Annotated in this window: 432 protein-coding genes, 2 tRNA genes, 7 pseudogenes and 4 riboswitches (2 of these 445 cut by a window edge); of the genes and pseudogenes, 237 read left to right on the plus strand and 204 right to left on the minus strand. The window is 61.5% G+C overall.

The features are described 5' to 3' along the window. A protein-coding gene (locus FHX10_RS04890) for a DUF3300 domain-containing protein (RefSeq protein WP_047610337.1) crosses the window boundary here: on the plus strand, positions 1 to 545 show its 3' end. It extends 841 nt beyond the left edge of the window; only the last 545 of its 1386 coding nucleotides appear in the window; the start codon falls outside the window, past its left edge; it ends in the stop codon at positions 543 to 545. A gap of 29 nt (positions 546 to 574) precedes the next feature. Then, positions 575 to 1513 carry a DUF2950 family protein gene (locus FHX10_RS04895; protein ID WP_028757189.1) on the plus strand — a complete coding sequence of 313 codons (939 nt, stop codon included), beginning with the start codon at positions 575 to 577 and terminating at the stop codon, positions 1511 to 1513. Positions 1514 to 1517: 4 nt separating this feature from the next. Here FHX10_RS04895 and FHX10_RS04900 read toward each other — a convergent pair whose 3' ends face one another. Further along, positions 1518 to 2021 (minus strand): CYTH domain-containing protein, encoded by a 504-nt coding sequence (locus FHX10_RS04900; protein WP_049816532.1) that lies wholly within the window; start codon positions 2019 to 2021, stop codon positions 1518 to 1520. Between the two features lie 25 nt (positions 2022 to 2046). After that, the gene (locus FHX10_RS04905) at positions 2047 to 2514 is read right to left on the minus strand and encodes a hypothetical protein (protein ID WP_028758642.1); all 468 of its coding nucleotides are present in this window, start codon (positions 2512 to 2514) and stop codon (positions 2047 to 2049) included. A 265-nt stretch (positions 2515 to 2779) separates the two neighbouring features. On the opposite strand from FHX10_RS04905, the gene FHX10_RS04910 reads away from it, so the two are divergent. From FHX10_RS04910 to FHX10_RS04925, 4 genes are all read left to right on the plus strand, one after another. Beyond that, the gene (locus tag FHX10_RS04910; protein ID WP_097594261.1) at positions 2780 to 4552 is read left to right on the plus strand and encodes a hypothetical protein; all 1773 of its coding nucleotides are present in this window, start codon (positions 2780 to 2782) and stop codon (positions 4550 to 4552) included. A 334-nt stretch (positions 4553 to 4886) separates the two neighbouring features. After that, positions 4887 to 5438 carry a DUF924 family protein gene (locus FHX10_RS04915; protein ID WP_028757186.1) on the plus strand — a complete coding sequence of 184 codons (552 nt, stop codon included), beginning with the start codon at positions 4887 to 4889 and terminating at the stop codon, positions 5436 to 5438. A gap of 91 nt (positions 5439 to 5529) precedes the next feature. After that, the gene (locus FHX10_RS04920; protein WP_183844923.1) at positions 5530 to 8067 is read left to right on the plus strand and encodes a mechanosensitive ion channel family protein; all 2538 of its coding nucleotides are present in this window, start codon (positions 5530 to 5532) and stop codon (positions 8065 to 8067) included. Between the two features lie 112 nt (positions 8068 to 8179). Continuing rightward, positions 8180 to 8446, plus strand: coding sequence for a hypothetical protein (locus FHX10_RS04925; protein WP_028758639.1), 267 nt, complete (start codon positions 8180 to 8182; stop codon positions 8444 to 8446). A gap of 21 nt (positions 8447 to 8467) precedes the next feature. On the opposite strand, the gene arsK is transcribed toward FHX10_RS04925, so the two are convergent. The 7 genes and pseudogenes from arsK to FHX10_RS04960 all read right to left on the minus strand — a co-directional run bounded on the left by arsK (position 8468) and on the right by FHX10_RS04960 (position 12501). Continuing rightward, entirely contained in the window at positions 8468 to 9700 is a 1233-nt protein-coding gene (arsK, locus tag FHX10_RS04930; protein WP_047610330.1) for an arsenite efflux MFS transporter ArsK, read from the minus strand. Then, complete coding sequence (arsH, locus tag FHX10_RS04935; RefSeq protein ID WP_184389113.1) at positions 9697 to 10422, minus strand: arsenical resistance protein ArsH; 726 nt, start codon at positions 10420 to 10422, stop codon at positions 9697 to 9699. The genes arsK and arsH overlap by 4 nt, the downstream gene beginning before the upstream one ends. After that, positions 10397 to 10825 carry an arsenate reductase (glutaredoxin) gene (gene arsC / locus FHX10_RS04940; RefSeq protein WP_183844925.1) on the minus strand — a complete coding sequence of 143 codons (429 nt, stop codon included), beginning with the start codon at positions 10823 to 10825 and terminating at the stop codon, positions 10397 to 10399. Before arsC ends, arsH begins: the two co-directional genes overlap by 26 nt. Beyond that, positions 10825 to 11529 carry an MIP/aquaporin family protein gene (locus FHX10_RS04945; protein WP_183844926.1) on the minus strand — a complete coding sequence of 235 codons (705 nt, stop codon included), beginning with the start codon at positions 11527 to 11529 and terminating at the stop codon, positions 10825 to 10827. Before FHX10_RS04945 ends, arsC begins: the two co-directional genes overlap by 1 nt. Beyond that, positions 11526 to 11969, minus strand: a complete 444-nt coding sequence (gene arsN2, locus FHX10_RS04950) for an arsenic resistance N-acetyltransferase ArsN2 (RefSeq protein WP_047610321.1) — start codon at positions 11967 to 11969, stop codon at positions 11526 to 11528. Before arsN2 ends, FHX10_RS04945 begins: the two co-directional genes overlap by 4 nt. A 95-nt stretch (positions 11970 to 12064) precedes the next feature. Beyond that, a pseudogene (locus tag FHX10_RS35640) lies at positions 12065 to 12148 on the minus strand (arsenate reductase ArsC); the annotation flags it as partial. Further along, complete coding sequence (locus FHX10_RS04960; protein WP_063475086.1) at positions 12145 to 12501, minus strand: ArsR/SmtB family transcription factor; 357 nt, start codon at positions 12499 to 12501, stop codon at positions 12145 to 12147. The gene FHX10_RS04960 and the pseudogene FHX10_RS35640, both read right to left, overlap by 4 nt. A gap of 42 nt (positions 12502 to 12543) precedes the next feature. On the opposite strand from FHX10_RS04960, the gene FHX10_RS04965 reads away from it, so the two are divergent. The 5 genes from FHX10_RS04965 to FHX10_RS04985 all read left to right on the plus strand — a co-directional run bounded on the left by FHX10_RS04965 (position 12544) and on the right by FHX10_RS04985 (position 17102). After that, entirely contained in the window at positions 12544 to 13068 is a 525-nt protein-coding gene (locus FHX10_RS04965) for a DUF6428 family protein (RefSeq protein WP_183844927.1), read from the plus strand. A gap of 130 nt (positions 13069 to 13198) precedes the next feature. Continuing rightward, positions 13199 to 13702, plus strand: a complete 504-nt coding sequence (locus FHX10_RS04970; RefSeq protein WP_183844928.1) for a DinB family protein — start codon at positions 13199 to 13201, stop codon at positions 13700 to 13702. Between the two features lie 19 nt (positions 13703 to 13721). Continuing rightward, entirely contained in the window at positions 13722 to 14336 is a 615-nt protein-coding gene (locus FHX10_RS04975; protein ID WP_063475083.1) for a TetR/AcrR family transcriptional regulator, read from the plus strand. Between the two features lie 417 nt (positions 14337 to 14753). Further along, the gene (locus FHX10_RS04980) at positions 14754 to 15584 is read left to right on the plus strand and encodes a response regulator (protein WP_047610313.1); all 831 of its coding nucleotides are present in this window, start codon (positions 14754 to 14756) and stop codon (positions 15582 to 15584) included. A 186-nt stretch (positions 15585 to 15770) separates the two neighbouring features. Continuing rightward, positions 15771 to 17102, plus strand: coding sequence for a diguanylate cyclase (locus FHX10_RS04985; RefSeq protein WP_047610311.1), 1332 nt, complete (start codon positions 15771 to 15773; stop codon positions 17100 to 17102). Between the two features lie 95 nt (positions 17103 to 17197). Here the strand turns inward: FHX10_RS04985 and FHX10_RS35645 are convergent, their stop codons facing one another. Continuing rightward, positions 17198 to 18217 (minus strand): GlxA family transcriptional regulator, encoded by a 1020-nt coding sequence (locus FHX10_RS35645; protein ID WP_018242426.1) that lies wholly within the window; start codon positions 18215 to 18217, stop codon positions 17198 to 17200. Positions 18218 to 18434: 217 nt separating this feature from the next. Between FHX10_RS35645 and FHX10_RS34850 the strand changes: the two genes are divergently transcribed. Both FHX10_RS34850 and FHX10_RS04995 read left to right on the plus strand, forming a co-directional pair. Next, positions 18435 to 18665: a hypothetical protein gene (locus FHX10_RS34850; protein ID WP_246721286.1), complete on the plus strand. Its 231-nt coding sequence runs from the start codon at positions 18435 to 18437 to the stop codon at positions 18663 to 18665. A gap of 18 nt (positions 18666 to 18683) precedes the next feature. After that, positions 18684 to 21476: a DEAD/DEAH box helicase family protein gene (locus FHX10_RS04995; RefSeq protein ID WP_184389116.1), complete on the plus strand. Its 2793-nt coding sequence runs from the start codon at positions 18684 to 18686 to the stop codon at positions 21474 to 21476. Positions 21477 to 21662: 186 nt separating this feature from the next. Here FHX10_RS04995 and FHX10_RS05000 read toward each other — a convergent pair whose 3' ends face one another. After that, entirely contained in the window at positions 21663 to 21863 is a 201-nt protein-coding gene (locus FHX10_RS05000; RefSeq protein WP_047610309.1) for a hypothetical protein, read from the minus strand. Positions 21864 to 22141: 278 nt separating this feature from the next. Here FHX10_RS05000 and FHX10_RS05005 point away from each other — a divergent pair, with 278 nt between their 5' ends. The 3 genes from FHX10_RS05005 to FHX10_RS05015 are packed head-to-tail and all read left to right on the plus strand — an operon-like array spanning position 22142 to position 22859. Then, positions 22142 to 22375: a DUF2171 domain-containing protein gene (locus FHX10_RS05005; RefSeq protein ID WP_097594267.1), complete on the plus strand. Its 234-nt coding sequence runs from the start codon at positions 22142 to 22144 to the stop codon at positions 22373 to 22375. A 53-nt stretch (positions 22376 to 22428) separates the two neighbouring features. Beyond that, the gene (locus FHX10_RS05010; RefSeq protein WP_097594268.1) at positions 22429 to 22638 is read left to right on the plus strand and encodes a DUF2945 domain-containing protein; all 210 of its coding nucleotides are present in this window, start codon (positions 22429 to 22431) and stop codon (positions 22636 to 22638) included. 35 nt (positions 22639 to 22673) lie between these two features. Further along, positions 22674 to 22859, plus strand: a complete 186-nt coding sequence (locus FHX10_RS05015; protein ID WP_028756545.1) for a DUF3008 family protein — start codon at positions 22674 to 22676, stop codon at positions 22857 to 22859. A 13-nt stretch (positions 22860 to 22872) separates the two neighbouring features. On the opposite strand, the gene FHX10_RS05020 is transcribed toward FHX10_RS05015, so the two are convergent. Continuing rightward, positions 22873 to 23592, minus strand: a complete 720-nt coding sequence (locus FHX10_RS05020) for an MgtC/SapB family protein (protein ID WP_183844993.1) — start codon at positions 23590 to 23592, stop codon at positions 22873 to 22875. Between the two features lie 245 nt (positions 23593 to 23837). Here FHX10_RS05020 and greA point away from each other — a divergent pair, with 245 nt between their 5' ends. Both greA and FHX10_RS05030 read left to right on the plus strand, forming a co-directional pair. After that, positions 23838 to 24320 (plus strand): transcription elongation factor GreA, encoded by a 483-nt coding sequence (gene greA / locus FHX10_RS05025; RefSeq protein ID WP_183844994.1) that lies wholly within the window; start codon positions 23838 to 23840, stop codon positions 24318 to 24320. A gap of 93 nt (positions 24321 to 24413) precedes the next feature. Next, entirely contained in the window at positions 24414 to 24773 is a 360-nt protein-coding gene (locus FHX10_RS05030; protein ID WP_183844995.1) for a hypothetical protein, read from the plus strand. Positions 24774 to 24812: 39 nt separating this feature from the next. Here FHX10_RS05030 and FHX10_RS05035 read toward each other — a convergent pair whose 3' ends face one another. Next, complete coding sequence (locus tag FHX10_RS05035; RefSeq protein ID WP_028756549.1) at positions 24813 to 25706, minus strand: LysR family transcriptional regulator ArgP; 894 nt, start codon at positions 25704 to 25706, stop codon at positions 24813 to 24815. A gap of 100 nt (positions 25707 to 25806) precedes the next feature. On the opposite strand from FHX10_RS05035, the gene FHX10_RS05040 reads away from it, so the two are divergent. From FHX10_RS05040 to FHX10_RS05050, 3 genes are all read left to right on the plus strand, one after another. After that, the gene (locus FHX10_RS05040) at positions 25807 to 26415 is read left to right on the plus strand and encodes a LysE/ArgO family amino acid transporter (protein WP_063475209.1); all 609 of its coding nucleotides are present in this window, start codon (positions 25807 to 25809) and stop codon (positions 26413 to 26415) included. A 274-nt stretch (positions 26416 to 26689) separates the two neighbouring features. After that, entirely contained in the window at positions 26690 to 27631 is a 942-nt protein-coding gene (locus FHX10_RS05045) for a LysR family transcriptional regulator (protein WP_028756551.1), read from the plus strand. Positions 27632 to 27731: 100 nt separating this feature from the next. Beyond that, positions 27732 to 27887, plus strand: coding sequence for a hypothetical protein (locus tag FHX10_RS05050; RefSeq protein WP_003560194.1), 156 nt, complete (start codon positions 27732 to 27734; stop codon positions 27885 to 27887). Between the two features lie 51 nt (positions 27888 to 27938). Here the strand turns inward: FHX10_RS05050 and FHX10_RS05055 are convergent, their stop codons facing one another. Continuing rightward, positions 27939 to 28280 (minus strand): hypothetical protein, encoded by a 342-nt coding sequence (locus FHX10_RS05055; protein ID WP_063475079.1) that lies wholly within the window; start codon positions 28278 to 28280, stop codon positions 27939 to 27941. A 31-nt stretch (positions 28281 to 28311) separates the two neighbouring features. Next, complete coding sequence (locus FHX10_RS05060; protein ID WP_174824477.1) at positions 28312 to 29313, minus strand: glycine betaine ABC transporter substrate-binding protein; 1002 nt, start codon at positions 29311 to 29313, stop codon at positions 28312 to 28314. Between the two features lie 655 nt (positions 29314 to 29968). On the opposite strand from FHX10_RS05060, the gene FHX10_RS05065 reads away from it, so the two are divergent. The 3 genes from FHX10_RS05065 to FHX10_RS05075 all read left to right on the plus strand — a co-directional run bounded on the left by FHX10_RS05065 (position 29969) and on the right by FHX10_RS05075 (position 33706). Beyond that, positions 29969 to 31423 carry a cobyric acid synthase gene (locus FHX10_RS05065; RefSeq protein ID WP_063475078.1) on the plus strand — a complete coding sequence of 485 codons (1455 nt, stop codon included), beginning with the start codon at positions 29969 to 29971 and terminating at the stop codon, positions 31421 to 31423. A gap of 122 nt (positions 31424 to 31545) precedes the next feature. Next, complete coding sequence (locus FHX10_RS05070; RefSeq protein WP_047610293.1) at positions 31546 to 32316, plus strand: SDR family oxidoreductase; 771 nt, start codon at positions 31546 to 31548, stop codon at positions 32314 to 32316. A gap of 133 nt (positions 32317 to 32449) precedes the next feature. Next, on the plus strand, positions 32450 to 33706 hold the full coding sequence (locus tag FHX10_RS05075) for an adenylate/guanylate cyclase domain-containing protein (RefSeq protein ID WP_063475077.1): 1257 nt from the start codon (positions 32450 to 32452) through the stop codon (positions 33704 to 33706). A gap of 28 nt (positions 33707 to 33734) precedes the next feature. On the opposite strand, the gene FHX10_RS05080 is transcribed toward FHX10_RS05075, so the two are convergent. Continuing rightward, on the minus strand, positions 33735 to 35525 hold the full coding sequence (locus FHX10_RS05080) for a chloride channel protein (RefSeq protein ID WP_028756557.1): 1791 nt from the start codon (positions 35523 to 35525) through the stop codon (positions 33735 to 33737). Positions 35526 to 35783: 258 nt separating this feature from the next. Continuing rightward, positions 35784 to 36180, plus strand: a riboswitch (cobalamin riboswitch). A 221-nt stretch (positions 36181 to 36401) separates the two neighbouring features. Between FHX10_RS05080 and cobU the strand changes: the two genes are divergently transcribed. The 4 genes from cobU to cobO are packed head-to-tail and all read left to right on the plus strand — an operon-like array spanning position 36402 to position 42465. Beyond that, positions 36402 to 36911 (plus strand): bifunctional adenosylcobinamide kinase/adenosylcobinamide-phosphate guanylyltransferase, encoded by a 510-nt coding sequence (gene cobU / locus FHX10_RS05085; protein ID WP_028756558.1) that lies wholly within the window; start codon positions 36402 to 36404, stop codon positions 36909 to 36911. 4 nt (positions 36912 to 36915) lie between these two features. Then, entirely contained in the window at positions 36916 to 37965 is a 1050-nt protein-coding gene (gene cobW / locus FHX10_RS05090; protein WP_028756559.1) for a cobalamin biosynthesis protein CobW, read from the plus strand. A gap of 4 nt (positions 37966 to 37969) precedes the next feature. Next, positions 37970 to 41818, plus strand: coding sequence for a cobaltochelatase subunit CobN (gene cobN / locus FHX10_RS05095; protein ID WP_063475076.1), 3849 nt, complete (start codon positions 37970 to 37972; stop codon positions 41816 to 41818). Continuing rightward, a complete protein-coding gene (gene cobO / locus FHX10_RS05100) occupies positions 41815 to 42465 on the plus strand; it encodes a cob(I)yrinic acid a,c-diamide adenosyltransferase (protein ID WP_063475075.1) in 651 nt (216 codons plus the stop codon). The genes cobN and cobO overlap by 4 nt, the downstream gene beginning before the upstream one ends. 5 nt (positions 42466 to 42470) lie before the next feature. On the opposite strand, the gene FHX10_RS05105 is transcribed toward cobO, so the two are convergent. From FHX10_RS05105 to FHX10_RS05115, 3 genes are all read right to left on the minus strand, one after another. After that, on the minus strand, positions 42471 to 43265 hold the full coding sequence (locus FHX10_RS05105; protein ID WP_183844997.1) for a helix-turn-helix domain-containing protein: 795 nt from the start codon (positions 43263 to 43265) through the stop codon (positions 42471 to 42473). Next, positions 43265 to 43630: a nuclear transport factor 2 family protein gene (locus FHX10_RS05110; protein ID WP_028756563.1), complete on the minus strand. Its 366-nt coding sequence runs from the start codon at positions 43628 to 43630 to the stop codon at positions 43265 to 43267. The genes FHX10_RS05105 and FHX10_RS05110 overlap by 1 nt, the downstream gene beginning before the upstream one ends. Positions 43631 to 43740: 110 nt before the next feature. Then, positions 43741 to 44526: a TSUP family transporter gene (locus FHX10_RS05115; RefSeq protein ID WP_047611645.1), complete on the minus strand. Its 786-nt coding sequence runs from the start codon at positions 44524 to 44526 to the stop codon at positions 43741 to 43743. A gap of 101 nt (positions 44527 to 44627) precedes the next feature. Here FHX10_RS05115 and FHX10_RS05120 point away from each other — a divergent pair, with 101 nt between their 5' ends. The 8 genes from FHX10_RS05120 (at position 44628) to FHX10_RS05155 (ending at position 51262) form a co-directional block, all read left to right on the plus strand. After that, positions 44628 to 45047 carry a cobalamin biosynthesis protein gene (locus FHX10_RS05120; RefSeq protein WP_047610280.1) on the plus strand — a complete coding sequence of 140 codons (420 nt, stop codon included), beginning with the start codon at positions 44628 to 44630 and terminating at the stop codon, positions 45045 to 45047. A 71-nt stretch (positions 45048 to 45118) separates the two neighbouring features. Continuing rightward, a complete protein-coding gene (locus FHX10_RS05125) occupies positions 45119 to 46072 on the plus strand; it encodes a nucleoside hydrolase (protein ID WP_028756566.1) in 954 nt (317 codons plus the stop codon). 190 nt (positions 46073 to 46262) lie between these two features. Then, positions 46263 to 47102, plus strand: coding sequence for a uroporphyrinogen-III C-methyltransferase (cobA, locus tag FHX10_RS05130; protein ID WP_063475208.1), 840 nt, complete (start codon positions 46263 to 46265; stop codon positions 47100 to 47102). Then, entirely contained in the window at positions 47099 to 48406 is a 1308-nt protein-coding gene (locus tag FHX10_RS05135; RefSeq protein ID WP_047610278.1) for a cobyrinate a,c-diamide synthase, read from the plus strand. The genes cobA and FHX10_RS05135 overlap by 4 nt, the downstream gene beginning before the upstream one ends. Next, positions 48403 to 49425, plus strand: coding sequence for a threonine-phosphate decarboxylase CobD (gene cobD / locus FHX10_RS05140; protein ID WP_047610276.1), 1023 nt, complete (start codon positions 48403 to 48405; stop codon positions 49423 to 49425). Before FHX10_RS05135 ends, cobD begins: the two co-directional genes overlap by 4 nt. After that, positions 49422 to 50402, plus strand: a complete 981-nt coding sequence (gene cbiB, locus FHX10_RS05145) for an adenosylcobinamide-phosphate synthase CbiB (protein ID WP_028756577.1) — start codon at positions 49422 to 49424, stop codon at positions 50400 to 50402. The genes cobD and cbiB overlap by 4 nt, the downstream gene beginning before the upstream one ends. An 81-nt stretch (positions 50403 to 50483) precedes the next feature. Further along, entirely contained in the window at positions 50484 to 50684 is a 201-nt protein-coding gene (locus FHX10_RS05150; RefSeq protein ID WP_028756576.1) for a hypothetical protein, read from the plus strand. A gap of 149 nt (positions 50685 to 50833) precedes the next feature. Then, positions 50834 to 51262 (plus strand): L,D-transpeptidase, encoded by a 429-nt coding sequence (locus FHX10_RS05155; RefSeq protein ID WP_028756575.1) that lies wholly within the window; start codon positions 50834 to 50836, stop codon positions 51260 to 51262. Positions 51263 to 51302: 40 nt separating this feature from the next. On the opposite strand, the gene FHX10_RS05160 is transcribed toward FHX10_RS05155, so the two are convergent. After that, a complete protein-coding gene (locus FHX10_RS05160; RefSeq protein ID WP_028756574.1) occupies positions 51303 to 52025 on the minus strand; it encodes a Crp/Fnr family transcriptional regulator in 723 nt (240 codons plus the stop codon). A 419-nt stretch (positions 52026 to 52444) separates the two neighbouring features. Here FHX10_RS05160 and FHX10_RS05165 point away from each other — a divergent pair, with 419 nt between their 5' ends. From FHX10_RS05165 to FHX10_RS05195, 7 genes are all read left to right on the plus strand, one after another. Beyond that, the gene (locus tag FHX10_RS05165; protein ID WP_003540486.1) at positions 52445 to 52723 is read left to right on the plus strand and encodes an acyl carrier protein; all 279 of its coding nucleotides are present in this window, start codon (positions 52445 to 52447) and stop codon (positions 52721 to 52723) included. 212 nt (positions 52724 to 52935) lie between these two features. Next, entirely contained in the window at positions 52936 to 53418 is a 483-nt protein-coding gene (locus FHX10_RS05170; protein WP_003564235.1) for a 3-hydroxyacyl-ACP dehydratase FabZ family protein, read from the plus strand. Then, positions 53415 to 54620 carry a beta-ketoacyl-ACP synthase gene (locus tag FHX10_RS05175; RefSeq protein WP_028756573.1) on the plus strand — a complete coding sequence of 402 codons (1206 nt, stop codon included), beginning with the start codon at positions 53415 to 53417 and terminating at the stop codon, positions 54618 to 54620. The genes FHX10_RS05170 and FHX10_RS05175 overlap by 4 nt, the downstream gene beginning before the upstream one ends. Before the next feature lie 11 nt (positions 54621 to 54631). Continuing rightward, positions 54632 to 55918 (plus strand): beta-ketoacyl-ACP synthase, encoded by a 1287-nt coding sequence (locus tag FHX10_RS05180; protein WP_063475073.1) that lies wholly within the window; start codon positions 54632 to 54634, stop codon positions 55916 to 55918. A 55-nt stretch (positions 55919 to 55973) separates the two neighbouring features. Continuing rightward, complete coding sequence (locus FHX10_RS05185) at positions 55974 to 57002, plus strand: zinc-binding dehydrogenase (protein WP_063475072.1); 1029 nt, start codon at positions 55974 to 55976, stop codon at positions 57000 to 57002. Between the two features lie 4 nt (positions 57003 to 57006). Continuing rightward, on the plus strand, positions 57007 to 57942 hold the full coding sequence (locus tag FHX10_RS05190; RefSeq protein ID WP_063475071.1) for a lipid A biosynthesis lauroyl acyltransferase: 936 nt from the start codon (positions 57007 to 57009) through the stop codon (positions 57940 to 57942). Between the two features lie 245 nt (positions 57943 to 58187). Next, entirely contained in the window at positions 58188 to 58904 is a 717-nt protein-coding gene (locus tag FHX10_RS05195) for a PAS domain-containing protein (protein ID WP_063475070.1), read from the plus strand. Positions 58905 to 58949: 45 nt separating this feature from the next. Here FHX10_RS05195 and FHX10_RS05200 read toward each other — a convergent pair whose 3' ends face one another. The 3 genes from FHX10_RS05200 to FHX10_RS05210 all read right to left on the minus strand — a co-directional run bounded on the left by FHX10_RS05200 (position 58950) and on the right by FHX10_RS05210 (position 60570). After that, positions 58950 to 59309, minus strand: coding sequence for a VOC family protein (locus FHX10_RS05200; RefSeq protein ID WP_047610265.1), 360 nt, complete (start codon positions 59307 to 59309; stop codon positions 58950 to 58952). Beyond that, positions 59310 to 59708 (minus strand): polyketide cyclase, encoded by a 399-nt coding sequence (locus FHX10_RS05205; RefSeq protein ID WP_047610263.1) that lies wholly within the window; start codon positions 59706 to 59708, stop codon positions 59310 to 59312. It abuts the gene before it with no gap. Positions 59709 to 59778: 70 nt separating this feature from the next. Continuing rightward, entirely contained in the window at positions 59779 to 60570 is a 792-nt protein-coding gene (locus FHX10_RS05210; protein WP_184389119.1) for an AraC family transcriptional regulator, read from the minus strand. Positions 60571 to 60780: 210 nt separating this feature from the next. Between FHX10_RS05210 and gndA the strand changes: the two genes are divergently transcribed. Then, complete coding sequence (gene gndA, locus FHX10_RS05215; RefSeq protein ID WP_174824475.1) at positions 60781 to 62232, plus strand: NADP-dependent phosphogluconate dehydrogenase; 1452 nt, start codon at positions 60781 to 60783, stop codon at positions 62230 to 62232. 384 nt (positions 62233 to 62616) lie between these two features. Here the strand turns inward: gndA and FHX10_RS05220 are convergent, their stop codons facing one another. The 7 genes from FHX10_RS05220 to FHX10_RS05250 all read right to left on the minus strand — a co-directional run bounded on the left by FHX10_RS05220 (position 62617) and on the right by FHX10_RS05250 (position 70119). Next, positions 62617 to 64122 carry a tripartite tricarboxylate transporter permease gene (locus tag FHX10_RS05220; RefSeq protein ID WP_063475068.1) on the minus strand — a complete coding sequence of 502 codons (1506 nt, stop codon included), beginning with the start codon at positions 64120 to 64122 and terminating at the stop codon, positions 62617 to 62619. Positions 64123 to 64131: 9 nt separating this feature from the next. Beyond that, the gene (locus FHX10_RS05225; RefSeq protein WP_063475067.1) at positions 64132 to 64593 is read right to left on the minus strand and encodes a tripartite tricarboxylate transporter TctB family protein; all 462 of its coding nucleotides are present in this window, start codon (positions 64591 to 64593) and stop codon (positions 64132 to 64134) included. A gap of 302 nt (positions 64594 to 64895) precedes the next feature. Continuing rightward, entirely contained in the window at positions 64896 to 65888 is a 993-nt protein-coding gene (locus tag FHX10_RS05230; RefSeq protein ID WP_373289111.1) for a tripartite tricarboxylate transporter substrate binding protein, read from the minus strand. Between the two features lie 155 nt (positions 65889 to 66043). Beyond that, positions 66044 to 66931 carry an amidohydrolase family protein gene (locus FHX10_RS05235; RefSeq protein ID WP_063475066.1) on the minus strand — a complete coding sequence of 296 codons (888 nt, stop codon included), beginning with the start codon at positions 66929 to 66931 and terminating at the stop codon, positions 66044 to 66046. After that, the gene (locus FHX10_RS05240) at positions 66931 to 67953 is read right to left on the minus strand and encodes an amidohydrolase family protein (protein ID WP_063475065.1); all 1023 of its coding nucleotides are present in this window, start codon (positions 67951 to 67953) and stop codon (positions 66931 to 66933) included. The genes FHX10_RS05235 and FHX10_RS05240 overlap by 1 nt, the downstream gene beginning before the upstream one ends. After that, entirely contained in the window at positions 67950 to 68840 is an 891-nt protein-coding gene (locus FHX10_RS05245) for an NAD(P)-dependent oxidoreductase (protein ID WP_063475064.1), read from the minus strand. The genes FHX10_RS05240 and FHX10_RS05245 overlap by 4 nt, the downstream gene beginning before the upstream one ends. A 28-nt stretch (positions 68841 to 68868) precedes the next feature. Further along, positions 68869 to 70119 (minus strand): LysR family transcriptional regulator, encoded by a 1251-nt coding sequence (locus FHX10_RS05250; protein WP_063475063.1) that lies wholly within the window; start codon positions 70117 to 70119, stop codon positions 68869 to 68871. Positions 70120 to 70224: 105 nt separating this feature from the next. Here FHX10_RS05250 and FHX10_RS05255 point away from each other — a divergent pair, with 105 nt between their 5' ends. The 6 genes from FHX10_RS05255 (at position 70225) to FHX10_RS05280 (ending at position 75812) form a co-directional block, all read left to right on the plus strand. Beyond that, positions 70225 to 70896, plus strand: coding sequence for a 4-carboxy-4-hydroxy-2-oxoadipate aldolase/oxaloacetate decarboxylase (locus FHX10_RS05255; RefSeq protein WP_063475062.1), 672 nt, complete (start codon positions 70225 to 70227; stop codon positions 70894 to 70896). Continuing rightward, a complete protein-coding gene (locus tag FHX10_RS05260) occupies positions 70889 to 71944 on the plus strand; it encodes a 4-oxalomesaconate tautomerase (protein ID WP_184389122.1) in 1056 nt (351 codons plus the stop codon). Before FHX10_RS05255 ends, FHX10_RS05260 begins: the two co-directional genes overlap by 8 nt. An 80-nt stretch (positions 71945 to 72024) precedes the next feature. Beyond that, positions 72025 to 73344, plus strand: a complete 1320-nt coding sequence (dctA, locus tag FHX10_RS05265; RefSeq protein ID WP_063475206.1) for a C4-dicarboxylate transporter DctA — start codon at positions 72025 to 72027, stop codon at positions 73342 to 73344. A gap of 689 nt (positions 73345 to 74033) precedes the next feature. Then, positions 74034 to 74528 (plus strand): GNAT family N-acetyltransferase, encoded by a 495-nt coding sequence (locus FHX10_RS05270; protein WP_063475060.1) that lies wholly within the window; start codon positions 74034 to 74036, stop codon positions 74526 to 74528. A 56-nt stretch (positions 74529 to 74584) separates the two neighbouring features. Continuing rightward, positions 74585 to 75094 (plus strand): GNAT family N-acetyltransferase, encoded by a 510-nt coding sequence (locus tag FHX10_RS05275; RefSeq protein ID WP_047610252.1) that lies wholly within the window; start codon positions 74585 to 74587, stop codon positions 75092 to 75094. 100 nt (positions 75095 to 75194) lie between these two features. Then, positions 75195 to 75812 (plus strand): class I SAM-dependent methyltransferase, encoded by a 618-nt coding sequence (locus tag FHX10_RS05280; RefSeq protein ID WP_063475059.1) that lies wholly within the window; start codon positions 75195 to 75197, stop codon positions 75810 to 75812. 18 nt (positions 75813 to 75830) lie between these two features. Here the strand turns inward: FHX10_RS05280 and FHX10_RS05285 are convergent, their stop codons facing one another. From FHX10_RS05285 to FHX10_RS05295, 3 genes are read right to left on the minus strand one after another with little or no spacing between them, the layout of a single operon-like run. Beyond that, positions 75831 to 76370, minus strand: a complete 540-nt coding sequence (locus tag FHX10_RS05285; RefSeq protein ID WP_063475058.1) for an AAA family ATPase — start codon at positions 76368 to 76370, stop codon at positions 75831 to 75833. Next, positions 76367 to 77455 carry a D-alanine--D-alanine ligase family protein gene (locus FHX10_RS05290; protein WP_063475057.1) on the minus strand — a complete coding sequence of 363 codons (1089 nt, stop codon included), beginning with the start codon at positions 77453 to 77455 and terminating at the stop codon, positions 76367 to 76369. The genes FHX10_RS05285 and FHX10_RS05290 overlap by 4 nt, the downstream gene beginning before the upstream one ends. A gap of 33 nt (positions 77456 to 77488) precedes the next feature. Then, positions 77489 to 78103 carry a C39 family peptidase gene (locus FHX10_RS05295; protein ID WP_063475056.1) on the minus strand — a complete coding sequence of 205 codons (615 nt, stop codon included), beginning with the start codon at positions 78101 to 78103 and terminating at the stop codon, positions 77489 to 77491. A 175-nt stretch (positions 78104 to 78278) separates the two neighbouring features. Between FHX10_RS05295 and FHX10_RS05300 the strand changes: the two genes are divergently transcribed. Further along, the gene (locus FHX10_RS05300; protein ID WP_063475055.1) at positions 78279 to 79169 is read left to right on the plus strand and encodes a LysR family transcriptional regulator; all 891 of its coding nucleotides are present in this window, start codon (positions 78279 to 78281) and stop codon (positions 79167 to 79169) included. Between the two features lie 96 nt (positions 79170 to 79265). Here the strand turns inward: FHX10_RS05300 and FHX10_RS05305 are convergent, their stop codons facing one another. After that, positions 79266 to 80309: a LacI family transcriptional regulator gene (locus FHX10_RS05305; protein WP_063475054.1), complete on the minus strand. Its 1044-nt coding sequence runs from the start codon at positions 80307 to 80309 to the stop codon at positions 79266 to 79268. Positions 80310 to 80762: 453 nt separating this feature from the next. Here FHX10_RS05305 and FHX10_RS05310 point away from each other — a divergent pair, with 453 nt between their 5' ends. The 12 genes from FHX10_RS05310 to FHX10_RS05365 all read left to right on the plus strand — a co-directional run bounded on the left by FHX10_RS05310 (position 80763) and on the right by FHX10_RS05365 (position 95595). Next, positions 80763 to 81998: an ABC transporter substrate-binding protein gene (locus tag FHX10_RS05310; RefSeq protein ID WP_063475053.1), complete on the plus strand. Its 1236-nt coding sequence runs from the start codon at positions 80763 to 80765 to the stop codon at positions 81996 to 81998. Positions 81999 to 82180: 182 nt separating this feature from the next. Further along, positions 82181 to 83086 (plus strand): carbohydrate ABC transporter permease, encoded by a 906-nt coding sequence (locus FHX10_RS05315; RefSeq protein WP_047610242.1) that lies wholly within the window; start codon positions 82181 to 82183, stop codon positions 83084 to 83086. Further along, positions 83079 to 84023 (plus strand): carbohydrate ABC transporter permease, encoded by a 945-nt coding sequence (locus FHX10_RS05320; protein WP_047611637.1) that lies wholly within the window; start codon positions 83079 to 83081, stop codon positions 84021 to 84023. Before FHX10_RS05315 ends, FHX10_RS05320 begins: the two co-directional genes overlap by 8 nt. 4 nt (positions 84024 to 84027) lie before the next feature. Then, complete coding sequence (locus FHX10_RS05325; RefSeq protein ID WP_174824474.1) at positions 84028 to 85119, plus strand: ABC transporter ATP-binding protein; 1092 nt, start codon at positions 84028 to 84030, stop codon at positions 85117 to 85119. Between the two features lie 125 nt (positions 85120 to 85244). Then, a complete protein-coding gene (locus tag FHX10_RS05330; RefSeq protein ID WP_063475052.1) occupies positions 85245 to 87707 on the plus strand; it encodes a beta-mannosidase in 2463 nt (820 codons plus the stop codon). Positions 87708 to 87744: 37 nt separating this feature from the next. Next, complete coding sequence (locus FHX10_RS05335; protein ID WP_063475051.1) at positions 87745 to 88506, plus strand: sugar phosphate isomerase/epimerase family protein; 762 nt, start codon at positions 87745 to 87747, stop codon at positions 88504 to 88506. A gap of 8 nt (positions 88507 to 88514) precedes the next feature. Next, positions 88515 to 89648: a Gfo/Idh/MocA family protein gene (locus tag FHX10_RS05340; RefSeq protein ID WP_063475050.1), complete on the plus strand. Its 1134-nt coding sequence runs from the start codon at positions 88515 to 88517 to the stop codon at positions 89646 to 89648. Positions 89649 to 89776: 128 nt separating this feature from the next. After that, on the plus strand, positions 89777 to 90808 hold the full coding sequence (gene mgrA / locus FHX10_RS05345) for an L-glyceraldehyde 3-phosphate reductase (protein ID WP_063475049.1): 1032 nt from the start codon (positions 89777 to 89779) through the stop codon (positions 90806 to 90808). Between the two features lie 98 nt (positions 90809 to 90906). Next, positions 90907 to 92520, plus strand: a complete 1614-nt coding sequence (locus FHX10_RS05350; RefSeq protein WP_063475048.1) for a glycoside hydrolase family 43 protein — start codon at positions 90907 to 90909, stop codon at positions 92518 to 92520. Between the two features lie 541 nt (positions 92521 to 93061). After that, entirely contained in the window at positions 93062 to 93988 is a 927-nt protein-coding gene (locus tag FHX10_RS05355) for an ABC transporter ATP-binding protein (protein ID WP_063475047.1), read from the plus strand. Beyond that, on the plus strand, positions 93985 to 94746 hold the full coding sequence (locus FHX10_RS05360; RefSeq protein WP_063475046.1) for an ABC transporter permease: 762 nt from the start codon (positions 93985 to 93987) through the stop codon (positions 94744 to 94746). Before FHX10_RS05355 ends, FHX10_RS05360 begins: the two co-directional genes overlap by 4 nt. A gap of 111 nt (positions 94747 to 94857) precedes the next feature. After that, entirely contained in the window at positions 94858 to 95595 is a 738-nt protein-coding gene (locus FHX10_RS05365; RefSeq protein ID WP_047610228.1) for an SDR family oxidoreductase, read from the plus strand. Here FHX10_RS05365 and FHX10_RS05370 read toward each other — a convergent pair. After that, positions 95558 to 96481, minus strand: coding sequence for a LysR family transcriptional regulator (locus FHX10_RS05370; protein ID WP_063475045.1), 924 nt, complete (start codon positions 96479 to 96481; stop codon positions 95558 to 95560). The two genes, FHX10_RS05365 and FHX10_RS05370, sit on opposite strands and share 38 nt — an antisense overlap. Positions 96482 to 96607: 126 nt before the next feature. After that, positions 96608 to 97045, minus strand: a complete 438-nt coding sequence (locus tag FHX10_RS05375) for an EamA family transporter (protein WP_063475044.1) — start codon at positions 97043 to 97045, stop codon at positions 96608 to 96610. Between the two features lie 490 nt (positions 97046 to 97535). Between FHX10_RS05375 and FHX10_RS05380 the strand changes: the two genes are divergently transcribed. Further along, positions 97536 to 98789 (plus strand): MFS transporter, encoded by a 1254-nt coding sequence (locus tag FHX10_RS05380; protein ID WP_097622391.1) that lies wholly within the window; start codon positions 97536 to 97538, stop codon positions 98787 to 98789. A gap of 17 nt (positions 98790 to 98806) precedes the next feature. Here the strand turns inward: FHX10_RS05380 and FHX10_RS05385 are convergent, their stop codons facing one another. From FHX10_RS05385 to FHX10_RS05395, 3 genes are read right to left on the minus strand one after another with little or no spacing between them, the layout of a single operon-like run. After that, the gene (locus FHX10_RS05385; protein WP_047610219.1) at positions 98807 to 99508 is read right to left on the minus strand and encodes a TIGR02281 family clan AA aspartic protease; all 702 of its coding nucleotides are present in this window, start codon (positions 99506 to 99508) and stop codon (positions 98807 to 98809) included. Beyond that, entirely contained in the window at positions 99505 to 99723 is a 219-nt protein-coding gene (locus FHX10_RS05390; RefSeq protein WP_063475042.1) for a DUF1289 domain-containing protein, read from the minus strand. Before FHX10_RS05390 ends, FHX10_RS05385 begins: the two co-directional genes overlap by 4 nt. Before the next feature lie 18 nt (positions 99724 to 99741). Beyond that, positions 99742 to 100524 (minus strand): adenosylcobinamide-GDP ribazoletransferase, encoded by a 783-nt coding sequence (locus FHX10_RS05395; protein ID WP_047610214.1) that lies wholly within the window; start codon positions 100522 to 100524, stop codon positions 99742 to 99744. Between the two features lie 155 nt (positions 100525 to 100679). Between FHX10_RS05395 and cobT the strand changes: the two genes are divergently transcribed. After that, positions 100680 to 101696: a nicotinate-nucleotide--dimethylbenzimidazole phosphoribosyltransferase gene (cobT, locus tag FHX10_RS05400; protein WP_047610212.1), complete on the plus strand. Its 1017-nt coding sequence runs from the start codon at positions 100680 to 100682 to the stop codon at positions 101694 to 101696. A gap of 159 nt (positions 101697 to 101855) precedes the next feature. Then, complete coding sequence (locus tag FHX10_RS05405; RefSeq protein ID WP_047610210.1) at positions 101856 to 102239, plus strand: diacylglycerol kinase; 384 nt, start codon at positions 101856 to 101858, stop codon at positions 102237 to 102239. Position 102240: 1 nt separating this feature from the next. On the opposite strand, the gene FHX10_RS05410 is transcribed toward FHX10_RS05405, so the two are convergent. Beyond that, entirely contained in the window at positions 102241 to 103776 is a 1536-nt protein-coding gene (locus tag FHX10_RS05410) for a sensor histidine kinase (RefSeq protein ID WP_063475041.1), read from the minus strand. Positions 103777 to 103882: 106 nt separating this feature from the next. On the opposite strand from FHX10_RS05410, the gene FHX10_RS05415 reads away from it, so the two are divergent. The 5 genes from FHX10_RS05415 to FHX10_RS05435 all read left to right on the plus strand — a co-directional run bounded on the left by FHX10_RS05415 (position 103883) and on the right by FHX10_RS05435 (position 108735). Continuing rightward, positions 103883 to 104440, plus strand: coding sequence for a thermonuclease family protein (locus tag FHX10_RS05415; RefSeq protein ID WP_097543688.1), 558 nt, complete (start codon positions 103883 to 103885; stop codon positions 104438 to 104440). 4 nt (positions 104441 to 104444) lie between these two features. After that, on the plus strand, positions 104445 to 105077 hold the full coding sequence (locus FHX10_RS05420) for a uracil-DNA glycosylase family protein (RefSeq protein WP_184389125.1): 633 nt from the start codon (positions 104445 to 104447) through the stop codon (positions 105075 to 105077). Positions 105078 to 105146: 69 nt separating this feature from the next. Further along, entirely contained in the window at positions 105147 to 105635 is a 489-nt protein-coding gene (locus tag FHX10_RS05425; RefSeq protein ID WP_004678404.1) for an Lrp/AsnC family transcriptional regulator, read from the plus strand. A 731-nt stretch (positions 105636 to 106366) separates the two neighbouring features. Then, positions 106367 to 107389 (plus strand): porin, encoded by a 1023-nt coding sequence (locus tag FHX10_RS05430; RefSeq protein ID WP_047610200.1) that lies wholly within the window; start codon positions 106367 to 106369, stop codon positions 107387 to 107389. A 449-nt stretch (positions 107390 to 107838) separates the two neighbouring features. Next, positions 107839 to 108735, plus strand: coding sequence for a LysR substrate-binding domain-containing protein (locus FHX10_RS05435; RefSeq protein WP_047610198.1), 897 nt, complete (start codon positions 107839 to 107841; stop codon positions 108733 to 108735). A 35-nt stretch (positions 108736 to 108770) separates the two neighbouring features. Here FHX10_RS05435 and FHX10_RS05440 read toward each other — a convergent pair whose 3' ends face one another. Both FHX10_RS05440 and FHX10_RS05445 read right to left on the minus strand, forming a co-directional pair. Next, positions 108771 to 109454, minus strand: coding sequence for a DNA alkylation repair protein (locus tag FHX10_RS05440; protein WP_047610196.1), 684 nt, complete (start codon positions 109452 to 109454; stop codon positions 108771 to 108773). Next, positions 109451 to 110320 (minus strand): NAD(P)-dependent oxidoreductase, encoded by an 870-nt coding sequence (locus FHX10_RS05445; RefSeq protein ID WP_047610195.1) that lies wholly within the window; start codon positions 110318 to 110320, stop codon positions 109451 to 109453. The genes FHX10_RS05440 and FHX10_RS05445 overlap by 4 nt, the downstream gene beginning before the upstream one ends. A 162-nt stretch (positions 110321 to 110482) precedes the next feature. On the opposite strand from FHX10_RS05445, the gene FHX10_RS05450 reads away from it, so the two are divergent. The 10 genes from FHX10_RS05450 to FHX10_RS05495 all read left to right on the plus strand — a co-directional run bounded on the left by FHX10_RS05450 (position 110483) and on the right by FHX10_RS05495 (position 117540). Beyond that, positions 110483 to 110860 carry a hypothetical protein gene (locus FHX10_RS05450; RefSeq protein ID WP_047610193.1) on the plus strand — a complete coding sequence of 126 codons (378 nt, stop codon included), beginning with the start codon at positions 110483 to 110485 and terminating at the stop codon, positions 110858 to 110860. A 188-nt stretch (positions 110861 to 111048) separates the two neighbouring features. After that, a complete protein-coding gene (locus FHX10_RS05455) occupies positions 111049 to 112014 on the plus strand; it encodes an aliphatic sulfonate ABC transporter substrate-binding protein (RefSeq protein ID WP_063475039.1) in 966 nt (321 codons plus the stop codon). Positions 112015 to 112376: 362 nt separating this feature from the next. Beyond that, entirely contained in the window at positions 112377 to 113552 is a 1176-nt protein-coding gene (ssuD, locus tag FHX10_RS05460; protein WP_047610189.1) for an FMNH2-dependent alkanesulfonate monooxygenase, read from the plus strand. A gap of 85 nt (positions 113553 to 113637) precedes the next feature. After that, on the plus strand, positions 113638 to 114474 hold the full coding sequence (locus FHX10_RS05465; RefSeq protein WP_047610188.1) for an ABC transporter permease subunit: 837 nt from the start codon (positions 113638 to 113640) through the stop codon (positions 114472 to 114474). Positions 114475 to 114484: 10 nt separating this feature from the next. Beyond that, complete coding sequence (locus tag FHX10_RS05470; RefSeq protein WP_063475038.1) at positions 114485 to 115309, plus strand: ATP-binding cassette domain-containing protein; 825 nt, start codon at positions 114485 to 114487, stop codon at positions 115307 to 115309. A gap of 247 nt (positions 115310 to 115556) precedes the next feature. Next, positions 115557 to 115880: an ArsR/SmtB family transcription factor gene (locus tag FHX10_RS05475; RefSeq protein WP_047610184.1), complete on the plus strand. Its 324-nt coding sequence runs from the start codon at positions 115557 to 115559 to the stop codon at positions 115878 to 115880. Continuing rightward, a complete protein-coding gene (locus FHX10_RS05480) occupies positions 115877 to 116287 on the plus strand; it encodes an SRPBCC domain-containing protein (protein WP_047610183.1) in 411 nt (136 codons plus the stop codon). The genes FHX10_RS05475 and FHX10_RS05480 overlap by 4 nt, the downstream gene beginning before the upstream one ends. Positions 116288 to 116346: 59 nt before the next feature. Next, on the plus strand, positions 116347 to 116568 hold the full coding sequence (locus tag FHX10_RS05485; protein ID WP_047610181.1) for a hypothetical protein: 222 nt from the start codon (positions 116347 to 116349) through the stop codon (positions 116566 to 116568). 11 nt (positions 116569 to 116579) lie between these two features. Then, a complete protein-coding gene (locus tag FHX10_RS05490; protein ID WP_047611631.1) occupies positions 116580 to 117050 on the plus strand; it encodes a DUF1801 domain-containing protein in 471 nt (156 codons plus the stop codon). 34 nt (positions 117051 to 117084) lie between these two features. Beyond that, positions 117085 to 117540, plus strand: a complete 456-nt coding sequence (locus FHX10_RS05495; protein ID WP_063475037.1) for a DUF1801 domain-containing protein — start codon at positions 117085 to 117087, stop codon at positions 117538 to 117540. Positions 117541 to 117568: 28 nt separating this feature from the next. Here the strand turns inward: FHX10_RS05495 and FHX10_RS05500 are convergent, their stop codons facing one another. The 4 genes from FHX10_RS05500 to FHX10_RS05515 form a co-directional block, all read right to left on the minus strand. Then, complete coding sequence (locus FHX10_RS05500; protein ID WP_047610179.1) at positions 117569 to 118045, minus strand: SRPBCC family protein; 477 nt, start codon at positions 118043 to 118045, stop codon at positions 117569 to 117571. Continuing rightward, on the minus strand, positions 118042 to 118383 hold the full coding sequence (locus tag FHX10_RS05505; RefSeq protein ID WP_047610177.1) for an ArsR/SmtB family transcription factor: 342 nt from the start codon (positions 118381 to 118383) through the stop codon (positions 118042 to 118044). The genes FHX10_RS05500 and FHX10_RS05505 overlap by 4 nt, the downstream gene beginning before the upstream one ends. Further along, complete coding sequence (locus tag FHX10_RS05510; RefSeq protein WP_184389128.1) at positions 118380 to 119066, minus strand: glutathione S-transferase family protein; 687 nt, start codon at positions 119064 to 119066, stop codon at positions 118380 to 118382. Before FHX10_RS05510 ends, FHX10_RS05505 begins: the two co-directional genes overlap by 4 nt. A 102-nt stretch (positions 119067 to 119168) precedes the next feature. Further along, entirely contained in the window at positions 119169 to 119987 is an 819-nt protein-coding gene (locus FHX10_RS05515) for a class I SAM-dependent DNA methyltransferase (protein ID WP_047610172.1), read from the minus strand. Between the two features lie 115 nt (positions 119988 to 120102). Here FHX10_RS05515 and FHX10_RS05520 point away from each other — a divergent pair, with 115 nt between their 5' ends. Beyond that, positions 120103 to 120825 (plus strand): DUF2270 domain-containing protein, encoded by a 723-nt coding sequence (locus tag FHX10_RS05520; RefSeq protein WP_063475036.1) that lies wholly within the window; start codon positions 120103 to 120105, stop codon positions 120823 to 120825. Between the two features lie 60 nt (positions 120826 to 120885). Here the strand turns inward: FHX10_RS05520 and FHX10_RS05525 are convergent, their stop codons facing one another. The 4 genes from FHX10_RS05525 to FHX10_RS05540 all read right to left on the minus strand — a co-directional run bounded on the left by FHX10_RS05525 (position 120886) and on the right by FHX10_RS05540 (position 123893). After that, positions 120886 to 121152, minus strand: a complete 267-nt coding sequence (locus FHX10_RS05525) for an usg protein (RefSeq protein WP_063475035.1) — start codon at positions 121150 to 121152, stop codon at positions 120886 to 120888. Between the two features lie 220 nt (positions 121153 to 121372). Then, the gene (locus tag FHX10_RS05530; protein ID WP_063475034.1) at positions 121373 to 122203 is read right to left on the minus strand and encodes an ABC transporter permease; all 831 of its coding nucleotides are present in this window, start codon (positions 122201 to 122203) and stop codon (positions 121373 to 121375) included. Beyond that, the gene (locus tag FHX10_RS05535; RefSeq protein WP_063475033.1) at positions 122200 to 123006 is read right to left on the minus strand and encodes an ABC transporter permease; all 807 of its coding nucleotides are present in this window, start codon (positions 123004 to 123006) and stop codon (positions 122200 to 122202) included. The genes FHX10_RS05530 and FHX10_RS05535 overlap by 4 nt, the downstream gene beginning before the upstream one ends. 113 nt (positions 123007 to 123119) lie before the next feature. Next, positions 123120 to 123893, minus strand: a complete 774-nt coding sequence (locus tag FHX10_RS05540; RefSeq protein ID WP_047610166.1) for a transporter substrate-binding domain-containing protein — start codon at positions 123891 to 123893, stop codon at positions 123120 to 123122. A 331-nt stretch (positions 123894 to 124224) separates the two neighbouring features. Between FHX10_RS05540 and FHX10_RS05545 the strand changes: the two genes are divergently transcribed. Further along, positions 124225 to 126417: an OmpA family protein gene (locus FHX10_RS05545; protein ID WP_063475032.1), complete on the plus strand. Its 2193-nt coding sequence runs from the start codon at positions 124225 to 124227 to the stop codon at positions 126415 to 126417. A 166-nt stretch (positions 126418 to 126583) separates the two neighbouring features. Here FHX10_RS05545 and FHX10_RS05550 read toward each other — a convergent pair whose 3' ends face one another. From FHX10_RS05550 to FHX10_RS05600, 11 genes are all read right to left on the minus strand, one after another. Further along, positions 126584 to 127672, minus strand: a complete 1089-nt coding sequence (locus FHX10_RS05550) for an ABC transporter ATP-binding protein (RefSeq protein WP_063475031.1) — start codon at positions 127670 to 127672, stop codon at positions 126584 to 126586. 117 nt (positions 127673 to 127789) lie between these two features. Continuing rightward, positions 127790 to 129244 (minus strand): ABC transporter substrate-binding protein, encoded by a 1455-nt coding sequence (locus FHX10_RS05555; protein ID WP_063475030.1) that lies wholly within the window; start codon positions 129242 to 129244, stop codon positions 127790 to 127792. A 44-nt stretch (positions 129245 to 129288) separates the two neighbouring features. Continuing rightward, the gene (locus tag FHX10_RS05560) at positions 129289 to 130317 is read right to left on the minus strand and encodes a carbohydrate ABC transporter permease (RefSeq protein ID WP_018480741.1); all 1029 of its coding nucleotides are present in this window, start codon (positions 130315 to 130317) and stop codon (positions 129289 to 129291) included. After that, positions 130314 to 131189, minus strand: coding sequence for a carbohydrate ABC transporter permease (locus tag FHX10_RS05565; protein ID WP_028758823.1), 876 nt, complete (start codon positions 131187 to 131189; stop codon positions 130314 to 130316). The genes FHX10_RS05560 and FHX10_RS05565 overlap by 4 nt, the downstream gene beginning before the upstream one ends. Then, positions 131186 to 132118, minus strand: coding sequence for a ribokinase (gene rbsK / locus FHX10_RS05570; RefSeq protein ID WP_063475029.1), 933 nt, complete (start codon positions 132116 to 132118; stop codon positions 131186 to 131188). The genes FHX10_RS05565 and rbsK overlap by 4 nt, the downstream gene beginning before the upstream one ends. Before the next feature lie 12 nt (positions 132119 to 132130). Beyond that, the gene (locus FHX10_RS05575; RefSeq protein ID WP_063475028.1) at positions 132131 to 132586 is read right to left on the minus strand and encodes an RbsD/FucU family protein; all 456 of its coding nucleotides are present in this window, start codon (positions 132584 to 132586) and stop codon (positions 132131 to 132133) included. Between the two features lie 158 nt (positions 132587 to 132744). Further along, positions 132745 to 135132 (minus strand): aldehyde dehydrogenase family protein, encoded by a 2388-nt coding sequence (locus FHX10_RS05580; RefSeq protein WP_063475027.1) that lies wholly within the window; start codon positions 135130 to 135132, stop codon positions 132745 to 132747. Between the two features lie 5 nt (positions 135133 to 135137). Beyond that, entirely contained in the window at positions 135138 to 136151 is a 1014-nt protein-coding gene (gene deoC, locus FHX10_RS05585; RefSeq protein WP_063475026.1) for a deoxyribose-phosphate aldolase, read from the minus strand. A gap of 179 nt (positions 136152 to 136330) precedes the next feature. Next, positions 136331 to 137053, minus strand: coding sequence for a DeoR family transcriptional regulator (locus FHX10_RS05590; protein WP_028758701.1), 723 nt, complete (start codon positions 137051 to 137053; stop codon positions 136331 to 136333). A 369-nt stretch (positions 137054 to 137422) separates the two neighbouring features. Then, entirely contained in the window at positions 137423 to 138181 is a 759-nt protein-coding gene (locus FHX10_RS05595) for an alpha/beta fold hydrolase (protein WP_063475025.1), read from the minus strand. A gap of 55 nt (positions 138182 to 138236) precedes the next feature. After that, complete coding sequence (locus FHX10_RS05600; RefSeq protein WP_063475024.1) at positions 138237 to 140012, minus strand: cytochrome c biogenesis protein DipZ; 1776 nt, start codon at positions 140010 to 140012, stop codon at positions 138237 to 138239. A gap of 357 nt (positions 140013 to 140369) precedes the next feature. Between FHX10_RS05600 and FHX10_RS05605 the strand changes: the two genes are divergently transcribed. The 6 genes from FHX10_RS05605 (at position 140370) to maiA (ending at position 145126) form a co-directional block, all read left to right on the plus strand. Next, complete coding sequence (locus FHX10_RS05605) at positions 140370 to 141416, plus strand: alpha/beta fold hydrolase (RefSeq protein ID WP_063475023.1); 1047 nt, start codon at positions 140370 to 140372, stop codon at positions 141414 to 141416. Positions 141417 to 141539: 123 nt separating this feature from the next. After that, positions 141540 to 142280 carry a response regulator gene (locus tag FHX10_RS05610; protein ID WP_028758697.1) on the plus strand — a complete coding sequence of 247 codons (741 nt, stop codon included), beginning with the start codon at positions 141540 to 141542 and terminating at the stop codon, positions 142278 to 142280. Continuing rightward, entirely contained in the window at positions 142277 to 143599 is a 1323-nt protein-coding gene (locus FHX10_RS05615) for an ATP-binding protein (RefSeq protein ID WP_097630993.1), read from the plus strand. Before FHX10_RS05610 ends, FHX10_RS05615 begins: the two co-directional genes overlap by 4 nt. Before the next feature lie 191 nt (positions 143600 to 143790). Beyond that, a complete protein-coding gene (locus FHX10_RS05620; protein WP_028758695.1) occupies positions 143791 to 144207 on the plus strand; it encodes an organic hydroperoxide resistance protein in 417 nt (138 codons plus the stop codon). Positions 144208 to 144309: 102 nt separating this feature from the next. Beyond that, positions 144310 to 144471: a hypothetical protein gene (locus FHX10_RS05625; RefSeq protein WP_179869523.1), complete on the plus strand. Its 162-nt coding sequence runs from the start codon at positions 144310 to 144312 to the stop codon at positions 144469 to 144471. Between the two features lie 19 nt (positions 144472 to 144490). Beyond that, positions 144491 to 145126, plus strand: a complete 636-nt coding sequence (gene maiA / locus FHX10_RS05630; RefSeq protein WP_097543675.1) for a maleylacetoacetate isomerase — start codon at positions 144491 to 144493, stop codon at positions 145124 to 145126. Between the two features lie 63 nt (positions 145127 to 145189). On the opposite strand, the gene FHX10_RS05635 is transcribed toward maiA, so the two are convergent. Further along, entirely contained in the window at positions 145190 to 146179 is a 990-nt protein-coding gene (locus FHX10_RS05635) for an aldo/keto reductase (protein ID WP_097630992.1), read from the minus strand. 14 nt (positions 146180 to 146193) lie between these two features. Beyond that, positions 146194 to 146589 carry a cupin domain-containing protein gene (locus FHX10_RS05640; RefSeq protein WP_097630991.1) on the minus strand — a complete coding sequence of 132 codons (396 nt, stop codon included), beginning with the start codon at positions 146587 to 146589 and terminating at the stop codon, positions 146194 to 146196. Positions 146590 to 146722: 133 nt separating this feature from the next. Here FHX10_RS05640 and FHX10_RS05645 point away from each other — a divergent pair, with 133 nt between their 5' ends. From FHX10_RS05645 to FHX10_RS05655, 3 genes are all read left to right on the plus strand, one after another. Beyond that, on the plus strand, positions 146723 to 147616 hold the full coding sequence (locus tag FHX10_RS05645; protein ID WP_028758691.1) for a LysR family transcriptional regulator: 894 nt from the start codon (positions 146723 to 146725) through the stop codon (positions 147614 to 147616). Positions 147617 to 147769: 153 nt separating this feature from the next. Beyond that, on the plus strand, positions 147770 to 149281 hold the full coding sequence (locus FHX10_RS05650) for an ATPase domain-containing protein (protein ID WP_097630990.1): 1512 nt from the start codon (positions 147770 to 147772) through the stop codon (positions 149279 to 149281). After that, a complete protein-coding gene (locus FHX10_RS05655) occupies positions 149256 to 151421 on the plus strand; it encodes a hybrid sensor histidine kinase/response regulator (protein WP_097630989.1) in 2166 nt (721 codons plus the stop codon). Before FHX10_RS05650 ends, FHX10_RS05655 begins: the two co-directional genes overlap by 26 nt. Here FHX10_RS05655 and mobB read toward each other — a convergent pair. The 3 genes from mobB to FHX10_RS05670 are packed head-to-tail and all read right to left on the minus strand — an operon-like array spanning position 151353 to position 153450. Further along, the gene (mobB, locus tag FHX10_RS05660) at positions 151353 to 151874 is read right to left on the minus strand and encodes a molybdopterin-guanine dinucleotide biosynthesis protein B (RefSeq protein ID WP_063475018.1); all 522 of its coding nucleotides are present in this window, start codon (positions 151872 to 151874) and stop codon (positions 151353 to 151355) included. The genes FHX10_RS05655 and mobB overlap by 69 nt on opposite strands. After that, complete coding sequence (mobA, locus tag FHX10_RS05665; protein WP_097594426.1) at positions 151871 to 152500, minus strand: molybdenum cofactor guanylyltransferase MobA; 630 nt, start codon at positions 152498 to 152500, stop codon at positions 151871 to 151873. Before mobA ends, mobB begins: the two co-directional genes overlap by 4 nt. A gap of 41 nt (positions 152501 to 152541) precedes the next feature. Then, positions 152542 to 153450, minus strand: a complete 909-nt coding sequence (locus tag FHX10_RS05670) for a DMT family transporter (RefSeq protein ID WP_097630988.1) — start codon at positions 153448 to 153450, stop codon at positions 152542 to 152544. A gap of 329 nt (positions 153451 to 153779) precedes the next feature. Between FHX10_RS05670 and FHX10_RS05675 the strand changes: the two genes are divergently transcribed. Beyond that, a complete protein-coding gene (locus FHX10_RS05675) occupies positions 153780 to 154547 on the plus strand; it encodes an SDR family oxidoreductase (RefSeq protein ID WP_047611616.1) in 768 nt (255 codons plus the stop codon). Positions 154548 to 154644: 97 nt separating this feature from the next. Here FHX10_RS05675 and FHX10_RS05680 read toward each other — a convergent pair whose 3' ends face one another. The 6 genes from FHX10_RS05680 to FHX10_RS05705 form a co-directional block, all read right to left on the minus strand. Beyond that, the gene (locus tag FHX10_RS05680) at positions 154645 to 155427 is read right to left on the minus strand and encodes an SDR family NAD(P)-dependent oxidoreductase (protein WP_063475015.1); all 783 of its coding nucleotides are present in this window, start codon (positions 155425 to 155427) and stop codon (positions 154645 to 154647) included. Positions 155428 to 155500: 73 nt separating this feature from the next. Then, a complete protein-coding gene (locus FHX10_RS05685) occupies positions 155501 to 155683 on the minus strand; it encodes a hypothetical protein (RefSeq protein ID WP_063475014.1) in 183 nt (60 codons plus the stop codon). 32 nt (positions 155684 to 155715) lie between these two features. Next, on the minus strand, positions 155716 to 156504 hold the full coding sequence (locus tag FHX10_RS05690; RefSeq protein WP_047610123.1) for an SDR family oxidoreductase: 789 nt from the start codon (positions 156502 to 156504) through the stop codon (positions 155716 to 155718). A gap of 78 nt (positions 156505 to 156582) precedes the next feature. Beyond that, positions 156583 to 158061 (minus strand): sugar ABC transporter ATP-binding protein, encoded by a 1479-nt coding sequence (locus FHX10_RS05695; protein WP_047610121.1) that lies wholly within the window; start codon positions 158059 to 158061, stop codon positions 156583 to 156585. A 28-nt stretch (positions 158062 to 158089) separates the two neighbouring features. After that, positions 158090 to 159019 carry a sugar ABC transporter substrate-binding protein gene (locus FHX10_RS05700; protein ID WP_184389131.1) on the minus strand — a complete coding sequence of 310 codons (930 nt, stop codon included), beginning with the start codon at positions 159017 to 159019 and terminating at the stop codon, positions 158090 to 158092. 116 nt (positions 159020 to 159135) lie between these two features. Further along, positions 159136 to 160116: an ABC transporter permease gene (locus FHX10_RS05705; protein WP_097630987.1), complete on the minus strand. Its 981-nt coding sequence runs from the start codon at positions 160114 to 160116 to the stop codon at positions 159136 to 159138. A gap of 205 nt (positions 160117 to 160321) precedes the next feature. On the opposite strand from FHX10_RS05705, the gene FHX10_RS05710 reads away from it, so the two are divergent. From FHX10_RS05710 to FHX10_RS05725, 4 genes are all read left to right on the plus strand, one after another. Then, on the plus strand, positions 160322 to 161131 hold the full coding sequence (locus FHX10_RS05710; protein ID WP_047611614.1) for a transketolase: 810 nt from the start codon (positions 160322 to 160324) through the stop codon (positions 161129 to 161131). Continuing rightward, entirely contained in the window at positions 161131 to 162087 is a 957-nt protein-coding gene (locus FHX10_RS05715) for a transketolase family protein (RefSeq protein WP_047610117.1), read from the plus strand. Before FHX10_RS05710 ends, FHX10_RS05715 begins: the two co-directional genes overlap by 1 nt. 69 nt (positions 162088 to 162156) lie before the next feature. After that, positions 162157 to 163623, plus strand: coding sequence for an FGGY family carbohydrate kinase (locus tag FHX10_RS05720; RefSeq protein WP_097630986.1), 1467 nt, complete (start codon positions 162157 to 162159; stop codon positions 163621 to 163623). A gap of 21 nt (positions 163624 to 163644) precedes the next feature. Then, positions 163645 to 164595, plus strand: a complete 951-nt coding sequence (locus tag FHX10_RS05725) for a sugar-binding transcriptional regulator (protein ID WP_047610113.1) — start codon at positions 163645 to 163647, stop codon at positions 164593 to 164595. Positions 164596 to 164861: 266 nt separating this feature from the next. Here the strand turns inward: FHX10_RS05725 and moaA are convergent, their stop codons facing one another. Beyond that, on the minus strand, positions 164862 to 165908 hold the full coding sequence (gene moaA, locus FHX10_RS05730; protein ID WP_183845006.1) for a GTP 3',8-cyclase MoaA: 1047 nt from the start codon (positions 165906 to 165908) through the stop codon (positions 164862 to 164864). A 136-nt stretch (positions 165909 to 166044) separates the two neighbouring features. Between moaA and FHX10_RS05735 the strand changes: the two genes are divergently transcribed. After that, positions 166045 to 166419 carry a gamma-butyrobetaine hydroxylase-like domain-containing protein gene (locus FHX10_RS05735; RefSeq protein WP_047611612.1) on the plus strand — a complete coding sequence of 125 codons (375 nt, stop codon included), beginning with the start codon at positions 166045 to 166047 and terminating at the stop codon, positions 166417 to 166419. Between the two features lie 54 nt (positions 166420 to 166473). Beyond that, a complete protein-coding gene (locus FHX10_RS05740; protein ID WP_097630984.1) occupies positions 166474 to 167664 on the plus strand; it encodes a low temperature requirement protein A in 1191 nt (396 codons plus the stop codon). A 109-nt stretch (positions 167665 to 167773) separates the two neighbouring features. Here FHX10_RS05740 and FHX10_RS05745 read toward each other — a convergent pair whose 3' ends face one another. Then, positions 167774 to 168241, minus strand: a complete 468-nt coding sequence (locus FHX10_RS05745; RefSeq protein ID WP_028759204.1) for a MarR family winged helix-turn-helix transcriptional regulator — start codon at positions 168239 to 168241, stop codon at positions 167774 to 167776. Between the two features lie 47 nt (positions 168242 to 168288). On the opposite strand from FHX10_RS05745, the gene FHX10_RS05750 reads away from it, so the two are divergent. Continuing rightward, positions 168289 to 169269 (plus strand): alpha/beta hydrolase, encoded by a 981-nt coding sequence (locus FHX10_RS05750; protein WP_097630983.1) that lies wholly within the window; start codon positions 168289 to 168291, stop codon positions 169267 to 169269. Positions 169270 to 169305: 36 nt separating this feature from the next. Continuing rightward, on the plus strand, positions 169306 to 169917 hold the full coding sequence (locus FHX10_RS05755) for a pyridoxamine 5'-phosphate oxidase family protein (RefSeq protein WP_097594337.1): 612 nt from the start codon (positions 169306 to 169308) through the stop codon (positions 169915 to 169917). 49 nt (positions 169918 to 169966) lie between these two features. On the opposite strand, the gene FHX10_RS05760 is transcribed toward FHX10_RS05755, so the two are convergent. Next, a complete protein-coding gene (locus FHX10_RS05760; RefSeq protein ID WP_063475007.1) occupies positions 169967 to 171034 on the minus strand; it encodes a GGDEF domain-containing protein in 1068 nt (355 codons plus the stop codon). A gap of 347 nt (positions 171035 to 171381) precedes the next feature. On the opposite strand from FHX10_RS05760, the pseudogene FHX10_RS35535 reads away from it, so the two are divergent. Continuing rightward, a pseudogene (locus FHX10_RS35535) lies at positions 171382 to 171586 on the plus strand (hypothetical protein). Positions 171587 to 171612: 26 nt separating this feature from the next. Here the strand turns inward: FHX10_RS35535 and FHX10_RS05770 are convergent. Then, positions 171613 to 173220, minus strand: a complete 1608-nt coding sequence (locus FHX10_RS05770) for a fumarate hydratase (protein ID WP_097622377.1) — start codon at positions 173218 to 173220, stop codon at positions 171613 to 171615. Positions 173221 to 173466: 246 nt separating this feature from the next. On the opposite strand from FHX10_RS05770, the gene FHX10_RS05775 reads away from it, so the two are divergent. Then, positions 173467 to 174294: an Ig-like domain-containing protein gene (locus FHX10_RS05775; protein ID WP_028758852.1), complete on the plus strand. Its 828-nt coding sequence runs from the start codon at positions 173467 to 173469 to the stop codon at positions 174292 to 174294. A gap of 187 nt (positions 174295 to 174481) precedes the next feature. Here FHX10_RS05775 and fumC read toward each other — a convergent pair whose 3' ends face one another. Further along, positions 174482 to 175873 (minus strand): class II fumarate hydratase, encoded by a 1392-nt coding sequence (gene fumC, locus FHX10_RS05780; protein WP_097594339.1) that lies wholly within the window; start codon positions 175871 to 175873, stop codon positions 174482 to 174484. 61 nt (positions 175874 to 175934) lie between these two features. Between fumC and FHX10_RS05785 the strand changes: the two genes are divergently transcribed. Then, on the plus strand, positions 175935 to 176201 hold the full coding sequence (locus FHX10_RS05785) for a hypothetical protein (RefSeq protein WP_141677033.1): 267 nt from the start codon (positions 175935 to 175937) through the stop codon (positions 176199 to 176201). A 73-nt stretch (positions 176202 to 176274) separates the two neighbouring features. Further along, positions 176275 to 178185, plus strand: coding sequence for a murein L,D-transpeptidase (locus FHX10_RS05790; protein WP_097622378.1), 1911 nt, complete (start codon positions 176275 to 176277; stop codon positions 178183 to 178185). 143 nt (positions 178186 to 178328) lie between these two features. Here the strand turns inward: FHX10_RS05790 and FHX10_RS05795 are convergent, their stop codons facing one another. Beyond that, a complete protein-coding gene (locus FHX10_RS05795; protein WP_176707370.1) occupies positions 178329 to 179045 on the minus strand; it encodes an HAD family hydrolase in 717 nt (238 codons plus the stop codon). 246 nt (positions 179046 to 179291) lie between these two features. On the opposite strand from FHX10_RS05795, the gene rpiA reads away from it, so the two are divergent. The 3 genes from rpiA (at position 179292) to FHX10_RS05810 (ending at position 180949) form a co-directional block, all read left to right on the plus strand. Continuing rightward, entirely contained in the window at positions 179292 to 179990 is a 699-nt protein-coding gene (rpiA, locus tag FHX10_RS05800) for a ribose-5-phosphate isomerase RpiA (protein WP_028758547.1), read from the plus strand. Positions 179991 to 180005: 15 nt separating this feature from the next. Beyond that, positions 180006 to 180569, plus strand: coding sequence for a DUF2059 domain-containing protein (locus FHX10_RS05805; RefSeq protein WP_028758548.1), 564 nt, complete (start codon positions 180006 to 180008; stop codon positions 180567 to 180569). Positions 180570 to 180664: 95 nt separating this feature from the next. Next, complete coding sequence (locus FHX10_RS05810) at positions 180665 to 180949, plus strand: acylphosphatase (protein ID WP_028758549.1); 285 nt, start codon at positions 180665 to 180667, stop codon at positions 180947 to 180949. A gap of 34 nt (positions 180950 to 180983) precedes the next feature. Here FHX10_RS05810 and FHX10_RS05815 read toward each other — a convergent pair whose 3' ends face one another. Continuing rightward, positions 180984 to 181202 carry a hypothetical protein gene (locus FHX10_RS05815; RefSeq protein ID WP_047611608.1) on the minus strand — a complete coding sequence of 73 codons (219 nt, stop codon included), beginning with the start codon at positions 181200 to 181202 and terminating at the stop codon, positions 180984 to 180986. Positions 181203 to 181450: 248 nt separating this feature from the next. Between FHX10_RS05815 and gor the strand changes: the two genes are divergently transcribed. Further along, positions 181451 to 182839 (plus strand): glutathione-disulfide reductase, encoded by a 1389-nt coding sequence (gor, locus tag FHX10_RS05820; protein ID WP_063475002.1) that lies wholly within the window; start codon positions 181451 to 181453, stop codon positions 182837 to 182839. A 67-nt stretch (positions 182840 to 182906) separates the two neighbouring features. On the opposite strand, the gene FHX10_RS05825 is transcribed toward gor, so the two are convergent. Further along, positions 182907 to 184190 carry a pilus assembly protein TadG-related protein gene (locus FHX10_RS05825; protein WP_063475001.1) on the minus strand — a complete coding sequence of 428 codons (1284 nt, stop codon included), beginning with the start codon at positions 184188 to 184190 and terminating at the stop codon, positions 182907 to 182909. A gap of 218 nt (positions 184191 to 184408) precedes the next feature. On the opposite strand from FHX10_RS05825, the gene FHX10_RS05830 reads away from it, so the two are divergent. Then, a complete protein-coding gene (locus tag FHX10_RS05830) occupies positions 184409 to 185782 on the plus strand; it encodes a class II 3-deoxy-7-phosphoheptulonate synthase (RefSeq protein ID WP_184389134.1) in 1374 nt (457 codons plus the stop codon). 74 nt (positions 185783 to 185856) lie between these two features. On the opposite strand, the gene FHX10_RS05835 is transcribed toward FHX10_RS05830, so the two are convergent. Beyond that, complete coding sequence (locus tag FHX10_RS05835; RefSeq protein WP_184389137.1) at positions 185857 to 187695, minus strand: ABC transporter ATP-binding protein; 1839 nt, start codon at positions 187693 to 187695, stop codon at positions 185857 to 185859. Positions 187696 to 187990: 295 nt separating this feature from the next. Between FHX10_RS05835 and FHX10_RS05840 the strand changes: the two genes are divergently transcribed. Both FHX10_RS05840 and FHX10_RS05845 read left to right on the plus strand, forming a co-directional pair. Then, positions 187991 to 188413, plus strand: coding sequence for a GFA family protein (locus tag FHX10_RS05840; RefSeq protein ID WP_063474998.1), 423 nt, complete (start codon positions 187991 to 187993; stop codon positions 188411 to 188413). A 101-nt stretch (positions 188414 to 188514) separates the two neighbouring features. Beyond that, positions 188515 to 189162, plus strand: coding sequence for a VOC family protein (locus FHX10_RS05845; protein WP_063475202.1), 648 nt, complete (start codon positions 188515 to 188517; stop codon positions 189160 to 189162). 22 nt (positions 189163 to 189184) lie between these two features. On the opposite strand, the gene FHX10_RS05850 is transcribed toward FHX10_RS05845, so the two are convergent. Next, a complete protein-coding gene (locus FHX10_RS05850) occupies positions 189185 to 189715 on the minus strand; it encodes a DUF1003 domain-containing protein (RefSeq protein WP_028758558.1) in 531 nt (176 codons plus the stop codon). Positions 189716 to 189907: 192 nt separating this feature from the next. Here FHX10_RS05850 and FHX10_RS05855 point away from each other — a divergent pair, with 192 nt between their 5' ends. Further along, positions 189908 to 191587 (plus strand): NAD+ synthase, encoded by a 1680-nt coding sequence (locus FHX10_RS05855; protein WP_063474997.1) that lies wholly within the window; start codon positions 189908 to 189910, stop codon positions 191585 to 191587. A 62-nt stretch (positions 191588 to 191649) separates the two neighbouring features. After that, the gene (locus FHX10_RS05860; RefSeq protein ID WP_184389140.1) at positions 191650 to 192477 is read left to right on the plus strand and encodes a PD40 domain-containing protein; all 828 of its coding nucleotides are present in this window, start codon (positions 191650 to 191652) and stop codon (positions 192475 to 192477) included. Here FHX10_RS05860 and FHX10_RS05865 read toward each other — a convergent pair. From FHX10_RS05865 to FHX10_RS05880, 4 genes are all read right to left on the minus strand, one after another. Continuing rightward, complete coding sequence (locus FHX10_RS05865; protein ID WP_047610087.1) at positions 192474 to 193538, minus strand: 3-deoxy-7-phosphoheptulonate synthase; 1065 nt, start codon at positions 193536 to 193538, stop codon at positions 192474 to 192476. The two genes, FHX10_RS05860 and FHX10_RS05865, sit on opposite strands and share 4 nt — an antisense overlap. Positions 193539 to 193864: 326 nt before the next feature. Further along, on the minus strand, positions 193865 to 194446 hold the full coding sequence (locus FHX10_RS05870; RefSeq protein ID WP_028758678.1) for a hypothetical protein: 582 nt from the start codon (positions 194444 to 194446) through the stop codon (positions 193865 to 193867). Between the two features lie 60 nt (positions 194447 to 194506). Continuing rightward, the gene (locus FHX10_RS05875) at positions 194507 to 196381 is read right to left on the minus strand and encodes a methyl-accepting chemotaxis protein (protein WP_097543659.1); all 1875 of its coding nucleotides are present in this window, start codon (positions 196379 to 196381) and stop codon (positions 194507 to 194509) included. Positions 196382 to 196612: 231 nt separating this feature from the next. Further along, a complete protein-coding gene (locus tag FHX10_RS05880; protein ID WP_097543658.1) occupies positions 196613 to 198016 on the minus strand; it encodes a DHA2 family efflux MFS transporter permease subunit in 1404 nt (467 codons plus the stop codon). 196 nt (positions 198017 to 198212) lie between these two features. Beyond that, a riboswitch (cobalamin riboswitch) is annotated at positions 198213 to 198401 on the plus strand. Positions 198402 to 198441: 40 nt separating this feature from the next. Here FHX10_RS05880 and bluB point away from each other — a divergent pair. After that, positions 198442 to 199131, plus strand: coding sequence for a 5,6-dimethylbenzimidazole synthase (bluB, locus tag FHX10_RS05885; protein WP_184389142.1), 690 nt, complete (start codon positions 198442 to 198444; stop codon positions 199129 to 199131). A 3-nt stretch (positions 199132 to 199134) separates the two neighbouring features. Here the strand turns inward: bluB and FHX10_RS05890 are convergent, their stop codons facing one another. Continuing rightward, entirely contained in the window at positions 199135 to 200226 is a 1092-nt protein-coding gene (locus FHX10_RS05890) for a DUF2865 domain-containing protein (protein WP_184389145.1), read from the minus strand. A 338-nt stretch (positions 200227 to 200564) separates the two neighbouring features. Between FHX10_RS05890 and FHX10_RS05895 the strand changes: the two genes are divergently transcribed. Beyond that, positions 200565 to 201101, plus strand: coding sequence for a ribonuclease H (locus tag FHX10_RS05895; protein ID WP_132573280.1), 537 nt, complete (start codon positions 200565 to 200567; stop codon positions 201099 to 201101). Between the two features lie 66 nt (positions 201102 to 201167). Here FHX10_RS05895 and FHX10_RS05900 read toward each other — a convergent pair whose 3' ends face one another. Beyond that, the gene (locus FHX10_RS05900) at positions 201168 to 203480 is read right to left on the minus strand and encodes an NADP-dependent malic enzyme (RefSeq protein ID WP_063474992.1); all 2313 of its coding nucleotides are present in this window, start codon (positions 203478 to 203480) and stop codon (positions 201168 to 201170) included. A gap of 223 nt (positions 203481 to 203703) precedes the next feature. Between FHX10_RS05900 and FHX10_RS05905 the strand changes: the two genes are divergently transcribed. Beyond that, positions 203704 to 205143, plus strand: a complete 1440-nt coding sequence (locus FHX10_RS05905) for an FAD-binding oxidoreductase (protein ID WP_097630999.1) — start codon at positions 203704 to 203706, stop codon at positions 205141 to 205143. A 119-nt stretch (positions 205144 to 205262) separates the two neighbouring features. Here FHX10_RS05905 and FHX10_RS05910 read toward each other — a convergent pair whose 3' ends face one another. Further along, the gene (locus tag FHX10_RS05910; protein WP_184389147.1) at positions 205263 to 205823 is read right to left on the minus strand and encodes a TetR/AcrR family transcriptional regulator; all 561 of its coding nucleotides are present in this window, start codon (positions 205821 to 205823) and stop codon (positions 205263 to 205265) included. Positions 205824 to 206055: 232 nt separating this feature from the next. Here FHX10_RS05910 and FHX10_RS05915 point away from each other — a divergent pair, with 232 nt between their 5' ends. Next, positions 206056 to 207234: an efflux RND transporter periplasmic adaptor subunit gene (locus FHX10_RS05915; RefSeq protein ID WP_176707368.1), complete on the plus strand. Its 1179-nt coding sequence runs from the start codon at positions 206056 to 206058 to the stop codon at positions 207232 to 207234. A 5-nt stretch (positions 207235 to 207239) separates the two neighbouring features. Further along, positions 207240 to 210392 (plus strand): efflux RND transporter permease subunit, encoded by a 3153-nt coding sequence (locus FHX10_RS05920; protein ID WP_063474991.1) that lies wholly within the window; start codon positions 207240 to 207242, stop codon positions 210390 to 210392. Positions 210393 to 210487: 95 nt separating this feature from the next. Here the strand turns inward: FHX10_RS05920 and FHX10_RS05925 are convergent, their stop codons facing one another. Beyond that, on the minus strand, positions 210488 to 211237 hold the full coding sequence (locus tag FHX10_RS05925) for a histidine phosphatase family protein (protein ID WP_184389150.1): 750 nt from the start codon (positions 211235 to 211237) through the stop codon (positions 210488 to 210490). A 287-nt stretch (positions 211238 to 211524) separates the two neighbouring features. On the opposite strand from FHX10_RS05925, the gene FHX10_RS05930 reads away from it, so the two are divergent. Both FHX10_RS05930 and FHX10_RS05935 read left to right on the plus strand, forming a co-directional pair. Next, complete coding sequence (locus FHX10_RS05930) at positions 211525 to 212337, plus strand: UDP-2,3-diacylglucosamine diphosphatase (RefSeq protein WP_063474988.1); 813 nt, start codon at positions 211525 to 211527, stop codon at positions 212335 to 212337. Positions 212338 to 212516: 179 nt separating this feature from the next. After that, the gene (locus FHX10_RS05935) at positions 212517 to 213737 is read left to right on the plus strand and encodes an MFS transporter (protein ID WP_063474987.1); all 1221 of its coding nucleotides are present in this window, start codon (positions 212517 to 212519) and stop codon (positions 213735 to 213737) included. Here the strand turns inward: FHX10_RS05935 and dgcA are convergent. Then, entirely contained in the window at positions 213689 to 214672 is a 984-nt protein-coding gene (dgcA, locus tag FHX10_RS05940) for an N-acetyl-D-Glu racemase DgcA (protein WP_047610067.1), read from the minus strand. The genes FHX10_RS05935 and dgcA overlap by 49 nt on opposite strands. 102 nt (positions 214673 to 214774) lie before the next feature. On the opposite strand from dgcA, the gene FHX10_RS05945 reads away from it, so the two are divergent. The 5 genes from FHX10_RS05945 to FHX10_RS05965 all read left to right on the plus strand — a co-directional run bounded on the left by FHX10_RS05945 (position 214775) and on the right by FHX10_RS05965 (position 220202). Beyond that, entirely contained in the window at positions 214775 to 215944 is a 1170-nt protein-coding gene (locus FHX10_RS05945) for an ABC transporter permease (RefSeq protein ID WP_174824470.1), read from the plus strand. Between the two features lies 1 nt (position 215945). Further along, complete coding sequence (locus FHX10_RS05950) at positions 215946 to 216785, plus strand: ABC transporter ATP-binding protein (RefSeq protein ID WP_047610063.1); 840 nt, start codon at positions 215946 to 215948, stop codon at positions 216783 to 216785. A 9-nt stretch (positions 216786 to 216794) separates the two neighbouring features. After that, positions 216795 to 218165 carry an MlaD family protein gene (locus FHX10_RS05955; RefSeq protein WP_047613957.1) on the plus strand — a complete coding sequence of 457 codons (1371 nt, stop codon included), beginning with the start codon at positions 216795 to 216797 and terminating at the stop codon, positions 218163 to 218165. A 24-nt stretch (positions 218166 to 218189) separates the two neighbouring features. Then, on the plus strand, positions 218190 to 218801 hold the full coding sequence (locus FHX10_RS05960) for an ABC-type transport auxiliary lipoprotein family protein (RefSeq protein ID WP_047610060.1): 612 nt from the start codon (positions 218190 to 218192) through the stop codon (positions 218799 to 218801). A 147-nt stretch (positions 218802 to 218948) separates the two neighbouring features. After that, positions 218949 to 220202, plus strand: a complete 1254-nt coding sequence (locus FHX10_RS05965) for a sensor domain-containing diguanylate cyclase (protein WP_063475197.1) — start codon at positions 218949 to 218951, stop codon at positions 220200 to 220202. Positions 220203 to 220226: 24 nt separating this feature from the next. Here FHX10_RS05965 and FHX10_RS05970 read toward each other — a convergent pair whose 3' ends face one another. Beyond that, positions 220227 to 221102 carry a D-alanyl-D-alanine carboxypeptidase family protein gene (locus tag FHX10_RS05970; RefSeq protein WP_063474985.1) on the minus strand — a complete coding sequence of 292 codons (876 nt, stop codon included), beginning with the start codon at positions 221100 to 221102 and terminating at the stop codon, positions 220227 to 220229. 370 nt (positions 221103 to 221472) lie between these two features. Here FHX10_RS05970 and FHX10_RS05975 point away from each other — a divergent pair. Further along, positions 221473 to 222223: pseudogene (locus FHX10_RS05975) on the plus strand (aminoacyl--tRNA ligase-related protein). A 72-nt stretch (positions 222224 to 222295) separates the two neighbouring features. Here the strand turns inward: FHX10_RS05975 and FHX10_RS05980 are convergent. Continuing rightward, a complete protein-coding gene (locus FHX10_RS05980; RefSeq protein WP_097622379.1) occupies positions 222296 to 229171 on the minus strand; it encodes a hypothetical protein in 6876 nt (2291 codons plus the stop codon). Between the two features lie 462 nt (positions 229172 to 229633). Here FHX10_RS05980 and FHX10_RS05985 point away from each other — a divergent pair, with 462 nt between their 5' ends. Then, positions 229634 to 230017 carry an Hpt domain-containing protein gene (locus tag FHX10_RS05985; protein ID WP_080759826.1) on the plus strand — a complete coding sequence of 128 codons (384 nt, stop codon included), beginning with the start codon at positions 229634 to 229636 and terminating at the stop codon, positions 230015 to 230017. 264 nt (positions 230018 to 230281) lie between these two features. Further along, complete coding sequence (locus FHX10_RS05990; protein WP_047610054.1) at positions 230282 to 230602, plus strand: 2Fe-2S iron-sulfur cluster-binding protein; 321 nt, start codon at positions 230282 to 230284, stop codon at positions 230600 to 230602. A gap of 327 nt (positions 230603 to 230929) precedes the next feature. On the opposite strand, the gene FHX10_RS05995 is transcribed toward FHX10_RS05990, so the two are convergent. Next, complete coding sequence (locus FHX10_RS05995; RefSeq protein WP_047610052.1) at positions 230930 to 231556, minus strand: DUF922 domain-containing Zn-dependent protease; 627 nt, start codon at positions 231554 to 231556, stop codon at positions 230930 to 230932. Between the two features lie 101 nt (positions 231557 to 231657). Between FHX10_RS05995 and folP the strand changes: the two genes are divergently transcribed. From folP to folK, 3 genes are read left to right on the plus strand one after another with little or no spacing between them, the layout of a single operon-like run. Next, positions 231658 to 232527 (plus strand): dihydropteroate synthase, encoded by an 870-nt coding sequence (gene folP, locus FHX10_RS06000; protein WP_097622380.1) that lies wholly within the window; start codon positions 231658 to 231660, stop codon positions 232525 to 232527. Beyond that, positions 232524 to 232889: a dihydroneopterin aldolase gene (gene folB, locus FHX10_RS06005; protein WP_027667693.1), complete on the plus strand. Its 366-nt coding sequence runs from the start codon at positions 232524 to 232526 to the stop codon at positions 232887 to 232889. Before folP ends, folB begins: the two co-directional genes overlap by 4 nt. Then, positions 232882 to 233400 carry a 2-amino-4-hydroxy-6-hydroxymethyldihydropteridine diphosphokinase gene (gene folK / locus FHX10_RS06010; protein WP_174824478.1) on the plus strand — a complete coding sequence of 173 codons (519 nt, stop codon included), beginning with the start codon at positions 232882 to 232884 and terminating at the stop codon, positions 233398 to 233400. Before folB ends, folK begins: the two co-directional genes overlap by 8 nt. 69 nt (positions 233401 to 233469) lie before the next feature. On the opposite strand, the gene FHX10_RS06015 is transcribed toward folK, so the two are convergent. The 4 genes from FHX10_RS06015 to FHX10_RS06030 form a co-directional block, all read right to left on the minus strand. Continuing rightward, complete coding sequence (locus FHX10_RS06015) at positions 233470 to 234021, minus strand: hypothetical protein (RefSeq protein ID WP_027667695.1); 552 nt, start codon at positions 234019 to 234021, stop codon at positions 233470 to 233472. Positions 234022 to 234231: 210 nt separating this feature from the next. Then, positions 234232 to 235311: a YcjF family protein gene (locus FHX10_RS06020; protein ID WP_047613949.1), complete on the minus strand. Its 1080-nt coding sequence runs from the start codon at positions 235309 to 235311 to the stop codon at positions 234232 to 234234. Then, on the minus strand, positions 235308 to 236783 hold the full coding sequence (locus FHX10_RS06025; protein WP_127430915.1) for a YcjX family protein: 1476 nt from the start codon (positions 236781 to 236783) through the stop codon (positions 235308 to 235310). Before FHX10_RS06025 ends, FHX10_RS06020 begins: the two co-directional genes overlap by 4 nt. A gap of 78 nt (positions 236784 to 236861) precedes the next feature. Continuing rightward, positions 236862 to 237356 carry a SixA phosphatase family protein gene (locus tag FHX10_RS06030; RefSeq protein ID WP_047610040.1) on the minus strand — a complete coding sequence of 165 codons (495 nt, stop codon included), beginning with the start codon at positions 237354 to 237356 and terminating at the stop codon, positions 236862 to 236864. A 277-nt stretch (positions 237357 to 237633) separates the two neighbouring features. Here FHX10_RS06030 and dksA point away from each other — a divergent pair, with 277 nt between their 5' ends. Beyond that, on the plus strand, positions 237634 to 238053 hold the full coding sequence (gene dksA / locus FHX10_RS06035; RefSeq protein ID WP_017964517.1) for an RNA polymerase-binding protein DksA: 420 nt from the start codon (positions 237634 to 237636) through the stop codon (positions 238051 to 238053). A gap of 110 nt (positions 238054 to 238163) precedes the next feature. Here dksA and FHX10_RS06040 read toward each other — a convergent pair. Both FHX10_RS06040 and FHX10_RS06045 read right to left on the minus strand, forming a co-directional pair. Next, a pseudogene (locus FHX10_RS06040) lies at positions 238164 to 238799 on the minus strand (DUF1062 domain-containing protein). Positions 238800 to 239187: 388 nt separating this feature from the next. Then, positions 239188 to 240249, minus strand: coding sequence for a flagellar biosynthetic protein FliO (locus tag FHX10_RS06045; protein ID WP_097543653.1), 1062 nt, complete (start codon positions 240247 to 240249; stop codon positions 239188 to 239190). A 301-nt stretch (positions 240250 to 240550) separates the two neighbouring features. Here FHX10_RS06045 and cckA point away from each other — a divergent pair, with 301 nt between their 5' ends. Beyond that, entirely contained in the window at positions 240551 to 243154 is a 2604-nt protein-coding gene (cckA, locus tag FHX10_RS06050; RefSeq protein ID WP_047610036.1) for a cell cycle histidine kinase CckA, read from the plus strand. 132 nt (positions 243155 to 243286) lie between these two features. Here the strand turns inward: cckA and FHX10_RS06055 are convergent, their stop codons facing one another. Beyond that, entirely contained in the window at positions 243287 to 244219 is a 933-nt protein-coding gene (locus FHX10_RS06055) for a pseudouridine-5'-phosphate glycosidase (RefSeq protein WP_063475220.1), read from the minus strand. 88 nt (positions 244220 to 244307) lie between these two features. Next, a complete protein-coding gene (locus FHX10_RS06060) occupies positions 244308 to 245252 on the minus strand; it encodes a carbohydrate kinase family protein (protein ID WP_127430914.1) in 945 nt (314 codons plus the stop codon). 229 nt (positions 245253 to 245481) lie between these two features. Here FHX10_RS06060 and recA point away from each other — a divergent pair, with 229 nt between their 5' ends. After that, positions 245482 to 246576 carry a recombinase RecA gene (gene recA, locus FHX10_RS06065; RefSeq protein ID WP_003540131.1) on the plus strand — a complete coding sequence of 365 codons (1095 nt, stop codon included), beginning with the start codon at positions 245482 to 245484 and terminating at the stop codon, positions 246574 to 246576. Between the two features lie 154 nt (positions 246577 to 246730). After that, positions 246731 to 249385, plus strand: a complete 2655-nt coding sequence (alaS, locus tag FHX10_RS06070) for an alanine--tRNA ligase (RefSeq protein ID WP_028758078.1) — start codon at positions 246731 to 246733, stop codon at positions 249383 to 249385. A gap of 88 nt (positions 249386 to 249473) precedes the next feature. On the opposite strand, the gene FHX10_RS06075 is transcribed toward alaS, so the two are convergent. Beyond that, complete coding sequence (locus FHX10_RS06075) at positions 249474 to 250106, minus strand: LysE family translocator (RefSeq protein ID WP_028756194.1); 633 nt, start codon at positions 250104 to 250106, stop codon at positions 249474 to 249476. Between the two features lie 127 nt (positions 250107 to 250233). On the opposite strand from FHX10_RS06075, the gene FHX10_RS06080 reads away from it, so the two are divergent. Continuing rightward, positions 250234 to 251085, plus strand: coding sequence for a GyrI-like domain-containing protein (locus FHX10_RS06080; protein ID WP_028758076.1), 852 nt, complete (start codon positions 250234 to 250236; stop codon positions 251083 to 251085). Between the two features lie 51 nt (positions 251086 to 251136). Here FHX10_RS06080 and FHX10_RS06085 read toward each other — a convergent pair whose 3' ends face one another. The 3 genes from FHX10_RS06085 to FHX10_RS06095 all read right to left on the minus strand — a co-directional run bounded on the left by FHX10_RS06085 (position 251137) and on the right by FHX10_RS06095 (position 253579). Beyond that, entirely contained in the window at positions 251137 to 251763 is a 627-nt protein-coding gene (locus FHX10_RS06085) for a glutathione S-transferase family protein (RefSeq protein ID WP_028756196.1), read from the minus strand. 88 nt (positions 251764 to 251851) lie between these two features. After that, positions 251852 to 252298 (minus strand): GNAT family N-acetyltransferase, encoded by a 447-nt coding sequence (locus FHX10_RS06090; RefSeq protein ID WP_028756197.1) that lies wholly within the window; start codon positions 252296 to 252298, stop codon positions 251852 to 251854. Between the two features lie 69 nt (positions 252299 to 252367). Further along, positions 252368 to 253579, minus strand: a complete 1212-nt coding sequence (locus tag FHX10_RS06095) for an NADP-dependent isocitrate dehydrogenase (RefSeq protein ID WP_028756198.1) — start codon at positions 253577 to 253579, stop codon at positions 252368 to 252370. A 187-nt stretch (positions 253580 to 253766) separates the two neighbouring features. Here FHX10_RS06095 and FHX10_RS06100 point away from each other — a divergent pair, with 187 nt between their 5' ends. The 10 genes from FHX10_RS06100 (at position 253767) to FHX10_RS06145 (ending at position 264307) form a co-directional block, all read left to right on the plus strand. Continuing rightward, the gene (locus FHX10_RS06100) at positions 253767 to 254294 is read left to right on the plus strand and encodes a hypothetical protein (protein ID WP_028756199.1); all 528 of its coding nucleotides are present in this window, start codon (positions 253767 to 253769) and stop codon (positions 254292 to 254294) included. Positions 254295 to 254413: 119 nt separating this feature from the next. Continuing rightward, positions 254414 to 256453 carry an FUSC family protein gene (locus FHX10_RS06105; protein ID WP_097622383.1) on the plus strand — a complete coding sequence of 680 codons (2040 nt, stop codon included), beginning with the start codon at positions 254414 to 254416 and terminating at the stop codon, positions 256451 to 256453. A 4-nt stretch (positions 256454 to 256457) separates the two neighbouring features. Continuing rightward, a complete protein-coding gene (locus FHX10_RS06110; protein WP_028756200.1) occupies positions 256458 to 257288 on the plus strand; it encodes an RNA methyltransferase in 831 nt (276 codons plus the stop codon). Then, positions 257269 to 258069, plus strand: coding sequence for a glutamate racemase (murI, locus tag FHX10_RS06115; RefSeq protein ID WP_028756201.1), 801 nt, complete (start codon positions 257269 to 257271; stop codon positions 258067 to 258069). The genes FHX10_RS06110 and murI overlap by 20 nt, the downstream gene beginning before the upstream one ends. A 179-nt stretch (positions 258070 to 258248) precedes the next feature. Further along, a complete protein-coding gene (locus FHX10_RS06120; protein ID WP_028756202.1) occupies positions 258249 to 259763 on the plus strand; it encodes an ATP-binding protein in 1515 nt (504 codons plus the stop codon). A 224-nt stretch (positions 259764 to 259987) separates the two neighbouring features. After that, positions 259988 to 260605, plus strand: coding sequence for a 30S ribosomal protein S4 (rpsD, locus tag FHX10_RS06125; RefSeq protein ID WP_004676212.1), 618 nt, complete (start codon positions 259988 to 259990; stop codon positions 260603 to 260605). A 102-nt stretch (positions 260606 to 260707) separates the two neighbouring features. Then, positions 260708 to 261637: a glutaminase gene (locus FHX10_RS06130; protein ID WP_028758072.1), complete on the plus strand. Its 930-nt coding sequence runs from the start codon at positions 260708 to 260710 to the stop codon at positions 261635 to 261637. A gap of 60 nt (positions 261638 to 261697) precedes the next feature. Further along, positions 261698 to 262567: a tRNA 2-thiocytidine(32) synthetase TtcA gene (ttcA, locus tag FHX10_RS06135; RefSeq protein ID WP_184389153.1), complete on the plus strand. Its 870-nt coding sequence runs from the start codon at positions 261698 to 261700 to the stop codon at positions 262565 to 262567. 46 nt (positions 262568 to 262613) lie between these two features. Further along, positions 262614 to 263441, plus strand: a complete 828-nt coding sequence (locus FHX10_RS06140) for an inositol monophosphatase family protein (RefSeq protein WP_184389156.1) — start codon at positions 262614 to 262616, stop codon at positions 263439 to 263441. A 41-nt stretch (positions 263442 to 263482) separates the two neighbouring features. Continuing rightward, on the plus strand, positions 263483 to 264307 hold the full coding sequence (locus FHX10_RS06145; RefSeq protein ID WP_132571906.1) for an inositol monophosphatase family protein: 825 nt from the start codon (positions 263483 to 263485) through the stop codon (positions 264305 to 264307). A 22-nt stretch (positions 264308 to 264329) separates the two neighbouring features. On the opposite strand, the gene FHX10_RS06150 is transcribed toward FHX10_RS06145, so the two are convergent. The 7 genes from FHX10_RS06150 to FHX10_RS06180 form a co-directional block, all read right to left on the minus strand. After that, positions 264330 to 264803 (minus strand): GNAT family N-acetyltransferase, encoded by a 474-nt coding sequence (locus FHX10_RS06150; protein ID WP_097594367.1) that lies wholly within the window; start codon positions 264801 to 264803, stop codon positions 264330 to 264332. A gap of 74 nt (positions 264804 to 264877) precedes the next feature. Continuing rightward, the gene (locus FHX10_RS06155; RefSeq protein WP_132571903.1) at positions 264878 to 265717 is read right to left on the minus strand and encodes an acyl-CoA thioester hydrolase/BAAT C-terminal domain-containing protein; all 840 of its coding nucleotides are present in this window, start codon (positions 265715 to 265717) and stop codon (positions 264878 to 264880) included. A gap of 101 nt (positions 265718 to 265818) precedes the next feature. Continuing rightward, positions 265819 to 267099 carry a multidrug effflux MFS transporter gene (locus FHX10_RS06160; protein WP_028758066.1) on the minus strand — a complete coding sequence of 427 codons (1281 nt, stop codon included), beginning with the start codon at positions 267097 to 267099 and terminating at the stop codon, positions 265819 to 265821. Between the two features lie 35 nt (positions 267100 to 267134). Next, a complete protein-coding gene (locus FHX10_RS06165; protein WP_132573276.1) occupies positions 267135 to 268340 on the minus strand; it encodes a multidrug effflux MFS transporter in 1206 nt (401 codons plus the stop codon). Between the two features lie 137 nt (positions 268341 to 268477). Continuing rightward, entirely contained in the window at positions 268478 to 268813 is a 336-nt protein-coding gene (gene grxD, locus FHX10_RS06170) for a Grx4 family monothiol glutaredoxin (RefSeq protein WP_003586231.1), read from the minus strand. 144 nt (positions 268814 to 268957) lie between these two features. Beyond that, positions 268958 to 269779 (minus strand): c-type cytochrome, encoded by an 822-nt coding sequence (locus FHX10_RS06175; protein WP_184389158.1) that lies wholly within the window; start codon positions 269777 to 269779, stop codon positions 268958 to 268960. Positions 269780 to 269838: 59 nt separating this feature from the next. Next, positions 269839 to 270069 carry a hypothetical protein gene (locus tag FHX10_RS06180; protein ID WP_028758063.1) on the minus strand — a complete coding sequence of 77 codons (231 nt, stop codon included), beginning with the start codon at positions 270067 to 270069 and terminating at the stop codon, positions 269839 to 269841. 164 nt (positions 270070 to 270233) lie between these two features. Between FHX10_RS06180 and FHX10_RS06185 the strand changes: the two genes are divergently transcribed. Continuing rightward, positions 270234 to 271424 (plus strand): hypothetical protein, encoded by a 1191-nt coding sequence (locus FHX10_RS06185; RefSeq protein WP_132571897.1) that lies wholly within the window; start codon positions 270234 to 270236, stop codon positions 271422 to 271424. Positions 271425 to 271459: 35 nt separating this feature from the next. On the opposite strand, the gene FHX10_RS06190 is transcribed toward FHX10_RS06185, so the two are convergent. From FHX10_RS06190 to FHX10_RS06205, 4 genes are all read right to left on the minus strand, one after another. Further along, complete coding sequence (locus tag FHX10_RS06190) at positions 271460 to 271693, minus strand: BolA/IbaG family iron-sulfur metabolism protein (RefSeq protein ID WP_003579540.1); 234 nt, start codon at positions 271691 to 271693, stop codon at positions 271460 to 271462. A 19-nt stretch (positions 271694 to 271712) separates the two neighbouring features. Beyond that, complete coding sequence (gene purL / locus FHX10_RS06195; RefSeq protein ID WP_132571894.1) at positions 271713 to 273944, minus strand: phosphoribosylformylglycinamidine synthase subunit PurL; 2232 nt, start codon at positions 273942 to 273944, stop codon at positions 271713 to 271715. Positions 273945 to 274066: 122 nt separating this feature from the next. Continuing rightward, on the minus strand, positions 274067 to 274630 hold the full coding sequence (locus tag FHX10_RS06200; protein ID WP_097543645.1) for an acyloxyacyl hydrolase: 564 nt from the start codon (positions 274628 to 274630) through the stop codon (positions 274067 to 274069). A gap of 122 nt (positions 274631 to 274752) precedes the next feature. Next, complete coding sequence (locus FHX10_RS06205) at positions 274753 to 276171, minus strand: PLP-dependent aminotransferase family protein (RefSeq protein WP_047609998.1); 1419 nt, start codon at positions 276169 to 276171, stop codon at positions 274753 to 274755. A gap of 81 nt (positions 276172 to 276252) precedes the next feature. On the opposite strand from FHX10_RS06205, the gene FHX10_RS06210 reads away from it, so the two are divergent. After that, entirely contained in the window at positions 276253 to 276510 is a 258-nt protein-coding gene (locus FHX10_RS06210; RefSeq protein WP_028758058.1) for a DUF1127 domain-containing protein, read from the plus strand. A gap of 398 nt (positions 276511 to 276908) precedes the next feature. Here the strand turns inward: FHX10_RS06210 and FHX10_RS06215 are convergent, their stop codons facing one another. The 7 genes from FHX10_RS06215 to FHX10_RS06245 all read right to left on the minus strand — a co-directional run bounded on the left by FHX10_RS06215 (position 276909) and on the right by FHX10_RS06245 (position 282873). After that, entirely contained in the window at positions 276909 to 277301 is a 393-nt protein-coding gene (locus FHX10_RS06215; protein WP_028758057.1) for a hypothetical protein, read from the minus strand. Positions 277302 to 277385: 84 nt separating this feature from the next. Next, a complete protein-coding gene (gene purQ / locus FHX10_RS06220) occupies positions 277386 to 278057 on the minus strand; it encodes a phosphoribosylformylglycinamidine synthase subunit PurQ (RefSeq protein WP_028758346.1) in 672 nt (223 codons plus the stop codon). Beyond that, positions 278054 to 278608 (minus strand): RNA 2'-phosphotransferase, encoded by a 555-nt coding sequence (locus FHX10_RS06225; protein ID WP_132571891.1) that lies wholly within the window; start codon positions 278606 to 278608, stop codon positions 278054 to 278056. The genes purQ and FHX10_RS06225 overlap by 4 nt, the downstream gene beginning before the upstream one ends. Before the next feature lie 44 nt (positions 278609 to 278652). Beyond that, on the minus strand, positions 278653 to 278895 hold the full coding sequence (purS, locus tag FHX10_RS06230; protein WP_012757626.1) for a phosphoribosylformylglycinamidine synthase subunit PurS: 243 nt from the start codon (positions 278893 to 278895) through the stop codon (positions 278653 to 278655). A 15-nt stretch (positions 278896 to 278910) separates the two neighbouring features. Further along, complete coding sequence (gene purC, locus FHX10_RS06235) at positions 278911 to 279675, minus strand: phosphoribosylaminoimidazolesuccinocarboxamide synthase (protein ID WP_003568927.1); 765 nt, start codon at positions 279673 to 279675, stop codon at positions 278911 to 278913. A 250-nt stretch (positions 279676 to 279925) separates the two neighbouring features. Then, a complete protein-coding gene (locus tag FHX10_RS06240) occupies positions 279926 to 282223 on the minus strand; it encodes a putative bifunctional diguanylate cyclase/phosphodiesterase (protein WP_063475232.1) in 2298 nt (765 codons plus the stop codon). A gap of 92 nt (positions 282224 to 282315) precedes the next feature. Beyond that, positions 282316 to 282873 carry an RBBP9/YdeN family alpha/beta hydrolase gene (locus FHX10_RS06245; RefSeq protein WP_028758349.1) on the minus strand — a complete coding sequence of 186 codons (558 nt, stop codon included), beginning with the start codon at positions 282871 to 282873 and terminating at the stop codon, positions 282316 to 282318. A gap of 175 nt (positions 282874 to 283048) precedes the next feature. On the opposite strand from FHX10_RS06245, the gene FHX10_RS06250 reads away from it, so the two are divergent. Together FHX10_RS06250 and FHX10_RS06255 are read left to right on the plus strand one after the other, a co-directional pair. After that, positions 283049 to 283855 carry a DUF2189 domain-containing protein gene (locus FHX10_RS06250; RefSeq protein ID WP_132571888.1) on the plus strand — a complete coding sequence of 269 codons (807 nt, stop codon included), beginning with the start codon at positions 283049 to 283051 and terminating at the stop codon, positions 283853 to 283855. A 129-nt stretch (positions 283856 to 283984) separates the two neighbouring features. Continuing rightward, on the plus strand, positions 283985 to 284464 hold the full coding sequence (locus FHX10_RS06255; protein WP_127430954.1) for a low affinity iron permease family protein: 480 nt from the start codon (positions 283985 to 283987) through the stop codon (positions 284462 to 284464). A 90-nt stretch (positions 284465 to 284554) separates the two neighbouring features. On the opposite strand, the gene purB is transcribed toward FHX10_RS06255, so the two are convergent. From purB to FHX10_RS06280, 5 genes are all read right to left on the minus strand, one after another. Further along, positions 284555 to 285862: an adenylosuccinate lyase gene (purB, locus tag FHX10_RS06260; protein ID WP_028758352.1), complete on the minus strand. Its 1308-nt coding sequence runs from the start codon at positions 285860 to 285862 to the stop codon at positions 284555 to 284557. Between the two features lie 69 nt (positions 285863 to 285931). Continuing rightward, on the minus strand, positions 285932 to 286417 hold the full coding sequence (locus tag FHX10_RS06265; protein ID WP_088930350.1) for a hypothetical protein: 486 nt from the start codon (positions 286415 to 286417) through the stop codon (positions 285932 to 285934). A 32-nt stretch (positions 286418 to 286449) separates the two neighbouring features. Further along, positions 286450 to 287175: a DUF2259 domain-containing protein gene (locus FHX10_RS06270; protein ID WP_028758354.1), complete on the minus strand. Its 726-nt coding sequence runs from the start codon at positions 287173 to 287175 to the stop codon at positions 286450 to 286452. Further along, entirely contained in the window at positions 287172 to 287849 is a 678-nt protein-coding gene (gene rpe / locus FHX10_RS06275) for a ribulose-phosphate 3-epimerase (protein ID WP_047609989.1), read from the minus strand. The genes FHX10_RS06270 and rpe overlap by 4 nt, the downstream gene beginning before the upstream one ends. A 66-nt stretch (positions 287850 to 287915) precedes the next feature. Then, complete coding sequence (locus tag FHX10_RS06280; RefSeq protein WP_047609987.1) at positions 287916 to 288998, minus strand: ABC transporter substrate-binding protein; 1083 nt, start codon at positions 288996 to 288998, stop codon at positions 287916 to 287918. A 180-nt stretch (positions 288999 to 289178) separates the two neighbouring features. Between FHX10_RS06280 and FHX10_RS06285 the strand changes: the two genes are divergently transcribed. Both FHX10_RS06285 and FHX10_RS06290 read left to right on the plus strand, forming a co-directional pair. Next, on the plus strand, positions 289179 to 289673 hold the full coding sequence (locus tag FHX10_RS06285) for a flavin reductase (RefSeq protein ID WP_028758357.1): 495 nt from the start codon (positions 289179 to 289181) through the stop codon (positions 289671 to 289673). Positions 289674 to 289710: 37 nt separating this feature from the next. Next, positions 289711 to 290028 carry a TfoX/Sxy family protein gene (locus FHX10_RS06290; protein WP_047609986.1) on the plus strand — a complete coding sequence of 106 codons (318 nt, stop codon included), beginning with the start codon at positions 289711 to 289713 and terminating at the stop codon, positions 290026 to 290028. Here FHX10_RS06290 and FHX10_RS06295 read toward each other — a convergent pair whose 3' ends face one another. The 5 genes from FHX10_RS06295 to FHX10_RS06315 all read right to left on the minus strand — a co-directional run bounded on the left by FHX10_RS06295 (position 290029) and on the right by FHX10_RS06315 (position 294858). Beyond that, the gene (locus FHX10_RS06295; RefSeq protein WP_047609985.1) at positions 290029 to 290451 is read right to left on the minus strand and encodes an NUDIX domain-containing protein; all 423 of its coding nucleotides are present in this window, start codon (positions 290449 to 290451) and stop codon (positions 290029 to 290031) included. A gap of 8 nt (positions 290452 to 290459) precedes the next feature. Continuing rightward, positions 290460 to 291977, minus strand: a complete 1518-nt coding sequence (locus FHX10_RS06300; protein ID WP_047609983.1) for a DEAD/DEAH box helicase — start codon at positions 291975 to 291977, stop codon at positions 290460 to 290462. A 157-nt stretch (positions 291978 to 292134) separates the two neighbouring features. Beyond that, positions 292135 to 293454, minus strand: a complete 1320-nt coding sequence (locus tag FHX10_RS06305) for a peptidoglycan DD-metalloendopeptidase family protein (RefSeq protein WP_127430896.1) — start codon at positions 293452 to 293454, stop codon at positions 292135 to 292137. A 106-nt stretch (positions 293455 to 293560) separates the two neighbouring features. After that, entirely contained in the window at positions 293561 to 294388 is an 828-nt protein-coding gene (locus FHX10_RS06310; RefSeq protein WP_028758362.1) for a ferritin-like domain-containing protein, read from the minus strand. Beyond that, a complete protein-coding gene (locus FHX10_RS06315; protein WP_132571885.1) occupies positions 294385 to 294858 on the minus strand; it encodes a peroxiredoxin in 474 nt (157 codons plus the stop codon). The genes FHX10_RS06310 and FHX10_RS06315 overlap by 4 nt, the downstream gene beginning before the upstream one ends. A 124-nt stretch (positions 294859 to 294982) precedes the next feature. Between FHX10_RS06315 and FHX10_RS06320 the strand changes: the two genes are divergently transcribed. Together FHX10_RS06320 and FHX10_RS06325 are read left to right on the plus strand one after the other, a co-directional pair. Next, positions 294983 to 298381, plus strand: coding sequence for a DUF3971 domain-containing protein (locus tag FHX10_RS06320; RefSeq protein WP_132571882.1), 3399 nt, complete (start codon positions 294983 to 294985; stop codon positions 298379 to 298381). 218 nt (positions 298382 to 298599) lie between these two features. Continuing rightward, positions 298600 to 298884, plus strand: a complete 285-nt coding sequence (locus FHX10_RS06325; RefSeq protein ID WP_028758365.1) for a hypothetical protein — start codon at positions 298600 to 298602, stop codon at positions 298882 to 298884. Positions 298885 to 299023: 139 nt separating this feature from the next. Here the strand turns inward: FHX10_RS06325 and tyrS are convergent, their stop codons facing one another. Further along, a complete protein-coding gene (gene tyrS, locus FHX10_RS06330; protein ID WP_047611578.1) occupies positions 299024 to 300280 on the minus strand; it encodes a tyrosine--tRNA ligase in 1257 nt (418 codons plus the stop codon). Positions 300281 to 300411: 131 nt separating this feature from the next. Here tyrS and FHX10_RS06335 point away from each other — a divergent pair, with 131 nt between their 5' ends. Both FHX10_RS06335 and FHX10_RS06340 read left to right on the plus strand, forming a co-directional pair. Further along, a complete protein-coding gene (locus FHX10_RS06335) occupies positions 300412 to 301530 on the plus strand; it encodes an anhydro-N-acetylmuramic acid kinase (protein ID WP_097622386.1) in 1119 nt (372 codons plus the stop codon). Further along, positions 301527 to 302054 carry a GNAT family N-acetyltransferase gene (locus FHX10_RS06340; protein WP_097622387.1) on the plus strand — a complete coding sequence of 176 codons (528 nt, stop codon included), beginning with the start codon at positions 301527 to 301529 and terminating at the stop codon, positions 302052 to 302054. Before FHX10_RS06335 ends, FHX10_RS06340 begins: the two co-directional genes overlap by 4 nt. A 1-nt stretch (position 302055) precedes the next feature. On the opposite strand, the gene FHX10_RS06345 is transcribed toward FHX10_RS06340, so the two are convergent. After that, on the minus strand, positions 302056 to 303234 hold the full coding sequence (locus tag FHX10_RS06345) for an acyltransferase family protein (protein WP_063475239.1): 1179 nt from the start codon (positions 303232 to 303234) through the stop codon (positions 302056 to 302058). Between the two features lie 144 nt (positions 303235 to 303378). Next, the gene (locus FHX10_RS06350; RefSeq protein WP_003559715.1) at positions 303379 to 304056 is read right to left on the minus strand and encodes an alpha/beta hydrolase; all 678 of its coding nucleotides are present in this window, start codon (positions 304054 to 304056) and stop codon (positions 303379 to 303381) included. A gap of 218 nt (positions 304057 to 304274) precedes the next feature. Between FHX10_RS06350 and FHX10_RS06355 the strand changes: the two genes are divergently transcribed. From FHX10_RS06355 to sufA, 7 genes are all read left to right on the plus strand, one after another. Continuing rightward, positions 304275 to 305441, plus strand: coding sequence for a cysteine desulfurase family protein (locus FHX10_RS06355; RefSeq protein WP_063475240.1), 1167 nt, complete (start codon positions 304275 to 304277; stop codon positions 305439 to 305441). A 168-nt stretch (positions 305442 to 305609) separates the two neighbouring features. Next, positions 305610 to 307079: a Fe-S cluster assembly protein SufB gene (sufB, locus tag FHX10_RS06360; protein ID WP_047609963.1), complete on the plus strand. Its 1470-nt coding sequence runs from the start codon at positions 305610 to 305612 to the stop codon at positions 307077 to 307079. Positions 307080 to 307268: 189 nt separating this feature from the next. Beyond that, positions 307269 to 308024: a Fe-S cluster assembly ATPase SufC gene (sufC, locus tag FHX10_RS06365; protein WP_018445225.1), complete on the plus strand. Its 756-nt coding sequence runs from the start codon at positions 307269 to 307271 to the stop codon at positions 308022 to 308024. 24 nt (positions 308025 to 308048) lie between these two features. Further along, complete coding sequence (gene sufD, locus FHX10_RS06370) at positions 308049 to 309323, plus strand: Fe-S cluster assembly protein SufD (RefSeq protein WP_063475242.1); 1275 nt, start codon at positions 308049 to 308051, stop codon at positions 309321 to 309323. 12 nt (positions 309324 to 309335) lie between these two features. Then, entirely contained in the window at positions 309336 to 310577 is a 1242-nt protein-coding gene (locus FHX10_RS06375; protein WP_047609958.1) for a cysteine desulfurase, read from the plus strand. Between the two features lie 12 nt (positions 310578 to 310589). Next, positions 310590 to 310970, plus strand: coding sequence for an SUF system Fe-S cluster assembly protein (locus FHX10_RS06380; protein WP_016554095.1), 381 nt, complete (start codon positions 310590 to 310592; stop codon positions 310968 to 310970). A gap of 96 nt (positions 310971 to 311066) precedes the next feature. Continuing rightward, positions 311067 to 311459: a Fe-S cluster assembly scaffold SufA gene (gene sufA / locus FHX10_RS06385; RefSeq protein WP_028757741.1), complete on the plus strand. Its 393-nt coding sequence runs from the start codon at positions 311067 to 311069 to the stop codon at positions 311457 to 311459. Between the two features lie 56 nt (positions 311460 to 311515). On the opposite strand, the gene FHX10_RS06390 is transcribed toward sufA, so the two are convergent. From FHX10_RS06390 to FHX10_RS06400, 3 genes are all read right to left on the minus strand, one after another. Then, the gene (locus FHX10_RS06390; RefSeq protein WP_028757740.1) at positions 311516 to 311821 is read right to left on the minus strand and encodes a flagellar basal body protein; all 306 of its coding nucleotides are present in this window, start codon (positions 311819 to 311821) and stop codon (positions 311516 to 311518) included. Between the two features lie 167 nt (positions 311822 to 311988). After that, positions 311989 to 313035 (minus strand): GH25 family lysozyme, encoded by a 1047-nt coding sequence (locus tag FHX10_RS06395; protein WP_047609950.1) that lies wholly within the window; start codon positions 313033 to 313035, stop codon positions 311989 to 311991. Positions 313036 to 313211: 176 nt separating this feature from the next. Continuing rightward, positions 313212 to 313835: a TetR/AcrR family transcriptional regulator gene (locus FHX10_RS06400; protein WP_047609945.1), complete on the minus strand. Its 624-nt coding sequence runs from the start codon at positions 313833 to 313835 to the stop codon at positions 313212 to 313214. A gap of 94 nt (positions 313836 to 313929) precedes the next feature. On the opposite strand from FHX10_RS06400, the gene FHX10_RS06405 reads away from it, so the two are divergent. Beyond that, the gene (locus FHX10_RS06405; RefSeq protein WP_047611574.1) at positions 313930 to 314898 is read left to right on the plus strand and encodes an SDR family NAD(P)-dependent oxidoreductase; all 969 of its coding nucleotides are present in this window, start codon (positions 313930 to 313932) and stop codon (positions 314896 to 314898) included. Positions 314899 to 315041: 143 nt separating this feature from the next. Here FHX10_RS06405 and FHX10_RS06410 read toward each other — a convergent pair whose 3' ends face one another. The 4 genes from FHX10_RS06410 to gcvT form a co-directional block, all read right to left on the minus strand. Next, a complete protein-coding gene (locus FHX10_RS06410; RefSeq protein ID WP_047609943.1) occupies positions 315042 to 315287 on the minus strand; it encodes a DUF982 domain-containing protein in 246 nt (81 codons plus the stop codon). Positions 315288 to 315418: 131 nt separating this feature from the next. Continuing rightward, the gene (gcvP, locus tag FHX10_RS06415) at positions 315419 to 318283 is read right to left on the minus strand and encodes an aminomethyl-transferring glycine dehydrogenase (RefSeq protein ID WP_047613905.1); all 2865 of its coding nucleotides are present in this window, start codon (positions 318281 to 318283) and stop codon (positions 315419 to 315421) included. Beyond that, positions 318283 to 318645, minus strand: a complete 363-nt coding sequence (gene gcvH / locus FHX10_RS06420) for a glycine cleavage system protein GcvH (protein ID WP_047609939.1) — start codon at positions 318643 to 318645, stop codon at positions 318283 to 318285. The genes gcvP and gcvH overlap by 1 nt, the downstream gene beginning before the upstream one ends. A gap of 23 nt (positions 318646 to 318668) precedes the next feature. Next, positions 318669 to 319805, minus strand: coding sequence for a glycine cleavage system aminomethyltransferase GcvT (gene gcvT, locus FHX10_RS06425; RefSeq protein WP_047609937.1), 1137 nt, complete (start codon positions 319803 to 319805; stop codon positions 318669 to 318671). 76 nt (positions 319806 to 319881) lie between these two features. Then, positions 319882 to 319963: riboswitch (glycine riboswitch) on the minus strand. A gap of 3 nt (positions 319964 to 319966) precedes the next feature. Next, positions 319967 to 320055, minus strand: a riboswitch (glycine riboswitch). A gap of 158 nt (positions 320056 to 320213) precedes the next feature. Here gcvT and FHX10_RS06430 point away from each other — a divergent pair. Beyond that, on the plus strand, positions 320214 to 320594 hold the full coding sequence (locus FHX10_RS06430; RefSeq protein ID WP_047609935.1) for a hypothetical protein: 381 nt from the start codon (positions 320214 to 320216) through the stop codon (positions 320592 to 320594). 72 nt (positions 320595 to 320666) lie between these two features. Beyond that, entirely contained in the window at positions 320667 to 321659 is a 993-nt protein-coding gene (locus FHX10_RS06435) for a DUF1775 domain-containing protein (protein WP_047609933.1), read from the plus strand. 78 nt (positions 321660 to 321737) lie between these two features. Here FHX10_RS06435 and FHX10_RS06440 read toward each other — a convergent pair whose 3' ends face one another. After that, positions 321738 to 322004: a hypothetical protein gene (locus tag FHX10_RS06440; protein ID WP_063475248.1), complete on the minus strand. Its 267-nt coding sequence runs from the start codon at positions 322002 to 322004 to the stop codon at positions 321738 to 321740. A gap of 121 nt (positions 322005 to 322125) precedes the next feature. Here FHX10_RS06440 and crcB point away from each other — a divergent pair, with 121 nt between their 5' ends. The 7 genes from crcB (at position 322126) to FHX10_RS06475 (ending at position 327672) form a co-directional block, all read left to right on the plus strand. Next, entirely contained in the window at positions 322126 to 322503 is a 378-nt protein-coding gene (gene crcB, locus FHX10_RS06445; RefSeq protein ID WP_047609929.1) for a fluoride efflux transporter CrcB, read from the plus strand. 94 nt (positions 322504 to 322597) lie between these two features. Next, positions 322598 to 323590, plus strand: coding sequence for an RluA family pseudouridine synthase (locus FHX10_RS06450; protein WP_063475249.1), 993 nt, complete (start codon positions 322598 to 322600; stop codon positions 323588 to 323590). After that, positions 323587 to 324240, plus strand: a complete 654-nt coding sequence (locus tag FHX10_RS06455; RefSeq protein ID WP_097543629.1) for an HAD-IA family hydrolase — start codon at positions 323587 to 323589, stop codon at positions 324238 to 324240. Before FHX10_RS06450 ends, FHX10_RS06455 begins: the two co-directional genes overlap by 4 nt. Before the next feature lie 9 nt (positions 324241 to 324249). Then, positions 324250 to 325035, plus strand: a complete 786-nt coding sequence (locus FHX10_RS06460) for an ATP12 family chaperone protein (protein ID WP_097543628.1) — start codon at positions 324250 to 324252, stop codon at positions 325033 to 325035. 67 nt (positions 325036 to 325102) lie between these two features. Then, positions 325103 to 325561 (plus strand): hypothetical protein, encoded by a 459-nt coding sequence (locus tag FHX10_RS06465; RefSeq protein WP_097543627.1) that lies wholly within the window; start codon positions 325103 to 325105, stop codon positions 325559 to 325561. A 47-nt stretch (positions 325562 to 325608) separates the two neighbouring features. After that, positions 325609 to 327141 carry an acyl-CoA carboxylase subunit beta gene (locus FHX10_RS06470; protein ID WP_063475250.1) on the plus strand — a complete coding sequence of 511 codons (1533 nt, stop codon included), beginning with the start codon at positions 325609 to 325611 and terminating at the stop codon, positions 327139 to 327141. Positions 327142 to 327279: 138 nt separating this feature from the next. Then, complete coding sequence (locus FHX10_RS06475) at positions 327280 to 327672, plus strand: DoxX family protein (protein WP_184389162.1); 393 nt, start codon at positions 327280 to 327282, stop codon at positions 327670 to 327672. Between the two features lie 42 nt (positions 327673 to 327714). Here FHX10_RS06475 and sugE read toward each other — a convergent pair whose 3' ends face one another. The 8 genes from sugE to FHX10_RS06515 all read right to left on the minus strand — a co-directional run bounded on the left by sugE (position 327715) and on the right by FHX10_RS06515 (position 334420). Beyond that, positions 327715 to 328029, minus strand: coding sequence for a quaternary ammonium compound efflux SMR transporter SugE (gene sugE, locus FHX10_RS06480; RefSeq protein ID WP_047609912.1), 315 nt, complete (start codon positions 328027 to 328029; stop codon positions 327715 to 327717). Positions 328030 to 328207: 178 nt separating this feature from the next. Continuing rightward, the gene (locus FHX10_RS06485) at positions 328208 to 328675 is read right to left on the minus strand and encodes a YaiI/YqxD family protein (RefSeq protein ID WP_047609910.1); all 468 of its coding nucleotides are present in this window, start codon (positions 328673 to 328675) and stop codon (positions 328208 to 328210) included. 10 nt (positions 328676 to 328685) lie between these two features. Then, positions 328686 to 329159 carry a GNAT family N-acetyltransferase gene (locus FHX10_RS06490; RefSeq protein WP_168333012.1) on the minus strand — a complete coding sequence of 158 codons (474 nt, stop codon included), beginning with the start codon at positions 329157 to 329159 and terminating at the stop codon, positions 328686 to 328688. After that, positions 329159 to 330286 carry an S-(hydroxymethyl)glutathione dehydrogenase/class III alcohol dehydrogenase gene (locus tag FHX10_RS06495; RefSeq protein WP_184389165.1) on the minus strand — a complete coding sequence of 376 codons (1128 nt, stop codon included), beginning with the start codon at positions 330284 to 330286 and terminating at the stop codon, positions 329159 to 329161. The genes FHX10_RS06490 and FHX10_RS06495 overlap by 1 nt, the downstream gene beginning before the upstream one ends. Positions 330287 to 330400: 114 nt before the next feature. Further along, a complete protein-coding gene (locus FHX10_RS06500) occupies positions 330401 to 332410 on the minus strand; it encodes an acetyl/propionyl/methylcrotonyl-CoA carboxylase subunit alpha (RefSeq protein ID WP_184389167.1) in 2010 nt (669 codons plus the stop codon). 75 nt (positions 332411 to 332485) lie between these two features. Next, the gene (locus tag FHX10_RS06505) at positions 332486 to 333190 is read right to left on the minus strand and encodes a hypothetical protein (RefSeq protein WP_097623406.1); all 705 of its coding nucleotides are present in this window, start codon (positions 333188 to 333190) and stop codon (positions 332486 to 332488) included. Between the two features lie 97 nt (positions 333191 to 333287). After that, positions 333288 to 334238, minus strand: a complete 951-nt coding sequence (locus FHX10_RS06510; protein WP_174824518.1) for a DMT family transporter — start codon at positions 334236 to 334238, stop codon at positions 333288 to 333290. A 97-nt stretch (positions 334239 to 334335) separates the two neighbouring features. Next, positions 334336 to 334420: transfer RNA gene (locus tag FHX10_RS06515), tRNA-Leu, on the minus strand. 183 nt (positions 334421 to 334603) lie between these two features. Between FHX10_RS06515 and lipB the strand changes: the two genes are divergently transcribed. Further along, positions 334604 to 335323, plus strand: a complete 720-nt coding sequence (gene lipB / locus FHX10_RS06520) for a lipoyl(octanoyl) transferase LipB (protein WP_047615320.1) — start codon at positions 334604 to 334606, stop codon at positions 335321 to 335323. 250 nt (positions 335324 to 335573) lie between these two features. Further along, positions 335574 to 336218, plus strand: coding sequence for a methyltransferase family protein (locus FHX10_RS06525; protein ID WP_047615318.1), 645 nt, complete (start codon positions 335574 to 335576; stop codon positions 336216 to 336218). Positions 336219 to 336278: 60 nt separating this feature from the next. On the opposite strand, the gene FHX10_RS06530 is transcribed toward FHX10_RS06525, so the two are convergent. The 3 genes from FHX10_RS06530 to FHX10_RS06540 all read right to left on the minus strand — a co-directional run bounded on the left by FHX10_RS06530 (position 336279) and on the right by FHX10_RS06540 (position 338040). Then, complete coding sequence (locus tag FHX10_RS06530; RefSeq protein WP_047615317.1) at positions 336279 to 336644, minus strand: hypothetical protein; 366 nt, start codon at positions 336642 to 336644, stop codon at positions 336279 to 336281. Positions 336645 to 336954: 310 nt separating this feature from the next. Next, a complete protein-coding gene (locus FHX10_RS06535; protein ID WP_048338723.1) occupies positions 336955 to 337464 on the minus strand; it encodes a BON domain-containing protein in 510 nt (169 codons plus the stop codon). Positions 337465 to 337545: 81 nt separating this feature from the next. Beyond that, complete coding sequence (locus tag FHX10_RS06540) at positions 337546 to 338040, minus strand: peptide deformylase (RefSeq protein WP_184389169.1); 495 nt, start codon at positions 338038 to 338040, stop codon at positions 337546 to 337548. Between the two features lie 254 nt (positions 338041 to 338294). Between FHX10_RS06540 and mgtE the strand changes: the two genes are divergently transcribed. Together mgtE and FHX10_RS06550 are read left to right on the plus strand one after the other, a co-directional pair. Further along, positions 338295 to 339710: a magnesium transporter gene (gene mgtE / locus FHX10_RS06545; protein WP_047615313.1), complete on the plus strand. Its 1416-nt coding sequence runs from the start codon at positions 338295 to 338297 to the stop codon at positions 339708 to 339710. A gap of 63 nt (positions 339711 to 339773) precedes the next feature. Continuing rightward, positions 339774 to 340166: a MerR family transcriptional regulator gene (locus tag FHX10_RS06550; protein WP_018242133.1), complete on the plus strand. Its 393-nt coding sequence runs from the start codon at positions 339774 to 339776 to the stop codon at positions 340164 to 340166. 24 nt (positions 340167 to 340190) lie between these two features. Here FHX10_RS06550 and FHX10_RS06555 read toward each other — a convergent pair whose 3' ends face one another. Both FHX10_RS06555 and FHX10_RS06560 read right to left on the minus strand, forming a co-directional pair. Continuing rightward, complete coding sequence (locus FHX10_RS06555) at positions 340191 to 341180, minus strand: heparan-alpha-glucosaminide N-acetyltransferase (RefSeq protein ID WP_184389171.1); 990 nt, start codon at positions 341178 to 341180, stop codon at positions 340191 to 340193. Then, positions 341180 to 341944 (minus strand): DUF599 domain-containing protein, encoded by a 765-nt coding sequence (locus FHX10_RS06560; RefSeq protein WP_063473974.1) that lies wholly within the window; start codon positions 341942 to 341944, stop codon positions 341180 to 341182. Before FHX10_RS06560 ends, FHX10_RS06555 begins: the two co-directional genes overlap by 1 nt. A 306-nt stretch (positions 341945 to 342250) precedes the next feature. Here FHX10_RS06560 and FHX10_RS06565 point away from each other — a divergent pair, with 306 nt between their 5' ends. Continuing rightward, on the plus strand, positions 342251 to 343414 hold the full coding sequence (locus FHX10_RS06565) for an acyltransferase family protein (protein WP_183905115.1): 1164 nt from the start codon (positions 342251 to 342253) through the stop codon (positions 343412 to 343414). 3 nt (positions 343415 to 343417) lie between these two features. Here FHX10_RS06565 and FHX10_RS06570 read toward each other — a convergent pair whose 3' ends face one another. Further along, positions 343418 to 343855, minus strand: a complete 438-nt coding sequence (locus FHX10_RS06570) for a VOC family protein (RefSeq protein WP_183845438.1) — start codon at positions 343853 to 343855, stop codon at positions 343418 to 343420. A gap of 299 nt (positions 343856 to 344154) precedes the next feature. On the opposite strand from FHX10_RS06570, the gene FHX10_RS06575 reads away from it, so the two are divergent. Both FHX10_RS06575 and FHX10_RS06580 read left to right on the plus strand, forming a co-directional pair. After that, positions 344155 to 345558, plus strand: coding sequence for an L-serine ammonia-lyase (locus FHX10_RS06575; protein ID WP_097623412.1), 1404 nt, complete (start codon positions 344155 to 344157; stop codon positions 345556 to 345558). A 60-nt stretch (positions 345559 to 345618) separates the two neighbouring features. After that, entirely contained in the window at positions 345619 to 346056 is a 438-nt protein-coding gene (locus FHX10_RS06580; protein WP_047615304.1) for a DUF1489 family protein, read from the plus strand. A gap of 80 nt (positions 346057 to 346136) precedes the next feature. On the opposite strand, the gene FHX10_RS06585 is transcribed toward FHX10_RS06580, so the two are convergent. From FHX10_RS06585 to FHX10_RS06615, 7 genes are all read right to left on the minus strand, one after another. Next, positions 346137 to 346412, minus strand: coding sequence for a hypothetical protein (locus FHX10_RS06585; RefSeq protein ID WP_047615302.1), 276 nt, complete (start codon positions 346410 to 346412; stop codon positions 346137 to 346139). 113 nt (positions 346413 to 346525) lie between these two features. Continuing rightward, positions 346526 to 348127 (minus strand): D-alanyl-D-alanine carboxypeptidase, encoded by a 1602-nt coding sequence (locus FHX10_RS06590; RefSeq protein ID WP_097623413.1) that lies wholly within the window; start codon positions 348125 to 348127, stop codon positions 346526 to 346528. A gap of 137 nt (positions 348128 to 348264) precedes the next feature. Further along, a complete protein-coding gene (locus FHX10_RS06595) occupies positions 348265 to 349050 on the minus strand; it encodes a hypothetical protein (RefSeq protein WP_184389173.1) in 786 nt (261 codons plus the stop codon). 203 nt (positions 349051 to 349253) lie between these two features. Next, complete coding sequence (locus FHX10_RS06600) at positions 349254 to 349859, minus strand: transglutaminase-like cysteine peptidase (RefSeq protein WP_047615296.1); 606 nt, start codon at positions 349857 to 349859, stop codon at positions 349254 to 349256. A gap of 375 nt (positions 349860 to 350234) precedes the next feature. Continuing rightward, positions 350235 to 351209, minus strand: a complete 975-nt coding sequence (gene pip, locus FHX10_RS06605) for a prolyl aminopeptidase (RefSeq protein WP_097623415.1) — start codon at positions 351207 to 351209, stop codon at positions 350235 to 350237. A 374-nt stretch (positions 351210 to 351583) separates the two neighbouring features. Continuing rightward, positions 351584 to 352195, minus strand: a complete 612-nt coding sequence (locus FHX10_RS06610; protein WP_047615292.1) for a PilZ domain-containing protein — start codon at positions 352193 to 352195, stop codon at positions 351584 to 351586. Positions 352196 to 352318: 123 nt separating this feature from the next. Further along, positions 352319 to 352966, minus strand: a complete 648-nt coding sequence (locus FHX10_RS06615; RefSeq protein WP_176707337.1) for a PAS domain-containing protein — start codon at positions 352964 to 352966, stop codon at positions 352319 to 352321. Positions 352967 to 353229: 263 nt separating this feature from the next. Here FHX10_RS06615 and FHX10_RS06620 point away from each other — a divergent pair, with 263 nt between their 5' ends. Both FHX10_RS06620 and FHX10_RS06625 read left to right on the plus strand, forming a co-directional pair. Continuing rightward, the gene (locus tag FHX10_RS06620; protein WP_097623416.1) at positions 353230 to 354021 is read left to right on the plus strand and encodes a rhomboid family intramembrane serine protease; all 792 of its coding nucleotides are present in this window, start codon (positions 353230 to 353232) and stop codon (positions 354019 to 354021) included. 91 nt (positions 354022 to 354112) lie between these two features. Next, on the plus strand, positions 354113 to 354547 hold the full coding sequence (locus tag FHX10_RS06625) for a CBS domain-containing protein (RefSeq protein ID WP_011652090.1): 435 nt from the start codon (positions 354113 to 354115) through the stop codon (positions 354545 to 354547). 67 nt (positions 354548 to 354614) lie between these two features. Here the strand turns inward: FHX10_RS06625 and FHX10_RS06630 are convergent, their stop codons facing one another. The 3 genes from FHX10_RS06630 to folE form a co-directional block, all read right to left on the minus strand. Continuing rightward, entirely contained in the window at positions 354615 to 355577 is a 963-nt protein-coding gene (locus FHX10_RS06630; protein WP_047615287.1) for a patatin-like phospholipase family protein, read from the minus strand. A 117-nt stretch (positions 355578 to 355694) separates the two neighbouring features. Then, positions 355695 to 356147 (minus strand): phosphoribosyl-AMP cyclohydrolase, encoded by a 453-nt coding sequence (gene hisI, locus FHX10_RS06635; protein ID WP_097544332.1) that lies wholly within the window; start codon positions 356145 to 356147, stop codon positions 355695 to 355697. Positions 356148 to 356172: 25 nt separating this feature from the next. After that, entirely contained in the window at positions 356173 to 356787 is a 615-nt protein-coding gene (gene folE / locus FHX10_RS06640; RefSeq protein ID WP_047615284.1) for a GTP cyclohydrolase I FolE, read from the minus strand. 309 nt (positions 356788 to 357096) lie between these two features. Between folE and FHX10_RS06645 the strand changes: the two genes are divergently transcribed. The 5 genes from FHX10_RS06645 (at position 357097) to thrS (ending at position 361030) form a co-directional block, all read left to right on the plus strand. Further along, positions 357097 to 357543: an iron-sulfur cluster assembly scaffold protein gene (locus FHX10_RS06645; protein ID WP_097631241.1), complete on the plus strand. Its 447-nt coding sequence runs from the start codon at positions 357097 to 357099 to the stop codon at positions 357541 to 357543. A gap of 5 nt (positions 357544 to 357548) precedes the next feature. Continuing rightward, positions 357549 to 357953, plus strand: a complete 405-nt coding sequence (gene yidD / locus FHX10_RS06650; protein WP_184389175.1) for a membrane protein insertion efficiency factor YidD — start codon at positions 357549 to 357551, stop codon at positions 357951 to 357953. Positions 357954 to 357958: 5 nt separating this feature from the next. Next, positions 357959 to 358378 carry a DUF2267 domain-containing protein gene (locus FHX10_RS06655; RefSeq protein WP_097631249.1) on the plus strand — a complete coding sequence of 140 codons (420 nt, stop codon included), beginning with the start codon at positions 357959 to 357961 and terminating at the stop codon, positions 358376 to 358378. Next, positions 358375 to 358902 carry a DUF1697 domain-containing protein gene (locus FHX10_RS06660; protein WP_047615277.1) on the plus strand — a complete coding sequence of 176 codons (528 nt, stop codon included), beginning with the start codon at positions 358375 to 358377 and terminating at the stop codon, positions 358900 to 358902. Before FHX10_RS06655 ends, FHX10_RS06660 begins: the two co-directional genes overlap by 4 nt. Before the next feature lie 121 nt (positions 358903 to 359023). Further along, the gene (gene thrS / locus FHX10_RS06665; protein ID WP_183845442.1) at positions 359024 to 361030 is read left to right on the plus strand and encodes a threonine--tRNA ligase; all 2007 of its coding nucleotides are present in this window, start codon (positions 359024 to 359026) and stop codon (positions 361028 to 361030) included. A 142-nt stretch (positions 361031 to 361172) separates the two neighbouring features. Here the strand turns inward: thrS and FHX10_RS06670 are convergent, their stop codons facing one another. Then, the gene (locus tag FHX10_RS06670; protein WP_063473940.1) at positions 361173 to 362270 is read right to left on the minus strand and encodes a hypothetical protein; all 1098 of its coding nucleotides are present in this window, start codon (positions 362268 to 362270) and stop codon (positions 361173 to 361175) included. Between the two features lie 113 nt (positions 362271 to 362383). Between FHX10_RS06670 and FHX10_RS06675 the strand changes: the two genes are divergently transcribed. The 3 genes from FHX10_RS06675 (at position 362384) to FHX10_RS06685 (ending at position 364827) form a co-directional block, all read left to right on the plus strand. Then, positions 362384 to 362968: a nitroreductase gene (locus FHX10_RS06675; RefSeq protein WP_183845443.1), complete on the plus strand. Its 585-nt coding sequence runs from the start codon at positions 362384 to 362386 to the stop codon at positions 362966 to 362968. Beyond that, entirely contained in the window at positions 362968 to 363585 is a 618-nt protein-coding gene (locus FHX10_RS06680; RefSeq protein ID WP_063473942.1) for a flavin reductase family protein, read from the plus strand. The genes FHX10_RS06675 and FHX10_RS06680 overlap by 1 nt, the downstream gene beginning before the upstream one ends. 99 nt (positions 363586 to 363684) lie before the next feature. Next, complete coding sequence (locus FHX10_RS06685) at positions 363685 to 364827, plus strand: DUF2336 domain-containing protein (protein ID WP_183905116.1); 1143 nt, start codon at positions 363685 to 363687, stop codon at positions 364825 to 364827. Between the two features lie 98 nt (positions 364828 to 364925). Here the strand turns inward: FHX10_RS06685 and FHX10_RS06690 are convergent, their stop codons facing one another. After that, positions 364926 to 365336 carry a hypothetical protein gene (locus FHX10_RS06690; protein ID WP_047615269.1) on the minus strand — a complete coding sequence of 137 codons (411 nt, stop codon included), beginning with the start codon at positions 365334 to 365336 and terminating at the stop codon, positions 364926 to 364928. A 128-nt stretch (positions 365337 to 365464) separates the two neighbouring features. Between FHX10_RS06690 and FHX10_RS06695 the strand changes: the two genes are divergently transcribed. Both FHX10_RS06695 and FHX10_RS06705 read left to right on the plus strand, forming a co-directional pair. Beyond that, positions 365465 to 365923, plus strand: coding sequence for a GNAT family N-acetyltransferase (locus tag FHX10_RS06695; protein WP_183845445.1), 459 nt, complete (start codon positions 365465 to 365467; stop codon positions 365921 to 365923). Between the two features lie 702 nt (positions 365924 to 366625). Then, the gene (locus tag FHX10_RS06705; protein WP_097623420.1) at positions 366626 to 368875 is read left to right on the plus strand and encodes a M10 family metallopeptidase C-terminal domain-containing protein; all 2250 of its coding nucleotides are present in this window, start codon (positions 366626 to 366628) and stop codon (positions 368873 to 368875) included. A 189-nt stretch (positions 368876 to 369064) separates the two neighbouring features. Here FHX10_RS06705 and FHX10_RS06710 read toward each other — a convergent pair. From FHX10_RS06710 to FHX10_RS06725, 4 genes and pseudogenes are all read right to left on the minus strand, one after another. Then, positions 369065 to 369282: pseudogene (locus FHX10_RS06710) on the minus strand (ATP-binding protein); the annotation flags it as partial. Beyond that, positions 369283 to 369981: pseudogene (locus tag FHX10_RS06715) on the minus strand (IS5 family transposase); the annotation flags it as partial. A 52-nt stretch (positions 369982 to 370033) separates the two neighbouring features. Continuing rightward, the gene (locus FHX10_RS06720; RefSeq protein WP_047615262.1) at positions 370034 to 371251 is read right to left on the minus strand and encodes an AI-2E family transporter; all 1218 of its coding nucleotides are present in this window, start codon (positions 371249 to 371251) and stop codon (positions 370034 to 370036) included. 119 nt (positions 371252 to 371370) lie between these two features. After that, entirely contained in the window at positions 371371 to 372507 is a 1137-nt protein-coding gene (locus FHX10_RS06725; RefSeq protein ID WP_097623422.1) for an esterase-like activity of phytase family protein, read from the minus strand. Between the two features lie 563 nt (positions 372508 to 373070). Between FHX10_RS06725 and FHX10_RS06735 the strand changes: the two genes are divergently transcribed. After that, the gene (locus FHX10_RS06735; protein ID WP_063473947.1) at positions 373071 to 374237 is read left to right on the plus strand and encodes an acyltransferase family protein; all 1167 of its coding nucleotides are present in this window, start codon (positions 373071 to 373073) and stop codon (positions 374235 to 374237) included. Positions 374238 to 374333: 96 nt separating this feature from the next. On the opposite strand, the gene parE is transcribed toward FHX10_RS06735, so the two are convergent. Continuing rightward, on the minus strand, positions 374334 to 376436 hold the full coding sequence (parE, locus tag FHX10_RS06740; RefSeq protein ID WP_063473948.1) for a DNA topoisomerase IV subunit B: 2103 nt from the start codon (positions 376434 to 376436) through the stop codon (positions 374334 to 374336). Between the two features lie 208 nt (positions 376437 to 376644). Between parE and FHX10_RS06745 the strand changes: the two genes are divergently transcribed. The 4 genes from FHX10_RS06745 (at position 376645) to FHX10_RS06760 (ending at position 380853) form a co-directional block, all read left to right on the plus strand. Next, on the plus strand, positions 376645 to 377541 hold the full coding sequence (locus tag FHX10_RS06745) for a phospholipase (RefSeq protein ID WP_047615259.1): 897 nt from the start codon (positions 376645 to 376647) through the stop codon (positions 377539 to 377541). 126 nt (positions 377542 to 377667) lie between these two features. Continuing rightward, positions 377668 to 378438, plus strand: coding sequence for a triose-phosphate isomerase (gene tpiA, locus FHX10_RS06750; RefSeq protein ID WP_063473949.1), 771 nt, complete (start codon positions 377668 to 377670; stop codon positions 378436 to 378438). A 139-nt stretch (positions 378439 to 378577) separates the two neighbouring features. Next, positions 378578 to 379081 (plus strand): preprotein translocase subunit SecG, encoded by a 504-nt coding sequence (gene secG, locus FHX10_RS06755; RefSeq protein ID WP_047615256.1) that lies wholly within the window; start codon positions 378578 to 378580, stop codon positions 379079 to 379081. Positions 379082 to 379224: 143 nt separating this feature from the next. Then, on the plus strand, positions 379225 to 380853 hold the full coding sequence (locus FHX10_RS06760; protein ID WP_047615254.1) for a CTP synthase: 1629 nt from the start codon (positions 379225 to 379227) through the stop codon (positions 380851 to 380853). 70 nt (positions 380854 to 380923) lie between these two features. Here the strand turns inward: FHX10_RS06760 and FHX10_RS06765 are convergent, their stop codons facing one another. Next, on the minus strand, positions 380924 to 382012 hold the full coding sequence (locus FHX10_RS06765) for a citrate synthase/methylcitrate synthase (protein ID WP_063473950.1): 1089 nt from the start codon (positions 382010 to 382012) through the stop codon (positions 380924 to 380926). A gap of 84 nt (positions 382013 to 382096) precedes the next feature. Here FHX10_RS06765 and FHX10_RS06770 point away from each other — a divergent pair, with 84 nt between their 5' ends. The 6 genes from FHX10_RS06770 to FHX10_RS06795 all read left to right on the plus strand — a co-directional run bounded on the left by FHX10_RS06770 (position 382097) and on the right by FHX10_RS06795 (position 389085). Continuing rightward, complete coding sequence (locus FHX10_RS06770) at positions 382097 to 383242, plus strand: citrate synthase (RefSeq protein ID WP_063473951.1); 1146 nt, start codon at positions 382097 to 382099, stop codon at positions 383240 to 383242. A gap of 125 nt (positions 383243 to 383367) precedes the next feature. Then, positions 383368 to 383886 carry a FecR domain-containing protein gene (locus FHX10_RS06775; RefSeq protein ID WP_063473952.1) on the plus strand — a complete coding sequence of 173 codons (519 nt, stop codon included), beginning with the start codon at positions 383368 to 383370 and terminating at the stop codon, positions 383884 to 383886. A 5-nt stretch (positions 383887 to 383891) separates the two neighbouring features. After that, positions 383892 to 385748 (plus strand): CHASE2 domain-containing protein, encoded by a 1857-nt coding sequence (locus tag FHX10_RS06780; protein ID WP_097623423.1) that lies wholly within the window; start codon positions 383892 to 383894, stop codon positions 385746 to 385748. Positions 385749 to 385847: 99 nt separating this feature from the next. After that, positions 385848 to 387815: a DEAD/DEAH box helicase gene (locus FHX10_RS06785; RefSeq protein ID WP_063473954.1), complete on the plus strand. Its 1968-nt coding sequence runs from the start codon at positions 385848 to 385850 to the stop codon at positions 387813 to 387815. 100 nt (positions 387816 to 387915) lie between these two features. Next, positions 387916 to 388350, plus strand: coding sequence for a GNAT family N-acetyltransferase (locus FHX10_RS06790; protein WP_082849670.1), 435 nt, complete (start codon positions 387916 to 387918; stop codon positions 388348 to 388350). A gap of 30 nt (positions 388351 to 388380) precedes the next feature. Beyond that, positions 388381 to 389085 carry a class I SAM-dependent methyltransferase gene (locus FHX10_RS06795; RefSeq protein WP_063473956.1) on the plus strand — a complete coding sequence of 235 codons (705 nt, stop codon included), beginning with the start codon at positions 388381 to 388383 and terminating at the stop codon, positions 389083 to 389085. Here the strand turns inward: FHX10_RS06795 and glp are convergent. The 5 genes from glp to FHX10_RS06820 are packed head-to-tail and all read right to left on the minus strand — an operon-like array spanning position 389054 to position 394518. Further along, entirely contained in the window at positions 389054 to 390280 is a 1227-nt protein-coding gene (glp, locus tag FHX10_RS06800; protein ID WP_063473957.1) for a gephyrin-like molybdotransferase Glp, read from the minus strand. The two genes, FHX10_RS06795 and glp, sit on opposite strands and share 32 nt — an antisense overlap. Further along, positions 390277 to 390777, minus strand: a complete 501-nt coding sequence (gene moaC / locus FHX10_RS06805; RefSeq protein ID WP_047615240.1) for a cyclic pyranopterin monophosphate synthase MoaC — start codon at positions 390775 to 390777, stop codon at positions 390277 to 390279. Before moaC ends, glp begins: the two co-directional genes overlap by 4 nt. Position 390778: 1 nt before the next feature. Further along, positions 390779 to 391591, minus strand: a complete 813-nt coding sequence (trpC, locus tag FHX10_RS06810) for an indole-3-glycerol phosphate synthase TrpC (RefSeq protein ID WP_063473958.1) — start codon at positions 391589 to 391591, stop codon at positions 390779 to 390781. A gap of 9 nt (positions 391592 to 391600) precedes the next feature. Beyond that, positions 391601 to 392617: an anthranilate phosphoribosyltransferase gene (gene trpD / locus FHX10_RS06815; protein ID WP_063473959.1), complete on the minus strand. Its 1017-nt coding sequence runs from the start codon at positions 392615 to 392617 to the stop codon at positions 391601 to 391603. Positions 392618 to 392625: 8 nt separating this feature from the next. After that, positions 392626 to 394518 (minus strand): peptidylprolyl isomerase, encoded by a 1893-nt coding sequence (locus FHX10_RS06820; RefSeq protein ID WP_184389178.1) that lies wholly within the window; start codon positions 394516 to 394518, stop codon positions 392626 to 392628. 219 nt (positions 394519 to 394737) lie between these two features. Between FHX10_RS06820 and FHX10_RS06825 the strand changes: the two genes are divergently transcribed. Beyond that, positions 394738 to 395019, plus strand: coding sequence for a hypothetical protein (locus FHX10_RS06825; protein ID WP_047615451.1), 282 nt, complete (start codon positions 394738 to 394740; stop codon positions 395017 to 395019). A 90-nt stretch (positions 395020 to 395109) separates the two neighbouring features. Here the strand turns inward: FHX10_RS06825 and FHX10_RS06830 are convergent, their stop codons facing one another. Then, positions 395110 to 395364 (minus strand): GlsB/YeaQ/YmgE family stress response membrane protein, encoded by a 255-nt coding sequence (locus FHX10_RS06830; protein WP_047615234.1) that lies wholly within the window; start codon positions 395362 to 395364, stop codon positions 395110 to 395112. A 713-nt stretch (positions 395365 to 396077) separates the two neighbouring features. Here FHX10_RS06830 and FHX10_RS06835 point away from each other — a divergent pair. The 3 genes from FHX10_RS06835 (at position 396078) to FHX10_RS06845 (ending at position 398581) form a co-directional block, all read left to right on the plus strand. Continuing rightward, positions 396078 to 396233 (plus strand): hypothetical protein, encoded by a 156-nt coding sequence (locus tag FHX10_RS06835; RefSeq protein ID WP_018495827.1) that lies wholly within the window; start codon positions 396078 to 396080, stop codon positions 396231 to 396233. Positions 396234 to 396708: 475 nt separating this feature from the next. Further along, positions 396709 to 397581 (plus strand): transglutaminase N-terminal domain-containing protein, encoded by an 873-nt coding sequence (locus tag FHX10_RS06840; RefSeq protein WP_028759137.1) that lies wholly within the window; start codon positions 396709 to 396711, stop codon positions 397579 to 397581. A gap of 172 nt (positions 397582 to 397753) precedes the next feature. Beyond that, complete coding sequence (locus tag FHX10_RS06845; RefSeq protein WP_028759138.1) at positions 397754 to 398581, plus strand: transglutaminase-like domain-containing protein; 828 nt, start codon at positions 397754 to 397756, stop codon at positions 398579 to 398581. An 18-nt stretch (positions 398582 to 398599) separates the two neighbouring features. Here the strand turns inward: FHX10_RS06845 and FHX10_RS06850 are convergent, their stop codons facing one another. Further along, positions 398600 to 398824, minus strand: a complete 225-nt coding sequence (locus FHX10_RS06850) for an alkylphosphonate utilization protein (RefSeq protein ID WP_003559525.1) — start codon at positions 398822 to 398824, stop codon at positions 398600 to 398602. A gap of 72 nt (positions 398825 to 398896) precedes the next feature. After that, entirely contained in the window at positions 398897 to 399790 is an 894-nt protein-coding gene (locus tag FHX10_RS06855) for a LysR family transcriptional regulator (protein WP_047615449.1), read from the minus strand. A gap of 138 nt (positions 399791 to 399928) precedes the next feature. On the opposite strand from FHX10_RS06855, the gene FHX10_RS06860 reads away from it, so the two are divergent. Next, positions 399929 to 401356, plus strand: coding sequence for an MFS transporter (locus tag FHX10_RS06860; RefSeq protein ID WP_097623424.1), 1428 nt, complete (start codon positions 399929 to 399931; stop codon positions 401354 to 401356). A gap of 569 nt (positions 401357 to 401925) precedes the next feature. Here FHX10_RS06860 and FHX10_RS06865 read toward each other — a convergent pair. The 3 genes from FHX10_RS06865 to FHX10_RS06875 form a co-directional block, all read right to left on the minus strand. Continuing rightward, positions 401926 to 402114 carry a hypothetical protein gene (locus FHX10_RS06865; RefSeq protein WP_028758518.1) on the minus strand — a complete coding sequence of 63 codons (189 nt, stop codon included), beginning with the start codon at positions 402112 to 402114 and terminating at the stop codon, positions 401926 to 401928. A gap of 274 nt (positions 402115 to 402388) precedes the next feature. Further along, positions 402389 to 402478, minus strand: a tRNA-Ser gene (locus tag FHX10_RS06870). 197 nt (positions 402479 to 402675) lie between these two features. Beyond that, positions 402676 to 403851 carry a GGDEF domain-containing protein gene (locus FHX10_RS06875; RefSeq protein WP_025554796.1) on the minus strand — a complete coding sequence of 392 codons (1176 nt, stop codon included), beginning with the start codon at positions 403849 to 403851 and terminating at the stop codon, positions 402676 to 402678. A gap of 215 nt (positions 403852 to 404066) precedes the next feature. On the opposite strand from FHX10_RS06875, the gene FHX10_RS06880 reads away from it, so the two are divergent. Next, positions 404067 to 404393 (plus strand): GYD domain-containing protein, encoded by a 327-nt coding sequence (locus FHX10_RS06880; RefSeq protein WP_025554797.1) that lies wholly within the window; start codon positions 404067 to 404069, stop codon positions 404391 to 404393. A gap of 93 nt (positions 404394 to 404486) precedes the next feature. On the opposite strand, the gene FHX10_RS06885 is transcribed toward FHX10_RS06880, so the two are convergent. Together FHX10_RS06885 and FHX10_RS06890 are read right to left on the minus strand one after the other, a co-directional pair. After that, complete coding sequence (locus tag FHX10_RS06885; protein WP_025554799.1) at positions 404487 to 405338, minus strand: glycine betaine ABC transporter substrate-binding protein; 852 nt, start codon at positions 405336 to 405338, stop codon at positions 404487 to 404489. A 275-nt stretch (positions 405339 to 405613) separates the two neighbouring features. Continuing rightward, positions 405614 to 407653 (minus strand): NADH:flavin oxidoreductase, encoded by a 2040-nt coding sequence (locus FHX10_RS06890; protein ID WP_097623425.1) that lies wholly within the window; start codon positions 407651 to 407653, stop codon positions 405614 to 405616. Positions 407654 to 407952: 299 nt separating this feature from the next. Here FHX10_RS06890 and FHX10_RS06895 point away from each other — a divergent pair, with 299 nt between their 5' ends. Next, complete coding sequence (locus FHX10_RS06895; protein ID WP_052213380.1) at positions 407953 to 408876, plus strand: LysR substrate-binding domain-containing protein; 924 nt, start codon at positions 407953 to 407955, stop codon at positions 408874 to 408876. An 86-nt stretch (positions 408877 to 408962) separates the two neighbouring features. Here FHX10_RS06895 and FHX10_RS06900 read toward each other — a convergent pair whose 3' ends face one another. Next, positions 408963 to 409166, minus strand: coding sequence for a hypothetical protein (locus tag FHX10_RS06900; RefSeq protein WP_063475678.1), 204 nt, complete (start codon positions 409164 to 409166; stop codon positions 408963 to 408965). Between the two features lie 107 nt (positions 409167 to 409273). Next, a complete protein-coding gene (locus FHX10_RS06905; RefSeq protein ID WP_097631235.1) occupies positions 409274 to 409786 on the minus strand; it encodes a hypothetical protein in 513 nt (170 codons plus the stop codon). 389 nt (positions 409787 to 410175) lie between these two features. Here FHX10_RS06905 and FHX10_RS06910 point away from each other — a divergent pair, with 389 nt between their 5' ends. From FHX10_RS06910 to FHX10_RS06925, 4 genes are all read left to right on the plus strand, one after another. Further along, entirely contained in the window at positions 410176 to 411282 is a 1107-nt protein-coding gene (locus tag FHX10_RS06910) for a septal ring lytic transglycosylase RlpA family protein (protein WP_028757348.1), read from the plus strand. Between the two features lie 73 nt (positions 411283 to 411355). Continuing rightward, on the plus strand, positions 411356 to 412549 hold the full coding sequence (locus FHX10_RS06915; RefSeq protein WP_028758510.1) for a D-alanyl-D-alanine carboxypeptidase family protein: 1194 nt from the start codon (positions 411356 to 411358) through the stop codon (positions 412547 to 412549). Positions 412550 to 412681: 132 nt separating this feature from the next. Next, positions 412682 to 413362: a dTMP kinase gene (gene tmk, locus FHX10_RS06920; RefSeq protein WP_028757350.1), complete on the plus strand. Its 681-nt coding sequence runs from the start codon at positions 412682 to 412684 to the stop codon at positions 413360 to 413362. A gap of 8 nt (positions 413363 to 413370) precedes the next feature. Next, complete coding sequence (locus FHX10_RS06925; RefSeq protein WP_028757351.1) at positions 413371 to 414396, plus strand: DNA polymerase III subunit delta'; 1026 nt, start codon at positions 413371 to 413373, stop codon at positions 414394 to 414396. 121 nt (positions 414397 to 414517) lie between these two features. Here FHX10_RS06925 and FHX10_RS06930 read toward each other — a convergent pair whose 3' ends face one another. Beyond that, positions 414518 to 415303, minus strand: a complete 786-nt coding sequence (locus FHX10_RS06930) for a sulfite exporter TauE/SafE family protein (RefSeq protein WP_028758508.1) — start codon at positions 415301 to 415303, stop codon at positions 414518 to 414520. Positions 415304 to 415536: 233 nt separating this feature from the next. On the opposite strand from FHX10_RS06930, the gene metG reads away from it, so the two are divergent. Genes metG through FHX10_RS06945 form a run of 3 tightly spaced genes read left to right on the plus strand, consistent with a single transcriptional unit; the run spans position 415537 to position 418697 of the window. Next, positions 415537 to 417087, plus strand: coding sequence for a methionine--tRNA ligase (gene metG / locus FHX10_RS06935; protein WP_184389180.1), 1551 nt, complete (start codon positions 415537 to 415539; stop codon positions 417085 to 417087). 4 nt (positions 417088 to 417091) lie between these two features. Next, entirely contained in the window at positions 417092 to 417874 is a 783-nt protein-coding gene (locus FHX10_RS06940; RefSeq protein ID WP_097544300.1) for a TatD family hydrolase, read from the plus strand. Between the two features lie 4 nt (positions 417875 to 417878). After that, positions 417879 to 418697: an MBL fold metallo-hydrolase gene (locus FHX10_RS06945; protein ID WP_097623427.1), complete on the plus strand. Its 819-nt coding sequence runs from the start codon at positions 417879 to 417881 to the stop codon at positions 418695 to 418697. A 1-nt stretch (position 418698) separates the two neighbouring features. Here the strand turns inward: FHX10_RS06945 and FHX10_RS06950 are convergent, their stop codons facing one another. Next, on the minus strand, positions 418699 to 419325 hold the full coding sequence (locus FHX10_RS06950) for a TerC family protein (RefSeq protein ID WP_028758505.1): 627 nt from the start codon (positions 419323 to 419325) through the stop codon (positions 418699 to 418701). Between the two features lie 244 nt (positions 419326 to 419569). Between FHX10_RS06950 and FHX10_RS06955 the strand changes: the two genes are divergently transcribed. Beyond that, positions 419570 to 420253, plus strand: coding sequence for a hypothetical protein (locus tag FHX10_RS06955; protein ID WP_047615222.1), 684 nt, complete (start codon positions 419570 to 419572; stop codon positions 420251 to 420253). 79 nt (positions 420254 to 420332) lie between these two features. Beyond that, a complete protein-coding gene (locus tag FHX10_RS06960; protein WP_052213385.1) occupies positions 420333 to 420746 on the plus strand; it encodes a hypothetical protein in 414 nt (137 codons plus the stop codon). 59 nt (positions 420747 to 420805) lie between these two features. Here the strand turns inward: FHX10_RS06960 and FHX10_RS06965 are convergent, their stop codons facing one another. Then, the gene (locus FHX10_RS06965) at positions 420806 to 421768 is read right to left on the minus strand and encodes a LysR family transcriptional regulator (protein ID WP_025554536.1); all 963 of its coding nucleotides are present in this window, start codon (positions 421766 to 421768) and stop codon (positions 420806 to 420808) included. 134 nt (positions 421769 to 421902) lie between these two features. After that, complete coding sequence (locus FHX10_RS06970) at positions 421903 to 422784, minus strand: LysR family transcriptional regulator (protein WP_025554537.1); 882 nt, start codon at positions 422782 to 422784, stop codon at positions 421903 to 421905. A 64-nt stretch (positions 422785 to 422848) separates the two neighbouring features. Here FHX10_RS06970 and FHX10_RS06975 point away from each other — a divergent pair, with 64 nt between their 5' ends. The 4 genes from FHX10_RS06975 (at position 422849) to FHX10_RS06990 (ending at position 427915) form a co-directional block, all read left to right on the plus strand. After that, complete coding sequence (locus tag FHX10_RS06975; protein ID WP_245445219.1) at positions 422849 to 423850, plus strand: nuclear transport factor 2 family protein; 1002 nt, start codon at positions 422849 to 422851, stop codon at positions 423848 to 423850. A 12-nt stretch (positions 423851 to 423862) separates the two neighbouring features. Beyond that, positions 423863 to 424225: an antibiotic biosynthesis monooxygenase family protein gene (locus tag FHX10_RS06980; protein ID WP_025554542.1), complete on the plus strand. Its 363-nt coding sequence runs from the start codon at positions 423863 to 423865 to the stop codon at positions 424223 to 424225. Between the two features lie 202 nt (positions 424226 to 424427). Next, positions 424428 to 425426 carry an AraC family transcriptional regulator gene (locus FHX10_RS06985; protein WP_246712998.1) on the plus strand — a complete coding sequence of 333 codons (999 nt, stop codon included), beginning with the start codon at positions 424428 to 424430 and terminating at the stop codon, positions 425424 to 425426. A gap of 242 nt (positions 425427 to 425668) precedes the next feature. Then, positions 425669 to 427915, plus strand: a complete 2247-nt coding sequence (locus FHX10_RS06990) for a methyl-accepting chemotaxis protein (RefSeq protein WP_184389182.1) — start codon at positions 425669 to 425671, stop codon at positions 427913 to 427915. Between the two features lie 123 nt (positions 427916 to 428038). On the opposite strand, the gene FHX10_RS06995 is transcribed toward FHX10_RS06990, so the two are convergent. Continuing rightward, on the minus strand, positions 428039 to 428965 hold the full coding sequence (locus FHX10_RS06995) for a LysR family transcriptional regulator (protein ID WP_063475623.1): 927 nt from the start codon (positions 428963 to 428965) through the stop codon (positions 428039 to 428041). A 131-nt stretch (positions 428966 to 429096) separates the two neighbouring features. On the opposite strand from FHX10_RS06995, the gene FHX10_RS07000 reads away from it, so the two are divergent. From FHX10_RS07000 to FHX10_RS07025, 6 genes are read left to right on the plus strand one after another with little or no spacing between them, the layout of a single operon-like run. Next, positions 429097 to 430023, plus strand: coding sequence for an ABC transporter substrate-binding protein (locus tag FHX10_RS07000; protein WP_143541067.1), 927 nt, complete (start codon positions 429097 to 429099; stop codon positions 430021 to 430023). A 31-nt stretch (positions 430024 to 430054) separates the two neighbouring features. Continuing rightward, positions 430055 to 431797, plus strand: a complete 1743-nt coding sequence (locus FHX10_RS07005) for a thiamine pyrophosphate-binding protein (protein ID WP_063475621.1) — start codon at positions 430055 to 430057, stop codon at positions 431795 to 431797. A 1-nt stretch (position 431798) separates the two neighbouring features. Further along, positions 431799 to 432620 carry an ABC transporter ATP-binding protein gene (locus FHX10_RS07010; RefSeq protein WP_028756750.1) on the plus strand — a complete coding sequence of 274 codons (822 nt, stop codon included), beginning with the start codon at positions 431799 to 431801 and terminating at the stop codon, positions 432618 to 432620. Beyond that, complete coding sequence (locus tag FHX10_RS07015; protein WP_028756751.1) at positions 432617 to 433393, plus strand: ABC transporter permease; 777 nt, start codon at positions 432617 to 432619, stop codon at positions 433391 to 433393. The genes FHX10_RS07010 and FHX10_RS07015 overlap by 4 nt, the downstream gene beginning before the upstream one ends. Then, entirely contained in the window at positions 433390 to 434157 is a 768-nt protein-coding gene (locus tag FHX10_RS07020) for an ABC transporter permease (RefSeq protein WP_049813421.1), read from the plus strand. The genes FHX10_RS07015 and FHX10_RS07020 overlap by 4 nt, the downstream gene beginning before the upstream one ends. Before the next feature lie 30 nt (positions 434158 to 434187). Next, the gene (locus tag FHX10_RS07025) at positions 434188 to 434622 is read left to right on the plus strand and encodes a GlcG/HbpS family heme-binding protein (protein WP_049813423.1); all 435 of its coding nucleotides are present in this window, start codon (positions 434188 to 434190) and stop codon (positions 434620 to 434622) included. A gap of 25 nt (positions 434623 to 434647) precedes the next feature. Here the strand turns inward: FHX10_RS07025 and FHX10_RS07030 are convergent, their stop codons facing one another. From FHX10_RS07030 to FHX10_RS07055, 6 genes are all read right to left on the minus strand, one after another. Further along, complete coding sequence (locus FHX10_RS07030) at positions 434648 to 436333, minus strand: glycoside hydrolase family 3 protein (protein WP_097623429.1); 1686 nt, start codon at positions 436331 to 436333, stop codon at positions 434648 to 434650. Continuing rightward, positions 436333 to 437400, minus strand: a complete 1068-nt coding sequence (locus tag FHX10_RS07035; protein ID WP_063475619.1) for an ABC transporter ATP-binding protein — start codon at positions 437398 to 437400, stop codon at positions 436333 to 436335. Before FHX10_RS07035 ends, FHX10_RS07030 begins: the two co-directional genes overlap by 1 nt. Before the next feature lie 2 nt (positions 437401 to 437402). Beyond that, positions 437403 to 438296, minus strand: coding sequence for a carbohydrate ABC transporter permease (locus FHX10_RS07040; protein WP_063475618.1), 894 nt, complete (start codon positions 438294 to 438296; stop codon positions 437403 to 437405). Beyond that, entirely contained in the window at positions 438293 to 439180 is an 888-nt protein-coding gene (locus FHX10_RS07045; RefSeq protein ID WP_063475617.1) for a carbohydrate ABC transporter permease, read from the minus strand. Before FHX10_RS07045 ends, FHX10_RS07040 begins: the two co-directional genes overlap by 4 nt. 70 nt (positions 439181 to 439250) lie before the next feature. Next, complete coding sequence (locus tag FHX10_RS07050) at positions 439251 to 440486, minus strand: ABC transporter substrate-binding protein (protein WP_097623430.1); 1236 nt, start codon at positions 440484 to 440486, stop codon at positions 439251 to 439253. A gap of 143 nt (positions 440487 to 440629) precedes the next feature. Beyond that, positions 440630 to 441346, minus strand: a complete 717-nt coding sequence (locus FHX10_RS07055) for a GntR family transcriptional regulator (protein WP_097623439.1) — start codon at positions 441344 to 441346, stop codon at positions 440630 to 440632. A gap of 122 nt (positions 441347 to 441468) precedes the next feature. Between FHX10_RS07055 and FHX10_RS07060 the strand changes: the two genes are divergently transcribed. The 6 genes and pseudogenes from FHX10_RS07060 to FHX10_RS07085 all read left to right on the plus strand — a co-directional run. Further along, entirely contained in the window at positions 441469 to 442518 is a 1050-nt protein-coding gene (locus FHX10_RS07060) for an amidohydrolase family protein (protein ID WP_097623431.1), read from the plus strand. Positions 442519 to 442522: 4 nt separating this feature from the next. Further along, the gene (locus FHX10_RS07065) at positions 442523 to 443416 is read left to right on the plus strand and encodes a VOC family protein (RefSeq protein ID WP_097623432.1); all 894 of its coding nucleotides are present in this window, start codon (positions 442523 to 442525) and stop codon (positions 443414 to 443416) included. A 30-nt stretch (positions 443417 to 443446) separates the two neighbouring features. Beyond that, positions 443447 to 445024: a bifunctional 3-(3-hydroxy-phenyl)propionate/3-hydroxycinnamic acid hydroxylase gene (locus FHX10_RS07070; protein WP_097623433.1), complete on the plus strand. Its 1578-nt coding sequence runs from the start codon at positions 443447 to 443449 to the stop codon at positions 445022 to 445024. A gap of 51 nt (positions 445025 to 445075) precedes the next feature. After that, entirely contained in the window at positions 445076 to 446386 is a 1311-nt protein-coding gene (locus FHX10_RS07075) for an MFS transporter (protein ID WP_097544287.1), read from the plus strand. A 42-nt stretch (positions 446387 to 446428) separates the two neighbouring features. Further along, positions 446429 to 447277: a fumarylacetoacetate hydrolase family protein gene (locus FHX10_RS07080; protein WP_063475611.1), complete on the plus strand. Its 849-nt coding sequence runs from the start codon at positions 446429 to 446431 to the stop codon at positions 447275 to 447277. A 55-nt stretch (positions 447278 to 447332) separates the two neighbouring features. Continuing rightward, positions 447333 to 447751 (plus strand): annotated as a pseudogene (locus FHX10_RS07085) (universal stress protein); the annotation flags it as partial. Positions 447752 to 447893: 142 nt separating this feature from the next. On the opposite strand, the gene FHX10_RS07090 reads toward FHX10_RS07085, so the two are convergent. Next, positions 447894 to 448430: a PAS domain-containing protein gene (locus tag FHX10_RS07090; RefSeq protein WP_184389185.1), complete on the minus strand. Its 537-nt coding sequence runs from the start codon at positions 448428 to 448430 to the stop codon at positions 447894 to 447896. 392 nt (positions 448431 to 448822) lie between these two features. On the opposite strand from FHX10_RS07090, the gene FHX10_RS07095 reads away from it, so the two are divergent. Beyond that, on the plus strand, positions 448823 to 448847 hold the beginning of the coding sequence (locus FHX10_RS07095; protein ID WP_063475609.1) for a DUF599 domain-containing protein. It continues 665 nt past the right edge of the window; the window shows 25 of its 690 coding nt (coding positions 1-25); it begins with the start codon at positions 448823 to 448825; its stop codon lies off the right edge, out of view.

The following is a 448847-nucleotide window of genomic DNA, read 5'->3' on the forward strand; positions in this document are numbered from 1 at the left end:
GCAGCAAGCTGAGCATCGGCAAAGACCAGCTTGCCAAGCTGGATCGGTCGTCGATCAAATCGGGACTTCAGGCCGACAATCGCAATCAACTGCGAAACAAAGCCGCAGATATCCAGGCAGGCCAGAGGCCGGGTAATCGCGGGACGGCCGCTCGCGCGGAAGATATCCGAAAAAACACGGCGCAAGGACTGAAGGCCAAACCGCAGGCGAACAGGCCGACGGCCGCCAATCGTCAGAACGTATCCCGGCCCGAAACCCGTCCTCAAAAATCGGCCAATCGCCCCTCCAAGCCCGCCCAGAAATCCGTCAAGAAACCCAACAAACCGCAGATGGCTGCCCGGCCCGACAATCGCGGGCGCCAGTCGAGCGCACTCGGCAACGTGCAGTCCGGCCGCCAGCAGACCGTCGCCTCGAAACGAGGCGCGCAAAGCATGGGCGCTCATCGCCCGGCAGCCCGTCCCCAGCATCACTCGCGCCCGATGCCGTCTCGCGGCGGCGGCGGCCGCGGTGGCGGTGGCGGCCGCGGTGGCGGCGGGCGGCGATGACACCCCTTACGAGCCCATGGAGTTACATCATGAGACGTCAATCGATGGTAATCCCGCTCATGCTTGCGACAGCGCTCTGCACGATGCCGACGAAGCCGGCGTTTTCGCAGGGGCAGACGGATCTTGCCGAATACAAGGCGGCAACGCCCTCACCGAAATTCGACAGCCCGTCTCTTGCACTCGATCGGCTGAAATCGGTGCTCGGCTCCAACAATATCGGGGATCTTGGGGATCTGCTCGGTCTGAACGCAGACAAGCTGCGCTCGAGCAACGAGGCAATGATCGCTTATGGATTGATCCGGGAAGGCGCCGAACGACAGATGAGCTTGAAAGACGTCGAAGGTGCCAAGATCGTCGTGATCGGTAATCGACTCTGGCCTCTGCCGTTTCCGCTGACTGAGGACAAGGACGGGAAGTGGTCCTTCGACACGCAGCGCGGCTTCGAGGAGATCATCAATCGGCGCATCGGCGAAAACGAACTCGCGACGATCGACACGATGCATGAATATGTGGCTGCGCAGTATCAATATGTGTCCGACGATCGCGACGGTGACGGTATTTACGAGTTCGCCAAAAAATTGATCAGCAGCCCGGGCAAGCTGGACGGCCTCTACTGGGACCCCAGCGTCTCTGCAGAGGAAAGCCCGGCAAGCGCGCTGGTCGAGACGGCCGCTTTCGGCGCCGCCAAACGTGGGGAAGGTTATTTCGGATACCGCTATCGCATCCTGACCGCCCAGGGCGACAATGTACTGGGCGGCAAACAAAGCTACGTCATCAATGGCTATATGACCGGTGGCTTTGCGCTCGTCGCCTGGCCGGTCACATATCGGGTGACCGGCGTGCAGACCTTTGTCGTCAACGGGATGAGCGTCATCTATCAACGCGATTTGGGGCCGCAAACGGAGCAGCGCGCCGCCGCGATCAAGGAATTCAATCCGGACGCCAATTGGACCATTGTAAGCGAATAGGGTCTTACAGCGCGGCGCGGTCGTCAACCGCCCCATGCACCCGGGGGCGGCTGCATGATGCAACCGCCATGGCGCGATTGGAATAGCGTTTGTTGCCCGTGACTTCCCGCCCAAGCCATTTCGGCAGGGCCGGAAGATCATCTTCGCTCGCTATCTCGATCTCGGCGAGCGTCAATCCTTCATAGACTCCGGCAAAGACGTCTACATCCCAGTTTCTGCCCTCGTACAGAACCCGGTAGCGGGTCTTTTCAATGACGTGGCCAGTCGCATGGAGAAGCAGGTCCCGTGCCTCCTCGACAGGAATCTCGTATTCATATTCGTCCTTGGCGAGCCCTGCTGTGTGGAATTTGATTGTCAGGCAAGCAGAACGGTCGTCGATCAAGCGAACACGTACCGAGTTCTTGTCTCGAGACAGATAGGCCTGCTGCAGGACATGCGACATCCCGGCGCAATCGCGCCAGCTATCGTTACGCACGAGGAATTTGCGCTCGATCTCGATTGCTTTCAAGTTGATCGCCTCTATCTGCTGCCGGTCACTCGACGGGCGGCTCCCAAGTGAGGAAGAAGCCGACGTCTCCCGGCATGCCGTCCGGGAAGCTGATGATCATGGCCTTCAACCCGTAACCCTGCGGTCTGGCAACTTCCTCGAAGAGTTCGAGGAGTTCCTTTGCCTTTCCCTGCAGTGTCTTCTGCCATCCGGACAGGTTGTTGTTGATGGCCCGGCCGCTGTCCGTGCAGAAGGTCGACGGAAAGCTGTAAATCAGCGCCTCATATTTGCCGTCTGCGGCCGCTTTCATGACCAGCCGCTTGATGACGGCGCGTTCCGCTTCGCCAATCTGCTTGCGGAAAAAATCCTCGACGAACTCCGCGTGTTTCTTTGCTTCACGCGCCTTGATCTTTTCGCTGCGCTCCATCTCGACAAGCTGAAGCTCCAGAGCGCGTTTGCGCAGTTCCTCTGCGCTTGTCATGGGGTGGGGTGTAGAGGTCTCAGGTGATGTCATCGCAGGCTCCTCCAGAGAATACATGGCGATGATAGAGCGCGCTTGGAGCCTAAGGCAGTAAAATACATGTCGGTGCCGGTAGAATACGGTATCCTACGCGGGCATTTCGTAAACTGTGACTTACGTCCGTCATTTGGCTATTCATGGGATCCGGTCAGCATTGGTTAGGTTATTCGGCTGGGCGGCATTGCCGTCACGCCTGACGGGGACTATTGTTTAGGACTGCGTGCTGCTGGTTGTTCGCAATCGGAGTCTGGGGGAACCGATGACGAGTGCAGGCATAAACAGGGTCACCGCCTCACAGGAGGAGGTGCAGCAGCAACTTGAGCGCATTCTTTCCAGCCGGGAATTCCGCCTTCCCGAACGGGCAAGGCGTTTCCTTGAATTCGTGGTCACGGAAACGCTTGCAGGCCGTCGCGACTACCTGAAGGCCTTTACCATCGCACAGGCCGTTTTTGGCAGAGACGCGAACTTCGATGCCCAACAGGATCCCTGCGTTCGCATCGAAGCCGGTCGGCTGAGACGGGAACTGGAACACTACTACCTGACCGCCGGCGACGCGGACCGGATCATCATCACCATCCCCAAGGGCGGCTACGCGCCGGTCTTCAATGTCATCAGCAGCGCTGAACCCAATGCTATCTCGCCGCTCAAGCAGTCCGATCTGCCAAGCTCGTCAGACGACAATAACGCTCAGATCAGTGCGGCTGCGGATACGATCAGCCGGGACCAGGCGGACCGGCGCTTATCGCCGGGCCGATATTGGCTTCTTGCGGCGGGCGCGGTGATTGTCCTGGCCTCGGCGGCGGCCCTCCTTCAGCAGGTCGGGTCGCCGAGCACGGAGCGTGAAACGATATCAGGAGCTGATAATCGCCCTAGCATTATCGTCGAGCGTTTCGAAAGCGCCTCCGACGGGAGCCTTGCCTCCGACATCTCTCGCGGCATCACCGACGACATCATCGAGAAGCTGGTCCGCTTCAATGATATCGTTGTCGTCACCGCCATGCCGCGGAATAGAACCGGCGAAGTTTTGTCGCAGCCGCTTTATGCCCTCCAAGGAAGTGTGCGGCTCGAAGGCAGCAAGCTGCGCTCGACAGCCAGACTCGTGCGGCGGGCGGATGCCGCCGTCATCTGGGCAAGTAATTATGATGCCGACATGAAGGTGCAAGGCATCCCGCAAACGCAAGCGAGCCTTGCCGGGGATATCGCGACGGCGGTCGCGCGTCCGTTCGGCGTCATGTTCCAGACCGATACCGCGACCATCGCCGGAAGCACGGACGTTTTTTCATGCGTTCTATCCTACTATAGCTACCGCAGCGAAATGACCGTGCAGGCGCACGAGTTGGCAAAATCCTGCCTGCAGCAGGCCGTGGAAAAAGTGCCGTCCGATTCCAATATCTTCGCCCTTCTTTCGTTGATTCATCTCGACGAGTTCCGCTTTTCATACCAACTTCACACGAAATCGACGGCTGCCACGCTCGACCTCGCGAAGGAACTTGCCGAGCAGGCCGTGCGGCTCGACCCAAAGAATGCACGCGCTCTTCAGGCACTGATGCTTGCCAACTTTTTCGGCAATGATCCGGCCGGAGCCCTGAGCGCCGGCGCTGCCGCCTACGCCAGCAATCCGAACGATACCGAGGTGGCAGGTGAATACGGCCTGCGCCTGTCGATGTCGGGGGAATGGGATAGAGGCTGCACGCTGATTTCGGAGGCAGTCGGCAAGAATGCCGGACCACGCGGATATTACGAGGTCGGAATGGCGCTCTGTGCCTTCATGCGGGGCGATACGCAGGCTGCGGAACTATGGTCGCGCATGTCGGACCTCAATTACAATCCGATGCATCGTCTCGTATTGCTCTCCATTCTCGGCACGCTTGGAAAAAAACAGCAAGCAGAGGAACAGCTTGAGTGGATCAGGCGCGAGTCACCGGCATTGATCCCGAACATCAGGCAGGAGGTCGCCAGGCGGCTGGCGCGGACCGAAGATCAAAAGCGTTTTATTTCGGGAATTGAAGCCGCTGGCCTGTCTGTGCAATAGGGCGAAGCTTGGATCATCGCCAAGCTCTGAGGCTGGAGCGGCTGCCTCCTCCAAGCTGCCGGGCCCCATCACCTTCTTCAATGGCCTACAATACTTCAAAGCATGTGCCGCAGGTTGGGCCTTGCGAGATGTGTATATCCCTTCGTGTTCTGACGGGACGAGGGACGAGCCAAACGAGACGGGGCGGGGATGGAGAGGTCGCGGCATATCCTCTTCGCCCCGTTTACGGGGAGAGGTACCGGCAGCCGAATAAAGGGTTGATTTTATAAAAATTTCCAATATTTACAATAATTTAATTGATTGAAGTGAATCCATTCACGCTAGGGAAGGAAGCATGACGACGATCCGCAGGCCTGGGGAAGTCTATGATTTCTGGTTCGTCAGATGCGGCCGGGAGCTGTGGTTCCGTGCGACGCCGGAGCTTGACGCCGAGATCCGCGAAGGCTTCCGCGATACCCATCTGGCGCTTGCCGCGGGCGTCCGGGACGAATGGCGGGCCGACCCGGAAAGCCGGCTGGCGGCCGTCATCGTGCTCGACCAGTTTCCCCGCAATATCTATCGCGGCACCCCGCTTGCCGTCGCGACCGACGGGCTGGCGCTTCGGGAAGCCAAGCTCGCGCTCGCAGCAGGCGCCGACCAGGCGGTTGAAGCGGCATGCCGCACCTTTTTCTACATGCCCTTCGAACATGCCGAAGACCTTGACGAGCAGGAACGTTCGGTGGCGTTGTTCACCGCGCTTGGCGATGAGGAATATCGCGATTATGCGATCCGCCACCGCGACGTGATCGCCGCCTATGGCCGTTTTCCGCACCGCAATGCCATGCTCGGGCGGGAGTCGACGGCGGCGGAGCGCGACTATCTCTCCAGGCCCGATGCCGGTTTCTGAGGCTTTCCTGGGATATTCCGCCTTTCTGTCGCCTTTCTTTGCTATGACAAGCAGGCATTCTATCCTGACGACAACCCTTCCGGAGGCGCTTTTGCGGCTGAGACCGATCCTGCTTCGCACCATTCTTCTGCTGACGCTGGCGGTCGCGGGCGCGCATTTCAAGGGTGCTGCGGCCTTCGCCCAGGAGCCGCAGGCACCGGCTGCCGCGCAGGAGGCACCGCTTACCGATACGCCACTCGACCAGGCGGCGAAGGAGATCGAAAAGGCGAAGGTCCAGCTGACGGCACTGCAGGACGGCGCCAAGCAGAATGCCGACAATGACGATGCCCTGGTCGGGCTCGCCACCAAGGCTGACGAGCTCAGCCGCGCCGTCATTACCATATCGGTTAATCTCAGGCCGCGTTTCGACCAGATCAAGAACCGGCTTGCCGAGATCGGCGATCCGCCGAAGGACGGGCAGCCGCCCGAGGCGAAGATCGTCACGGACGAGCGCAATGCGCTGACTGCCGAGCGTGCGCAGATCAACGCGGTGACCGGTGACGCCGAAAACCTGTCGATCGCGGTGACGAAGCTCCTCAACGAAATCATCGAAATGCGGCGGCGGCTTTTCGCCGACACGCTTTTCAGGCGCACCGAGATCTCCGTCTCGGTGCTCGACGATGCCGTGAGCGCCTTCGTGCACGAGGCCAGCGAATTCTCGCAGGCTTTGTCGAGCTGGGCCTCTTTCGTCTGGAAGTTCAAGCGGTTCCCGCTGTTTGCCGCGATCTTCCTGTCGCTTGCTTCGGCGCTCATTCTGCTATCCGGCAGCTATCGGCTGTTCGGCTCGTATCTGCGCCGGGACGAGGCGATCGAGAACCCGTCTTATATCGGCCGGCTGTCGATCGCCTTCTGGTCGACGCTGATCCGCACCCTGGCGCTTTCGGTACTGCTCGTCACCTCGTTCTTCTTCCTCAATAGTTTCAATGTTCTGCGGCCCGACATCGCACCTGTCATCGGCGCCCTGTTTGCGGCGATCGGGCTCGTCTATTTCGTCGGCCGTTTCGTCAACGCCATCTTCGCACCGGACGAACCTCGCTGGCGGCTCGTCCGGCTTTCCAATCTCGGCGCACGCTCGATCGGCTATTGCCTGTTGGCGATGGCGATCGTCAACGCGCTCGATTATCTGTTCGGGACGATCGGCGAGGCGATGGGCTCGCCGCTGGTGCTGACCGTGGTCAGGAGCCTGATTGCCGCGCTGATCATCGGCCTGATCCTGATCGCGGCCTCGTTCGGCAAACCGATGCTGGCGAAGAACGGCGATCCCGATGCGCCGGGCCGGCATTGGCCGCGCGGCATGGGGATCATCCTGCGCGTCGTTGGCGCCAGTCTCATCCTCACCGCGCTGACCGGTTATGTCGGGCTGGCGCGCTTCGTCGCCACGCAGCTCATCATCACCGGCGCGGTCGTTGCCACCATGTATGTCGGCCTGCTCTCCGGCAAGGCGATATCAAAGCAGGAAAGCTTCGGCGACACCTTCTTTGCAAGCTTCCTGACGCGCCGCTTCAAGCTTGGGCCGGTGGCGATCGACCAGGCCGGCTTGCTCGTCGGCCTTGCCATCTATGCCGTGGCGCTTCTCGTCGGCATCCCGCTGATCCTGCTGCTCTGGGGCTTCCATGTGCAGGATCTGCAGTTGATCGCCTACCGGCTGTTCACCGAGGTCAGGCTCGGCGGCATCAGCATCTCGCTGCTCGGCATCTGCACCGGCATTCTGCTGTTTGCCGGGGTCTACCTGCTGACACGCTGGCTGCAGCGCTGGCTCGACGGCAATGTGATGGCAAGAAGCCATGTCGATCTCGGCGTGCGCAATTCGGTCAAAACCGGCATCGGCTATCTCGGCGTCGGCATCGCGGCGATCATCGGCGTTTCGGCGGCCGGCATCGATCTGTCGAGCTTCGCGCTGGTCGCCTCAGCACTTTCGGTCGGCATCGGTTTCGGCTTGCAGAACATCGTTTCCAACTTCGTCTCCGGCTTGATCCTGCTCGTCGAGCGGCCGTTCAAGGTCGGAGACCATGTTGTATCAGGCACGGCCGAAGGCATCGTCAAGCGTATCTCGGTGCGCGCCACCGAGATCGAGACCTTCCGCAAGCAGTCGATCATTGTGCCGAATTCGGAGTTGATCAACGGGCTCGTCGGCAACTGGACGCATCGCAACAAGATCGGCCGTTCGGAAATCCCCGTATCCGTCAGCTACAACGCCGATCCGCAGAAGGTGATGGATATCCTGCTGGAACTGACCGCCAAGATTCCGCTCGTCATGCGCAACCCCGAGCCGCATGTCGAATTTTTGCGTTTCGGTCCCTATTCGCTGGATTTCGAGCTGCGCTTCTTCCTCGCCGACATGGGCGACGGCATGACGGTGCGCAACAATTTGAGGATCGAGATCCTCCAGCGCTTCAAGGCCGAGGGGATCGAGATCCCGTTGCCGCAGAGCGATCTCACCATCCATCGAGAGGCTCCTCCCGTCCTTGTCGATGCGGGCAGGGATCGGAAGGGCGACCAAGAAAATCCAGGGGATAAGCCCATGGAGGAGGAAGAGCGGCCGGTGCGGCAATTGCGCAGCCGGACGGCGGACGGCAATCTCAAGAGCTGAACGGGTCATTCAGCCATCATTCACGGGTGTGCGTGCATGATCCCTTCCATCGGGATCGCTGCCGGGGGCAGCACCGATCGTTCGAGGGGAGGGCGCGCCAGCGCCGCCGCACATGATGGCAAGATTTGCCGCCGTTCTGCTTGTCCCGCTGCTTGCCGCGCCCGCGGCTTATGCGGCATCCGTTACCAACACCGATCCGGCGGCCGTCGTGCTCGTCATCACCGAGAGCGGCCAGCGCGTCGAGGTTGTGGTCGATGCCGGCGCTTCGGAAAGCCTCTGCCCCTCCGGTTGCTTCATGACGACGCCCGACGGCGACCGCATCGGACTCGACGGCGGCGAGACGATCGACATCGTCAAGGGCTCGGCCGTCGTCAAGTAGCGGCTGCACTGATTGATGCGCTCAAGCTTCTCCGGGATTGGGAACCGCTTCCGACCGGGCAATCGGGCGCGTCAGCCGCAGAATGGCGAAGAATGCGGCGACGGCGACGGTGCTGAGCAATGCTGCGATAGACAGTGACCATGATACGCCGAGACTGCCCATCAGGAAGGCGAGTGCGAACGGCGCCATCGAGGCGACGACGAGACGGACTGACATGATTTGTCCTTGCCGCCGGCCGTAGCCATCGCTTCCGAAGAGCGCGAGCGGCAAGGTTCCGTAGACGATGCTGTTAAGGCCCGAACCGAGGCCGAAGACGACTGCAAAGACCAGCGCGCCGGGCACCGAGGGTGCGGTGGCGATGAGGATGACAAGGGCTGCCGGCAGCAGGACGGCGCAGATGATCGCCAGCATCACTTGCGACAAGCTCTCACCAAAGACCATGTTGATGAGGCGACTGAGCACCTGTGACGGGCCGAAGAGCGTTCCGACCACCACTGCCATGGCGCCGAGGCCAAGTGCCGACATCACAGGCACCATGTGAACCAGAAGTGCCGCGTTCACGAAGCTCTCCAAAGCAAAGCCCGTCACCATCAGGATAAAGGCCGGCCGGCGCACCGACGGCTGAAGGCTCGGCTCGACGTGTTTTGCGGCCGCCTCTCCGGTCCGTTTCCTGGTCTCGCTGACGCCACGGGAGAGCCAGGCGTGAAGGGGAAGGCAGATGGCGAGATGAAGCGCGGCGAAGATCAGATAGACATTCTGCCATGACAGATGCGCGTGCAGCGCCGTGGTGATCGGCCAGAAGATGGTCGAGGCAAAGCCGGCGATCAGCGTCAGGTAGGTGATGCTGCGCTGAGCAACCCGTGGCCTGATCTGCACGAGCAAGGCGAAGGCGGCGCCATATTGCACCAGGTTCGAGGCGACCTCGATGCCGATCAATGCTGCGATAAAAGCGATCTTTCCCGGTGCGAAGGCGCAGGCGATAAGGGCGGCTGCGGCAATCGCCGAGCCTGATGTCATGATCCTGCCCGCGCCGAAGCGATCGATCCATGTGCCCATAAGCGGTGCGGCCAGGCCGCCGATCAGAAGCGCCGCGGAGAGGGCGCCGAAGATCCATTCCGATGACCAGTTGAGATCACGGGCCATGTCAGGGGCGAGGATGCTGAAGCTGTAATAGAGGCTGCCATAGCCGATGATCTGCGTGAGCCCGAGTGCGGCGATGGCGGCTAACGGCGGTCGTTCGGCGCTGATTGTCATAGGGACCTGAGGCTGACGCGCTGTTCGAGCTTTTCGGCTTCCTCTTTCCGTTCGCTGTAGCGGTCGGTCAGATAGTTCGAGGCATCACGGGTCAGCAGTGTGAACTTCACCAGTTCCTCGCAGACGTCGACGACGCGGTCGTAATAGGATGAGAGTTTCATACGGCCGTTCGCGTCGAATTCCTGGAAAGCTTTGGCGACGGAGGACTGATTGGGGATCGTGATCATCCGCATCCAGCGGCCAAGGATGCGCAGTTGGCCGACCGCGTTGAACGACTGGGAACCGCCGGAGACCTGCATCACCGCCAGCGTCTTGCCTTGTGTCGGCCGCACCGAGCCAACCGACAACGGAATCCAGTCGATCTGCGCTTTCATGATACCGCTCATTGCGCCATGACGTTCAGGACTGACCCAGACCTGGCCTTCCGACCATGCCGACAATTCGCGCAGTTCCTGAACTTTTGGGTGGCTGGCCGGTTCCTCGTCAGGCAGCGGCAGACCTTCGGGATTGAAGATCCGTACCTCGCAGCCGAAATATTCGAGCAGCCGTGCGGCCTCCTGTGCGAGGAGGCGGCTGTAGGACACTGTTCGCAGGGAGCCATAAAGGATCAGGATGCGAGGCTTGTGCGTCGAGAACGTCGGCCTGAGTGCATCCATATTCGGCTGATGCGGATGCATCGGAGATGCTGCGGGCAGATCAGACAATGCGCTTGCCTTCGGCATCGAGCACCTTCTCGCCGTCCTCTTTGGTGAAGGCGCCCTTATACGTTTCCGGCAGGATTTCGAGGACAAGTTCCGACGGCCGCGACAGGCGTGTGCCGAGCGGCGTGACGACGAAGGGGCGGTTAATCAGGATCGGATCTTTCAGCATGGCGTCGAGAAGCTGATCGTCGGTAAGATCGGGGTTGTCGAGGCCGAGCTCCGCAAAGGGCGTGCCCTTTTCGCGGATCGCCTCGCGAACACTCAATCCTGCATCCGCAATCATCTTGATCAGCTGTTCGCGCGACGGCGGGTTTTTCAGATATTCGATCACATTAGGCTCAATGCCGGTGTTCTGGATCATCGCCAGCGTGTTGCGCGAGGTGCCGCATTCCGGGTTGTGATAGATCGTCACATCGATAGTCATCAGGCAGATTCCGTCTTGGTCAGGGTTTCAGGATTGCGGGATTCCATCAACAGCCATCCCGCGAACATCAGCGCCAGCAATGCGCCGAGGATTTCAGCAACGAGAAAACCCGGTAGATCGATCGGGCGGATGCCGGAAAATGTGTGCGTCAGTGATCGGGCAATCGCGACCGCGGGATTGGCAAACGACGTGGAAGCGGTAAACCAGTAGGCGGCGGTGATATAAAGGCCGACCAGCCATGCCACGGCATCGGCGCGAAAGCGAACACCGGCGAAGATGACGAAGACGAGGCCGAAGGTTGCCGTCAATTCGGAGAGCCATTGTGCGCCGTCGGTCCGCACGGTTTCCGAGGCCTGCAGCAGGGGAAGAGCGAACATGGCATGGGCGAGCATCGTTCCGGCAATGCCGCCGACGATCTGCGCGGCGATGTAGGCCGGAAGGGTAGAGGCGGGCAGCTCGCGCCGGAGCGCAAAAACCAGCGACACCACCGGATTGAATTGCGCGCCGGAAATCGGGCCCAAGATGGTGACGAGGACGACAAGCACCGCCCCCGTTGCCAGCGTATTAGCGAGCAGCGCAAGCGCCGTATCGTTCGTCAGGCTATCCGCCATGATTCCGGATCCGACGACGGTTGCCACCAGCAACAGCGTGCCCAGGGCTTCGGCGGCGAGTCGTCGAGACAGCGGAAACACTGGCGCGCTCATGCCGGCAGGCTCCGGACCATCAAGGCGGCGGATGCCGGGCACAGGCTTGCGGCCTGGCGCGTCGTCAGGATGGCGGCGGGCGCATCATCGCGGGCGATCGGAAGAAAACCGAGCGATTGAAAGAACGGGGCGGCCGTTTCAGTCAGCACATAGGCAGCAGCAGCACCTTTCTTATGGGCCTGATCGAGCAAGGCAAGGGTAATCGTATGGCCGAAGCCAAAGCCTTGCTGATCGGGCAGCACGACAATGGAACGCAGGAGTGCGGCCTCGCCATAGAGTTCCAGTCCGCCGAAGCCGACCGTCTGGCCGCCGCGCGAAAACCGGTAGAAGCTTCGGCCGGGGTCTGTGAGGTCATCGACCGGAAGTCCGGCGGCTGCGAGCACGGCGCGAAGGTTGTCATCGGGCCCTTCCAAGGCCTGCTGGTTCAAATCGAAACCCATCAGCCGGCCTTGGACGGTTTTGCTGTCGTGCCTTCCATGGCGCCGATCTGATGCAGGTGCGATTGAAGCGCGAGGTTGTCGATCGAGGAAAGAGGCTGCAGGATCGATTCCGCCAGGATCGAGCGGGCAGAATTGCCCGTGCAGAGAAAGAGCACATTGTAAACGCGATCAGTGGTCATTGCAGTTTCTCCTTCCCTTTTGGCGCACAGCAGGCCGCGACCTCCGCGGCAGGGGCACAGATTTCCGGATGCCCGGAGCAGCAATCTTCCATCAAGAAGCGAACCAGGCCACCTAGCGCCTCGTAGTTCGCGGTATAAATGATCGACCGGGATTCACGCTGCTGCGCGATCAGCCCGGACCGTTCGAGTTCCTTCAGATGGAAGGAGATATTGGACGGCGAGACCTCCGCCTTCTCCGCGATCGCGCCCGCCGCCATACCGCCGGGACCCGAAACCACGAGCATACGGACGATGTGCAGGCGGGTTTCCTGCGACAGCGCGCCGAACGCTATGAGGGCTTGACGTTGATCCATATTTCAATAATCCTTGAACTGTTGAAGCAAGGATTAACTGATATGAAGATCATCGACAACAGCAAAATTCAAGAGAACGACATCGATCTCGGCCTGCTGCTCGAGATGCTTGGCGGCGCTAAGGATTCTCCGCTGATTTTTTATTACGACGGCAAGCCGGTAAAGCCCGGCTATCATGTCACCGAGGTCAAGGCGGGCCAATTCTCAGGCCTCGACTGCGGCGCCAATCCCGAGGCATGGGCGGAGATCTTCATCCAGCTCTGGGACATCGAGGAAGGCGACCGCGCACATATGCCGGCCGGCAAGTTCTATTCCATCATCCGCAAGGTGACGGAGCATGTGCAGCTCGACGGTTCGGCCAAGCTCACCTTCGAGGTCAGTGACGGCGTGCGGCCGATGCAGCTCTATTGCGCGGCGAGGCCGATTCTCGGCGCCGGCGCCGTGTATGTCGAGCTATCGCCGCGGCCGGCAAGCTGCAAGCCGCGCGATCGCTGGCTGGCGGAGGAAAGCAGCAGGGCAGCCGCCTGCTGCGGTCCGGCCGCGGCAAAGAGCGGCTGCTGCGCGTAAAACTCATGAGATCGCGGCAGAGCAGCGGTAGCAGTGAAATTGAAAAAATATTGACTGACCACCAGTCAGTCATATAAATCGAGACTGTCGGCTACTACCGGCGGCATCCATTTCACGCCCGGAGATCGCAATGAGCGCGCAGACCCTGTTGAACTCTCTGTTCCAATACAAAGCCAGCGTCGACGATGAGCTTCTCGATGCTTTGAACGCGCTCGAGGCTGACGCGCCATCCGACGCGTTTCGGTCGGCGCTTCGCGTGCTCAACCACGCTCATCTCGTCGATCGCATCTTCGTCGCCAATCTTCAGGGGCGGCGTCATATCTACGCGGCGAGCTGGAGCAGCGAAACGCCGCCTTTGGCGCAGCTGTCGGCCGATATCCGGGATACCGACCGTTGGTATATCGATTACACCTCGCGGATCGGCCTTCAGGAAATGGAGGAGGTCGTCGACTTCACCTTCACCGATGGCGGACGCGGGCGCATGTCCCGCGAAGAGATGCTCGCCCATGTGGTGACGCATGGCGGTTATCATCGCGGTGAAGTCGGTCGCCTGCTGCCTGATATCGAGACCACCGCAATGCGCGACGTGTTTACCGGCTACCTGCACAGGACCGATCCCGCGCGCCGTCAATGAGAGTGGAGCAGTCCCGTCGATGCCGGCCGATCCTGTTTCAAAACCGAGAACCAAGCCCGCCGAAGAGCGGCGCGACGAGTTGATGATCGCGGCCGAGCGGCTTTTTCTGGAAAAGGGCCTGGAGCAGACGACGATCGAGGAGATCACGACGGGGGCCGGGGTCGCCAAGGGCACGTTCTACCTGCACTTCTCCTCGAAGGCCGATGTTCTCCAGGCGCTGCGCGCCCGTTTCGTGCAAAGCGTGCTGGATGGCATCGTCGCGGCGATCGAAGGACGAGGGCAGGAGGATTGGCACGGCAAGCTGGCGGCCTGGTCGACGGCATGCGCCACCGGTTATCTCGACGCGGCCGGGCTGCATCATCTCGCCTTCGTGGCGGCACCCCCCGCAACGAAGGAAGGACTTTCGCGCAACATCCTGATCGACCATCTGAACGAACTGCTTGCCGCTGGCGCTGGCGAGAATGCCTGGTCGGTCGACGATCCCGGCTTCACGGCGGTGTTCCTGTTCAATGCCCTGCACGGTGTGGTCAATCAGCCCGGCATCGGCGAGACGCCGGCTGCCCGCGCCCAATTGCTGCGCGCGATCGAGGCGCATTTCCTGCGCTCGCTGGGCTTGCCGTCAGGTATGGATTAAGCGCTGGGCATCCAGGGATGACCCCGGAGGGCACTTGCCAGATCAGGCGTCCACCCGGTCAGGTCGTGTTGAATAGCCTGGGCTCCATTGCTGAGATCTGCACGAGGCAACGAAGACGCTTTGGAAAGCAAGGCGGAAATCCTGTCGCAAGTCCGTCCAGCCACTCTAAAGGCTATATTATGAGGGGAACAAGCTGCGGCGTGGCGATCCTCGTAATGTGACGTTGTCGGCAAAGCCCGTTCGATGCCGAGAATGCGATGCTTCATGCCTGATTTCTTAAGCATATCTGCAGGAAATCGAGGGCGATCCCATCGGGCCGCTTCTTCGCTTCATATCCCGGCGCGCTGATTAATAATTATTCAAATCAATTGATGTATCGATTTGATCCGGGGACAGATTTTACATCAAAGGTTTGCTATGGCGTTTCTAGGTATTTCGGGGATGCAATATTCCGGGGAAATGTTTGCTGGCGCGCGCATTATTGTCGCGGAAGATTCCAACGTATTCACCTCGATGATCAGCAAACGCCTCAAGGAGCTGTTCGACATTGATGTCGAGATTTGCCGCAGCTTCGAGGATCTGCAGTTTTCCTACGACAAGTCTTCCGATCCGATCACGCTGGCGATCTCGAACATCAACCTGCCCGGCGCCGAAAACGGCGAAGCGCTCGAGTATCTGGTCGATCTTTCCATCCCGACCATCGTCTTTACCGGCACCTTCCACGAAGGCATGCGCGACAAGCTGATGGCCAAGGACATCGTCGATTATATCCTCAAGGACAATATCTTCGCCGTCGACCTTCTGGCGGAATCGATCTGCCGGTTCCTGACCAATCATCGCCACCATGTGCTGATCGTCGACGATAGTGCGACGGCGCGCGCCCTGCTGTCGAGCCGGCTGAAGCGTTACAATTTCCGTGTGAGCGTCGCCGAGAACGGCGGCAAGGCGCTGGAGATCCTGAAGGCCAATCGCGATATCGGCCTGATGATTACCGATTACAACATGCCCGACATCGACGGCTTCGAGCTGACGCGGCGCATCCGCTCCAATATCGGCTCGCATGAGTTGCGCATCATCGGCGTTTCCTCTTCGTCGAACCGGCTGCTTTCGGCACGATTCCTGAAGGCCGGCGGCAATGATTTCATGCTGCGTCCCTTCATCGACGAGGAGTTCTACTGCCGCGTCAACCAGAACCTCGATACGCTGCTGCAAATTCAATCGATGCGCAAGGAGCGGGCGGTTGCCTGACGGCTCTTCCGGCATCGGTATCGGCAGGGGGCCGGAGGCGACTGTCGGGGACAGTCGTCGAATTTTTGCAATTAGAGGTAATGTCGCTTTCATTTGTCCCCTTCACGCGCATAAGCCTCTCGGCTATCGTCCGCCCCGGGGAGAGGGCCGAGTCGAGCCCGTCGGACGTATGGGGGAATAGCGGCTGTGGCGTTTCAAGCGGATTTTCAGCGAGATGGCATTGGGCTCCGCTCCGGCGGGCTAAAAATACTTCTGGTTGAAGATTCCCGGATGTTTTCTGCCGTGCTCTGTCACCGGTTCCAGACCGAGCTCGGCCTTGCCGTCAAATCCTGCCCGTCACTGAAGGCTCTTCGCAAAGAACTTGCCGAGGACGGTCACGGCTACACCATGGCCGTCGTCGATCTCAACCTGCCGGATTCGCCCTATGGCGAAGCACTCGACTGCACGATCGAGCACGATATCCCGGCGATCGTCTTTACCGCGACATTCGATCTCAACACGCGCAACAAGATCATGGAGCGCAATGTCATCGATTACGTGCTGAAGGACAATGAATTCGCGCTCGACAATCTGGTCGCCACCGTCCGGCGGGCGATCTCCAACCGCAAGACGCGGGTGCTCGTCGTCGACGATGTCGCCTCGGCGCGCCAGGTGCTCGTCGACCTGCTGAAGGCGCAGCAATATCTCGTCGTCGAGGCAAGTTCGGGGCTCGAGGCGCTGGCAGCGCTCGAGGCCTACAGCGATATCGAACTCGTCGTCACCGACCACCACATGCCCGATATGAGCGGCTACGAGCTGACGCGACGCATCCGCCATCGCTTCGGTTCGGACAGGCTGCGTGTCATCGGCGTTTCCGCCTCCAACGACCGCATGCTTTCGGCGAGTTTCCTCAAGGCCGGCGCCAGCGATTTCGTCTACCGGCCCTTTGTCGCCGAGGAACTGCAATGCCGCATCGCCAACAATGCCGAGACGCTGGCGCAGATGCGGCAGCTGCGGGCGGCGGCGGCCTGCGACTATCTCACAGGCCTCTATAACCGCCGCTATTTCTACGACAACGGCCCGAAGCTGGTGAACGAGTGCCTGCGGCTGAAGGTGCCGAGTTCCGTGGCCATTCTCGATATCGACCATTTCAAGCGGCTGAACGATACCTATGGCCACGAGATCGGCGACAAGGTGCTGAAGGCTGTCGCAAACAGGCTGTTTACGATCTTCGAAGGCAGCGAAAATCTTCTCTCGCGCCTCGGGGGCGAGGAATTCGCCATCCTCTTTCCGCAGATGGATTCCGCTGCTGCGACCAAGCTCTGCGATGAGATCCGCTCGGACATTTCGCGGCTGAAGGTTACGGCCGACGACGAGGAACTCGGTGTTACGATTTCGATCGGCATTGCCGAAATCGGCGGTTACGAGACTTTCGAGAATTACCTCAACGCCGCCGACCAGTTCCTCTACATGGCCAAACACCGCGGCCGAAACCAGGTCTATTCCGACGCCAGAATGACGGAAGAGGCGGCGCAATAACGCCATCCCAGCGCGGGGGTGAAGCCGCCGCCTTTCACATCAGACGGCGACAGGCCTTTCCCAACGTCTCAAGCGGCGACGGCCTTCTTATAGCCTCAGGCGGCAACTGCCTGCCGTGCGGTCGCCATGGTCATCTTGCGCTCGGCGCGCTCCTGCTGCGGCGAGCGATGGTAGAGTTCGCGATAACACTTGGAGAAATGCGAGGCCGAGACGAAGCCGCAGGCGACGGCGACCTCTACGACCGGCATCGAGGACTGCACCAGCAGGTGGCGGGCGCGGTCGAGGCGGATTTCCAGATAGTAGCGGGCCGGCGAGCGGCCCATCTCCTGGCGGAACAGCCGCTCGATCTGACGGCGGGAGAGGCCGGCGCCGTCGGCGATCTCGATCAGCGACAGCGGCTCGGCGAGATTGCCTTCCATCAGCTCGATGATCGACAGCACCTTGGCGTTCTGCACGCCGAGACGGGCACGCAGCGGCAGGCGCTGGCGATCGTGCGGGTTGCGCACGCGGTCGGTCAGGTGCTGCTCGCAGATGCGGTTGACAAGGCTTTCGCCAAAATCCTCGCCGACAAGGTTCAGCATCATGTCGAGCGAGGCGGTGCCGCCGGCGCAGGTATAGAGATTGCCGTCGATCTCGTAGAGATCGGCATAGACCTCCGCCTGCGGGAAGGCTTCCGAAAAGCCCGGCAGGTTTTCCCAGTGGATGGCACAGCGCTTGCCGTTCAGGAGACCGGCCTGGGCAAGCACATGCGCGCCCGTACAGAGGCTGCCGACGGCAACGCCGCGATTGTAGCATTCACGCAGCCAGGCATTGACCGACTTGTTGTTGAACTGCTCGACATCGATGCCGGAACAGACGAGCACCATGCCCGGCCGGTTTTCGCCGCCGAGATGGCGACGTTCCTCGGCAAGCGAGGAATTGGCCTCGACGCCGATGCCGCAGGAAGAATAGACCTTTTCCCCGTCGACAGAGGTCAGCCGCCAGGTATAGGCCTGATAGCCGAGCATGCGATTGGCGATGCGCAACGTGTCCACGGCCGCCGAAAAGGGCAGCATGGTGAATTGCGGTACCATAAAGAAGACCAGTGAACGCTTCTTGATCTGCATCCTATTCATAGCGAAATCCATGCTCGAGGGGCGATGACACATTCGTTGCGCGGAATGCGTCGCGCCGATGTCCTGAAAGCGACACTGGCATGGAAAAATGCGGCCGGGAAGAGCAAATATGCGACATAGCCCACGTTTGGGCCGGTCAAACTATCGGGATGGCCGGGGACAGCGCAGATGACAGATTCACGGGAGACTGAAACTCAAGACTGAAAAGGGCTTGGGAATGGACAGTCAGGCCGCGAAAAAGGCGGCGTTGCGCAAAGCAGACGCCGCCCCTATCTTGGGAAGAATGTCGCATTCATTACAGCCAGCTGATGTCATTGCGCTGTCGTTGAAATTTAGCCAAAAGGCATGCGGGAAGCATAACTGGCGCTGCATTACCCACGCCAAGATGGTGCTGTGTTTCCCGAAGAGTATTTTAGTCGCAGGTTCCACAACGACTCGTCGCATTTAATCCAAAAGGCAGCATTAAATGAAGGACCTCGCTTTTCAGGGCACGTGGCGAGCATATCAGCAGAAGATACTTGATGATCTTGCAAATCTCTTAGGCGATGACGGATTGCATATTGTCGCGGCACCCGGCTCCGGTAAAACGGTTTTAGGTCTTGAAGTGATGTGCAGGCTCGGTGAGGCGACTTTGATTCTGGCTCCGAGCAAGACCATCCGGGACCAATGGGCGCATCGGCTGCGCACGATGTTCCTGCCCGCCGACCTTGCCGAACCGGAATGGATTTCCCACGATGTGAGAGCGCCCGGAACCGTCACGATCATCACCTATCAAGCTCTGCATGCGGCGTTCTCGGGCCATCCGTCCGAAGAAGAAATTCCCGACGGTGAAGAGGAGGGCAGCGACGGGGCGCAAGTCGGTGAACCAGGCAAGCAGGAAACGGAGAAGGCGAGTAAGAAAATCATCGCGAAGCTGCGCGAGGAGAAGGTTCGCACCCTTGTGCTCGATGAAGCGCACCATCTTAGAAACGAGTGGTGGAAGGCCCTGACGATGCTCAAGGAAGCACTAGGTCAGCCCACAGTCGTCGCGCTGACAGCGACGCCTCCTTATGATGTAGATCCTCAGGAATGGGACCGCTATCAGGCGCTTTGCGGGCCGATCGACGGTGAAATTTCCGTGCCGGAACTTGTGTTGCAAGGCGATCTTTGCCCGCATCAGGATTATGTCCACTTCAGCCTGCCGAGTGCGCTGGAAGCACAGAAGCTGGCCGAGTTTCGTGCGCAGATCGGAGACTTCATCGAAACGCTGCTTGAGAGTGCAGAATTCAAGGAGGCAATTCTGCGCCATCCATGGATTACGCAGCCGATCGAGAATGTGGAGCATATACTGGACGATGCACGCTTTTTCTCCAGCATGCTGATCTTCCTGAAATCACAATATGTCGACCTGCCGCAGTCGACTCTCGACATTCTCGGGGTCAATGCGCGTGAAGTACCGGATTTGACGCTTGAATGGATAGAGGTATTGCTGAACGGCGCTATCTACACCTATCGCAGTGATTTCGAAGAAGCTGAACTGGCAATCCGCTGCCAGCAAGACAGGCTGAGGGAAATTAGGGCAGTGGAGCACGCCAGAGTGCGACTGACTGATCCACGATCGGTTCAGAAGCGGCTGGTATCAAGCGTGAGCAAGCTCAACGCGATCGTCGATATTGCCCGGCTCGAAAGCGCGTCGATGCGTGACGAACTCCGTATGGTTATCCTTTCCGACTATATAAGGAAGGATGCGCTGCCCACTGCCCCCACGGACCTTCAGCCCATCGAGAGAATGGGCGTCGTGCCAATCTTCGAGACGCTGCGGCGGTCAGAACTTGATCTCAAGGTAGGAATTCTGACGGGGAGCCTGGTTGTCATTCCGGCGGAATCAAAAGGGATTCTTGACGAGATCGCAGACCGTCTAGGCATCGGTGCCGAACACATCCGTTATCAGCAGGCGGTATTCGATGCTGGCTTTCTGAGCGTTGAACTCTGCGGCGAGCCGAGCCGCAATATCGTCCATATAATCACCGAACTGTTCAGTCGCGGCGGGATCATGGCCCTGGTGGGCACCCAGGCTTTGCTGGGTGAAGGATGGGACGCACCGTCCGTAAACACTTTGATCCTGGCAAGTACGGTGGGATCATACGTACTCTCCAATCAGATGCGCGGTCGTGCCATTCGCATTGATCCTCGAAGCCCTCAGAAGGCTGCGAACGTCTGGCATCTGGCGGTCATCGACCCTGAAAAGCTCGAACAGAGAATACCGCTGCGCTTCGGGAGGAAATCGACCGATAGAAAAGCGCCCGATCCATATGACACGATGACAATAGACTTGGGCAGCGACGTCGATGCGCTGAAACGCCGATTTTACGCGTTTGAGGCTTTGTCCTTTGGCGAGCCTCCGGTGATCCAAAGCGGTTTTCAACGATTGATGCTGGGTACTGCCAAATGGAATGCGCGCGGTGTTGATGACATCAACAAAATGATGGAACGGAGGGCTGCAGACCGCAAATCACTGAGATCCCGCTGGCATAGTGCGCTGCACAGCAAACGCGCCATTGCGAGGATGCAAGAAACATTGGAGAGCAACTATGCCCCCAAGGGGCTAGTTAACTGGAATACGACAAAGTTTCTGTTTGCGCACAGCGCCGCACTCGCCGGCATGATCTTGAACGGATTCTTGCACAGCTTTCGCGTCACGCACATCCGATCGCTCCAACAACTGGAGTTGGTCCTGTTCGTTATGTTCGCATTACTGGCCATCTTCTGCTTGCCGGGCGCACTCAAAGCCAGTCTGTTGTTGCTGCGGAACGGCTCCCTGGAAGGGAGCATGAAGCAAGTGGGAATAACCGTTCTGGAGACGCTGCATCATATGGGCGTCATAACGACAGAGTTGGGAAATGTGAGTGTCGAGGCGACGCTCGACCAAAACGGCATAATTTACTGCCGGCTTGAGGGCGCCACGACAATTGAGCGGTCCCGCTTTCTCGACGCTCTACGGGAAGTGCTCGTTCCCCCACAGAATCCCCGCTACATTCTCGTCAGGTCGTCAAAATTCTGGCGGCTGAACCGGGTGGATTATCATGCAGTCCCGTCGATCATCGGTCGGAAAAGGGAGGATGCCATATATTTCGCCCAGCACTGGAATCGTTACGTCGGTTATTCGGAACTTGTTTACACGCGCAGTGTCCAGGGTCGCCTGAAACTGCTCCAATTCCGCGCGAAGTCATTCGCTTCCGCGTTTACAAGGAAAACCGATAGAATTAGCCGGTGGGAGTAATTGGGAAAGTATGATGCGGGCTCCGAGCTGCCTCAGCGCGTTTGCGCCTGATATGCAGTTGCGGGGCCATCCAATGCCGGCAAGGCGAACGACAATCGACAAGCAGATTCGGGAATTCGGAAGACGAAAAAGGCGACGTTGCGCGAAGCAGACGCCGCCCCTATCTTGGGAAGAATGTCGCATTCATTACATGGTCCGGTGTTTGCTGTCGTCCGTGCTCGGCCAGCCGATGTCCTTGCGGATGTCGAAAGGCATAGCTTCGATTTCGCGGGCCGTCTGCCAGCGTGTCCAGGCGAGCACGAGCTTGCGGGCATAATGTGCCAGATCGAAGCGGCTGTCGCTGGAGGTGAGGGTCTTGCCACCACCCCGATAGGTGAGCGTGGTCATTTTCCGGTTCCTTTCTTAGGTCAAGGACATGGGGATCGATGGGAGGTTCGTCCATGTCCGTAATGCCAATATGGCCCCAGACAACTCATCATTCAAACGAATAGGGCTTATGGATAACATCAGAGATATTGAATGATCGGAGCGTGCCCGGCGGCCCTAGGCTGGCCTCGACATCTGGCCCGACGAGCATAATTCGGTGCGCGACCGGATGCCTCGGAACCAAGTTTGCTCCACCTCGTTGCCAGTTCGTAGCTGACAATGATGCAAAGGAGGAAACGATGATTTCCGCAGATCAGATCCGTGAGCATATGGAAGTGCGGGCTGCCGACGGCACCCATGTCGGCACAGTTGATCACCTCGACGGCCCGACACGCATCAAGCTGACGAAGCTCGATTCGGAAGACGGCAAGCACCACCTGATCCCGATCGATTGGGTCGATCACATCGATGCACACGTCCATCTGTCGAAGAACGCCAGGGATGTCCGGATGCAATGGGCCACCATCAACTGAGAGCCCATCGGCTGCGGCTTGCAGGCCGCAGCCTCTTTGAAACAGGAGCCGCCATGCCGAAGCAATTGAAGAAGGGCGACGAGGTAAGCTGGAATACCAGCCAGGGAAAGACCGAGGGCAGGGTGGTCAAAAAGCAGAGCGGTCCGACGACGATCAAAGGCCACAGGGTGAAGGCATCGAAGGCCGAACCGCAATATATCGTCGAGAGCGACAAGTCGGGAAAACGCGCCGCACACAAGCCTGACGAACTCCGGAAGCTTTGAACCGGCGGTCGCTCGTTTGGCAATAGGAGATCGATATGCCAGCCAAATCGAAGGCCCAGCAGAAGGCGGCAGGCGCCGCACTCTCGGCCAAGCGTGGCGAGACGCCGAAGAGCGAACTCAAAGGCGCCTCGAAACAGATGGTCGAATCCATGAGCGAAAAACAGCTGGAGGAGTTCGCCTCAACCAAGAGGAAGGGCAAGCCCGAGCACGTCTCCAAATGAGGGAATGCGAGGTTTAGTTCGTCGTCGACTGCATCGAGAAATCCGCGACGTCATGCGCCTTTGACAAAGCGTTCAAGATCGCACGGGCAGATGTGTCATGGTCTTTTGCCATCCATCTTAGTTCGAATGTCACGCCGGCGCGTCCATCGGTGGTCCGTGCAAAGGAAACGAACAGAGCACGGCATGCGAGAGGTTTCAGCGCTTCCGACAGTTCGGGGATATCGGCATCGGCGCTGCGGATGAGAAGCGTTGCCTTGCGTTCGCAGCGCAGCCACGTATCCAGACGCTTCAATGGCGACAGGACGATGAAGGCGAGCGCGGTCGCCATCATCCCGGTCAGGATCTGGCCGCCGCCGAAACAGAGGCCGACCACCGTCATGAACCACAAGGTCGCCGCCGTGGTGACGCCGGTCATCATATCGCCGCGCCTGAGGATCGCTCCGCCGCCGATAAAGCCCACGCCCGTCAGCACGCCGAGGGGAAAGCGCAGCACGTCCATCTGGGTGAAGGAGCCAGGCGTTTTTCCGTATACCGAGAGAAGAAGGTTTGCCTGGACCATCGCCAGGCAGGCGGCAAGCGCCACCAGGATCGTGGTCCTGAAGCCCGCCGCGTGACCGCCGCGCTCTCGGTCGAGGCCGATCAGGCCGCCGGCAACCACCGTCAGCGCGATACGCGTGCCGATATCCCACCAGTTCGGCGTCAGCGGCATGGCATCCGTCAGGAACGCAGGCATGTGTTGGTCCAGACTTTGTCGTGGCGCTCTGGCTGGTCGCGGGGCTTTTGCCCTTCCTCAGCCGTGCACCGGTCTAAACGCCATGCGGGTCAGGACGTTCCCAAGGCTCCCAAGCTAGTGGCGGCTGATGAGCCAAGATTGGCGGTTCGTCTGCAGTCGGTGTATGTAGGGTGCCGACAAACAGATGGGGCATTCGCCCCGCCAGCGATAAAGCGCGCGCACTGCGCCTAAAACGGAGTTCGAGATTGGCCGTCGCCTTCACCAAGGAAGAGAGTTTCGAAACCGCTTCGGAAACCCTGCTGCCCGACCGTCCGATTTCGCCGCACCCCAACCTTGTGACGGAGGCGGGGCAGAAGGCTTTGGAGCTGCAATTCCAGCAGGCCCGCGAAGCTTATGATGCTGCGAGCACGATCGAAGACGTGAACGAGCGGCGGCGGCAGACGGCCAATCCCTTGCGTGATCTTCGCTACTTAGCGGCAAGACTTCGCACCGCCCAGATCATGCCTAACCCTACGTCAATCGACGCCGTCGCCTTCGGCTCCACGGTGACTTTCCGCCGTGATGACGGGCGCGTGCAGACCTATCGGATCGTCGGGGAGGATGAAGCCGATCCCAAGGCCGGATCGATTTCCTACGTCTCGCCGGTGGCGCGGCTTTTGATGGGCAAGGCTGTCGGCGATGCGGCGGAGGCGGGCGGCCAGGAATTGGAGATCATCGCCATCGCATAAGAGCGCGATATTTATTTTGGTACTATTCGGTACTTTATTTATCGAACCTTTACTCTCCCTGGCTAGAACGGTGACATTCCACCATCGAAAGTCATGCTCATGGTCAGCGCAATTTCCAGTTCCGCATCCACAATTTTGAGTTCCGTCGCTTCAACCTCGTCTTCGAGTTCGTCGGATCAGCTTGCCTCTCTCGAGGCCCAGCTTGCCGAAAAGAAGGCAGACCTGGAGCAGACGCAGGACGAGCAAGAGAAGGCCACGATCCAAAAATCCATCGATACGCTGGAAGCCAAGATCGCCAAGCTCGAAGCGAGCGAAAGCAGCCAATCTCAGTCGTCTGCCGCATCGAAGCCCGCCGATGAAGCTTCTGGAGAATTCTCCGGCGAAAGCGAGCGCATCGGCACGAAGAATTTTGACGAGACCAGCGAGTTCGGCAGCCGCACGGCTTACGTCTGACAAAGCGCACTCGGTCCTGCTGTATCTTTAAGTGATGCATCAAAGACGGCGCTTGGCCACCGTGACGACTTCACGCGTCAGATCCGCCAAGCGGTCGGCGGCGAGGCGGTTTATCTGCCAGTAGAGCGGGACATCGAGCGGCGTGTCGGGCACCAGTTCGACCAGCCGTCCGGATGCGAGATGCTCGTGGGTCAGCTGGGTCGGGTTCATTCCCCAGCACATGCCCGAAAGACTCGCCTCGACGAAGCTCTGCGGCGACGGCAGCCAGTGGGTGGGATAATCGAGATCGCGTCCGAACGTTCGCCTGATCCAGCTGCTTTGGAGCCTGTCCTTCTGATTGAAGGTCAGCGCCGGAGCGTTGCGTATCGCCTCCGATGTCACGCCCTGCGGAAAGTGGCGCGCGACGAATTCGGGGGTTGCCGTGGCGTGGTAGCGCAGAAACCCAAGCGCAAAACGCCGGCATCCGCGAACTGGCTTTTCCAGGCTGGTGACGGCGGCGATCACCCGCCCGCGCTGCAGCCATTCGGCGGTGTGATCCTGATCGTCGACGGCGATGTTCAGCAGATAGGAAGAGCTTTTGGCGAAATTCGACATGGCCTCGACGAACCATGTCCCGAGGCTGTCAGCATTCGTGGCGATTTGAAGCGTGACCCTTTGGCTGGGCTCGTCGGGATCGACGAGAGCCGGCAGCTGCCCGAAGAGTTCGGCTTCGAGCATGCCGACATTCTCCACATGGCGACAAAGCCATTCCCCCTTTTCCGTCGCCGTGCACGGCGTGCCTCTGACGATGAGAACGGCGCCGAGACGCTCTTCCAGCTGTTTCACGCGCTGAGAAACGGCCGAAGGCGTCACGTTCAGGACGGCCGCCGCTCTTTCGAAGCTGCCTGTCTGGACAATGGTTGCGACGGCGCGCAGCGCGGGATAGTCGAGCATGGATTAGTTTCGCTTAATCGGAGTTAGTTGGATTAATTAGCCTAATTCTCGTAATCGCGGTAGCGCAACCCTACCGAATTAAGGGGCGTTGGCCGAAGCGATGAATTTTTCGATCTATATAACCGGCCTGATGATGGGCCTCAGCCTGATTGTCGCCATCGGCGCGCAGAACGCCTTCATCCTCCGCCAGGGCTTGCGCAACGAACATGTCTTTGCCGTCTGCCTCGCATGCGCTGTCTCCGATGCGGCGCTGATCGTGCTTGGGGTGACCAGCCTGCAGCAAATCGCCAGGTTCATGCCCTGGCTCGATCCCGTCATGCGCTACGGCGGAGCCGCATTTCTGGTTTGGTACGGGGCGAGAAGCCTCTATTCGGCCTTGCGGTCGTCCGCTACCCTCACGGCGGCGGAGGCCAGAACGGCGAGTTTCCGGCAGACGCTCATGACCTGCCTCGCGCTCACCTGGCTCAATCCGCATGTCTATCTCGATACGGTCGTGCTGCTCGGCACGATATCCACACGTTACCCCGGGCAGCAGACTTCGTTTGCCGCCGGCGCGGTGACGGGTTCCTTCCTGTTCTTCTTTTCGCTCGGATATGGCGCAACATGGTTGCGGCCGATCTTCTCGAAGCCCTCGTCCTGGCGGATGCTGGAAACGCTCGTCGCTTTCACGATGTGGGTGATCGCCTTCAAGCTGCTGGGCGGCATGTGACCGCCGTTCGATCGTCGATCATCCACTTCGGCGGCCGAGGCAAGGGTGCTCAATTCCATTTCGCGCTGACAATCCGCCAGCAGATGCGACGGAAAACGCTTTAACTGCCGGATCGCATATTCATGGTTTGCATCCCTGCGCCTCTGCGACTTGAATGCGGAAAGGGCCTGTACGATATTCCAGGTGCTTGATTGCGTCATGTCCGGCCTCCTTTGCTGGCATCATTGCTGCCGACACTGAAGATATCCGGTCGATTGACATTCAATCAAACAAAATGATATGCGGTTATAAATCAGAAAAATTGAAAGATGTGACGATGAGCATTCCCTTTCGCCGTCCCATTCCGCTGCTTGACAACGATGTGCTGCGGACCTTCGTGGCCATCGCCGAGACAGGCAATTTTTCGACCGCCGCGGAAGCGGTCTTCCGCACGCCATCGGCAGTGTCGATGCAAATCAAGAAGCTCGAGGAACAGCTTGGTGCGACGCTATTTTTGCGCGACGCCCGCTCGGTATCCCTGACGCGCCACGGCGAGATGTTGCTGTCCTACGCCCGCAACATCCTGGCGCTGTCGAACGAGGCGGTGTCGCGCTTCATCATGCCGGAGCTCAGCGGCGTCGTGCGGCTCGGCGCGCCGGAAGATATCGGCGAACGGCTGCTGCCGAGCATCCTGAAGAGTTTCGCCGAGAGCTATCCCGGCATCATGGTCGACGTGACGATCGACATGAGCATCGGGCTGAAGAAGCGCATGGAGGAGCAACGGCTCGACCTGGCGTTGATCAACTGTGCGACGCGGCCGTTCCCGACCGGTGGCGAGGTGGTCTACCGCGAGAGGCTGGTCTGGGCCGGCGCCAGGTGTGGTTCGGCCCATCGCCGCGATCCCCTGCCGATCTCGATCTGGGAGGACGGTTGCATCTGGCGCCAGGAGGCACTGACCCAGCTCGAACGCAACAAGCGGCCCTATCGCGTCGCCTATCTCAGCGGCCATACCATGGCGCAGCGCGCCGCCGTGCTCTCCGATCTTGCCATCGCGCCGCTGCCGCTTTCCTATGTCAACGAGGACATGGCGCTCCTCGGCCCGAATGAAGGTCTGCCGGAACTTGGCGCCTTCGATATCCGTCTGCTGACCGCCTCACAGATGTCGGGGCCGATCGAGACGGTGGCCGACAGCATTCGCAGCGCCTTTGCCGAACGGGCAAAGGCAGTCGCCGCCTGAGGGGCCTTTCAGCCAGTGAACCTTTTGGTTTGTCGCGCGTTATTGGCGCGGACGGCATTTTGTCGCCGTTCGGGGTTGATTTCAAACAAGGATATCCGAGATGACGACAACGGCCAAAATTGCCGCAGCTTTTATGGTTCTTCTTGCCCTTTCCTCCTGCGGCAACACGATCCGCGGCATAGGGAAAGATACGGCAAACACCGTGAACGCCACCCAGGATGCCGGCCGCTCGGTCGACCGCGCCGCGAAGAAGTAGCGACTATTCAGATTGCTGCTGGGATCGCCAGATCAGGTGCTGACCGGGGAATCAAGTGTTGACCGGGGGATAAACCTTTTCCAGCCCGCCGGATCGGCTAAGGCCGGTCCGGAACGCCTGGTAGGCGGGATGCTGGCTGGAGCGGGCGGTTTCCGTCAGCCGGATCTGCAACCGGCCGGGCGCCTGAGTCCCGAGCCACATCCCAAGACTTTCGAGTTTCAAAGAGTTCAGGAAACGCGATCCGGCGGCAAGATCGAGATGGCGGCGCAGCCCGTCGAGCAGATTGTCGTCCTGGGCAGCGTTTTCCATGAGCAGCGCCAGGTATGACTTGTCGGCCTCCGACAGGGCGGCGAGCTTTTCCGCAACGGTATCGCGGTCGGGAAAGGGAATCATCGAATCGCCCGTGGTAATGGTGTTATTACCGTTATAAACTTGCCTTGACCTTCTCGGCTACATCGGCCGGCACCCATTTCGTCCACAGACCCTCGTAATTGCGAAGGAAATAGATCGCGGCATCCTCGTTGCTTTCGCGGTTTTCGTCCTGCCAGGCAAGCACCTGATTGATCGTCTCATTGTCCCATTTGCGGGTCTTGAGATAGGTCGCGACGGGCCCCGCCCGGCTGGCGAAGGACCTGGTCATCAGCGTAAAGGCGCGTGAGACCGGGTAGGAATTGACTTCAGGTCTGGCGCAGCCGGCAACGGCGGTGCAGCGGTCCCATTCGTTTTTGTTGTGGCCGACACCGAAGCTCAGGCGCGTCATGTCGTATTTGCCGAGGATGGCAGTCGGCGCCCAGTAATAGCCTAGCCAGCCGACCTTGTTTTCGAAGGCATGCGCAATCGAGGCGTCGAGCCTCTCGGGGCTGCCGGTTTCGACGAGCTCGAAACCCTTCTTATCGGCGGCAAGCGCCTTAAACAGGTTGGCGGTGGATATCTGGCAACTCCAGTCGGCGGGGCAGTTGTAGACTGCGCCCTTCGACGGATCGTCCTCGGCGGGAAACAGTTCAGGATGTTTCAGCGCGTCCTCGACCGAGCGGATGTCGGGGTGGGCGTCGGCGATGAATTTCGGGATCCACCAGCCCTCGACGGCACCGTCGGCCAGGATCTCGGCTCCCTGCACCAGCCGGCCGCTGTTGACCGCCTGATCGAGCAGGGACCTCACCGAATTGATCCAGTATTCCGAGGCAATGTCGGGGGTGCCTTTTTCATTCATCGAGGCGAAGGTCGGCAGGGTGTCGCCGTCGACGATGGTGACGGAGCAGCCATATCCGTTTTCCAGGATGATCTTGTCGAAGCTTGCGGCAATGCCTGCCGAAGCCCATTTCATTTCGGCGATCGAAACGCTGCCGCATTCGGCGGCTTCGGCCGGCGCAACGGTGGAAAGAGCCGCGGCAAAGACGGCCGGAATCAGAAACGTCTTCATCGTCATTCCCCGAATTCTTCTCAGGCGGACGCGCAGCAGGCTCTGAAATCCACCGAAAAATCTCTCCGGCACCCGAAGCGAAAATGTCTGCCGGGCGATGCCGTGCAGGCTTTTCCGGTTCATCGGCACCGTCCGTCCTTGCGGCTCCGGCAGCTCGTCGCAGGCCATGTTCAACAATGGCGTATTTGGATGAAGCCTACGCGTTCGCTCGGAGAAATCAACCGTCTTCTGCTCATGGTTGCGTGACTAAATGATTGAATTCGAAGAATTTATGACATCATCCCGAAAATGGCGCCCTCGGGCGAAATGCACGCTGTTCGCGATCGGCGGCGGATCTCCGGCAGAAATTTCGACGAGGATGTCAAAAAAGATCAAAATTAACATTTGCGTAAGCCTTCAATAACTCTCCGGTAAGAATGTGCCGTTATCAGTTGGGTCGTGGCGGCAATGACCGCCACTTCTCTGGTTCAGGTAGTGCGTACCGGAGAAAGCGAGCTTCGCCGTGTAAGGGTGAAGACGCCTGAGTTTTCGGCAAACCGCGCAGAGCCAAGGCCATGCGCGGTTTTCGCGTTTGCGGGCGGAGCTTGACCCGGGCCAAATCTTGACCCGGGATTGCTGTCCATTGTAGGCCTCGCTGAACAGAAGACGGATGCGAGCCACCATGGCAAGAGCAATCATGCTGCAGGGAACCGGCTCGGATGTCGGCAAGACGGTGCTGGTCGCTGGCCTTTGCCGGCTGGCGGCCAATCGCGGTCTGGCCGTCCGGCCGTTCAAGCCGCAGAACATGTCGAACAATGCAGCAGTCGCCGATGATGGCGGCGAGATCGGCCGGGCGCAGTGGCTGCAATCGCTGGCGGCGCGCACGCCATCCTCGGTGCACATGAACCCGGTGCTGCTCAAGCCGCAATCGGAAAACGGCAGCCAGATCATCGTGCAGGGCAGGGTGTTCGGACAGGCGAAGGGGCGCGATTACCAGCGACTGAAGCCGCAGCTGCTCGGCGCCGTGCTCGAGAGTTTCGAAAAAGTGGCTGCGGGCGCCGACCTCGTTATCGTCGAGGGAGCGGGGTCGCCGGCTGAGATCAATCTCAGGTCCGGTGATATCGCCAATATGGGCTTTGCGACACGGGCCGGCGTGCCTGTCGTCCTCGTCGGCGATATCGACCGCGGCGGCGTCATCGCCTCGCTGGTCGGTACGCATGCGATCCTCGACGATGGCGACCGGGCGATGATTGCGGGCTATATCATCAACAAGTTCCGCGGCGACGTCTCGCTGTTTGACGACGGCATTCGCGCCATCGAAGGCTTCACCGGCTGGCCATGTTTCGGCGTGGTGCCGTGGCTGCCGGGCGCGGCGCGCCTGCCGGCCGAGGATTCGGTCGTGCTCGAACGTCTGGCGCGGGGCGAGGCGGGTGCGCTGAAGATCGCCGTGCCGGTGCTGCCGCGCATCGCCAATTTCGACGATCTCGACCCGCTGAGAACCGAGCCGGATGTCGAACTGGTCTTCGTGCGATCAGGCGAACGGCTGCCTGCCGATGCAGGCCTGGTCGTCCTTCCCGGCTCGAAATCGACGATATCGGATCTCGCCGACTTCAGGGCTCAAGGCTGGGACCGCGATCTCCAGGCGCATGTCAGGCGCGGTGGCCGGGTGATCGGCATTTGCGGCGGCTACCAGATGCTCGGCCGGACGGTGCACGATCCGCTTGGGCTCGAGGGCGGGACGGTCGAGACGCCGGGGCTTGGGCTTCTCGACGTCGAGACCGAGATGGCGCCGGAGAAAACTGTGCGCAACAGCCATGCCCGCTCGACCGAATACGACGCGCCGCTGGCCGGCTACCAGATCCATCTCGGCATCACCCGCGGCCCGGATTGTGATCGGCCTTCGGCGATTATCGACGGCACGCCCGACGGGGCGCTTTCGGCCGACGGCCGGATCATGGGCACCTATCTGCACGGCCTCTTCGGCAGCGACGCCTACCGCGCCCGGCTGCTTCAAAGCTTTGGGCTCTCGGGTGAGCGGAAGAATTATCGCGAGAGCGTCGACCAGGCGCTCGACGAGATCGCCGGGGATTTGGAACGTCACCTCGATGCGCGTTGGCTCGCCGGGCTGCTCGGTTAGGCCAGGATGTGTCCCGGGTGGGGCGGTCACACTGCCATCCGGTGTCGCCGTTCTGCTCTTGCCAAATTAGTTGACTGAGTCCATTAATTGTCGCGACGGACCCTTTGAGAACGACGAAAACCATGAGCATATTGGATAGATTTTCACTGGCAGGTCAGGTGGCGCTGGTGACCGGCGGCGGTCGTGGGCTGGGCTTCGAGATGGCGCGCGCCCTGGCCGATGCCGGCGCGCATGTCATCGTCAACGGACGCACGGCGGCGACGCTGGAAGGCGCGGTCAGGACCATCCGGGCTGCGGGTGGCACGGCGGAGGCCGCTGCATTCGACGTCGCCGACCGCGAGGCTCAGCGTGCTGTGATGGCCGATATCGACAAGACCCACGGCCGTCTCGATATTTTGATCAACAATGTCGGCGCCCGCGACCGACGGCCGCTGGCCGAATTCGACGATGATGCGATCTTGGAGTTGCTGCGCACCGATCTGGCGGCGGCGATGACGCTTTCGCGGGATGCTGCCGTGCTGATGAAACGGCGTAATCACGGCCGGCTGATCGCGGTGACCTCAATCAGCGGCCATGTCGTCATGCCCGGCGACTGCGTCTATCCGGCGGCCAAGCAGGGCCTGACCGGTCTGATGCGCGGCATGGCGGTCGAATTCGGCCCGCACGGCATCACCAGCAACGCGATTGCGCCCGGCTGGTTCGCCACCGAGACGAACGCGGCAATGGCTGCGAACGAGGAATTGATGCCCTTTGTGCGCCAGCGTATCCCGGTTCAGCGCTGGGGACGGCCGGACGAGATCGCCGGCGCGGCGCTTTTTCTGGCAAGCGCCGCCGCTTCCTTCGTCAACGGCCACGTACTGACGGTGGACGGCGGCATGACAGTCAGGATGTGAGATATCGGTAGGCGCTGCGGCACCATCTTTCACTTCTGCGGCACTCTCACAGCTCCTCGTCGGCAGGCGAATGACTGATTGTCGTTGCCGGAGACCACGGCTAGAAATATCTGCCTGACTCGACTATTGGTTGATGTGGCAACCCCGGTGGTCATCGCCGTCCATTTGCCCGATTTCCGACCATAATCTGCGTCGGTCATTTGGAGGTTCGGAAATTAACAATCATATTCAGTGGCTTATAGAACATGGAATCACAGCTGAGCATATTGGCGAGCTGATAGCCGGATTGTGCGATCGGCTGATCGCGGATGGCTTTCCGATCTGGCGGGGAAGCATCTCGATGCCGTCTATTCATCCCATGTATGGCGGCGTCTCGGCCAATTTCGTGCGCGGCGGTGCGACCACTATCGAGAATGCCGAATATGGCAGTGCGGCAGTGCTGAATTTCGAGAAGACGCCGATCTATTTTCTTTTGGGCCGCGGCGAAACATCAGGTCGATGGAACATCGCCAAGGGTGAGGGTGTCAATGACTACCCGCAGCTTGCAGAATTCGCGCATGCCGGCGGCACGGATCACCTGGTCAGCCTGCTGGAATTCCCGAAGGAGGCTGCGCTGCGTGGCGTCAGTCTGTCTCTCACAAGCGATAGGCCGGGCGGATTTTCGGATGATCAACTGGCGATCGTCGCGAAGCTCTTCCCAGCGCTGGGGCTGGCTTGTTATCGCATTGCGGCATCGAAAACCGCATCGGATATCCTTGCCGTCTATACAGGCGCCAAGACAAGTGCACGCATCCTTGCAGGCGATATTCAGAGGGGAAAGGGAGGGGCGATCAATGCTGCAATCCTGCTTGCTGACCTGAGAAACTTCACGGCGCTGACCGAGATCTATCAGCCGGGCGAAATCGCCGGGTTTCTGAATGAACATTTCGAGCTGATCGGCTGGCATGTCGAGGAAAACTCGGGCGAGATCCTCAAGTTCATGGGCGATAGCGTGCTGGCGATCTTTCCGACCGATGCTGAAGACCCGCAAAAGGCCTGCATGGCCGCACTGGCTTCCGCAAGGAATATTCTAGAAGCCAACAAGGTGCTGAATGGTCAGCGGAGGAATGATGGAGGTCCTGACATCGGCGTCGATGTCGTGCTGCATCTCGGCGAGGTCTTCTACGGAAATATCGGCGCACGCGGCAGGCTTGATTTCACGGTTATCGGCAGCGCCGTCAACGAGGCTTCGCGGCTTGAAAAACTCTGCGGCGCGCTCGGACATCACCTTCTGATGTCGGAAAGCTTCGCCGTCACCTGTGCCGTCGCCAACGACTGTCTGGGATCTTTCGAATTGCGCGGGGTTTCGAAAGCGGTAAACGTGTTCAAGCTCGCCGACATGGTATCCTGAAACGACGATCCGGTCGGCGCGACGACGCTTAAATCTCGCCTGAGACCTCGCGGCGGCGGCGGTCGAGTTCCTCGCTGTAGCGGCGTAGCGTATAGCTTTCGCTGAGCTGGCCGATCACCTTGCGTTCGATCAGGTTGTTGACGACGGCGAGAGCTTCGCTTTCGCTCTTGTCGAAGATCGCCGCCGCCTGCCTGGCATTCATCTGCGGCTGCAGGAAATCGTTGCGGTAGTGGATGAAATCGGCAAGCGTCTTGCCCTCGTCCTGTGCGTCGGTCGGATTGGCGTAAATCTCCGGCACCAGCACGAGGCCCGCATATTTGTCGCTCTCCTCGACGAGGACGACGCGTTGGACCGAGCCGATCGGGAAGGCTTGCTTGAATTCTTCCAGGGAGATGCTCGCTTTTGCCGTCTTGACGTCGGCGCGCATCAGCTTGTCCACCGTCAGGTTGCGAATCCAGCCGACATCGTGGGCGCTGCGGATGCTTTCGCCGCGCAGGTGGAAACGCCATGTGGCGAAGGAATAGCCGAAGGTCGAGCGTACGACGAGGGACGAGGTGATGACGGCGGCGAGCACCAGCGCGGTGATCGGGAAATCGCCGGTGATTTCGAGCGCCAGGAACGTCATGGTCAGCGGTCCGCCGATAACGGCGACGGCAAGCGAGCTCATGCCGACCACGGCATAGATGACGGGGGTCAGCGTCGCATCGGCGAAATAGGGTCCGCAATAGGCAAAGAGCTTGCCGAGCAGGGCGCCCATGAACAACGAGGCGAAGAACAGGCCGCCCCTGAAGCCGGAGCCGATCGAGATCGCCGAGGCCAGGGATTTCAACAGGAAGAGACCGATCAGTGTCGGGATCGCCACCTCGCGGGAGAGGTTGAGATGCAGCGCGCCGTGGCCGGCCGAGAGCACCTGCGGCGAGATCATCGCCAAGAGCCCGACGATGACGCCACCGAGCGCCGGGCGGAAGGGTGGGGCGATCGAACTCTTGCGCGCCAGTTCCTCGACGAAGGAGACGCCCTGCATGATCAGGATACCGATGCCGGCGCAGAAGGCGCCGAGCAGCAGCGCCGGGATATAATCGGCCGGCACGACCGAGCCGAAGCTGCCGATATCGATGGTGAAATCACCATCGGCAAGCAGCCTTGCGACAAGGGTGGAAATGAGAGCTGAGACGACGACGGGTGTCAGCGACACGATCGTATAGGTGCCGATGATCAGCTCGAAGGCATAGAAGGCGCCGGTCAGCGGCGCGTTGAAGGCGGCGGCGATGGCGCCCGCCGCGCCGCAGCCGACGAGGATGCGCAGGTCGGAGCGGCGAAGCTGCAGCTTCAGGCCGAATTTCGAGGCAAGGCCGGCGGCAAGCTGGGTATAGCCGGCCTCCAGTCCGACCGAGGCGCCGAACCCGTTGGAGATCAGGTTCTGGACGGCAACGATGATGCTGTCGGTCAAGGATAGACGGCCGCCATGCAGCGCATTGGCTTCGATCGGGTCGACCATCGGCTTCTTGCGCCGTTTCGCCAGCACCAGGAGCAACAGGCCGAGCAGAGCGCCGCCGATGACGGGCGCGGTGAGCAGCAGCATCTTGTTCTCGATCTCGGATGAGCTCAGCCGCTCGCTATCGGCGATGCCGAAGACCAGCTGATGCAACTCACTGGAGACGTAGCTCATACCGGTGACGGCGAGACCCGAGATGATGCCGACGACGGCGCCCGCCAGTGACAGGCCGACCTCGCTGCGGCGGGTCAGCGCCCGCAGGCGGCCCGGATCGAAGAAAACACGCAGCGCCCGGAAACGGCGCCGATCCAATTTCATAAGCATGGCTAGACAACTAGGCGGGGAGAGGCCCGGTCAAGGGCGGAGATGGTCGCGCAGTCCGCTTGCGACGCAATTGCGGCGAAAAGCCGGCGCCCGGGACAAATATTTATGACGTAAGCCTCTGATAAATGACGATATTTTAGGTAGAGTAAGTCGTGTTGACAGGGTTGGGCCATCTCCTCGGAAGCTGACCGGCCGTCAAGGCCGGTTGACTTCACACCCCGGCTTGCCTAACCATCCCTCAACGGATGGTCGCCCGACCATCCTGACATAACGGATGGTTCCGGATCGGTGTTGCGCCCTTCCGGATGAAAAGGGAATGTGAAGGGGCGGACCCAAACCGGGCGCCTTCATCACAGCCGACCCCGCGACTGTAGAGCGGTCAGGGTCTTCCATCCGGCACCGAGCCCCTCCGGCCGGCGGCTTGCAATCATGCAAGCGGGCGGGATGGGCGATATGCCGGAAAAGCCACTGGAGATGCATGGTGATCAACCGGGGTCGGACGCCTCTAAATCTACGAATCGTCCACCTTTTCACCAATGCAGCCGGGAAGGCGAGGATGATCCGCCGGCACGATCAGGGCGACCGGTTTCCGGTCTGCCCCGATCGCGGCCGATAACCGCGAGCCAGGAGACCTGCCATTACGTGCCGGGCCAGAAGCCCACACCTGGGCACTACGCCCGTTGCCAGCACGGAGGTTGTCTTGGCTGAACGATTGAATTCAGCGCGGCCTGGTGCGGCGCTCGCGACGCCTCCAAGCAGCCCTGCAAGAGGAGTGCTTTCGGCCGGTTATGTCGAATACTCGGTCCCCCCAGCAGTCGAAAAAGGTGCACTCGGAACAAGCCACGGCTACGCACCCTCCCTGAGGAGCGTCTGAGCATGACCACCATCTTCATCCTCGGCGGCGCGCGCTCCGGCAAATCCCGCTTCGCCGAAGCTCTCGTCACCGCGACCGGCCTCGACCGCCACTACCTTGCCACCGGCCGGGCCTGGGACGAGGAGATGCAGGCGCGTATCACTCAGCACAAGGCCGACCGCGGTCCGTCCTGGACGACGCATGAGGAGCCGCTCGATCTCGTCGGTAAGCTTGGCGCCATCGACGGCGAGGGACGCATCGTGCTGATCGACTGCCTGACGCTCTGGGTCACCAATCTGATGATGGAGGAGCGCGACATGGCGGCGGAATTTGCAGCGCTCGCCGATTTCCTGGCCGCCGCGAAGGCGCGGCTCGTTTTCGTTTCCAACGAGGTCGGCCTCGGCATCGTGCCTGACAATCGCATGGCGCGGGATTTCCGCGATCATGCCGGCCGGCTGCACCAATCGATCGCGGCGAAGGCCGCCGAAGTTTATTTCATCGCGGCAGGCCTGCCGCTGAAAATGAAGGGTTAAGTTCATGAACCAGCAGAAAATTCCCGCAACCGTCATCACCGGCTTCCTCGGCGCCGGCAAGACCACGATGATCCGCAACCTGCTCACCAATGCCGGCGGCAAGAAGATCGCGCTCATCATCAACGAATTCGGCGATCTCGGTGTCGACGGTGACGTGCTGAAGGGCTGCGGCGCGGAGAATTGCACCGAGGACGACATCATCGAACTCACCAATGGTTGCATCTGCTGCACTGTCGCCGACGATTTCATTCCGACGATGACGAAGCTGCTCGAGCGCGAACAGCGGCCCGACCACATCGTCATCGAAACCTCGGGCCTCGCCCTGCCGCAGCCGCTGGTCGCCGCTTTCAACTGGCCCGATATCCGCACGCAAGTGACCGTCGACGGCGTCATCACGGTGGTCGATAGCGCCGCCGTTGCCGCCGGCCGGTTCGCCGACGACCATGATGCCGTCGATGCGCGCCGCGCCGAGGATGAATCGCTCGATCACGAAAGCCCGATCGAGGAGCTGTTCGAGGATCAGCTCACCTGCGCCGATCTCATCGTGCTCAACAAGACCGACCTGATCGACGCGGCAGGTCTTATCAGGGTGCGCGACGAGGTTGCCTCCCGCACGGTGCGCAAGCCCGCGATCATCGAGGCGAAGAACGGCGAAGTCTCGGCCGGCATCCTGCTCGGCCTTGGTATCGGCACCGAGGACGATGTCGCCAATCGCAAGTCGCATCATGAGCTGGAGCATGAAGACGGCGCGCCGCACGACCACGACGAGTTCGACAGCTTCGTCGTCGATCTCGGACCCGTTGCCGATCCCGCCGGCTTCGTCGAGAAGCTGAAGACGATCATATCAACCCATGACGTGCTGCGCCTCAAGGGCTTCGTCGATATCGCCGGCAAGCCGATGCGCCTGCAGCTCCAGGCCGTCGGCAGCCGCATCGATCATTATTTCGACCGCGCCTGGGCTCCAGGCGAAAAGCGCACGACGCGCCTCGTCGTCATCGGCCTGCACGAGATGGATCAGGACGCGGTGAGGGCGGCAATCGAAGAGCTGGCATAAACCAATGCATCTGCTTCTGGCCCAGCAGGGAACGATCAGCGACGGCGAGGAGGCGATCGACCTCGGGCAGACGCCGGGCGAGATCCTGTTCCTGTCGGCTGCCGACAGCGAGCTTGCCGCGATCGCAGCCGCCCACCGCGACCGCGGTGGGCAGCATTCGCTGCGGCTCGCCAGCCTGATGAGCCTCAAGCATCCGATGTCGGTCGATACCTATGTCGAGCGCACGGCGCGGCATGCCAAGCTGATTGTCGTGCGGGCGCTCGGCGGCGCCAGCTATTTCCATTATGCGCTGGAAGCGCTGCATGCGGCAGCGTCCCGCGCCGGTGCGCTGATCGCAGTGCTGCCGGGTGATGCGAAGCCGGATGCCGGGCTCGTCCCTTTCTCCAATGTTGATCTCGACGATCTCAATGCGCTGTGGGCCTATCTGATCGAGGGTGGCGATGCCAATGCGCGGGCCTTCCTCGACTATGCCGGGGCGATGCTGGCAGGCATGGAGAAGCCGGCGCCGGCGGTGCCACTGATGAAGGCCGGCATCTGGTGGCCGGGGCGAGGGTTGATCGGGGTTGAGGAGTGGCGGCGGGTTGTTGCGGAGGAGTCTTGGCGCGTGGCTGCCTCTTTGTCCGGCAGGACAGAGGGGGGTACCTCAAACTCGACGGAGAAGATGGGAATCGAACCCACACCTTCCCCCGTCGTCGCTATCAGCTTCTACCGCGCCCTCGTCCAAAGCGGCGAAACCGGGCCGATCGAGGCGCTGGTCGAGGCGCTGGTCGCACTTGGCCTCCGGCCGTTGCCGGTCTTTGCCTATAGCCTCAAGGATCCCGTTTCGACAGGCATTCTCGAAAGCGTGTTTTCGGCACTGAAGCCCGATGTCGTCATCAACACGACTGGCTTTGCCGTCTCGGCACCGGGTGCGGATCGGCAGCCAACGGTGCTGGAGGCGAATGAGGCGATCGTACTGCAGGCTATCCTGTCGGCTTCTTCGAGGGAGGCGTGGGCGGCTTCCTCGCAAGGCCTGTCGGCGCGCGATCTCGGCATGAATGTGGCGCTCCCAGAGGTGGACGGCCGGGTGCTGGCGCGGGCTGTCTCCTTCAAGACGGCGGCGCGTTACGATGCGGCTGTCGAGACGAATATCGTCGCCAGCGAACCGGATGCCGGCCGGGTGCGCTATACGGCGGAGCTTGCCGCCAACTGGGCGCGGCTGCGGAGGGCTTGCGCCGGCGACCGGCGTATCGCGCTCGTCATGGCGAATTACCCGAATCGCGACGGTCGGCTCGGCAACGGCGTCGGCCTCGATACGCCGGCCGGCACCATCGAAGTGCTGAAGGCTATGCGGGCGGCGGGTTATCCGGTCGCCGACATTCCGGCCGACGGCGATGCGCTGATCCGCCATCTGATGGAAGGACCGACCAATTCCGGTCATGACGGTAAGATCATCCGAGAGACGCTTTCCCTGAGTCTCTACAACGGCTTCCTGGAATCTCTTCCCGATCAGATTCAGGATGAGGTGAGAGCCCGTTGGGGCGATCCCGAAGACGATCCATATTTTCGCAGGGCAGCTTTCGCTCTGCCGTTTGCCCAGTTCGGCGGTGTGCTCGTCGGTATCCAGCCGGCGCGCGGCTACAATATCGATCCGAAGGAGAGCTATCATTCGCCGGATCTCGTGCCGCCGCACGGCTATCTCGCCTTCTACGCTTTCCTGCGCCGCGAATTCGCTGCCCATGCCGTCATCCACATGGGCAAACATGGCAATCTCGAATGGTTGCCGGGCAAGGCGCTGGCGCTGTCGGAAAGCTGCTATCCCGAGGCGATCCTCGGGCCGCTGCCGCATCTCTATCCCTTCATCGTCAACGATCCCGGCGAGGGCACGCAGGCCAAGCGCCGCAGCGCTGCCGTCATCATCGATCATCTGACGCCGCCTTTGACGCGGGCCGAGAGTTACGGGCCGCTGAAAGACCTGGAAGCGCTGGTCGACGAATATTATGAGGCCTCCGGCGGCGATCCCCGCCGCATCCGCCTGCTCAGCCGGCAGATTCTCGATCTCGTCGCCGATATCGGCCTCGACCGCGACGCCGGCATAACGAAGGGCGAAAGCGAGGGTGAGGCGCTGAAAAAGCTCGACGCCTATCTCTGCGACCTCAAGGAAATGCAGATCCGCGACGGGCTGCATGTGTTCGGCGTGTCGCCCGAGGGGCGGCTCTTGACCGATCTGACCGTGGCGCTGGCGCGGGTGCCGCGCGGACTGGGTGAGGGCGGGGATGCGAGCCTGCAGCGGGCGATCGCGGCGGATGCTGGATTGAGCGGCGTCGTGCGGGGTGCCTCTATCTTCGACCCTCTCGATTGCGACATGGCCACTGCCTGGACCCGCCCGAAGCCCGCAATCGTCGCCGATATTCTCGACGCCGCCTGGCGGACCAATGGAGACACCGTCGAGCGCATCGAACTGCTGGCCGCAAAATTCGTCTCCGGCGAGATGGACTGCCCGTCCCTCTGGTCTCAAACCAGATCGGTGCTCTCCGAAATCGACACCCGCCTCAAGCCCTCCATCCTTGCCTGCGGCCCCGCCGAGATCGACGGGCTGCTTAAAGGGCTCGACGGCCGGTTCGTCGCGCCCGGGCCTTCCGGCGCGCCGACGCGCGGGCGGCCCGACGTGCTGCCGACCGGCCGCAATTTCTATTCGGTCGACAGTCGCGCCGTGCCGACGCCGGCGGCCTACGAGCTGGGCAAGAAGTCCGCAGAGCTGCTGGTGCGCCGCTATGTGCAGGATCACGGCGAATGGCCTGTCTCCTTCGGGCTGACGGCCTGGGGCACGTCGAACATGCGCACCGGCGGTGACGACATCGCCCAGGCTTTGGCGCTGATCGGCGTCAGGCCGCTCTGGGACATGAGCTCGCGCCGTGTCACCGGCTATGAGATCATCCCGCCGGCGATGCTCGGACGGCCGCGTGTCGATGTGACGCTCCGCATCTCCGGCTTTTTCCGCGATGCCTTCCCCGAGCAGATCGCGCTGTTCGACAAGGCGATCCGCGCCGTCGGCGCGCTTGACGAGGACGAGGCCGACAATCCGATCGCAGCGCGCATGCGCGGCGAGGCCGCAAGGCTTGCCGCCGCCGGTCTGGACGAGGTCTCGGCAAGGCGCCGGGCGGGCTATAGGGTCTTCGGTTCGAAGCCTGGTGCCTATGGCGCCGGCCTGCAGGCGCTGATCGACGAAAAGGGCTGGGAGCGGCGCGCCGATCTCGCCGAAGCCTATCTCGTCTGGGGCAGCTATGCCTATGGCGCCGGCGAGGAAGGCAAGGCCGAACGCGGCCTGTTCGAGGAGCGGCTGCGCTCGGTGCAGGCCGTCATTCAGAACCAGGACAATCGCGAGCACGACCTGCTCGACAGCGACGATTACTACCAGTTCGAGGGCGGCATGGCGGCGGCGGCCGAACAGCTCGCCGGCGCGCGTCCTTCGATCTATCATAACGACCATTCCAGGCCGGAAAAGCCGGTGATCCGTTCGCTCGAGGAGGAGATCGGCCGCGTCGTGCGCGGACGTGTCGTCAATCCGAAATGGATCGCAGGCGTCATGCGCCACGGCTATAAGGGGGCGGCCGAGATTGCCGCCACCGTCGATTATCTCTTCGCCTTTTCGGCGACGACGGGGGCGGTCGGCGCTCATCATTTCGAGGCGGTCTACCAGGCCTTCGTCGCCGATCCCGCCGTGCGCGATTTCATGATCGAGAAGAACCCGGCTGCATTCGACGAGATGAGGGAGCGGCTGCGCGAAGCCGTCGACCGCAGTCTTTGGACGCCGCGCAGCAATTCGGCCCAGTTCGACCTGGCCGCCAGACAACAGAATGAGGTGAACCAATGAGTGACGAGACTCCTGACAGCGAGATCGCAGAAGCCGGGACCGGCAAGGACGATGCGCGCCACGCCGAGAAGATGGCGAAGAAGAAGGCGGCGCGCGACAAGATCATGGCGACTAAGACCGACGGCAAGGGCCTGATCATCGTCCATACCGGCAAGGGCAAGGGAAAATCATCGGCCGCCTTTGGCATGATCTTCCGCCACATCGCCCACGGTAAGCCCTCGGCCGTTGTGCAGTTCATCAAGGGTGCGATGTGGACCGGCGAGCGCGACCTGATCGAGAAGCATTTCTCCGATCTCTGCCAGTTCCACACGATGGGCGAGGGTTTCACTTGGGAAACGCAGGACCGCGCCCGCGATGTCGCGGCCGCCTCGGCCGCCTGGGAAAAGGCCAAGGAACTGATCCGCGACGAAAACAATTCCATGGTGCTGCTCGACGAGATCAACATCGCGCTGCGCTACGACTATCTCGACATCAACGACGTCGTCGCCTTTCTGAAGACCGAGAAGCCCGCGATGACGCATGTCGTGCTGACGGGGCGCAACGCCAAGGAGGAACTGATCGAGATCGCCGATCTGGTGACCGAGATGGAACTCGTCAAACATCCCTTCCGCTCCGGCGTCAAGGGCCAGCCCGGCGTGGAGTTCTGAGACGGTCAGCTGAGCGCGAGGCTGCGCAGGATGGCCGCCGTTTCCTCATCCGCCGGAAAGAAAGATTCGACCGCGAGTTCCGACAACGTGATGTCGACGGGTGTGCCGAAGACCGTCGTTGTCGAAATCAGGGAAAGCAGGCCGGCCTTGGTCGAAAGTTGAAGGGGAACGGCGATGCCGGCATAGTCGGTATGGACCTCGCCGGCAGTTTTAGGCGCTGGATAGGATAGCAACTCCTTCAAAAGCTTGTCCAACATTAGATCGCCCGAAGCCGAGAACTGTTGGCGCAGCCTGCTGATAAGGTGGGCGCGCCATTCGGAGAGGTTTTTGACATGGGGCGCCAATCCTTGTGGATGCAGGCTGAGGCGCAGTACGTTGACGGGTGGCGAGAGCAAGGACTGGTCGGCAACGCCTGAGAGCAACGGCGCAATGGCCGCATTGGCTGCGATGAGTGTGCAGTGGCGGTCGATGGCGATTGCTGGGAAGGGCTCGTGCCCTTTCAGCACCATGTCGATGGCGCGACGGGCCGGTTCCAGTGCGGGATCATCCAGCTTGCGTTCGGCAAAAACAGGAGCGAAACCCGCCGCGAGCAGCAGCGGGTTTCGATCGCGAAGGGGCACGTCGAGCCGTTCGGCAAGATGCAGCAGCATGTCGCGGCTTGGTGTCGAGCGCCCGCTCTCGATGAAGCTCAGATGCCGCTGCGAGATCTCCGCCTCCAGCGCGAGGTCGAGCTGACTCATGCGGCGGCGCTGGCGCCATTCGCGCAGATGGTCTCCAAGCGAGCGGGCGGTCGGCGACATCAGGCGGCTTCCGGCAGCAAATCTATGAAACCGCGCACGGATTTCAGCTTGCCGCCTTCGAGCTCGGCGAAATCTGTGCCCTTGATCAGCGCTTCGCCATTTTCCGGGCCGAGCCCCCAGGAGAAGCGCAGGTTATCGCCGTAGCCGTCGGCCGCGCCGATCAGGGCGAAGCGGAAACCGGGGAAGCGGCTTTGCACCGCCTCGACCAGCGAATTGATCTGCTCATGGCCTTCACCGCGCATCAGTGGGTCGATATAGGTCGCGGCTTCGCTCCAGCTCTCGGCGATGAGGGCGCGGCGGCGAGCGGCATCCGTCTCATTCCAGACGGCGAGATAGCGCTCTGCGTTGTTGTTTGCGTCATTCATCAGGTCATCTCCTCTTGATCGCCCGTCAATTCCAGGCAGCCCGATCATGCGGGAAGGCGATGTACCGTATCAATTACGCCAGAGGTAATGAAGATGGTCGAGGGTTCGTGTCAGGCGCCGAGCCAGATGCGCAGCGGATTTGCCGGGTTGGCGAGCAGCTTCACCGCAAGGGCGATGCAGACGAAGACGAGCAGAGGCTTGATGAGCTTTGCGCCGATGCGCATGGCCAGCCGGGAACCCAGCTGCGCGCCGAGGAACTGGCAGATGCCCATCAACAGGCCGATCTTCCAGAGGATCGCGCCGAAGCTTGCGAAGACGATGAGCGCGCCGAAATTCGATCCGAGATTGAGAAGCTTGGTGTGGGCCGTCGCCTTCAGCACGCCGAAGCCGGCGAGTGTGACGAAGGCCAGCATGAAGAAGGAACCGGTGCCGGGGCCGAAGACGCCGTCATAGAGGCCAATGACCGGAACAAGCGTCAAGCCAAAGGCAAAGGGTGTGATGAGACGGTGTTTGTCGAGGTCGTTGAGGTTCGGCTTGACGGCAAAGAAGATCGCGATCGCCACCAGCAGCACCGGCATGATCGCCTCCAGCACCTCACCGGGCACGATCGTGGCGAGTGCGGCGCCGAGTGCGCCGCCCATGATGGCCATCAGCGCCATCGGCAATTGCTCACGCAGCTCCACATGGCCCTTGCGAGCATAAGCGATCGTGGCCGAGGCGGCGCCGAAGAGGGACTGCACCTTGTTGGTGCCGAGGGTCTGGAGCGGCGGAATGCCGGCGATCAGCATGACGGGAACGGTGACGAGGCCGCCGCCGCCGGCAATGGAATCGACGAAACCGGCAAAAAAGGCAGCGATGCAGAGCAGCAGAAGCAGATGGAAGGCGATATCGGGCAAGGTGGTATTCCAGGGAGGGATTTCGGACGGCCTTGTTGCATTTGCCGCACCAAGCTGCAATGGCTGCGAGGACACGGGCAGGGCGCATTCGGCGGTTTTCCATGAGCGATATCTCTTTCGGTAGGGCGAGGCGCCACGTGCTCGGCCTCGGTTGCGAGCGGGGGACGCTACCTGCCGAGGTGTTGGCGCTTGCGATCGCAGCGCTCGACGCAGCCGGTATTGCTGCTGCGGAACTCGCAGCCATTGCCTCGATCGACAACCGGAGACATGAGCCGGCGATCCTTGCCGTTGCCGCGCATTTTTCCGTGCCCGTCGTGTTTTTCGACGCGCCGCGGCTGGAAGAGGAGACACCGCGGCTCAAGAATCCCTCCGCGAAGGTCTTTGCTCGCGTCGGCTGCCATGGGGTTGCCGAGGCAGCTGCGCTGGCGGCTGCGGGGCCGGATGCCGAGCTTGCCGTCGCCAAAATCAAATCTGCGCATGCGACGGCGGCAGTTGCCCGCAGCGGGTTGCAGAAAGCCTAGCCGACGTTATGGTGGCGCCAATTCGCGGCGCCGTCCGGCAGCTTCACGGGTTCACATCTAGAGGATATCTCATGCACAAGGTCATCTATGACACCGACCCTGGCGTTGACGACGCCATGGCGCTTCTTTTCCTGCACCGTCATGCCGAGATCGACCTTCTCGGCATTACCACGGTCTTCGGCAACGCTTCAGTCGAGACGACGACACGCAATGCGCTCTTCCTCAAGCGCGAATGGAATATTGCGGCACCGGTTGCCAAGGGCGCCAGCGTCACCATCGATTCCTCGCGTGCGGAGCGGCCGTGGCCGGCCATGGTGCATGGCGACAACGGTCTCGGCGATATCGACGTGCCGGAAACGATCGACCTGCCGCTCGATGCGCGCCCGGCGCATCGCTTCATCATCGACACGGTGCGCGCCAACCCGGGTGAGGTCCGCCTCGTCGCCGTCGGCCGGATGACCAACCTGGCGCTGGCGCTGAAGGAAGACCCCGAGATTGCGACGCTGGTCAAGGACGTCGTTATCATGGGCGGCAATTTCTATGTGCCGGGCAATGTCTCGCCGGTCGCCGAGGCCAATATTCACGGTGATCCCGAGGCTGCCGACATCGTCATGACCGCGCCGTGGAAAGTGGCCGTCATCGGCCTCGACGTCACCGCGATCACCACGATGAGCCGCAGCTATCTCGGCGAGATGGCGGCGAGGGGTGATAAGGCTCTCAAGCAGCTCGACGCGCTCTCGCAGTCCTATATCGATTTTTATAAGCACGCGGTCGAAGACGGCATGATGGTGCATGACAGCTGCGCCGGCGTCTATGTCGTGGCGCCCGAGCTGTTCTCGTCGATATCGGGTGCTGTGCGCGTCGTCTGTGGCGGCATCGCCGATGGCCAGACGATCGTCAAGCGGGACGGCCGGCATTTTCCGCCTAATGGAGACTGGGACGGCCTGCCGAGCCAGATCGTCTGCACCGGCATTGAATCGGAGAAGGTCATCGACCTCATCCGCAACACGCTGCTTGCCGCCTGACGGTCGGGAAGGCCGGCTGCGCCGCGGCTGGCCTTCTTGATGATATTATAATCTATTCATATTGTTGAGCGGGTTTGTTGTGAAATCGAATCCGCCTCTTTGCGAAGTGAGTCATAGCAATCTCAGCAACTTCCAGTGAGGTGACGGGCGCGGCGTTGACCTTGCCCTTTGCGGGGCCTAGATCAACATGATGATCGATGCCGCATTCTCCCATCTTCCGGCGCTGGAGCCGGGCAGCGTCTGGCTCGTCGGCGCCGGTCCCGGCGATCCCGGGCTTTTGACGCTGCTTGCCGCCAAGGGGCTTTTCGAGGCCGACGTCATCGTGCACGACGCGCTGGTGAACGAGGAATGCCTGGCACTGGCGCGGCCGGAAACGCTGGTGGAATATGCCGGCAAACGCGGCGGCAAGCCTTCGGCGAAACAGCGCGACATTTCGCTGCGGCTGGTGGATCTGGCGCGCGCCGGCAAGCGCGTGCTGCGGCTGAAGGGCGGCGATCCCTTCGTCTTCGGCCGCGGCGGCGAGGAGGCATTGACGCTGGTCGAGCACAATATTCCCTTCCGCATCGTGCCCGGCGTCACCGCCGGTATCGGCGGGCTTGCCTATGCCGGCATTCCGGTGACACATCGCGATATCAACCATGCCGTGACCTTCCTCACCGGCCATGATTCCTCCGGTATCGTGCCTGACAGGATCGACTGGGAGGCGATCGGCCGGGGCTCGCCCGTCATCGTCATGTATATGGCGATGAAGCATATCGCCGAGATCAGCGCCAATCTCATCGCCGCCGGCCGGCTGCCGTCGGAACCCGTCGCCTTCGTCTGCAATGCCGCCACCGGCCGGCAGCAGGTGGTGGAAACGACGCTCGGAGAGGCGACCGAGGCTGTTGCCGCCTCCGGGCTGGAGCCGCCGGCGGTGGTCGTCGTCGGCGAGGTGGTGCGGCTCAGAGCCTCGCTCGATTGGCTCGGCGCGCTCGGCGGACGGCGCCTGCAACCCGATCCGTTCCGCCGGTCCGGCAAGGTGCAGGCATGAGCGGCCTCCTGATCGCAGCCCCTTCCTCCGGCGCCGGCAAGACGACGGTGACGCTCGGGCTGCTCAGAGCGCTTCGCCGCCGCGGCATCGCGGTCGCGCCCGGCAAGGCAGGTCCTGACTATATCGACCCCGCCTTCCATGCGGCGGCAAGCGGCACGCTCTGCCTGAATTTCGATCCCTGGGCGATGCGCCCTGAACTGATCTCGGCCAATGCGGCCCTGCATCGCTCCGGCGACCGCATCCTCGTCATCGAGGCAATGATGGGGCTTTTCGACGGAGCGGCCGACGGAAAGGGCACGGCGGCCGATCTTGCCGCCCAGCTCGGTCTTTCGGTGGTGCTCGTCGTCGATGCCTCGCGCATGTCGCAGTCGGTGGCGCCGCTGGTCGCCGGTTTTGCCGGTTTCCGCGCCGATGTCCGCGTTGCCGGCGTCATCCTCAACAAGGTCGGCAGCGAACGGCACGAGGCGATGCTGCGCCAGGCGCTTGAGGCTATCCGCATGCCCGTCATCGCCGTGATCGGCAGCGACAAGGCGCTTTCGCTGCCGGAGCGCCATCTCGGCCTCGTCCAGGCCGGCGAACATGCGAGCCTCGAAGATTTCATCGATCACGCGGCGGATGCGGTCTCCGAGGAATGCAATTTTGAATTCCTGCTGCGCATCGCCAGGCAGGGGCTCAACCGGCCGTCGGCCGCCAATATCGAGCGGCTGATGCCGCTGGGCGCCCGTATCGCGGTGGCACGCGATGTCGCCTTTGCCTTTTCTTATGAGCACATGCTGCTCGGCTGGCGGCGCCGGGGTGCTGCGATCTCCTTCTTCTCGCCGCTTGCCGACGAGGCGCCGGCTGGCGATGCCGATGCGATTTATCTGCCGGGCGGTTATCCCGAGCTGCATGCCGGGCGGCTGGCCGCGGCGCAGAATTTTCGCGCCGGCATGCTCGATGCGGCGGCACGAGACACCAGGATCTACGGCGAGTGCGGCGGCTACATGGTGCTCGGCGACGGGCTGATTGACGCGGAAGGGCGCCGCCACGAAATGCTCGGCCTGCTGCCCGTCGTCACCAGCTATGCCAAGCGGCAACGCCATCTCGGCTATCGCCGCGTCATGCCGCTCGACGGCGCCTTTTTCGCGCGGACGATGACGGCGCATGAATTCCACTATTCCACCGTCGTCTCCGAGGGCGAGGGGAATCGGCTGTTTGCAACGCAGGATGCCCTCGGAACCGATCTGGGTGCTGCCGGCCTCCGGCGCGACCAGGTGGCGGGCTCCTACATGCATCTGATCGATCTGGCCGGAGCTGCCGCATGAGCGCACCGATCGCCCATGGCGGCGGCATCACCGCCGTTGCCGCCACCTTCGGCGGCAGGCCGGAAGACTGGCTCGATCTTTCCACCGGCATCAATCCATGCCCTGTCGCCTTGCCCGACATTCCGGCAAGGGCCTGGCATCGGCTGCCGGACCGGCATCTCGTCGATGAGGCAAGGCGCGCGGCGCGCGATCATTATGGCAGCGGCGAGATCCTGCCGCTGCCGGTGCCCGGCACGCAATCGGTGATCCAGTTGCTGCCGCGCCTCATCGCGGCGGGTAAGCCGGTTGGCGCCATGGACGACACGGTTGCCGTGGTATCGCCGACCTATGGGGAATATGCGCGCGCCTTCGCTTCGGCCGGCTTTGCCGTCGACGCGGTCGATAATGTTGCCGCAATCGGGATCGAGCATCGGCTCGCGGTTGTGGTCAATCCGAACAATCCGGATGGGCGCATATGGTCGACGGAAACGCTGGTCGCACTGCACGACAGGATGAAAGCGGCAAATGGGCTGCTCGTCGTCGATGAGGCTTTCGGGGATACCGATCCGGCGCTGAGCCTGGCGGCTCGCGTGCAAGAACTTTCCAACCTCATCATCTTCCGCTCTTTTGGCAAGTTCTTCGGACTTGCCGGCCTGCGGCTCGGCTTTGCGATTGCGCGTAGCGATATTCTCGCGCGCTTCGAGGATTGGCTCGGCCCCTGGGCGGTTTCCGGCCCGGCGCTTTCGATTGCAGCGTCGCTGCTGCGCTCGGATGTTACTTCGATCCGTAGCCGTATCGATGAACGTTGCGCCGGTCTGCATGCGGCGCTGATGGGAGCGGGATTACGGACGGCGGGGGGAACGGCGCTGTTTACCCTTGTCGCCGATGCGAGAGCCGGCGACATTTACACGCATCTCTGCCGCCATCATATTCTCGTCCGCAAGTTCGATTATGCGCCGGAGTGGCTGCGTTTCGGGCTGACGCCCGATGGGGCGGCGGACAGGCGGCTTATCGAAGCCCTTCAGAGATTTGAGCGATGACGATCGACGAAAACCTTCTCGTGCTGCTTCTGGCGCTGCTGCTCGACCGGATCCTCGGCGATCCGCAATGGCTGTGGTCGCGGGTGCCGCATCCCGTCGCCATCTTCGGCGCGGTGATTTCCTATGCCGACCAGCAGCTCAACCCATCAAGCCTGACAGGCTCGCAACGCCGGATGAACGGCGTCGCCGCCATCCTGGCGCTGCTTCTTCTGGCAGTGGCCGCAGGCTTGGTGTTCGACCGGTTTTTCGCGCTGTTCGGCCTTGCCGGCATCCTGCTGGAGACCGGGCTGGTGGCGATCTTCCTGGCGCAGAAGAGCCTTGCCGATCACGTCGCGGCCGTCGCTATTGCGCTGCGCGACGAAGGGCTTGCCGGTGGGCGGGCCGCCGTTTCCCGCATCGTCGGGCGCGATCCCGAGACTTTGGACGAGCCGGCCGTCTGCCGCGCGGCGATCGAAAGCCTTGCCGAGAATTTCTCCGATGGCGTGGTGGCGCCGGCGCTCTGGTATGCCGTCTTCGGCCTGCCGGGACTGCTTGCCTACAAGATGCTGAACACCGCGGATTCGATGATCGGCCACAGGTCGGAAAAATACATCGATTTCGGCTGGGCGGCCGCCCGGCTCGACGATGTCGCCAACTGGCCGGCCGCCCGCCTCTCGATCCTGCTGATCGCCGCCGGCGCCTGGATCAGGCGCGGCACCAGTGCCAGCCGAGAAGCGGTTCGGGTGGCGATGCGCGATGGCGGCCTCCACCGCTCGCCGAATTCCGGCCGGCCGGAAGCGGCAATGGCAGGTGCGCTCAATGTCCAACTCGCCGGCCCTCGGGTCTATGGCGGCGTCATCGTGGCCGAGCCGATGATCAACAATCCCGGGCGCGATATGGCCACTGCGGCCGATATCGAGGACGGCGTTTCGGTGTTCTATGCCAGCTGCATGGTGCTTACGGGCATCATCTTCGGGCTGTTCTTGTGTTTTCTCTAGGGTACATCACGCCCGGTGGACATGGCCGCCGCAAAGGTTTATTCGAACCGCCTCATATCTTATCAGACCGGAAGCAGAGCGATGACAGTTCAGGTTGAGTTACCGTGCCCGAAGTGCAAGAGCACGAAGATGAAGTTCGAACGTCCCGAGATCCGGGAGACCGACATCATCACCTGTGCGGCCTGCGGGCATAATCTCGGCACAATGGCCTCGATCCGCGAGAAGATGAACAAGGCCTACCAACAGCTCAAGCAGCCTTCGGCGGCGCGCAAGCTCCAGTGAAGCAGAGGCCGGTGTCTTACTCCGGTAACTCCCGCCTTGGCTCGTTAGAGTTGTGATTACCATTCGGATTAAAGCAATATAATAAGTATTGCCGTAGTCTCTCTTCCGTGAGGGCGCAATGAAGCTGCGCGGGCCGAAGAGGGGTTATCATGAAGACGATTTTGGCGGCTGCGGCCGCAAGTTTATTGCTGCAGTTTTCTCCGGTTGCCGCTCAGGCCGCAACGCTGGTCGCCAATATCAGCATCGGCAAGCAGACGATGACCGTTACCGAGAACGGCTTCGTCAAATATCGCTGGAAGGTTTCGACCGCGCGCAACGGCTATGTCACGCCGACCGGTTCGTGGAGCGCCAAATGGCTGTCGCGCGATCACCGCTCCAGGAAATACGACAATGCGCCGATGCCCTTCGCCGTGTTTTTCAACGGCGGTTACGCCGTTCACGCCACCTTCGACCTGAAGCGGCTGGGCCGGCCGGCCTCGCATGGTTGCGTTCGCTTACATCCGGACAATGCTGCCCAGTTCTTCTCGCTGGCACGACAGGCCGGCCTTGCCAATACCCGTGTCATAATCACGCGCTGATCCCGGACCGGAAAGCCGAATGCGGCATTTGATCCCTTTTTTACGCGCTGGTCATGCTCTGCAGCTCATCCATATCGGGGACGACGATATGTCGAAAGTTCTCGATGTGAATGACGCCCCGCTTGCGCAGCTTGGTCATCTGGCGGCTGACGGTTTCGATCGTCATCCCGAGGAAATCGGCGATCTCGGCGCGCGATAGCGGCAGATCGAAGGCGGTGCTCGTGGCGGTCTGCGGTTCGGCATGTGTGGCGATAAGGTAAAGCAGGCTTGCGACTTTCTCGCCTGCGGTGCGCCGGCCGAGCGTCAGCATCCACTCGCGCGCGGCATCGAGCTCCTTCAGCGCCTGATCGTGCAAGCTGCGCTGCAGCTCTGGTGTCTCGGATATCATGCGGTCGAGCAGGTTACGGGGAAAGACGCAGATTTCGGCGTCGGTCGCAGCCTCAGCCGATAGCGTGCTTTCACGCACGAAAGGTCTGCCGACAAAATCGGGGGCGAATTGCAGCCCGACGATCTGCTGGCGCCCGTCCTGCATCACCTTGCAGAGCTTCACCACCCCGCGCATGATGTTCGAATAGAAAGAGCTTTCCGCCCCTTGGGCGATGATTTCGCAGCCGGCCTCGATCTTGCGGCGCAGAGAGTGGCGGTTGAGCTCTCTCAATTGACCACTCGACAGGGCGCCGCAGACGACGCCGTGCCGCGCCTGGCAGGAAGCGCAAGCGACAGGAGTGCTGGTCTCGAAAAGCTCACTGCGTGCAACATCCATGTCCTGATCCCTTTTGAAATCTTCGTATGGCCGGCAGGATTGGCGCGTCCGGCATGGCCCATGCCCGCGCATGCCCCCAGCGCGCCTTGAGGATTATCAATTTCGCCGGGATCGCTGTTTGATTTAGATCAAAGCATCCCCGCCCGCCGGTTTTGCCGGAAGTTGCGTTTGCCGCGATGCGAGGGCCGTTCGCGGGTTTGATTCGGACGGCTTTTTCGCCTTCCGGCTGGGCGGGCTTTCGGGTGCGGCATCGCCGCGCGCCTCGGCGCCCGTCCCGGGGACGGCAAAGACCGGCATTCCATTGCTGTTTAGGCAACACCCAACCGGCAAATTGCCGCAACGCCGGGACGAAAGCATTGGCTTTTGAAATGGATTTGCCTATGAGGAGGTTTAAATCGTCATTTCATGAGGTACAGCGCGTGACCGCTACATTCGATAAAGTTGCCGACATTATTGCAGAAACCAGCGAGATCGACCGCGCGACGATCACGCCGGAGAGCCATACGATCGACGACCTCGGTATCGACAGCCTCGATTTCCTCGACATCGTCTTTGCGATCGACAAGGAATTCGGCATCAAGATTCCGCTCGAAAAGTGGACGCAGGAAGTCAACGAAGGCAAGGTTTCCACCGAAGAATATTTCGTGCTGAAGAACCTCTGCGCCAAGATCGACGAGCTCAAAGCAGCCAAGGCCTGAGCGACATAAAAGTCTTTTTTGAACGCCCTGCCGCCGTGAATATGGCGGCCGGGCGGTTTCGTTCCTAACTAGTGCATGTCGCCCAAAAGCGTGCAGCGGTTTTGGGGCGACGACGTGCACAAAACAAAGACCTAAAGTGCGACCAGCTTCTATGCGACGCGCTTCAGGCGTCACCGGCGGGCGGATCTGGCCTGTCGGGCCGGAGGATCCGAATGCTGCTGGAATATTTCCAGATGATTGACCGCGTCGAAGCGGTGGACCTGAAGAAGGGCACGCTTAAGGCGCGATCCGTCGTGCCGGCCAAGAGCCCCGTTTTCGAAGGCCATTTTCCCGGAATGCCGCTGGTCCCCGGCGTGCTTCTGATCGAGACCATGGCGCAGGCCTCCGGCATGCTGGTGCTTGCCGTCACCGATTTTGCCGCCATGCCTTTCCTGATGACTGTCGACGGCGCCAAGATGCGCACCTTCGTCGAGCCGGAAGCGGTGCTCGACATCGAGGCGGTTCTGGAGCATGACGGTTCGGGTTTTGCGGTCACCAAGGCTAAAATCACCAGCGCCGGCAAGAAGGTCTGCGATGCGCAGCTGAAGCTTCGCACCATGCCGTTTTCCGAGGTGCCGCTCGGCGATATCGTGAAGAAACGTGCCGGCGAGATCGGGCTTCTCGAAGCGATCGCGGCGCAGGGAGTGATTGGATGAGCAAGGCTGCAAACGACGTCGTCATCACAGGCATCGGCATCGTCACCTGTCAGGGCGTCGGCAAGGATGCGCATATCGCGCTGCTTTCGGCCGGCACTACCCCGAAGGCGATCGTCGAGACCGAGAAGTTCAAGCCCTATCCGGTGCATCCGCTGCCCGAGATCGACTGGTCGCAGCAGATCGCCAAGCGCGGCGACCAGCGCCAGATGGAGAACTGGCAGCGCATCGGCGTTTTCGCTGCCGGTCTTGCGCTCGACGATGCCGGCTTCAAGGATGATATCGAGGCCTGCGGCGCCATGGACATGATCGTGGCGGCCGGCGGCGGCGAGCGTGACATCAATGTCGATACGCTGATCGTCGACGAAGCGCTGAAGCGCAACGACCGTGAGCTGCTGCTCAACGAAAAGCTGACGACGGAGCTCCGGCCGACGCTGTTCCTTGCCCAGCTTTCCAACCTGCTCGCCGGCAATATCTCGATCGTGCACAAGGTCACCGGCTCCTCGCGCACCTTCATGGGCGAGGAAGCGGCCGGCATATCAGCCGTCGAGACCGCCTTCTACCGCATCAAGTCGGGCGAATCCTCGCATGCGCTGGTTGGCGGCGCCTTCGCGGCCGAACGGCCCGATATGATCCTGCTCACCGAAGCGATCGGCGCGCATGCGCGCGGCGACTGGGTGCCGCTCTGGTCGCGGAGACCCAGCGACGGCGGCGGCATGATCACCGGTTCGGCCGGCGCCTTCCTGGTGCTCGAATCGCGCAAGCATGCCGAAGCCCGCGGTGCCCATATCTACGCCGTCATCGACGCGGTCGAGGGTGACCGCGGCAACCGCAATGCCGGCAATCTCGAGGTCCGGCTGGAGCGGCTCCTGGCACCGGCCGTCGGACTTGCCGCCGAGAGCACGGCGGTCTTTTCCGGCTCGACCGGTATGCACGATCTTGCCGCCCGTGAACGGGCGGTGCTCGAACATCATTTGCCCGACGTTGCGATCCGCGGCTTCGGCGGCGTCACCGGCCATACGATCGAGACGCAGTTCACGCTGGGGCTGGCGCTTGCAGCCCTTGCCGTCGATGGCAAGGCCAAGGTTCCGCCCTTCGATGCCGCTCATGAGGCGCCGATGCGGGCAGGCGCCACCGCCGCCGTCGTAACCACGGTCGGACATCAGCGCGGCGAAGGTGTTGCCGTTCTTTCCGCAGATGCGTGAGGAGTAAGGACATGACAGCTTCCGCTTACAGGGATCATCTCGGCCGTCCGATCGTGGCGGTGACCGGCATGGGCATCATCACCTCGCTCGGTCAGGGCCTCAGCGACAACTGGGCAGCGCTCTCGTCTGGCACGTCGGGTATCCACGAGATCAACCGTTTCCCGACCGAGGGCCTGTCGACTCGGATCGCCGGCACTGTCGATTTCATCGGCATCCCAGTGCCGAATGCTGTCGAGCGCTCCTATGCCTTTGCCCGCGAAACGACGATCGAGGCGCTTGCTAATGCCGGCCTTTCCGGCGATTTCAACGGCCCGCTGTTCCTCGCCGCCCCGCCGATCGAGCCGGAATGGAGCGCGCGTTTCGAGCTTGCCGACCGTTCACCGGCCTCCGACCATCCGGGCGATGCCTATGAGCGCTTCCTGACGGCGCTGCGCCAGCGCCCGGACCCGGCCTTCCACGAGGCGGCACTGTTCGGCGCGATTTCCGAACGCCTGGCAGACCGGTTCGGCACGCGCGGCCTTCCCGTGACGCTGTCGACCGCATGCGCTTCCGGCGTCACCGCCATCCAACTCGGCATCGAAGCGATCCGCCAGGGCCGCACGACGCGGGCGCTGACGGTTGCGACCGACGGATCGCTGAGCGCCGAAGCGCTGATCCGCTTCTCGCTGCTGTCTGCCCTTTCGACGCAGAACGATCCGCCGACCAAGGCCTCCAAGCCATTCAGCAAGGATCGCGACGGCTTCGTCATCGCCGAAGGTGCCGCGACGCTGGTGCTGGAATCGCTGGAAGCGGCGGTCGCCCGCGGCGCCAAGGTGCTCGGTATCATGAAGGGCGCCGGCGACAAGGCTGACAGCTTTCATCGCACCCGGTCGTCGCCGGATGGCGGCCCGGCAATCGCGACGATCCGCGCGGCGCTTGCCGATGCCGGCATCGACGAGAGCGACATCGGCTACATCAATGCCCACGGCACCTCGACGCCGGAGAACGACAAGATGGAATATGGGGCGATGTCGGCCGTCTTCGGCGAGCGGCTCGTCGGCATCCCGGTCTCGTCGAACAAGTCGATGATCGGCCATACGCTGACGGCAGCGGGTGCCGTCGAGGCGGTGTTCTCGTTGCAGACGATGCTGACCGGGACGCTGCCGCCGACGATCAACTACACCAACCCCGATCCGTCGATCGTTCTCGATGTCGTGCCGAACAAGAAGCGGGAAGCCCAGGTTTCAGCCGTGCTTTCCAACTCCTTCGGCTTCGGCGGGCAGAATGCCAGCCTTGTCATGGCGCTCGAACCGGCTTAAGCGGTTCCCGACAAATTTTTGAGAGAGATGACGCCTTCAGGCGAGGGATTTTGCCATGCGCGCTTTGCAACTGATCGACGACCGCAAGCTTGAGATCACCGATCTGCCGGAACCGGACGCACCTGGCGCCGGAGAGGTGACGTTGCGGGTCAAGGCGGTGGCGCTCAATCACATCGACGTCTGGGGCTGGCGCGGCATGGCCTTCGCCAAGCGGAAGATGCCGCTGGTCATCGGTGCGGAAGCTTCGGGCGTCGTGGAATCGATCGGGCCGGGCGTCGCCAACGTGCTGCCGGGCCAGCTCGTCTCGATCTACGGCGCGCGCACCTGCGGTCTCTGCCGCCCCTGCCGCGAGGGCCGCGACAATCTCTGCGAACATGTCTCGGGCGTGCACGGCTTCCATCTCGACGGCTTTGCGCAGGAGAAGGTCAACCTGCCGGCGCGCCTGCTGGTGCCGGCTCCTCCCGGTGTCGATGCGATCGGTGCAGCACTTGCGCCCGTCACCTTCGGCACGGTCGAGCACATGCTGTTCGACAATGCCAAGCTCGAGCCGGGCGAGACGATTCTCGTCCACGCCGGCGGTTCCGGCATCGGCACGGCGGCGATCCAGCTTGCCAAGAAGATCGGCTGCACCGTCATCACCACGGTCGGTTCCGACGACAAGATCGAGAAGGCCAAGGCGCTTGGCGCCGATCACGTCATCAACTATCGCACCGACCGCTTCGAGGGCGTGGTGCGCAAGCTCACCAAGAAGAAGGGCGTCGACGTCGTCTTCGAACATGTCGGCAAGGACACCTGGGCGGGCTCGATGCTCTGCATGAAGCGCGGCGGGCGGCTCGTCACCTGCGGCTCGACCTCGGGTGTTTCCACAGAGATGAACCTGATGATGCTGTTCCAGCAGCAGCTGAAGCTTCTCGGCTCCTTCGGCTGCCGCATGGAGAACATGGCGGATGCGATGCAGAAGATGGGTCGCGGGCTCGTGCATCCCGTCATCGACACCGAAGTCAGCTTCAGCGATATCGACCGGGCGCTGGAGCGGATGGAATCGCGCCAGATCTTCGGCAAGATCATCCTGAAGATGGATTGACCGCGTGAAGCTCTTCATCACCCGGATCGTGCTGGCGCTCAGAAATTTCCAGCAATGGCTGGTGGCGCAGGTGATGTTCGGCTTCCTGAATTTCCTGAAGCTGTTTCCGGCCGATGGCGCGATCCGCTTCGCAGACAGGATGATGCGCCGCCTCGGCCGGCGCACCCGCCGCCACAGGCTGATGCTGACCAATCTTCGCAACGCCTTCCCCGAGAAGAGCGAGGCCGAGATCGAGGAGATCGCGCTCGACAGCTGGGGCAATATGGGCCGGCTGGCGGCCGAATACGTCTTCCTCGACCAACTGTTCGACTACGATCCCGAAAAGTCGGAGCCGGGCAGGGTAGAGGTGTCTGGCGTCCCGATCTTCCTCGACCTGCGTGACAATCCACGCCCCTTCATCGTCTTTACCGGCCACACCGCCAATTTCGAACTGCTGCCGGTAGCAGGGGCCGCCTTCGGGCTCACCGTGACCGTGCTTTTTCGGCCGCCGAACAATCCCTATGTCGCCAAGAAGGTGTTCGACTTCAGGAGCGCGCGCATGGGCAAGCTGGTGCCTTCGCATGCCGGTTCCTCCTTTGCGCTCGCCCGCCAGCTGGAAGCAGGCCAGGGGGTCGGCGTGCTCGTCGACCAGAAATTCAGTAAGGGGCTGAAAGGCACCTTCTTCGGGCGCGAGGTCAAGACCAATCCGCTGCTGCCGAAGCTGGTGCGCCAGTTCGACTGCGAGGTCTATCCGGCGCGCTGCATCCGGCTGCCGGGAAATCGCTACCGGCTGGAGATCGAGCCGCGGCTGGACATGCCGCGCGACGCCAAGGGCAATCTCGACCTGCCGGCAGCCGCCCAGCTGCTCAACGACAAGGTGGAAAGCTGGGTACGGGAATACCCGGAACAGTGGCTCTGGTATCACGACCGCTGGCAGATCAAGCAGACGCTCGCGCCTTAAGACAGATTGATTTTAGGTGGGCCGGTCTAAAAAACGCTTACACTTTCGGCATCGTGCTGCAAAAAGGTCCACCCTCAATTATCAGCGGTGAAAAGCGGCAGGTGCCCTCGGATTGAAACTGAGGGCACTTCATGTTACCCGTCACCACCAAGACGCGAATAAAGTCTACTGCAGGGCGCATTTTGGGGAGATGCAGCCTTAGCCGGTTTCGGACTCGTTCTTGGGACAATGGGAGTTGGAGCGTCTTGCTGGAGCTTTTTCGGGCCTTTTCCTTGCGTTGCGTTCAAATCGAGGAAGCCATTCGTCTCGGCGACGATCAGCGCGTTACGGCGCTCGACCGCCATGTCGAGCCGCTGGTCGAAGCGATTCTCGCCCACAAGGCGATGAACCTGCTCGAAGTCTACATGCAACTGCAGTTTGTGACCCATCTGATCGGCCAGGACGCCGACGATAGCGCCAGCGTCACCGAGCACACGACGGTGCTTTCCTACCTGCTCGACCGTTATTTCGGGGCGCATGGGCCGGACTGGCGCACGCCTTCGCCGCGGGATGTGCGCATCGAACCGCCGGCGGCCTATGTGCCGGATACCGACAACGGCCAGTTCCTCAATGCCGCGATCTTGGAAAGCCTGCCGGACCGCGTGGCCGTGCTGACGAGAGACTATCGCTACCTCTATTCCAATCCGGCCAACAGCGCCCATCTCGATAGAAAGCCGATGGAACTCATTGGCCGCCACCTTTCCGAATTCATCGGTGAGGAGCGGTTTGCCGAATGCGCCAAGCACAAGCTCGACGCCTGTTTTGCCGGGGACCAGATCGACTATACCTATGAGCGCCCGGCCGGCAGTGTCGGATCGCGGCAGGTGCGCTGTCGCATGTCGCCGCTGCGCGATGCGGGCGGTACTGTCATCGGTGCGCTGATCGTCATGGAAGATCACGATCGGCGGCGGCAGGCTGCCTGACCCCGGCCGGCTGATTCAGGCGCGCCCTGACCAATCAAGTTACCGTCAGGCAGTCGCCCAGACGGCGAGTTCGTAACCGTCGCGGTCGAGGAAGTGGAAGCGGCGGCCGCCGGGAAAATCGGTGATCGGCCGGCAGATCGTGCCGCCGGCTCTTTCCACTGAGGTCAGCACTTCTTCCAGGTCCTTGGCATAGACGACAACAAGCGGGCCGCCGGGCCGCACGGGGCCGAAATCGGTGAAGCCGCCCTTCAGCCGGCCATCGTCGAATTCGCAGTAGTTCGGGCCGTAGTCGGTGAAACGCCAGCCGAAGGCCGAGCCGTAAAAGGCTTTGGCGGCGGCGATGTCGGCGACGTTGAATTCGACATAATCGATACGGCGGTCGTGGTTTTCTGCTTTATCGGCCATCTATCTCTCCATCAGGGCTTTCAGCATGGCGAGATCCTTCTCGACATGGGCGGCATCGGCGGAAAACTGCGCGTCGGTCATGCCGGGCAGGCGCAGCATCGTGAACATGACCTCGCAGCCATCGCCGTTCGGCACGATGCGCAGGGCATTATAGACCCTGAGACCGGATTCGATCGTCACCGTATGGTCGATCACGCCGAATTCATTGGCGGGAACGAAGCTCACCTTGACCGTGCCGAGAGGACCGTGGGCGATCCAGTCGGCGCCGTCGGGCTCGAAACCGGTCGCAAGGCCGGAGGCCCAGAGCGGCATGTTCTCCGGCTTGCCGGCAAAATCGTAGACGTCGCGCCAGTCGCGCTCGATCGACAGGTGGATGATTTTCGCGGGCATTGTCGACATGGCTTGCAGGTCCTTGGCATTTGGTTTCGTCAGAATAACAAACCAGCCGGCAGCGTCTTGAACAAAACGGTCAGTCAGCTCTTTTGCGCATGCTGAACTGGTCGAGAATGACGGCAGGCGTCAGAGTCGAAAGCTCGCCGACCTCGCGCGTCATGTGGGGCTGGTCGGCAAAGCCCGCTTCGAACGCCAGGCGGGCAAGCGGCATCGTGCCCGACCTGCGGCAGAGGTCGAGGAAACGCTGGAACCGGCGGATCCGTTCCAGTGTCTTTGCGCCATAGCCGAAATGATGGTGGCAGCGACGGCGCAGCTGCCTTTCGCTCATGCCGAGCCGGTCGAGCAGGCCGGATGCCGGGCGAGCGCTGTCGGCGGCGGCGAAGATCACGGCGGCGTCCCGGGCGGGTTCTTCCTCATGGCGTGCGGCTTCTTCGAGCAGGCGGCTGAAGAGCGCCATAGCGGCCGAGGGATTGGGACAATCCCCAAGCCGCGCCTCGAATTCGGCCGTGTCCTCCCGGCCAATGTCACTCAGGGGCACCGAGCAGCCGATCAGGGCCGAGAGCGGTGTCCTCAGCCAGGGTGTCGCGGCGCCCGGTGCAAAACGTGCGCCGATGACGGTTGCGCCCGGCCGGATGATGGGAAAGGCTGCCGTCCTGTCGGGGCCGGCGACGATCAGCCGGCCGTCGATCCAGAGAAGGTCGCAATAGCCGTCCGGCACGATTGCCACCATTGCCGGCGGTCCGTCATGGAGCGTATGCAACCAGAGGCGGCTGAAATGGCGCCGCAGCGCCGGCGGCGAGGCATGTTCGCGGTAGCGGCCGGCGCGGGCCGCCAGGAGAGCCGTATCTTTTCGTCTTCCTGATGCCAATGCGATATCTCCCGAGGCAATGATGATAACATGAGATAGGGCATTACGGGCAGGCCGCGCGAAAACTCGTCGCTTGCCGATCGGCCGGCCGCCGTCTGGGGTTGTCGGACAAGTCAGCAGTGCAAGCTTCATTTCATTGGCTTTTGCGAACCGATTAGACCCTTGCGAGACTTGCCGTTTGGCTGAGACAGTGCCACAACACCGGTCCAAATGACACATCGGAGGTTTGTCGTGGAAAAGGCAGAAATCGGACTGATCGGCCTTGCGGTCATGGGCTCCAACCTGGCGCTCAACATCGCGGAGAAAGGCAATAAAATCGCGGTCTTCAACCGCACGCCGGAGAAAACCGACGAATTCTACGAGAGCGCCGGCGATCTGAAGAAGCAGATCATTCCCTGCAAGACCATCGAAGAATTCGTCGAGGCGATCCGGCCGCCGCGCCCGATCATCATCATGATCAAGGCGGGTGATGCCGTCGACCAGCAGATGGAAGCGCTGCGCCCGCATCTTTCCAAGGGCGACATCATGATCGATGCCGGCAACGCCAATTTCCGCGACACCGTCGCCCGCTTCGACCGCCTTAAGGATACCGATCTCACCTTCATCGGCATGGGTGTATCAGGCGGTGAAGAAGGTGCGCGTCACGGCCCGTCGATCATGGTCGGCGGCACTGAGGAATCCTGGAAGCGTGTCGAGAAGGTGCTGACCTCGATCGCCGCCCGCTACAATGACGAGCCCTGCGTCGCCTGGCTCGGCAATGACGGCGCCGGCCATTTCGTCAAGACCATCCATAACGGCATCGAATATGCCGACATGCAGATGATCGCTGAAATCTACGGCATCCTGCGCGACGGCCTCGGCAAGAGCGCCTCCGATATTTCCGGCATCTTCGGCGAATGGAACAAGGGCCGGCTGAACTCCTACCTGATCGAGATCTCCGAAAAGGTGCTTGCCGCCAACGACCCCGTCTCCGGCGGGCCGATGGTCGACATGATCCTCGACAAGGCCGGCCAGAAGGGCACCGGCAAGTGGTCGGCGATCGAGGCGCAGAACATGGGCATTCCGGCAACGGCGATCGAAGCCGCGGTCGCCGCCCGCAGTCTCTCCTCGATGAAATCGCAGCGCGAAGCCGCCGAAAAGATCTTCGGCACGCAGGCCGTATCCTTCCCGATCGCCTACGGCCCCGAGCTCAACAAGGATCTGGAACTGGCGCTGTTTGCCGCCAAGATCGGCGCCTATGCGCAGGGCTTCGCGGTGATGGCGGAAGCCTCGCGCGAGTTCAACTGGTCGCTGCCGATGCCGACGATCGCCCGTATTTGGCGCGCCGGCTGCATCATCCGCTCGCAGTTCCTCGACGAGATCACCTCGGCCTTCACCAAGGCGCCTGATGCCGCCAACCTCATCGTAACGCCCGCCTTCTCGGACATGGTCAAGGAATCGATCCCGGCGCTTCGCCGCGTCGTTGCGGCTGCGATTTCCGCCGGCCTGCCGGTGCCGGCGCTAACCTCGGCGCTCACCTATTTCGATGCTTACCGCCAGGGCAGGGGAACGGCGAACCTCATCCAGGCCCAGCGCGACTTCTTCGGCGCCCACGGCTTCGACCGCCTCGATGGCAAGGATTTCCACCACGGCCCATGGGGCAGTGGTGCGGCAACCTTCTAAGGTCTGCCGAGTAGAGATCGAGAAGAAGCCCGGCCGTCGCGCCGGGCTTTTTCGTGAGGTGTGTCGCGCTGCTCCATTTTGCAGGATGCCAAATGGCGGACTTTCGGAAAGTGTAGGATTTAATCGTGCTCTGTGGGATAAGGGTGCAAAAGCTTTCCAAAGCGAGGAACGGTTCGGAGCGAGATTCGGGATGGCCTGAGGATCGTCGGCTTCGAACGAAGCCTGAGCATTGCTTTCACCGTTGAGGGTGAAACCGTCTATATCCTCAGGATCATGTCCGGTGGGCAGGAGCTGCGCCTTTACGAAGAATGATGCCATCGATGTCGCCGAGTGGTGCTTAATCGATGCCAACCTTGAATAGCGCTGGGGGAGTTGACAGTGTTCTCAATCCTCTTCCTGGAACACTGCCTCGCGCTTCGCCTTGATGCTCGGTAGGAAAACGACGACGAGAACGGCTAATGCGAGCAACAGCAGGATGGCGCTGATCGGCCTGGTGACGAAGGTCGTCGGATCGCCGCGCGACAAGATCATCGCCCGTCGCAGGTTTTCCTCCAGCAACGGCCCGAGCACGAATCCGAGCAGAAGCGGCGCCGGCTCGCAACGCAGCTTGACCAGCGCGTAACCGGCAAGGCCGAAGAAGGCGACCGCGTAGAGATCGTAGACATTGGAGTTGACGCTGTAGACCCCAATTGCGCAGAAGGCCATGATGATCGGGAAGAGCACATAGTAGGGGATGGTGAGTAGTTTCACCCAGAGCCCGATCAGGGGCAGGTTGAGCACCACCAGCATTAAGTTGCCGATCCACATTGAGGCGATGATGCCCCAGAACAGTGCCGGCTGCTCCACGGCGACGTTCGGACCGGGAACGATGCCCTGAATGATCATTGCGCCGACCATCAACGCCATCACAGGATTGGCTGGGATACCCAGCGTCAAAAGCGGGATGAACGAGGTCTGCGCGCCGGCATTGTTGGCCGATTCCGGACCGGCGACGCCGGCAATCGCACCGTGGCCGAATTCTTCTGGCGTTTTCGACAAGCGCTTCTCGACGGTATAGGAGGCGAAAGCCGCCAGGATTGCGCCGCCGCCCGGCAGGATGCCGAGCGCCGAGCCGATGCCGGTGCCGCGAATGACCGGCCACATCATCTCCTTGAAGTCCTGTCGTGTAGGCAACAGGCCGCTGACCTTTGCCATCAGCACCGTGCGGGTCTTCTCGCCCTCGAGATTGCGCAAGATTTCCGCCACGCCGAAGACACCGACGGCGACAGCGACGAAGTTCAGCCCGTCGGCATATTCGCGGATGCCGAGTGTGAAGCGCGGCGTGCCGGTATAGATGTCGGTGCCGACGAGGCCGAGCAGCAGCCCGAGCGCCACCATCGCCAGCGCCTTGACGATCGAGCCGTGCGCCAGCGCGATCGAGGAGACGAGGCCGACGATCATCAGCGAGAAATATTCCGCCGCGCCGAACTGGAGGGCAATCGCGGTCAGCGGCGGTGCGAAGATTGCGACGAGGAAGGTCGAGACCGTGCCGGCAAAGAACGAACCCAGGGCTGCGATCGCGAGCGCTACGCCGGCCCGGCCTTTGCGCGCCATCTGGTAGCCGTCGATTGCGGTCACCGCAGACGAGGATTCGCCCGGCATGTTGATGAGGATCGCCGTCGTCGAACCGCCGTACTGCGCGCCGTAATAGATGCCGGCGAGCATGATCAGCGAGGAGACCGGCTCGAGCTGGAAGGTGATCGGCAAGAGCATGGCGATCGTCGCCGTGGCGCCGATGCCGGGCAGCACGCCGATCAACGTGCCGAGCAGCACGCCGATCAGGCAGAAGAGCAGATTTTCCGGAGTGCCGGCTGTCGCAAAACCGAGCGCGAGATTGCTGAAAAGATCCATCATCGCCTCCTAGAACCGGACCCAGGGGCCGAAGCGCTCGAACGGCAGGCCGAGCCCATAGCTGAACACGGCGACGGAGAAGACGGTGATGCCGAACGACAGAGCCACCGCCATGGGCGGGCGCATCTTCTGCGAGGCAAAGGAGGCGATCAACGCGGCGAAGAATAACGCCACAACGAAACCGAGCCCACGAACGGTGAGACCGAAGAAGATCGGCGCCGGCAGGATGAACAGCAGGCCTCGCCAGGCAATCGGCCCGATCGGCTCACCCTCGACCCGTGCCGACTGGATCACGATAATGGTCCCCAGGAGCGTCAGGATGATCGCCAGGACCAACGGAAAATAGCCCGGACCCATGCGGAACGCCGTGCCGAGGTCAAGATTGAAGGACTGATAGGCGAAGAATACCCCGAGCGCGACGAAGATCGCTCCGCAGGTGGCGTTCGTGGAATCGAAGGAAACGGATTTCATGATAGCTCCGAAAATTGAAGGCGGTGCGATCAATATTCTCCGCTTCCCTGATAATAGGAACGGGATACATTCGATCGCCGCCGATACTTGTTATCGCGGGCCGTTCCGAAAGCTTCCCCCCTCAGAGAAGGGAGAAGGATGCAAAATGGAAGGCGAATGGAGCATCCGGCGTCCTGGTCGAATCTCAACTCGGAAAGGTGAGGCCCTCGGCGGACGTCAAACCAGTTTGGCCGGATGGCCGGTTCATCCCTGTTCTAAGGCATTGGCAAATAGGCCGAACATCGGTGTCGCTGTGTTGCCGCCTATTGCCGCACGATGCCCGAATCCTCGATGACTTTTGACCACTTCTCGATATCCGCTTTTAGACGATCTCCGATCTCCTGTGGCGTGCTGGAACGGGCTTCGACGCCGAGCTCGGCAAACCGCTTCTTCACGTCGGGATCGGCAAGCACCTCGACGAGCGTTGCGTTGAGCTTGTCCACTACGGCCTGCGGCGTGCCAGCGGGCGCGAAAATGCCGTTCCAGGACGTGACGTCGAACCCCTTCACACCTTCTTCCTCGGCCGTCGCCACATCCGGCAGGAGGATCGAGCGGGTAGGGCCAGAGGATGCAATCGCAACCGCCTGGTTTTGCTGGAGGGCAGCCTTCAGCGCGGTCTGGCTGTCGATGATCATGTCGAGTTCCCCACCGAGCAGGGCAACCTGAAGATCCGGCGTACCCTTATAAGGGACGATGGTAAAATCGACTCCGGCGGTCGACTTGAAGAGTTCGGCCGCAAGGTTCTGGCTGCTCCCCACATTGATCGTCCCGACGTTGAGCGCGGCTGGATTGGCGCGGGCAGCTTCGAGAATATCCTTGAGGGATTTGAATTTACTATCTGCCTTGGTGACGAATACAAAGTCGAAGTAAGCTAGGCTGGATACCGGCACGAAATCGGCGACGGGGTCGAACTGCAGGTTCTTGAACAGCGGGACACTGATTGCGGTGCCGTTTGAAAGCAATGCCAGCGTATATCCGTCGGGTTCACCATTCAGCGCAACCCGAGCGGCGACTGATCCGCCGGCACCTGGCTGGTTCATGATAACGATCTGTTTCCCGAGCTTTTTGCCAAGCGAATCGCCGACGATGCGCGCGGTAATGTCGGCAATTCCGCCGGGACCGAAGGGAATGACGAGACTGATCTCGCGGGTCGGATAGTCGTCCTCCTGCGCCGCGGCGGCCCCTGTCATCGCAAGTGTCAGAAGGCACGCGGGGATCAGTGATTTCATCAATGTTGGCATCCGCCGCGATAGCATATTCCGTTGGTGTTGTATGTTCATAGTCTCCTCCTCTTGATCGATGTCAGTCATGCAAGGCGAGCACGCACAGCCAAGGCATGAATGCCCAGTGCGTCTGGATTGATGTTTTCCTCGTGTTCGAGATGCGTCGCCCAGCGATCCACGATGTCCGGCTATCGCCAGTAGAGCCGCATCGGATTGTCCACGAGCAGCTTTTGCCGAAGCTCTTCGGTCGGCGCGATGCGTGGAATGATGTCCACCAGTGCTCCGTCGTCAGGCATATGGTTCGTCATGTTGGGGTGCGGCCAGTCGGTGCCCCACAGAACGCGGTCGGGGAAGCGCTCGACCAGTGTGCGCGCGAAGGGGATGACATCGTCGTAGTTCGGCGGACCCGATCGCGATAGCCGTTCCGGGCAACTCACCTTGCTGACCACATTCTCGTGCTCGGTCATGAGCCGGATAAACCTACCGAACTCCGGACCGTCGACCGGTTTCGCAACGTCGGGCCGGCCCATATGATCGACCACCACGGTTGTCGGCAGCGAGGTGAAGAAATCCCAACGCTCCTCCAGATCGGCCGCTTCGAAGTAGATCACCACCTGCCAGCCGAGCGGCGCGATGCGCTCGATGATCGTGCGGTAATAGGCGTCGGGCTTGGGATCGACGAGGCGGCGCACGAAGTTGAAGCGGACGCCGCGCACGCCGGCGTCATGCAGGTCCGTGAGTTCCTCGTCCGTCACCGTATCGCGCACTGTCGCGATGCCGCGGGCACGATCGCCGGCCGCCCGCAGCGCGTCAACCAGTGCGCGGTTGTCAGCGCCGTGACAGGTCGCCTGGACGATGACATTGCGTTCGAAGCCGAGAAAGTCGCGCAGCGCGGACAATTGCTCCTTGCCGGCATCGCACGGCGTGTATTTCCGCTCGGATGCATAGGGAAAGACATCACCGGGGCCGAAGACGTGGCAATGGGCGTCCACAGCGCCCGGAGGCGGTGCATAGGTCGGCTTGCTGGGCGCGGGATCGTAGCAGAGCCAGTCGGCATCCATCCGGAAATCGGCCATTACAGCCCCCTTGCGTTGAGCTGTGCATCGAGACGCGGATAGACGCGGCGGGCGTTGAGCTCGAAGACTTTTCGCTTGTCTTCGTCCGGAATCTGCAGCGCATCGACATAGCGCTTGGTGTCGTCGAAATAGTGGCCGGTCTGCGGATCGATCCCGCGCACGGCACCGACCATTTCCGAACCGAACAGGATATTCTCCACGTCGATCACCTCAAACAACAGGTCGATGCCGGGCTGGTGGTAGACGCAGGTATCGAAATAGACGTTCTTCATCACATGCTCGCTGAGGGGAGGGCGTTTCAGCATGTCGGAGAGGCCGCGATAACGGCCCCAGTGATAGGGGACTGCACCGCCGCCATGCGGGATGATGAAACGCAGTGTCGGAAAGTCGCGGAACAGGTCGCCCTCGATGAGCTGCATGAAGGCGATGGTGTCGGCGGCAATGTAGTAGGCACCGGTCGCGTGCATCGCGCAATTGCAGCTGCCCGAAACGTGGATCATCGCCGGAACATCGAGTTCCACCATCTTCTCGAAGAAGGGGTACCAGGCCCGGTCCGTCAGCGGCGGCGAATCGAACTTGCCGCCGGAGGGATCGGGGTTGAGATTGCAGCCGATGAAGCCGAGCTCGCTCACGCAGCGCTCCAGTTCGTCGATGGCGGTGGCAATCGAGATGCCCGGCGTTTGTGGTAGCTGGCAGACACCGGCAAAGCTCTCTGGATAAAGATCGACCACGCGTTTTATCAAGTCATTCGAGCGGCGCGCCCAGACCTTCGCCACCGCCTCGCCGCCGATATGCGGCGCCATGGCCGAGGCGCGAGGCGAGAAGATGGTCATATCGGCGCCGCGCTCACGCAGCAGGCGCAACTGGTTCGCCTCGATCGTCTCACGGATCTCGTCGTCGGAAATGTCCGGATAGGCAGGATCGATATCGCCTCCCGATTTGATGGCAGCCTCCTGGCGCGCTCGCCATTCGCCATGGGGCGCGGGAGCGGTGGTATAATGGCCGTGGCAGTCGATAATCATGGCTTCGAGGTTCCTGTGGCAGCAAGGATGGCGTCGGCCTTGGCGGTGAAGCCATCGGGCAGAGGGGAAAGATGAAGGGCGCCGAGCCGTTGCTGCCAGTCCGCGGTGGCGCTCGCCATCGTTCCCGCCAGGCCTAAATCGGCAGCTGTAACGGCGGACTCGCGCATTTCGGCAGCGCGGCGAAGTCCGTGCACAAGCATGCGGTCGAGATTGTAGTCGGCGCGGGTACGCCAGGGCCAGCCGGGGAAGCTGGCATCGAGTGACGCGAGAACCTCCTCTTCGACGCCTGCTGCGCGTGCCGACAGCAGGCACTCGGCGGTCAAAGCCTCGATCCCCTTGATCATGATGGAGCGGATCATCTTGATTGCGCTCGCTACGCCGACCCCGCCATCGATAACCCGCCCCTTAAAGCCGAGCGCTGCGAGCAACCTCTCGCCCTCTTCGGCAAACGGACCGGATAGCAGCAAGGGGACGGCGAGCAATGCCGGGCGGACAGGTGCCATGACCGCGACATCCACATAGCGTCCACCGGCCGTCGAAATTACATCTGCTGCAGCCTGCTTGGTGGCCGGTGCGACGCTGTTGCAATCAAAGAAGAACGTGCCGGGCGAAATCCACCTTGCCACGTCCCTTGCGGCAGCAAGCGCCTGATCGGCGGTCACAACGCTGATGACTGCATCCGCTCCGTCAACGGCGGCGCTGGTGGCTTCGCAACCCACCACGCCGAAGCGGCGGTAATCGTCGCGCTTGGCGCCAGCGGAAGACACGTCATCCGTCTTGATGTCGTAAGCGCGCAAGCCAAAAGATGGTGTGTCGCCCCAACCTTCGCAGAAGGCCTGTGCGGCCTCGCCGAAACCGATGAATGCGACTGTCTGGTGTTTGTTCATGCCCCCGTTCTAATGGACAATAGGCCGATCAGGCATATCGGAACGGTTGACGCTCCATTGCTTTTCCTGAAGTCCAGTCCGCACACACGGCACGGAAAGTGTCCATGAAAGCCGTCTGAAGCTGCGTCGGGCGCCAGTCATCGCGTGTCGTAAGGCCGATTTGGCGACGCAATGACGGCCCTGTGCCAGCGATCTCGTGGAGCAGCCCAGCCCGTCGCTCGAACAGGAACTGGTCGCGCGACATCAGCGTCAGCCAGTCGTCCTCCAGCATCAGTCCGCGGACCACCAGAACAGAACCGCATTCGATCCGCAGCCGGGGCGGCTCCAGCCCCTGATCCGTGAACATTTCTTCCCACCTATGGCGCACCGGGGCGCCCGTCGTGGCAATGACCCACGGAAAATCCAATAGCCGTGAGAAGGGAAATCCCGGCTCCGCCAGCAGGGGATGGCCCGCACGACCGACGATCACCGGGTCATCGATGAACAAGGGCTCCTGAGCGATATCCTTTACCGGCGGTGGGTCGCGCATTGCCCCGATTAGGAGATCCATCTCGCCTTCACGCAGTCTCGCCAGCAATTCCGTATAGGGGCCTTCGATGACGTTGACCGATGCCACCGGATAGGTGCGGGCAAATCGGGCCAATGTCTGTGGCAGCAGGATTGCACGCGCCAGTGGCATGGTGCCGACGGTGACACGTCCGGCGCCTTCTGACCGAAGTGCATCCAGTTCGTCGAAGCCGGAATTCAGCTCCGATTGTGCCAAGTGCGCGAAACGCAGCAACAGAACGGCCGCCGGGGTCGGCTGAACGGTACGTCCCTGGCGGGTGAGAAGCGGCACGCCCAGCAACTGCTCCAGATCGCGGCTCGCCCGGTGCAAAGCGGGTTCCGAGAGGCCTGTTCGTTTGGAGGCAAGTGCAAAACTGCCCGCCTTGTCGACCGCGATCAGCGCCCGCAACTGTCCAAAGGTGATGCGCCGTTCGATATGGGGTAGCGGCGGCAAGCGGGCGCCGCGTCGCACGCTTTGCCCGCCGCGCGCCACGTAGGCAAGCGCGCGTTCAATGCGGGCTGTTATCAATCGCCCCGCCTCGGTGGCAATCACACCGCTTGGTTGGCGGTCGAACAGCAGATGGCCAAGTTGGGCCTCCACTTTGGCGACGGCCTGGGTTAGCGCCGGTTGCGACAGGTTCATAACCTGGGACGCGCTGCTGATGCTTCCCAGTCGTCCGGCAACGGCAACGGCTTCGAGGTGCCGCAGGTTGAGTTCTCTGTGCATAATCATGGCCACACTTCAGCATAGCTTATGGGGCGTGCGCAAATCCAGTTTGCTTTGCCGGCCAAAATTCCCCTTCCATAGATGCAATAGAATATGGATTGAGGATCAAACATGCCCGCAGTTATCACGCAAATCGATCGCGCCGATACCGCCGTCATTGACGGCTTGGCAAAGGCCGGTGTTGCCACGGTCCACGAGGCGCAAGGACGCATTGGATTGCTAGGCAGCCGCTTGCGGCCGATCTACGCCGGTGCCCGTATCGCCGGTTCCGCGGTCACCGTCTCCGTGCCGCCCGGAGACAATTGGATGATGCACGTTGCCATTGAACAATTGAAAGATGGCGATATCCTGGTGGTCGCCCCTACCTCACCCTGCGAGGACGGTTATTTCGGTGATCTGCTCGCCACATCGGCGATGGCCCGAGGGTGCCGCGGCCTAATCATTGATGCCGGCGTGCGCGACGTGCGCGATCTCACCGCCATGGGATTCCCGGTCTGGTCAAAGGCAATCTCTGCACAGGGAACCGTCAAGGAGACACTCGGATCTGTCAACGTGCCGATTGTCTGTGCTGGAGAATTGGTCCAGGCTGGCGATGTCATTATTGCCGACGATGACGGCGTCTGCGTCGTCCGCCGCGCGGATGCCGCAGACGTCCTCGAACAGTCGCAGGCGCGCGAAGCCAAGGAAGCCGAGAAGCGCGAACGGCTGGCAAAGGGTGAACTCGGTCTTGATATTTACGCCATGCGCGAGCGCCTGACGGACAAGGGGCTGCGTTATGTCTAAAGCCGTGCGCGCCATGTGGATGCGGGGCGGAACGTCAAAGGGCGGTTTCTTCTTTGCCGATGACCTTCCCGCCGACATCGCCAAGCGGGATACCTTCTTGCTGCGTGCCTTCGGCTCTCCCGATCCACGCCAGATCGACGGCATGGGCGGAGCCGATCCGCTGGCTTCCAAGGTCGCTGTGGTCTCCCGCTCCTCACGGGAGGGCGTGGACGTCGATTATCTGTTTCTGCAGGTCTTCGTCGATCAGGCAATCGTCAGCGATGCGCAGAACTGCGGCAACATGCTGGCCGGCGTCGGTCCGTTTGCGATCGAGCGCGGGCTGGTCGCGGCGAAGAACGGCGAGACCCCGGTCGCGATCTTCATGGTCAATACCGGCAAGATGGCCATCGCGACGGTGTCGACGCCGGGCGGTGAGGTTACCTACGAGGGCGACACGCGGATCGACGGTGTTCCGGGAACGGCGGCTCCAATCCCGCTCGCCTTTGCAGACATCGCCGGGTCGAGCTGCGGCGCTCTGCTTCCCACGGGCAACCCGGTGGACGTGATCGAAGGTGTCGAGACGACACTGATCGACAACGGCATGCCCTGTGTGATCTTGCGGGCCAGCGATGTCGGGATCACCGGCTATGAGGATCGGGCGACGCTTGATGCCAATGCCGAACTGAAAGCGCGGATCGAGGCGATCCGTCTCAAGGCCGGGCCGTTGATGAACCTGGGCGATGTCGCCGAACAATCAGTCCCCAAGATGATGCTGCTCTCCGCCCCGAGGACCGGTGGAGCGATCAGTGTCCGCTCCTTCATTCCGCATCGCTGCCATGCGTCCATCGGCGTGCTTGGCGCGGTCAGCGTCGCCACTGCCTGCCTTATAAACGGCTCGCCGGCACAGGTGTTGGCCGCGATCCCCGACGGAGAATCCAAGATGCTCGAAGTCGAGCATCCGAGCGGCATGACCGGCTGCGTCATCGAGATGAACGGTCAGGGCGTGATCAAAGGAGCGGGCATGCTGCGTACTGCCCGGAAACTGTTCGACGGCACTTTGTTTGGCTGAGCAGCCGGGCAACAGGTCATTGGAAGCGTGACGTTTTTTGGGAGGGAATGGACATGACGTATATGGGAGTGAGCAAGACGATGACGTATTCAGGAGAGACGAAAAGACCAGCAAGTCGGTTCGGCATCTTGGGCCAGCTATGGTTTCAGGTGCTGGCAGGAACCTTGATCGGCATTCTGCTTGGACACTTCGCACCCGCCGCAGCGGTGGCAATGAAACCGTTCGGCGATGCCTTCATCAAAATGATCCGCATGATGATCGGGCCGATCATCTTCGTCACCGTTGTGCATGGTATCGCCGGCATGAACGACATGAAGAGCGTCGGGCGCGTCGCGCTGAAATCCCTCATCTATTTCGAGGCGATCACGATCTTGGCGCTGATCTTCGGACTGATCGCAGTCGATCTGTGGCGTCCGGGCGAGGGCATGAACATCGACGCTGCCGCAATCGATACCGCATCGATCAAGACCTATCTTGCGACTGCGCACGACCAGTCCATTTCCGGCTATTTCCTCGACATCATCCCGGACACCTTCGCCAGTGCACTGACGGAAGGACACGTTTTGCAGGTGCTCTTTATCTCTGTCCTGTTCGGTATCGCCGTCGCCGCCATCGGAGAGCGCGGACGCCCAGTGTTCCAGGTGATCGAAAGCGCCTCGCAAGGGTTCTTCAAGATCATTGGCTATATCATGTACTTCGCGCCGCTCGGCGCCTTCGGCGCAATTGCCTTTACCGTCGGTCAGTTCGGCACCGCCTCGCTCTGGTCGCTGGGCGAGTTGATCATCGAGTTCTTCGTCGTCTGCGCATTGTTCACAACAATCGTCCTCGGCAGCGTCGCCCATTGGTGCGGTGTCAGTCTGTGGCGGCTGCTAGGCTATCTCTGGGATGAAATCGTGATCGTCGCTGCGACCACGTCGACTGAAACGGTGCTGCCGCGCCTCATCCAGAAGATGCGCAAGGCCGGCTGTGAGGAAAGCGTGGTGGGCTTCGTCATCCCGGCCGGCTATTCGTTCAATCTCGACGGCACATGCCTCTATCTGACCACCGTTGCGGTCTTCCTGGCACAGGCGACGAACACACATCTGACCTTCTGGCATGAACTCGGCCTGATCGCGGTGCTGCTGCTCACCTCGAAGGGAGCGGCGGGCATCGCCGGAGCGGCGTTCGTTGTGCTGGCGGCAACCCTGAATACCACCGGAACCATCCCGGTCGCCAGCATCGCGCTGATCCTCGGAATTCACCGCATCCTCGCCGAGGGACTGACTTTTGTTAATCTGATCGGTAATGCGCTTGCCACCGTCGTGGTCGCAAAGTGGGAAGGCCAGCTCGACGAGAAGATGCTGGCTGAGACGATTGGCAATGCACGCGTCCGCGCCGAGCAGGGTATCGTGGTGGCTTGAGCCATCAACAGGGTGATATAAGAAGACGCACGGCCGACTGCGTTTCGAGAGATCGTGAGAATTCATCCGTAGGGAACGCCCTCATGAATTTTCACGGTTTAGGCGAATCTCGCGACCGGCGTTTCAATGCTCCATGTTAAAGTGTTCGTCCATTCGACGTCGCAGCAAGCGCGGTGCAGCAAATGAGAGTCATCCGCTATTGAGGCTTTCGGCTCTCGTGTACAGCTAGCAGCACCGGAAAGAGTAGGCGTGCTGCAATTCCACAACCGCCGACGTGACAACGGAATTCGAGGAGGAACCCCTCGGCCTCAGTGCCATACCGACGGCGATCCGACTTGAAACCATAACATGCGAATGTTGAAGACGAGATTTCGAACTCCCAGCCTCCTCCCGGGGCACCTCGGCTGCCGTCGCACAGGTTCTCGGCGGCAGCCACTTTTCTCGGGGGCATCGCAGTCTTGGCTTCTCCGAGCCTTCAATGCTGGCGTCCGGTACCACACCTGCCGCCGACCTCGGCGCAACTGAGCGCGGTTTTTGTCATGAAGGAATGGATACTTTCGCCACTAACGAAGGCCGCCATGTCGACCCAGGGCAGGAGTTGCGCCTCTACGAAGAATAATGCCATCGATCTCGCGGAGTGGTGTTTAATCGATGCCAACCTTGAATAGCGCTGGGGGAAAATGACAGAGATGCTGATCCGATACGAAGCGCCTGATGATTTCGACGCGATCCACGATCTGACCTCGACCGCATTCAAGCCGATGCCATACAGCAACGGTACGGAAGCAGAGATCATCCGGAGACTTCGCGCGGCGGGCGATCTGACGATATCGTTGGTCGTCGAAGAGGGTGGCGAGATTCTAGGGCATGTCGCCTTTTCACCGGTGACGATTGACGGCGCGCATGGCGGTTGGTTCGGTCTCGGGCCGATATCGGTGAAGCCGGAGCGGCAACGGCAGGGCATCGGCATGGCGCTGATTACCAAGGGGCTCGAACTGCTGAACGCGATGGGTGCCAGCGGATGCGCGTTGATCGGCAATCCCGACATCTATAGCCGTGTCGGTTTCAGCAGCGATGGGCAACTGAAATATCTCGACCTCGATACGCGGCTCGTGCAGCGAATTGTTTTTCGCGGATCCCCGCCAGGCGGTACGTTGCAATTCGCCCCGGCATTTGAAGGCTAGAATAGTCCGTTCAACGGCCAAAGCTCCAAAGCCAATCTGACAGAGAAGGCGACGACATGTCCGAAACGGGCGCGCTGACTATTCGAACCGAGCGTCTTAGGCTCCGCATGCCCGAGATCGACGATTTCGCCGCCTATGCGCAGCTGATGGCGTCGCCGCGATCGGTTGGAATGGGCGGGCCGTTCGGTCTGCGGGCGGCCTGGGGGATGTTCTGTCACGACGTCGCCCTGTGGCAGCTTTTCGGGCATGGAGCGCTGATGATCGAGCTTGGCGAAACCGGCGAATGCATCGGTCAGGTGGGGATCAATCACGGACCGCTCTTTCCCGAGAAGGAACTCGGCTGGTTCGTCTATGAGGAATATGAGGGCAAGGGCTATGCCACCGAAGCAGCCTCGGCGCTGCGCGACTGGGCCTTTGCGGCACTCAAGCTACTGTCGCTCGTCAGTTATATCGCTCCCGGCAATGCTGCTTCCGCTGCCGTTGCGGAGCGGCTGGGCGCGCGCCTCGATCTCACAGCACCCCGGGATGACCCTAAGGATCTGGTCTATCGTCACTTGGCGCCCTGAACGGAGAACATTGAGGCGCACTGCGACTGGTTGCCGACGTCTCAGTCCCTACATGTCGATCAGTTAGGATGTCGAGCTCCGCAAGAGATGGGGATATCGGATGACAAGCGCGAAACGGGAACACTGGGACGAGGTCTACCGCACGAAATCTGCCGACAGTGTCAGCTGGTATCAGTCGACGCCCGGGCCTTCCTTGCAGGCGCTTGACGAGCTGCAACTGCCGGTCACGGCCTCGCTGATCGATGTGGGCGGCGGCGCATCAAATCTTGTCGACCGTCTTATTGAGCGCGGCTGGTCTGATCTCACCGTTCTCGACATCGCCGCCCCGGCGCTCGAAGTCGCCAAGGTGCGGCTGCAGGATAAAGCCGCCCGGATCGCCTGGGTGGTTGCCGACGTGACGGCATGGCAACCCGACCGCCATTACGATGTGTGGCATGACCGCGCCGTCTTTCACTTCCTGAGCGAGCCCGAGCAGCGGCTGGCCTATCGACGCGCGCTCGAAACCGGCACGGCGCCGGACAGTATCGTGATCATCGCGACCTTCGCGCCGGACGGGCCCGAACGATGCAGCGGCTTGCCGGTCCAGCGTTACGATGCGGCCGCGCTGGCGGCAGAATTCTCGCACACCTTCACGCTGGAGCGCGACTGGCGCGAAGAGCATACGACGCCCGGCGGCGGCCGGCAGTCTTTCCAGTGGTGTGTCCTGCGCAGGCGTTGAGATGCCGGCGGGAGGCCGCTACTTCGTTTCCCGGGACAAGCGGTCGAGGACGAAATCAGCGCGGTCGGCGACGGCGACTTTCGGCAACATGACGACCTCGTAGCCAAGCATCGGATAGATCGCGGCGAGCCTGTCGTATTCGGCGACCGCCTCATCGAAGCCATGGCGCCGCTCGGGGTCGTTGACATAGATTTCCGGCCATGGCGGGGTCAGAAAAACGCTGCTGTTATAGCGGTGAACAGCGCTCATTTTTTTGAGGACCGGTTCGCCGGTCAGGTGCTGAAGCGCTGCCGCCGCATCGATCAGCCCACGATCGAAAAACACCCAGCCGGTCTGTGCGCTCGCCGCCGCGTGGTCGGCCGTTGCCGTGTCGATCGCGCGGCGGGCGAAGGCCGCCATGTCGATCCAGGGCAGGGCTGTACCGTTTTCCTCGAGCTCCTGCCTGACGATCCGCCGCCCGGGCTCTTCGACGATTGCATGACCGCGACGGCCAAGCTCCGCCAGCAGCGTCGATTTTCCGCCGCCGGAACATCCGGAAATCAACACCAACCTGTTCATGTTCGGGCTGTCGTCGTCCGGCCGGCGCGCGCCAGTCCATGATCCACCAGCCGGTCGATGATCTCGGCATAGCCGACGCCGCTTGCCGCCATCGCCTTGGAATACATGCTGATATCAGTGAAACCGGGGATGGTGTTGATTTCATTGACGAGGAACCGCATGTCATCCGTCAGGAAGAAGTCGACGCGGGCCATGCCGTCGCAGCCGACGGCCCGGAAGGCTCGGGCGGCCACGTCGCGCATGGCCGCCTCGACCTCTTGCGGCAGCTCGGCCGGGACTTTCAGCGCCGCGCCCTTCTCGTCGATATATTTGGCATCATAACTGTAAAAGCCGTGGCTTTCCGCCGGCACGATCTCTCCCGGCCGTGAGACGAAGAGTTCTCCTGCCGTATCCTCCAGCACGCTGAATTCGATCTCGCGGCCGCGCACGAATTCTTCGGCAAGCAGCGTACGATCATGACGGAAGCCTTCGGCAAGGGCGGGCGCGAATTCCTGGCTGGCATGGACCTTGGCGACGCCGACCGACGATCCTTGCCGCGCCGGCTTGATGAAGAGCGGCAGGCCGAGCTCGCCTTCGAGGGCTGCCAGCGATGGTGCTGCGCCCTCATGGATCGTCACCGCGCGCGCCACCGGCAGGCCCGCGGCCCTCAGCAGACGTTTGGCGATGTCCTTGTCGAGCGCCGCGGCGGAGCCGAGGATGCCGCAGCCGACGAGCGGAACGCGGGCCACCTCCGCTACGCCCTGGACTGAGCCGTCTTCGCCATGCGGGCCGTGCAGCACCGGAAACAGGATATCGATCCTTGCCAACTCATGCGGCGCGCCATGGGCCGGCATTGCCAGCATCCGGCCCCGTCCGCCCGGCACGAGGCAGATTTCCGTTCCTGACGAAGGTGTCGCCAGCGTGTCGCCCTCAAAACTGCTCAGCAGCCATTGTCCATCGCGGGTGATGAAGATGGGCACGGCGTCGTATTTCTCGGGCTTGAGCGCTCCCATGACATTGGTTGCCGAGAGCACGGAGACCTCGTGCTCGGCCGAGCGGCCGCCGAAGAGCACGGCAATGCGCAGCCGGTTTGGGGAAGGGGTCATGAAAGCCTCCGAAACGATCTGGTGTTGAAAAGGTCAGGCGCTGACCGAAATGCCGCGCTTGGCGAAGAAGCGATCGAAGACGGCAGGCGGCAGCGTGACATCAGCCTGGCTCGCCGCGTCGTGGCCGGACGGGTTGTGGAAGCGGATTACCTCTTGCGAGGCCGCCGTTACCAGCACCAGATGCCCGCCCTTCGACGGTGGCTCGCGTTCCGGCCAGCGGATGCCCGAGTTCACCGATGCGATGAAAAAGCGCCGCTTCGACAGAAGCTCCGGAAGGGCCGATGTCTCGACGCCGGTCACCGTCTCCGCGCCAAGCCCGAAGTGTTCGGCGACGAATCGAACGAAGGGCGCGTAGATCAGCCCCTTGATCGAGGCATCGATCTCGTCGACGACATAACCGCCGTGGCGAGTGCAGGCGCGAGCAAGCTCGAGGGTCGGGTGGATCTCGCCGCGCGCGGCAAGAATCATCTTCAGGCATGCCATGCCGCAGACATTGACTGCCCAGCGCGCATATTCCTCGATCGTCGCGGCCCCCGATTGATGCCAGAGCGGGTCGCCGAGCAGGGCCTGTGGTCCCTCGGCAAGCACCGGCAGCGTCATGCCGGGTGTTTCCCATTGGCTGAAATAGGGCACGCCACTCTGCTGCATCCTGTCGATATCCCCGTGATTCACCTCATGAGATGGCTGGCAATCTTGGCTTTTTCGAGCCGATGCCCGCCTCCGAATCCGAGGGTAGGATGCGTTTTCCTGCAGGTCTACTTAATTAAAATAAGTATATAGATTAGAAAATATGGCTGATTGATACGATTGAAGGGAGCCGGATTTGGATTTTTTCCGATTGCGCACGCTTCGCGAGCTCTCACGCCGTGAGACGATGGCCGCGGTTGCCGATGCGCTCGGCATTTCGTCCTCGGCCGTTTCCCAGCAGATCGCCCAGTTGGAGGATGAAGTCGGAATTGCGCTGGTCGAGCGGCGTGGGCGAGGGGTGACGCTGACACCGGCCGGCCGGCGGCTGGTTGTGCATGCCGACCGGATATTCGCCGTTGTCGAGGAGGCCAAGACCGATATTGCCGAGCTGCAGAATATCGTCGCGGGGGATCTCAGGATCGCCGCTCAACCCTCGGCGGCGTCCTCCTTCATTCCGGCTGCGATGCGCCAACTGGCAAACGATCACCCGCATCTTGGCATGGTCATGACGACGATGGGACCTGCCGACGGGGTTGCAGCACTCAGATCCTGGCAGGCCGATATCGTCGTTGCCGACGACATATCCTTCGATCCCCATACCTTGCAAGGCCCGTTCGATACGCTGTTCCTGTGCCGCGATCAGCTCTTCGTGCTGCTGCCCGCCGGCCACAGGCTGGAGAGCGAGCCCGTCATCGAACTCGGACAGTTGAGGGATGACCATTGGGCGCACGACGTCGCCTCCAGCGCCTATTCCATGGCCATCCGCCAGGCCTGCCGCGATATCGGTTTCGAGCCTGTTATCAACGGCTTCAGCGACAGTTTCGAAGTGGTCTTCGCGCTTGTCGAGGCCGGCTGTTCGATTTCGGTGATGCCCGGACTGGCGCTTCGGGATTTCGCCGAAGGCCTGACCGTCAAGCCGCTGACGCCAGCCGTCTACCGCAACATCTATGCGATCACGCGGCACGGCGAGGGGCGCAATCCGAAGATTGCAGCGGTGCTTGATGCGTTGGTGAGGGCCGTCGCGTGACGCCGCGTCGCGGGGTGTCTTTCGAGGCGCCGGCCTTTGGCTTACGCGTACAAGGATGCCGAGTGTCGGACGATGCCGCGCTCCATCCGCTGCCCCCTATCTCCCGCTCTCCGGCCAGGTCGGCTGACTGATGCTCTGCAGCAGCTCCGGTTCGACGCCGTCGATGCGGGCGATGACGGCTTTGGCCATTTCGCGGCCGGCTTGGCGCACGTCTTCCTGGGCGGTGATGATCTCGGGGCGGATCCAGTTGAGGATCGGCACCGATTGCTTGGAGACCATATCGAGGTCGCGGCCGAGCGCCTTGCCAGCGGCTTCAATGCCGGCATTGACGGCGATGGCTGCACTGCCGGCCGAACAGACGATGCCGTCCGGCGCATTGGCCGAGCGCATCATCACTTCGACGACGTCGCGGATGTCGGCGAGCGGGGCGTCGGTGTTGATGCGCAGCGGCACTTCCTCGGCGCCGTAATCGTGCAGGCCGGTCTGGAAGCCGATGCGGATATGGGCGTAGTAGGTGAGCTTGCTCGGCGGCTGCAGCAGGGCGATGCGGCGCCGGCCGCGCTTGACGAGCTTTTCCACCGCCTGATGGGCGAAGGCCTCGTTGTCGAAATCGTGGAAAGGGTGCGTGAGACCTGCATCGGTGCGCCCATGCGTGGCAAAGGGCATGCCGCGTTCGCTTAGCAGCCTGACGCGCGGATCGTCCGGCTCGATGCGCGAGATGATGACCCCGTCGGCCGAGCCGGTATCGAGGATATAGCGCACCGGCAGCATCGGGTCCTTGCTATGGGAATGCGGCGTGATGACGATATGATAGGGCGTGCCGGACAGTACCTCGGAGATGCCGAAGACCATCTGGCTCGAGAAGCCCATGATCTCCTCGTCGATGCTGAGGACAAGGGCGATGACGTTGGTCTTGCCGGTGCGCAGGCGCACACCCGCCCTGTTCGGCTGGTAGCCCAGCTGGCGGGCGACCATGCGCACCCGCTCCTTGGTTTCCGCCCCAATGTCAGGCGCATCTTTCAGCGCGCGCGACACCGTGGTCACGCCAAGGCCGGTCATGAAGGCGATCGTCTTCAATGTCGGGCGCTCACGCGCTGCCGGCGTCGATGCCGTTTGCCCGAAATTTCCCTTGTTTTCCATCCCTTAGGCCTGCCTCGCGCGAATTGGTGTCGCTTATAGAGGCTTTTTCCAGCGCCGTAAGCCCGCCGCCTGCCAAAATCGCGCCTCCCTAAGGAATGCAATCTGTAACGATACAGTAGAAATGTCGAGTGCTTTTTCTTGTGTGCGCAGCAGCATTATAGCCATAGGTTGAATCGATGGTTTGTGGCTTGTTTTTCTGCAGTTGCGAAGGAGGCAATGCGAGAGGCGAGAATGTGTTATAAAATTTAATGTTATCTATCAATGATATAAATCAACGACGCATATGCGAGAAAGCTTTACTACAGATCGATCCATGGAATGCATCGGTTCTGTGGAAAACAGGCAGAAGTAGCAATTTGGATGTTCGCAGAAAAATTTGCAGGCGGACAGTTGCGTGGAGAAATCGATTGATCTAAGTTTTTCCGGCAACGTTTCAGTGAGGGAGGAGAACTCATGAAAATCCGTATTATGGCAAGCCTGCTTGCCGCTTCGGTCGCGCTTCCGTTCGGCGCCGCCAACGCCACCGATCTCGAAGTCACCCATTGGTGGACTTCGGGCGGTGAATCCGCTGCCGTCGCCGAACTGGCCAAGGCATTCGACGCGACCGGCAACCACTGGGTCGACGGCGCTATCGCCGGTTCCGGCGGCACGGCCCGTCCGATCATGATCAGCCGCATCACCGGCGGCGACCCGATGGGCGCCACCCAGTTCAACCATGGCCGCCAGGCCGAGGAACTCGTTCAGGCCGGTCTGATGCGCGATCTGACCGACGTGGCGACCGCCGAGCACTGGAAGGACATCGTTCGTCCGTCGAGCCTGCTCGATTCCTGCACCATCGACGGCAAGATCTACTGCGCTCCGGTCAACATCCACTCCTGGCAGTGGTTGTGGCTTTCGAACGCCGCCTTCAAGAAGGCCGGCGTCGAAGTTCCGAAGAACTGGGACGAGTTCGTTGCCGCCGCTCCGGCGCTCGAAAAGGCCGGCATCATTCCGCTCGCCGTCGGCGGTCAGCCGTGGCAGGCGACCGGCGCCTTCGACGTGCTGATGGTTGCGGTCGCGGGCAAGGATACCTTCAACAAGGTCTTCAAGGACAAGGATGCGGAAGTTGCCGCCGGTCCTGAAATCGCCAAGGTGTTCAAGGCAGCAGACGATGCACGGCGCATGGCCAAAGGCAGCAACGTCCAGGACTGGAACCAGGCCACCAACCTCGTCATCACCGGCAAGGCCGGCGGCCAGATCATGGGTGACTGGGCGCAGGGTGAATTCGCGCTCGCCGGTCAGAAGGCCGGTACCGACTATACCTGCCTGCCGGGCCTCGGCGTGAACGAGATCATCTCGACCGGTGGCGACGCCTTCTACTTCCCGCTGCTGAAGGATGAGGAAAAGTCCAAGGCGCAGGCCGTGCTTGCCAAGACCCTGCTCGATCCCAAGACCCAGGTTGCCTTCAACCTGAAGAAGGGCTCGCTGCCGGTTCGCGGCGACGTCGATCTCGCCGCCGCCAACGACTGCATGAAGAAGGGTCTCGACATCCTGGCCAAGGGCAACGTGATCCAAGGCACCGACCAGCTGCTTTCGGCAGACAGCCAGAAGCAGAAGGAAGATCTCTTCTCCGAATTCTTCGCCAACCCATCGATGACGCCGGAAGACGCTCAGAAGCGTTTCGCCGGGATCATCGCTTCTGCTGACTGATCAGCAAATTCGCTGCCTTGCGATCCGGCTCTTGGTGAGCCGGATCGTTCCGGGCGATCGGTGATGGTCCGGTCCGCAGCGAGGTTTCTCCGGTATCTTCAGCAGGTTTCGGAGGTGGGGACGACAGGTGGCGCTTTGCCGTTCTGTCACGGGTCGCAGTCGCGATTTGAGGAGAAGTGTTCATGACGGGTCAAGCGAAAGCAGGCCGGCCAAACAAGTTACTGCGCAATCTGAATGCAAAGATTGCGTCCATCCCGATGATCCTGACAGCGCTGGTAATCTTTGTCGGCGGCACGTTCTGGACGGTGTTTTATTCCTTCACCAATTCCAAGCTCCTTCCGAGGTTGAGCTTTGTCGGCATCGATCAGTACGAGCGCCTCTGGGCGGCACCCCGCTGGGTGACGGCGATCCAGAATCTGGCTGTCTATGGCATCCTCTCGCTGATCTTCAGCCTGGTCATCGGTTTCATGCTCGCCGCACTGATGGACCAGAAGATCCGTTTCGAAAACACCTTCCGCACCATCTTCCTCTATCCCTTTGCGCTGTCCTTCATCGTGACGGGCCTCGTCTGGCAATGGGTTCTGAATCCCGATTTCGGCATTCAGGCGGTGGTGCGCTCGATCGGCTGGACGAGTTTCACCTTCAATCCGCTCTATACGCCTGAAATCGTCATCTACGGCATTCTGATCGCGGCGCTGTGGCAGGGAACGGGTCTCGTCATGTGCCTGATGCTTGCCGGCCTGCGTGGGATCGACGAGGACATCTGGAAAGCGGCGCGCGTGGACGGTATTCCGATGTGGAAGACCTATCTCTTCATCGTCATCCCGATGATGCGGCCGGTCTTCATCACGACGATCGTCATCATCGCCTCCGGCATCGTCAAGGTCTACGATCTTGTGGTCGCTCAGACGTCCGGCGGACCGGGTATTTCTTCGGAAGTGCCGGCGAAATATGTCTACGACTACATGTTCCAGGCGCAGAACCTGGGGCAGGGCTTTGCCGCCTCGACCATGATGCTCGTCACTGTCGCGATCATCATCGTTCCGTGGGCCTATCTGGAATTTGGTGGAGGGCGCAAGCGTGGCTAATATAGAAGCTCTCAACACCGTTGCTGCCGGCATCGACGCCGTTGCCCCGAAGCTTGGCGACGGCCCCAGCGGCCCGAGGCCGCGCCCGGCGCTGTCGGCGCGCAACATCATGCTCTACGGTACGCTGATCGTCGCAGCACTTTATTATCTGCTGCCGCTCTATGTGATGGTCGTGACGTCGCTGAAGGGCATGCCGGAAATCCGTCTCGGCAACATCTTCTCGCCGCCGATGGAGATCACCTTCGAGCCCTGGGTGAAGGCCTGGGCGCAGGCCTGCACCGGGCTCAACTGCGATGGCCTGTCGCGCGGCTTCTGGAATTCGGTGCGCATCACGGTGCCGTCGGTCATCATCTCGATCGCGATTGCCTCGGTCAACGGCTATGCGCTGGCCAACTGGCGCTTCCGGGGATCCGAGCTTTTCTTCTCGATCCTCATCATCGGGGCATTCATTCCCTATCAGGTGATGATCTATCCGATCGTCATCATCCTGCGCGAAATCGGCATTTACGGCACGCTGAGCGGCCTCGTCATCGTGCATTCGATTTTCGGCATGCCGATTCTGACGCTGCTCTTCCGCAACTACTTCGTGTCGTTGCCGGAGGAACTGTTCAAGGCGGCGCGTGTCGACGGGGCCGGTTTCTGGCAAATCTTCCTGAAGATCATGCTGCCGATGTCGCTGCCGATCTTCGTCGTCGCGATGATCCTGCAGGTGACCGGCATCTGGAACGACTTCCTGTTCGGCGTGGTCTTCACCCGTCCGGATACTTATCCGATGACCGTGCAGCTCAACAACATCGTCAATTCCGTCCAGGGCGTGAAGGAATACAACGTCAACATGGCGGCAACGATTCTCACGGGTCTCGTGCCGCTCATCGTCTACTTCGTGTCGGGACGGCTTTTCGTCCGCGGCATCGCCGCTGGCGCAGTGAAGGGTTGATCTCATGAATATGAATGCAAGCGTCTCCATCAAGGATCTGTCCCTGAACTTCGGTGCGGTGAGCGTGCTGAAGGATCTCAACCTCGATATCAACGACGGCGAATTCCTCGTGCTGCTCGGCTCGTCCGGCTGCGGCAAGTCGACCTTGCTGAATTGCATCGCCGGCCTGCTCGACGCCTCGGAAGGGCAGATCTTCATCAAGGGCAAGAACGTTACCTGGGAAGAGCCGAAGGATCGCGGCATCGGCATGGTGTTCCAGTCCTATGCGCTCTATCCGCAGATGACCGTCGAGAAGAACCTGTCCTTCGGTCTTCGCGTCGCCAAGGTGCCACAGGCCGAGATCGACAAGCGCGTGGCGCGCGCCTCCGAAATCCTGCAGATCCAGCCGCTTTTGAAACGCAAGCCGGCCGAGCTTTCCGGCGGCCAGCGCCAGCGCGTGGCGATCGGCCGGGCGCTGGTGCGCGATGTCGACGTCTTCCTGTTCGACGAGCCGCTGTCCAACCTCGACGCCAAGCTCCGCTCGGAGCTGCGTGTCGAGATCAAGCGCCTGCACCAGTCGCTGAAGAACACGATGATCTACGTCACCCACGACCAGATCGAGGCGCTGACGCTTGCCGATCGCATCGCCATCATGAAGAGCGGCATCATCCAGCAGCTCGACGATCCGACGACGATCTACAACAGGCCGCGCAATCTCTTCGTCGCCGGCTTCATCGGCTCGCCTTCGATGAATTTCCTGCACGGCGAGCTGGTCAAGTCAGGCGACGGCATTGCCTTTTCTGCCAACGGCGTCATTTTCTCGCTCGCGGCTTACGACGCCAACGAGACGCTGCAGCCCGGCCGCAAGGTGGTGCTCGGCGTCCGTCCCGAACACATCAAGGTCAACGAGAATGCCGGCGGCGAAGAACATGACGCCACCGTCGATATCGAGGAGCCGATGGGCGCGGACAATCTGCTGTGGCTGAAACATGCCGGTCACACGATGTCGGTACGCGTCAACGGCGCGCGCCGCTTCAATGTCGGCGCCAAGGTGAAGCTCAGTTTCGACATGACGGTCGCCTCGGTCTTCGATGCGGAAACCGAGCTGCGTCTCTAGAGAACAATGCGGGCGGGGCCGAAATGGCGCCGCCCTATCTCCAATCGGCCGTCAGGCCAGCCAAATTCGGCCGCGGTCCGGCTTGTCCGGCGATCCCCAGGAGCGGTCCGATCGGGATACTACTAATGACATCCTTGCCGAAGAACGGTTTCAACATCGACCTTTCCGGTTCGTGGCAGCTTGCCTCCGTCGATGGCGAGATCCGCACTGCGATCATTCTGCCGGGCGACGTGCACACCGCGCTCCATCGCGCAAGCCTGATCCCCGATCCCTATTTCGGCCGCAACGAGGAAAAGGTGCAATGGGTCGCCGAGCGCGAATGGGCGGTCGAGCGCAGCTTCACGCTTCAGGAGGTCGAGGGCGACTGGTATCTCGATATCGATTATCTCGACACGGTCGCCAGCGTTCACGTCAACGGCTTCCTGGCGCTTGAGGCCGACAACAGTTTCCGCCGCTACCGGCCTGATGTCTCCAGCATGCTGAAAGCAGGCGACAACAGCATCCGCATCGTCTTTGCCTCCAGCGTCGCCGTCGCTGCTGCGCGGCAGAAGCAGCAGCCCTTCTACATTCCCTACAGCACCGGCAATTCGCCGATCCCCGACGGCAACATGCTGCGCAAGCCGCAATGCCATTTCGGCTGGGACTGGAACATCGCCATTGCGCCGCTCGGCCTTTACGGCACGATCGCGCTGAAAAAGCTCGAGACCGCGCGCATCGAGCATGTGGTCACCCGTCAGACCCACAACAATGACGGCTCGGTCGATCTCAAAGTGACGGCGACGCTGTTTTCCAAGGGGCCGAGCATTGCCCAGGTCTATTTCGAACTCGACGGCGAGCGCGTGCGCCTGGATGTCGGCGTCAACGGCGAGAGCCATGTCAACCACCTCTTCCATATCGACAATCCGCGCCTCTGGTGGCCTTCCGGCAGCGGCGAGCAGGCGCTCTACAGGCTGTCGGTCGAAACGTCGACGGATGAGGTGATCAAGCAGATCGGCCTTCGCACCGTCGAACTGATCACCACGCCGGATGCATCAGGCAGTCGCTTCGCTTTCAAGGTCAACGGCCATGAGATCTTCTGCCGCGGCGCCAACTGGATCCCGGCCGACGCGCTGTTTTCGCTGTCTTCGCCTGAGAAGACCGAGGATCTGCTGCAATCGGCCAAAGCCGCCAACATGAACATGATCCGCGTCTGGGGCGGCGGCTTCTACGAGCAGGATCATTTCTATGATCTCTGCGACCGGCTGGGTCTCATGGTCTGGCAGGACTTCATGTTCGCCTGCAACCTCTATCCCTCGACCGAGGACTTCCTCGACAATGTGACGATCGAGGTCGATTACCAGGTGCGCCGGCTCTCCTCGCATCCGTCGATCGTGCTCTGGTGCGGTGATAACGAGCTGGTGGGCGCACTCACCTGGTTCGAGGAATCCCGCAAGGATCGCGACCGCTATCTCGTCTCCTACGATCGCCTCAACCGCACCATCGAGCAAGCGGTGAAGAAGGCGCTGCCCGGCGCGCTCTGGTGGCCGTCGAGCCCGGCCTCCGGCTATCTCGATTTCGGCGATGCCTGGCATGCCGACGGATCCGGCGACATGCATTACTGGTCGGTCTGGCACGAGAACAAGTCGTTCGACAATTACCGTTCGGTGCGTCCGCGCTTCTGCTCGGAATTCGGCTTCCAGTCCTATACGTCGCTGCCGGTAATCAAGACCTATGCCGAGGAGAAGGACATGAACGTCGCTTCCCCGGTGATGGAGCTGCACCAGAAGAATGCCGGCGGCAATGAGCGCATCGCCGGCACGATGTTCCGCTATTTCCGCTTCCCCAAGGATTTTCCGAACTTCGTCTATCTCTCACAGATCCAGCAGGGACTCGCCATCAAGACGGCAGTGGAATACTGGCGGTCGCTCAAACCCCATTGCATGGGCACGATCTACTGGCAGCTCAATGACACCTGGCCGGTCGCCTCCTGGTCGAGCCTCGATTATGGCGGCCGCTGGAAGGCGATGCACTATCTCGTCAAGCGCTTCTTCCAGCCTGTCGCGGTCGCCGCCATTCCTTCCGACGACGGAAAGACGATCCGCTTCTCGCTGGTCAACGACACGCTTGCCGATGTCAGCATCGACCTTTCGATCTCGCTGCTGACGATGAAGGGCGAACGGCGGCACCTCAAGGACGTGCAGGCCATGTGCTCGCCGGATGCGGCGGTGACGGCCACGAGCATCGACGTCTCCGACATTCCCGACGGAACGCTGCTGGCCTGGCATTTCACCGCGTCTAACGGCACGGGCGGCGAGGGGCACTATGTCAACGGCACCTACAAGGCGTTGGAGCTGGAGCCCGCGGGGCTTACCGTCACCCACGAATATGTCGAGGGGAATGGTTCGGTCGACATCAACGTCACCGCTGGAGGACTTGCGCTCTTCGTGATGATCGAGACCGAGACGGACGGCAAATATTCCGACAACGCCTTCGACCTTGCGGCCGGCGAGAGCCGCCGCATCACCTTTACCCCGGCACGGCCGCTTGATCGCGGCGCGCTTCCGGCGTTCCGGTTCTACGACCTGCATTCCTGCCAGTCGGCGGATTGATCTTGCAAGAATGGGCACGAGGCCCAAGGAGAACATGATGACGAAACTCAGCTATCAGCTTTATAGCGCCCGCAACTTCCAGCCCTATTCTGTGATTTTCGAAAAGCTCGGCAAGGCGGGCTATGCCGAAGTCGAAGGCTTCGGCGGCATTTACGCCGATCTCGACGATGCCGGGCTGAACAGCCTTCGCGCCGACCTCGACAAGAATGGCCTGGTCATGGCGACCGGCCATTTCAGCCCAGACTTCCTGGAGAAGGACGTTCAGAAGTCGCTGAACATTGCCAAGATCCTCGGCATGGATTCGATCTATGCGCCGCATCTGGCAGCTGACCAGCGGCCGTCAGACGCCGCCGGCTGGGTCGCCTTCGGCAAGCGCCTGCAGGAAATGAGCAAACCCTACAAGGATGCCGGTTACGAATTCGGCTGGCACAATCATGACTTCGAGTTCTTCAAGCTGCAGGACGGTTCGCGGCCCATCGAGCGCATCTTCGAAGGCGCACCCGATATTTCCTGGGAGGCCGATATCGCCTGGGTCATCCGCGGCGGTGCCGATCCCTTCGCCTGGGTCGAAAAGCTCGGACCGCGCATCACCGCCGTGCACGTCAAGGACATCGCGCCGGCGGGCGAAGCGACGGATGAGGACGGCTGGGCCGATGTCGGGCATGGCAAGGTCGAGTGGGCGAAGCTGATCACGGCGCTGCGTGCCACAAGGGCGAAACACTTCGTCGTAGAACATGACAACCCCAAGGATATCGACCGCAACATCAGCCGCTCGATTGCATCCTTTCAGACTTATTGAGGCACATCATGACCAGGGAACTTGGCGTCGGCATCATTGGATGCGGCAACATCTCCACCACCTACTTTTCACTGGCGCCGCTCTTCAAGGGGCTGAAGGTGCTGGCCTGCGCCGATATCAACGTGCAGGCCGCCGAGGCGCGCGCCAAGGAATACGGCGTCAAGGCGCAGACGATCGACGCGCTTCTCGCCAATGACGAGATCGACGTCGTCGTCAACCTGACGATCCCGGATGCTCATTTCCGGGTGTCGAAGGCGATCCTCGAGGCTGGGAAACACGTCTATTCGGAAAAGCCCCTAGTGCTTTCGCTCGAAGAGGGCGAGGAGCTTCGGCGCATCGCCAAGGAGAAGAAGCTTGCCGTCGGCTGCGCGCCCGACACCTTCCTCGGCGGCGCCCACCAACTCGCCCGCAAGTTCATCGACGACGGCGGCATCGGCCGGGTGACTTCGGGCGCCTGCTACGTCATGAGCCCCGGCATGGAGATGTGGCATCCGAACCCGGATTTCTTCTTTCTGCCGGGCGGCGGCCCGATCCTTGATCTCGGCCCCTATTACATCGCCAATCTGATCAATCTGATCGGCCCGGTGAAACGCGTCGGCGGCATGACCTCCATGGCGTCGCCGACCCGCACGATCACCAGCGAGCCGCGCAATGGCGAGATCATCCCGGTCAAGACCCCGACGACGATCCAGGCGCTGCTCGAATTCGTCAACGGCGCCACGGTGACGCTGACGGCGAGCTGGGACGTGTGGTCTCACCGCCATGCCAATATGGAGCTCTACGGCACCGATGGCTCGCTCTACGTACCGGACCCGAACTTCTTCGGCGGCGTCGTCGAGGCCAGCGGCCGCGACAAGGACATCAAGCCGCTGGAGGCTTGGGAGCATCCGTTCGGCAAGATCAACCAGGAAAACCCGAACGGCGCGCGCGCCAACTACCGCACCGCCGGCCTTGCCGACATGGTGTCGGCGCTGATCGAAGGGCGCGATGCGCGCTGCTCGCTCGACCGCACGCTGCACGGCGTCGACGTCATGACCTCGATCCTGAAATCGGGCGAGGAGGGCCGTTTCATCGACCTGACGACAACCTGCACGCAGCCGGCCGCCCTCGGTATCGAAGAAGCACAGGCGCTCTTGAAGTAGGTCTGCGAAGCTCTATTGTCGGCGCGGGCGATAGGCCCGCGCCTTTTTACTTCGATCGTTTGTTACGCGCGATTCCTGGGAAAAAGGCTGCATACTTTTCCAGGAATTGCTTTTAAAGGATTGGGATCATGAGCTGGCAACCAGCCGCAGACCGCTATTCGAAAATGAAATATAATCGCACGGGCCGTTCCGGCCTGAAGCTGCCGGCCGTCTCGCTCGGCCTCTGGCACAATTTCGGCGGCGACACGTCGCATGACCGCAAGATCGACATGTGCCGCACGGCCTTCGACCTCGGCATCACCCATTTCGACCTCGCCAACAATTACGGCCCGCCGCCCGGCAGCGCCGAGACCGCCTTCGGCGAGATCCTGCGCACCGAATTTGCCGGGCTTCGTGACGAGCTGATCATCTCGTCGAAGGCCGGTTATGACATGTGGCCCGGACCCTATGGCGAATGGGGCAGCCGAAAGTACCTGATCGCCTCCTGCGACCAGAGCCTGAAGCGCATGGGCCTCGACTATGTAGACATCTTCTATTCGCATCGCTTCGATCCGGAGACGCCGCTGGAAGAGACCTGCGGCGCGCTCGACCATATCGTCCGCTCCGGCCGGGCGCTCTATGTCGGCATTTCCTCCTATAATTCGCAGCGCTCGCGCGAAGCCGCAAAGATCCTGCAGGAGCTCGGCACGCCGTGCCTGATCCACCAGCCGAGCTATTCGATGCTCAATCGCTGGGTCGAAGACGACAAGCTGCTCGATACGCTGGATGAGGTCGGCATGGGTTCGATCGTCTTCTCGCCGCTTGCCCAGGGCATGCTGTCGACGAAATATCTCGGCGGCATTCCGGAAGACAGCCGCGCGGCGCAGAACCACTTCCTCAAGCGCGATTTCATCCGCCCTTCGATCATCGACAATATCCGCAAGCTCAACGGGATCGCCGAAAAGCGCGGCCAGACGCTGGCGCAGATGGCGATCGCCTGGGTGCTGCGCGGCGGCCGCGTGACCTCGGCGCTGATCGGCGCCAGCCGCTCCTCGCAGATCGTCGATTGCGTCAAGGCGCTCGACAATCTCGAATTCACCGTAGAGGAACTTGCCGAGATCGACGTCTACGCCCGCGAGGCCGACATCAACCTCTGGGCCAAGTCGGCCGAACGCGCATAAATCAAGCCGGGCCCGGGGAGGAAACTCTTCCGGGCTCTTTTCTGCTATGATCTGATGTACGTGCAGCAAATAGCACCGATGCTCGGAGGAGACCGTCCATGATCCGCAATCCCATCCTGCCGGGGTTCAACCCCGATCCGTCGATCTGCCGCGTCGGCGCGGATTATTACATCGCCACCTCGACCTTCGAATGGTATCCCGGCGTGCAGATCCACCATTCGCGCGACCTGGTGAACTGGACGTTGGTGCGCCGGCCGCTGGAACGCAGGTCGCAACTCGACATGCGCGGCAATCCCGATAGCTGCGGCATCTGGGCGCCGTGTCTTTCCTATGCCGACGGGCAGTTCTGGCTTGTTTATACCGACGTCAAGCGCTTCGACGGCAGCTTCAAGGACGCGCCGAACTACATCGTCACCGCACCCTCGATCGAGGCCGAATGGTCCGACCCCGTCTATGTCAATTCCTCCGGCTTCGATCCCTCGCTGTTTCACGACGATGACGGCCGCAAGTGGTTCGTCAACATGCAGTGGAACCATCGCACCGAAAGCTACGGCGGCTCGCCGAAGTCACCGGCCTTCGACGGTATTCTGCTGCAGGAATGGGATCCGGCGACAAAGGCGTTGAAGGGGCCGATCAAGAACATCTTCGCCGGCAGCCCGCTCGGCCTCGTCGAAGGCCCGCATCTCTTCAAACGCAACGGCTGGTATTATCTGACGACCGCCGAGGGCGGCACCGGCTACGACCATGCCGTCACCATGGCGCGGTCGCGTGATATCGACGGACCCTATCAGATGCACCCGAACATGCACCTGATCACCTCCAAGGACCACCCGGGCGCGGTGCTGCAGCGGGCAGGGCACGGGCAGTATGTCGAGACGCCCGACGGCGAGGCCTACCACACCCATCTCTGCGGCCGGCCGCTGCCGCCGAAACGGCGATGCACACTGGGGCGAGAGACAAGCCTGCAGAAATGCGTCTGGCGCGACGATGACTGGCTTTATCTCGAAAATGGTACCAGCGTACCTGATGTCGATGTACCCGGTCTCTTCGGCGCGACGCCTGTGGAAAAGCCGATGCGCAGCGAATACAGCTTCGACGGCGGCACGCTGCCTGCCGATTTTCAGTGGCTGCGCACGCCCCAGCCCGAGCGCATCTTCAACCTGACGGATCGTCCCGGCCATTTGCGCCTGATTGCGCGCGAAAGCATCGGTTCCTGGTTCGAACAGTCGCTGATCGCCCGCCGGCAGGAACACCACAGTTTCCGCGCCGAGACCGTGATCGAGTTCTCGCCCGACACCTATCAGCAGGTGGCGGGGCTGACGCATTACTACAACCGGCACAAGTTCCACGCCGTTGCCGTGACGCTGCACGAAACACTCGGCCGCTGCGTGACGATCCTCTCCTGCAACGGCGACTACCCGAACGGACGGCTGAGTTTTCCCGCCGAAAGCGGCGTTTCGATTGCCGCCGAGGGCCGCGTCCAGCTCGCCATGGAAATCCGCGAGAACGACCTGCAGTTCTTCTGGCAGACCGAAGGCAAGGGCGCATGGCAGCCGATCGGCCCGGTCCTCGACGCCGGTGTGATTTCCGACGAGGGCGGACGCGGCGAACATGGCTCCTTCACCGGTGCATTCGCCGGCGTATTTGCCTTCGATACGTCAGGCCGGGCGAAGACTGCTGATTTCGACTGGTTTGTTTATGACGAGTTGTAAGGGCGAGCGACGATAGGACCGAATGCGCCGATCGCCAGCGAGGGGCAACAACGGATAACCCACAAAAAGAAAGCCGGCGCAGGGCCGGCTTAAGACGAACACGGCTGGACAGGGATACTGGCCGGTTCCAAGCACTTCGTAACTGAACAATAACTTTCACTACATGCCGAGGCAGCCAAAAAGAGGCGCAACGAGAACGCCCGGAGACGGCTCCGCAAAGGGATGGGCGGCGGGGGCGGATGCCGGTGCTGGCCTCGACTCTCTTATCGGGCATGAATATCACCGGATGATGACATCTGAGCCCGGCCGCTGCCTTTCTTTTCGCGAGGGGCGGTTCGTCACGAAGCCCGATGCCAACTACCCCGCCCGCGCCAGCGGATTGACAATGTCAGCGGGCGCCCTGTGTTAGTGGGCGCCTACGCTAGCGGGCCAACTATGTTAGCAGTGCGCGAATGCAGTGTTCAGCGCTTAAGGATGTTAAAGCGTTACAAAGGGACTATATAGCGGCCGAGTAACTTCCGAGAATCCTCAAGAGTTCCGCATGGCCCCCATCATTTCCGTTCAGAACCTCACCAAGACCTACGCCAATGGGTTCGAGGCCCTGAAGGGCATCAATCTCGACGTCGAAAAGGGTGAGATCCTGGCGCTGCTCGGGCCAAACGGCGCGGGCAAGACGACGCTGATCTCGATTATCTGCGGCATCGCCAATCCGAGCGGCGGCCGGGTGTTGGTCGCCGGCCACGATGTCGTGAAGGATTTTCGCGCCACCCGCGGAATGATCGGGCTGGTGCCGCAGGAACTGACCACCGATCAGTTCGAGACGGTGTTCAATACCGTCAGCTTTTCGCGCGGTCTGCACGGCAAGAAAGCCAATCCTGCTCACATCGAGAGAGTGCTGCGCGCACTCTCGCTCTGGGACAAGAAGGACAATATGCTGCGCCAGCTCTCCGGCGGCATGAAGCGGCGAGTGCTGATCGCCAAGGCTCTCTCGCATGAGCCGGATATTCTTTTCCTCGACGAGCCGACCGCCGGCGTCGACGTGACGCTGCGCAAGGACATGTGGCATGTCGTCGAAGAGCTTCGGGCCTCCGGCGTCACCATCATCCTGACCACGCATTATATCGAAGAGGCCGAGGAAATTGCCGACCGCGTCGGCGTCATCAACGGCGGCGAACTGCTGCTCGTCGAGGACAAGGCGGCGCTGATGGCCAAGCTCGGTCGTAAGCAGCTCATCCTCGATCTCACTGAACGGCTCGACCGGCTGCCGGATTGTTTTGCCGGCAATGGATTGACGCTGGAGGCTGACGGCAACCGGCTGACTTATGATTTCGACACTGACAACGAGCAGGAAAGTATCGCGGCACTGCTGACCCGGCTCGGCGAGAACAATATCCATTTCAAGGATCTCTCGACGCGGCAAAGCTCGCTTGAGGACATCTTCGTGGCGCTGGTGGGAGCGGACAAATGAACGTCGAGGCCGTCAAATCGATCTATTTCTTCGAGATGGCGCGCACGCGCCGCACCCTGCTGCAGAGCGTCATCTCGCCCGTGATCTCGACATCTCTTTATTTCATCGTCTTCGGCGCCGCGGTCGGCTCGCGCATCCAGGAGGTGGAGGGCGTGTCCTACGGCGCCTTCATCACCCCCGGCCTGATCATGCTGACGTTGCTCGGCCAGTGCATCAGCAACGGCTCCTTCGGCATCTATTTCCCGAAATTCACCGGCACGATCTACGAGGTGCTTTCGGCGCCGGTGGCGATGACCGAGATTTTGCTCGGTTATGTCGGGGCGGCGGCAACCAAGGGAATGATTATCGGCTTCATTATCCTCCTGACCGCCAATCTTTTCGTCGACGTCAGGATCGAGCATCCCTTCATGATGATCCTGTTCTTCCTACTGACGGCGATCACCTTCAGCCTGTTCGGCTTCATGATCGGCATCTGGGCCGGCAATTTCGAACAGCTGAACCTTATTCCCATGCTGGTCGTGCCGCCGCTCACCTTCCTCGGCGGCAGCTTCTATTCGGTCAGCATGCTGCCGCCTTTCTGGCAGGCGGTCAGCCACCTCAACCCGGTGCTCTATCTCGTCAGCGGTTTCCGCTGGAGCTTTTACGGGATCGCCGATGTCAATCCGGCGATCAGCCTGGCGATGATCACGGCCTTCTTGGGCATCTGCCTGGGAACGCTCGCCTGGATATTCAAGACGGGGTATCGGCTGCGCAACTGACCGTTTTCCTGAATGACATCATCGGATTTTTCGATGATGTCATCGATTTCTTCCGTTTTTCTTCCGTTTTGGCCTGGGGCATCTGCTGGTCAGCCAAGAAGGAGACGGCAGATGACGGATATCAGGATCGAAGGCGCGAAGATCATTATTGTTGGCGGCAGTTCCGGCATGGGACTGGCGCTTGCTGCACGCCTACTTGAGGAGGGAGCGTCGGTGACGATCGCGGGACGTAGCGCCGACAGGCTTGCGGCGGCGCGGCGCGATCTCGGCGATCACCCTGGATTGGCGACGCTTGCCGTCGATATATCGCGAGAGGAAGAGGTCGCGGCGCTTTTCCGCAATAGCGATCCCGTTGACCATATCGTCAGCACCGCCGCTGACATCGAAGGCGCCTACCAGTTGCTGCCGTCGATCGAACTTGCGGCGGCACAACGTGTGGTCGAGAGCAAGTTCTATGGGCCGTTGCTGCTGGCGAAATACGGTGCGCCGCTCCTGCCGCTATCAGGATCTATTACTTATACATCGGGCGTTGCGGCCTATCGGCCGGCGGCGCGGGGATCGGTCGTCGCTGCGGTTAACGCTGCGCTCGAAGGCCTGGTCAGGGCGTTGGCGATCGAGCTGGCGCCGATCCGCGTCAACGCCGTGTCGCCGGGATGGGTGGACACGCCGATTTGGAGCTTGGTTGCCGGCGACGCCAAGCAGGCGACGCTTGAGGCCATGGCACAACGCCTGCCAGCCGGGCGTGTCGGCAGGCCCGCGGATATTGCCGATGCGATCCGCTTCCTGATCGGCAACGGCTTCACCACAGGCACTATCCTGCACGTTGAAGGCGGACATCGGCTGGTTTGAGGGGCTGAAGGTTGTCGGACGCTGATGCCAGCAAGAGAGAAAGCGCCGGCGGCTGAACGCGCCGGCGGCGCCACACCATGATCAGCGAAGCGGCAGGTGGATTGCCCGGCCATGGCAGTTCGACGACGTCGTCGCGTGTTGCCGCATGGCCGAGCGCAAGGCGTGGCACAAGGCCGTAACCAGTGCCGGATGCAACGAGGCGGATGATCGTGGCGATGCTGTCGGCCTCAGTGACGATCGGTGGCGTGGCGATGCCGGCGTCGGCAAAGGCGGTCTCGAACAGGTGACGGTAGACGCAGCCGGTTTCGGTGGCGACGAAGGGCGCGTTCTTCAGTGCGGCGAGGCTTGCGGGTGGTCGGGCTTGCAAATCGCGGCCGGCAATCAGCGCCAACTGTTCGCTGCAGATGCGGCGCGTCAAGAAGCGTTCGTCCTGATGCCCGCGATCGAAGGTGAAGGCGACATCGATCGAGCCCTGCTGCAACTGCTCAACCAATTCGCCGCTGCCGCCGACCTTGAGCTTGAGGCCGACGTCTGGGTTCTTCTTGCGAAAGAGTGATAGCCACGGCGCCAGCCTTTCGGCGGCGATGGTTTCGAGCGTACCCAAGGTGATGGACTGTCCAGCGCTGCCGGCTGCAGCACTGACGGCGGCCTTCGCCTCGTCGTTCAGCGCCAGTATCTCTTCGGCATAGGCCTTGAGGACCGCGCCCGCCGGTGTCGGGACCACGCCCTGCCGGGAGCGGAGGAAGAGCTCTGCGCCCAATTCCTCTTCCAGAGCCTGTATCTGGTCGCTGAGGCTCGACTGAGCGAGATTGACCTCGGCGGCGGCGCGCGTCAGATTTTCGTGCCGGATCACCGCAAGGAATGTCTTCAATTGTCGCAGGTTCATGTTGGCTCCGTACGACGCGTGGAGGCGCCTTGACGCAGGATATCAACAAAGCAGAACGTGCTGCAATGCAGGTGCATTTGGCGACGAAGGCTTGTCTTTCCTGCTGCGTGTTGCGCCCGCTTCATCTCAGGCGCTGCTGACGAGCAGAGCGCCTGAGATGATCAGGACGGTACCGGCGGCGAGCCTCATTATGTTGACCTCGGAGGCTTCACCGAGAATGACGGCGCCGATTGCCAGCGTCACCAGCACGTTGCAGCTCCAGATCGGAGCGAGTTTCGAAACCGGGACGCCATAAGCAAAAAGCGCAAAGCTGATGAGGCCGGTGCCGACGGCAAAGCAGGCGCCCGCGATGGCGGCAAAACCGAGACCCTCGGCAGTCCAGGGGGCAGGGCGCCAGATCAGCGCGGCGAGCAGACCGGCGAGTGCGCAGACAGCGCCAAAGGCGATCAGATAGACGGCGGAGCCGGTGGCTGATGTGGCGCTCTGTTTCTGGAAGATGGCAGTGATGCCCCAGAAGAAAGCCGGCAGAACCCCGCCGATGACGATCGGCCAAAGTGAATTCATCGCGAAACTCCTGTCGCACCCATGGATTAAGGCCTCGCCCAAGGCGAAGGCCGGTCGAACATGCGGTGCCACCAGACTACAGCGCCGCGCGTCTTTCAGACGCGCAAAGGACGCTGTAGCACTTTGAATTGCTGCATAGTTCCTGAAATCGATTCCGATTTCAGGAACTATGCAGAGGAAGTTTCTTTTTGCTCTTTGTGGTCTTGTTGTTGCGCTTGAAGCTGACAGATCCGAACGCTGCCGTAAAGCCGCTCCGCCCGTCAAAAAGCGGCACATTGACGGAGTGCGAATTTCTCTCTAGCTGTAGCGGCCATGAAGATCGCAATGGTTCTTGTCGTAGTGATAGAGCGCATGGGCAGGATGGTGTAACCATCCGGCAAACAGCCCCATGCGCGGAATCGAGCTCCTGACGGGGCTTTTTTTATGCCCTGAATTTGGCTGCGCCTCGTCAGATTTCCCACGACATCTCGCTGACAAGACGGGCAAGACCATGACTCGCGACAATGCTGTTCAGAACTCCAGCAGCCGCATGACCGACACGACGGTTGCGACATCGACCGCGGCGGCGCCCCGGCGCACGATCCTCCTCCTGCTCACGGCGCTTTCGGTATTGCCGGTGAACATATATCTGCCGGCGCTGCCGAACATCGCAGCCACGTTCCAAGCCGATTTCGCGCTCGTCAATCTGTCGGTTGCGGGCTATGCGATCGTCAACGCGCTGACAGAGATCGTCGCAGGCGCAATGTCGGATCGATATGGGCGCAGACCGGTCGCACTGATCGCCGTCGCCATTTTCATCGTCGCCTCCGTCGGTTGCGCCCTTGCTCCAAATATCGGCATCTTCCTTCTGTTTCGCGCCATGCAAGCGTCCATCGCCGCATGTTTTTGTGTCGCCCTCGTCGTCATCAAGGAGACGGCGGGCGAAGGTCAGGCCGCCAACAGAATTGGTTACGCCGCCATGGGATGGGCAATTGCTCCCATGCTGGGTCCCACCTTCGGCGGAGCTTTGGACGAGTTGTTCGGATGGCGGTCGATTTTCGTCGCCCTTGCGCTGCTCGGGGCCGCCATCCTCGCGATCTCCATGCGCGAGCTCAAGGAGACCGCCGAACACAAATCGAGATCGAGAGGCAACCATCTCGCCTCCTATGGGCAGCTTCTGGGTTCGGCACGGTTCTGGGCCTATGCGCTGTGCATGGCCTGTTCGACGGGCACTCTCTATATTTTCCTGGGAGGAGCATCGTCGGCCGTTGGCGAGTCGCTCGGCGGATCAAGCGCAAAGCTCGGCTTCTACATGGGAATGATCCCTGCGGGGTTCATTCTGGGCAGCTATCTCGCCGGCCGCTTCACCAGGAACTCGCCGGGCACGACCCTTGTCATTGCGCGCCTGGTGACGTGTATGGGTCTATTGTTTGGGCTTATCTTCTCGATGTCGGGCGCCACCCACGTGCTTGCGTTCTTCGGACCCTGCATATTCATCGGCATCGGCAACGGATTGACCTTTCCCGCCGCCAATCTGGGTGTGATGTCCGTGCGCGGCAATCTCGCAGGCACCGCCGCGGGCCTTGCTGCCGCGATGTCGATTGGCGGCGGAGCACTCATCGCCTCGGTCGCCGGGCTGTTTCTCGGTGGGCCGGGCGCGGTTCACACGCTATTCGGCCTGTTGATGATATCGGCTTCGCTCGCATTGTCGGCAGCGCTTTTCGCGGCACTCGTCGATCGGCGAACGGCTGACAACGGATCGTGAGCGCCTCGGCGCCGGGTTCAATCGCGCATGCGCAGTTCATCGGTCTGCATCTGCAGGGAACCCAGCGTTTCCAGGAAGCTCATGCCGAGCAGGCTCTGGTCGAGCCGGCCGTCCTCGGCGACGCTGGCTGCGACATTGTTGCGGACGATCGGGCCGATCGCCACCTGGTCGAGCGTGACGGGTGCTGCGCGGCCGCGGCCGTTGGCGGTCATGACGGTCATGGAATAGGTGAGGCCGGAGAGATCGATGCCGATCCGCTCGGCATCTTCGCGCGACAGCGCCACCATGCTGGCGCCGGTGTCGACGAGCATCTGGATCGTCTGGCCGTTGACAGCGACATCGGCTTCGAAATGGCCGTTCAGCAGCTTGTGCAGGATGATCTCCTGGCCGCCCTCGCTTGTCGTGACGACGACGGCGTGGCCGGGAACGAGGCCGGCGAGCAGCCTGTTGCCGACGCCGAGCGCCTCCTGGCGATAGAGATAGACGGTCGCGAGCGCCAGGATGATGACCAGCCAGATCATCATCTGGCGCATCGTTTCGCCGACACTGCGCCGGCTGGCCCAGATGCCGGCCGACAGCATCAGCGCGATCGGCAACAGATAGACGACGCGGCCGAAGTCGTCGCTCTGCAGGCCGAGGATATGGCCGCTGTCATTGTTGACGATCAACACGGCAAGGCCGATGCCGATCACGACGAGGAAGACGGTCAAACGGATCATAAAGGCCGCTCCGACCGACTGGCGAGGCTTGTTTCCATATGGTTCGGCACCGCGGCGATGCCTGCAAGCCTTGCCGGCAGCAGCGCCATGATCCGTCTTCGCTCGGCGTCGGAGTAGGTCATCCAGCTGCCAATCTCCTGAAGAGTCCGGCCGCAGCCGGCGCAAAATCCGGCGGAGGGCTCCATGGAGCAGACTTGAATGCAGGGTGTTTGCATGAGCGATATATCGGAGTTTCAAAGAGCGGTGGCAAGAGCGCAAAGGGTGGCGATCTCGCAAATTTGCTGGGTTGCGCCGAGCGTATCGCCGGTGTGGCCGGCAAGCTTGCGGCGGATGAAAACGGTGAAGGAAAGCCCTGCGATCCCGGTGGCGAGCAGGCTTGCGACCAGCGGCCTCAGGCCGAAGGCAGGCCAGATCAGAAGCGCTGCGACGAGGCCGGCCGCGGCGAGCGCAAACTGCATCGCCGCCTCGTCCGGCTGGCCGGTCGAGGCAGCCACGCCATCGGCCTTTGCCGGTGCCAGCCGCTGCCAGTGCCAGGTGATGGCGCCGCGGCTCAGTGCCGCGACGGCGAGAATGGCAAGGGCGGCAGCGAGCGGCGAGGAATGTCGGGCGATGGCGGCAAGCGCGGCTGCGCGGATCGCGAAAGACAGGATCAATGCTATCGCGCCATAGGTGCCGATCCGGCTGTCCTTCATGATGAGGAGGCTCTGCTCGCGGCTCTTGCCGCCGCCGATGCCATCGGCCGTATCGGCCAGGCCGTCCTCGTGCAGCGCACCGGTGACGAGAGCCTGGACGGAAAGCGCGATCAGAGCTGCCATCAGCGGGTCGGCCCTGAGCGCCAAAAGCAGGAGGAGGGCGAGCCCGGGGGCGAAGCCGATGACCAGGCCGGCGAAGGGAAAGGCGCGCACCAGCCGGCCGAGCCTGCCGTCATAGCCTTTGAACAGCGATTGCGGCATCGGAATGCGGCTGAGGAAGGCGACGGCGCGGGCGGTGTCGACCGCATGGTCCTTGATCTTCATTCTGCTTCGTTCTGCCGGAGGTTTCGGCTTATGGTCGCGGCGGCGCTTTTGGAGTTGTTCGCCTCGTCCGCCCGCTTTAAGAGAGTTGCCACCCGCAAGGAAGCTGATTTGCGTGGAAAAGACAAGAATACCGGATTCATAGGAAAACCGCACAGATGAGCGTTTCAGGCCTGCCGTTCGACGATTTCCGTACCCTGCTTCGTGACCTGCCAGGCCCGGATGCCCGCGCGCTGGTGGCGGCGCGCGAACGCGACGCGCAACTGACCAAGCCGCCGGGCGCGCTTGGACGGCTTGAGGAGATCGCCTTCTGGCTTGCCGCCTGGACGGGCCGCACACCTGCCGTCAACCGGCCGCTGGTGGCGATCTTTGCCGGCAATCACGGCGTCACCAGACAGGGCATCACGCCCTTTCCGCCCGCGGTGACGCAGCAGATGGTCGAGAATTTTGCCGCCGGGGGGGCTGCGATCAACCAGATCTGCGTTGCCTATGATCTCGGGCTGAAAGTCTTCGATCTGGCGCTCGATTATCCCACCGGAGACATCACCGAAGAGGCCGCACTTTCCGAGCGCGATTGCGCCGCGACCATGGCCTTCGGCATGGAGGCGATCGCCGGCGGCACCGACCTGCTCTGCATCGGCGAGATGGGGATCGGCAATACGACGATTGCGGCGGCGATCAATTATGCGCTTTACGGCGGTTCGGCACGCGACTGGGTGGGACCCGGCACCGGTTCGGAAGGCGAGATGCTGGAGCGCAAGATCGCGGCGGTGGAAAAGGCGGTGGCGTTGCATAGCGACCATCTCGATGATCCGCTGGAGATCATGCGCCGGCTCGGCGGCCGCGAGATCGCGGCGATGGCCGGCGCCATTCTTGCCGCCCGCATGGAGCGCATTCCCGTGCTGATCGACGGTTATGTCGCAACCGCGGCGGCAGCGATCCTGAAGGCCGCCAATCCGTCCGCACTCGATCATTGCCTGATCGGCCATGTCTCCGGCGAGCCAGGACATCTGCGCGCAATTGAGATGCTCGGCAAAACGCCGCTTCTGGCGCTTGGCATGCGGCTCGGCGAAGGCACCGGTGCGGCGCTCGCCGCCGGTATCGTCAAGGCGGCCGCCGCCTGCCATTCCGGCATGGCGACCTTCGCCCAGGCGGGTGTGACCAACAAGCATTGAGGCCGCGGCCGGTGCCGCCGATCCCGCGGTCGGCGCGGCCGATCCGCCCGCCTTTGCTTGCGCCGCCCAAGGGGATTCGGTATTTGCGTATTCGCTCATCGAAGGGGAGACGGCAAGCTTTCCCGGGTCTGTGACGCAACGGCAAGAGGAGAGGGTGTCTTGACGAAGCCTGCGGTGACGAAAGAGACCGGATTTCGGCATTTTTTCGCCGCGGCCAGCTACTCCTGGGCGGGCTTCCTGCGGGTGCTGAAAGAGGCGGCCTTCCGCCAGGAGCTTGGTTTCTTCGTCGTTTCGATCACAGCGCTGGCGCTCGTTGGTGCAAGTGTCGGCGAGATCGTCGTCGCGGTGCTTCTGTTTCTCGCACTCTTTTCGATGGAGGCGATGAATACCGCCGTCGAAGAGGTGATCGACCGGATTTCGCCGGAGATTTCCATCGTCGGCAAACATGCCAAGGATCTCGGCTCTTTCGCGGTAAGCTGCATGATCGCCGCCTGCTGCCTCTATCTCGGCTTCGTTCTCGGCAAGCACCTATTCTTTAGCTGATTCAGGCAAAACTCTTGCGCTTGCGCGCGACGGCCTGGGCCTCCTCGACGGCTGGCAGGCTCTGAAGCACGCGTTTGGCGGGCAGGATGGCGATGACCTCGGTGCCCTCGCGCAGCTTCGATTTCAGCAGGAACTGTCCGTCATGCTTGGCAAGGATCGCCTGGACGATCGGCAGGCCGAGACCGGTACCCTGTTCGGCGCTCTTGATGGCAATCGAGCCCTGGCCGAAGGCCGACAGGACGACGGGGATCTCTTCTTCCGGAATGCCGGGGCCGTTGTCCTTGATCGAGATGTACTGACCGCCGCCGGCCGTCCAGCCGACCTTGACATGGATCTCGCCACCCTGCGGCGTGAATTTGACGGCATTGGAGAGAAGGTTGAGCACCACCTGGCGCATCGATTTTTCATCCGCCCAGATGGCCGGCAGCTGCCGCTCGAACTGGTCCGAAATGGCAATATTCTTGCCGCGGGCGCGCAGCTGGACCATGCCGATGCAATCTTCGGTGATATCGAGAAGCGAGATCGCCTCCTCGCTCAGCTCGTATTTGCCGGCTTCGATGCGCGACAGGTCGAGAATCTCGTTGATCAGATCGAGCAGATGCTGGCCGGAGCGGTGGATATCGCCGGCATATTCCTTGTAGGTCGGATTGGCGAGCGGTCCCATGACTTCGGCCGACATCACCTCTGAGAATCCGAGGATGGCGTTGAGTGGGGTCCTCAGCTCGTGCGACATGGAGGCAAGGAAGCGGGACTTGGCGAGGTTCGCCTCTTCGGCGCGGCGGCGAGCCTCGTCCGACATCGATTTCGCCACCTCGAGCTCGGCGATCAGGTCGTCCTTTTCAGACTGGTAGGAGAGGATCCTGAGGTTCGACTTGAAGAGCCGGTCGCTGATATAGTTGAAGAAGACGAGAGTGGTGGTGAAGAGCCCCGTCAGGCTGATTTCGAGGAAGTCGCGCGACAGGCCGCTCTTGGCGGCGAGCGCCAGGACCGCCGGCGAGAAGGCGGCGAGCACGGCAGGCGTCAGCATGAAGTTCGACATCGCCGTGACGGAGAGCGCGATCAGCAGCGTGGCGCCCTTATAAAGAATGAAGCTCGACGGCTCGCAAGTGTCGCAGCCCTGCAGGGCGAAGACGGCCCAGCAGCAGCCGAGAAGGAACTGGCCGAGCAGCAGCATGCGGCGCCATTTGCGGGCGCTCTCGGGGGTGATTTCCTGCCGGCGCGCGCGCCGTGCGAGCAGGATATTGCCGGTGTGACAGGTGAGCGTCAGCAGCGCCCAGAAGAGCAATTGGGTGTTCTGGGTGAAATAGACGCCAAGCGCGGTGATGATGACAACAAACAGCGGCATGATCGTCGCGCCCTGCAGCATCGACGTCACATACATCTTGAGCACGTCACGGTCGAAGGAGGAATTGGACGCATGACCGGACTGAAGACGTTCGCGCGTTTGCCGCACGGCCTTGGAAACGGCCTTGTTGCGGTGGCTGCGCGACCTGTCGACGATGATCTTGTCGGTCGATGTGCTTACGCCGGTACTCATGTGCACGTTGAAACTTCATCCCAGGGTGGATAAGAGCTTAACCGGCAATTCTTAAGAAGATGTTTGCCATCTTTGCCAAGGATTTGTTTTTTAAGGAGGCAAAAGCGTGACACGGGGTCTGCGCCTGATTCGCGACGGCGTGACCGCTTTTGCCCTGCTGGTGCTCGTGGCGCTGATCGCCGCCAAGCTCAACGACGCAGCAAAGATCGAGCATATGGGTGCTTTCCACGCGGCCGACGGTGACAGTCTGACATTGGGAGCCGAACGTTTGCGCCTCGAAGGCATCGATGCGCCGGAACTCAATCAGAGCTGCCAGCGGGCAGGGAAGGCTTGGGCCTGCGGCCGGTCGGCGCGCGAGGCGCTGCAGGACATGATGCTGGCATCCGGAACGCTGTGCCAGGGCAGCCGGCGCGACCGCTACGACAGGCTGCTCGTCGTCTGCCGGAGCGAAGCGGACGGTGACATCAATGCCGCCATGGTGCGGCGGGGCATGGCCATCTCCTATGGCGGTTATGCTAAAGAAGAGGCCGAGGCGAAGGCTCGGAAGGCGGGCCTCTGGGCCGGGACCTTCGAGCGGCCGCGCGATGTGCGCGACCATGCGCGCCACAGTTCCGGTTTCGACGGCGTCCTGCGCTTCATCGGGCAGATTTCCGGATGGGAGTGAAGCCATGAACGATGAAGCCACGCTGGAGACGTTGCGGCGGGAGATCGCGTCCTGCCGAATCTGTCGTGACACGCCGGCGAAGGGGCCCGAATACCGGCTGCCGCACGAGCCGCGGCCGGTGGCGGTGATTTCGTCGAGCGCGCGCATCCTGATCGCCGGACAGGCGCCGGGACTTCGGGTGCATGAGAGCGGCCTGCCGTTCGACGATGCTTCCGGCGACCGGCTGCGGTCATGGCTCGGCGTTGACAGGGCAAGCTTCTACGACTGCGACCGATTCGCCATCGTTGGTATGGGCTTCTGTTTTCCTGGCTACGACGATAAGGGTGCCGATCTGCCGCCGCGGCGCGAATGCGCGCCGTTCTGGCGGCAAAGAGTGATCTCGGCCATGCCGCAGATCGAACTGGTGCTGGTCATCGGCCAATATGCGCAGGCCTGGCATATGACCGGTGGAAAGCGGGGCAATATGACCGAGACGGTGCGGGCGTGGCGTGACGGTCTTCTGTCCGGCCGATCGCCGACGGTGCTGCCGCTGCCGCATCCGAGCTGGCGTAACAGCGGGTGGCTGAAGCGCAATCCCTGGTTCGAGAAAGAATTGCTCCCGGTCTTGCAGGATCGGACGAAAAAGCTGCTTTCCTGAAACAAAATTCTTTTCGTCGCGCGGAATCGAGTTATACAAAGAAAATAATTCGAAAGGACTGTTGTGCGCATGGACCGCCTCGACCGAAAAATACTGCGTCTTCTGCAAGAAGATTCGACTCTTGCCGTTGCCGATCTCGCCAAGAAAGTGGGGCTCTCGACGACGCCATGCTGGCGGCGCATCCAGAAGATGGAAGAAGACGGCGTCATCAAGCGCCGAGTCGCCATCCTCGATCCGGAGAAGGTCAACACCAAGGTCACCGTCTTCGTGTCGATTCGCACTGCCACCCATTCGATCGAATGGTTGCGGCGCTTTTCCGAGGTGGTCGCCGAATTCCCCGAAGTGGTCGAATTCTACCGGATGAGCGGCGATGTCGACTATCTCCTGCGAGTCGTCGTGCCCGATATCGCCGCCTATGACGCCTTTTATAAGCGGATGATCGCCAAGATCGAGATTCGCGACGTCTCATCGGCCTTCGCGATGGAGCAGATCAAGTATTCGACGCAACTGCCGCTCGACTACATGATTCTCGAGAATGCCAAGTCCAACGAGGATTGAGTCTCCCGGCGCGATCGCCGATCGCGTGGGAAAGCGATAAGTTGCAACAAAGCGAGTCGTGCGGTCCGAGACCGCACGCGACATGCTCGATCGCACGCCGATTGCGGCCTGCTTGAGGCAGGCCCCGCCACATTTAAGTATACTCGCTCGGTAAGAGCTAAGAGTAAGACAATGTGGCTTCGGACTGCACAAAACCCCCAAAAATAGCAAAAAACGCCCAAATCGTGCTGGAATCCGCAAAATATATATAGCCTGGTAAGGATTGCGGAGTTATTATCCATCTCATCAGTGGGCGTTATGTCATTATTTCGTCGCATTGGTATCGAATTCAGAACACCATGTTCTAAGCCGCTGCCTTGTATGTGTTCATTGGCCGGCGGTAGAGTTTATGCGCTTCACCAGTGTGTTCGACGGGGGTCGAACGGTGGAGAATTTGACAAATGGGGCGTAGCGTTTGCGGCTTGCGATGGAGGATTTCCGTCGCGGAGCCGTTTGGTGTGTTTTCTTCCTAGTTAATTGAAATTGTTGTATAAAAATCACGTCCTCAGGGAAAGTTGCTCAACGGAACCCATCTGGCGTGTATCGAGAATTGCTTGATCAAGCCTTGTATGTGATGACGGTTTGGCGGTTCGATCGATCCGCACGCCGAGATGGCTGTTCAAACTGGGCCGGCTTCAAATCGACTACCCGATTGGAAGCCAGCCCCGATCGACAAAGGAATGGATTGGTAAATGAACATCAGAATGGTTTTGCTTGCATCAGCAGCAGCATTTGCTGCATCGACGCCGGTTCTTGCAGCTGACGCTATTGTTGCTGCTGAGCCGGAACCGGTTGAATATGTTCGCGTCTGCGACGCTTACGGCACCGGCTACTTCTACATCCCGGGCACCGAAACCTGCCTCAAGATCGAAGGCTACATCCGTTTCCAGGTCAACGTTGGCGAAGATGTCGGCGGCGATTCGGACTGGGATGCCGTCACCCGCGGTCAGGTTCAGTTCACGGCCAAGAGCGACACCGAGTATGGTCCGCTGACCGGCGTCATCGTCATGCAGTTCAATGCTGACAACGCCACCGATCAGGAAGCTATTCTCGACTCCGCTTACCTCGACGTCGCGGGCTTCCGCGCCGGTCTCTTCTACAGCTGGTGGGACGATGGTCTCTCCGGCGAAACCGACGACATCGGTTCGGTTGTAACGCTCCACAACTCCATCCGCTATCAGTATGAAAGCGGCACCTTCTACGCCGGCATCAGCGTCGACGAACTGGAAGATGGCGTTTACAAGGTTGGTGAAGAAGCCAACAACGTTGGCGTTGCTGTTGGTCTCGGCGGCACTGCCGGTGCGTTCAGCTACCAGATCACTGCCGGCTACGACGTCGACAATGAAGACGGTGCTGTCCGTGCAATGGGTACGGTTGACATCGGTCCCGGCACGCTCGGCCTCGCCGGCGTATACTCCACCGGCCCGAACTCCTACTACTCGACGGCTGAATGGGCTGTTGCTGCCGAATACGCAATCAAGGCAACCGACAAGCTCAAGATCACCCCGGCCGTTCAGTACTACGGCAACTACTTTGGCGGTTCCAAGGTTGTTCCGGATGACTTCGACGGTCTCGGCGATGCATGGAAGGTCGGTCTGACGGTTGATTACCAGATCGTCGACAACTTCTACGCCAAGGCTTCGGTTCAGTACCTCGATCCGGATGATGGCGACGACTCCACGACGGGCTACTTCCGTCTGCAGCGTTCGTTCTAATCCACTTGGTGGATGCTCCCGGTCTTCGGACCGGGAGCACTTAAATCAGTTTCTGATCCGAGTGACCTCCGATCAGCTACGGGGACGTGTCCGGTCTTCCCTGCCGGACCGTCCTTGCATTGTTTTTGGCGTGCAGTCTTCAACGCCGTCGATCACGATGGCCTTTCAGGTGAGCCGAACCGGCGCGTTGCGTATCGCAGGTCGGCATCCTGCCAGCCTTGTTTCCCGAGGCCCCCGTTTTTCCAATTTTTGAAATGAGCTGGTTCAGCCGATAGAAATACCGCACAGACGGCTGTCGATTGCTGTCCTGCTCGGCGTTGGTTGGCTTTGCCGCAACATGTCGTGAAAAGAAAGTCCAATGCCGACAATGTGATCACAGCTTTTTTGGAGAGAGGGTACAACCTTTGCAGGGGCTGGCCTTCATTCCTACTCTCGGATAGCTTGTGCTTATGGATGATCTCAACGATTATTATTATTTCGCCGCTGTCGTCTCCAGCGGCGGTTTTGCTTCTGCAAGTCGCGATCTCAAGATACCGCGTTCGAAACTGAGCAGGCGGGTCAGCCGGCTTGAGGACGGTCTTGGCGCAAGGCTTATAGAACGCTCGACCCGTCACTTCCGGGTGACAGAGATCGGCCAAGCTTTCTACGAAAGATGCCAGACCATCCTGCAGGAGGCCGATCGCGCCAAATCGCTCGTCAGCGAGGCTCAGTCCGACCCGCAAGGTGTGGTGCGGATGGCCTGTCCGCTCGGTCTCGTCGACATTTCGGTCGGGGGGATCCTGCCCGAATTCCTGGAACGTTATCCGAAGATCAAGCTGCAGATCATCGGCTCCGACCGGCGCGCCGACCTCATCAACGAACGGATCGACCTTGAGGTGAGGGCGACCAACGAGCCGGAGACGCAGACGAGCCTGACGATGCGCAAGCTCGACCGTATCAGGCGTATCCTGGTGGCAAGTCCCGCGCTCGTCGAGCGTACCGGTAGCTTGAATGGTGTGGATGATCTCGCCGATCTGCCGACGTTGGCGATGACGTCATGGGTGTCGTTCCATACCTGGGAATTGATCGGTCCAAATGACGTCAAACGAGTGATTCGGCATCAGCCGCGGCTTACCTGCCGCAGCATGACAGCCATCCTCGACGCGGCCCGTGCCGGCCTCGGCTTCGGGCTTTTGCTCGAGAGTGCCTGCGAGGCCGATCTCCGGGCGGGCAAACTGGTGCGGGTGCTGCCGGAATGGCAGTCGGAGGAGAGCCAGTTCTACATCGTCTTCACGACCGCCAAGGGCATGCCGCCGGCAGTCCGCGTGCTGATCGATTTCCTGGTCGAGAAATCCAGGCAGCATTGACGAAGAGGCGCGGCACCTTGGAGCCGGCCTCTGCCTTATTTCAGCCGCGCCAGCAGCTTTTCGCCGGCCAATTCCCTGACGGCATCCTTGCCGATCCAGCGGGCGGTCTTATCAGAGCTCTCCGCCAGGGTCGTTGCGAGCGCCAACGCCGGCGCATGGCAGGCGAGATTACGCTTGCCGATGCTGCGCAGCGCCCAATTCACCGCCTTGCGCACGAAGTTTCGTGGATCGCCGGAATGGACCTCGATCAGCGGCAACCAGGCAAGGATGGCCGCATCGGGCTCCTTCTTTCGATGGACGGCGGCACCTGATATCATGGCGAAGGCGGTGCGTCGGACGAATTCGCGCTCGTCGTCTGCGAAGTCCCGGACGAGGTCATCCAGCCGAGCCTCGACGAAGAGATCGGCGGCGCAATCGACGATTTCCCATGAGTCGAAATCATTGGCCCAATTTCGAGCCTCTTCCATCGTCAAGCGTTTCGGCTCGGCGGTGTAGAGGGCGAGCAGGCGGGCTTCGCGGATATCGCTTCGCCAGAGCTGCATCGCCCTGACGTGATCCTTCTTCGCCAGTCTGGCGACCGCCCTGATATCGGGATTGGAGATACCAAGGGCGCGGCCGGTGACGATACCAAAGCGCGCCATGGCGGCGACATTCTCCTCCGAGCGCAGCGTTTCGAGATGCGCGATCAATCCGGCCGCATCGGAGGAGGGGCCGATCATTTCTCGAGGCGGGCGAGCAGCGAGGATGTGTCCCAGCGATTGCCGCCCATCGCCTGAACGTCGCCATAAAACTGGTCGACGACGGCGGTGACAGGCAGCTTGGCGCCGTTGCGGCGAGCTTCGGTGAGCACGATGCCGAGATCCTTGCGCATCCAGTCGACCGCAAAGCCGAAATCATATTTGCCGGCGTTCATGGTCTTGTGGCGGTTTTCCATCTGCCAGGAGCCGGCTGCGCCCTTGGAGATCACCTCGACGACCTTTTCGATATCGAGGCCGGCGCGCTTGCCGAAATGCAGCGCTTCGGCAAGCCCCTGGACGAGGCCGGCGATGCAGATCTGGTTGACCATCTTGGTCAGCTGGCCCGAGCCTGCCGGCCCCATCAGACCGACCATGCGGGCATAGGCGTCGATCACAGGCCTGGCGCGTTCGAAGACGGCTTCGTCGCCGCCGCACATGACGGTCAGGACGCCGTTTTCAGCGCCGGCCTGGCCGCCGGAGACGGGAGCATCGATGAAATCGACGCCTCGTTCCTTTGCCGCCGCATAAAGTTCGCGGGCGACCTCGGCGCTGGCGGTGGTGTTGTCGATCAGCACCGAGCCTGGCTTCATACCGTGCAAGGCGCCGTTCTCGCCCGATGTCACCGATCGGAGATCTTCGTCATTGCCGACGCAAACGAAGACGAAATCGGCCCCAGTGGCAGCTTCTGCCGGGGTAGGGGCGGATTTTCCGGAGAATTTCTCGGCCCAGGCGGCGGCTTTTTCGGCAGTGCGATTGTAGACGGTAACATCGTGGCCGCCCTTCGTCTTCAGATGGCCTGCCATGGGAAACCCCATGACGCCGAGACCGATGAACGCGACTTTAGCCATATGTCCTATCCTTTTCCTCAAGTGCAGGCTTGAGGATTAACCGAAACGGTGGGAGCAGAAAAGCCCGTGAAGAAGGACTTGTTTCCGATTGGTGCATAGGAGGCTGGCCACCGTTCGGCCGAGCCCTAGATTGGGAAGAAGGCATTATGTTCCGAGGGTGACATGAGCGAAATTCCGACGATCAAGCCGCGGCGCAAAGGCCGCAGCGGAACGCAGGCGATGCTCATTCCATCGCAGCAGATGGTCGTAGAGCAGATTCGATCAGCGCCGGAAGGTGTGCTTACCGACATCGGCGTCCTCCGCCGCCGTCTCGCTGTCCAATACGGGGCGGATGCCTGTTGCCCGGTGACCGTGCAGCGGCATTTGCGTGCGATCGCCGAACTGTCCTTCGGTGCGCTGGAAAAGGACGAACCGGTTTCGACGCTCACGCCCTATTGGCGCATGGTCGATCCCGCAAGCCTGCTTGCCAAGCGCCTTGCCGGCGGCCCAACCTTCATCCGTGAGCGTCTGGCCGCCGAAGGCTGGGACGGGGTGGAATAGCAGCCGGCAAAGCGGACGCGCGAAAAAAATCCGCTTAACCGCGATATCCGGGCCGCAAAATTTCAGCAATGGCCGAATCTTGCAAATAAAATTGTCGATATAAATTATAGATTTCATCATCATGACACTCATCGCTGAAAGGTCGACCAGCCGAAAACAGGCTCGGCGCCATCAAAAAGGGGAAAGTCATGATTTCACGTCGACAAACTCTCGGGCTTTTCGCAGCAGCCGCGGCCACGGCAATTCTGCCAGCTGTCAGGCCGGCACGCGCTGCCGCCAGCGAGTTCCGTATCGGCTGGCAGAAGAACGGCGTGTTGGCGCTCGCCAAGCGTCGCAGCGCACTTGAGAAGCGGCTTGCCGATCGCGGCATTACCGTCGGCTGGTCGGAATTCACCTCCGGCCCGCCGCTGCTCGAAGCACTGGGCGCCGGCGCCCTCGATTTCGGCGCGACCGGCGATGTGCCGCCGCTCTTTGCCCAAGCGGCCGGCGGGCAGCTCTATTATGTCGGTCTCTACAAGGGTAGCCCGGCAGCCTCGGCCATCGTCGTGCGCAAGGATTCGCCGATCAAGACGCTTGAGGACCTCAAGGGTAAGAAGGTCGCCTTCAAGCGCGGCTCTAGCGCCCATAACGTAACCGTCAAGGTTTTGCGTAAGGCGGGCCTGAAGCCCGAAGATGTCGAGCAGCTCGACCTTTCGCCGCCGGATGCCGCCGCCGCCTTCAAGAATGGTAGCATCGATGCCTGGTCGATCTGGGATCCTTATCTGGCGATTGCCGAAGCCGATCCGGAGACGCGTATCCTGACGACCGCCGAAGGCATCGTCGACTCCTACAGTTTCTTCCTCGCCAACCGTGATTTCACCGACGCCAACGGGCAGGTGATCGTCGACGTGATCGACGAGCTTGCCAAGGTCGGCAAGTCGGCACAAAGCAATCTCGACGCGACGGTGAAGGAGCTTTCCGAGATCACCGGCGTGCCGGTTGAGGTGACGCGCGTGACATTGACGCGCAAGGGCGCCGACCTCGGCAGCGTCTCGACCATCACCGATGCCGCTGCCGCCTATCAGCAGTCGCTCGCCGATGAGTTCTACGGGCTCGGCATCCTGCCGAAGAAGCTTACGACCGGTGATATCGTCTGGCGTCCCAAGGCGAGCTGATTTTTCGCCGGGGGCCAAGTTTTTCGCGCGGCGACATGGAGTGGGCCTCCATGTCGCCGATCCGGAAAAATATTCTCCAAAACGGATTACAATAGCAAATTGATATTGTCGATCTAATTGGTGGTCTATGCCACTATTCTGGCGATCGGTGGGTGGGTGCCGGGAAGGTAGCCAGCCGATCGACAGGAATATTCAGATGCTCACGCACAGTCAGTCACCCGGCCTTCTCACGACCTGCGCCGCCACCGCGATCCTCCCAAGCATCCGTGCGGCGGCGCTGCGTAGGCAGACGGTTTGCGCTTGCCCGGGGGCCATCTCGACCGCGTGTTGATTTTCGAATTCGCAGCAAAGGACCGTCTTCCATGACCACCACCTCAAATCCCATCAATTTCCTCTGGTTCATCCCGACCTCAGGCGACGGCACCTATCTCGGCTCCTCCGAGCTCAACCGCGCGCCCGAGATCGGTTATCTCACGCAGATCGCCCAGGCCGTCGACCGGCTCGGCTATTCCGGCGTGCTGCTGCCGACTGGGGTTGCCTGCGAAGAATCCTTCGTGACGGCGGCAGCTCTTGCCGCCAAGACCGAGAAGCTGCAGTTCCTGGTGGCGATCCGCCCCGGCACGGCGTCTCCTGCCTACTATGCGCGTCTTGCGACGACGCTCGACCGCATCTCCAACGGCCGGCTGCTGCTCAACATCGTCGTCGGCGGCAGCCCGGCGGAGCTTGCCGGCGACGGCATCCATCTCGAGCATGACGAGCGCTATGCCCATGCCGAGGAGTTCTTCACCGTCTTCGAGGAATTGCTGGAAAAGGGAACGGCAAGCTTCGACGGCAAATACATCAAGGCGACCAATGCGCGCCTCGGCTTTCCTTCGGTGCAGAACCCGCGCCCGCCGCTTTATTTCGGCGGCTCGTCGGACGCCGGCATCGATTTCTCCGTCGGCCGTGTCGACAAATACCTGACCTGGGGCGAGCCGCCGGCACAGGTAGCCGAAAAGGTCGCCAAGGTGCGCAAGGCCGCCGGCGAGCGCGGTCGCGAGGTGAGCTTCGGCATCCGCCTGCACTTCATCGTGCGCGAAACCGATGAGGAGGCATGGGAGGCGGCCGAACGGCTGATCCGCCATCTCGACGACGATACGATTCGCGAGGCGCAGGAGCGCTTCGTCCACGAGTCCGACTCGGTCGGCCAGAAACGCATGGCCGCCCTTCATGGCGGGCGCCGCGATAAACTCGAAGTCTCGCCGAACCTCTGGGCCGGCGTCGGCCTGGTGCGCGCTGGTGCAGGCACCGCGCTTGTGGGGTCACCGAAGACGGTGGCCGCGCGCCTTCGCGAATATCAGGAGATCGGAATCGATACGGTGATCGGTTCCGGCTATCCGCATCTCGAAGAGGCCTATCGCGTCGCCGAGCTGCTTTTCCCCGAACTCGGCATCACCCGCGAGCAGCAGCGCCTGGGCTTCAACAATGAGTTCGGGCGCAAGCAGGTTTTCGCCGGCGGTAGCCATGGCGGCAATCTGAAAGTCGTCTCCGGTTCCTGAGTTCGACGAAGACGCAGAGCGCGACACCGTCGCAAGCCGTCTACGGCTTGCGACGTCCTGTTCCCGAAAAGCGTGAGGACATTGCATGTCGACTTTCGATACTCCGTTTGTACGGTCTGTCGCTTCCGAAAAGGCCGCGAAGGCGGGTTTACGCCTGCCGTTGCCCGGCCTGGAGAAGCTGACGCCTTACCTAGTGCCGGTGGTGATCGTGGCCTTCTGGCAGCTTGCCTCCTCTGTCGGCTGGATCTCGTCGCGCATCATGCCGTCGCCGGCCGATGTCGGCCTCGCCTTCTGGTCGACGACGGTTTCCGGCCAGTTGCCGAACGACGTGCTGGTGAGCGCCGGCCGCGCCTTTGCCGGCCTTCTCGTCGGCGGCTCGATCGGTTTCCTGCTCGGCATTGCCAATGGCGTGTCGCGCATTTCCGAACAGCTGACCGATACAACACTGCAGATGCTGCGCACCATTCCGCACCTGGCGATGATCCCGCTCGTCATCCTGTGGTTCGGGATCGGCGAGGAATCGAAGCTCTTTTTGACCTCGCTCGGCGTGCTTTTCCCGGTTTATCTCAACACCTATCATGGAGTGCGCAATGTCGATCGCGACCTGATCGAGATGGGCAAGGTCTATGGCATGGGCAATTGGACGCTGTTCCGCAAGGTGATCTTTCCAGGCGCGCTGCCGTCGATCTTCGTCGGCTTGAGATATGCGCTGGGCATCATGTGGCTGACGCTGATCGTATCGGAATCGATCGCTGCATCGTCCGGCATCGGTCACATGGCCAACAATGCTCGCGAATTCATGATGACTGACGTCGTCGTGCTCGCCCTTGTCATCTATGCCGTGCTCGGCAAGCTTGCCGATGTCATCGCCCGGGCGCTGGAGAAGCGGACGCTCGCCTGGAACCCGGTCTATCAGAAATAGGAGAGACGCCATGACATCGATTGCGCATGAGCGTTTTCACGCTGCCGGCGACGAGCCGGCCTATGAATCTGCGGCGAAACGCATCGCCCCCGCGGGGGCGGCGGCGATCAGCCTGACGGGGCTTGAAAAGAGTTTTGGGACCAACCGCGTGTTGCGCGGCATCAACCTGCATATTCCGGCCGGCCAGTTCGTTGCCGTGATCGGCAAGAGCGGCTGCGGCAAGAGCACGCTGCTGCGCATCCTGATGGGCCTTGACGAGCCGAGCGCCGGCGAATTGCATTTCGAGGATGCCGAGGGCGCACAGGCGAGCCCGAATGCGCGCATCGTTTTCCAGGAGCCGCGGTTGCTGCCCTGGCTCAGCGTCGCCGACAATGTCGTGGTCGGGCTCGGTGACGGCATCGACCGACGGGCGGCGCTGAAGGCGACTGAGGCCGTGCTTGCCGAAGTCCAGCTTGGCGAGAAGACCGGCGAATGGCCGGCGCGGCTCTCCGGCGGTCAGCGGCAGCGTGTGGCGCTGGCACGGGCGCTGGTGAGCCGGCCGGGTGTGCTGGCGCTGGATGAGCCGCTCGGCGCGCTCGATGCGCTGACGCGGATCAGCATGCAGGAACTCATCAATCGCGTGTGGCGCGAACTCGGTTTCACCACTGTGCTCGTCACCCACGATGTCAGCGAAGCGGTGCATCTCGCCGATCGGGTCATCGTGCTCGACGAGGGGCGGATCGCGCTCGATCTTCCCATTCCCTATCCGCATCCGCGCCGGCATGGTAACCCCGACCTTGCCGAGCTCGAAGGCCGGCTGCTCGCCGCGATCCTCGGCACCGGCGGCGGTCATTGATCCCAGCGCTGTTCGCGAAGTTGCATGATCTCGGCATAAGCGAGGCGTGTCGACGCGAGCAGGCATGAGCGATGGCGAAATTGATAGGCGCATGGGTATGAGAAATCACTGTTCTCTGCCGAGGCATGCTGCTGCATGCGCGTAACTCACCAATAATGGCTCCCTCAAGTCGTCTTGCGCCAACTTGACTCACTCATACCTCTATGGCTATACGTATGACTCATAGCTATTGAGGTATGGATCGTAGATGTCGAACGCTCAGGACATGCTCTTCAGAACGCTCGCCGACCCGACCCGGAGGGCGCTTTTCGAGCGGCTGTGCCGTGAAGGAGAAAAGACGGTCGGAGCTCTGACGGCGCGGGCAGGGGTCTCGCAACCAGTCGTTTCAAAACATCTCGGAATCCTGAAGCAGGCCGGATTGGTGCGCGACCGCCACGAAGGTCGCCAGACGCATTATAGTGCCCAGCTCGGTGCGCTGGCGCCACTGGTCGACTGGACAAGTGAGATGGCGGGCTTCTGGCAAAGCCGTTTCGACGCGCTCGAAGATTTGCTGAAGAGGATGGATCAATGACCTATATATCGACCGAAACACGTTCCGTCGTGATCGAACGGGAGATGCCTTTTCCCACGGACAAGATCTGGCGCGCGCTCACCCAGCCGCACCTGATCCAGGAGTGGCTGATGAAGAGTGACTTCAAACCGGTCGTCGACCACCGTTTCAACTTCAATGCCGATTGGGGCTCGGTCGACTGCCGGGTTCTGGAGGTCGAGCCGAACAAGACGCTCGCTTATAGCTGGGGCGCCTATGGCCTCGAAACCGTCGTCACCTGGACGCTCACGCCGACAGGCACGGGCACGCATCTGCGCATGGAACAGTCTGGTTTCCGGCCGGATCAGCGGCAGGCCTATGGAGGCGCCAGGAGCGGCTGGCCGCAGTTCTTCGAAAAGCTGGAGCAGGTTCTCGCGCGGACAGAGTGAGAGGCGCCCGCCCGGCAAGCAGCCCATCGTCAAGGCTCATTTCGAGGAGGAGGTCCCAATTGAACTGGAACAACTGGTTTCGGCAGATCCACCGATGGCTGTCCATTGCCTTTACGGTGGCGGTCATCGCCAATATCATCGCCATGGTGCGGGAGAAATCGTCCGTCTGGGTGGGCCTCTTGGCGCTGTTGCCGCTCACCTTGCTCCTGCTTACCGGTCTCTACTTGTTCGTCCTGCCATATGCCACCCGATGGCGCGGCGCGGGACGCAACGGCGGATAGGAGTGAAGGCGATGGCCGGCAAGACGTCCAAGACCGAAGCGAAGGTCACCAAGAAGGCAGCGGCCAAGCCGGCCACCGGGGAGCCGACGCTTCTCTCCGGCGGCAACCCTCAAATCGCCAAGGGTTACGGCGACGCTCCGGTGCAAGCCTATATCGCCGCCATGCCGGGCTGGAAAAGCGACGTCGGGCACCGCCTGGATGTGTTGATCACGCGCACGGTGCCCGGCGTATACAAGGCCGTCAAATGGAATTCGCCCCTTTACGGCATTGAAGGGCAGGGCTGGTTCCTCGGCGTTCATTGCTTCACGAAATACGTCAAGGTGGCTTTCTTCCGCGGCACGTCGCTGCATCCTCTGCCGCCCGGCCAATCCAAGCAGAAGGAAGTGCGCTACCTCGACATCCGCGAGAGCGACCAAATTGACGAAGCCCGGCTCGCCGCCTGGGTGGAGCAGGCCAGCCAATTGCCCGGCGAACGGATGTGAGCGGATGCCAGGCCGGCGTCCAGCAACGACAACCATGAAGAAAGCGACAGCAGTCATGAAGAAGAGCGATTCCGGGGAAGGAAACGAGGGAGCCTCTCCCTCTCAGCTGATCGATGCGAGGATCGAGGAACTGCACGATTGGCGGGGCGAGATGCTTGCCCGCGTCCGCATGCTCATCCGGCAGGCCGAGCCCGCGGTGGTCGAGGAATGGAAGTGGAGAGGCGTTCCGGTGTGGGAGCGCGCCGGCATCATCTGCACCGGCGAGACCTATAAGAGCGTGGTGAAGCTGACCTTCGCCAAAGGCGCCTCGCTGGCGGATCCCTCAGGCCTCTTCAATTCCAGCCTTGACGGCAACGTCAGGCGCGCCATCGATTTTCATGAGGGCGACGAGATCGACGAGGAGGCGTTGAAGGCGCTCATTCGGAGTGCCGTCACACTCAACACTTCAACTCGCCCCGCCGGCTCGCGGAAGAAATCAAGCAACGCTTGACCCCTGGCAAGATCGCTGACATGCGATTTCAATGAATCGGGCTTTCCTCGCGCTCGAGGAAGAGTTCCAGATTGTCGAGGCCGATTTCGGTGCCCTGGAGGCGGGCACCGTTGTCGGCGTAGCCGTCAAGGAAGACCACCTGCTCAGTGAAGACCATTCTGGTTCCGCCGGGTTCGGCGTCGAAGACGACGGTGGTCAACGACGCGGAGATGCGGGTTTCCCCGAGCTTCATTTCATAGGCATAGATGATGCGGGTATCGGGTACGATATCGATGTAATGGGCGTCATAGGCGTGCAGAAGGCCGTCGGTATCGGCGACGTGGTTTCTTTCCGTGCCGCCGGGGCGGAAATCGAGCCGGTAGTCGAGCGGCACCCAGTCACCATGGCAGGCAAACCATTGGCGCTTGGCCTCCGGCGCCGACCAGGCGCGGAAGACGCGGGCAACCGGCGCTTTCAAATGGCGCTCGATGACGAGGGTGGCATGTTCGGCGGATCGTGTCGTCATTCGGGAAGGCCCTTTGTTTCATCGGCGAGAAATTGATCCAGCCTGTCGAAGGCGGTGGTCCAGCGGACCTTTCGCTGTTCCACCCAGCGTTCGACGGTGGCAAGCGCATCCTGCTGCAGGCGATAGGTTCGCACCCGGCCGGATTTTTCGGAGAGCACGAGGCCGCTCTCCTCCAGCACCTGCAGATGTTTCATCACCGTCGGCAAGGCAACCGCGAGCGGTGCGGCCAGTTCGGTAACGGAGGCCGGGCCGCGGCCGAGGCGATCGATCATGCCGCGGCGGCTGCGATCGGAAAGCGCATGGAACATACGGTCGAGATCCGCCTGGCTTTCGATCATCCCGCCGTATCCTGGAAGCGGACCGGCAGCCTGTCTTTGTAGGGGTAGAACTTGAAGTAGGGGCGGGCCTCTTCCAGAACCCTTGCAAAGGACGGGCGCGCTAGCAGTCGATCATAATAGGCGCGAAGGTTCGGCTGTTGCTGAGTGAAGGGGATCAGCGTCTCGGCATAGAAGAGAGCAGGCGCTGCGGCGCAATCAGCCATGGTGAGGGCGTCGCCTGATATCCATTGCTTGTCGGCGAGCTGCTTTTCGATCATCGCATAGGCGGTGGCGAGCGTCGCCTTGGCGGCGGCCACCTCGATTTCGTCAGCCGCTCCCTCGGGCCGCCGGCGATTGCTGACGAGCGTCTGCATCGGCGCCTGAACATAATGGTCGAAGAAGCGGTCCCAGAGGCGGACCTGGAGCGCCCGGTCGATCTCCGGCGGCAGCAGGCGAACGGGGCCGGGATAATATTGCTCGAGATATTCCATGATGATCGATGTCTCGGGAATGGTGCTGTCGCGCGCCTCGTCCCGGAGCAGCGGCATCTTGCCGATCGGCCAGAAACGGAAAAGATCGGCGCGTGAGGTCTCATCGGAAAGATCGACGATGCGATTTTCGAAGGGGGTGGCGTTTTCATAAAGCGCGATCAGCACTTTGTGGCAGAAGGAGGCGAGCGGATGCCCATAGAGCACGAGCGACATGCGGCAACCTTTCCTATCGTTGCGGTAAACTTTACCGATCGACTAACTATCAGATTGCGACGTCTCAGGCAATAGATACTTCGCCAATCGTGCAAGTATCCGTCAGCCGATATAGCGAGCGATGACCAGATGGCCGGGTGTCGGCTGGCCGTCTTCCATACGCACGTTGATATCCGATATCTCGACGAGTTCGAAACCGGTGGCAGTCAGGCGTTCTCTTACATAGGCGTCGGCATGGGCGAAGCGCTGGTGCGGCCCGACCATGTAGGCGCGGCCGGCGAGGATTTCCTCGGGCAGGGTCTCCGAGGAGAAGATGAACAGGCCGCCCGGCGTCAGGTTCTCGGCGGCGCCGAAGAACAGCGGTTCGAGTGCGCCGAGATAGGGCAGCACGTCGGTGGCGGTGATGATGTCGAAGGCTTCCTCATCGTTGTCGTCGAGGAAATCCTCGACCTCGGCGACGAAGAGCGTCTCGTAAAGATCCTTCTCATGGGCGATCTCGACCATCTTCTCCGATAGATCGATGCCGGTCATGTCAGCGCAGAGATCGCGCAGTGCGCCGCCGGTGAGACCTGTGCCGCAGCCGAGATCGAGCAGTCGCTTGAACGGTCCGAGTTTCAGCGTCTGCAGTCGCTGGCGCACCAGCATCGGCACATGATAACCGAGCTGCTCGACGAGCACGTCCTCGAAAACCTCGGCATGCTGGTCGAACAAGGTCTCGACATAGGCGTCGGGCGCCCTGACCGGCGTCTCGCCGCGGCCCATCGCGGCGATGCGCACGGCCGCACCGCCGTGATCGTCGGGATCGATTGCCAAGACTTCCTCATAGGCTGCAACGGCCGCGTCGACATCGCCGGCCTTTTCCAGCGCCAGCGCCCGGTTATAGGCCTCGCCAAGGGCTTCTTCGTCGATCTTCTTTGCCATAGCAGTCCATCGTCCTTTTGTTTCAAGCATGCGTCTAAGGCTGCTTTCGATGTTTTGCAATGGCGCGCTTGCGGGCGCAGAATGGCTGAAAAGAAGACGAAGGGAGGAACGAGCCATGAAAATGAAGGAAGACAGGACGTCATTGGTACGGGAAGGAGAGGGCGCACGGCCTTTGCTGCCAAGTACACCAGGCGAGGTTACGAACACGCTCATTCATTATTACCGCGGTGAACTCGGACGGATGACAAGTTGGCGCGACCGCATCGACCGAACCTCCAACTGGGCGATCACCGTGGTCGCAGCACTGCTTTCGGTGTCGCTGTCGACGCCGACTTCGCATCATGGAGTGCTGCTGTTCGGGATGATGCTGGTGACGCTGCTGCTGATGATCGAGGCGCGGCGTTACCGCTTCTTCGATATCTACCGTGCCCGCATTCGCCAGATCGAGCGCTGCTATTTCGCCGAGATTCTGGCGCCGGAGGCCGGGGCCGGCGGCGAATGGGCGATGGTGGTCGCCCGTAGCCTGCGCAAACCGCGCTTCCTGCTCAGCTATCAGGAGGCGATGCACCGCCGGCTCAAACGCAATTACGGCTGGATGTATTTCATCCTGTTGCTCGCCTGGTGCCTGAAGATCTCGACGCCGAAACTGCAGACGGAGGGCATGCCGGCGCTGCAGGCGCAGTCATGGGCCTATGTCATCGACAATGCCGTGCTCGGGCCGGTTCCCGGCCTTGCGGTCATTGCCATTGTCGTCGCCTTCTATCTCGGCATGCTCGCTTTCGCGCTTCGCCCGGATCGCGACGAAGGCGAATTCGGCCATGGCGAGGCGCATGTCTGACGCGGTCATAACATGCCGCCCGAACCGCTCACACTTTTCGGCATCCTGCTGCAGAGCCGATCAGTGCAGGATGAACTCGCCCTTCAGCGCCCGCCACTCGGTTGCCGAGATCAGCTTGCGGTGGATGTAGCGCACCGAATGCAGCGGCCCGTCGAGCTTCTCTTCCCAGAATTTCAGGAAGCCGCGCATTTCGGGAAAATCGGGGGCGAGGTCGTAGTCCTGCCAGACATAGGTCTGCAGGATCGCCGGGTGGTCCGGCAGGTGGTAGAGGATCTGGGCGGTCGTCAGACCGTAGCCCTGCAATTGTCTTTCCATGTCCTTGTGCATCGCATTCCACTTCTTCTTGTTCCCACTCGCGCGCTTATTAGCGCTACGTGATATGGAAACATGCGAGTGGTTAATGAAATCTTTACAGATACCTCATAAAAGGACAATTTATTTTTTATATCAATGACTTGGCAGCATCATACCGAGAGTGCTGCCAAATCGGCTTTGTCTCATGCACGCGCTTATCCCAAAACTGCGACATGCGTTTCGGCGTCACGCATCAGCGCTTGAGATGCCGGGTCAGGCGGCGTTCGATCCAGGCCCAGAGATGGCGTAAGGCCTCGACGATGACGAGATAGAAGATCGCCGCCCAGAGATAGGTCTGGTAGTCGAAGGTGCGGGAGAAGGCGTAGCGGGTTTCGCCCATCAGGTCGAGGACGGTAATGATGGCGACGACCGCCGAGCCCTTGATCAGAAGGATGATCTCGTTGCCATAAGGGCGAAGCGCGACGATGAGAGCCTGTGGCAGGATGATTTTCCGGAAAGCGATGAACTTGTGGATTCCGAGTGCGGCGGCCGCCTCGTGCTGGCCATGCGATACGCTTTCGATCGCGCCGCGCAGAATTTCGGCCTGATAGGCCGCGGTATTGATGGTCATGGCAAAGAGGCCGCAGTACCAGGCATCGCGGAAGAACCACCAGATGCCGACGGCCTCAAGCTGCGGCCGGAATATGCCGAGGCCGTAATAGACCAGGAACAGTTGGGCAAGCAGCGGCGTGCCGCGGAAGAAATAGATGTAGCTGTAGGCCAGCGCATTCAGTACCCGGTTCTTCGACATGCGCGCCACGGCAAGCGGCAGCGACAGGATGGCGCCGCAGATGACGGAAATGAAAACGAGACTCAGCGTTATCCAGAGACCATGGAGGTAGCGCGGACCGTAACGGGTGAATTTTTCCGGATCCCAGCCATTGACGACGGAAAAGACAAGAAGCGCCGCCAGCAGAGCCCAGACGGCGACGAAGATATAGCCGGCCATGCGCGCCGGCGTCATCGGTTTCATCACCTCGCGGGGCGCGGGCTGCGGTGGAATCAGCGTTTCGGCATAGCTCATCGACTGATCTCCGAACGCTTGGCCCAACGCTCGACATAGACGAGCAGGAAGGAGGAGAGGATGGCGAGCACCAGATAGAGGCAACAGGCCAGGCCATAGAAGAAGAAGGGTTCCTTGGTCACGCGCACGGCGACACTCGTCTGGCGGAGGACATCGGCAAGGCTGATGATCGAGACGTAGGAGGTGTCTTTCAGCAGCACCATCCAGAGGTTCGTCAGGCCCGGGAGCGCGATGCGCACGAGTTGCGGCAGGATGACCAGGCGCAGCGTGCGGCCGCGATGCAGGCCGAGCGAATCTCCCGCCTCATATTGTCCCTTGGGAATGGCGCGGAAGGCCGAGAGCAGCACCTCCGAACAGTAGGCGGAGAAGACGACCGAAAGCGCGATGACACCGGCGAGGAAGGCATTGATCTCGACGGGCGGCCCGTCATAGCCGACGAAGGTCAGCAGAGACTGGATGAGCATCTGCATGCCGTAATAGATGATGAAGAGCGTCAGAAGCTCCGGCAGGCCACGGAAGATCGTCGTGTAGATGCCGGCCGCCAGCCGCAGCGACTTTTCCTCCGACTGCTGGCCGAGCGCCACCAGGAAGCCGATGACGAGGCCGATCGGCAGGGTGACGATCGCCACCGAAATCGTGACCTGCAGGCCAAGCGCGATCTCATCGCCCCAGCCGGTATCTCCACAGGCAAGAATCGTCGACTGACCCAACCAGGTAAAGATGCCAACGGGTCCGCATAGCGGATCGAAAATGTGCACAATCCAGCTCCAGAAGGAGCCGAGCGCGGAAAATAATCCGCCCATGCGTAAATTCCCCTCACGGCTTTTGCCGTTTTGATCTTGCCATCTTTGTCAAACAAAAATGGCGGAAGAGCAAGCCTTCCGCCATTACCTTCCTCGGCCAGATACCGAATTTCTTATTCGCCGTAAACGTCGAAGTCGAAGTACTTGTCCTGGATCTTCTTGTATTCACCGCTGGCGCGGATCGCGGCGATCGCCGTGTTCAGCTTTTCCTTGAGCGGATCGCCCTGACGGATGGCGATGCCTGCGCCGTTGCCGTTGATTTCCTTGTCGACCGGCAGGGTCGTCAGGATCTTGCAGCAGGCGCCGGCGTCGGACTTGACCCATTCGGAGAGAACGACGACGTCGTCGATGACGGCATCGACACGGCCGCTCGCAACGTCCAGCTTGTATTCATCAGCCGTCGGGTAGAGCTTCAGCTCGGTGTCGGCGAGATGCTTCTCGGCATAGTTGGCGTGAGTCGTCGAGGTCTGCGCGCCGATCACCTTGCCCTTCAGGCCGGCGACATCCGCTATCGTCGAATCCTTCGGCACGGCGATTGCCGGCGGGGTGTTGTAGTACTTGTTGGAGAAGTCGACGAGCTTCAGACGCTCCGGTGTGATCGACATGGAGGAAACGATCATGTCGAACTTCTTGGCGTTGAGCGCCGGGATGATGCCATCCCAGTCGGTGCTGACGAAGGTACATTCCGCCTTCATCTCGGCGCAGAGCGCCTTGGCAATGTCGATGTCAAAACCCTGGATCGTGCCGCTGGCATCGACGAATTCGAAGGGCGGATAGGTCGAATCGGTGCCGATCACATACTTCTCGCCATCGGCCATGGCCGAGCCGGCAAAAAGGGACATCGCCGCGATCGAGGCTGCCGCGAAAATACGGGTGGAGATATGCATGAGGATCCTCTCTGTTGGTAGCCGTCGCTCCTTTTTCTCTTGGGCTGACGGCCGCAGTTCAACGGTGCTGAGACCGCCTTGCGGCGATAATCAGACTTTTTTTCATGGAATTGCAACACAAATCCCACCGCAATTGGGCGGTGCAAATAGCGGGCGAGATGAACGTCGGCAGACTGCAACATTCACGCGAGGTTAATCCCGACCTCCCTAGAACCGGAACAAATCGGCGGCTGGGCGATTGCCATTCCGCCGTTTCGCCTCAATGCGAAGCTAGGGGCGGAACCAGGGCCTTGCGGCCTTCAAGAAGCTCAAACAGGATCGAGGAAACCCGATGGGCATGAAATCAAGATTGTTCGCGAGCGCGGCTTTTCCGCTGCTTTCTCTTTCGCTGGCGCTGCAGCCGGCATCGGCGATGGCGGCCGTACGCGACGTTGCGACGCAGGCCGCGGCCGTGCGGCAGGTCGAGCCGGGTAGCTTCGAGGTGGCGCAGGATGCGCCGTCCGAGGAGGAGTTGCTGAAGAAGAAAAAGCACAAGGAACAGGGGGAAGCCCCGGCCGAACAGGCGCCGGCCGCCGAGAAGCCGGCGCAGCCGGAAGCGCCCGCCGAAAAGCCGAAGGCCGAGCGGAAGGAAGCACCTGAACCCAAGGCAGAGCCGGAAGCGCCGAAGGCGGAGGCACCGAAGGAGGCACCCGCGGAGCAGCCTGAAAGCAAGCCCGAGCGGAAAGCCAAACAGCAGGCCCAGCCCGAGGCAAAGCCGGAGGCCGCGCCGCAGCAGGAAGAGCAGCCGGTAACGCAGGAAAAGCCGAAGAAGCCGAAGAAGCAGGAGACGCAGCAGGCCGAGCCGGAGGCTCAGCCTCAGCCCGAACAGCAGCCGGCAGCAAAGGAAGCTCAGCCGGAAACGGAACAGGCACAACCTGAAGCCAAGCCGGAAGGCGGCAAGCGGGAGAAGGGGCAGGATAAGGCCCAGGGCAAAGATAAAGGCAAGGGCAAGGCTGAGACTGCCGCTCCCGAGGCGGTGACACCGACCGAAGAACAGGCCAAGCCCGAAGCGAAGCCAGAGATGAAACCCGCAGCCGAGGCGCCTGCCAAGCAGAAGCCGACAAAGGGCGAGACTGCAACACCTGCAGAAAATGCCCCTGCGGCTAAGACGACCGAAGACAAGGCGGCAGCACCGGAAGCCGCGCCCGCCGAGAAGCCGAAGGACGGCACGGCGGCAAAGCCCACCGGTGAACAGCCCGCCGGCGCCCCGCCGACCGCGCCCGCGACTGACACTGCCCAGCCGCAGCCGGACGCCAGCGGTGGCCAGCAGGTGGAGCAGGCTATTCCGGCACCGGAAAAGGTTTCGCCCGAGGAACTGGAGCGCCGCAAGAAGATCGCTGCAGATCCGGCCAAGAGCAATGAGACCGTCGTTCTGCCGGTCGAGAACGGCGCAGCCGTGCTCGACAGCGACAAGGATGCCGACCGCAGCAAGGGCCGCGAAGGCCGCCGCGACCGCGACCGGCAGCGCGCCGACAGCCAGGAAGTGAAGGTGCCGACCTCGGATGCCGATGCGCAGGCTGCCACCGGCGGCCAGGCGACGGCGCCGGTCAAGCTCGAGGCGGTGACCCGCGAGAAGGGCAGGAAGCTCGATGAGCGGCCGCAATTCGTCCGTCCCGACGGCGCGCGCTTCGACGACCGCGGCGACGGCGACAGCCGGGTGATCATCCAGTACGACAACAGGACGATCGTGCGCGGCGACGACGACCGGCGCTTCCTGCGCGACGGCGAGCGGCCGAGCTATGAGGAGCTTTCAGGTGACCGCTACCGTGAGACGATCACGCGGCCGGAAGGCTACCGCATCGTGACGATCCGCAACCGCTACGGCGACATCATCCAGCGGTCGCGCGTCGACGCCCGTGGGCGCGAGGACGTGCTCTATTATTCGCAGGACCTCTATGACGATCCGGACCGCGACTATTTCGAGGATCCGGGCGCCGACCTGCCGCCGATGCGGCTGCGCGTACCGCTCAGCGACTACATCATCGACACGCGCAGCGACCCGAACCGGGACTATTACGAGTTCCTGAGCGAGCCGCCAGTCGAGCCTGTGGAACGCGTCTACTCGCTTGATGAGGTGAAGTATTCGGCCCGTATCCGCGACAAGGTGCGCCGCATCGACCTCGACACGATCACCTTCGCGACCGGTAGCGCCGAGATTCCGATGACCCAGGCGCGCACGTTGCGCAAGGTCGCCGACGCGATCAGCCAGGTGCTCCAGAAGGATCCGAGCGAGACCTTCCTGATCGAGGGGCATACCGATGCTGTTGGCTCAGACCAGAGCAACCTCCTCCTGTCCGACCAGCGGGCGGAATCGGTCGCCAACGTGCTCACCGACGTCTACGGCATCGCGCCGGAGAACCTCGCGACGCAGGGTTATGGTGAGCAGTATCTGAAGGTCAACACGTCGGGCCCCGAGCAGGAAAACCGCCGCGTCACCATCCGCCGCGTCACCCCGCTGGTCCGCCCAGTCGCGGCCAACAGGTAATGATGTCGCCCCTCTCCAGTCTCGGAGAGGGGCATTCTTCCTTTTGCGCGACGCGCTTTCGCGCTTATGCAGCGCTGCCAATGCCACGCATCTTTGAATTCATACCGAGCAGATCGCGATCTCCGCATGTCCTTTGATGGATCGCTGCATAGGGTCGCGGTGGTTCTTAGCCGACCGTGTCTCCGGTACTTTTAAGGAAGAAGTGCATTTTTGGGGGATCAATTGGAACGCTGATCCTGTCATCCGGGCCAACGCGCGAGGATGCGTCGATTTGGGCAGTAAAGGCTGCTGACCCGACCTTGCCGATCGCCAGTGTGTATGGACCGAGGGGCTCGATATCGGCGACATGGAGGCTCACAGTCGAAGCGTTTGGATCCCTGACCATCGTATGTTCCGGTCGGATTCCGAGAACCACGGACTGTCCCACTGCCGCCGAAAGGCGCTCGGCTCTTTGCGCAGGAATCGCAATGTCGACGTCACCCTCGGCTTGGAAGGCAATTCCACCGGAGGTTTGCACAAGTCGGCCCTCGATGAAATTCATGCTGGGCGAGCCGATGAAGGCAGCGACAAAGAGGTTCTTCGGGGATTCATATAGGGTGATCGGATCAGCGGCCTGCTCGATCCGCCCTTGATTCATAACCACGACCCGATCTGCCATCGTCATCGCCTCTACCTGATCGTGCGTAACGTAGACGATCGTGGTTTTAAGTCGGCGGTGTAAGAGCTTGATTTCTGTTCGCATTTCAATGCGCAATTTAGCGTCGAGGTTGGACAATGGTTCGTCGAACAGGAACACATCCGGCTGGCGGACAATCGCCCGGCCAATCGCCACACGTTGGCGTTGACCACCCGAAAGCGCGTTCGGCTTGCGTTTCAAATAGGCACCGAGATTGAGAATGCGCGCCGCATTTGCAACGGCGGCATCGATGTCCTGCTTCGGCGTTCCGCGCACCTTCATGCCGTAGCCGATGTTTTCGGCGACTGTCATATGCGGATAGAGCGCATAATTCTGAAACACCATCGAGCAATTGCGCAGACCCGGGCGCAGCGCCGTAACGTCGCGCTCGCCGATCCGGATTTCCCCTGATGTCGTCTGTTCCAGCCCCGCGATCATCCGCAGGGTGGTTGTCTTCCCGCAGCCGGACGGCCCCACGAGAACCACGAATTCCTTGTCGGCAATTGCCAGATCGAGCGGAGGGATGACCTCAACGCTGCCAAAGGATTTGGTGACCTGATCCAAACGCACCTGGGACATGCTGTAACCTTTTCACGAGAATTCCATCGCCAGTTCTAAGCGGCGATCGTCTCCGTCTTCTTTCAACGATGCCTGATCCCATCCCGGCACTGCCGGGATGGGATGTTGCGGATGGGTTTATTTTGCAGGCAGGCCCATCGACGAACGATAGGCTGCCAGTTGCTTGTCGCGGCCAAACTCGTCCGTCAGCTTGTTCCATCCGGCAGCCACGGTATCCAGCGCCTGCTGCGGCGTCACTTCTCCTGCCAATGCCTTGGAAAGCTCGATCTCAAGAATTTCCGTATAGGAGAAATAGCCCGGCAGGCGCATGTCGAGCGCGGTGTTCTTGGCGGTTACCGCGTCCTTCTGGCTTCCAAGATATTCCTTTGCCTCACGCTCGGTGAATATCTTCGACCACAACGCCGTATTTGTAGTGTGCGATAGACGATAAGGATTGACGCCTGTGCCGCCGGTGATCGCCGCCTGACCGGAAACTGCCGGGCTCGTCAGGAACTGGATATAGTTCCAAGCCGCCTCCTGGTTCTTGGAAGACGACGGTACGGCTGCCTGCCAACCGCCGAAGGCCATGAAAGAGGTCTGGACGACGTGGTCGAACTTATCCCACTTCTTGGTCTTGTAGTTCCAGATTTCGTCCGATCCCGGCAGTGATGCCGAGCCGACGCTACCGGCAACCTTCGACTGCTTCGGATCGGCGGCAATGACGCCGGTATCGCCCCAGCCGATCGACTCGGCGACCTGGCCTCCGGCAAAGGCCGCGTTCACTTCGCCGAACGAGAAGTTCAGCGCATTTGGCGGGGCCAGTTTCGACGCGCGAATATATTCCTCCAGACCGCGCACCCAGCCCGGATTGTTGACCTGCGCATCCATCGTGTCGGGATCGAAGAACATGCCGCCGGGATTGTCGGGATGGCTGGTGTATCCGGCGACGTGACTGAACAGGAACCAGAATTGCTGGCCACCACGGCGAAAGGCTTCCGCGGTGCCCCAGAGGCCCTTGTCCGGCTGCTGGAAGAACTCGGCGATGTCGAGATATTCCTTCCAGGTTTTCGGCGGCGCGAGATCATGACCATACTTTGCCTTGAAGGCCTTCTGGTTGTCGGCGTTCTCGAAAAGGTCGATGCGGTAGGTATAGGTATGCGCGTCACCATCCATGGTCTGTGACAGCACTTTGCCGTTCCAGACCATCAGTTGCTCGCGGTAAACCGGAGCGATGTCGTCCCAATCGGCACCCGATTGCATCGCCTTGGGCATTTCCGAGAGAAAATCGGTGAAGTCTGGCGCCCAGGCTGGCGCGAAGGCGACCACGTCGAACGTGTCTTCGCCCGAGGTCAGCGAGGTGACGATCTTGGGATAGAGTTCCGACCACGGAAATTCCACCACATTAACCTTGCCGCAGGTCTTTTCCTCCCAGCCCTTGGCCGCGAGTTGCAGCGCAGAGGCGATATAAGGTCCCGTCTGCGTCGTGGCAGTCAGCGTGACACCGGTGTAGTCCGGTTCGCATGCGAGCGCGGATGTCGTGCCCGTTCCAGCAAGCAGTACCGCTGCCGTTGAACTCAGTAGTAATCTTCTCATGTTTTCCTCCCCGGAATTAAACAATGACTAGGGTTGTCGGACGGTCACTTTATTGCTCCCAAAAGCAGGCCGGACCGCATCAGCCTGCTCAAAATGCCCGCCATGACGACCATGGGTATGATCGCGACCAGGGCGGCTGCCGATATCGACCACCACTCGTCGCCGCGCTGGCTGTTTTGCCCTGCGACGAGAATGGGAAGGGTCTGCCATTTGGAACTGGTCAGGAAGAGCGCGAACAGGAACTCGTTCCAGACGAAGGCGAGGGTGATCATGAATGTCGCGATCAGGCCCGGCTTGGACATGGGCAGGACGATACCGAAGAAAATTCTCCACGACGGCACATTGTCGACCATCGCCGCCTCTTCGACTTCAACCGGCAGTGCCGCAAAGAAATCGCGCATCAGCCAGATCACGATCGGCAGTGAGAAGGCGACATAGGCGAAGGTGAGGCCTGTATAGGTGTCGACCAGCTTGAACCCCAACTTGCCCATTTCCGTATACATCAGGAACAAGGCAAAGGCGGCGACGATCGGCGGAAACATGCGCTGGCTCACAAACCAGAAGACGATATCATCATTGCCGAGGAGTGGCCCCGGAAGCTTGATACGGCTGGAGCCGATGGCGAGCGCAAGCGCTGCAACAAAAGCAAAGATCAGCGATATAGCCTGCCCGTAGCCCAGCACATGGCGGCCGAGCAGATATCCGCCGAAGGCAACGACGACGAAAATCACGCCGGACAGCAGCTTGACCTCGAAGGTGAAGCGCACCAGCGCATAGGCGGCCATCGATCCGATGAAGGTGGCCAGCACCGATGCGGACAGCCCGACGATCGTCGAGGCGATGAAGGTGTTGTAGAACTGGCCGCGTGCGCCCGACAGAAGCTCGCTCCAGGCTGTCAGCGTTGGGTCGAAGTCGACAAAGGGAATATAGGTCGGCCCGCCGACGACGCCGAGCGGCGACTTGAACGAGGTGATCGCGACCCAGTAAAGCGGAAAGAAGGTGAAGGCCAGCCAGAGCAGGCAGCCTGCAAGCGCCCACCAGCGGCCGGATCCCTTGAGGTCACGCACGCTCATTTGTGCTTCTCCAGATAGGGCTTCAGGATGGCGAGATAGACCAGCCCGATCACGGTGATGACGATCAGGAACAGGAAGGACAGGGCGGAAGTGTAGCCGAGGTTGAACTTCTTGAAGCCCTCCTGATACGCGAACAAGGTGAGCGTTTCTGTGGAAATGCCAGGCCCTCCGCCTGTCATGACGAACACCGTATCGATGATCTTGTAGCTTTCGATGAGGCGGATGAAGACCACAGCCACCGAAATCGGCAGCATCATCGGGAAGGTGATCCCCCAGAACTGCTGCCAGGGGCTGGCATTTTCAAGCGCGGCAGCCTCGTAGACGTCCTCCGGCAGGGTTTGCAGCCCGGCAAGCAGCATCAGGATGACGAAGGGTGTCCACTGCCACACTTCGACGGAAATGATGGCGCCGATAGCCCATCTGGTCTGCGTCAGAAACGGCAGATTGGGAAAGCCGAAGGCGGTCATCAACTCATTGAGCGGGCCCATCGTGGGATTGAGGATCTGGCGGGCGATGAGTGCAACGGCAACGGGCGCCACCAGCATCGGCACCAGGAAGCTCACCCGGAACAAACCTTCGCCAGGCACCCGGCGGTTGAGCGCCAGCGCCACGGAAAATCCGATGACATATTGCAGCGTCACCGCGACAAAAGCGATGATCGTCGTCGTCCAGGCGACATTCCAGAAGCGCGGATTCTGAAGCAGTTCCATATAGTTGCCGAAGCCGACGAAATGCGCGGGGATCGGCGGCACGAGCCGCAGGCTCATGAAGCTGGTGGTCAGCGAATAGATCAGCGGAAAGATCGAGATCACCAGCACGATCAGCAGTGCCGGCCAGATGAAGACGTGCTTGATCGGATCGTTGCGGGTCATGCCGCGCCTCCTTGCCGGAGAAGCGCCTCGATTTCCTCGATCTTCGGCATTGCAGGCGCGGTACCCCGCCGCGTCACCGCGATACCGGCGGTCGCGCAGCCGAAACGCACGGCCTCGACCGGAGTAGCGCCCCGCGAGAGTGCCGCCGAGAAGCCACCGACAAATGCGTCGCCGGCGCCTGTGGTATCAATGACTGCTCCCGACGAGACGGCCGGAACATGAACCGATTGCCCCGCCGTATGGTACAACACGCCGCGACCACCCAGCGTGATCAGCGCGGCTTTCACGCCCTTGGCAAGAAAGGCGTCGCCAGCCCGTCTGGCCTCGTCGAGCGTGTCGAGCGGAAAGCCGACGATAGCGGCTGCCTCGGTTTCGTTTGGCACGATATAGTCGCAGAGCGGATAGATCGTGTCCGGAAACGGCTCTGCCGGCGCCGGATTGAAAACTGTGGTCACGCCGGCCGCATGGGCGATTTCGAGGGCGCGCTGCGCCGCTTCGGCCGGTTGTTCGAGCTGGGTGACGAAAACCGCCGATTGCTCGATGGTTTCGCGTGCCGCCTCGACATCACCAACGCCGATGGTGCCCGCGGCACCTGGATAGACGATAATCGCATTGTCGCCGTTACCGTCATTGACGTAGATGAAGGCAGCGCCGGTCGGCATATCGTCCATCTGGACAAGCTTCGGCGTCACGCCCGCTTCCGCATAGGTCTTCAGCGCCATATCGCCGAACGTGTCGCGGCCGATCTTCGAGATGAAGGAGACTGTTCCCCCGGCGCGGGCTGCGGCGACAGCCTGGTTGGATCCCTTGCCGCCCGGGCCTACTGCAAAACCGGTCCCGGTGATTGTCTCGCCAATGTTTGGCATGCGCTTGGCCAGATAGGCCGTATCGGCGACGAAAATCCCGAGGATCGAAACACCCACCTTCATTATCGTTTCCCTTCAAACGGCTTCCGGCGGAATCACGCCTTTGGTGAACAGGAAGCAGCCGTAGAAGCGGTTTTCGCCCGTGGTGATGACGCAATAAGCCTTTTTGGCTTCCTCATAGAAGGCGAAACGCTCGATGCCATACATCGGCGCCGGCTTGCCCTCGGCGCTGTCGATGACGGCCTGGACTTCCTCCTGCACTGGAGGGATCTCGTCCGGCGCGCCCATGATTTCCATTCGCCCGGCAGACGGCTGCAGCGGCGTATCCAGCGGCATCACCGAAAGAATAGCCTCGACGGCGCGGGCAGCGGACACATTGTCTATCCGCAACAGCTTGCCGAGCACCGTTTGCCGGGCAATCGAATCCGAAGGGAAATTGGTGTCGGAAACAACGACCGTGTCGCCATGCCCCATGGACCGGAGCGCGTGCAGCACATCCGCGTTCAGAGCCGGATCGATATTCTTCAGCATGGAAGTCCTCCCTTAATTGCACTATTTCGCGGCTCGTCGTGCCGCGGAACAGACCCCACAATCGCAGCTCCGTTACAGCTCTGCGATTCCCTCAAATTCCGTTGTTCTCGCCTGCCGGTGCGGTTCTCCTCCCGCCCGGATGACTAGAGCTGGAGCCCTTATTCTCCGTAGGGTATCCAGATATTCTTCACATCCACAGCGCGGCGAAGGTATAGCGCGCCCTCGGCAGCGGCTCGGTCCATCCAGTCCGTCGCCTTGCCATTGTCCACGAAGGTTCGCTTGAGATTGCCCGAAGACAGCTTCTCCACCGTCGTCGACAATTCCGCGGAGCCGAAGGCCCACAACGCATCAACGTCGTTGTGGGCGGCAAGGATCTTTGCCAGTTCCATCGCCGACCCGGTGACGATATTGACGACACCGGCAGGCACATCCGACGTTTCCAGAACGGAATAGAAATCCGTCGCCGAAAGCGGGAAGGGCTCGCTCGGCACCGCGACGACACGATTGCCGGTGGCAATCAACGGCGCAACCAGACTGATAAAGCCGAGCAGCGGCGCTTCCGGCGGGCAAATGACGCCTACGACGCCGATGGCTTCCGGCATGGCCAGGGCAACGCCGCGAAGCGGCGGCTGGTGAATGCCGCCTTCATATTTGTCCGCCCAGGCTGCGTAGGTGAAGAGGCGCGAAATCGCGGCGTCGACCTCGGCATTTGCATTGGCTGCGGACGCTCCGGTCATCGCTGTTATCCGCGAGGCGAACTCATCGGCGCGACCATTGAGGTTTTCGGCGATGTAATAGAGGATCTGAGCGCGGTTATGCGTGGTGGCATTCGACCAGGCGGAGGCGGCCTGTGCGGCAACCACGGCATTGCGGATGTCCTTGCGGTTGCCCTCGCCGACCTCTCCGACCGCCTTGCCTTTGGGGGAGGCGATGACACGGGAATAATTGCCGTCCGGGCGCGCCTGCTTGCCGCCGATGAAGAGCTTTGCCGTCCGGTCGATGGTTGGCAGGGCAAAATCGCCGGCAACCGGCTTCACTTGCGAAAGTGCGGGCATTGCTGCGCGCGCCTTGCGACCGACCCAAGCCTTCGGCTTCAGATATTCGTAGCAACCTTCCCGTCCGCCTTCACGGCCGAACCCGGACTCGCGCTTGCCACCAAAACCGACGGCGGCGTCAAAAAGATTGGTGGCATTCACCCAGACCACGCCGGCTGCGAGCTTTGCCGCAACGTTCAGCGCCAAGCCGATCGTCTCACTCCAGACACTGGCGGCGAGGCCGTAGCGGGTATGATTGGCAAGCTGGACGGCTTCTTCCGGTGTGCGGAAAGTCATGGAGACCGCAACCGGCCCGAAGATTTCCTCGGTCGCGACGATCGATGTCGGCTGCACGCCGCTGAGAAGCGTCGGCGGGTAGAAGCTGCCGCCTTTCGGCAGGTCGATCTTCGCCTGATGCAGCGTCGCGCCTTCTGAAACTCCCTTTTTCACCAGGGTTTCGATACGCGTCAATTGCACGGGTGCGATGATCGCACCCATATCGATGCACTTGTCCAAAGGCTGACCGACCCGCAATGTCTGCATGCGGCGCTTCAGCCGCTCATGGAAAAGATCGGCAATGCCTTCCTGGACCAGAAGCCGCGAACCCGCGCAGCAAACCTGCCCCTGGTTGAACCAGATCGCGTCGACCACGCCTTCCACGGCGCCGTCGATATCGGCGTCGTCAAAAACGACGAAAGGTGACTTGCCGCCGAGTTCCAGCGTCAATGATTTGCCGCTGCCTGCGGTACGCTCGCGAATAACGCGCCCGACTTCGGTCGATCCGGTAAAGGCAATTTTGTCGATATCCTCATGCCCGACGAGCAGCGCGCCGGTTTCGCCTTCTCCCGTCACGATATTGAGCACGCCCGGCGGAAGGCCCGCCGCAGATGCCAGTTCGGCAAAGAGAAGCGCCGTCAGCGACGTGAATTCGGCAGGTTTCAGGATGACGGTATTGCCGAGCGCCAAAGCCGGCGCCACTTTCCAGGCCAGCATAAGGAACGGGAAATTCCAGGGGATAATCTGGCCGACGACGCCCACCGGCACATGGTCGGCGAATTCCGTGTCCTGGATTTGCGCCCATCCGGCGTGATGATAGAAATGACGGGCTGCCAGCGGCACGTCGAGATCGCGGGTTTCGCGGATCGGCTTGCCGTTGTCGATGGCCTCGACCACAGCAATCAGACGTGCATGGCGCTGGATCATCCGGGCAAGTGCATAGAGATGGCGCGCCCGCGCGTGGCCCGGCAATCGCGCCCATGACGCCTGCGCCTTGCGGGCCGCAGCAACCGCGTTGTCCACATCCGCCGCACCGCCGTTGGCGAGCTTCGCCAGGACCTTGCCGGTGGCTGGCTCGAACGTGTCGAAACTCTTGCCCGATACCGAGGGCACGAACGCGCCATTGATGAAGTGACCGAAACCGGAAGCGTGGCGCGCCAGCCAGTCGCGCGCTTCGATATCGGATTCAGGGGCAGGGCCATAGGACATTTCGTCGAAATACTTGGCAACAGTCATCTGGATCATCCAATCGGGTGTCTGTTGAGGGCCGAATAGGCACCGGTGACATGATGCTCCAGCTGCCGTTCGATATCAGCAAGCAAGCTCGATGCACCGATGCGGAAGAGATCGGGCTCCAGCCATTCTCGCCCCAGTTCATCCTTCATCAGGAACTGGTAGTTTAACACGTCCTTCGCCGCGGAAATGCCACCGGCCGGCTTGTAGCCGATCTTGATGCCGGTGCGCTCGTAATAGGCGCGGATCGCCCGCAGCATGGTCAATGTCACGGCCAGCGTCGCATTGACGCCTTCCTTGCCGGTCGAGGTCTTGATGAAATCGGCGCCTGCCATCATGCAGACCAGCGAGGCCCTGGCGACATTGCGCAACGTCTTCAGGTCGCCGGTCGCCAGAATGGCCTTGACATGCGCATCACCGCAGGCGGCGCGGTATTCTTTCATTTCCTCGTAGAGTGCCGTCCAGTTGCCGGTCAGCACATGCTCGCGGGTGATGACGATGTCGATTTCCTTGGCGCCATCGGCAACCGATGCCTCGATTTCCTTGACCTTGAGGTGGTGCGGGCTGAGGCCGGCGGGGAAACCGGTCGAAACCGCTGCGACCGGAATGCCGGAATCGCCGAGCGCCTCGACGGCTGTTGCAACAAAACGATGGTAGACGCAGATGGCGCCGGTCGTGATCGAACGGCCGCTCATGCCAAGCGAATCGAGAAGGTCGGCGCGTACCGGATTCATCGCCTTCGCGCACAACCGCTTGACGCGCTCGGGGGTATCGTCGCCGTTCAACGTCGTCAGATCGATGCAGGTAACCGCCTTCAGGAGCCAAGCCGCCTGTGCGTCTTTTTTGACAGTCCGGCGTCCGGGAAGCGAGGCTATGCGGCGCTCGGTGGCAGACAGGTTGACCCTTGCATCGAGAACCCAAGAGAGATCGAGTTCCATGCCGGCATTGCGCGGCCGGTTATGGGTGCGCTCCGGCGATTGCGAGGGGGCGTTTGCCGCATTGTGAACAGCAACGGTTTCCAAACAGAATCCTCCCGGGCAGAGTGTGAAGATCCTGTTGCTCTCTGTGCAGATGCACGCAGCGAAAGACGGTCTTCACAATCAACGAAAATGTTAGTTTTTTTTCATTGTTTGTGAGAGTTGCATCACCTGGCTGTCGCGTCAAGTTAGATTTCGACAGGCGCAGAAAAAATGCGGATTTGTCAGTCGAAATCGCTCATGCCGTTTTCGGTAATGACCGCATCGAACGCCTTCATCTCGCTGAAAAAGGCTGGCTTCAGCTTGCCGATCTTGCTGCTGTCGGCGAGAAGAATATTCTTCCGTGCGCGGGACATCGCCTTTTTCTTGATCTCCGCTTCGTGGAAATGCGCGCATGTCGCGCCACGCCGGGCATCGATACCGGCTGCAGAAAGGAACGCCACGTTGATCACCAGCGAATCGAGCATTTCCAGCCCCGAGGCACCGGAAAAGCTTGCCGATGCGGGGTGATAGAGACCGCCGAGCATAACAAGGCGAACGTTGGGTTTTCGCGTCAGACGATCGGCGACGTTCAGCGCGTAACAGATCGCCGTTATATGAATCTTGTCTGGGAGAAGATCGACCAGATAGGGCAAGGTGGTGCCGCAATCGAAAAAAACGGTATCGTCATCGTGAATGTAATCAATGGCTTGTGTGCAGATCTGTCGTTTTGCCGCGGCATGGCTGTCGGCTGCCCTGGAAATTTCATAGGCATCGTTCTCCGCTTCGACAGCCGGAACGATATGGCCGCCCAGGAACGCGAACTGGCCTGCATTGGCGCTGACATCACGCCGAACCGTCATTTCCGAGACGCCCAGGATCTCGGCAGCATTCTTGATGTGCAGAATGCGATGTTGTGAAAGGGCCTCGGATAAGACTGCGATGCGCCGGCCCCTGCGACTATCCATATCGCGCGTCTCCCTTATCGTTTACACTGGAATAGTGTTCTGACGAAAATTTAACAAGGACTGCCATTCTCGAGTCTCGTTCGGCCGTGGATCTGCGATTCGGCATTTGCGCCGAGACACAGTTTCTGCACCAGCCGGTTGCGCCCGACATGGCATATCGCTTCAATTTTATAGGGAACCTCCTCAATTTGAAATGAGAATTTGTGATTGATCTTCCATATTTTGATGGAATAGTCACAAAACTGTATAAATGGCGCCGACTTGGCCGCGGGAGCGGGTCCCGGCCGGCAGGGCGGGCCTCCGGTCGGGCGGACGCCCGACCGGAGGCATCATCCTCGCGACTGCTTAGGAACATTTCCTGGCTGCGCGCTACTTGCCGGCTTGTCTTGCCGCCTTTTCGATCGCATCGGCGACCTTTTCCGCTTGGGAGGCGAAGACGGCGTGGCTGGCCTTGATTTCGGTCACTTCGCTGCCGGCGCGTTTTGCCATGTCACGCTCCAGATCGGGGTTGATGGAGCGATCCTCGGTGGCGACGATCGACCAGCTTTTTTTTGTTCGCCATGCCGGCTGGGTGATCTTGGCCGAGAAAGCCTGCTTCGAGGCGAAGACCTGCGACCTTGCCATGAAATCGGTTTCGGCTTGCGGAAGGTCTGCTGCGAAAGCCGCAGCGAAGGCGCCGGGATCGAGATAGAGATATTTGCCGTCCTTCGTTTCCTTGATATCCATGCTGCCGGCGGGCTTCGAGCTGGCGAGGCTGAGCAGGCTTTCGCCCTTGTCGGGCTGGAAGGCGGCGACATAGACGAGCCCGGCGACATTGGGATCATTGCCCGCTTCGGTGATAACCATGCCGCCATAGCTGTGGCCGATGAGTAGGCTTGGTCCTTGCTGCAAGTCGAGAACGCGCTTGGTCGCCGCCACATCGTCCTCGAGCGAGGTGATGGGCTGCTGGACGATGGTGACGTTGAAGCCGCGTTTTTCGAGAATGTCGGTCGCCCTACGCCATCCCGAGCCGTCGGCCAGCGCGCCGTGGACGATCACGATGTTTTTCACCTCGGCAGCCTCTGCCGCGAATGCGATGACGGTGGTGGCAAATGCAAGCGCTGCGGTGAACATAAGACGTCTATTCATGACTATTACTCCTGTGGGTCAATGTTAAGGGTCGGGATATTGATGCGTCCCGGGTTCAGCCGAATGTGAAAGCGTAGGCTTGCACCCCGGGATCGAGGAAGCTGATTTCGAAATTGCGGGCGACGACCGGGCCGGACTGGCGGACAAGCTGGTAAAGCCTGGTCGCGGTCACCGTGCCGTTGCCGTCGGCATCGATGTCTGCACCGTGGTCAGGCCCCGGCGCCTTGCCGTCGATCTTCACCTGGAAGCGGATCGGCTTGCCACCGGCGCCAGGCCCGAGAACGAGATGCAGATCGCGGGCGCTGAAGCGATAAGTGATGCCGCCGCCCGGCTGATCAAGGGTCACCTGACCCGGGCCGACGATCCAGGCTCCGGAGAGGCCCCATTCGTTGAGGCCCGGTTCGCCGATCGTATAATTTTGCGCCAGGTCGGCCTGCAGCCCTTCCGGAGAGGCGAAGTTCGCCGCCTGTTCGTAGCCGAGATAGGTCTCGCCGGAGCGGATATTGCGGAGATCAGGGCTTGCTTCCACGCCCTTGGCATCCGGCGCGACCGGCGCGCTTGCCGTCGTCTGGCCGCCAGCCTCACGCAACAAGTCCTGAATGGCCTTTTCGGTCCTGTCGTAATTGCCTTCGCCGAAATGGTGGTAACGGATCTGGCCCTTGGCATCGATCAGATAGGCGGCAGGCCAGTAGCTGTTCTGGAAGGCGCGCCAGATTTTGTAATCATTGTCGATCGCAACGGGATAGCCGATCTTGAAATCGTCGATTGCGCTTTTGACGTTGTCGATCTTCTTCTCGAAGGCAAATTCCGGGGCGTGGACGCCGATCACCACGAGGCCCTGGTCCGCATATTTTTCCGCCCAGGCCCTGACATAGGGGATGGTGCGAATGCAGTTGATGCAGGAATAGGTCCAGAAGTCGACGAGAACCACTTTGCCCCGCAACTGCTCTGATGTCAGCGGCTTCGAGTTCAGCCATTCGACCGCGCCGTCGAGCGAAGGCGCGTCACCTTCGACGGGCAGATCGCTGCGGAAGGGCTTCTTCGTGTCGGCGGCGGCGATCACCATGTCTTTGCTCGCCAGCTCGGAGGATGCGCCACTCAGCGGCCTTGCATGCAGCCTGTTGAGCACGGCTTGTTCCAGCGATGCGGTGCTGGCGTAGGAGAGCCGGGCGAGCAGGCTGGTATCGAGGCCGAGCGCGATGACGGCGACACCCGCCAGCACGGCAGCGCCGAGCCCTTGACGAATCCGGTCGCCGAGGCCGAGAGAGCGCTTCATGGCGGTGAATATCCTGCCGCCGACCAGCAGGGCGACGGCAAGGGACGTCGCAGCACCGGCGGCATAGGCGATCAGCAGGAATGTCGTCTGCAGATTGGCGCCCTGCAAGGCCGCCCCCGTCAGAACGAGGCCGAGGATCGGTCCGGCGCAGGGGGCCCAGAGCAGACCGGTGGCGATGCCGAGAATGAGCGCGCTCTTTGCCGTCGGGGCGGCGCGTCCGCCGCCGCTGGCATTTAGCAGGTTGTTTCCAAGGTCGACGACCGGCCGGGCAAGCGTGCTTGCGAAGCGTGGTGAAAGCAGGCTCAGGCCAAAGAGCCCAAGCAGGACGATGGCGGCAAGGCGGCCATATTCATTGGCGCGAATGGCCCAGCTGCCGCCGACTGCGGCAAGCGTGGCGACCAGCGCGAAAGTGGCGGCCATGCCCGCCAGCATGGGCAGTGTGCTCCTGACGAAGGGCTGTCCCGCACGGGCAAAGACGAAGGGGAGGATGGGGAGGATGCAGGGGCTGAGGATCGTCAGCGCGCCTCCGAGATAGGCTATGATCAGAAGTGTCATCATCGTTTCCTTTGAAACCGATTGATCGGGCTCTGGACGGCGATGGGGCCCGAACCAGCAACGGCGGGGATATGGCCGGGCGGACGTATCCTCGATGTGTCCGGTTTCGCGGGGAAATGTACCGAACTATTGCGGTCGCGGCGGGCGATACAAAGCGATACAAACTGCCGCCCAGCGGTGGGCTGTGACGAAAGCGCCGGGGCCGGCGCGAGGCTTTGCTCGGTCGGCGCGATTGTATCAGAATGTATCCCGGCGGCCGAAATCTACATCCGCATGCAAAACCGACGGCTTGCGACATATGAGGGATACAAGCGCAACCTCATTTCAGCACCGTGATCCATTCGACAGGAGAGACCGATGTCAGAGCAAATCAATCATCACCGCCGCCGCTTCTTCGGCATGACGGCCGTCGCCCTTGCGGCGGTCGAGTTCGGCGTGGCCGGCAAGGCCGCCGCTCAATCAGCGCCCGCCGCATCCGTGCCTGACGTCAAGGTGGGAACCCACACGTCCTTCGAAGCGCTGAAGCAGGTGAAAGCCGGCGTGCTCGATATCGGTTATGCCGAGGCGGGGAAGGCGGACGGTCCTGTCGTGCTTCTGCTGCATGGCTGGCCCTATGACATCTATAGTTTCGTCGATGTCGCACCGCTGCTTGCCTCGGCAGGCTACAGGGTGATCGTGCCCTATCTGCGCGGTTACGGCACGACCCGCTTCCTGGACGACCAGACGCCGCGCAACGGCCAGCCGTCAGCACTCGCCGCCGATATGATCGCGCTACTCGATACGCTCGATATCGAGAAGGCGGTCATTGCCGGCTATGACTGGGGCGGGCGGACCGCCAACATCATGGCGGCGCTCTGGCCGGAGCGTTGCAAGGCGATGGTCTCGGTGAGCGGCTACCTGATCGGCAGCCAGGAGGCCAACAAGAAGCCGCTGCCGCCGAAGGCCGAACTTGCCTGGTGGTATCAGTTCTATTTCGCCACCGAACGCGGCCGTCTGGGTTACGAGAGCAACACCCATGATTTCGCAAAGCTTATCTGGCAGACGGCTTCGCCGAAGTGGAACTTCGACGATGCGACATTCGGCAGATCGGCCGCCGCCTTCGACAACCCCGACCACGTCGCCATCGTCATTCACAATTATCGCTGGCGCCTGGGGCTTGTCGAAGGCGAGGCCAAGTACGATGCCTATGAACAGACGCTTGCGGGAGCGCCTGTCATTTCGGTGCCGACGATCACCATGGAGGGCGATGCAAACGGTGCACCGCATCCGGAGCCTTCCGCCTATGCCGGAAAGTTCTCCGGCAGATACGAGCATCGCACGATCGGCGGCGGCATCGGCCATAACCTGCCTCAGGAGGCGCCGCAGGCCTTCGCGCAGGCGGTCATAGACGTCGATCGCTTCTAAGCCGACGGTGTCGTGCCGCAGGGCCTCGTTGCTCCGGCCGGCGGAATATGCGTAGGTCGCGTCAACCGCTTCGATATCTAGGCGGCGGGCGCGGCCGCCTTTACGGGTGAGGAACCGGGAAATATGGATCATGTCGATCACATCCTGATTGTCGATGACGATCGCGAAATCCGCGAGCTGGTCTCGGGCTATCTGCAGAAGAACGGTCTCAGGACGAGCGTTGCCGCCGACGGGCGCCAGATGCGCAGTTTTATCGAGGCCAATGCCGTCGACCTGATCGTGCTCGATGTTATGATGCCGGGCGACGATGGGCTGGTGCTGTGCCGCGAACTGCGTGCCGGCCGGCACAAGGCGATCCCGATCCTGATGCTGACGGCCCGCACCGACGAGATGGACCGGATCCTCGGCCTGGAGATGGGCGCCGACGACTATCTTGCCAAACCGTTTGCAGCGCGCGAGCTGCTCGCCCGCATCAAGGCGGTGCTGCGGCGGACGCGCATGCTGCCGCCCAATCTGCAGATCAGCGAGGCCGGACAGTTGCTGACCTTCGGCGACTGGCGGCTCGATACGGTCGCCCGGCATCTTCTCGACAAGGAGGGGACCGCGATTGCGCTCAGCGGCGCCGAATACCGTCTGCTTCGCGTCTTCATCGACCATCCGCAGCGGGTGCTCAATCGCGACCAGCTTCTGAGTCTGACACAGGGCCGCGACGCCGATCTTTTCGATCGCTCGATCGATCTCCTGGTCAGCCGACTGCGTCAGCGGCTGGGCGACGACGCACGCGAGCCGACCTATATCAAGACGGTGCGCAGCGAAGGTTATGTGTTTTCAGTTCCGGTCGAAATCTCGGAGCTGCGCCAATGAAGTCGGTGGTCCCTTTGCGCCCGGGTTTGGCCTGGCCGAGCACGTTGCGCTCGCGGATATTTCTGATCCTGCTGATTGGCTTGGCTGTGGCCTACGGGCTGTCCTTCAGCGTTCTTTATATGGAGCGCTATATGTCGGCAAAGGCCGTGATGCTCGGCACGCTGGAAAACGACGTTGCAACGTCGATTGCCGTTCTCGACCGACTTCCGCCAGGCGAACGTGGCGATCTGCTGGACCGGCTGAGCCGTGGCAACTACCGTTTCGTGTTGGGACCCGGCCTTGCCGGCGTGCCTGACACGTCAAGCAAGGGCGCCGAGATATCAGGCAAGATCGAGGAGGCGATCGGGCACCGCTTTCCAATCCGTATCGAACGGATTCCTGGCGATGTGAACCGGTTGCAGGCGCATCTGACGCTCAGCGACGGAAGCCCGTTGACGATCGACGTCACGCCGAAGGGGGTCATGCCGATCGCCGCGTGGCTGCCCTATGTCTTCGTCATCCAGATGGCACTGCTCATTCTTTGTACCTGGTTTGCGGTTCGTCAGGCGATCCGGCCGCTCGGCGCGCTTGCCGCCGCCGCCGATGCCCTCGACCCGAACAGGGATGGTCCGGCCTTGAGCGAGGCGGGGCCGAGCGAGGTCGCGCATGCGGCAAGGGCGTTCAACGCGATGCGGGAGAGGATTGCCCATTACCTCGAAGAGCGCGTCCAGATCCTGGCGGCAATCTCGCATGACCTGCAGACGCCGATCACCCGCATGCGGCTGCGCGCCGACATGGCGGAGGATTCGCCGGAGAAAGACAAGCTGGTGCATGATCTCGGCGAGATCCAGCGTCTCGTCCAGGACGGGATTGCCTATGCGCGCAGCGCGCATGGCGACGGCGAGAAGAACGCCCGCATCGATCTCGCCTCGTTCATCGACAGCATAGCCTATGATTACCAGGATACCGGAAAGGCCGTCACCGTCGTCGGGCTGGTTCACGGCGCCGCCTTCACCAAGCCGCATGCGCTTCGCCGAATCCTGTCGAACTTCATCGACAATGCGCTGAAGTTCGCCGGCGCTGCCGAGATCAGCGTCGAGCGCAGCGCCGAGAACGATATCGTCATCACAGTCATGGATCGCGGGCCGGGAATTCCGGACGATCTGCTGGAAGCCGCCATGCAGCCTTTCTTCCGGTTGGAACAATCCCGCAACCGGGAGACCGGCGGCACCGGTCTCGGACTTGCGATCGCCCAGCAGCTGACGGCCAAGATCGGCGGGTCGCTCCGGCTCTACAATCGCGCCGACGGCGGACTGTCGGCGGAAGTCACCATCCATTGACATCGGCAGCCGCCGCAAAATTTCGCGATGTTTGTATGGAAAGATGTCCTCGATATCGGATGCTACGTTTTGTGACATTTCAGGCGATTTCGGAAACATGGCGGATATATCCGTCGGTCAAAACACACTCCGTCAACCCGGCCGCGCAGCGCGGCCAGTCGCCTGAAGCGACGCAACACAAGGAGTGTTCCATGACAAAGATCGACAAGGTTCTCTATACCGGCAAGACCCATACGACGGGCGGGCGCGACGGCGCTTCGCACAGCGACGACGGCCAGCTGGATATCAAGCTTTCGCCTCCGGGCAGCAACCGGGCCGGCACCAATCCCGAACAGCTTTTCGCCGCCGGCTGGTCTGCCTGCTTCATCGGCGCGATCGGCTTTGCCGCGGCCAATCAAAAGGTCAGGCTCCCCGCCGATCTCGCCGTCGACACCGAGGTCGATTTGGGAACGGCCGATGGCGGCTATTTCCTGCAGGCCCGTCTCAAGGTCAGCCTGCCGGGGATCGAAGCGGATGTGGCAAGAGCGCTCATTGAAGAAGCGCACCAGACCTGCCCTTACTCGAAGGCCACGCGCGGCAATATCCATGTCGAATTGAGCGTTGCCTGACGAATGCATTGCCCGCCGAAGGCCATTGGCCGCGGCGGGCAAAGGACAGCAGCCGAAAGCTAACAGGACGAGGCCGACCGGGCCTCGTCGTTGGAGGATCTGATGAGATTGATGATCATCTGCATTCTGGGAGCGGCGGTCTTCGTCGCGCCCTGCATCTACGACGTAAGCTCGCAGGAGCCTTCGCCGCTTGCGGGCCTCGTGACGGCAGCATCCGCAGCGTCGTCTTCCGGGGCGCCGCGGCCGTTCCAACCCCTCTTTTAGGTCACTAGGGAGAAGACCCGTGAAGCTCTATCAGAATGAAATTTCCTCGGCGACGTCGAGAGTCCGTATCGCGCTCGCCCTCAAGGGATTGACGGCGGAAACACTGCCGGTGACCATCCTCGGCGAAAATGCCGAGAGCCGGCAGGCCGGATATCGCAGCGTCAATCCGCAAGGGCTGGTCCCGGCCTTGCTGACGGATGGCGGCGTCCTCATCACCCAGTCGCTGGCGATCGTCGAATATCTCGACGAGATTCAGCCCGAACCGGCGCTGCTGCCTGGAACGGCGGAGGACAGGGCGCTGGCGCGGTCGATCGCGCTTGCGATCGCCGCCGAGATCCATGCGCTGCTGCCGCCGCGGATCGGCCTGCATCTCGGCAAGACCTTCCAGGCGGATGCCGATGCCGTTGCCGCCTGGAATCGTCATTGGGTCGGCGAGGGAATGGCCGCGATCGAGACGATGATCGCCGGCCGCAGGCAGGGGGCTTTCGCCGTTGGGGATCAGCCGTGTGTTGCCGATATCTTCCTTTTTCCTCAGGCGATCAGCGCCCGGCGTATGGGCTTCGATCTCGCCCAATGGCCAAATATCGCGGAGATTGTCGCTCGGCTGGAAGCGATACCGGCCTTCCAGGAGAACGCGCCGGCACCGAGACGATGATGCGATCGACGAAGAAGCGGCCGCAAATGACTGCGGTCGCTCCTTTTCCATTGTTGGCGGCCCTCAGCGATTGACCCTTGCCTGCAGATGCGCGGGATAACGATCGCCTTCCACCTTGATGGTGGCGAGCGCGTTTTCGATGCTGCCAAGATCCTCGGCCGTCAGTTCGATCTCGGCGGCCTGAATGTTCTCCTCGAGGCGATGCAGCTTGGTGGTGCCGGGGATCGGCACGATCCAGGGTTTTTGTGCCAGCAACCATGCCAGGGCGACCTGGGCGGCGGTTGCCTTCTTGTGGGCGGCGATGTCCGCGAGCAGATCGACGAGTGCCTGGTTGGCCTTGCGCGCTTCCTGGGAAAAGCGCGGCACGATGTTGCGGAAGTCCTTGCTGTCGAAGGTCGTCGTTTCGCTGATCGCGCCGGTGAGGAAGCCCTTGCCGAGCGGGCTGAAGGGCACGAAACCGATGCCGAGCTCTTCGAGCACCGGCAGGATTTCCTGCTCGGGTTCGCGCCACCACAGCGAATATTCACTCTGCAGTGCCGCCACCGGCTGGATCGCATGGGCGCGACGGATCGTCTGGGCGCCTGCTTCCGAGAGGCCGAAATGCCTGACCTTGCCCTCGGCGATCAGCGCCTTGACCGTGCCGGCCACATCTTCGATCGGGACATCGGGGTCGACACGATGCTGATAGAAGAGGTCGATGACATCGGTCTTCAAACGCTTCAGCGCCTGGTCAGCAACCGCGCGGATCTGTTCCGGCCGGCTGTTCATGCCGCTCTGGCCGCCATTGGCATCGAAGTTGAAACCGAATTTCGTGGCGATCACCACTTCGCTGCGGAAAGGCGCCAGGGCCTCTCCCAGAAGCTCTTCGTTCTTATAGGGGCCATAGGCCTCGGCCGTGTCGAAGAAGGTCACGCCGCGTTCGAACGCGCGGCGGATCAGCGCGATCGCCTCCGGAATTGCTGTCGCCGGGCCATACCCATAACTCAGCCCCATGCAGCCGAGACCGATGGCCGAGACTTGAAGCCCGCTCTTTCCGAGTTCACGTTTCTGCATTGCCGTTTCCTTTTCTAACCCTGGTACTGCGTGTCGGTGACATGCTCCATCCAGTCGACGACCTTGCCGTCGAGCTGTTCCTGGATGGCGATATGGGTCATCGCCGTGGTCGGCGATGCGCCGTGCCAATGACGTTCACCCGGGGCGAAGCTGACGACGTCGCCGGCGCGGATCTCCTCGATGGGGCCACCTTCGCGCTGCACACGACCGCAGCCCGATGTGATGATCAGCGTCTGGCCGAGCGGATGGGTGTGCCAAGCGGTGTGGGCGCCGGGCTCGAAGGTGACGCTGGCGCCAGCCGCGCGTGCCGGGCTGGTCACGGCAAACAGCGGGTCGACACGCACATTGCCGGTGAACCAGTCGGCCGGTCCCTTGGCCGAAGGCTGCGAACCGCTTCGCTTTATATCCATCCTTGTCTTCCTTTCGATGTCGGGCTTTCGATGTCGGGTGGACGTGTCCACTCGCGTAACAAGGTATTTAGGGCGTGCGCCTGGTTGCGATTAGATGGTATAAACGGCAAGAACCCATGAGGATTTTTCATAAATGTCACGCCCTGCCGTCAACGATCTCATCGCTTTCCTCGCCGTTGCGCGTGCACAGAGCTTCACCAAGGCGGCGGGCAAGCTGGGTGTGTCGCAGTCGGCGCTCAGCCACACCATCCGCGGGCTTGAGGAGCGGCTTGGATTGCGATTGCTGACACGTACGACACGCAGCGTCTCACCGACGGAGGCTGGTGAACGGCTGCTCGTCTCCATCGGACCGCGGCTCGATGAGATCGAGAGCGAACTGGCTGCCTTGAGCGCGTTCCGGGAGAAGCCGGCGGGCACCATCCGCATCAATGCCGGCGAGCACGCGGCCGATGCCGTCCTTTGGCCCGCCCTGGAAAAGCTGCTGCCCGATTATCCCGATATCAATGTGGAAATCATCGTCGACTACGGCCTCACCGACATCGTCGCGGAGCGTTACGATGCCGGGGTGCGGCTCGGAGAGCAGGTGGCGAAGGACATGATCGCGGTGCGCATCGGCCCAGACATGCGCATGGCCGTGGTCGGCACTCCCGCCTATTTCACCACCAGGCCGAAGCCGCTGACGCCGCAGGATCTTACGGATCACAATTGCATCAATCTGCGTCTGCCGACCTATGGCGGCGTCTATGCATGGGAGTTCGAGAAGGACGGGCGCGAGCTCAGGGTTCGCGTCGAGGGCCAGCTGGTTTTCAACAATATAGCCCTGCGGCTGAGCGCCGTGCTGGCCGGTCTCGGGCTGGCCTACATGCCGGAGAACCTGGTCGAGGGGCATCTTGCCGATGGACGGCTGGTGCGGGTCCTCGAGGACTGGTGCCTGCCGTTTTCCGGCTACCATCTCTACTACCCAAGCCGTCGGCACACGTCACCGGCATTCGCCCTCGTCGTCGATGCGCTTCGCTATCGAGGATAGAGGCCCATCATTCGAGCTGCGCGAACCGGCAGATATCCGAGCCATGGAGACGTTCAATCGATCGGCTCTTGCCCGAAGCGAAGTCATGCCTTCAGCGATTTGACATTCCATCACTCGCCACTAATTCACACTTGATATCGAAGGAAACAGTGAATGAATACTGCGGCACCTGCCACGAAAGCCCGGACCGGTGTGTCCGGTTTGGACACAGTTCTGGCGGGCGGCCTTTCCACGGGCCACGTGTTTCTCCTGGAGGGAAATCCAGGGGCGGGCAAAACGACCATCGCGCTGCAGTTTCTGATCGAAGGTGCGCGGCTCGGCGAGCAGGGGCTCTACATCACCCTTTCAGAAACCGAGAGCGAACTCCGGGCCGGCGCCGCATCGCATGGCATGGTGATCGACGGCAATATCGAGGTCTTCGAGGTCGTGCCTCCGGAAAGCCTGTTGGATGCCGACCAGCAGCAGAGCCTGCTTTATTCATCGGACCTAGAACTTGGAGAGACGACAAAGGAAATCTTTGCCGCTTTCGAGAAGATCAAGCCACGTCGCGTGGTTCTCGACAGCCTGTCGGAGATAAGGCTGCTCGCGCAAAGCTCGCTGCGCTACCGCCGGCAGATCCTCGCGCTCAAACACTATTTTGCCCGACAGGGGGCGACAGTCCTTCTGCTCGACGATCTGACGTCCGACGTGCTCGACAAGACGGTGCACAGCGTCGTGCACGGTGTCATCCATCTTGAGGAACTGGCGCCGAACTATGGCTCCGAACGCCGACGTCTGAGGGTCATGAAATACCGCGGGCAGGCCTTCCGCGGCGGCTATCATGATTTCATCATCCAGACCGGTGGCGTGATCGTGTTTCCGCGTCTCGTCGCTGCCGAACACAGGTCCAGCTATGTCCGCGATCAGATTTCCTGTGATATTGCGGAGCTGGATCTTCTTCTCGGCGGCGGCCTCGAGCGGGGTTCCAGTACCCTGATCCTCGGTCCTGCCGGCACAGGCAAGAGCACCTTCTCGTTTCAATTCCTGATGGCGGCGGTGGCGCGCGGCGAGAAAGTGGCGGCCTTCATTTTCGACGAAGAGCTAGGCCTGCTCTTCACGCGGCTGAAAGCGCTCGGAATGGATCTCGAAGCCATGAGGGATGCGGGTCTTATCCACATCGAACAGCTCGATGCCGCCGAACTGTCGCCCGGCGAATTTGCTGATCGCGTGCGCAAGTGCGTCGACAAGTCGGATGCGAAAACCGTCATCATCGACAGTATCAACGGTTATCAGGCTTCGATGCCGGATGAGAATTCGCTGATCCTTCATATGCATGAGCTGCTGCAATATCTGAACAGGCAAGGCGCCAATACCTTCCTGACCGTTGCGCAGCACGGGCTGGTTGGCGACATGAAGGCTCCCGTCGACGTCACCTATCTCGCCGATACCGTCATTCTGCTGCGCTATTTCGAGGCTGCGGGTAAGGTGCGTCGGGCGGTCTCCGTGATCAAGAAGAGGACCGGCTTTCACGAGGATACCATCCGTGAGTACCGCATCGACGCTTCCGGCTTGAGATTCGGCGATCCTCTCACCGGGTTCCAGGGCGTGCTTCGCGGCGTTCCCGAATTTATCGCGCCCTTGGCGCCGCTCCTGTCGACCAATGGCGGGGATAGCGGCAATTCCTAATTCCAGCAAACCGAAAGCATTGATCTACGCCCCCGCCGGTCGCGATGCCTGGGTGGCGAGATCGCTGGTCGATGAGGCCGGATTGACATCGATTGCCGCCGCCGACCTGTCTATGTTCGCGTCATCGCTCAGCGATGACATCGCGCTTGGCGTGCTGACGGAAGAGGCCGTTCGCTCGAGCGATCTCAAGCCGATCGCCGCCTGGGTCTCGGCCCAGCCGAGCTGGTCAGACCTGCCGTTCATCGTACTCACCATACGTGGCGGCGGGCCTGAACGAAATCCGGCCGCTGCCAGGCTTTCCGAGGTTCTGGGCAACGTCACCTTCCTGGAAAGGCCGTTCCATGCGACCTCCTTCATCAGCGTTGCCCGGACCGCGTTGAAGGGGCGCCTGCGCCAATATGAAGCGCGCGCCCGGCTTGAGGCTCTCAGCGAAGGAGAACGACGGTTGCAGACGGCGCTCGCCGCCGGTCGTCTCGGGGCCTGGGAGCTGGAGCTGTCCTCGATGGCCTTGTTCGCCTCGGCGACCTGCAAAGCGGTCTTCGGTCGAGCGCCGGATGATGAGGTTACGCGTGACGATCTGATTGCGAGCATCCACCCCGACGACCGGGACATTGTGCTGGCACGCCTGCGCCGTACGATTGATACCGGACTCGACTATTCGATCGAGCACAGAACGATCTGGCCGGATGGATCACTGCATTGGACCGAGGTCCATGCGCAGCTCTACACCGACAGATATGGTTCCGCCAGAAAGCTCGTCGGGGTCTGCTCCGATACCACCGCCCGCAAGACCATCGAGGAAAATCTGCGACGGCTCAATGAAAACCTCGAGGAGCGCGTGAGGGAACGGACCAGGGAGGTCAACGCCGCCCACCAAACCCTGCTCGAGGAAGTCGCCCAGCGTGAAAGAGCCGAGGAGCAGCTTCGCCAGTCGCAGAAGATGGAAGCGATCGGTCAGCTGACCGGCGGCGTCGCCCACGACTTCAACAACCTGCTGATGGTCGTTCTCGGAAATCTGGAGCTGCTCGGCAAGCACGCGGCCGGAGATGCCAAAGCGACGCGTCTGATCGACGGGGCGCTTCAGGGTGCGCGGCGCGGGGCGGCGCTGACACAGCGGCTGCTGGCTTTTGCCAGGCAGCAGGATCTGCAGGTCAAGCCCGTCGATCTGGCCGAGCTGGTCTCCGGCATGAAAGACCTGTTGCGGCGCTCGGTCGGATCCTCGATCAGCATCGAAACCATGCTGCCGACGACCCTGCCGCCGGCGCTGGTCGATGCGAACCAGCTCGAATTGGCGCTGCTCAACCTTGCGGTCAACGCCCGTGATGCGATGCCGGATGGGGGGACGCTGTCTATTTCGCTGCGCCAGGAACAGGTTGGCGGCAATAACGGCGATCTCGGCGAGGGGACCTATCTGGTGTTGGCGGTGGCCGACAGCGGCACCGGCATGGACACGGAGACGCTGAAGAAGGCGGTCGATCCGTTTTTCTCGACCAAGGAGATCGGAAAGGGCACGGGCCTCGGCTTATCAATGATCCACGGGCTTGCGGTCCAGCTCAATGGCGCACTTCTTCTGACAAGCGAGCTTGGGGTGGGAACAACAGCCGAATTGTGGCTCCCGGCCACCGAACGACGCCCCGAGCGGCCGGCCGAGGCCGAGCTGCCCGTGGCGCAAGCCGCATCCAGACTGAAGATCCTTCTGGTCGATGACGATGCCTTGATTGCGATGAGTTCGGTCGACATGCTTGAAGATCTCGGCCATGAGGTCATCGAAGCAAATTCAGGCTTGCAGGCGCTGGAGTTGATCAGCAGCGGTCAGCATTTCGACTTGATCATCACCGACTATTCGATGCCTGGTATGACCGGCGCACAGCTCGCTCAGGCCGCGCGGGACATTCATCCGGCGGTGCCGATCGTCCTGGCGACAGGTTACGCCGATCTTCCCGCGGGCACCGATATCGATCTTCCGAGATTGGGAAAGCCCTACAATCAGGCTCAACTTGCCAAGGAAATCGCCAAGGCGATGGCAGGCGAAACGGCTCCGACGCTCAGATCCGGCAGTGACGCAGCTGTCTTAGAGCCTCGCCTGTCCAAGGCCGACGATGTCAGCGATGAAATCGGCGATGGCGCCTGTGTCGTCTAGATCGAAGACCGGCAGGTTCGCATCCGTGACGGCGTGATCGGCGGCGATGGCGCAGATATGGGGATCGCTCGGCGCCAGCGGTTCACGATTGGCGGCCTCCAGGCGGCGGGCCTCGATCTTCGGGATCGGCTCGCGCTTGTAGCCTTCGATCAGCACCAGATCGCAGGGCGCGAGGCGGGCGAGGATTTCCTCGAACTCGGGTTCGGGGGCGCCGCGCAGCTCGTGCATGATGGCGTAGCGGGTGCCGGAGACGATGGTGACTTCATGGGCGCCGGCCTGGCGATGGCGATAACTGTCGGCTCCGACCTTGTCGATGTCGAAATCGTGATGGGCGTGCTTGATCGTCGAGATCCTGTAGCCGCGGCGGGTGAACTCCATCACCAGCCGGACCGCGAGCCCCGTCTTGCCTGAATTCTTCCAGCCGGCGATGCCGAAGATTTTCGGTGCGGTCATGCGTGAAGGGCCTCCAGCCAGCGTTCCGCCTCGACGAGATCGTCAGGCGTATTGATGTTGAAGAAGGGATCGAGCAGGCTGGCGCGGGTCGGATGCAGCGGGAACGCCACTTCCGTAACGTCATGCCGCAACAGGAAGTCGCGCACGCGGCGCTTCTCGTCGGTGGCGATCCAGGCTTCGAGATCAGCGGCCAGCGTCACCGGCCAGAGGCCGAAGACGGGATGGCTGCGGCCCTCGGAGGCGGCAATGGCGATCTGCGACGGGCGTTCGATCGCTGCCGCCAGCCGGGCGACGAGATCGGCCGGGAAGAACGGGCAATCCACCGAGACGGTGACGACATGGCTGATCGAGGGAAGGCCGGCGGCATAGACCATGGCCGCATGGATGCCGGCCATCGGCCCGGCCTTGCCGGGAAAACGGTCGGAAACGACAGGCACATCCTCGGCGGCGGCATCGGCGTTGACGGCAACGAGCAAGGTCTGTTGCGAGAGGCGGGTCAGCGCATGGCGGAGCAGGCTCTCGGTCCCGAGCATCACGCCCGCCTTGTCGCGGCCCATGCGCTGCGAGCGGCCGCCGGCCAGCACGACGCCTGCTATGTCGGATCTGTCCAGCGAGAATTCAGCCATCATCCTTCCTCAGCCATCATTTGTCTCAGCCATCATTTGTCTCAGACTGGCGCGCGCGGGGCGGATTCCTGCGCGATCGGCGATACGCGGCGCTTGGCCTCACGATAGAACGTATAGAGGCCGGAGGCGATGACGATCGCAGCGCCGATAAGCGTCCAGCTATCAGGCACTTCGGCGAAGAAGAAGACGCCGAGCAGGGAGGAGAAGATCAGGCTGGTATAGCGGAACGGCGCCACGAAGGAGATTTCGCCGGTGCGCATGGCAAGGATGACCGACTGGTAGCCGACGAGCACCAGCACCGAGGCGAGCGCCAGATGCCCGAGCGCGGTGGCGCTGACCGGTTGCCAGCCGCCGAGCACCGGGATCAGCAGCGCGCCGAAGAAGGAGGCAGACATGGCGGTGATGACGGTTATCATCAGCGAGGGAATTTCCGGGCTGATGCTCCGGGTGGCGAGATCGCGGCCGGCCGTCGTCAGCACCGCAGCGACGCAGAGGACGGCGGCGGGGGTGAATCCATCGGGGCCGGGACGGATGATGATCATCACGCCAATGAGGCCGACGAGGATCGCCGACCAGCGCCGCCAGCCGACCGGCTCGCCGAAGAAGAGCGCCGCACCGAAGGTGACGACCAAAGGCAGCGACTGCAGGATCGCCGAGGCATTGGCGATCGGCATCATGCCGAGCGCGGTGATATAGGTCACGGCGGAGAGCGTCTCGCAGATGATCCTGAAGATGATCATCGGCTGCAGCATGATGCGCCAGGAGCGCAGCGCGCCCATTTTCCAGGCAATCAGATAGACGAGCAGGCTGGTGAAGAGGCCGCGCAGAAACATGATCTCGCCGGCGTTCATATAGGCGATCACCGATTTGGACAGAGCGTCGCTTGCAGAAAAGCCGGCCATCGCCATGGTCATATAGATGGCGCCCTCAGTATTGCGTGACCGCGGCATGAAGAGATTCCCGTTACCTGTGCGCCCCTTTTAGTCGCGAAGATGCATCAAGGGAATCGGATGAATGTCACACCAGGCATAAATCGATGATGCGGTGCACAATGGCGCTGATGTCAACGCAGGCGTGTGGGCGGAAGTCCCGGCAAATCCGCGTTTTTTAAGTTGAATTCCGATATTTCCGACGCCGCAATCAAGGCGTCGATGGGGAATGCCATCGCGCCTGCCGGTTCGCCTCATTGGCGTTTTTCTCTTCCTGCGCGGGAAACGGGTGGCTGTATCGCCTGATGTTTGAGCATCTCGGTTATCGCAACAATCCAGGAGAAACCGATATGACACTTCTCAACGACAAGATCGCCATCATCACCGGCGCAAGCTCCGGCATCGGCCGCGCGGCGGCGAAACTCTTTGCGCGGGAAGGCGCCAAGCTCGTGGTCACCGGCCGCCGACAGGACGCGCTTGATGCCGTCATCACCGAAATCGAGGCGAAGGGCGGACAGGCGGTCGCCATATCGGGCGATGTCAGGGACGAGGCGCTGCAGGCACGGCTCGTCGAGACGGCAGTCTCGCGTTTCGGCCGGCTCGACATCGCCTTCAACAATGCCGGCATCCTCGGCGAGATGGGACCGGTCGCCGGGCTATCGCTGGAGGGCTGGCGCGAGACGATCGAGACCAATCTGACGGCAGCCTTCCTCGGCGCCAAGCACCAGTCGGCGGCGATGGGAAAAAGCGGCGGATCGCTGATCTTCACCTCGACTTTCGTCGGCCACACCGTCGGCATGCCCGGCATGGCCGCTTATGCGGCGAGCAAGGCGGGACTGATCGGCTTCGTGCAGGTGCTCGCCGCCGAACTCGGCAGGCAGAAGATCCGCGTCAACGCCCTGCTGCCCGGCGGCACTGACACACCCGCCAGCATCACCAACGCACCGGACGCGACACCCGAGGTGCTCGCCTTCGTGGAGGGGCTGCATGCGCTGAAACGCATGGCGCAGCCCGAAGAGATCGCCAAAGCCGCGCTGTTCCTCGCCTCCGACATGTCGAGCTTCGTGACCGGCACGGCGATGCTAGCGGATGGCGGGGTGTCGATCAGCCGGACATAGGTGGGGCGAGGGGCGGGGATCGGCAGTGTATGAGGTCGAGCCACCCGCCCTCGAAGGACGGGGCTGGCCGCCATGGCACCGTCGCCTCCGAGAGGGCTCAGGACATGATCAAACCACCGTCGACATTGATCGTCTGGCCGGTGATGTAGGCGGCGTCGTCGCTGGCGAGGAAGGTGACCAGGCCGGCGACGTCTTCTCCGGAGCCGGCCCGCTTCATCGGGATGCCCTCGACCCATTCCTTCATCAGCTCGCCGGGGGCGTAGTTGCCGAGCAGCTTACCCCAGGCCTGGTCGTTATAGGCCCACATATCGGTTTCGATGATGCCGGGGCAGAAGGCGTTGACGGTGATCTTCTCGGGCGCGACTTCCTTGGCCAGGCTCTGGGTGATGCCGACGACGCCCATTTTCGAGGCTGCATAATGCGGGGTATAGATGAAGCCGTCGCGGGCCTGGCCGGAGGCGGTGTTGATGATGCGGCCGCCGCGCTTGTGCTTGCGCATTCTTGATATCGCCTCCTGGGCGCAGAGGAAGACGCCCTTGGTGTTGACCGCCATCACCTTGTCCCACTCGTTTTCGGTCAGATCCTCGACGCGGGCAATGGTGATGACGCCGGCATTTTGAATTGAAATGTCGACCGTATCGAAGGCGTGTTCGGCGGCGTCATAGAGAGCCTTCACGCTCGCCTTGTCCGTGACATCGCCCACGAAAGAGATCGCCTTGCCGCCTTCGGCTATGATCTGCTCGGCGACTCCATGCACCGAATCTTCGTTTGCGGAGATGACGAGGTTGGCGCCTTCTTTCGCAAACCGCTTGGCGATCGCCGCTCCGATGCCGCGGCTACCCCCGGTAATGACGACAGTCTTTTGCTCAAAGCGTTTCATGCTCTTTCCTTCCCGGTATCCTGACATAAACAGCAAATCTGGGCGCGTTCTACCCTGCGATCATTATTGAAACTCAAGCGGCCGCCCCAGAGAATTTCGGCGAATTCAGGTGGTCTTGAGCGGCGATGGCGACGCCCAAGCCCTCCGCCCGTGCAATCGGCGTGAAGGGCGGGCAGACGACGATATTGCACGCCGTCATGCCCGTTGGTCCCCTCAGCGCCTCGATCTCAGCCAGGGAGGAAGCGAGACCGTTCATTTTCCAGCGGCGGCATTGCGCTTCTCATCGCATCACCAGCAGCAGAAACCGCCGTCGACGAGAAGATCGACGCCGGTCACGTAGCTGGCTGCATTCGACAGCAGGAACACCGCCGGACCCACCATCTCGTCGACCGTGGCCATACGCTGCATCGGCGTCTGCTCTTCAAAGAGCTTGGTCTGATGAACCATCTCGGGACGGGTATTCATGGGCGTTGCCGTGTATCCGGGGGAGATGGTGTTGACGCGGATGCCGCGGTCGACCCATTCCATCGCCATAGACTTCGACATATGGATCACGCCCGCCTTGGAGGCGTTATAATGCGCTTGGCTCAGCCCCCGGTTTACGATCACACCGGACATGGAAGCGATGTTGACGATGGAGCCGCGTCCATTCTTCAGCATGGCGCGGGCCTCCGCCTGGCAGGAAAGGAATACGCCTTTCAGGTTGATATCCATCAACGTCTGATACTGGTCCTCCTCCATCTCTTCCGCCGCGTTGGCGTTAGCAATGCCCGCAGCGTTGACTGCAAGCGTCAATGCGCCGAGATCTGCTTCGGTATGTGCGACTGCCTCTCCAAGGGACGATTTGCTCGTGACGTCAGCCGCGATCTGGATCGAACGGCGGCCGGCGGCGCGAATATATTCGGCCGTCCTGGCCAGTCCATCGTCGGTTCGACGGTCGAGCAGCGCCACGTCGGCGCCGCATTGCGCAAGGCCGATGGCAATGCGCTGCCCAATGCCGCTCCCGGCTCCGGTAACGATGGCAACCTGGCCGCTGAGATCGAAAAGCTTCGGGGCGTTCAGAGTGATGTCGGACACCGCTCTTCCTTTCTCTGTCTGTTTTGTTTTCACGCAATTCCTGACGCAAAACCGCTGCACACTTTTGCTAGAATTGCTTTAGATGGTGGCTAGCTCCATGACCGAAACGTCATTCGCCTCGTCACGATTGAGAATGCCTGCCTGTTTGCCTTGGGCAAGCACGAGAATGCGATTGGACACTCCGAGAACCTCCTCGAGGTCCGAGCTTACGACGATGACCGCCACGCCCCGTTTGGCAAGATTGACGATGATGTCGTAGATGCCCGCTCGGGCGCCGACGTCGATGCCTCTCGTCGGTTCGTCGAGTACGACGACCTTCGGATCGCGCATCAGCCATTTCGCGATGACGACCTTCTGCTGGTTGCCGCCGGACAGGTCCGAGGCATATTGCTCAGCACGGCCTTTTACGCCGAACTTGGTGACTGCCTTCTCCGCAAACGAGCGCTTGACGTGCGGCGTAATCCAACGCCCGCCCAGCTTGTCGAGATTGGCGTAGATAATGTTCTCGCTGATCCGGTGCCCTACAACGAGACCTTGCTCCTTGCGGTCTTCCGGGACCATCACGATGCCCTTGGCGATCGCGTCCGCCGGATCGCGCAGCCTGAGTTCTTCGCCTTCCAGCTTGATCGAACCCGCACTGATTGGGTCCGCGCCCGAAATGGCACGGACAAGTTCCGTGCGGCCGGCGCCGACCAATCCGGCGATCCCGAGAATTTCCCCGGCCCGCACTTCGAAGGTAACGTCACGGAACGAATTATCAGGCGAGCTCAGCCCGGACACCTGGAGTACCGGACGGTCTGTCGGAACCGGCAGGGTAGGGAACAAGCGGTCAAGCGGGCGTCCGACCATGCTCTCGACAATCGTTCGCACCGGGGTCGCGCTATCGGAGAATTCCTGCACGCGCTCGCCATCGCGAAGGACGACGATCCGGTCGGTTATTTTTTTGATCTCTTCCATGCGGTGGGAAATGTAGACAATGCCGACGCCCTCTGACCGAAGCTTTCTAACCTGTTCGAAGAGAGCCTCCGTCTCCGCGCCACCAAGGGCCGCGGTCGGTTCGTCCAGGATCAGGAGCTTTGCATTGAGAGCCAAGGCCTTGGCGATTTCGATGAGTTGTTGATTTGCAGTGGAAAGGCCGGCGACCTTCCGCGTTGCGGGTATGTGAAGGTTCAGGCGGGCGAGCTGCTCCTGGGCGCGGCGAACCATTTGGCCGCGGTCGACGACGCCGTTCTTCATCGGCCAGCGTCCGATGAAGACGTTTTCCGCGATCGACAGCTGCGGCAGCAGCTGCAGCTCCTGATGGATCAGGACAACGCCCTTGTCGATCGCTTCCCTCGGGGAGGCTGGGGCATAAGGCTGCCCCAGCCATGTCATTGATCCTTCGGACGGTGTGCGGGACCCGGCGATGATGCCGGATAGTGTCGACTTGCCCGCTCCGTTTTCACCGAGAAGTGCAACCACTTCACCGGGATAGACGTCCAAACTGACATTCTTCAGAACCTGCAGCGGCCCATACCACTTGGATATGCCCCTCAGGGAAAGAACTGGATCAGTCATGGCACACCTCCTCAAGACCTCGACTTCATTACGGATGGTTGGCAATGAAGCCGGCGACGTTTTCCTTGGTCGTCAGCGTGGCATCCAGGAGCTGGACCGGCGGCACCTTCTCTCCGGCGACAAGCTTGGCGGCGTTTTCAACCGCATCGCGGCCCATCTTCTGCGTCTGCTGGGTCGCAGTGACGTTGAAGACGCCCTTGCTGAGGGCTTCGAGAACTGCAGTGTCGCCATCAAAGCCGCCAACCACGATCTTCTGGGACGGATTGGCGACCTTGATCGCCTGCGCGGCGCCAAGGGCGAGACCGTCGGCCTGGGCGAACACGATCGAAACGTCCGGATTGGCCTGCAGCATGTTCTGCATGATCTGGAAGCCTTCGTCCTGGCTCCAGATGTTCGAGAACTGCTCGGCGACAACCTTGACATCGGGGTATGCCTTGAGAGATTCAGCGCAGCCCTTCGAACGATCGACTTCCGGCGTCGTGCCCTTCTGGCCGTGGATGATGACCATCTTGCCCTTGCCGCCGGCTTCCTTCAGGATGTAGTCGCAGACCGCCTTGGCAGACGCGACGGAATCCGTTGCAAGGAAGGTGTCGCCGGGTGCTCCCTCGGCGTTGCGGTCAACGTTCACGACCGGAATGCCAGCGCTTTTCGCGAGTTTGACCGGAACGGTCGCAGCGGCCGCACCTGCCGGAATGTAGATCAGCGCGTCGATTTTCTGGGTCAGGAGATCCTGGATCTGATTGACCTGCGTCGGCCCGTCGCCCTTTGCGTCGACGGTGATGACTTCGATGCCGCGCTTCTTGGCTTCGGCTTCGACCGATTGCTTGATCTGGTTGAAGAAGTTTGCCTGAAGGTTGGCAACGGCCAGGCCGAGCTTCTTCAGTTCCGCCGCGTGTACGGGGCCGAGCGTGAGGCCGAGCAGTGCAGCAGACGCGAGCATGGTGCGCGCAATTTTCATTGTATTTCCTCCGTTGTTTGATGGAACCCTCGGGTATGTCCTCCCCCTCGGGGTATTGATCCGCCCCAAACTCTTGGAACGGAATTCCGGGCCGCCGACGCGGCGGACCCCGTTCGTCAGGCGCGACGCCGACGAATGGTCTCCGCGCCGACCGCGAGCACGATGACGATGCCGATGATCACCTGCTGCAGGAACGGCGAAACGTTGAGAAGATTGAGCCCGTTGCGAAGGACGCCGATGATCAGAACACCGATAAGCGTTCCCCCGATACCGCCTGCGCCGCCCGAGAGCGAGGTCCCGCCGATGACGACCGCAGCGATGGTGTCCAACTCATAGCCCAGACCGCTGGACGGCTGGACGGAATCCAGCCTGGCCGCAAGTACGATGCCTGCGAGCCCCGCAAGGACTGAACTTACGACGTAGACGCCAATCGTCACGAGCGGGACGTTGATGCCCGCCAGCCGAGCGACTTCCGGATTTCCGCCCACCGCGTAGAGCATGCGGCCTTCGGACCGGAAGTGCAGGAAAAGCCAGGCCGCAAGAACAACCGCAAGCATGAGAAACACGGTGGCTGTCAACACGCCGAAATGGCGATCTATCGCCAGCATCATGAACCAGTCGGGGAAGCCTACGATCTGCTGGCCGTCCGTGATCATATTTGCGACGCCGCGAGCCGCCGACATCATCGCAAGAGTGGCAATAAACGCTGGAACCCTGAACTGCGTCACCAGAAGTCCGACGATCAGCCCCGAAATTCCCGAAGCGACCAGAGCAAAAACGATCCCGACCGGCAGCGGCAGGCCGGCGACATTCGCGGTCCAGCCCATGACCATCATCGCCAGAGCGAGTGCCGAGCCGACGGAGAGGTCTATGCCGCCGATCAGAATGACGAATGTCATTCCGACGGCCATGATGCCGAGAACAGTGATCTGATCGAGGATGTTGAGGCCATTCCGAACCGAAAGAAACGTGTCGGTGCTGAAGCTCAGAAAGATGCAAAGCGCCAGCAGCCCCACGAGCGGCCCGGTGGCTCCCTTGAGCTTGCTCAACCAGGCGCCGGACGAAAGCCCGTTTTCATTGATATCGAGCGCCACCATTGTTCCTCCCTATGCCTAGGCTACCAGCTAGTTCATTCCAAGAATAAATATTCACTCATGCTGGAAAATTCATTAACAAGTTGCTTTCCTGCTGTCAACAGGGTTTATGGACTTCGGGCGGCCGGTGTGCCGCTTAAAGGGCTTGACTAATCGGCTTCTTGTGCAAGAATATTGATAAATGAATATTTATGCACATGAGGAATCCATGAATACGATAGAACTCGAGCGGGTCGCTCGCGAGATTCGATTGCGCGATCTCCAGGCGGTCTTTGAAGCGGGCGCCGGCCATATTGGCGGGGAAATGTCGGTCATCGACATTTTGACAGCCCTCTATTTTCGTGTGCTGAATGTTTGGCCCGATCAGCCGAAGCACCCCGACCGCGACAGGTTCGTTCTTTCGAAGGGGCATACTGCATGCGCTCTGTATGTGACGCTCGCAAAACGCGGCTTCATTCCGGAGGACGAGATATCCACCTTTCTGCAGCCGCATTCGAGGCTGAACGGACATCCAAATTGCAACAAGGTTCCTGGCGTCGAAACGAATACCGGGCCGCTCGGCCACGGTCTTCCTGTCGCAATAGGAATGGCGAAAGCTGCCAAGCTCTCGGGCGCGAAATATCACACCTACGTCGTCACCGGCGACGGTGAGATGCAGGAGGGCTCCAACTGGGAAGCGATCATGGCGGCCGCGCAGTTCAAGCTCGATAACTTGACGCTGGTCATCGACCACAACAGGTTCCAGCAGGGCGCAGCCCTAGCTGAAACCAACGATCTCGCGCCGCTTCGTCCGAAGCTTGAAGCTTTCGATTGGGAGGTCACCGAGATCGACGGCAACAATATGAGCGAAGTCGTTTCGGCCCTCGAACACCGGGGATCGAGACCGCATTGCATCGTGGCCCATACCAACAAGGGGCATGGAATCTCGTTCATGCAGGACCGGGTCGACTGGCACCACAAGGTGCCGAACAAGGAACAATACGAAATCGCATTGGCAGAATTGTCGGAGGCATTGTAATGAACGCGCCAATACACGCACCCAAGCTCTACGATTGCCGCGACGCATTCGCCTCTACGCTTGAGCGGCTGGCAGCCGAAAACGAAACGATCGTCGCCGTCTGCAACGACTCCGTCGGTTCCTCCAAGCTCGGCGGCTTCAAGGCGAAGTTTGGGGAGCGCCTCGTCAATGTCGGTATCGCCGAGCAGAACATGGTCGGAGTTGGAGCAGGCCTCGCCAACGGCGGACGCCTTCCGTTCGTCTGCGCCGCCGCTCCATTTCTAACGGGACGGTCGCTGGAGCAAATCAAGGCCGATATTTCGTATTCGAACGCCAACGTCAAACTGGTCGGCATTTCTTCCGGGATGGCTTATGGCGAACTCGGCCCGACCCATCACTCGATCGAAGACTTCGCCTGGACGCGGGTTCTGCCTAATCTTCCGGTCATTGCGCCTTGTGACCGCATCGAAACAGCTGCTGCGGTGGAGTGGGCCGCGGCCTACAACGGCCCCTGTTTCCTGCGCCTGTCTCGCGTGGGTGTGCCGGATCTGCTCCCGGAGGGTCACAAGTTCGAACTTGGCAAGGCAAACCTCCTTCGCCAGGGTTCTGACGTCACCCTTATCGCAAACGGTACTTTGACTCATCGAATTCTGAAGGCTGCCGAGATCCTCGCAGAACGCGGCATCAACGCCAGGGTGCTCAACCTTGCAACGGTTCGTCCGATCGACGAGGACGCCATCATCGCTGCGGCGAAGGAAACCGGAGCGATCGTCACAGCCGAAGAGCATTCGATTTTTGGCGGTCTCGGGTCCGCGGTAGCAGAAGTGGTGGTCGACAATGCTCCGGTTCCGATGAAACGTCTCGGCGTTCCCGGCGTCTACGCTCCAACCGGTTCGGCGGAGTTTCTGCTCGACGAATTCGGGATGGCGCCGTCCGCGATCGCCGACGCCGCGCAGTCGCTGATCAGGCGCAAGTAACTGGGATCACGTGATCGGCCGGGACGCTTATTTGTCGTCCCGGCTGCCGTCTGATCCGAGGAGGATAGAATGCGGGCAATTCTGGCAATCGACCAGGGCACCACCAATTCGAAGGCAGTTGTCGTTTCCGAAAAGGGAGAAATTGTCGGCAGAGGTTCGGCTCCAGTCGGCATCGCCTATCCGAAGCCGGGCTGGGTCGAACAAGACCCACGCCGGCTCTACGCATCCGTCTGCGAGGCGATCGACGCCTGCCTGAAGGCCGCTCCCGACGTGGTTATCGAGGCCGTGGCGATTTCCAATCAGCGCGAGTCGGTCACGGCCTGGGACGCCGAAACGGGCGAACCACTTGGACCGGTGGTGAGCTGGCAGTGCCGTCGAACGGCACAGGATTGCGAACGTCTCATTGCCGAAGGCCACCTTGATCGCGTGCAGGCGCTCACAGGCCTGCCACTGGATCCGATGTTCCCGGGTTCGAAATTCCGATGGCTGCTCGACCGTATGCCGGCCGGGCGATCGGTGCGGCTGGGAACGATCGACAGTTGGCTCGTCCACTGCCTGACGGGTGGTCGCCGGCATGTCTGCGATGCTTCCAATGCCGCCAGGAGTCAGTTGTTCGATCTCCAGGAGCAGAGATGGAGCGAGGAACTGGGCGAGATTTTCGGCGTCGATATCGCACTCCTGCCCGAGGTGCTCGACAGTTCCGCCGAATTCGGCAGGACGCAAGGATTGCCAGGCGTGCCGGATGGAACGCCCATAATGGCCGCGATCGGAGACAGCCATGCTGCGCTGTTCGGTCATGGCGCATTCAAGCCGGGTGATGGCAAGGTAACCTTTGGAACCGGCTCTTCGGTGATGACGACGCTTGCGCGATTTATTCCCCCACGCAACGGCGTCACAACGACCGTGGCATGGCGTATCAAGGGAAAGCCGACGTTCGCTTTCGAAGGCAATATTCTCGTTTGCGCTGCCAGTCTCCCCTGGATGGCAGGCATTCTCGGCCTTTCGGACGTGGCGGCCCTTGTCGAACTTGCGGCAAGCGCCGAACCGGGCGGACCGGGCTTCGTGCCAGCATTCGTGGGATTGGGCGCGCCCTATTGGAACTCCGACGCCCGTGCCCTGTTCTCCCAGATCAATTTCAATACGACACGTGCGCAAATGGCGCGGTCGGTAACCGATTCGATCGCCTTCCAGGTGCACGACGTGATCGCAGCCATGCGAGCGCAAAGCGGCGGCGAGCTCGGGGCCCTCTATGTCGATGGCGGACCGAGCCAGAACCGATTCCTAATGCAGTGTGTCTCGAACCTCATCGAACATCCCGTGATCCAATGCGAAGCACCCGAGGCGTCGGCTTTGGGAGCTGCATATCTTGCGGGTCTCTCACTTGGCTTGTGGAGAGATCTCCCTGTTATCGCAGAGCTGCCCCGCAGCTCACAGATCATTGACCCGGAACCCGTGGATCGAGCGGTGCTTCTGGATAGCTGGAATGATGCACTTGCCCGCTCGACGTCACGCATTACAACGGCTAATGATGAATAAAAATTCACTCCAGGATTAGCGATGACTCGCCTCAACGAACTCCGCCTCATCTCAAGGGTCGCCCAGATGTACCACTTGGAGGGACGGCGACAGGCGGAGATCGCACAGCACCTTCGCCTGTCGCAGGCGACGGTGTCGCGCATGCTCAAGCGCGCCGAGGCTGAAGATATTGTGCGAACCAGCGTGACACCCCCCGCTGGCACCTACAGTGAGCTCGAGGGCGCTCTTCGCGAGAAATATGATTTGCCGGAGGCGATCGTCGTCGAGTGCACGGAAGATCGGGACGGAGCCATCATGGCCCGTATCGGAGAGGCAGCGGCTCATCTCCTGGAGGTGACGCTTGCGCCAGGGGAGATCATCGGCGTTTCGAGTTGGAGCCAGACCATCTCCAAGATGGTCGAGAACATTCATCCCCTGAAGAGCGCTCAGGCGAAGTACGTCGTCCAGACCCTTGGAGGCATGGGCGATCCTTCAGTGCAGACGCATGCGACGCAGCTTACCACGCGGCTTGCGCGGCTGACTGGCGCCGAACCGAAACTGCTCCCTGTGCAGGGCGTTACGACGTCCAGAGAGGCAAAGCTTCTTATGCAGGCCGACCCGTTCGTCCGCGAGACGATGGATCTGTTCGGCAGCATAACGCTTGCGATCGTCGGAATCGGGGCAGTCGAACCTTCCGAACTTCTCGCACGGTCCGGCAACATCTTTTCGTCTCGCGAACTGTCCGATCTCGCGGAAGCGGGAGCCGTCGGCGACATCTCGCTTCGCTTCTTCGATAGAAACGGCAAGCCGGTCAAGACACCCCTTGATGATCGGGTCATAGGGCTTCCACTTGAGGATCTCGAACGGGTGGACCGGGTCATTGCACTTGCCGGCGGGACCAAAAAGACGGACGCTATCGCCGGTGCGCTCCGCGTAGGCGTCATCGACATGCTTGTTACGGACAAGTTTACCGCGCAGCGATTGATCGACTGACAGGGCGGAGAGAAGCGCAGCGCCTGGTCGAGGTCGTGGATGGCGACCAGCATGATCATACCTTTGGTGCGGGCCAGACGGTGCCCGGATATCAACCCTTCCTCCCTCATTCCTGTGCTCGTCACAGGAATCCAGCCACAGCGCGTCGGCGCCGTGAATGACTCCCTACAGCAAGTGCGTTTTCCGCGCCCAGGGACTTGGGCGTACTGGATTCCTGTGACGAGCACAGGAATGCGGGCGGGTGGGGTGCGTACTACCCCTATTTTTCACCCACCGGTGACACTCATATGCCGGGCCACGGCCGGGCGGTTATGCGTGCGGTCGATGATGAAGTCGTGGCCTTTGGGTTTGCGGGTGATGGCCTCGTCGATGGCGGCGTGGAGGAGGGCGTCGTCTTCGGTGGCGCGCAGGGCTGCGCGCAGATCGGCGGCGTCGTTCTGGCCGAGGCACATATAGAGCGTACCGGTGCAGGTGAGGCGCACACGGTTGCAGCTCTCGCAGAAATTATGGGTCATCGGCGTGATGAAGCCGAGGCGGCCGCCGGTTTCTTCGACCCGGACATAACGCGCCGGGCCGCCGGTCTGGTAGTCGATGTCGGCAAGGGTGAACTGCTCCTCGAGATCGGCGCGCAGTTTCGAGAGCGGCAGGTACTGGTCGGTGCGGTCTTCTTCGATCTCGCCCATCGGCATGGTTTCGATGACGGTCAAATCCATGCCGCGGCCGTGGGCGAAGCGCAGAAGCTCCGGCATCTCGGCATCGTTGAAATCCTTCAGCGCCACGGCGTTGAGTTTGATCTTCAGCCCTGCCTTTTGAGCTGCGTCGATGCCTTCCATGACTTTGGCGAAATCGCCCCAGCGGGTGATCTTGCGGAACTTGTCGGGATCGAGCGTATCGAGCGAGACGTTGATGCGGCGCACGCCGCAATCATAAAGCTCCTCGGCGTGGCGGGAAAGCTGCGAGCCGTTGGTCGTCAGCGTCAACTCGTCGAGGCCGGAGCCGATCTTCTGGCCGAGCTGGCGCACCAGATACATGATGTTCTTGCGCACCAGGGGCTCGCCGCCGGTCAGCCTGATCTTGCTGACACCCTTGGCGATGAAGGCGGAACAGAGCCGGTCGAGCTCTTCCAGCGTCAGGAGATCCTTCTTCGGCAGGAAGGTCATATTCTCAGCCATGCAATAGGTGCAGCGGAAATCGCAGCGGTCGGTGACGGAGACGCGGAGATAGGTGACCGCCCGCCCGAAGGGGTCGATCATAGGGTGCGCACCTGCCACCAGCGGCGATGCATTGCCTATCGTTCCAACTCTAGTGTTCACCTGTATCTCCGTACTCCAGTCAATGTGGGCATATGCTATTGTCACGTCAAGGGAAACAGGTCGCGTGCGCATGCCAATTTCAGCTTGCGCTGAAAAAGATCAGCGCCTACTCCTCGCATGAGAAGAGGACAAAATGATGAGCGATATCTGGCCAACGGAACTCCGCGTCTCGAAAGACCGGCAGCGGCTGGTGGTGACCTTCAACGACGGTCAGAGTTTCGACCTGTCGGCCGAGCTCCTGCGCGTGCTGTCGCCCTCGGCCGAGGTTCAGGGCCACGGGCCGGGGCAGAAGGTGACGGTATCAGGCAAACGCAATGTCGCGATCATCTCGATGATGCCGACCGGCAATTACGCAGTCCGCATCGGCTTCGACGACATGCACGATACCGGCATCTACACCTGGACCTATCTGCGCGAACTCGGCGAACGGGGCGCTGAGCTGTTTTCGGCCTACGAGGACGAGCTGAAGGAAAAGGGCATGAACCGCGACACGGCCGAAAAGCCGCGCTGACCGGCGCCGTTATCACTCTCAATCCACGCATAATTCCAGCCATCGGGGGGCCATATGGCGAAGACGAACGGAAAGAACTGGCTGCGCGCCAAAGGGAGTGCTGCCGGCAGCAAGGTGACCTTCCTCGAACTGTTCTTCGACCTGGTCTTCGTCTTTTCGATCTCGCAGCTTTCGCATGCGCTCGCCGCCCACTACACGCCGCTCGGCGCCGCCGAGGCAGCGCTGATGACCTTCGCCGTCTGGTGGGTGTGGATCTTCACCGCCTGGGTGACGAACTGGCTCGATCCGGACAAGATGCCGGTGCGCGGCATGCTGGTGGCGCTGATGATGCTCGGTCTGCTGCTGTCTGCCTCGATTCCCGAGGCCTTCGGCGACAAGGGGCTGTTGTTTGCCGGCGCCTATGTGGCCATGCAGGTCGGGCGCTCGCTGTTTACGACCTATGCGATGACGCGCGTCGATCGCGCCAACACATTGAATTTCGTCCGCATCACCACCTGGCTGGTGGTTGCCGGGGTCTTCTGGATCGCCGGCGGGCTGCTCGAGCACGAGGCCCGGCTGATCGCCTGGGTGATCGCGCTTACGATCGAATATATCGGGCCGGCCGCGGGCTTTGCCGTGCCGGGGCTCGGCCGCTCGACGGCGCGGGATTGGGACGTTTCGGGTGCGCATATGGCCGAGCGCTGCGCGCTCTTCGTCATCATCTGCCTCGGCGAAGCGATTCTCGTTTCCGGACGCACCTTTTCGGAGCTGCCGTTTTCGGGGCTGACCAGCATTGTCTTCGTCATCGCCTTCATCGGCACGGTCGCCATGTGGTGGCTGTATTTCCGCTTCGGCCACGGCCGTGCTGCCCACCGCATCGAACATGAAGAGACGCCGGGCAGCTTGGCGCGGCAGGCCTTCACCTATGGGCATATTCCGATCCTTGCCGGCATCATCGTCCATGCGGTGGCCGTCGAGTTCATGTTCTCGCATCCGCATGAGACCGGCGATCTCGGCATCGCCGCGGCGGTGCTTGGCGGCTCCGGCCTGTTCCTGATCGGCAATCTCTGGTTCAAGGGCGCGACCAGCGGGCAGTTGCCGTTGTCGCATCTGGCCGGGCTGGTGCTTGTGATCCTGCTTGCCTTCGCAGCCCCCTTCATCGAGGTCTATTTGCTGGGCATTCTGGCGACGCTGGTGCTGATCATCGTTGCTGCCTGGGAGTACCGCTCGCTGGCCGGCACGACGGCAGCACCGACGCTGCATTGATCATCAAGCGCTCGCATCGAACTTGGTTCATGCGAGGCGCTTTAGGTCTTGGTTTTATGCATGTCGTCTTCCCAAAACCGCTGCACACTTTTGGGCGACATGCATTCGTCTAATCGTCGTCGCGCAACTCCTTGAGCAGCATGGCGATGATACGCTCCATCGAGGTGGCGGTCGCCATGCATTGCTCGATCGGCTCTTCCGAGAGCGTGCGCTCGATGAGATCGGTCTGGATCGCCATCGCTGCCTCAGTCAGCTTCCGGCCCTCCGGCGTCAAATGAAGGCGCAGCACGCGCTTGTCGCGCTCGTCGCCGCGTCGTTCGATCAGCCGGCGGTGTTCCATCTGCGGCAGCAGCATGCTCATGTTCGAGCGGCCGACCAGCAGCTTGCGCGCCAGCTCCTGCTGCGAGATTCCTTCGAAACGATAGATGTTGACCAGGATATCGAGGTGCGGCGGCTTGATGTCGAGATCGGCAAGCGAGCGGGACAGCGTTTGCTGCATCAGCTGACAGGCACGCGCCACCGCGATCCAGCTGCGAAAACGCGGATGATCCCAGGGAAGGGATTGATTTTTGTTCATCGTTGTACTTTATTGTTCAGTGTTGAACAGTCTTTTGGAATCTCACTATGGCAAACTTTGCGCTTGACGTCACCCGCCTCGCGTTTTCGGCCCTTCAGGCAGTTTCGGCTGACCTGGCAGGCAGAGCGGCATTCCAGCTGTTCTGCCGGACGCCATCGCCAATCCCGAAGGGAGCCAAGGCGAAGATGGCGCATGCAGCGGGAGCGGCTAGGCTTGCCGGCGCCGAACACTTCACCCTCAAGCTTGCAGGCGGGCGAGGGGCGCATGCCTATCGGCTGAACGGCGGGGCGAGGGGCAAGCGCAAACGCTATCTGGTGACGCATGGCTGGGGATCGAGCGCCGCCTATATGGCAGAGCTCGTCTCGATGCTTGCGGCATCAGGCGCCGAGGTCGTGGCGCTCGATTTTCCCGGCCACGGCCGTTCGGGCGGACGGTTCCTGCATATGGGGCTGGCGGTCGAGACGATCGCGGCGGCGGAGGCGCGTTTCGGCGCCTTCGATGCGGCAATCGGTCATTCCTTCGGCGGTGCGGCGCTGATGGTGTCGGCGGCAGGCTTGCTGCCTGGCGTGGCGCCTCTAACCGGCGAGCGCCTGGCGCTGATCGGCGCGCCCAGCGAAATGGGCTGGTTGTTTACCGATTTCGGCGGGATGATCGACCTTCGCCCGGCGGCGCAGGCGGCGCTGGGGAATGAGGTTTACCGTGTCACCGGACGGAGACTGGAGGATTTCGACGCCGGGGAGGCGGCCGGCGCGATCGGCCGGCCGGTGCTCGTCATCCATGCCGAGGATGACAAGGAGGTGTCGTCGCTCCATGCCAGGCGCTATGGCGCGGCCGGAAAGAGCGTCCGGCTTTACTGGGCGAACGGCTTCGGTCACCGGCGCATCATCGGCGCCGCGCCGGTTCTTGCGGCGATCGCGGCGTTTCTCGATGGCGATCGGGACGTGGGTGATGCGGCGGACGAAAGCATCAAAAAAGATGCAGAGATCATTCCGTTTTTTGAGCTTCCGGCAAGGCGCGCGGCATTGTAGCGTCCGTCCTGATATCAAGCCGCGGCGGGACGCCTCATGAAAATCATCAGCAGCATCGAAGAGCTCAACACGATCTATGGCGCCGGGCTTTCGCCGGCCTCGGTCAGCAAGGTGACGAAGCAATTGACCCCGCTTTATCGGGAGATGATCGAGATCTCACCTTTCGCGGCGCTTGCGACAGTCGGCCCCGAGGGTCTCGACTGTTCGCCGCGCGGCGATCTCGGTGGCGTCGTGCGCGTCGTCGACGACGAGACGCTGCATTTGCCGGACTGGCGCGGCAACAACCGCGTCGATTCACTTTCCAACATCGTGCGCGATCCACGTCTGGCGTTGATGTTCCTGATTCCCGGCTCCAATACGACGATGCGCATCAACGGCCGCGGTGTCGTCTCCGACGATGGGACGCTGCTTTCGAGCTTCGAAATGGACGGCAAACACCCGCGCACCGTCGTGGTGATTTCGATTGATGAGGTCTATTTCCAATGCGCGCGCGCCGTGATGCGGGCCGAGCTCTGGAATGGAGAGCACTTCGCCGATCCGGCGAAGCTGCCGACGCCCGGGCAGATGCTGAAGGCGGCGGTCGGCGATTTCGATCAGGAAACCTACGACCGGGAATGGCCGGGGCGGGCGGCGAAGACGATGTGGTAAAGCCGCCGTCACCTTATGGTGACAGCGTGCACACGGTGCGGAATTCCCGTCAGGTCTTGTAGATCAGCCAGCTCTTGGTGAAATCCTTCTGCATGCCGTCCTGATAGAGGATGGTGCAGTTGCGGCCGGCATTCTTGGCGCCGTAAAGCGCGATGTCGGTCTTGCTGTAGAGTTCGCCGGCATCGTCGGCGCTTGAGGCCATGCAGATGCCGATCGAGACGGTGACCGGACCGTAATTCACCCGCGTGCGGGAATTCTTGAAGGGCGTCGTCTCCAGGGTGCGGCGAATGCGCTCGGCGATTGCGATGACTTCCTCGGGCGTGTTGCCGTCGATGATGAGGGCGAATTCCTCGCCGCCGGTGCGGGCGACGAAGATGTCGCGGCGGACATTACTGCGGATGACGGAGGCGACGGTGGCGAGCACCTTGTCACCGACCGGATGGCCGTAGGTGTCATTGATCTTCTTGAAATTGTCGATGTCGCAAAGCAACAGCGCCGTCACCGGCCGCATGCCCGGATTGTCGAAGACGGCGGCGAGGCGGTCGTCGAAGGCGCGGCGGTTGGAAAGGCGCGTCAGCGAGTCGGTGTTGGCGATGCGCTTGTATTCGTCGAGTTCCTTGCGGACCTGGTCCATTTCCTGCGAGCGCTGGACGACATCCTCAACGGTGCGTTCGCCATGCGCCATGGTGTCGCCGGTCGCCTGGCTGAGGAGATCGATGGCGTTTTCGATCAGTTCGACGCTGGCATTGCTCTTGGACGTGATGCGCTTGTGGGTCTCGCCGAGCAGCCTGGTATAGCTTTCGAGCGAGTTCTGCTCCTGCCTGAGGATGCGCAACAGGCCGTCGAGTTCGCCAGCAAGACGCGTATGAGCGTCGTCGAAGATGCGGGCGGGACTGTGGGTGAAATGCTGCGCACCGAGCGCATCGAGCTCGGCCTGGGTCACCTGGCTGCCGAGCGCAGCAAGTTCGCGGGTGAGCGCCGGGTTGGACCCGATATAGGCCTCATAGAAGAGTTCGTAATTGCGCGGTATCGGCGCAACGCCCATGGAGCGCATGGCATAGGTGATCTGACCCGCAACATCGGGAACCGGCACCTTGGGCGCGACAGCCGTATTCATCCGGCGAACTCCTCATATATTCAAAGGCAATATTCTGTTTGTTAGCTTAAATTTCTTGGGAAAAGATTAAAGCGATATATACCAAAGATTACATACGACAAATGCCCGATGGGTCAATACTTCGATCAGGCCTATGATTCTCCACGGAAAAACGTATCTTCGGCGGGACAATGCATACCCGCTTTGCGGGAGCGGTGTCTAAAAAACTTACAGTTCTTCTTTGCGTGGAATCGTATTCATCTTGTCGACAGTTGGTTTTGGCCGTTTCGTATTTTGGTCCCGGCATTTCGGGGCGACATTTTCTGGCAGTGGACGCGATCGCAACGCGCAGACCGGGACGTGAGATCATGGAAACGCGCCCTCATGTTTCTTTCGCAATTCTGACCTTCACCGCCGTCGCGGCTGGCGCCCTGCTGCTGGAGCACACCGGCTTCTTCGCCGGTGCTTTCCGCAGGGAGATTTGGCAAGGGTCGATGCCGGGATGTGGTCAGTATCAGCGAGGCGGTGACGGCGCCGAACATCAGGGCATCGAATAAGGCGTCGGCACGATAAAGCAGGCTGCAACGCAGCCCGCCCGGTCAGCCCAAATTCAGTTCCTGGAAAAAGTCATTGCCCTTGTCGTCGATGACGATGAAGGCGGGGAAGTCTTCGACTTCGATCTTCCAGACCGCTTCCATGCCGAGTTCGGGATATTCGAAGACTTCGACCTTGCGGATACAGTCCTGGGCAAGACGGGCGGCGGGGCCGCCGATCGAACCCAGGTAGAATCCGCCGTGTTTCTTGCAGGCCTCGCGCACGGCGCGCGACCGGTTGCCCTTGGCGAGCATCACCATCGAGCCGCCGAAGGACTGGAACTGGTCGACGTAACTGTCCATCCGGCCGGCCGTCGTCGGGCCGAAGGAGCCGGAGGCGTAGCCGGCAGGCGTCTTGGCCGGGCCGGCATAATAGACGGGGTGGTTCTTCAGGTAATCGGGCATGCCTTCGCCCTTTTCCAGCCGTTCGCGGATCTTGGCATGGGCAAGATCGCGGGCAACGATGATGGTGCCGGTCAAGGACAGGCGCGTCTTGACGGGATGCCGGGAGAGTTCGGCAAGCACCTCGGCCATCGGCCGGTTGAGATCGATGCGCACCGTCGATTCCGACAGTTTCGCCTCGTCGATCTCGGGCATGTATTTCGACGGATCGCTTTCCAGCTGCTCGATGAAGATGCCGTCGCGGGTGATGCGACCCTTGGCCTGGCGGTCGGCGGAACAGGAGACACCGAGCCCGATCGGCAGCGACGCGCCGTGGCGGGGCAGGCGGATGACACGCACGTCGTGACAGAAATACTTGCCGCCGAACTGGGCGCCGACGCCCATCTGCTGCGTCAGCTTATGGATTTCCTTCTCCATCTCGATGTCGCGGAAGGCATGGCCGCTCTCGGAACCTTCGGTTGGCAGCGCGTCGAGATAGCGTGTAGAGGCGAGCTTGACGGTTTTCAGGTTCATCTCGGCCGACGTGCCGCCGATGACGATCGCCAGATGGTAGGGGGGACAGGCTGCCGTCCCTAACGTCAGGATCTTCTCCTTAAGGAAGTCGATCATCCGGTCATGCGTCAGCAGCGAGGGCGTGCCTTGGTAGAGAAAGGTCTTGTTGGCCGAGCCGCCGCCCTTGGCGACAAAGAGGAATTCATAGGCGTCGGTGCCTTCCTCATAAATGTCGATCTGGGCCGGGAGGTTATTCCTGGTATTCTTCTCCTCGAACATCTTGATGGGCGCGAGCTGCGAATATCGCAGGTTCTTCTTCTCGTAGGCATCCATGACACCGCGGGCCAACGCTGCACTATCCTCGCCCTCGGTCCAGACCCTGCGGCCCTTCTTGCCCATAATGATCGCCGTGCCGGTATCCTGGCACATAGGCAGCACGCCGCCGGCGGCGATATTGGCGTTCTTCAGCAGATCGTAGGCGACGAAACGATCATTGTCCGTCGCTTCCGGGTCATCGAGAATCGCGGCGAGCTGCTTCAGGTGGCCGGGGCGCAGCAGGTGGTTGATATCTGCAAAGGCGGTTTCGGCCAGCAGGCGGATGCCTTCCGGCTCGACGGTCAGAATCTCCTGGCCCTTGAACGTATCGACCGAGACATGGTCGCCGCTGATCTTGCGGTAGGGGGTGGCATCCTTGCCGAGCGGGAAGAGATCGTCAGCCATCGAAGTGACCTTTCTGGTAGGGCGTCGCTAAATTGGAACCGGTCTAAATCCGCTGCAGCGCAAATGCAATCGGGATACGGTCGCAGTCCCGCCGGTCGAGGCCATGGTCGCATATGTTTTCGCTGCCGGCGCGTAACGAGGTGAAATAGCGAAAAAGGCACGAGCTTCCGTTAAAGACGACTCAAAGTTGCCTTCGGTTCGCAGCCAGTCCATATTCCCGGCCGCGTTAACTTGCTGGAGCTTCCGATGACGAATGCAAAGCCAACTGCTAACGACGACCTCCGCATTTTCTTCGAGCACGACTGGATCCGAGGTGACTTGCTCCCCAATGACAGCGATCCCGAGGGATCGACGCTTTATCTTCGCTTTTTCGACGGTGTGCGCGTCGACGCGAAACATGGGCTCGCCCAGGAAACCATCATAAGAGGGGACTATGGAACCTTCACCGTGCGGCCGGACGGCCATTTCGAGTACGAGCTGGATTTTACGCTCGACGTGGTGAAGAACCTGCGGGCGCACGAACAACTGATCGAAGAAATCCGCTACAAGATCTCCGATGGCGCAGGCGGCACGGATGTCGGGGTTCTGACGCTCGCGATCGACGGCGTCAATGAAGAGGACAAATATCACGAAGTCCTCGATTTCGACGATATGGGCGTCACATCAAGGGCAGATAATTTCTTCCTCCCTGACTATCGGGGCTTTGCGCTCTCTGTGAACGGCAGTCATGAACTGACGCTTCTGAACGGTTATGTCTATGATACCATCCCGGGCGTCGACGCCATCACCGAGGATGGTTTCAGCGACACCGTTCTAGCCCCGGGTTCGGCGCCCGTCGTCTTGAAAATGCTCGATGGCGGTGAGTTCACCTTTCAGAGCGTTTCCATCGCCGAATTGTCGGCATCGCCCTTTCACCTGACGCTCACCGCGCTGAACGACGGCTTGATCGTCTATCAGCAGGAACTTGAGGTCACCGGCCCCAATCTCGAGGTCAATCTCGAAGACATCGAAGAAATCCGGTTCGACTTCATGGGCAATTCTGTCGTGATGGACAATTTTTCGCTGTTGGTTTGACGTTTCCCAGGTTTGCCGTGAGTTGCTCCCCCGGCAGGGCAGGCATGCGAAAGTGGGGTTTTCATCCGCTTTGGCAGGAGATTTCGGAGGGCGCTCCACTCATCCTCACTCAATTCTTGTGACATCGCTCGGGCAAAGCCCGAGGAAGGGAATGAGTGAGGGGAGCGGACAGGCCTTCTCAACCGTCCTACTTCGGCCCAATCATCGTTTCCGGCCGCACGATCGCGTCATACTCCTCCGATGTCACCAAGCCGCTCGCAAGTGCCTCTTCCTTCAGCGTCGTGCCGTTCTTGTGCGCCGTCTTGGCGATCTTGGCCGCCGCGTCGTAGCCGATCTTCGGGGCGAGTGCGGTCACCAGCATCAGCGAGCGTTCGAGGCCGGCCTTGATATTGTCCTCGCGCGCCTCGATGCCGACGACACAATTGTCGGTGAAGGAGACGGCGGCGTCGGCGAGCAATTGCACCGACTGCAGGAAATTATAGGCCATCATCGGATTGTAGACGTTGAGCTCGAAATGGCCCTGGCTGTCGGCGAAGGTCAGCGCCGCGTTGTTGCCGAAGATATGAATGCAGACCTGGGTCAGCGCCTCGCACTGGGTCGGATTGACCTTGCCGGGCATGATCGAGGAACCGGGCTCGTTTTCCGGCAGTGCCAGCTCGCCAAGGCCGGCGCGCGGGCCGGAACCGAGCAGGCGGATGTCGTTGGCGATCTTGAAGAGAGCGGCAGCCGCCGCATTGATGGCGCCATGGGAAAAGACCATGCTGTCATGCGAGGCGAGCGCCTCGAATTTGTTCGGCGCGGTGACGAAGGGCATGCCTGTGATGGCGGCGATCTCTTCGGCGACCTTTTCGGCAAAACCCACCGGCGCGTTGAGGCCGGTACCAACGGCAGTACCGCCCTGGGCCAGTTCGCAGAGGCCGGGCAGGGTCATTTCGATGCGCTTGATGGCGGAGCCGACCTGGGCGGCGTAACCCGAAAACTCCTGGCCGAGCGTCAGCGGCGTCGCGTCCTGGGTGTGGGTGCGTCCGATCTTGATGATGTGGCTGAATTCGGTGACCTTCATGTCGAGGGCGGCATGAAGGTGCTTGAGGGAGGGTAGCAGCTGGTGCGCAATCCGTTCGGCGCAGGCAATGTGCATCGCCGTCGGATAGGTGTCGTTCGACGACTGGCTCATATTGACGTGATCGTTCGGATGCACCGGCTTCTTGGAACCCATGACGCCGCCAAGCATTTCTATTGCGCGATTGGAGATCACTTCATTGGCATTCATATTGGACTGCGTGCCCGAACCGGTCTGCCAGACCACCAGCGGAAAATGCTCGTCGAGCTTGCCGTCGATCACTTCCTGGGCGGCATCGACAATGGCTTGGCCGAGGGCAGGATCGAGCTGGCCGAGCGACATGTTGGCGCGGGCGGCCGCCTGCTTGACGATGCCGAGTGCCCGCACGATCGACAGCGGCTGCTTTTCCCAGCCGATCTTGAAATTGCCGAGCGAACGCTCGGCCTGGGCGCCCCAATATCGGTCGGCGGCGACCTCGATCGGGCCAAAAGTATCGGTTTCGGTGCGGGTTGCGGTCATCGGCCTTGCCTTCCCTTTACATGCTGTTTTCGGGCATCTTCGAAAGATGAGGTCTTATAGGTTGGAAAGTCCGACAAGAAAACCGGATGCCGTGCGAAATATTGAAGATGACAGTCATGTTTGCGCGGGCTTTTCGGCGTGCCTTTTAGGCCACTTCGGAAATTTTATGCGTCCGGGCGTTTTTGCCCCACTGGTCTGTGGCCGAAAATTCGGTAAAAAATTAACTAATAATTTCATAATTTTGTGTGAACTGCTGCACGGCGCCGTGCAGGACCTCCGTCACACAAAATTGAGTCCGCCGGCGCTGGCGGCGCAGGCCGGTTTCTGATCAATGAGGCCCTACGCTGCTTGAGTTTCGCGGGATTTGATCTGAGAACAGCATGACCGGGACTGGAAGATATATGACGTTCGTTTTGAAAAGCGCGGCATCCGCATTGGCAATTTCCTGCGGCATAGCAGTGATGAGTGCCGCACCCGCGCATGCTTACACACTGATGGACATGCTGCGCGGCGACAGGCAGCGGAGCCAGAGCACCATCTTCATGGATCAGGCGCCCGGCCGACCGGTGCCGCGCGGCGCCGTCGGGGGCTCGCTCGGCGGGCTCGACCCGGAAGCGCCGCTGCCGAAGGTGAGCGGTCCGCGTTATTATACTTATAAAACCGAGACGCTGCAGCTCGTCGATACCGGCAAGTTCGCCGATCCCGTCGTCACCGGCGCGGTCGCCGATGTTTCGGCAAGCGGCGATGCCGGCGCCGAACCTGCGGTGCAGCGGCGTTTCCTGGCGCAGGCCAAGGTGCGCGCCAATGCCGACGTCGCAAAAGCGCTCGAAGCCTATTATGGCGACAGCCGCAATCCGCTCGTCTGGGTCGAAGGCAACCAGATCAACGACCGCGCGAAGGCGGCGATGACGGCACTTGCCGATGCGGCCTCCGTCGGTCTCGACCCTGCCGACTACGCCGTCCAGACGCCGGCGATCGACCCGGCCAATCCCGATCCCGCCTTCCGCGACCGGGCGCTGACGCAGTTCGAGCTAGAACTCTCCGCCAAGGTCCTTGCCTTCGTGCAGGACACGGAGCGCGGCCGCATCGATCCGAACAAGATCTCCGGCTATCACGACTTCCAGCGCAAGGTCGTTAACCTGACGCCGGTGCTGAAGCTTGCCCGCATGAGCCCCGATGTCGGTGCCTATATCGGCAACCGCTCTCCCGACAGTCCGCAGTTCCAGGCGTTGAAGACGGAGCTTGCAAAGCTTCGCGCCGCTGACGGCGGCAACGAGGAACAGATCGTCGTTTCGCTCGACAAGCTGCTGAGACCCGGCGACAGCTCGCCCGAGATCGCCAATATCGTCAAGGCGATCGGCAAGCACGGTTCCGAGACGCTCAGGACGGATCACGCGGCAACGCTTGCTGCTTACGCAGGCGGCATCGACTATTCGCCTGACATCGTTGCGCTGGTCGAGGATTTCCAGAAGGAGCGCGGCTTGAAGGCCGATGGCGTCATCGGCCAGGCGACGGTGCGCGCCATGACCGGCGGCGACACCAATGCCTCGAAGATCGACAAGCTGGTCGTCGCCATGGAGCAGGCGCGCTGGCTGCCGGAGGATCTCGGTTCCCGCTACGTCATGATCAACCAGCCGGCCTACATGGCCTACTACCACAATGACGGCAAGGAACAGCTGTCGATGCGCGTGGTGGTCGGCGGCAAGAACAACCAGACCTATTTCTTCGATGACGAGATCGAGACGGTGGAGTTCAACCCGTTCTGGGGCGTGCCGCAATCGATCATCATCAATGAGATGCTGCCGAAGCTGCGCTCGGACCCGAACTATCTCGACCAGCTCGGCTACGAGGTCGAGGTGAACGGCCATGCCGTCGCCTCATCCAGCGTCGACTGGTACGGCTCGACCGACAACGTCTCGGTGCGCCAGCCGCCGAGCAGCGACAATGCGCTCGGCGAACTGAAGATCCTGTTCCCGAACAGCCACGCGATCTACATGCACGACACGCCGTCGAAGAGCTTCTTCAAGCGCGATATGCGGGCTCTCAGCCACGGTTGCGTGCGCCTTGCCAATCCGCGTGCGATGGCGGCCGCCGTGCTCGGCACGACGGTTGACGACGTCGCCAAGCAGATCGCCAGTGGGCAGAACCATGCTGTGCGCGTGCCGCAGAGGATCCCGGTCTACGTCTCCTACTTCACCGCCTGGCCGAACAAGGACGGTGTGGTGGAATATTTTGACGACGTCTACGGCCGCGACGCCTATGTCGACAAGGCCTTCGACGCGACGACCAAGGCGCGTGGGGCGCAGATTTGACCTAGGTTTCTATAGGTATTTTGGCGGGCGGTCTTCGGGCCGCCCGTTTTGTTTTGGCGGTGAGCACGGAAACAAAGTCAAAGTAGAGAGGGCGTGCCGTGTTGCACTCCCCTCTGGAGGAATGGCGGAGGCGAGCGATCGCCTCAGACCGCAACCTTCGCCGCGAAATCGCGGATCAGCATCTCGACCAGTTCCGTCGTCAGCTCATCGAAATGGGTGATGATGTGGTCCGGTCCCAGCGTGTTCACCGGCACGTCGGAATAACCGAACGGCACGGCAATCGACGGAACGCCAGCGTTTCCGGCGACGGCGATGTCGTTGACGCTATCGCCGATCATCACGGCGCGGGCGATGTCGCCGCCGGCGCGGTCGATGGTGCCGGTGAGGTGGCGGGCGTCGGGTTTACGGTATTCGAAGGTGTCGCCGCCGGTGATGGCGTCGAAATATCGGGTGAGCTCAAGCTTGTCGAGCAGACCGAGCGCCAGGCTTTCCATCTTGTTGGTGCAGACGGCGAGTCGGTAACCCTGTGATTTGAGCCGGTCCATGGCGGCGACCAGGCCGGGATAGGGCTGGGTACGGCCGGGCATGTTGCCGGCATAATGGGCGACGAAGCGCTCGACCAGCGGCGGCAGAACATCGCTTTCAAGCGGATGGCCGCGCAGCCGGCAGGCGCGCTCGATCATCACGCGCGCGCCCTGACCGACGAGGTGGGTGAGATCGTCATAGCTGACGGGTTCGAGGTCGAGGGCTGCGATCGTATGGTTCAGACTCTCGACCAGATCCACATGGGTGTCGAGAAGTGTGCCGTCGAGATCGAAGACGACAAGCGCCGGGCGAGTGGGGGCAGGGGTCAAGGGCATGTCTCTTTGAGGGATGGATCGTCCTGAGATACAAAGGATCGTCCCGGGGAGCGACGGGGTCGCCCCGGGAACGACAGCTCGTTCCTGGGGTAGGCGATCGCGCGGCGGAAAGCAACGTCCAGCAATGGTCGGGAGGGCCGCAGGCATCTGTTTCGGCTTTTCATTTTCCGTGATGATTTTGACTTTCGTTTGCCAGGCGAGCCGTGTAAACAGCACATCCAACGCAATAATCGGAGCTGGCGGCGCATGGATGCCCGCGAAATGAAGATCAAGGCCGCCGAGGCCGCACTCGCTCATGTCGAAAGCGGGATGCGTCTCGGGATCGGCACCGGCAGCACGGCGGAGGAATTCGTTCGGCTGCTGGCAGAGAAGGTCGCTGGCGGCTTCAAAGTCGAAGGCGTTCCGACGTCGGAAAGGACCGCGCGGCTTTGCGTCGAACTCGGCGTACCGCTGAAGTCGCTTGACGAACTGCCGGCACTCGACCTGACGATCGATGGCGCCGACGAGGTCGATGCGGGGCTGAGACTGATCAAGGGCGGCGGCGGCGCGCTGCTGCGTGAAAAGATCGTCGCGGCCGCCTCCGAGCGAATGATCGTCATTGCCGACGAGAGCAAGCTGGTCGAGACGCTCGGCGCCTTCGCGCTGCCGATCGAGGTCAATCCGTTTGGGCTCGTCTCGACGCGGATCGCAATTGAGAAGGTCGCGGCCCGGCTTGGTCTTTCTGGTGAACTTAATCTGCGCCAGTCCGGTGACGGAGAGTTTACCACCGATGGCGGCCATCACATCATCGATGCATCTTTTGGCCGCATTCCTGATGCAGAGGCGCTTTCGAGCGAGCTGAATTCCATACCCGGCGTCGTTGAACACGGGCTCTTTATCAATATGGCGGCACTTGCGATCATTGCCGGTCCTGCGGGTGTGCGCACACTGCAGGCAAACAGATAACAGGAGCATATACTCATGATGAACATTGCAGGTCTTGGCCGTTTCGCCGCTGCGACCGTCGTTCTTTCCGGGCTTGCCTTCGGCTCTGCCGTCAAGGCGCAGGAGGTCTCCGAGGAGCAGCTGAAGGCGTCTCGCGCCGCGATCGACGCCATCGGCGCCACTGCCCAGTTCGACAACATCCTGCCTGGTCTCGCCGAGCGCCTGAAGGCCGGGCTGATCCAGGATTCGCCGAACTACCAGGACGTTATTTCCTCGACGGTCGACGCGCAGGCGCTAAAGCTGGCGCCGCGCCGTGGCGATCTGGAGAAGGAAGCAGCACTCACCTATGCCAAGACCTTTACCGTCGACGAGCTGAAGGCGATCGCCGATTTCTATAATTCCGACGTCGGCAAGAAGCTGCTGCGCGACGGCCCTGTCGCCTCGCGCGAGACGGCGAAGGCTGCCGACATCTGGGCGCAGGGCATTTCCCGCGATCTGGAAAAGCAGAGCAACGCCGAGCTTTCCAAGGTCATCAAGGCGCCGCCGCCGGCAACCGACAGCCCGGCCGCTCCGGCTCCCGCACCGGCAGCCCAGCAGTAAAGCCTGTCCCACCAAACTTGCGAAAGCCCGGCATCGTCCGGGCTTTTTTGCTATGATGCGGCAAATGCCGCCGGCGAGGTTTCAGGTGACTGCAGATGTCCGATCATGACAAGGCTGTCCGAGTGCGGATATCCGGCAAGGTCCAGGGTGTCGGTTTTCGCATGTGGACGCGCGATGAGGCGGTGCTCCTCGGTCTGACCGGCTGGGTACGCAATGAACAGGACGGGACCGTCGTCGCGTTGATCGCGGGACCGGATATCGCCATCGCGACAATGATCGAACGTCTCAGGCGGGGACCCGCGGGAGCGTCGGTTTCAGGCGTCGAAACGGAAGCAGCTAAACTCGAGACGACGCTGGCGGATTTCCGGATCACCCGCTGACAACGGCGATATCTGAAGAATACTCCCTGGCCGCTCAGCCCCAAGCATCCGAGTTCTTTGCCAGTTGCCACACACCCGTTTCATCCGGTTCCACGCGCTTGTTGCCGCGATAGAAGATCGGCAGCCCTGTTTTCTTGTCCATCGCGAACCGGCTTGGCGTAAATTTCTCATTCTCGTGGCCCTGGGTGGCGAGCCCGAGCGCTTCCTTGAATTTGCCGGCCTTGCACAGGTTGGCGAAGAGAGTCTGATCCATCTTTTGCTCCGGCATGCTTTCTATATCCCGTGGATTGCCTGCCAGCCCGAGGCGGCCGGGTCAACCGTAAACCGTGGCCGGGTCAACCGCAAACGGTGACGGGATCAACCGTAACGGTGACCGGATTGACCATTTGCCGCGAAGATTCGGCGATGGGAACGGGATGACGCAGGAGCGGGCTTTTGTTTTCGTGACGATCGCCCCTATATCAGGAACATCCTTCCTGCGATTCCCTCCCGGAGCTCCTCATGTCTTCCTACGACTACGACCTTTTCGTCATCGGCGGCGGTTCCGGAGGCGTGCGCGGCGCGCGTGTCGCTGCCTCGCTCGGCAAGAAAGTGGCGATCGCCGAGGAATACCGCTATGGCGGCACCTGCGTCATCCGCGGCTGCGTGCCGAAGAAGCTTTTCGTCTATGCCTCGCAGTTCCACGAGCATTTCGAGGATGCGGCGGGCTTCGGCTGGACGGTCGGCGAGAGCAGCTTCGACTGGAAGAAGCTGGTGGCGGCCAAGGATGTCGAAATCGCCCGGTTGGAAGGTCTCTACAAGAAGGGGCTCGCCGGCGCCAATGCCGAGATCCTGGAAACGCGCGCCGAACTCGTCGATGCCCATACGGTGCGGCTGCTGAAGACTGGACAGACGGTGACCGCAAAGACGATTGTGGTTGCCACCGGCGGACGGCCGAACCCGCATGCGGCCCTTCCCGGTCACGAGCTCTGCATCTCCTCCAACGAGGCCTTTCATCTCGAAGAACTGCCGAAATCGATCGTGATCGCTGGCGGCGGCTATATCGCCGTCGAATTCGCCAATATCTTCCATGGGCTTGGCGTCGAGACGACGCTGATCTATCGCGGTGCCGAGATCCTGTCACGCTTCGACGAGGATCTGAGACGCGGGCTGCACGAGGCAATGGTCGCCAAGGGCATCCGTATCCTCTGCCACGACATGCTGCAGAAGGTTTCGAAGGGTGAGGACGGCGGCCTCATTCTGGAGACACTGAACAGTGGCACGCTGCAGGCCGGCGTCGTCATGTTGGCGCTCGGGCGCGATCCGAATACGGAAGGCCTCGGTCTGGAGGCGGCCGGTGTCGCCGTCGACGAACGCGGCGCCGTTATCGTCGATGAATATTCCCGCACCAATGTCGAAAACATCTATGCGCTCGGTGATGTCACCAATCGGGTACAGCTGACGCCGGTGGCGATCCACGAGGCGATGTGCTTCATCGAAACCGAATACAAGAACAATCCGACCCGGCCGGACTACGAGCTGATCCCGACCGCCGTCTTCTCACAGCCGGAGATCGGTACCGTCGGTCTTTCGGAAGAGGAGGCGGGCAAACGTTATGGCGAACTCGAAGTCTATCGCGCGCAGTTCCGGCCGCTGAAGGCCACACTGTCCGGCCGGGCCGAGCGGATGATCATGAAGCTGATCGTCGATGCGGCGAGCCGCAAGGTCGTCGGCGCCCATATCCTCGGCCACGATGCCGGCGAAATGGCGCAGTTGCTCGGCATCACGCTGAAGGCTGGCTGCACCAAGGACGATTTCGACCGGACGATGGCTCTGCATCCGACGGCCGCCGAAGAGCTCGTCACCATGTATGCGCCGAGCTATCGGATCCACGACGGCAAGCGGCTTTAGGCCGCGAGGGGCTTTAGCCCTGCATGTCGTCGACCCGGAGCCGCGGCTCACTTCCGGGCGGCATGGATTAGCTGGTGATGCGGGGAGCGCGGATGACCTTGAGGAAGAGCGCTTTCATCGCGTCGGCGATACCTTGGGTCGGCGTCACCTCGAAATAGAGGCCGGGCGAGGCACATGCCTGCATCTTCGTCGGAATCTCGCTCTGGAAGGGACTGATCCATTTGTTGTACCAGTCGTTGGTCGGCAGCGGCAAATAGGTGGTGTAGAGCACGGCGATCTTGACGCCGCGATCCTTCAGCGGTTTGCAGAAGGAGGTGTCGATCGGTTCCTGACAGCGGCCGCCGGTGGTCTTCTTGGTGCATGTCGACGGCTTGTAGCTGTCGCCGACGCCATCGGAAACGAAGAAGAGGATCTTTTCAGGGCTGATATTCGACGTGCCGTCACCGGCCGGATCGATGATGGTATTCATCTGCGTCAGGGCGCTGTCGAAGCTGGTGAGCTGGTCCTGGTTGTAGTTCTGGTAAGGAATGGTCATCAGGTCGACGGCGTCGGTGTAATTCTTCACCTTCGTCAGATCGGAGGTTGGGCTGGAGATCGTCGTCAGCTTGGCGTCCTCAGCCTTGGTGCCGAATGTATAGACGCCCATGCGGAATTGGTCGCTGCTGACGCGTTCGGTCTTGGCCGTATCGGTCAGCGCCTGGGTTGCCTGGCGCACGACGTCGATGCGCATGGCGACGCCGAGGCTCTTGGCGATGGTGTAGTTGTTGGTGCTCTGGTCCATCTGATGGCAGGCGAAGGCGCAGCCTGTTTTAGCCTGCAGCTTGGAAACATCGGTCGCGGTGGCGCCGACGCCCATGGACGGCGTGTTGTCGAGCAGGATGTAGAAATCCATGAAAGCGGCGGTTTGATATTCCGCCGTCGCGGCGCCCGAGATCGTGATCGAGTCCCGACCGAGGATGCGCATGAAGGTGGTGGGCACGGTCGCGCTGAAGGAAACCTTCGAATTCAGCTTGTTGGCGGTCTTGGTGACGTCGATGCCGAGATCGACGTGAACGTCGGTCAGCTCCCCGGACATCTGGGACATGAAGATGTTGCGGGCATCGTCCTTGCCGAGCGAGATCGTGCCGTTGCCGCTCATCGTCATGGCGGCGGCGACCGCGCCGGATTTTTCGGCGATCGAACCGACGGCGGCGGCGTCGGCGGCGGCGAAAAGCTGTGTCCTCAGGCTGAGCGCGTGGGCGAAATCAACCGCCATGCCGGCAGCACCGAAGAGCGGCACCGCCAGCAGCGCCGTCATGATGCCGAAATTGCCCGAGCGGTCCGATATGAAACCGGACGGAAGGATCGCCATGCCATTACCCCGATGTTGAAACTCTCACCGGTTCTACATGGAAAGTCTAAAATATGGGGAAATCGACATGGTATATGCTGGTTTAACTGGAGAATGGCGGGCGGCGGCGGCGAGGCGACAACTGTCGGCGAATGGTCTTTGCAAGACTGACCTAAAGGTCTATAAGCCGCCGCATATTGAGGGCATCCTAAGGTATGGATGTGAGTGAGGTGAGTGAGATGGCAGAGAATTGGACCCCGAGCAGCTGGCGGCAGAAACCGATCCTGCAGGTTCCCGAATATCCCGACGCAGCCGCTTTGGCGGCAACGGAGGCCCAGCTCGCCAGCTATCCGCCGCTCGTCTTTGCCGGCGAGGCGCGCCGCCTGAAGAAGCATCTCGCCAATGTCGCCGAAGGCAACGGCTTCCTGCTGCAGGGAGGCGACTGTGCCGAGAGCTTCGCCGAACACGGCGCCGACAATATCCGCGACTTCTTCCGCGCCTTTCTGCAGATGGCTGTCGTGCTGACCTTCGGCGCGCAGCTGCCGGTGGTCAAGGTCGGCCGCATCGCCGGCCAGTTCGCCAAGCCGCGTTCCTCGAATTTCGAGAAGCAGGGCGACGTAACCTTGCCGGCCTATCGCGGTGACATCATCAACGGCATCGAGTTCACCGAGGAGTCGCGCATTCCGAACCCGGAGCGCCAGGCCATGGCCTACCGGCAGTCGGCTGCGACGCTGAACCTTCTGCGCGCCTTCGCGATGGGCGGCTACGCCAATCTCGAAAACGTGCATCAGTGGATGCTCGGCTTCGTCAAGGACAGCCCGCAGGGCGAGCGCTACCGCAAGCTTGCCGACCGCATCAGCGAAACCATGGATTTCATGAAGGCGATCGGCATCACCTCGGAAAACCATCCGAGCCTGCGCGAGACCGATTTCTTCACCAGCCATGAGGCGCTGCTGCTCGGTTACGAGGAGGCGCTGACCCGCGTCGATTCCACGTCGGGCGACTGGTATGCAACGTCAGGCCACATGATCTGGATCGGCGACCGTACGCGCCAGGCCGACCATGCGCATGTCGAATATTGCCGCGGCATCAAGAACCCGATCGGCCTGAAATGCGGCCCGTCGCTGCAGGCCGACGATCTGCTGCAACTGATCGATATCCTGAATCCTGCCAACGAGGCCGGGCGCCTGACGCTGATTTGCCGCTTCGGCCACGAAAAGGTTGCCGAGAGCCTGCCGAAGCTTATCCGCGCCGTCGAGCGCGAAGGCCGCAAGGTCGTCTGGTCCTGCGACCCGATGCACGGCAATACGATCACGCTCAACAACTACAAGACCCGGCCCTTCGAGCGGATCCTGTCGGAAGTCGAAAGCTTCTTCCAGATCCACCGCGCCGAAGGCTCGCATCCCGGCGGCATCCATGTCGAGATGACCGGGAAGGACGTGACCGAGTGCACCGGCGGCGCCCGCGCCGTCACGGCCGATGATCTGCAGGATCGCTACCACACTCATTGCGACCCGCGTCTCAACTCCGACCAGGCGCTCGAGCTCGCCTTCCTGCTTGCCGAGCGCATGAAGGGCGGCCGCGACGAGAAGCGCCTGGTTGCCAACGGCTGATATCAGCCCGAAACGGATGAAGAAAAGCCCGGCCGATGCCGGGCTTTTTTATTGCTGTGCTTAGGGATGGCGGCTCAGATGCTGGCCTGGATACTGTGCAGGCCGGCATAGACGCCGCCTTGCGCCATCAAGTCGTCATGGGTGCCCTGTTCGACGATGCCGTCAGCCGTCAGGACCAGGATGCGGTCGGCATGGCGGACGGTTGAAAGACGATGGGCGATGACCAGGGTGGTTCGACCATTTGCCAGGCTGAGCAGCGCCTGCTGCACCGCCCGTTCGCTGTCGTTGTCGAGCGCGCTGGTCGCCTCGTCGAAGATCAGGATCTCCGGATCTTTGAGGAAGGCGCGGGCGATGGTGATGCGCTGGCGCTGGCCGCCCGAGAGCTTGACGCCGCGTTGGCCGATATCGGTGTCGTAGCCTTGGGGCAGGGCCATGATGAAGTCGTGCGCATTGGCGGCGCGCGCCGCCGCCTCTAGTTCGGCGTCGGTGGCGTCGGGCCGGCCGTAACGCAGGTTTTCCGCCACGGTACCGGCAAAGAGGTAGACATCCTGCTGCACCACGCCGACATGGCGGCGGAGCGAGGCCAGCGTCACCTCGCGGATATCGGTGCCGTCGATGCGGATCGCCCCGGCCTCGACATCGTAGAAGCGTGGTATGAGCGCACAAAGCGTGCTCTTGCCGACCCCCGAGGGGCCGACCAGGGCAACGAACTCTCCGGGCGCGATGGTCAGCGACAGCCTTTCGAGGACGCGCGGACCATCGGACTCGTAGCCGAAGGCAACATCGGAAAAGCTGATCTCGCCATTTGGCGCCGCCATTGGACGGGCGGCCGGCTGATCCGTGATATCGGGGGCGATCTCCAGGATCTCCATGGCCCTGATGAAGCCGGTGTAACCCTCCTGCCAGAGGCGTACGAAATTGGCGAGCCGCTGCACCGGATCGACCAGTACAGCGACGCAGAGCAGGAAGGTCAGCATATCGGGAACGGTCAGCTCCGCCGCCAAAATGCGCAGGCCGCCGACGATGATCACCAATATGGTGATGAGCTGGGCGAAGGTTTCGGTGCCGACCGAGAACCAGGCCTCGCTGCGGTAGCCTTCGGCGCGGCTTTGCAGGAAGCGCCGGTTCTGCTCGGCGAAGCGTTCGCGCTCCAGCGCCTCGTTGGCGAAGGACTGGACAACGCGGATGCCGGCGAGGGCATCCTCGACGCGCTCGTTGACGGCGGCGATCTGCCGTTTGCTGGCCTCGAGCGCGCGGTTCATGCGCCGGTTGAAATAGAGCGCATAGGCCACCGCCACCGGAGTGAGCAGCAGGATGATGCCTGCCAATGGCGGATCGATGAAGAACAACACCAGCATGGCCCCGCCATATTTGAGCACGGCGATGGAAAGATCCTCAGGACCATGGTGAAAGAGTTCGCCCAGCCACAGGCTATCATTGGTGATGCGGCTCATCAGCTGACCGGTGCGCTGGCGGTCGTAAAAGCTGAACGAGAGCTTCTGGCAATGCTCGAACAGTTCCTGCCGCACCGTGGCCTCGATGCGGGCGCCCATGACGTGGCCGCGATAGTCGACGAAGAAGATCGCAGCGATCTGGACCGCCAGAACCGCCAGCATGATGCCGCCCATCGCCAGGATCTGTGCGAAGGCCTGCGGTGCCTCGGGCAGAGCCAGAAGCCTGCTGGTGACGATGTTGGCGCAGAGCGGCAAGGCGACAGCGGTGCCGGCGACGAGGATGGCGCAAAGCAGATCCGCGAGCAGCAAAGGCAGATGCGGACGGTAGTAAGAGAGGAATTTGCGCATGCGCGACCAACGCCGGCCGCGGTCGGCGGCACTGGAATCGTCACGGAAAAGGTTCAGGAAGGAGTTATGGCGTCGCGAGCTTTTCCTCGCGCGAGAGAACGAAATATTCATGAAGCTGAATGTCCTTGTGGGGGATTTTTCCTTTCTGTTTGGACAGGGTCGCTCTCATGTCAGTCTCCCGGGGGTCGAGTGAATTGGACCTTAAGTATCGCCGACAACAGCCGGCGATTCAATGCCGGGATGAGATGAGGTTGGCGGCTGTTGTCGTCGAGCAACAGGTGCTCGAGCCGACCAAGCATGCATAAGGCCAGCGATTTTCAAGATTTCTGATGATTTCGTTGAACGGAATGGATTTGACGCCGGGGGCGATCGGCGGCAACGTTCCGTCATAAACGGGAGAGCGATCATGACCGGACGGCATACAGGCGGCTGCCTCTGCGGCGCCGTGCGATTTTCAACGATGGCGACGCCAGGACCAGTCGTTGGCTGCCATTGCTCGCAGTGCCGCCGGCAGACGGGATTTTATTACGCCGCGGTCAATGTGGCCCGCGCGGCTCTTTCGGTCGATGGCACTGAGGCGGTCCGTTGGTACCGGTCGAGTGACGAGGCGCAGCGCGGCTTCTGCTCGAATTGCGGCTCCGCGCTGTTCTGGCAGGCGGACGGATCGGCGGAGATTTCGGTGATGGCCGGCGCCTTCGACGCGCCGAGCGGCCTGACCTTCGGCCATCATATCTACTGTGCCGACAAGGGCGATTTCTACGAGATATCGGACGGCCTGCCGCAATACGCCGTGAATCCCCCATCGTCATCCTCGCCGGCCCGTGATTGACAAAGGTTGATCGCCGAGGCTAGGTTTACCGTGCTGCGTAGGGCGCTTCGTCGAATGTCGAAAGGGCAATGCCCGCCTACAATGTATCAACAGTTGCGCCCATGCCGAATCTCGAAAACCTCAAAAAGCAGGCCAAGCAGTATTTGCGATGGCACAGCGAAAGATACTATCCTGTTGCAGCCGAGATCAGAGCTGCGTTGCCGCGCTTCCGTCATCTCGATGACAGCCAGGTGCTGGAGGCGCGCTTCAAGCTTAGCGACGCGCAGGACCTGATCGCACGTCAAATGGGTTTCGAGGGATGGCAGGCGCTCAAGACAGGAGCCGCAGCCATGACAGATCCGAAAGAACAGCCAGCACCACAAGCCATCCTGAGTTCGCTATCCGCGCAGTTGTTCGTCACCGATATCAAAGCGTCGTGCGAATTCTTCACCGGCAAACTCGGCTTCAGGGTCGACTTCGTCTATGGCGACCCGCCGTTTTACGGACAGGTCATCCGCGACAATGCTCAACTCGCTCTGAGGCTGGTATGCGAGCCCGTGTTCGTCGGCGATATCAGGCAACGGGAGCATCTGCTTTCAGCCTCGATCACCGTCGGTACATCAGACGAGATCAAGCGCCTGTTCCTGGATTTCCAGGCCGCAGGCGTATCCTTCCATCAGCCCCTCAGGAAGGAGCCGTGGGGCGCCAGAAACTTCATCGTGCTGGATCCGGACGGAAATCTCATCCTGTTTGCCGGTCCGGGCGGCTGATCATTGCGCAATAAGCGCTGCCTCAGCTTCTGGCGGAAAGTTCGGCGCTGAGGCGGGCCACATCCTCGCGCAGCGCCGTCAGCTCGGTCAGCACGCTCATATCGATCTTCTGGTGCAGGGAGAGCACTTCGAGCTCGGCCTTGAGATTGACCTCATAATCCTTGGCGGCCTCGAAGCGGTCGCGCTCGGCCTGCCGGTTCTGCGACATCATGATGATCGGCGCCTGGATGGCGGCGATCATCGACAGGATCAGATTCAGAAAAATGAAGGGGTATGGGTCGAAGGGATTCGCCACCAGACCGATGGTGTTCAACAGTGTCCAGACGGCGAGAAAGGCGAGGAAGGCGAGTATGAAGGACCACGAGCCGCCGACGCGGGCAATGCCATCGGCGATACGCTCGCCGAAGGATGACTCGGCGGATAGAGCGGCATTGACGTCGGTCGAGATGATCTTGCGCGCGTGCGTTTTCGCCAGCACGCGCTTTTCGATATCGCCGAGTTCATCGGCCGGTTTGTCGAAATGATGGTGCACGAAATTCGAAAGATTAGACATTGCCTGTTTCCGATGCCGGTTATCGATGCGGTCGCTTTCGGCGCCAGTATTCCGCTCCGGAGGCAAATTGCAATGCGTATCGGTGCCGCGCGGAGCCACGCGTGATCCGTTCATAAAAATTTCGTCGTCGCGAGGTGCCGCTTTCGGCCCGAACGTGTTGCGGTCGTGAAAGGTGCAGGCTAAATAAATGACATGACACAGGAAAACGCTCTTTCTGATATCTTCCGCATCGCCATCGGCCAGCTCAATCCAACGGTCGGCGACGTCGCAGCCAATCTCGCCAAAGCGCGTGAGGCGCGCGCCGATGCGGGCAGGGAGGGTGCGCATCTGCTCGTCCTGACCGAGCTTTTCATCTCCGGCTACCCGCCTGAAGATTTGGTGCTGAAGCCCGCCTTCATCCGCGCCTGCTGGAAAGCGGTCGAGAGCCTGGCGGCCGATACCGCCGATGGCGGGCCGGGCGTCCTCATCGGCTTTCCCCGGCAGGACGAGACCGGGCGTTACAATTCAGTCGCCGTGCTCGACGGCGGCAAGGTGATTGCGGTGCGCGACAAGATCGACCTGCCGAATTACGGCGAGTTCGACGAGAAACGCGTGTTCGACCAGGGCGCCATGCCGGGTCCGGTGAATTTCCGCGGCGTGCGCATCGGCATTCCAATCTGCGAGGATATCTGGGGCGATCTCGGCGTCTGCGAGACGCTGGCCGAAAGCGGGGCAGAGATCCTGCTGTCGCCGAACGGTTCGCCCTATTATCGCGGCAAGGTGGATATCCGCCATCAGGTGGTGCTGAAGCAGGTGATCGAGACCGGCCTGCCGCTGATCTATGCCGCCCAGCTCGGCGGCCAGGACGAACTCGTCTTCGACGGTGCGAGTTTCGGCTTCAATGCCGACAAGTCGCTCGCCTTCCAGATGAGCCAGTTCGAAACCGCGCTGGCGGTGACGACATGGAAGCGTGGCGATGGCGGCTGGCATTGCGCCGAAGGGCCAATGGCGCACATTCCCGAGCGCGAGGAGGCCGATTACCGCGCCTGCCTGCTCGGGTTTCGCGACTACGTCAACAAGAACGGCTTTAAAACTGTGGTGCTCGGCCTTTCCGGCGGCATCGATTCGGCGATCTGTGCGGCGATTGCCGTCGATGCGCTCGGCGAGGAGCGGGTGCGCACCGTCATGCTGCCCTACCGCTACACCTCCGAGGATTCGTTGAAGGATGCGGCCGACTGCGCCAGGGCGCTCGGGTGCCGCTACGATATCGTGCCGATCGAACAGCCGGTGACGGGTTTCAGCAGCGCGCTCGCCAGCCTTTTCGAAGGCACGGATAGCGGCATCACCGAAGAGAACCTGCAGAGCCGGGCGCGCGGCGTCATCCTGATGGCGATCTCCAACAAATTCGGCTCGATGGTGGTGACGACTGGTAATAAGTCGGAAATGTCGGTCGGCTATGCGACACTCTACGGTGACATGAACGGCGGCTTCAACCCGATCAAGGACCTCTACAAGATGCAGGTCTATGCGCTTTCCCGCTGGCGCAACGAAAACGTGCCGCCTGGTGCGCTGGGGCCGTCGGGCGAGGTGATCCCGCAGAATATCATCGACAAGGCGCCGTCGGCCGAACTGCGTCCCGACCAGAAAGACCAGGATTCGCTGCCTCCCTATCCCGTGCTCGACGATATTCTCGAATGCCTAGTGGAGAAGGAGATGGCGGTCGAAGAGATCGTCGCGCGCGGCCATGACGTGGCGACCGTTCATCGGGTCGAGCACTTGCTCTATCTCGCCGAATACAAGCGCCGGCAGTCGGCGCCGGGCGTCAAGATCACCAAGAAGAATTTCGGCCGCGACCGGCGCTATCCCATCACCAATCGTTTCAGGGACCGCTGACGCAATCGGGATCGCTGGCGCAATCGAGATTGCTGACGTCATCACGTTTTTCGGGAGGAAACATGCGCAGCTCGGTTGAGATCTACAATGTCAGGACCGGCAGGGCCCGTGAGGTCTGGCAGACGGACAGACTGGTGGAGGCGCCGAACTTCTCGCCCGACGGTTCCTACCTGCTGCTGAACGGCGACGGACTGCTTTACCGGCTGCCGCTCGATGGCGGCGAAGTCACCAAGGTCGATACCGGCTTTGCCGTCAACTGCAACAATGATCATGGCATTTCGCCCGGCGGCACTGAGATCGTCATCTCCGACAAGACCGAATTCGGCAAATCGGCGATCTACATCCTGCCGATCGAAGGCGGCACGCCGCGGCTCGTCACGCAAAATCTGCCATCCTACTGGCACGGCTGGTCGCCGGATGGTCGTCAGCTTGCCTATTGCGGCATCCGCGACGACGTCTTCGATATCTACACGATTTCCGTCGACGGTGGCGCCGAGACGCGGTTGACGCATGGCGAGGGCCGCAACGACGGACCGGACTATTCGGCCGATGGGCAATGGATCTATTTCAATTCCAGCCGTACCGGGCTGATGCAGATCTGGCGCATCCATCCCGATGGCACGGGTCTCCACCAGGTGACATCGGACAATCAGGGTAACTGGTTCGCCCATCCGTCGCCTAAGAACGACAAGGTGCTGATCCTGTCCTACGACCCTTCGGTGTTCGACCATCCGCACGATCTCGATGTGCGGCTGCGGCTGATGGACATGGATGGCGGCAATCTGAAGACGTTGTTCGAGCTTTTCGGCGGGCAGGGCACGATCAACGTGCCCTGCTGGTCTCCTGATGGCGAGGAATTCGCCTATGTCCGGTACTTTCCGGCGGGTTAGGCCGCCGCTGCCTTGCGACGATCGCGTGCCGATTTCGCCAGGTCTTCGAGCACCGCGACCGACATATCCCAATCGATGCAGCCATCGGTGATCGACTGACCGTAGACCAGCGGCTTGCCGGGCACGAGATCCTGGCGGCCTGCGACGAGGTTGCTTTCGATCATCATGCCCTTGATGTGGCGGTTTCCGGCAGCGATCTGTGCGGCGACGGATTTGACGACGCGCGGCTGGTTCATCGGATCCTTGCTGCTGTTGGCATGGCTGGCATCGATGAGGATGCGCGGGGCCACGCCGAGCTTGACGGCTTCGGCGGTGACAGCTTCGACGTCGGCCGCCTCATAGTTGGGCCGCTTGCCGCCGCGCAGGATGATGTGGCAGTCCTCATTGCCCGTCGTAGAAGCGATCGCTGCCTGTCCGTCCTTCGTCACGGCCGGGAAGTGGTGCGGTTGCGAGGCGGCGAGGATCGCGTCGAGCGCCACGCGCGCTCCGCCGTCGGTGCCGTTCTTGAAGCCGATCGGGCAGGAGAGGCCGGAGGCAAGCTGCCGGTGGATCTGGCTTTCGGTCGTGCGCGCGCCGATCGCGCCCCAGCTGACGAGGTCGGCGATGTATTGCGGCGTAATCGTGTCGAGGAATTCGACGCCGGCCGGAAGACCCATGGCATTGATATCGAGCAGCAGGCGTCGCGCAATCCTCAACCCTTCCTCGATGCGGTAGCTGCCGTCGAGGTGCGGGTCGTTTATCAGACCCTTCCAGCCGACGGTCGTACGGGGCTTTTCGAAATAGACGCGCATGACGATCTCGAGATCACCGGCAAAGCGCCGCCGCTGTTCCTCCAGCCGCGCGGCGTACTCCCTGGCGGCAACCGGGTCATGGATGGAGCAGGGGCCGATGACGGCGATCAGGCGATCATCCTCGCCCCGGAGAATCTTGTGGATGGCATCACGGTTGCTGGTCACGGTGTCGGTGACGGCAGCATCGCGGTGAATTTCCGCGAGGATATCGGCGGGTTTGGTGAGGGGCGTGATCTCGAGGATACGAAGATCATCAATGGCATCAGACACGGTATGGCTCCTGTTTGGTCATACCGTGCGGAACAAAAAAGCCGCCAGGTAGACTAGCGGCTGTTCGGGTTGTCGTCGCGTCGAATTCAGTTACGCATAGACCCGCATCCGCTGTGAGTAGCGGTACCAATAAAATCGCGAGGCGTTGATTGACGTGATCGACATGCGGCGTGTTTAGCGCCAAGGCCGCGCGTTGTCACGTAGATTTTTCTGCCTAAAACCTGCGTTCCTTGGGAGAGCAACTGGTCTTGCGGGAGCGACACGCACGGGAGGCAGGCAGCACGCCGCACTCGATCTCACTCGTGCGGCGTGCTGGGTCTTTGAGATTAGAGGGCGTCGACGTTCACGCCGACGGTGATGGCGCCGATCGGTGTTCCCTTGTCGTCTGAAATCGTCACGCTTGCCTGCGACTGCAGCGTCTGGGTCGATTCATCCTTTTCGATCTCATCGACGAAGACGGCATCCTTGCCGGCGCCGAAGGACTTCTGGAACTTGCCTTCGTCGCCCTGCCAGTAATCTGACGTGACGTCGCTCTGGCCGACATTCAGGCCCTTTGCATCCATGACGAAGATCTCGGTGATCTTGCCGCCGGAGGCCTCCTTCTTCGCCTGAAGGAATTTCGACAGCGCATTGTTGAGCACGCCGTCGATCATCGAGTGGTCGGAACCATCGACTTCGGCGCGCCACTTCTTGTCGAGGGCGTCGATATCGGCTGCACTCAGGTTGGCGTTGGCGGCGTCCTGCGCCTTGACAGCCTCGATGATCGCGGGGTCGTTCAGCCAGGGCGTTACGTCGCTCTTCACGTAGTCGAAGATCGGGGCAAGCTTCGCATCCTCAGCCATGGATACGTCCATGGGCACGGCAAATGCGGTGCAGGCCAAAAGAAATGCGGGCACGAGTTTCTTCATAACTGTTTCCTTCCTGATTATAGGTTGCTGAGAACTAAGGCTTATCGGACGAAGGCGGCGTCAGAACTCTTCCCAGGCACCGGGAGCGGCGGCAACGGCGGCATTGCCTGCATGACGCTGCACGTAGGCTCGGGGTTCGGGACGAGATTGGCGGGCGGGTTGAACGGGTTTGGTCTGGCTGGCCGCGGCCGCGCCGACGACGAATCTGCCGGCCGAGTCCTGCAGTTGGCGTCCCTGCGACAGCAGTTCCTGGCAGGCCGCATTGGTTTCCTCGACCATTGCTGCGTTTTGTTGCGTCGCCTGATCCATCTGGTTGATCGCGCCATTGATTTCCTGCAGACCGGTCGCCTGTTCGCGATAGGACTGGACGATGGAGGCGATACTGTCGCTGATGCGGTTGATCTGCTCCTCGATCTTCAGGAGAGCGTCGCCGGTTTCGTTCACCAGCCCGACGCCTGCGGCAACCTCTTGGCCGGACACATTGATCAGGTTCTTGATTTCTTTGGCGGCATTTGCCGACCGCTGGGCGAGTTCACGCACCTCCTGCGCGACAACCGCAAAACCCTTGCCGGCTTCGCCCGCACGCGCCGCCTCGACGCCGGCGTTCAGCGCCAGCAGGTTCGTCTGGAAGGCGATTTCGTCGATGACGCCGATAATGCGGCCGATCTGGCTCGACGAGGTCTGAATACGGTCCATCGCGCCGATGGCATCACGCACCACCGTCGCCGAGACGTGAGCGCTGCGCTTCGTCTCCTCGACCAGCTTCCCGGTATTTTCGGCGCGCTGCGACGATGTTCGGACGGTGGTGGTCATCTCATCCAATGCGGCAGCGGTCTGTTCCAATGATGCCGCCTGTTGCTCGGTCCGCTTGGCGAGTTGATCTGCGGAGGAGGCAAGCTCGCTCGAGCCGCCTTCAACCGCCACGGAGGCGGCCTTGATCTCCGTCAGTGCGGCGGCGACGGCCTCGACCATGTTGTTGAAATCCTGCCGCAACTTATCGAATTCCGGACCGAGATCGGCCAGGTGTACGGAGAAGTCGCCTGCGGCGAGCTTTTCCAATGCATTTGCGAGAGCGGTCATGACCAGCCGCTGCGTGTTGCTGGCCTCTTCCGTGAACAATGCGTTGCGCGCCCGTTCGGCATCGAGCGAAGCGCTCTGCTCGGCAGCGGCCTGCTCCCTTTCGACCTTCGCAATCGCCTCGTGGCGGAAAACTTCCAACGCACGCGCCAGGAAGCCGATCTCGTCGCCATTTTCCTTGTAGGTGACGGGAGAGGCCAGGTCGCCTTTCTGCAAGGCGCTGATCCGTTCGCTGATGATCCGGATGGGCCGGCCAACGAGGCTGCGCATGGCAAGAAGGAAGGCGATGACGGCCAAGGCGGTGATCGCGGACTGCGTGAGCAGCGAAACGAGAACCTTCTGCTTGACTTCAGAAGCGATTTTTTCGACGGACCAGTTGGTGACGATATAACCGGTGACCTTGCCTGACTTATCCAGCGGGAGGGGTGCGGTGATCGTCACCACGCCGGCAGATAACCCGCCGTCATTGATGGTCGTCTTTTCCGGCTTTGCACTCAGGCCCTTCGCCAGATCGGCCGCTGCGGGCAGACCGTTGATGCCGTCGCGTGTCCAGGTGTCGACGGCGACAGCCTCCGCATTGAATGCGGCAAACTGCACGAGATCGAGCGAGGGATCGTCGCGGTAGAGCGAATAAGCCTCTCGAACGGCATTCGCCTTGCCCCATTTCACGCCGCCCGCCGCCAGAGAGGCAAACTGCTCCGCATCCTTGGACCAGTTCGCCTTGGCGCCGTCGATCAGCGCTCGGGTTTCGTACATCCATGTGTAGGTAGCAAAGGCGGAAATGCCGCACAGATTGACGGCCACGATAATCGCCGCCAGCTTGGCTGTCAGAGGCATCGTTTTCAAAAATTGGAACATTCCGCGGGGGCCTAGAATTGCGACTCAGTCGGACATGTTCCCGACCGGCGTATCAATACGGGCATCCACGCTGACGGTCACATCACGAGCGCTCATGCCCATGTCCTGATAGCGACCCAAAACGCGCAAACGCAGTGTGTATTTGATGTGTGAATAAATCATAAAGTAGAAAGGGATGCCGGAGCACACGCGTGTGATTTCGCTATCACGCCCGCTGGTGATCTGCCGCGATCAGCTGTTTTCCGCGATCGCCTCTTCAGGCTCCGTCTGCCGGTGTTTGCGGCGGCGCGTCGTCAGTTCCGCGCCGGCATCGCGCGGCAGGCGCAGGAAGGTGATGCAGGCGAGCGCCGAAATCGCCGAGACGCTGAAGAAGGCGACGTGGAAATCCGAGACCAGCAGCCGGCCGCTATGGAAGCTGCTCGAAATTTCGAGGATGCCGCCGGCGATCGCCACACCCATTGCCATGGAGATACGCTGGGCAACGGCATTGATCGCGGTTGCCTGGCTGCTGTCGGCGGCGTCGACATCGCCGAAGGCCATGGCGTTGACGCCCGAGAAAGCCATGGAGCGGAACAGGCCGCCGATCAGCAGGCAGGCCATGATCAGGAACAGCGGGGTTTCGGCGGTGAACAGGCCGTTGATGCCGAGGAAGATCGCCGCCAGCAAGGTGGTGATTGATATGACGGTGCGGAAGCCGAAGGCATTGAAGGTGCGCGAGGCGGCGAATTTCGAGCCCATGGAGCCGAGTGCGCTGACGAAGGTGACCGAGCCCGACTGCAACGGCGTCAGGCCGAAGCCGAGCTGCAGCATCAGCGGCATCAGGAAGGGCAGCGCGCCGAGCCCCATGCGGAAATTCGAGGCGCCGAGGATCGCCGCCCGGAACATCGGGTAGCGGAACATCTTCGGATCGAGAAGCGGATAGGGCGCGCGGCGGGCATGCAGGAGGTAGAGGAGACCGGAAAGGATGCCGATCGCAACCGTGACATAACCGTAGATGACGGGCACGGCCGGCAGGCTGATCACCGAGACGCCGAAGACGAAGCCGGAGAAACCGAGGCCGCAGAGGAAGAAGCCCGGGAAATCCATCGGCCGCGGGCTGCGCGGCTCGACCGCCGGCAGGAAACGGGTGACGAGGATGATGCCGAGCACGCCGATCGGGACGTTGATCCAGAAGATCCAGTGCCAGGTGAGATAGGTGGTGAGGAAACCGCCGATCGGCGGCCCCAAGATCGGGCCGATCAAGGCGGGAATGGTGAGCCAGGCCATGGCGTCGACGAGTTCGTGGCGTGGCGTTCCCCGGACCAAAAGCAGGCGGCTGACCGGCGTCATCATCGAGCCGCCGGCGCCTTGGACCAGCCGTGAGATGACGAAGGCCGTGATCGAGTTGGAGAAAGCGCAGGCGACCGAGCCGATCATGAAGACGAAGATCGCCATGCGGAAGATGTTGCGCGCACCGAACCGATCGGACATCCAGCCGCTGATCGGGATGAAGATCGCCAGTGCCACGAGATAGCTGGTGACGGCGAGCTTCAGCGCGATCGGCGAGGTGCCGATATCGGCTGCGATCGCCGGCAGGCTGGTGGCGATCACGGTCGAATCCATCTGTTCCATGAACAGGGCGACCGCAAGGATCATGGGCGTGAGGCGGGGCACGGGCAACCGGGATGCTGCGAGGGACTGTATCGTCCATACGCCTTCGGTGGTGATAAGGCCATAGAAACTATGGATGAAGGAGCTTGTCGAGCCGCTTCAAACCGACGCGGGAGGGTGCGTGGCTCAACGTGGTTCCCGACTGCGACCTCGGGCCGGCTTGCCGTCGCCGCGCTTTCCTGAAATAGATGCGCCGTCAGGTGCCCGCCATCAACGCGGGAGAATCGGGAATCCGGTGCAAGGCCGGAACGTGCCCAACGCTGTAAGGCCGACGCTTGCCGCTTCATCTCGCCACTGGCTTCTCGCCGGGAAGGCTGCGGCAGACGGATGACGCCGAGTCAGAAGACCGGCCTGGCAAGATTGACCGATCCGCGCGGACGGCGGGCGGTTGCGTTGTTGGGGATTTGACGATGCGACCCTTTGATGAGGATGCCCTTTCGGCGGCGTCCGGTTTTTCCTTGGCCGAGCGCGAGGCCGTCTATCACGCGATCAAGACGCGGCGCGACGTTCGCAGCCAGTTCCTGCCCGATCCCTTGCCTGACGATGTCGTGGAGCGGCTGCTGACGGCCGCCCATCATGCGCCCTCCGTCGGCTTCATGCAGCCGTGGAATTTCATTCTGGTGAAAAGTGCCGCGGTCCGGGCGCGCGTCCAGGACGCCTTTGTGAAGGCCAATGAGGAGGCGGCGCTGATGTTTACCGGCGAGCGGCGGCAGGCATACCGCTCCCTCAAGCTCGAAGGCATCACCGAGGCACCGCTCGGCATAGGCGTGACCTGCGACCCCACCCGCAGCGGCAGCGTGGTGCTGGGGCGCACCCACAATCCCAGGATGGATAGCTATTCCACAGTCTGCGCCATCCAGAATCTCTGGCTTGCGGCGCGGGCGGAAGGGGTCGGCATCGGCTGGGTCAGCATTTTTCGCGAAGGCGATCTGAAAAGCATTCTCGGCATACCCGAGCATATCGAGGTGGTCGCTTGGCTCTGTGCCGGTTTCGTCGATCGGCTTTATGACGAGCCGGAACTGTCCGTCAAAGGCTGGCGGCAGCGTCTGCCGCTCCAAGAGCTCGTCTTCCATGACGGGTGGGGACGCAACGACCCGTAGCAATCACTGCTGTTGAGGCTGCGGCCCCGGCGTTGCCGGATTGGCGAGGTCTATCGAGCCTTGATCACCGGCAAGGAATTGCGGGCCGACCTGGCGGACCTTGTTCTGCACGGGATCGTAGGGGCGCTCCGGGACGGATGGTTGCGGTGGGGCTGCGGCAGCATCCTTCGCCGTGGGATTGGTGCGGATGGTGGTGATCGAACCTTGTTGCGGCGGTTCGCTTGACGGCTGCTTGCCGCGCATCTCATCGTAGTAGGCGGTGAGATTGCAGGCGCAGGAGGACTTTTCCCCCGGCGTGCGGTTCTTGTAGGCAAAGGCGTTTTTCATGGCGCTGTAGGGCGTGCCCGTTGCGACCGAGATCATGTTCGAGGCTTCGGTGCTCGTCACGTCACGATAGAACAGCTCGGTCTCGATACCCGGGCACATCTTGGCGCACGTCTGGGCGTCGCGGCCGAAATCGACCGAAGTGGCGTTCGAGCTGATCGGGAAGAAGCCGCCGTCGCAGGTGCGCACGCACATGGTGCTGACCGGCGAGAGCATTTCGGCCCGCGGCAGGCCGTAGCGCGGATCGACCTCTTCACCGCCGCCGAGCGGAATGAAGGTATCGGTGCGCATCGCCTGCTCCTCGATGCTCGGGGCGGGGTCGGCGGCGTTGCGATCGCTCGGGGCATAGAAGTTTTCGCTGTTGCAGCCATTGAGATCGAGCGCGGCGATCAGTTCACGGCGTGTCCCATCATCGCCGCTCTGGCCGGCCAGCTCGTTACGGCGGTCCTGGAGATATTGGATATTGTCGATCATGCGGGCTTCGGACTGCGAGAGTTCACCGCAATAATCGGCATTCTCGCCGCCGATCACGACCATGCTGCCCGAGGTGCAGCCATTGTTGCGCAGCTCGTTGCGAACCTTGCGCAGCTCGAGGTTCTGCTCGGCCATGGCGCTGGCATATTGGCGCGCCTCCCGGCCGTTGCTATTGCCGATCGATCGCGGCAGATCGGCGAGACGGCCACGCAGGTCCTCGCAGACAGCGCTCGTCTGCGCGGCGGCGGGCGCTGCGAAGGCGAGGAGGAGGGCAAGAGACAATTTTCGGGGTTTCACGGCGTCGTCCGGGGTGAGCAAAAAGTCGATCGGTCGATTGCGGCCTCGATCGCCGCGCATTGTCTCTTAAGGCGTTTCTCTTAATGAGCTTGGAGAAAATCCTAGCGCATTTTCGCGATCTTATCCAGCAGACGCGGGTAATCTTCCGTAAGGGGAGGTCGGGGCAGATTCATTGTCCATGATCCACATTGCCCTACAGTTCTCGGTCGGGGCTGGCGCTGTTGCCGCCACCATCGTCAATGGTTGACACAACGCAGAGGTACAGTTCGAATGTCCGCTTCGGGGCGAGCAGGCAGTCGCAAATTGCGCTGGCGCAGCGAAGGCAAAAAGCGGAGAAAATGACGAGCATTTCCAACAAGCTTCACTTCCCTGCAACAACAGTCGGAATATCGGAAGGCCAACATGGCCTCCACCTCTTCGTTGACGGTTGCTACGAACCCGGCTCCGGGCATGGGGGCTGGGCTTTTGTCGCTTATCGCGATGCCGTGGAGATCGCCTCCGGCTTCGGCGGCGTCGAAGATTCCGCCAATAATTCGATGGAATTGGCCGCCGTCCTCAACGCGGCAATATGGATCAATAGCCAAACGACAGGCGAACCTGCGACCATCTGGTCGGATTCCGTCTACGTCGTCAAAGGCTGCAACAGCCGGCGGCATATCTGGAAGAACAATGGCTGGAAGAAAAGCAGCCCGAATGGCAATGGCCGAAGCCGAACGATCGCCAATGCGGAACTCTGGAAAGCGGTTGACCTTCAGCTGTCCCAGAACGGTCTGGTGGCAATTGCCTGGTGCAAAGGCCATTTCGGCATCGCCGGCAACGAACGCGCGGATGCGCTTGCGGATAGAGGGCGCCTTTCGTTACAAGGCGCCCGATAGCTGTTTCATATCAACCGGTTGCAGATGCCCAGGACAAGCCTGAGCATGACGAAATGAGGAGCCGGCTTAGGCCGGCTGCGATGCTTCGACGACGGCGAGTGCCGCCATGTTGACGACGCCGCGGGAGGTGACCGAAGGGGCAAGGATGTGTGCGGGCAGGGCCGTGCCGAGCAGGATCGGTCCGACATGCAGGCCGTCGGTCATCGACTTGACGACACCAAGCGTGATGTTGGCGGCATCGAGGTTCGGGAAGACCAGGAGGTTCGCTTCGTCGTGCAAGGTCGTGTCCGGCATGACGCGCTTGCGCAACGCTTCGGTGATGGCGCTTTCGCCATGCATCTCGCCGTCGACTTCGAGATCGGGAGCGGCGTCGCGCACGAGCTGCAGAGCGCTGCGCATCTTCGTGGCGCTTTCGGATTCGCGCGAGCCGAAGTTGGAGTGCGAGACGAGGGCGGCGCGCGGGGTGATGCCGAAACGGCGGATTTCCTCGGCCGCCAGCACCGTCGCCTCGGCAACCTCCTCGGCGGTCGGATTGAAGGTGACATAGGTGTCGGTGAAGAAGGTGGCGCCGCGCTGCGAGATCATCAGACTGAGTGCGGAGAAATCACGGACATCCTTGCGCTTGCCGATGATCAGGCGGACGTCGCGCAGATGCTTCTCGTAACGGCCTTCGAGGCCGCAGATCAGCGCATCGGCCTCACCGCGCCGCAGCGCCAGCGCGCCGATGACGGTGGTGTTGGTGCGCACGATGGTGCGGGCGGCTTCGGGAATGACACCGCGACGGCCGACGAGCGAGAAATAGAGATCGACATATTCACGGAAGCGCGGATCGTCTTCCGGATTGATCACCTCGAAATCCTGCAGCGGGCGGATGCGCAGGCCATAGCGTTTGAGGCGCGTCTCGATGACCTGCGGGCGGCCGATCAGGATCGGTTCGGCGAGGCCTTCCTCGAGCAGCACCTGGGCGGCGCGCAGCACGCGTTCGTCCTCGCCTTCGGAGAAGATGACGCGCTTGCGCTCTGCAGCCTTGGCGGCGGTGAAGATCGGCTTCATGACGAAGCCGGAGCGGAAGACGAAGCGGTTCAGCTGGTCGAGATAGGCGTCGAAATCCTGGATCGGGCGACGCGCCACGCCGCTCTGTTCTGCTGCCTTGGCGACCGCAGGCGCGATGCGCAGGATGAGGCGCGGATCGAAGGGCGAGGGGATGAGGTAATCCGGACCGAAGACCGGGGTCTCACCGGAATAAGCACGGGCGGCGACGTCGGACGGCTCTTCCCGGGCAAGCGCGGCGATGGCGCGCACCGCCGCCATCTTCATTTCCTCATTGATCGTCTCGGCGCCGCAATCGAGCGCGCCGCGGAAGATATAGGGGAAGCAGAGGACGTTGTTGACCTGGTTGGCGAAATCCGAGCGGCCGGTGCAGATCATCGCATCGGGGCGGGCGGCGCGGGCGAGATCCGGCATGATCTCCGGCGTTGGGTTGGCGAGCGCCATGATCAGCGGCTTGTCGGCCATCTGCGCCAGCAGCTCCGGCTTCAGGACGCCGGCGGCGGACAGGCCGAGGAAGACGTCGGCGCCGCCGATATTTTCGGCCAGCGTGCGCGTGTCGCTCTTCTGGGCATAGACGGATTTCCATTCGTCCATCAGCTCGGTGCGGCCCTCGTAGACGAGGCCTTCGAGATCGTGGACCCAGATGTTTTCGCGCTTCGCCCCGAGAATGACAAGCAGGTTGAGGCAGGCAAGGGCGGCAGCACCCGCGCCGGAGGCGACGATTTTGATGTCGGCGATGTTCTTGCCGGCGAGTTCCAGCCCGTTCAGAATCGCGGCGGCGACGATGATCGCCGTGCCGTGCTGATCGTCGTGGAAGACTGGGATCTTCATCTTCTCGCGCAGGCGCCGCTCGACCTCGAAACATTCCGGTGCCTTGATATCTTCGAGGTTGATGCCGCCGAAGGTCGGTTCCAGCGAGGAGACGGTCGAGACCATCTGCTCGACGCTTGCTGCGTCGATCTCGATGTCGAAGACGTCGATGCCGGCGAATTTCTTGAAGAGTACGGCCTTGCCCTCCATAACCGGCTTGGAGGCGAGCGGGCCGATATTGCCGAGGCCGAGCACGGCGGTGCCGTTGGAGATGACGGCGACGAGATTGGCGCGCGAGGTGTATTCGGCCGCCATTTCGGGATTGTCGCGGATGGCGAGGCAGGGCGCGGCAACACCCGGCGAATAGGCGAGCGCCAGGTCGCGCTGGTTGCCGAGTGGCTTGGTCGCCTGGATCTCCAACTTGCCCGGACGGGGATAGCGGTGGAAGAAAAGCGCCTGTTCGTCGAGATCGCCGCTCGTCAGGTTCTTTTCCGTCTTGGATTTATCCGGGTGATCCATTGCCGCCTCCGTGCACGTCTTTTTGGGAGTTCCCTCCATACATCAATCGGATACGGGCGACAGTATGGAAATGGGGGATGGGAAAAGTTTTCGTGATGAGCGTGCCGTGGGGCCAAGCGGCGGCCCTGGTTAGCTAATCCTTTTGGAAAACTTGTTTGACGACCTCAACAGGCGCAGGATGCCGGCCGCGACGGTGCGGGGCGCCGGTCGCATGGAGGAAATCATGGACAATTTGAACCTGACGACTCTGCAAAGGGGTCAGACGATGGTCAATGACGTAGCCATCGATGCCTTTGCCGCCGGATTTCGCGGCAGTCTGCTGACCAGCAAGGATATGGATTACAACGATGCGCGGGCGATCTGGAATGCGATGATCGATCGCCGGCCCGGGCTTATCGCGCGTTGCGCCGGTGCAGCCGATGTCGTGCGGGCTGTGCGGTTTGCACGCGACAATAATCTGCTCGTTTCAGTGCGTGGCGGCGGGCACGGCATTGCCGGCAACGCCGTCTGCGAGGGCGGTATCGTCATCGACCTGTCGGCGATGAAGTCGGTGCGGGTCGATCCTGAGACCAAGCGCGCCAGGATCGAGCCGGGGGCGACGCTTGCCGATGTCGACAAGGAAACGCTGGCCTTCGGGCTGGTACTGCCGACCGGGATCAATTCCACCACCGGCATCGCCGGCCTGACGCTCGGCGGCGGCTTCGGCTGGCTGACCCGCAAATTCGGGCTAACGCTCGACAATCTGCTTTCGGTCGATGTGGTGACGGCCGACGGTGAGCTGGTCAAGGCGAGCGAGACTGAGAAACCTGACCTGTTCTGGGCGCTGCGCGGCGGCGGCGGCAATTTCGGCGTCGTCACCTCCTTCGAGTTCAAGCTCAACCCGCTCAACACAGAGGTGCTGGCCGGCCTCGTCGTGCATCCCTTCGCCGATGCGGAAAAGGTGCTTAAGGAGTACCGGCAGGCACTGGAAGAAGCACCCGACGAATTGACCTGCTGGGTGGTGATGCGCCAGGCGCCGCCGCTGCCGTTCATTCCCACCGAATGGCACGGCAAGGAGATCGTGGTGCTCGCCATGTGCTATTGCGGAGACATTGCGGCGGGAGAGAAGGCTGCGGCGAGATTGCGCGCGATCGGAAAGCCGATTGCCGACGTCGTCAGCCCGGTGCCGTTCACCGGCTGGCAGCAGGCATTCGACCCGCTGCTGACGCCCGGTGCGCGCAATTACTGGAAGAGCCAGGATTTCGCCGCCCTATCGGATGCGGCAATCGACGTGCTGCTCAAGGCCGTGCGCAAGCTGCCCGGACCGGAATGCGAGATCTTCATCGGCCATGTCGGCGGTGCTGCCGGCCGCGTGCCCACAGAGGCCACCGCATTTCCGCAGCGCAGCTCGCATTTCGTCATGAATGTGCATGCCCGCTGGCGGGAAACGGGAATGGACGGAAATTGCGTCGGTTGGGCGCGGGAACTCTTCGAGGCAACCAAGCCGCATTCGGTTGGCACCGCCTATGTCAACTTCATGCCGGAGGACGAGACCGATCGGGTCGAAAGCGCTTACGGTGCCAATTACAGCCGCCTTGCCGAAATCAAGCGGCGTTACGATCCGAACAATCTGTTCCGGATGAACCAGAACGTCAAACCCACGGCGGCCGTACGGGCTGCCTGACGGGAATGGCGCGACATCAAGGCATTGAGCCTGCGCCGCGCGTTCGCTTTACGCGCGGCGGCAAAATGATCCGAATGCTCGACGACTGATGTCCTCGGCCGGTGACAATCTGTTCTTTGTCAGCCTTTGGTGAGTTCGATCAATTCCTGCAACAGCGCCGTGTCGTCGGGAGCCGCCTGGTTGTCAGGCCTCAGAACATGGGCAAGCCATGCTCCGTCCGCCGCCAGGCGAACGATTTCGAGCCGCATTCCAGCGTCGGTTTCGGCGTGTTTGATGAGCCGGTCATTCATCCATTTATGCCAGAGCGACTTGGAGTAGGGGTCGGCAAGCACGGTCATGGTCTGCGCCGACCAAGGGCTTTGGTTAAGGGCGCGGTCGGCAAATAGCGTGCGGACATAGGCGCGGGTGAATGTGCCGTGGCCGCCCTTATCCCTTTCCAGTTCCTGATCGATCTCGCGGTCGAGATTTTCCATCATGCCGTCGAATACGGCTTCTATGAGCGCCTGCTTATTGGGGAAGTGGTGAAACAGACCTCCCTTGGTCACGCCGGCTGCGCTGGCGACTGCCTGCAGGCTGACGGCGGCGAGACCATGTTCGAGCGCCAGCTTCGTGGCGCAATCGAGAAGAGCCTGCCGCACGACATCCGGCTGTTTCTTTCTGTTGCGGGGGCTATCTACCAATGCATGACCTGTGTTCGGGATAAGCTTCGCGTCGAGACGGTTCGAGAGGATCAGTATCACTCCCGGGATCGCCGGACCATGGGAACTTCAAGTATGAGAGTACTATCATACCGACCGGTAGGTATCTTGCAATGCGAAAAAAGATCGACTATCTGTCGGTTCACGAGGCCCGCCGAACGTCATGTCGGCGGGCTGTGCTTTTTTGGACCCCAGCGGACCATCAGGAAGGCTTATGAATATGCTTTTTCGTCCGAAATCATTAGGTTACGCGCTGACGTTGGCGCTGTTGCTCGGCGCCGGCCTGCCGGCTCACGCACAGGAAGGCGGCGCGATGCCGCCTGCAGCCGTCAGCGTCCTGACGCTCAAGGCGCGTCCGGTTCCCGTTGTCAGCGAATTGCCCGGCCGCATTGCCGCAACGCGCGTTTCGGAAGTGCGGGCTAGGGTTTCCGGCATCCTGCAGGAACGGGTGTTCGAACAGGGCAGTCTCGTTCACCAGGGTGACGTGCTCTACCGCATCGATCCGGCGCTCTTCCGGGTCCGCGTGGCGAGTGCCGAGGCAAGCCTCGAGCGCGCCAAGGCGACGCAGTTGAATGCCCGCCAGCAGTTGGAGCGCCAGAAGTCGCTGCGCGACCGCGATGTCGCAAGCGGTATCGAATATGATGCGGCCGCCGTCGCCCTTGCCCAGGCCGATGCCGATGTCGCGCTGGCGCAGGCAGCGCTCGACGAGGCGAAGATCAATCTCGGCTATACCGAAGTCCGGGCGCCGATCACTGGCATCATCGGCGGCGCGCTGGTGACGGAAGGCGCGCTGGTGACGGCCGACGCCGGGGATGCACTGGCGATGATCCAGCAGATCGACCCGGTCTATGCCGACTTCACGCAATCCTCCGGAGACCTGCTGGCGCTGAAGCGGGCGGTCGAGAACGGCAGCCTGGCATCGACGGAAGCCGGGAAGGCCGATATCAAGCTCGTCTTCGACGACGGCACGGTCTATGGCGAAGCCGGAAAGCTGCTCTTCAGCAGCGCCAGCGTCGATGCGACGACGGGTCAGGTCACGCTCCGCGGTGAATTCCCCAATCCGAAGGGCGACCTGCTGCCGGGGCTTTATGTCCGTGTTCGCATCGAGCAGGCCGTCCGTGTGAAGGCAATCCTCATTCCGCAGCGCGCCGTCATCCGCACGGCCGATGGCAAGGCGCAGGTCTATGTCGTCCAGGAGGGAGACGTGGCGCAACCGCGCGATATCGAGCTCGGTCAATCCTCCGGCAATGAATGGGTCGTCGAAAGCGGCCTGTCGTCGGGCGAACGCCTCGTCGTCGACGGTGTCCAGAAGCTGCAGCCGGGCGCAAAGGTCGCGCCGGAAGAATGGCGGGATGGCCAGCTCGCGTCCGGTGACGCCAAGAAGCCGGAGTAAGCTCGATGGCACGTTTCTTTATCGATCGCCCGATCCTTGCCTGGGTCTTTGCGATCTTCATCTCCATCGCCGGCCTGATCGCGCTGCCCTTCCTGCCGGTCGCCCAATATCCGAAGGTCGCGCCGCCGCAACTCAGCATCACCACCAGCTATCCCGGCGCGTCGCCGCAAGATATCTATCAGGGCGTCACCCGCCAGATCGAGGAAGAGCTGAACGGGGTCGAGCACCTTTCCTATTTCGAGTCGACCTCCGATACATCGGGCGCGATGACGATCACTGCGACTTTTGCGGCAGGCACCGATATCGATCAGGCCTCAGTTGACGTTCAGAACGCCATCCGCCGTGTCGAGCCGCGGTTGCCGCAGTCGGTCAAGGATCAGGGCATCACGGTCGAGGAGGCGTCGTCCGGCTTCCTGATGTTCATCTCGCTGACCTCGACAGACGGCAAGACCGATGAGGTGGCGCTCGGCGACTATCTCAACCGGAACGTCATCGGCGAGCTGCGCCGTCTCGAAGGCGTCGGTCGCGCGCAGTTGTTTGCCTCGCAGCGGGCGATGCGTATCTGGATCGATCCCGACAAGATGGTCGGCCTCAACCTCACCGCCTCCGACATCAGCGCGGCGATTTCGGCGCAGAATGCCCAGGTGGCGGCGGGCCAGATCGGCGCCGCACCCAATCCGATCTCGCAGGACCTGACGGCGACGGTGCTGGTCAAGGGACAGTTGACCGACACCAAGGAGTTCGGAGACATCGTGCTGCGCGCCAATGCCGACGGATCGAACGTCAGGCTGCGCGATGTCGCGCGCATCGAAGAGGGCAGCGAGAGCTACAGCTTTTCCACCCGCTTGAACGGACAGCCGAGTGCGGCGATCGCCATCCAGCTGTCGTCGACAGGCAATGCCGTCAATACCTCCAATCTGGTCAAGGCGAAGATGGAGGAGCTATCGCGCTTCTTCCCGGCGGGCGTCGAATATGCGGTTCCCTACGACACCAGCCCGTTCGTCTCGGCATCGATCGAGAAGGTGGCGCATACGCTCGCAGAAGCCGTCGCACTCGTCTTCGTCGTCATGCTCATCTTCCTGCAGAGCTTCCGCTACACCATCATTCCAACGCTCGTCGTGCCGGTCGCGCTGCTTGGGACGCTTGCTGTCATGTATGCCGCCGGCTTCTCGATCAACGTGCTGACGATGTTTGCGATGGTGCTGGCCATCGGCATTCTCGTCGACGACGCCATCGTGGTGGTGGAAAACGTCGAGCGGCTGATGGCGGTGGAAGGGCTGTCGCCAAAGGAGGCGACCAAGAAGGCGATGCGACAGATCACCGGCGCGATCCTCGGCATCACGCTGGTTCTTTCCTGCGTCTTCGTGCCTATGGCGTTCTTCCCGGGCTCGACCGGCATCATCTACCGCCAGTTCAGCCTGACCATGGTTGTCTCCATCCTGTTTTCGGCCTTCCTGGCGCTGTCGCTGACACCGGCGCTCTGCGCCACCTTCCTGAAACCGATCAAGGGCCATCATGAAAAGAAGGGCATCGCCGGCTGGTTCAACCGCAATTTCGACCGGCTGACCGGCCGCTACGCCCGCACCGTCGGGGGATTGGCCAAGCGCTCCTGGCGGGCCATGGCCGTCTATCTCGCGCTGGTCGTGGGCCTCGGCTATCTCTTCGTCAACCTGCCGAGCAGCTTCGTGCCGGATGAGGACCAGGGATTCCTGATCGTTGACGTGCAGGGACCGCCGGAGGCGAGCCGCAACCGCACCGTGGCTTCGCTCGAAAGCATCGAGGCGATCTTCAGGAAGGAACCGGCCGTTGCCAACGTCGTCGCGATCCAGGGCTTCAGCTTCTCCGGGCAGGGACCGAACGCCGCCCTGGTGTTTGTCACGCTCAAGGACTGGGCCGAACGCGGCGCCGGCAATTCGGTGCAGGAGATCTCCAACCGCGCCAATATGCAGCTGTTTGGGCTGAAGGATGCCACGTCCTTCGCGCTGTCGCCGCCGCCGATCGAAGGTTTCGGCACGACCAATGGCTTCACCTTCCGCCTTCAGGATCGTGGGGCGAAGGGCCAGGCGACACTGACCGAGGCGGCGGGCATTCTGATCGGCAAGGCATCTGAGAATCCCATCATCGCCGGTATCCGCCCGGAAGGCATGCCCGACTCGGCCCAACTCGTGCTGGTCATCGACCGCGAAAAGGCAAATACCTTCGGCGTCGCCTTCGCCGACATCAACAGCACGATCACCGCCAATCTCGGTTCGAGCTATGTCAACGACTTCCCGAATTCGGGCCGCATGCAGCGCGTCATCGTGCAGGCGCAGGACAAGAGCAGACTTCAGGCCGAAGACCTGATGAAGCTCAATGTCCGCAATGCGAGCGGCGGCATGGTGCCGCTGTCGTCCTTCGCCATCGCCGAATGGCAGAAGGGACCGGCGCAGATCGTCGGCTATAACGGCTACCCCGCCGTGCGCATTTCCGGCGCTCCGGCGCCGGGATATTCATCGGGCGCGGCGATTGCCGAAATGGAGCGGCTGGCAGCCGAACTTCCCGACGGCTTCGGCTTCGAATGGACCGGCCAGTCGCTGGAGGAGCTCAGATCTGGATCGCAGGCGCCGTTCCTGTTCGGCCTCAGCATTCTTTTCGTCTTCCTGCTGCTGTCGGGGCTTTACGAAAGCTGGTCGATCCCGCTGTCGGTGATGCTGGTCGTGCCGCTCGGCGTCATCGGCTGCGTGCTCGCGGTGATGAGCCGCGACATGTCCAACGACATCTACTTCAAGGTCGGCCTGATCGCGATCATCGGATTGTCGGCGAAGAACGCCATCTTGATCGTCGAATTCGCCAAGGACGGCTTTGCCGAAGGGAAATCGCTGATGGAGGCTGCGATCGAAGGCGCTCGTCTGCGCTTCCGGCCGATCATCATGACTTCGCTCGCCTTCACCTTGGGCGTGGTGCCGCTGGCGATCGCCACCGGGCCAAGCGCGGCCAGCCAGAATGCCATCGGCACCGGCGTGCTTGGCGGCATGATCTCGGCGACGGTGCTGGCGATCTTCTTCGTTCCCGTCTTCTTCGTCTTCGTGCTGCGTCTCCTGAGGACGAAACGGCCGGAGGCGATGAACGAGGAAGCCTCGACCGCGCAGGAGCCGGCAACCATGACGTCACCGAGCTGACGCGACGTCACCGCCTGAACCGACGAGTTGGCGGGTTGCCTTGCGCAAACCGCCACACACCTTCGCACCGGGCCGTTCATTTCTTGGCTGTGTTGCTAGCCGCCGAGCTTCGGCGTGATCGTCACGTCGGCGCCATAGGCATCGCGCAGTTCGCCTTCCTGTCCCGGCTGCCGATCGACCGCCTGATGCAGCAGGATCGACTCGTATCCTTGCGAGCGCGTCCCCTCGATCAAGGTGATATCGGCATTTCCGGGATTGTCGGAGCGCTCGAACCACTCGACGGGGCGGTGCAGGAAGTTCATTTCCACCGCCCGGTTGGTGACGCCATGGCCGACGATCACGACGTTGTGGTCGCTATTTTCGGCGTCGTGCATGACGGTCTGCAGGAACAGGCGCACCCGCTGGGCCACATCCGCCCGGCTCTCGCCATCCGGCGGCCGCGCGTAGAATTTGCCGCTGTTGCTGCGCAGCCTTGCCCATTTTTCGAACTCATCGGGAAACTTCTGCTTCTGTTCGGCATGATCATAGATCTCGGTGAAGAGACCGAAATCTTGCTCGCGCAGCAGATAATCCTCCTTGATGTCACCGACGACGCTTTCCGGCAGGGCTGCAAGCAGCGCATCCTTGCTCTGCCGCGTCCTGAGAAAGGGCGAGTACCAGATGTGCAGCTTGCCGAAACCGGCGCTCGGCAACGCCGTGACATAGGAGGCGATCACGCTGCCTGCCTCCAGCGCCTGCCGATAGCCCCACTGCGTCAGCGGCACGTTATGATCGCCGAATTGGCGATAGGCCTGTTCATTGATGTTGCCGAGGGATTCGCCGTGGCGAACGAGAAAGATACGCATCAGCCATCCCGCATTGTCGGATATGAATCGCTGTCATCATGAACGCCCTGAATGCGCAGGGCAACATGGCTGGCGGGCCGCGCGGCGACGGACACTCTGCCAGCGCAGCGACGGACATTCTGCCAGCGCGGCGGCGGACAATCTGCCCGCGCGGCGACGGGCATTCTGCCCGCGGGGGATGAGCGGTTTGCAGCGCTTTTCCACATCTTGTCATCATCCTGAAACACGAGTCTGGTTTTGGAAGGTTAGATGAAAGATGGGGACATGAGCGGCAGCTCGTGAAAGACATGATGGAACCCAGACATTTCCGCACGCTCTTCATTTCCGATGTCCACCTCGGCTCGAAGGCCGCGAAGGCCGACTTCCTCTTGGATTTCCTGCGCCACCACGAAGCCGATACGATCGTGCTCGTCGGCGACATCGTCGACGGCTGGCGTCTGAAGCGCAGCTGGTATTGGCCACAGGTCTGCAATGACGTCGTTCAGAAACTGCTGCGCAAGGCGCGCAAGGGCACCCGCGTCGTCTATATTCCCGGCAATCACGACGAATTCCTGCGAGACTTCCCGGGCATGCATTTCGGTGGCATCGAGGTCGTCGAGCGCATGATGCATGACGGCGCCGACGGCAAGAAATACCTGATCCTGCACGGCGACGAATTCGACGTCGTCGTCCGCAACGCCCGGCTGCTCGCCTATCTCGGCGACTGGGCTTACGATACGGCGATCCGCATCAACATTCTCCTGGCGGCGGTGCGCCGCCGGCTCGGCATGCCCTACTGGTCGTTCTCGGCCTGGGCCAAGCTGCAGGTCAAGCATGCCGTCAACTTCATCGGTGAATTCGAGCGCGTCGTGGCTGAAGAAGCCCGCAAAAACGGCGCCGACGGCGTGATCTGCGGACATATCCATCATGCCATCATTCAGGACATGGACGGCATCCGCTACATCAACACCGGCGATTGGGTGGAAAGCTGCACGGCGGTCGCCGAGCACGAGGACGGTACGTTCGAACTGATCACCTGGCGGGCGCTCGCCAGCAGCGTGCCGGCGCTTGCCGCCATCGAAATGCATGACGAGGGCGAACTCGCCCCCCAAGCTGCCTGATTTTGGCGGCCTGATTTTTGTGCTGGCACATCCGTGCCCGCGCTCCCAAGAATTTAGCCGTTACCGTCAGGTGACAGGCCCTATTTATTTTCTAAAACGTTTCAGAACGGCTATTTCTCGCAATAGTCGCCTCCAGGGTGGCGTGTTAGGACAACGTCCAGTTTCCTTCAGGTCCGCCCATGATTCCCGCTCAACATTCCCCGACGGGTGAGGGAGCGCCGCCGCGCTTCCGGCTGCTCAGCGCGCTTTCCTATTGTGCGCCGCTGCTCGTCAACGGCATCGTTCTGCCGTTCTTTCCCGTCTGGCTCGCAACCCACAGCTTCAGCGATCACGAGATCGGCATCATCCTTGCCATACCGATGGTGGTTCGCGTGTTGGTGGCGCCTGTCGTCGCCATGATCGCCGATCGCTTGAAGGAACGCGCCGACGTCTTGCTCTGGTCTGGCTGCCTGTCGCTGCTGACGGCGATTGCGCTCTTCTGGACGACGACCTTCTGGCCTGTGACGATCGTCTATGCGCTGCAGGGCGCCACTTTCGCGCCCTATGTACCCGTCGTCGAATCGATCGTCATCTCGGGCGTGCGCCGTTGGGGGCTCGATTACGGATCGATGCGCGTGTGGGGCTCTATCGCCTTCATCGTCTCGACGTTGGTCGGTGGCCAGTTGATCAGCCGGTGGGGCGGCGAGATGGTGCTTGATATCATGGTGTTCGGCTTCATCATGACCGTCGTCATGGCGATCTTCTGTCCGCGCATCGGGCCGACGCGGCGGCGCGGCCAGCCGATCAACATTCCGGCCGCCACCGGCAGCGGGTTGCGCGAGCCGCATCTGCTGCTGCTTCTGATCGGCGTCGCCATCCAGCAGTCGAGCCACGCTGTGCTCAACGCTTTTTCCTCGATCTACTGGCATCAACTCGGCTTCTCCGGCACGCAAGTCGGCCTACTCTGGAGCGCCGGCGTCGCTTCGGAGGTAACGGTGTTTTTCCTGTCGAAACGTCTCAACCGGCGCTTCAACGCCTGGACGCTGATCCGCTTCGGCTGCGCCGTCAGCGTCTGCCGCTGGATCCTGTTTCCGATGAATACGGGCTTTGTCGGTTTCTTTCTGCTGCAGTGTTTCCACGGCTTCACCTATGCCTTCGTGCATACCGGTGTGCAGCGGCGGATCATGGCGACGGTGCAGGAAACACAGGAATCATCGGCGCAGGGCGCCTATTTCTTCTATGTCGGCATGGCGATGGCGCTGATGACGTTGACGTCGGGTTATCTCTATTCCTGGCTCGGTGTCGTCAGCTATTACGTCATGGCGCTGGTCGCGCTCTCCGGCCTCGGCCTCGTCATCTCAGCCTATTATCTTCAGCCCCAGAGGGTGCTTTCCGGCGGAAAGACCAGGGAAGCGGCGTAGCGCAGGCCGGGCTCGCGGTCGCGTGCAAGCAGCAACGGACCATCGAGATCGACGAAATCGGCAGTCTGGGCGAGCAGCACGGCCGGCGCCATGGCAAGCGAGGTGCCGACCATGCAGCCGATCATGATGCCGAATCCAAGCCGTTCGGCCTCGGCCTTCATTGCCAGGGCCTCCGTCAGGCCGCCGGTCTTGTCGAGCTTGATGTTGATCGCGTCATAGCGGTCGGCGAGGCTTGCGAGATCGCCGGTGTGGTGGACGCTCTCGTCGGCGCAGACGAGGAGCGGGCGGCGGATTTCGGCAAGCATCCCATCGCGGCCAGCCGGCAGCGGCTGTTCGACGAGCGCCACCCCCGCTTGCGCCGCGATATTGAGGTGGCGTTCGAGCACCGCTTCCGGCCAGCCCTCATTGGCGTCAAGGATGATTTTGGAATCGGGTGCGGCCGCGCGGACGGCGCGGATGCGGCTTTCATCATCGCCGGTTCCGACCTTGACCTTGAGCAGTGCGCGGCCGGCATGTTCGCGCGCCTGGGCGGCCATCACCTCCGGCTCACCGAGCGAGATGGTGTAGGCGGTGGTGAGCGGCTTCAGATCGGCAAGGCCGAGACGGACGGCGACGCTTTCACCCGTTCGTTTCGCTTCCAGGTCCCAGAGGGCGCAATCGACGGCGTTGCGCGCAGCGCCCGGCGGCATCGCCGACAGCAGGTCGCTGCGCGAAATGCCTGCCTCGACCAGCGGACGCGCGGCCTCGATCTGGGCGAAAACGCTCTCCATGGTCTCGCCATAGCGGCGATAGGGCACGCATTCGCCAAGCCCCCGGGCACCGTCTTCGGCGAGTGTACAGGTGATGACATCGGCCTCGGTCTTGGCGCCGCGCGAGATGGTGAAAGTCCCGGCAATCGGAAAGGAATTCATCTGGATATCGAGGGTGCGCGGCATTATTGCTGTCCTGCGAGCATGGAAATTGCACGTTGCTTCTGTATATTGACGCGCCGGTCGTCGAACGGTCCGTTCGCGATTCGCGGCAAGTTGCTGTAAGCCTTGAAAGACATAAGTATCTTGAACGCCGAGAATCGCAACGCTGCCTCGCTTGACGTGGACGACCAGGCCGATGGTTCGGGGCAGCATGTGCGTCTCAGAGGCAATTGGCGCAGCGCCTATATTCATTTCGTGCTGCGCGACTTCGAAAAGCTCCTTCATCAGAAGGCCGGCGACCTGACTGTCGACCTCTCGCATATTTCGGATATCGATACCGCCGGAATCTGGCTGCTGTGCCGGCTGAAGAAGGAAGAGGAGGCGGCTGGACGGACGGTTCGCTTCGAAGGCACCAATCAGCATATCGACGAAATGCTGGCGATGTTTTCCGAGGAGCCGGCCAAACCCGAGCCGGAGCAGCAGGAGAAGGTCTCGCTCGTCGCGCGCATCTTCGCGCCCGTGGGCAAGATGACCTACGAGGTCTGGGACAATTTCGCCGCCGCCATGTATATCCTCGGCTCGGCGGTGCGTGGTGCGCAGATGAAATTCGGGCGCGGCAGCGGCGTTTCGCCGGCCTCGATCGTCAACCAGATCGACCATATGGGCGTTCGCGCCGTTCCGATCATCCTCCTGATGTCGTTTCTGATCGGGGCGATCATCGCCCAGCAGGGCGCCTTCCAGCTGCGCTACTTCGGCGCCGAGGTTTTCGTCGTCGATCTCGTCGGCATTCTGCAATTGCGCGAAATCGGCGTGCTTCTCACCTCGATCATGATCGCCGGCCGTTCGGGCAGCGCGATCACCGCCGAAATCGGCTCGATGAAGATGCGCGAAGAGATCGACGCGCTGAAGGTGATGGGGCTGAACCCGATCGGTGTGCTGATCTTCCCGCGTCTGGTGGCGCTGACCATCGCGCTGCCGCTTCTGACGGTGCTGGCGAATTTCGCGTCGCTCGCCGGTGCGGCTGCGGTCGCCTGGGGTTATTCCGGCATCACCTTCGCCAATTTCCTGGCGCGTCTGCACGAGGCGGTGACGCTGTCGACGGTGCTCTCAGGCATGATCAAGGCGCCGTTCATGGCACTCGTCATCGGCATTGTCGCCGCCGTCGAAGGGCTGAAGGTCGGCGGCAGCGCGGAATCGCTCGGCCAGCACGTAACGGCCGCGGTGGTGAAGGCGATTTTCGTCGTCATCCTGATGGACGGGTTATTTGCGATGTTCTATGCAGCGATCAACTTCTAGCATGGCGAGCCCCGTGAACGAGCAACCGATCGAAAGCGAAGGACAGGGCAGGGATGTCGTGCTCTCGGCGCGCGACGTCACCGTCGGCTTCGGCTCCAAAGTGGTGCTCGACAATCTGAACCTCGATATCTATCGCGGCGAGATTCTCGGATTCGTCGGCGCGTCGGGCACCGGCAAATCCGTGCTGATGCGCACCGTGCTCCGGCTGCTGCCGCGCCGCTCCGGCACAATCAAGATCCTTGGCCAGGATTTCGACGAACTCGACGAACCCCAGCGCAACGCGCTCGATATGCGGCTTGGCGTACTATTCCAGCAGGGTGCGCTGTTTTCGTCGCTGACGGTCAAGGAAAATATCCAGGTGCCGATGCGCGAATATCTCGATCTGCCGCGCTCGCTGATGGACGAATTGGCGCATCTGAAGATCCGTATGGTCGGGCTTGCCGCTGACGCCGCCGACAAATACCCGTCCGAACTCTCCGGCGGCATGATTAAGCGCGCCGCCCTTGCCCGCGCGCTGGCGCTCGATCCGGAACTCGTCTTCCTGGACGAACCGACCTCCGGTCTCGACCCGATCGGCGCTGCCGAATTCGATGAACTGATCGCCAACCTGCGCGATAGTCTGGGACTGACCGTATATATGGTAACGCATGACCTCGACAGCCTGTTTTCGGTCTGCGACCGTATTGCCGTGCTCGGAAAGAAGCGGGTAATGGTGGAAGGCACGATCGACGACATGCTGGCCTATGACGATCCGTGGGTGCAGGCCTATTTCAAGGGTAAGCGGGCGCGGTCGATCGTGCCGCAGGACAATGGCGTGCGGCACGGCAGCAGCGGGAAGTGACCGGATAAGATGGAAACCAAAGCCAATTACACGATTGTCGGTTTTTTCACGGTGCTGGTGATCGCGGCTGCCTTCGGCTTCGTCTACTGGATGGCGGAGTATGGCCGTGGCGGCCCGATGACGGAACTGATCGTTCGGATTCCAGGATCGGCGAACGGCCTTAGTGTCGGCTCGCCGGTGCGCTTCAACGGCATCCAGATCGGCTCAGTGCAGACACTGTCGATCGATGCCGACGATCCGCAATATTCGCTGGCCTTCACCCAGGTGCGTACCGATGCGCCGATCTACCCGTCCACCAAGGCCGCCCTTGAAATCCAGGGCTTGACCGGGGCCGCCTATATCGAACTCTCAGGCGGCCGCAAGGGCGAGGAAAGCATCCTCCAGCATGCGATCGACAATAACAAACGCGCCGTCATCGTCGCCGACCAGTCAAGCGTCACCAATCTTCTGGCGACCGCAGACAAGATCCTCGATCGCGCCAACGACGCGGTCGGCGAACTTCAGGGTTTCATCGAGGATTCGCGCGGGCCGCTGACCGAGACTTTTAAGAATGCCGAGACTTTCTCGGACGCGCTTGCCAAGAATTCCGGCAATATCGACTCCTTCCTGCAGAGCGTCGGCCAGCTTTCGGAGACGGTGAAGGCGGTTTCCGGCCGCGTCGACTCGACGCTCAAGGCCGTCGAAGAGCTGGTCAAGGCGGTCGATGCGCAGAAGATCGACAACATCGTTTCCAATGCCGAGAAGCTCACCGCCAATGTTGCCGATGCCTCGGGCGACCTCAAGGGTGCGATCCAGAAGTTCGACCAGACTGCCACCACCTTCAACGATTTCGGCAAGCAGGCGCAGGCCACACTCGACCGCGTCGATACGCTCGTCGCCCAGATCGACCCGGCAAAGGTGAAGGGTTCCGTCGACGACATCGCGCAAGCGACCAAGGATGCGCGCACCGCCGTCGCCTCGATTCGCGATGTCGCCAACACGGTTTCATCGCGGCAGAAGGATATCGACCAGACGATCCAGGACGTCTCGCAGCTCGCCAATAAGCTGAATTCGGCCTCGACCCGCATCGACGGCATTCTCATCAAAGTCGATGCCCTGCTTGGAACCGACAATACGCAATCGCTGTTCACTGAAGCGCGCGATACGCTGGAATCCTTCAAGAAGGTGGCCGACAACCTGAATTCGCGCATCGGCCCGATCGCCGACAATCTGCAGAAATTTTCGAGTGGCGGCTTGCGCGACGTGCAGACTCTCGTCAACGACATGCGCGGAACCGTGAACAATCTGAACGATACGATCACCAACTTCGACCGCAATCCGCAGCGCCTGATCTTCGGCGGGGACACGGTCAAGCAATATGACGGCCGGACGCGGCGTTAACTGGGAAGTCAGGGGTAGCCTAATATGGTCGCATCGCATCTGTTGTCGCGCCGTTCGTGGATCAAGGGAACGGTGATCGCGCTGCCGCTGACGGCGCTGATCCTTTCGGGGTGCGGCACCGCGGCCAAGAACGATACCTATGACCTGTCCGCCGCCGTCGACGGCGACGGGCCTGCGGCCAAATCCCGCCAGGTCCTGATCGCCAGCCCGACGGCGCTGCGGGCGCTCGACAGCGAGCAGATCGTCATCCGTGTTTCGTCTTCGGAAATTCAGTATCTCTCGCGGGCGCAGTGGGGCGACAAGCTGCCGCGCATTGTACAGTCGAAGCTGGTGGAAGCTTTCGAGAACTCCGGCAAGCTCGGCGGCGTTGGCATGCCGGGGCAGGGGCTGGCGATCGACTACCAGGTCGTCACCGATATCCGCTCCTTCGAGATCGATGCGTCGAGCGGCAATCAGGCTGTGGTCGAAATCTCGGCCAAGATCCTCAACGACCGCAACGGCTCGGTGCGCGCCCAGAAGGTGTTCCGCGCCACGGCACCGGCCGGCGGCGACAATGTCGGCTTCGTCAAGGGTCTCGACCGCGCCTTCTCCACGGTTGTCTCCGAGATCGTCAGCTGGACGCTGCGCTCAATCTGAGATGGCGTGTCGCGACCGCTGCGTCGACATCAAGGGTTGCTGATTCTGAAGAATATTTGGCCTCATGAGTTTGGGGCCGCCATCGTATTCAATTTCTTCATGAATTTGTGGAACGCATCATGTTATCGCTATCAGGAGGCATGCTGCATGGTGGTCGCACGCGTATTCGGAAAGTCGTCGTCGGAAGCGATTCAGCGCGAAAATGCTCGGTTGGCTGCGCTGCAGCAGCTCGACCTTCTCGATACGCCGAGGGACGAAGGCTTCGAGCGGATCGTACGCCTGATAAAGCAGATATTTTCCATCGAGATCGGCATCGTATCCCTGATCGATGCGCATCGGCAGTGGTACAAGGCATGCTCCGGCCTTTCGGCCGACGAGGTATCGCTCGAAGACACGTTTTGCCGCTGCGTTGTGGACTGTGACGAGCCTGTTATCGTGCAGGATGCCACGAAGGATGCCCGCTTTTCGAAGCATCCTGCAGTGACAGGCGAAGACCATATCCGCTTTTATGCCGGCGTGCCGCTGAGAACAAAAGCCGGGCACATGATCGGGACGGTATGCGCCATCGACCGTCGGCCAAGATCGTTCGGCAACACAGACCTTAGCATCCTCCAGGAGCTGGCGGGGGCGGCTATGGACCGCATCGAGCTCATGCAATCGGCCGCCACCGACAGCCTCACTGAGACGATGACACGGCGTGCCTTCAAGCAGGAGGCCGATCAGCTGATTTCGCTCGCTCTGCGGCATAAGCATGACCTCTCGTGCATCGTCTTCGATATCGATCATTTCAAGCAGGTGAACGATACGCATGGGCATGCCGCAGGCGACGAGGTTCTCAAGGCGGTGGCAGCGGTCTGCAGGACGGCACTCCGAGCCGGTGATCTTTTCGGCCGTCTTGGAGGCGAGGAGTTTGGCGTTATCCTGCCGCATGTCGACCGGGAAGGTGCACTCGCCGTCGCCGAGAAACTCAGAGCCGCCATCGCCTCTGAGATCATTCGCGGCGATCACGGCGCCCTGACCGTTACGGCCAGCTTCGGAACGTCGGCGCTCTCGATCGTCAGCAAGGAAATCGAGACCCTGCTGGCCCAAGCCGATGCCGCGATGTATCAAGCCAAGCACAGCGGACGGAATCGTTGCGTGTCGTGGAGTTCCATCCACGCCGATCACGCCATCGGCGCGCGACGGCGGGTGCTGAAGGCGGGTTCGATCCTGTTCAACGATCGACGCTCGACCATCGACTGCACCGTCAAGTCCATCGGTTCGGAGAGCGCCGGCATTTCGGTCTCCAATACGTCAGGCATTCCGCCGGAATTCATCCTTGCCATCAAAGGCGAAGGCTTCGAAACGAATTGCAGGGTGATCGCCCAAGACCGGCAACACCTGGAGGTGGCTTTCAGATAAGCCGTCAGCAAAAACCTGCCGGAGCTACTTCGTCGGTTGCGAATCCGTCATCGTCGCTCCCGGCTGGCTGCCGGGTGTCGTGGAAGCTGTGGTGGTCGATGACGCCGGCAGGGTGCTGTCCAGCAGGCTTGCCATCTTGTCGTCGCGCAGGCTCGCGGTCTTTTCGCCCATGACGACGCCGACCACGCGGCGGCCATCCTTCTGCGCCGACGTCACGACGTTATAGCCCGAAGCGTCGGTATAGCCGGTCTTGATGCCGTCGACGCCGTCATAGCGATACATGAGGTTGTTATGGCCGCGCAGCTTCATGCCGCGGAACTGGAAGCCGCGCATGGAGAAGAGCTTGAACTCCTCGGGGAAGTCCCGCATCAGCGAAATTCCGAGTGTGGCCATGTCACGCGCCGTGGTGACCTGCTCCGGATCGGGAAGACCCGACGGATTCTTGAAGACCGTGTCCTGCATGCCAAGCTGGCGTGCCTTGCCGGTCATCGCCTCGGCGAAAGCCTGTTCGGAGCCGCCAAGCTGCTCGGCGATCGCCACCGCCGCATCATTGGCCGACAGCACGACGATTCCCTCGACCGCTTCGCGCAGCGTCACCTTGCGGCCGGCGCCGACGGCGAGCTTGAAAGGCTCCTTGCTCTCGGCATTTTCCGACATGGTGAGCTTCTGGTCCCAGTTGAGGCGCCCGTCATGCAGGGCCTCGAAGGCAAGATAGAGCGTCATCATCTTGGTCAGCGACGCCGGATAGTTCAGGTCGTCCTGATTGGAGCTTTCGAGGACCTGACCGGACTGCGCATCGACGACGAAGCTTGCCTGGCCCGCCTCAGCCAGAGTGAAAGCGCCCGTCAGGAAAAGGGAAGAGAGCGCCGTGGCAAGGAGCCGGGATGTCGTCTTGGTCATCAATGTGCTGTCTCTGTCGTTTCGATGATCGAGTGGGCCGTTGGCCTGAATGCAGCGGATTATAAAAGTTTGTGACGGAATGAAGGACGAGGGGCAATAAAAAAGGGTCATCCACAGCTGGTTCCTTTTGTCTCACCGTTTTCGGTTTTGACAAGGATGCGCCCGGCACGTAGAAAACTCGCCATGAGCATGAAGCCCGCGCTTTTCTCCCGTCATATCAGCACCTGCCTGCAGGTCGTGACGGTGCGCGCTTTTGGCGGACGAGGTCTTCGCGTCCTGCTGTGACGTCGGAGCGCTGCGGGCGTCCGGCGCGCTGCTGGACGTAAAGCCCCTCACCACGCCAATCAAGGTTGCCAGGGAGACAGGCACCGTGCTCAATCTTAATCATGTCAATTCGCTCGTCCATTGGGAGGAGCGTGAGATCCATCTGCGCGATCATATGATCGCCTTCTTCTCGCAAGAGGTCCGCAGTTTTCTCAGGTCGGTCAATCCGGCCTGGGATGTCAGGAGGGTCGAGGCGCCGGCGCTGATGCCGCAGGCGCTGGTGTCGAGCGCCTATTCGAACGCCGATATCTGGGTTCAGGAACAGCTCTCCGCCAGCGATGCCGCGCTGGTCCTGCGACCGGAAACCACGCCATCGACCTACATCTACATGCAGCACATTCTCGGCAATCATTCGAAGACGCGACTGCCGCTCTGCGTTTGGCAGGCCGGCAGATCCTATCGCCGCGAGCAGGAACAGCCGACGAAACACATGCGACTGAAGGAATTCTGGCAGCTCGAATTCCAATGCGCCTTCACGGCCGACAGTGGCAACGACTATCACGCCGCCTGCCTAGAACCGGTCCGCCGCATGATCGCATCGCTGATCCATCTGCCGACGCGGATGGTGCCCTCCGACCGGCTGCCGGCCTATTCCGAGGTGACGATGGATATCGAGGTCGACAATGGCGACAAGTGGATGGAAGATCTGCTCGATCTCGCGGCGCACGGATTTTCCGCAGCGCGACCGGTCTGAGCCCAAGAAGGGAGCGGCGGTCGACCATGACGTTCTCGTGCTCGAGATCGCCATCGGCCTCGACCGTTGTATCCATAACTGGGACATAGCGGCCGATCGGTGAGGGCATTGTAAAACGAAAGCCGCCTGACACATGTTCAAGCGGCTTTCCTGTATCCGATTCAGATCAGCAAGTTCAGGTGAGCCTGCCTGCAGCGTGGGCGAGCATGGTGTAGACCTTGCCGGTGTCCGAGGTGAGGTAAGACTGCGTCACCGTGCGGTTCGGGTCGGTGCGGGCGACGTCGGCGAGCAGCTTTTCGAAATCGCCGATGTAGCGGTCGACGGCGGTGCGGAATTCCGGTTCGCGGTCGTATTTGCGTTTGATCTCGTCGAAGGTCTGCTGGCCCTTCAGCGTGTAGAGGCGACGGGTGAAGACATCGCGCTCACCGCGCTGATAACGGCGCCAGAGATCGACCGAGGCGTCGTGATCGATGGCGCGGGCGATATCGACCGAGAGCGAGTTCAAGGATTCGACGACGTGGCGCGGATTGCGGCTGTCGTTGCTACGCGCGGCCGGCGCGGCAGTTTCCGCCGGGCGGGCAGGGGCGCGGGCAGACGCCTCGTCGGCGGCCTCCTCACGCGATGCGCCGCGCAGGAGATCGCTGATCCAGCCGCCACTTTCCGGACGGGCCGGTTCCTGGCGCACCGGTTCCTGGCGTCCTGTTTCCTGGCGCCCTGATTCGGGGCGACTGGGGGCAGGCTGCGGGGCGGCGCGCTGAGGCGCGGCCGCCGGCGCAGACGGCGCGATCGTTCCACGCAGGCCCGTCGCTTCGATCGACGGGGGCGCTACCGGCTGCGGCGGCTGGGCTGCGACCGGCTGGGCAGGACGCGGAGCCGGCTGCGTCTGGGCTAGCGTGCGGGCGACGGGCTGGGAGATCTCGAGCTGCTGGCTGGAGCGGCCGACGAGCTGGGAGATATCCTGCAGAGCCTTGATCTGCTCAGCCACGGCCCGGCGCATGGCCGAGGCGCTTTCCTTGGCTTCCTCGGGAAGATCGAAGGCGCCGCGCTTCAGTTCGGCGCGGGTGGCGTCGAGCTCATTACGGATGTCGGCGGCGGAGCGGCGGATATCTTCGGTGGCGCCGGAGAAACGGCCGACGGCATCATCGATCGCCTCGCGCAGTGCTTCCCGCATGTTCTGGGCGGCGCCGTCTGAGGCGCGGCCGGCTTCGCCGAGCATGCGCTCGACTTCCGACAGCGAGGCGGTGAGACCGCCGCGAATGCGATTGGAGAGATCGCCGGAACGCCGTTCGACATTGGCGAAGGTGCCGTCGATCGTCGTATTGGCCTCGTCGCCGGCGCGGGTGATCGCCTCGCGCATCGTCTCTGCCGCTTCCTGGGCGCGCTTCTCGGTTTCGCTAAGAATGCGGCCGATATCGGCGAAGGAAGACTGCACGCCCTGGCGCAGATTGCCGGTGACCTGGTTGGAGCGTTGCTCTGCCCGCTCAAACACGGTCTCGATCATGCTGCCGAGGCCCTGCATCGTCTTTTCGATCTCGGCGGAGCGCTGGACGAGGCCGACCGAGAGGGTCTGCAGAGCGCTCTCGCGCTCCTCGAGCGTCGAGGCGAGATTGGACTGGGCAGCGCCGAGCAGCTGCGAGGCCTGGGTCAGGACCTTGGAGTGTTCGTCGAAGCGGCCGATGATGCCGCCGACCTGTGACAGCGTCTGGCCCGAAATGTCGGAGAGGCGGTCGACCTTGCCTTCAAGAAGCCTGGTCGAGGCGGAGACCATTTCAGCGGCCTTGGTGGCGGAGTCGGCAAAGCGCGCGGTGGTGTCACCGAGACGGCCGTCGACGTTGGCCAGTTGCTCGGCGGCGCGGTTCATCATCATCGCCATTGCCGCACTGCTTTCCGACATGCGCTGGACGAGGCCGTTGACGTTACCGACCAGGCTGTTCTCGATGGCGCTGACGGCGTTGGCGACATTCTCGGTGCGGGCGGCAACGGCGCTGGCGAGCGCTTCGTTTTCGGCGCGCAGACGCTCGGCGCTGAGGTTGGCCGCAGCGGTGATGCGGGCGGCAGCCTGCTCGCCGGCATCGGTGTAGCGGTCGATGATCGGGCGAGCCGTTTCGTCGAGGATGCGCGTCAATTCGACAGAGCGGCCCGCCAGCATCGAGTTGAGATCGCGGGTGCGCTCGTCGAGCGTCGAGCGGATCGAGTTGCCGCGCGCTTCGAGCGCCTTGTCAATGTCGGAGAAGGTCGTATCGATCTCGCGGGTACGTTCCTCGAGATTGGTGCGGATGGCATTGCTGCGGGCTTCCAGCGCCCGGTCGACATCCGCCATGGTGGCGGATATCTCGCTGCCGGCCCCCGACAGCGTCGAGCGGATGGCATTGCCGCGCGTCTCCAGAGACTGGCCGGCATCCGACAACACCTTGGAGATGGCATTGACCTGCGTGCCGACGATGGTCTCGGCCTCGGAGACCTTGTTGACGATGGCGTTGCCGGCTTCCGAGAAGGTCTGGGCCACGGCAGCGGCCTGGCTCGCCAGCCGGTTCTGAGCTTCGGCGACCCGGGTGACGATTTGCGACGAACGCTCATCCATGGTGCGGGTGAATTCGTCGCTTTTCGCATTGAGATCCTCGGCGAATTGCTGGCCGGTCTTGCCGAGCAGTTCGGTGGTTCTCGTCGCTTCGCCTTCCATTCCCTGAGCCGCGTCGGCAACCGCGCTGCGCAGTGTCGAGGCGAGACCGGCGGCCTTGCCTTCGATGGTGCGATTGACGGCTTCAAGGCCGACGGTCAGCGCGCGGTCCATGGTGGAGAGGCGTTCCTCGATGCGTTCATTGCCGCGGTCGAGGGTTTCGCCAAGGCTTGCGGTGCGGCCGTCGATAGCGCCCGTCAGGCTTGTGGTGCGGCTGTCCAGCGTCTCGGCCAGATTGGCGGTGCGGCTGTCGATCGCCTGGGTGAGGTTTGCGGCACTGCCTTCGAGCGTCGCGGAAATGCGCCGAGTGGCGTCGTCGCTGAGCGCACCGAGACGGGAGACGCCGTCGGCGAGCACGCCGGACAGCTGGCCGCTGGCGGCTTCGACCTTTTCGGCAACGCCGCCGACGCCGTCGCGGATGCGGGTCTCGATCGCCGCAAGACCGGCTTCCACGCGCGATCCGGTTTCTTCAAAACGGCCGGTCAGGCTTTCGACCGACCGATCGAGATGGGCGGAGAAATCCTGGGTGGAGTTCGAAATGGCGTTCGCCGCCTCCTGGAAGCGGCCGGCGATCTGGCCGGCGCCGGCATGCATGCGATCTTCCAATGTCTGGGCGCCGGCATCGATCGCCTGGCGAATCGCGGCTTCACGGTCCTCCAGCGACATTTCGAGCATGCTGACGCTCGTCGCCACCGAGGTGCCGATGCTGGTCGCCTGTTCGGTCAGCGTATCGCTGATCAGCGCATGGGCCTGGCTCAGCGACAGGTCGATGGCATTGGCGCGGTCTTCGAGCGTCGTGCGGATGCGTTCATGGGCGGAGGCGAGCCCGCCCTCGATGCGCGCTGCGGCCTCGTCGGCGAGGCCTCCGAGCCGTGTATGGGCATCGGTCAGGCGACTTTCGATGCGGCCGGTCAAGCCGCCGACGAGATCCTCGAAGCGGGCGCCGCCGGCATCGAGAGCGCCAGAGAGGGCGGCGCTATGTTCGGAAAGCGCATTTTCGAGCCGCTGCTGATTGTCGGTATAGGCGGTGCGGATCGCATCGGTCTTGTCGGCGAAGGCGCCGGCGACGCGAGCCTCGGCACCGGAGACCGCTTCCATGATGGCATTGCTGCGGGCTTCGAGCGCACTGTCGAAGCGGCTCTGGTTATCGTCGAGCGAAATGGCGAGCGCCATCGTCTTTTCGTCGAGCGTATCGGTGAGCCGGTCGTGGGTTGCGGTTACAGCGCCGATGATTGCGGCGGTGCGGTGCCCCAAGGCTTCCTCGAGGCGGGCCTGGCCTTCGGTCAGCGAGGCGGCAATGGCGGCGGCCTTTTGGTCGAGCACACCGTTCAGGCCTTGATGCGTGCCGGAGACCGCATTGGTGATCGCATCGGCGCCTGTTGTCAGCGTCTCCTCGAGACGGCTCTGGCTCTCGTTCAGCGAGATGGCAAGCGCCATCGCCCGATCGTCGAGTGTTTCCGACAGACGATCATGGGTGGCGGAGACCGCATTGAGGAAGGATTCCGAACGGCTCTCCAGCGTGTCCTGCAGGCGGCTCTGACCTTCGTTCAGGGAGGCAGCGAGCGCCGCAGACTTTTCGTCGAGCGTTTCCGAGAGACGGTCGTGCGTGCCGGACACAGCCTGGAGGAAGGCTTCGGAGCGCGCTTCCAGCGTGTCTTCGATCCGCGACTGGCTCTCATTGAGCGAGATGGCGAGCGTCATCGCCTTCTCATCCAGCGTTTCGGACAGGCGGTCATGGGTGCCGGAGACGGCGTTCAGCAAAGCTGCGGAGCGGGTTTCGAGCGTATTTTCGATACGGGCCTGGCTCTCGCTCAAGGATCTGGCGAGCGCCATCGCCTTTTCGTCGAGCGTCTCGGCAAGACGGTCGCGGGTGCCGGATACGGTGTTCAGCAGCGCTTCGGCGCGCGTTCCAAGCGCATCCTCGATGCGGGCATGGCGCTCATCGAGCGAGGTCGTCAGGGCGGCAGCCTTGCTGTCCAGCGTTTCAGAAAGCCGGTCATGGGTGCCGGACACGGCGTTCAGCAGGGCCGCCGAACGGGTTTCGAGCGTATCCTCGATGCGGGCCTGGTTTTCATTGAGCGAAATGGCGAGCGCCATCGCCTTTTCGTCGAGCGTCTCGGAGAGGCGGTCATGCGTGCCTGATACCGCTTTCACCAGCGCTTCGGAGCGGGTTTCGAGCGTATCTTCGATGCGGGCCTGGCTCTCATTCAGGGAGATGGCGAGTGCCATCGCCTTTTCGTCGAGCGTCTCGGCAAGACGGTCATGGGTGCCGGAGACGGCATTGAGGATGGCGTCGGAACGGGTTGCCAGCGCTTCCTCGAAGCGGCCGTGGTGGGTGGTCAGCGCCTCCACAAGTGCGTCGCCGCGCTCTGCCATGACGCTGTCGATGCGGCCATGGGCCGTGCCGAGCGCCTCGGTGATCTCAGCCGCACGCGCCGCAAGCACGCCGCTCAGCTCCTCGGCGCGACCGCCGAAGGCAGCCGTCACCTGTTCGGTGCCGGCGGCAACGGCGCTCGTCAGCTCAGTGGTGGTGGTGCGCAGCGTGTCGCGCAGTTCGGCCGAGCGTGTCTGAAGATTGTTCTGCAGTTCGGAGGTGCCGGATGCAAGCGCCAGCGCGATTTCGGAAGTCGCGTTCTGCAGAGACGAGGTCAGTTCGCCGGTGCGGCTGCTGAGTGCGGTGGTGATTTCCTCCGCCCGGCTGCCGAGCGTGCTTTCCAGCATCTCATGGCCGGTGGCGAGCGCGGTGGCGAGCGCCAGCGACTGGTCTGTTATCGACGAACCAAGCCGGTCGATACCGGAACTCAGGATGCCGTCGATTGAATCCGAGCCGCCGGTCAGCGTCTCGTTGATACGGGCGAGGCTTTCCATCAGCTTGGTGTCGAGCGAGCCGGTGCGTTTGTCGAAGGCGCTGGTGAATTCTGCGACGCGCTCGTCGAAGGCGGTGGACAACTGGGCAACGGTCGTCTGCAGCCGTTCCTCGAAGAAACCGGAGCGTACGTCGAGATCCATGACGGCGTCGTCGGCGGTGGTCTGCAGGCTCTGGCGGAAGCTTGCGCCCTTTTCGTCGAGGGCGCTGTTCAGCTTCGACAGAACGTCATCGAGCGTGCCGCCAATGGTGCGTTCGCCCGATGTCAGGCTCTCGTTGATCTCGCGGGTGCGGGCGATCAGGATCTCGTTGAGCTGGTGCGTGCGTTCGTTCAGCGCCGCATTCAGCTTCTCGGTGCTGCTGTCCATGGTCGAGGCGCGCGTCTCGAACTGGCTGAGCAGCCTTTCGCCATGGTCATTGAGATTGACGGAGAGCGCTTCGAGGCGATTGTCGAATTCGGTGGCGAGCGCAAAACCCGATGCGTTCAGTGTCTGCAGCAGGGTATCGGTCTTGGCGGCAAGCAGGCTGCCCATCGACTGCAGGGCGCTGTCCGACTTTTCCAGGATCGTCGCGGCGCGCGTATCGATCAGCGAAGCGAAGGCTTCGCCCGATGTGGCAAGCCGCACCGCGATCTCTTCGGTCGCAAGCGACAGCTCTTCCTTCAACTGGTCGTGGACGCTGCCAATCGAGGTACGGATGCGATCGGCATGATTGACGATCGCCTCGCGCTCGGAGCCGAGTTCGTGGACGAGGCCACGGACGCGCAACTCGTTGTCGGCATAGGAGCGTTCAAGGGCATTGACTTCGGAATGGACGAGCGTTTCCAGTTCGGACGCACGTGCGATCGTGCGCTCGATGCCTTCATTCATGGCCGAGACTTCACGGCGCACGGCCTGGCCGACGGTCATGATGCGCTCGGAGGCAATGGTTTCCGGCTCGGCCAGGCGCAATGCCACCTCTGCCATGGAGCGGGCGGCGTTGCGCATGTCCTGGGCGCGCGCGATCATGATGGCGAAGGCATAGAACATCATTACGGGAATGATGATGCCGACGAGGCCGGCGATGACGCCGGGCAGGGCGACGAGATCGGCGATAGAACGGATCTGCCAGATCTGCGGAGCATAAAGCAGCGACATCAGGCCGAGGCCGGCCATGACCCAAAGCACGGAGAACAGCGTGGCGGTGCGCACCGCCGAGCGGCTGGAGGCGCCGTCGAAGGATTTCAGGATCGAGGCAGGCGTGTTGCGGCTGGCATCGTTGGCGGGCGCGAAGGCCGGCCCCCTGGAAGCCTGCTCGCCGGCGGCACCGCGGCGGCTGCGCCGCTGCGCCTCTTCCTGGGCCTGCTGGTTACGCGCATTTACTGGATCAGACACATTAGCCTCCGGGGCCTGGGGCGCGTCGCCGCGGCGAGACGGTACGTTATCCTTGCTGAAGTCGATCTGGAGGGCCTCGTCCAATGCCTTGAACGCCTTGTCCTCAATCGACTCGTTATATTTGTTGTTCGCCATTCGGGTATGCCTCGTTACTGTCAGCCGGCCCAACCGCGCATCCCGGGCTTCCGCCTCACCCGGGGACAACTTTGCCGTTCCAGCCTTCCATCCCAACGACGGACGGATAAGCATGTCATTTCAGAGTAGATAGCCGCTTTTTCAAACGGAAGGTATCAAAACACTACCATTATCCACTCGCTCGGCAAAGGCGCGTACCATAAACCCGCTCCACCAGTATCGTAGTGACACATCTGGGCTCTTCACACAATTAATGAAGGCTTGAGATTTGCGGTTCGTTAACCCGTTGTTAACATCTTTGAATCCTGGGCAGCGCTTAAAAACCAATAATTTAGGGATATTTAACGGACGTTAACCATATGGCGAGATTTCCGCCCTGAATGTGCCGGAATTTAACGGGATGGCCACCCTCCTGACGCAGAACTGTTGCAACTGCGGACGACAGGGACGGGAGAATTGGCAATGGCAGCCCAGATGGCGGCATTGAACATCGTATTCGAGGCGCCGGATAATGCAAAGGGACCCTGTCCCTCGAAGGTCCGGCCGATCGACCTGGTCCATCTCGCAAAGCAGACGATGGGCGACAAGGCGCTGGAAATCGAAGTCCTTCAAATGTTTGCGCGCCAGGCCCGCGCATGCCTCCAGGATATTGCGAGCGGCGAAACCATCCGTATCGGCGCAGCCGCGCACCGGCTGAAGGGCGCGGCAAGCTCGGTCGGCGCATTCCGGGTGTCGCAGACGGCCGAAGCCGTCGAGGAAACCGGCGGCGATGCCGGCGCGACCGCAGCGCTCGGGGCCGCCGTCATCGATGCGGAGAATTTCATCCTGAAGCTCTGCCGCGGCTGATCTCCAAGTCGTTGGTTGATGCATATCATTGTCCCAAAACCGCCGCACAGTTTTGGGCGACATGCATTGAATCCCCTCCGAACGAAGACCCGTTGTTCCATTGCGGAACCGCGGGTCTTTTTGCGACGTCCCGAATGACGCTTTGAAGACGGCGGGCGAAGGCACGATCTGCGAGGCTATGGCGGATTTCCCCAATGTTGACTGTCGCGTCGAATTGTCGGAAGAAAAATCCGCCCACCCACCTGAAGACCGGAAATAGTCCCGATGCCAAAACTTACCATCGTCGCCTTCGACGGCACGCGCTTCGACCTCGACGTCGACCAAGGCTCCACCGTCATGGAGAACGCCGTGCGCAATTCGGTGCCCGGCATCGAGGCCGAATGCGGCGGCGCCTGCGCCTGCGCGACCTGTCATGTCTATGTCGATGAGGAGTGGACGGAGAAGGTCGGTCAGCCGGAAGCGATGGAAGAGGATATGCTCGACTTCGCCTTCGACGTGCGCCCGACTTCGCGGCTGTCCTGTCAGATCCGAATGAAGGCCATCTATGACGGGCTCGTGGTGCACGTGCCGGAACGCCAGGCCTGAAGCACATCCGCTTCAAACGTCGCCGAAACATCCGATATCAAAAAAGACGCCTCGCGCGCTGGAGCGAGCGAGGCGAGGCGGGCGCATTACCTTCGGATGAGGGAGGAACATCCGAGGCTTCGGAACGCGCCAGGAGAACCCAGCGATGAAAGTGCAGGTGCCGTACTTGATGTCGTACCTGGACTTTCGAATGTGTTCATATTAACGCGTTCCGGTTGAGTCTGCCAGGATGAAAAATGACCATTCAATCGCTGGGGAGAGCGCAAGTTTCGCACAAGTTTCGTTGTGCAGCTAAGGTTTCCTGCTCGCAAGCTGATTGAAAAAGCCCTATTTTGCGCCGGTTCGACCGTTGATTCGATTATTCAGCAATCTCAGCATGCGCTTCTGGAAGTTGACCGCTTCGACCCTGTCGAATCGCGCCTGCTGCCGATCGTGCTCCTCTATACCGCGTGCTGATTCGTCGGAGACGAGTTCCTGCATAGCTTCGCAGCTGCGCTGCTGCGGCAGCGCGCGAATGGCGCGCTCCATGGCGCGGGCCTGATCGCGGGCGATCTCGGCATGGCGCTCCTCATGGCGTTTGATATCGCTCGACAGGGCGTCCCAGATCATCGACAGCTCCTTGCTGGCACCCTTGCGGCTGCTCCAGCGCGGCAGGATGATCTGGGTGTGGACCGTGACCTTGACGTTGCCGACGCGGCAGCGCCCGTTATCCTGGATATAGGTTGCCTCGCCGCCGAAGCGGATCTTCGTGGCGCCGGGATGGCGCGCCGAGGAGCCGCTCGCCGTCGGGCCGCGCCGGCTGAGTTCGCGGTCGAGCTCATCCGCGGTTTTGCCGCGAATGTCGAAATAGGAATAGCTTTTCGATGCGATCACTTCGGCTGCCACGGGGCTGCAGAGGGAAAGAGCAATGGAAAAGGCGATAGGGAAGACCATATAACGCACTGCAAGCGGCATTCTGAACGCAACCCGTGTTGAAATCGACCGGAGCTTGGGGCATAGCCACCACAAGCGCAATATCGGATGGCGCTTTTTTCGTCATCAATGGGATAAGTCTGGTGACAGGGCTCGAAGGCAGCATATGGCGTGTCGGCCATGGCCGGGAGATCGAACTTGGCCGTCGTTCGACGATCATGGCGATCATCAACGTGACGCCGGACTCCTTTTCCGACGGCGGACGTTTTGAAACCGTCGATGCCGCGGTCGAACAGGCGCTGCGGGCGGTGAGCGAGGGTGCCGGCATTGTCGACATCGGCGGCGAATCGACCCGGCCGAACGCAGCAGCCGTCAGTCCTTCCGAGGAGCAGGCGCGCGTATTGCCCGTCATCGAGGCATTGCGCGGGCGCACCCAGGCGCTGATCTCCATCGACACCTATCGCGCCGAGACGGCGCGGCTTGCCATCAGCGCCGGCGCCCATATCGTCAATGACGTCTTCGGGCTGCAGAAGGAGCCCGATATCGCCAATATTGCCGCAGTGACCGGAGCCGGGCTGTGCATCATGCATACCGGCCGCGACAGGGTAAAACTGACCGACGTGATTGCCGATCAGGTGCATTTCCTCGAACGCTCGCTTGCGATCGCCGCTGCATCCGGCGTCAACGGCGACCGGATCGTGCTCGATCCGGGCTTCGGCTTCGCCAAGGAGACGGCGGAGGAAAACCTGGAGCTGATGGCGCGGTTTTCCGAACTTTCCCGCTTCGGCCTGCCGCTGCTCGCCGGCACGTCGCGCAAACGCTTCCTCGGTGCGGTGACGGGGCGTGAGGCGGCAGACAGGGATGTGGCGACGGCTGCATCGAGCGCGCTGCTCAGGCTTCAAGGGGCTGCGGTTTTCCGCGTGCACAATGTCGCAATCAACAGGGATGCGCTTGATATCGCCGATGCTATGCTGAATGCACGCCAGGAATTCGAGAGGAAGCGGCCGACATGACCACCTACACGATCACGCTGCAGAACTGCGCCTTCTTTGCGCGCCACGGCGTGCATGACGAGGAGGAATTCCTCGGCCAACGTTTCTTCGTCGATGCCGAGCTCGATGTCGTCGCCGGCGAGGCGCTGGAAAGCGATTCGATCAACGATACCGTCAATTACGGCATTGCCTTCACCGTGATCGAGCAGATCGTCACCGGCAAGCGGCGCTACCTCATCGAGGCGCTGGCGCTCGATATCGCCAAGGGGCTCTGCGAGACATTCCCGCAAATCCGGCGGGCGAAAATCACGGTGCGCAAGCCGAACGCGCCGGTGCCGGGCGTACTCGATTTCGTGCAGGTGAGCGTTGAGCATTTTGCCTGAGGCCGCATTGCAATCCGCCACACTCGGTCTCGGCGGCAATATCGGCGATCCGGTGAAGGCGATGGCGGGCGCGCTGCAAAGGCTGGACGGACGCGACGACTGCCAGGTGACGGCGGTCTCGCGGCTCTATCGCACGCCGCCCTGGGGCAAGACGGATCAATCCTTCTTCTTCAATGCCTGCGCCGCAGTTGAGACCCGGCTGGAGCCCGAGGCTTTGCTCGATGTCTGCCTGTCGATCGAACGGGAGATGAAACGCGAGCGCATCGAGCGCTGGGGGCCGCGCACGCTCGATATCGACGTGCTGACCTATGGCGACGTCATCCAGGACGCACGGCGGCTGGAACTGCCGCATCCGCGCATGACCGATCGCGGTTTCGTGCTGATGCCGCTCGCCGATATCGCGCCGGGCCTTCTCGTCAGGGGCAGGGCGGTCAGTGACTGGCTTGATGATGCCGAGGTGACGGGCATCGAGATTGCGGACGAGAGCCGCGACTGGTGGCGGAGCGCCTGAAGCAGAGACGCTGAAACGGAAAACGGCGGGAAACCCCGCCGCTTCAGGAAAATCCGCTGCGCGGTTTCTCTACTGGATCGAGCCGACGGCCATCTCGTCGACCTGGCGGGTCAGCGTCAGGCCGATCACCGGGATCATCTGGCTTTCGACCTTGACCGAAACGGTGACGTTCATCGTCTTGTCGTCACGCACGCGGGCGATCATCGCACCGTTCAGCTTGGCGCGGTTGATGCCGACGACGACGGTATCCTCGGAGACGGCGCCGGAGACGACGTCAAGGCCCTTGCCGGCGGCGCCGTCCAGGAACTTGCCCTTGTAGGTCGAGCCCGACTGCGAGATGACGGCAGTCATCGGCTGTTTGAAGACGCCAACGCGGCAGGTGCCGTCGAGCTTGATGCCGGCGCTGCTGTCGCCTGTGGGTTCGCCGATCAGGTTGCAGGTGAATTTCGTGCCCTTGTACTTGCCGGCGACGATTTCGCCGGGGCCTTTCCAGGAGCCGGCGACCGAATCGAAGAAGGCCTTGTCACGGGTTGCAGCAGTGGCTGCCGGAGCGACATCTGCGACGGGAGACAATGCCGCGGCGGCCAGGCCGCATACGATGAGAAACTTGCGCGAATACATGGATTTTCCTTGGCAAACACCACTCACGAACTGGGTGCAAGTTTTGCCGAAGAATGGTTAATCCTTCCTTTCAATTGTGCCGAAATGCGCGGAAAGACAGGAATTTCAGGCGCCGGAGATTTTAAAATACTGTCGCTAGAGCTCTGAATTCACTGAAATTTCTTCAACGTTACGCAAGGGGAGGCGAAAGACGCGGAATCGCTGTGTCGCTCAAGGATTGTTGCCGCGCGGCGACATGGACGGGGTGAGATCGCCGATGAAATCACCGATTCCCGGCCGCTTCAGGGCCCGGAAGGCAAGCGGACGGCAGAGATCCATGGCCGCGATTCCGATGCGGGCGGTCATCAGGCCGTTGATCACACCCTCTCCCAGTCGGGCCGAGAGCCTGGAGGCCAGCCCGTGACCGAGCACCTGCTGGACGAGGCTGTCGCCGACGGCGATCGAGCCGGTGACGGCCAGATGCGCCAGCACGTCGCGCAGCAGGCGGAACATGCCCAGCGTGCCGGGCCGGCCGCCGTAAAGTTCGGCCATGGCGCGAATGAGGCGCACGGCCTCATAGAGCACGTAGAGCAGGTCGACCACGGCACGCGGGCTGACGGCGGTGACGATCGAGACGCGCTTGGAGGCATTGACGATCAGCGCGCGGGCCTTGCGGTCGAGGGGAGCAAGCAGTTCGCGTTCGGCGAGCGCAATCAGATGCGGGGGGTCGATGACCTCGCCCTCGGTCGCTTTCAGCGTTGCGCGGCCCTTCGATGTCTCGGGATTGGCGGAAAGCAGGGTGGTGAGGCGCGCCACGACGGCGCGCGCCTTCGCCGGCCGGGTTTCGAGAATCGCGGCGTCTGCTTCGGCCTTGATCGCCTGGACGGCAGCAAGACGCATCATGCCCACAGTTTCGCGGACGACCAGGGCAAGCACGGCGAGGATGCCGACGGCGAGCACGGCAAGGGCTGCATAACCCAGCCAGTCGGCGCGAGTGAAGAGATCGCGGATCAGGCTGTCGGTCCAGAGGCCAATGGCGAGAGACAGCAGGATGCCGAAGGCGCCGGCGGCAATCTTGCCGAAGGAGGTTCGACGTTTCCGCGGCGTGGCAACCGGAACTGCGCTCAGATCCTTGTCGGGATTGAGGAAGGGATCGTCCTCATCGGGCGTCACGATGATATGTTCGGAGAAACTTTCCGGCTTGCGCCGTTGCTCTGCCTGCCTGCCGTTGTCTCGCGGCTGGGTGACCTCGTCCTCATAGGTGAAGGCGGCGGGTGCGCGGCGCGGCGGATCGGACGGGGGCTTGCTCATGCGAGACGGTCTCCGAACAGGAACTGCATGGCGCGGTCGAGGCGGATATGCGGCACCGACAGCTTGATGCCGCCGCCGGTTTCCTCAAGCTGCGGCGGGCGGAACCTGACGACGTTGACATCGTGCAGCTGCAGGCCTGTTACACCCGAGGCAATGCGGTCGAACAGGCTTTCCGGATCCTCCGGCAGGTCGCCGGGGAAGATCGCGGTCTTTCTCTGGCCGTCGAAGCGTTCGCCGGCAAGGGTTTCGCCGTCCATCGGCGTGCCGACGATGACAGGCAGCTCGTGGCCATCGCGCTTGACGGTCGCCTCGCGAGTGGCGCGGACGGAGGCAAGCGCCATGACGTCGATGCCGGCCCCCGCCATGCCGATGCGGTCGATGGCGCGATCCACCAGGCGGCGGGTCAGCGCATCAAGCCGGTCATGGCTTTCATGGTGGAGGTGATCGGCCTTGGTGGCGGCGACCAGCACGCGGTCGATGCGGCGTCCAAGCAGGGAGGAGAGCAGCGAATTGGTGCCGGGGCGGAAACAGGCGAGCACATCGGTCAGCGCGCGTTCCAGATCCTGTACGGCTTCGGGGCCGCGGTTCATCGCCTGCAGCGCATCGACCAGCACGATCTGGCGGTCGAGGCGGGCGAAATGCTCACGGAAGAAGGGTTTGACGACGACCGATTTGTAGGCCTCGTAGCGCCGCTCCATCATCGTCCACAGCGAGCCGCGCCCAGGACGTCCGTCCGACGGCAGCGCCAACGGCGCGAAGGTCAATGCTGGCGACCCATCCAGATCGCCGGGCAAGAGCAGGCGGCCGGGCGGCAGGGTGGAGAGCGAGCGTTCATCGGCCTTGCAGGCCTTGAGATAATCGGCGAAGGCGGTGGCGAGGTCGCGGGCGATCATCTCGTCGGCGCCGGCGTGGATATCGGCGGCGCGCGTCAGAGCCAGCCACTCACGCGACAGCTCCGAGCGGACGCCGGTTTCGGCGAGCGCGATGGTTTCCTCGCTGAAGGTGCGGTAATCCTTGCCGAGCAGCGGCAGGTCGAGCAGCCATTCGCCGGGATAATCGACGATATCGATCGACAGGCGGCCGGGGGAAAACAGCCGGTTCCAGCCGCTGGCGCTCTGGTAATCCAGCGTGATGCGCAGTTCCGATATGGCGCGGGTCGAATCCGGCCAGATGCGGTCCTTCACCAGCGCACGGATATGGTCCTCGTACTGGAAGCGCGGCACGGCATCGTCGGGCTGCGGCTCCAGCCGCACCGCCGAGACCCGGCCGGATTGCACCGGCTCGAACAGCGGCAGGCGGCCGCCATGCAGGAGATTGTGGACCAGCGAGGAGATGAAGACCGTCTTACCGGAGCGGGAGAGGCCGGTGACGCCGAGCCGCACGGTCGGATTGACGAGGCCGCTCGCCCGGTCGGCGAGATTGTCGAAGGCGATGCGGGCGTCATCGGCAAAGGATGTCAGGCGTGGCGGCAAGGCGCGATTCCGGTTGGTGACTGCCCCGCAATATAGGGAGGGCGCGCCGCCCGCAAAAGAAGAGCGGCGTGAAAGACTTCAGACGACCACGAAATCGGTGAGGCGCCAGACAGAGGCCGAAGCGTCAAAATCGACGACGGCAAGGCCTGCGGTTGGGAAGCCGCCGGGAAGGGCGCTTACCATCGCGTCATGGCCGATCAACGTCTCCAGCGCCTGCTCCATGGTCGGATTGTGGCCGACCAGCATGACGGCCGCCTCATCCTGTGCATCGACGATCTCGAGATAGGTATCGACCGTGGCGTTGTAGAGCGCATCGACATAACGCACCTCGAGCGCGACGCCCATCGCCCGGTGGACGGCGCCTGACGTGTCACGGCAACGCAGCGCTGTCGAACTGATCAGGAGATCGGGACGATAACCCTTGTCGGCGGCCTTGTCGGCGATGATCTCGGCATCGCCAAAGCCCTTTTCGCTCAGCGGCCGGTCGAAATCGCGCTGTCCGGGTTCGGCCCAGCTGGCCTCGGCATGACGCAGGAGATAGATGCGGTTGGGCGGAGGCAGCGGTACGGTCATGGGCAAATCCAGGATCGGGCGGGGTCTTTTCAGTAGCGGTTGCGATTGGCCGCCGTCAATCGCCAGCCATGTCGCAACTGCCCGAAACGTGGCCGATAACACGGCGTTTTGAAGGCGAAGCAAAAAACGGCAATCGGAATAACCATGACAAAATAGATCGTTAGCCGAAAATTGTAACAGATTTAAAAATCTGTTTACCTGTCGTATTTGGCTTGAATCGCGACTAGCGCTTGGGATATACACCCGGCCAGATGAGATGTTCTTCAGGAGAATCGCGTTGAGTGAGAAGATCGATCTTAGCAATTACGTTCCCTCGGAAGAGGAAGAGTTCATGAACGTAAACCAGCGTGCCTACTTCAGGGCCAAGCTGGTTGCATGGAGAAACGATATCCTTAGAGAAGCGCGCGAGACGCTCGACCATCTGGCCGAGGAAAGCGCAAACCATCCCGACCTCGCCGACCGGGCGTCGTCGGAAACGGACCGGGCGATCGAACTTCGCGCCCGTGACAGACAGAGAAAGCTGATTTCGAAGATCGACGCGGCACTGCAGCGCATCGAAGACGGTACCTACGGCTATTGCGAGGAAACCGGCGAACCGATCGGCCTGAAACGTCTCGACGCCCGCCCGATCGCGACACTGTCGATCGAGGCGCAGGAGCGTCACGAACGTCGCGAAAAAGTCTATCGCGACGAATAAGAGTTTTCATGCAGGCATGAGAGCAGAACAGGCGCCGCGATCCCGATCGCGGCGCCTTTTTCGATAGTCACGAAGGCCCGAGATCGAGCCTCCGCGACGGAGTTCCACTATTATAGCGGATCTCCTGCTGCCAGAGCTTTCCAAGATTGCTCTCGGTCGGCCTCCATGGCGAGGTCAATCACGACAAGGGTGCCATTCCTGATCCGCCGCCGCATGACGCCTGCTCGGTCAGGATCTGTCCGAACCATGCCTTGATCATGCAGAGCCTGCAGCCGCGAGCGTGACACTTTCAGTTCGGAGCCCAGCAGACGGTCGAGGCGTGTGCTCGTTGGAAACGGGACCATCAGTTCGATTGCCAATCTCGTCCAATTCGCCGTGTCGCTCTGCATCTCTTTTTTGATGTCAAATTCGGCAAACTCGTCCACACGCCGTGACTTCTGCCGGAGAGCATCGAGGTTGAAGGTTTCTGCCCGGATCCAGCCGGGATCGTTGGATTGCAACGCGTCAAGGACTTGAGGATCGATGTCGCGAACATTGCGGCGCTCGAGGATTGGCCGGTTCCATGTTCTTTCACAGGTCAGGCATTTGTAGATAAGCTAGGCGTCGAGCTTGCGACCGTTGGCGTTGAGCCGGATCTTGCCGCTGGGTTGGAAAGCTCTGAGGCCCCCGCATCCGCCGCAGGCCAACCAGGGCTGGGGAGCTGTCTTGGGAATAATGGTCCATCGGACCCGAAGCGTATTGCACATACCGTCTTGGTCTTCCGTTCGGAAGTCCACCAAGATGGTGCATGAGAAAACCCTTGCGGGCGCGGTGTGGCGATGTTGTGGGCGGCTGAAGAGCTGAGACAGCGGAGCTGCACATGGCACATTGTAACAATGCCAAACCGGTCTCTCGCCACCACCCGATGAACATGTTCGTATGCCGCCAGCGTGTCGCTTTGCGGCAGTACGGGTGAAACTGGAGTGAGACCGGTATTTACTTAGGCAAAGTGTTACCTCGAATGCACCAAAGCTCTTCGACTTCAGAGATAACAAATGATCGGCATCAAGGGGAGCCCCCGAGCCGTACGCGAACTGAAAGCCGCAGCATTGCGGCTTTTATGCAACTTGGTGATGAAGGCCGGCGTGTCTGCCCTCATTTGTCGCGATTGACGCTCATCTCGCCGAAGATGCGGGCGACTTCCTTCTGCAGTTCCGTATCGGCTCCGGTGATGGGAGCTAGCTCGGGATCGCGGCGCGGCAGGTTGCCCGGCTGCGGCGCGGCTTGGCGGGGTTCCTGGTTTGCCGGCGCCGGCACGATGCGCTCGGCCGTCAGATTGCTCGACATCTCCTCTTCCAGCACGCGCTGGAAATCATGACGGATCGCCGCTGCCGACTGCGCAGCCGCATCGTCCTCGGCCGTAACAGGCGCGGCGCGTGCTGCCGCCGGCACGTGCTGGACAGGCGGGGCGGAGACCTCCGGTTCGATGCGCTGCTGCGGCAGCACGCGCTGGCGGGCGGCATCGAGAATCTCGGCTGCACTCGCGGTATCATGGAACTGTGCGGGCTGCGCGGCTGGGGGAACGGCGGGACGCTCCGGCGGGCGCGACTGGGGCGGAGCGGCGCGCAGAGGATTGTCGCGTTCGGCCGACAGTGGAGCTGTCACCGGCTCTGCCGGAAGCGGGCTCGTGACCACCGGCGGCGCAACGGCCGGCGGGGCCGATGTTTGAGCCGATGATTCCGGGCGCGAGCGCGGCTCTGGCGGGACCGGCGAGGAGAAAGAGGGCTCGGCGGCCGGCTCGACACGGGCAGCGACCGGCGGGCGCGGCGGAGCGACCGGCGGCGTTTCCGGCCGCGCGACGGGTATCGGGCGCTGCTCGATGGGCTGCGGGCGGTTGACGCTTTCCGGTTGTTCGGTTGCCGCGGCGGGCAGGATGCGGCTTTCGATGACGATATCGCTCGGGCCGCCGATCATGATCAGGTGCTCGACGTCGTCGCGGCGCACCAGCACCAGCCGGCGGCGGGCATCGACGGCAGCGGCATCCAGCACCTGCAGGCGGGGCTGGCGGTTGCGGCCGCCGCGCACGAAAGGCGAGGGCGCCCGGCTGCGGATCACCCAGAGCACGAGGATGAGCAGGAGAAGCGCCAGACCGACGCCACCGGCTGCAAGCAGGAAACGACTGCCATAAGCTCCGACAACATCATCCAACATAGTCACTTACTCCATTTCGCATTTCGGCACATATTGACGACTTTTCCGTTCCTTAGGCAAGGGCCGCCCATGCTGTCCAGTCACGGGAGAACGCGATTTCGTGTTCAGCTGCCTGGCGCCCAGCGACCTTGCGCAGGGGCGGCCGCTTTGGGCTTCAGGGGCAGATGGCGCTGTTGCCTGTGAATTCAAGCAGTCTTGCCGGTTGCCGGTGTTTTTGCCGACGCGGCAAATTGCTAAGAAGGAAAGAGTGCCTGATTCCCGCTTTGTGTTCGTGCTACGAAGCGGGAGGGGCTTATGTGAGGAATACATGACGAAACCGCGTCAGGCCGACGATTATAACGCACCGCTTGTGGATCGTGGGGGGCGTTCTGGCACGGTTTTGCGCATTCTGCTGCTGGCGCTCGTGCTGATTGCTGCCGCCGGGGGCTTCGTCTTCTTCAAAAAGTCGCTCGACAACGAGATCGTGCTCGGCGGTCTCGGCGTGCTCGCCATGGTCGGCATCTTCTTCCTGGTGTCTTCGGTCATCGGCTTCATCGAGGTGATGCCGCAGCGCCAGTCCGACAGCCTGGCGCGCGCCTTCCTCAACAGCCATCCCGACGGGACGCTGATCACCGACGAAAAGGGCCGGATCATCTATGCCAATGCCGCCTATGGCGCGCTGACCGGCGCGCGCAAGGCGACCGAGGTGCAGACGCTGGAAACGCTGCTGTCGCGTCACCGCGAATCCAATGAAGCGCTCTACAGGCTGGTCAACGGGCTGCGCGAGGGCAAGGAAGGCCGGGAGGAATTTCGGCTGCTGCGCGCCGTCGGGCCAGGCAGCAACAGCTCCGGCGCGCATTGGTACCGGCTGAAGGCACGGCTGCTGCAGCCGGAGGAGAATAGCGGCAGGCCGCTGCAGATCTGGCAGATCACCGACATCACCACCGAGCGCGACGACCAGGAGCGCTTCTTCAAGGAATTGCAGAACGCGATCGATTATCTCGACCATGCGCCGGCCGGCTTCTTTTCCGCCGGCAGGAAGGGCGAGATCTTCTATCTGAATGCGACGCTTGCCGAGTGGCTGAGCCTCGACCTCACCAAGTTCGTGCCGGGCTCGATGACGATCGGCGACGTCGTGGCGGGCGAGGGGCTGGCGCTGATCCAGTCGGTGCAGGCCGAACCGGGTCTGAAGAAGACCGTGACGCTCGACCTCGACCTGCGCAAGACCAACGGCCAGAGCCTGCCGGTGCAGATCATCCACAGCGTCACCTCGATGCGCGATGGCGCACCCGGCGAAAGCCGGACGATTGTGCTGGCGCGTGAAAAGAGCGAGGCCGGCGGCCAGTCGGCTTCTGCCGCCGCCATGCGCTTCACCCGTTTCTTCAACAACACGCCGATGGCGATCGCCTCGGTCGACGGCGACGGGCGCATTCTGCGGACCAACGCACCGTTCCTGAAACTGTTCTCCGGCGTCGTCTCGCGCGACGATCTCGAAAAGGCGCCGCATCTCGAAACCATCGTGCAGGAGAGCGACCGGCCGCAGCTTGCCGAGGCGCTGGCGGCGGCCAAGGATCGGCAGGGCGATATCGCGCCCATCGATACCCGGACGCCGACCGACGAGGCGCGCTATTTCCGCTTCTATGTCAACGCGGTCATCGACCAGAGCGACGAGGCGCCCGAGGAGGCGGCGATCGTCTATGCCGTCGAGGTGACCGAGCAGAAGGCGCTGGAAGCGCAGATGGCGCAGACGCAGAAGATGAATGCTGTGGGCACACTCGCCGGCGGCATCGCGCATGATTTCAACAACGTGCTGACGGCGATCCTGCTGTCCTCCGACCATCTGCTGCTGCAGGCGCGGCCGGCCGATGCCAGCTTCGCCGACCTGATGGAGATCAAGCGCAACGCCAACCGCGCCGCCGTGCTGGTGCGCCAGCTGCTCGCCTTCTCGCGCAAGCAGACGATGCGGCCCTCGGTACTGAACCTCACCGATGTCGTCGGCGACCTGCGCATGCTGGTCGACCGGCTGCTCTCCGGCACCAACGTCAAGCTCGACGTGCAATATGGCCGCGACCTCTGGCCTGTCAAAACAGACCTTTCGCAGTTCGAGCAGGTGCTGATCAATCTCTGCGTCAATGCACGCGATGCGATGCCCGAGGGCGGCACGCTGACGCTGCGCACCAAAAACCTGACCGCCGCCGAGGTCTCCGCCTTCAACTATTCCTACATGCCGGCCGAGGACATGGTGCTGATCGAGGTGGCCGATAACGGCACCGGTATCGCGCCTGAGATCATGGACAAGATCTTCGAGCCCTTCTTCACCACCAAGGATGTCGGCAAAGGCACCGGCCTTGGCCTCGCCATGGTCTACGGCATCGTCAAGCAGTCGGGCGGTTATATCCAGCCGGAATCCGAAGTCGGCAAGGGCACGACCTTCCGGGTGTTCCTGCCGCGCCACATCCCTGAGCCGGCGGTCGCCGCCGAAGCAGGTTCCATCGACAGCGCCATCGCCGAGATCGGCGTGCGGCCCGAGGCGCCGGCGACACAGCAGCCGGAGGATCTGACGGGATCGGCGGTCATCCTGCTCGTCGAGGACGAGGAGGCGGTGCGCCGCGGCGGCAAGCGCATGCTGGAAACGCGCGGCTACACCGTACACGAGGCGGGCTCGGGCGTCGAGGCGCTCAGCATCATGGAAGAACTCGACGGCAAGGTCGATATCGTCGTCTCCGACGTCGTCATGCCCGAAATGGATGGGCCGACGCTGCTGCGTGAGCTGCGCAAGACCTATCCCGACATGAAATTCATCTTCGTCTCCGGCTATGCCGAAGATGCCTTTGCCCGCAACCTGCCGCCGGATGCGAAATTCGGCTTCCTGCCGAAGCCCTTCTCGCTCAAGCAGCTCGCTGTTGTGGTGAAGGAAACGTTGGACGGGTGAGTGGGGTGCGCCCGAGAGAGGGCGTGCCACACATCGCCTCTGGCACGGTTGTGCCGTGCCAGCCCCTCTGCCCGGCAGGCAGAGGGGCTTTTTCGGCACCATCTATCTGTCACGGCCATACCGACCTACCCGTCAATCCTCATTCCGCAGCGCCACCGCAATCTCGGCGGCAAGCCGCGCATTGTTCTCCACCAACGCAATATTGGTTTTCAGGCTCTGGCCGTCCGTCAGGTCGAAGATGGTCGAGAGCAGATAGGGCGTCACAGCCTTGCCGGTGATTTCGTCGCGCTCGGCGCTATCCAGCGCCCGCTCGATATAGATTTCCATCTCCTCGCGTGGGATTTCGTCGACTTCCGGCACTGGGTTGGCGACGAGCATGCCGCCGTCGACACCGAGCTGTTCGCGCACCGTCTGGAAATTGGCGATGGCGGCCGGGCTGTTCAGCGACAGCGGGCTTGATATGCCCGAGGAGCGTGACCAGAAGGCGGGGAATTCCTCGCTCTCATAGGTGACGACAGGCACGCCGCGGGTTTCCAGCACTTCCAGCGTCTTCGGAATGTCGAGAATCGCCTTGGCGCCGGCGCAGACGACGATGACGCCGGTTCGGGCGAGCTCCTCGAGGTCGGCTGATATATCGAAGCTTTCCTCGGCGCCGCGATGTACGCCGCCGATGCCGCCTGTGGCAAAGACGCGGATGCCGGCGCGCGCTGCCGCAATCATCGTCGCCGCGACCGTGGTGGCGCCGGTGCGGCGCTCGGCGATCGCGAAGGCGAGATCGGCGCGCGACACCTTCATCACCTCGGTCGCCTTGGCGAGCTGTTCCAATTCCGCGGCTTCAAGACCGATATGCAACGTGCCATGAATGACGGCGATCGTTGCCGGCACCGCTCCCTGTTCACGGATGATCGTCTCGACGCTGCGGGCCATCTCAATATTGCCGGGATAGGGCATGCCGTGGGTGATGATCGTCGATTCCAGCGCCACCAGCGGCGCGCCGCGCTGCTTGGCGCTGGCAACCTCCTTCGAATAGGCGATCGGCAGAAGAGGGGAGATGGGCTTGGTCATGGTCTTGTCCTATGATCGACAGAACATAATGCCGAAAAGTGTGGGCGGTTTTCGGACGGCATCATGCTCAACTCTTTAATTAGTCGCTTCAATGCAGAATTCTGATCTTGGGAACAAGGGCAAGCGCCTCATTCAAAAGATCCGGCGTCAGATTTTCGTTGACGGCGTGCCGCGACTGCACGGTCAGCGTGGCGGCCGCGGTGCCGTGGCGGACGGCTTCCTCGAGCGGCAGGCCGAGCATCAAGGCGGCGAGCGTGCCGGCCGCAAGAGAATCGCCGGCACCCGTGACATCGGCGACGGTGTCGGCGATCGGCGGCTGCAGCGTCACGGCGCGGTGCCCGCAAAGCGCGACGAGTTCGCGCCGGCCGCGAGTGACGACGGCATTCCTGATGCCGATCTCGTTCAGCAATGGTGGCCAGCCGGCGGCGTCTTCCGGCTGCTCACCGGTCAGGGCGGCGGCCTCGGCCTCGTTCAGGAACAGGTAGTCGATATCTCCGATGCAGGGTTTCAGCCTGACGACCTTGGCCGGCGAGATGGCGATCGCCGCGACGGGCTTGGCCAGGGAATGCGCCTTGGCGACGATCGCGGCGATCGTCTCTTCCGGCAGGTTGGCATCGAAGAGGATGAAATCATGGGCGTCGAAAGCTTCCCGCACCCAGCGGATGGATAGACGCCGCGGCACGAAGAAGCGGTAGAGATCCATGTCGGCCAGGGCGATCACCAGATTGCCGTCCTTCTCGATGATCGCCGTGTAGCTCGGCGTCTTGCGGTCGAGGAAGACGAAAGGCCGGTCGTCGATGCCGGCGAAATCGGCGGCTTCGCCGACCAGTTCGCCGTTGGGATCGCCGCCGCGCGGCGAGATCATCGTCACCTGAAAACCGAGCCTTGCGAGATTGCGCGCCGCATTGAAGCCGCCGCCGCCGGGCTCCTCGAACCAGGTGCCGGGATTGCTGGCGCCAGGCGCTGTCTCGCCGGAGATGCGGCCGCGCCGATCGATATGGGCACCGCCGAGAACGAGAATCTTTCTTTTCATTTCAGGCACTCTCCAGATGCCCGACGTGCGAATCGATGGGATGGGTTTTTGTGCGCGGGTGCCGGCACTTTACATCTAAGTCGTTGCTTTTCATCGATAAAACAAATACAGAACACGGGCCGTTTTACCTTTTTCTTTCAATTGTTTGATCGCCTATTGCGAGAGTGGAACAAATAGGGTACAAACTCGACATTGCTTGGGCGGCTTCAATAACCTAAAGGTGGATCGGATGTCTCAGAATTCATTGCGGCTGGTAGAGGACAAATCGGTGGACAAAAGCAAGGCGCTTGAAGCGGCACTCTCACAGATAGAGCGGTCGTTCGGCAAGGGCTCGATTATGAAACTCGGCTCCAACGAGAACGTTGTCGAGATCGAGACGATCTCGACCGGCTCGCTTGGCCTCGATATCGCACTTGGCGTCGGCGGCCTGCCGAGGGGCCGCATCATCGAAATTTACGGGCCGGAAAGCTCCGGTAAAACGACGCTTGCGCTGCAGACCATTGCCGAAGCGCAGAAAAAGGGCGGTATCTGCGCCTTCGTCGATGCCGAGCATGCGCTCGATCCTGTCTATGCCCGCAAGCTTGGCGTCGATCTGCAGAACCTTCTGATCTCGCAGCCCGATACCGGCGAGCAGGCGCTTGAAATCACCGATACGCTGGTGCGCTCCGGCGCCGTCGACGTCCTCGTCGTCGACTCGGTCGCCGCACTGACACCACGCGCCGAAATCGAAGGCGAGATGGGCGACAGCCTTCCCGGCCTGCAGGCGCGCCTGATGAGCCAGGCGCTGCGCAAGCTAACCGCTTCGATCTCGAAGTCGAACACCATGGTGATCTTCATCAACCAGATCCGCATGAAGATCGGCGTCATGTTCGGTTCGCCGGAAACGACGACGGGCGGCAATGCGTTGAAATTTTATGCCTCCGTGCGCCTCGACATCCGCCGCATCGGCGCGGTCAAGGAGCGCGAAGAGGTGATCGGCAACCAGACACGCGTCAAGGTCGTCAAGAACAAGATGGCGCCACCCTTCAAGCAGGTCGAGTTCGACATCATGTATGGCGAGGGTGTTTCCAAGACCGGCGAGTTGGTTGATCTCGGCGTCAAGGCCGGCATCGTCGAGAAATCGGGCGCCTGGTTCTCCTATAACAGCCAGCGTCTCGGCCAGGGTCGTGAAAACGCCAAGACCTTCCTGCGCGACAATCCGGATCTCGCCCGCGAGATCGAGTTGTCGCTGCGCCAGAATGCCGGCCTGATCGCCGACCGCTTCCTGCAGAACGGCGGACCGGATCCCGATGACGGCGATGGCGATGCCACTGCGGAAATGTAATTTTCGCGCTTGAACTCATCAGTCAGTTCCAGCCGGCCGCATTCCTGATGAGAATGCGGCCGGTTTTGTTTGTCTGCTGGACAGTGGCGGAGGCGAACGTTAAAAGCCGATGGATTTGTATTTACCTGCCTCCGGCAGCATTGAAGGGCATAGCATGAGCGGCGTGAACGATATCCGGTCGACCTTCCTCGACTATTTCAAGAAGAACGGCCATGAGATTGTTCCGTCGAGCCCGCTCGTCCCGCGCAACGACCCGACGTTGATGTTCACCAATGCCGGCATGGTGCAGTTCAAGAATGTCTTCACCGGCCTGGAAAAGCGTCCTTATTCGACGGCGACGACCTCGCAGAAGTGCGTGCGCGCCGGCGGCAAGCACAACGACCTCGACAATGTCGGCTATACCGCGCGTCACCTGACCTTCTTCGAAATGCTCGGCAACTTCTCCTTCGGCGACTATTTCAAGGAGAATGCGATCGAGCTTGCCTGGAAGCTCGTGACCGAAGGTTTTGATCTGCCGAAGCATCGCCTGCTGGTAACCGTCTATTCCGAAGACGAAGAGGCAGCGACGCTGTGGAAGAAGATCGCCGGTTTCTCCGACGACAAGATCATCCGCATTCCGACCTCCGACAATTTCTGGCAGATGGGCGATACCGGCCCCTGCGGTCCGTGCTCGGAAATCTTCATCGACCAGGGCGAGAACGTCTGGGGCGGACCTCCGGGCTCGCCGGAGGAAGATGGCGACCGGTTCCTGGAATTCTGGAACCTGGTCTTCATGCAGTTCGAACAGACGGAGCCCGGCGTTCGCAACCCGCTGCCGCGTCCGTCGATCGACACCGGCATGGGTCTGGAGCGCATGGCCTGCATTCTGCAGGGCGTTCAGAGCGTGTTCGACACCGATCTCTTCCGGACACTGATCGGCGCCATCGAGGATACGATGGGCGTCAAGGCGGAAGGCAGCGCCAGCCACCGCGTCATCGCCGACCACCTGCGCTCCTCGGCCTTCCTGATCGCCGACGGTGTGTTGCCGTCGAATGAGGGCCGCGGTTATGTCCTGCGCCGCATCATGCGCCGCGCCATGCGCCATGCGCAGTTGCTCGGCGCCAAGGAGCCGCTGATGTACAAGCTGCTGCCGACGCTGGTGCAGCAGATGGGCCGCGCCTATCCGGAGCTGGTGCGCGCCGAGGCGCTGATCTCGGAAACGCTGAAGCTCGAGGAAAACCGCTTCCGCAAGACGCTCGAACGTGGCCTGTCGCTTCTGTCGGACGCAACGACGGATCTTTCCAAGGGCGATATGCTGGATGGCGAGACCGCCTTCAAGCTCTACGACACCTACGGCTTCCCGCTCGATCTGACGCAGGATGCATTGCGTGCCCGAGAGATCGGCGTCGACATCTCCGGCTTCACCGATGCGATGCAGCGCCAGAAGGCCGAAGCCCGCTCGCACTGGGCCGGTTCCGGCGAAAAGGCGACCGAAACCGTGTGGTTCGAGCTCAAGGAAAAACACGGCGCGACCGAATTCCTGGGCTACGACACCGAAACGGCTGAAGGCGTCGTGCAGGCGATCGTCAAGGATGGCGCGGTTTCGACCGAGGCCAGGGCCGGCGACAAGGTGCAGATCGTCGTCAGCCAGACGCCGTTCTACGGCGAATCCGGCGGCCAGATGGGCGATACCGGGGTGATCTCGTCCGACCACGGCAAGATCGAGATTTCAGATACGCAGAAGAGGGGCGAAGGCCTGTTCGTGCATCTGGGTACTGTCATCGAAGGCGTGGTCAAGGATGGCGATGCTGTCGCGTTGACGGTCGATCATGCCCGCCGTTCGCGCCTGCGCGCCAATCACTCGGCAACCCACCTGTTGCATGAGGCGCTGCGCGAAGTGCTGGGCACTCATGTGGCACAGAAGGGTTCGCTGGTAGCACCCGAGCGCCTGCGTTTCGATGTTTCGCATCCGAAGCCGATGTCGGCCGAAGAGCTGAAAATCGTCGAGGATATGGCAAATGAGATCGTGCTGCAGAATTCGCCGGTCACCACGAGGCTGATGAGCGTCGACGATGCGATCGCCGAAGGTGCGATGGCGCTGTTCGGTGAGAAATACGGCGATGAAGTCCGCGTCGTGGCGATGGGCGAGGGTGTGCGCGGCGCCAAGGCCGGCAAGCCCTATTCGATCGAACTCTGCGGCGGCACGCATGTCGGAGCCACCGGCCAGATCGGCCTGATCCGCGTTCTCGGCGAAAGCGCCGTCGGCGCCGGCGTTCGCCGCATCGAGGCCGTCACCGGCGAATCGGCGCGCGAATATCTGGCCGAACAGGACGAGCGCGTGAAGACGCTTGCCGCCTCGCTGAAGGTTCAACCGTCAGACGTTCTCTCGCGCGTCGAAGCGCTGATCGACGAGCGCCGCAAGCTCGAAAAGGAACTGGCCGACGCCAAGCGCAAGCTCGCCATGGGCGGCGGGCAGGGCGGCTCGGCCGATTCCGTGCGCGAAGTCGCCGGCGTCAAGTTCCTCGGCAAGTCGATATCGGGCGTCGATCCCAAAGATCTGAAGGGGCTCGCCGATGACGGGAAGACCAGCATCGGCTCGGGCGTCGTGACGCTCATCGGCGTTTCCGAGGATGGCAAGGCAAGCGCGGTCGTTGCCGTGACGCCCGACCTCGTTGATCGCTTCAGCGCCGTTGATCTGGTGCGCGTCGCTTCTGCCGCGCTTGGCGGCAAGGGCGGCGGCGGCCGTCCGGACATGGCGCAAGCTGGCGGCCCTGATGGCGCCAAGGCCGACGAAGCCCTTGAGGCAGTTGCGTCGGCACTTGCAGGCTGACCATCAGCCTGACGGCGTTTGACATGTGGACCGGCTGCGAGATCTGGATTTCGCAGCCGGTTTTATTTTGCGCAGAAGCCTGCGGCGGTCAGTTTCGCGCTTGCAAAGCGAGGCGGCAGGCGAGCCCGGTAAAAACAGTCGCCAGCATATATTGCGGCATCTTCGGAAAGCGGCTGAGCGAGGCCAGCCGCGTGCGAATTTGGCTTCCGAGAATAATGACGGCTCCATTGACGACGAGGCCGATGCCGTTCAGCACGGTCGCAAGCACCAGCATCTGCATCGTGATCGAGCCGCTTTGCGCAGTCACGAATTGCGGAAAGAGGGCCATGACGAAGAGGGCCATTTTCGGATTCAGCAGATTGGTGGCGAGACCTGCAAAGAAGATGCGTCTGCCCGAAAGCCGTCTCAATGTCGATGCTGGCGCAAAGGCGGTGACTTCCGAGCGGATTGTCTTATAGGCCAAATAGAGAAGATAGCAGCAGCCGGCCCAGCGCACTGCTTCATAGATAGCGGGCACCGTCACGAAGAGCTGAGAGAGCCCGAAAGCGGCGGCAAGGGCGTGGCAATAGGTGCCGAGCGCGATGCCGGCATAGGTCAGAAATCCGGCGGCGCGTCCCTGGCTGACACTGCGCGAGGCGATCAGCAGCATGTCGGGACCGGGCGTGGCTGTCAGCACCAGCGCTGCGGCGGCAAAAATCATCAATGTTGAAAAATCCGGCATCAGTCATTCCTTTTGGGTTCGAGCCGGACTTCCGCCCTATGCCGGATTCGTCGAAAGCGCAAGTCAGCAGGATTTGTCAAATCGGGTTATGTTCTTCTTTGGCCGATCGATTTGCACGAGGTTTGACATGAACGGCGAAACGGCATGGGCACTTTATGAAAACCGTCTGCGACGGGTTTCGGCCTATATTCACGACCATTTGGACGAGGAGCTGGATATGGAGCGCCTTGCCGAAATCGCCTGCATGTCGAGCTATCACTGGCACAGGATCTACCGGGCGATTTACGGCGAGACGCTGGCGGCAACCGTCAAGCGGCTCAGGCTGCATCATGCGGCAGGCGAGATCGTCCGCACGGAACTTGCCGTCAGTGAAATAGCGAAGCGATCAGGCTATCCCAATCTCCAATCCTTCAATCGCATCTTCAAGTCGGTCTACGGCATGCCGCCGGCCCGCTACCGGAAAGAGGGAAGCCACACAGCCTATGAGCCCTCACCCAACGGAAAGACCAAAGCGATGTTAGACGTTACCATACGCGAGATCGGGCCGATCGAGCTGATCGGCGTTGCCCATACCGGTTCCTACATGCAGATCGACAAGGCCTTCGAGACGCTGTTCGGCACGCTTTATGCCCGCGGCCTCGCCAAGCCCGAGATGCGCATGATCGGCGTCTATCTCGATGATCCCGATATCGTGCCGTTGGAAAAGCTGCGTTCGATCGCCTGCGTCACCGGCGCTGCCGACGTGCCGGCCGATGCGCCGTTCGAGCGGCGCACGATCGACGGCGGCGATTATGCCGTGCTGCGCCACAAGGGCCCCTATGCCAATATGCCCAAGTCCTATCAATGGCTCTTTGCCGAATGGCTGCCGAAGTCCGGCCGGCAACTGAAGGACAGGCTCATGTTCGAGGAATATCTCAACAATCCGCGCGAGGTGCCGCCGACCGAGCTTCTGACGGACATTCACATGCCGCTTGTCTGACGGCGGATATCTCCGGAGCGGCGGTCGGGCCGCCGCTCCAGGTTTTACAGATTAAGCCGCCTGCATCGTCTTGCCGGCTTCGTCGTCCAGCGCATTCGCGCGCTTGTAGGCCTCACGCCCGCTGATGCGGCCGAAATAATCGACGAAGGCCTGGCGCTTCTCGATACTGCCGAAACCGAGGCCCCAGCCGATATGCGAGCCGACATAGACGTCGGCGGCGGTGAAGCGTTCGCCGGCGACGTAGGTCGAGCCGGAGACCGCCATTTCGAGCGTATTCATGACGTCGCCGAAACCGCCGCAGCCGGCCATACGTAGGCGATCCTTCGGAATTTCGAAGCCGAGCCCCTTCATCGTTACCGCCGATTCGAGCGGACCGGCGGCAAAGAACATCCAGCGGTAATAGCGGGCGCGCTCCTCCGGCGTCGGCGCCAGCGCCTTTTCGGGGAAGGTGTCGGCGAGATAGGCGCAGATCGCCGCGCATTCGGTGACGATGGTATCGCCGTGACGGATCGCCGGCACCTTGCCCATCGGATTGACCGCGAGATATTCGGGCGCCTTCATGGTTTCGCCGAAGGTCAGCAGTTCGGTGCGATAGGGCTGGCCGATCTCCTCCAGCATCCAGCGCGCGATGCGGCCGCGCGACATCGGGTTCGTGTAGAATACCAGTTCTTCCGTCATGAGATCCTCCTCGTGCTGCCGTAATTCTGCGGTCTTGCCGTTCCCCGGAATCAATAGTGCGGCGAGGCCTTTGTGCAACCCCAGCCGCTTAAAGCGCCTTTCGGTACTGGATGAAACCCGAGCGCTCGGCGATCCTGTCATAGAGCCGCCGCGCCGTTGCATTGGTTTCATGCGTCATCCAATAAAGCCGGCCTGCGCCGTTTTTGCGGGCGAGGTCGGCGACGGCGTCGATCAGTGCGGCGCCGGTGCCGAGCCCGCGTTGGGTGTTTTCGACATAGAGATCCTGCAGATAGCAGGTCCATTGCGGCAGCCAGCAGGAGCGGTGAAAGATGGCATGGACGATGCCGACGAGACGGCCATCTTCATCAAAGGCGCCGAGCGCGTGCATCGGTTCGTCAGGATCGTGGAAGCGAGCCCAGGTGAGATCGGTGGTTTCGGGCGGAATGACCACCTCATAGAAGCGCTGATAGGCTTCCCATAAGGGTTCCCATGCGGCGCGGCCGGCGGGTTCAAGCGGTCGCAGGATGGCCGTCATCGGTTCATTCCCCAATTGAAAACGGCGGGGAAATCCCCGCCGTTTCGATCTTATCTCGGAAAGGCCGGCTTACGCCATGGCCTTCTGGAGGTTCTGGTCGATCTTGTCGAGGAAGGCGGTGGTGGACAGCCACGGCTGGTCGGGGCCGATCAAGAGCGCCAGATCCTTGGTCATGAAACCGGATTCGACGGTATCGACGCAGACCTTTTCGAGCGTTGCGGCAAAGCGGGCAAGCTCGGCATTGTCGTCGAGCTTGGCGCGATGCGCCAGGCCACGGGTCCAGGCAAAGATCGAGGCGATCGAGTTCGTCGAGGTTTCCTGGCCCTTCTGGTGCTGGCGATAGTGGCGGGTGACGGTGCCGTGAGCGGCTTCGGCTTCGACCGTCTTGCCATCGGGGGTCAGCAGCACCGAGGTCATCAGGCCGAGCGAACCGAAGCCCTGGGCGACGGTGTCGGACTGGACGTCGCCGTCATAGTTCTTGCAGGCCCAGACGTAGCCACCGGACCACTTCAGCGCCGAGGCGACCATGTCGTCGATCAGGCGGTGTTCGTAGGTGATGCCGGCTTCCTTGAACTGATCCTTGAACTCGGTCTCGAAGACTTCCTCGAAGATGTCCTTGAAGCGGCCGTCATAGGCCTTGAGAATGGTGTTCTTGGTGGAGAGATAGACCGGCCACTTGCGCATCAGCCCGTACATCATCGAGGCGCGGGCGAATTCGCGGATCGATTCGTCGAGATTGTACATGGCCATGGCGACGCCGGCGCCCGGTGCGTTGAACACTTCCTTCTCGATGACGGTGCCGTCCTCGCCGACGAACTTGATCGTCAGCTTGCCCTTGCCGGGGAATTTGAAGTCGGTGGCGCGGTACTGGTCGCCGAAAGCGTGGCGGCCGACGACGATCGGCTGCGTCCAGCCGGGAACCAGGCGCGGCACGTTGCGGCAAATGATCGGCTCGCGGAAGATGACGCCGCCGAGGATGTTGCGGATCGTGCCGTTCGGGCTCTTCCACATTTCCTTGAGGTTGAATTCCTTGACGCGGGCTTCATCCGGCGTGATCGTCGCGCACTTGATGCCGACGCCGTACTTCTTGATGGCATTGGCGGCATCGACGGTCACCTGGTCATTGGTGGCGTCGCGGTTTTCGACGGACAGGTCGAAATAGTCGATGTCGAGATCGAGATACGGATGGATCAGCTTGTCCTTGATGAGCTGCCAGATGATGCGCGTCATTTCATCGCCGTCGAGATCGGCGACGGGATTGGCGACCTTGATCTTGTTCATGTATCTGCCTCGTTCGAGCTTGAAGGGGGACGGGGTCCCGGGTGGGTGACGTGATGAGGAGCGCTATAGCATTGTGAACCGGGAACGCAAAGCTGCAACGGGTTCTGCAATGCGTTTTTGCTGCATTGCCAAGTGCCGGAATTCGGCTAGTGTCCGCCTTGATTTGCCGCCCCTCGGATATTCGACCATGAAGACAATCGCCGTTGTTATCGCAAGCCTTATCGCCTTTTCCGGCATCGGCCATGCCGCCGATGTCACCGCCCCCGTGAAGGAGATCATGGACGCGACCAAGAGCAACTGGGCGGACAATAACAGCGACTGGACCGACATCTTCGACGCAAGCCGGCTCGACCATCTTTACAGCCGCGATTTCGTCGCGAGATACCAGGCGGCGGCGCAATTTCCCGCGGTCGACGACGACGGCATATCGCCGTTCGACTACGACGTCATCGTCAACGGCCAGGATGCCTGCCCGCTGCAGGATCTGACGATGGCGGCAGCACCTGTGGTCAACGGGACGGCCGAGGTGACTGTGCGCTTCCAGAAATCCGCCTGCTCCGATGCGCCCGATGCCAAGGACTATACGACCGTTCGTTTCGAAGTGGTCGAAGAAGACGGCAAGCCAGTGATCGACGATATCGTCACCGAGAATATCGAAACGCAGGCCCGTGATTCCCTGAAGGCGACGATGGCGCTGATTGCCAAGGGCCAATAGACGCGCCACATTCGATCGATGCCGAAGGATTCGAGCCCGGCGAATGTTCCGATCGTTGCCGTGGTTTGATTTCCGCTCTTGCGGCGGTATCTGTCGATCCTTCTGCGGCATGAGGGGCTTTGCATTTGTTTTCCGGTTTTCAGTTCCGCGACTGGCTGCTTGCCAATGATCCGGCGCTTTCGCGCCTGCGCATGGCCTCGCGGGTAACGCTGACGATCATCTTCTCATTTTTAATCCTTCTCGCCATCCATATGTTCATCCTGCCGTTGCCGACGGCGGCTTTCGGCCTCGGCATCGTGCTGTCGATCGAGGGTGGGGTGGCCGTTCGCGACAAGGGCAATACGCGCCAGCTGGTGACGCGGCTCTTCGGTTGCGTCGCAAGCCTTGGCGTCGTCGCCATCGCGGCGGGCCTCGAGGATCGCCGTTTATTCTCCGACCTCGTCTTCCTGGTGGTGATCGCGCTCGCATCGGCCGGGCGGGTGTTCGGGCCGCGCGGTTTTGCGATCGGCATGTTCGCCTTCACCTCCTATTTCATGGGCGCCTATTTCCGGCCTCCGCTGGCCGAGCTGCCTGATGTGGCGATCGGCCCCGTCGTCTCCGTGCTCGTCGGCCATCTGGTGAGAGCCGTATTGTTGCCGGACGACTGGCGGCGCGACCTGCTCCGCTCGCTCGAAAGTGTGCGCGGCCGGATCAACCAGATCCTCTTCAAGCTCGCCGCCCTCGCCGTCGGCGCCGAGATCGGTGAAGCCGACCGGCAGGAACTGCGCCAGCTGGAAGACCGGCTGAAGGAAGTGGTGCTGATGGCCGAAACCTTCATCCCGCGCCCGTCCGGCGGCGTTTTCGATGCCACCGCCGATCCGGCCGCAGAATTGGCGATCCGGCTCTTCGATGCGCATCTGGCCGCCGAGAGCGCAATCGTGCTGAGTTTCCAGAGCCCGCCGCCTTTTGCGCTCATCCATGCCGTAATCGAGGCCGATAGCACGGAACTTGCAAGATTTGCGGAGATGGCCGAAGCCATCAAGGACCAGCCGCAAGGCGAAACCGTGCGGGCGCTGCTCTGGCTCGGCGAGGCGCGGCAGCAGTTGACACAGGCGATCGGCGAGGGGCAGACCTCGGGATGCTCCGGCATCGACGCCGTCAAGGATACTGTGCTGCCTGAGAAGATCGACTTTTCCTTTGCCAATCCCCTGCTTCGCTCGGCGCTGCAGATCACGCTCGCCTCAGCGCTTGCCATGGCTTTTGGCCTGGCTCTCTCGCGCGAGCGCTGGTTCTGGGCGGTGCTTGCCGCCTTCCTCGTTTTCACCAACACCAATTCGCGCGGCGATACGGCGATGAAAGCGCTGTCGCGTTCGCTCGGCACCGTGTTCGGGATCGCCATCGGGCTTGTGCTGGCGACGCTGATTTCGGGCGAGCCTGATATCGCCATTCCGATCGCCGCCGTCTGCATCTTTCTCGCCTTCTATTTCCTGCAGGTTTCCTATGCGACGATGACCTTCTTCATCTCGATCGTGCTCTGCCTGGTCTACGGCATGACCGGCGTGCTGACGCTCGATCTGTTGAAGCTGCGCATCGGCGAAACCATGATCGGGGCGGCGGCCGGAACGGCGGTCGCCTTCATCGTCTTCCCCACGCGCACGCGCGGGGCGCTCGATGCCGCACTTGCCCGCTGGTTTCAGGCGTTGCGCGAGCTGCTTGGCGCGATCGGCGAGGGCAAGAGCGGTTTCGACCTGATCCGGTTGTCGCAGAAGATCGATGGCTGCTACCGCGACGTGACGGTGGCGGCGCGGCCGCTCGGCTCGTCCTGGTCGGTGGTGACGCGGCCGGGCCAGATCCGCCAGACGCTGGCGATCTTCCTCTCCTGCACCTATTGGGCGCGTATCCTGGCGAAGAGTTATGACGCGCCGGCCGCTGACGACAATCTGAAGACGCTGATTGCGGCGGATCTGGCGCTGATCGACAATGCGGCCCGGCGCGGCTCGAGCTGTTTCCTCATCAAGCGCAAGGCGTCGCGGACAACTGGCCGGCACCTGCCGCTGTCGCGCGAGGGCGCGAAACTTGGGCTCGAAATGATCGGTTCGGCGCTGGAAAGGCTCTATCCCGCTGCAGACGTCTTGCCGTTTGCAGCGGGCGAGGCTATTGCGCGCTCGAAACAGGGATAGGACCATGGCAGGTACGAACAGCGAGCGTCAACTTCTGGCCGAAGGCCCGGCCATCATTCTGGTCGAGCCGCAGATGGGCGAGAATATCGGCATGGTGGCGCGCGCCATGGCGAATTTCGGCCTTGCCGAACTGCGCCTGGTCAATCCACGCGATGGCTGGCCGAACGAAAAGGCGCTGGCGACCGCTTCCAAAGCCGATCACGTGATCGAGGCGACCAAGGTCTACGACACGCTGGAGCAGGCGGTTGCCGATCTTAATTTTGTCTATGCGACGACGGCGCGCGAGCGCGACGGCTACAAGCCGGTGCGCTCGCCCGTCATCGCCGCCGAGACACTGCGGGCGAGGTTCCGCGCCGGCGAGGGCACCGGCATCCTCTTCGGGCGCGAGCGCTGGGGGCTGACCAACGAGGAGGTGGCGCTTGCCGACGAAATCGTCACCTTTCCCGTCAATCCCGCCTTTGCCTCGCTGAACATTGCCCAGGCCGTGCTGCTGATGTCCTATGAATGGATGAAATCCGGCATGGAGGATCTCGGCGCCGTGCCGTTCCAGGCGATGGGGCAGACGCCTTCGACCAAGGAACAGCTTTTCGGCCTGTTCGACCAGTTGGAAGAGGCGCTCGATGCCCGCGGTTATTTCCATCCTGCCGGGAAAAAGCCGAAAATGGTCGACAATCTGCGCGCTGTCTTATCCCGCCGGGCTTTCACGGAGCAGGAAATCAGCGTGTTGCGCGGCGTCATCTCCTCCCTCGACCGCTTCTCGCGCAAGAGCCCGCGCGGAGGTCGGTTCCCGCCAGCGGCCAAGGAAACACCGCCCGATGACAGCGACGACGCGTGAGCTGAAACCTATTCTTCTCTTCGATTCCGGCATCGGCGGGCTGACCGTCTTGCGCGAGGCGCGCGTGCTGATGCCGGAACGCGGCTTCATCTATGTCGCCGACGATGCCGGCTTTCCCTATGGCGGCTGGGAGGAGCAGGCGCTGAAGGAGCGGATCATCGGACTTTTCGGCAAACTGTTGGCGGATCACGATCCCGAAGTCTGCATCATCGCCTGCAACACAGCCTTCACGCTTGTTGGTGCCGATCTGCGCGCCGCCTTTCCGCAGATGACCTTCGTCGGCACCGTGCCGGCAATCAAGCCGGCGGCGGAGCGCACGCGGTCGGGCCTGGTCTCGGTGCTCGCCACTCCCGGCACCGTGAAGCGAGCCTATACGCGCGACCTCATCCAGTCCTTCGCCCAGCAATGCCACGTCCGCCTCGTCGGCTCGGAGAACCTTGCGCGCATGGCGGAGGCTTATATTCGTGGTGACGCCGTCTCCGACGAGGCCGTGCTTGGCGAAATCGACCAATGCTTCGTCGAGAAGGACGGTCGGAAAACCGATATCGTCGTGCTCGCCTGCACACATTATCCTTTCATGGCCAATCTCTTCCGCCGGCTTGCGCCCTGGCCGGTCGACTGGCTCGACCCCGCCGAGGCGATCGCGCGCCGCGCCCGCACGCTGGTGCCGCTGGTCGCCGATGCCGTACACCCGGACAATTTCGACTTCGCGGTCTTCACCTCCGGCCAACAGGATTTCGCCACGCGGCGGCTGATGCAGGGCTTCGGCTTGCGGGCGTAGCGTGGCGACGGAATGTAGGATCGCGGCGATGGATCCTCTTCTCGGGTGAGCCGGGAATTGTCCTGTGGGTTGGCGAAATCCGGCCCTGAAAGATAGCGCATTCTTTGATAGACGGGGCGATGCCGTTTCGGAAGAATGGCGCTTCGTTCATGTGAGTCTCTTCGCCGCGAGGATCAGCATTGCAGGTTGGCATCGATATGGGATTGGCGTCCGGCAGCCCGGCGACGCTCGATATCGAGGAGCTGCTGGCGACCCGTCTGCTCGTGCAGGGCAATTCCGGATCGGGCAAGTCGCATCTGCTGCGCCGCCTGCTCGAGCAATCGGCGCAATGGGTGCAGCAGGTCATCATCGATCCTGAAGGTGATTTCGTCACGCTCAGCGACAGGTTCGGCCATGTCGTCGTCGACGGTGAACGGACCGAGGCGGAATTGGCGGGCATTGCCAACCGTATCCGTCAGCATCGCGTTTCCTGTGTGCTGACGCTCGAAGGCCTCGATATCGAGCAGCAGATGCGCGCTGCCGCCGCTTTCCTCAATGGCATGTTCGATGCCGATCGCGAATATTGGTATCCGGTTCTCGTCGTCGTCGATGAGGCGCAGATGTTTGCGCCGTCGGTCGGCGGCGATGTCTCGGAAGATGCGCGCAAGATGTCACTTGGCGCGATGACTAACCTGATGTGCCGCGGACGCAAGCGTGGTCTTGCCGGCGTGATCGCGACGCAGCGGCTGGCCAAGCTCGCCAAGAACGTCGCCGCCGAGGCCTCGAACTTCCTGATGGGCCGCACCTTCCTCGATATCGACATGGCGCGCGCCGCCGACCTGCTCGGGATGGATCGGCGCCAGGCCGAGATGTTCCGCGACCTGAAGCGTGGCAATTTCGTCGCTCTCGGACCGGCGCTGTCGCGCCGGCCGCTGCCGATCCAGATCGGAGCGGTGGAGACTTCGGCGCGCTCGTCCAGCCCGAAGCTGATGCCGCTGCCGGATGCGCCTCAGGATGTCGAGGACCTGATCTTCACGCCCGATCCGGAAGAATTCCAGCGCCCGCCCATGCGCCGCGCTGCGCCGGCGCCGCGGCCGACGACCGACATTCTCGCCGAACTCTCGCGCTCGACGCCGGCAGCCTCGGCCGCACCTGCCGAGGCGAGGGCGAGCCAGGTGGAGGTCTCGGCCGAGGAGCGGGAGGAGCGCCTTGCCGGAGTGCTTGCCGAAATCCTCGACGATCCCACCTCCGGTTTCCGCACCGATTCGGTGCTTTACCAGGATTTTCTCGTGCGGCTGCGCATGCGCCGTGTGCCGGGACCACCGATCGCCCTGCCGGATTTCCGCCGGCGCGTGGCGATCTCGCGCTCGGGCGTTGATGCGGAAACGGCCGCGAGCGATGCCTGGGCAACGGCGCTGTCGCTGTCGTCAGGCGTCACCGACGATCTGCAGGGTGTCTTCCTGATGCTCGCCAAGGCCGCCGTCTGCGGCGAACCGTGCCCGTCGGACGCCCGGATCGCCCGCGCCTACGGCACCCATTCCGCCCGCCGCGCCCGCCGCCTGCTTGGCTATTTCGAGGAGCAGGGTATTGTCGTCGTGCACACGGATTTCTCTGGCAAGCGCATCGTCGCTTTTCCCGATATGAACTGCCAGACCGCACCTGGCGACGCCAACGCGCCTGATACAGGCGGCGACCAGCCGTTGGCGGCAGAATAGTGGCGCGTTCAGGCTGTGCCGCTGTTGACATTTTCATGACGGCCCTCTAAAGACCGCCACAAGCACCGGGCAGCAATGCCCGGTGTTTCATTTGACATGTCCCGTGGATCGTTTCTGTTCGCTAACCGAAACATCCTGTCAGATCTCGGCAGAGATCAGAGGAGGGCGTGTTTCCTTCGTGCGGTTTGGTAACAAATCGTCATAAACCTTTGAAAGGAAATACGATGAGCAAGCGCGAATCGTCCAAGTACAAAATTGACCGCCGTATGGGCGAAAATATCTGGGGCCGTCCGAAGTCCCCGGTGAACCGCCGCGAATACGGCCCGGGCCAGCACGGCCAGCGCCGCAAGGGCAAGCTTTCGGACTTCGGTGTGCAGCTGCGCGCCAAGCAGAAGCTCAAGGGCTACTACGGCGACCTGCGCGAAAAGCAGTTCCGCGCGATCTTCGCCGAAGCTGATCGCCGCAAGGGCGACACCTCTGAAAACCTGATCGGCCTGTTGGAATCGCGTCTGGACGCCATCGTCTATCGCGCCAAGTTCGTCCCGACGGTCTTTGCTGCCCGTCAGTTCGTCAACCATGGCCACGTCACCGTCAACGGCGTTCGCGTCAACATCGGTTCCTACCGTTGCAAGGCCGGCGACGTCATCGAAGTTCGCGAAAAGTCGAAGCAGCTGGTGACCGTTCTGGAAGCCGTCAGCCTCGCAGAGCGCGACGTTCCCGACTATATCGAAGTCGATCACAACAAGATGGTCGCAACCTTCGGCCGCGTTCCGACGCTCAGCGACGTTCCGTTCCCGGTCGTCATGGAACCGCATCTGGTCGTCGAATTCTATTCGCGTTAATGCCTTCGTCTCGCAGTCGAAACCGATTGCGAGACAACAGCATGCGCCGATATATGGAAAGCCGCTCTTTCGAGCGGCTTTTTTGCGATCTGGAGAGAAGCGATGGCAGATTTGCAGGCGACCCTCGATAGCATCTACGCCGATATCCAGCCGCGGATCGGCGAGGGCAAGGTCGCGGACTATATTCCCGAGCTCGCCAAGGTCGATCCGAAGCAGTTCGGCATGGCGATCGTCACCGTCGACGGCAAGGTTTACCGTGTCGGCGATGCCGATACTGCCTTTTCGATCCAGAGCATATCGAAGGTGTTCATGCTGACGCTGGCGCTCGGCAAGGTCGGCGAGGGACTGTGGAAGCGGGTCGGGCGCGAGCCCTCGGGATCGGCTTTCAACTCGATCGTCCAGCTCGAGCACGAGAGCGGCATCCCGCGCAATCCCTTCATCAATGCCGGCGCGATCGCCGTCAGCGACGTCGTCATGGCCGGCCATGCGCCGCGCGAGGCAATCGGCGAGCTGCTGCGCTTCGTGCGTTATCTCGCCGATGACGAGTCGATCACCATCGACGACAAGGTGGCGCGTTCGGAGACGCAGACGGGCTATCGCAATTTCGCGCTCGCCAACTTCATGCGCGCCTATCGCAATCTCGACCATCCCGTCGATCATGTGCTCGGCGTTTATTTCCATCAATGCGCGCTGTCGATGACTTGTGAGCAGCTCGCCCGCGCCGGGCTGTTCCTGGCGGCGCGCGGCAGCAATCCGACGACCGGCCATTCGGTGGTCTCGCCGAAGCGGGCGCGGCGCATCAATGCGCTGATGTTGACCTGCGGCCATTACGATGGCTCGGGTGACTTCGCCTATCATGTCGGCCTGCCCGGCAAGAGCGGTGTCGGCGGCGGCATCTTCGCTGTGGCGCCCGGCATTGCTTCGATCGCGGTGTGGTCGCCGGGGCTGAACAAGGTCGGTAATTCGCAACTCGGCGCCGCGGCGCTGGAAATGCTCGCGGCCCGCACCGGCTGGTCGGTTTTCGGCGATTGACGCTGTGTTGCCAGACGGGTTTCTGCTAGAGCAAGTGTGGAATTTCTGTAGGACGAAGCAATGAATATCGCAGCCAATATCGCCGATGAGTTGGAGAGTGGCGAGGCCGACACCGGCGGCCATGCGCTGTGTGCCGATGCGCCGCGTTCCGTCTCCTTCAACAAGCTGCGCAAGCGCTTGCTGCGGCAGGTGCGCCAGGCCTTCGACGATTTCGACATGCTGAAGGGCCAGAAGCGCTGGCTGGTCGGCCTTTCCGGCGGCAAGGATTCCTACGGGCTGCTGGCCTTGCTGCTCGATCTCAAATGGCGCGGCTTGCTGCCGGTGGAGCTCATCGCCTGCAATCTCGATCAGGGACAGCCGAATTTCCCGAAGCACGTGCTGCCGGATTATCTGAAAAAGATCGGCGTTCGGCATCGGATCGAGTATCGCGATACCTATTCGATCGTGAAGGAGAAGGTGCCGGAAGGCGCCACCTACTGCTCACTCTGTTCGCGGCTGCGGCGCGGCAATCTCTACCGCGTCGCGCGGGAAGAGGGCTGCGATGCGCTGGTGCTCGGTCACCACCGCGAAGACATTCTCGAAACCTTCTTCATGAATTTCTTCCATGGCGGGCGGCTCGCCTCGATGCCGGCCAAGCTTCTGAACGACGAGGGCGACCTGATGGTGCTCCGGCCGCTTGCCTATGCCGCTGAGGAAGACCTCGCGAAATTCGCTGTCGCGATGCAGTTTCCGATCATCCCCTGCGATCTGTGCGGCTCGCAGGACGGGCTGCAGCGCAATGCGATGAAGGATATGCTCTCCGATATCGAACGGCGCATGCCGGGACGCAAGGACACGATGCTGCGGGCGCTTTCGCATGTGAACCCTTCACATCTGCTCGATCCGAAACTCTTCGACTTTTCCACCCTTGCTGTCACCGACCCGTCATGAATGACCGGCTAAGCAGGCGGCTCATGTATGACGGACAGGATTTCGCATGACTATTTCTGACAAGGACATTCTCTTTCTCGGTGATTGCATCCGGGAGGCGGCGCGTGCCGATATCATGCCGCGTTTCCGCAATCTCGGCGATGCCGATGTTTCGGAAAAGACTTCGGCAATCGATCTGGTGACACAGGCGGATCTACTTGCCGAACACAGGATCACCGCGGCGCTAAGGGAGCGCTTTCCTCAAGCCCTCATCGTTGGCGAAGAGGCTTATGATGCCGATCGATCCGTCGTGCCGGCCCTTGCCGATGCCGAGCTTGCCTTCGTCATCGACCCTGTCGACGGGACGTTCAATTTTGCCGCCGGGCTTCCCGTCTTCGGGACGATGCTGGCGGTGACGGTCAGGGGCGAAACGGTCGCCGGCATCATTCACGATCCCGTTCTCGGCGACACCGTGACGGCGATCAAGGGTGCCGGCACGTTGCTGACGCGCCGGGACGGGCAGTCGACAAAGCTGAAGGTGGCCGAGCCTGCTAGCCTGAACCAGATGGTCGGCGGCCTCTCATGGGGCCACATGGACGACCCGGATCGCGCGCGCATCTGCGCCAACATGGCGAAGATCCGGATGACCTTCTCCTTCAATTGCTCGGCCTACGAATATTGGATGGTCGCTTCCGGCAAAATGCACTTCATCGGCCATGCGAAGCTGATGCCCTGGGACCACCTGGCCGGCGTGCTCGCGCATCAGGAGGCCGGCGGCCATACGGCGAAATTCGACGGCACACCCTATCGCCCCGGCGAGACGACGGGCGGCATCATCTCCGCACCCGATCGGGAAAGCTGGCAGCTGATCCGACGTGAGATCGTCGGCATTTGATGTGGGACCCTTCCCGAAAGGCCGGACCGAAAGGATTTGACATGACTTCGACCGTTGACGTGACCGTTCTTGCCGATCTGCTGCGCCGCGCGGCGAAGGCGGAGATCCTGCCGCGCTTCCGCCGGCTCGGCCAGGGCGACGTGCGCGCGAAGAGCGAGGCGACCGATCTCGTCACCGAGGCGGATGAACAGGCCGAGCGGATGATCAAGGCGGAAGCTCAGCGGCTCTGGCCGAGTGCGCTGTTCCTCGGCGAGGAATCGGTCGCGGCCGCGCCTGATTTGCTCTACGGGCTCGAAGATGCCGGTCTCGCGATCGTCGTCGATCCGGTCGACGGTACGTTCAACTTCGCCTCCGGTATTCCGGCTTTCGGCGTCATGGCCTCTGTCGTCTCGGCCGGCGAGACGGTTGCCGGTATCATCTACGATCCGATGGGCGACGACTGGGTGATGGCGGAAAAGGGCGGCGGCGCCTGGCTGCGCCGGCCGGACGGCGAAGCGCAGCGGCTCGCGGTTGCAGAGCCGGTTGCGCTCGACCAGATGGTCGGCATGGCCTCGACCGGCTACCTGCCGCAGGAGAAGCGGGCGGAGATTCTCGGCAATCTGGCCAAGGTGCGTTTCCTCACCAATTACCGCTGCGCGGCCCAAGAATACCGCACCTTTGCCGGCGGCCATGTGCATTACCTGATGTACAACAAGCTGATGCCCTGGGATCATCTTGCCGGCACGCTGATCTCGCAGGAGGCCGGTGCCTATGCGGCGCGCTTCGACGGCTCGCCCTACCAGCCGCATCACCTCGACGGCGGTCTGCTGATTGCGCCCGACAAGGCCTCGTGGAACGTGCTACGGCGTGAGGTTTTCACGGTCTGAAAAGCGGTCCGACTGCCGCCTGTTATCCGTAGAACTTTTCCATGAGAAAGTTTTCCAGGCTTTGCCCACGTTTCTCGACGATTTGCTTCGTTATGACGCGGAAGCCTTTTCGCGCAAAAAACGGCCGGGCAGTTCGGCTGGCTTCGGTATAAATTCGGCTGAACCCCAGTTTCAGAGCTTCGTCCTCGATCCTACTCAACAGCCGGCTTGCTATTCCAAGCCCTTGAAATTCGGGATGCACAAACATCATGTCCAGGCACCCGTCGCCGGTCAGGTCGGAAAACCCAACAGGCTGTCCGTCAAATTCTGCGATCCAGGCAGGCCTGCTTATCCTTCGCTCTGCCCATAGTCCGCGATCTTCCACCTTTGCCCAAGCCTGGATCTGTGCGGGTGAGTAGTCTTTCGACGAGACCTCTCGAATCGCACGCAGAAAAATTTCAATCGTCGCGTCCACGTCGCCGGGCGCGTAAGACCTGATCAGAATTCGGTCGTCCATAGAGGATGCCCTTCGCGCACTGCCGCGCCAATCCGATGGCTTGAACCATCAATCAAATGACTACTGCTATCCCGTTATAGGGCAGCGAGAATGTACTCCCACGCCAGTCGTCCCAATTTGGCGTCGGCTGTCTCACTTCCACCGTGAGCACGCAGCGATGATCGGGGAGTCGTTTCACCCGGCAGCAAAATGCGATGGCCCGCATCTTCTCCCAACACAAGCTGGGTGAGTAGGCCCGAAGATGCGCGCCGGCGAACAATTGCTGCGGCAAATTCGTCTGACGGCCAAAGCGCATCATCGCCTCCTGCCACAAGCAGAATTTCGGCAGTTGTTTTCTCCAAAGGGATAGTTGCTAGTTCGATCTCAGACTCGTGCACTTGAAGACATCGTTCGAACAGGCCCCGGTAGGCAACGAGCCCGTCTCGGTATTCCTGCACCCATTCAGGGTCGGACGATACAAAGGGAAGCGGTGTCCCTCGCAACGTCCAGGATGAGCGTTCCGGCCAGCTGATGCCGTCAAGCCCCGGACCAATATTTCCCCATACGACCGAAGAAGGGCTCATTGCGATGACGGCGCTGATGCGTGGATCATGTACCGCCGTGAGCAGCGCGGCTTCGGCGCCTTTCGATGTCCCCACCAAGACGATACGTCTGCAGCCGAGCTCCATCAAATAATCGGTGGCGGCGAAGAAGATTTCCAGCGGCACCTCGCAAATACCTGGCACCTGGCCTTCGCCGCCGAACCACCGAAGCGCGATTACCGTTGCCCCTTGGCTGGCAAACAACCTGGCACGGGCCACATCGACCCGACCACTGGAGCCGCCGAGTACCACAACGCCAGTGGCGGTATTTGTTTTGGCTTGAAATATCCCACCCTGCAATGGCGGGGGGAGATGTTGATATTCTACATCCAAAACTGAGCTCCTTGTTCCAAGGGCATCCAGATTTAGGAACGTGCCGAGTTTGTTATTTAAATGCAATGCCGCCGGGACCGAACCACCCAGCAGCTCGCACTTCAAAAGTGGGCCGCACCCGGATCGAGCTGCGGGCTGTCGCCGGGGTGGGTGAAGAGCTTGCCGTTCTCCGCCCAAAGGGTGGCTGCGATCGTCACCGCGCCGAAGAGCGCGAAGCCGCCGAAGAGCGGCTGCACCGTGCCGTTGAACATCTGACCGACCAGGCCGCCGAGGATGGCGCCGAAGGTCGTCGAGACGAAACCGGTGATGGCGGTGGCCGTGCCCGCGAGATTGCCCATCGGCTCGAGGCTGATGGCGGTGAAATTAGTGGCGATCAGGGCAAACATCATCAGCACGATGGTGAAGATGCCGTAGGCGATGGCGAAATCCGGCTTGCCGGCCAGCGAATAGAAGAAGCCGACAGCCGACAGTGCCGTGAAAATCAGCAGGGCGGCGTGCGAGATGCGGCGCATGCCGAATTTGCGCACGAAGAAGCCGTTGGCGAAATTGGCGACGGCGATGCCGCCTGCGGTGGCCGCAAAGGCGATCGGCAACCAGTCGCCAAGGCCATAGACTTCACCGAAGACCTGCTGCACCGAGATCACATAGGCGCTGATGACGCCGGTGAACATGGTGAGGCCGATCATGTAGCCGCAGGTGATACGGTTCGTGAGCACGGTCTTGAAGCCATCCCCGACAGAGGCAACCGACAGCGGCAGCCGCTCTTCCGGCGGCAGCGATTCCTTCAACCGCAGAAGAGCCCAGACGAACAGGATGGCGGCGATGATGCCGAGCAGGATGAAGATCCAGTGCCAGTTGGCATAGAGGATGATGAGCTGGCCGACGGAAGGCGCAACGATCGGCACGATCATGAAGACGATCATGACATAAGACATGACGCGCGCCATTTCGCGGCCGCCGAAGCAGTCGCGGACGATGGCCATGGTGGTGATGCGCACGGCCGCACCGCCGATGCCCTGGACGAAACGCATGACGAGCAGCATTTCGAAACTGCCGGTCGCTGCGGCGGCAAACATTCCGACAATATAGCAGGCCAGGCCGCCGAGCAGGATGTTGCGGCGGCCGAACGTATCCGAAAGGCTGCCGAAGAATATCTGTGAGACGCCGAAGCCTAAGAAGAACACGCCGATGATCAGCTGCGCGTCGTTGGTATTGGTGACGCCGAGGGAATGGCCGATATTGGGCAATGCCGGCAGCATGCTGTCGATCGCCATGGCGACGCTGGCGGTCATGATGGCGATGGTGACGACGAATTCGCCAAAGCCCATGCCGATGCGGCGAGAGCCTTGGTTTTCCTGGTGCGGTTTATGCGGCGGCGTCATGTGGTGAAATCCCGGATGCGAATGAGGCCGGCCGTTCAGACGGCTGGGTTCTGCGATTGGAAGAGGCGGCCCTTCTCGGCGATCAGCACGAAGACCAGGCCGACGATCGACACGGCGAAATAACCGGCGACCATCGGCAGTGCCGTGCCGTCGAAGGCCTGGCCGATGCCGGCGCCGATGATGGCGCCGCCGACCGTGCTCATGAAGCCGAGGACGGAGGAGGCGGTGCCGGCGACGTGGCCGAGCGGTTCCATGGCGAGCGAATTGAAGTTCGAGCCGATCCAGCCAAACTGGAACATGGCAAGGCCGAAGAAGGAGATGAACAGGGCAAACGGCATCGGCTCGGTGCTGGCCATCTGGACGATCAGCCAGATGGTGTTGATGGCAATGAAGCCGAGCAGCGAGCCGTGCGACAGGCGGCGCATGCCGAGCTTGCCGACGAAGCGGGAATTGAAGAAGGACGACAAAGACATGAAGATCGCCACGCCGGCGAAGGCGAAGGGAAAATAGACGCCGAGATCGTAGATGCCGACATAGACCTGCTGGGCGGAATTGATGAAGCCGAACAGGGCGCCGAAGATGAAGGTGCTGGCGATGGTGTAGCACAGCGCCACGCGATTGGTCAGCACCAGCTTGAAGGCTCCGAAGATCGAGCGGGCGGTAAAGGGGCGGACATTGCCGGGATGCAGGGTTTCCGGCAGACGGAGATAGGCCCAGACGGCGATAGCAGTCGCCATCGCGGCGATGAACAGGAAGATCAGGTGCCAGTTACCGAAGAACATGACGATCTGACCGGTGCCGGGCGCAATCACTGGCACGATCATGAAAACCATCATGATCAGCGACATGACTTCGGCCATCTGCCGGCCGCCATAGATATCGCGAACGACGGAGACGGTGATGACGCGGGTTGCGGCGGAGCCGACGCCCTGGATGAAACGCAGGGCGAGCAAGCCAGCAAAGGACGGAACGAAGACGATACTGATGGCGGACAGGATATAGATGACGAGGCCGATCAGAAGCGGCGTGCGGCGGCCGAAACGGTCGGAGAGCGGACCGTAAAACAACTGGGCGCAGCCGAAGCCGAGCAGGTAGGTGGAGACGACGAACTGACGATGATTTTCGCTCTCGACGCCGAGGCTCGCGCCGATCTGCTGCAAGGCCGGCAGCATGATATCGATCGCCAGCGAATTGACGGCCATCAGGAAGGCAGCAAGCGCGATGAATTCTCGCTTGCCCATGGGCAGGCGGCCCGCGGACACGGCTTGTGATGAATCTGTCACAATGAAATTCCCATAAACAGGTCAAGGCGCTGCTAGCCGCAGCGCCTCGAACTCAAGAAACAGATTTGGAAACCGGGCGGACGTCCGGTGACCGGTCAGGCGGCGCCGCGCACGGTGATGCCGTTTTCCTGGAGGTGCTGCTGCAGCTCACCAGCCTGGAACATTTCCCGGACGATGTCACAGCCGCCGACGAATTCGCCCTTTATGTAAAGCTGCGGGATTGTCGGCCAGTTGGAGTATTCCTTGATGCCCTGGCGGATTTCCGAATCGGCAAGCACGTTGACGCCCTTGTAGTCGACGCCGATGTAATCGAGAATCTGCACGACCTGCCCGGAGAAACCGCACTGCGGAAACTGCGGCGTGCCCTTCATGAAGAGGACGACGTCGTTGCTCTTGATTTCGTTGTCGATGAATTCGTGAATGCCGCTCATAGGACCTGATCCTTTCAACAGGCGGGTTAAAGGCCCGCCGTTTCAATCGTTGCCTTTAGATAGCATGCGACGGCAGGAATTCCAGCCGCCCGAACCAAAAAAAGACCAATTCGCGCAGGCCGTTGCCGGGTTGTTGCCGTCGCGTTACGGTCGATTGGCGAGATAGGTCTGAATCTGTTCGATTTCGACATCGGTGAAATGGCTGAAATCCCATTGGGAAACCTGTGTCATCACGCCGAGATCGCGGTTGCCGACACCCTTGCCGGTGCGCAGCAGCGTCCTGAAATCGGCAGCCGAATAGGATTGCGCCAGGGGCTTAAGCGCCGGCGCCAGGAAGGCTTCCGACTGCTTTGCCGTATCGAGATTATGACAGTGGCTGCAATCGGTCCTGAAGGCGTATTCGCCGATATCGGCCGGACGCGTCGCGGCAGGGGTGCCCACGGCAGGCACCAGATCGGCCTCGAAGGGGATCTTGTCGAGCGCCAGGCCGATTCGCCCGAGCGGTCCCCATTGAGTCGTTCCGGCCACCGCATCGGGAAGGTACTTCAAACTGCGCATCCACGCAATGATCGCCGCCATATCGTCATCGGTGATATTGGCGAAGTTGCTTGCCGGCATGATGAAGGCGCCGGTACCGTCCTTCTTGACGCCATGGCGGATGAGGCGCACGAGTTCAGCATCGCTGTACATGGGCACGAAGCGGGTCAGGTTCGGCGCGACGATGCGGCCGACGCCCGGTTCGTCGATGAGCACGTTGCCGGCATCGTGATGACAGCCGCCACACATCAGCGTGCGCGCGCGGCGTTCGGCTTCCTCGGCAGGCGGCGTCGTCTTGACGGTGAAATCGGCAACCGCGACGTCGTAGGTCCTGGAAAGGCGCATCTCCGACAGGGCGTAGACGCCGGCAGCCGCGATGAGACAGATCGCGACGACGGCCGCAAGAATGATTTTCAACATGCGCATCATCGGTTTATGCCCTCAAGAGCGCCGCTATTCGTCCGAAGCCGCTCACATTTGATCGTGCCTTAGCTGCGTCGCTGGCGGCTGCGGCCAGCGGCGGTGCGGCGCTTGCTGACCTGTTTGCGGGCGGGCTTAGCCTTGGCCGAGGTCGTCTTGCGCGCAACCTTCGTCGTCGCGGCGGGTCGTGTCTTACGCCTCCTGCGCTTCGTCGCGACGCGGCCGGTGGTCTTTTTCAGGATCTCCTTCAGCACGCTGTCGACGACGCCTGATATCAATTCTTTGACTAGGTCGGCCACAAAACCCCTCCGTTCGTGATGGAAACGACATGGACGCTATTGAATTCCGGAAGAGTTCGGTTAGCAAGACGGCTTCGAGACCATAGCTGCTTTTTTGTCCCTATCAGCGGCGCAGCAGCCGGATCGCAGCAACATGCCGGCCATTCGCCGGCCGGAAGAGTGGAATGAAACTGATCGAGAAGCGGGTCGTCCTGCATTTCACGGGCTTCGAGCCGCTCGACGGCGTTGCCCATAGGGCACGCTACGAGCGTTCGGCCAGGCAGAGTGCCGCCGTTTGGGGCTATTCGCTTGAAACGGGTGCGCCGGAGGCGGGAAGTGATCCCCTCAGTTTCGTGGTCACGACGGGCGGACGGGATGCCGACAAAGCGGCGGCCGGGGAAGGGACCGGTTTCCCCAGCTGGCAGACGAAGAGCCGGATCCACATGGTCGATCACGATACGCTGGTAACCAGGCTGCGCGGGGGCAACACGCTGAGCCAGATTATGGCAGGTTTCCGAAGCTGCGCCGAGATCATGCTCGAAGGCGGGATGCGGGGATATTTTCGCCACGCCTGGCGCTTCGGTCTGTTCTTCCTCTTCCCGTTCCTGCTGACCGCGCTGGCGATCGCGCTGACGGCGCAAATCGCCATCATGCCCTATGGTTTCGGCTTTTCGCCGTGGCACATGCTCTGGAGCGGACCGCTGGCGCTTTGTTTCTTCATCTTCGCCTTCCTGCCGTTTTCCGAACGCTTCCATACGCTGCATCTCTTCGCCGATTGGGTAATGGCCGTGGCGCTCGGCCGCATGGACCGGACAGATTTCAACGACTGGCTGGAAGACCGGGCCGCTGCCGTGCGCGCAGCACTTGACGACGAGGCGGACGAATATGTGATTTCTTCGCACAGCATGGGATCGAGTGTTGCCGCCCATGTCATCGGCATATTGCTGGAACGGGAGCCGGAGATCTTCAAAGGCAAGCGGGTGGTGTTTGCCACACTCGGCAGCGCCATCCTGCAATGTGCGCTGCTATCGTCGGCGACGCAGCTGCGCGCCCGCGTCGGGTTGATCGCGCGCTGTCCTGAGATTTCCTGGCTCGACGTGCAGTGCCTGACGGATTCGATCAATTTCTACAAGGTGCCGGTCGTCGCCGTTTCCGGCCATGCGGATGCACCTCCGGCGAAGATGATCCTGATCCGCGTCAAGCAGATGCTGACGCCCGAGCACTATCGCAAGATCCGCAAGGACCAGCTGCGCGTCCACCGGCAATATGTGCTGGGGCCTGATCTGCAGGCATCCTTCGATTTCACGCTTTTGACATCGGGGCCAATGCCGGCCTCGGTCTTTGCCGATCCCGACGAAAAGAGAATGCCCGGCTGAGGGCCGGGCACCGTTTATCCGGATCGCGTCGGGCTCTATTCCGGTGCGGAGGTCTGCAGCGCCAACGCGTGCAGTATGCCGCCCATATTGCCCTTCAGCGCCTCGTAGACCATCTGGTGCTGCTGCACGCGGCTCTTGCCGCGAAAGGCTTCGGCGACGACTTCGGCGGCGTAATGATCGCCGTCTCCCGCCAGATCGCGGATCGTCACCTTGGCACCGGGAATCCCAGCCTTGATCATGTCTTCGATATCGCCGGGTTTCATGGCCATGATCGTTACTCCTTGCGCATCATTCCGCAGCCAGTTCGCCGCGGCCTTCCATGAAATCAGGGAACCACGATTCATGGGCATCGCGCAATTGCTGAATCGGCAGCGAGATGAGATCGCCGACGAGGAGCGCCGTTCCTCCGACCGTGCCGAGACGGCGGAAGGGGACGCCGGCGCCTTCGGCATTGGCGCAAACGAAATTTGCGACGTCCGCAGGCACCGTCAGCACGTAGCGCGCTTGATCCTCGCCGAAGAGCAGCGCATGCGGCGCGCCCTTGGCTTCGCCGAGATCGATGACGAGACCCTTGCCTGAGGCCATCGCCATTTCGGCGAGCGCCACGGCAAGACCGCCCGAAGAAATGTCGTGGCAGGCGGTCGCCTGGCCGTTGCGGATGACGGAGCGGACGAAATCGCCATTGCGGCGCTCGGCGAACAGATCCACCTCGGGTGCGGGACCTTCGCGGCTGGCAAGCACGTCTCTGACATAGACGGACTGGCCGAGATGGCTGCCGTCGACGCCGATCATGATCACCTTGTCGCCGTCGTTGGCGGTGCCGATGCGGGCCATCTGGCTCCAATCCGGCAACAGGCCGACGCCTGCGATCGTCGGGGTGGGCAGGATGGCGACGCCGTTGGTCTCGTTGTAGAGCGAGACGTTGCCGGAGACGATCGGGAAATCGAGTGCGCGGCAGGCTTCGCCGATGCCCTTCACTGCCTCGACGAACTGGCCCATGATCTCGGGCTTTTCAGGATTGCCGAAATTGAGATTGTCGGTGGCGGCGAGCGGCTCGGCGCCTGTCGCGGTGATGTTGCGCCAGCATTCGGCGACCGCCTGCTTGCCGCCTTCGAAGGGATCGGCTTCGACATAACGCGGGGTGACGTCGGAGGAGAAGGCGAGCGCCTTGCTCGGATGGCCGTCGACGCGCACGACGCCGGCATCGCCGCCCGGAAGCTGCAGCGAATTGCCCTGGATGAGCGTGTCATATTGTTCATACACCCAGCGGCGGCTCGACTGGTTGGCGGAACCGACGAGCTGCAGCAGCGCCTGGCCGTAATCCTGAGGTGCCGCGACGAGATTGGCGGGCAGGGGAGCCTGCTTGCCGGATTCGCGCCAGGGGCGATCATATTCCGGCGCCTGGTCGCCGAGATCCTTGATCGGCAGGTTGGCGACTTCCTCACCCTGGTGCATGACGCGGAAGCGCAGGTCGTCGGTTGTCTTGCCGACGATGGCGAAATCGAGGCCCCACTTGACGAAGATCGCCTTGGCTTCGTCTTCCTTCTCCGGCTGCAGCACCATGAGCATGCGCTCCTGGCTTTCCGACAGCATCATTTCGTAGGCCGTCATCCTCTCTTCGCGAACCGGCACCTTGTCGAGCTCGAGCAGGATGCCGAGATCGCCCTTGGCGCCCATTTCGACGGCCGAGCAGGTGAGGCCGGCCGCACCCATGTCCTGGATGGCGATGACGGCGCCGGTCTTCATCAATTCCAGGCAGGCTTCCAGCAGGCACTTTTCGGTGAAGGGGTCGCCGACCTGAACGGTCGGGCGCTTCTCCTCGATCGATTCGTCGAATTCGGCCGAGGCCATCGTCGCGCCGCCGACGCCGTCGCGGCCGGTCTTGGCGCCGAGATAGACGACAGGCAAGCCGACGCCCTTGGCTTCAGACAGGAAGATGGCGTTGGATTTCGCAATGCCGGCGGCAAAGGCGTTGACGAGGATGTTGCCGTTGTAGCGGGCGTCGAACTCAACTTCACCGCCAACCGTCGGCACGCCGAAGGAATTGCCGTAGCCGCCGACGCCGGAGACGACGCCGGAGACGAGATGACGGGTCTTGGGATGATCCGGCTCGCCGAAGCGCAGCGCGTTCATCGCGGCGATCGGGCGTGCCCCCATGGTGAAGACATCACGCAGGATGCCGCCGACGCCGGTCGCCGCACCTTGATAAGGCTCGATATAGGAGGGGTGGTTGTGGCTCTCCATCTTGAAGACGACGCAATCGCCGTCATCGATGTCGACGACGCCGGCGTTTTCGCCCGGACCCTGGATGACGCGCGGCCCCTTGGTCGGCAGCGTGCGCAGCCATTTCTTCGAGGATTTGTAGGAGCAGTGCTCGTTCCACATGGCCGAGAAGATGCCGAGCTCGGTGAAGGTCGGTTCGCGGCCGATCAGATCTAGAATACGCTGGTACTCGTCCGGCTTCAGGCCATGGCCTGCAATGAGTTCCGGCGTGATCGGGATGGTGTTTGGAATGGTCATGAGCGGAAAGTCCCTGGCGCGTTTTGCGCTGTCTTTAGCTTATGTAGCGGCGGCGCGCGACAGAAAAAAAGCCCGCCGTCAACAGAGGGCGGGCAGGCTTTCTTCACAAAGGCGGCAACCACTCAGAACTTATAGCCGATCTGCAGGCCGGCGCGGGTCATGCCGTCGTTCGGGCCGTCGCAGAGATTGGCATGCGAGGAGTGGGCAATCTGGGCCATCACGTTCCAATTGCGGGTGAAACGGTAGCCGGCGCCCAGATATTCGTGGAAGAGGACGCGACAGCCGAGTTCCGGACCGTCACTGTCGCCCTCGAGATCGCCGGTATGGATGACGCCGCCGAATCCGGCTTCGGTAAAGAGCTTTTCGTTGAAATCGACCGTCCAGGTGAAGCCGGTGAAGAATTGGGTGGCCTCGCCTGACGTGCCGATCGACGTGCCGAGATGGATACGGGGATGCAGCAGCTGCTGCCAGCCGACCGCCGCGTCGTAGCCGAAGGGATCGAAGAGAGCGGTAATCTCGGGAAAGACGCCGTCTTCCCTGGAATGGCCCGATTGTACCGAGGTCGAGACGCCGAAGCGCAATTCATCGAATATCTGCTCGCCGGCCGTTGCCGAACCCGCGGCTGTCGCTGCCACGGATGCCATGCCCAAAAAACGCAACGCGATCCTTCCGTAATCGAGCCTCATTTGCTGTCCTTTGATTCGCGTCAGACGGGAACAACAAAGGCGTAACATGGACGTCGAGTCGCTAAAGCACCTCGAAGAAGCTTCGGCGTTTTTTCCGATTTATGGCGTCGATTTGCAACACGTCATATTTCACCGTCATAGGCGGAGCCGCCATTTTCCAGCAGGCGGCGCAGGATCATCAGGCCCGAAATGAGTTCCTGCCCTGTCTTCGGCGAGGAAAAACCGATGCGGACGCGGTGATAGGTTTTCTCGCCGCGGGCTGCCTTGAACTCATCCTCGTCGTCGACGAGCACGCCGTCGCGATAGGCGGCGTTCTTGAAGGTGCCGGACATCCAGGGTTCGGGCAGTTTCAGCCAGAGGAACGGCGCATGCGGGTGCGATTCGAAATCGAAGCCCTGCAACTGCTCGCGGACGAGCCGGACACGCCGGGAGAGTTCCTCGACGCTTGCCTTGCGGATTTCGTGCGCCGTGCCGCTTTCGACGAGACGTGCGCAGGTCTCTGCCAGGATGAAGGGCAGGCCGCCGGTGATCATCCTGTGCGTCACCTTGATGCGCTGGGCAAAATGCGGCGGGCAGGCGACCCAGCCGCCGCGCACACCGGCGGCGACCGATTTCGACAGGCCGTTGACAAGAAAGGTGCGATCGGGCGCAATCGAGGCGAGCAGCGGCGTGTCGTCATCGGCCATGCCGCCGTAGAGATCGTCCTCGATCAGCCAGACGCCGTGCTTCCGAGCGATTGCAGCGATTGCCACCCGTCGCTCATAGGGCATGATCGCCAGCGTCGGATTGTGGACGGTCGGCATCAGGAAGGCGATCTTCGGATGCTGCTGCTGACAGAGCCGCTCGAAATCCTCGGGAATCACGCCGAGCTCATCGGAATCGACCGTCAGCGTGCGCCTGCCGAGCAGGCGAGCACTGCGGCTGACCTGCGTGTAGGTGAGGTCCTCGAAGACGATCTTGTCGCCCGGCGCCGAGACGGCCGAGATCACTGATATCGCCGCCGCATGGGCGCCGAGCGTCGGCACGACGTTCTCGACCTCCGGCGTCCAGCCGCTGCGGGCAAGCCAGAGGCGGCCGGCCTCGAACCAGTTGCGCGGGAAACTCCGGGAATAGGAGGAAATTTCGGACAGATGCTGTTCGCCGATCTCGGCGAGGATGCCCGCTATGACCTTGCCCTGACCGAGATCGGGCGCGGCCGTCGTGTCAAAACGGATCTTGTTGGCAGGTGCATCCTGGACGCGGGTGCCGCCGAGCGAGACGGTCAGCGGATCGATCTGCTCGCCGGGCGGCGTTTCGGAGCGGTTCAGCACATAGGTGCCGCGCCCCACTTCGCCGGCGACCAGGCCCCGCTCATGCACCAGCGCATAGGCGCGGCCGATCGTGCCGATTGTCACGCCGATATCATAGGCAAGATTGCGCTGCGGCGGCAGCTTGCTGCCGGCGGGCAGGGCGCCGCTTGATATTGCGGATTCAATGCTGTCGGCGAGCCGGAGATAGACCGGCCCGGAACCGCGGGAAATATCGGGAAGCCAATTTGTCATGGTGACAATTGTATATATTGGCACATTGTATCGGTCAAGCGTATGAGTCAATTCCAACGACAAGCCGTGAGGATTCCTGGAATGTCTGCCTTACCCGAGATCAAAATGCCGATTGTACCGATTGTCTCCTATGAGGACAGGAGACAGATCATTCTCCCCGACGTGCCCGCTGAGGCGACGACGCGGCTCGGCCGGATCTGGGCGGCCACTCTTCTCTGGCATCAGAAGCGGGAAGGCCGGCGTGCGCTGAGAAACCTGACGGCGAACGAGCTCAAGGATATCGGCGTGTCGCAGTCCGATGCGGCGCGCGAAGTCAGCAAGTCGTTCTTCTGGGACTGAAGATGCTTTCCGAACGGATCATGCTTTCGGAACTGAACGGGGCGATTAGAGCCTTTCCGGGTTAGATTGCAGCATTCTGCCGGAGCAGGTTTTCGTCAGGGCAAAGGCGATTGGCGAAGGGCATACCTCTTGGTACGTCCGAGCCGATCGCCTTTGCCCTGGCGGAAAGATGCCTGGCCCACCGGCCGCACCGCTTCGCTATGCGAAGCGATAAGTGCGTCCGGCGATTCTAAAGTCTTGCAGATTTGCCTGGCAAATCTGCGGGAGGGTTGGCTGAAACGGGCCGGCTGATCGACCGGCCGGCTTGGCCGTAGAGCCGGGCTACGACGCGCGCCGGCCGGTCGACCATCCGACTCCGTTTGAGCCAACAGAATGCTGCAAGCTAACCCGGAAAGGCTCTAGCTGCAGGCCTTGTTGCCTGCCGACCAGCGATTGACGTCGGCGGCGATGCGGCCGGCTACCGGCTCCTGCATCATCGGCCCGAAGGCCTGGAGACGCGAGGGGCTTCCCTCAGCCTGCACGACGAGCAGCGGCCGGCTTTCCGGGCTGCCCTTGTGGACGACCAGGATGCGCGGCCGGCCGGAAAAGGAATTGAGTTCCGGTGCGAGCTTATAGGCGGCAAAAGCCGGATCGCCCGACTTGAACCAGCAGGCATTGGCGCCGAGCGCCACGCGTTCCATCGTCGGCAGCGCGCCACGGTTCGGGCCTGTCGTCGGTGCCGGCGTCTGGCAGGCTGCGACCATGGCTGCGAGAGCGGTCAACAGGGCGGCGTTTGCGAGGCGAGGGCGCATCAATCTTGCTCCAGATCCGGACGGAAGGATTTTCGGGTGCATGCAGTTGCCCAAAACCGCTACGCGCGGGGCAACGTGCAGGTCTCAGGCGGCGATGACGTCGAGCGCCGAAGCAAAGAGGCCGCGGCCGTCCGAACCGCCATGGGCGGCTTCGATCAGGTTCTCTGGATGCGGCATCATGCCGAGCACGTTGCCCTTTTCGTTCATCACTGCGGCGATATCGTTGATCGAGCCGTTCGGATTGGTGCCCTCGGCATAACGGAATACCACCTGGCCATTGCCTTCGATCGCAGCCAGCGTCGCTTCGTCGGCGAAATAATTGCCGTCATGATGGGCGACCGGGCAGCGGATGACTTGGCCCTGCGCATAAGCGCGGGTGAAATCCGTCTCGGCATTGACGACTTCGAGCTTGATTTCGCGGCAGACGAATTTCAGCGAGGAATTGCGCATCAGCGCGCCGGGCAGCAGGCCGGCCTCGACGAGGATCTGGAAGCCGTTGCAGACGCCGAGCACCTTCACGCCCTTCGCAGCCTTGTCGATGATTGCCTGCATGACCGGCATGCGGGCAGCGATCGCGCCGCAGCGCAGGTAATCGCCATAAGAAAAGCCGCCGGGGATGACGATCAGGTCGACATCGGGGATCTCGGTTTCCGTCTGCCAGATCGTCACCGGCTGCTGGCCGGAGATTTTGGCCAAGGCTGCGATCATGTCGCGGTCGCGGTTGAGGCCCGGAAGTTGAACGACAGCTGATTTCATGGGGTCCCTGCGTCTGGCGAAAGATATTGAACTGGAACGCTTTCGGCGAGCCATACTCCATTGTCGGAGACAAAGAAAGAATGACCCTCTGAAAACATGCGGGCCGCGTCGACACGCAGGATGATGTATTCACCCTTGCGACGCCTTGCGACGATTTTAGCCGTGTCGACATCCGCTGAGAGATGAACGTGGTGTCGCTGCATCTTCTTCAAGCCTTCGCGCTCGATCGACTGCCAGTTCGTCAGAGACGTGCCGTGAAATAGAGCGGCAGGCGGTTCAACCGGGTTCAATGCGAGATCGACGTCGACGCTATGACCCTGGTTTGCGCGAATTCTATTATCGGCGAGGGCGAAGCGCTTCTTCGGATTGTTTTCGACAATCTCGATAATATCGGCGCGGGAAACGTCGGATTTCGACGCCAACGCTTTTTCGAGCGCATCGAACGACACCCAACCCTCGCCATCAAGCGTCAAACCCGCGGCATCAGGCGCATGACGCAAAACATAGCTCATATATTTCGAGACTTCCGTCTCCAGCTTTGCTTTCATCATGACGCCAAATCCTCAAGGTCCGCCGGAAGACGGGTCTGTGATCGTCAGTCGATCGCGATTGCGTAGTTCTCGATCACCGTATTGGCGAGCAGCTTTTCGCACATTGCCTTGAGGTCGGCCTCGGCCTTGCCCTTGTCGGCGCCTTCCAGTTCCAGGTCGAAGACCTTGCCCTGTCTTACATGGCCGACGCCCGAGAAGCCGAGGGCGCCAAGCGCACCCTCGATAGCCTTGCCCTGCGGATCGAGAACGCCGTTTTTCAGCGTGACGGTGACACGAGCCTTGATCACTTTGTCTTTCCTGCCTTACTTGACGAGAACCGGGCCGGTGCCGCGCACAGGCTCGTTTTCATTGATGATGCCGAGACGGCGCGCAACTTCGGAATAGGCTTCGAGCAATCCGCCGAGGTCGCGGCGGAAACGATCCTTGTCCATCTTCTCGTGGGTCTCGATATCCCAGAGCCGGCAGCTGTCCGGCGAGATCTCGTCGGCGAGAATGATGCGCATCAGATCGCCTTCGAAGAGGCGGCCGCATTCGATCTTGAAGTCGACGAGCTGGATGCCGACGCCGAGGAACAGGCCGGTCATGAAGTCGTTGACCCGGATGGCAAGCGCCATGATGTCGTCGAGCTCGGCAGGATTGGCCCAGCCGAAGGCAGTGATGTGCTCTTCGGAGACCATCGGATCGTCGAGCGCGTCGGACTTGTAATAGAATTCGATGATCGAGCGCGGCAGCACGACGCCTTCGTCGATGCCGAGGCGCTTGGCGAGAGAACCGGCGGCGACGTTGCGCACGACGATCTCCAGCGGGATCATCTCCACTTCCTTGATCAGCTGCTCGCGCATGTTGAGCCGGCGGATGAAATGGGTGGGGATGCCGATCTTGTTTAGATGGCTGAAGATATATTCGGAAATGCGGTTGTTGAGGACGCCTTTGCCATCGATGACTTCGTGTTTCTTCTTGTTGAAGGCAGTGGCATCGTCTTTGAAGAACTGGATCAAAGTGCCCGGTTCCGGGCCTTCATACAGAATCTTTGCCTTGCCCTCGTAGATACGGCGGCGACGGTTCATCGTGGTCATTCTCTGTTGTTGGCGCTCTTGGGATAGCGCGAGTGGATCGATCTCGTGGCGTCCCCTTAAAGGAAAAGAGAGGGTTTCACAATCCGCCTGTCGCTCCTTCCATGGTTTCCGAATTTCCTGGCCCCGGTTTCCGATTTTACGGAATACCGCCAAGAGAATCGAATGAATTCGCAAGACGAGTCTAGCGCCTTTTCCTCTACGGTGGAATGAAGGCGAAATGGCGGGCCGCTTATGCAGGTGTTTATTTGGCGGCTCTGCTGCGCAGCGCGCGGCGAAGCTCAGTCTGCAAGGCGCGAGCGGCGATTTGCCCGTGGCGCCAGCTTCCGGCGCGGATGAAGGAGGGGATCTGCATGGCCGGCATCGGCCGGGCGAGCGCGTAGCCCTGCAGCGTGTCGCAGTCGAGTTCCTCGAGGATGCGGATGTGATCCGCCGTCTCGACGCCCTCGGCGATGACCAGGATATCAAGCGAGCGGCCGATATCGATGATCGAGCCGACGAGTTTGCGCTGCTCGGCCGATTGCGGCAGCATGCGGATCAGTTCGCGGTCGATCTTCAGCGTCTTGGGGCTTAGGCGCAACAGGCTGACGATCGAGGCATGGCCGGTGCCGAAATCGTCGATCTGGATGTCGATGCCGAGCTTGCGCAGCTTTTTCAGGTTGGCGGCTACCCCCTCGTCGCAATCGTCGAGCGAGATCGATTCCAGCAGTTCGAAGGAGATGGTGCCGGGCTCGATCTTCAGAGCGCGGAGCTTTTTGCCGAGATCGGGATCGGCGAGCCGCCTTGCGGAGACGTTGACCGATATCTTCGGAATCGACAACCCGTCCTTGATCCAGGCGCTGCGATCGGCCAGCGCGCGTTCCAGGATCAGCGCGTCGATGGTCGAGACGACGTCGAGATCCTCGGCGATATCGAGGAAGCGGTCGGGCGTCAGCAGCCCGTGCACCGGGTGCTGCCAGCGCGCTAGTGTTTCGACGCCGGTGACATCGAGCGTGCGGGCATCGAACTGCAGCTGATAGAAGGGCACGAATTCATTGCGTTCGAGGCCGATCAGTATCTCGTCGGCGAGGTGCTTGGCGGAGATGGTGTCGCGGCGGTCAGACGCCGAGAAGAATTCGAAACGGTTGCGGCCCAGGCCCTTGGCCCGATAGAGCGCGATATCGGCGTCGAGCAGCATCTGCTTGGCGTCGAGCGTCGGCCCGCTGTCGACGGTGATGCCGATGCTGGCGCCGAAACGGCAGTCGTGCCCTTCATATCTGACGGGTTTGCGCAATTCGCGGATGACACGTTCGGCAAGGCCGGCGATCTTCTTCGATGCTGGATCGACGGCGCAGAGGATGACAAACTCGTCGCCGCCGATGCGGGCGACGAAATCGGCGGTTCGGACGGAATTCCTCAGCACGTTTGCGGCATGCTGCAGCATGGCGTCGCCGGCCCGGTGGCCGAGCGTGTCGTTGATCTGCTTGAAGCGGTCGAGATCGATATGCAGGATCGCCAGTGCAAGGTCCTTGGCCCGGCATTCGGCCGAGCGCTCGCCCAGCATCTTGTCGAGGTAGCGGCGGTTCGGCAGGCCTGTAAGGTAATCGTGCAGCGCCAGATGCTCGATGCTCTCCTTGGCGGCTTCGAGCTCGCGGTTGCGCGCTTCCGCCAGATCCTTGGCGCGCTGCAGCTCGTTGCGGAGCGCGGCCTCTTCGGTAACATCCCAGTTGGCGCCGATCAGTTTGCGGTTGCCATTGCCGTCGATGAAGAAGGCCGAGCGGGCGCGGATGACGCGTTCGGCGCCGTCGCCGCGGATGATGCGGTATTCCTGCTGGAAATCACTTCCGCTTTCGACGCTGCGGTCGGACAAGCCAAGCACGCGTTCCCGGTCGTCGGGATGCAGGCTTTTCGCCCAGGCGTCGCCGCCGATCTGACGCGGGGCGCCCTGCAGACCGTAAATGGCAATGAGGCGCTCGTCCCATTCGACGGTATCATGTTCGATATCGGCTTCGAAGACGCCGATGCGGGAAACCTCCAGCGCCAGATCGAGCCGGCGCGACAAACGCGCCAGCGTCTCCTCGGCCTGCTTGCGGGCGGTGATATCGGTATCCGTGCCGACGATGCGCGTCGGCACGCCGCTCTCGTCCCATTCCACGCAGGCACCGCGGCACTCGATCCAGATCCAGTGGCCGTCCCTGTGGCGCTCGCGATATTCGAAGATCTGGTAGTTGGGATCGCCGGCGTTCTGCCGGTCGATGGCATGGATGACGAAATCGCGATCGTCGGGATGAACGAGCTGCAGCCAGGCGTCGTAATCGCCGGCGGCTTCCTCGTCGGGCGCCATGCCGCGCATGGTTTTCCACGTCTGCGAGTAATATTTCCGATCGAGACGGTAGTTATGATCCCATACGCCAAGGCCCGAGCCGACGAGTGCGTGGTTCCAGCGGCTTTCCCGCTCCGCCAGGTCGGAATCGTCGGCCGCCCCATTGCCTATGCCTGCCTCAGCCGCTGCGGCTTCGCCATGCGGATCATCAGCCTCTGGAAGGGCTTTCTTCACGGGCATTCTCGCTTATTTCACCTCGGTGCAGTCTGCTGTCATTCCATTAAGAAAGACTTAGAAAGCACTTGCTCAACAAGCGAGAAGGCGGGTTTTCCTCACTCAGCGGAGAGCCGGCTGAGGAACTGGGCAAAGACCATGGTGCCTTCGGGCCAGGGACCGTGACCGGAATCGGCATTGATGTGACCGGACTCGCCGGCATCGACGAGGAAGGAGCCCCAGCTGCTGGCGATATCGTCGGCATGGTCGTAACTGCCGAACGGGTCGTTGCGGCTGGCGACCGTGATCGACGGGAAGGGCAGCGGATCGCGCGGATAGGGGCCGAAGGTCATCAGATGCTTCGGGCGGATGTCGGGATTGGCGACATCGGGCGGAGCAACGAGGAACGCGCCCGCCACCCGGTTGCGGAAATGCGGGATGGCGTGGATCACCGAGGGCACGCCCAGCGAATGGGCGACGAGAATGACCGGGCGGGTCGAGGCGTTCACCTCCTCGGCGATGCGGGCGATCCAGTCCTCGCGGACCGGCTTCGTCCATTCGACCTGTTCGACACGGCGCGCCGTGCTGAGCTTTGCCTCCCAGCGGCTCTGCCAGTGGCTCGGGCCCGAGTTGGTGTAGCCGGGGATGATGAGGATATCTGCGTCTGAGGCTTTCATGGTGCCGCCGATGTGAGAAAGCTTGGCCGAGATGTCAAGAGGGGATGCCAAGGGAGAGAGCGACAGGGCGGCTGAAACTTGTTATATTGCTCGAGTGCCGGTTGCGGATTTCGTGTCGGCTTGCCCGCCGATGCTGTCCGCCGCCGATCAGGTCTCGGCTGAGGAGGAGAAAGCCATGGCGGCATTTCATGTCATGACGGGTTCAAGTGAAAACTTTGTGCGCCCCGTCGTCAATCGCATCAGTATCGCCGACGTCTTCGACGCGCTGAAGCGCGGGTACAATGATTTCATGGAGAAACCGTCCCACTATGTGTTCCTATGCCTGATGTACCCGATCGCCGGCGTCTTCCTGACGCTGTGGACCTCGGGCGCCAACCTTTTGCCGATGGTCTTCCCTCTGATGGCGGGTTTCGCGCTGATCGGCCCGATCGCGGCGATCGGCCTCTACGAAATCAGCCGCCGGCGCGAGGCCGGCCTTGACACGTCCTGGACGCACGCGCTCGAAGTGCGCCATTCGCCGGCTCTGCCATCGATCGTGGCGGTCGGACTGATGCTCTGCGCTTTCTTTGTCGTCTGGCTGGTGACGGCGCAGACGCTCTACAGCAATCTGCTCGGCGAAGTGTTCCCGCGCAGCATGGCGGATTTCTTCAGCCAGGTCTTCGGCACGCCCCAGGGCATGCAGCTGATCATCTGGGGCAATCTCATCGGCTTCGTCTTCGCGCTCGTCGTGCTGGCGATGACCGTCATCACTTTTCCGTTGCTGCTCGACCGCGATGTCGGGGCGGTGGCCGCCGTCACGGCGTCGATCCGCGCGATGGTTCTCAATCCGGTGCCGGTGCTGCTCTGGGGCCTGATCGTCGCCGCACTGCTCGTGATCGGCACGATCCCGGTCTTTGCCGGGCTTGCGCTGGTTATCCCGATCCTCGGCCATGCGACCTGGCATCTCTATCGCAAGCTGATTGCGCGGGAAGCCGCCGCGTAACCAAGCCTCGCCCCCAGGGAATTCTCGAATCCCTGGGGAACCTCAAACCTGCCTCGGAGTTTTTTGCCAGAGCATGATGTCGTCGAGACCATGCTCTGGAGACGTCGAGGGAGGATTTCAGAGGTGGCGATAAAGCATCTGTTTGCCCGCTTCGCAACCAAGACATCAGAATGGGCGGGCAAGCCCGTTATCTTCATCCTGGCGCTCATCGCCGTTATCATCTGGGCCTGCCTAGGCCCGTTCTTCGATTATTCGGAAACCTGGCAGCTGGTGATCAATACCGGCACGACAATCATCACCTTCCTGATGGTCTTCGTATTGCAGAACGCCCAGACGCGCGACACGCGGGCGATCCAGGCCAAACTCAACGAAATCATCCTGACGAGCCACGCCGAGAACCGTTTCATCGGTATCGAGAACCTCGACGAGGAGGAGCTGAAGCGCCTCGACGAGTTGGTCGCCAAGGCCGCCAAGGGCAGGGGTGAGACGGAGGCTTGCAGGACAGAGGAGGCGGCGAAAGCGGCGCCTTTGAAAAAGGCCGCGGCACGCAAGCGCCCTGTTGCCGCCAAAGGAAACAAGCAGAAACAACGGCCGCTTGAGAAAAACTGAACCATCATCCGCTCTGCAATTGCAGAGAGCCAAAGGCAGAAATAAAACGGCGCCGGCGAGGGCGCCGCCATATCGTTGATTGCAGATCGCTCAGGCGTTGCCGAACACCCGCCGGAAAATCGTATCCACATGCTTGGTATGATATCCGAGATCGAATTTCTCCCGAATATCCTCCTCGGATAGCGCAGCCCGCACCTCGGCATCAGCCAGCAGCTCTTCGAGAAAATCCTTGCCCTGTTCCCAGACCTTCATGGCGTTGCGCTGCACCAGGCGGTAGGCATCCTCGCGGGAGGTGCCGGCCTGGGTCAGCGCCAGCAGGACGCGCTGGGAGTGGACGAGGCCGCGGAACTTGTTGAGGTTCTTTTCCATATTCTCCGGATAGACCAGCAGCTTTTCGATGACGCCGGCGAGGCGTGAGAGGGCGAAATCGAGCGTCACGGTCGCATCCGGACCAATCATGCGTTCGACCGAGGAATGGGAGATGTCGCGCTCGTGCCAGAGGGCGACGTTTTCCATCGCCGGCATGGCATAGGAGCGGACCATGCGGGCAAGGCCGGTCAGGTTTTCGGTCAGCACCGGATTGCGCTTGTGCGGCATGGCCGAAGAGCCCTTCTGGCCGGGCGAGAAATATTCCTCCGCCTCCAGCACTTCGGTGCGCTGCAGGTGGCGGATCTCGGTCGCCAGCCGCTCGATCGACGAGGCGACGACGCCAAGGGTGGCGAAATACATGGCGTGGCGGTCACGCGGGATGACCTGCGTCGAGACCGGTTCGGCCTTCAGGCCGAGCGCCTCGGCGACATGTTCCTCGACGCGCGGATCGATATTGGCGAAGGTGCCGACGGCGCCCGAGATGGCGCAGGTCGCGACTTCCTCGCGGGCGGCGACTAGGCGCTGGCGGCAGCGCTCGAATTCGGCATAGGCGAGCGCCAGCTTGACGCCGAAGGTGGTGGGCTCGGCATGAATGCCGTGAGAACGGCCGATGGTGACGGTGTCCTTGTGTTCGAAGGCGCGGGTTTTTAGCGCTTCGAGCAGGCGATCGAGATCGGCGATGAGGATGTCGGTGGCGCGGACCAGCTGGACGTTGAAGCAGGTATCGAGCACGTCGGACGAGGTCATACCCTGGTGGACGAAACGCGCATCCGGGCCGACGATTTCGGCAAGATGGGTGAGGAAGGCGATGACGTCATGCTTGGTGACGGCCTCGATCTCGTCGATGCGGGCAACGTCGAAGGTGGCGGCGCCACCTTTTTCCCAGATTGTCTTAGCCGCGGATTTCGGGATGACGCCCAGTTCGGCCAGCGCGTCGCAAGCATGCGCCTCGATCTCGAACCAGATGCGGAACTTGGTTTCGGGAGACCAGATGGCGACCATTTCGGGCCGGGAATAACGCGGGATCATGGGCTGCTGCCTTCACTTCAAGAGATTTGTTCAAGGTTGAAGCCCCTGTAGCAAAGACGGGCGGCAATCTCAACGCATGCGTTTGGCAAGATGATAGCTGCTGACGACAAGGCAGACGAGACCAAGCGGCAGGAAAAGACGCAGGCCGATCACCAGGAACTGGTAGACGGCGCTGATACTGGTGAAGACGAACTGGAAAGCCCAGATGATGCTGCCGAAGGGGGCGTGCCAGCGCGAATAGAAGATCCGGTATTCCATGGCGAAGAGGAAGGCGGTCATCGCAATCGTCGCTGCTGTCAGCGTCACGAAAAAAGCGGCAAAACGTGCTTCCGGCGGCCTGTCATAGGCAAGGAAGCGGGCGACCGGCAGGGCGAAGGGCCAGGCGAGCAGGCCGCCGAGGAAATAGAGTGTGGCGACCTCGGCTAGACGGCTCGTCTCCAGGCCGTTGCGCAGGTAAAGGCCGAGCATGGCGGCGGCGAGCATCTGCATGCCCCAAAGCAGCGCGCCGGCAATCAGATCAGGGTAGGGCGGCCGCGCAGCTCTTAGACGATCCATCCTCGGGCGATCCGTCCTGGGGCGATCCATGCTCAGGGATGAACCGGAACGGCGATCCAGCGTCCGTTCCTCTCGGCATCGAAGGCGAGGATGAGGGCGATGTGAACCTGATTTCCGGTTTCCGGCTGATAGACCATCGCGCCGCCGATCCGGTATTCGACCGAACATACCCGTTCGGCCGGAACGGCGGTGGCCTGGCGTGCCGCCTGGCGGTTCGGAGCGCCCTCCTTCTCGATCATCTGCAGGCTGAAGCCAAGCACCCGCTTGTCGATCGAAGCGCACTCCTTCGGCGTCGGCACCGGCATCTCGCCGAGCGAGAGCGTATAGGGTGATTTTGGTGGACCGTCGGTCGCAAGCGTCGTGTAACGGATCGTCTTCGAAGGAGAACCGAGTTCGGTCGGCGGATTGAAGGCGGCGATCAGGCCGGGATTGGTCAGGAGATCGTATTTGTCCATCTCGCCGCGTGCCGCCGTCAGGTTCTGCCGCCGCGCCTTGGAAAGATTGGCGTCCTTATCGGTCAGTTCGGTGCGAAACGGCGTGCCCTCGAGATACTGGCCGCTGCCGGTATTGACGAAATAGGTGTTGGAGTAGGGGACGCGGCCCTCCTCCTTGATGCCGAATTCCTGAAATCCGAAGACCTTGCCGTCGGCGGAAAAGCCGATCGGCTGGATATTGGCAATGTCTCCGGCAAGTGACATGCCGGGCAGGCCGGCAAGTGCGGCGGCAAGCACGCCGCCAATGATGAGACGCTTCTTCATGTTCGTGCCCCTTCGGCTGCCTGACGCAGATCGGCGATGGTCCGACGGTAAGCCTCGACCGTATCGCCCTTGAAAATTGCCGAGCCGGCGACGAGGACGTTGCCGCCCGCCCGGGCAATTGCCGGCGCCGTTTCCACAGTCACGCCGCCGTCGACCTCGAGTTCGATCGGCCGATCACCGATCAGTGACTTCGCCGCCGCGATCTTGGCCGCCATCGCCGGAATGAACTTCTGTCCGCCGAAGCCGGGATTGACCGACATGATCAGGATGAGGTCGACATCGTCGAGCACGTTCTCGATGGCGCTGAGCGGTGTCGCCGGATTGATCGTCACGCCGACCTTCTTGCCGAGATTGCGGATGGTCTGCAGCGAGCGGTGCAGATGCGGTCCGGCTTCGGCATGGACAGTGATCCGATCGCAGCCGGCCTTGGCGAAGGCTTCGAGATAATCGTCGACCGGCGAGATCATCAGGTGGCAGTCGAAGGTGGCTGATGTGTAGGAGCGCAGCGACTTGATGACATCAGGGCCGAAGGAGATGTTCGGCACGAAATGCCCGTCCATCACGTCGAGATGGATCCAGTCGGCGCCGGCGGCCGTTACGTCGCGCACCTCCTCGCCGAGCCTGGCGAAATCCGCCGCGAGGATCGAGGGGGCGATGCGAATGGGCAGCGTCATCAAATCTTACTCCATATGGGTCGCCATTTGACTGCGGCGCCCTGATTCAAGGCTGGCGCGCGCCGCTCATTGCGTTGGCGCGGCGGGTGGAAAAAAGCCGTTGCCCCGCCATTCGAGCAGGCGGTAGGGGTTTTGCGAAAGCTCATGCGCGCCGGTGAAGGCCATAGTGCCGATCGGCGTCTGGAATGTCGTGCCGAGAAGCATCTCCTGGAGGGGTTTGCTCGCTGCAGCGGCGGCTTCCGCAGCCTGGCCGGCAATGAGTGCCGCGGCCAGCGACGGCAGGACATAACCTTCCGGCTCGATGCCTTTGGCGCGCAAAGCGTCGGCTGCAGCTGCGCTTTCCGGCCGAACGGTATATTCGGGCAGGGCAACGGCGCGCACGCCTGTAATCAGCGGCAGCGGCTGGTCGGCGGCGCGCATGGCATCGCCGCCGAGGATGGACAGCGGGATGTTCTCCGCCTTGGCGTCGCGGGCGATGACGGCAACGTCGTTGCGGTCGCCGCCGATGAAGACCCTGGTGGCGCCGGCCCGTTTCAGGCGGCGCACGAGGGCAATCTGCTGTTCCTGTCCCGGCCGATAGGTGTCGGTAAAGACCGGCTTCAGGCCGTTCTGCTCCAGCGCGTTGCGCACTGCTTCCGTCAGTTCTCGGCCATGGATGGTGCCGTCTTCGATCAGGGCGATCGGATCGGCGGCCCAGTCCTTCAGGATGATTTCGATGATCTTTGCCGCCTCGGCGCCGTCGGCGGGCGCTGCCCGGAAGAGCGGCCAGCCGTTCTTCAGCGCATCCTCCATCAGGATGCGGGAGCGCACGGAGACGGTGATCGCGGGAATGTTGGCGTCCTTCAGCTTCGGCAGTGCGCCTTCCAGCGTCTCGCTGCAGAGAAAGCCGATCGCGACCTGCACCTTGGCATTGATCAGCGCGTCGGCAATTGCTGCGCCGCTATTCTCTTCGCAGGTCTCGTTGATGGCGACCAGAGTATTGCCTGATTGTTGAATCTCGAAACCGGCGCCGGCGGCAATCTGGGCGCCGAGGAGGGCGAGCGTGCCGTTCTGAGGGGCGACGACGCCGATCGTCACGCCTGCCGCATGGCTCGGCACGGCCGCTCCCAGCAGCGTCAGAAAGGCTGCTATGCCACGCAGGTTGATCATGAAAGGCGAAGATCCCTAGCCGTCGTCCATGCCCTTTTATCCGCAAGGCCGCGATCGTCAAAGAAAAACAAGCGCAACGCAGCGCTTTTCACCGGTCCTATTGTAGAAAAGGTAACCGATGCTCGCCATATTGGCGCGATAACAAGTCGATCAATGCAAAAGCGCGCACGGGAGAAGCAGGTGTTGAACAGGCAGCATATCGACCCTGGCCTTTATCGCGATGCCATGAGCCGTTATGCCGGCCATGTGCAGCTCGTGACGACGGCGATGGGCGAGTTGCGCCGCGGCGTCACCATCACCGCCGCCTGCTCGGTCTCGGATAATCCGGCCTCGGTGCTGATCTGCCTCAACAACACCAACCCGAAGAACGACATCTTTTTCAGGAGCGGCATCTTCGCCCTGAATACGCTCGGCGCCCATCATCAGGGCGTCGCCGATGCCTTTTCCGGACGCACGGCGCTTGCCGATGACGACCGTTTCGCCAGCGCCCGTTTTGAGATGCTCGTCACCGGCGCGCCCGTCCTGGCCGACGCGCTTGCCGCCTTCGATTGCCGGGTGACCGACATCAAGGAAATGCCGACGCACAATGTCATCTTCGGCGAAGTTGCGGCCGTCCGCTTCAGCGAAAAACACCCAGCGCTCATCTATATGGACCGGGATTATCACGCGCTGTGATGAGAGCGCCGTGGCCGAGATTTCGAGGGAATAGAGAATGGACAATGCCGGGATCGAGGAAATGTTTCAGGGGCTCGGCCCGGTCACGGTCAAGCGCATGTTCGGCGGCAAGGGCATCTATCATCTTGGGCGCATCATCGCGCTCGAAGTGCGGGACGAGATGCTGCTGAAGGCCGATGAGAAGAGTGCCCCGGAATTTGCGGCTGCCGGCGCCACGCAGTGGAGCTATGAAGGCAAGAAGGGCAAGCCGGTGAAGATGCCCTACTGGTCGATCCCCGACGAGGCCTATGACGATCCCGATCTGATGGCGAAATGGGTGCGGCTAGCCTATGAGGCGTCGCTTCGCGCCGAATGACTAGCTGCGTTCGGCAGTCGGCAAAGCCGCTATCGCCGCCTTGGTGAAGGCCGACAGCGGCTCGGGCAAGTCCGTCAGCGGAAACCAGCCGAAATCCGAAAGCTTGTCCGGTTCGGTCAATTGTGGTTCGCCTTCGATGTCACGGGCGAGATAGAGAACTGAAATCCAGTGCTGGCGATCGGCATCGATGATCTGCTCGGTCATGCCGATTCGTTCGATGCGCCCGATCGTCAGGCCGGTTTCTTCTTCGGCCTCGCGGCGCGCGGCTTCCTCGGCCGGCTCCATGTGATCGACCTTGCCGCCGACAATGTTCCAATAGCCGGCTTCAGGTGGGCGCATACGTTTGTAGAGAAGGATCCTGGCGTCGCGCAGAATCACCAGCCCGACGCCGAGACCCGGAAAATCGATACCGGGTCTGGCCATGGCAATGCTCAGACCTTGGCGCTGCCGGCGATCAGCATGAAAGCGGGGATATCGTCGCCGAAACCGATCGGGGTCGGGCCGTCGTCGTGGTCGCGATGGCGGCGGCGGTCGCGGCTGTCATCATTTGCCGGATAAGGCCGATTGTTGCGCGCGTTGTTCTGCGGCTTCTGCTCTGCTTTGCGCTCGTTCTTCACGATGTCGGCCTTTACTGGTGCTGCCTGGATCACTTGGACGTCATTATCCTGTATGTCGTTGTCAGATTTATGACTCGCGGCGCCACGACTGCCGCGGCCGCGGCCGCGATCCTTCTCGCCTCGATCGTCCCGACCGCCACGCTCGCGGCTGTTGCGGCGCGGGCGTTCGCTGTCCTTGCCTTCTTCTGCCGGCGGTAGGGAATTCAGGTCACCGTTCTGCCATTCGACCTTTTCGCCGATCAGCTTCTCGATGGCGTCGACGAATTTGGTGTCGCGCTTGGTGACCAGGGTGAAGGCGGCACCCGAGCGGCCGGCACGGCCGGTGCGGCCGATGCGGTGGACGTAATCCTCGGAGTGAATCGGGACATCGAAATTGAAGACGTGGCTGACATCGGGAATGTCGAGGCCGCGGGCTGCAACGTCGGAGGCGACCAGCAGCTGGAGATTGCCGTCACGGAAGCTCTGCAGCATCATCGTGCGGGAGCGCTGGTCCATATCGCCATGCAGGGCGCCGACGGAGAAACCGTGGCGCTCGAGCGACCGGAAGAGATCGGCGACATCCTTCTTGCGGTTGCAGAAGATGATGGCGTTCTTCAGCTCGGTCTGGGCACGGACGAGTTCGCGCAGAACCGCACGCTTTTCGTAGTCCTTGCTGTGCGAGGCGACGAAGCGCTGCGTCACGGTCTTTGCGGCGGAAGCCGGCTTTGCGACCTCGATGCGCTCGGGATTCTGCAGGAACCGGTCGGCGAGCTTCTGGATTTCCGGCGGCATGGTCGCCGAGAAGAACAGCGTCTGACGGGTGAACGGGATCATCTTGGCGATGCGCTCGATATCCGGGATGAAACCCATGTCGAGCATGCGGTCGGCCTCGTCGATGACGAGGATCTCGACGCCGCTCATCAGGAGCTTGCCGCGCTCGAAATGGTCGAGCAGGCGGCCGGGCGTGCAGATCAGCACGTCGGCGCCGCGCTCGAGCTTGCGGTCCTGGTCCTCGAAAGAAACGCCGCCGATCAGCAGGGCGACGTTGAGGCGGTGGTTTTTGCCGTATTTCTCGAAATTCTCGGCGACCTGGGCGGCGAGTTCGCGCGTCGGCTCGAGGATCAGCGTGCGGGGCATGCGGGCGCGGGCGCGGCCCTTCTCCAGAAGCGACAGCATCGGCAGAACGAAGGACGCCGTCTTGCCGGTGCCTGTCTGCGCGATGCCGCAAATATCGCGGCGCTCGAGCGCAAAGGGAATAGCTCCCGCCTGAATGGGCGTGGGGATCGTGTAGCCCGCGTCGGCAACAGCGGATAGCACTTTTTGGCTCAAGCCAAGGTCAGCAAATGTCGTCAAAGGGAAAACTGTTTCCGTTCCGGTTCGGCCGAGCTCTGAACGAGTCGGCGGGATTGCATGCCGCAATGCAGCGCGACATAGCCCCGAATGGCCGGCAAGTCAAGAATTAGAGAGGCCGCACCCCGTGCAGAGTGAAGCGATGGTTACCGGCCGGGTATTACTTGATATAGGTGGCGAGTTTAAGGCCGGCATTCATGAAATATACTGGATCGACCGCGTGACCGTCCTGGCGCACTTCATAATGCAGGTGCGTGCCTGTCGAGCGGCCGGTGCTGCCGGCAAGGCCGATGACGTCGTTGCGGTCGACCGTGTCGCCGACCTTGACCAGCACCTCCGACATATGCCCGTAGCGCGTCGAAATGCCGTTGCCGTGATCGACCTCGACCATGTTGCCGTAGCCGCCGGTCCAGCCGGCCGAAATCACCCTGCCAGGCGCCGTCGGGCGGATCCTTTCGCCCGGCGAAAAGCGAAAGTCGATGCCGGAATGAAGCGCGAGGCGGCCAAGGAAGGGGTCGCGGCGATTGCCGAAGGGGCTGGTCACTTCCTTGCCGACGGCGGGATTGCGGAAGGGCAGGGATTCGGCGGTGCTGCGCACGGCCTCGAGCCGGGTCAGCGCGCCGTCGAGGGCGACCAGCGAATTGTTGAAGTCGTCGTTGCTTTCAGGCTCGACATAGGGGCCGCCGACGGCATCGTCATCGTCTTTCCTGGCCGCGGTCTCGGGCATCGGGATCTTGAAGCGGGTCAGCACGGTCTCGATAGCGTTGGCGGCACTGCCGGCATCGCTCGTCAGCTGTTCGACCCGGCTGCGCTGGTCCTGTTCGACATCCTTCAGCGACAGCGTCACCTTGGAGAAGATCCGGTCGGCGCGGTCGCCGACGGTCTCCGCGGTCGGCACATAGGCAAGCGTCGAATTGTCGGGCGTCGCATCGGCGGGGGCGCCGCTTGCCAGCTGTTTCTCGATCGCCTGGATACCGCCGCCGTCAAGCGAAGCGCGCTTGTCTTTGATCTCGGGGGCATAAGACTGAACGGGGGAAGACGGCGCGGGCGGGGCGCCATCCTTCTCTGTCAGGCCGGAACTTTCGGCCCGATCGAGCAGATTGTCGAGCTTGCCATGGCGCGAGGTCAGCGCCATCTGCTGCTCCATCAGCTTGTCGACCTTGTCCTCGACCACCTGCTGGTCGAGAAGCTGGCGGGAGGTGATGCGGTCGACCTGAGCGCGAAGGGCGGCGATCCGGTCTTCATAGTCGTGCTGCATGCGGGCCTGGCGCGCCATGGTGGCGCCGATCAGGTCGTCGCGCAGCACGAGATAGGAGGTGGCGAGAAGATAGCCGATCGAGAACACGCCGATGAAGCAGAAGGCAAGGGCTGCCATCCACGGCCGGACCGTCATGTGGCGGACATTGTCGCCGCTTGCCAGGATGAGGATATGTTCCTGCGCCCGCCTGCCGAATACCCGGTGCTGATGTCCGCTGTTCACGCAGGCTCTCCCGATTGATGCTCTACGCCTCTTTCGGAAAATTAGACACGTTTATGGTTAATGAATGCTTTCATTGCCGTCGTACCCGGCAGAAATACTAGGCATTTCAAGCGTGGCTGATCGATGCCAGCGCGCGGTAGAAGGACGGCGTCAGCCCCGCCTCGGCACGGGCGAGATCATTGAAGGGCGGCTTCAGCGGTCCGCGGAAATTGGCGCGTACCAGTTCCTGGAAGGCTTTTGCCGGGTCGCGCTTCTCCCGCGCGCAGAGGAAGCGGAACCATTTGGCGCCGATGGCGACGTGGCCTTTCTCGTCGTTGTAGATGACGTCGAGCACCGCCGCACTTTCGAGATCGCCGGTTTCGCGCATCTTCGCCTGCAGCGACGGCGTGACGTCGAGGCCGCGGGCTTCAAGAATCAGCGGCACGACGGCGAGCCTTGCCGTCAGATCGTTGCGCGTCGAATGGGCAGCCTGCCAGAGCCCGTCATGGGCGGGGAGATCGCCGTAATCGGCGCCGAGATCGTTGAGTCTGGCGCGCACCATGCGAAAATGCTTCGCCTCCTCGAAAGCGACTTGCATCCAGCCGTCGAAGAAGGAATTCGGCACCTGCTCTGTCGCGAATCGCGCGACGATATCGAGCGCCAGATCGACGGCGTTGAGTTCGATATGGGCGATGGCATGCAGCAGGGCGATCCGCCCTTTGAGCGTATGCAGCGAGCGCTTCTTCACCTGGGTCGGCGGCGTCAGCTCCGGCCTGTCGGGACGGCCGGGCCTGTCCGGCAGGGCGGCATCGAGCGGCGAGCGCAGCGACACCCGGCGGGCGAACCAGCGGGTGGCGCTTTCCTGCGCAAGAGCCGTCTTGCGGTCGAGATCGGCGGAAGAGATCGCATCGATGGCGCCACCGCGCAGCGAGGTTATGGCCAGATGCCCCGTCACGCGGCGAGATTCCGCACGGCCTCGAGCACGGTTTCGGCATGCCCCTGCACCCTTACCTTCTGCCAGATGGTGGCGATGATGCCGTCCTTGCGGATGAGAAAGGTGGTGCGTTCGACGCCCATGAAATTGCGGCCATACATGCTCTTTTCTTTCCAGACGCCATAGGCCTGCAGCGTCGTCTTTTCCTCGTCCGAGGCGAGCGCAACCGAAAGACGGTGCTTCTTGACGAACTTGTCATGGCAGGCGGCCGAATCGGGAGACATGCCGATGACGGCGGCGCCCGCCGCATCAAACTCGGCTGCTAAGGCCGTGAAAGCCAATGATTCGGCGGTGCAGCCGGTCGTATCGTCCTTGGGATAGAAGAACAGCACGAGCGGCCTGCCGTGGAATTCGGCCAGCGAGACGCGGCCGCCGCCGTCGCGGGGAAGGTTGAAATCGGGGGCCGTGGCGCCGATGCCGGGAACCGCCATTGGGAAAACCTTTCTTTTGCCGGGTTTGTGGATGACACTTTCTCTCCCCGAATTATATAGTGGATGGAAACCCGTCCAGCATGGCCGGGTTCAATTCTTCACTAAAGGGAGAGCCCGAGGGCGCATGTCAGCCATCCGCGGCGAAAAGGTCACGTTTCGCAAGAAGGATATCGTTGCGCTGGACCGCCTGCCGTCCGCCCAGGCCGAGGATCCGATCATCGTCCATTGCCCGCCGCCGCGTTCGCCGATGCGCCGCACGGCGAAGCTGACCTGCGGATTTGTGGGACTGATCCTTGTTATTCTGGCCGGCATCGTTTTCACCGTCGAGAGCGGCATGTTCGACAAACCGCTGTCGCAGCAGGCGCAGGCGGCGCTGAACGGCGTGGCCGGACCGCGCTACCGCGCCGAGGTCGGCTCCACCGTCATCCGCTTCACCTCGGGCTTACGTCTGGCGCTGGAAGCGCGCAACGTCAACATGATCGACCAGGGGAGTGGCCAGCATCTGTCGACGACGGGTTCGGTGCGTCTGGGGCTGGATCCGCTGCAGCTCTTCCGCGGCCGCATCGCCGTCACGGACATCGAGGCTGACGATATCGCGCTCGATACCGCGCTTCTGCCTTCCGGCAATCCCGTCAAGCTCGACGATCTGCGCATCGACGCCATGCCGGCGGCGATGGAGAGGATCTTCTCGCAGTTCGACATGTTCGACAGTATTGCCACACGCGGCTCGACGAATTCGGTGCGCATTTCCGGCATCGACATCAAGCTTGCCGATACCGCTAACGGTCCGCTGTCGCTCGTCGTCGACAATCTCGTCTTTGCCCATGCCGGCCCGTCCTCGCTGCAATTGACCGGCGAGGTGGCGCTCAACGGCGAGGTGGCGGAACTCGACGTGCTGGCCGAGAAGGAAGACGGTCACGTTTCGAAGGTGGTGGCGACGCTGAAGCATGCCGACCTCACGCCGTTCGCGCTGAAACGCAACGATCAGGGTGTGATACGGCAGGGGCTTAGCGCCTTTGTCGACATGACGGTGTCGGCCACCAGGGCGCGCGATGGCGCGCAGCCGGCGCTTGCGGCAACGGTCGATATCGATCCCGGCCTGATCTATGCGGACGGTGATCCGCAGGAGCTGTCGGGCGGGCAAATCAACCTCGTTTATGATTTCGCCAAGCAGACGATCGAGATTGCCCGGTCCAACGCCCGGTTCGGCGCGACCACGCTGCCGATCAACGGCGCGCTGATCGATCTCGACAAGCTCGACCCGCAGGCCGGCAAGGGCTTCGGCATCGACCTGCTGGTCAGCGGCGGCACGGCGGCCCCCGGCGGTTCCGGCGAGCCGCCTGTTGCCTTCGATATCCAGGCGACCGGGCGCTACATGGTCGCCGGCCGGGAATTCCGGTTTCCCAACATGACCGTTTCCAGCCCGCTCGGCGCGCTCTACGGATCGCTTGATATCAAGCTCGGCGACAAATCGCCGGAGATCAGCTTCGCCGGCCAGTCGTCGCAGCTGCAGACGACGGCGATCAAGCAGCTCTGGCCGTTCTGGATGGCGCCCAAGGTGCGCAACTGGGTGCACGGCAATCTCTTCGGCGGCACCGTCACCGACGCTTCCATTTCCGTTTTCATTCCCTTCGGCCGGCTGGACGAGGCAGCCGGCGGCAAGGGATTGAAGCTCGACGCCAACCAGATCCGCATCGGTTTCGACATCGCGGGGGCTCGGATGAACGTCGCCGGCGACATTCCGCCCATCCGCGACACGTCGGCACATTTCGACCTGACCGGCCCCGTTGCGACGATCGCGATCAAAAGCGGCACGTCCTATTTCCCCTCCGGCCGGTCCGTCGGTCTCGGGCAGGGGACATTCGTCATACCATCCGCCTATGACAAGCCGCTGATGGCCGATATCGATCTCGCGGTGTCCGGCGCGGCGGACGCGGTCGGCGAGCTTCTAACCTACAGGCCGATCCGGGTGCTGCAGCGCGCCGGCTTTACGCCCGACGATTTCAAGGGCCGGATCGAGGCGAATGTGAAGGCGCATTTCGGCCTGCTCTCCTCGCAGAACCCGCCGCCGGCCGAATGGGCGGCGGCCATGAAGCTCAGCGATATTGATCTCGCCAAGCCATTTTCCGGCCGTACCATCACCAATCTCGACGGCACGCTGAACGGCAATCCGAAACAGATCACGCTCGATGCCAAGGCCCAGATCGACGGCGTTCCGGCCGATATCGATCTTACCGAACCGGTTGAGGCATCCGACAGTGCGTTGCGGCAGCGGGTGATCACCGCGACGCTTTCCGAGGACCAGCGCAACAAGCTGATACCCGGCCTTTCGGGCATCATCGGCGGCAGCGTGAAGATGGTGCTGACGCGGATCGACAACGACCGGCAGGACGTCCAGCTCGACCTCACCAAATCGCTGCTCGAATTGCCTTGGATCGGCTGGTCGAAGGGCAGCGGCATTGCCGCCACAGCCGAATTTGAAACCTCCGGCCCGGCCGACAACACTCAGATCAAGAACTTCCGGCTGAAAGGCGACGGTTTCGGCGCCAACGGATCGCTCAATATCGGCAAGGGTGGGCTGACCTCGGCCGATTTCGACAGTGTCAAGCTTTCCTCGCTCGACGATTTCGCTCTCTCGGTGAAGCGCAGCAAAGGCAATTTCGACGTCTCGGTCTCCGGCGACAGCGCCGATGCGCGGCCTGTTATCGCGCGGTTGAAATCGGGCTCGGACGGCGATGGCGACGGGGATGGCGGCGACACCAGCGTATCGGTGCGCGCCCGGCTGAAAAACGTCATCGGCTTCAACGACGAGAAGGTCGGCAATTTCCAGGCGCAGATATCACTGCGCGGCGACAAGCTGCAGACGCTCAACTTTTCCGCCGTCACGGACAGCGGCGAGGCCGTGGTCAGCCAGATGAAGGACGGCGGCGTCATCAACATCACCAGCGGCGATGCCGGCGCGGTATCGCGTTTCGCCGATCTCTACCAGCACATGCAGGGAGGGTTGCTCAATCTGGCGATCCGGCTGGGGGCAGAGGGCGGCTGGGACGGCTCGCTCGATGTGCGCCGCTTCTCGATCGTCAACGAACAACGCTTGCGCTCGATCGTCTCGACGCCTGTCGGAAGTGAACAGCGCAGCCTCAACGAGGCGGTCAAGCGCGACATCGATACCTCGTCGCAGCGCTTCCAGCGTGGCTTTGCCCGCGTCGTTTCACGCAATGGCATGGTCGGAATCGAGAACGGCGTGCTGCGCGGCGACCAGATCGGCGCGACCTTCCAGGGCGTCGTGCGCGACCGCAAGGGCAATATGGACATGACCGGCACCTTCATGCCGGCCTACGGCCTCAACCGCCTCTTTGCCGAGCTGCCGCTGATCGGCGTCATCCTCGGAAATGGCAGCGACCGCGGCCTGATCGGCATCACCTTCAAACTGACGGGCAAGTTCGACCAACCGAACCTGCAGATCAATCCGCTGTCGATTATCGCGCCTGGCGTCTTCCGGCAGATCTTCGAGTTCCAGTGAGGCTGTGAAGGCCGGACGGCAGAGGTCGTGGCGAGAACGCCTAAATTCCTTTCCGCCTGAGTAGGATCAGCAAAACGCGCAAGCATCGACCCGATCAGAATCGATCCGAAGCCCGGTGTCGAAACGAGCGAACGACGCTTGGCCTGCTATTTTAGGGAAATTTGATGTAAGCTGCGTCTCCGGCCTTGGCAACGGCCGTTGCGATGTCGGAGGATGCCATGCAGTGCGCTCGGACAGTCTCTTTCGTATCGGTCGCGGTGATCGCCGCTGCGGTCGGCGGCCATGCTGCATATCCCGCCGAAAAGAGCGAGCGACTGAAGCCGCCGGAGCTCATCCGGTCGGCCCATGTGCTGACGGTTCCTCTCGACGCGATGATGACGCCGCCTGTCTTCTCGATCAGCTGGTGGTCGCGCGTCAAACCTGCTTCAGACGTCAATCCGCCAAGCTATGTGTTTCGAGAGGCTGAACGGACGGATGCGCCATCCCGGCCGGGAGTCGAGTGACCGTATGCGGTAGTGCCGCGAAACTCTCGGTACGCGCGGCTGTATCGTCAACTTCGCAAATGCCTCGACACCGCCGTCAGCGAAATCGAAAAAGCCGGCGCGGAGGCCGGCTTTCATATCTGTTCGGAATTGAGGCCGCTTACGCCGCGCGGCGGATCAGGATGTGCTTCTTCTTGCCGAGCGAGAGCTTGATGACGCCGTCGGTGGTGATTTCGCCGCTGTCGATCAGACGGCGTTCGTCGCTGACCGCCTCGTCGTTGATGCGGACAGCGCCGCCCTGGACGTGGCGGCGGGCTTCGCCGTTCGAGCCGGCGAGGCCGGCGCGGACCATCAGCGACAGCAGGCCGATGCCGCTATCGAGTTCGCCGGCCGGGATATCGACCGAAGGCAGGTTTTCCGAAAGACCGCCTTCCTCGAAGGTCTTGCGCGCCGTTTCGGCTGCCTGTTCGGCGGCTTCGCGGCCGTGCAGGATCGCCGTGACCTCGGTCGCAAGGATCTTCTTGACCTCGTTGATCTCCGAACCGCCGAGTGCCGAGAGGCGGGCGATTTCATCCATCGGCAGCGTCGTGTAGAGCTTCAGGAAGCGCGAGACGTCGGCGTCCTCGGTGTTGCGCCAGTACTGCCAGAAATCATAGGCCGAGAGCATGTCGGCGTTCAGCCAGACAGCGCCCGTCGCCGACTTGCCCATCTTGGCGCCCGACGATGTCGTCAGCAGCGGCGAGGTCAGCGCATAGAGCTGCGGTGTCCCCATACGGTGACCGAGGTCGATGCCGTTGACGATATTGCCCCATTGGTCGGAACCACCCATTTGCAGGCGGCAATCGTAGCGCTTGGCGAGCTCGACGAAGTCGTAGGCCTGGAGGATCATGTAGTTGAATTCCAGGAAGGACAGGGACTGTTCGCGGTCGAGACGCGTCTTCACGCTGTCGAAGGACAGCATGCGGTTGACCGAGAAGTGCTTGCCGACATCACGCAGGAATTCGAGGTAGTTCAGCGAGCGCAGCCATTCGGCATTGTTGATCATCAGCGCGTCCTTCGGACCGTCGCCGTAGTTCAGGTAATTGGAGAAGACGCGCTTGATCGAGGCGATGTTGCCTTCGATCGTGTCCACGGTCATGAGCTGGCGCGCCTCTTCCTTGAAGGAGGGATCGCCGACCATGCCTGTGCCGCCGCCCATCAGCGAGATGGCGCGATGACCGGTCTTCTGCATCCAGTGCAGCATCATGATCTGGATCAGCGAGCCGGCGTGCAGGCTGGGCGCCGTCGGATCGAAGCCGATATAAGCCGTCACGGTTTCCTTGGCGAACATGTCGTCGAGGCCGCGCTCATCAGAGATCTGATGAATGAAGCCGCGCTCTTTCAGCGTGCGGAGGAAATCGGACTTGAACTCGGACATGGCCTTCGTCTCTTGATATCTGCGCTCGCCCATGCGGGTCTCGCGCAAGTTCGTTGTTGTTGATCTGTCGCGGCGCGTTTAGCACTGTTTTTATCAAAGTGCATCCGGGAATCGCATGGGAGGCAAGCCTCATGGATGTCATCAGGACTGCGATCGGTCTGATGAGCGGCACGTCGATGGACGGAATCGATGTCGCGCTGCTCAGGACCGACGGCCGCGGCTTCATCGAGCACGGGCCGTTCATGGGCGTGCCCTATGACGCCGATTTTCGCGGCCGGCTGAAACGGGCGCTGGAACTGGCGCGTCCGCTCAGCGACAGGAGCGAACGGCCCGCTGAGCTTCGCGACATCGAGCTGGAACTGACCTTACGGCATGCAATTGCCGTTACGGCATTCCTGGAGCGTTTCGGGCTTTCTGCCGATGCCGTCGATGTTCTCGGCTTTCATGGCCAGACAGTACTGCATCGCCCTGACGAAGGATTGACGATCCAGATCGGTGACGGTCCGGAACTGGTGCGCCGAACCGGCATTCCGGTGGTGTACGACATGCGCGCCAACGACATGGTTCATGGCGGGCAGGGCGCGCCGCTGGTGCCTGCCTATCACGCCGCACTTGCGGGAAAATTCCAGCAGGCTGGACAGGCGGTGTGCTTCGTCAATATCGGCGGCATCTCCAATTTGACCTTTATCGGCACGGATGGCCGGATATCGGCCTTCGACAGTGGGCCGGGCAATACGCTGATCGACCAGTGGGTGGAGATGCAGACCGGCAGAACCTATGATCCCGGCGGCGAAATCGGTGGGCGCGGCAAGGTCGTGGCCGCTCTCGCGGAACGTTATCTGCAAAGCCCGTTCTTCCGCGGCAATCTTCGCCGTTCGCTCGACCGCGGCGATTTCGCGCCGCTTCGGCCCGAGGAAGCGAGCCTTGAAGACGGCGCCCGCACGCTCGCCCATGTCGCCGCCGCCTCGATCATCAAATCTGCCGGCTTTCTGCCCGAGAGCCCATCGATCTATATCGTCTGCGGCGGCGGGCGGCTGAACGCCACCGTGATGGCGGAGTTTTCCGCCATGGCCGGAAGGCTGGGCGCGAGGGTGTTGAGCGCCGAGGAGGCAGGCTTCGACGGCGATGCGATGGAAGCCGAGGCCTGGGCCTATCTCGCCGTCCGCTCGCTGGACGGGCTGCCGTTGACGTTTCCCGGCACGACGGGCGTCGGCGCCCCCGTCAGCGGCGGGGTGCTGGCGACGCCATGAGAGAGCAGAGCGTCATATTGAGCACGCCGCGGCTCAGCTTCGTCATGTGGGACGAAGGCGATGCGCCCCTCGTGCAGCAACTGCATTCGACGATGGCGACGACCCGATATCTGTCCGGCAACGGGCCATGGAGTCTCGAAAAGGCTGAGGAGCGGCTGCGGGGCTGGTTCGAGGAGCAGGCGCGCCACGGCACGACGAAATACAAGATCCTCGACGAGGACGGCCGGTTTATCGGTCGCGCGGGGATTTCGAAGTTCAGGAACGAGCAATTCGAACTTGGCTATTCCCTGCGCGAGGAGGTGTGGGGCAAGGGCCTGGCGACCGAGGCGGCAGGTGCGGTGGTCGACTGGTTCTTCGAAAGGCAGCTTGCGCAGCGCCTCATCGCCTTCACGCATCCCGATAACATCGCCTCGCAGCGTGTGCTGAGGAAAATCGGCATGCGTGAACGCGTGCCGATCCTGATCGATGGAGTGCTTGACCCAGCTTTTGAACTCACCGCCGATATGCGGCCGGCAAAGTCCTAATTTAACTCTTTACGGCAACCGGCGGCCGGACGTGGGATTCGCGCCCAGCCTGATTGCCATCCTCGACGCCCCTGACCTGGGCGATGAACGAGAACTTCTTGCGAAGGCCAAGGATCGGCTTCTCGATGAAATGCCAGGACAGCACCGCCACGGCGAGGGCCGAGGGCAGGCCGACGAGATAGAGCGCCAGCGCACCATATTTCGGATAGAGAAATACGGACGGAAACGAGCTGATCCAGATCTGCAAAAACGGGTCATGATAGAGATAGACGCCGTAGGAATAGTCGCCCTTCCTGAAAAAGGCCGGAATGGGTACCTCCGACAGGCCGATAAAGACGGTGATATAAACGAGAGAGGTGATGACCAGGGGCCGGTTCATCACCGACTCCGTCGCTTGGCTGTCCAGGGTGAGAATGGCGACGAGGCAAACCAGGCCGGCGGCGGCGAACAGCCAGCGGGAATGCGGAATGACCGCTTTGAACTGAAAGACGACGATGCCCATCATGAAGGCCGTTATCAGCTGGGAGCCTCGGCTCATGAACAGGAAGCGAGCGATCGGCTTGACCGAGCCTGGCAGCAGATAGGGCATCTTCTGCACGACAAGGCCGATGACGATATAGGCGATCGTCACCGCAAGCAGCTTGTAGCGCGTCTTGACGATGGCAGTGATCATCAGGAACGACATGATGATGTAGCAGAAGATCTCCCAGGGAACCGTCCAGAGCGCGCCGTTGACACGTTGGCTCGGATTGTCCTGGAAAACGCCCGGCAGCTCGTAATGGATCCAACCGACGATATTCAGAAAGTATTTGAAAAACCGCGGATCGGTAAAATATTCGGCGTGATAGACGATCGTGACGAGCGGGCCGATGATCAGCGAACAAACGACGATATCGACGGCAAGCGCCGGGACGATACGCAAGCTTCGGTTGATCAGGAAATTTCTGAGGCTCAGGCGTTGGGCGCTGCCGGCGATCAGAAATCCGCTCAGCGCGAAGAACATCGGAACAAGAGCGTATTCCGTGAACCAGAATACCGACCCCCTGATGAAGTCATTGTTCCTGGTTAACAAAAAGGAATGGGTCAATACGATGGAAAAGGCGAGCCCTATTCGAAGAAAATCGAACCCCGGACCGATTCCCCTATACTTATCCAGGACTTCCCCGAACGACTTGGTCATTGCGGACCTCGCTTTTGTTAGGATCGCGAGGACCCTACCGCACTGCAACATACATTGCAACACGATAGGTGATCTGTTCTGACACGTTCGGTCCGGTGAGGTTCCGGACCGTCACGGCATCGATGGGGCCGAGATTTTGTGGTGTCAGCGAATCCGCTTGGCGGCCGGTTCCGGCACCAGTTCGCCGTTGAGGCGGCGGTCGAGATAGTCTTCGCATTCGCCCATCAGGGTTTCCACCTGGCCGTTGAAGAAGTGGTTGGCGTTGGCAACGGTGCGGTGGGTGATGAGGATGCCCTTCTGGGTCTTCAGCTTCTCCACAAGGCCATTGACATCCTTTTCCGGCGCTACCTTGTCGGCCTCGCCATTGATGATCAGGCCGGAAGAGGGGCAGGGCGCCAGGAAGGAGAAGTCGTAGGTGTTCGGCTGCGGCGCGATCGACATGAAGCCTTCGATCTCCGGCCGGCGCATCAGCAGCTGCATGCCGATCCAGGAGCCGAAGGAATAACCGGCGACCCAACAGGTCTTGGAATCGGGATGCAGGCTCTGCACCCAGTCGAGCGCCGAGGCGGCATCCGAAAGTTCGCCGGCGCCGTGGTCGAATTCGCCCTGGCTGCGGCCGATGCCCCGGAAATTGAAGCGCAGCGTCGTGAACCCGCGCTTCTGGAACATGTAGAAGAGCTGATAGACGATCTGATTGTTCATCGTGCCGCCGAACTGCGGATGCGGATGCAGAATCAGGGCGATGGGCGCGCTTTTTTCCTTGGAGGGCTGGTAGCGGCCTTCAAGACGGCCGGCTGGGCCGTTGAAAATTACTTCGGGCATTGGTACTCCGGGTTTTATTTCGCGTTCGCGCTGCGTTGGACGACAACATTGACTTGACTAGTGTTGTCAGCTTTTCTAAAACGCAGTTTAGAACAATTCGAAACTTGCATGGCGATCCACGCATCGTGGAATGTGTCATAAGGCAAGCCCGGCGGAAATTTCAAGAAAAATGAACCGCGGCCGCTGAAGCAAGCTCGTCAAGCGCAGGACTGAAGATCATGGCGCCGCCACGCCTTTATCTCGACTGGAATGCCACAGCGCCGCTACACCCCGCAGCACGCGAGGCGATCATGCGCGCCATCGACATTTTCGGCAATCCAAATTCCGTTCACGGCGAAGGCCGCGCCGCCCGCGCTGCGATTGAAGGTGCGCGGCGCAAAGTGGCGGCACTTGCCGGCACCGATGCCGGAAATGTGGTTTTTACCAGCGGCGCGACCGAGGCCGCCAACCTGGTGTTGACGCCGGATTTCCGCATGGGCCGCACGCCGCTCCGGCTCGGCCAGCTTTATTTTTCGGCGATCGAGCATCCGGCAGTGCGCGAGGGTGGCCGCTTCGCCAGAGAGACGATGACGGAGATCCCGGTGACGGAAGCCGGCATCGTCGATCTCGATGCGCTCGGCACCCTGCTCGATGCTCATGACAAGGCTGCCGGCCTGCCGATGGTCGCCATCATGCTCGTCAACAACGAGACGGGCATCGTCCAGCCTGTGGAGGCAGCGGCAAAGATCGTGCATGCCCATGGTGGGCTCCTGGTCGTCGACGCCGTTCAGGCCGCCGGTCGCCTCGCGCTCGATATCAATCGGATCGGCGCCGATTTCATGATCGTCTCCTCGCATAAGATCGGCGGACCGAAGGGTGCCGGCGCGCTCATTGCGCGCGGCGAGGCGTTGATGCCGCGGCCGCTGATCCAGGGTGGCGGCCAGGAGCGGGGTCACCGCTCGGGGACACAGAATTCACTGGCGCTGATCGGCTTCGGCGCGGCGGCGGAAGCCGCGGCCGAGGAGCTCGATGCGCGCAATGCGGCGATCGGCGCGTTGCGCGAGCGGCTGGAAGCCGGCATGCGTCGGGCGGCAGCCGATGTAATGATCCACGGCGAGGGCGGCGAACGTGTCGCCAACACGATCTTCTTCACCCTGCCGGGGCTGAAGGCCGAGACCGGGCAGATCGCCTTCGATCTCGAAGGCGTTGCCCTTTCCGCAGGCTCGGCCTGCTCATCCGGTCGGCTTGGCGAAAGCCATGTGCTGACGGCGATGGGACGTGACGCCAAGCTCGGGGCATTGCGCATCTCGCTCGGCTTTTCGACAACGGAAGACGATGTCGACAGGGTGATTGCGGCTTTCGCGAAGATTGCCTGCCGGCGAAGGTCGGCGGGTGAGGCGGCATAAGCCGCATCATAAACTTGCGGAAACGCAAATTTCCGCTTGCCAATCGGGCTGAAAAGTCCCTTTTGGCCTCTTACATCAGGGTAAGGCATTTGCCCGACATCAGGGCAGGACAATTGCCCGAACGCTACAAGCTGCCGGACCTTGTATCCGGCGAGATTGGAGAATGAAATGGCTGCGGTGCAGGAAACAATCGACCAGGTCCGCCTGATCGATGTGGACCAGTACAAATACGGTTTCGAGACCGTCATCGAGATGGACAAAGCGCCGAAAGGCCTGTCCGAGGACATCATTCGCTTCATTTCGGCCAAGAAGCAGGAGCCGGAGTGGATGCTGGAATGGCGCCTCGAAGCCTATCGGCGCTGGCTGACGCTGGAAGAGCCGACCTGGGCGCGCGTCAATTATCCGAAGATCGATTTCAACGACATCTATTACTACGCCGCGCCGAAGAGCACGCCGGGTCCGAAGTCGCTCGACGAGGTCGATCCGGAGCTGTTGAAGGTCTACGAGAAGCTCGGCATCCCGCTGCGCGAGCAGGAGATCCTTGCCGGTGTCGAGAAGCCGAAGATCGCCGTCGACGCCGTTTTCGACAGCGTTTCGGTCGTCACCACCTTCAAGGCGGAGCTGAAGAAGGCCGGCGTGATCTTCATGTCGATCTCGGAAGCCATCCGCGAGCATCCGGAACTGGTGCAGAAATACCTCGGCTCCGTGGTGCCGACGAGCGATAACTATTATGCGACGCTGAATTCGGCTGTTTTCACCGACGGCTCCTTCGTGTTCATTCCGAAGGGCGTTCGCTGCCCGATGGAGCTTTCCACCTATTTCCGCATCAACGAGAAGGGCACCGGCCAGTTCGAGCGCACCCTGATCATCGCGGAAGAAGGCGCCTACGTCTCCTATCTGGAAGGCTGCACGGCGCCGCAGCGCGACGAAAATCAGTTGCATGCTGCCGTGGTCGAGCTGGTTGCGCTCGACGATGCCGAGATCAAGTATTCCACCGTCCAGAACTGGTATCCCGGTGACAAGGAAGGCAAGGGCGGCATCTACAACTTCGTCACCAAGCGCGGCGATTGCCGTGGCGACCGCTCGAAGATTTCCTGGACGCAGGTCGAAACCGGCTCGGCGATCACCTGGAAATATCCGTCCTGCATCCTGCGCGGCGACGACAGCCGCGGCGAGTTCTACTCGATCGCCGTGTCCAACGGCCATCAGCAGATCGACAGCGGCACCAAGATGATCCATCTCGGCAAGAACACGTCGAGCCGCATCGTCTCCAAGGGCATCGCCGCCGGCGTGTCCAACAACACCTATCGCGGCCAGGTCTCGGCTCACCGCAAGGCGTCGAACGCACGCAACTTCACCCAGTGCGATTCGCTGCTGATCGGCGACAAGTGCGGCGCTCATACCGTGCCCTACATCGAGGCGAAGAATTCGACGGCGCAGTTCGAACATGAAGCCACGACCTCGAAGATCTCCGAGGACCAACTGTTCTACTGCCTGCAGCGCGGTATCCCGACAGAAGCGGCGATCGCACTGATCGTCAACGGCTTCGTCAAGGAAGTCCTGCAGGAACTGCCGATGGAATTCGCCGTCGAGGCGCAGAAGCTGATCAGCATCTCGCTCGAGGGCTCGGTGGGCTAAACAGGTCTCCGTCATCCTCGGGCTTGTCCCGAGGATCTGCGCACCTATGCGGAAGGTCGCGCCGGAACATTAGGACGATTACAATTTAAAGCTTAGATCCTCGGGACAAGCCCTAGGATGACGATTGAGGCCGATGAGAACGGTCAATTGGGCGGCACTTGAACCCGCTTTATGGACAGGAAAAACGAAATGCTTGAAATCAGAAACCTCCATGCCCGTATCGCCGAAGACGGCACCGAGATCATCCGTGGCCTGAACCTGACGGTGAAGGCCGGCGAAGTTGCCGCGATCATGGGGCCGAACGGCTCCGGCAAGTCGACACTCTCCTATGTTCTGTCCGGCCGCAGCGACTACGAAGTGACTGAGGGCGACATTCTCTATAATGGCGAGAGCATCCTCGAGCTCGATCCCGCCGAGCGCGCCGCCAAGGGCATCTTCCTTGCCTTTCAGTATCCGGTCGAAATCCCCGGTGTCGCCACCATGCAGTTCCTGAAGGTGGCGATGAACGAGCAGCGCAAGGCGCGCGGCGAGGACGAGCTGACGACGCCGGATTTCATGCGCCGCGTCAAGGATGCCGCCGGCAAGCTGCAGATCAATACCGAGATGCTGAAGCGGCCGCTGAATGTCGGCTTTTCCGGCGGCGAGAAGAAGCGCGCCGAGATCCTGCAGATGGCGCTGCTCGAACCGAAGCTCTGCGTGCTCGACGAAACCGATTCCGGCCTCGATATCGACGCGCTGAAGATTGTCGCCGACGGCGTCAACGCGCTGCGTTCGCCGGATCGCGCCGTCGTGGTGATCACCCATTACCAGCGCCTGCTCGACTATATCGTGCCCGATACCGTCCACGTGCTCTATAAGGGCCAGGTGATCAAGTCGGGCGACAAGACGCTGGCGCATGAGCTGGAAGCCAATGGCTATGCCGACATCATCGGCACGGCGGCCTGAGTTCGGGTGGAAAGGACGACGTCCATGAACATGCAGACGACGAGCCGCCTGACAGCGGCCGAAGCGGCACTGATCGAGGCCTTCAACCAGCAGATCGGTGAGCTGCCCGGCAATGGCGCGGTGACGGCGCTGCGCGACCGGCTTCTCGACGACCTGAAGAAGGCCGGCCTGCCGACGCGCCGCATCGAGGCCTGGCATTATACCGACCTCAAGAATCTTCTGCGCACCGTTCCGCCACAGGCGGGTGATGCGGGCTCCGAAGCTTTGGAGCCGCTCGTTGTCGATGCCACGGTGCTGGCGGTGATCCAGGGCCATTCCAACCAGAAGGCTGCCGCCGACGGTCTTGGCATTTCGACCTATTCCGGCCATCTGCTCGATGGCTCCGCCGCAAACGGGCTCGATGCGCTCGGCAACGACGACGCCGTCGGCCGCATCAATGGCAGCTTCGTGCGCGACGGCTATGTCGTCGACGTGCCTGCCGGCACCGAGCTTGAAGCTCCGCTCGAAATCCAGTTCATCCATGCCGGCGGGCAAGCGCATACGCGCCTTCCCGTGGCCTTCGGCGCCGGCGTCAAGGCGACCGTCATCGAGCGTCACCTTGCGGCGACAAATGATGCGGCGCTGGTCTCCCATGTCAGCGACATTACGGTCGGCGAGGGAACGGAGCTGACCTGGATCATCCTGCAGCAGCAGGGAGCCGACGATACGCATCTTGGGCAGATCCGCATCGATCTCGGCGCTGACGCCAAGCTTCGGCTGTTCGTCATCAATGCCGGCGGCAAGCTGGTGCGCCAGGAGCTGCATATCAAGGTGACGGGCGAGGGCGCCGATCTGACGCTGCGCGGCATCAACCTGCTGGGCGCTGACAGCCATACAGACGTGACGATGGTGCTCGGCCACGACGTGCCGAACACCGGTTCGACCGAGGTGATCCGCAACGTCGTCTTCGACCGCGCCAAGGGCGTGTTCCAGGGCATGATCCGGGTGGCGCCCGATGCGCAGAAGACCGATGCCAAGATGGCCTGCAACACGCTGCTGATGTCCGACGATGCCGAATTCTCGGTCAAGCCCGAGCTTGAGATCTTTGCCGACGACGTGCAGTGCGGCCATGGCGCGACGGTGACCGATATCGACGCCAATCATCTCTATTACCTGATGGCGCGTGGTATTCCGGAGAAGATGGCGCGGGCGATGCTGGTCAACGCCTTCGTCGCCGAAATCGTCGAGGAACTGGAAGACGAGGCCCTGGTCGAGGCGCTGGAAAGCGTGATTTCGACCTGGCTCGAAAAGCACGCCTGATCGGATATATCGATGGACAAGATAGTGCCGGCCACTGAGTACGACGTCGAAGCCATCCGCCGGGATTTTCCGATCCTGGCGGAGAAGGTGCACGGCAAGCCGCTGGTCTATCTCGATAACGGCGCGTCGGCACAGAAGCCGCAGGTGGTGATCGACGCCATCTCGCATGCCTATTCGCATGAATATGCCAATGTGCATCGCGGCCTACACTATCTCTCGAATGCCGCGACGGACGCCTATGAGGCCGCGCGCGAAAAAGTCCGCCGCTTCCTCAATGCGCCTTCGGTTGATGACATCGTCTTCACCAAGAATTCGACGGAAGCGATCAACACCGTCGCCTATGGCTGGGGCATGCCCAAGATTGGCGAAGGCGACGAGATTGTCCTCACGATCATGGAGCACCATTCCAACATCGTGCCCTGGCACTTCATTCGCGAGCGGCAGGGCGCCAAACTCGTCTGGGTGCCCGTCGACGACGAGGGCGCCTTCCATATCGAGGATTTCGAAAAGAGCCTGACGGAGCGCACCAAGCTCGTCGCCATCACCCACATGTCGAATGCGCTCGGCACGATCGTTCCCGTCAAGGAAGTCTGCCGGATCGCGCATGAGCGCGGCATCCCGGTGCTGATCGATGGCAGCCAGGGCGCCGTGCATCTGCCGGTCGACGTGCAGGATATCGATTGCGACTGGTACGTCATGACCGGCCACAAGCTCTACGGCCCATCCGGCATCGGCGTGCTTTACGGCAAGAAGGAACGGCTGCAGGAGATGCGTCCGTTCCAGGGTGGCGGCGAGATGATCTTCGAAGTCGCCGAGGACGTCGTTACCTATAACGATCCGCCGCATCGCTTCGAGGCCGGCACACCGCCGATCGTGCAGGCGATCGGGCTCGGTTACGCGCTCGACTATATGGAGAAGGTCGGCCGCGAGGCGATCGCCCGGCACGAGGCCGATCTTGCGGCCTATGCTGTCGAGCGGCTGAAATCGGTCAATTCCCTGCGGGTCTTCGGGACGGCGCCGGATAAGGGGAGTATCTTTTCTTTCGAGCTTGCCGGAATCCATGCCCATGACGTCTCGATGGTGATCGACCGGCAGGGTGTTGCGGTCAGGGCCGGCACGCATTGCGCCATGCCGCTCTTGAAACGCTTCGGCGTCACATCCACATGCCGTGCATCCTTCGGCATGTATAATACCCGCGCCGAGGTCGATACCCTGGCCGATGCGCTGGAATATGCGCGCAAGTTCTTTGCTTGAGGAGTGTCCGTGATGAGCCTGGACGAAAGCGAACAGAAGATCGACGTGCGCGAAGGCATCGTGCATTCCAGCATTCCGGCCGATGAACTGGCGCGGCTGAGTGACGACGTCATCAGCGCCCTGAAGACCGTCTACGATCCCGAAATTCCGGCCGACATCTTCGAACTCGGTCTGATCTACAAGATCGATATCGAAGACGACCGGATGGTGAAGATCATGATGACGCTGACAGCGCCCGGCTGCCCGGTGGCCGGCGAGATGCCAGGCTGGGTCGAGAACGCCGTCGGCGCCGTCGAGGGCGTATCGGGCGTCGAGGTCGAAATGACCTTCGATCCGCCGTGGACGCCGGACCGCATGTCCGAAGAGGCGCAGGTCGCCGTCGGCTGGTACTGATACGGTGCCGTGGTATTGATCCGTTTACCTCGGACGACTACATTCGAGTCACGATGCGCCGGATCTTGACCCCGGTTGCGGAAGGAGAATGAGCCGATGGGCTTTGCAATCATGAGCATGACGGACGGGGCTGCGGCCCGTGTCAAGTCGATCGTCGAGAACTCGGGACCGGACGCTAAAGGCATTCGCGTCGGCATCAAGAAGGGCGGCTGTGCCGGGATGGAATATACCATCGACCTGGTGACCGAGCCCAATGCCAAGGACGACCTGATCGAGCGCGATGGTGCAAAAGTCTGGGTCGAGCCGTCGGCGGCTCTTTATTTGCTCGGCACCGAAATGGGCTTCGAAACGACGACGCTGCGCTCGGGCTTCACCTTCACCAATCCGAACCAGACGTCGGCCTGTGGCTGCGGCGAATCCGTCGAGCTGAAGCCTGCCGATCTCGCGGCCCTTGCCGCCCAGCGCCAGGCCGAGCCGGCGCATTCCTGATGGCCTTCAGGCCGACGGAAAATTCTCCGCCAGCAACTCCATGAAATCGGGCGTGCTCAGTCGCGCTTGATGCTCATCAGCATTTCCCACATATCGGCGCCGGTCTCGAAGACCACGGCGTTTGCCTTGTAGCTCTGCTCGGCTTCAACAAGGCCGGTCAATTCGGTGGCGGGATCGACATCCGACGCCGTCGGGCTGACGACGGCCTGGACACCGCCTGCTTCAACGGAGGTGAGGCTGGTGTTCAGCCTGGCATAGTCCGGCGTGCTGCTGTTTGCGATGTTGTTGGCAATCGCGCCGACCCGCGTCGTCTGCGCCCGCATTCCCGAAAGAGCAGTGCTCGTCATGCCCGATATGCTCATCAGCCGTTTCCCCAGAACTGGATGAAATTCTTGTACACGCGAGGATTTAGAGAATGCTGAAGGCGTTGCGTTAGCAAAGACCTACAGCTGAGTGCGTCTTGCCATTCATCTGTTCCGGATTGGCACGGAACGATGTTGGAAAGGCGCGGAAATCATGGACAGCTTGGCTATCGCGACGCCACCCAGTCGTGCCAGTCGCTTTCATTGCCGTTGAAGACGTTCAGGTCGATCTTGCCGTCGACGCCATCCGAAAGGCCGGAGCCGGAATACTGCCAGAAGAGCCACTTGCGGCCCGGATAGACCTTGGAGGGGTGAGCGGCCACCGAGCGCAGCCAGAAGGGATAGTCGAGCATTTGGCCCTTCAGGTTATCCCGGTAGAAGTCCGGCGCGGTGTAGATGATTGGACGCTGGCCGTAATGGCGCTCCAGCTTGTCCATGAAGACCTGCATCTTTTCCCGGACACGTTCAGGCGAGATGCGCCTCTTGCAGCTCGATTCGCCGTTCCATTCGACGTCGATCACAGGCGGAAGAGCGTTGGCTTCCTTCGGTACGTTGCGGATGAACCAGTCGGCCTGCTCGCCGGCTGTCCGGCACCAATAGAAGAAGTGATAGGCGCCGTGTTTCAGCCCGGCTTCCTTGGCCCGGCGCCAGTTCTTCTTGAACATCGGATCGAGGTGATCGCCACCGTCTGTCGCCTTGATGTAGACGAAGTTCGCGCCTTGCCTGCGCAGCGTCTCCCAATCGATCTCGCCCTGCCAGCGCGACACGTCGACGCCGTGCACGGCAAGCTTTCTCGGCGAGGTGGAACCGAAGTTGATCGGTTTGGCATCACGGAACCGGTGGCCGTAAATTTGGCCGCGTGAGGGCGGCCTCGCGCCGAGATCGGGCATCGCATTGCCCGCGGGATTGCTCGGCATCAGCATGGCGACCGGTTTTTCCGTCGGCATCGGCATGCCGACCGGCCTGTCTGCGGGGACGAGCGCCTGCGGCTCCGGAACCTGCCCCGTCCAGCTCAATGCCTCCTGCGGCGGGCTTGCCTGCGGAGCAGGATCGCCCACGGCTGCAGCCGGTATCGGGCCGCTCGGCTGGGTAATGGCATTGGTCGTTTCGCGCGACGGTACAGGGGTGAGCACATCTTCGGCGCCAGAACTTGCGGAGCATCCCGAGAGAATCAGGGCGGCGAGGAGGATTGCTGGCACAGCCGATGGACGCATAAGAACCTGCACGCAAAACAAGGGATCGACGATGATCCATGTTGATGGAAGCCGCCTTTATGAATTGCTAACAGAGACTTGCTAAGAAAGGTTAAATTTGATCCTTGTGCATCAGAAGCATCCAGCCGCTCCCAACCTATGGGAGGGGCCTTTAGCCACTGCGACTTGGCTCCCTCTCAGCGACTGGCTCTCATCCCCGCAATCAGAATATCGATGAGTTGTCTTGCCGCCTCCCGCCAGGCGGGGCCGCAGCTGATGCTTGCGCCGCCCGCCAGCGCGCGCAGGATATCGAGCGGGTCCATCGCCAGGCGGATTTCGCCGGTGGCGACTGCGCGATCCACCAGCAGATTGACGGCGCCTATGATCAAGTCGGCCGAATCGGCATAGAGCTCGGAGGTGCCGCCGACCAAAGAATCCAGCACCTCCGACATGCCGTGTTTCGTTACGACATAATCGACGAACTGCACCAGCCACAGACGAAGCGCTTCGACAGGCGGATGTGTCTCGGCAAGGCTTTTGGCGGCGGCGGCAAGCTGCGTCGTCTCGTTGCGGTAGATGGCGGCAACCAATGCATCGCGCGTCGGGAAATGGCGATAAAGTGTGCCGATGCCGACGCCGGCGATGCGGGCAATTTCTTCCAGGCTGGCGCTGGAACCCTTGTCGGCAAAGACGGTCTTTGCCGTTTCCATCAGCAGAAGGCGGTTGCGTTCGGCATCCGCACGCGGCTTTCGGACGGTGGGTCCGTCACTTTTTTCAGCCATTTCCAAGAAGTCCCCTTGATAAACGGAGGCGCCCTCCATATTTATCTGGAGGCATCCTCCTTTTATTTCATTTGAGGCCGGCGGACAATGGTCCTCCAGCCCGGAGCGGTGCGCCATGATCAAGGAGATAATCATGAGTGGACTTTTTGGCGCGACATCGACCACCGATGAGGTGCTCGCCGGCGTCGATCTCAAGGGCAAGCGTGTTCTGGTGACGGGTGTTTCGGCCGGTCTCGGCGTGGAAACCGCACGTGTCCTGGCAGCCCATGGAGCGCAGGTGGTGGGTACGGCCCGTGACCTTGCAAAGGCAAGGGCGGCAACGGAAGTCGTGCGCGCCGGTGAAGCCAATGGCGGCAGTCTTGACATCGTCGAGCTCGATCTTGCTTCTCTGGCAAGCGTGCGGGCCTGCGCCGATGCGCTCATCGCGGATGGCCGCCCCTTCGACGTCGTCATTGCCAATGCCGGCGTGATGGCTGCTCCCTTCGGCCGCACCGCCGATGGTTTCGAAACGCAGTTCGGCACCAATCATCTCGGTCATTTTGTGCTGGTCAATCGCATCGCATCGCTCGTCAAATCGGGCGGCCGTGTGGTGATCGTCGCGTCCTCGGCCCATCGCATGGCTCCTTTCAGCCTCGACGACCTCAATTTCGAGAGCAAGACCTATGAGCCCTGGGCGGCCTATGCCCAGTCGAAAACCGCAAATATCCTGTTCGCGGTGGAGCTCGACCGGCGCCTCGAGAAGCGTGGTATCCGTGCGACGGCACTGCATCCCGGCGGCATTCAGACCGAGCTCGACCGTCATGTCGGCGCCGGCGCGATCGAAGGCATGATGGCTGAGATCAACGCAGCACTTGCCGCCGAGGGCAAACCGCCCTTCCAGCGGAAGACGATCCCGCAAGGTGCCGCGACCTCAGTCTGGGCAGGTTTCGTCGCTCCGGCAGACGCGGTCGGCGGCAGATATTGCGAAAATTGCCACGTCTCCGAAGTAACGGATGCGGAAATCAGCCCGATTTCCGAAGGCGTGCGCAGCTACGCGCTCGATCCCGCGACGGCCAAGGCATTGTGGGCCAAGAGCGAGGACATGGTCGGCGAGCGCTTCTAAGCGGCAAACCGCACATTTTGGTACTGACGGAGAGCAGGGGAACCGGGAACGGGTGCCCCTGCCGAGGTATTGAAGCTGGATCGGCTGCAAACCGGTCCGCTTCTCTTACGTTGAACCTACGCGGGGCGTCGTGTCTCCGCCGTTCAGGTCTTGATATCGAGGCCAGCTTCGACCGCGGCGGCGATGAATGCTTTGCGTGCGTCCTCGCCGGTGCGCTTGCCCTTGATGACGTCGGCGCAGATCAGCAGCGCCTGGTCGAGTGCGGCACCGTCCTCGGTCGGCCAATCCTCGATCATCGCCCAGGAGGCGGCCTGGGTGGTATCGATGCTCGTGTATTTGCCGGACTCTTCGAGGGCGACGAGCACAGGTTTCGACCATGGCGCCTGCATTCTTGCTTCGCTTTGATCCTGGGGCATGGAATGACCTTCCTTCGCACATTTCTATCAGAATGAGGAAAGCCCCTCCCATGATGGAAGGGGCTTGGATTGCTCGGCTTTCGCTACGGCGTCAGGTGTGAGCGTTATTCGGCTGCCTCTGCGTAGCTTTCCACCGGCGGGCAGGTGCAGATCAGGTTGCGGTCGCCATAGACGTTGTCGACGCGGTTGACTGGGGACCAATATTTGTCGACGCGGAAGGCGCCGGGCGGGAAGCAGGCCTGTTCCCGGCTGTAGGGACGGTCCCATTCGCCGACGAGGTCTTCGACCGTGTGCGGGGCGTTCTTCAGCGGGTTGTTGGTCTTGTCCATGCGGCCATCCTCGATGGCGCGGGCTTCCTCGCGGATCGCCAGCATCGCCTCGCAGAAACGGTCGAGCTCGGCCTTGGTCTCGCTTTCCGTCGGCTCGATCATCAGCGTGCCGGCGACCGGCCAGCTCATGGTCGGCGCGTGGAAGCCGCAGTCGATCAGGCGCTTGGCGACATCGTCGACGGTGACGCCTGAGCTATCGACCAGCGGGCGTGTGTCGATGATGCATTCATGCGCGACCCGGCCGGTCTTCGACTTGTAGAGCACGTCATAGGCGCCCTTCAGCCGGGTGGCGATATAGTTGGCGTTGAGGATCGCCACCTTGGTCGCCTGGGTCAGGCCTTCGCCGCCCATCATCAGGCAATAGCTCCAGGAGATCGGCAGGATCGAGGCGGAGCCGAAGGCGGCGGCCGAGACCGCGCCCGAGCGGCCGTCGGTTTCGGGATGGCCGGGCAGGTAGGGGGCCAGATGCGCCTTGACTCCGATCGGGCCCATGCCGGGTCCGCCGCCGCCATGCGGAATGCAGAAGGTCTTGTGCAGGTTCAGGTGGCTGACGTCGGAGCCGATGTCACCGGGGCGGGACAGGCCGACCATGGCGTTCATGTTGGCGCCGTCGAGATAGACCTGGCCGCCATGCTCATGCACCAGATCGCAGATTTCCCTGACGGTTTCCTCGAAGACGCCGTGCGTCGAGGGATAGGTGATCATGCAGCAGGAGAGATTTGCCGCATGCTGCTCAGCCTTGGCGCGGAAATCGTCGAGATCGATATCGCCATTCTCGCGCACCTTGACGACGACCACCTTCATGCCGACCATCTGGGCCGAGGCCGGGTTGGTGCCATGCGCCGAGGTCGGGATCAGGCAGACGTCACGATGGCCGTCGCCATTGGCGATATGATAGTTGCGGATCGTCAGCAGGCCGGCATATTCGCCCTGCGCGCCGGAATTCGGCTGCATCGAGAAGGCGTCGTAGCCGGTGACGGCGCAGAGCTTTTCGATCAGGTCGTCGATCATCTCGCGGTAACCGAGCGCCTGGTCGGCCGGCACAAAAGGATGGATATCGGAAAATTCCGGCCAGGTGATCGGCAGCATTTCCGCCGTCGCATTGAGCTTCATCGTGCAGGAGCCGAGCGGGATCATCGAGCGGTCGAGCGCCAGATCCCGGTCGGAGAGCCGGCGGATGTAACGCGTCATCTCGCTTTCGGCGCGGTTCATGTGGAAGATCGGATGGGTGAGGTAGTCGCTGGTCCGAAGCAGGCCCTTCGGCAAGCGGTAGGAAGGCTCGAAATCGGCGATAGTGAAATTGCCGCCGAAGGCGCGCCACACGGCTTCGAGCGTGGCAGGGCGGGTGCGCTCGTCGAGGCTCATGCCGATCCGGGTTTCGCCGACCTTGCGCAGATTGACGCCTTCGGCAACGGCGGCGCGCAGGATGAGGCCCTGCATATGGCCGACGTCGACGGTGATCGTGTCGAAGAAGGTGTCGGGTTCCACCTTATAGCCGAGCTTTTCCAGGCCCTTGGCCATCAGCACGGCTTTCTGGTGCACCTGCTGGGCGATCGCCTTGATGCCCTTCGGGCCGTGGAAGACGGCATACATCGAGGCCATGACGGCGAGCAGCACCTGGGCGGTGCAGATATTCGACGTCGCCTTCTCGCGGCGGATATGCTGCTCGCGGGTCTGCAGCGACAGGCGATAGGCACGATTGCCGCGGGCATCGACGGAGACGCCGACGAGACGGCCGGGCATGGAGCGCTTGATGGCATCCTTGACCGACATATAGGCTGCATGCGGGCCGCCGTAGCCGACCGGGACGCCGAAGCGCTGCGAGGAACCGATGGCGATATCGGCGCCCATTTCGCCGGGCGACTTCAGCAGCGTCAGCGCCAGGATATCGGCGGCGACGATAGCGATGGCGCCGGTCTGGTGCAGGCGGGCGATCAGGCCGGTAAAATCATGCACGTGACCATGCGTGCCGGGATACTGGAAGATCGCCCCGAAGACATCGACGGGGTCGAGATCGGTGAAGGGATTGCCGACGATGACGCTCCAGCCGAGCGGCTCGGCGCGGGTGCGGATGAGGGCGATGGTCTGCGGATGGCAGTCTGCATCGACGAAGAAGGCTTTTGCCTTCGACTTGGCGACGCGCTCGGCGATCGCCATGCCTTCGGCGGCGGCGGTCGCCTCGTCGAGCAGCGAGGCGTTGGCGACGTCGAGGCCGGTCAAGTCGCAGATCATCGTCTGGTAGTTGAGCAGCGCTTCCAGGCGGCCCTGGCTGATCTCCGGCTGGTAAGGCGTATAGGCCGTATACCAGGCCGGGTTTTCCAGGATGTTGCGCTGGATGACGGGCGGCGTGATCGTGCCGTAGTAACCCTGGCCGATCAGCGAGACCAGCACCTTGTTCTTGTTGGCGGTCTCGCGCAGCTTGTCGAGCGCCTCACGCTCGGTCATCGGCGCGCCCCAGACGAGCGGCGCCTTCTGGCGGATCGAGGGCGGCAGCGTCGCGTCGATCAGGCCGTCGAGGCTGTCATAGCCGATCACCTTCAGCATGTCGGTCATCTCAGCCGGCGAGGGGCCGATATGGCGGCGATTGGCGAAATCGTAGGGCTGGTAGTCGGTAAACTGGAATTCCGTCGGCGTCGTCATTACGCAGTGAGCTCCTTGTAGGCCGCCTCATCGAGCAGGCCATCGGCGTCAGCAGGATTTGCAAGCTTCAGCTTGAAGAACCAGCCGGCGCCCTGAGGATCGGAATTGACCAATGACGGATCGGCAACGATGGCCGGATTGACCTCGGTGATCTCGCCATCAAGCGGACAATAGACGTCGGAAGCAGCCTTGACGGATTCAACGGTCGCGGCATTGCCGTTCTTGGAGAAGGTCGCGCCGACTTCCGGCAGTTCGACGAAAACCAGGTCGCCGAGCTGATCGACGGCATAGTTGGTGATGCCGACCGTCGCAACGCCGCCTTCGATCTTCAGCCATTCGTGTTCTTCGGTAAATTTCAGCATTGTTCGTCCTCTCTGGAAAAGGTTTAGCGTTTGTAGGTCGGTGTGACGAAGGGCAGGGCGCTGACGGTGATCGGCAGATATTTGCCGCGCACCTCGGCGTAAACGAGTGTGCCCGCCGCAGCATGAGAGATCGGCACGTAGCCCATGGCGACGGGGCCTTCGACGCTGGGGCCGAAGCCGCCCGAGGTGACTTCGCCGATTTCGACCTTGCCCTCGGCATCGGCGTAGAGCTTGGCATGGCCGCGTACCGGGGCCTTGCCTTCCGGCTTCAGGCCGACGCGGCGGCGCGCGGCGCCGTTTTCGAGTTCGGAAAGGATGCGGCCGGAGCCGGGGAAGCCGCCGGCGCGTGCACCACCGCCGCGCCTTGCCTTCTGCATGGCCCATTCAAGTGCTGCCTCGACCGGTGAGGTGGTCGTGTCGATATCATTGCCGTAGAGGCAGAGGCCGGCTTCCAGGCGCAGCGAATCGCGGGCGCCGAGCCCGATTGCCTGGACGTCGGGATGTTCGAGCAACCGCATGGTGACATCCTCGGCCTTGTCGACGGGGATCGAAATCTCGAAGCCGTCCTCGCCGCTATAGCCGGAGCGCGAGACCAGACAGGAAACGTCGTGCAGGCGGCAGTGGCGCACATCCATGAATTTCATCGCCGCGACGTCGGCCCAGAGCTCTGCGAGAACCTCGACGGCACGCGGTCCTTGCAGCGCGATCAGAGCACGATTGAGAAGGGTGATATCGCATTGGTCGCCGATATGGGTCTGCAGATGGGCGAGGTCGGCTTCCTTGCACGACGCGTTGACGACGACGAAAAGATGATCGTCGAGATGGGTGATCATCAGGTCGTCGAGAATGCAGCCGGTGTCGTCGGTGAAGAAGCCATAGCGCTGACGGCCTTCGGCAAGGCCCAGTATGTCAACCGGCACCAGGCTTTCGAGCGCCAGCGCGGCATCTTCGTAGCTGCCCGATTTCGCCTTCACGATCACCTGGCCCATATGGGAGACGTCGAAGAGGCCGGCTTCGGTGCGGGTATGAAGATGTTCCTTCATGACACCTGCAGGATATTGCACCGGCATGTCATAACCCGCGAACGGCACCATGCGGGCGCCGAGCGACAGATGCAGGGCATGCAGCGGGGTTTTCTTCAGGGCAGCAGTATCGTCCAAAAGACGCCTCCGGGGTTTGCGCCTTCTCAGGAAGGCGCGGGCTCAAATCTGAAGGCGCGGTTGCGCACTTCTCTCCTGAGCCCCCTCTGTCCTGAGTGCCTGAGATTGTTATCCCTTCGGCGAGCGTTTCGAGAACGCTTCTCTCCAGAGTTCCGTCTGCCCCTTGCTGGTCCTTTTGCCTGAGAGTTTCCGGGGCGGTTGCTCCTTCGGCACCGGTGGCGAAAGCACCGGATTCTCCCAACAAGGTTGGCGCAATTATCCGGCGGGTGCAGCGCTTGGCAAGGGGCAAATGTCGTGACCGGGCAAATTTTTGTCGTCTTATTCCAACCAAGCCCTAATCTGCGGCAAATCTGCTTTTGCATTCGGCGGGGAAACCGGCTATCGCGACATGCTGTTGAAGGGGATCTCATGCGGCAGACCGGACTGAAAGCGACGCTCTTCCTGCGCATGCTTTGCGCATTGAGCTTGGTTTTGCTCGGCCTTGCCCATCAGGCGCCGCAGGCTGCCGCCGCCGAGGGCTACGATGCCGCGGCCTATGTGCTGCCCGACGGCACCTTCGCCTCGCTCTGCGTCACCATAGAGGACGCCGACGGCAAGACCCTTACCTTCAAACCGAATTGTGAAGCTTGCCGGCTGTCGGCCTCGGTCATCCTGCCGACGCCGGATGCGGGCTCCTGGCTCGAGCGCAAGCTCGGCTCGCTGATCAACGCGCCGGTCGAAATCTCTGTCGTTGTCGGCGCAGGCGCCGTCAGCCGGGCGAATTCCCGCGCGCCCCCCATCCTCGCCTGATCTGTTATCGCAACCATGATCAGTAATGCCGGTCCACTTGAGAGAAGTCCGCGGCCGGCGAGGAGATATCCGATGAAAACTATCGAAAAATTTGGCAAGACATTTGCGTTTGCCGCCGTTCTTTCCGCCACCGCTTTTGCCGGCGCCGAGGCGCATGTAACCTTCCTCGACAAGCAGGCAAAGCAGGACAGCACCATTCTCGCCACATTGCAGCTGCCGCATGGCTGCGACGGCAAGGCGACCACGGAAGTGCGAGTCAAGCTGCCGGAAGGTTTCGTCTTCGCCAAGCCGCAGCCGAAAGCCGGCTGGGAGCTCGAGGTGATCAAGGGCGATTACCAGAAGACCTACGACAATCACGGCGACAAGGTGAAATCAGGCGCGATCGAGATCCGCTGGAAGAACGGCAATCTCTCCGACGATTTCTACGACACCTTCGTGATCCAGGGTAAGGTTTCGGGCGTCGAAGCCGGCACCTCGCTTGCCTTTCCGGTGACGCAGATGTGTGGCGATACCGTCGAGGCCTGGGATCAGGTGGCGAAGGAGGGCGACGACGCGCATGGCCTGAAAAGCCCGGCGCCGCTCCTGAAGGTCGTGGCGGGCGAAGGTCACGGCCACGATCATGACGACATGGCCGGCATGGACATGACCGGCATGGGCGCTGCGGCGCTGGCCGGCGAAACGGTCAAGGCCGGCGATCTCGAAATCTCCGGCGGCTTCGCCAAGGCGATGCTGCCCGGCCAGCCGGTCGGCGGCGGTTTCTTCACGGTGAAGAACAACGGCCAGACGGATGATCGGCTGGTGTCCGTGAGCTCGCCTGCATCAGGCGAGGTTCAGATCCACGAGATGGAGACCAAGGACAATGTCATGCGGATGCGCCAGCTGAAGGACGGCATCGCCATCGCTGCCGGCGAGACGGTCAAGCTCGAGCCCGGCAACCTGCATCTGATGTTCCAGAAGGTGAAGACGCCGTTCAAGCAGGGCGACACGGTGCCGGTGACGCTGACCTTCGAAAAGGCCGGCAAGGTCGATCTGGTGCTGCAGGTATTGTCGGCCCAGGGCAAGTAAGGACCACGATTGTGAAGACAGAAAAGCCCGCGGTTGCGATTGCAGCCGCGGGCTTTTCGTTCGGGGAAGGCGGATGCCTCAGAAATCTTCGTAGGATCGCAGCGCCTGTTTCAGGCCTGCCTGCGGTTGGCGATTGCCTTTGGCCATCAGGTCGAGCGCCACCTCCGTCGACTGGATGATGCTGGAAGGCTCGTCGACCTCGTCGGTGCTATCAGCCTTCAACTGCCGGTCGGCAAGGCGCCGTGCATCGCGCGCCGCCGTGCTCGTCGCGACACGCTGCGGGATGCGCAGCGATTCGAAGGCAACGGCGGCGGTGTTGGCCGATATCGACAGCAACTGGGTCATGCCATCACCGTATCGGCATGATCTTGGCGCCATCATAAGAAAATCATTGGCATTTTACAAAATGGTAAGAATTCATAGGGGTTCGGTTAGAATCACTTTCGCAACGCGGTAAATCCGGCTCATGATCCAGGCTCTTCTCGTCGCCGTCGGCGGCGCCATCGGTTCCCTCCTCAGATATTATGTCGGCCAGTGGGCGCTGAGACTCATGGGGCCAGGCTTTCCCTGGGGCACGCTCGCCGTCAATGTCGTCGGCTGCTTCGTCATCGGCGTCTTCGCCGAGCTGATCGCGCGGAAGTTCAACGCCTCGGTGGAACTGCGCCTGCTGCTGATCACCGGCTTCCTTGGCGGCTTCACCACCTTCTCCGCTTTCTCGCTGGATGCGATCTCATTGTTCGAGCGTGGCGAGGCGGTGGCCGGCGGCATCTATATCGTTGCGAGCGTCGGGCTTTCGATGGCAGCCGTCATCGCGGGTCTTGCCGTCATGCGCGCTTTGGCCTGATTTCTTTTCCGGTTTCCGTTTTGCGTGAAAATGCTCTAAAGGCTGCGGCAAGAACGCCGGCTCGGCCCGCGCAGCAATTTCCGAAAGATTTTTCATGGCTGGCATAGAACATATCAAGGTTGAACCCGACGAAGCCGGCATGCGGCTCGATCGCTGGTTCAAGGTGCACTTTCCAGGGCTCGGCTTTGGCCCGCTGCAGAAGCTCCTGCGCTCCGGCCAGGTGCGCGTCGATGGCGGGCGTGTCAAATCGGATGCACGCGTGCAGCCCGGCCAGACGGTGCGCGTGCCGCCGCTCGATGTCGATGCGAAGCTGAAATCCGGACCGATCGCCGGCAAGGATCTCAAGCATTCGACCGATTTCGAACTGCTGTCGCGCATGGTGCTGCACGAGGACGACAAGGTGATCGTGCTCAACAAGCCGCCCGGTCTTGCTGTGCAGGGCGGCTCCGGCGTTGCCAGGCACATCGACCAGATGCTCGAAGCCTGGACCAGCCCAAAGGGCGAGAAGCCGCGGCTCGTTCATCGCCTCGACCGCGACACGTCAGGGGTTCTCGTCATCGCCCGTACGCGTGGCGCCGCGCAGAAGCTGACGGCCGCCTTCCGCGAGCGCGACACCAAGAAGACCTATTGGTCGCTGGTCAAGGGCGTGCCGCGCAAGCATGAGGACAAGATCTCGACCTGGCTGGTCAAGGAGCCGACTGCCGACGGCGACCGCATGCGGATCGCCAAACACGGCGAAGACGGGGCGGACCATGCCGTCTCCTTCTACCGTGTGCTCGAAACCGCCGCCCAGAACCTCGCCTGGCTGGAGATGGAGCCCTATACCGGCCGGACCCATCAGTTGCGCGTCCATGCCCTGCATATCGGCCACCCGATCATCGGCGATCCGAAATATTTCGATGACGATCCGAATTGGGATTTTCCGGGCGGCGTCCAGAAGAAGCTGCATCTGCACGCGCGTCACATCGACATTCCGCACCCGTCCGGCGGGCGGCTGCGCGTCAGCGCGCCGCTGCCGCCGCACATGGTCCAGACCTGGAACCTTCTCGGCTTCGATCTCTCCAGTGCCGAAAGGGACGACGAATGAAACTGGCGCTTTTCGATTGTGATGGCACGCTGGTCGATAGCGCCGGTCTGATCCACGAAACCATGCGCCGGACCTTCGATAAGTTCGGCAAACCGGAACCGCGATTTGACGACACCAAGGCGATCATTGGCCTGTCCCTCGATATTGCGATCGCCCGTATGCAGGGCAGGCCGCATGTGGAACAGGAAGACATCGACATGACGGCGCATTACAAATCGCTGTTTTCGATCGTGCGTCAGGATCTTGATTACAAGGAGCCGCTGTTTCCTGGCATTCGCGAGATGATCGATGCGATCAGCGGCCGCGAGGACCTGCTGATCGGCGCGGTGACGGGCAAATCCAGGCGCGGGCTGAAGCTGGTGATGGAGACGCATGGCTTCGACGAGCATTTCATCGTCGCACGGACCGCTGACGATTGCCCCTCCAAGCCGCATCCGGCCATGGTGACGGAATGCTGCGATGAAACCGGCATGAATGCTGCCGACACCATTGTCATCGGCGATGCGGTTTACGATATGCAGATGGCAAAGGCTGCCGGCGCCAAGGCGATCGGCGTTGCCTGGGGCTATGCCAGTGTGGATGAGCTGATCGCCAACGGCGCTGATGCGATCGCCTACCATCCGAACGAGATATTGCGTCATTTTTCCTGAGGTGAGCCCATGCGCGATCTGCTGAACGACCTTTCCGAAGGCCTGAGCCATCCCGATCCCATCCGCCGCGCGCAGATCCAGATGAAGAAGCCGCTGCCGAAGCGTTTCTATACCGACGTCTCCGTTGCCGAGCACGAGGGCGGTTTTGCGATCACGCTCGACGGCAAGATGGTGCGCACGCCGGCGCGGCAGGTTCTGGCCGTTCCGACAGAGGTGCTGGCGCGGCTTGTCGCGGCCGAATGGCAGGCGCAGGGCGAGGAAATCAATCCGGTGAGCATGCCGGTGACACGGCTCGTCAACACCGCGCTCGACGGCATTACCGCCAATGCGCAGGCGATTTTCGAGGATATCCTGCGTTTTTCCTCCAGCGACCTGCTCTGCTATCGCGCCGATGGGCCGGAATTGCTGGTCAAACGGCAGGCGGAACGCTGGGACCCCGTCATCGACTGGGCGGCAAACGATCTCGGCGCTCGCTTCATCCTTGTCGAAGGGGTAATGCCGCAGGAGCAGCCGCGCGAGGCGACTGCCGCCTTCGCCGTGACGCTCGCCAGATATGACAGCCCGATGGCGCTTGCAGCACTCCACACGGTCACCACGCTCACAGGTTCGGCGATCCTGGCGCTCGCCTTCGCCGAGGGCCGGGTGACGATGGAGGAGGCCTGGTCGCTTGCCCATCTTGACGAGGACTGGACGATCGAGCATTGGGGCGGCGACGAGGAAGCTGAGGAGCGGCGGGCCAAGCGCTTTGCCGAGTTCAAGGCGGCGACGGATGTTTTTTTCGCCCTAAGCGCCTGAAACATATTGCCTTCCCAGGCATTATGGCGAAATCTGCGACTCCAACGGGGTGGTGCGGGATTTTGCAATGAATTGGCTGAGGTCGTGTTTTTGCCGGGCCGCACTCGTCTGTATCGCGCTCACGGCCTGCGTCAGTCTCTCGGCCACGAAGCCGGAGACGCCGGTCTATGATGTGCGCAGCGCCGTCGTTCTCTCCGGCCCGAACATGCCGGCCGAGCTGCTTTCCGGCATCAACGACCGCGTCAACGCCGCGATCAACGCCACGGTGCGCGACACGGTGCTGCCGCGGGTGGTGCTGACGATCCGGGTGGTGTCCGTCGAAAAGGGCCTCGGCTTTCAGAAGGACCGCAACGTCGCCAAGATCAGCATCGACGCCGCCTCGGTCGAGGACGGCTCGGTCATCGCCGTCAGCGCCTTCGACGTGACCAGCATCGCTGCCGATCCCAAGCTTGCCGACGAGATCCTGGCCGAGGACGTTGCAGCAAGGATACGCTCGGTTTTCTCGCTCAGTGGCCGCAGCCGCTAGGACAAATCTACCGCCGGATTGCCGCCCGCAGCGGCGAGGGAGATCGCATGAAGGAAATTCTCGAAGAGCTGGAACGGCGCCGCGACATCGCCCGTCTCGGCGGTGGCAAAGCCCGCATCGACGCCCAGCACAAGCGTGGCAAACTGACGGCGCGCGAGCGCATCGACCTTTTCCTCGACGAGGGCTCCTTCGAGGAGTTCGACATGTTCGTCGAACATCGCTCCACCGATTTCGGCATGGACAAGAGCCGTGTTGCCGGCGACGGCGTCGTCACCGGCTGGGGGACGGTCAACGGCCGCACGGTGTTCGTCTTCGCCAAGGACTTCACCGTCTTCGGCGGTTCGCTGTCGGAAGCGCATGCCGAGAAGATCATGAAGGTACAGGACATGGCGCTGAAGAACCGCGCGCCGATCGTCGGCATCTATGATGCGGGCGGCGCCCGTATCCAGGAGGGCGTGGCGGCCCTCGGCGGTTATGCCGAGGTGTTCCAGCGCAATGTGCTGGCTTCCGGCGTCATCCCGCAGATCTCCGTCATCATGGGGCCTTGCGCCGGCGGCGACGTCTATTCGCCTGCGATGACCGATTTCATCTTCATGGTGCGCGATACCTCCTACATGTTCGTCACCGGTCCGGATGTGGTGAAAACCGTGACCAACGAGACAGTGACAGCCGAAGAACTCGGCGGCGCCGTCGTCCATACGGTGCGCTCGTCGATTGCCGACGGCGCCTATGACAATGATGTCGAAACGCTGTTGCAGGTGCGCCGGCTGATCGATTTCCTGCCGCTGTCGAATACCGCGCCGCTGCCGGAGATCGAATGTTACCAGTCGGTGACAGAAGTCGACGCCTCTCTCGACACGCTGGTGCCGGCGAGCGCCAACAAGCCTTACGATATCAAGGAACTGATTCGGAAGGTGGCGGACGAGGGGGATTTCTTCGAGATCCAGGCGAGTTTTGCCGGCAACATCGTCTGCGGTTTCGGCCGCGTCGAAGGCTCCACCGTCGGCTTCGTCGCCAACCAGCCGATGGTGCTGGCCGGGGTGCTCGACAGCGACGCCTCGCGCAAGGCGGCCCGTTTCGTGCGCTTCTGCGACTGCTTCAATATTCCGATCGTCACGTTTGTCGACGTGCCGGGATTCCTGCCGGGCACGGCGCAGGAATATGGCGGCCTCATCAAGCACGGCGCCAAGCTGCTCTTCGCTTACGCCGAGGCAACGGTGCCGAAGCTCACCGTCATCACCCGCAAAGCCTTCGGGGGTGCCTATGACGTGATGGCGTCGAAGCATCTGCGCGGCGACCTGAACTATGCCTGGCCAACGGCGCAGATCGCCGTGATGGGCGCCAAGGGCGCGGTCGAGATCATTTTCCGCAAGGATATCGCCGATCCCGAGAAGATCGCCGCACATACGAAAATGTACGAGGATCGGTTCCTCTCGCCCTTCGTCGCCGCCGAGCGCGGTTATGTCGACGAGGTGATCATGCCGCATTCGACCCGCAGGCGGCTGGCGCGCGGCCTGAAGATGCTGCGCAACAAGGATCTCGCCAATCCGTGGAAGAAACACGACAACATTCCGCTTTAACGTTTCCGCCGAATAAAGCTGCGCGATCGGGTGTTTACCCGCTGTCGAAAATGTGAACGGCCGTCAGTGATCCGTGTGTTCAATCGCTGACGAGGACGGGCTAACGCTCGGCTGTAATTGTTTTAATGGAGAGGTTTAATGTCAAGTTTCGAGCGTCTTTCTGCCTATCGCCCCTACGGGCTGGCCGCTCTCAGAATCATCACCGCACTGCTGTTCATCGAACACGGCACGATGAAGCTTTTCGGCTTCCCGGCGTCGCAGATGTCCGGCTCGCTGCCGCCGCTGATGCTTTTCGCGGCTCTTCTCGAGCTTATCGGCGGTATCCTCATTCTCATTGGCCTGCTGACGCGCCCTGTCGCTTTCCTGCTCGCCGGCGAAATGGCGGTCGCCTATTTCATGGCGCATGCGCCGAGCAGCTTCTTCCCGGCCGTCAATCAGGGCGACGCCGCGATCCTGTTCTGCTTCGTCTTCCTCCACCTGTTCTTCTCCGGTCCCGGCGCTCTTGCCGTCGACAACCGCAAGACAGTCTGAACCATAGCTGAGGGACGTCGCCGACGCCCCTCAGCCTCAATTTCAGGCAGTGAGCTTGAGGCCGGCGATACCGCCGACGATCAGCATGATGCAGGCAAGACGGGAGACACTTGCCTCATCGCCAAGCAGCCAGATGCCAAGCAGTACGGTGCCAACCGTGCCGATGCCGGTCCAGACCGCGTAGGCGGTGCCGATCGGCAGGTGCTTTACCGCCAGGCCGAGCAGCACGATGCTGATCACCATGGATATGACGGTCAGCGTCGTCGGCAGCGGCCGCGTGAAACCCTCGGTATATTTAAGACCGATCGCCCAGCCACATTCGAAAAGGCCGGCGAGAAAAAGCAGAAACCAAGCCATACGACTCTCCTTGTTCAAGAGCGAGGCCGTCCCCGCGACGGTTGCATCCTGAGGGATGCCGCAGTCGTCTGCGATAGGGCGTATATGCGTGAGGAGACGGCTTACTTCAAGGTAGGAATCGGCATGGCTGCCTTGCCACCCGTTTCTTGCTGACTTGTTTTGCTGGTTTGGGATGCGATCAGCCTTGGCCGCCGGCTTGCGCGGAAAGGCTCTTGGCGCGGCGGCAGAGGCGGTCGAAGGTTTCGAGGAAGCGTGACCGGTCTTTCGGGCTGAAGGCGGCGTTATAGCCCTTGCTCTCGCCGGTTTCACGCAAATGCGCGCCGAGATCGCGCATGGCGCTTGCCATACCGATATTGGTTTCGTCGAAGACGCGCCCGGTCGGGCCGCTGACGAAGGCGCCGGTCGCGACACAGCGCACGGCGAGCGGTACATCGGCAGTGACGACGACATCGCCCGCACCGGCGCGTTCGGCGATCCAGTTGTCGGCGGCGTCGAAGGCATTGGAGACGATGACGTTGTGGATCATCGGATCGCGCGAAGGGCGCAGGCCGGAATTGGCGACGAAGGTCACTTCGAGGCCGTGACGTTCGGCGACCTTGAGGATTTCCGGTTTCACCGGGCAGGCATCGGCGTCGACATAGATCATGGCTATATCCTCATGCCGGCTGAATGGCCGGCTGTCTGATCATATCGATATGGGGAATGCCGTCTTCCAGATATTCCTGCGATATCCCGACAAAGCCGAAGGATTCGTAGAAACGGCGCAGATGGGCCTGCGCCGACAAGGCGATCGGATTTGCCGGATAAAGCCGCTCACAGGCGGTGATCGCTTCGCGCATCAATGCATGGCCCAGCCGCTTGCCGCGATGGGCAGGCGAGACGACGACGCGGCCGATCTTTGATGGATCCCGCGGCTCATACGGTTTCAGGATTCGCGCCGCGCCCAGGAGCTCAGCGTCCTCCAGAAGGCGCAAATGCAGAGCATCGATATCCTTGCCGTCGAGTTCCGGATACGGGCAGTTCTGCTCGACGACAAAAACATCGACGCGCATTCTCATGAGGTCGAAGAGCTCCCGCGCGGGGAGCTCTTCGAGCTTCTTGAGATCGACCCTGTAATTGGCTGCAGTCATCAGTACACGACCACGCCGCGGATGGACTTGCCCGCATGCATCAGCTCGAAGCCCTTGTTGATGTCTTCGAGCGGCATGGTGTGGGTGATCATCGGATCGATCTGGATCTTGCCCTGCATGTACCAGTCGACGATCTTCGGCACGTCGGTGCGCCCGCGGGCGCCGCCGAAGGCGGTGCCCATCCAGTTGCGGCCGGTGACCAGCTGGAACGGCCGGGTGGAGATCTCCTGGCCGGCGCCGGCCACGCCGATGATGATGGACTTGCCCCAGCCGCGATGGCTGGCTTCCAGCGCCTGGCGCATCACCTTGGTGTTGCCGGTGCAGTCGAAAGTGTAGTCGGCGCCGCCGATCAGGTCGCCGTTGCGTTTGGTCAGGTTGACCAGATAGGGCACGATGTCGTCACCGACCTCCTTCGGATTGACGAAGTGGGTCATGCCGAACTTTTCGCCCCATTCCTTGCGATCACTGTTGATATCGACACCGATGATCATGTCGGCGCCGGCAAGCTTCAGGCCCTGCAGCACGTTGAGACCGATGCCGCCGAGACCGAAGACGATCGCCGTCGAACCGATCTCCACCTTGGCGGTGTTGATGACCGCGCCGATGCCGGTGGTGACGCCGCAGCCGATGTAGCAGATCTTGTCGAAGGGGGCGTCGGGATTGACCTTGGCAAGGGCGATCTCCGGCAACACGGTGAAGTTCGAAAAGGTCGAGCAGCCCATATAGTGGTGGATCTTGTCCTTGCCGATCGAGAAGCGGCTGGTGCCATCCGGCATCAGCCCCTGGCCCTGGGTCGCGCGGATCGAGGTGCAGAGATTGGTCTTGCGGGACAGGCAGGAATAGCACTCGCGGCATTCCGGCGTGTAGAGCGGAATGACGTGATCGCCCTTCTTCACCGAGGTGACCCCCGGACCGACATCGACGACGATGCCGGCGCCCTCATGGCCGAGGATGGCCGGAAACAGGCCTTCCGGATCGGCGCCCGACAAAGTGAAATCATCGGTGTGGCAGATGCCTGTCGCCTTGACCTCGACCAGCACTTCGCCGGCCCGCGGCCCTTCCAGCTGCACAGTCATCACTTCGAGCGGTTTTCCGGCCTGAACGGCAACGGCGGCGCGAACGTCCATCTTCATATCTCCCTGCTGATTTTGTTGCTTCCCAGCTGATTTATCGGGCTCGAGCTTGGCATGGTCGACGAACTCGGCTCAAGCAAAAACACCCGGCCGCCCGGTCTTTCCCTTTCAGGCGAATTCCATGATCACGGCATCGACGGCCAGGCTTTCGCCGGCTGCAGCATTGATCTTGGAGACGACGAGATCGCGGTCGGCGCGCAGCACGTTTTCCATCTTCATCGCCTCGACGATCGCAAGCGTCTCACCGGCCTTGACCTCCTGACCCTCGGCAACGGCGATGGCGATGACGAGGCCGGGCATCGGGCAGAGCAGGAGCTTGGAGGTATCGGGCGGCAGCTTCACCGGCATCAGCCTGTCGAGTTCGGCATGACGTGGCGAAAACACCTTGGCCCTCACCGAAAGCCCCTGCCAGTCGATGCGCAACCCGTTGAGAACGGGACGGACCTGCGCGATGATGTCGCGACCGCTGACCTTGCCGCTCCACACAGGGTCTCCCGGTCTCCAGTCGGTGACAACACTCCGGCTCTCGTCCTCGATCGCCATGTCCATATCGAAAGGGATGGTGACGAAGCCGTCGAGCAATCTTGCGGCGACGTGGTTGTCGCCGATTTTGACCACCCAGTGCTCGCGCAGCGCGCCCGATGCGGCGCGCAGGCGATCGGCGAAACGTTCGCGGCGGTTCGCCTCGATCAGCGATGCGGACAGCGCGATGGCGGCAAGCACGGCCTCCTCCTGCGGCTCCGGTTTCATCGGCGCGAAACCATCGGGATATTCCTCGGCGATGAAGCCTGTGGAAAGCCGGCCCTCGCGCCAGCGCGGATGTTTCATCAGCGCCGCCAGGAACGGAACATTATGTTCGATGCCGTCGACGACGAAGCCGTCGAGCGCCCGGCCCATAGCTTCGATCGCCTCGAGCCGCGTCGGCGCCCAGGTGCAGAGCTTGGCGATCATCGGATCGTAATACATCGAGATCTCCGCACCCTCGAAGACGCCGGTATCGTTGCGGATGACGACATTGCCGGTCCTGCCTTCCGCCGGCGGGCGGTAGCGCGTCAGGCGGCCGATCGAGGGCAGGAAATTGCGGTAGGGATCTTCGGCATAGAGCCGGCTCTCGATCGCCCAGCCGTCGAGCCTGACATCTCCTTGAGCAAAGGGAAGGGGCTCGCCCGCTGCGACGCGGATCATCTGCTCGACGAGATCGATGCCGGTGACGAGTTCGGTCACCGGGTGCTCGACCTGCAGTCGGGTGTTCATTTCCAGGAAATAGAAATTGCGGTCGCGGTCGACGATGAACTCGACGGTGCCGGCGCTCTGGTAGTCGACGGCTTTCGCCAAGGCCACCGATTGTTCACCCATCGCCTTGCGGGTTTTTTCGTCGAGGAAAGGCGAGGGCGCCTCTTCCGCGACCTTCTGGTTGCGCCGCTGGATCGAGCATTCGCGTTCGCCGAGGTAGACGACGTTGCCATGTGCATCGGCCAGGACCTGGATCTCGATATGGCGCGGCTCAACGACGAATTTCTCGATGAAGACACGGTCGTCGCCGAATGAGCTCTTCGCCTCCGAGCGGGCGCGCTCGAAGCCGTCGCGCACCTCCGCCTCGTTCCAGGCAATACGCATGCCCTTGCCGCCGCCGCCAGCCGAAGCCTTGATCATGACGGGATAGCCGATCCCGGCTGATATCACTTCCGCATGGGCGGCATCCTCGATGATGCCGAGATGGCCGGGCACGGTGGAGACTCCGGCGGCGTTGGCGAATTTCTTCGATTCGATCTTGTCGCCCATCGCCATGATCGCCTTCGGCTTCGGGCCGATGAAGACGATTCCCTGCTTTTCCAACTCGGCGCAGAAGGAGGCGCGTTCGGAGAGGAAGCCGTAGCCCGGATGCACCGCCTCGGCGCCAGTCGCTTTGCAGGCAGCGATGATCTTTTCGGCAACCAGATAACTTTCCGACGCGGCGGCCGGGCCGATATGCACGGCCTCGTCGGCCATCTCGACATGCAGCGCGTCCCGATCCGCATCCGAATAGACCGCGACGGTTTGAATGCCCATGCGGCGCGCAGTCTTGATCACGCGGCAGGCGATTTCGCCGCGATTCGCGATCAGGATTTTCTTGAACATCGAGACTCCACCCAGAAATGCATCCCGGAGTTTTACGCACAAAACACCGGAACGCACAATCAGGCTTGCGGAGGGTCAGGCGACGGCTGCTTCCGAGACGGGTTCTTCGTCGACGATGCGCAGCCAGCGGCTGCGCCGCGGCTCGGCATATTCGCGCAGCTTGACGGCGGCCATGATCCCCGCCCAATGCGGATGATTGGCGCCGGCCAGTGTTGCCTGCTCGATCTGCTGGAGCACGCCGTATTCGACCGGCGAGACCGGGATGATGCCGCCTTCGGCGACGCTTCTGAAGATGCGCATCGCGAAATCGACGTCCTGGCGGGTAATGCCCCGGCGATCGACGGCACGCGACAGCTTGTAGCCACCGATATTGTCGGTGATCGCCAGGCGGAGCTGATCGAGGGCGAGCGCTCTCAATTCACCCGGGACATCGGCCGAGACCTCCATGACATGGAGAATGAGCTCGAGTTCCAGCGCCGAGTTGACGACACCATCGGTCGTGAACATGCGCATGATCCAGGCGACGTTGATTTCATCAAGCGAGCCTTGCGGATAGGTATAATGGACGATGAAACCGGCGAGCTGTTCGACGAAGAAAGCGTTCCACGCGGCACATTTTTCAGGGCAGGAATTATTGAGCGCCAACATCGCCACGACATCGTCGGATGTCCGAATGCCATGCGGAAAAGCATGTTTGCGCAACAGTATAATATCTTCGGCCGTCAGCCGATGCTTGCCGGCCACGACACAGGCCGGAAAAGCGAGACGAAATTCGCTCATGTTTTAACTCCAGGCTTCATCATGAAACCGGAGACTGTTTTATCGTCTGCGAATTGACGATCCCTCAAGAAGCGGAGTTAACCCGATATTCCCGGGGTCAGGAGGATTTTAACGATTGCGCCTGCAACCGCTCGCGCCAGATGATGAAGAGGCCTGATGCAACGATGATGAAGATGCCGATCCATTTGGAAAAGCTCGGGAAATCGTTGAACAGCGCATAGCCGAGAACGGTCGCCGAGATGATCTCGAAGTATTGGAACGGCGCAAGCAGCGACAGCGGCGCGAGGCGGAAAGCCCGGACCACCAGCATATGCGCATATCCGGAGATCGTGCCGAGGGCGAGCAACAGGACAAGGCCGAGACCGGAGGAGGGCAGAGAGACGGCAAAATCGGCATTGCCGGAACTGTTGCCGACGAGAAGGGCGGCGGCCATGAACACCGTTCCGCCGATTCCTGCCATCGTCTGCATGGTCAGCGGCGAATCGGCCTCGCCGATGGCGCGGTTGAGGAAGAGATAGAGCGAGAACAGAAAGGCGCAGGCGACCGGCAGCAGCGCCTTCAGGCCGAAAATCTCGTAGCTTGGCTGAATGACGATCATCGCGCCGCCGAATCCGACGACGATCGCTATCCAGCGCCGCCAGCCGACCTTCTCTCCGAGAAACAGCGCCGACAGGGCGGCCAGCATGAAAGGCTCGACGAAATAGATGGCGAAGACATCGGCAAGCGGCATGTATTTGACGGCGACGAAGAACAGCAGGCTCGCGCCCCCATGCAGCGCACCGCGCAGCAGGTTCATCCACGGCCGCCGGGCCGAAAGCGCCTTGAGCCCGAAAAGGGCGAAAAGAATCGGCAGGGTGCAGGCGATCTGGAAGAAGAATCGATAGAAGGTCACCTGACCCGGCGACATCGCCTCGAAGGTCGCCATGTATTTGGCGATCGCATCCATGGTCGGCAGGATGAGCATGGCGCCGGACATGATGGCCATGCCCTGCAGGGAATTTTGATGGGGCTCTGACATGGCTGCTGATTCTTGCGAGGATGACGCCATCAATCACGGCAAAGCCGGGCGATCAAGCCAGGCAGCCGCAAATAGCTTCGAGGTGATGTCGAAATCGTCGCTTAGAAAGCGTTCCCCTGAAGGGAAATGGTGCGGTCGAGAAGACTCGAACTTCCACGGGTTGCCCCACAGCGACCTCAACGCTGCGCGTCTACCAATTCCGCCACGACCGCATCGTGGTAGGTGCCGATTTGCGTCGGCGGGGCAGCATGTAGCAAAAGCATCTGGGGTGCACAAGGGCGATATGACAGTTTTTTTGAAAACCGCTCACAGCATTTGAATTGGCCCCGAAACGGGTCCATATAGCGGTCCTGCCGCCCCTTTTTTTGCAGGCATTTCGGGGAGAGCGGCAAGGAATGGCCATGCTTCGCACCGATCTCGAATTCTCCATGCTTCCCCAACCCGGCACCCGCCCGGTACGCTGGCGCATCGCCGATGGCCTCGTTGCCTATGAGGAGGCGGTGGCGACGATGGAGCGCGAGGTGGCGGTGATATCAGATGGCGGAGACGAGCTCGTCTGGCTCGTCGAACATCCGCCGCTCTATACTGCCGGCACCAGCGCCAATGCGAGCGATCTCGTCCAGCCGGACCGTTTTCCGGTCTTTGCGACGGGGCGTGGCGGTGAATATACCTATCATGGACCCGGCCAGCGCGTCGCCTATGTCATGCTCGACCTGAAAAGGCGGCGCCAGGACGTGCGCGCCTTCGTCGCCGCCCTTGAGGATGTCGTCATCCGCACGCTCGACATGATGAATGTTCGTGGCGAGAGACGTGAAGATCGCGTCGGCGTCTGGGTGCGTCGGCCGGAAAAGCCATTGCTGGCGGACGGGACGATGGCCGAGGACAAGATCGCCGCCCTCGGCATAAGGCTGCGCAAATGGGTGACCTTCCACGGACTGTCGCTTAACGTCGATCCGGATCTCGATCATTTCGGCGGGATCGTGCCCTGCGGGATATCAGCCTATGGCGTGACCAGTCTCGTCGATCTTGGCTTGCCCGTGATGATGGCCGATGTCGATATCCGGCTGCGCACCGCCTTCGAGTCGGTTTTCGGCGAAACGACGGGCGAGAACTGACTCAGCATGACGGCGACTTGTCCGGGGCAATTTGCATTTTTCCGCGGATCAATGCGTCGCGCGACATGGTAGACGCGCAGTTCTTGAGCGCCCATTTCCCTTCGGACGACGTCCCCTGGCGCATTTTAGGGTCAGGATCAGCAAATCAAATCGCTGCACTGCGAGATGTGGGTGAAGGTCTTAACCTATAATTAGCGGTGTCAAATATATAGGACATCACAACGCTGTGGATGTGGAAGTCTTGCGGACAATGAAAAAAAACTCAGCGGCAAGCTGGTCGATCTTCGATGTGTATTTCGTTCTCGATATTGTCGAGAAGGTCCTCATCGGGTATTTTTTCGTCGCGATCGTCATGCGTGTCCTGCCGCAGATGCAGGATAACCGGGCGATCATCGATTTCCTGCTGATCGTTTCGGAGGGCGCTGCGGCCTTCCTGATCCTGACACGCCGACCGACGAGAAATGCGTCGCTGCGCCTTTTTGACTGGACGGTCACCGCCATCGGCACGCTCTTCCCGCTGCTCGTCTCACCCTCCGCGACCACGCCTCTCGCGCCGCTCGCACTCTGCGGGACGGTGATGGCACTCGGTTTCATCCTGCAGATATCGGCAAAGCTGACATTGCGGCGAAGCTTTGGCTTGGTGCCGGCCAATCGTGGCGTCAAGATCGGTGGACCCTACAAGATTATCCGCCATCCGATGTATGCGGGCTATCTGATGACGCATATCGGCTTCTTCCTGGCCCATCCGAGCTTTTGGAATTTTGCCATCTATGCGACCGCCCTTGCCGCGCAGTGTTTCCGCCTTCTGGCGGAAGAGCGCCTGCTCAAACAGGATCCTGCTTACGAGGCCTTCATGGGCAGAACCCGTTACCGGCTCGTTCCATTCCTATTCTGAAACGACAGACAAATAGATCGAAAAAGAAAGGGCCGATTTCCGGCCCTTTCTTTTATCGGATCAATGCGTTGCCCGGCATGCTTCGGTGCGGGATGCGCCGCTGTCGGCACCCTTGGTGTGGGAGCCCTTGGGGCCAATCATGCTGTGGCACGGAGGCAGGGGGGCGATGCTCGCCGTTGCGGTTTTGTCGACGGCAGGGGTCGCCATGGCGCTCGGGGCGAAACCGTCGCTGTCATTGGTGTAGTCGCTGGAATAGGCCGGGGCCTTGCGGCTGCTGTAATGGACCGGGGCCGGCTTCGACACCGGGCTCGGTGCAAAACCGTCGCTGTCATTGGTGTAGTCGTCGGAATAGGTCGGCTGGGCGAAGGCAGCGCCTGCAAGGCTGACGGCGAACAGGGACGCGGCAAGGGCAAATTTGATGCGCATGGGTCTATCTCCTCAATCTGCTGTTGAATTCCACAACATAAACTAACCCTCGGCACGCACGAGTTCGCGCCCCAATTCAGGCAATTTTGTGAAAAGATGGCGACGTAGCCGCGACCTTTTGTCCAAATGAAATCACAGTGTTGTCAACGAAATTGACGTTCTCGTTACGCAAGCCGCCTAAGCAAAATAACAAAATACGGCACTCACAAAAATGGATCGGCCTGCAATCTTAAATTGTTAACTTTTGGTAATGTAGGCGGAGGGGTGGGGAGGCCTTGGCGCCTCCCGCTTATGATCGGTATGTTGGGTGTCAGTCCTCGTTCGGAATATGCGCGTCGACGCCGGTCAGCTGCAGTTTATTGCGGACATCATGGACGCCATCGACCGAAAGCGCGGCGAGTTCGACCTTGCGGGCGATGCCGATCGTCTCCACCGAGCCTTCCAGGGTGATGACGTGGCCGTCGGCGTGAACCTCGATGCTGTCGATGTCGACTTCAGGAATGTTTTCGAGATTGTCGTTGACCCGCGCTTCGAGGTCGTCGCTTTCATCGCGGTCGATGGTATCGGCGCGCAGCGAATCCTTCAGGCGATTCTCGTTACCGTCCTCGTCCGTGCCATCGACCCGGAAGCCCCTGTTGGGATCGCTGTCAAAATTGGCTGCGGTCTCGCCATAGGGGCGGTTGGCGGGGTCGGCGCCGGTGCCGTCGGCATAGGGCCAGCCGTCGTCGAGATTGCGTTCCTCGAGGTCGCGATAATCTTCTTCGCGGGAAAGCTCAGGCTTTTCCCGGGAGAACTGGGTCTTGTCACCGATCCTTGCCATTGCAGTCGCTCCTTGTTTTTTGCCGGGTTCCTTTGCTGGAAACGCCGGCATCAGCGAATGGTTCGGTGTGGAGGGGATTTGTCAGGCCGACGTTTTTTCCCATTTCTTCACGAGACGCTCGCGTTTCAGCCGCGAGAGGCGCTGCAGCCAGAAAATGCCGTCGAGTTGGTCGACCTCGTGCTGGATGCAGATGGCGAGGAAATCTTCGGCGGCGTCCTCGTGCATGGCGCCTTCTGCATCCTGATAGTGGAATCGGATCGCTCGCGGGCGCGTGACCTCGTCGGTCGCGCCGGGCATGGAGACGCTGCCTTCGGCATGGCTCATCGTCTCCTTCGAAAACCAGGTGATTTCCGGATTGACGTAGAGACGTACGCCGTCGGCCCTGTTGAGCTCCAGCACGGTCACGCGGCTGAAGACGCCGATATGGGCGGCGGTGATGCCGACGCCGGGCGCGGCCCGCATGGTCGCCAGCAGGTCGTCGGCAAGTGCCGTGAGTGAGGAATCGAATGCCGTCACCGGCGCGCAGACTGTCTTCAGACCCGGATGCGGATAACGCAGAATCGGACGGATGGGCATGGGGCTGGCTTCCTCTTGGACGGGCTCTGCTTGGACGGGTGAGGAAACTATCGCCGGCCGCAGGCATTGTCATCACGAAGCACGGTTTGCCGCTTTACGACGCGAATGCTTTGGGCTAGCAGGGGCCAAGAATTCCGGCTGCGGGAGCCTCGCGCGGGATTCGCTTATCCGCTTGTTGACAATGTGTTTTCGGCCGACATTTGCGAATGCGGCACGGCAGTCGTTGAAATTCGAACCAGGTGCGAGGGCGGCAGATGACGACCACCGACGGGGAAGACCGCATTCGCAGGCGTCCTGACGGCGAGGAAGCCGATATCTACGACGAGGACGGCAATGTCCGCAGCGATTTTCTGGCGCTCGTCGGCGCCGCAATCGCCGACCGCGACACGCTGTTCCTGCGCCAGAACGTTGCCCGCCTGCATGAATCCGAAATAGGCGACCTGCTGGAAGCGATCCAGCCGGATCAGCGCCTGGCGCTGGTGCGCCTGCTCGGCGACGATTTCGACATGACGGCGCTGACCGAGGTCGACGAGGTGATCCGCCGCGAGATTGTCGACCAGATGCCGAACGAGCAGATCGCCGCGGCGATCGGCGAGCTCGATTCGGACGATGCCGTCTACATTCTCGAAGATCTCGACAAGGAAGACCGGGAAGAAATCCTTGCCCAGCTGCCGTTCACCGAGCGGGTGCGGTTGCGCCGGGCGCTCGACTATCCCGAAAGCTCGGCCGGGCGCCGCATGCAGACGGAATTCGTCGCGGTGCCGCCGTTCTGGACGGTGGGACAGACGATCGATTACATGCGCGACGAGGAGGATCTGCCCTATTCCTTCTCGCAGATCTTCGTCATCGATCCGACCTTCAAGTTGCTCGGCGCCGTCGATCTCGATCAGATCCTGCGCACCAAGCGGCAGACGAAGATCGAGCAGATCATGCGCGAGACCAACCATCCGGTCCCTGCCGAGATGGACCAGGAGGAGGCTGCTCAGCTTTTCGAGCAGTACGACCTTCTCTCGGCTGCTGTCGTCGACGAGAACGGCCGACTGGTCGGCGTGCTGACCATCGATGACGTCGTCGACGTCATCCACGAGGAGGCCGACGAGGACATCAAGCGCCTCGGCGGCGTCGGCGACGAAGAGCTATCCGACAATGTGCTCTCGACGGCGCGTTCGCGCTTCCTGTGGCTTTTAATCAACCTCGGTACGGCGATGCTGTCGGCAAGCGTCATCGGTCTGTTCGACGCCTCGATCGAGAAGATGATCGCGCTCGCCGTGCTGATGCCGATCGTCGCCTCGATGGGAGGCAATGCCGGCACGCAGACGATGACGGTGACGGTGCGCGCGCTCGCCACTCGCGATCTCGACATCTACAATGCCGGCCGCATCATCCGCAGAGAGGCGGGCGTCGGCATCCTGAACGGAATCGTCTTCGCAACGATCATGGGCGCGATCGCAGGCACCTGGTTCCACGACTACCAGCTTGGCGGCGTGATTGCGGCGGCGATGATCATCAATCTGATAGCGGCAGCCCTTGCCGGCATCCTGCTGCCGCTGCTGCTCGACAAGGTGGGGGCCGACCCGGCGATCGCCTCTTCCGTCTTCGTCACGACGGTGACGGACTGTACCGGCTTCTTCGCCTTTCTCGGTATCGCCACCTGGTGGTTCGGTATCTGAGCCGCCAAAAATTGACTATTACGTAAAAGTCAATATTATCGTCTGTCCGACGACGGGGAACACATGCCGGTGAACAAGTTTTATAGCATAACGGAACTGACGCGCGAATTCGGGGTCTCGACGCGCACGCTCCGCTTCTACGAGGACGAGGGACTGATCCATCCGGAGCGGCGTGGGCGCACCCGCCTGTTCCGGCAAGCCGACCGGCGGCTCATCGCAGAAATTCTCCGCGGCCGGCGCATCGGTTTCACCATCGCCGAAATCCGCGAGATCATCCAGGTTTACAAGGAGCCGCCGGGCGAACTCGGCCAGCTGAAGCTCCTGATGAAGCGCGTCGATGAGAAGCGTGACGACCTGCGCCAGAAACGCAAGGATATCGACGACACGCTGGCGGAACTCGACGCTATCGAAGAGACCTGCCTCGGCCGCCTGGCCGAAATCGGCGTCACCACCTGATCACGCGCGGTATTGTCGGCGAATTCATTCAGCCTCGGCGCTGCATTCTGCGGCAATTGTCTGGACCCGCTCGTCGTTCTGTATATCGATCGCGCCCGCCTGAAGTGGCGTGAACAGGGCCTGCGCCTGCAATTTCTCCAGCGTGCACTCGCAGAAGCTGCGGCAGAGAGCTTCGCCCTGCTGCATGACGCAGGAGGCGTTGCATTGCCTTAGGTAAGTCGCAACCGGATCAGGCGCCTGCGGTGGGACCACGAGGGAAAGCCCATAGGCGATACCGATCAATACCGGCTGGTGGATGAGGTAAAAGGCAAGGCTGTGGCGGCCAAGCCTTGCCGGCCACCAGGAACCGGTGCCGATGGCGGCAAGCCGGTGCAGCAGTCTGGTTCTGATGGCGATCGAGGCAATAGTTAAACCAGCGAAGAAGGGCGTTGCCCAGGGAAACAGCGGCACGTAGTCGTTGGATCGTTCCGGCATCACCGCAAGGCCGATCCAGGCGAGATATCGGGGATCGAAGAAGGACGAGCGAAGCAGGCCGGGTGGACCGAAATTATCGGTGATCCAGGCGGCAAAGAGCGCGAGCGTGGCGATAAGGGTGAAGGCAAGCGGCAGTCTCAAAAAAACAACGCCGATGAGGGTGAGCACCGCGATGCAATGCAGGATGCCGAAATAGATCCACTCGTCCGGCATCGCGATGCGCGTGGCGATCGAGATTGCCGCGGCTGCCGCGGCGATCATGCCGAAGCGCTTCCAGAAGGAGGGCCAGCGAATCTCGGGCTTGCTCGAGAGCACCAGGCTGATGCCGACGATGAAGAGAAAGGTCGTGGCGATCGCCCGGGCATAGATCTTCAGCCAGCCGGTCTCGGCCGTGCCCGGCGCGAGATAGCCCATGAACTCCATATCCCAGCTGAAATGGTAGCTCGCCATGGCGATCAGCGCGACGCCGCGCGCCGTATCCAATAGACCGATGCGCGGCGGTTTTGTCACCACATCGGTTTCCGTTGCCGGCAATGTCATCAAAGTCCCTCGGGCAAATCACGTCCGCCGCTTGACGGCTTGTCGCGGCGAATAGCAGAAAGGTTGAGATTTGATGGCGGGCCGGCATCCATGATCGCCAGTCGCGCCTCCGAGAAGAACTGCCGCCGCGCCAGCACGAAGATGACGATCGCCGTGGTCAGCATGAAGACATAAGGGTTGATGAACCAGCCGAGATAGCCGATCGACAGGAAGATCGCCCGGAGGCCCTCGTTGAAATTACTGCCGGCAATGACGTTCATGCGGATGACGCGTTCGGCGGCCCGCTCGGCGGCGATGACGTCGCGCTCAGTGTCGCGCATCATTGGGATCGAGCCGAATAGGATGGTGCAGTAGTTGAACAGCCGGTAGGACCAGCCGAATTTGAAGAAGGCGTAGCCGAAAAGCGCAGCCAGCCCGCCGACCTTCATCTCGAAAACGGCGTGGCCGCCATGAAAGACGAAAGGCAGGTCGGCGAAGACGGCGTCGACCTTCTCGGTCGCGCCGAGCAAGGCAAAGCAACTGCCGATCGCGAAGATCGAGGTGGATGCGAAGAAGGCGGTGCCGTTCTGCAAGCCGGCCATGATCTGCGTGTCGATCATCTTCAGGTCGCGGCGCAGCGAATTGTAGATCCATTCGCGGCGCCGTTCGGTCATCGCATGGGTCAGGCTGGTGCGTCCGAAGAAGGTGCGGCCGTGCAGCAGCCAGGAATAGCCCATCCAGACGCAGGCAAAGAAGGCCAGAGCGATATAATCCGCCGTCGTCATCAGTGATTCAGTCTCCGCATGAACGCGGCCACTATGCCGCAAGTCGGATTGTGCCGCATGGCCGAGTTCGGCGGCTATACGCGGGCTTTTGGCCATGCGGCACTTCGGCATAATCGAGCCGTCGGGAAACGACAAGGCTTAGTGGACAACCGACCGGCATCTTCCGGAGGGAGCGCGCTGAAATCCGTGTTATCAACGAGCTTGCGTGGCAACCGGCAGACGAGAGCGCACCGTGTTAATCGCTTGTAAAGTTGTGATGGCCAATTGTTCAGGACTGAACCTGAACAGCTGATTCAAAAGTGACCCATGAGCCGGCCGGATTACATCCCGAGTCTCGATGGCCTGCGCGGTGTCGCTGCGCTTCTGGTCGTTGGAGCCCATATTGGCTTTATCTTTCCAATCACAGCTCCGCATCTCGTGTCGATGGGCGACGAAGCTGTCGGTTTGTTTTTTGCTCTTAGCGGCTTCCTGATGGCTCATCTCTACGGCTCACGGCCGGTCACGAGAGAAAACGTGTTGGATTTTCTTGTGAGCCGCTTTGCCCGCATTTACCCGGTCTATCTGGCGGCCGTCGTTCTGGTAGCGATGCTGTCGAGCGTGCAAAATCTGGATTTTGTTCAGCCGATCGCGGGCGGCGCGGATTTTGTGCGCCATGTCATTCTTCTCGGCTCCAGTGGTGTTTTCTGGTCGATACCACCTGAGATCCAATTCTATCTGCTCTTTCCCGTTCTGTGGCTTTGCTTGGCCCAGCCGCAACGCTATAGCGGCATGATTGTGGGGCTCACCGTGGTCGTCGTCGTGGACGGCCTGGTTGAATTGCCAGGCCCCGGAATAATGCTCGTCTCCAAGCTCCCTTATTTTCTTTTCGGCGCACTTGCCGGAATGATGCATTCCTACTGGGGCAGCTGGATTCCATCGACCCTCACAGGAATTTCAACGCTTTTCCTTCTGGCGGTGTTTTTCACTTACAGGCATATCTTCCCGGGCTTTTCCCCTGAATTCTGGAGCCTGCAAAGCGCGGTGGCCGCAGCCGTCATCGTCGGGCTCGTCGCTCGACAACCCCCGATCGCTGCAGATGTCCTGGCAGCTGCACCAGTACGGTTTCTCGGGAAGATCAGCTTTTCACTTTACCTTTTCCATGTCCCCATAATGTTCCTGGCGCGTCTGACTTTTGATGGCTTGATGCCCGAACCGGCGCTCATCGTGGCGACGCTTTTCGTAGCGGTAGCCGGGGCATGGTTCATCCACGAGACGATCGAGGCTCCCGGTCGTCGGCTGCTGGTCAGGCTATGGCAGAATAATCGCACGCGCATGGTTCCGCACGAAACTCCGGCTGATCAAATGGATCGCGCGATCGTCAACCTGCAAGAGATCGAAAAGCGCCTGCTGCACGGCGCTATGCCCGAAACCCAGGATGGGGCCGACGGCACGGTCATTCAGGATAGTCGCGACGAGAAGCTTCGCGCATAGTGCTCAGTTGAGCTCTTGGGCGAGTCCGATGAGAAGCCCTCCAAGCCCGCGGATGTAGCAGAGCCGATACGCGTCCTTGTACTGCACGACTTCGCCCACGAGTTGCGCGCCGCGCCTGCGGAGCCTTTCAAGCGTCTCGTCGATATCATCGACCGTGAACATGACGCGAAGGTAGCCCAGAGCGTTCACCGGGGCATTGCGGTGATCCGCGACAGTGGGTGGCGTGAGGAAGCGGGAGAGTTCGAGCCGGCTGTGACCGTCCGGCGTGCGCATCATGGCAATCTCGACGCGCTGATCGCCCAGTCCAGTGACACGTCCGGCCCATTCTCCTTCGATCGTGGTCCGCCCTTCGAGCTCGAGACCGAGCTCGCCAAAGAAATCAATCGCCTCTCCGAGGTGGTCGACGACGATTCCTACGTTGTCCATCCGTTTGAGCGCCATGCGTTCAATTTACAATGTGTCGTCTCGTCTAACAACGGACAAGTTGTGCAAACCTTCCCATTTGAAATGCTATAGTGACTGACAAGGCGGACCGCTTGGTTTGGCGCATAACCCCGAAAATCGGATTCGATTTTCGGAAAGGATTATGCGCAAACTCAAAGTGCTGGAGCGTCCCATTGGACGCGGGACGCTCTCGTGTGCACCGAATGTCGCACCGGCTCCATGCGATGTCGGTGTGCCGCGCGGATTTTAAACCGGCCCCGCTTATGCTTGCATCCTTGTATTCAGAAGGCGCACCCATGTTTCTCTCGGTATTCGATGTCTTCAAGATCGGTGTCGGGCCGTCGAGTTCGCACACGATGGGTCCGATGTCGGCGGCCAACCGGTTTCTCGACCTGATCCTGTCGAGTGAATGGCCGCGCCCGTCGTCGGGCGCACAGGTCGCAGCCATCAAGGTCAGCCTGCACGGCTCGCTCGCCCATACCGGTATCGGCCACGGCACGGGCAGGGCGGTCATTCTCGGGCTGATGGGCGAGGCGCCCGACAGCGTCGATCCTGACAAAATGGACGGCATCATCGATACTGTGGAGCGCACCGGCCGCATCACGCCGGCGGGCCATCCCGCCTATCAGTTCCAGCCGAAGACCGACCTGATCTTCGACAAGAAACAGCCGTTGCCCGGCCACGCCAACGGCATGATCTTCTCGGCCTATGACAGGGATAGCCGGCTGCTCCTCAAGCGCATCTATTATTCGGTCGGCGGCGGCTTCGTCGTCACCGACACCGAGCTCGAACAGATGCGGGCGAAGAAGAACGCGGCCGGCGGAACGCGCGTCCCCTATCCCTTCGCCACCGCCAAGCAGATGCTTGAGATGGCGGAGCGCTCCGGACTGTCGATCGCGCAGATGAAGCGGGCGAACGAAGAAAGCCAGCGTAGCCGCGAGGAGCTCGATCAGGGCCTCGACCGCATCTGGGAAGCGATGCGCTCCTGCATCGAGCGCGGCCTCAAGGTCGAGGGCATCATGCCCGGCGGCCTCAACGTCAAGCGTCGCGCCCGCCGGATTCACGACAAGCTCGAGGAGGAGTGGCGCAGCAACCGCGTCAACCCGCTGCTCGCTAACGACTGGCTCAGCGTCTATGCGATGGCCGTCAACGAGGAGAATGCAGCCGGCGGGCGCGTCGTCACGGCGCCGACCAACGGGGCGGCCGGTGTCATTCCGGCGACGATCCGCTATTACGAACATTTCCACGAGGACTGGGATCAGGACGGTATTCGCGACTACCTGCTGACGGCGGCTGCCATCGGCGGCATCATCAAGCACAATGCGTCGATTTCTGGCGCCGAGGTCGGCTGTCAGGGCGAGGTCGGGTCGGCGGCGGCGATGGCGGCCGCGGGCCTTGCCGCGGTCATGGGCGGTACGCCGGAGCAGATCGAGAATGCCGCCGAGATCGCGCTCGAACACCATCTCGGCATGACCTGCGATCCGATCGCGGGCCTGGTGCAGGTTCCCTGTATCGAGCGCAACGCGCTCGGCGCGGTCAAGGCGGTCACCGCGGCATCACTTGCCGTCAAGGGCGACGGCCAGCATTTCGTGCCGCTCGATGCCTGTATCGAGACGATGCGCCAGACCGGCCACGACATGAGCGAGAAATACAAGGAAACATCGACCGGGGGACTCGCCGTCAATGTCGTCGAATGCTGAGTTTGTGGACGCTGGAAGCTTGCTCTTGACGCTCGCTGCCAAAAGGATTTCAACGGCAGCATGGCATTGCATCTCATCAAACTCTGTGTCGGCGCCGACTCGATAGACGATCTGCGCGAATGGGTGGCGGAACGCGCGCTGCGCGCCATTGCCGCCGGCCTCGAGCCGCATTCGGTGCATACGACGCGCATGGTGCCGAAACGCATGGAGGAGCTGCTTGACGGCGGTTCGCTCTATTGGGTGATCAAGGGGCAGGTGCAGGCACGGCAGAAGCTGCTCGGCATCGAGACCTTCACGGACGGCGAGGGGATTTCGCGCTGCCGCCTGGTGCTCGGCCCGGAGGTCATCGAGACGGCGGTGCAGCCGAAGCGTCCCTTCCAGGGCTGGCGTTATTACACTGAGGACGACGTGCCGCGCGACCTGACAAGCCTTGGCGCCGGCATTGCCGAAATGCCCGCGGATCTTCGCCGCGAGCTTACGGAACTTGGCCTGCTGTAAGCCCGTAAATCAGAAACAATTTCCGAACGATTTATGCGTGTGGCAGCCGTCCGATCGGAGACGCTGCCGCTCTCCGCAGTTCAGCGCAGGCGCAACTGCACCGGCGCGCTGCCGTCCGGCGAGGTCACATGCAGGTGGATCCGGGCTTCGGGCTGGGAATAGCGCCAGGCGCGCGCGCCATGGCAAAGCAGCAGATTAATGAGATCCCGGGTCTTCGGAGATTTCGCCTTCGGCCGCTGCAGGCCGATCTCGGCCAGGCGCAAAGCCGCCTCGTGCAGCGGATGCAGAGATGAGCGCCCTTTGGTCGCCGTGCGGCGGTCTGAAGGCACTCCCGGAAAATTCTCATTGATCGCCATTGTTTTCCCCGTACGCAATACTGATCGAGTTCAAGAATTGTGGCCGGAAACGCAAACACCGATTCCGGCCGTTACCGATGCCGCCGGCCATCTTGCAGGCAGCATCGAATAGCTCATTGGGCAGCCGCCCAGCACTTGATGCCGGCCTTCTTCAAGGCCTTGCAGGCGTTGACCGCATCGCGCTGGTCGTCGAAGCCACCAAAGCGGGCACGGTAAAGCTGGTCACCTCCAGCGGCGTAGGCGACTGCGAAAGGCTTTGCCGAGGCCAGTGCCTTGCCGCCCTTGCTCTTGGCGCTTTCCAGAAGGTCCATGGCCATCTGCCGGCTCGGCGAGACGCCGACCTGCACGACCCAGCCGGTCGGGCCGTTGCTGATTGAAGCAGCACGAGTCGGGGAGGGAGTGGTCGAAGCGGTCGTGACGTTATCGACAGCGGTATCGCCCTGTTCCGGCGCCATGGAGGCGGGCGCCGGCGTCGGTACCGTGACCGAGGCCTGCTGCTTGAAGGTCATGGTCTTGACCTTGGTCGGCGCCGGCATCGGCTGTGCTACCAGCGGATTGTCGGATTTCGACTGAGCGGTCTCGGCATAAGCGACTTCGGTCTCGGCGACCTGATAGCGGGCATCCGGCATCGGCCCCTTATGCGGCAGGCTGAGATCGGCAGCGGTGGCAGAGACCGGCGGCTGCGCTGCGGTGATCGTCTTTGCGACCTGCTGTTGGGCCATTTGCGGCTGAGCTTTCTGCTGGGCCTTCTGCGGCTGGACCGGAGCAGGTGTTTCGATCATCGCCGGGGCAGGGGCTGCCTGGGCGATCAGCGCCGACGATCCACCGCGGCTCGATGCCTTCGGCAGGTAGGTGGCGATCAGATTGCGCATCTGGGCATCGCGGGCAGGCGTCGAGGCGCCGCCGAGCACAACACCGACGATCGATTTGCCGTCGACCTGCACCGAGCTCACCAGGTTGAAGCCGGCAGCGCGGGTGTAACCGGTCTTGATGCCGTCGACACCGCGCACCGAACCGACGAGGCGGTTGTGGCTGCGAATCGTGCGGCTGCCGAACTTGAAGGCGCGGGTGGAGAAATAGCCGTAATATTGCGGGAAATGCTGACGAAGGGCGATGCCGAGGCGGGCCTGATCGCGGGCTGTCGTCATCTGCGCCGTATTCGGCAGGCCGTTGGCGTTGCGATAGGTGGTGCGGGTCATGCCGAGCGCATGTGCCTTGGCGGTCATCAGTTGGGCGAAGCGATCCTCACTGCCGCCGCCTAGCATTTCGCCGAGTGCGGTTGCTGCATCATTGGCCGACAGGGTGACGAGGCCGAGAATGCCCTGCTCGACGGTGATCGTGCCGCCGGCGCGCACGCCGAGCTTGGTCGGCGCCTGGGCTGCCGCATGGGCGGAGAAGGGAACCGGTGTATCGAGACGGATGCGACCCTGCTCCAGCGCCTCGAAGGTCATGTAGAGGGTCATCATCTTGGTCAGGGAGGCAGGGTATTGCAGCCGGTCGGCATTCTCGCTGTAGAGAACGTTGCCGGTCTTGGCGTCGACGACGATGCCCGCATATTTCGGGTTCGCCGCTTCCGCGTCGGCATTCACCGAATCGACCAGGACGATCGTGACAGCCACCGAAAGGATCGCCAGCAGCTTTGCGAAAAAGCTGCCGGATCGGGACGATGATACGGAGGAGACTGACCTTGACACTATTCCACTCTTCGCTTGCATTTTCAGATATTTGGCATTTCGGATATTGGGGCAGGAACCGCACACCTCCCGCCGCACAGCTCGTCTTTCAAAATTACCGGTTGGGCGTTACCAATCCGTTTATGATGAATCGTTTATTTCGCTGTCCGGGGGGCATTTTAGGGACCTGTCGCAGAACGGTTCACAAGACGCGCGTCCACAAAGGTGCGGATAGCGGCATCAATATGTTCCCACTCGTCGAGATGGCTGCTCGAGAAACGGTAGAGAACGCTGAGATCCCTGCCGACCTTGATATCGCGCTGACAATCTCCGCTCGCCGCCTTGTCCGGGGCTGAAGGTAAAATGCAGCGCACGACGTAGTCCGGCCTGCCCTTGAGGGGCGCCGTCAGCAACACTTCGTCACCGTAACCGGCATCGGCGCGAAGACGATGCAGCGTCAGTCCGTCGCGGAAAGGCTCGGCCGGTCCTTCGAGCAGATGCGAATAGATCGGCTCCAGCCGCCCCGACATGTCGCGCGACATGGTGCTCTGTGTCATCTGCAGGAAGATCAGGCCGGAGGATTGAGCGACATCGTCGAATCGAAGGTGATTTTCCTTGCCGTAACCCTGCATTTCGGGCCAGGCGAGGTAGAGATCGACGCGCTCGGCAGCGCCCTCATGCCTTTGACTGGGGAAGCGGATGGCATTTTCCGGGAATTTGACGGTGTCGCGGCCGATGGCCAGCATGATTTCAGCCGTGCTGTCGGTGTTGCCGGCGAGCGAGATATGCCTGCCGAACCAACGGCCGCCGATGCTGATGGCAATAGTCAGGGCCGCCAGAATGGCGATCACCGCCATCGTGCGGAAGAGAAACCCCATGGAAAGAAGCGGTTGCTCGTCGGTTGCGCTGTGCGCGGCATGGCTCATGGTGGTTCTTCGCGTTTCGGTCCGCCCCAGGAAGAACATGAGCCGCCGGTACCGATGATGAATCTCATCGGTATGATCGGATCGGTATGGTTAACAATTTGCTAAGGGGCTGAAGGCAAGCCTTAAAAAAGGGGCGAGCCGTTCCCGGGACAGCGGGAACGGCTCTTGGGCGCCGGTCGGGGACGGGATGCGGGGACTGACCGGGCCGCAGACTGCAGCCGACATGGCCGGCAGGCTTGTTCCTACTTGACGCTACCGACCGCGACAGCGCGGCCGTCCTGAAGCTTCGACCAGCGGGCCGGATCGTCGGCGGACTGGCGCTTCAGATAGGTGTATTCGGTATCCGACCACAGCAGCACCTTGTTGCGCATGTTGTCGAGGATGAAGTCGCCGTGATCGGTGCGGACCGTCAGCACGGCATGGCCTTCGCCATTCGGCTGGAGCACGACTGTTATCAGCGTATCGGACGGCGAGAAGCCGTCGTCGATCAGCATCTTGCGCTTCAGCAGCGCATAGTCCTCGCAGTCGCCGACGGTGGTTGGATAGGCCCAACGCTCTTCGACACCGTAGATCTGCTCATCCGTCATCGGCTGGATCGTCGAATTGACGGCGTAGTTGACCTTGAGAATTTCCTTCCAGCGATCCTCGGTGAGGATGGCCGGTCCGGCATCGCCGCCGACTTCGACACATTCCTTTGGATTCGCCTTGCAGAATTCATAGTGTCCGATCGGCGGGCTGGCATTGCCCGCCAGGGCCATGCTGGCGGGCATCGCCTGTCCCGAACCCGCCATTGCCATGGTGATGGCACCGGCCAGAAGGCCGCCTTTCAGGATATTTGCAGTTGTCATTGCCGTCTCCCCGTAAGTTAGGGTGACAATGGCACAGACGTTTTTACCTCTCGCAAAATTACGCAATAGAATTAAAGGCTTAGTTGATTCAAATGCCGATAAAACTTGGCTAAAAACAGATTCGAATGCGCATAAAATTCGAAGCGGATTTGTCGCGAAATCGATTAAAATTGTAATTCACGCAACAAGGCTTTCACCCGCCAAGAGGTTGCGTTGCCGTCCTCATGTTAAGGGTTTTCGTTGAGCCGGATAATTTTCGGTGGCCGGCTGGCGATCTCAGGCGGGGTGCGACCGGCCGGAAAGGTCGCCGGAATGGACCGATTCGGTCGGTTCAAAAGCGGAATATCGCTCAGACCCCTGATGCCGGCGGGAAAATTATTTTTGCTGGATATCGCGAAATCGATCGGTCGCTGCGACGATCGCCGCGCTCATGTCCGGATTTGCGATGGAATGGGCAGCACGCGGAAGGACGCTGAGCTCGCTTTGCGGCCAGGCGCGGGCGAGTTCCCAGGCAGTGACGAGCGGCGCCTCGATGTCGAACCTTCCCTGCAGCAGGATACCGGGAATGCCGGCAAGCCGCGTGGCGTTCTTCAGCAGTTCGCCATCCTCCAGCCATGCGCCATAGCTGAAGTAATGAGTGATGATGCGGGCGCGCGTCAGCAGATAGGCGGGATCAGCCCAGCGGCGCGGCAGGCCTTGGGGATCAGCAAGCAGGATCGAGGCCGCTTCCCAATCATGCCAGTCGCGCGCCGCCTTGAGGCGGGTCTCCGGGTCCGGATCGTTGAGGAGACGATGATAGGCGGCAACCATGTCTTCCTCTCGACCCGGCACCCCTGGGGGAATGGCCTGACGGAAACGGTGCCATTCTTCCGGAAAGAGCGGCGCCATGCCGCGAGAGAGCCAGTCGATTTCCGAACGGCGGGTGGTGGTCACGCCTGACAGGACGATCGTTGCGACCCGCTCCGGATGGGTTTCGGCATAGGCGAGCGCCAGCGTCGAACCCCAGGAATTGCCGAAAAGCAGCCAGGTGTCGATGCCGAGACAGGCGCGCAGCCGCTCGATGTCGGCCACGAGATGCCAGGTGGTGTTAAGGGAGAGATCGGTTTCGGGATCGGCAGCACTCGGCAGGCTGCGGCCGCAATTGCGCTGATCGAACAGAATGATTCGGTAGGCACCGGGATCGAAATAGCGCCGCGCCGTGGTCGAACAGCCGGAGCCCGGTCCGCCATGCAGCACCAGCGCCGGCTGGCCCGCCGGATTGCCGCAAGCCTCCCAGTAGATCAGATTGCCGTCACCCGTATCGAGCAGACCATGATCATAGGGTTCGATTTCCGAATAGAGAGCTGACATCGGTGCCCCTGCGGTCGAAGCCGACCTTATCCATCATATCGCTGACAAAGGGAAGATGGGCGAGGGCGGGGCATTGCCGGACGCAAATTACTGCACAATCCTGGGCGACCTCATCGGGCGCCGATCGGTGTCGCCGCTTGTTCCACTCATAATATTATCTACCGACTGGATGGAACGACTTGCGACAGGAATAGGCGCTTGCCTTCCAAAGCCGGATTTGTTGCCACTTGCAAAGCTCTTGCCATGAAGTGAAGGCTTTTCAACACGACCTGACCGGGTGCGCACCGGATCCGGCAATCGCGTTCGATGGAAGCCCGTCAAGAATTGCACCCGCCACAGAACCCTCGGCAGGGCAGCCTCATTTTCAGCCATTGTTACAGGAATTCGCGCAGCGTCTCGCGGGACTGGATCGACAGGAATTCGATCGCCACGCCTTCGACGAAATGACGCACAACGCGGCCACGCATGTTGCCGAGGCGCACCGCCGTCCCGATCGAGGGACGCATCTCGACGTCGACGGCAGCACCCGACAGCGAAAGGTCCATGATGCGGCAGGAATAACGCGTGCCGTCTTCGAGCGTCAGCTCGGTCTTCGTGTCGCGCGGCGTCAGGCGGTCGTGGCGGCGATCTTCCGGCAGGCCGAGTTCATGTTTGTTGGCGAGCCAGGTGAGCTGGGCCGCGAGCTTCTCGCGCTTCCGGTCGGTGGCGTTGATCGACATGGTGAAGCCGCGGCCATCGAGCGTCTGGACATAACCTTCGACGCGTCCGAGATGATCGATATACGCGACGACGCGTTCGTTGGCGCGCGGCCGCCCGGAGCAGGTGACATACATGTCGCCGGGCGACATGTCGATCACCATGCATTCGAACTCCTCGTAGTTCGCAAGCATCAGCCGACCCTGCATGTTGATGGGCACACGCTGAAAAACGCCCTGTTCAGGGCGCGGCGCAGGTCGTTGCGTCTGAGCTGGCTGGAACGAGTGCATCAAAGGGCTTCTTCATCAAATCTGAGAGTCCGATCATTACCCGCAATCCATTAACAGAAGGTTGTTCCGTCTCGTCCCGACATAGCCGAAAACGAGTATGCCCGATGTCCCGAAACGAAACCCTCAGCGCGCCTCCGCACTCATCAGCAGCTGCGACACCATGCGGCGCATGACCTGTCCGAAACGGGCGCTTCTGCCGGCGACAATCTCGTTGATGGGGCGCAGTTCGACGGGTGCTGCCTTGCCGAACTTTCCGGGCAGCAGACGGCTGCGGTCGAGCGCCAGGAATTCGAGCGGTACGATCTCCAGCCAGCTCGCAGCCGCAGTCGGGGCAATGGCGCCGAGCAACCGATCACAGGCGCCGTTCGGTGAGCGCAGCGGCATCATGATAATCTCGAAGGAGGCCTGATGGCCGACGGTGCTGTAGCCGGTGGCATTGAACAGGGCGGGCATGGCATGGTCCATGACGCCCATCGCCGTGCGTTCGATATCGGCGTGCTGGCCATGGGCCCAGAGCGATGAAAAACGTTCGCCGCGCAGATCATGGCCAAAGAGATCGCAGATGCGGGTGCCGGCGAGCCGGAAACCAATATCTCCGCCCTCGCGCGCCTCCAGGATGAAGAGACTTTGCAGCAGATGCGGGACGGCGGAGGGTTCGACCTCTGATTTCAGCGGCGCATCGGCAGTGCCGCGGATACGGTTCCAGTAGTCAAAAATTTCGATGGTCGTTTGCACACGCATTTCACACCAACCTGTCCCATTCCGGATCATTTTCGGGCACTCATTGCCCCTACAGGCTCTACCTTGCGGATTTCATGCCAAACCGCGGCGGTTAAGGTTAAGAAAGGGTTTCGGTTGAGGTGCTGCGCCAGTCGTGCCACTGTCCCGCATCGCTTCGACTTTCGAAGTTCAGCACAACCTGCCCGGGCCGAGGTCTTTTCCTCGAACTCCCGACACGCCGTCCGGCACTTCGGACGGCTTTTTTTTTGACAGTCGCTCCTGTATGGCTGTGGCCTCAACGAGGCGATACGCAGATGAATGAGCAGACGGCCGAGCCGAACGAGGCGCCCGAACCTTCCAAGGTCCAGCCGCCGGCACGGCCAGCGCGCGAACCGGTCTTCAACCTTCCGCCGGCACTGTTCTTCAGCCTTTGCCTGCTGGCCGCCATCTACGCGGTGCAGGAGCTCTTGCTCTCCGACGATGCGCTGAACTGGCTGTTCTTCACCTTCGGCTTCGTTCCCGCCCGCTATGTGATTCCGCTGTCGCAGCAGGGGCCGGAGCTGTTCTGGACGCCAGTCACCTATTCGCTGCTGCACGGCAGCGTTCAGCATATCGTCTTCAACGCGTTCTGGCTGATGGCCTTCGGCGCGCCGGTGGTGCGCCGTATCGGGACGCTGCGTTTCGTACTCTTCTGGCTCTTTTCCTCCGTCGCATCCGCTGCCCTGCACGCGGTCCTGAACTGGGGCGACGTGTCGCTTTTGATCGGCGCGTCAGGGGTAATCTCCGGGCTGATGGGCGCTGCCTGCCGATTCGCCTTTCCAGCCGAACGACGGCCGATGCTGCCGGCACATCTCAATGCCCGGCTTTCCATCTTCGAGGCGCTGAAGAGCCGCACCGTCATCATCTTCATGCTGCTCTGGCTTGTCGGCAACGCCCTGATCGCCGTCGGAATCCCGCTCGTCGGCGACAGCGATCAGGCGATTGCCTGGGACGCGCATATTGGCGGCTTCGTCTTCGGCTTCTTCCTGTTTTCGCTGTTCGACCGGGCGCCGCGCCCGCCTGTGATGGAACCTGCGGGCACCGAGAAGGATGTGTTGCAATCCTGAGCCGGGCAGTGCACGATTGCCTTATCCGCGCTGGGGGGAGAAACCGCCGCGGATGCCTGTGACAAGTGTTTCACGGACATAGGAGGTTCGAATGACCAGTTCAGTCAAAGCAATCCTCGACCTGAAGGGCAGGGACGTCGTCACTGCCGGGCCGAACACCACCGTCGCCGAGGCGGCGGCCATCCTCAGCAAGAAGAAGATCGGCGCGATCGTCGTCGTCGGCATGGAAAACCGGATTTCGGGCATGTTCACCGAGCGCGATCTCGTGCATGCGATCGCCAAGCACGGCAAGGAAGGCCTCGATCACTCGCTCGCCCAGGTCATGACCGCAAAGGTCTACCGCTGCCATGAAGAGACGACCGTCAACGAGCTGATGGAGCTGATGACCAGCCGCCGTTTCCGTCACGTGCCGGTGGAAAGCAACGGCAAGCTTGCCGGCATCATCTCTATCGGCGACGTGGTGAAATCGCGCATCGCCGAAGTCGAGCGTGAGGCCGAGGAAATCAAGGCCTATATCGCCGGCTGAGGTTTTTGCCGGCCGTGCCTGATTGATGTCGCCGTTCCAAACGCCACACGCTTTCGGACGGCATGCATCAGGGCTGGCTAGCGTAGACTTCCTGCATGCGCTTGATCTCGGGGAGCCGGGCTCTGGCTTCCTCGTAGCCGCGTTCGATCGCCTCACCGGCCCGGTGGAATTCGGAAAGGCCGATATAGCTGAGGCGCGGCTGCAGCGAAATATCCGGCGGGTCGCCGGCGAGACGGGCGCGGGCGATCCTATCCTGGATGATGTTGAAGGCCTGCACCATGACGCCGGTCATGCCGAGGCGCGCATAGGGCGCCTCTTCCTGCTTCTGCACTTCCTGCGGCGAGAGGCTGGCATTGTGCCGGACGACGGCCGAGCGGCCGTACAGGTCGTAGTTGAGATTGACGGCGACGACGAGCGGCTGCTCGTAGGCACGGCAGACGGAGACGGGGACGGGATTGACCAGCGCCCCGTCGACCAGCGTGCGGTGATTGCTGCGCACCGGCTCGAAGATGCCGGGCAGGGCATAGGAGGCGCGCAGCGCTGTAATCAGCGACCCATTGGCAATCCAGACCTCATGGCCGGTATTGACCTCGGCCGCGACCGCGACGAAGGGCCGATCGAGATCCTCGACGTTCAGGCCTTCGAGATGTTCCTGCATGCGCTTGGTCAGCCGCATGCCGCCGAAAAGGCCGCTGCCGCCGATGGTGAGATCGAGGAGACTTGCAATCCGGCGCATGGTCAGCGAGCGCGCGAAACTTTCGAGTTCATCGAGTTTGCCGGCGAGATAGCAGCCGCCAACCAGCGCGCCGATCGAGGTGCCGGCAATCATACCGATTTCGACCTTTGCCTCGTCGAGCGCGCGCAGCACGCCGATATGGGCCCAGCCGCGGGCCGCGCCGCCGCCGAGCGCCAAGGCGATCTTGATTTTCTTGACAGGCGCGGGAGGCGGGATCGTCTCCAGCGTCGTGGACATTCCGGAACCAGGACCTTCGCCTTCAGAGCTTTGACGATGCAGACTCCAGCTCAGCATGGCGCTCTCCCCTCCCAGCAGAACACTTGGTTTCCGATAGTGTGCCCGATCAGTTTCCAAATGGTATATAGAAGCGGTTTCTGGCGCAATAAGGAGCAAATGCCGGAGAAATTCGGGCTATTTTCCGTAGACATCGTGTGGATCGAAATGAATCTCGTCGTCGACGATATCCAGCATCGGCTTTCCGTCTCGAAGCGTGATCGTGCGGTAGAAGCAGGAGCGGCGGCCGGTGTGACAGGTGGCGTCGTGGCCGGCGACCTCGACCTTCAGCCAGATGGCGTCCTGATCGCAATCGGTGCGTATTTCCTTCACCGTCTGCAGATTGCCCGAGGTCTCGCCCTTCTTCCAGATCTTGCCGCGCGAACGGCTGAAATAATGGGCCGTGCCGCTCTGGATGGTCAGAGCCAGCGCGTGGGCATTCATATGCGCCACCATCAGCAGTTCGCCGTCCCTGGCGTCGGTGACGATCGCGGTGATCAGGCCGCGGTCGTCGAAACGCGGCGTGAAATCGCCGGCGTCTTCCAACGCCGACTTGTCCCCGGATGGTTGATTGAAGATCAGTTGACTCATCGCGGCCCTCCTGAGGGAGCCGGTATCAGCGGCTCCGCACCATGGTCATGAAACGGGCCTGATCGGCCGGCTCGGTCTTGAACGTTCCCGTAAACGTGGTCGTCAACGTGGTCGAGCCCTGCTTCTGAACGCCGCGCATCGCCATGCACATATGTTCGGCCTCGATCATCACGGCAACACCGCGCGGATTCAGCGTATCGTCGATGGCCCTGGCGATCTGCGCGGTCATCGTTTCCTGCGTCTGCAGGCGGCGGCCATAGATTTCGACGACACGGGCAATCTTCGACAGACCGAGCACACGCCCGTCCGGCATATAGGCGACATGGGCCTTGCCAATGATCGGCACCATGTGGTGTTCGCAGTGCGAGAAGAAGGGAATGTCCTTGACGAGGACCATGTCATCGTAACCGGCGACCTCCTCGAAGGTACGGCCGAGCACGTCTTCCGCCGCCATGTCGTAACCGGAAAAAAGCTCGCGATACGACTTGACGACGCGGGCCGGCGTTTCGAGCAGGCCTTCGCGCGTCGGGTCGTCACCGGCCCAGCGCAGCAGAACGCGAACGGCTTCCTCGGCCTCCTGCTGGGAAGGGCGATCGGAGTCCCGGTTCGTCTGCGGAAAGTTCTTTACGATGGCGTCCATGAACAATGGTCTCCTGGCCCGCACCGCGGGCCCATCTGTCGGAATCGCCACTGGTCAATCCCATGCGGGAATTCATGCACCTTTGGCAGGCTCCGGGGCTTTCGGGGCAGATTCAACGCCCGTCCGGCACGGTTTCCCAATCAAACTTACAAGAGGCCATTGCATTTTCATGGCCTTCGAACGACATACATATAGGAAGACGGCCATTATATGTAAGTATCCTCGGACGACACGGTGTGTTTTTTGTTTCAATAACAATAACACCCGCAAAGAGGCCGATCCGCAGCGATTTTGGAGCGGAAATCCAGCATGGATGACATCTACAACAGCAAGATTCTCGAATTCGCAGGCAATATTCCGTTGACCGGCACGTTGGCGGATGCCGATGCGACCGCCCAGGCCCATTCCAAGCTCTGCGGCTCGAAGGTGCGGATCTGGCTGAAGATGGATGGCGATACCGTGAGCGGTTTTGCCCATGACGTAAAGGCCTGCGCACTCGGCCAGGCCTCGTCCTCGATCATGGCCCGCCACGTGGTCGGCGCGACATCGGGCGAACTGCGCCAGGCACGCCTGGACATGCTTGCCATGCTGAAGGCCGATGGAGCGGGGCCGCAGGGACGGTTCGAAGACATGCGTTATCTTCTGCCGGTGCGTGACTACAAGGCTCGCCATGCTTCGACGATGCTGACCTTCGATGCCGTTGTCGATGCGATCGGGCAGATCGAGGCGAAACGGGCGGAAGTTGTCGAGGCGTAGCTGACATGTGCGAGTTCTGCGTCCGGCAGGCTGATGATGAGGACGACGGCGGTGCCGCCGGATCAGGCAAGTCGCGTGAAAAGGCCGCAGGCTCCTCCCGCAACTATACCGGCCCGTTCCGCAAGACCCCCGACCGCTTGCTCGGCATGGGGCTTATCCGCCTCTATCAGCTGACGCTTTCCGGCTTTTTCGGCAATTCCTGTCGCCACATCCCGACCTGCTCCGAATATGGCTATGAGTCGATCGCCCGCCATGGCCTGTGGGCTGGCGGCTGGATGACGCTGTTTCGCGTCGGCCGCTGCGGCCCGGGCGGCACCAGCGGCCTAGACCAGGTGCCGGAGAGGCTCGGCGACCGCTTCCGCTGGTGGACCCCCTGGCGTTATCTCGCTCTCGGACGCAAGAGAGGGTGAGCGCCATGACGATGCCCGGTGAATACAGGCGTGCATCGGAGGATTTCGACAGCTATCTCGATGATGTGAGAGCCGATGCGCTGATCGACAGCCGCAATGTGGTCTACACGATGACCCAAGGGGTCTTTCAGACATTCCGCTGCCGCCTCGATGTCGCAGACGCACTGCGGTTCGCCGATGTGCTGCCGCCGGTGCTGCGCGCAATCTTCGTCTCCGACTGGAACCCGCATGACGCCAAACGGTCCTTTGATGATCGTGCCGCGATGACGCGCGAGGCGCAGTCACTGCGCGGTGACCATAATTTTGCCCCCGACACTGCCATCCGAGACGTGGCAATGGCTGTGCGAAAACATGTCGAAGTCGCCGCATTCGACAGAGTGCTGAAGACATTGCCCGACGGCGCAGAGGAGTTCTGGCGGCCATGAGCACCTTCATCGCCCTCCTGCACAGCATTGTCCTGACGCCAGATCGCCGCGTTATCATGCAGGATTTGCGCGCACTTGCCGAAGAGCTCGGCTATCGCGAGCCGCGCACGCTGGTTTCCACTGGCAATCTCGTCTTCGAGGCCGACGATATGCGGCCGCACGAACTTGAAGTCGCCCTCGAAGAGGGTTTTGAAGAAAAGTTCGGCAAGCATGTTGATATCATCGTGCGCAGCGACTGCACCTGGATGGCGCTTTGCAGCACCAATCCTTTCAAAGACGGTAATGGTGACCAGGTCATCGTTCGGGTAATGCGCCTGCCGGTCGACCCGAAGAAGGTGGAAGCGCTGAAACCGCTGCTGACCGAGGGACAACGCATCGCCGTCGTCGGCGGCGATCTCTGGATCGATTTCGCCGGCAAGCCGAGCCAATCCAAGCTGCTTTCGGCGCTGACGACCAAGCGGCTCGGCGTCGGTACGATGCGCAACTGGAACACGGTGTGCGGCCTGACTGAAATGATCATCTAGGCCGGCTTCTTCTTTACTCACGTAGGAAATCTGAGTATCAGGCGGCAGCGTATCCGAGGACGGAGGCGCTGCCGTTGCAACCACCCGCATTCGTTGGCGGGACTGGACAAGGAGAATTTCGATGTCCCAAGCTATTTCCCTGACATTTCCCGATGGTTCCGTGCGCAGCTTCGATGCTGGCGCAACCGGCCGGGATGTCGCTGAATCCATTTCCAAATCGCTCGCCAAGAAGGCGGTCGCCATCGCAATCGACGGTACCGTGCGCGACCTTTCCGATTCCGTCACGACGGGCAGGATCGAGATCATCACCCGCAACGACGACCGCGCGCTGGAGCTCATCCGCCACGACGCGGCGCACGTCATGGCCGAAGCGGTGCAGGAGCTCTGGCCCGGCACCCAGGTGACGATCGGCCCGGTCATCGAAAACGGCTTCTATTACGACTTCGCCAAGAACGAGCCCTTCACGCCCGACGATCTGCCGAAGATCGAAAAGAAGATGAAGGAGATCATCGCCCGCAACGCCGCCTTCACCAAGCAGGTCTGGTCGCGCGAGAAGGCCAAACAGGTCTTCGCCGACAAGGGCGAGCAGTACAAGGTCGAGCTCGTCGACGCGATTCCGGCAGGACAGGATCTCAAGATCTATTACCAGGGCGACTGGTTCGACCTCTGCCGTGGCCCGCATATGGCCTCGACCGGCCAGATTGGCAACGCCTTCAAGCTCTTGAAGGTGGCCGGCGCCTATTGGCGCGGCGACAGCAACAATCCGATGCTGAGCCGCATCTACGGCACGGCTTTCGCCGAGCAGTCGGAACTCGACAACTACCTGCATATGCTTGCCGAAGCCGAAAAGCGCGACCACCGCAAGCTCGGCCGGGAAATGGACCTGTTCCATTTCCAGGAGGAAGGCCCGGGTGTCGTATTCTGGCACGGCAAGGGCTGGCGCATTTTCCAGTCGCTGGTCTCCTATATGCGTCGCCGGCTTGCCGTCGATTATGAAGAAGTCAACGCACCACAGGTGCTCGACACAGCGCTCTGGGAAACCTCGGGGCACTGGGGCTGGTATCAGGAAAACATGTTCGCTGTGAAATCGGCGCATGCAATGACGCATCCCGAAGACAAGGAGGCGGATAACCGCGTCTTTGCGCTAAAGCCGATGAACTGCCCCGGCCATGTGCAGATCTTCAAGCATGGCTTGAAGTCCTATCGCGAATTGCCGATCCGTCTCGCCGAATTCGGCCTGGTGCACCGCTACGAGCCTTCGGGCGCGCTGCATGGGCTGATGCGCGTGCGTGGCTTTACGCAGGACGACGCGCACATCTTCTGCACCGACGAGCAGATGGCTGCCGAATGCCTTAAGATCAACGACCTGATCCTGTCGGTCTATGAAGACTTCGGTTTCAAGGAAATTGTCGTCAAGCTTTCTACCCGTCCGGAAAAGCGTGTCGGCTCCGACGCGCTCTGGGATCGTGCGGAAGCCGTCATGACCGATGTGCTGAAGACGATCGAGGCTCAGTCCGAAGGTCGCATCAAGACCGGCATCCTGCCGGGCGAGGGCGCTTTCTATGGGCCGAAGTTCGAATATACGCTGAAGGACGCGATTGGCCGTGAATGGCAGTGCGGCACGACACAGGTCGATTTCAACCTGCCGGAACGCTTCGGGGCCTTCTACATCGACAGCAATTCCGAAAAGACGCAGCCGGTGATGATCCATCGCGCCATCTGCGGCTCGATGGAACGCTTCCTCGGCATCCTGATCGAGAACTTCGCCGGCCATCTGCCGCTCTGGGTATCGCCGCTGCAGGTGGTGGTGGCAACGATCACTTCGGAAGCCGATGCCTATGGCCTCGAAGTGGCCGAGGCGTTGCGCGATGCCGGTCTCAACGTCGAGACCGATTTCCGCAACGAGAAGATCAATTACAAGATCCGCGAGCATTCGGTCACCAAGGTCCCTGTCATCATCGTCTGCGGCAGGAAGGAGGCCGAGGAGCGCACGGTCAACATCCGCCGCCTCGGCAGCCAGGATCAGGTTTCGATGGGGCTCGATGCCGCTGTCGAGAGCCTTACTCTTGAGGCAACGCCGCCCGACATTCGTCGCAAGGCCGAAGCACGGAAAGCCAAGGCGGCCTGAAAATAGCGAGTTACGACAGCGCCGGGCCCTGGCCCGGCGCTGTCGGAAATCTGATATAAAGCCGCACTCTGTCGATGACGCTGCCCGCCGAAGCGCGGCCTTGCCCAAAGGTCTCGGTTGGGCCAAGCCGATCGAGGTTAAATCAATCGAGGCTGGTGTCGTCGCCGCCTTGTGGCGCGAGTTGCTCGTAGGAGGGCAGCGGAGCGACCGGAGCCGGCTGGACGCCCGGCGGTGGCGGTGTGCCAACCGGCACCTGTTGCACTGTGCGAGCCGCGCTCGCCGGCGGCTGCGGCTGCTGGTCCTTCATCAGAACCTCGACATCGGTATTCCTGCCGGCGACGACGGTGAAATCGCGCTGGTAGATCTTGTCCTTGTTGCGGGCGACGGCGGAATAGCCACCTTCGGCGAGAACCATGGTCGGGAAGGCGCTGACGCTTTCGCCGACGCTGTCGCCGGCGGCCGTCAGGATCGACCAGGCCGTATCGGCGATTGCCTCACCGCCGGCATCGGAGACAAGCTTGAAGGTGACCTGCGCGGCGCGATGCTGGATCGTCGCCTCGGTCAGCTTGCCGGCCTCCACCTGGATGTCGGCGCGGATCACGGCGTTGACGTTGCCGTACTCGGAAACGATGTGATAAGTGCCGGCATTGAGGCGGACGATGGTATTCGGCGAGACATCGGCAACGACGAGGCCACGCTCGCCATCGTCGCGCACTTCCGAGGAATAGATCGAGAAGCTCAACTGGTCGGGGCGGATGCGGGCATCGGTGCCGGAGACGGCATTGAGCAGCAGGCCGCCGGCATCGAGCACCATCACCTGCTTGTCGACATCGCCTTCAGCCGGAACGGTCAGCTTCTTGGTGACGCCGGCGCGGCCAAAGGAAACGTTGACGAAATAATCGCCGGGGGCGAGCTGAAAGGCGGCGGGTCCGCCCTTGGCGCTGGCGATCAGCGGCAGTTTGCCGTCGGCTCCGGCGATCGGGCTGAAGACGTACCAGGAGAGGCCTTCCTCCACCGGCGTGCCGTCCGCCGTCAGCTTGGCCTCCATCGGGACGTCACGCAGTTTGACCCCTTCAGGCGCATTGCCAGGCGCGATGAAAGCATCGAGCTTCGGCATCTTCGGCGTCGATTCAAGCTGTTTGAATTCCTTGAAGGCATCCTGAGCGCCGGCGCCCAAGGGCGTCAGTATCATCAGGGCAATGGCAAGGCCGATGCGTGCAAAAGGCGAAATGCCAAACATCTGTTTCGTGAACCGATTGACTTCTGAAATCGCAAAGGCCACTTCAAGACCAACGCGATGGCAAATTCAAGACCCACCCTTCGCAGCAGCATTAAAATGAGAGTTTCTCCCGCATGAAATCCGATATCAAGCTGATTGATTACCTCGCCGTGCGCCGCTCCATCCCCGCTTTCCAGATGTGTGAACCAGGCCCTGAGAAGGCCGAAATCGAGGAGATCCTGCGGCTTGCCTCGCGGGTTCCCGATCATGGCAAGATCGCGCCCTGGCGCTTCATCGTCTATCTCGGAGAGCAGCGCGCCCGTCTCGGTGAGGAGCTTCTGACCTTGGCGCTCAAGGCAAAGCCCGACCTTTCCGAAGAGATGATCCAGGTCGAGCGCACCCGTTTCACCCGCGCGCCCGTGGTCGTCGCCGTCGTCAGCAAGGCGGGGCCGCATATCAAGATCCCGGAATGGGAGCAGTTGATGTCGGCCGGTGCGCTTTGCCTCAACGTCATCCTCGCCGCCAATGCCAGTGGTTATGTCGCCAATTGGCTGACGGAGTGGTTCGCCTATGACCAGCGCGCTTATCCGCTGCTCGGCGTCGGTCCGGATGAAAAGGTGGCGGGCTTCATCCATATCGGCTCGACCACATTTCCAGCCATCGAGCGGCCGCGGCCGGAGCTTGCCGATACCGTAACCTGGGTCGGTGGAGAAGACTGATGTTCTACGCCACCGACGGGAACCGGCACGGGCTCGCGCATGATCCGTTCAAGGCGATCGTGTCGCCGCGTCCGATCGGCTGGATCGGCAGCAAGGGCAGGGACGGTTCGATCAATCTCGCGCCCTATTCCTTCTTCAATGCCGTTGCCGACCGGCCGAAGCTGGTGATGTTTTCTTCCGCCGGGCGTAAACACAGCCAGCGCAATGCCGCCGAGACCGGCGTCTTCACCTGCAATTTCGTCAGCCGCGATCTTGCCGAGAAGATGAACCTCTCCTCGGCGGCACTGCCCTACGGCAACAGTGAATTCGACTTCGCCGGTCTGACGCCGAAGCAGGCCGAACTGATCGATGCGCCCTATGTCGGCGAGGCCTTCGCGGTGCTCGAATGCAGGGTTACCGAGATCATCGAGCCGAAGACGCTGTCGGGTGAACCGTCCGAAAACGTCCTCGTCTTCGGCGAAGTGGTCGGCATCCGCATCGACGAGGCGATCGTCAGGGACGGCCGCCTCGACATGTCGATCGCCCGCCCTGTCGCCCGCATGGGCTATATGGATTACAGCGAGGGCAGCGATGTTTTCGAGATGGTCCGGCCGCAATTGCCGCCGATTGGTGGCTAATCAAGGCATGTAAAGGCTTAAGAAACATGGTGAACCAATCTTAAACCTTTTGCCGCTACCGTCGCAGCATTGAATGGAGCGCGAAGGAATCGCGTTCAAGTGCTGGGGCGTCGCGTGATCGTAGAAGCTTTCCTTCGTTGGATCGAAACGGCCAAGACGGGTGACCGGGCCCGGGCCGCAAACGCGCTCGGGCGAGCCTATCTGCAGTCCGAGATGTCTGCGGATGAGCGGGCGGCGGCTGAGATGGCGATGACCTTTCTGCTCGACGATTCGTCGCCGCGCGTGCGGCTGGCGCTGGCCGAGGCGATCGCCTGGTCGCCCGATGCGCCGCGCAGCCTGATCCTTTCTCTTGCCGAGGACCAGCCCGAAGTCGCCTGCCACGCAGTGACCTGTTCGCCGCTTTTGAACGATGCCGATCTCGTCGATCTCGCCGCCCGCGGCAATGGCGCCACCCGCATGCTGATCGCCGCCAGAGCGCATGTGACGCGCCCGGTTTCCGCCGCGCTTGCCGAGGTTGGTGACGAGGAAGAACTGCTGTGCCTGCTCGAGAATGACGGCGCGGTGATCTCCAGCCTTTCGTTGAAACGCATCGCCGAACGGCTCGGCGACTGCTGCGATATCCGCAACCTGCTTCTCGACCGCAGCGATCTTCCGGCCGATGCCCGCCAACTGCTGACCCAACATGTCAGCAATGCGCTGGTCGGGCTACCGCTGGCGCAGGCGGCTATCGGCCTGCAGCGGCTCCAGCGCATCAGCCGCGAGGCGACCGAGGCTGCCATCGTTTCGATCGCCGGCGATATCGCGCCGCGCGAAATACCCGATCTCGTCCAGCATCTGCGACTCAACGGCCGGCTGACGCCATCCTTCCTGATGCATGCGCTCTGCGCCGGAAAGGTCGACTTCTTCGCCGGCGCGATCGTCGATCTCACAGGCTGCAGCGAGCGCCGGGTGCGCTCGATCCTGGCAACCGGGCGCATGCATGCGGTGCGCGCGCTCTACGAGTCCGCCGGCCTGCCGAGAGATATTAGTGTCATCTTCGTCGAGGCGACGATGCTGTGGCGCGACGCCGCCAGAAAAGCGCCGGGCAGCGTGCTCGGCAATGTCTGCGGCCGTCTTCTGGAAAAGTTCCGCCATCACGACGCGCATGGCGCGATCGGTGAGCTGCTGGACATGGTGGAAAAACTCCACGTCACCGAACAGCGACAATCCGCCCGTGTTTATGCGGCGCTCGCTGCGGCCTAAAGCGCGTCGCGATCTTCAAATTAGCTTGCCGGACTTCAGGTCTTTGTTTCCGCCCGTCTTTTGGCGCAAAACCGCTGCACAGTTTTGCGCGACATACTCTAATCGGCGAGCCGTGTCACCACCCAGGAATAGCTGGTGGAGACAAAATGCACCGGCTTGGTGAGCGTGTCCTTGACGCTCTTGCCGGAAGGCAGATGGTCGCGCACCTGCTGGGCAATATTATCGGCAAAACCAAGCAGTCCCTGCGGACGCTGTTCTGTCGCTTCAACAACAGCCGGCGGAGCGGGCGCCGGTTTCGGCGGCTCGGCGGCGGCAACGGTCTTCGGGGCCTCGCACACCGCGATTACCGAGGGATAATTGACATTCACATAGGTCTTCAGCCGGCGCTCGGCTTCGGCATCGCAGGCGGCAACAGTTTCCCAGCGTTTATCGACCGTCGCGAGATAATTGCACTGGCTGATGGAATCATCGCAGCCGAGAATGGTCATCGCGATCAGCACCGCTTGCATATTCTGCTTCCTTGACTATTGAGCATGTCATCGTCTTAGACGGCGCAATTCCAACCGAATGAAGGCAGCGGGATTAACTCTTTGTCATGTCGGCAAAAATTGTGTCCCAGTGCCAGCAGGGAGTCAGCATGTCCGTCACCATCGCCCTGGAGCCGCCGCGTCAGGCAGGTGTCATCCGGCTTCTCGATCTTTCCGATGCCTATGCGCAATCGCTCTATCCCCCTGAGAGCAACCATCTGGTCGACCTCTCGTTGCTGGAGAAACCTTCGGTGAGCTTCCTCGTCGCACGCAGCGACGATGTGATCGTCGGCTGCTGCGCGCTGGTCGAGGCCGGCGACGGCACGGCTGAGATCAAGCGCATGTTCGTCGATCCAGAGGCGAGGGGGCTGAGGATCGCCAGCGGACTGATGAATGCGCTGGAAGCGATCGCCGGGGAAATGCAGCTGAAGGCGATCCGGCTCGAAACCGGCATCTACCAGCCCGAGGCGATCAGCCTCTACCGCAAATACGGATATCGGGAGATCGAGCATTTCGGCGCTTACCTGCCGGATCCGCTCAGCCTGTTCATGGAAAAGCGGCTGGGATGATCGCCCGCTAGGGCGGGTGACGATTTAACAGTCAGGGATTCCCAGGCTGGAGCAAATCAGATTCCACACCGACTTTTGCAGGTCGGTGATGGATTGCGACGCACTTCGAGATGATCGATGGGAGCGTATCAGCGGCTTTGTGCCGGGTCGAACCAAAGGCAAGCGCGGTTCCCGAACGGACAATCGAGCATTTTTGGAGGGGGTATGAGCGATGTGTGCGGGAGCAAATTCGCGGCCGAATCTGGTCGCTCACTTGCGCAATCGGTTTGGTCGAATCTGCCACTGCAGCCCCCATTTTCATCTCGATTAGTACCAATCTTTGGGGAAAAGCTGCCCAAAATAGCTAAATTCAGAAAAAAATTTCGATTCCGCCTTCGACGGCAGGAATCCAGTCACGCCCACTAGCTTTTTCTAATGTTTTCAATGGACGCATTTCGCTATAGTTGCAGAAAGAATAATTCGCGGTACGCGAGACATATATTTTGCCACATTTTGGGCGACTCGAAATTCACCAAATATTTCAAACCGTAACTTCGGATCGATTTAGATAATGTGGCAGCAATATGGCTATACTTCTCAAGCACTTACTGTCGCGTTGCTGTTGCGCCCTCCAAAACGTCGCCCTATAACCTCCCGCCGTAACGCCTGATTAACTAAAAATAGTAACCGGCAAAGACAACGCTAAGGTTGAGGAACAAGAACATGACGACATACTACGTAGCGACGACCGGCAGCGGCGGTAACGGCAGTGCCTCGTCTCCTTTTCGCACGATCAGCGAGGCAATGGCTGCAAACCTTAAACCCGGCGACGAGGTCGTGGTGAAGCCGGGGACCTACAACGAGAGCATCAACATCGACAAGGACGGCTCGGCGGCTGGCGACATCACGCTGCGCTCGGAAGTGCCTGGCGCAGCACTGATCCGTCCGCCCTCGGGCTCGTACACCGGGATCAGCGTCAACGCCAACTACGTGACAATCGACGGCTTCGACATCAAGGGCGGCAACGGCGACGGCATCGAAGCGAACAACGTCCATCACGTCTCAATTCTCAACAACAAGGTCCACGACAGCGGGGAGTCGGGCATTCAGTTCAACTATTCTGACTTCGTCAAGATCGTAGGGAACGAGACCTACAATAACGCGTCGTCGGGCTGGTACTCGGGCATCTCGATCTACGAGAACCGGAACATCACCGGCGATACCTCGACGACCGGCTACCGGAATATCGTGCAGAACAACATCTCGCACGACAACGTCACGAAGTCGGGTGCACACACCGATGGCAACGGCATCATCATCGACGATTTCCAGAGCACGCAGGCGAGCGGTCATCCGAACTACACGTTTAAGACCCTGGTCGACAACAACCTGGTCTACGAGAACGGCGGCAAAGGCATCCAGGTTGCCTGGAGCGACTCCGTCACGGTGCAAAACAACACCGCATACCACAACAATCAGGACCCGCTGAACGACGGCACCTGGCGCGGCGAACTCAGCAACGCGCAGTCGAGCAACAACACCTGGGTCAACAACATCGCCGTAGCGGACCCATCGGTGAACAAGAACAACACTGCGGTCGATAACACGTCGTACGGCGGCTACACCAACGCCAACACCGTCTGGGCCAACAACATCACCTACAATGGGACGGCCGGCCAGTCCTCGGTCAGGACTGACGGCGGCAACGCGATGCCGAGCACGGCGAACGGCAATAAGCTCGGCGTCGACCCGAAATTCCTGGGGGCAGCGAGCGGCGACTTCCACCTCGGCTCCGGCTCGTCGGCGATCGACGGCGGAACCAACAAGTACGGGGTCGGCTCGGTCGATCTGGACGGCCACGCTCGCGTCGTTGGAACTGTCGATATGGGTGCCTACGAATCGGGCTCCAGCGCGGCACCGGGAACGCCAACCACGCCGACGAATCCGACGACGCCAACTACACCGACGAACCCGACCACGCCAACCACGCCAACTACGCCGACGACAAAGGAATTCGTCGGCACCAACGGCAACGACATCCTGCCACACACCGGTCAGTCCAACGGCGGCAACGAAACCTTCAAGGGTCTCGGCGGTAGTGACGTGTTGAAGGGCGGCGCCGGCGCGGACGTGCTCGACGGTGGTAGTGGCACCGACACGGCCAGCTATGCAGGCTCCGGCGCGGTCAACGTCAACCTGGCGACTAAGGCCGCATCGGGCGGGCAAGCCACCGGTGACAAGATCGCCAGCATCGAAAACTTGACTGGCTCCAGCTACAACGACGTGCTGACTGGCGGCAATGGCGGCAGCAACATTCTCAATGGCGGGGCTGGCGCGGACAAGCTCAGCGGCGGCGCCGGCGGGGACGTCCTCAATGGTGGTGCCGACAACGACACGGCCGGCTATGCGGGTTCTGGCGGGGTCAACGTCAACTTGGCGACTGGGGCCGCATCGGGTGGGTATGCCACCGGTGACAAGTTCGTCAGCATCGAAAACTTGACTGGCTCCAGCTACAACGACGTGCTGACCGGCAATAGCGGCAGCAACGTTCTCGATGGCGGGGCCGGCGCGGACAAGCTCAGCGGCGGCGCCGGCACGGACGTCCTCATCGGGGGTGCCGGAAAGGACATCATGACCGGCGGTATCAGCTCGGATACGTTTGTCTTCAAAACAGCGGCGGAAGCCGGGTCCGGCTCGACCCGCGACGTCATCACCGACTTCCAGCACGGCGTCGATAAGATCGATCTCCTTGCGATCGATGCGAATGGCTCTGCACAGGGCAATGGAGCCTTCCATTTCCTGGCGCAGGAGGGTGCCTCATTCGACCACAAGGCCGGCGCGCTCACTTGGCACTATGAAGACAAAGCTGATGCTACCGTTGTCCAGGGCGACCTGAACGGCGACGGTGTTCAGGACTTCCAGGTTCAGCTGCATGGCCACGTCCAGCTGGGGGCAGGCGATTTTCTCCTGTAACGATATCCGTTGTGGCGGTCGTTCGATCGCCACAACAATCGCGCTAGCGATCTGAAAATATGTCGATGGCAGAGTAATAACCAGCCACGCGACGCGCAAAAGTCGGTTACTCGGCGCGCGGATGAGTCCACCGGGAGGGCGTAGCCCGAGCGGGGTTCCCATCCGCGCGCTGCGATTTTTCGACGGGTGTCAGCCGTCCTTTCGGGCGCGGCTTTGCGCGAGGCGATAGCTGTCGCCGTTCATCTCGCGGATGTTGACTTGGTGGGTGATGCGGTCCAGCAGAGCGTCGATCAGGCGCTCAGATCCCAAGGTCTCGGTCCATTCGTCGAACGGAAGGTTGCTGGTGATCAACGTGGCAGCCGTGCGCGGTGTTGCGAGATCAGTTCGAACATTAATTCCGCACCGGGCCATATTGCGATTGCGGCGAGCTTGACGAACCTCATGAAGTTGACGAGCAGCTTGTCGTATCGGGTTGCGACGCGTCGAAGTCGTATGGGATGGAATGCTTACGCGTCGGATTGCATGGGATGACAGCTTCGGCATCCAGATTGCTGATGACTTGGCGCAATGCATTAGAATCATAGGCTTTATCGGCGAGAACGCGGCCAGCTTGGAGTCCTTCGAGCAAGGCTGAGGCCTGGGTGACATCGGCGCGCTGGCCGGGAGTGAGGATGATCCTGAGGGGCAGCCCTCTGCCATCGGTGGCCATGTGGACTTGGTGGTCAGTCCTCCTCGGGAGCGTCCCAAAGCCTGGTCCCCTTTTTGGCTGCCATCCTTTCCGGTGGCGGCGCGCACCAGCGAAGAATCGAGGGCGACATAGTCGTTGTCGGGATCCTGGACGAGATGATCGAACGCCGTCTCCCAGACGCCCGCCTTGGCCCACCGGGTGAAGCGCTTGTGGACTGTCTTGTACTTGCCGTAGCGCTCAGGCAGGTCATGCCAATGGGCTCCAGACCGCAACACTCACAAAACCGCGCTCACAAACAAAAGGTTATCGGCCCGATTCGGCTAGGATCTCTGGGCTTGCCCGGCAAAAGATCGCAGATACGACGCCATTGAGATGCCGTCGCTTGGCCATCTGAAGTCTCCAAATCAGACCTATGCATCGCACATGAAGCCTGACGTGAATCCTGAATGTCGATTGGACCTACGGCAGGTTCAGCCTTCGGCAACGCGCGGGATCGGTTTCGACGAGCCGGGGATTGCCGGCGGGGCCTGTTCGTCGATGAGGAGCTGCGGTCCCGTCTCGCTCTTGTCGGCATTGCGGGCCTCGTGGATCCATTCGCGCCAGATGGCGACGATCAGCGCCATCAGCACCGGGCCGATGAAGAGGCCGAGGAAACCCATTGTCTTGACGCCGCCGACGAGGCCGAAGAAGGTCGGCAGGAAGGGCAGCTTGATCGGACCGCCGACGAGCTTCGGCCGCAGCGTCTTGTCGACGATGAAAAGTTCGACCGTACCCCAGACGAAAAGACCGATGCCGGCGACATGCGAGCCGCTGGCCAGCAGATAGACGGAGACCAGCGTGAAGGAGAGCGGCGCGCCGCCCGGTATCAGCGCCATCACGCCCGTCAGCACGCCGAGGGTGACCGGCGACGGCACGCCGGCGATCCAATAGGCGAGCCCGAGCACGATGCCTTCGCCGATCGCGATCAGCGTCATGCCCATGACGGTGGAGCTGATCGTCGCCGGCACGACCCGAGAAATGCGTTCCCAGCGGTTCGGCAGGATGCGCTCGCCGAGCATGTCGATCTGCTTGGAAAAGGAGAAACCGTCGCGATAGACGAAGAACAGCGCGATTAGCATGAAGAGCAGCGTCAGCAGCAGATGGAAGGCGCCGCCGCCGGCCGCAAGCACGGCACGATAGATATTGCCGATATTGGCGCCGCTGACCGCCTGAATGACCTCACCCAGGGCGCCGGGACTGCCGATATATTTGGTCCAGGCTTCATCGAGATAGGCGCCGGCCAAAGGCAGCGCGACGATCCAGTCCGGTGTCGGGGCGCCGGCGCGGTTGGCGTGGATCGCCCAGGTGACCCAGGTGCGCACTTCGCCCGTTGTATAAGTGACCGCAAGCCCGATCGGGATGACCAGGAAGGTGATGATCATGATGATGGCGATGGTGGCGGCGATCGTCGTGTTGCCGCCGACGCGGGCAAGAAGCTTACGGTAGAGTGGCCAGCTGGCAAAGCCGATGACGAGGGCTGCGAGCACCGGCACGAGGAAGCCGTAGAAGAAATAAACGCCGGCGGCGACGATCAGAACCAGCAGCCAGCGCGCCGCCGAGATGGAGGGAATCAGCGGCGTGCGTGTTTGCGCCGACGATCCGAGCCATCGCGGTTCATGATTGTTTTTCTGACGGTCGAATACACCCACGCGCGCCTCTTCTTATTCTTGTACTCTGGTTATGGGCCATGATCCCGACGGTTTCAAGGTCCGCAACGTGAAAGCGTATACAAAGCGTCGCTATTCGACTCTCAGAATCGAACGTCTTACTACTGCGGACGGCGCAAGACCTTGAAGGCGTAGAATTGCGTCTTTTGGCTGGGCGAGAAATTATTGTCAGAGCCGAGAATGAGGACATCGGCGCCGTCCTTGGCCTTGCCCAGCGACATGGCCTCGATATTGTCGGGAACAAGGCCGATGGCCCTCAGATCAAGGACCTGGCTCTTGCGGGCAGGGACGACGCGCTGGTCGTTTTTGGCGAGTGACGGGATGGCTGATACGTCGGTGGCATCGGCCAGATCCATCATCATGATCTTGATGGTGTTGCCGAAGCCCTGGGCATAGCTGCGCTCGACGGCGAGCAGCCGATGATCGTCGAGGGCAAGCATCTCGGACATGCCGTTGTCATTGCCGCCTTCGGCCTTGGTGGCGGCCTGCGGGATCGGCGAGACGGGGTAGACGTACTGAGCCTTCGGCTCACCGGTGGCGCCGTCGTAACGGATGATGCGCGACAGGCTGCCCGACGTCAGTGAGGGGTTCGGGCCGTCCTGGTAGAGGGCAGCTTCGACGCCGACGAAAACATCGCCCGAGGGCGCGACTGCGAGATCCTCGAAGGCGAGGTTGTCGCGGATGCCGGTCGACTTGTCGGCGGTCGGCGCAAAGCCCTCCGGCAGCTTGAATTCGCGGACGAAGGAACCGTCCGGCGAAGCGACGCGGACGAAGGGTGCAAGCAACGTCTTGCCGTCGCCTTCGCTGCCCCAATAGATGCCGTCCTTGCCGAGGCGGATCGATTCCGGATCGACGGTCCTGGCAGCGAAGGGCTTGCCGTTCTTATCCTTCAAAGTGACTTGCTTGACCACCGAAACGCTCTTGAGACCCGATGCGTCCACATCGACGTCGAGTTCATAGAAGCGGGCAGGGCCTCTTTCCGAGCGGTCGTCGCTGATGGCGATGTAGTGGCCGGTGGCGGCATCGAAATCGAGACCTGATATGCCGCCGAATTCGACGCCGTTTTCCATATGGCCCGTGGGGATGACAAATTCGCCGAGATAGGAGAGCGATATGCCGGCGGCGCAATCGCCGAAGGGGCAGGCGGTCTCGACGGTGGCGCCGATCTCGGTGGCGCTGACGGTGCCGGTGCTGGACAGGAAAACGAAAGCGGCAGCCGCGAGAAAACGCTTGGTCATGACAAATATCCGGCAAGGGGTTTGAAAACGGTTCGAAACGGCGCCGCCGCTCCCTCAAGGGGAACGCGCGCCGACCGCTTCATGCGCCGGTTGTTTGAAGGAGTTGTTACGGTTCTTCGTCAGTTCCGTGAAATCGTCGATGCTAAAATGCGGTGCGCCGAACCGTTTTCACCCGTACCACAAGCGCATTCAGCGCTTTCGATCTAGAGTGCATTTTTATCACATTGTTTCTCCTAATGCGGGAAAAACAGAAATTACCTTGCAATTGCAAATTCAATTTGTAGTCTTCTTTTTGAGGTCATCGGCGCTGAATTACAACTTCGCAGATGGTATCTGTGATCAACGTGAGAGACCAGCGAGGCGGCAGATCAACGCTCGGGTCTCAGCAACTCTGACGTCCAAGCCGAGATTTCCGACGTAGATGGCAGAGGCTTGGCGAGGTCACGGCTGTACCCGGCATGCCGGTCGAAGCTTTCATACAGACCAAGGAGCGGACTGCTGGCCTATCTGACGAAGCCGTTCATGGATCAGGTCGCACGGGCGCTCAAGGAAGAATAAGAAAGATGCGGCGCTTTGATCAAAGACCAGGGGAAGACAGGCTCCTGACCACTGCCGACGCATTAGCCCGTTCCGTATTCCCTGCGGCTGCGCGTCCCGGTCCGAGCGATACGCAGGATCTAGGTCACGGTGCAGGTCAAGCGAAAGACCGCTTTATCTTTCTGGATGAGCTTCGAGGACTGGCTGCGCTATCAGTGGTTCTCTTGCATGCCAGCCAGCTTTTCAGCTTTCGGCTCAACTCCCACCCCTCCTTGGCCGTGGATTTCTTCTTTTGCCTGAGTGGCTTCGTTCTCGCAAATGGATACGACCAAAAGCTAAAGGCGGGTGCTCTGGGGAGCAGGGCATTCTTGCTGAAGCGCGTGGTACGGCTTTATCCCATGATGGTGGTTGGCGTCGCCTTGGGCGTCCTCGCGTCGCAATTTGCTTTGACGCCCAATATTGCTCTCGCCGAGGTCTCGATTCTTGCTGTGGGCGCATTATTCCTATTGCCCCTGGGACTCTTGGTAGGGCAGGAGGCCTTCGCGATCAACAACCCACTCTGGTCCATCTGCTTTGATATGGTCGCTAGCGTGGTTTACGGCTCAGTCGCTCACCGTCGGATACATTTTTGGCATGAGATAGCGGTCTTCGCGTTGTTGGCCGCAGCGCTTTTCCAAGTTGTCATGTTCGAGGGTGCTATCGGGCCGGTTGGTTTTGCGAACTGGCGAGCATTCTTCGAAGGATTTGTCAGGGTCGGCTTTTCGTTTCTTGCCGGCGTCTTGATCTTCCGCTGGAATATCCATCGTCGCGTCGGGGCTGTTCCACCTCAGATCCCGCTTTTCGTCCTGATCGCCGTGCTATTTTTCCCCTTTGCCGTCCCGAGTGACGTCTACGATTTCACTTGCATCGCGGTCATAATTCCGATCGTGGTCGCGCTAGCTGCAGCAGTACCGCAGGGCGCGGAGCGGCCGTTCGCTGCCTATCTCGGGCAGTTGTCCTATCCCCTGTATGTCGTCCATCTGCCTGTTATTCAGTTCGGCGATCATTTCCAAAACCTCACCGATGGCTTCATTCCATTGCCGGTCACGGTGAGCGGGACGCTCCTGGTCGCTGTCGGTGTGGCACATTTTTTACACGGTTGCTTCGATGCGCCCCTTCGCGCGTACCTGGGCCGCAAGTTTCCCTTGAGCTAGTTTAATTGCTTTCAAGCCGGCCATTGCTTTTTGGACACGGTTCGGTCCGATGAGCGCGATTATTGAAGCAAACTAGCTGGCAGGTATCGCCCTGCTCTAGATATCGAGATTCTCCGCGAAGGCCGCGCGCTCCTGGATGAAGCGGAAGCGGGCTTCCGGTTTGGTGCCCATCAGATCGTCGACGGCGCTGCGGGTGCCCTCGAAATCCACCTCGTCGATCAGCACCTTGAGCAGGGTGCGCTTGGACGGGTCCATGGTGGTTTCCTTGAGCTGGGCGGGCATCATCTCGCCGAGACCTTTGAAGCGGCTGATCTCGACCTTGGCCTTGCCCTTGAATTCCGTCTGCATCAGCTCGGCACGATGGTTGTCGTCGCGGGCATAGGCGGATTTCGAACCTTGGGTGATCTTGTAAAGGGGCGGCACGGCGAGGAAGAGGTGGCCGCCGCGCACCAGTTCCGGCATCTCCTGATAGAAGAAGGTGATGAGCAGCGAGGCGATATGGGCGCCGTCGACGTCGGCATCGGTCATGACGATGATGCGCTCGTAGCGCAGGTCTTCGTCGCGGTATTTCGAGCGTGTGCCGCAGCCGAGCGCCTGGATGAGATCGGCGAGCTGCTGGTTGGCGCCGAGTTTTTCGCGGCCGGCGCTGGCCACGTTGAGGATCTTGCCGCGCAGCGGCAGAATGGCCTGGTTGGCGCGGTTGCGCGCCTGCTTGGCCGAACCGCCTGCCGAATCGCCCTCGACGATGAAGAGTTCGGCACCCTCGGCGGTGTTCTGCGAGCAGTCGGCGAGCTTGCCGGGCAGGCGCAATTTACGCACCGCCGTCTTGCGGTTGACTTCCTTTTCCTTGCGGCGGCGCAGACGCTCCTCGGCGCGCTCGATCACCCAGTCGAGCAGCTTGGCTGACTCGTTCGGATTGTCGGCAAGGTAATGGTCGAAGGGATCGCGCAGCGCATTCTCGACGATGCGCTGGGCCTCGACGGTGGCAAGCTTGTCCTTGGTCTGGCCGACGAATTCCGGCTCGCGGATGAACACCGACAGCATGCCGACGGCCGAGATCATGACGTCATCGGTGGTGATCTGGGCGGCGCGCTTGTTCTGCGTCAGCTCGGCATAGGCTTTCAGGCCCCTGGTCAGCGCGATGCGCAGGCCGGCCTCATGCGTGCCGCCTTCGGGGGTCGGGATGGTGTTGCAGTAGGAATGCACCTGCGGATCGCCGCCATACCAGGTGATCGCCCATTCCATCGAGCCGTGGCCGCTCACCTTCTCGGTCTTGCCGGCGAAGATCTCGCGGGTGACGGTGAACTCCTTGCCCATCGTCGCCTGCAGGTAATCCTTCAGGCCGCCGGGGAAGTGGAAGACCGCCTTGTCGGGCACCTCGGAGCCTTCGGGCAGCACGCCCGGCTCGCAGCTCCAGCGGATTTCGACGCCGCCGAACAGATAGGCCTTCGAGCGCGCCATGCGAAAGACGCGGGCGGCATCGAACTTCATGTGATCCCCAAAGATCTGGGGATCGGGATGGAAGCGCACGCGGGTGCCGCGGCGATTGTGGACGTCGCCCAGCTCTTCGAGCCCACCCTGCGGCAGGCCGCGGGAGAAACGCTGGCGGTAGAGCTTGCGGTTGCGCGCCACTTCGACCTCGAGGTCGTCGGAAAGCGCGTTGACGACGGAGACGCCGACGCCGTGCAGGCCGCCCGAGGTCTCGTAGGCCTTGCCGTCGAATTTGCCACCGGCATGCAGCTTGGTCATGATGACTTCGAGAGTCGACTTGCCCGGCACCTGCGGATGGTTCTCGACCGGGATGCCGCGGCCGTTGTCGGAGACGGTGAGATAACCCTCGAGATCAAGATAGACCTCGATGAAATTGGCGTGGCCGGCGACCGCCTCGTCCATCGCATTGTCGATGACTTCGGCAAACAGGTGGTGCAGCGCCTTTTCATCGGTGCCGCCGATATACATGCCCGGGCGCATGCGCACCGGCTCGAGGCCTTCGAGGACGCGGATCGACGAGGCACCGTATTCATCCGAGTTGGAGGCGGCGGGCGCCGGACGCGCTGACGCCCCGCCAGCAGAGGGCGCTGCAGCGACGGCGGGCGCAGCCGTTACCGACGGCCGCTCGGCCAGAGCGGCAGGCTTCTGCGCCTCCTCGCGTTTTTCAGAGAGGGGCATTCCGGAAAAAAGGTCGTTGCTATCGTCCATGGAGCCGTTCAGATCTTCATCCTGTCTTAGGTCTGGCATTCCCGTCGACCCAAAATCACCGCATTTCATGCCACGTTTGCGAATCAGGCAGATTTTGCCAGAAAGCACCTCTATACGCGACACCGCCTGACTTGGCGGGTTTTTCCCAAATGATTTGCGTTGCCGGGCGCGGAATGGCAAGCGGCGGCAGGCTTCAGGAACCATCCGAATGCGAATGTCCACAAGTCATTGCACCATCATCACCGCAATTGCGGCGTTTTTCTTGTCCGTAGCCGTCCTCTCCGCCGTCGGCGCGCAGGCAGCCGATGCGCTGCCGCCCTTCAAGGACGATCTGTTTTCGAAGCAGACCGTGCTGCAGACGGGTGATGACGGCGCCTTCGAGGTCCTCGACTATGACGAGATGCGCGATATCAACGGCCGCGACCAGATCCCGCAAAAGCGGGTGCAGCAGAAATATGTGGCGCTCGGCATCCGCAAGGCCCAAGCCGACGAGACGCTGTCTCTCGATGGCGTCATGCTCGATGTCACCAGGGTGGGACCGGCCGGGAATGCCGCCTTCACGGTGATCTTCATCCATGGCCGCGACGGCGACCGGCGGCTCGGGGCCAACGACTACAGCTTCGGCGGCAATTTCAATCGGCTGAAGAACCTGGTCGCCGGCAATGGCGGCGTTTATTATTCGCCGACGGTCAGGAGTTTCGACAGTAGCGGCGTTGCCGTAATTGCCAGCCTGATCCGCTATGCCGGCGCGCAATCGCCCGGCCGGCCGATCATCCTTTCCTGCGCCTCGATGGGCAGCCAGGTCTGCTGGGGCATTGCGCGCGACGCTGACAGCGTCAAGCGGCTGAAGGGCATGCTTGTTATGAGCGGGGTCACTGACCCTGATTTCACCAGGAGCGCCTTCTACAAGGCGAAGCTGCCGCTGTGGTTTGCCCATGGCAGCCGCGATCCGGTCTACGCCGCCGCCAACCAGCAGGCGCTGTTCGAAAACCTGCACAAGGCGAAATATCCGACGCGCTTCACGCTGTTTCAGACCGGCAATCACGGGACGCCGATCCGGATGATCGACTGGCGTAACGTGTTGAACTGGATTCTTGCCAGTTAGCGGCTGGTTTTCGGCAGAAATATACGCGGGACCGCTGAGATTCCCCTTACGTCAAGGGCATGATGCTTTTCTTTGCCGCGCGCTTTTGATATTGCCCAAGGCATAAGCAGATTTTGGAAGGCTGGCATGACACCTGACGTGCGCCCGCTTGTGGCGGGAAACTGGAAAATGAATGGCATGCGTGCCTCCCTGGATCAGATCAAGGCGATCGCCGAGGGCGTTCGTTCGCCGCTGGCTGACAAGGTCGAAGCGCTGATCTGCCCGCCGACGACGCTGCTCTATGTGGCGACGGCGCTCTGCACCGACAGTCCGCTGGCGATCGGCGCTCAGGACTGCCACCAGAAGCCATCCGGCGCCCATACCGGCGACATTTCGGCCGACATGATTGCCGATTGTTTCGGCACCTATGTCATCGTCGGCCATTCCGAGCGGCGTACCGACCATGCCGAGACGGATCATCTGGTCCGCGCCAAGGCGGAAGCCGCCTTCGCCGCGGAGCTGACGGCGATCATCTGCATCGGCGAGACGGCGGATGAACGCCGGACCGGCCAGGCGCTCGATGTCATCAAACGCCAGCTCTCCGGCTCGGTTCCGGACGCCGCCACCGCCGAGAACACCGTCATCGCCTACGAGCCGATCTGGGCGATCGGCACCGGCGTGACGCCGACATCAGGCGATGTCGAGAAGGCGCACGCCTTCATGCGGGCAGAGCTTGTGGCCCGCTTCGGCGATGAAGGCCGCAAGATGCGTCTGCTCTATGGCGGCTCGGTCAAGCCGGCCAATGCCGGGGAGCTGATGGGCATCGCCAATGTCGACGGCGCGCTGATCGGCGGGGCGAGCTTGAAAGCGGCAGACTTCCTCGCCATCTACCGGGCCTATGAGGCGCTGCTCGCCTGAGGCATTGTTTATTCCTGGGTTTATTCGTTTATTCCAGGGCGTATTCCGGGCCGAAGGGCTTGGAATAGATCAAAGCCTCATGTAAAGAGCCGCCAGAATTCTTAACTTTGTCCGTCTCCAGGCGGGCAGGACTGGACCCATGCAGACAGTATTGATTGTCATCCATCTCATGATCGTGCTCGCCCTCGTCGGCGTCGTGCTCATCCAGCGCTCGGAAGGCGGCGGCCTCGGCATCGGCGGCGGTTCGGGCTTCATGTCGGCCCGCGGCACGGCTAATGCGCTGACGCGCACGACCGCGATCCTTGCGACCCTGTTCTTCCTGACTTCGCTCGGCCTCGGCATTCTGACGCGTTACGAAGGCCGCCCGAGCGACATTCTCGACCGCATTCCGGCAACAAGCGGCCAGGGCAACGGTATTCTCGATTCGCTCGGTGGCGGCGCACAGGCTCCGGCAAGTCAGCCGGCCGGCAACGGCGTTCCGAGCAGCGGGGCTGCGACGCCCGCACCGCAGGCTCCCGCCGCTCAAGCTCCCGTAACTGGCGCTCCGGTGACTCAGGCCCCGGCAGCTACCGCACCTGCAACGACTACCCCGGCAGTTCCGGCCGCGCCGGCTCAGCCCTCCGGTGTCCCGACGGGACAATAAACCGGTCTTCGACATAAACCGCCGGCAGGCCCTCGGGTCTGCCGGTTTTCTTTTGTTCAGATTCCCGCGTCACGCTCCGAAAGTTCTGGAAAAGAATTTTTGGGCTGGTGGAATCGTTTTTGAAAAGGTATCCGGTGAATCCCATGGCGCGATACGTATTCATCACTGGCGGCGTGGTTTCCTCTCTCGGAAAAGGAATCGCGGCCGCGGCTCTCGGAGCGTTGCTGCAGGCCCGTGGATATCGGGTCAGGCTTCGCAAGCTCGATCCCTATCTGAACGTGGACCCGGGCACCATGAGCCCGACCCAGCACGGCGAGGTCTTCGTCACCGACGACGGCGCGGAAACCGATCTCGATCTCGGTCACTACGAACGCTTCACGGGGCGTTCGGCGACCAAGACCGACAACATCACCACCGGCCGCATCTACAAGAACATCATCGACAAGGAACGGCGCGGCGACTATCTCGGCGCGACGGTGCAGGTCATCCCGCACGTCACCAACGAGATCAAGGATTTCGTTGTCGAGGGCAATGACGACTACGACTTCGTCATCTGCGAGATCGGCGGTACGGTCGGCGACATCGAGGCGATGCCGTTCATGGAGGCGATCCGCCAGCTCGGCAATGACCTGCCGCGCGGCACCGCTGTCTATGTCCACCTGACGCTCATGCCCTATATTCCGGCGGCCGGCGAGCTCAAGACCAAGCCGACCCAGCATTCGGTGAAGGAACTGCAGGCGCTCGGCATTCATCCCGATATCCTGCTGGTGCGCGCCGACCGCGAAATTCCGGAGGCAGAGCGCCGCAAGCTGTCGCTGTTCTGCAACGTGCGTCCGTCCGCCGTCATCCAGGCGCTCGACGTCGCCAACATCTATGACGTGCCGATGGCCTACCACCGGGAAGGTCTCGACGACGAAGTGCTCGCCGCATTCGGCATCGAGCCGGCGCCGAAGCCGCGCCTCGACCAGTGGGAAGAGGTCTGCAATCGGATCCGCACGCCGGAAGGCGAGGTAACGATCGCGATCGTCGGCAAATACACCGGCCTCAAGGATGCCTATAAGTCGCTGATCGAGGCGCTGCATCACGGTGGCATCGCCAATCGCGTCAAGGTCAAGCTCGAATGGATCGAATCCGAGGTCTTCGAAAAGGAGGATCCGGCGCCTTATCTCGAAAAGGTGCACGGCATCCTCGTGCCGGGCGGCTTCGGTGAGCGCGGTTCGGAAGGCAAGATCCATGCGGCCCGCTTTGCCCGCGAGCGCAAGGTGCCGTATTTCGGCATCTGCTTCGGCATGCAGATGGCGGTGATCGAGGCGGCGCGCAATCTTGCCGATGTGCCGGCCGCATCCTCGACGGAATTCGGCCCGACGAAAGAGCCGGTGGTCGGCCTGATGACCGAATGGATCAAGGGCAACGAGCTGCAGAAGCGGACAGCGGCCGGCGATCTCGGCGGCACGATGCGCCTTGGCGCCTACAAGGCGGCGCTGAAGAAGGGCACGAAGATCTCGGAGATTTACGGCTCAACCGATATTTCCGAGCGTCATCGCCATCGCTATGAGGTCAATATCGACTACAAGGACCGGCTGGAGAACTGCGGCCTCGTCTTCTCCGGCATGTCGCCGGACGGCGTGCTGCCGGAGACGATCGAATATCCCGATCATCCCTGGTTCATCGGCGTGCAGTATCACCCGGAACTGAAGAGCCGGCCGCTCGACCCGCATCCGCTGTTTGCCAGCTTCATCGAAGCGGCGACGGAACAGAGCCGTCTCGTCTGATGAAAGTCGCACCAGATCGCGCGGTTAGGCGCGATCTGGATTAGGTCCGGATGCTCTGCCGGATCAACCTTCAAGCCGCGGCCGGCAACGGCCCGATATAGACAGAACGCGGGCGAATCAACCGGCCGTCGAGCGCCTGTTCGCGCGCATGCGCCAGCCAGCCGACGGTGCGGCCGATCGCAAAGACCCCGGTGAAGGCTTGACGCGGAAAGCCGAGGGCTTCGAGCAGCAGCGCGGTATAGAACTCGACATTAACGTCGAGCGGCCGGTTCGGCTTGCGCGCCTTGAGGATCGACAATGCAGCAGCCTCCACCGCTTCCGCCAGCGCGCTGCGAGCCCTGTTGACCTGTCCGGTTGATATCAGCGGCTTCAGTGCGCCCTTCAGCGCATCGGCACGCGGATCGCGGACACGATAGATACGGTGGCCGAAGCCCATCAGCCGTTCGCCGCGGTCGAGCGCTTCGCCGAGCCACGGGTAAGCGTTTTCCGCCGTTCCGATTGCATCCAGCATGTCGAGCACGGGACCGGGCGCGCCGCCATGCAGTGGTCCTTTCAGTGCGCTCAGTGCTGCGAGCACGGACGAGGTGAGGCCGGCCTGTGTCGAGGCGATGACGCGCGATGCGAAGGTCGAGGCGTTGAGGCCATGGTCTGATATCGTCACCAGATAGGCGTCGAGTGCCGCCGTCTGCTCTCTGCTCGGCAATTTTCCGGTCAGCATGCGCAGGATATCGGCCGCCTGCGGCAGCGAAGCGTCGGGCGCGATCGGTTTTTTGCCGCGCTGCATGCGCAGAACCGCCGGAAGGAAGACTGCGGGCGCCGCCAGAAGGCTGAGCGCGGTATCGAAATCCTCGCCGTCGGGCAGCCGGGCGATCAGCGCTCGCATCGCATCGACCGGAGGCAGGGCGAGCAGTGCGGCATCGGCAGCCTTGATATGGTCGAACACCCCGGTTCGCGCTTTGGCGAGCCAGCCGCGCAATTCGGCTTCATCGAAGCTTCGTTCCATCAGCCCGTCGAGCAACAGGACGGCGACGCCTTCATAGGTACCGTCTGCGACCAGATGATCCAGCGATACGCCACGGATGATCAGCCGTCCCGCTTCGCCATCGACATCCGAGAGCTGCGTTTCGGCGGCGATGACATCTTCCAAGCCATTCGTCATGTTGTTTTCTCCTTTACGCCACGGATGATCCGACCTAGTCTCATTGACGTCAATCTTGATGTAAATGATCAATATGAGGTTCCGATGTCGTGGCTGACCGCCGAGGAGGCGCTACAGGCGCTGAAGACCAAGCCGCAGACGCTCTACGCCAATGTCAGCCGCGGGCGCATCCACGCCAAGCCCGATCCCTCCGATCCGCGCCGCAGCCTTTACCAGGCCAGCGACGTGCAGAGGCTTGCCGAACGCCATGCCGGCCGCCGCAAGGCCGAAACGGTTGCGGCCGAGACGATAAGGTGGGGCGATCCGGTTCTCCCCTCGGCAATCTCGACCATCACAGGCGGACGGCTTTTCTATCGCGGCCGGGATGCGGCCGATTTCGCTGACGTCGCGACGCTGGAGCAGACGGCAGCACTGCTCTGGAACGGCGCGGAAGCCTTCCTCTCCGGGAGCAGAACCGGAAATACCTCTCCGTCGCTTCAGGCGGCCTTCCGGGCGTTGGCAGGACGGGTGACATCCGATCTGCCGTCGCTCGGCCGCTCACAGGCCGCACTTCGCCGTGAAGCAGGCGGGGTTCTCTGCACCCTCGCCGATGCGCTGGCCCCGGGGCCGCCGGAGCAGCCGTTGCATCTGCGGCTTGCTGCCAGCTGGCGGCGGCCGGATGCTGCCGATTGCCTGCGCCGCGCGCTGGTGCTGATGGCCGATCATGAACTCAACGCCTCCACCTTCGCGGCGCGGGTCACGGCATCGGCGGGTCCGGCCCTTTCCGCCGCCGTGCTTTCGGGACTGGCGACGCTGACAGGACCGCTGCATGGGGCCGCCTGGCAGGGCGTCGACGCCTTGATCGAGGCAGCAGCCGCCCTTGGGGCGGAGCAGGCGATCCGCCGCACGCTTGCCCAGGGCAATCGCCTGTCGGCCTTCGGCCATCCGCTCTATCCCGATGGCGACATCAGGGCTCTGGCGCTGCTGCCGCACTTTCCCCTGCCGCCGCAGTTTGCAGCGGTTCGGGAAACCGGCGAGGAGATGGTCGGCGAGAGGGTCAATGTCGATTTCGCGCTTGCTGCGATGGCAGCCGCTTTCGATCTCCCGAGGGAGGCGCCGATCATCATTTTCTCGCTTGCCCGTTCCGCCGGCTGGCTTGCGCATGCGATGGAGCAGATCGACAGCGGCGAATTGATCCGGCCGCGGGCGCGTTATGTCGGACCGGCACCTGAAACGGACCGCAGAACTTAAGAATTCCGCCGCTTCGCTTTTTTGCCTAGGGAAATATCCGAATTCGGCTATCATGCCGCACATGGAAGAAGACGGTTGGCGGGGCGCTTTCGAAAAGCTGTCCCGCGCGGTCAAGGGGACTTTCCATGAATAGGACGCTTCGTAGCCTGCTTGCCGCCGCACTCGCTGTCGGCCTCATTCCGCATGGGGCGGCCGTTGCGCAGTCTGCCGGCTGCACGGTCTCGCGTGATGCCGGCGCCCGCCAGGTGCTCAGTTGTCCAGGTGGTGTCACGGTAACGGCGGAGGCCGGCGCGGTCTACAGCCTCGTCGACCGCAACCGGGACGGCAGCCCTGATTCGGCGGCGTTGCGCCGCAAGGCGATCCTCGTCGATGTCGACAGCACGCAGCATGCCGGCGGTTTCCAGGTCGTGACGCCGCAGGCGATCGCCGCCGTGCGCGGCACTCAATGGGCTGTCGATGTCGCGGGTGGCAAGACCTCGGTGCTGGTCGTCAGAGGCAGCGTCGCGGTCCGCCGGCCGGCCGGCGAGCCGGTGGTGCTGTCGCCGGGTGAGGGCGTCGATGTCAGCGGCGGAACCGAACCCCTCGTCGTGCGTCGCTGGCCGGCGCTGCGCGCCGCCGCCCTTCTTGCCCGCCTCGGCCAATAAATCCTATGAACCATCGCCTGCAGACTGTGATCGCGATGCTGCTCGCCGGTCTTTGGGCGGCAGCACTCGGCTATACCAATCTTAATGCCGGAAGCGGCATTCTCGACCGGATGGAGGCCTCGCTTGCCGATATCCGCAGCGTCATCGTCGGGGCGAAGACACCGCCTCCTGTTGTCTCGATCGTTGCGATCGACGACCGCACCGCCGGGGCGCATGGTTATCCCCTAAATCGGGCGACGCTTGCGCGCCTCATCGAGGCGATCACCGCGCTGAAGCCGAAAGCCGTGGCCATCGATATTCTGCTGGTCGATCCGGGGCCGGAGGAGGGCGACGCGGCACTGACCTCAGCCCTTCGCCGGGGACCGAGCGTGATTGCGGCTGCGGCCACCTTTGCACAGAGTCGGCAGCGCGTGAGCGATACCGCCGACGATCCGCTTGCCGCCATCCCTGAGGCAAACCAGCTTCTCCTGCCGCTTCCCCGTTTCGCCGAGGCAGCCGCGGTCGGCATCGTCAATGTCGCAACCGACCAGACCGGCACGCCGCGCTTCATTCCGCTGATCTCGCGTACCGCAGAGCGGCTGGATCCGGCTTTTCCGCTGCGTGTCGCTTCAGTGGCGCTCGGAGTCAATCCCACCATCGAACCCGACGCCATCATGCTCGGAAAGCTGCGCATTCCCACAGATATCGGCCAGCGGCTGCCGGTGACCTTCTACGGCGGCCACGGCAGAATCGCCACCTTCAGCGCCGCCGATGCATTGGATGGCAAGCTTTCGGCGGATGCGATCGCCGGCCGCATCGTCGTCATCGGTTCGACGGTCACCGGTGGCGGCGACGTCTTTCCGACGCCGTTCGATCCCGTCATGCCAGGTGTCGAGGTAATGTCGACGGCGATTACCCATCTCGTCACCGGCGACGGCATGGTGCGCGACCACAGGATAAGGCTGATCGATGCCGCCACCGCCATCGGTCTGACGGTCGTGCTCGTTTCGCTGGTCGCCTGGCGCCGCAGTGCGGCAGGCTATGTCATCATCGTGCTGACGCTCATCGTCTGGGCGATGCTCAATCTGTCGGCCTATGCGCATGGCTACTGGCTGAGTGCGGCGCTGCCGATCGCCGCAGCGCTGCCGCCGGCGCTGATCTTCGGCGCGGCCGAACTCTGGCGCGACCGTGGCCGCGCCCGCCATTATGCCGAACAGAGCGCGCTCCTGCAGCGCATCGAGGCGCCCGGCCTCGGCGAGTGGCTGGCGCGCGATCCGAATTTCCTCGCCACGCCGGTGCGCCAGAACGCCGCCGTCATCTTCATCGATCTCTCGGGCTTTACCGGCCTCAGCGAAACCGTCGGACCGGTGGCGGTGAGCAAGGTGCTGAGCGGCTTCTTCGAACTGATCGATGAGGAGGCGCGCGCCCATGGCGGCGCCATCACCAGCTTCATGGGCGACGGGGCGATGATCCTGTTCGGCCTGCCGGAACCCTCCGATGACGATGCCGCCCGGGCTGCTGCCTGCGCAGTGAGCCTGTGTGAGCGCACGCGGGCCTGGCTTCAAGCGCATGCGGGCTTCGCCCAAAAGAAGATCGGCTTCAAGGTCGGCGCCCATTGCGGGCCGATCGTCGCCTCGCGTCTCGGTACCGGCGACCGGCAGCAGATCACCGCGGCAGGCGACACCATCAATGTCGGCAGCCGCCTGATGGAAGTGGCCGCCCGCCATGGCGTCGAGCTGGCGTTGAGCGCCGAAATCGTCCGCGCGGCAGGCCCCGACAGCATGCTTGCGCAGTCCGGCCGGATGGAGGGACCGTTGGAAACGACGCTGCGCGGCCGGGCGAGCCACATCGACGCGTGGCTGTGGCGTAGCCGCACGCTTTGACAATCGCCGCGGGAGCGGTTAGGAACGGCGCAAATACCCCGCCGGCTGGCTCCGGCCATGGCGCAGTCACGCGCCTGACAGCTCCGAAAGATCGAACCCATGACAGAATTCAACGGCGTCGTCCCGGCGATCGCCAAGGCGTTGCAGAAGCGCGGTTACGCCGAACTCACCCCGGTGCAAAAGGCGATGCTCGATCCGGCGCTCGCCGCTTCCGATGCGCTGGTCTCGGCCCAGACCGGTTCCGGCAAGACTGTCGCCTTCGGCCTGGCGCTGGCGCCGACGCTGCTCGAAGGCCGAGAGCGCTTCGGCAATGCCGGCGCGCCGCTCGCCCTCGTCATCGCCCCGACGCGCGAGCTTGCCCTGCAGGTGAAGCGTGAGCTCGAATGGCTCTACGAAATGACCGGCGCGGTGATATCAAGCTGCGTCGGCGGCATGGACATCCGCAGCGAGCGTCGCTCGCTCGAGCGCGGCGCCCATATCGTCGTCGGCACGCCCGGCCGGCTCTGCGACCATATCCGCCGCAGGGCGCTCGATATGTCTGAGCTGAAGGCTGCCGTGCTCGACGAGGCCGACGAGATGCTCGATCTCGGCTTCCGCGAGGACCTGGAATTCATTCTCGATTCGGCGCCGGACGAACGCCGCACTTTGATGTTTTCGGCAACGGTGCCGGCGGCGATCGCCAAGCTTGCCAAGAGCTACCAGCGCGATGCCGTGCGCATCAGCACCGCGGCCGAGGAAAAGCAGCATGTCGATATCGAATATCGCGCGCTCATGGTGGCGCCCAGCGACCGCGAGAACGCGATCATCAACGTGCTGCGCTATTATGAGGCGACCAACGCCATCGTCTTCTGCTCGACGCGCGCTGCCGTCAACCATCTGACTGCGCGGTTCAACAACCGCAATTTCGCCGTGGTGGCGCTTTCCGGTGAGCTGACGCAGAACGAGCGCAGCCATGCGCTGCAGGCGATGCGCGACGGACGTGCCCGCGTCTGCATCGCGACCGACGTCGCCGCCCGCGGCATCGACCTTCCGGGTCTCGATCTCGTCATCCATGCCGACCTGCCGACCAATCCGGAAACGCTGCTGCACCGCAGTGGCCGCACCGGCCGGGCCGGGCGTAAAGGCATCAGCGCCATGATCGTGCCGCTGAACGCACGTCGCAAGGCCGAGCGCCTGCTCGAAAATGCCGGAATTTCGGCTGCCTGGGCGCGGCCGCCTTCGGCCGAGGAGGTGAGCGAGCGCGACGACGAACGTCTGCTTGCCGACCCGATCTTCAACGAAACACCGCAGGAAGAAGAACAGGGGCTGGTGCAGCAGCTTCTCGCCAGCCACGGCGCCGAAAAGCTTGCCGCCGCCTTTCTGCGTCTATACCGCACCAATCATTCGGCGCCGGAGGATCTCATTGAGGTTACCGTGCAGGACGAGCGCAACCGCAAGCGCCGCGACAATGCCGAGCCGTACGAGCCTGCGCAGAAGGGACCGCGTGAGGATTTCGGCGCCAGCGTCTGGTTCTCTATCTCGGTCGGGCGCAAGCAGAATGCCGAGCCGCGCTGGCTGATCCCGATGCTCTGCCGCAACGGCAATGTGACGAAGCGCGAGATCGGCGCGATCAAGATGCAGCCCGAGGAAACTTTCGTGGAGATCGCCGCGGCGAGCGCCGAAAGCTTCCAGGCGGCGATCGGACCGAACAAGGCACTCGAACGCGGCATCCGCGTGACCCGGCTTTCGGGCACACCGGATTTCAGCCGGGCGCCGTCGCCGAAACCCTATGCCGGCAAGCCATCCCGTGACGAGCGCCCGGACGACTCGTTCCGCAGCGAGCGCCCGAAGAACAAGTTCGGCAAGGGTCCGGGCGGCGGATATGCTGCGGCTGACAATGCCGGCGGGGAAACACGGGACAGCAAGCCCTGGAGCAAAAAGCCGGGCAAGCCTGCTTTCGATGGACCCAAATCCGACAAGCCGAAATTCGACAAACCGAAATTCGAAGGCGCCAGATCTGAGGCCCCCAGATATGAGGGCAAGGGCGGCGGACCGAAGGCCAAATTTTCAAAAAAGAAGCCCGGCTGATCTTGCTGCTACAGCGCTGGATGCTGCAGCAGTTTGAATCGCGGGACCCCTTCGCCAGTTCGGGCGAAGGGCCTTGGGTCGTATTCCTCGGGGAGCTCCTGTGATGGTGGAAACAACGATCCTCAGCGTTCCGGTTTTCAGTATGCTCTGCAATGAGGCCTTCCGGCTGCGGCGTGCCGTTTTCGTGCATGAGCAGAAGGTTCCCGAAGCCGAAGAATTCGATGCCGACGATCTCAGCGCCCACCATCTCGTCGCCCTCACGGCGGGCGAAGTCTCCGGCACGCTGCGGGTCATTTACGCCGAGGAACATGTGAAGATCGGCCGTGTCGCGGTTGCCCACCCATGGCGCGGGCGCGGCATCGCGGCTGATATGATCGGGCGGGCGATGGACCTGCATCGCAGCGCGCGCGACAACCGCTTCTATCTCACAGCGCAGGCCGGCAAGCTACCGCTCTATGAACGTTTCGGTTTCGTCGCCTATGGCACGGAATTTCTCGATGGTGGCATGCCGCATCTCGCCATGAAGAACTACTGAACCATCGGGCTCAGCCAGGCAGGAGAGACAATGAAACGCCCGGTCATCTCGCAACCCGATCCAGTCGCCTTCATCAAGGCCAATCTGCCGATATCAGCCGTTCCCTGCATTCCCGAGATCCGGCTGCATACCGCAGGCCCCGCGAGCGGGCTCTGGCGGCTTGCAGGCCCCGGAGAAGCCGATCCGGCGCCTTATTGGGCCTATCCCTGGGCCGGCGGCGCTGTGCTTGCCCGCCATCTGCTCGACCAGCCGGAGACGGTCGGGGGCCGCCGTGTCCTCGATCTCGGCGCCGGCTCCGGGCTCGTCGCCATCGCGGCGGCCAAAGCCGGCGCAGTGGCGGTGACGGCGGTCGATATCGATGCCAATGCCATTGCCGCAACCGGCCTCAACGCGGCGATCAATGATGTGAACATCGTGGCCGTCGCCGCCGATATCATCGATGAACCGCCGCCGGAGACAGACCTTCTCGTGGTTGGCGACCTGTTCTACGAACCCGCCCTTGCCTTGCGGGTGATGGCGTTCCTGTCGCGCTGTCAGGCAAGCGGCATCGAGGTGCTGATCGGCGATCCCGAGAGGGCCTATCTGCCTCAGGGAGAATTGAGTCGAATCGCGACCCATGCCGTTGCCGATTTCGGCGCCGGCACGGGCGGCGGGGCGGTGCCGGCAGGGGTCTTCACGCTCCGGCACCAGTTGAAGGCGGGGATTATGCCAGGAGGTCAGGCCGCAACAGCATGACCGGGCAGGGTGCGCCGGCCGGCAATTCACCCGCATGCGGCGGGCGGATGACGAGGCAGTCGGCCGCAGCGAAGACCTTCATCATCGAGGAATCCTGCTTGCCGAATGGTTCGGCGATCCAGCCGCCCGTGGCCGATTTCGCCAGTCTGGCGCGGAGATAATCCTGGCGATGATCGTTGGCTCGCAGCGATATGGCTGTCTCGGCTGTCGCCTCGCGCCGCACCGGCGGCAGCGATGCGAGCCGGCGGATCAGCGGCTCCAGGAACAGCAGGCTGCAGACCAGGCTGGAGACCGGATTTCCGGGCAGGCCGAGCACGTGGATCGGCCCGAGACTGCCGACCATCAGAGGCTTGCCCGGCCGCATGGCGATCTGCCAGAAATCGAGTTCCATGCCGGCAGCCGTCAGCGTCGCCCGCACTAGATCGTGGTCACCGACGGAGGCGCCGCCGATCGTCACGATCACATCGGCGCCGGCCGCCTCAGCCTTGCCGATCGCGGCGGTGATGGCTGCCTGGTCGTCAGGCGCAATGCCAAGATCGAGCACCTCGGCGCCGGCCTTGCGGGCGAGGGCGGCAATGCCGAAACCGTTCGAGGCGATGATCTGCGCCGGGCCGGGTTGGCTGCCTGGCGGCAACAGCTCGTCGCCGGTCGCAAGGATGGCGACCAGCGGCTTGCGTCGTACCTCCACCGTTGCATTGTTCATGCCGGCGGCAACCGTCAGCCGGGTGAAATCGAGTATCGTGCCTGCCGGCAGCACGGCTTCGCCCTCGACGAAATCCTGTCCGCGCGGGCGCACATGCTGGTTCTGACGCACGGGGAATGTCGTGCGGATGGTGCCGTCGTCCAGCCGTTCGGCATCCTCCTGCAACAGCACGCTATCGGCGCCCGAGGGAACCGGGGCGCCGGTGAAGATGCGAACAGTCTCGCCCTTGCCGACCTCGCCTTCGAAGGCACGGCCGGCAGCCGAGGTGCCGATCAACCTCAGCACGGCGCCGGGCTCCGGTGCATCGTCGCGGCGCAGGGCATAACCATCCATAGCGGAGGAATCGAACGGCGGCTGCGTCAGCTTTGACGTGAGATCGCGGGCTAGCACACGGCCCTCGGCCTCGGCAAGGTCGAGCGTCTCGGAGGTTTCGACAGGTTTGGCGCGCGACAGCAAGCGGTTCTGCGCCTCGGCGACGGGCAGCAGGCTCATCGACCGGCCTCCGGATGACGGAAATCGCCTGACTTGCCGCCGGATTTTTCCAGCAGCCGGATGCCACCGATTTCCATCGTCCGGTCGGCAGCCTTGGCCATGTCGTAAATGGTGAGACAAGCGACTGATACGGCCGTCAGCGCTTCCATCTCGACACCGGTCCTGCCGGTCAGCTTGGCCATGGCCGTAACGCGCAGGCCGGGAAGAGCGGCGTCCTCTGATATATCGACCGTCACCTTGGTTAGCATCAGCGGATGGCAGAGCGGGATCAGATTGGCGGTCTGCTTGGCGGCCATGATGCCGGCAAGGCGGGCGGTGGCGATGACGTCGCCCTTCTTGGCGTTGCCGTCACGGATCAGCTTCAGGGTTTGCTCGGCCATGCGCACGTGGCCCTCGGCGGTGGCGATGCGGACCGTTTCCGCCTTGTCGCCGACATCGACCATATGGGCTTCGCCGGCAGCGCCGATATGGGTCAGACGGGGCTTCTCGCTGCCCATCTCACTCGGCCGCCAGCACGGCTTCGCCAAAGAGCAGTGCGCGGGTGGCGGCCGCCACGTCGTCCTTGCGCATCAGGCTTTCGCCGACCAGGAAGGTGTTGATGCCGCTGGCGGCCAGCCTTTTGCAATCGGCATGGGTGAAGACACCGCTTTCGCCGACCAGCAGCCGGTCGTCCGGCACCATTGATGCAAGCGCCTCGCTGACGGTGAGGCTGACCTCGAAGGTGCGGAGATTGCGATTGTTGATGCCGACGAGCGGCGAAGAGAGCTTCAGCGCCCGCTCCATCTCCTCGGCGTCGTGGACCTCGACCAGAACGTCCATGCCGAGGTCGAAGGCTTCGTCCTGCAGGCGCTCGGCTTCATCATCCGACAGCGAAGCCATGATCAGCAAGATGCAGTCGGCGCCCCAGGCGCGGGCCTCGTGCACCTGATAGGTCTCGAACATGAAATCCTTGCGCAGTGCCGGCAGCGCGCAGGCCGCGCGGGCGGCCGTTAGAAATTCCGGCGCGCCCTGGAAGCTCGGCCTGTCGGTCAGGACGGACAGGCAGGCGGCACCGCCGGCCTCATAGGCGCTCGCCAGCGACGGCGGATCGAAATCCGGACGGATGAGACCCTTCGAGGGGCTCGCCTTCTTGATCTCGGCGATGAGGCCGAAATTGCCGGCATCACGCTTGGCCACGAGCGCCTTGTGAAAACCGCGCGGGGCGGATTGACCGGCCTGCATCGCCTTCAAGTCGGCGAGCGACACCGTCGCCTTTGCGGCGACAATCTCTTCACGCTTGTAGAGTTCGATCTTCTTCAGGATATCGGTCATCGGGCAATCCTAGTCGATATCGTTGGAAACGGCGATGAGTTTGTCGAGGGCGAGCGCGGTGGCGCCGCTATCCAGCGACTGCGCGGCAAGCGTCATGCCGTCGCGGATCGTCCCGGCCTTGCCCGCGATGACCAGTGAGGCGGCGGCATTGGCGAGCGAGACATCGCGATAGGCATTCTTGGCGCCGCCGAGCACCTCGCGAAGCGCTGCGGCGTTGGCAACACCGTCACCGCCCTTGATGTCGGCGAGCACGCAAGGGCTGACGCCGAAATCGGCGGGCGACAGCTCGAAGGTGCGGATCTTGCCGTCCTCGAGCGCCGCGACTTGTGTGACGCCGGTGGTGGTGATCTCGTCGAGGCCGTCGCCATGGACCACCCAGACGCATTCGGAGCCGAGATCGCGCATGACTTCGGCGAGCGGCACCAGCCATTGCGGCGAGAAGACGCCGAGCAGCTGGCGTCGGACGCCGGCCGGATTGGAGAGCGGGCCGAGCAGGTTGAAGATCGTGCGCGTGCCGAGTTCGACCCGGGAGGGGCCGACATGGCGCATGGCGGAATGATGCATCTGCGCGAACATGAAGCCGACGCCGGCCTCCGCGATGCAGCGGGAGATGATCTCGGGGCTGACATCGAGCTTGACGCCGAGTGCGGCCAAATTGTCGGCCGCGCCCGATTTCGAACTCAGCGCCCGGTTGCCGTGCTTGGCGACGGGGACACCGGCGCCGGCGACGATCAGCGCCGCCAGCGTCGAGATATTGTAGGTGCCGCTGGCATCGCCGCCGGTGCCGACGATGTCGATCGCATCGGCCGGCGCCTCGACGGCCAGCATTTTCGCGCGCATCGCGGTGACGGCGCCGACGATCTCATCGACGGTTTCGCCGCGCACGCGCAACGCCATCAGGAAGCCACCGATCTGCGAGGGCGTCGCCTGGCCCGACATCAGGATGTCGAAGGCGGCGCGAGCCTGGTCACGCGTCAGCGGCTCGCGGCTTGCGGCCTTGGCCAGGAACGGCTTCAGATCGGTCATAAGGCCTCCTAGCGGACTGTCGCCTGTTCGGCGAGCTTCTGGTTGATCTGCGCGCCGTATTGCGTCTGCAGCAGGTTGACCATCTGATCGAGGATGTCGTCGCCGGCGGCATTGGCCATGGCGGTGATCTGGGCATCGCGGTTGTTCAGGACGTCGCCGGTCGGCTCACTGTTGACCTCGGTGACCTTCATCAGGATCTGCGTCGAGGGATCGGCGCCCACGGCGCTCGCGACCGTATCGACCGGGCCGGAGAAGGCGGCGGTGACGCCGGCGCGGCCGAGCACCGGATCGTCGGTGGAGCGGGTGACACCGCTCTTGCTTTCGACGGCGATGCCGAGCGGCGTTGCGATATCGGCAAGTGCCGTGCCCTTCGCCGCCTCGGCCTTCAATGCGTCGGCCTTCTTGGCGAGCTCGGCCTTCTGCTGTTCGGCGGTCCAGTCCTCGACGGCCTTTTCGCGCACCTCGGCGATCGGGCGATCGCGGTCCGGCGTGATTTCAAGGACGTTGAACCAGACATAGCCGTCATTGCCGATCGGCAGCGGCGGCGCATCGACGCCGACCTCGGTCTTGAAGGCTTCGCCGAGCAGCTGCTGCTTGGCCGGGAGATCCTTGACCTCTTTGCCTTCCTTGTCGGCGCCGGTCATGTCGACGGCATCGACGGTGACGGCCTGGAGCTTCAGCTGACCGGCGATATCCTCGAGCGTGGAACCTCCGGCGCGCAGGTCTTCGATGCGGTCATGAACGTTGATCGCCTCCTGAGAGGCGTTGGAAAGCGCCAGCTGCTTGCGGATATCCTCCTTCACCTCGTCGAAATTCTTCACCGTTTCCGGCTTGATGTTGGTGATGCGCAGGATGACGGCCCCGAAGGAGCCGTCGACCACAGGCGTCGTGCCGCCATCGCGCGAAACCGCGAAGGCTGCATTGGCAACGGCCTGGTCGGGAACCTTGTCCTTGGTGAATTCGCCGAGCAGCACGTCGCTTGCCGTCTTGCCCTGGTCGGAGACCAACTGATCGAAGCTGGTGCCGCTCTTCAGCGCCGTTTCGGCGGCGGCGGCAAGATCCTTGCTGGCGAAGGTCAACTGTTCGATGGTGCGGCTTTCCGGTGTGCGGTAGATATCCTTGCTCTTGTCGAACGTTTCGTGGATCTGATCGTCGGTGACGGTTGCAGCGTCGGCAATATCGGCGGGCTGCAGCTTGAGATAAATGAGCTTGCGGTATTCTGGCGCCCGATAACGCTGCTTGACACCTTCGAACCACGTCGCCAGCACGTCGTCGGCGGGCGCCTTGATCGGCTCGATATTGGCGTTGGTGAGCAGCAGGTAATCGACACTGCGGCTTTCATTGCCATAAAGCTTCAAGGCGTCGACCAGCGTCTTCGGCGCGGTGAATCCGTTCGAGATGGCATCGACGACCTGGCTGCGGACGGCGACCTTGCTGCGCTCCTTGATGTAGTCGTCCTGGCGGATGTTGGCATTGCGCAGGCGCGAGACAAAGAGCTCACGGTCGAACTGGCCGTTGACGGCCTTGAAAGCCGGATCGTCGGCGATCAGCTGGGCGAGGCGATCCTCCGACAGGCCGAGGTTCATGTCTTCGGCTAGCTGATCGAGCGAGGCGCCGGCCACGAGCTGGGCAAGCACTTGCTGCTCGATGCCGAAGGCGCGGGCCTGCTCGGGGGTGAGGCGCATGCCGAACTGCTGGCTGAGGCTTGCCACCTGGCGCTGATAGGCGAGGTGGAATTCGTTGACGTCCACATGCTGATCGCCGACGGTCACGACCGTGGTGCTGTTGCCGCCCGTTAACAGCTCATGCGACACGCCCCAGACACCGAAGGAGACGACGAGCAAAAGCAGCAGGAGCTTGGCAACCCAGGTCTGAGCAGCTCTTCTCAGGATATGGAACATGGAAACGCAAACCTCGCAGTATCATTGAGCCGCGCGCCGGCGGACATTCGACGTTCCTTAAAACAAACCCGACAGGAAATGAAGGGTTTGTCGCGCGAAAAGCTGCACAAGGCGGCTGCCCGGCCGCGGCGGCTTTGCGGCGAACAAAAGATCGGTTGCGGCGGAACTTTTCGGGCCGCCATTTCGTTGAAGCGGCATCCCATGAAACAGGAGCAGACCATGGCAGAATTGAAAACCGCTTCCGCCGAATCCACCGCCGCGCGTGTCAAGGCTGATATCGCAGCAGACGATCTGTCGGCGCAGGTCGCAGCCCTTCGCAACGATCTCTCCCGGCTGACGGAAAGCGTTGTCGCGCTGGGGCAGGGCGCAAAATCGGCGGTGACGGACGAGGCTTCGGTAATGACCGAACGGCTGCGCGACAAGGTGCGCGAAGAACCGCTCATGGCACTCGCGGTTACGGCAGGCATTGCCTATGTGTTCGGCCTGCTCAGCCGCCGCTGAACGGGAATTCAGAGCTCAAGAAAAAGCCGGACGTCATCAACGCCCGGCTTTCGATATGTCTAACGCGCAGATTGAGGCCAGCGGCCGGGGTCAGCGGCGGATGAGACGGCCGATGAAAATCAGGATGCAGGCACCGATAAAACCGGTGATCAGATAGCCCAGCCAACCGGCAAGCGGCTGGATGTGTAACAGACCCAGGATCCAGTTGGCGACAATGGCGCCGACGATGCCGAGCAATATGTTCATGAGCAAGCCCATGTTGCTGCTCATGACCTTTTCCGCCAGCCATCCGGCGATACCGCCGATGATGATGGCTGCAATCCAACCCACGCCTGCGTTTTCCATGGTTATCTCCCTCCTGGCAAAACGAGTCACAGAATGCACGAAACGAGAGGAAGTTCCACTCCCAGTTACCGAGATTGCTTGCGGGTTCAGCAACTTATGTGACTCAGGGCTGCAGCACGGTGACCGGGGAGTTCAGCACGTAGGCGGCTATCTGAAACAGCAGGCCTGATATGGCGAGAATTGCGAATCCCAAAGGCATGATCAGACTTTTCGTAAACATCTTTCCTCTCCCCTATGCTTAAAGCATAAGCTGAAGCGGACGACGCGCAAGATTATTACTAATAAATAGTTAAGCGCTGCATTTGAGTAAAACTTAAGATATCAAAATGACACAACCTGTTCTTTTGCGACACGGATTAATAAATACTCGAATAGCTGGCGACGAGTCGTGCGATAGATGACTAGTGAATGTTTTTCTTGCTTTGAAAAGACTGCGGTCAAACTCGCGATGACAAACAATGCCTCCGGGGGAGTACACTTCAATATTTTACGGCGTTTTGGGATTAACCCAACCCATCGGCCGTTCGCTCCGTTGGAAATACGCAGGATTAATTCCGTGGCGGGGCGAAATTTGTTTCCAGGCGCAAATGAAGCAATTCCGGTGATGGACGGAGTTCAGAATAACTTCGCCGTCATGCCAGCCCCGACGGATTGATTTTGCCACGAAGCGCATCATTTTATCCAGAAGCCATTCGATCCGGGGGAAACACTCGATGTCAAAAGCTGCAATCGCCATCGCCTGCATCTGCCTGCTCACCCTTTCCGGCTGCGGCAATACCGCATACGGGCTGAAGAAGGATGGACAGGAAGCGAGCCACGCAATGGACAACGCGACCCATCGGGTGCTTTCGGCCGGCGCCAAGAAGTGATGCGTATTAATCGCTAAAAAAGCCCGCCAGGGGTGAGGCGGGCTTCAAATAACAGGGAGAATGGACGGATGGAAGCCGTCTCGTCTAATAAAGCATTTCCTTAAGCGTATGGCTTTACGTCATTCGACGTAGCCGCGACCGGCAACGATCCGATGCGACCATGACTCGGAATCGAATCAGAAGTTGCCCCAGTTCTGGGCGCGGGCACGGGCGCGAATAATCCGGTATTCGCGACCGCCATAGAGCGAGCCGATTGTCAGCAGAAGTGTCAGAACGTCCCAGATGATATGCATGTTATCCTCTTAGGTTGGACGGCTCTGCCGTCGATCGGTGAAGCTACAATAGCAATCTTTCGAATGTGCTTATATGACAAGAAATCGGGATAAGCGGAAAAGCGGGCAGGGCGCTCCCGCAGAGGAGAGGCGGCGTCACCGCCTTGGAGCAGCAAGGTGAACAGATTACCGGACGGCGGCCGATGACGATTTTTTCCGTCCGCCACATAACGTCCTATCGTTACGTCAGGGCGGTCGATTTCGGCGAGCATCGCCTGATGTTCCGGCCGCGCGACAGTTTCGACCAGCGGCTGATCGAAGCGTCGTTGACGACCTATCCCGAGGAAAGTCATGTCCGCTGGATCCACGATGTTTTCGGCAATTGCGTGGCGCTCATCGATATTTCGAGGCCGGCGTCCGAGCTTCGCTTCGAAACCTGGATCACCCTCGATCATACGCCCCAGGTCGCCCTGGATCTCAAGGTCGACGAGGCGGCCCTGATTTATCCATTCTCCTACGACAAGGAGGAGATTGCCGATCTGACGCCGGCAATGCAGCGCCATTATCCCGATCCGAACGACGAGGTCGGACGCTGGGCACGGCAGTTCGTGCGCCAGGGGCGTCCGACGGAAACCGGGCATCTGCTGATGACGCTCTGTTACGCCATTCGGGAAAGCTTCGTCTATCAGCGCCGGATGGAACACGGAACACAGACCCCGGTGCAGACCTTGCAGCTTCGCTCCGGCACCTGCCGGGATTTCGCGCTTTTGATGATGGAGGCCGCCCGCGTCCTTGGGCTCGCGGCGCGCTTCGTCACGGGCTATGTCTATGTTCCCGACCGGGACGGCTCCACGGTGCTCGGCGGCGGTTCCACCCATGCATGGTGCCAGATCTATCTCCCCGGCGCCGGCTGGGCGGAGTTCGATCCGACCAACGGGATCGTCGGCAACCGCGATCTCATTCGTGTCGCGGTTGCCCGCGATCCGCGCCAGGCAGTCCCGTTGAGCGGCAGCTATGATGGCGACGGGGCGGATTTCGACAGCATGACGGTGCAGGTCAACGTCACCACGAGATAATCTCGATTCTCTCCGAGGTAATCCGGATTACCTCCGAGATAATCTTCCGGGGCAATCTCGGATCACCACCAAGTCTCTGTATGGTGACAGTTGTCCCTTGCGGGAACCGGGTAGCGCGATCAACGTTCCATACTCACCTCCGCACATGCGGAGCCGCGATAGGGAAGCCACAATGAAGATACGCGCCGGGTTTCATCTGGGCTACGAATGCACGCAACCAACGCCGATGCTGCTCGTCCTCAACATCCATCCCTCTCGGCGCGCCGATCTGCTGAGTGAGCAGGTCCTGACATTCGACCGGCCGATCGAGGCCTGGGAATATACCGACGGGTTCGGCAATGCCTGCAGCCGGATCGTCGCCCCGCCGGGACTGACGACCATTTCCACGGAATTCGAGATCTACGACAGCGGGCAACCCGATATTGTTCCCGATGATGCGGTCCAGCACGCGATCAATGACCTGCCGGACGATGTGCTGGTTTTCCTGCTCGGCAGCCGCTATTGCGACACCGACAGGCTGGCAGATTTTGCCTGGGCAACCTTCTCGTCGACGTCGCTCGGCTGGACGCGCGTCCAGGCAATCTGCGATTTCGTCCACGACCATATCACCTTCGATTACCAGAAGGCCGACCTCCTGCGCACCGCCCATGGCGGCTTCACCGATAAGGCGGGCGTCTGCCGTGACTTTGCCCATCTCGCCATCGCGCTGTGCCGGTGCATGAATATCCCGGCCCGATATTGCACCGGCTATCTCGGCGATATCGGCGTACCGATCGATCCCAATCCGATGGATTTCAGCGCCTGGTTCGAAGTCTTTCTCGGCGGCCACTGGCATACGGTCGACGCCCGCCACAATACGCCGCGCATCGGCAGAATATTGATGGGAACCGGCCGCGACGCCACGGATGTCGCGATGTCGACGGCCTTCGGGCCGGCAACGCTTTCCCGTTTCGAGGTGATCACCGAGGAAGTGCCGCAGGAGGCACCCAGGAACGATTGATGGTGGGCGACGGAGCTCCTATGCCTTCTTCAAAAACTCGGTTTTCAATACGAGACCTTTGACCTGCTTGGTGCTGCATTCGATCTCACCGGGATTGTCGGTGAGGCGAATGCCCTTGACCAGCGTTCCACGCTTGAGCGTCTCTGAAGTTCCTTTGACCTTGAGGTCCTTGATCAGCGTTACGGAATCGCCGTCGTGAAGCTGGCTTCCGTTGCTGTCTTTTACGATAATGTCGTCAGCCATGATGTCCTCGCTTGTTGATGCGAGACGGGAAATCACGGCGACATGGCATAGTCAACCTCAGGCGGCCTTCAATCACGTAGCCGCGCAGACATCCCGGACACACTCGCGCAGCCAGCGATGGGCGGGATCGGCATCCATCCTGGGGTGCCAAAGCAAGGAAATCGTGATCTCACACGTCGGAACGGGCAGGGGAAAACTATGCATCCCCGCGCGCAGCGATTCCGTGTGACGCTCGGGCACGCTGGCGATCAGATCGGAGGTTCGGGCGAGCGCCAGCGCCGTCGAAAAGCCGCCGACGATCGTGGCGACCTGCCTGTCCAACCCCAGCGCATTCAGGGCTTCATCGATCGGCCCCTTGTCGAGCCCGCGCCTGGAGACAATGATGTGCCGGCCGGCCGCGTAACGGGCAGGCGTGATCTCGCCTTCGCTGAGCGGATGGCCCCTGCGCGCCACGCCGATGAAACGGTCCCGGAACAAGGCCTGCGCCCGCACCTCCGGACTGGTCGTATCGCCGACGACGCCGGTTTCGAGATCGACGGTACCGTCGCGTAGCGGGGTGCTGTCCTTATCCGGCTTCTGCATGAAGCGCAGCCGGACGCCTGGCGCTTCCCGGCTGAGGCGGGCGATGAGATCGGGACCGAAATTCTCGGCGAAGCCTTCGCTGCTGCGCAGTGTAAACGTCCGGACCAAGCTTTGGAGGTCGAGCGCCTCCAAGGGCCGCAGCACCGCCTGCGCCTCCTCGACGACCCGACCGACCCGCTCGCGCAGTTCCAGCGCCCGTGGCGTGGGAACGAGGCCGCGGCCGGCGCGCACCAGCAGCGGATCGCCGGTCGTCTCGCGCAATCGGGCCAGCGCCCGGCTCATCGCCGACGGGCTCAGCCGCAGCCTTCGGGCGGCGCGCGCAACGCTGCCTTCTGCAAGCAGGACGTCCAGGGTGACGAGCAGGTTGAGATCGGGTGTCGACATGCATCCCATATAACATGGTTTCATCATGATGTGGCGTTAGACGCATGAATGAAATGCAAATCGTGCGCCTTCCGCCACGCCACGCAGCGGACTAGCTTTTCATCGGCTCCATTCGGGCCCACGGAAAAGGAGGCCATTGTGAAACCAGTCATTGCAGAGCGAGGCGAGGCCGTCGCCGAACGCATACCCTCCGTCCGCTGGGCGCTTGCCAGTCTTTCCCTATCCATGCTGCTGCCATCGCTCGGCACCAGCATCGCCAATGTCGGTCTGCCGACTTTGGCGCAGGCATTCGACGCCACCTTCCAGGATGTCCAGTGGATCGTGCTCGCTTATCTGCTCGCCATCACCACCCTGGTCGTCAGCGTCGGACGGCTCGGCGACATCACCGGCCGCCGCCGGCTGCTGCTCATCGGCATACTGCTCTTCACGCTGGCCTCAATCCTCTGCGGCCTGGCGCCGACACTCTGGCTGATGATTGCCGCGCGTGCGGTGCAGGGCCTGGGCGCCGCCATCATGATGGCGCTGACCATCGCCTTCGTCAGCGAAACGGTGCCGAAGGCGAAGACCGGGAGCGCCATGGGGTTGCTCGGAACCATGTCGGCGATCGGCACCGCTCTTGGGCCTTCGCTTGGCGGGTTCCTGATCGCCGGGCTCGGCTGGCCGGCAATCTTCCTCGTCAACGTGCCGCTCGGCGTGCTGAGCTTCGTTCTCGTCCATCGCTATCTGCCCGCCGATCTCAGCAAGGGGAAGGCGAATCGGACCAGCTTCGATACGATGGGCACGCTGGTGCTTGCCCTGACGCTGTCAGCCTATGCGTTAGCGATGACGATCGGGCGCGGCAGTTTTGGTCCGCTGAACATTGCCCTGCTGCTCACGGCCGTCTTCGGCGCCGGTCTGTTCGTGTTCACCGAGGCGAGAACGGCATCGCCGCTGGTCCGCTTGGCGGTGTTCCGCAACCCGGTGTTCAGCGCCAGCTTGGCGATGAACCTGCTCGTTGCAACGGTGATGATGGCGACGCTGGTGGTCGCGCCGTTCTACCTCTCCCACGCGCTCGGGCTCGATCAAACTCTCGTTGGGCTCGTCATGTCGATAGGCCCTGTCATCTCCATCTTGAGCGGAATCCCGGCCGGCCGCCTGGTCGATCGTCTGGACGCATCATTCGTGGTTATCGCCGGGCTCGTCGCCATGGCGGCGGGCTCCGTCGCCGTGGCCGTGCTTCCCGGCATTACAGGCTATATCGCTGCCATCGCCATGCTGACGCCAGGCTATCAACTGTTCCAGGCGGCCAACAACACCACCGTCATGGCCGACATCAGCCCCGACCAGCGCGGCGTCATCTCCGGCGTGCTCAATCTGTCGCGCAATCTCGGACTGATCACCGGCGCTTCCGTCATGGGCGCCGTCTTCACTTTCTCTTCGGGAGCGCACGATATTGCGGCGGCGCATCCCGACGCGGTTCACTCAGGCATGCGGATCACCTTCGCCGTCGCGGCAGCGCTGATTGTCGTTGCGCTCGCCATTGCGACCGGGACTTGCCGGAGCCGCCGAGCGCTCGGGGAGAGTTAGCCCGACCCTCATCGGCCGCCGAGCGAAACTCAGACCAAGGTCCGATCTGTCCCGGACTTCATGCCGATACCAAAGCTTCGGTCGCTGCAATAGGTTTTGCGGACTTTGGTGGAGTTTGCGGAGCTATTGCTGTGACCAAGATCATTGTTGCGGGGATGATACTTATGCCAGTAATCTTCTGGGGTTCTGTTGGCGTCCTGATATACTCGCACCTCTCGTGAGGGCACTCACCAGAGCAATTCCAGGATCTGTGGCTCCTCGTAGAGGATCGGGCTGCTCGGACGCCGAGGGGCCTGATCGTGAAGGAATGTCTGATGAAAATTTTGGCGGAGAATGCCGCTCAGCTGGAAGGTTGAACCAAGCCAAACTCGCTTCAAGGCTGCAGCGAGAACGTCTTTGCGACGCCGGCTCAGAGGACGGCCACGTGATCTCGTGGCAGCGACGTGACGTCAATCTGCCGCCCGACCCCATTCTTAAGTTAATGGCAGTCGCGTCCTGCTGCAGCCTGTATATCATCTCATCGTCAACGCAAAGGATCAGTGCGACCACGGCAACGCGCAGCTGCCCGCCTAACGTATGGCGAAGTAAAGCTGCGCTTCATATTGTTCATCCGGCGTCGGCATACGGGTTTCAACCAATGGAAATTTCGCGCCGCGCCGTCGCATGACTATGCCGCCAAGGTTTCCTTTTTCTTCGGAAGGGAAAGGCGCCCATTCAGTCGAGCAACTCATCCAGGAAAGCCATGCAAAAAGCTTCAAGCGAATTATCTCCAAATGACTTTGGGCAGTTTCGCTGACTTGTTCGCAAGTGAATATCCCAGCAACGTCGAGATGATTGAAATCGCGCCAAAAGACAATCGTGATTTTTTGGGAGATTGCCCGCGAGCGTCAGGGCGAGCAGAATCATTGGGGCAACAGCAAAACGGAAGCCTGCGATACCGCGCCGATGCTACTGAGACGGCATCCTACCGTTAAGGTAAGGGCGCAATTCCCGAGCGGAAATCGGAAATTATATAACAAAATCAATATGAAATGGCGGAAGAGGTGGGATTCGAACCCACGGTACGGTTTCCCGCACGCCGGTTTTCAAGACCGGTTCCTTAAACCACTCGGACACTCTTCCATCTGATTGAAAAGGTTAAGAAATCGACATTTTGTTGATTCCAGCAACCGGTCATTGCTGCCGATTTGCGACCCAATCATTCGATGGCTGGCTTTTTAGCAGCTTTGATCGCAGCGTCAACGTGCTCTGCAGCATTTGCCGGCATCTCCGCTATGATGGGCAAATAGCTCTGGAGAGAACCGACCTTCAACCGTTCTTCAGCCTGCGCGAGCCTGTGCCAGTTCCGGCGCAAGGAAGCTGCTGGTCAACCCGGCACTGCTAAACAATTCAACCCTGTTACGGCCGTTGTTTTTGGCAATGTAGAGCGCCTGATCTGCACGTTTCTGGACGTCTTGGTCGGTCAGACCCGCTTCCCAAAGTGCCACGCCTGCGCTGACGGAAGGGGTGACCTGATTTCCTTCGAAGACAAGGCTGACGGCGCTTACCGCCTCGCGTATCCGCTCAGCGAGCGCAAAAGCGGAAGATTGCGTTTGGCCGCGCAGAAAGAGGCTGAACTCCTCGCCGCCCAGCCGGCCGAACACGCAGGAAGGGGGGACATTCTGTGCAATTGTCCGAGCAACATTTATGAGAACGACATCGCCTTTGTCGTGCCCGTACATATCGTTCACACGCTTGAAAAAGTCGATATCGATGAGGACGAAGGCGTCTCCGGGGCCGAGGCTTTTCGGAAGCGAATTGAAGAAATGCTGCCGATTGGGAATGCCGGTCAGCATATCGGTATTTGCAAGTCTGGTAAGCTTCTCTTCGGCTCTCTCCTGCACGAGCACGAGCACAAACAGCGCCACCGCGAAATGACAGATGATCAGCAAAAAGAATGCGTAGCGCGGAGGAAGGGGCGCATCGTTCGGAAAGACGAAGCCGACGACCACCAAAACGGAGAGAGACGTCGCCACCCATATGGATGCGGAAAGACCGAGCCGCGCGGTAAGGCGCTCGTGGAAGAAGTCGCGGGCGATCACGAAACCTGACAAGGCAAGCAGGACGGCGGCGCTGCCGTTGAACACCGATGCTCTCAATCCGTTGTTCAAATACCATGGCGTTTTCACCGCACTCAGCGTCAGGACGACGGGCAGGAGTAACGGCCACCAGTCTCGTAAAGAGTTTTGACGCCGGCTGAGGCCGAAAAGCCCAACCGCCATGAGCCCATAACCATTGGCGCCGAGTGAAAAACTCCAGAACGTCCTGGCATCGCCGGACATATGAAGGCTCTCATCCAAACCAGCGAGCGTTGAGGCGATCGCAAGCAAAGAGAAACTGCCGGCAAGTACGCCAAGCCCTGGCGTCGCTCCGGAGCGCCATCTCACGTAAAAGAAGCAGATTGCTCCGACGATGAAGGAAGACTTGTGTAGAAGAAGGACAGTCGCAAGATCCATTGCCGGAACCCGATATGAGATGAGAAGCGGGCTCCGAATAACGGCTAAAATCTACTTTTCAATGAACGCGGAGTGACCTTTAGACGTCAGTATTCGCGGTGCTTCCGGAGACTGGCGATAGGAAGCGTTGAGCGGCCTGTTCCTCCCGCTGGAAATGACTCGCCTTCGCCCCGGCTTGAGCGTTTACTGTGCTATTCTGGCGGAGGACACACACCATGGCCATGTATCTCACGCGCTTCAGCTACACGCCCGAGACATGGGCGCGCATGATCGAAAACCCCGAGGATCGCCGGGAGGCGGCACGCAGCTATATTGAATCCGTAGGCGGAAAGCTCCACGGGTTCTGGTACGCCTTCGGCGAGCATGATGGTTGGAATCTTTGGGAGGCGCCTGACAACGTCTCGATGGCGGCGGTCGCACTGGCTATCGGCGCAGGAGGCGCGCTCAGCGCGATGGAAACCACTGTCCTCCTCAGCGTCGAGGATACGATCGAAGCGTTGGAAAAGGCGAAGTCGGTTCGATATCGTCCACCGGCAGCGTAATAAGCAGGGGCCGAATGCCAGCGAGCCCTCCGCGGCTCTCCGCGTAAAGTCTGAGCCGGGCCGCCGATTGTTCGGTGGCCCGGCCGTTAAGCGTTACTTCGACTTGATGTTTTCCCAGCGCTTCAAGAGGTCGGCATGGGTGTCGGTCCAGCCCTTAACCGCCTCGTCCATTGTCTTGCCGTCGGCGACCGCGCCGGCGATCGCGGTGATATCTGCGAGCGGGAGATATACGCTGGCGATGACTTCGCGCGCATGCGGGTTCTCGGTGGAGAAGCCGCTCTTGGCTATCCAGTTGTAGGTCTGCGCCAGCGGGAATATCGCCTTCGGATCCTTCAGAAACTTGACCGGGTACTTCTGTATCATCCACGACGGCTCCCAGAGCGTCACAGCAATCCATTCCTTTCGGTCGATGGCCGACTTCAATTCAGCCGTCATCGCAGCCGTGCTGCCTTCGACAAGCTGTAGCTTGAGGTCGTAGGCTTTGACCGAGTTGGCGGCATCGCGCATCAGGCCTGAACCCGGTTCGATACCGACGATCTTGCCGCTGAACTTGTCGGCGTTACCGTTCAACTGCTCCATGGAGTCGATCGGCACATAATTCGGAACCGCAATAGCCTGGTACAGGCCAAACGAAACCGGCGATATCTTCTCCAGCTTCTTCTTGTTCTTGTCCCAATAATCCTGTGCGACGTAGTCGGTCAGCGAGGCGAGAATCTGGATATCGCCCTTGCTGAGAGCGGCATAGGCGATGCCCCATTCGGAGAACGACACGACCTTGACGGTGTAGCCGGAATCTTCCAGCGCCTTCTTGGTGACACCGCTGATCGCTCCCAGATCTTCCCACTGCATCGTGCCAATGGTGATGGTCTTTTCTTCCGCGTGCGCGGGCAGCATGGTCATTCCGAACATGGCCGCGGCACAAAGCATTTTCCACAACTTCATCATTTTTTGCTCCTAGTTTTCGTTCCCCTTTTCATGAAACACCAGCGGTCGGCCTGGCCTTCATGATTGCGCGGCGAGGGGTCATCCCTGCGCGCAATTCCTGCAATCAGATCACCGAGTCCCGCTCGTAGCCATCATGGCCACGACCTTGTAGACGGCGAGGCCCACATCTTTCGGGACTTCAGGCATGCCTTGACTTGCGTATGCCTTTAAGATCGATCCCTGGAGGACTGGCCGAAATCGAACTGATTGGCGGGCATTCAACCCTACGGCCTTGATCAAACCGCGGCCATGAATCGATGCGCGTCGTATATGGCCGCGTGGATGTTCCTGCTTGCGACCGCATCGCCAATCCGAAACAGCTGAAACTTGCCACCGGGATTATTGGCAACAACTTGCGGCTTGCCCGCTATGAACGCCCGGTAATCGATTTCACCTTGGTTCCGGGAGAGCGGCTTGAGCGAGAAATAGAGTTCGTCCATCGGCTTCGTCCCGCTTTCGACGACAACCTGGTCCACCTCTTTTTCGACGCAGACCTTGGAATACTCGTCGAAAAGTATGACTGCGATCCTGTTGCCGCGACGTTCGAGGCGCTCAATGTGCAGGTTCAGGGTGATCTTTGCGCCGGCTTTGTTGAGGGCACGGAAATAGGCGGGGTAGCTCGTTGCCCCGATGTCCGGCGCAAGGGTTCGTGCAGGCGTGACAACTTCAAGATTCGAGCCCGCGTCGGCCAGAAACTCAGCGATCGTCATGGCGGGGTGCGAACCGTTGTCGTCGTAGACCAGCACATTTTTCGCGGGCTGAACGCTTCCGCCGAGGATGTCCCAACTGGTCGTCGCAAGCTCCTGTCCTTCCTCAAGACAGTCAACATTAGGCAGTCCGCCCGTAGCAACGACGACGACGTCGGGTTCTTCCGCCACAACGTCACTCTCATCGACGAAGCGATTGTAGTGGAATTCGACGCCGAGGCGCTCGCATTCAGACAAGCGCCAGTCCACGATCCCAAGGATTTCGCGACGGCGTTTCAGTGCCGCGGTTATTAGAATTTGTCCGCCTGCTTTGGATCCAGCCTCAAAAACCGTGACCTTGTGGCCCCGCTCGGCCGCGACCCGTGCAGCCTCAAGACCGCCCGGTCCCGCTCCGACGACCACAATCTTATGCATTGGCCCGTTGGTCTTCCTGATCACATGCGCGAGGCTGCCCTCCCGACCAGTCGCCGCATTGTGCACGCAGGTGGCGTTGCCAGCGGGGTAAATGGAATCGATGCAGAACCCCATGCCGACACAGGGGCGAATTTGATCCTCCTTCCCTTCGATCACCTTGCGGATGATGTGAGGATCGGCAAGGTGCGCGCGTGTCATGGCGACCATATCAAGCTTGCCGCTCGCAATCGCGTGTCGCGCGGTAGCCACATCCTGAATTCTTGCCGCATGAAAGGTCGGTATCTTCACATTCTGACGAACCTCTCCGGCGAAATCGAGATGGGGAGCAGATGCGGTTCCCATGTTCGGAATCACATGACTCAAGGCCTCGTCTTCTGAGACGTGGCCGCGAATGACGTTGACGAAATCGATCAAACCGCCGGCCTTCAATCGACGGGCAATCTCCACCCCTTCGTCTCGCGAGAGCCCTTTATCCCAAACCTCATCGCAGACCATGCGGACGCCGACAATGAATTCGTGACCGATGCGCTTACGGATGGCGGTGAGAATATCGTTCACCAGGCGCATCCGGTTCTCGAGCGAGCCGCCGTATTCATCCTCCCGCTTATTTGTTGCCGGAGACCAAAAATGCGCGATGAGATGCGAGGCGCATTCGAGCTCGATCCCGTCAAGCCCTGCCGCTTTGACCCGCTCCGCACTGTCGGCATAGGCTGTGATCACGCGCTCGAAGTCCCAATCCTCCATCGCCTTGGGATAGGCGCGATGCGCGGGCTCCTGGATGTGGGACGCATCGATTATCGGGAGCCAATCGCCTTTGTTCCAGTTGGTTCGGCTTCCCAGGTGAGTGATTTGAATCATCACGGCAGCGCCGTGGTCGTGAACGTCGTCGGCAAGCTCTCGAAGCCACTTCACGGACTCGTCTTTGTGGAGCTGGATATTGCCGAACGCCTGGGGACTGTCGATGTCGACGACGGACGAACCGCCGATCATCGTCATTGCTATCCCGCCTTTGGCTTTTTCCGAATGGTAGAGACGATAGCGCTCCTTCGGGAGTCCGTCCTCAGTATATCCCGGCTCGTGCGCCGTCGACATCATCCTGTTTCGGAGTGTCAAATGCTTGAGTTGGAAAGGCTGGAGCAATGGATCGTTTGACATCTCAATTGTTCCCGTGACGGCCTATTGTCGTAGTCGCCTGTTCTCCCGACGTCGGGTTCTGGCGGGTGAACGACAATGTCCGGCGAGGGCGTGAGGCCGTAAAGGGCAAATAAATTCATGGAAGTATGAGGCAGGATGGATAAAGACCGGATCGGCCGGCAGGTGAGTGGGTGATCGTCCTCCAGGCTTGTTGACCACGCGAACGATAAGGTGTTTCGCTTCTTGCCGGTGCGCAGTCTTGCACCGTGTGACGGAGATTCCGTGCGCTGCAATTTTCGAACGGCGAAGAACTCGAAACCATGAGTCATGACAGTCAGTCGTTACGACGGACAATTCCCTCCCTCCACAGCCTGATCCTGTTCGAGGCTGCGGCGAGATATCTGAATTTTTCGAAAGCCGCCGCGGAATTGTCCATCACTCAGCCTGCGGTCAGCCACGGGATCCGACAACTCGAGTCGTCTCTCGGCCACGCGCTTTTCGTCCGGGAAAGGCGGGCGCTAAGCCTGACAACGCAAGGCCAACGCCTCTATTCGGCGGTATCGGGGGGATTTGCGTCGATCGCCGAAACGCTTGACGATATCGCCGGCATGCCTCGCCGAGACACCCTCGTCATCAGCGCCTCGACGGTCATGGCGACAGAGTGGCTGATGCCGCTGTTGCCGGAATTTCGCCAAGTCCATCCTGATTTGATGATTGACCTGCGATGCTTGGACCGCGATCCAGCGATGACGACGAGCAACATCGATGTTCACATTCGGCTCGGCGATGGAAACTGGCCGGATTGTGATGCCATTCCGCTGTGGGACGAGGAAATATTGCCTGTTTGCAGCCCAGCTTATCAGGCGAAGAGCAAGCCTCTGTCACTCACCAGTGATATATTGCGCCATCGGCTTATACACTACGTTGACCCGTATCGCTTCAGGATCGGTTGGGCCGAGTGGTTGCGGGCCACAGGTGTCGGCGCTCCACCGACTTTGCCGACATCGCTGCAGGTCAACGATTCCCTTGTCGCGATGAAAGCTGCGGAAAATGGCGAAGGCATCGCGCTCGGTTGGCGACCTCTCATCGATCGGCCCCTTCGAGAAAATCGCCTCGTCATTGCTATTGACCGCACCCTGAAGACAGGGAGGCGTTTCTACGTGGTAACGCCAAGTGCCCCAAATCGCAGAAAGGTCGCCCTGATTTTCAGGGACTGGCTGGCGAGCCGTTTTGAAGGTCTTTGAGGCGCGCGTGTCGTTCCCGCCTTTGGCGTGATTTTGGAGGGGATGCTGCGCATAAACGCAATTCCAACGGCTTTGGGAGGTCGCAGCTAGCTCCCATCGGATCCAAGGCCCTTCGGACCGTTGAGCTGGTTCATATCCTCGCAAAGAGAACGAACCGCCTCCATCGTCACGGCGAGTGCCGACATCAGGATCGAGATGTCGTTGTCTTTATCTGGCTGGGAAAGCGCGCGAGATCGAGCGTGCAACTGTTGGCTGACCGTGTCGAGCTGCAGAATGGTTTCATTATTCATCGTGATCCTCCAAAGGTCTAAACCTTCAAAGTTCCCGGCGGGCATTTCGTTCCATACAGCCCGAAGCGTCAAATACGCAATCCGCCATATGGCAATTGGTGACGTGACTAGCCGTTCGGTTTGCGCAAGGGCGGAAGCCGCATGTAGTAGGAGTTCAGGGGGGCGTAGGATCCCTTCGGTTCACCCTTGCCGGGCTTGACCAGATTGGGCGCCAGTTTTCCCTCCGGCCCGAAAATATAGTCGATGCCGGCGCAGAGATGGGCGAGGGAGCGGTAGTTGAAGTGTTTGAACCAGTCGTTCGCGAGGAAGGCGGCTTCGTCCCAGGCCTTTCCGCGGAGGCGATCGTATCCGGCCTGCTGCAGAAAGGCCTCGCCTGTCCTCGTATTGATGCTGGCGCCGAGACATAAGTTGCCGGCGATCAGCGACAGCCTGAGCACTCTGATGGTTTCGGCATCCTTGTTCGATAAGGGTTTCAGGGTCTGAGCCAGATAGAAATTCGTCGATGGATCATTGGTCATCGTCTTGCGCCAATAGGCGGGGAGATCCTCCGCGCCGGCGCCGACGGCCGGTGAGACGGTCATTATGACCAGCAAAATCAAGCTTTTGACAATTCCGCCCATGGCAATCCCCCAACCCTGCGCATAGAATGCATAGCGTTATTTCGCCTGATGAGGCAAGGTGACGCCGCGCCGCGCGGGAAGCACGCGCCGCCTGTGCCAATTTGGGCTATTCGGGCATTCGGAAGCGAGTTCAGATTTACCATATGCGCCGCATCGGCATGAGGATTTCGGGCCTTATTGCGGCGGCGGAAGGGCAGGGCGGAGAGGTTCGCGTTAGTGATTTATAAACCATAATCATTAGAATTGTCGCTATCGCTGCGAAATCGTTCGTAAATTTGCCACGAACTTCGCATGATTAAAGTCTCGTTAGGCGGGTGGGGATAAGGCGTATTGGCCCGGATTGGGGCAAGGTTCCTTAACCATAACGATCTTTGAGCGGCGTGGGACATATGAAACTGGAATACGGGGCGGCGTCTTTCGCAACGACAGCACGGTGGCTGGCGATCTCGGCGATGTGTGCGACGGTTGCGGCGTGCGGCACGACACAGGCGGTGCCGAAGAAGAAATCCCACGGCAAAGAATATTTCTCCGAATCCGAATATGGCGTGAAGGCAAGCCCGCGCGTCGCTACCGGCAACAACATCCCCAAGGGCGGCGGCCGCTACATCGTCGGCAATCCTTACGAGGTGAAGGGCAGGTGGTATTATCCGAAGGAAGACTTCTCCTATAACAAAGTCGGCGTCGCCTCCTGGTATGGCTCGGCCTTTCATGGGCGGCTGACGGCGAACGGCGAAGTCTACGACCAGATGCATCTTTCCGCCGCGCATCCGACCTTCCCGCTGCCGAGCTATGCGCGCGTCACCAATCTCGAAAGCGGTTCCTCCGTCATCGTGCGCGTCAACGATCGCGGCCCCTATCACGAAGGGCGCATCATCGACCTTTCCAACAAGACGGCCGATATGCTGGATCTGCAGCACAGCGGCACCGGCAAGGTGCGGGTGCAATATGTCGGCCGCGCCCGCATGGACGGCCACGACATGCCCTATCTGATGGCGTCCTACGTGCCGAAGGGCAGCCGCATTCCCGGCGTCAATCCGGAAGGCCAGATCGCAACCGGCGTGATGGTCGCCTCCAACAGCCGCAAGATCACCCGCGATCAGCTGCAGAGTTCGGAAGATTATGAGACGCCGGCCAACGTGCCGGTGCCGATGTCGGCCACTTCCTATGCCGGGTCGACGCCGAGCGCACGCTACAATGCGGCCCCCGTCGCAGCACCCGCTTTGGCAGCGCCCGCCCATGTTCTGGTAGCGCCATCAGCACCATCCGCCACCAATGCCGCTCCGTCCTTCGACCAGATGGTCGTGTTGCCGGAGATCGGCCCCATGCCCTACGAACGGCCGCTGGGGTCTCTCGCGCTCGGCTACCAGAACGAGGATGTGAAGACCGTGACGGTCGATCTCGCCTTCGACGCTGTGATGGTGCGCAATGACGGGCTGACGCAGGAGTCGATCCTTGCTGCGACGAAGCGTCATCAGGCAAAATCCGCCGCGCGCTGAGCGCGGCAATTGCATCGAATTTCCTCTCGCTCTAACCTCCTGAAATACGCCCCCTGATCGATGGGAATTCTTGATGCTGAAGCCTTTGCTTCGTCTGCTTGTATGCATCATGCCGCTCTCCACCGGCGCATTTGCAGCCGATAGCGGTACCGCCGGTTTCGCCACCAAGGCGGCGCAGGCCTATATGATCGAGGCCGCCACCGGCACGGTGCTTCTCGCCAAGAACGAGGACCAGGGCTTTTCGCCGGCTTCGCTCGCCAAGCTGATGACGATGGATCTCGCCTTCGAGGCGGTGACGAAGGGGCAGATCACGCTCGATACCGAATATCCCGTTTCCGAATATGCCTGGCGAACCGGCGGCGCGCCATCGAGGACGGCAACGATGTTTGCCAGCCTGAAATCGCGCGTGCGCGTCGAGGACCTGATCAAGGGCGTCGCCATCCAGGGCGCCAACGACAGCTGCATCATCCTGGCCGAAGGCATGGCCGGCAGCGAGCAGCAATTTGCCGTGTCGATGACACGCCGCGCCCGTGAACTCGGCATGGAGAAGGCTGAGTTCGGCAATTCCACCGGGCTCCCCGACGGGAAGAGCAAGGTGACGGCGCGCGAGATGGTGACGCTTGCGGCCGCCCTGCAGCAGTCTTATCCCAATCTCTATCCCTATTTCGCCCAGCCGGATTTCGAGTGGAACAAGATTTTCCAGCGCAACCGCAATCCGCTGCTCGGGCTCGATCTCGGCGCCGACGGGCTTGCCACCGGCTTTACCGAGGGCGAGGGTTATTCGATCGTCGCCTCAGTCCAGCGCGATGGCAGGCGGCTGTTTCTGGCGCTTGCCGGCATCGCTTCCGACAAGGAGCGGACGGAGGAGGCCAAGCGAGTGCTCGAATGGGGACTGACGGCCTTTGAGGACCGGCAGATCTTCGGTGAGAAGGAAGTGATCGGCGCCGCCAGCGTCTATGGCGGTACGGCGCGTACCGTCGATCTCGTCGCCAAGGCGCCGGTCAGCGTCTATATTCCGATCAGCAATCCCGATCGGCTGTCGGCGCGCATCATCTATCACTGGCCGCTGACGGCGCCGGTCGAGCCGGATACCCAGGCAGGGGTGCTGAGGATTTTCGCAGGCAGCCGGCTGCTCCGAGAAGTGCCGCTTTATACGGTGCAGGCGGTCGGCGAGGGCTCGCTCAGCAGCCGGGCGGTCGACGCCATGCTGGAACTCGGCGAATCGCTGTTCTTCTCCTGGCTCTGGGACAAGTCGGCACCCGGCTGAGCGGCCACTTACTGGTGCAATTTGCCGGGAAAGGTGAATATGTCGCCGCGACGAAAGGTTTTCCTCCCTGACATCTTCGGATAGATAGATGGAGCACGGCGCGTGCGGCGCCTGGAATGCGGGAAGTTGTCATTGTCATCCGGTACGGGATTGTTCGTTACGTTTGAAGGCGGGGAAGGCGCGGGGAAATCCACGCAGATCCGCCGCCTCGCCGAAGCGTTGAAGGGCGAAGGTCACGACGTGCTGATGACGCGCGAACCAGGCGGATCGCCGGGCGCGGAGGCCGTGCGCCACGTGCTTTTGTCAGGGGCTGCCGAAGCCTTCGGCACGCGGATGGAGGCGATCCTCTTTGCCGCGGCGCGCAACGACCATGTCGAAGAGGTGATCCGGCCGGCGCTGGCCGCCGGCAAGATCGTGCTCTGCGACCGTTTCATGGATTCATCCCGCGTCTATCAGGGCATAACCGGCAATCTCGAGCCGGATTTCATCGAGACGCTGCAGCGCATCGCCATCAACGGCGTCATGCCGGATTGCACCGTGATCCTCGACATCCCCGCCAAGATCGGGCTGGAGCGGGCGCAGAAGCGCGCTCCAGCCGACGGTCCCGACCGCTTCGAGAAGGAGCGGCTCGAAACGCATGAGAAACGGCGCGAGGCCTTTCTCGACATCGCCGCCCGCGAGCCGGAGCGCTGCCACGTGGTCAACGCCATGCAGAGCGAAGAGGCGATCGCTGCCGAGATCCTGGCGATCGTCCAACAACTCAAGTCGCCCGCCGACCGTTTGCGAATGCCGGAAGCCGCCCATCATGAGTGAAGCCCATCATGAGTGAGGAAAGGCCCGGACTGCTCGACGGCGCCATCTGGCCGGGAGAAAATACCAGGCTGTTCGGCCATGAGGAGGCGGAAGCCTTCCTTGCGCAATCTTACCGCTCCGGCAAGGGCCACCACGCCATCCTGATCGAGGGCCCGGAGGGCATCGGCAAGGCGACGCTCGCTTTCCGCTTTGCCAATCACGTGCTATCGCATCCCGATCCCGAGCGAGCGCCGGAAATGATCGGCGATCCGGACCCTGCCTCTCCCGTCAGCCGGCAGATCGCCTCCGGCGCCTCGCACAATCTGCTGCATCTTGCCCGGCCGGTGGACGAAAAGACCGGCAAGGTGAAATCGGCGATCACCGTCGACGAGGTGCGCCGCGCCGGCAAGTTCTTCTCGCAGACCTCGGGCACCGGCAACTGGCGGATCGTCATCATCGATCCGGCCGACGACATGAACCGCAATGCCGCCAACGCCATCCTGAAGATCCTGGAAGAGCCGCCGAAGCGGGCGCTGTTCCTGGTGCTTTCGCATGCGCCGGGACGGCTGCTGCCGACGATCCGCTCTCGTTGCCTGCCGCTGAAACTGGCGCCGCTTGCCGACGCCGCGCTGGTCGCGGCCCTTGACCATCTCGGCATATCAGGCGAGGGCGGGGCGGTACTTTCGGCCGCCAAGGGCAGCGTCGGCGAGGCGTTGAAACTCCTGAACTACGGTGGCGGCGAGATCATTGCCGCCTATGATGAGATGCTTTCCGCCCAAGGACCGACGGCGCGCAAGGCGATGCATCGGCTGGCCGACGCGCTTTCGGGCAGGGAAAGCGACACGATCTTCGATTTCTTCGTCAGCCATGTCGGCGACGATATCATGAACCGCGCGCGGGCGGCAGCAAGCGAGGGGCAGATCACAGCTGCGGAGCGGCTGGCTCGGCTCTATTCGGACATTACCGAGCGGCTGACCATTTCCGACGCCTATAATCTCGACCGCAAGCAGACGATCATCAGCATTCTCGCCGATATCAAACAGCCGGGCCTCTAGAGCGGTTCAGCGTTTAACGGAAGCGCAGAACCGCTCTATCCTTTTGTTTTGACGCAATTCCCGGCAAAACCGCTTCGCGCTTTGCCTGGGAAAACCGCTTCGCACTTTTCCTGGAATTGCTCTAGGTCAGCAGCTTGCCTGCGACCACTGCTAGCGTGGCGGCGAGCACGATGCGGATGGTGCGCTCGTGCAGCTTCGGCGCCAGAAGGCTGCCGATAATGATGCCGGGGATAGAGCCGATGAGCAGGGCAGACAGCATTGGCCAGTCGATCTCGCCGATCAGCCAATAGCCGGTGCCGCCGATCAAGGTCAGCGGCACCGCATGGACGATATCGGAACCGACGATCTCGCGCACATCGAGCCTGGGATAGAGGATCAGCAGGATCGTCACCCCCAGCGCACCGGCGCCGACCGAGGTCAGGGTGACGAGGACGCCGAGCAAGAATCCGAGAATGACGGTAAGGGCGAGGATGGTTGCCGGCCGCGGCGGCGTGCGGTCGCCGATGGCGCGGCGCGCAAGCTGGAGTATCGGACCTCGGAAGACCAGCATGATGGCGGTCATGACGAGAAGCCAGCCCAGCGCGGTGGTGATCGTATTGGTGACGCCGATGCTTTTGCGGTCGACGCCCGCCAACAGCCAGAGCATCAGCAGGGCGGCCGGCACGCTGCCGACGGCCAGACTGCCGACGATCTTCCAGTTGACCCGCCCATGCATGCCGTGAACGGCAGTCCCCGCCGTCTTGGTGATCGCCGCATAGAGAAGATCTGTGCCGACCGCGGTGGCCGGATGGACGCCGAAGAGCAACACCAGCAGCGGCGTCATCAGCGAACCGCCGCCAACGCCGGTGATGCCGACGAGGGCGCCCACACACAGGCCGGAAAGCGAATAGAGCGGCTCGAATGTCAAACAGGCGCCCCTGTCAGCGCGCAGCCACGACAATTCCGATAGATGAAAACTGCCACTTCGTTTTGTCCCGCCCTCTTTTCCATGACGGGTAGATGGCGGCAGAAGCGGAGTCAAGTTCACCACGCCAGCGTCCGGGAAATCATCGACAGCTGGAAAGTTGAGGTTTCGCTCGACGGTGACATGCGCTAAGAGCGGCTGACCATTTTTATAGAGTTAGCCGGACATTGGCCTCCATGATAGACAAGACACCCTTCTACATCACCACCGCGATTTCCTATCCCAACGGCAAGCCGCATATCGGCCATGCCTATGAGCTGATCGCGACGGATGCGATGGCGCGCTACCAGCGTTTAGACGGCAAGGATGTGTTCTTCCTGACCGGCACCGACGAACATGGCCAGAAGATGCAGCAGACGGCGCGCGGCGAGGGGATTACCGCGCAGGCGCTTGCCGACCGCAACTCCGGCGAATTCCAGGCGATGGCAACGCTGCTCAACGCCTCGAACGATGATTTCATCCGCACTACGCAGGAGCGTCATCACGAGACGTCGCGCAACATCTGGAACCTGATGGCCGACAATGGCGACATCTACAAGGACAGCTATGCCGGCTGGTATTCGGTGCGCGACGAGGCCTATTACCAGGAAAACGAGACGGAGCTGCGCGCCGACGGTGTGCGCTACGGGCCGCAGGGCACGCCCGTCGAATGGGTGGAAGAGGCAAGCTATTTCTTCAAGCTCTCCGAATACCAGGAGAAGCTGCTTGCCCATTACGAGGCGAATCCCGACTTCATCGGTCCGGCCGAACGCCGCAACGAGGTGATCTCGTTCGTCAAATCGGGGCTCAAGGACCTCTCGGTCTCGCGCACGACCTTCGACTGGGGCATCAAGGTGCCGAACGATCCTGCCCACGTCATGTATGTCTGGGTCGACGCGCTGACCAACTACATTACAGCGACCGGCTATATAGAAGACAGGAACGGCCCGCGGGCGAAATACTGGCCGGCCGACGTGCACATCATCGGCAAGGACATTATCCGCTTCCACGCCGTCTACTGGCCGGCCTTCCTGATGTCGGCGAAGCTGCCGCTGCCGAAGCGCGTCTTCGCCCACGGCTTCTTGCTCAACAAGGGCGAGAAGATGTCGAAGTCGCTCGGCAACGTCGTCGATCCCGTCAATCTGGTGAACCATTTCGGCCTCGACCAGGTGCGTTACTTCTTCCTGCGTGAAGTCTCCTTCGGCCAAGACGGCAGCTACAGCGAAGAGGCGATCGGCACGCGCATCAACTCCGACCTCGCCAACGGCATCGGTAATCTCGCCAGCCGCTCGCTGTCGATGATCGTCAAGAACTGCGACGGCAAGATCCCGGAATGCGGGACGCTCAGCGACGAGGACAAGGCGATGCTGGCCCAAGTGGACGCGCTGCATGCATCGACGCGCGAGGACATGGGCAAGCAGCAGATACACCGGGCGCTCGCCTCGATCATAGCAGTCGTCTCCGAGACCGACCGTTATTTCGCCGGCCAGGCGCCCTGGGCGCTGAAGAAGACCGATCCGGAGCGTATGGGCACGGTGCTCTATGTGACGGCCGAAGTCGTTCGCCAGATCGCCATCCTGCTGCAGCCCTTCATGCCGGAATCATCGGGCAAGCTGCTCGACCTGGTTGCCGCACCCGCTGACAAGCGCGACTTCGCCGCCCTCGGCGAGGCAGGCCGTCTCGTTGCCGGAACGGCTCTCGAAGCGCCGACCCCGGTCTTCCCGCGCTACGTGGCTCCGGAGGCTTGAAGCCGTGCTGATCGACACGCATTGCCATCTTGATTTCGCCGACTTCGAGGCGGAGCGGGACGAGATCGTCGCGCGCGCCCATTCGGCCGGTGTTTCGCAGATGGTGACGATCTCGACACGGGTGCGCAAACTCGGCGCGCTGCTTGCCATCACGGAGAAGTATCCCTCGGTGTTCTGCTCGGTCGGCACCCATCCGAACAATGCCGACGAAGAGCTTGATATCCAGACGGAAGAGCTGGTGCGTCTCGCCAATGCCCATGAGAAGGTGGTGGCGATCGGCGAAGCCGGTCTCGACTATTTCTACGACACGCAGAAGCCGGAGGACCAGCAGACCGGTTTTCGCCGCCATATCGCGGCGGCGCGCGAGACCCGGCTGCCGCTCGTCATCCACAGCCGCAGCGCCGACGAGGACATGGCGGCGATCCTGACCGAGGAAACCGGGAAGGGGGCCTTCCCCTTCATCCTCCACTGCTTCTCCGCAGGCCCGGAGCTTGCCACGACCGGCGTCGCGCTCGGCGGCTATATCTCCTTCTCGGGCATCCTGACCTTTCCGAAGTCGGAGGAGCTGCGCGAGATCGCTAAGACGATCCCGCATGACAGACTGCTTGTTGAAACGGACGCGCCGTATCTGGCGCCGAAGCGCTGGCGCGGCAAGCGCAACGAGCCGTCCTATGTCGTCAACACGGCCGAGGTGCTCGCCGATACGATCGGCCTTTCCTACGAAGAGGTGGCGCGGATCACGACCGAGAACGCTTTCCGTCTGTTCTCGAAGATGCCGAGGGTCTAGCGGCGTGCTCTACCGGCGGCGTTTCACCATTCTCGGCTGTTCGTCGTCACCGGGCGTGCCGCGCATTACCGGCGATTGGGGCGCCTGCAATCCCGACAATCCGAAAAACCGGCGCACGCGCGCCGCCTTCATGGTGCAGCAATTCGCGCCGGATGGCGGTGTCACCACGGTCGTTATCGACACCGGGCCGGATTTTCGCGAGCAAATGATCAGGGCAGGGGCCGACCATGTCGATGCCGTGCTCTACAGCCATCCGCACGCAGATCATATTCATGGCATCGACGATCTGCGCGGCTATTTTCACAATACCCGCCGACGGGTGCCGATTTTTGCCGACCAATTCACGATGGACAGGCTGCGGGAAGCCTTCGGCTATTGTCTGGAAACGCCGCCGGGCAGCAATTATCCACCGATCGTACTGCCCGTTGTGATCGAAAACCTGGATGAACCCGTCGAAATTCGCGGCCCGGGCGGCGCGATCGCCTTCCATCCGCATCTCCAGCAGCACGGGGATATCCACTCGCTCGGCTTCCGGATCGGCGATGTAGCTTATTGCAGCGATATCAGCGATTTCCCGCCGCAGACCGTCGAAAAGCTTCAGAACCTCGACGTGCTGATCATCGACGCGCTACAATATACCTATCACCCGAGCCATCTGTCGCTGGAACAGTCGCTTGACTGGATCGGCCGGTTGAAGCCGAAACAGGCGATCCTCACGCATATGCACACGCCGCTTGATTACGACGCTGTCATGGCAGAGACGCCGGACCATGTGGCGCCGGCGTATGACCAGATGAGCTTCGAGACCGAGGTCAGGATTTAGTCTAAAGCTTGAGCCCGCTCGCCTGCACGTAGGGCCACACTTCGACGCCGCCGCGATGGATCATGTCGAGCGAGACGTAGAGAATGATCAGCAGACCGACATAGGCGATCCAGCGATGGTTGTTGAGCAACCGGGCGATCAGGTTAGCGGCGATGCCCATCAGCGCAATCGACAGGGCAAGACCGATCACCAACACGCTCGGATGTTCGCGCGCCGCACCGGCAACAGCGAGCACGTTGTCGAGCGACATCGAGACGTCGGCGATGACGATCTGGGTCGCCGCCTGGAAGAAGGTCTTCTTCGGCGCGCGTTCGGCGCCCGTAGCTTCGTGGTTCTCGCCATGGCCGGCGCGAAGCTCGCGCCACATCTTCCAGCAGACCCACAGGAGCAGCAGGCCGCCGGCCAGTAGCAAGCCGACGATCGCCAACAGATAGACCGCGACGCTGGCAAAGAGAATACGCAGAACAGTTGCGGCGACGATGCCGACGATGATCGCCTTACGGCGTTGCGTCGCCTCGAGGCCGGCAGCAGCAAGACCGATAACTACGGCGTTGTCGCCGGCGAGAACGAGGTCGATAGCAATGACCTGCAGCAAAGCCGTCAGACCGGCTGCCGTAAAGATGTCCATATGAATTATCCCCAATGCGTCAAAACCGTGCTAGCGTCTCGAAGGTTTAACGTCAACCGCTGACGGATTTCGCAGGCGGCACAATTCGCGACTCTGTGCATCAGACATGCAAGGCGGAAACACGGCGGGGCATCGCTATTCCCATCGCCATTGCCTTGGAACATTCACGTCAGCCACCGGTTCTTCAAGTCAGGAAAGCTGCCATCGATCGATGGCAGGATCGAGACATCGAGAGGAGAACCCCGTGAGCAGCATTTACAACGATACCAACCCGGCTTTCTCAGGCCCGACAGGCGGCAGCAGCCTTGCCGCATTTTTCGACAGCCGGTCAGAAGCCGAATCCGCCGTCTCCCGTCTTGAGGACGCAGGCGTGCCGGTTTCAAGAATAAGGTTGATGCCCGGATATGAGGCGGATGGAAAAAATCCCGGGGCCATGAGCGACGACCGCAGCGGCTTCTTCGACGCGCTGGCGGACTTCTTCTTCCCTGACGAAGATCGGGCGGTCTACGCAGAAGGGTTGCGGCGAGGCGGCTTCCTCGTCCAGGTCAATGATATCGATGACGCGCTCTACGAGACCGTCCACGATATTCTGGACGACGAGGGCAGCATCGACATGGATGAACGGGCGGACCTCTGGTCGTTGGAGGACAGGCAACAAGGCGCATCAAATACCGGCTTTGCCGGCCAATCCTCTGGCGGCAAGGCGTCGGAAGACCTCGCCGTGTCCGAAAGCGCATTCGACGATGCGCGCCCGCTGGCAATGCGGGACACCACGCATGGAAGCGCCAAAGTGCGCGCCTATACCTTGCCCGGCAGCAGTTCCGAACCATCGGACGATGCCGATGGGAAATCCCAAGGCCACTCTCAGACCCAGTCGCAATCCCAGGGCGGATCTCACCAGAGCCAGGGCTTCCGACGCGATCACTGATAGCGCCTGACGTGGATCAAGGCCCGGCGGCGATGCCGGGCCTTGATCTCATCCCGCTTGTTTATTCGAGGATATGTCCATGCAATCATCCATCAATCGCGACGGCCGCCTTCCAGACCCCGACGAACTGATCGCAGAAGGTGAGCCGCCTTTTGCCGATGCCGCAGTGGAGACTGCGCGTGAAAAAGCCGACCAGGATCTCAACGCCCTGCAGCAGGAGCTAAGGCTGCTGAAGGCCCATATCGGCGCGCTGCGCGAGGACGCCGAGGCGGCGCTGAAAGCCAAGGCCACATCGGTCGATGCAAGCGCCCATGTCCAGCTCGGCGACTATCCCTGGCTGAAGCTCGCCGCGGCTATCTGCGCAACCTTCATTGCAGCCAGACTGGTTCGGCGCCTTCCACTCGGGGTCATGCTTGCCGGATTTGCCGGTCATCTCACGGACGCGAGAACACCTGGCATCCGAAGCCGCATGAGCGCGCTACGATCGGTCTAGAGCGGTTCAGCTTTTCACGGAAGCGCAGCACCGCACGCAATCCCGGACGGAAAACCGTTTCACACACTTTTCCTGGAATTGCTCTGGCCGCTGCGCACCGAATGTTCCGCTTCCGTCTGCGATGCCGATGCCAGTTCCATGGCGATGTCGACAAAGCGCTGACCGAGCGAATTGAGTTGCCGGCCTGCAATTTTCTGCAGGGCGAACTGGCGTGAGGCGATGTGTTCCTGCAGCGGAATCGCTGTCAGCACGCCCCGGCGGATCTCCTCGCGCAGGAACTCATCGGACAATATGCTAACGCCATCCGAGCGTTCCACGATTGCCTTCAGCACGCTGAAGGGAGCTGCCTCGACAAGGTGTACCGGGAAGGGGACGCCATTTGTCGTGAACAGGGCTTCAATCTGTTTGCGGAAAGCGCCGCCGCGCGGGGGCATCACCCATGTCGAGCAGGCGAGTTCCGCGAGAGAGACGTCTTGCCGCCCCTCCAATGGATGCCCCGCCCGAACCACGATCACCGATCGGGCCGTGAAGAGCGGAATGACTTCCACTCTCTCCGGTGCCGGTCTCTGTCCGACATTGGAAATGACGAGATCGAGCTTGTGGGTCAGGAGCCGCTCCATCAACTGCTCGTCCGTGCCCTCAACTACCTCGATGGCAGCATTGCCATTTTCCTCGAGAATGCGGCCGACGACCAGCGGCACGAAACTGCCGGTCGCGAGCGGCGTTCCGCCGATGTGGAGCGGGCCTTCAACACCGCGGCCACGCGCTTCCAATTCCCGTCCGGCTATCTCCAGAATGGCTTCAATGCTTTCGGCATGGCGCACCAGTATCTTGCCAGCCTCCGTCATGATCGCACCATGTCGACCGCGGTCGACAAGCTGCATCTGCGTTACGTCCTCCAGACGCGCGACGCTGACAGAAAGTGCCGGCTGGGAAATATGAAGCGCTTCCGCCGCCTTGAGGAAGGAGCCGGCGCGGTCGATGGCGAGAAGGTAGCGAAGCAGTCGGGGATCCAAGTCCATTTGTCACCAGACCTTCGGCGTGGGTGTGTTCAGAATTCCGTCGAATAGCACGTCCGCAATGGATGCCCTACAGCGCCGCCCAACGCCACGCATTTCCATCGGCAACTTTTCATGAGGCTGCCGTCTTCATGTCTTCATGTCTTCATGTGCTTTCTTAAAACGTTGATGAATGCTGCGACCTTGGGTTTGCGGAAGGCCGATGGCAACTGGACTGTCTGGATCGCGATCATTCTCGATGGAAAACCGGCCAGCAGCTGAACGAGCCGGCCTTGGGCAAGGTCGTCAGCCAGAAAAACGTCGGGGCAGATGAAGATACCTTTTCCCGCGCGCGCAGGTATCAGGCAGGCGGGAGGGCTATTGGAGAGGAAGGGGCCGGTGACCGACACTTGGATCTGCTTCCCTTCAATCAGGAAGGGCCAACGGTTCGGGTCAGGATTGTTGGCGTCGCGAATGCAAATGTGGCTGGACAATTCGTCCGGATGGGCCGGTGCGCCATGGCGTTCGATGTAGGATGGGGCGGCGACGACCAGAAGCCTTGCCTCTCCGAGCTTTCGTGCCACGAGGCTCGAGTCCTTCAAAGTGCCGATGCGCACGGCCAGATCGAAACCGTCTTCAGCGAGATCGACGTATTCATCGGACAATTCCAGCTCAACCGTAACCTCCGGATGGAGATCCATGAACTCGAGAATTGCGGTTGCGACGACCGTTTCGCCAAAGGTCAGAGGTGCTGCCACACGCAGCGTGCCTTTCAAGCCACTTGATGCCTCGAGGGACATGTCCAGCAGATCGAGTTCGTTCAGAACACGTCGGCATCCCTCGAGATAGATCCGACCGTCATGCGTCAACGACATGGATCGGGTGGTGCGATGAAGCAGATTCATTCTCAAGTCAGCTTCAAGCGTCGCGATGTATTTGCTGACGAGCTTACCGGAAATGCCCAGCCGCTCGCTTGCGGCGGCAAACGATCCCGCCTCGACCGCGGCGACAAAAGTTCGCATGCCGTCAATCTTATCCATACCGATTGTCTCCATTTTGGCGAAACTGAGACGCTATAATCGCCATTTTGGCGATTAATTGCCAGTGCTAAATCGGAACCCGGCAGATCCAGGAAACATAGATGGTTGCTTCCGAACTGCCGCTCTCGATCGCACGCGGCGTTCCGGCGGTGAGCAATCGGCGTGCCGTATCGCGTTCGACGAAGATACCGTCAACCCGGTCCCGCCCGGTCGTCGGGCGCGAAATTCACAAGTTCTGCAGCGCAGTTCCGCGCTGCCTCATGCAAACCAGGTAAAAGGGATTTTAAAAATGAGCCCAAAGGAAATCGTGCTGAGCGCTGTCGTCGCGCTGTTCACCAATTTTGATCCGGAAGCGGCAAGCCAGCTCCTGAAGGAAAACTACATTCAGCACAATCCCGCCGTACCCACGGGCGCCGCTCCTATCCTCGGCTTTCTGCCTGCGCTCAAGCAAAGCGGCCTGACGGCGACAACTCATCGCGTCCTGGCAGAGGGGGATCTGGTGGTCCTGCATTCGACCTATGAAAATGCCCAGGCCTTTGGCGGCCAGACGATGGTCGCATTCGACGTGTTCCGTGTCGAAGACGGCAAGGTTGCCGAACATTGGGACAATCTACAGGCTGCCGTCCCCGCGTCGAAAACAGCCAGTGGCAATTCGATGACGGACGGCGCGACCGAAATCAAGGATCTCGCCAAAACCGCCGAAAACCGTACGCTGGTCGAGAACTTCGTGCATGACGTATTGCTCGGCACGGCACCGCAGAAGATCACCGACTATATTTCGACGGAAACCTATATCCAGCACAACCCGATGGTGGGCAACGGATTGGACGGCCTGGGCGCCGCGCTGAAGGCGATGGCCGAAGCCGGCCAGCCGATGGCCTACACCAAGACACATTTGATCGTTGCCGAGGGCAACTTCGTCTTCACGGCCTCGGAAGGGAAGCTCGGCGAAACACCAACTGCCTTCTTCGACCTCTTCCGCGTGGAGAGCGGCAAGATTGTCGAGCATTGGGATACGATTTCCACCATCCCGGCTCAAATGGCCCACGACAACGGAAAGTTCTGAGGAAGGCGCGAAATGAAATTCGTCCTGTCAGTCATTCTGGCGTTTCTCGTTTCCATGTCCGGTACAGCGATGGGCCAAGAGAAGCATGTCGTCGAAATCGTGACGATGAACTTGAAGGATGGCGTATCAGCCGAAGCCTTCGCAAAGGTCGACAAGGCCCTCGAAGATCAGCACGTCAGCAAGCAGCCCGGTTTCGTTTCGCGTGAGACTGCCATAAACGGCCGCCAATGGCTTGTTATCGTGCATTGGAAATCGGCTGCCGCCGCGCAGGCTTCGATGGACAGTTTTGCCGATGCACCGGCAGCATCAGAGTTCATGAGCATGATCGACGCCTCAACGATGACGATGACGCGTTACGACCTCGTTATCCGCTGAGCGGCTGCACCCGTGTGGGCTCACGCTGTTGGGTGAGCCCACACATCGATATTGCCGGCGGATGGATGTTTTGGTCGCCGACGCGGGTCGTATCGTTGGGCCATCGTATGCGCTATCTCGCGTGTACATCACGCTGATGGGGGCTGAATGAAGGGCGCCGCTCGGATTAAGACGTTCCGTTTCTCGAAATGTGGGGCTGAAATTGAACCGCCGGCATGCAACGATCCCAATCCGTCAATTGTCGCTCAAAGGCTCTAACATTGATGAGCTTGCGGCCGCTCTTTCCAGCCTCTGCCTGCGAACCGAAGCCGTTCTGGAGAGCAGAGAAGCCGTCTCTTACAATATCCATTCCATCACGGCCGGACCAATCTCTCTCATCGCCGGCGTTTATGAAGGTGATCTGACGGTCCGGCATCGGAGTCCGACGGAGACCGATGTGATTATCCTTCCTCTCTCCGGACGCTCCGTCGTTACCATGAACGGTCAAGAGATGTTATCGGAGGGAACTCGTGGCGTCTTCGTGAACAGTTTGGCCGCAAGCGCAACGCGTTTCATCGGATCAAGAAAACACCTCGGCCTCAGGATCCCTCGCGACGAACTGATACGGCGCCTGGCGCTGCGCCTCAACATGTCAATACGCGGCCATCTCGATTTCGCGCCGGACATCGACTTGTCGACGGCCTCAGGATCCCTGTTGATGCGGCTGTCGGCCCTTATGTACACCGGTTTGGCAGATGGAAGCCTGGTTCAATCGCCGATAGCGCTGAGCAACCTCACCGAGACAACGATCGAACTCTTGATGGAAGCCGCTCGGCATCGCTATTCGAGCGACCTGCTCTACCGCACTGGCGAGCCGCCCCTGCCGAGGAGCGTCAAGCGGGCGATCGACTATATGCGCGCGCATATCTCGGAGCCGATAACCGTGAACGACATCGCAGCCGCAAGCGGCGTCAGCCCGCGGACGTTGCAGCAGGGATTTCGCGACTTTCGTGATACGACTCCCTTTGCCTTTCTCCAGCGCCTGCGGCTGGAGGCGGCTCATCGCGAATTGATGACAGGTGGATCGGACCTGTCGGTCAAGCAAGTCGCGCTCAAGTGGGGTTTCGTCCACCGCGGTCGATTTTCCGCCGACTACAGAAAGCGCTACGGCGTGCTTCCGTCAGAAACATTGCGGAGCTCGGGGTCGAGTTCGGCCGACTGAATAGCCGCGTCCCTCGCCAGCGCCGGGGGTATCGAGGATGCCGGCGTGAGCCACATATCGCGGGAAAGGTCCGATATCCGAGACGGAATCGTACGGCCTCTCGCGGTTTAAGTTTCTGGTAAGCGCGCGCCATTCACTTATCGCTCGGAAGTGCATGCTTTGCCGATATCCGCAGACCAATTTCGCCGCGGTGAAATCCATCTTGTGTCGGCAAGCAGCGTATTTGAGCTGATGAGGTTGGAATGTCGAGATTGCCGCTAACGTTGCTACTTATGTTATTGACTATATTTCCACTGCTGGCCTTCGCGCTTATGGGTGCGTCGACCGCATTGGAATACTACCATGGGTATTCTTCTTTCGAGCAGGCGGACGTCACGCAACGCCTTGGAAGGGCTGGCGGCGTTCTGGCACAGGTCATCCCGGCAGAAGCGTTTTCTTCTGCTGACGACCGTCAGGCGCGCCGGGCCGCATCGGATGCTGCTCTTGCGGAAGTTCAGTCTGCCTACGACGCCTGGAAAGCGTCCGGTCTTGCCGATCCCGCGATCGAGCATGCCGTACAGATCATTGGCGAGAAGCGCGACAATCTTGCGAATTTCCGCAGCCGTGTCGATGCCGGAACCGCCGGCGAGACTGAAGGAGGTGTTGCCCTGCGTCCCGCTGCGGCCGCCGGTCTGGATCTGATCCGCCGCACCGGCGCGACGATCGACGATCTCGAACTGGCGCGTTTCATCAACGGCTTCCACGCCCTAATGCAATTCAGGGAGGCGGGGTTCATGGAAATCAGGCCGGGCAGGGCTTATATCAAGAATTCGACAATGGCGGTCGATCTCTTTTCGTCGCTTCTGTATTCCAAGAGCCTGCGACAGCTTTATTTCGCGCCGATGCATGAGTTTCTGCCAGCGGACCTGGTAAAACCCTACGACGATTTCGAGGCTGGCGCCGAGGGCAGGTTCATAGCGAGCGTGCGCGATCAGGTTTACGCGAACCTGCCAAACGTCTCCTTTCCCGTCGATACAGCTGATCGCTGGAATGCCGCAACTGGGCGGAGAGCCGAACTGCTGGGCCAGCTTGTCACACGCGCCAGCGCACGGCTCGACCAGACGGCCGCCAAACGCTACTCCGAACTTCGGAAATCCTTCCTGGGCTATTCCGGCTTGACACTCGCGATCATGACGATTGTCCTTTTGCTCTGCGTAACGGTCATTCGCAGGATTTCCCGCTACATTCGGTCGCTGACCGGACGCATGACGGGACTGGCGGAGGGCGATACCGCAACGGAAGTGCCGTTGACGAGCCGACGCGATGAAATCGGTGAGATGGCGCGAAGCCTGGAATTCTTCCGTGAGGCAGCGATTCAGAAGAAGAACCTCGAAGCGTCGGCAGAATCCGAGCGGGATCGCTCGGAAAAAGAAAAACTCGACATCCAGGAAAGCGCCGAGCGCGAGGCGGAAGACCGGCTTACGCGGGCGACCACGGCGCTCGCGACAGGTTTGAAGCGATTGGCGCATGGCGACCTGGTCTGTGAGCTAGAGGAGCCGTTCGCTCCGCAATTCGAAAGCCTGCGCGAGGATTTCAACGCCTCTATACGGCAACTGCGGGACGCGCTCCAGACGGTCGGGCGCTCTGTTGAAAGCGTGACCAGCGGCAGCGCCGACGTGTCCGCCGCCTCCGAAGATCTCTCGAAACGCACGGAGCAGCAGGCCGCCTCGCTTGAAGAGACTGCGGCAGCGTTGGAGGAAATCACCGCCAATGTGATGTCCACCACCAAAAGGACTTCGGAAGCCCGCGGCGCCGTTCAACGCATGCGAGATCATGCCGAGATATCCGGTCGTGTGGTGCGTGACGCGATCGGCGCCATGAACCGTATCCAGGGCTCTTCCCAACAGATCAGCCAGATCATCGGGGTCATCGACGAGATTGCCTTCCAAACCAACCTCTTGGCGCTCAATGCAGGTGTCGAGGCGGCGCGAGCGGGCGAAGCCGGGAAGGGTTTTGCGGTCGTCGCCCAGGAAGTCCGTGAACTCGCTCAACGCTCTGCCAACGCGGCGAAGGAAATCAAGAAGCTCATCGACACTTCGGCTTCGGCTGTCGGGGAGGGGGTAAAACTCGTCAGTGAAACCGGTTCGGGGCTGAGGACGATCGAGGAGCTCGTGCTTGATGTCAACGTTCACATGGACGCGATAGCGATAGCGTCCCAAGAACAGTCCTCCGGACTTCACGAGATCAATACAGCCGTCAATCACATGGATCAGACAACGCAGCAAAATGTCAGCATGGTCGCGGAGATGAGTGCAGCCGGTGCGAGTCTTGCACAGGAGAGCCGGAGTTTGGCGACGCTGTTGAAGCATTTCCGCTTCGAGACCGGGCGGAAGGACATTCGCATACAAAGAGCTGCCACAGAACTCAGAAGCGTTCGACGCCCCTTGCCTCAAACGAGCCGTGGCAATCTAGCACTCGCATCCTCAAATGAAGATTGGCAAGAGTTCTGACTCCGGCAAACTGCCATCGAATATATCAACCATGAAGACAACGGCAGGGTCGTTCCCGGCCGTTTCCTCGACGCTGTTTCACCGCGCGGAACTGCTTGGGTTCAGGATTTGTCTGATCCATCCTCACGCGCCTTGCTTGCCAAGATAACGTGCCTGCCACTTGCCCGTCCTGACGTTTTCCTCGGTTGATTTGTGCAGCATTTCAGTGAAGCGTATCGCTGCAAGCGTGCGCTCCGTATTTTGAAGCGAGGCGATCAGCCAAGTGACGTTGAGGTTGTCGATCGGCGACCAGGCGAACTGGGTCAGCGGTGAGTTGACCATCCCGCAATAGGGCATGATGGCAAAGCCGACCTTGCGCCGAATGAGGTCGTCCATAGGCGCATATTCGGTTTCTACGGCAACTTTTGCCCGGCGGCCGATACGGGCGAATTCTGCTTCGACCAGTGTTCTCAGGCCGTCGGGACGCGGCGTCAGGATCAGCGGTCGGTCCGCCACCGCATCGAGGCTGACCGGCCGATCGGGCGACAGACCGCTGTCGACAGGCCCGACCAGGTAAAGCTGCTCCTGAAGCAATGGCACGGTGTGCAGATCGGGCTCCGTCAACGGTGCAGCCAGAATGCCGATGTCGATGTCCCGGAAAAAGATCGCCTCGCGAAGCTGGACCGAATGTGCACCGCGGACGCGAAGGCGCACATGCGGGTAGGTCTCCACGAAGCTTGCCACAAGTTCGCCGGTCAATACGCGTCCCATGAAGGGCGGCGCGCCGAAGGCAAGCCGGCCTGATGGCGTGTTGGCGGCGTGCATGACTTCCTCCGGAATCCTGGCGATCTCTTCCAGAACCGCTTCCGCGCGCGTCCGGAACACTTCGCCGGCCGGCGTCAGTGTCAAGCCTCGACCCGTGCGATGAAACAGTGGCGCGCCGATCTCCTGTTCCAAGGCTGTGATCTGCCGGCTGAGCGCCGGCTGCGAGATGTCGAGCTTTTCGGCCACGCGCGACAGATTGCCGAACTCGGCGGCCTTCAGAAAATATTCCCATTTTCGAAGGTTCACAGCCTCGCCTCCGTTCGTGCCGCGATATGCATTTAAGGTTATAGCTGAACTGCCGTTCTGTCTATTGATGAAAGGCGCCGCGCTTGGAATAGTCGCAATGGGTTGAGGAGCCCGTGTTCGAGGAGATCTTTATGTTCAAGCGCGCAATTCTGACCGCAACTGTCGTCATCGCCGGCGGGACCCAGTCCTGGGCCGAAACCCGGATCGCCATCGGCACGCCTCCCATTGCCGAAGTGGAAGCCGCCTTCGTGGCCAAGGATGAGGGCCTGTTTGAAAAGAATGGCCTCAACGTCGAGTTCCTGCCGACCGGCTCCAACCAGACGCTGGTGGCATCGCTGGTCGCCGGCTCGCACCAGATCGTCGCCGTTTCGCCCACCGTGCTGTTGCAGGCGGTCGACAGCGGGATCGACCTCGTGGTCGTTGCCAATTGCGGCGTGACCGCAGCGCGCACGGCCAGGAATGTCGGTCTTGCGGTACGCGAGGGTGTCGAGATCGCCAAGCCGGAGGACCTGGTGGGCAAGAAGATCGGTACGCCAAGCATCGGCGGCACCCTGGATATCCTGTTCCGCCAATGGCTCAAGCAGAAGAACGTGTCGGAGAAGAACATCACCTTCATCGAGGTGCCGATCCCGAACACCGCTGACGTCCTCAAGGGCGGCACCATCGATGCAATCATCGCCGGACAGCCTTCACTCGGTCGCGCCGTCAGCCAGTCGAATGGCAAGGTGGCGTTCAATTTCATGGCGGACCTTCCCGAAAGCCTGCCTTATACGACCTTCGTGGCGACCCGCGATTGGGCCAAGGACAATGCCGAGACCATCAAGTCGTTCCGCGCCGCCTTCGCTCAGGCGACAGACCTGGTGGCCGCCAATCAGACCAGAACCCGCGAGATCGTCTCGAAATACACCAAGCTGCCCATTGAGGTTCTGAACAAGATCGAACTGCCGGAATGCAAGACCGTGCCGACCACGGCCGCGCTCGACTATTTCGACAAGGCGATGCGGGAAGGCGGCATGCTGACCGGCGAGATCGATACCGCTGGCCTGATCGCTCCCTGAGCCCCCTTCGTCAATATCCACAGGTGACATCATGGCCCAGATGACCGGCGCGGAAGCGCTAACCCTTTTGCTTGTTCGGGAAGCGGTTCCCTTTGTCTTCGGCGTCGCCGGCGGCAAGCTGAACCCGCTGTTGCATGCAATTTCGCGCGAACCGTCGATCCGTTATCTCGGTGTGCGCCATGAGGCATCTGGCCCCCTGATGGGGGCGGCGATTGCCGCAGCGAGCGGACGGATCTGCGTGGCGCTCGGTGAAATGGGACCGGGCTCGTCCAATCTGGTCGGCGGCCTCGGCACCGCCTTCAACAACAACTTGCCACTCGTGCTCGTCACCTCAAACAATCACCATGCGTGCGCCTATCCCCACCGCGGCATGTTCATGGATCTCGACACGCATGCGCTCCTGAAGCCGCTGACCAAATGGAGCGCGGTTGTGCATGACGGGCGACGGCTGCCCGATCTCGTCCGCGACGCCTTCCGCCAAGCGCTGACCGGGCGGCGCGGCCCGGTTCATCTCGATGTGCCGCAGGACGTATTTACGACCAAGTTCGATTTCGACGACGCGGCGCTTTCGCTGCCGCCATCGGCCTATCGCACCGTCGAAGGCCCGAGAGCCTCCGCTGCCCAGATCGCCCGCGCCGCCGACATGCTGGCGCAGGCGGAGCGCCCGGTGCTGGTTGCCGGCGGCGGCGTCGTGTCCGCGGAAGGGGGCGCGCTGTTCCGCAATCTTCTGGAGGTTCTGAAGGCCCCGGCGCTCGCCACGCAGATGGGCATCGGCACGGTTCCTTCGGATTCGCCGTTCTTCATCGGCCATGGCGGCATCATTGGCGGCGACGCGGTTTCTTCGGCCCTTGCCGGAGCTGATGTCATACTAGCTGTCGGATGCCGGTTTTCCTCCTGGCTCTGGAACGAAACCGGTGCCCTTGCAGGCGGCGGTGCCGACCTCATCAACATCAACATCGATCCGATGAGCCTTGGCGCGAATGCCCGCCATGCCCTCGGCATATGGGCGGATGCCGCCAGCGCGCTTGCCGATCTGCTTGATGCCCTGAGGAGCCGGCAGATACCGGATCGGTCGCGGTGGCTGGCGCGCATGCGCGATATCTACGCCAGCTATCGCGGCAAGCTCGAACGCATGAACGAGGACAATGGCCCGGTCATGCATCCCGCCCGTCTCGGCACCGCGCTCGGCAAGCTTCTGCCCGCCGATGCGCTGATCGCCTACGACGGTGGCCACACCTCCTTCTGGAGCAATGATCTCACCCCGGCAACCATCGAACGCACCCGTTTCCACGAGCCCGGCATGTGCCAGCTCGGCTTCGGCACGCCCTATGCGGTGGCGCTCAAGCTACTTCATCCAGACAGGCCGGTCTTCAACATCTGCGGCGACGGCGCCTTCGGCTTCACGCTTTCCGAGCTCGACACCGCCCGGCGCTACGGTCTGCCGATCATCAACATCATCCACAACAATGCCTCCTGGGGCGTCATCAAGATGGGCCAGAGAAAGACCTACGACTTCTCGTTCGGTACGGATCTTGACGGTGTGGACTATGCCGACGTCGCACGCGGTTTCGGTTGCCATGGAGAGCGGGTGACAACGGTGGAAGAGATCGGGCCGGCTCTCGAGCGGGCTATCGCCTCCGGCCTCCCGGCGGTGATAGATTGCCACGTCCGTTTCGAGGCGCATCCCAGCATGCCTTACTTCGCGAAGATGAATGCCTATGGATTCCCGCAGGGGGCAGGCGGCCCGCATGCCGCTCTTGTGAAGGGAGTTTGATGTGGTTGTGACGCAATTTTCCACCCGCCGACCCTATGGTGAAAGCAATGCGCCGGCCTCCGGCGAGACGCGGATTCGCATCCGCGACGTGACGCTCTCCTATGGCCCGCTCCAGATCATCGGCGGCATCAGCCTCGATGTCGCGGCCGGTGAGACCGTCTGCGTCATCGGCCCATCCGGCTGCGGCAAGACCACGCTGCTGCGCATGCTGGCCGGTCTGGCAAAACCGACCTCCGGCAGCGTCGAACTCGATGGCGCGGGGCTTGGCGGACCGAACCGCTCCGTGGCGATCGTCTTTCAGGACTACGGAAAGGCTCTGCTGCCCTGGCGGACGGCAGCAGGCAACGTATCGCTGGCGCTGGAAGCACGCGGCTGCCGCCCCGCCGACCGGCCTGGGATCATCCGAGATCTCCTCGAGAAGATCGGCCTTGGCGCTCACGCCGACAAATATCCGGGTGAAATGTCCGGGGGCATGCAGCAGCGCCTGCAGATCGCCCGCTGTCTGGCGCAGGAGCCGAAGGTGCTCCTGATGGACGAGCCCTTCGGCGCCCTTGATGCCATGACGCGGCAGGCGCTTCAGGACGAGGTTCTCGGACTGGTTGCCGCAACCGGGGCCACCATGGTTTTCGTCACGCATGATCTCGAGGAAGCGATCTATCTTGGCGACCGGATCGTCTGCCTGCAGCCGAATCCCGGCCGCGTCGGGCGGATCGTCGACGTGTCGCTGTCGCGGCCACGCGACCAGCTTCTGACCCGTGAGGATCCGGAATTTCTGCGTCTGCGCCGTGAACTCTACGATCTCATCAAGGATGATCACCAATGACCGCGCAGCGCCTGCTGAGCACTGGCTGGCGCGCGGCTCTGCTGCCGGTCGCCCTCATCGGCCTGGCGCAGCTTGCCGCGACCGCGACTGCGCTGGAAAGCGACAGCCTGGCGAGCCCGTTCGATATTGCCAAGGCCTTCTTCTCCGTCGTCGCAGACGGTTCGCTGCTGCGGGCGACGGCGGATACGCTGAAAGCGGCTGCCGCCGGGTGCCTTCTCGGTGTCGGGGCAGGATCGCTTCTCGGCATCGTGCTCGGCCTTTCCCGCATTGCAGACGATGCACTCGATCTGACGATCGAGCTGCTGCGGCCGATCCCCGTGGTGGCGCTTATCCCGGTCGTGATGATGTTGCTCGGCTTCGGGGCGGAAATGGAGATCGTCATCATCGCGCTCGGCATGCTGTGGCCCTCGGTCGTGCTGGCACGCGCCGCCGTCAAGGAGGTGGAGCCGCGCCTGATAGAGGTATCCAGCGTACTTCAACTCGGCTTTGCCGCCCGTCTCGGCAAGATCGTTCTGCCGGCCATCCTGCCACAGCTCTTCATGTCGCTGAAACTTGCCGCCGGCTATGCGCTTGTGGTCGCAGTGACGGTGGAGATCACGGCCAATCCGCTCGGCCTCGGCTATGGTATCATGATGGCGCAGCAGGCCCTGAGGCCGGCTGAAATGTTTGCCTATCTGATCTGGATCGGCGCGATCGGCTGGCTCATCAGCCTGCTTCTCAACGCGGCGCAACGGGCCTTCTTTCCGGCCTTCGTCAAGGGAGAGGGGCGATGAGGCATTTTTCCCTGCGACGGCTTTTGCTCGGCACTGGGGCGCTGGTACTCTTCGTTCTTGCGTGGAAGCTGGTGACCGATGCCAAAATTGTCTCGCCGATCTTCTTCCCCGGCCCGGAGCGAACCTATGCCGCGCTGGTGAAGGGGCTCTTCGGCGGCGCCCTTCTCACGCAGACGCTGGAGACGATCCAGCGCATGCTGCTCGGCTGGCTGCTTGCTTCGTTCGTCGGCGTCTTTCTCGGCGCGCTTATCGGCGTGTCGAAACAGGCTCGCGCATTCATCGCTCCGACGCTCGAACTGCTTCGGCCGCTTCCCGCTTCGGCCATGATTCCGATCGCAATCGCCTTTCTCGGTTTCTCCGATCACATGGTCCTCGTCGTCATCGCCTTCGGTGCTCTCTGGCCGATGCTGCTCGCCACGATGCACGGCTTCGCCGCCATGGAGCCGCGGCTCTATGAGGTCAGTCAGGTGCTTGGCCTCAGTCGTTCAGAGGTGATCTGGAAGTTGGCACTGCCGAGCGCCATGCCGATGATCCTCGCCAGCCTGCGGCTCGGCCTGACCATCTCACTCATTCTGGCCGTCGTCGGCGAAATGCTTGCAAGCCGCGAAGGGCTCGGCCAGAGCATTCTGGCGGCCAGCCGAAGTTTCCGTTCCCCCGATCTTTTCGCCGGCATCGTCATTCTGGGGGCAATTGGCCTCGCCGGAAGCCGGTTGCTATCGGTTGCGGAAAAACGCCTCCTGCGCTGGCAGGCCGCCAGCCGCTGATTTTTGTCTTTTGAATAGATGGATCTTGTCATGTTCAAACTTTCCGATGCCTCAACCATCATCGACACCGCCCTTGCGGAAGGACGGACCCGTGGTCTCGCGCCTCTGGCTGTCGCCGTCCTCGACGCCGGTGGCCATCTGGTCGCGTATAAACGCGAGGACGGGGCCGGCATCGTTCGTTTCGACATCGCCTTCGGAAAAGCCTGGGGCTCGCTCGGCATGGGATTCGGGTCGCGCGAATTGACGGAACGCGCCGGCAAGAACCCAACATTCGTCACGGTTCTATCGGCCGTCAGTGGTGGGCGCATGGTGCCTTCTCCGGGCGGTGTCTTGATCGCCAATGGACAAGGGCACATCATCGGCGCGGTCGGAATTTCCGGCGATCTCGGAGACAATGACGAGCTTTGCGCCATTGCCGGCATCGAGAAGGCCGGGTTCCGGCCTATCGCAAAACTTGCAGATTGATTTCTGGAAGAATTCGCCTGTTCATTTAAAGGGAAGCCTCCTGCAGACCGCAAGCTGCATCGACGGGGCTTTGTCCTGCGAACGGAATTTCACCGATTAGAGCCTTCACCAGCGCCTGCTGCACCGGCGGCACGGCGGCATAGCCGTTCACGAAGGTTCTGCATTCCGGCATGTGATACAGCAGGAACGGCGTGCCGAGCGAGATGTAGACTGTGGGAAGATAGTCCCACAGTCTTTGCATCGAAAGCGGGAACAAGCCGTGCAGGTCCTCCCAGCGCGGCCCCAGGTTTTCCTTGGCGGACACACCTTCCTCGGCCATCAGATACATGCCGATATCGTGGGCGGCCGGATCGATAGCATCGCCCCGGCGATAGAGCGTGACGTCAAAACCCCGTTCGCGCAGCATATCGGCCACGCGCAGTTGCGGCAGTGGGCCGGAAGGGCTCATCCGGCTTTCCAGTTGCGCCAGCAGGATACGTTTGTGCCGGCTCGGATCAAGCGGCAGCAGAGCCTGCTGGTCCTTGACCAGCGTGATCCCGGCCTCCGCGGCCGATTTCGACCATGCGGCATGCTCGGCGCCGCCGAGCAGCCGCGGGCGATCTTCCGCCTCCGGGGGATGGCCGCCGGTCTCGTGGAGCTTCATCGATGCTTTGAGCGCAAGCACACGCAAGACCGCTTCATCGACACGCTCCTGCTTGAGAAGACCGTTCTGAAGGCCTTCCCTGATATAGCCGAGATCCTTGTCGAGATCAGCCGGGAACAGCAGGATATCGCAGCCCGAGGCGATGCAGAGCGGCACGAGTTCCCGCCGCGCGCCGCGCGCATTGAAGCCGACCATGCCGGAGGCATCGGAAACGACCAGGCCATTGAAACCCAGCTCTTCTCTGAGAAGGGTGGTGGTGAGGTCGAAGTTGAGCGACGCAGGCATATGGGCGGGGCTCAGGGCCGACGATCCCAGCTCGGCCGTGTAGGCGGGAAGGGTGATGTGGCCTGCCATGACGACCTGCACCCCCTTCGCAAAGGCGTCGGCATAGATTTTGCCAAACGTCCGGCGCCACTCTTCCATCGGCATCGTATTGTGGGTGGTGGCGAAATGCTGGTCCCTGTCGTCGATGCCGTCACCCGGCCAATGCTTGATCGAGCTTGCGAAACCCGCCGAGCGGGCGCCTTGCTGATAGGCCGTCGTCATTGCCATGACTGTCGAGACATCCGCGCCGAATGACCGGGTGTTGACCACGTTCGAACGGAAATTGACCGCAAGATCGGCAACCGGCGTCCAGGAGATATTGAAGCCGAGAAAACCGCCCTCGCGCGCCGCAACGACACCCATGCGCCGCGCATGCTCGGCGTCTCCCGTCGCAGCGATGGCCATCTGGTTGAGGTAGGGCGTTCCGGCCGCAACGCTGCTCTTCTCCGAGAACTCGATGTCGCAGCTCATCAGGAGCGGTATCGCCGTCTGCGACTGAAGGAATTGCGCGCTGTCGCGCAATTCCTGCTCGGAACGGGAGGGCATGCGATGAATGCCGCCGACATGGCGCTGCAGCGGGGCCGAGAGATTTTCCGGCGAGAGGTCGCGGCAAAGAGGCAGCATGATCTGCCCGAGCTTTTGGTCCAGCGACAGGCTGTCGAAAGTGGATCTCACCCACGCAAGAGCCGTGTCATCGAGATGGAAGGGATGTCCTGCAAGCTTTTCAAGGATGGTCTCGGTCATCAAACCCGCTTTCCGCTGTCTGCGTCAAATATGTGAAGGCGATCCTCGGACAGGCCGAGCCACGCCTTGTCGCCGGGTTTTATGCTGACGGAGGCTGATGTCTTGGCGCAGATGCCAATGCTGCCGCGTTTGCACCAGACGAGCTTTTCGGCTCCCATCGGCTCGACGACGTCGACCTCGACCGCCACGCCCGATGCGGCCTCTTCTGCATGGAGCACGACGTCTTCGGGGCGGATGCCGACGATCACCTTTCGGCCGTTGGCCAGCGGCGCTTGCAGCGCGGACGTGATGCGCACCGCCTTGCCGTCGATGATCACATCGCCGCCTTCAACGGCGGCGTCGAGGAAATTCATGGCGGGCGAGCCGACGAAACGGGCGACGAAGGTGTTCGCCGGCTTGTTGTAGATCTCGTCTGGCGTGCCCTGCTGCTGGATGATCCGGTCCTTCATGACGACGATGCGGTCGGCAAGCGTCATCGCCTCGATCTGGTCGTGGGTCACATAGATCATCGTCGACTTGAGCCGCTGATGAAGACGCTTGATCTCGACGCGTAGGTCTGAGCGCAATTGGGCGTCGAGGTTGGAGAGCGGTTCGTCGAAGAGAAACACGCCCGCGTCGCGCACGACGGCGCGGCCGATCGCCACGCGCTGCCGCTGGCCGCCGGAAAGTTCCGACGGTTTGCGGTCCAGCAAGGGTTCGATCTGCAGCATCCTTGCCGCATTGGCGACGCGCTTTTCGATTTCCGGCTTGGCGGTCCCGGCGACTTTCAGGCCGAAACTCAGATTTCCCCGCACGCTCATCCGAGGATAGAGCGCGTAAGACTGGAAAACCATCGCGATCCCGCGGTTCTTCGGCTCGACATTGGTCATGTCGTGACTGCCGATCAGGATCTGCCCTTCGGCAACGTCCTGGAGCCCGGCGATCGCATTCAGAAGCGTGGACTTGCCGCAGCCGGAAGGCCCGAGCAGGACGATGAATTCCGACGGCGGAATGTCGAGATCTATGCCTTTGAGGACCTCGACCTGCCCGTAGCGGATGCCGAGATTTCGCAGTTGAACGCCTGTCATGATTAGCCTTTCACGGCACCGGAGGCCACGCCGCGGACAAACCAACGGCCCGAGGTGAAGTAAACGAGAAGCGGGATGATCGAGGTGAGCAGCGTTGCCGCCATCTCCACATTGTATTCCCGCTCGCCATAGGTGGAGTGCACGATATTGTTGAGCTGGACGGTCATCGGCGCATAGTTGATGCCGCCGAAGACGAGGCCGACGATGTAGTCGTTCCAGATGAAGGTGACCTGCAGGATGCCGGCGACGGCGATCATCGGAACCGACATCGGCAACAGGATGGAGAAGAAGAAGCGCCAGTAGCCGGCACCGTCGACACGAGCGGCCTTAAAGAGATCGATCGGGATCGTTGCGAAATAATTGCGGAACAGCAGCGTCACGACGGGCAGAGCGAATACGACATGCACCGCGATCACGCCGGCCAGTGAATTGAACAGGCCGATGGTGGAAGTGATGTGCACGAGCGGATAGATCAGCACCTGATAGGGAAAGAAGCCGCCGATCAGCAGCACGGTGAAAAGCACGTTGGCAAAGCGCACCCGCCAGAAGCTCAGCGCATAACCGGTGACCGCGCCGGCTGCGATGGCAAGGGCGACGCTCGGAATGGTGATCAGCACGGAATTCACGAAGCCGACTTTGAGACCCTCGCAACGCAGTCCCGTACAGGCAGAATTCCAGGCCTTGGACCAATATTCGAAGGTCAGCGCATGGGGCAGGGACAGCAGCGTGCCCGTCCGGATCTCCTCCATCGACTTGAAGGCCGTCACGATCATCACGTAGAGCGGGATCAGCACCACGATCGCGATTGCGATCAGCAAAACGTAGGTCAATGCGCGCGACAGCGGGGCGGCATAGGCATTGCGGTGTACGGGAGCGCGGCCGTTTTCAGTGGTCATTCGACAGCTCCCTTGCGACGGTTCTTGAGATAGAGAAGCGGCACGGAGACCAGCAGGACGAGAAGCAGCAGCGTGGTGGCCGCGGCGGATGCAAGGCCCACCTGCTGGCGTTCGAACATGTGATCGATGATGAACTTGGCCGGCACATCGGTTGCAATGCCCGGTCCGCCGCCGGTCATGGCAACCACGACGTCGAAGAGGCGCACGACCGTCAGACACATCAGGACCAGCGCAGTCGTGATGCTCGCGCCGATACTCGGGACGATGATATAGAGATGCGCCTTCCAGGCGGGGATGCCCTCGATGCGGATCGCCTTCCACAGATCGTCGTCGACGCCGCGTAGCCCGGCGAGGAGAACGACCATGACCAGGCCGGACGAGTGCCAGACGGCTGCGAAGATGATCGTAAAGATCGCCGTATCCGCATTGACGATCCAGTCGAAGGAGGCATTCTCGAAGCCGAGCTTGCGAGCAACGTCGGCAATGCCGTAATTCGGATCGAATAGCCAGCGCCATACCAAGCCGGTGACGATGAAGGACATGGCGAAGGGATAGAGGTAGATCGTCCGCAGCGCGTTCTCACCGCGGACGCCGCGGTTGATCATGGCGGCGAGCGAATAGCCGATGAACAGCGTGACCGGGATGAAAATCACAGCGAACAGGGCCATATTGGTAAGCGAGACATGCCACCGGGCGTTGGAGAACAGGTTTATGTACTGGGTGAAACCGGCAAACCTGTAATTGGGCAGCATGGAGGACCGGGTGAAGGATATGCCCGCCGCCCATAGAACGCCTCCGACATAGACCGACAAAACGACGAATGCGACGGGAACAAGTGTCAGGGTCGCTTGAAGGCGACTGTTTGAAGGCGACGTTGCGAACACGGCTGGGGACTCCGAATATCTCAGTCGTTCGGGGGAGGCGACGGAATACGCTCCCCCCGAAGCGGTTGCGTCAGCTCGCGGAGAGCCCGTTCGCATAGGCCTCGATGAACTGGTCGGCAGTCAGGCCGCCCTTGCTCCAGAAGCGGGTGATCGCATCCTCAACGGCACCGACAACGGCCGGCGGGAACATCATCTGGTCGCCCGCCGTTGCGAGCTTGGCGTCGCTGAAATAATGCGACGCTTGCGCAATACAGCTGTTGAGCTTGGACGTATCGGCGCCCTTCAGGATAGGGATCGTACCGTTGGCAACCGCAAAGGCGGTCTGTGTCGGAATATCCGTGAAGGTCTTGAGGAGCAGATCCTGCGCCTTGGCCATCGCATCATCCGCGGGTTCGGGGAACAGGAACACGTCACCCGAGATGATCATGCCCTGATCGGCGCCGATGATTGCACATTCATAGTCGCTGCCGGCCGATTTCCCGGCAGCAGCAAAGGCTCCGTTCAACCATGTGCCGCCCTGGGTCATAAGCGCCTTGCCTGAGATGACGAGGTTGGTCGAATCCGGCCAGGAGCGCCCCGGCGAGCCGGCATCGGCATAGTCCTTGAGCTTTTCGAACACTTTGACGGCGGCCTTGAACTTGTCGCCCCGCACCGCTGCCGCATCCCTCTTGTAGATAACCGCATCATAGGTTTCGCGCCCTGCAACGCCGAGCACGACGGCATTGAACATCAGCCGCTCCCAGCGCGGCTCCCCGGAGGGCGCGAAAGGAATGAGGCCAGCCGCCTTGGCCTTGTCGAGCGCAGCAAATACCTCGTCCCAGGTCTTGGGCGTCGACACGCCTATTTTGTCGAGGATCGGCTTGTTGAACCAGAACCAGTTGGCGCCGTTGCCGGAGATCGGAAGCGCCCAGATCTTGCCGTCGACCGTGCCCGAATTCAGCAGGGCTTGCGGCATTTTTTCCTGCCAGTTGTCGGCCGTGGCGGTCTCCGTCAGATCACGAAGCAGTTCGTTTTCCTGGAGTTCGATAAACTGGGCACCGGTATTGAACAGCATGGCGGCGGGTGGGTTGCCGCCGACCACCCGGTTGACGGCCGTCGCGCGGGCGTTCGGTCCGCCTGATATGGCATTGTCGACCCAGCTTCCCCCAAGCTCGGTGAACTTCTGGGCCAGAACCTTGACGCCGGCCGACTCGGCGGCGGAGGTCCACTGATGAATTACCTCAGCCTTGATCTCATCTGCATTCGCAGAGGCTGCGAAGCAAAGCGCGACTGCAGTGGTCGCAGTAAAAAGCAATTTGAAAATCACTGTCTTCTCCTCCTGAATTCCGCGGCGGATTATTCAGGAGCGCATTATCATTCGTCCAATAATGGATTTAGCAAATACCATAATCAGAAATTATAGATCTTTTCGACACTCAGACAGCGTTCATAGTTTCTCAAGCTCAACCGTCAGGTGGGCGACGCAGCGTCCGGGGGGTCGCTTTCGAGGTCGGCCCTGATGAAATCGGCGGTCTGTTCGTAGTGCTGCTGCAGCAAGCGTACAGCCTCGTCGCTATTGCGATCGAGCACGGCTTTCAGAATATCCGCATGCTCCTGCGCTACGTTGCGCACGCGAAACGCCTTGCGGCTGGACAGTGAGCGATAGCGATGAAGCCGGTCGGCGAGCTGTTCGCAGAAGCCGATCAACGGTCGCGAGCCGCAGCCGCCGATGAGCTGCGCGTGGAAGGCGCGATGCAGCCGCTCCCATTCCGGATTGCTCTCGAACCGCTCCGGGTTCAATGAGCGAGGTGCGCGCTCCAGCCTGTGGTGCGCAACGAGAAGGGCTTCCTCCCATGCCGGTGTGCTGTTTGCGAGCGACTCCCGCAAAGCCAGACCTTCCACCCAGCAGCGGGTTTTGGTCAGCTCCCCCAATTCCCCCAAGCTGATCGGTTTCACGAAGAAGCCACGCTGCTCCTTGCCGATGACCAGATCCTCGGTGGTTAGGCGGTTCAACGCCTCCCGCAAGGGCGTTTGCCCCGCTTCGTATTGCTCCATCAGGAAGCGCAGTTGCAGCTTGCGTCCGGGTTCCAAGCGCGCGGACAGGATGTCGGCCTTCAGCCGTTCGTAAATGCTGGTTGCCAGTGTTGCGGGGCTCTCCGGCCCCCTGTTCAGCGCATCTGCGTCCATATCGAGTCCATTGTTCAAATCTGTTTTCATATACACGACCACATGCAATTCGTAAAATTTATAAATTTTTACTTTACACGAGCGTTTATGGATATTATTCGAAAGCAGCACAGGAGGACAGCGTGAGCGTAGGCAAGCAAAGCGCAGGGCGGTTCGACAGCGGTTGCGGCTGCTGTGGCATCGACATTCACTGCCATGTCGTGCCGGCACGTTTTCCGCTGCCGGCTAGTGGCGCGCCGGTGCGCGGCTTTCCCTCTATGGTCGCCTCGGGCGATTGCCATGCCACCGTCGTCATCGACGAGAAGCCCTATCGCACGGTCAGCGACGCCTGCTGGGTCGCCGAACGGCGGCTCGAAGACATGGACCGTAGCGGCATAAGGCTTCAGGCACTTTCACCCATGCCGGAACTTTTCGGCTACTGGATGGAAACCAACGCGGCCAACGACCTCCTCCGTCACGTCAACGACGCGATTGCAGCACTCGTTGCGGAAGGAGAGGGGCGTTTCGTCGGGCTGGCCGGCGTCCCCCTGCAGGATATCGACCTTGCTATCGCCGAGCTGCACCGCACGGTCAGTACCCCAGGCTTTCGCGGCGTCGAGATCGGCAGCAATATAAATGGCGTTCCGGTCGGCGATCCCAGGTTCCATCCGTTCTTTGCGGAAGCAGAGAAGCTTGGAGCGGCCGTCTTCGTCCATGCGGTGCGACCGGCCGGCATGGACCGGCTCGTCGGGCCGGCGCCGCTTCAGCAGGTGCTCGGCTATCCCACCGATGTGGGGCTGGCCGCGGCCTCGGTGATCACCGGTGGGCTGCTGTTGAAATTCCCCCAACTACGGATCGCCTTCAGCCATGGCGGCGGCACGCTCGCCTCGCTTCTGCCGAGGCTGGAGCAGGGCTATGCGGCTTTCCCGGCTCTGAAGGAAACGATGGCTGAACCGCCCTCGGCACAGGCCCGCCGGCTCTACGTCGACTCTCTCGTCTTCGATACGGACACGCTGCGCCGCCTGGTTTCAGTTTTCGGAGAGGAACGCGTGTTGCTCGGCACGGACTACCCCTTCAATTTTCGCGACCAGCAGCCCGTTGCGCGCATCGAGGCCGCTTTCGCCGACACAGGACTGCGCGAACGGCTGTCCTTCAGGAACGCGCAGGCCTTCCTTGCCCTGGATGAGGTTTGATCAGATGTCCGACTTTCCCGTCACCGCCCTGCGCAGCGTCGAACTCGGCACGCCCGACCTGGCTGCATCCGTCGATTTTTATAGCCGGGTCTGGGGACTGGACGTGGTCGCCGAAGCCGGCGGCAAGGTTTTCCTCGCCGCGACCGGCGACGATTTCCATGTGCTGGAACTGAAGCCGAGCGACCGCTCGGAACTGCGCAAGATCACGTTCCGCGTCCATTCCGCCGAAGATCTGAAGTCGCTTTTTGCAAAGGCCGTTGCGGCGGGATGCGTCACGATGCGTGAGCCGGGACCTGCCGACGCACCGTCCGGCGGGGAGCGCTTCGTCGTTCGGGAGCCGCAGGGTTCGGTGCTGGAATTCGTCTATGGCGACGACAGGAAGGCGGGCACAGTCGTCGCCAACCGGCCGGAACGCCTCGCGCACGTCAATATCAACAGCGCTGACATCGAGGCCCTTTCGGATTTCTACCGCGATGTCCTGGGCTTCCGCCTGACCGACCGGTCGAAGCTGATGGCCTTCCTGCGCTGCAATGACGATCACCACGCCGTCGTGCTGGCGGAAGCGCCGGTGAACGGTTTGAACCATATCGCCTTCCTCATGCCCGATCTCGAATCGGTCATGCGCGGCTCCGGCCGGGTGGTCGATCACGGTTACCCGATCGGCTGGGGCGTCGGCCGCCACGGGCCGGGCGACAATGTCTTTGCTTACTTCGTCGATCCGCAGGGCGTCGTGGTCGAATACACCGCTGAGGTTCTGGAGGTGGACGATGATTATCGCGTGCGGGGTCCGGACGAATGGGTCTGGCCGCCGGGCCGCACCGATCATTGGGGCATCGCCGCCCCCAAGAGCGACGCCTGCAAGAAGGCACAGATTTCCATCGGATTTTCCGGCGCCTGACGCGGCCATCATCATAGCAGAGGCATTCCGTTGAATAGCGAGAACAACATTTCCCATCGTTATGACGTGCTGGTGGTCGGCTTCGGCCCGGCCGGCGCCGTGGCTGCCGGCATGCTGGGCGCGCGCGGTCATTCCACTCTTATCGTCGACCGGCTGACTGACATCTATGACAAGCCCCGCGCCATTGCCATCGACCACGAGATCCTGCGCCATTTCGACAATATGGGCATCGCCGACGACGTACTGCCCCATATCGCGCCCTTCACCGCTTCCCAGCACTTCGGCGCACAGGGGCAACTCATTCGCCGCATCGACATGGTGCCCGCGCCCTATCCGCTCGGCTACACGCCAAGCATGGTGTTCACCCAGCCTCCGGTCGAGGCCGTGCTCAGGCGGCATGCCGAAAGCTTCGATTGCGTCACGGTCGAACTCGGAACCGAGATGACCGATCTCGATCCGCAGGCCGATCAGGTCGTTGCAACGCTGAGGGACGCCTCCGGCAAGTCCCGGACGGTCGCGGCAAAATACCTGGTCGGTTGCGACGGCGCTTCGAGCCGGGTTCGCGAACTGTCCGGCATGACGCTCGAGGATCTTACCTTCGACGAGCCCTGGCTGGTGGTGGACGTGCAAGTGCATGATGCCGCACTCACCAAGCTGCCGCAGACCTCGGCGCAATTCTGCGATCCCTCGCGGCCGACCAGCTATATCATGGGGCCGAAGAACCATCGCCGTTGGGAAATCATGCTGCTGCCCGGCGAAAATCCGCGCGAAATGGAAAGATCCGAAAACGTCTGGCGGTTGCTGTCGCCCTGGCTCACGTCAGAAGAGGGCGAACTCTGGCGCGCCGCTGCCTATCGCTTCCATGCGCTGGTGGCCGATGAATGGCGCCGCGGCAGGGTGTTGATCGCCGGCGATGCCGCTCACCAGCAGCCGCCCTTTATCGGGCAGGGCATGTGCCAGGGCTTGCGCGACGTTTCCAATCTCGTCTGGCGGCTGGACCGCGTGCTGACGGGACAATCCTCGGAAGCGCTGCTCGATACCTATACGGTCGAGCGCAAGCGCCACGTGCAGACCCTGACCGGCAAGATCAAGGCGATCGGCCAGATGATCTGCGAACGCGATCCGGCGGCAGCGGCCGCGCGCGATGCTCGCATTCTCGCCGAGGGCGGCGGCAAGCCGCCGACCATTACCCGCCAGGAAATCGTTCCGCCGATCGAAGAAGGTCTGCTTGCCGCGGCGGGAACGTCGGCGCGGGGGCTGCTCTTTCCGCAGCCCGCCATCGTCGAAGGCGCTTCCACGCGCCTGCTGGATCATTTCACCGGCCCGAATTGGCGGCTCATCCTCGACGGCCGCCGGATCGGGGCCGGGGAGGGAGAAGCATTTGCCGGGGAGATCGATGGGATCGTGATCAAGACCGTCGTCCCTGAAGGTGCGGAGACAGTCGATCCCTCGGCCCTTCGCGAGAAGGATGGCGTGCTTTCCGCTTGGTTCGACCGGCATGGCGCAATCGCCGCACTGGTGCGTCCTGACCACTATGTTTTCGGCGCTGCCCAGAACGTTCAGGCGCTTCGCCAGCAGATCGCGGATCTGCATGCTCGCCTCGCCTGAAGAGCAGGGCCTGTCACACATTGAAGTTCAATCGGTTTCTGGGAGGAAGATATGACCGAACCAACCACTGTTACCTCAGGCAAATGGCGCCCCTTTGCCGTTCTTGCCCTTCTCTTTCTGTTCCAGACGCTGAACTTTTTCGACAAGCTCGTCTTCGGGCTGTCGGCGGTGCCGATGATGAAGGAGCTTGGGATTTCGCCACAGCAGTTCGGGCTGATCGGCAGCAGCTTCTTTTTGCTGTTTTCGATCTCCGGCGTCCTTGTCGGCCTTTTCGTGATCGGCCGCATGCCGGTCAAGTGGATCCTCGTCATTCTGGCGGCGATCTGGTCGATCGCCCAGATCCCGATCTATTTCACCAGTTCGGTGACGGTCCTGATCGCCTGCCGCATCCTGCTCGGCCTTGGCGAGGGACCCGGCCTGCCGACGGCATTGCATGCCTGCCATAACTGGTTCAGCCCGGAAAAGCGCAGTGTGCCGAGCGCCGTCGTGCTGCAGGGCATCAGCGTCGGCCTGCTCGCCGGCGGTCCGATCCTCACTTATATCATCGTCAGCCACGGCTGGCGTTCGGGCTTCCTGTTCTGCGGCCTCATCGGCATTGTCTGGATCGCGGCCTGGCTGCTCATCGGCGGCGAAGGGCCGCATGCGGGCACGGAGAATGAAAAAGTTCGCGCCACTGTCGGAGATTCGCCGGTTCCGGCCCGCAAGCTCTGGCTCGATCCGACCGTGATCGGCGTCATCATCATGTCCACCATGTCCTACTGGATCGTCGGCATGTCGGCCACCTGGCTGCCACCCTTCCTGCAGCAAGGCCTCGGCTATTCGCAGACTGAGACCGGTTCAGTCATCTCGGCCGTCTACATCTTCCAGTCTCCGTTGCTGCTCGTCGGTTCATGGATTGCGCAGCGGATGCTGCAGAGTGGCGTCAGCAAGCGCACGACGCTCGGCAGCACCTCTGGTTACGCACTGCTTGTCAGCGGCGTGGCGCTCATCGCCTCCGTTCATGTGAGCGGCCCGCTGCAACTGGTACTGATCGCGATCGCCTTTGCCGCGCCGAGCCTGACGACGATCTACGGCCCGATCACGCTCGGCAGCGTGGCGCCCGCCGCCCAACGCGGCCGGCTGATCGTCGTGATCTATTCGGCGAACGCCATCTCCGCACTCGCGTCAAACGCCGTCACCGGCATGATCGTGCAGGCCGCAGGACCCGACCATGTGGCTGCCGGTTATGCGAACGCCATGCTGTTCACCGCCGGCATCCTCATCATTGGTGCAATTTCCGCCTTCGCGCTGATCTTCCCGGACCGCACCATCGAGCGCTTCGGCAGGATGACGCGCTTCACCGAACAAATGCAGCGGGTCTGAACGGCGCGCAGGAAATTCTGATCACAGACAGGAGAAGAAGTCATGAGATTGTCCACCGTCAAGATCGCCGGCCGAACGACCTGGGGCGTCGTGGAAGGCGAACGCTTCCTCGATGTCGGCGCCGCGCTCTCGGCCCGCTATGCCGACCTCAAATCGGCTGTCGCTGCTGGCTTTGACGGCGTTGCCGAGGCCGCTGCTGCCGCGGCCGCCACGCCTGTCGACGCGGTCGAATGGTTGCCGGTCATTCCCAATCCCGACAAAATCCTCTGCGTCGGCCTGAACTACGAAATGCATCGCAAGGAAACCGGCCGTTCGGAGGTGGAGAACCCCACCATCTTCGCCCGCTATGCCAATAGCCAGACAGGACACCTCGCTCCGATCATACGCCCGAAGGTCTCGACCGAACTCGATTTTGAAGGCGAACTGGCCGTCATCATCGGCAAACCCGGCCGCTACATTCCGTACGCCGAAGCCATGAACCATGTCGCCGGTTATGCATGCTACAATGACGGCAGCATCCGCGACTTCCAGCGACATACGCACCAGTTCACCCCGGGCAAGAACTTTCCAGATACCGGCGCCTTCGGTCCATGGATGATGACGCCGGGCGAACTCGGCCCGCTTGGCGAGCTGCGGCTGCAGACGCGCTTGAACGGCGAGGTGGTGCAGGACGCGACCTTCAGCCAGATGATCTTCGATATTGCGCGCCAGATCGAATATTGCTCCGCCTTCACCCGGCTCGAAGCCGGCGACGTCATCGTCAGCGGTACGCCGGGTGGGGTCGGCGCCAAGCGCAATCCGCCGCTTTGGATGAAGCCGGGAGACGTGGTCGAAGTCGAGGTCGATCGGCTTGGCAGCCTGCGCAATCCAATCGTCGACGAGACGTGCTGACGAAAGTCGGCGTGCCGCGATACCTCGGCAGTGAGGAACATCTGACTCGTCCGTCGGCGTCCCGTTGGCTGCGTTACAGCCAACGGACAATTGCTGCGGCCGCATCGATGCTGTCGCCGTCGTCTGGGACGGAGGAGCCACTGCCGCAAGGGCATTGACAGGCGCCAGATTGCTTCTGGAACAGGCCTCGCGCGTTGTCCTGATTTCCGTCACCGACGACAAGCAGATTGACGAGCGCAGTCGAGACCACCTTGCGTCGGCATTCGGCAAAGCTGGTTTTGCCGTCGACGTCGTGGCCATGCAAGCGAAGGGAGACTCGCCAGCCAGCGTCATTCAATCGATGGCCCCAGAACGCAAGGCCGATTTACTCGTCGCGGGCGCATTCGGTCATTCGAGACTGCGCGAATTCGTCTCGGAGGGGTCACACGGTCGCTGTTGAGCCGCCTCGAAATGCCCGCCCTTCTTTGCCACTGATTACAATGCGCGCAAGGCATTGCCGATGACTGCAACATCGATCACTCCTGGAGAAGAGCGCCTTGCACGGGAGGTAAGCAAGGCTCGCACAAACCATAGCGATCACCGAGAGTCGGATGCGACAACGAACGCTTGGGAGGATTCAATGAATCTGCGCGAAGTCCGAAGGCATCGGCTTGGCAAGCTCTTTGAGAATTGCTTCAAGCGCATTGGCCGTCGCCTGCAGGCCGGATGACTGCGCAATTTTCAGCGCCTCACGGCAGTGAACAGACAATTGGTCCTTCTGGTGGTCTTGGTGGATGTGCTCGTTCGTCGGGAATACGATGCCCGCATATTGCGACGGGTTTCCGGCTTCATCCCTGAAGCACCGGCCGAAGGCGGCCACGGTGACCATTTGCCCGCTTCGGTCAAACACCCGGTAGTCATGGCGGTACGGATTTCCTGTGATCACCGATTCTGAAATCGCCTTGGCCACGGATGGCTTGTCGTCCGGGTGAATCCGGTCGAGATATCGCATGACCGGCAGCCCCGCGATGGTCTCTTCCGGATCAAGGCCAAAGAGATTTGCCAGCGCCGTATCCGCATAAACCGTGTCGGTCGCCAACACCCAGGTGAAGATGCCAGCCTCTTCAGAGAGAGGAAATTCGGAGGTTCCAAAAGCTCCGTCGACAAGGTTCATTCGCCATCCCCAGTCTGCTCGCCAATGCTGCCAAATAACCCGTCACCCGGCTCTTGAAAAAATACGACACGCTCGATCAAAGCGGTCGACCATTTCACCCTCGATCCTAGATCTTAGATCTTAGATCTTAGATCTTAGCCGCGTTTCCATCGGACGCAACAGCAGGGAGGTTCCAAGCGCCGACTAGCGTTTCCTTGCTTGGCAGCGATCCATGTTTGATGGGGTCAATCTGTGGCGGATGAATGGCAGGCTTGAACGCACATCGCCCGCAGCCCACGTCCGGCGGGCAGCGGAACCGGCGGAAAGAACCCCGGGGAGCGGCGATACGTGCTTGGAGCTGCCGCTGCCGCGAAGTAGTGTTTCAGAAAATCCACGTAAAGTTCGGGGGCACCATGGATTTTCTGAACGTCGCGGCGA

Source organism: Rhizobium sp. BK591, from assembly GCF_014195045.1.
GTDB classification, from domain to species: Bacteria; Pseudomonadota; Alphaproteobacteria; order Rhizobiales; family Rhizobiaceae; genus Rhizobium; species Rhizobium anhuiense.

Excerpts from the sequence above, each read along its gene's own strand:
- FHX10_RS04895 (WP_028757189.1), top strand. The coding sequence starts at position 575 with ATGAGACGTCAATCGATGGTAATCCCGCTCATGCTTGCGACAGCGCTC.
- FHX10_RS04905 (WP_028758642.1), bottom strand. The coding sequence starts at position 2,514 with ATGACATCACCTGAGACCTCTACACCCCACCCCATGACAAGCGCAGAG.
- FHX10_RS04910 (WP_097594261.1), top strand. The coding sequence starts at position 2,780 with ATGACGAGTGCAGGCATAAACAGGGTCACCGCCTCACAGGAGGAGGTG.
- FHX10_RS04915 (WP_028757186.1), top strand. The coding sequence starts at position 4,887 with ATGACGACGATCCGCAGGCCTGGGGAAGTCTATGATTTCTGGTTCGTC.
- FHX10_RS04925 (WP_028758639.1), top strand. The coding sequence starts at position 8,180 with ATGATGGCAAGATTTGCCGCCGTTCTGCTTGTCCCGCTGCTTGCCGCG.
- arsK (WP_047610330.1), bottom strand. The coding sequence starts at position 9,700 with ATGACAATCAGCGCCGAACGACCGCCGTTAGCCGCCATCGCCGCACTC.
- arsH (WP_184389113.1), bottom strand. The coding sequence starts at position 10,422 with ATGCCGAAGGCAAGCGCATTGTCTGATCTGCCCGCAGCATCTCCGATG.
- arsC (WP_183844925.1), bottom strand. The coding sequence starts at position 10,825 with ATGACTATCGATGTGACGATCTATCACAACCCGGAATGCGGCACCTCG.
- FHX10_RS04945 (WP_183844926.1), bottom strand. The coding sequence starts at position 11,529 with ATGAGCGCGCCAGTGTTTCCGCTGTCTCGACGACTCGCCGCCGAAGCC.
- arsN2 (WP_047610321.1), bottom strand. The coding sequence starts at position 11,969 with ATGGGTTTCGATTTGAACCAGCAGGCCTTGGAAGGGCCCGATGACAAC.
- FHX10_RS04960 (WP_063475086.1), bottom strand. The coding sequence starts at position 12,501 with ATGGATCAACGTCAAGCCCTCATAGCGTTCGGCGCGCTGTCGCAGGAA.
- FHX10_RS04965 (WP_183844927.1), top strand. The coding sequence starts at position 12,544 with ATGAAGATCATCGACAACAGCAAAATTCAAGAGAACGACATCGATCTC.
- FHX10_RS04970 (WP_183844928.1), top strand. The coding sequence starts at position 13,199 with ATGAGCGCGCAGACCCTGTTGAACTCTCTGTTCCAATACAAAGCCAGC.
- FHX10_RS04975 (WP_063475083.1), top strand. The coding sequence starts at position 13,722 with ATGCCGGCCGATCCTGTTTCAAAACCGAGAACCAAGCCCGCCGAAGAG.
- FHX10_RS04980 (WP_047610313.1), top strand. The coding sequence starts at position 14,754 with ATGGCGTTTCTAGGTATTTCGGGGATGCAATATTCCGGGGAAATGTTT.
- FHX10_RS35645 (WP_018242426.1), bottom strand. The coding sequence starts at position 18,217 with ATGAATAGGATGCAGATCAAGAAGCGTTCACTGGTCTTCTTTATGGTA.
- FHX10_RS34850 (WP_246721286.1), top strand. The coding sequence starts at position 18,435 with ATGGACAGTCAGGCCGCGAAAAAGGCGGCGTTGCGCAAAGCAGACGCC.
- FHX10_RS04995 (WP_184389116.1), top strand. The coding sequence starts at position 18,684 with ATGAAGGACCTCGCTTTTCAGGGCACGTGGCGAGCATATCAGCAGAAG.
- FHX10_RS05000 (WP_047610309.1), bottom strand. The coding sequence starts at position 21,863 with ATGACCACGCTCACCTATCGGGGTGGTGGCAAGACCCTCACCTCCAGC.
- FHX10_RS05005 (WP_097594267.1), top strand. The coding sequence starts at position 22,142 with ATGATTTCCGCAGATCAGATCCGTGAGCATATGGAAGTGCGGGCTGCC.
- FHX10_RS05010 (WP_097594268.1), top strand. The coding sequence starts at position 22,429 with ATGCCGAAGCAATTGAAGAAGGGCGACGAGGTAAGCTGGAATACCAGC.
- FHX10_RS05015 (WP_028756545.1), top strand. The coding sequence starts at position 22,674 with ATGCCAGCCAAATCGAAGGCCCAGCAGAAGGCGGCAGGCGCCGCACTC.
- FHX10_RS05020 (WP_183844993.1), bottom strand. The coding sequence starts at position 23,592 with ATGCCTGCGTTCCTGACGGATGCCATGCCGCTGACGCCGAACTGGTGG.
- FHX10_RS05030 (WP_183844995.1), top strand. The coding sequence starts at position 24,414 with ATGCTCATGGTCAGCGCAATTTCCAGTTCCGCATCCACAATTTTGAGT.
- FHX10_RS05035 (WP_028756549.1), bottom strand. The coding sequence starts at position 25,706 with ATGCTCGACTATCCCGCGCTGCGCGCCGTCGCAACCATTGTCCAGACA.
- FHX10_RS05040 (WP_063475209.1), top strand. The coding sequence starts at position 25,807 with ATGAATTTTTCGATCTATATAACCGGCCTGATGATGGGCCTCAGCCTG.
- FHX10_RS05045 (WP_028756551.1), top strand. The coding sequence starts at position 26,690 with ATGATATGCGGTTATAAATCAGAAAAATTGAAAGATGTGACGATGAGC.
- FHX10_RS05050 (WP_003560194.1), top strand. The coding sequence starts at position 27,732 with ATGACGACAACGGCCAAAATTGCCGCAGCTTTTATGGTTCTTCTTGCC.
- FHX10_RS05055 (WP_063475079.1), bottom strand. The coding sequence starts at position 28,280 with ATGATTCCCTTTCCCGACCGCGATACCGTTGCGGAAAAGCTCGCCGCC.
- FHX10_RS05060 (WP_174824477.1), bottom strand. The coding sequence starts at position 29,313 with ATGACGATGAAGACGTTTCTGATTCCGGCCGTCTTTGCCGCGGCTCTT.
- FHX10_RS05065 (WP_063475078.1), top strand. The coding sequence starts at position 29,969 with ATGGCAAGAGCAATCATGCTGCAGGGAACCGGCTCGGATGTCGGCAAG.
- FHX10_RS05070 (WP_047610293.1), top strand. The coding sequence starts at position 31,546 with ATGAGCATATTGGATAGATTTTCACTGGCAGGTCAGGTGGCGCTGGTG.
- FHX10_RS05075 (WP_063475077.1), top strand. The coding sequence starts at position 32,450 with ATGTGGCAACCCCGGTGGTCATCGCCGTCCATTTGCCCGATTTCCGAC.
- FHX10_RS05080 (WP_028756557.1), bottom strand. The coding sequence starts at position 35,525 with ATGCTTATGAAATTGGATCGGCGCCGTTTCCGGGCGCTGCGTGTTTTC.
- cobU (WP_028756558.1), top strand. The coding sequence starts at position 36,402 with ATGACCACCATCTTCATCCTCGGCGGCGCGCGCTCCGGCAAATCCCGC.
- cobW (WP_028756559.1), top strand. The coding sequence starts at position 36,916 with ATGAACCAGCAGAAAATTCCCGCAACCGTCATCACCGGCTTCCTCGGC.
- cobN (WP_063475076.1), top strand. The coding sequence starts at position 37,970 with ATGCATCTGCTTCTGGCCCAGCAGGGAACGATCAGCGACGGCGAGGAG.
- cobO (WP_063475075.1), top strand. The coding sequence starts at position 41,815 with ATGAGTGACGAGACTCCTGACAGCGAGATCGCAGAAGCCGGGACCGGC.
- FHX10_RS05105 (WP_183844997.1), bottom strand. The coding sequence starts at position 43,265 with ATGTCGCCGACCGCCCGCTCGCTTGGAGACCATCTGCGCGAATGGCGC.
- FHX10_RS05110 (WP_028756563.1), bottom strand. The coding sequence starts at position 43,630 with ATGAATGACGCAAACAACAACGCAGAGCGCTATCTCGCCGTCTGGAAT.
- FHX10_RS05120 (WP_047610280.1), top strand. The coding sequence starts at position 44,628 with ATGAGCGATATCTCTTTCGGTAGGGCGAGGCGCCACGTGCTCGGCCTC.
- FHX10_RS05125 (WP_028756566.1), top strand. The coding sequence starts at position 45,119 with ATGCACAAGGTCATCTATGACACCGACCCTGGCGTTGACGACGCCATG.
- cobA (WP_063475208.1), top strand. The coding sequence starts at position 46,263 with ATGATCGATGCCGCATTCTCCCATCTTCCGGCGCTGGAGCCGGGCAGC.
- FHX10_RS05135 (WP_047610278.1), top strand. The coding sequence starts at position 47,099 with ATGAGCGGCCTCCTGATCGCAGCCCCTTCCTCCGGCGCCGGCAAGACG.
- cobD (WP_047610276.1), top strand. The coding sequence starts at position 48,403 with ATGAGCGCACCGATCGCCCATGGCGGCGGCATCACCGCCGTTGCCGCC.
- cbiB (WP_028756577.1), top strand. The coding sequence starts at position 49,422 with ATGACGATCGACGAAAACCTTCTCGTGCTGCTTCTGGCGCTGCTGCTC.
- FHX10_RS05150 (WP_028756576.1), top strand. The coding sequence starts at position 50,484 with ATGACAGTTCAGGTTGAGTTACCGTGCCCGAAGTGCAAGAGCACGAAG.
- FHX10_RS05155 (WP_028756575.1), top strand. The coding sequence starts at position 50,834 with ATGAAGACGATTTTGGCGGCTGCGGCCGCAAGTTTATTGCTGCAGTTT.
- FHX10_RS05160 (WP_028756574.1), bottom strand. The coding sequence starts at position 52,025 with ATGGATGTTGCACGCAGTGAGCTTTTCGAGACCAGCACTCCTGTCGCT.
- FHX10_RS05170 (WP_003564235.1), top strand. The coding sequence starts at position 52,936 with ATGCTGCTGGAATATTTCCAGATGATTGACCGCGTCGAAGCGGTGGAC.
- FHX10_RS05175 (WP_028756573.1), top strand. The coding sequence starts at position 53,415 with ATGAGCAAGGCTGCAAACGACGTCGTCATCACAGGCATCGGCATCGTC.
- FHX10_RS05180 (WP_063475073.1), top strand. The coding sequence starts at position 54,632 with ATGACAGCTTCCGCTTACAGGGATCATCTCGGCCGTCCGATCGTGGCG.
- FHX10_RS05185 (WP_063475072.1), top strand. The coding sequence starts at position 55,974 with ATGCGCGCTTTGCAACTGATCGACGACCGCAAGCTTGAGATCACCGAT.
- FHX10_RS05200 (WP_047610265.1), bottom strand. The coding sequence starts at position 59,309 with ATGGCCGATAAAGCAGAAAACCACGACCGCCGTATCGATTATGTCGAA.
- FHX10_RS05205 (WP_047610263.1), bottom strand. The coding sequence starts at position 59,708 with ATGTCGACAATGCCCGCGAAAATCATCCACCTGTCGATCGAGCGCGAC.
- gndA (WP_174824475.1), top strand. The coding sequence starts at position 60,781 with ATGACACATCGGAGGTTTGTCGTGGAAAAGGCAGAAATCGGACTGATC.
- FHX10_RS05220 (WP_063475068.1), bottom strand. The coding sequence starts at position 64,122 with ATGGATCTTTTCAGCAATCTCGCGCTCGGTTTTGCGACAGCCGGCACT.
- FHX10_RS05225 (WP_063475067.1), bottom strand. The coding sequence starts at position 64,593 with ATGAAATCCGTTTCCTTCGATTCCACGAACGCCACCTGCGGAGCGATC.
- FHX10_RS05230 (WP_373289111.1), bottom strand. The coding sequence starts at position 65,888 with ATGCTATCGCGGCGGATGCCAACATTGATGAAATCACTGATCCCCGCG.
- FHX10_RS05235 (WP_063475066.1), bottom strand. The coding sequence starts at position 66,931 with ATGGCCGATTTCCGGATGGATGCCGACTGGCTCTGCTACGATCCCGCG.
- FHX10_RS05240 (WP_063475065.1), bottom strand. The coding sequence starts at position 67,953 with ATGATTATCGACTGCCACGGCCATTATACCACCGCTCCCGCGCCCCAT.
- FHX10_RS05245 (WP_063475064.1), bottom strand. The coding sequence starts at position 68,840 with ATGAACAAACACCAGACAGTCGCATTCATCGGTTTCGGCGAGGCCGCA.
- FHX10_RS05250 (WP_063475063.1), bottom strand. The coding sequence starts at position 70,119 with ATGATTATGCACAGAGAACTCAACCTGCGGCACCTCGAAGCCGTTGCC.
- FHX10_RS05255 (WP_063475062.1), top strand. The coding sequence starts at position 70,225 with ATGCCCGCAGTTATCACGCAAATCGATCGCGCCGATACCGCCGTCATT.
- FHX10_RS05260 (WP_184389122.1), top strand. The coding sequence starts at position 70,889 with ATGTCTAAAGCCGTGCGCGCCATGTGGATGCGGGGCGGAACGTCAAAG.
- dctA (WP_063475206.1), top strand. The coding sequence starts at position 72,025 with ATGACGTATTCAGGAGAGACGAAAAGACCAGCAAGTCGGTTCGGCATC.
- FHX10_RS05270 (WP_063475060.1), top strand. The coding sequence starts at position 74,034 with ATGCTGATCCGATACGAAGCGCCTGATGATTTCGACGCGATCCACGAT.
- FHX10_RS05275 (WP_047610252.1), top strand. The coding sequence starts at position 74,585 with ATGTCCGAAACGGGCGCGCTGACTATTCGAACCGAGCGTCTTAGGCTC.
- FHX10_RS05280 (WP_063475059.1), top strand. The coding sequence starts at position 75,195 with ATGACAAGCGCGAAACGGGAACACTGGGACGAGGTCTACCGCACGAAA.
- FHX10_RS05285 (WP_063475058.1), bottom strand. The coding sequence starts at position 76,370 with ATGAACAGGTTGGTGTTGATTTCCGGATGTTCCGGCGGCGGAAAATCG.
- FHX10_RS05290 (WP_063475057.1), bottom strand. The coding sequence starts at position 77,455 with ATGACCCCTTCCCCAAACCGGCTGCGCATTGCCGTGCTCTTCGGCGGC.
- FHX10_RS05295 (WP_063475056.1), bottom strand. The coding sequence starts at position 78,103 with ATGCAGCAGAGTGGCGTGCCCTATTTCAGCCAATGGGAAACACCCGGC.
- FHX10_RS05305 (WP_063475054.1), bottom strand. The coding sequence starts at position 80,309 with ATGGAAAACAAGGGAAATTTCGGGCAAACGGCATCGACGCCGGCAGCG.
- FHX10_RS05310 (WP_063475053.1), top strand. The coding sequence starts at position 80,763 with ATGAAAATCCGTATTATGGCAAGCCTGCTTGCCGCTTCGGTCGCGCTT.
- FHX10_RS05315 (WP_047610242.1), top strand. The coding sequence starts at position 82,181 with ATGACGGGTCAAGCGAAAGCAGGCCGGCCAAACAAGTTACTGCGCAAT.
- FHX10_RS05325 (WP_174824474.1), top strand. The coding sequence starts at position 84,028 with ATGAATATGAATGCAAGCGTCTCCATCAAGGATCTGTCCCTGAACTTC.
- FHX10_RS05330 (WP_063475052.1), top strand. The coding sequence starts at position 85,245 with ATGACATCCTTGCCGAAGAACGGTTTCAACATCGACCTTTCCGGTTCG.
- FHX10_RS05335 (WP_063475051.1), top strand. The coding sequence starts at position 87,745 with ATGACGAAACTCAGCTATCAGCTTTATAGCGCCCGCAACTTCCAGCCC.
- FHX10_RS05340 (WP_063475050.1), top strand. The coding sequence starts at position 88,515 with ATGACCAGGGAACTTGGCGTCGGCATCATTGGATGCGGCAACATCTCC.
- mgrA (WP_063475049.1), top strand. The coding sequence starts at position 89,777 with ATGAGCTGGCAACCAGCCGCAGACCGCTATTCGAAAATGAAATATAAT.
- FHX10_RS05350 (WP_063475048.1), top strand. The coding sequence starts at position 90,907 with ATGATCCGCAATCCCATCCTGCCGGGGTTCAACCCCGATCCGTCGATC.
- FHX10_RS05355 (WP_063475047.1), top strand. The coding sequence starts at position 93,062 with ATGGCCCCCATCATTTCCGTTCAGAACCTCACCAAGACCTACGCCAAT.
- FHX10_RS05360 (WP_063475046.1), top strand. The coding sequence starts at position 93,985 with ATGAACGTCGAGGCCGTCAAATCGATCTATTTCTTCGAGATGGCGCGC.
- FHX10_RS05365 (WP_047610228.1), top strand. The coding sequence starts at position 94,858 with ATGACGGATATCAGGATCGAAGGCGCGAAGATCATTATTGTTGGCGGC.
- FHX10_RS05370 (WP_063475045.1), bottom strand. The coding sequence starts at position 96,481 with ATGAACCTGCGACAATTGAAGACATTCCTTGCGGTGATCCGGCACGAA.
- FHX10_RS05375 (WP_063475044.1), bottom strand. The coding sequence starts at position 97,045 with ATGAATTCACTTTGGCCGATCGTCATCGGCGGGGTTCTGCCGGCTTTC.
- FHX10_RS05380 (WP_097622391.1), top strand. The coding sequence starts at position 97,536 with ATGACTCGCGACAATGCTGTTCAGAACTCCAGCAGCCGCATGACCGAC.
- FHX10_RS05385 (WP_047610219.1), bottom strand. The coding sequence starts at position 99,508 with ATGATCCGTTTGACCGTCTTCCTCGTCGTGATCGGCATCGGCCTTGCC.
- FHX10_RS05390 (WP_063475042.1), bottom strand. The coding sequence starts at position 99,723 with ATGCAAACACCCTGCATTCAAGTCTGCTCCATGGAGCCCTCCGCCGGA.
- FHX10_RS05395 (WP_047610214.1), bottom strand. The coding sequence starts at position 100,524 with ATGAAGATCAAGGACCATGCGGTCGACACCGCCCGCGCCGTCGCCTTC.
- cobT (WP_047610212.1), top strand. The coding sequence starts at position 100,680 with ATGAGCGTTTCAGGCCTGCCGTTCGACGATTTCCGTACCCTGCTTCGT.
- FHX10_RS05410 (WP_063475041.1), bottom strand. The coding sequence starts at position 103,776 with ATGAGTACCGGCGTAAGCACATCGACCGACAAGATCATCGTCGACAGG.
- FHX10_RS05420 (WP_184389125.1), top strand. The coding sequence starts at position 104,445 with ATGAACGATGAAGCCACGCTGGAGACGTTGCGGCGGGAGATCGCGTCC.
- FHX10_RS05425 (WP_004678404.1), top strand. The coding sequence starts at position 105,147 with ATGGACCGCCTCGACCGAAAAATACTGCGTCTTCTGCAAGAAGATTCG.
- FHX10_RS05430 (WP_047610200.1), top strand. The coding sequence starts at position 106,367 with ATGAACATCAGAATGGTTTTGCTTGCATCAGCAGCAGCATTTGCTGCA.
- FHX10_RS05435 (WP_047610198.1), top strand. The coding sequence starts at position 107,839 with ATGGATGATCTCAACGATTATTATTATTTCGCCGCTGTCGTCTCCAGC.
- FHX10_RS05440 (WP_047610196.1), bottom strand. The coding sequence starts at position 109,454 with ATGATCGGCCCCTCCTCCGATGCGGCCGGATTGATCGCGCATCTCGAA.
- FHX10_RS05445 (WP_047610195.1), bottom strand. The coding sequence starts at position 110,320 with ATGGCTAAAGTCGCGTTCATCGGTCTCGGCGTCATGGGGTTTCCCATG.
- FHX10_RS05450 (WP_047610193.1), top strand. The coding sequence starts at position 110,483 with ATGAGCGAAATTCCGACGATCAAGCCGCGGCGCAAAGGCCGCAGCGGA.
- FHX10_RS05455 (WP_063475039.1), top strand. The coding sequence starts at position 111,049 with ATGATTTCACGTCGACAAACTCTCGGGCTTTTCGCAGCAGCCGCGGCC.
- ssuD (WP_047610189.1), top strand. The coding sequence starts at position 112,377 with ATGACCACCACCTCAAATCCCATCAATTTCCTCTGGTTCATCCCGACC.
- FHX10_RS05465 (WP_047610188.1), top strand. The coding sequence starts at position 113,638 with ATGTCGACTTTCGATACTCCGTTTGTACGGTCTGTCGCTTCCGAAAAG.
- FHX10_RS05470 (WP_063475038.1), top strand. The coding sequence starts at position 114,485 with ATGACATCGATTGCGCATGAGCGTTTTCACGCTGCCGGCGACGAGCCG.
- FHX10_RS05475 (WP_047610184.1), top strand. The coding sequence starts at position 115,557 with ATGTCGAACGCTCAGGACATGCTCTTCAGAACGCTCGCCGACCCGACC.
- FHX10_RS05480 (WP_047610183.1), top strand. The coding sequence starts at position 115,877 with ATGACCTATATATCGACCGAAACACGTTCCGTCGTGATCGAACGGGAG.
- FHX10_RS05490 (WP_047611631.1), top strand. The coding sequence starts at position 116,580 with ATGGCCGGCAAGACGTCCAAGACCGAAGCGAAGGTCACCAAGAAGGCA.
- FHX10_RS05495 (WP_063475037.1), top strand. The coding sequence starts at position 117,085 with ATGAAGAAAGCGACAGCAGTCATGAAGAAGAGCGATTCCGGGGAAGGA.
- FHX10_RS05500 (WP_047610179.1), bottom strand. The coding sequence starts at position 118,045 with ATGACGACACGATCCGCCGAACATGCCACCCTCGTCATCGAGCGCCAT.
- FHX10_RS05505 (WP_047610177.1), bottom strand. The coding sequence starts at position 118,383 with ATGATCGAAAGCCAGGCGGATCTCGACCGTATGTTCCATGCGCTTTCC.
- FHX10_RS05510 (WP_184389128.1), bottom strand. The coding sequence starts at position 119,066 with ATGTCGCTCGTGCTCTATGGGCATCCGCTCGCCTCCTTCTGCCACAAA.
- FHX10_RS05515 (WP_047610172.1), bottom strand. The coding sequence starts at position 119,987 with ATGGCAAAGAAGATCGACGAAGAAGCCCTTGGCGAGGCCTATAACCGG.
- FHX10_RS05520 (WP_063475036.1), top strand. The coding sequence starts at position 120,103 with ATGAAAATGAAGGAAGACAGGACGTCATTGGTACGGGAAGGAGAGGGC.
- FHX10_RS05525 (WP_063475035.1), bottom strand. The coding sequence starts at position 121,152 with ATGCACAAGGACATGGAAAGACAATTGCAGGGCTACGGTCTGACGACC.
- FHX10_RS05530 (WP_063475034.1), bottom strand. The coding sequence starts at position 122,203 with ATGAGCTATGCCGAAACGCTGATTCCACCGCAGCCCGCGCCCCGCGAG.
- FHX10_RS05535 (WP_063475033.1), bottom strand. The coding sequence starts at position 123,006 with ATGGGCGGATTATTTTCCGCGCTCGGCTCCTTCTGGAGCTGGATTGTG.
- FHX10_RS05540 (WP_047610166.1), bottom strand. The coding sequence starts at position 123,893 with ATGCATATCTCCACCCGTATTTTCGCGGCAGCCTCGATCGCGGCGATG.
- FHX10_RS05545 (WP_063475032.1), top strand. The coding sequence starts at position 124,225 with ATGGGCATGAAATCAAGATTGTTCGCGAGCGCGGCTTTTCCGCTGCTT.
- FHX10_RS05550 (WP_063475031.1), bottom strand. The coding sequence starts at position 127,672 with ATGTCCCAGGTGCGTTTGGATCAGGTCACCAAATCCTTTGGCAGCGTT.
- FHX10_RS05555 (WP_063475030.1), bottom strand. The coding sequence starts at position 129,244 with ATGAGAAGATTACTACTGAGTTCAACGGCAGCGGTACTGCTTGCTGGA.
- FHX10_RS05560 (WP_018480741.1), bottom strand. The coding sequence starts at position 130,317 with ATGAGCGTGCGTGACCTCAAGGGATCCGGCCGCTGGTGGGCGCTTGCA.
- FHX10_RS05565 (WP_028758823.1), bottom strand. The coding sequence starts at position 131,189 with ATGACCCGCAACGATCCGATCAAGCACGTCTTCATCTGGCCGGCACTG.
- rbsK (WP_063475029.1), bottom strand. The coding sequence starts at position 132,118 with ATGAAGGTGGGTGTTTCGATCCTCGGGATTTTCGTCGCCGATACGGCC.
- FHX10_RS05575 (WP_063475028.1), bottom strand. The coding sequence starts at position 132,586 with ATGCTGAAGAATATCGATCCGGCTCTGAACGCGGATGTGCTGCACGCG.
- FHX10_RS05580 (WP_063475027.1), bottom strand. The coding sequence starts at position 135,132 with ATGACTGTTGCCAAGTATTTCGACGAAATGTCCTATGGCCCTGCCCCT.
- FHX10_RS05590 (WP_028758701.1), bottom strand. The coding sequence starts at position 137,053 with ATGGATAGTCGCAGGGGCCGGCGCATCGCAGTCTTATCCGAGGCCCTT.
- FHX10_RS05595 (WP_063475025.1), bottom strand. The coding sequence starts at position 138,181 with ATGAATAGACGTCTTATGTTCACCGCAGCGCTTGCATTTGCCACCACC.
- FHX10_RS05600 (WP_063475024.1), bottom strand. The coding sequence starts at position 140,012 with ATGACACTTCTGATCATAGCCTATCTCGGAGGCGCGCTGACGATCCTC.
- FHX10_RS05605 (WP_063475023.1), top strand. The coding sequence starts at position 140,370 with ATGTCAGAGCAAATCAATCATCACCGCCGCCGCTTCTTCGGCATGACG.
- FHX10_RS05610 (WP_028758697.1), top strand. The coding sequence starts at position 141,540 with ATGGATCATGTCGATCACATCCTGATTGTCGATGACGATCGCGAAATC.
- FHX10_RS05615 (WP_097630993.1), top strand. The coding sequence starts at position 142,277 with ATGAAGTCGGTGGTCCCTTTGCGCCCGGGTTTGGCCTGGCCGAGCACG.
- FHX10_RS05620 (WP_028758695.1), top strand. The coding sequence starts at position 143,791 with ATGACAAAGATCGACAAGGTTCTCTATACCGGCAAGACCCATACGACG.
- FHX10_RS05625 (WP_179869523.1), top strand. The coding sequence starts at position 144,310 with ATGAGATTGATGATCATCTGCATTCTGGGAGCGGCGGTCTTCGTCGCG.
- FHX10_RS05635 (WP_097630992.1), bottom strand. The coding sequence starts at position 146,179 with ATGCAGAAACGTGAACTCGGAAAGAGCGGGCTTCAAGTCTCGGCCATC.
- FHX10_RS05640 (WP_097630991.1), bottom strand. The coding sequence starts at position 146,589 with ATGGATATAAAGCGAAGCGGTTCGCAGCCTTCGGCCAAGGGACCGGCC.
- FHX10_RS05645 (WP_028758691.1), top strand. The coding sequence starts at position 146,723 with ATGTCACGCCCTGCCGTCAACGATCTCATCGCTTTCCTCGCCGTTGCG.
- FHX10_RS05650 (WP_097630990.1), top strand. The coding sequence starts at position 147,770 with ATGAATACTGCGGCACCTGCCACGAAAGCCCGGACCGGTGTGTCCGGT.
- FHX10_RS05655 (WP_097630989.1), top strand. The coding sequence starts at position 149,256 with ATGGCGGGGATAGCGGCAATTCCTAATTCCAGCAAACCGAAAGCATTG.
- mobB (WP_063475018.1), bottom strand. The coding sequence starts at position 151,874 with ATGACCGCACCGAAAATCTTCGGCATCGCCGGCTGGAAGAATTCAGGC.
- mobA (WP_097594426.1), bottom strand. The coding sequence starts at position 152,500 with ATGGCTGAATTCTCGCTGGACAGATCCGACATAGCAGGCGTCGTGCTG.
- FHX10_RS05670 (WP_097630988.1), bottom strand. The coding sequence starts at position 153,450 with ATGCCGCGGTCACGCAATACTGAGGGCGCCATCTATATGACCATGGCG.
- FHX10_RS05675 (WP_047611616.1), top strand. The coding sequence starts at position 153,780 with ATGACACTTCTCAACGACAAGATCGCCATCATCACCGGCGCAAGCTCC.
- FHX10_RS05680 (WP_063475015.1), bottom strand. The coding sequence starts at position 155,427 with ATGAAACGCTTTGAGCAAAAGACTGTCGTCATTACCGGGGGTAGCCGC.
- FHX10_RS05685 (WP_063475014.1), bottom strand. The coding sequence starts at position 155,683 with ATGAACGGTCTCGCTTCCTCCCTGGCTGAGATCGAGGCGCTGAGGGGA.
- FHX10_RS05695 (WP_047610121.1), bottom strand. The coding sequence starts at position 158,061 with ATGACTGATCCAGTTCTTTCCCTGAGGGGCATATCCAAGTGGTATGGG.
- FHX10_RS05700 (WP_184389131.1), bottom strand. The coding sequence starts at position 159,019 with ATGAAAATTGCGCGCACCATGCTCGCGTCTGCTGCACTGCTCGGCCTC.
- FHX10_RS05705 (WP_097630987.1), bottom strand. The coding sequence starts at position 160,116 with ATGGTGGCGCTCGATATCAATGAAAACGGGCTTTCGTCCGGCGCCTGG.
- FHX10_RS05710 (WP_047611614.1), top strand. The coding sequence starts at position 160,322 with ATGAATACGATAGAACTCGAGCGGGTCGCTCGCGAGATTCGATTGCGC.
- FHX10_RS05715 (WP_047610117.1), top strand. The coding sequence starts at position 161,131 with ATGAACGCGCCAATACACGCACCCAAGCTCTACGATTGCCGCGACGCA.
- FHX10_RS05720 (WP_097630986.1), top strand. The coding sequence starts at position 162,157 with ATGCGGGCAATTCTGGCAATCGACCAGGGCACCACCAATTCGAAGGCA.
- FHX10_RS05725 (WP_047610113.1), top strand. The coding sequence starts at position 163,645 with ATGACTCGCCTCAACGAACTCCGCCTCATCTCAAGGGTCGCCCAGATG.
- FHX10_RS05735 (WP_047611612.1), top strand. The coding sequence starts at position 166,045 with ATGAGCGATATCTGGCCAACGGAACTCCGCGTCTCGAAAGACCGGCAG.
- FHX10_RS05740 (WP_097630984.1), top strand. The coding sequence starts at position 166,474 with ATGGCGAAGACGAACGGAAAGAACTGGCTGCGCGCCAAAGGGAGTGCT.
- FHX10_RS05745 (WP_028759204.1), bottom strand. The coding sequence starts at position 168,241 with ATGAACAAAAATCAATCCCTTCCCTGGGATCATCCGCGTTTTCGCAGC.
- FHX10_RS05750 (WP_097630983.1), top strand. The coding sequence starts at position 168,289 with ATGGCAAACTTTGCGCTTGACGTCACCCGCCTCGCGTTTTCGGCCCTT.
- FHX10_RS05755 (WP_097594337.1), top strand. The coding sequence starts at position 169,306 with ATGAAAATCATCAGCAGCATCGAAGAGCTCAACACGATCTATGGCGCC.
- FHX10_RS05760 (WP_063475007.1), bottom strand. The coding sequence starts at position 171,034 with ATGAATACGGCTGTCGCGCCCAAGGTGCCGGTTCCCGATGTTGCGGGT.
- FHX10_RS05770 (WP_097622377.1), bottom strand. The coding sequence starts at position 173,220 with ATGGCTGACGATCTCTTCCCGCTCGGCAAGGATGCCACCCCCTACCGC.
- FHX10_RS05775 (WP_028758852.1), top strand. The coding sequence starts at position 173,467 with ATGACGAATGCAAAGCCAACTGCTAACGACGACCTCCGCATTTTCTTC.
- fumC (WP_097594339.1), bottom strand. The coding sequence starts at position 175,873 with ATGACCGCAACCCGCACCGAAACCGATACTTTTGGCCCGATCGAGGTC.
- FHX10_RS05790 (WP_097622378.1), top strand. The coding sequence starts at position 176,275 with ATGACGTTCGTTTTGAAAAGCGCGGCATCCGCATTGGCAATTTCCTGC.
- FHX10_RS05795 (WP_176707370.1), bottom strand. The coding sequence starts at position 179,045 with ATGCCCTTGACCCCTGCCCCCACTCGCCCGGCGCTTGTCGTCTTCGAT.
- rpiA (WP_028758547.1), top strand. The coding sequence starts at position 179,292 with ATGGATGCCCGCGAAATGAAGATCAAGGCCGCCGAGGCCGCACTCGCT.
- FHX10_RS05805 (WP_028758548.1), top strand. The coding sequence starts at position 180,006 with ATGATGAACATTGCAGGTCTTGGCCGTTTCGCCGCTGCGACCGTCGTT.
- FHX10_RS05810 (WP_028758549.1), top strand. The coding sequence starts at position 180,665 with ATGTCCGATCATGACAAGGCTGTCCGAGTGCGGATATCCGGCAAGGTC.
- FHX10_RS05815 (WP_047611608.1), bottom strand. The coding sequence starts at position 181,202 with ATGGATCAGACTCTCTTCGCCAACCTGTGCAAGGCCGGCAAATTCAAG.
- gor (WP_063475002.1), top strand. The coding sequence starts at position 181,451 with ATGTCTTCCTACGACTACGACCTTTTCGTCATCGGCGGCGGTTCCGGA.
- FHX10_RS05825 (WP_063475001.1), bottom strand. The coding sequence starts at position 184,190 with ATGGCGATCCTTCCGTCCGGTTTCATATCGGACCGCTCGGGCAATTTC.
- FHX10_RS05830 (WP_184389134.1), top strand. The coding sequence starts at position 184,409 with ATGGCAGAGAATTGGACCCCGAGCAGCTGGCGGCAGAAACCGATCCTG.
- FHX10_RS05835 (WP_184389137.1), bottom strand. The coding sequence starts at position 187,695 with ATGAATATTTCGTTCTCTCGCGCGAGGAAAAGCTCGCGACGCCATAAC.
- FHX10_RS05840 (WP_063474998.1), top strand. The coding sequence starts at position 187,991 with ATGACCGGACGGCATACAGGCGGCTGCCTCTGCGGCGCCGTGCGATTT.
- FHX10_RS05845 (WP_063475202.1), top strand. The coding sequence starts at position 188,515 with ATGCCGAATCTCGAAAACCTCAAAAAGCAGGCCAAGCAGTATTTGCGA.
- FHX10_RS05850 (WP_028758558.1), bottom strand. The coding sequence starts at position 189,715 with ATGTCTAATCTTTCGAATTTCGTGCACCATCATTTCGACAAACCGGCC.
- FHX10_RS05855 (WP_063474997.1), top strand. The coding sequence starts at position 189,908 with ATGACACAGGAAAACGCTCTTTCTGATATCTTCCGCATCGCCATCGGC.
- FHX10_RS05860 (WP_184389140.1), top strand. The coding sequence starts at position 191,650 with ATGCGCAGCTCGGTTGAGATCTACAATGTCAGGACCGGCAGGGCCCGT.
- FHX10_RS05870 (WP_028758678.1), bottom strand. The coding sequence starts at position 194,446 with ATGAAGAAACTCGTGCCCGCATTTCTTTTGGCCTGCACCGCATTTGCC.
- FHX10_RS05875 (WP_097543659.1), bottom strand. The coding sequence starts at position 196,381 with ATGTTCCAATTTTTGAAAACGATGCCTCTGACAGCCAAGCTGGCGGCG.
- FHX10_RS05880 (WP_097543658.1), bottom strand. The coding sequence starts at position 198,016 with ATGATCCTTGCGGTCGCCCTGTTCATGGAACAGATGGATTCGACCGTG.
- bluB (WP_184389142.1), top strand. The coding sequence starts at position 198,442 with ATGCGACCCTTTGATGAGGATGCCCTTTCGGCGGCGTCCGGTTTTTCC.
- FHX10_RS05895 (WP_132573280.1), top strand. The coding sequence starts at position 200,565 with ATGACGAGCATTTCCAACAAGCTTCACTTCCCTGCAACAACAGTCGGA.
- FHX10_RS05900 (WP_063474992.1), bottom strand. The coding sequence starts at position 203,480 with ATGGATCACCCGGATAAATCCAAGACGGAAAAGAACCTGACGAGCGGC.
- FHX10_RS05905 (WP_097630999.1), top strand. The coding sequence starts at position 203,704 with ATGGACAATTTGAACCTGACGACTCTGCAAAGGGGTCAGACGATGGTC.
- FHX10_RS05915 (WP_176707368.1), top strand. The coding sequence starts at position 206,056 with ATGAATATGCTTTTTCGTCCGAAATCATTAGGTTACGCGCTGACGTTG.
- FHX10_RS05920 (WP_063474991.1), top strand. The coding sequence starts at position 207,240 with ATGGCACGTTTCTTTATCGATCGCCCGATCCTTGCCTGGGTCTTTGCG.
- FHX10_RS05925 (WP_184389150.1), bottom strand. The coding sequence starts at position 211,237 with ATGCGTATCTTTCTCGTTCGCCACGGCGAATCCCTCGGCAACATCAAT.
- FHX10_RS05930 (WP_063474988.1), top strand. The coding sequence starts at position 211,525 with ATGATGGAACCCAGACATTTCCGCACGCTCTTCATTTCCGATGTCCAC.
- FHX10_RS05935 (WP_063474987.1), top strand. The coding sequence starts at position 212,517 with ATGATTCCCGCTCAACATTCCCCGACGGGTGAGGGAGCGCCGCCGCGC.
- dgcA (WP_047610067.1), bottom strand. The coding sequence starts at position 214,672 with ATGCCGCGCACCCTCGATATCCAGATGAATTCCTTTCCGATTGCCGGG.
- FHX10_RS05950 (WP_047610063.1), top strand. The coding sequence starts at position 215,946 with ATGGCGAGCCCCGTGAACGAGCAACCGATCGAAAGCGAAGGACAGGGC.
- FHX10_RS05955 (WP_047613957.1), top strand. The coding sequence starts at position 216,795 with ATGGAAACCAAAGCCAATTACACGATTGTCGGTTTTTTCACGGTGCTG.
- FHX10_RS05960 (WP_047610060.1), top strand. The coding sequence starts at position 218,190 with ATGGTCGCATCGCATCTGTTGTCGCGCCGTTCGTGGATCAAGGGAACG.
- FHX10_RS05965 (WP_063475197.1), top strand. The coding sequence starts at position 218,949 with ATGGTGGTCGCACGCGTATTCGGAAAGTCGTCGTCGGAAGCGATTCAG.
- FHX10_RS05970 (WP_063474985.1), bottom strand. The coding sequence starts at position 221,102 with ATGACCAAGACGACATCCCGGCTCCTTGCCACGGCGCTCTCTTCCCTT.
- FHX10_RS05980 (WP_097622379.1), bottom strand. The coding sequence starts at position 229,171 with ATGGCGAACAACAAATATAACGAGTCGATTGAGGACAAGGCGTTCAAG.
- FHX10_RS05985 (WP_080759826.1), top strand. The coding sequence starts at position 229,634 with ATGGCAGCCCAGATGGCGGCATTGAACATCGTATTCGAGGCGCCGGAT.
- FHX10_RS05990 (WP_047610054.1), top strand. The coding sequence starts at position 230,282 with ATGCCAAAACTTACCATCGTCGCCTTCGACGGCACGCGCTTCGACCTC.
- FHX10_RS05995 (WP_047610052.1), bottom strand. The coding sequence starts at position 231,556 with ATGCCGCTTGCAGTGCGTTATATGGTCTTCCCTATCGCCTTTTCCATT.
- folB (WP_027667693.1), top strand. The coding sequence starts at position 232,524 with ATGACCACCTACACGATCACGCTGCAGAACTGCGCCTTCTTTGCGCGC.
- FHX10_RS06015 (WP_027667695.1), bottom strand. The coding sequence starts at position 234,021 with ATGTATTCGCGCAAGTTTCTCATCGTATGCGGCCTGGCCGCCGCGGCA.
- FHX10_RS06020 (WP_047613949.1), bottom strand. The coding sequence starts at position 235,311 with ATGAGCAAGCCCCCGTCCGATCCGCCGCGCCGCGCACCCGCCGCCTTC.
- FHX10_RS06030 (WP_047610040.1), bottom strand. The coding sequence starts at position 237,356 with ATGACCGTACCGCTGCCTCCGCCCAACCGCATCTATCTCCTGCGTCAT.
- cckA (WP_047610036.1), top strand. The coding sequence starts at position 240,551 with ATGACGAAACCGCGTCAGGCCGACGATTATAACGCACCGCTTGTGGAT.
- FHX10_RS06055 (WP_063475220.1), bottom strand. The coding sequence starts at position 244,219 with ATGACCAAGCCCATCTCCCCTCTTCTGCCGATCGCCTATTCGAAGGAG.
- FHX10_RS06060 (WP_127430914.1), bottom strand. The coding sequence starts at position 245,252 with ATGAAAAGAAAGATTCTCGTTCTCGGCGGTGCCCATATCGATCGGCGC.
- recA (WP_003540131.1), top strand. The coding sequence starts at position 245,482 with ATGTCTCAGAATTCATTGCGGCTGGTAGAGGACAAATCGGTGGACAAA.
- alaS (WP_028758078.1), top strand. The coding sequence starts at position 246,731 with ATGAGCGGCGTGAACGATATCCGGTCGACCTTCCTCGACTATTTCAAG.
- FHX10_RS06075 (WP_028756194.1), bottom strand. The coding sequence starts at position 250,106 with ATGCCGGATTTTTCAACATTGATGATTTTTGCCGCCGCAGCGCTGGTG.
- FHX10_RS06080 (WP_028758076.1), top strand. The coding sequence starts at position 250,234 with ATGAACGGCGAAACGGCATGGGCACTTTATGAAAACCGTCTGCGACGG.
- FHX10_RS06085 (WP_028756196.1), bottom strand. The coding sequence starts at position 251,763 with ATGACGGAAGAACTGGTATTCTACACGAACCCGATGTCGCGCGGCCGC.
- FHX10_RS06090 (WP_028756197.1), bottom strand. The coding sequence starts at position 252,298 with ATGACGGCCATCCTGCGACCGCTTGAACCCGCCGGCCGCGCCGCATGG.
- FHX10_RS06095 (WP_028756198.1), bottom strand. The coding sequence starts at position 253,579 with ATGAACAAGATCAAGGTCGCCAATCCCGTCGCCGATCTCGACGGCGAT.
- FHX10_RS06100 (WP_028756199.1), top strand. The coding sequence starts at position 253,767 with ATGAAGACAATCGCCGTTGTTATCGCAAGCCTTATCGCCTTTTCCGGC.
- FHX10_RS06110 (WP_028756200.1), top strand. The coding sequence starts at position 256,458 with ATGGCAGGTACGAACAGCGAGCGTCAACTTCTGGCCGAAGGCCCGGCC.
- murI (WP_028756201.1), top strand. The coding sequence starts at position 257,269 with ATGACAGCGACGACGCGTGAGCTGAAACCTATTCTTCTCTTCGATTCC.
- rpsD (WP_004676212.1), top strand. The coding sequence starts at position 259,988 with ATGAGCAAGCGCGAATCGTCCAAGTACAAAATTGACCGCCGTATGGGC.
- FHX10_RS06130 (WP_028758072.1), top strand. The coding sequence starts at position 260,708 with ATGGCAGATTTGCAGGCGACCCTCGATAGCATCTACGCCGATATCCAG.
- ttcA (WP_184389153.1), top strand. The coding sequence starts at position 261,698 with ATGAATATCGCAGCCAATATCGCCGATGAGTTGGAGAGTGGCGAGGCC.
- FHX10_RS06140 (WP_184389156.1), top strand. The coding sequence starts at position 262,614 with ATGACTATTTCTGACAAGGACATTCTCTTTCTCGGTGATTGCATCCGG.
- FHX10_RS06145 (WP_132571906.1), top strand. The coding sequence starts at position 263,483 with ATGACTTCGACCGTTGACGTGACCGTTCTTGCCGATCTGCTGCGCCGC.
- FHX10_RS06150 (WP_097594367.1), bottom strand. The coding sequence starts at position 264,803 with ATGGACGACCGAATTCTGATCAGGTCTTACGCGCCCGGCGACGTGGAC.
- FHX10_RS06160 (WP_028758066.1), bottom strand. The coding sequence starts at position 267,099 with ATGACGCCGCCGCATAAACCGCACCAGGAAAACCAAGGCTCTCGCCGC.
- FHX10_RS06165 (WP_132573276.1), bottom strand. The coding sequence starts at position 268,340 with ATGGGCAAGCGAGAATTCATCGCGCTTGCTGCCTTCCTGATGGCCGTC.
- grxD (WP_003586231.1), bottom strand. The coding sequence starts at position 268,813 with ATGAGCGGCATTCACGAATTCATCGACAACGAAATCAAGAGCAACGAC.
- FHX10_RS06175 (WP_184389158.1), bottom strand. The coding sequence starts at position 269,779 with ATGATGCGCATGTTGAAAATCATTCTTGCGGCCGTCGTCGCGATCTGT.
- FHX10_RS06185 (WP_132571897.1), top strand. The coding sequence starts at position 270,234 with ATGAAACTGATCGAGAAGCGGGTCGTCCTGCATTTCACGGGCTTCGAG.
- FHX10_RS06190 (WP_003579540.1), bottom strand. The coding sequence starts at position 271,693 with ATGGCCATGAAACCCGGCGATATCGAAGACATGATCAAGGCTGGGATT.
- purL (WP_132571894.1), bottom strand. The coding sequence starts at position 273,944 with ATGACCATTCCAAACACCATCCCGATCACGCCGGAACTCATTGCAGGC.
- FHX10_RS06200 (WP_097543645.1), bottom strand. The coding sequence starts at position 274,630 with ATGAGGCTCGATTACGGAAGGATCGCGTTGCGTTTTTTGGGCATGGCA.
- FHX10_RS06205 (WP_047609998.1), bottom strand. The coding sequence starts at position 276,171 with ATGACAAATTGGCTTCCCGATATTTCCCGCGGTTCCGGGCCGGTCTAT.
- FHX10_RS06210 (WP_028758058.1), top strand. The coding sequence starts at position 276,253 with ATGTCTGCCTTACCCGAGATCAAAATGCCGATTGTACCGATTGTCTCC.
- FHX10_RS06215 (WP_028758057.1), bottom strand. The coding sequence starts at position 277,301 with ATGCGCCCTCGCCTCGCAAACGCCGCCCTGTTGACCGCTCTCGCAGCC.
- purQ (WP_028758346.1), bottom strand. The coding sequence starts at position 278,057 with ATGAAATCAGCTGTCGTTCAACTTCCGGGCCTCAACCGCGACCGCGAC.
- FHX10_RS06225 (WP_132571891.1), bottom strand. The coding sequence starts at position 278,608 with ATGATGAAAGCAAAGCTGGAGACGGAAGTCTCGAAATATATGAGCTAT.
- purC (WP_003568927.1), bottom strand. The coding sequence starts at position 279,675 with ATGAACCGTCGCCGCCGTATCTACGAGGGCAAGGCAAAGATTCTGTAT.
- FHX10_RS06240 (WP_063475232.1), bottom strand. The coding sequence starts at position 282,223 with ATGCCCGTGAAGAAAGCCCTTCCAGAGGCTGATGATCCGCATGGCGAA.
- FHX10_RS06245 (WP_028758349.1), bottom strand. The coding sequence starts at position 282,873 with ATGAAAGCCTCAGACGCAGATATCCTCATCATCCCCGGCTACACCAAC.
- FHX10_RS06250 (WP_132571888.1), top strand. The coding sequence starts at position 283,049 with ATGGCGGCATTTCATGTCATGACGGGTTCAAGTGAAAACTTTGTGCGC.
- purB (WP_028758352.1), bottom strand. The coding sequence starts at position 285,862 with ATGATCCCGCGTTATTCCCGGCCCGAAATGGTCGCCATCTGGTCTCCC.
- FHX10_RS06265 (WP_088930350.1), bottom strand. The coding sequence starts at position 286,417 with ATGGATCGTCTAAGAGCTGCGCGGCCGCCCTACCCTGATCTGATTGCC.
- FHX10_RS06270 (WP_028758354.1), bottom strand. The coding sequence starts at position 287,175 with ATGAAGAAGCGTCTCATCATTGGCGGCGTGCTTGCCGCCGCACTTGCC.
- rpe (WP_047609989.1), bottom strand. The coding sequence starts at position 287,849 with ATGACGCTGCCCATTCGCATCGCCCCCTCGATCCTCGCGGCGGATTTC.
- FHX10_RS06280 (WP_047609987.1), bottom strand. The coding sequence starts at position 288,998 with ATGATCAACCTGCGTGGCATAGCAGCCTTTCTGACGCTGCTGGGAGCG.
- FHX10_RS06290 (WP_047609986.1), top strand. The coding sequence starts at position 289,711 with ATGGACAATGCCGGGATCGAGGAAATGTTTCAGGGGCTCGGCCCGGTC.
- FHX10_RS06295 (WP_047609985.1), bottom strand. The coding sequence starts at position 290,451 with ATGGCCAGACCCGGTATCGATTTTCCGGGTCTCGGCGTCGGGCTGGTG.
- FHX10_RS06315 (WP_132571885.1), bottom strand. The coding sequence starts at position 294,858 with ATGGCGGTTCCCGGCATCGGCGCCACGGCCCCCGATTTCAACCTTCCC.
- FHX10_RS06320 (WP_132571882.1), top strand. The coding sequence starts at position 294,983 with ATGTCAGCCATCCGCGGCGAAAAGGTCACGTTTCGCAAGAAGGATATC.
- FHX10_RS06325 (WP_028758365.1), top strand. The coding sequence starts at position 298,600 with ATGCAGTGCGCTCGGACAGTCTCTTTCGTATCGGTCGCGGTGATCGCC.
- tyrS (WP_047611578.1), bottom strand. The coding sequence starts at position 300,280 with ATGTCCGAGTTCAAGTCCGATTTCCTCCGCACGCTGAAAGAGCGCGGC.
- FHX10_RS06335 (WP_097622386.1), top strand. The coding sequence starts at position 300,412 with ATGGATGTCATCAGGACTGCGATCGGTCTGATGAGCGGCACGTCGATG.
- FHX10_RS06340 (WP_097622387.1), top strand. The coding sequence starts at position 301,527 with ATGAGAGAGCAGAGCGTCATATTGAGCACGCCGCGGCTCAGCTTCGTC.
- FHX10_RS06345 (WP_063475239.1), bottom strand. The coding sequence starts at position 303,234 with ATGACCAAGTCGTTCGGGGAAGTCCTGGATAAGTATAGGGGAATCGGT.
- FHX10_RS06350 (WP_003559715.1), bottom strand. The coding sequence starts at position 304,056 with ATGCCCGAAGTAATTTTCAACGGCCCAGCCGGCCGTCTTGAAGGCCGC.
- FHX10_RS06355 (WP_063475240.1), top strand. The coding sequence starts at position 304,275 with ATGGCGCCGCCACGCCTTTATCTCGACTGGAATGCCACAGCGCCGCTA.
- sufB (WP_047609963.1), top strand. The coding sequence starts at position 305,610 with ATGGCTGCGGTGCAGGAAACAATCGACCAGGTCCGCCTGATCGATGTG.
- sufC (WP_018445225.1), top strand. The coding sequence starts at position 307,269 with ATGCTTGAAATCAGAAACCTCCATGCCCGTATCGCCGAAGACGGCACC.
- sufD (WP_063475242.1), top strand. The coding sequence starts at position 308,049 with ATGAACATGCAGACGACGAGCCGCCTGACAGCGGCCGAAGCGGCACTG.
- FHX10_RS06375 (WP_047609958.1), top strand. The coding sequence starts at position 309,336 with ATGGACAAGATAGTGCCGGCCACTGAGTACGACGTCGAAGCCATCCGC.
- FHX10_RS06380 (WP_016554095.1), top strand. The coding sequence starts at position 310,590 with ATGAGCCTGGACGAAAGCGAACAGAAGATCGACGTGCGCGAAGGCATC.
- sufA (WP_028757741.1), top strand. The coding sequence starts at position 311,067 with ATGGGCTTTGCAATCATGAGCATGACGGACGGGGCTGCGGCCCGTGTC.
- FHX10_RS06390 (WP_028757740.1), bottom strand. The coding sequence starts at position 311,821 with ATGAGCATATCGGGCATGACGAGCACTGCTCTTTCGGGAATGCGGGCG.
- FHX10_RS06395 (WP_047609950.1), bottom strand. The coding sequence starts at position 313,035 with ATGCGTCCATCGGCTGTGCCAGCAATCCTCCTCGCCGCCCTGATTCTC.
- FHX10_RS06400 (WP_047609945.1), bottom strand. The coding sequence starts at position 313,835 with ATGGAGGGCGCCTCCGTTTATCAAGGGGACTTCTTGGAAATGGCTGAA.
- FHX10_RS06405 (WP_047611574.1), top strand. The coding sequence starts at position 313,930 with ATGAGTGGACTTTTTGGCGCGACATCGACCACCGATGAGGTGCTCGCC.
- FHX10_RS06410 (WP_047609943.1), bottom strand. The coding sequence starts at position 315,287 with ATGCAGGCGCCATGGTCGAAACCTGTGCTCGTCGCCCTCGAAGAGTCC.
- gcvP (WP_047613905.1), bottom strand. The coding sequence starts at position 318,283 with ATGACGACGCCGACGGAATTCCAGTTTACCGACTACCAGCCCTACGAT.
- gcvH (WP_047609939.1), bottom strand. The coding sequence starts at position 318,645 with ATGCTGAAATTTACCGAAGAACACGAATGGCTGAAGATCGAAGGCGGC.
- FHX10_RS06430 (WP_047609935.1), top strand. The coding sequence starts at position 320,214 with ATGCGGCAGACCGGACTGAAAGCGACGCTCTTCCTGCGCATGCTTTGC.
- FHX10_RS06435 (WP_047609933.1), top strand. The coding sequence starts at position 320,667 with ATGAAAACTATCGAAAAATTTGGCAAGACATTTGCGTTTGCCGCCGTT.
- FHX10_RS06440 (WP_063475248.1), bottom strand. The coding sequence starts at position 322,004 with ATGACCCAGTTGCTGTCGATATCGGCCAACACCGCCGCCGTTGCCTTC.
- crcB (WP_047609929.1), top strand. The coding sequence starts at position 322,126 with ATGATCCAGGCTCTTCTCGTCGCCGTCGGCGGCGCCATCGGTTCCCTC.
- FHX10_RS06450 (WP_063475249.1), top strand. The coding sequence starts at position 322,598 with ATGGCTGGCATAGAACATATCAAGGTTGAACCCGACGAAGCCGGCATG.
- FHX10_RS06455 (WP_097543629.1), top strand. The coding sequence starts at position 323,587 with ATGAAACTGGCGCTTTTCGATTGTGATGGCACGCTGGTCGATAGCGCC.
- FHX10_RS06460 (WP_097543628.1), top strand. The coding sequence starts at position 324,250 with ATGCGCGATCTGCTGAACGACCTTTCCGAAGGCCTGAGCCATCCCGAT.
- FHX10_RS06465 (WP_097543627.1), top strand. The coding sequence starts at position 325,103 with ATGAATTGGCTGAGGTCGTGTTTTTGCCGGGCCGCACTCGTCTGTATC.
- FHX10_RS06470 (WP_063475250.1), top strand. The coding sequence starts at position 325,609 with ATGAAGGAAATTCTCGAAGAGCTGGAACGGCGCCGCGACATCGCCCGT.
- FHX10_RS06475 (WP_184389162.1), top strand. The coding sequence starts at position 327,280 with ATGTCAAGTTTCGAGCGTCTTTCTGCCTATCGCCCCTACGGGCTGGCC.
- sugE (WP_047609912.1), bottom strand. The coding sequence starts at position 328,029 with ATGGCTTGGTTTCTGCTTTTTCTCGCCGGCCTTTTCGAATGTGGCTGG.
- FHX10_RS06485 (WP_047609910.1), bottom strand. The coding sequence starts at position 328,675 with ATGATCTATGTCGACGCCGATGCCTGCCCGGTGAAACCGGAAATCCTC.
- FHX10_RS06490 (WP_168333012.1), bottom strand. The coding sequence starts at position 329,159 with ATGACTGCAGCCAATTACAGGGTCGATCTCAAGAAGCTCGAAGAGCTC.
- FHX10_RS06495 (WP_184389165.1), bottom strand. The coding sequence starts at position 330,286 with ATGGACGTTCGCGCCGCCGTTGCCGTTCAGGCCGGAAAACCGCTCGAA.
- FHX10_RS06500 (WP_184389167.1), bottom strand. The coding sequence starts at position 332,410 with ATGTTCAAGAAAATCCTGATCGCGAATCGCGGCGAAATCGCCTGCCGC.
- FHX10_RS06505 (WP_097623406.1), bottom strand. The coding sequence starts at position 333,190 with ATGAGCGAATTTCGTCTCGCTTTTCCGGCCTGTGTCGTGGCCGGCAAG.
- FHX10_RS06510 (WP_174824518.1), bottom strand. The coding sequence starts at position 334,238 with ATGGCGTCATCCTCGCAAGAATCAGCAGCCATGTCAGAGCCCCATCAA.
- lipB (WP_047615320.1), top strand. The coding sequence starts at position 334,604 with ATGGCCATGCTTCGCACCGATCTCGAATTCTCCATGCTTCCCCAACCC.
- FHX10_RS06525 (WP_047615318.1), top strand. The coding sequence starts at position 335,574 with ATGAAAAAAAACTCAGCGGCAAGCTGGTCGATCTTCGATGTGTATTTC.
- FHX10_RS06530 (WP_047615317.1), bottom strand. The coding sequence starts at position 336,644 with ATGCGCATCAAATTTGCCCTTGCCGCGTCCCTGTTCGCCGTCAGCCTT.
- FHX10_RS06535 (WP_048338723.1), bottom strand. The coding sequence starts at position 337,464 with ATGGCAAGGATCGGTGACAAGACCCAGTTCTCCCGGGAAAAGCCTGAG.
- FHX10_RS06540 (WP_184389169.1), bottom strand. The coding sequence starts at position 338,040 with ATGCCCATCCGTCCGATTCTGCGTTATCCGCATCCGGGTCTGAAGACA.
- mgtE (WP_047615313.1), top strand. The coding sequence starts at position 338,295 with ATGACGACCACCGACGGGGAAGACCGCATTCGCAGGCGTCCTGACGGC.
- FHX10_RS06550 (WP_018242133.1), top strand. The coding sequence starts at position 339,774 with ATGCCGGTGAACAAGTTTTATAGCATAACGGAACTGACGCGCGAATTC.
- FHX10_RS06555 (WP_184389171.1), bottom strand. The coding sequence starts at position 341,180 with ATGACATTGCCGGCAACGGAAACCGATGTGGTGACAAAACCGCCGCGC.
- FHX10_RS06560 (WP_063473974.1), bottom strand. The coding sequence starts at position 341,944 with ATGACGACGGCGGATTATATCGCTCTGGCCTTCTTTGCCTGCGTCTGG.
- FHX10_RS06565 (WP_183905115.1), top strand. The coding sequence starts at position 342,251 with ATGAGCCGGCCGGATTACATCCCGAGTCTCGATGGCCTGCGCGGTGTC.
- FHX10_RS06570 (WP_183845438.1), bottom strand. The coding sequence starts at position 343,855 with ATGGCGCTCAAACGGATGGACAACGTAGGAATCGTCGTCGACCACCTC.
- FHX10_RS06575 (WP_097623412.1), top strand. The coding sequence starts at position 344,155 with ATGTTTCTCTCGGTATTCGATGTCTTCAAGATCGGTGTCGGGCCGTCG.
- FHX10_RS06580 (WP_047615304.1), top strand. The coding sequence starts at position 345,619 with ATGGCATTGCATCTCATCAAACTCTGTGTCGGCGCCGACTCGATAGAC.
- FHX10_RS06585 (WP_047615302.1), bottom strand. The coding sequence starts at position 346,412 with ATGGCGATCAATGAGAATTTTCCGGGAGTGCCTTCAGACCGCCGCACG.
- FHX10_RS06590 (WP_097623413.1), bottom strand. The coding sequence starts at position 348,127 with ATGCAAGCGAAGAGTGGAATAGTGTCAAGGTCAGTCTCCTCCGTATCA.
- FHX10_RS06595 (WP_184389173.1), bottom strand. The coding sequence starts at position 349,050 with ATGTTCTTCCTGGGGCGGACCGAAACGCGAAGAACCACCATGAGCCAT.
- FHX10_RS06600 (WP_047615296.1), bottom strand. The coding sequence starts at position 349,859 with ATGACAACTGCAAATATCCTGAAAGGCGGCCTTCTGGCCGGTGCCATC.
- pip (WP_097623415.1), bottom strand. The coding sequence starts at position 351,209 with ATGTCAGCTCTCTATTCGGAAATCGAACCCTATGATCATGGTCTGCTC.
- FHX10_RS06610 (WP_047615292.1), bottom strand. The coding sequence starts at position 352,195 with ATGCACTCGTTCCAGCCAGCTCAGACGCAACGACCTGCGCCGCGCCCT.
- FHX10_RS06615 (WP_176707337.1), bottom strand. The coding sequence starts at position 352,966 with ATGATCCGGAATGGGACAGGTTGGTGTGAAATGCGTGTGCAAACGACC.
- FHX10_RS06620 (WP_097623416.1), top strand. The coding sequence starts at position 353,230 with ATGAATGAGCAGACGGCCGAGCCGAACGAGGCGCCCGAACCTTCCAAG.
- FHX10_RS06625 (WP_011652090.1), top strand. The coding sequence starts at position 354,113 with ATGACCAGTTCAGTCAAAGCAATCCTCGACCTGAAGGGCAGGGACGTC.
- FHX10_RS06630 (WP_047615287.1), bottom strand. The coding sequence starts at position 355,577 with ATGCTGAGCTGGAGTCTGCATCGTCAAAGCTCTGAAGGCGAAGGTCCT.
- hisI (WP_097544332.1), bottom strand. The coding sequence starts at position 356,147 with ATGAGTCAACTGATCTTCAATCAACCATCCGGGGACAAGTCGGCGTTG.
- folE (WP_047615284.1), bottom strand. The coding sequence starts at position 356,787 with ATGGACGCCATCGTAAAGAACTTTCCGCAGACGAACCGGGACTCCGAT.
- FHX10_RS06645 (WP_097631241.1), top strand. The coding sequence starts at position 357,097 with ATGGATGACATCTACAACAGCAAGATTCTCGAATTCGCAGGCAATATT.
- yidD (WP_184389175.1), top strand. The coding sequence starts at position 357,549 with ATGTGCGAGTTCTGCGTCCGGCAGGCTGATGATGAGGACGACGGCGGT.
- FHX10_RS06655 (WP_097631249.1), top strand. The coding sequence starts at position 357,959 with ATGACGATGCCCGGTGAATACAGGCGTGCATCGGAGGATTTCGACAGC.
- FHX10_RS06660 (WP_047615277.1), top strand. The coding sequence starts at position 358,375 with ATGAGCACCTTCATCGCCCTCCTGCACAGCATTGTCCTGACGCCAGAT.
- thrS (WP_183845442.1), top strand. The coding sequence starts at position 359,024 with ATGTCCCAAGCTATTTCCCTGACATTTCCCGATGGTTCCGTGCGCAGC.
- FHX10_RS06670 (WP_063473940.1), bottom strand. The coding sequence starts at position 362,270 with ATGTTTGGCATTTCGCCTTTTGCACGCATCGGCCTTGCCATTGCCCTG.
- FHX10_RS06675 (WP_183845443.1), top strand. The coding sequence starts at position 362,384 with ATGAAATCCGATATCAAGCTGATTGATTACCTCGCCGTGCGCCGCTCC.
- FHX10_RS06680 (WP_063473942.1), top strand. The coding sequence starts at position 362,968 with ATGTTCTACGCCACCGACGGGAACCGGCACGGGCTCGCGCATGATCCG.
- FHX10_RS06690 (WP_047615269.1), bottom strand. The coding sequence starts at position 365,336 with ATGCAAGCGGTGCTGATCGCGATGACCATTCTCGGCTGCGATGATTCC.
- FHX10_RS06695 (WP_183845445.1), top strand. The coding sequence starts at position 365,465 with ATGTCCGTCACCATCGCCCTGGAGCCGCCGCGTCAGGCAGGTGTCATC.
- FHX10_RS06705 (WP_097623420.1), top strand. The coding sequence starts at position 366,626 with ATGACGACATACTACGTAGCGACGACCGGCAGCGGCGGTAACGGCAGT.
- FHX10_RS06725 (WP_097623422.1), bottom strand. The coding sequence starts at position 372,507 with ATGACCAAGCGTTTTCTCGCGGCTGCCGCTTTCGTTTTCCTGTCCAGC.
- FHX10_RS06735 (WP_063473947.1), top strand. The coding sequence starts at position 373,071 with ATGCGGCGCTTTGATCAAAGACCAGGGGAAGACAGGCTCCTGACCACT.
- parE (WP_063473948.1), bottom strand. The coding sequence starts at position 376,436 with ATGGACGATAGCAACGACCTTTTTTCCGGAATGCCCCTCTCTGAAAAA.
- FHX10_RS06745 (WP_047615259.1), top strand. The coding sequence starts at position 376,645 with ATGCGAATGTCCACAAGTCATTGCACCATCATCACCGCAATTGCGGCG.
- tpiA (WP_063473949.1), top strand. The coding sequence starts at position 377,668 with ATGACACCTGACGTGCGCCCGCTTGTGGCGGGAAACTGGAAAATGAAT.
- secG (WP_047615256.1), top strand. The coding sequence starts at position 378,578 with ATGCAGACAGTATTGATTGTCATCCATCTCATGATCGTGCTCGCCCTC.
- FHX10_RS06760 (WP_047615254.1), top strand. The coding sequence starts at position 379,225 with ATGGCGCGATACGTATTCATCACTGGCGGCGTGGTTTCCTCTCTCGGA.
- FHX10_RS06765 (WP_063473950.1), bottom strand. The coding sequence starts at position 382,012 with ATGACGAATGGCTTGGAAGATGTCATCGCCGCCGAAACGCAGCTCTCG.
- FHX10_RS06770 (WP_063473951.1), top strand. The coding sequence starts at position 382,097 with ATGTCGTGGCTGACCGCCGAGGAGGCGCTACAGGCGCTGAAGACCAAG.
- FHX10_RS06775 (WP_063473952.1), top strand. The coding sequence starts at position 383,368 with ATGAATAGGACGCTTCGTAGCCTGCTTGCCGCCGCACTCGCTGTCGGC.
- FHX10_RS06780 (WP_097623423.1), top strand. The coding sequence starts at position 383,892 with ATGAACCATCGCCTGCAGACTGTGATCGCGATGCTGCTCGCCGGTCTT.
- FHX10_RS06785 (WP_063473954.1), top strand. The coding sequence starts at position 385,848 with ATGACAGAATTCAACGGCGTCGTCCCGGCGATCGCCAAGGCGTTGCAG.
- FHX10_RS06795 (WP_063473956.1), top strand. The coding sequence starts at position 388,381 with ATGAAACGCCCGGTCATCTCGCAACCCGATCCAGTCGCCTTCATCAAG.
- glp (WP_063473957.1), bottom strand. The coding sequence starts at position 390,280 with ATGAGCCTGCTGCCCGTCGCCGAGGCGCAGAACCGCTTGCTGTCGCGC.
- moaC (WP_047615240.1), bottom strand. The coding sequence starts at position 390,777 with ATGGGCAGCGAGAAGCCCCGTCTGACCCATATCGGCGCTGCCGGCGAA.
- trpC (WP_063473958.1), bottom strand. The coding sequence starts at position 391,591 with ATGACCGATATCCTGAAGAAGATCGAACTCTACAAGCGTGAAGAGATT.
- trpD (WP_063473959.1), bottom strand. The coding sequence starts at position 392,617 with ATGACCGATCTGAAGCCGTTCCTGGCCAAGGCCGCAAGCCGCGAGCCG.
- FHX10_RS06820 (WP_184389178.1), bottom strand. The coding sequence starts at position 394,518 with ATGTTCCATATCCTGAGAAGAGCTGCTCAGACCTGGGTTGCCAAGCTC.
- FHX10_RS06825 (WP_047615451.1), top strand. The coding sequence starts at position 394,738 with ATGGCAGAATTGAAAACCGCTTCCGCCGAATCCACCGCCGCGCGTGTC.
- FHX10_RS06830 (WP_047615234.1), bottom strand. The coding sequence starts at position 395,364 with ATGGAAAACGCAGGCGTGGGTTGGATTGCAGCCATCATCATCGGCGGT.
- FHX10_RS06835 (WP_018495827.1), top strand. The coding sequence starts at position 396,078 with ATGTCAAAAGCTGCAATCGCCATCGCCTGCATCTGCCTGCTCACCCTT.
- FHX10_RS06840 (WP_028759137.1), top strand. The coding sequence starts at position 396,709 with ATGACGATTTTTTCCGTCCGCCACATAACGTCCTATCGTTACGTCAGG.
- FHX10_RS06845 (WP_028759138.1), top strand. The coding sequence starts at position 397,754 with ATGAAGATACGCGCCGGGTTTCATCTGGGCTACGAATGCACGCAACCA.
- FHX10_RS06850 (WP_003559525.1), bottom strand. The coding sequence starts at position 398,824 with ATGGCTGACGACATTATCGTAAAAGACAGCAACGGAAGCCAGCTTCAC.
- FHX10_RS06855 (WP_047615449.1), bottom strand. The coding sequence starts at position 399,790 with ATGTCGACACCCGATCTCAACCTGCTCGTCACCCTGGACGTCCTGCTT.
- FHX10_RS06875 (WP_025554796.1), bottom strand. The coding sequence starts at position 403,851 with ATGGATCTTGCGACTGTCCTTCTTCTACACAAGTCTTCCTTCATCGTC.
- FHX10_RS06880 (WP_025554797.1), top strand. The coding sequence starts at position 404,067 with ATGGCCATGTATCTCACGCGCTTCAGCTACACGCCCGAGACATGGGCG.
- FHX10_RS06885 (WP_025554799.1), bottom strand. The coding sequence starts at position 405,338 with ATGATGAAGTTGTGGAAAATGCTTTGTGCCGCGGCCATGTTCGGAATG.
- FHX10_RS06890 (WP_097623425.1), bottom strand. The coding sequence starts at position 407,653 with ATGTCAAACGATCCATTGCTCCAGCCTTTCCAACTCAAGCATTTGACA.
- FHX10_RS06895 (WP_052213380.1), top strand. The coding sequence starts at position 407,953 with ATGAGTCATGACAGTCAGTCGTTACGACGGACAATTCCCTCCCTCCAC.
- FHX10_RS06900 (WP_063475678.1), bottom strand. The coding sequence starts at position 409,166 with ATGAATAATGAAACCATTCTGCAGCTCGACACGGTCAGCCAACAGTTG.
- FHX10_RS06905 (WP_097631235.1), bottom strand. The coding sequence starts at position 409,786 with ATGGGCGGAATTGTCAAAAGCTTGATTTTGCTGGTCATAATGACCGTC.
- FHX10_RS06910 (WP_028757348.1), top strand. The coding sequence starts at position 410,176 with ATGAAACTGGAATACGGGGCGGCGTCTTTCGCAACGACAGCACGGTGG.
- FHX10_RS06915 (WP_028758510.1), top strand. The coding sequence starts at position 411,356 with ATGCTGAAGCCTTTGCTTCGTCTGCTTGTATGCATCATGCCGCTCTCC.
- FHX10_RS06925 (WP_028757351.1), top strand. The coding sequence starts at position 413,371 with ATGAGTGAGGAAAGGCCCGGACTGCTCGACGGCGCCATCTGGCCGGGA.
- metG (WP_184389180.1), top strand. The coding sequence starts at position 415,537 with ATGATAGACAAGACACCCTTCTACATCACCACCGCGATTTCCTATCCC.
- FHX10_RS06950 (WP_028758505.1), bottom strand. The coding sequence starts at position 419,325 with ATGGACATCTTTACGGCAGCCGGTCTGACGGCTTTGCTGCAGGTCATT.
- FHX10_RS06960 (WP_052213385.1), top strand. The coding sequence starts at position 420,333 with ATGCAATCATCCATCAATCGCGACGGCCGCCTTCCAGACCCCGACGAA.
- FHX10_RS06965 (WP_025554536.1), bottom strand. The coding sequence starts at position 421,768 with ATGGACTTGGATCCCCGACTGCTTCGCTACCTTCTCGCCATCGACCGC.
- FHX10_RS06970 (WP_025554537.1), bottom strand. The coding sequence starts at position 422,784 with ATGGATAAGATTGACGGCATGCGAACTTTTGTCGCCGCGGTCGAGGCG.
- FHX10_RS06980 (WP_025554542.1), top strand. The coding sequence starts at position 423,863 with ATGAAATTCGTCCTGTCAGTCATTCTGGCGTTTCTCGTTTCCATGTCC.
- FHX10_RS06990 (WP_184389182.1), top strand. The coding sequence starts at position 425,669 with ATGTCGAGATTGCCGCTAACGTTGCTACTTATGTTATTGACTATATTT.
- FHX10_RS07000 (WP_143541067.1), top strand. The coding sequence starts at position 429,097 with ATGTTCAAGCGCGCAATTCTGACCGCAACTGTCGTCATCGCCGGCGGG.
- FHX10_RS07005 (WP_063475621.1), top strand. The coding sequence starts at position 430,055 with ATGGCCCAGATGACCGGCGCGGAAGCGCTAACCCTTTTGCTTGTTCGG.
- FHX10_RS07015 (WP_028756751.1), top strand. The coding sequence starts at position 432,617 with ATGACCGCGCAGCGCCTGCTGAGCACTGGCTGGCGCGCGGCTCTGCTG.
- FHX10_RS07020 (WP_049813421.1), top strand. The coding sequence starts at position 433,390 with ATGAGGCATTTTTCCCTGCGACGGCTTTTGCTCGGCACTGGGGCGCTG.
- FHX10_RS07025 (WP_049813423.1), top strand. The coding sequence starts at position 434,188 with ATGTTCAAACTTTCCGATGCCTCAACCATCATCGACACCGCCCTTGCG.
- FHX10_RS07030 (WP_097623429.1), bottom strand. The coding sequence starts at position 436,333 with ATGACCGAGACCATCCTTGAAAAGCTTGCAGGACATCCCTTCCATCTC.
- FHX10_RS07035 (WP_063475619.1), bottom strand. The coding sequence starts at position 437,400 with ATGACAGGCGTTCAACTGCGAAATCTCGGCATCCGCTACGGGCAGGTC.
- FHX10_RS07040 (WP_063475618.1), bottom strand. The coding sequence starts at position 438,296 with ATGACCACTGAAAACGGCCGCGCTCCCGTACACCGCAATGCCTATGCC.
- FHX10_RS07055 (WP_097623439.1), bottom strand. The coding sequence starts at position 441,346 with ATGGACGCAGATGCGCTGAACAGGGGGCCGGAGAGCCCCGCAACACTG.
- FHX10_RS07065 (WP_097623432.1), top strand. The coding sequence starts at position 442,523 with ATGTCCGACTTTCCCGTCACCGCCCTGCGCAGCGTCGAACTCGGCACG.
- FHX10_RS07075 (WP_097544287.1), top strand. The coding sequence starts at position 445,076 with ATGACCGAACCAACCACTGTTACCTCAGGCAAATGGCGCCCCTTTGCC.
- FHX10_RS07080 (WP_063475611.1), top strand. The coding sequence starts at position 446,429 with ATGAGATTGTCCACCGTCAAGATCGCCGGCCGAACGACCTGGGGCGTC.
- FHX10_RS07090 (WP_184389185.1), bottom strand. The coding sequence starts at position 448,430 with ATGAACCTTGTCGACGGAGCTTTTGGAACCTCCGAATTTCCTCTCTCT.